The 461,373-nt window shown below is 42.4% G+C and carries 435 protein-coding genes, 1 tRNA gene, 5 pseudogenes, 2 riboswitches and 2 other annotated features (2 of these 445 running past the window's edge); of the genes and pseudogenes, 96 read left to right on the top strand and 345 right to left on the bottom strand.

Going from position 1 to position 461,373, the window contains the following annotated elements; genetic code table 11:
* The 4 genes in view from I592_RS02420 to I592_RS02405 are tightly spaced (at most 26 nt apart) and all read right to left on the bottom strand, a layout consistent with a single transcriptional unit that may run on beyond the window.
* Positions 1 to 169, bottom strand: the 5' end (the start) of a protein-coding gene (locus I592_RS02420; protein WP_010781817.1) for a PTS sugar transporter subunit IIA. 275 nt of this gene lie to the left of the window's left edge; only the first 169 of its 444 coding nucleotides appear in the window; the start codon lies at positions 167 to 169; its stop codon lies off the left edge, out of view.
* 17 nt (positions 170 to 186) lie between these two features.
* Positions 187 to 1,875 carry a PTS system mannose/fructose/sorbose family transporter subunit IID gene (locus I592_RS02415; protein ID WP_010781818.1) on the bottom strand — a complete coding sequence of 563 codons (1,689 nt, stop codon included), beginning with the start codon at positions 1,873 to 1,875 and terminating at the stop codon, positions 187 to 189.
* Between the two features lie 26 nt (positions 1,876 to 1,901).
* A complete protein-coding gene (locus I592_RS02410; RefSeq protein WP_010781819.1) occupies positions 1,902 to 2,906 on the bottom strand; it encodes a zinc-dependent alcohol dehydrogenase family protein in 1,005 nt (334 codons plus the stop codon).
* Between the two features lie 14 nt (positions 2,907 to 2,920).
* Positions 2,921 to 3,763, bottom strand: a complete 843-nt coding sequence (locus I592_RS02405; protein WP_010781820.1) for a class II fructose-bisphosphate aldolase — start codon at positions 3,761 to 3,763, stop codon at positions 2,921 to 2,923.
* A 230-nt stretch (positions 3,764 to 3,993) separates the two neighbouring features.
* Between I592_RS02405 and I592_RS02400 the strand changes: the two genes are divergently transcribed.
* The gene (locus tag I592_RS02400; RefSeq protein ID WP_010781821.1) at positions 3,994 to 4,746 is read left to right on the top strand and encodes a MurR/RpiR family transcriptional regulator; all 753 of its coding nucleotides are present in this window, start codon (positions 3,994 to 3,996) and stop codon (positions 4,744 to 4,746) included.
* A gap of 193 nt (positions 4,747 to 4,939) precedes the next feature.
* Here I592_RS02400 and I592_RS02395 read toward each other — a convergent pair whose 3' ends face one another.
* Positions 4,940 to 6,358, bottom strand: coding sequence for a glycoside hydrolase family 1 protein (locus I592_RS02395; protein ID WP_010781822.1), 1,419 nt, complete (start codon positions 6,356 to 6,358; stop codon positions 4,940 to 4,942).
* A 182-nt stretch (positions 6,359 to 6,540) separates the two neighbouring features.
* Between I592_RS02395 and I592_RS02390 the strand changes: the two genes are divergently transcribed.
* Together I592_RS02390 and I592_RS02385 are read left to right on the top strand one after the other, a co-directional pair.
* On the top strand, positions 6,541 to 7,254 hold the full coding sequence (locus tag I592_RS02390; RefSeq protein WP_010781823.1) for a GntR family transcriptional regulator: 714 nt from the start codon (positions 6,541 to 6,543) through the stop codon (positions 7,252 to 7,254).
* Positions 7,255 to 7,446: 192 nt separating this feature from the next.
* Complete coding sequence (locus I592_RS02385) at positions 7,447 to 8,793, top strand: PTS sugar transporter subunit IIC (protein WP_044926008.1); 1,347 nt, start codon at positions 7,447 to 7,449, stop codon at positions 8,791 to 8,793.
* Positions 8,794 to 8,837: 44 nt separating this feature from the next.
* Here the strand turns inward: I592_RS02385 and I592_RS02380 are convergent, their stop codons facing one another.
* The 11 genes from I592_RS02380 to srlA (I592_RS02335) form a co-directional block, all read right to left on the bottom strand.
* Positions 8,838 to 9,998, bottom strand: a complete 1,161-nt coding sequence (locus I592_RS02380) for a hypothetical protein (protein WP_010781825.1) — start codon at positions 9,996 to 9,998, stop codon at positions 8,838 to 8,840.
* Positions 9,999 to 10,244: 246 nt separating this feature from the next.
* On the bottom strand, positions 10,245 to 10,373 hold the full coding sequence (locus I592_RS22125; RefSeq protein WP_279625393.1) for a hypothetical protein: 129 nt from the start codon (positions 10,371 to 10,373) through the stop codon (positions 10,245 to 10,247).
* A gap of 11 nt (positions 10,374 to 10,384) precedes the next feature.
* Complete coding sequence (locus tag I592_RS02375) at positions 10,385 to 11,470, bottom strand: glycosyltransferase (protein ID WP_010781826.1); 1,086 nt, start codon at positions 11,468 to 11,470, stop codon at positions 10,385 to 10,387.
* Between the two features lie 9 nt (positions 11,471 to 11,479).
* Positions 11,480 to 12,172 (bottom strand): aspartate/glutamate racemase family protein, encoded by a 693-nt coding sequence (locus tag I592_RS02370; RefSeq protein ID WP_010781827.1) that lies wholly within the window; start codon positions 12,170 to 12,172, stop codon positions 11,480 to 11,482.
* 115 nt (positions 12,173 to 12,287) lie between these two features.
* Positions 12,288 to 13,400: a hypothetical protein gene (locus I592_RS02365; protein WP_010781828.1), complete on the bottom strand. Its 1,113-nt coding sequence runs from the start codon at positions 13,398 to 13,400 to the stop codon at positions 12,288 to 12,290.
* Between the two features lie 191 nt (positions 13,401 to 13,591).
* The gene (locus I592_RS02360) at positions 13,592 to 14,425 is read right to left on the bottom strand and encodes a class II aldolase (protein WP_010781829.1); all 834 of its coding nucleotides are present in this window, start codon (positions 14,423 to 14,425) and stop codon (positions 13,592 to 13,594) included.
* A gap of 25 nt (positions 14,426 to 14,450) precedes the next feature.
* Entirely contained in the window at positions 14,451 to 15,125 is a 675-nt protein-coding gene (locus I592_RS02355; RefSeq protein ID WP_010781830.1) for a triose-phosphate isomerase, read from the bottom strand.
* Positions 15,115 to 16,590, bottom strand: a complete 1,476-nt coding sequence (locus I592_RS02350; protein WP_010781831.1) for a xylulokinase — start codon at positions 16,588 to 16,590, stop codon at positions 15,115 to 15,117. The genes I592_RS02355 and I592_RS02350 overlap by 11 nt, the downstream gene beginning before the upstream one ends.
* Before the next feature lie 5 nt (positions 16,591 to 16,595).
* A complete protein-coding gene (locus I592_RS02345) occupies positions 16,596 to 16,964 on the bottom strand; it encodes a transcriptional regulator GutM (RefSeq protein WP_010781832.1) in 369 nt (122 codons plus the stop codon).
* Between the two features lie 18 nt (positions 16,965 to 16,982).
* Complete coding sequence (gene srlE, locus I592_RS02340; protein WP_010781833.1) at positions 16,983 to 17,993, bottom strand: PTS glucitol/sorbitol transporter subunit IIB; 1,011 nt, start codon at positions 17,991 to 17,993, stop codon at positions 16,983 to 16,985.
* Between the two features lie 46 nt (positions 17,994 to 18,039).
* On the bottom strand, positions 18,040 to 18,570 hold the full coding sequence (gene srlA, locus I592_RS02335) for a PTS glucitol/sorbitol transporter subunit IIC (RefSeq protein WP_010781834.1): 531 nt from the start codon (positions 18,568 to 18,570) through the stop codon (positions 18,040 to 18,042).
* Between the two features lie 176 nt (positions 18,571 to 18,746).
* Between srlA (I592_RS02335) and I592_RS02330 the strand changes: the two genes are divergently transcribed.
* Together I592_RS02330 and I592_RS02325 are read left to right on the top strand one after the other, a co-directional pair.
* Positions 18,747 to 19,106: a PTS glucitol/sorbitol transporter subunit IIA gene (locus I592_RS02330; protein WP_010781835.1), complete on the top strand. Its 360-nt coding sequence runs from the start codon at positions 18,747 to 18,749 to the stop codon at positions 19,104 to 19,106.
* Between the two features lie 147 nt (positions 19,107 to 19,253).
* On the top strand, positions 19,254 to 19,988 hold the full coding sequence (locus I592_RS02325; RefSeq protein WP_010781836.1) for a GntR family transcriptional regulator: 735 nt from the start codon (positions 19,254 to 19,256) through the stop codon (positions 19,986 to 19,988).
* Positions 19,989 to 20,013: 25 nt separating this feature from the next.
* Here the strand turns inward: I592_RS02325 and I592_RS02320 are convergent, their stop codons facing one another.
* The 15 genes from I592_RS02320 to I592_RS02250 all read right to left on the bottom strand — a co-directional run bounded on the left by I592_RS02320 (position 20,014) and on the right by I592_RS02250 (position 37,809).
* Positions 20,014 to 20,664, bottom strand: a complete 651-nt coding sequence (locus tag I592_RS02320) for a DUF998 domain-containing protein (RefSeq protein WP_010781837.1) — start codon at positions 20,662 to 20,664, stop codon at positions 20,014 to 20,016.
* An 81-nt stretch (positions 20,665 to 20,745) separates the two neighbouring features.
* Positions 20,746 to 21,468 (bottom strand): AAA family ATPase, encoded by a 723-nt coding sequence (locus I592_RS02315; RefSeq protein ID WP_010781838.1) that lies wholly within the window; start codon positions 21,466 to 21,468, stop codon positions 20,746 to 20,748.
* Positions 21,469 to 21,604: 136 nt separating this feature from the next.
* The gene (locus tag I592_RS02310; protein ID WP_010781839.1) at positions 21,605 to 21,790 is read right to left on the bottom strand and encodes a hypothetical protein; all 186 of its coding nucleotides are present in this window, start codon (positions 21,788 to 21,790) and stop codon (positions 21,605 to 21,607) included.
* An 86-nt stretch (positions 21,791 to 21,876) separates the two neighbouring features.
* Positions 21,877 to 22,713, bottom strand: coding sequence for a peptide-methionine (S)-S-oxide reductase MsrA (msrA, locus tag I592_RS02305; RefSeq protein ID WP_010781840.1), 837 nt, complete (start codon positions 22,711 to 22,713; stop codon positions 21,877 to 21,879).
* A 138-nt stretch (positions 22,714 to 22,851) separates the two neighbouring features.
* Positions 22,852 to 23,172 carry a hypothetical protein gene (locus tag I592_RS02300; protein WP_010781841.1) on the bottom strand — a complete coding sequence of 107 codons (321 nt, stop codon included), beginning with the start codon at positions 23,170 to 23,172 and terminating at the stop codon, positions 22,852 to 22,854.
* A 136-nt stretch (positions 23,173 to 23,308) separates the two neighbouring features.
* Positions 23,309 to 25,528, bottom strand: a complete 2,220-nt coding sequence (bglX, locus tag I592_RS02295) for a beta-glucosidase BglX (protein ID WP_010781842.1) — start codon at positions 25,526 to 25,528, stop codon at positions 23,309 to 23,311.
* The gene (locus I592_RS02290) at positions 25,528 to 26,805 is read right to left on the bottom strand and encodes a PTS sugar transporter subunit IIC (protein ID WP_010781843.1); all 1,278 of its coding nucleotides are present in this window, start codon (positions 26,803 to 26,805) and stop codon (positions 25,528 to 25,530) included. Before I592_RS02290 ends, bglX begins: the two co-directional genes overlap by 1 nt.
* A gap of 96 nt (positions 26,806 to 26,901) precedes the next feature.
* On the bottom strand, positions 26,902 to 27,735 hold the full coding sequence (locus tag I592_RS02285; protein ID WP_010781844.1) for an AraC family transcriptional regulator: 834 nt from the start codon (positions 27,733 to 27,735) through the stop codon (positions 26,902 to 26,904).
* 142 nt (positions 27,736 to 27,877) lie between these two features.
* Positions 27,878 to 28,849: a diaminopimelate dehydrogenase gene (locus tag I592_RS02280; RefSeq protein ID WP_010781845.1), complete on the bottom strand. Its 972-nt coding sequence runs from the start codon at positions 28,847 to 28,849 to the stop codon at positions 27,878 to 27,880.
* A gap of 205 nt (positions 28,850 to 29,054) precedes the next feature.
* The gene (locus I592_RS02275; protein WP_010781846.1) at positions 29,055 to 30,503 is read right to left on the bottom strand and encodes a peptidoglycan DD-metalloendopeptidase family protein; all 1,449 of its coding nucleotides are present in this window, start codon (positions 30,501 to 30,503) and stop codon (positions 29,055 to 29,057) included.
* Between the two features lie 255 nt (positions 30,504 to 30,758).
* A complete protein-coding gene (gad, locus tag I592_RS02270) occupies positions 30,759 to 32,126 on the bottom strand; it encodes a glutamate decarboxylase (RefSeq protein WP_010781847.1) in 1,368 nt (455 codons plus the stop codon).
* Positions 32,127 to 32,153: 27 nt separating this feature from the next.
* Entirely contained in the window at positions 32,154 to 33,134 is a 981-nt protein-coding gene (locus tag I592_RS02265) for a choloylglycine hydrolase family protein (RefSeq protein ID WP_010781848.1), read from the bottom strand.
* Between the two features lie 210 nt (positions 33,135 to 33,344).
* A complete protein-coding gene (locus I592_RS02260; protein WP_010781849.1) occupies positions 33,345 to 33,905 on the bottom strand; it encodes a DUF308 domain-containing protein in 561 nt (186 codons plus the stop codon).
* Positions 33,902 to 36,391, bottom strand: a complete 2,490-nt coding sequence (locus I592_RS02255; RefSeq protein WP_010781850.1) for a YhgE/Pip domain-containing protein — start codon at positions 36,389 to 36,391, stop codon at positions 33,902 to 33,904. The genes I592_RS02260 and I592_RS02255 overlap by 4 nt, the downstream gene beginning before the upstream one ends.
* Complete coding sequence (locus tag I592_RS02250) at positions 36,388 to 37,809, bottom strand: amino acid permease (RefSeq protein WP_010781851.1); 1,422 nt, start codon at positions 37,807 to 37,809, stop codon at positions 36,388 to 36,390. The genes I592_RS02255 and I592_RS02250 overlap by 4 nt, the downstream gene beginning before the upstream one ends.
* Positions 37,810 to 38,516: 707 nt before the next feature.
* Here I592_RS02250 and I592_RS02245 point away from each other — a divergent pair.
* On the top strand, positions 38,517 to 40,022 hold the full coding sequence (locus I592_RS02245) for an AcpB/EbpR/MafR family transcriptional regulator (RefSeq protein WP_010781852.1): 1,506 nt from the start codon (positions 38,517 to 38,519) through the stop codon (positions 40,020 to 40,022).
* Between the two features lie 218 nt (positions 40,023 to 40,240).
* Here I592_RS02245 and I592_RS02240 read toward each other — a convergent pair whose 3' ends face one another.
* From I592_RS02240 to I592_RS02190, 11 genes are all read right to left on the bottom strand, one after another.
* Positions 40,241 to 42,013: an oleate hydratase gene (locus tag I592_RS02240; protein WP_010781853.1), complete on the bottom strand. Its 1,773-nt coding sequence runs from the start codon at positions 42,011 to 42,013 to the stop codon at positions 40,241 to 40,243.
* 182 nt (positions 42,014 to 42,195) lie between these two features.
* Entirely contained in the window at positions 42,196 to 42,951 is a 756-nt protein-coding gene (gene map, locus I592_RS02235; protein ID WP_010781854.1) for a type I methionyl aminopeptidase, read from the bottom strand.
* A gap of 165 nt (positions 42,952 to 43,116) precedes the next feature.
* The gene (locus I592_RS02230) at positions 43,117 to 48,813 is read right to left on the bottom strand and encodes a Cna B-type domain-containing protein (protein WP_010781855.1); all 5,697 of its coding nucleotides are present in this window, start codon (positions 48,811 to 48,813) and stop codon (positions 43,117 to 43,119) included.
* A gap of 246 nt (positions 48,814 to 49,059) precedes the next feature.
* Entirely contained in the window at positions 49,060 to 49,701 is a 642-nt protein-coding gene (locus tag I592_RS02225) for an endonuclease III domain-containing protein (protein ID WP_010781856.1), read from the bottom strand.
* Positions 49,702 to 49,856: 155 nt separating this feature from the next.
* A complete protein-coding gene (locus I592_RS02220; RefSeq protein WP_010781857.1) occupies positions 49,857 to 50,729 on the bottom strand; it encodes a class II fructose-bisphosphate aldolase in 873 nt (290 codons plus the stop codon).
* Positions 50,723 to 51,781 (bottom strand): zinc-dependent alcohol dehydrogenase, encoded by a 1,059-nt coding sequence (locus I592_RS02215; protein WP_010781858.1) that lies wholly within the window; start codon positions 51,779 to 51,781, stop codon positions 50,723 to 50,725. The genes I592_RS02220 and I592_RS02215 overlap by 7 nt, the downstream gene beginning before the upstream one ends.
* Before the next feature lie 83 nt (positions 51,782 to 51,864).
* Entirely contained in the window at positions 51,865 to 52,722 is an 858-nt protein-coding gene (locus tag I592_RS02210) for a PTS system mannose/fructose/sorbose family transporter subunit IID (RefSeq protein WP_010781859.1), read from the bottom strand.
* A complete protein-coding gene (locus tag I592_RS02205) occupies positions 52,722 to 53,489 on the bottom strand; it encodes a PTS mannose/fructose/sorbose/N-acetylgalactosamine transporter subunit IIC (RefSeq protein WP_010781860.1) in 768 nt (255 codons plus the stop codon). Before I592_RS02205 ends, I592_RS02210 begins: the two co-directional genes overlap by 1 nt.
* A gap of 26 nt (positions 53,490 to 53,515) precedes the next feature.
* Entirely contained in the window at positions 53,516 to 53,989 is a 474-nt protein-coding gene (locus I592_RS02200; protein ID WP_010781861.1) for a PTS sugar transporter subunit IIB, read from the bottom strand.
* A gap of 38 nt (positions 53,990 to 54,027) precedes the next feature.
* Positions 54,028 to 54,459 (bottom strand): PTS sugar transporter subunit IIA, encoded by a 432-nt coding sequence (locus I592_RS02195; protein WP_010781862.1) that lies wholly within the window; start codon positions 54,457 to 54,459, stop codon positions 54,028 to 54,030.
* Positions 54,460 to 54,487: 28 nt separating this feature from the next.
* Positions 54,488 to 55,561, bottom strand: coding sequence for an alcohol dehydrogenase catalytic domain-containing protein (locus tag I592_RS02190; RefSeq protein ID WP_010781863.1), 1,074 nt, complete (start codon positions 55,559 to 55,561; stop codon positions 54,488 to 54,490).
* 372 nt (positions 55,562 to 55,933) lie between these two features.
* Between I592_RS02190 and I592_RS02185 the strand changes: the two genes are divergently transcribed.
* Entirely contained in the window at positions 55,934 to 56,707 is a 774-nt protein-coding gene (locus I592_RS02185; RefSeq protein ID WP_010781864.1) for a DeoR/GlpR family DNA-binding transcription regulator, read from the top strand.
* Positions 56,708 to 56,763: 56 nt separating this feature from the next.
* Here the strand turns inward: I592_RS02185 and I592_RS02180 are convergent, their stop codons facing one another.
* Both I592_RS02180 and I592_RS02175 read right to left on the bottom strand, forming a co-directional pair.
* Entirely contained in the window at positions 56,764 to 57,270 is a 507-nt protein-coding gene (locus I592_RS02180; protein WP_010781865.1) for a DNA-3-methyladenine glycosylase I, read from the bottom strand.
* 168 nt (positions 57,271 to 57,438) lie between these two features.
* Entirely contained in the window at positions 57,439 to 62,313 is a 4,875-nt protein-coding gene (locus I592_RS02175; RefSeq protein ID WP_044926002.1) for a SpaA isopeptide-forming pilin-related protein, read from the bottom strand.
* Positions 62,314 to 63,137: 824 nt separating this feature from the next.
* Between I592_RS02175 and I592_RS02170 the strand changes: the two genes are divergently transcribed.
* Both I592_RS02170 and I592_RS21905 read left to right on the top strand, forming a co-directional pair.
* Entirely contained in the window at positions 63,138 to 64,349 is a 1,212-nt protein-coding gene (locus I592_RS02170; RefSeq protein ID WP_010781867.1) for a helix-turn-helix domain-containing protein, read from the top strand.
* 19 nt (positions 64,350 to 64,368) lie between these two features.
* The gene (locus I592_RS21905; protein WP_081633629.1) at positions 64,369 to 64,614 is read left to right on the top strand and encodes a hypothetical protein; all 246 of its coding nucleotides are present in this window, start codon (positions 64,369 to 64,371) and stop codon (positions 64,612 to 64,614) included.
* A 45-nt stretch (positions 64,615 to 64,659) separates the two neighbouring features.
* On the opposite strand, the gene I592_RS02165 is transcribed toward I592_RS21905, so the two are convergent.
* Both I592_RS02165 and I592_RS02160 read right to left on the bottom strand, forming a co-directional pair.
* Positions 64,660 to 65,367, bottom strand: coding sequence for a DUF975 family protein (locus I592_RS02165; protein WP_010781869.1), 708 nt, complete (start codon positions 65,365 to 65,367; stop codon positions 64,660 to 64,662).
* Between the two features lie 59 nt (positions 65,368 to 65,426).
* Complete coding sequence (locus tag I592_RS02160) at positions 65,427 to 66,311, bottom strand: LysR family transcriptional regulator (RefSeq protein WP_010781870.1); 885 nt, start codon at positions 66,309 to 66,311, stop codon at positions 65,427 to 65,429.
* 111 nt (positions 66,312 to 66,422) lie between these two features.
* Here I592_RS02160 and I592_RS02155 point away from each other — a divergent pair, with 111 nt between their 5' ends.
* The 4 genes from I592_RS02155 (at position 66,423) to I592_RS02140 (ending at position 69,314) form a co-directional block, all read left to right on the top strand.
* Positions 66,423 to 66,986, top strand: a complete 564-nt coding sequence (locus tag I592_RS02155) for a chromate transporter (RefSeq protein ID WP_010781871.1) — start codon at positions 66,423 to 66,425, stop codon at positions 66,984 to 66,986.
* Positions 66,987 to 66,988: 2 nt separating this feature from the next.
* The gene (locus tag I592_RS02150) at positions 66,989 to 67,537 is read left to right on the top strand and encodes a chromate transporter (RefSeq protein ID WP_010781872.1); all 549 of its coding nucleotides are present in this window, start codon (positions 66,989 to 66,991) and stop codon (positions 67,535 to 67,537) included.
* 96 nt (positions 67,538 to 67,633) lie between these two features.
* Entirely contained in the window at positions 67,634 to 68,551 is a 918-nt protein-coding gene (locus I592_RS02145) for an ABC transporter ATP-binding protein (RefSeq protein WP_010781873.1), read from the top strand.
* Positions 68,544 to 69,314: an ABC transporter permease gene (locus I592_RS02140; protein WP_010781874.1), complete on the top strand. Its 771-nt coding sequence runs from the start codon at positions 68,544 to 68,546 to the stop codon at positions 69,312 to 69,314. Before I592_RS02145 ends, I592_RS02140 begins: the two co-directional genes overlap by 8 nt.
* 44 nt (positions 69,315 to 69,358) lie before the next feature.
* Here I592_RS02140 and I592_RS02135 read toward each other — a convergent pair whose 3' ends face one another.
* From I592_RS02135 to I592_RS20885, 5 genes are all read right to left on the bottom strand, one after another.
* Positions 69,359 to 70,210 (bottom strand): oxamate carbamoyltransferase subunit AllH family protein, encoded by an 852-nt coding sequence (locus I592_RS02135; RefSeq protein ID WP_010781875.1) that lies wholly within the window; start codon positions 70,208 to 70,210, stop codon positions 69,359 to 69,361.
* A gap of 67 nt (positions 70,211 to 70,277) precedes the next feature.
* Entirely contained in the window at positions 70,278 to 71,501 is a 1,224-nt protein-coding gene (locus I592_RS02130) for an amidohydrolase family protein (protein ID WP_010781876.1), read from the bottom strand.
* A 60-nt stretch (positions 71,502 to 71,561) separates the two neighbouring features.
* The gene (locus tag I592_RS02125) at positions 71,562 to 72,887 is read right to left on the bottom strand and encodes a citrate transporter (RefSeq protein WP_371191122.1); all 1,326 of its coding nucleotides are present in this window, start codon (positions 72,885 to 72,887) and stop codon (positions 71,562 to 71,564) included.
* A gap of 50 nt (positions 72,888 to 72,937) precedes the next feature.
* Positions 72,938 to 73,876, bottom strand: a complete 939-nt coding sequence (gene arcC, locus I592_RS02120) for a carbamate kinase (RefSeq protein ID WP_010781878.1) — start codon at positions 73,874 to 73,876, stop codon at positions 72,938 to 72,940.
* 13 nt (positions 73,877 to 73,889) lie between these two features.
* The gene (locus I592_RS20885; RefSeq protein ID WP_010781879.1) at positions 73,890 to 76,883 is read right to left on the bottom strand and encodes a bifunctional FdrA/YlbE family protein; all 2,994 of its coding nucleotides are present in this window, start codon (positions 76,881 to 76,883) and stop codon (positions 73,890 to 73,892) included.
* 120 nt (positions 76,884 to 77,003) lie between these two features.
* Here I592_RS20885 and I592_RS02105 point away from each other — a divergent pair, with 120 nt between their 5' ends.
* Together I592_RS02105 and I592_RS02100 are read left to right on the top strand one after the other, a co-directional pair.
* Entirely contained in the window at positions 77,004 to 78,596 is a 1,593-nt protein-coding gene (locus I592_RS02105) for a PucR family transcriptional regulator (protein ID WP_010781880.1), read from the top strand.
* The gene (locus I592_RS02100; protein WP_010781881.1) at positions 78,568 to 79,380 is read left to right on the top strand and encodes an alpha/beta hydrolase; all 813 of its coding nucleotides are present in this window, start codon (positions 78,568 to 78,570) and stop codon (positions 79,378 to 79,380) included. The genes I592_RS02105 and I592_RS02100 overlap by 29 nt, the downstream gene beginning before the upstream one ends.
* A 27-nt stretch (positions 79,381 to 79,407) precedes the next feature.
* Here I592_RS02100 and truA (I592_RS02095) read toward each other — a convergent pair whose 3' ends face one another.
* The gene (truA, locus tag I592_RS02095; protein ID WP_010781882.1) at positions 79,408 to 80,145 is read right to left on the bottom strand and encodes a tRNA pseudouridine(38-40) synthase TruA; all 738 of its coding nucleotides are present in this window, start codon (positions 80,143 to 80,145) and stop codon (positions 79,408 to 79,410) included.
* A 239-nt stretch (positions 80,146 to 80,384) separates the two neighbouring features.
* Between truA (I592_RS02095) and I592_RS02090 the strand changes: the two genes are divergently transcribed.
* On the top strand, positions 80,385 to 81,236 hold the full coding sequence (locus tag I592_RS02090; RefSeq protein WP_010781883.1) for a MurR/RpiR family transcriptional regulator: 852 nt from the start codon (positions 80,385 to 80,387) through the stop codon (positions 81,234 to 81,236).
* Positions 81,237 to 81,281: 45 nt separating this feature from the next.
* Here the strand turns inward: I592_RS02090 and I592_RS02085 are convergent, their stop codons facing one another.
* From I592_RS02085 to I592_RS02065, 5 genes are read right to left on the bottom strand one after another with little or no spacing between them, the layout of a single operon-like run.
* A complete protein-coding gene (locus I592_RS02085; RefSeq protein WP_010781884.1) occupies positions 81,282 to 82,166 on the bottom strand; it encodes an ROK family protein in 885 nt (294 codons plus the stop codon).
* A 41-nt stretch (positions 82,167 to 82,207) separates the two neighbouring features.
* Positions 82,208 to 82,843: a hypothetical protein gene (locus I592_RS02080; protein WP_010781885.1), complete on the bottom strand. Its 636-nt coding sequence runs from the start codon at positions 82,841 to 82,843 to the stop codon at positions 82,208 to 82,210.
* A gap of 12 nt (positions 82,844 to 82,855) precedes the next feature.
* Entirely contained in the window at positions 82,856 to 84,988 is a 2,133-nt protein-coding gene (locus I592_RS02075; RefSeq protein WP_010781886.1) for a hydantoinase/oxoprolinase family protein, read from the bottom strand.
* Between the two features lie 22 nt (positions 84,989 to 85,010).
* Positions 85,011 to 86,291 carry a hypothetical protein gene (locus tag I592_RS02070; RefSeq protein ID WP_010781887.1) on the bottom strand — a complete coding sequence of 427 codons (1,281 nt, stop codon included), beginning with the start codon at positions 86,289 to 86,291 and terminating at the stop codon, positions 85,011 to 85,013.
* 10 nt (positions 86,292 to 86,301) lie between these two features.
* Positions 86,302 to 87,711, bottom strand: a complete 1,410-nt coding sequence (locus tag I592_RS02065) for an FAD-dependent oxidoreductase (RefSeq protein WP_244265145.1) — start codon at positions 87,709 to 87,711, stop codon at positions 86,302 to 86,304.
* A gap of 121 nt (positions 87,712 to 87,832) precedes the next feature.
* On the opposite strand from I592_RS02065, the gene I592_RS02060 reads away from it, so the two are divergent.
* Positions 87,833 to 88,771, top strand: coding sequence for an aldose epimerase family protein (locus I592_RS02060; RefSeq protein ID WP_010781889.1), 939 nt, complete (start codon positions 87,833 to 87,835; stop codon positions 88,769 to 88,771).
* Positions 88,772 to 88,907: 136 nt separating this feature from the next.
* Here the strand turns inward: I592_RS02060 and eno are convergent, their stop codons facing one another.
* The 8 genes from eno to I592_RS02020 form a co-directional block, all read right to left on the bottom strand.
* Positions 88,908 to 90,179: a phosphopyruvate hydratase gene (gene eno, locus I592_RS02055; RefSeq protein WP_010781890.1), complete on the bottom strand. Its 1,272-nt coding sequence runs from the start codon at positions 90,177 to 90,179 to the stop codon at positions 88,908 to 88,910.
* 165 nt (positions 90,180 to 90,344) lie between these two features.
* A riboswitch (Fluoride riboswitch) is annotated at positions 90,345 to 90,411 on the bottom strand.
* A 101-nt stretch (positions 90,412 to 90,512) separates the two neighbouring features.
* Positions 90,513 to 91,022 carry a DinB family protein gene (locus I592_RS02050; protein WP_010781891.1) on the bottom strand — a complete coding sequence of 170 codons (510 nt, stop codon included), beginning with the start codon at positions 91,020 to 91,022 and terminating at the stop codon, positions 90,513 to 90,515.
* 64 nt (positions 91,023 to 91,086) lie between these two features.
* Complete coding sequence (locus I592_RS02045; RefSeq protein ID WP_010781892.1) at positions 91,087 to 91,437, bottom strand: hypothetical protein; 351 nt, start codon at positions 91,435 to 91,437, stop codon at positions 91,087 to 91,089.
* Between the two features lie 4 nt (positions 91,438 to 91,441).
* A complete protein-coding gene (locus I592_RS02040) occupies positions 91,442 to 93,055 on the bottom strand; it encodes an FAD-dependent oxidoreductase (RefSeq protein ID WP_044925998.1) in 1,614 nt (537 codons plus the stop codon).
* Positions 93,056 to 93,177: 122 nt separating this feature from the next.
* Positions 93,178 to 93,624, bottom strand: a complete 447-nt coding sequence (locus I592_RS02035) for a hypothetical protein (protein WP_010781894.1) — start codon at positions 93,622 to 93,624, stop codon at positions 93,178 to 93,180.
* A gap of 252 nt (positions 93,625 to 93,876) precedes the next feature.
* Positions 93,877 to 94,149, bottom strand: coding sequence for a C-GCAxxG-C-C family protein (locus I592_RS20665; protein WP_010781895.1), 273 nt, complete (start codon positions 94,147 to 94,149; stop codon positions 93,877 to 93,879).
* A 25-nt stretch (positions 94,150 to 94,174) separates the two neighbouring features.
* Positions 94,175 to 94,612 (bottom strand): GNAT family N-acetyltransferase, encoded by a 438-nt coding sequence (locus I592_RS02025; RefSeq protein WP_010781896.1) that lies wholly within the window; start codon positions 94,610 to 94,612, stop codon positions 94,175 to 94,177.
* Between the two features lie 15 nt (positions 94,613 to 94,627).
* On the bottom strand, positions 94,628 to 96,784 hold the full coding sequence (locus tag I592_RS02020; RefSeq protein WP_010781897.1) for an ATP-dependent helicase: 2,157 nt from the start codon (positions 96,782 to 96,784) through the stop codon (positions 94,628 to 94,630).
* A 203-nt stretch (positions 96,785 to 96,987) separates the two neighbouring features.
* Between I592_RS02020 and I592_RS22230 the strand changes: the two genes are divergently transcribed.
* Together I592_RS22230 and I592_RS02015 are read left to right on the top strand one after the other, a co-directional pair.
* Positions 96,988 to 97,488 (top strand): MFS transporter, encoded by a 501-nt coding sequence (locus I592_RS22230; RefSeq protein ID WP_010781898.1) that lies wholly within the window; start codon positions 96,988 to 96,990, stop codon positions 97,486 to 97,488.
* The gene (locus tag I592_RS02015) at positions 97,389 to 98,408 is read left to right on the top strand and encodes an MFS transporter (RefSeq protein ID WP_306453289.1); all 1,020 of its coding nucleotides are present in this window, start codon (positions 97,389 to 97,391) and stop codon (positions 98,406 to 98,408) included. The genes I592_RS22230 and I592_RS02015 overlap by 100 nt, the downstream gene beginning before the upstream one ends.
* A gap of 75 nt (positions 98,409 to 98,483) precedes the next feature.
* Here I592_RS02015 and I592_RS02010 read toward each other — a convergent pair whose 3' ends face one another.
* Positions 98,484 to 99,866: a CHAP domain-containing protein gene (locus tag I592_RS02010; RefSeq protein ID WP_010781900.1), complete on the bottom strand. Its 1,383-nt coding sequence runs from the start codon at positions 99,864 to 99,866 to the stop codon at positions 98,484 to 98,486.
* 458 nt (positions 99,867 to 100,324) lie between these two features.
* Between I592_RS02010 and ypfJ the strand changes: the two genes are divergently transcribed.
* Positions 100,325 to 101,218: a KPN_02809 family neutral zinc metallopeptidase gene (gene ypfJ / locus I592_RS02005; RefSeq protein WP_010781901.1), complete on the top strand. Its 894-nt coding sequence runs from the start codon at positions 100,325 to 100,327 to the stop codon at positions 101,216 to 101,218.
* Between the two features lie 30 nt (positions 101,219 to 101,248).
* Here ypfJ and I592_RS02000 read toward each other — a convergent pair whose 3' ends face one another.
* The 8 genes from I592_RS02000 to I592_RS01965 all read right to left on the bottom strand — a co-directional run bounded on the left by I592_RS02000 (position 101,249) and on the right by I592_RS01965 (position 110,112).
* Positions 101,249 to 102,274 (bottom strand): WxLIP family cell surface protein, encoded by a 1,026-nt coding sequence (locus tag I592_RS02000; protein ID WP_010781902.1) that lies wholly within the window; start codon positions 102,272 to 102,274, stop codon positions 101,249 to 101,251.
* A 27-nt stretch (positions 102,275 to 102,301) separates the two neighbouring features.
* Positions 102,302 to 102,844 (bottom strand): hypothetical protein, encoded by a 543-nt coding sequence (locus I592_RS01995; RefSeq protein ID WP_010781903.1) that lies wholly within the window; start codon positions 102,842 to 102,844, stop codon positions 102,302 to 102,304.
* 85 nt (positions 102,845 to 102,929) lie between these two features.
* Positions 102,930 to 103,493, bottom strand: coding sequence for a hypothetical protein (locus I592_RS01990; RefSeq protein ID WP_010781904.1), 564 nt, complete (start codon positions 103,491 to 103,493; stop codon positions 102,930 to 102,932).
* Positions 103,468 to 103,833, bottom strand: coding sequence for an LPXTG cell wall anchor domain-containing protein (locus I592_RS01985; protein ID WP_010781905.1), 366 nt, complete (start codon positions 103,831 to 103,833; stop codon positions 103,468 to 103,470). Before I592_RS01985 ends, I592_RS01990 begins: the two co-directional genes overlap by 26 nt.
* Positions 103,834 to 103,847: 14 nt before the next feature.
* Positions 103,848 to 106,106 (bottom strand): L-type lectin family protein, encoded by a 2,259-nt coding sequence (locus I592_RS01980; protein ID WP_010781906.1) that lies wholly within the window; start codon positions 106,104 to 106,106, stop codon positions 103,848 to 103,850.
* 415 nt (positions 106,107 to 106,521) lie between these two features.
* Positions 106,522 to 107,532, bottom strand: a complete 1,011-nt coding sequence (locus tag I592_RS01975) for a CdaR family transcriptional regulator (RefSeq protein WP_010781907.1) — start codon at positions 107,530 to 107,532, stop codon at positions 106,522 to 106,524.
* A gap of 78 nt (positions 107,533 to 107,610) precedes the next feature.
* Positions 107,611 to 108,747, bottom strand: coding sequence for a glycerate kinase family protein (locus I592_RS01970; RefSeq protein ID WP_010781908.1), 1,137 nt, complete (start codon positions 108,745 to 108,747; stop codon positions 107,611 to 107,613).
* A 72-nt stretch (positions 108,748 to 108,819) separates the two neighbouring features.
* Positions 108,820 to 110,112 carry a GntP family permease gene (locus I592_RS01965; protein WP_010781909.1) on the bottom strand — a complete coding sequence of 431 codons (1,293 nt, stop codon included), beginning with the start codon at positions 110,110 to 110,112 and terminating at the stop codon, positions 108,820 to 108,822.
* 183 nt (positions 110,113 to 110,295) lie between these two features.
* On the opposite strand from I592_RS01965, the gene I592_RS21545 reads away from it, so the two are divergent.
* Entirely contained in the window at positions 110,296 to 110,463 is a 168-nt protein-coding gene (locus I592_RS21545) for a hypothetical protein (protein WP_010781910.1), read from the top strand.
* 287 nt (positions 110,464 to 110,750) lie between these two features.
* On the opposite strand, the gene I592_RS01955 is transcribed toward I592_RS21545, so the two are convergent.
* A complete protein-coding gene (locus tag I592_RS01955; protein WP_010781911.1) occupies positions 110,751 to 113,096 on the bottom strand; it encodes a leucine-rich repeat domain-containing protein in 2,346 nt (781 codons plus the stop codon).
* A gap of 376 nt (positions 113,097 to 113,472) precedes the next feature.
* Complete coding sequence (locus I592_RS01950) at positions 113,473 to 114,582, bottom strand: tyrosine-type recombinase/integrase (RefSeq protein WP_010781912.1); 1,110 nt, start codon at positions 114,580 to 114,582, stop codon at positions 113,473 to 113,475.
* Between the two features lie 582 nt (positions 114,583 to 115,164).
* Here I592_RS01950 and I592_RS21355 point away from each other — a divergent pair.
* The 4 genes from I592_RS21355 (at position 115,165) to I592_RS01945 (ending at position 116,227) form a co-directional block, all read left to right on the top strand.
* Positions 115,165 to 115,302 carry a hypothetical protein gene (locus I592_RS21355; protein ID WP_010781913.1) on the top strand — a complete coding sequence of 46 codons (138 nt, stop codon included), beginning with the start codon at positions 115,165 to 115,167 and terminating at the stop codon, positions 115,300 to 115,302.
* Between the two features lie 17 nt (positions 115,303 to 115,319).
* The gene (locus I592_RS21540; RefSeq protein ID WP_010781914.1) at positions 115,320 to 115,466 is read left to right on the top strand and encodes a hypothetical protein; all 147 of its coding nucleotides are present in this window, start codon (positions 115,320 to 115,322) and stop codon (positions 115,464 to 115,466) included.
* A gap of 39 nt (positions 115,467 to 115,505) precedes the next feature.
* Positions 115,506 to 115,664 (top strand): hypothetical protein, encoded by a 159-nt coding sequence (locus tag I592_RS21350; protein WP_010781915.1) that lies wholly within the window; start codon positions 115,506 to 115,508, stop codon positions 115,662 to 115,664.
* 155 nt (positions 115,665 to 115,819) lie between these two features.
* Entirely contained in the window at positions 115,820 to 116,227 is a 408-nt protein-coding gene (locus I592_RS01945) for a hypothetical protein (protein WP_010781916.1), read from the top strand.
* 85 nt (positions 116,228 to 116,312) lie between these two features.
* On the opposite strand, the gene I592_RS01940 is transcribed toward I592_RS01945, so the two are convergent.
* The 10 genes from I592_RS01940 to rlmH form a co-directional block, all read right to left on the bottom strand.
* The gene (locus I592_RS01940; protein ID WP_010781917.1) at positions 116,313 to 117,650 is read right to left on the bottom strand and encodes a dihydrolipoyl dehydrogenase family protein; all 1,338 of its coding nucleotides are present in this window, start codon (positions 117,648 to 117,650) and stop codon (positions 116,313 to 116,315) included.
* 12 nt (positions 117,651 to 117,662) lie between these two features.
* The gene (locus I592_RS01935) at positions 117,663 to 118,364 is read right to left on the bottom strand and encodes a YoaK family protein (protein ID WP_010781918.1); all 702 of its coding nucleotides are present in this window, start codon (positions 118,362 to 118,364) and stop codon (positions 117,663 to 117,665) included.
* A gap of 68 nt (positions 118,365 to 118,432) precedes the next feature.
* Entirely contained in the window at positions 118,433 to 119,602 is a 1,170-nt protein-coding gene (locus I592_RS01930) for a cupin domain-containing protein (RefSeq protein ID WP_010781919.1), read from the bottom strand.
* 227 nt (positions 119,603 to 119,829) lie between these two features.
* Positions 119,830 to 121,197 (bottom strand): MDR family MFS transporter, encoded by a 1,368-nt coding sequence (locus I592_RS01925; protein WP_010781920.1) that lies wholly within the window; start codon positions 121,195 to 121,197, stop codon positions 119,830 to 119,832.
* A gap of 306 nt (positions 121,198 to 121,503) precedes the next feature.
* Positions 121,504 to 123,717, bottom strand: coding sequence for a BspA family leucine-rich repeat surface protein (locus tag I592_RS01920; RefSeq protein WP_010781921.1), 2,214 nt, complete (start codon positions 123,715 to 123,717; stop codon positions 121,504 to 121,506).
* A 1,172-nt stretch (positions 123,718 to 124,889) separates the two neighbouring features.
* Positions 124,890 to 125,993 carry a tyrosine-type recombinase/integrase gene (locus I592_RS01910; RefSeq protein ID WP_010781923.1) on the bottom strand — a complete coding sequence of 368 codons (1,104 nt, stop codon included), beginning with the start codon at positions 125,991 to 125,993 and terminating at the stop codon, positions 124,890 to 124,892.
* 689 nt (positions 125,994 to 126,682) lie between these two features.
* Positions 126,683 to 126,910, bottom strand: a complete 228-nt coding sequence (locus I592_RS21900; RefSeq protein ID WP_244265144.1) for a hypothetical protein — start codon at positions 126,908 to 126,910, stop codon at positions 126,683 to 126,685.
* Entirely contained in the window at positions 126,897 to 127,298 is a 402-nt protein-coding gene (locus I592_RS21345; RefSeq protein WP_010781925.1) for a DUF6287 domain-containing protein, read from the bottom strand. Before I592_RS21345 ends, I592_RS21900 begins: the two co-directional genes overlap by 14 nt.
* Positions 127,299 to 127,635: 337 nt before the next feature.
* Entirely contained in the window at positions 127,636 to 128,052 is a 417-nt protein-coding gene (locus I592_RS01900; RefSeq protein ID WP_010781926.1) for a hypothetical protein, read from the bottom strand.
* Positions 128,053 to 128,230: 178 nt separating this feature from the next.
* Positions 128,231 to 128,710: a 23S rRNA (pseudouridine(1915)-N(3))-methyltransferase RlmH gene (rlmH, locus tag I592_RS01895; RefSeq protein WP_010781927.1), complete on the bottom strand. Its 480-nt coding sequence runs from the start codon at positions 128,708 to 128,710 to the stop codon at positions 128,231 to 128,233.
* 416 nt (positions 128,711 to 129,126) lie between these two features.
* Here rlmH and I592_RS01890 point away from each other — a divergent pair, with 416 nt between their 5' ends.
* Positions 129,127 to 130,428, top strand: a complete 1,302-nt coding sequence (locus I592_RS01890; protein WP_010781928.1) for a S1C family serine protease — start codon at positions 129,127 to 129,129, stop codon at positions 130,426 to 130,428.
* Positions 130,429 to 131,025: 597 nt separating this feature from the next.
* On the opposite strand, the gene I592_RS22260 is transcribed toward I592_RS01890, so the two are convergent.
* From I592_RS22260 to I592_RS21890, 4 genes and pseudogenes are all read right to left on the bottom strand, one after another.
* Complete coding sequence (locus tag I592_RS22260; RefSeq protein WP_367378541.1) at positions 131,026 to 131,127, bottom strand: hypothetical protein; 102 nt, start codon at positions 131,125 to 131,127, stop codon at positions 131,026 to 131,028.
* A gap of 132 nt (positions 131,128 to 131,259) precedes the next feature.
* Positions 131,260 to 131,816, bottom strand: a pseudogene (locus tag I592_RS01885) (recombinase family protein).
* 335 nt (positions 131,817 to 132,151) lie between these two features.
* Entirely contained in the window at positions 132,152 to 132,652 is a 501-nt protein-coding gene (locus I592_RS21895) for a thiamine pyrophosphate-dependent enzyme (protein ID WP_010781930.1), read from the bottom strand.
* A 96-nt stretch (positions 132,653 to 132,748) separates the two neighbouring features.
* On the bottom strand, positions 132,749 to 133,825 hold the full coding sequence (locus I592_RS21890; RefSeq protein WP_010781931.1) for a thiamine pyrophosphate-binding protein: 1,077 nt from the start codon (positions 133,823 to 133,825) through the stop codon (positions 132,749 to 132,751).
* Between the two features lie 211 nt (positions 133,826 to 134,036).
* Between I592_RS21890 and I592_RS01875 the strand changes: the two genes are divergently transcribed.
* The 5 genes from I592_RS01875 to I592_RS01855 all read left to right on the top strand — a co-directional run bounded on the left by I592_RS01875 (position 134,037) and on the right by I592_RS01855 (position 138,847).
* Complete coding sequence (locus tag I592_RS01875) at positions 134,037 to 134,405, top strand: winged helix-turn-helix transcriptional regulator (protein WP_010781932.1); 369 nt, start codon at positions 134,037 to 134,039, stop codon at positions 134,403 to 134,405.
* Between the two features lie 164 nt (positions 134,406 to 134,569).
* The gene (locus tag I592_RS01870; RefSeq protein WP_010781933.1) at positions 134,570 to 135,100 is read left to right on the top strand and encodes a YbhB/YbcL family Raf kinase inhibitor-like protein; all 531 of its coding nucleotides are present in this window, start codon (positions 134,570 to 134,572) and stop codon (positions 135,098 to 135,100) included.
* A gap of 37 nt (positions 135,101 to 135,137) precedes the next feature.
* Positions 135,138 to 136,226 (top strand): L-dopachrome tautomerase-related protein, encoded by a 1,089-nt coding sequence (locus I592_RS01865; RefSeq protein WP_010781934.1) that lies wholly within the window; start codon positions 135,138 to 135,140, stop codon positions 136,224 to 136,226.
* Between the two features lie 89 nt (positions 136,227 to 136,315).
* Positions 136,316 to 137,401: a zinc-binding alcohol dehydrogenase family protein gene (locus I592_RS01860; RefSeq protein WP_010781935.1), complete on the top strand. Its 1,086-nt coding sequence runs from the start codon at positions 136,316 to 136,318 to the stop codon at positions 137,399 to 137,401.
* Positions 137,402 to 137,626: 225 nt separating this feature from the next.
* Positions 137,627 to 138,847, top strand: a complete 1,221-nt coding sequence (locus I592_RS01855; RefSeq protein ID WP_010781936.1) for an IS256 family transposase — start codon at positions 137,627 to 137,629, stop codon at positions 138,845 to 138,847.
* 25 nt (positions 138,848 to 138,872) lie between these two features.
* On the opposite strand, the pseudogene I592_RS20875 reads toward I592_RS01855, so the two are convergent.
* Positions 138,873 to 139,999: pseudogene (locus tag I592_RS20875) on the bottom strand (IS3 family transposase).
* Positions 140,000 to 140,898: 899 nt separating this feature from the next.
* Between I592_RS20875 and I592_RS01840 the strand changes: the two are divergent.
* Positions 140,899 to 142,389, top strand: coding sequence for a helix-turn-helix domain-containing protein (locus tag I592_RS01840; protein ID WP_010781939.1), 1,491 nt, complete (start codon positions 140,899 to 140,901; stop codon positions 142,387 to 142,389).
* A 51-nt stretch (positions 142,390 to 142,440) separates the two neighbouring features.
* On the opposite strand, the pseudogene I592_RS01835 reads toward I592_RS01840, so the two are convergent.
* From I592_RS01835 to I592_RS01825, 3 genes and pseudogenes are all read right to left on the bottom strand, one after another.
* Positions 142,441 to 143,119, bottom strand: a pseudogene (locus I592_RS01835) (IS6 family transposase).
* A 364-nt stretch (positions 143,120 to 143,483) separates the two neighbouring features.
* Positions 143,484 to 144,164 (bottom strand): IS6 family transposase, encoded by a 681-nt coding sequence (locus tag I592_RS01830; protein WP_010781941.1) that lies wholly within the window; start codon positions 144,162 to 144,164, stop codon positions 143,484 to 143,486.
* Positions 144,165 to 144,348: 184 nt separating this feature from the next.
* Entirely contained in the window at positions 144,349 to 144,627 is a 279-nt protein-coding gene (locus I592_RS01825) for a hypothetical protein (RefSeq protein ID WP_010781942.1), read from the bottom strand.
* Between I592_RS01825 and I592_RS01815 the strand changes: the two genes are divergently transcribed.
* Positions 144,626 to 145,728 (top strand): IS3 family transposase gene (locus I592_RS01815; protein ID WP_099046849.1). Its coding sequence is split into 2 segments (ribosomal slippage): positions 144,626 to 144,830 and positions 144,830 to 145,728, totalling 1,104 coding nucleotides; the frame shifts between segments, so codons are not numbered across the junction. The two genes, I592_RS01825 and I592_RS01815, sit on opposite strands and share 2 nt — an antisense overlap.
* Before the next feature lie 584 nt (positions 145,729 to 146,312).
* Here I592_RS01815 and I592_RS01810 read toward each other — a convergent pair.
* The 3 genes from I592_RS01810 to I592_RS01800 all read right to left on the bottom strand — a co-directional run bounded on the left by I592_RS01810 (position 146,313) and on the right by I592_RS01800 (position 149,166).
* A complete protein-coding gene (locus tag I592_RS01810) occupies positions 146,313 to 147,131 on the bottom strand; it encodes a hypothetical protein (RefSeq protein WP_010781944.1) in 819 nt (272 codons plus the stop codon).
* Between the two features lie 575 nt (positions 147,132 to 147,706).
* A complete protein-coding gene (locus I592_RS01805; protein ID WP_016250182.1) occupies positions 147,707 to 148,573 on the bottom strand; it encodes a LysM peptidoglycan-binding domain-containing protein in 867 nt (288 codons plus the stop codon).
* 14 nt (positions 148,574 to 148,587) lie between these two features.
* A complete protein-coding gene (locus I592_RS01800) occupies positions 148,588 to 149,166 on the bottom strand; it encodes a hypothetical protein (protein WP_010781946.1) in 579 nt (192 codons plus the stop codon).
* Positions 149,167 to 149,427: 261 nt separating this feature from the next.
* Between I592_RS01800 and I592_RS01795 the strand changes: the two genes are divergently transcribed.
* The gene (locus I592_RS01795) at positions 149,428 to 149,742 is read left to right on the top strand and encodes a helix-turn-helix domain-containing protein (RefSeq protein WP_010781947.1); all 315 of its coding nucleotides are present in this window, start codon (positions 149,428 to 149,430) and stop codon (positions 149,740 to 149,742) included.
* Positions 149,743 to 150,356: 614 nt separating this feature from the next.
* On the opposite strand, the gene I592_RS21885 is transcribed toward I592_RS01795, so the two are convergent.
* From I592_RS21885 to I592_RS01775, 4 genes are all read right to left on the bottom strand, one after another.
* Positions 150,357 to 150,527: an HAD hydrolase family protein gene (locus tag I592_RS21885; RefSeq protein WP_244265143.1), complete on the bottom strand. Its 171-nt coding sequence runs from the start codon at positions 150,525 to 150,527 to the stop codon at positions 150,357 to 150,359.
* Between the two features lie 337 nt (positions 150,528 to 150,864).
* On the bottom strand, positions 150,865 to 151,476 hold the full coding sequence (gene ytpR / locus I592_RS01785; protein ID WP_010781948.1) for a YtpR family tRNA-binding protein: 612 nt from the start codon (positions 151,474 to 151,476) through the stop codon (positions 150,865 to 150,867).
* A gap of 210 nt (positions 151,477 to 151,686) precedes the next feature.
* Positions 151,687 to 152,142: a universal stress protein gene (locus tag I592_RS01780; protein ID WP_010781949.1), complete on the bottom strand. Its 456-nt coding sequence runs from the start codon at positions 152,140 to 152,142 to the stop codon at positions 151,687 to 151,689.
* Positions 152,143 to 152,151: 9 nt separating this feature from the next.
* Positions 152,152 to 152,469 carry a thioredoxin family protein gene (locus I592_RS01775; protein WP_010781950.1) on the bottom strand — a complete coding sequence of 106 codons (318 nt, stop codon included), beginning with the start codon at positions 152,467 to 152,469 and terminating at the stop codon, positions 152,152 to 152,154.
* A gap of 289 nt (positions 152,470 to 152,758) precedes the next feature.
* Here I592_RS01775 and I592_RS01770 point away from each other — a divergent pair, with 289 nt between their 5' ends.
* Positions 152,759 to 153,094, top strand: coding sequence for a hypothetical protein (locus I592_RS01770; RefSeq protein WP_010781951.1), 336 nt, complete (start codon positions 152,759 to 152,761; stop codon positions 153,092 to 153,094).
* Positions 153,095 to 153,136: 42 nt separating this feature from the next.
* Here the strand turns inward: I592_RS01770 and I592_RS01765 are convergent, their stop codons facing one another.
* From I592_RS01765 to pepV, 3 genes are all read right to left on the bottom strand, one after another.
* Positions 153,137 to 154,030, bottom strand: coding sequence for an SDR family oxidoreductase (locus tag I592_RS01765; RefSeq protein ID WP_010781952.1), 894 nt, complete (start codon positions 154,028 to 154,030; stop codon positions 153,137 to 153,139).
* Positions 154,031 to 154,226: 196 nt separating this feature from the next.
* Positions 154,227 to 155,159, bottom strand: a complete 933-nt coding sequence (locus I592_RS01760) for a nucleoside hydrolase (protein WP_010781953.1) — start codon at positions 155,157 to 155,159, stop codon at positions 154,227 to 154,229.
* A gap of 133 nt (positions 155,160 to 155,292) precedes the next feature.
* Positions 155,293 to 156,705, bottom strand: coding sequence for a dipeptidase PepV (pepV, locus tag I592_RS01755; RefSeq protein WP_010781954.1), 1,413 nt, complete (start codon positions 156,703 to 156,705; stop codon positions 155,293 to 155,295).
* Positions 156,706 to 157,004: 299 nt separating this feature from the next.
* On the opposite strand from pepV, the gene I592_RS01750 reads away from it, so the two are divergent.
* On the top strand, positions 157,005 to 157,844 hold the full coding sequence (locus I592_RS01750; protein ID WP_010781955.1) for an NAD(P)H-hydrate dehydratase: 840 nt from the start codon (positions 157,005 to 157,007) through the stop codon (positions 157,842 to 157,844).
* Positions 157,845 to 157,848: 4 nt separating this feature from the next.
* Positions 157,849 to 158,283: an acyl-CoA thioesterase gene (locus I592_RS01745; protein WP_010781956.1), complete on the top strand. Its 435-nt coding sequence runs from the start codon at positions 157,849 to 157,851 to the stop codon at positions 158,281 to 158,283.
* Positions 158,284 to 158,324: 41 nt separating this feature from the next.
* On the opposite strand, the gene I592_RS01740 is transcribed toward I592_RS01745, so the two are convergent.
* From I592_RS01740 to I592_RS01720, 5 genes are all read right to left on the bottom strand, one after another.
* Positions 158,325 to 159,674, bottom strand: coding sequence for an APC family permease (locus I592_RS01740; RefSeq protein WP_010781957.1), 1,350 nt, complete (start codon positions 159,672 to 159,674; stop codon positions 158,325 to 158,327).
* Between the two features lie 246 nt (positions 159,675 to 159,920).
* Positions 159,921 to 160,922, bottom strand: a complete 1,002-nt coding sequence (locus I592_RS01735) for an NAD-dependent epimerase/dehydratase family protein (protein WP_010781958.1) — start codon at positions 160,920 to 160,922, stop codon at positions 159,921 to 159,923.
* Between the two features lie 38 nt (positions 160,923 to 160,960).
* A complete protein-coding gene (locus tag I592_RS01730; RefSeq protein ID WP_010781959.1) occupies positions 160,961 to 162,166 on the bottom strand; it encodes a glycine C-acetyltransferase in 1,206 nt (401 codons plus the stop codon).
* Between the two features lie 777 nt (positions 162,167 to 162,943).
* On the bottom strand, positions 162,944 to 163,870 hold the full coding sequence (locus I592_RS01725; RefSeq protein ID WP_010781960.1) for an aldo/keto reductase: 927 nt from the start codon (positions 163,868 to 163,870) through the stop codon (positions 162,944 to 162,946).
* Between the two features lie 125 nt (positions 163,871 to 163,995).
* On the bottom strand, positions 163,996 to 164,298 hold the full coding sequence (locus I592_RS01720) for a hypothetical protein (protein WP_010781961.1): 303 nt from the start codon (positions 164,296 to 164,298) through the stop codon (positions 163,996 to 163,998).
* Between the two features lie 159 nt (positions 164,299 to 164,457).
* Here I592_RS01720 and mafR point away from each other — a divergent pair, with 159 nt between their 5' ends.
* Positions 164,458 to 165,906, top strand: a complete 1,449-nt coding sequence (mafR, locus tag I592_RS01715) for a global transcriptional activator MafR (protein WP_010781962.1) — start codon at positions 164,458 to 164,460, stop codon at positions 165,904 to 165,906.
* A 9-nt stretch (positions 165,907 to 165,915) separates the two neighbouring features.
* On the opposite strand, the gene I592_RS01710 is transcribed toward mafR, so the two are convergent.
* From I592_RS01710 to infC, 5 genes are all read right to left on the bottom strand, one after another.
* A complete protein-coding gene (locus tag I592_RS01710; RefSeq protein ID WP_010781963.1) occupies positions 165,916 to 168,471 on the bottom strand; it encodes an HAD-IC family P-type ATPase in 2,556 nt (851 codons plus the stop codon).
* A gap of 165 nt (positions 168,472 to 168,636) precedes the next feature.
* Positions 168,637 to 168,765, bottom strand: a complete 129-nt coding sequence (locus tag I592_RS22120; RefSeq protein ID WP_010781964.1) for a hypothetical protein — start codon at positions 168,763 to 168,765, stop codon at positions 168,637 to 168,639.
* Between the two features lie 208 nt (positions 168,766 to 168,973).
* Positions 168,974 to 169,333 (bottom strand): 50S ribosomal protein L20, encoded by a 360-nt coding sequence (rplT, locus tag I592_RS01705; RefSeq protein ID WP_010781965.1) that lies wholly within the window; start codon positions 169,331 to 169,333, stop codon positions 168,974 to 168,976.
* Positions 169,334 to 169,394: 61 nt separating this feature from the next.
* Entirely contained in the window at positions 169,395 to 169,595 is a 201-nt protein-coding gene (gene rpmI / locus I592_RS01700; RefSeq protein ID WP_010742869.1) for a 50S ribosomal protein L35, read from the bottom strand.
* A gap of 73 nt (positions 169,596 to 169,668) precedes the next feature.
* Positions 169,669 to 170,193 carry a translation initiation factor IF-3 gene (gene infC / locus I592_RS01695; RefSeq protein ID WP_010747120.1) on the bottom strand — a complete coding sequence of 175 codons (525 nt, stop codon included), beginning with the start codon at positions 170,191 to 170,193 and terminating at the stop codon, positions 169,669 to 169,671.
* A 27-nt stretch (positions 170,194 to 170,220) separates the two neighbouring features.
* Positions 170,221 to 170,348 (bottom strand) — a sequence feature (ribosomal protein L20 leader region).
* A 133-nt stretch (positions 170,349 to 170,481) separates the two neighbouring features.
* Between infC and I592_RS01690 the strand changes: the two genes are divergently transcribed.
* The 3 genes from I592_RS01690 to I592_RS01680 all read left to right on the top strand — a co-directional run bounded on the left by I592_RS01690 (position 170,482) and on the right by I592_RS01680 (position 173,767).
* Positions 170,482 to 171,516: an FUSC family protein gene (locus tag I592_RS01690; RefSeq protein ID WP_010781966.1), complete on the top strand. Its 1,035-nt coding sequence runs from the start codon at positions 170,482 to 170,484 to the stop codon at positions 171,514 to 171,516.
* A gap of 203 nt (positions 171,517 to 171,719) precedes the next feature.
* Positions 171,720 to 172,820 (top strand): glycerol dehydrogenase, encoded by a 1,101-nt coding sequence (locus I592_RS01685; protein ID WP_010781967.1) that lies wholly within the window; start codon positions 171,720 to 171,722, stop codon positions 172,818 to 172,820.
* 137 nt (positions 172,821 to 172,957) lie between these two features.
* Positions 172,958 to 173,767: a Cof-type HAD-IIB family hydrolase gene (locus I592_RS01680; protein WP_010781968.1), complete on the top strand. Its 810-nt coding sequence runs from the start codon at positions 172,958 to 172,960 to the stop codon at positions 173,765 to 173,767.
* 64 nt (positions 173,768 to 173,831) lie between these two features.
* Here I592_RS01680 and I592_RS01675 read toward each other — a convergent pair whose 3' ends face one another.
* The 4 genes from I592_RS01675 to I592_RS01660 all read right to left on the bottom strand — a co-directional run bounded on the left by I592_RS01675 (position 173,832) and on the right by I592_RS01660 (position 177,306).
* Positions 173,832 to 174,737, bottom strand: a complete 906-nt coding sequence (locus I592_RS01675; protein WP_010781969.1) for a magnesium transporter CorA family protein — start codon at positions 174,735 to 174,737, stop codon at positions 173,832 to 173,834.
* 250 nt (positions 174,738 to 174,987) lie between these two features.
* Entirely contained in the window at positions 174,988 to 175,965 is a 978-nt protein-coding gene (locus I592_RS01670; RefSeq protein WP_244265182.1) for an IS3 family transposase, read from the bottom strand.
* Positions 175,857 to 176,555 carry a helix-turn-helix domain-containing protein gene (locus tag I592_RS01665; RefSeq protein ID WP_010781073.1) on the bottom strand — a complete coding sequence of 233 codons (699 nt, stop codon included), beginning with the start codon at positions 176,553 to 176,555 and terminating at the stop codon, positions 175,857 to 175,859. Before I592_RS01665 ends, I592_RS01670 begins: the two co-directional genes overlap by 109 nt.
* Positions 176,556 to 176,649: 94 nt before the next feature.
* Positions 176,650 to 177,306, bottom strand: a complete 657-nt coding sequence (locus I592_RS01660) for a deoxynucleoside kinase (RefSeq protein ID WP_279625398.1) — start codon at positions 177,304 to 177,306, stop codon at positions 176,650 to 176,652.
* Positions 177,307 to 177,684: 378 nt separating this feature from the next.
* Between I592_RS01660 and mvk the strand changes: the two genes are divergently transcribed.
* From mvk to fni, 4 genes are read left to right on the top strand one after another with little or no spacing between them, the layout of a single operon-like run.
* Positions 177,685 to 178,626 carry a mevalonate kinase gene (mvk, locus tag I592_RS01655; protein ID WP_010781971.1) on the top strand — a complete coding sequence of 314 codons (942 nt, stop codon included), beginning with the start codon at positions 177,685 to 177,687 and terminating at the stop codon, positions 178,624 to 178,626.
* On the top strand, positions 178,619 to 179,608 hold the full coding sequence (gene mvaD, locus I592_RS01650; RefSeq protein ID WP_010781972.1) for a diphosphomevalonate decarboxylase: 990 nt from the start codon (positions 178,619 to 178,621) through the stop codon (positions 179,606 to 179,608). Before mvk ends, mvaD begins: the two co-directional genes overlap by 8 nt.
* Positions 179,609 to 180,697, top strand: coding sequence for a phosphomevalonate kinase (locus I592_RS01645; RefSeq protein WP_010781973.1), 1,089 nt, complete (start codon positions 179,609 to 179,611; stop codon positions 180,695 to 180,697). It abuts the gene before it with no gap.
* On the top strand, positions 180,687 to 181,730 hold the full coding sequence (gene fni / locus I592_RS01640; RefSeq protein ID WP_010781974.1) for a type 2 isopentenyl-diphosphate Delta-isomerase: 1,044 nt from the start codon (positions 180,687 to 180,689) through the stop codon (positions 181,728 to 181,730). Before I592_RS01645 ends, fni begins: the two co-directional genes overlap by 11 nt.
* Before the next feature lie 86 nt (positions 181,731 to 181,816).
* Here the strand turns inward: fni and I592_RS01635 are convergent, their stop codons facing one another.
* The 4 genes from I592_RS01635 to tgt all read right to left on the bottom strand — a co-directional run bounded on the left by I592_RS01635 (position 181,817) and on the right by tgt (position 187,021).
* On the bottom strand, positions 181,817 to 182,290 hold the full coding sequence (locus I592_RS01635; protein WP_010781975.1) for a hypothetical protein: 474 nt from the start codon (positions 182,288 to 182,290) through the stop codon (positions 181,817 to 181,819).
* Positions 182,291 to 182,499: 209 nt separating this feature from the next.
* Positions 182,500 to 185,100, bottom strand: coding sequence for a bifunctional acetaldehyde-CoA/alcohol dehydrogenase (gene adhE, locus I592_RS01630; RefSeq protein WP_010781976.1), 2,601 nt, complete (start codon positions 185,098 to 185,100; stop codon positions 182,500 to 182,502).
* Between the two features lie 321 nt (positions 185,101 to 185,421).
* On the bottom strand, positions 185,422 to 185,790 hold the full coding sequence (gene yajC, locus I592_RS01625; protein ID WP_044925979.1) for a preprotein translocase subunit YajC: 369 nt from the start codon (positions 185,788 to 185,790) through the stop codon (positions 185,422 to 185,424).
* Between the two features lie 85 nt (positions 185,791 to 185,875).
* Entirely contained in the window at positions 185,876 to 187,021 is a 1,146-nt protein-coding gene (gene tgt / locus I592_RS01620) for a tRNA guanosine(34) transglycosylase Tgt (protein WP_010781978.1), read from the bottom strand.
* Between the two features lie 410 nt (positions 187,022 to 187,431).
* Between tgt and adhE (I592_RS01615) the strand changes: the two genes are divergently transcribed.
* Positions 187,432 to 190,032: a bifunctional acetaldehyde-CoA/alcohol dehydrogenase gene (gene adhE / locus I592_RS01615; RefSeq protein WP_010781979.1), complete on the top strand. Its 2,601-nt coding sequence runs from the start codon at positions 187,432 to 187,434 to the stop codon at positions 190,030 to 190,032.
* Between the two features lie 55 nt (positions 190,033 to 190,087).
* Here the strand turns inward: adhE (I592_RS01615) and I592_RS01610 are convergent, their stop codons facing one another.
* Both I592_RS01610 and queA read right to left on the bottom strand, forming a co-directional pair.
* A complete protein-coding gene (locus tag I592_RS01610) occupies positions 190,088 to 192,730 on the bottom strand; it encodes a cation-translocating P-type ATPase (RefSeq protein ID WP_010781980.1) in 2,643 nt (880 codons plus the stop codon).
* 598 nt (positions 192,731 to 193,328) lie between these two features.
* A complete protein-coding gene (queA, locus tag I592_RS01605) occupies positions 193,329 to 194,360 on the bottom strand; it encodes a tRNA preQ1(34) S-adenosylmethionine ribosyltransferase-isomerase QueA (RefSeq protein ID WP_010781981.1) in 1,032 nt (343 codons plus the stop codon).
* Positions 194,361 to 194,776: 416 nt separating this feature from the next.
* On the opposite strand from queA, the gene I592_RS01600 reads away from it, so the two are divergent.
* The 4 genes from I592_RS01600 to I592_RS01585 are packed head-to-tail and all read left to right on the top strand — an operon-like array spanning position 194,777 to position 198,176.
* Positions 194,777 to 195,949: a betaine/proline/choline family ABC transporter ATP-binding protein gene (locus tag I592_RS01600; RefSeq protein WP_010781982.1), complete on the top strand. Its 1,173-nt coding sequence runs from the start codon at positions 194,777 to 194,779 to the stop codon at positions 195,947 to 195,949.
* A gap of 2 nt (positions 195,950 to 195,951) precedes the next feature.
* Entirely contained in the window at positions 195,952 to 196,587 is a 636-nt protein-coding gene (locus I592_RS01595; protein WP_010781983.1) for an ABC transporter permease, read from the top strand.
* 3 nt (positions 196,588 to 196,590) lie between these two features.
* Positions 196,591 to 197,508, top strand: coding sequence for an osmoprotectant ABC transporter substrate-binding protein (locus I592_RS01590; protein ID WP_010781984.1), 918 nt, complete (start codon positions 196,591 to 196,593; stop codon positions 197,506 to 197,508).
* A 5-nt stretch (positions 197,509 to 197,513) separates the two neighbouring features.
* Positions 197,514 to 198,176 (top strand): ABC transporter permease, encoded by a 663-nt coding sequence (locus I592_RS01585; protein WP_010781985.1) that lies wholly within the window; start codon positions 197,514 to 197,516, stop codon positions 198,174 to 198,176.
* Positions 198,177 to 198,234: 58 nt separating this feature from the next.
* On the opposite strand, the gene I592_RS01580 is transcribed toward I592_RS01585, so the two are convergent.
* The 6 genes from I592_RS01580 to I592_RS01555 all read right to left on the bottom strand — a co-directional run bounded on the left by I592_RS01580 (position 198,235) and on the right by I592_RS01555 (position 203,386).
* Complete coding sequence (locus I592_RS01580) at positions 198,235 to 199,170, bottom strand: sugar-binding transcriptional regulator (protein ID WP_010781986.1); 936 nt, start codon at positions 199,168 to 199,170, stop codon at positions 198,235 to 198,237.
* A 40-nt stretch (positions 199,171 to 199,210) separates the two neighbouring features.
* Positions 199,211 to 200,017 (bottom strand): Cof-type HAD-IIB family hydrolase, encoded by an 807-nt coding sequence (locus I592_RS01575; RefSeq protein WP_010781987.1) that lies wholly within the window; start codon positions 200,015 to 200,017, stop codon positions 199,211 to 199,213.
* A 52-nt stretch (positions 200,018 to 200,069) separates the two neighbouring features.
* A complete protein-coding gene (locus tag I592_RS01570; RefSeq protein ID WP_010781988.1) occupies positions 200,070 to 200,375 on the bottom strand; it encodes a PTS sugar transporter subunit IIB in 306 nt (101 codons plus the stop codon).
* A 90-nt stretch (positions 200,376 to 200,465) separates the two neighbouring features.
* Entirely contained in the window at positions 200,466 to 200,936 is a 471-nt protein-coding gene (locus I592_RS01565) for a PTS sugar transporter subunit IIA (protein WP_010781989.1), read from the bottom strand.
* A 6-nt stretch (positions 200,937 to 200,942) separates the two neighbouring features.
* Positions 200,943 to 201,983: a zinc-dependent alcohol dehydrogenase gene (locus tag I592_RS01560; RefSeq protein ID WP_010781990.1), complete on the bottom strand. Its 1,041-nt coding sequence runs from the start codon at positions 201,981 to 201,983 to the stop codon at positions 200,943 to 200,945.
* Complete coding sequence (locus I592_RS01555) at positions 201,980 to 203,386, bottom strand: PTS galactitol transporter subunit IIC (protein ID WP_010781991.1); 1,407 nt, start codon at positions 203,384 to 203,386, stop codon at positions 201,980 to 201,982. The genes I592_RS01560 and I592_RS01555 overlap by 4 nt, the downstream gene beginning before the upstream one ends.
* A gap of 215 nt (positions 203,387 to 203,601) precedes the next feature.
* On the opposite strand from I592_RS01555, the gene I592_RS01550 reads away from it, so the two are divergent.
* Genes I592_RS01550 through I592_RS01540 form a run of 3 tightly spaced genes read left to right on the top strand, consistent with a single transcriptional unit; the run spans position 203,602 to position 206,204 of the window.
* The gene (locus I592_RS01550; RefSeq protein WP_010781992.1) at positions 203,602 to 204,255 is read left to right on the top strand and encodes an L-ribulose-5-phosphate 4-epimerase; all 654 of its coding nucleotides are present in this window, start codon (positions 203,602 to 203,604) and stop codon (positions 204,253 to 204,255) included.
* Between the two features lie 29 nt (positions 204,256 to 204,284).
* Positions 204,285 to 205,190, top strand: coding sequence for a transketolase (locus I592_RS01545; RefSeq protein WP_010781993.1), 906 nt, complete (start codon positions 204,285 to 204,287; stop codon positions 205,188 to 205,190).
* A gap of 24 nt (positions 205,191 to 205,214) precedes the next feature.
* A complete protein-coding gene (locus tag I592_RS01540; protein ID WP_010781994.1) occupies positions 205,215 to 206,204 on the top strand; it encodes a transketolase family protein in 990 nt (329 codons plus the stop codon).
* A 44-nt stretch (positions 206,205 to 206,248) separates the two neighbouring features.
* On the opposite strand, the gene I592_RS01535 is transcribed toward I592_RS01540, so the two are convergent.
* On the bottom strand, positions 206,249 to 207,289 hold the full coding sequence (locus I592_RS01535; RefSeq protein WP_010781995.1) for a 2-hydroxyacid dehydrogenase: 1,041 nt from the start codon (positions 207,287 to 207,289) through the stop codon (positions 206,249 to 206,251).
* A gap of 32 nt (positions 207,290 to 207,321) precedes the next feature.
* On the bottom strand, positions 207,322 to 207,960 hold the full coding sequence (locus tag I592_RS01530; protein WP_208856166.1) for an L-fuculose-phosphate aldolase: 639 nt from the start codon (positions 207,958 to 207,960) through the stop codon (positions 207,322 to 207,324).
* Between the two features lie 271 nt (positions 207,961 to 208,231).
* Between I592_RS01530 and I592_RS01525 the strand changes: the two genes are divergently transcribed.
* Complete coding sequence (locus I592_RS01525) at positions 208,232 to 209,239, top strand: DUF4947 domain-containing protein (RefSeq protein ID WP_010781997.1); 1,008 nt, start codon at positions 208,232 to 208,234, stop codon at positions 209,237 to 209,239.
* Entirely contained in the window at positions 209,229 to 209,813 is a 585-nt protein-coding gene (locus I592_RS01520) for a hypothetical protein (protein WP_044926353.1), read from the top strand. Before I592_RS01525 ends, I592_RS01520 begins: the two co-directional genes overlap by 11 nt.
* A gap of 65 nt (positions 209,814 to 209,878) precedes the next feature.
* Here I592_RS01520 and I592_RS01515 read toward each other — a convergent pair whose 3' ends face one another.
* From I592_RS01515 to I592_RS01465, 11 genes are all read right to left on the bottom strand, one after another.
* Positions 209,879 to 211,711: an ABC transporter ATP-binding protein gene (locus tag I592_RS01515; protein ID WP_010781999.1), complete on the bottom strand. Its 1,833-nt coding sequence runs from the start codon at positions 211,709 to 211,711 to the stop codon at positions 209,879 to 209,881.
* Positions 211,712 to 211,725: 14 nt separating this feature from the next.
* Positions 211,726 to 214,107, bottom strand: a complete 2,382-nt coding sequence (locus tag I592_RS01510; protein ID WP_010782000.1) for an ABC transporter ATP-binding protein — start codon at positions 214,105 to 214,107, stop codon at positions 211,726 to 211,728.
* The gene (locus tag I592_RS01505) at positions 214,107 to 214,553 is read right to left on the bottom strand and encodes a MarR family winged helix-turn-helix transcriptional regulator (RefSeq protein ID WP_010782001.1); all 447 of its coding nucleotides are present in this window, start codon (positions 214,551 to 214,553) and stop codon (positions 214,107 to 214,109) included. Before I592_RS01505 ends, I592_RS01510 begins: the two co-directional genes overlap by 1 nt.
* 228 nt (positions 214,554 to 214,781) lie before the next feature.
* The gene (locus I592_RS01500; protein ID WP_010782002.1) at positions 214,782 to 216,605 is read right to left on the bottom strand and encodes an APC family permease; all 1,824 of its coding nucleotides are present in this window, start codon (positions 216,603 to 216,605) and stop codon (positions 214,782 to 214,784) included.
* 261 nt (positions 216,606 to 216,866) lie between these two features.
* On the bottom strand, positions 216,867 to 219,593 hold the full coding sequence (locus I592_RS01495; RefSeq protein ID WP_174293658.1) for a YhgE/Pip domain-containing protein: 2,727 nt from the start codon (positions 219,591 to 219,593) through the stop codon (positions 216,867 to 216,869).
* Positions 219,594 to 219,756: 163 nt separating this feature from the next.
* The gene (locus I592_RS01490; RefSeq protein WP_010782004.1) at positions 219,757 to 220,080 is read right to left on the bottom strand and encodes a hypothetical protein; all 324 of its coding nucleotides are present in this window, start codon (positions 220,078 to 220,080) and stop codon (positions 219,757 to 219,759) included.
* Position 220,081: 1 nt separating this feature from the next.
* Positions 220,082 to 221,014: an NADP-dependent oxidoreductase gene (locus I592_RS01485; protein WP_010782005.1), complete on the bottom strand. Its 933-nt coding sequence runs from the start codon at positions 221,012 to 221,014 to the stop codon at positions 220,082 to 220,084.
* Between the two features lie 145 nt (positions 221,015 to 221,159).
* Complete coding sequence (locus I592_RS01480) at positions 221,160 to 223,040, bottom strand: ABC transporter ATP-binding protein (protein ID WP_010782006.1); 1,881 nt, start codon at positions 223,038 to 223,040, stop codon at positions 221,160 to 221,162.
* On the bottom strand, positions 223,030 to 224,769 hold the full coding sequence (locus I592_RS01475) for an ABC transporter ATP-binding protein (protein ID WP_010782007.1): 1,740 nt from the start codon (positions 224,767 to 224,769) through the stop codon (positions 223,030 to 223,032). The genes I592_RS01480 and I592_RS01475 overlap by 11 nt, the downstream gene beginning before the upstream one ends.
* 135 nt (positions 224,770 to 224,904) lie before the next feature.
* Complete coding sequence (locus tag I592_RS01470) at positions 224,905 to 226,566, bottom strand: MutS-related protein (RefSeq protein ID WP_010782008.1); 1,662 nt, start codon at positions 226,564 to 226,566, stop codon at positions 224,905 to 224,907.
* Between the two features lie 96 nt (positions 226,567 to 226,662).
* A complete protein-coding gene (locus tag I592_RS01465; protein WP_010782009.1) occupies positions 226,663 to 228,117 on the bottom strand; it encodes an AcpB/EbpR/MafR family transcriptional regulator in 1,455 nt (484 codons plus the stop codon).
* Between the two features lie 234 nt (positions 228,118 to 228,351).
* On the opposite strand from I592_RS01465, the gene I592_RS01460 reads away from it, so the two are divergent.
* A complete protein-coding gene (locus I592_RS01460) occupies positions 228,352 to 229,374 on the top strand; it encodes a class F sortase (protein ID WP_371191114.1) in 1,023 nt (340 codons plus the stop codon).
* A gap of 19 nt (positions 229,375 to 229,393) precedes the next feature.
* Here the strand turns inward: I592_RS01460 and I592_RS01455 are convergent, their stop codons facing one another.
* The 11 genes from I592_RS01455 to I592_RS01405 all read right to left on the bottom strand — a co-directional run bounded on the left by I592_RS01455 (position 229,394) and on the right by I592_RS01405 (position 239,504).
* Positions 229,394 to 229,618, bottom strand: a complete 225-nt coding sequence (locus tag I592_RS01455; protein ID WP_010782011.1) for a hypothetical protein — start codon at positions 229,616 to 229,618, stop codon at positions 229,394 to 229,396.
* Complete coding sequence (locus tag I592_RS01450; RefSeq protein ID WP_010782012.1) at positions 229,593 to 229,910, bottom strand: helix-turn-helix domain-containing protein; 318 nt, start codon at positions 229,908 to 229,910, stop codon at positions 229,593 to 229,595. Before I592_RS01450 ends, I592_RS01455 begins: the two co-directional genes overlap by 26 nt.
* Before the next feature lie 256 nt (positions 229,911 to 230,166).
* A complete protein-coding gene (locus I592_RS01445) occupies positions 230,167 to 230,538 on the bottom strand; it encodes a type II toxin-antitoxin system PemK/MazF family toxin (RefSeq protein WP_010782013.1) in 372 nt (123 codons plus the stop codon).
* Positions 230,539 to 230,577: 39 nt separating this feature from the next.
* The gene (gene alr / locus I592_RS01440; RefSeq protein ID WP_010782014.1) at positions 230,578 to 231,708 is read right to left on the bottom strand and encodes an alanine racemase; all 1,131 of its coding nucleotides are present in this window, start codon (positions 231,706 to 231,708) and stop codon (positions 230,578 to 230,580) included.
* A gap of 19 nt (positions 231,709 to 231,727) precedes the next feature.
* Complete coding sequence (gene acpS, locus I592_RS01435) at positions 231,728 to 232,078, bottom strand: holo-ACP synthase (protein WP_010782015.1); 351 nt, start codon at positions 232,076 to 232,078, stop codon at positions 231,728 to 231,730.
* Positions 232,079 to 232,227: 149 nt separating this feature from the next.
* The gene (cshA, locus tag I592_RS01430) at positions 232,228 to 233,784 is read right to left on the bottom strand and encodes a degradosome RNA helicase CshA (RefSeq protein WP_010782016.1); all 1,557 of its coding nucleotides are present in this window, start codon (positions 233,782 to 233,784) and stop codon (positions 232,228 to 232,230) included.
* 331 nt (positions 233,785 to 234,115) lie between these two features.
* Positions 234,116 to 235,471, bottom strand: coding sequence for a UDP-N-acetylmuramoyl-tripeptide--D-alanyl-D-alanine ligase (locus I592_RS01425; RefSeq protein WP_010782017.1), 1,356 nt, complete (start codon positions 235,469 to 235,471; stop codon positions 234,116 to 234,118).
* A 167-nt stretch (positions 235,472 to 235,638) separates the two neighbouring features.
* Positions 235,639 to 236,703 carry a D-alanine--D-alanine ligase gene (locus I592_RS01420; protein ID WP_010782018.1) on the bottom strand — a complete coding sequence of 355 codons (1,065 nt, stop codon included), beginning with the start codon at positions 236,701 to 236,703 and terminating at the stop codon, positions 235,639 to 235,641.
* A gap of 100 nt (positions 236,704 to 236,803) precedes the next feature.
* The gene (locus tag I592_RS01415) at positions 236,804 to 237,253 is read right to left on the bottom strand and encodes a YaiI/YqxD family protein (protein WP_044925974.1); all 450 of its coding nucleotides are present in this window, start codon (positions 237,251 to 237,253) and stop codon (positions 236,804 to 236,806) included.
* A complete protein-coding gene (locus I592_RS01410; protein ID WP_010782020.1) occupies positions 237,237 to 238,583 on the bottom strand; it encodes a hypothetical protein in 1,347 nt (448 codons plus the stop codon). The genes I592_RS01415 and I592_RS01410 overlap by 17 nt, the downstream gene beginning before the upstream one ends.
* Before the next feature lie 21 nt (positions 238,584 to 238,604).
* Positions 238,605 to 239,504: a metallophosphoesterase gene (locus I592_RS01405; RefSeq protein ID WP_010782021.1), complete on the bottom strand. Its 900-nt coding sequence runs from the start codon at positions 239,502 to 239,504 to the stop codon at positions 238,605 to 238,607.
* A 130-nt stretch (positions 239,505 to 239,634) separates the two neighbouring features.
* On the opposite strand from I592_RS01405, the gene I592_RS01400 reads away from it, so the two are divergent.
* Both I592_RS01400 and I592_RS01395 read left to right on the top strand, forming a co-directional pair.
* Positions 239,635 to 240,033, top strand: a complete 399-nt coding sequence (locus I592_RS01400) for a hypothetical protein (RefSeq protein WP_010782022.1) — start codon at positions 239,635 to 239,637, stop codon at positions 240,031 to 240,033.
* A gap of 62 nt (positions 240,034 to 240,095) precedes the next feature.
* Positions 240,096 to 240,635 (top strand): LOG family protein, encoded by a 540-nt coding sequence (locus I592_RS01395; RefSeq protein WP_010782023.1) that lies wholly within the window; start codon positions 240,096 to 240,098, stop codon positions 240,633 to 240,635.
* Between the two features lie 32 nt (positions 240,636 to 240,667).
* Here the strand turns inward: I592_RS01395 and gshAB are convergent, their stop codons facing one another.
* Entirely contained in the window at positions 240,668 to 242,929 is a 2,262-nt protein-coding gene (gene gshAB / locus I592_RS01390) for a bifunctional glutamate--cysteine ligase GshA/glutathione synthetase GshB (RefSeq protein ID WP_010782024.1), read from the bottom strand.
* A 178-nt stretch (positions 242,930 to 243,107) separates the two neighbouring features.
* On the opposite strand from gshAB, the gene I592_RS01385 reads away from it, so the two are divergent.
* On the top strand, positions 243,108 to 243,317 hold the full coding sequence (locus I592_RS01385; RefSeq protein WP_010782025.1) for a hypothetical protein: 210 nt from the start codon (positions 243,108 to 243,110) through the stop codon (positions 243,315 to 243,317).
* A 24-nt stretch (positions 243,318 to 243,341) separates the two neighbouring features.
* Here the strand turns inward: I592_RS01385 and ftsY are convergent, their stop codons facing one another.
* The 4 genes from ftsY to rnc all read right to left on the bottom strand — a co-directional run bounded on the left by ftsY (position 243,342) and on the right by rnc (position 249,996).
* Positions 243,342 to 244,730 (bottom strand): signal recognition particle-docking protein FtsY, encoded by a 1,389-nt coding sequence (ftsY, locus tag I592_RS01380; protein ID WP_010782026.1) that lies wholly within the window; start codon positions 244,728 to 244,730, stop codon positions 243,342 to 243,344.
* Between the two features lie 12 nt (positions 244,731 to 244,742).
* Positions 244,743 to 245,564 (bottom strand): Cof-type HAD-IIB family hydrolase, encoded by an 822-nt coding sequence (locus tag I592_RS01375; RefSeq protein WP_010782027.1) that lies wholly within the window; start codon positions 245,562 to 245,564, stop codon positions 244,743 to 244,745.
* Entirely contained in the window at positions 245,561 to 249,154 is a 3,594-nt protein-coding gene (gene smc / locus I592_RS01370) for a chromosome segregation protein SMC (protein ID WP_010782028.1), read from the bottom strand. Before smc ends, I592_RS01375 begins: the two co-directional genes overlap by 4 nt.
* A 146-nt stretch (positions 249,155 to 249,300) precedes the next feature.
* Positions 249,301 to 249,996, bottom strand: coding sequence for a ribonuclease III (gene rnc, locus I592_RS01365; protein WP_010782029.1), 696 nt, complete (start codon positions 249,994 to 249,996; stop codon positions 249,301 to 249,303).
* A 166-nt stretch (positions 249,997 to 250,162) separates the two neighbouring features.
* Between rnc and I592_RS01360 the strand changes: the two genes are divergently transcribed.
* On the top strand, positions 250,163 to 250,666 hold the full coding sequence (locus tag I592_RS01360; protein ID WP_010782030.1) for a cysteine hydrolase family protein: 504 nt from the start codon (positions 250,163 to 250,165) through the stop codon (positions 250,664 to 250,666).
* Between the two features lie 33 nt (positions 250,667 to 250,699).
* Here the strand turns inward: I592_RS01360 and I592_RS01355 are convergent, their stop codons facing one another.
* The 6 genes from I592_RS01355 to I592_RS01330 form a co-directional block, all read right to left on the bottom strand.
* Positions 250,700 to 252,136 (bottom strand): GH25 family lysozyme, encoded by a 1,437-nt coding sequence (locus I592_RS01355; RefSeq protein WP_010782031.1) that lies wholly within the window; start codon positions 252,134 to 252,136, stop codon positions 250,700 to 250,702.
* Positions 252,137 to 252,345: 209 nt separating this feature from the next.
* Positions 252,346 to 252,591: an acyl carrier protein gene (gene acpP, locus I592_RS01350; RefSeq protein ID WP_044926352.1), complete on the bottom strand. Its 246-nt coding sequence runs from the start codon at positions 252,589 to 252,591 to the stop codon at positions 252,346 to 252,348.
* A 118-nt stretch (positions 252,592 to 252,709) separates the two neighbouring features.
* The gene (gene plsX, locus I592_RS01345) at positions 252,710 to 253,711 is read right to left on the bottom strand and encodes a phosphate acyltransferase PlsX (RefSeq protein ID WP_010782033.1); all 1,002 of its coding nucleotides are present in this window, start codon (positions 253,709 to 253,711) and stop codon (positions 252,710 to 252,712) included.
* 117 nt (positions 253,712 to 253,828) lie between these two features.
* Entirely contained in the window at positions 253,829 to 255,862 is a 2,034-nt protein-coding gene (gene recG, locus I592_RS01340) for an ATP-dependent DNA helicase RecG (RefSeq protein ID WP_010782034.1), read from the bottom strand.
* Positions 255,863 to 256,145: 283 nt separating this feature from the next.
* A complete protein-coding gene (locus tag I592_RS01335) occupies positions 256,146 to 257,828 on the bottom strand; it encodes a DAK2 domain-containing protein (RefSeq protein ID WP_010782035.1) in 1,683 nt (560 codons plus the stop codon).
* A 29-nt stretch (positions 257,829 to 257,857) separates the two neighbouring features.
* Positions 257,858 to 258,220, bottom strand: a complete 363-nt coding sequence (locus tag I592_RS01330) for an Asp23/Gls24 family envelope stress response protein (RefSeq protein ID WP_010782036.1) — start codon at positions 258,218 to 258,220, stop codon at positions 257,858 to 257,860.
* 322 nt (positions 258,221 to 258,542) lie between these two features.
* On the opposite strand from I592_RS01330, the gene rpmB reads away from it, so the two are divergent.
* On the top strand, positions 258,543 to 258,731 hold the full coding sequence (gene rpmB / locus I592_RS01325; RefSeq protein WP_010747188.1) for a 50S ribosomal protein L28: 189 nt from the start codon (positions 258,543 to 258,545) through the stop codon (positions 258,729 to 258,731).
* A gap of 258 nt (positions 258,732 to 258,989) precedes the next feature.
* Entirely contained in the window at positions 258,990 to 261,584 is a 2,595-nt protein-coding gene (locus tag I592_RS01320) for a YfhO family protein (RefSeq protein ID WP_010782037.1), read from the top strand.
* 36 nt (positions 261,585 to 261,620) lie between these two features.
* Here the strand turns inward: I592_RS01320 and rihB are convergent, their stop codons facing one another.
* Entirely contained in the window at positions 261,621 to 262,550 is a 930-nt protein-coding gene (rihB, locus tag I592_RS01315; protein ID WP_010782038.1) for a ribosylpyrimidine nucleosidase, read from the bottom strand.
* A gap of 102 nt (positions 262,551 to 262,652) precedes the next feature.
* Here rihB and yeiL point away from each other — a divergent pair, with 102 nt between their 5' ends.
* A complete protein-coding gene (gene yeiL, locus I592_RS01310) occupies positions 262,653 to 263,324 on the top strand; it encodes a transcriptional regulator YeiL (protein WP_010782039.1) in 672 nt (223 codons plus the stop codon).
* A gap of 211 nt (positions 263,325 to 263,535) precedes the next feature.
* Here the strand turns inward: yeiL and truA (I592_RS01305) are convergent, their stop codons facing one another.
* The 38 genes from truA (I592_RS01305) to rpsL form a co-directional block, all read right to left on the bottom strand.
* Positions 263,536 to 264,282, bottom strand: coding sequence for a tRNA pseudouridine(38-40) synthase TruA (gene truA, locus I592_RS01305; RefSeq protein ID WP_010782040.1), 747 nt, complete (start codon positions 264,280 to 264,282; stop codon positions 263,536 to 263,538).
* Between the two features lie 212 nt (positions 264,283 to 264,494).
* On the bottom strand, positions 264,495 to 265,292 hold the full coding sequence (locus I592_RS01300) for an energy-coupling factor transporter transmembrane component T family protein (protein WP_010782041.1): 798 nt from the start codon (positions 265,290 to 265,292) through the stop codon (positions 264,495 to 264,497).
* Positions 265,282 to 266,151: an energy-coupling factor ABC transporter ATP-binding protein gene (locus tag I592_RS01295; protein ID WP_010782042.1), complete on the bottom strand. Its 870-nt coding sequence runs from the start codon at positions 266,149 to 266,151 to the stop codon at positions 265,282 to 265,284. The genes I592_RS01300 and I592_RS01295 overlap by 11 nt, the downstream gene beginning before the upstream one ends.
* Positions 266,127 to 266,963, bottom strand: a complete 837-nt coding sequence (locus tag I592_RS01290; protein ID WP_010782043.1) for an energy-coupling factor ABC transporter ATP-binding protein — start codon at positions 266,961 to 266,963, stop codon at positions 266,127 to 266,129. The genes I592_RS01295 and I592_RS01290 overlap by 25 nt, the downstream gene beginning before the upstream one ends.
* Before the next feature lie 253 nt (positions 266,964 to 267,216).
* Positions 267,217 to 267,597, bottom strand: coding sequence for a 50S ribosomal protein L17 (rplQ, locus tag I592_RS01285; protein ID WP_010782044.1), 381 nt, complete (start codon positions 267,595 to 267,597; stop codon positions 267,217 to 267,219).
* 27 nt (positions 267,598 to 267,624) lie between these two features.
* The gene (locus I592_RS01280) at positions 267,625 to 268,563 is read right to left on the bottom strand and encodes a DNA-directed RNA polymerase subunit alpha (protein WP_010747196.1); all 939 of its coding nucleotides are present in this window, start codon (positions 268,561 to 268,563) and stop codon (positions 267,625 to 267,627) included.
* Positions 268,564 to 268,642: 79 nt separating this feature from the next.
* Positions 268,643 to 269,032 carry a 30S ribosomal protein S11 gene (gene rpsK, locus I592_RS01275; protein WP_010742774.1) on the bottom strand — a complete coding sequence of 130 codons (390 nt, stop codon included), beginning with the start codon at positions 269,030 to 269,032 and terminating at the stop codon, positions 268,643 to 268,645.
* A 24-nt stretch (positions 269,033 to 269,056) separates the two neighbouring features.
* The gene (gene rpsM, locus I592_RS01270) at positions 269,057 to 269,422 is read right to left on the bottom strand and encodes a 30S ribosomal protein S13 (protein WP_010747198.1); all 366 of its coding nucleotides are present in this window, start codon (positions 269,420 to 269,422) and stop codon (positions 269,057 to 269,059) included.
* 18 nt (positions 269,423 to 269,440) lie between these two features.
* Complete coding sequence (gene rpmJ / locus I592_RS01265) at positions 269,441 to 269,557, bottom strand: 50S ribosomal protein L36 (RefSeq protein ID WP_010742772.1); 117 nt, start codon at positions 269,555 to 269,557, stop codon at positions 269,441 to 269,443.
* A 33-nt stretch (positions 269,558 to 269,590) separates the two neighbouring features.
* Positions 269,591 to 269,809: a translation initiation factor IF-1 gene (gene infA, locus I592_RS01260; protein WP_010742771.1), complete on the bottom strand. Its 219-nt coding sequence runs from the start codon at positions 269,807 to 269,809 to the stop codon at positions 269,591 to 269,593.
* Between the two features lie 175 nt (positions 269,810 to 269,984).
* Entirely contained in the window at positions 269,985 to 270,632 is a 648-nt protein-coding gene (locus I592_RS01255; RefSeq protein WP_010782045.1) for an adenylate kinase, read from the bottom strand.
* 62 nt (positions 270,633 to 270,694) lie between these two features.
* Positions 270,695 to 271,996, bottom strand: coding sequence for a preprotein translocase subunit SecY (secY, locus tag I592_RS01250; RefSeq protein ID WP_010782046.1), 1,302 nt, complete (start codon positions 271,994 to 271,996; stop codon positions 270,695 to 270,697).
* Positions 271,996 to 272,436: a 50S ribosomal protein L15 gene (gene rplO, locus I592_RS01245; RefSeq protein WP_010782047.1), complete on the bottom strand. Its 441-nt coding sequence runs from the start codon at positions 272,434 to 272,436 to the stop codon at positions 271,996 to 271,998. The genes secY and rplO overlap by 1 nt, the downstream gene beginning before the upstream one ends.
* Before the next feature lie 41 nt (positions 272,437 to 272,477).
* A complete protein-coding gene (gene rpmD / locus I592_RS01240; protein ID WP_010782048.1) occupies positions 272,478 to 272,657 on the bottom strand; it encodes a 50S ribosomal protein L30 in 180 nt (59 codons plus the stop codon).
* 14 nt (positions 272,658 to 272,671) lie between these two features.
* Positions 272,672 to 273,172, bottom strand: a complete 501-nt coding sequence (gene rpsE, locus I592_RS01235; protein WP_010782049.1) for a 30S ribosomal protein S5 — start codon at positions 273,170 to 273,172, stop codon at positions 272,672 to 272,674.
* 20 nt (positions 273,173 to 273,192) lie between these two features.
* Positions 273,193 to 273,549 carry a 50S ribosomal protein L18 gene (rplR, locus tag I592_RS01230; RefSeq protein WP_010782050.1) on the bottom strand — a complete coding sequence of 119 codons (357 nt, stop codon included), beginning with the start codon at positions 273,547 to 273,549 and terminating at the stop codon, positions 273,193 to 273,195.
* Between the two features lie 52 nt (positions 273,550 to 273,601).
* Positions 273,602 to 274,138 (bottom strand): 50S ribosomal protein L6, encoded by a 537-nt coding sequence (gene rplF / locus I592_RS01225; RefSeq protein WP_010782051.1) that lies wholly within the window; start codon positions 274,136 to 274,138, stop codon positions 273,602 to 273,604.
* A gap of 31 nt (positions 274,139 to 274,169) precedes the next feature.
* On the bottom strand, positions 274,170 to 274,568 hold the full coding sequence (gene rpsH, locus I592_RS01220; RefSeq protein ID WP_010747206.1) for a 30S ribosomal protein S8: 399 nt from the start codon (positions 274,566 to 274,568) through the stop codon (positions 274,170 to 274,172).
* Between the two features lie 32 nt (positions 274,569 to 274,600).
* Complete coding sequence (locus I592_RS20865) at positions 274,601 to 274,786, bottom strand: type Z 30S ribosomal protein S14 (RefSeq protein WP_028020384.1); 186 nt, start codon at positions 274,784 to 274,786, stop codon at positions 274,601 to 274,603.
* 17 nt (positions 274,787 to 274,803) lie between these two features.
* Positions 274,804 to 275,343, bottom strand: a complete 540-nt coding sequence (gene rplE / locus I592_RS01215; RefSeq protein ID WP_010782052.1) for a 50S ribosomal protein L5 — start codon at positions 275,341 to 275,343, stop codon at positions 274,804 to 274,806.
* 26 nt (positions 275,344 to 275,369) lie between these two features.
* A complete protein-coding gene (rplX, locus tag I592_RS01210) occupies positions 275,370 to 275,681 on the bottom strand; it encodes a 50S ribosomal protein L24 (RefSeq protein WP_010782053.1) in 312 nt (103 codons plus the stop codon).
* Between the two features lie 35 nt (positions 275,682 to 275,716).
* Positions 275,717 to 276,085, bottom strand: a complete 369-nt coding sequence (gene rplN, locus I592_RS01205; RefSeq protein WP_010782054.1) for a 50S ribosomal protein L14 — start codon at positions 276,083 to 276,085, stop codon at positions 275,717 to 275,719.
* Positions 276,086 to 276,140: 55 nt separating this feature from the next.
* Entirely contained in the window at positions 276,141 to 276,407 is a 267-nt protein-coding gene (gene rpsQ / locus I592_RS01200; RefSeq protein WP_010782055.1) for a 30S ribosomal protein S17, read from the bottom strand.
* Positions 276,408 to 276,427: 20 nt separating this feature from the next.
* Complete coding sequence (rpmC, locus tag I592_RS01195; protein ID WP_010782056.1) at positions 276,428 to 276,619, bottom strand: 50S ribosomal protein L29; 192 nt, start codon at positions 276,617 to 276,619, stop codon at positions 276,428 to 276,430.
* On the bottom strand, positions 276,609 to 277,043 hold the full coding sequence (gene rplP / locus I592_RS01190; RefSeq protein WP_010742757.1) for a 50S ribosomal protein L16: 435 nt from the start codon (positions 277,041 to 277,043) through the stop codon (positions 276,609 to 276,611). Before rplP ends, rpmC begins: the two co-directional genes overlap by 11 nt.
* A 2-nt stretch (positions 277,044 to 277,045) precedes the next feature.
* Positions 277,046 to 277,702, bottom strand: coding sequence for a 30S ribosomal protein S3 (gene rpsC, locus I592_RS01185; RefSeq protein WP_010782057.1), 657 nt, complete (start codon positions 277,700 to 277,702; stop codon positions 277,046 to 277,048).
* 13 nt (positions 277,703 to 277,715) lie between these two features.
* Complete coding sequence (rplV, locus tag I592_RS01180) at positions 277,716 to 278,063, bottom strand: 50S ribosomal protein L22 (protein ID WP_010742755.1); 348 nt, start codon at positions 278,061 to 278,063, stop codon at positions 277,716 to 277,718.
* 21 nt (positions 278,064 to 278,084) lie between these two features.
* A complete protein-coding gene (gene rpsS / locus I592_RS01175; RefSeq protein WP_010782058.1) occupies positions 278,085 to 278,363 on the bottom strand; it encodes a 30S ribosomal protein S19 in 279 nt (92 codons plus the stop codon).
* A 42-nt stretch (positions 278,364 to 278,405) separates the two neighbouring features.
* The gene (rplB, locus tag I592_RS01170; RefSeq protein WP_010782059.1) at positions 278,406 to 279,236 is read right to left on the bottom strand and encodes a 50S ribosomal protein L2; all 831 of its coding nucleotides are present in this window, start codon (positions 279,234 to 279,236) and stop codon (positions 278,406 to 278,408) included.
* Between the two features lie 39 nt (positions 279,237 to 279,275).
* Positions 279,276 to 279,566: a 50S ribosomal protein L23 gene (locus I592_RS01165; protein ID WP_010782060.1), complete on the bottom strand. Its 291-nt coding sequence runs from the start codon at positions 279,564 to 279,566 to the stop codon at positions 279,276 to 279,278.
* Positions 279,566 to 280,189 (bottom strand): 50S ribosomal protein L4, encoded by a 624-nt coding sequence (gene rplD, locus I592_RS01160; protein ID WP_010782061.1) that lies wholly within the window; start codon positions 280,187 to 280,189, stop codon positions 279,566 to 279,568. Before rplD ends, I592_RS01165 begins: the two co-directional genes overlap by 1 nt.
* A 28-nt stretch (positions 280,190 to 280,217) precedes the next feature.
* Positions 280,218 to 280,847: a 50S ribosomal protein L3 gene (gene rplC, locus I592_RS01155; protein ID WP_010782062.1), complete on the bottom strand. Its 630-nt coding sequence runs from the start codon at positions 280,845 to 280,847 to the stop codon at positions 280,218 to 280,220.
* A gap of 21 nt (positions 280,848 to 280,868) precedes the next feature.
* A complete protein-coding gene (gene rpsJ, locus I592_RS01150) occupies positions 280,869 to 281,177 on the bottom strand; it encodes a 30S ribosomal protein S10 (protein ID WP_010756438.1) in 309 nt (102 codons plus the stop codon).
* A 300-nt stretch (positions 281,178 to 281,477) separates the two neighbouring features.
* A complete protein-coding gene (locus I592_RS01145) occupies positions 281,478 to 282,239 on the bottom strand; it encodes a type 1 glutamine amidotransferase domain-containing protein (protein ID WP_010782063.1) in 762 nt (253 codons plus the stop codon).
* A 197-nt stretch (positions 282,240 to 282,436) separates the two neighbouring features.
* Positions 282,437 to 283,624, bottom strand: coding sequence for an elongation factor Tu (gene tuf / locus I592_RS01140; RefSeq protein ID WP_010782064.1), 1,188 nt, complete (start codon positions 283,622 to 283,624; stop codon positions 282,437 to 282,439).
* A gap of 163 nt (positions 283,625 to 283,787) precedes the next feature.
* Positions 283,788 to 285,872, bottom strand: a complete 2,085-nt coding sequence (gene fusA, locus I592_RS01135) for an elongation factor G (protein ID WP_010782065.1) — start codon at positions 285,870 to 285,872, stop codon at positions 283,788 to 283,790.
* 80 nt (positions 285,873 to 285,952) lie between these two features.
* Positions 285,953 to 286,423, bottom strand: coding sequence for a 30S ribosomal protein S7 (gene rpsG, locus I592_RS01130; protein WP_010782066.1), 471 nt, complete (start codon positions 286,421 to 286,423; stop codon positions 285,953 to 285,955).
* Between the two features lie 44 nt (positions 286,424 to 286,467).
* On the bottom strand, positions 286,468 to 286,881 hold the full coding sequence (gene rpsL, locus I592_RS01125) for a 30S ribosomal protein S12 (protein WP_010742744.1): 414 nt from the start codon (positions 286,879 to 286,881) through the stop codon (positions 286,468 to 286,470).
* A gap of 410 nt (positions 286,882 to 287,291) precedes the next feature.
* Here rpsL and rpiA point away from each other — a divergent pair, with 410 nt between their 5' ends.
* The 3 genes from rpiA (at position 287,292) to I592_RS01110 (ending at position 288,976) form a co-directional block, all read left to right on the top strand.
* Positions 287,292 to 287,972 carry a ribose-5-phosphate isomerase RpiA gene (rpiA, locus tag I592_RS01120; protein ID WP_010782067.1) on the top strand — a complete coding sequence of 227 codons (681 nt, stop codon included), beginning with the start codon at positions 287,292 to 287,294 and terminating at the stop codon, positions 287,970 to 287,972.
* 130 nt (positions 287,973 to 288,102) lie between these two features.
* Positions 288,103 to 288,789 (top strand): 2,3-diphosphoglycerate-dependent phosphoglycerate mutase, encoded by a 687-nt coding sequence (gpmA, locus tag I592_RS01115; RefSeq protein ID WP_010782068.1) that lies wholly within the window; start codon positions 288,103 to 288,105, stop codon positions 288,787 to 288,789.
* A 103-nt stretch (positions 288,790 to 288,892) separates the two neighbouring features.
* Positions 288,893 to 288,976, top strand: a tRNA-Leu gene (locus I592_RS01110).
* Positions 288,977 to 289,022: 46 nt separating this feature from the next.
* Here the strand turns inward: I592_RS01110 and udk are convergent.
* The 3 genes from udk to I592_RS01095 form a co-directional block, all read right to left on the bottom strand.
* Positions 289,023 to 289,649 carry a uridine kinase gene (gene udk / locus I592_RS01105; RefSeq protein ID WP_010782069.1) on the bottom strand — a complete coding sequence of 209 codons (627 nt, stop codon included), beginning with the start codon at positions 289,647 to 289,649 and terminating at the stop codon, positions 289,023 to 289,025.
* 70 nt (positions 289,650 to 289,719) lie between these two features.
* A complete protein-coding gene (locus I592_RS01100) occupies positions 289,720 to 290,406 on the bottom strand; it encodes a YjjG family noncanonical pyrimidine nucleotidase (protein ID WP_010782070.1) in 687 nt (228 codons plus the stop codon).
* Between the two features lie 11 nt (positions 290,407 to 290,417).
* Complete coding sequence (locus tag I592_RS01095; protein ID WP_010782071.1) at positions 290,418 to 291,134, bottom strand: pseudouridine synthase; 717 nt, start codon at positions 291,132 to 291,134, stop codon at positions 290,418 to 290,420.
* 410 nt (positions 291,135 to 291,544) lie between these two features.
* On the opposite strand from I592_RS01095, the gene I592_RS01090 reads away from it, so the two are divergent.
* The 3 genes from I592_RS01090 to I592_RS01080 all read left to right on the top strand — a co-directional run bounded on the left by I592_RS01090 (position 291,545) and on the right by I592_RS01080 (position 294,208).
* Positions 291,545 to 292,162, top strand: coding sequence for a 50S ribosomal protein L25/general stress protein Ctc (locus I592_RS01090; RefSeq protein WP_010782072.1), 618 nt, complete (start codon positions 291,545 to 291,547; stop codon positions 292,160 to 292,162).
* Positions 292,163 to 292,383: 221 nt separating this feature from the next.
* Positions 292,384 to 292,707, top strand: coding sequence for a DUF960 domain-containing protein (locus tag I592_RS01085; RefSeq protein WP_010782073.1), 324 nt, complete (start codon positions 292,384 to 292,386; stop codon positions 292,705 to 292,707).
* 121 nt (positions 292,708 to 292,828) lie between these two features.
* The gene (locus I592_RS01080; RefSeq protein WP_010782074.1) at positions 292,829 to 294,208 is read left to right on the top strand and encodes an MATE family efflux transporter; all 1,380 of its coding nucleotides are present in this window, start codon (positions 292,829 to 292,831) and stop codon (positions 294,206 to 294,208) included.
* A 3-nt stretch (positions 294,209 to 294,211) separates the two neighbouring features.
* On the opposite strand, the gene I592_RS01075 is transcribed toward I592_RS01080, so the two are convergent.
* From I592_RS01075 to rpsO, 4 genes are all read right to left on the bottom strand, one after another.
* Positions 294,212 to 294,745, bottom strand: coding sequence for a hypothetical protein (locus tag I592_RS01075; RefSeq protein WP_010782075.1), 534 nt, complete (start codon positions 294,743 to 294,745; stop codon positions 294,212 to 294,214).
* Between the two features lie 134 nt (positions 294,746 to 294,879).
* Positions 294,880 to 296,877: a KUP/HAK/KT family potassium transporter gene (locus tag I592_RS01070; RefSeq protein WP_010782076.1), complete on the bottom strand. Its 1,998-nt coding sequence runs from the start codon at positions 296,875 to 296,877 to the stop codon at positions 294,880 to 294,882.
* Between the two features lie 569 nt (positions 296,878 to 297,446).
* Positions 297,447 to 299,576: a polyribonucleotide nucleotidyltransferase gene (pnp, locus tag I592_RS01065; protein WP_010782077.1), complete on the bottom strand. Its 2,130-nt coding sequence runs from the start codon at positions 299,574 to 299,576 to the stop codon at positions 297,447 to 297,449.
* A 416-nt stretch (positions 299,577 to 299,992) separates the two neighbouring features.
* Positions 299,993 to 300,262: a 30S ribosomal protein S15 gene (gene rpsO, locus I592_RS01060; protein ID WP_010747233.1), complete on the bottom strand. Its 270-nt coding sequence runs from the start codon at positions 300,260 to 300,262 to the stop codon at positions 299,993 to 299,995.
* Between the two features lie 266 nt (positions 300,263 to 300,528).
* Between rpsO and def the strand changes: the two genes are divergently transcribed.
* Positions 300,529 to 301,092, top strand: a complete 564-nt coding sequence (gene def, locus I592_RS01055) for a peptide deformylase (RefSeq protein WP_010782078.1) — start codon at positions 300,529 to 300,531, stop codon at positions 301,090 to 301,092.
* Between the two features lie 16 nt (positions 301,093 to 301,108).
* On the opposite strand, the gene I592_RS01050 is transcribed toward def, so the two are convergent.
* From I592_RS01050 to I592_RS01040, 3 genes are read right to left on the bottom strand one after another with little or no spacing between them, the layout of a single operon-like run.
* Entirely contained in the window at positions 301,109 to 301,636 is a 528-nt protein-coding gene (locus I592_RS01050; RefSeq protein WP_010782079.1) for a transcription repressor NadR, read from the bottom strand.
* Position 301,637: 1 nt separating this feature from the next.
* On the bottom strand, positions 301,638 to 302,471 hold the full coding sequence (locus tag I592_RS01045) for a chorismate mutase (protein WP_010782080.1): 834 nt from the start codon (positions 302,469 to 302,471) through the stop codon (positions 301,638 to 301,640).
* Positions 302,472 to 302,518: 47 nt separating this feature from the next.
* On the bottom strand, positions 302,519 to 303,217 hold the full coding sequence (locus I592_RS01040; RefSeq protein WP_010782081.1) for an NAD-dependent protein deacylase: 699 nt from the start codon (positions 303,215 to 303,217) through the stop codon (positions 302,519 to 302,521).
* A 306-nt stretch (positions 303,218 to 303,523) separates the two neighbouring features.
* Positions 303,524 to 303,697, top strand: a riboswitch (Lysine riboswitch).
* A gap of 124 nt (positions 303,698 to 303,821) precedes the next feature.
* On the opposite strand from I592_RS01040, the gene I592_RS01035 reads away from it, so the two are divergent.
* Both I592_RS01035 and I592_RS01030 read left to right on the top strand, forming a co-directional pair.
* Positions 303,822 to 305,420: an ABC transporter permease subunit gene (locus tag I592_RS01035; RefSeq protein WP_010782082.1), complete on the top strand. Its 1,599-nt coding sequence runs from the start codon at positions 303,822 to 303,824 to the stop codon at positions 305,418 to 305,420.
* Positions 305,421 to 305,547: 127 nt separating this feature from the next.
* Positions 305,548 to 306,291, top strand: coding sequence for an amino acid ABC transporter ATP-binding protein (locus I592_RS01030; protein ID WP_010782083.1), 744 nt, complete (start codon positions 305,548 to 305,550; stop codon positions 306,289 to 306,291).
* Between the two features lie 56 nt (positions 306,292 to 306,347).
* Here the strand turns inward: I592_RS01030 and I592_RS01025 are convergent, their stop codons facing one another.
* Positions 306,348 to 306,956: a TMEM175 family protein gene (locus I592_RS01025; protein ID WP_010782084.1), complete on the bottom strand. Its 609-nt coding sequence runs from the start codon at positions 306,954 to 306,956 to the stop codon at positions 306,348 to 306,350.
* Between the two features lie 170 nt (positions 306,957 to 307,126).
* On the opposite strand from I592_RS01025, the gene I592_RS01020 reads away from it, so the two are divergent.
* A complete protein-coding gene (locus tag I592_RS01020) occupies positions 307,127 to 308,629 on the top strand; it encodes a helix-turn-helix domain-containing protein (protein WP_010782085.1) in 1,503 nt (500 codons plus the stop codon).
* Between the two features lie 868 nt (positions 308,630 to 309,497).
* Here I592_RS01020 and I592_RS01015 read toward each other — a convergent pair.
* From I592_RS01015 to ispE, 9 genes are all read right to left on the bottom strand, one after another.
* On the bottom strand, positions 309,498 to 310,217 hold the full coding sequence (locus tag I592_RS01015; protein WP_010782086.1) for an ABC transporter ATP-binding protein: 720 nt from the start codon (positions 310,215 to 310,217) through the stop codon (positions 309,498 to 309,500).
* A 4-nt stretch (positions 310,218 to 310,221) separates the two neighbouring features.
* Entirely contained in the window at positions 310,222 to 312,648 is a 2,427-nt protein-coding gene (locus I592_RS01010) for a hypothetical protein (RefSeq protein ID WP_010782087.1), read from the bottom strand.
* A gap of 169 nt (positions 312,649 to 312,817) precedes the next feature.
* The gene (locus I592_RS01005) at positions 312,818 to 313,789 is read right to left on the bottom strand and encodes a ribose-phosphate diphosphokinase (RefSeq protein ID WP_010782088.1); all 972 of its coding nucleotides are present in this window, start codon (positions 313,787 to 313,789) and stop codon (positions 312,818 to 312,820) included.
* Positions 313,790 to 313,886: 97 nt separating this feature from the next.
* Positions 313,887 to 315,254, bottom strand: coding sequence for a bifunctional UDP-N-acetylglucosamine diphosphorylase/glucosamine-1-phosphate N-acetyltransferase GlmU (gene glmU, locus I592_RS01000; RefSeq protein WP_010782089.1), 1,368 nt, complete (start codon positions 315,252 to 315,254; stop codon positions 313,887 to 313,889).
* 233 nt (positions 315,255 to 315,487) lie between these two features.
* The gene (purR, locus tag I592_RS00995) at positions 315,488 to 316,306 is read right to left on the bottom strand and encodes a pur operon repressor (protein WP_010782090.1); all 819 of its coding nucleotides are present in this window, start codon (positions 316,304 to 316,306) and stop codon (positions 315,488 to 315,490) included.
* Positions 316,307 to 316,545: 239 nt separating this feature from the next.
* Entirely contained in the window at positions 316,546 to 317,376 is an 831-nt protein-coding gene (locus I592_RS00990) for a metal ABC transporter permease (RefSeq protein ID WP_010782091.1), read from the bottom strand.
* A complete protein-coding gene (locus I592_RS00985; RefSeq protein WP_010782092.1) occupies positions 317,349 to 318,029 on the bottom strand; it encodes a metal ABC transporter ATP-binding protein in 681 nt (226 codons plus the stop codon). The genes I592_RS00990 and I592_RS00985 overlap by 28 nt, the downstream gene beginning before the upstream one ends.
* Positions 318,030 to 318,085: 56 nt before the next feature.
* Positions 318,086 to 319,051, bottom strand: a complete 966-nt coding sequence (locus I592_RS00980) for a metal ABC transporter substrate-binding protein (RefSeq protein ID WP_010782093.1) — start codon at positions 319,049 to 319,051, stop codon at positions 318,086 to 318,088.
* 238 nt (positions 319,052 to 319,289) lie between these two features.
* On the bottom strand, positions 319,290 to 320,141 hold the full coding sequence (gene ispE / locus I592_RS00975; RefSeq protein ID WP_044925958.1) for a 4-(cytidine 5'-diphospho)-2-C-methyl-D-erythritol kinase: 852 nt from the start codon (positions 320,139 to 320,141) through the stop codon (positions 319,290 to 319,292).
* Between the two features lie 242 nt (positions 320,142 to 320,383).
* Between ispE and I592_RS00970 the strand changes: the two genes are divergently transcribed.
* Positions 320,384 to 320,788, top strand: a complete 405-nt coding sequence (locus I592_RS00970) for an Hsp20/alpha crystallin family protein (RefSeq protein WP_010782095.1) — start codon at positions 320,384 to 320,386, stop codon at positions 320,786 to 320,788.
* Positions 320,789 to 320,833: 45 nt separating this feature from the next.
* Here the strand turns inward: I592_RS00970 and mprF are convergent, their stop codons facing one another.
* The 9 genes from mprF to yfmF form a co-directional block, all read right to left on the bottom strand.
* Positions 320,834 to 323,395, bottom strand: a complete 2,562-nt coding sequence (mprF, locus tag I592_RS00965) for a bifunctional lysylphosphatidylglycerol flippase/synthetase MprF (RefSeq protein WP_010782096.1) — start codon at positions 323,393 to 323,395, stop codon at positions 320,834 to 320,836.
* Positions 323,396 to 323,615: 220 nt separating this feature from the next.
* Positions 323,616 to 325,172 carry a ribonuclease Y gene (rny, locus tag I592_RS00960; RefSeq protein ID WP_010782097.1) on the bottom strand — a complete coding sequence of 519 codons (1,557 nt, stop codon included), beginning with the start codon at positions 325,170 to 325,172 and terminating at the stop codon, positions 323,616 to 323,618.
* A 256-nt stretch (positions 325,173 to 325,428) separates the two neighbouring features.
* The gene (gene recA, locus I592_RS00955) at positions 325,429 to 326,475 is read right to left on the bottom strand and encodes a recombinase RecA (RefSeq protein ID WP_010782098.1); all 1,047 of its coding nucleotides are present in this window, start codon (positions 326,473 to 326,475) and stop codon (positions 325,429 to 325,431) included.
* 262 nt (positions 326,476 to 326,737) lie between these two features.
* The gene (locus tag I592_RS00950; protein WP_010782099.1) at positions 326,738 to 327,985 is read right to left on the bottom strand and encodes a competence/damage-inducible protein A; all 1,248 of its coding nucleotides are present in this window, start codon (positions 327,983 to 327,985) and stop codon (positions 326,738 to 326,740) included.
* A 96-nt stretch (positions 327,986 to 328,081) separates the two neighbouring features.
* Complete coding sequence (gene pgsA / locus I592_RS00945) at positions 328,082 to 328,663, bottom strand: CDP-diacylglycerol--glycerol-3-phosphate 3-phosphatidyltransferase (RefSeq protein ID WP_010782100.1); 582 nt, start codon at positions 328,661 to 328,663, stop codon at positions 328,082 to 328,084.
* A 34-nt stretch (positions 328,664 to 328,697) separates the two neighbouring features.
* Positions 328,698 to 329,564, bottom strand: coding sequence for a RodZ domain-containing protein (locus I592_RS00940; RefSeq protein WP_010782101.1), 867 nt, complete (start codon positions 329,562 to 329,564; stop codon positions 328,698 to 328,700).
* Between the two features lie 151 nt (positions 329,565 to 329,715).
* Positions 329,716 to 330,441, bottom strand: a complete 726-nt coding sequence (ymfI, locus tag I592_RS00935; RefSeq protein ID WP_010782102.1) for an elongation factor P 5-aminopentanone reductase — start codon at positions 330,439 to 330,441, stop codon at positions 329,716 to 329,718.
* Between the two features lies 1 nt (position 330,442).
* Positions 330,443 to 331,735 carry an EF-P 5-aminopentanol modification-associated protein YfmH gene (gene yfmH / locus I592_RS00930; protein ID WP_010782103.1) on the bottom strand — a complete coding sequence of 431 codons (1,293 nt, stop codon included), beginning with the start codon at positions 331,733 to 331,735 and terminating at the stop codon, positions 330,443 to 330,445.
* Positions 331,728 to 332,990 carry an EF-P 5-aminopentanol modification-associated protein YfmF gene (yfmF, locus tag I592_RS00925; protein WP_010782104.1) on the bottom strand — a complete coding sequence of 421 codons (1,263 nt, stop codon included), beginning with the start codon at positions 332,988 to 332,990 and terminating at the stop codon, positions 331,728 to 331,730. Before yfmF ends, yfmH begins: the two co-directional genes overlap by 8 nt.
* Before the next feature lie 444 nt (positions 332,991 to 333,434).
* Between yfmF and mscL the strand changes: the two genes are divergently transcribed.
* Positions 333,435 to 333,887, top strand: coding sequence for a large conductance mechanosensitive channel protein MscL (gene mscL / locus I592_RS00920; RefSeq protein ID WP_010782105.1), 453 nt, complete (start codon positions 333,435 to 333,437; stop codon positions 333,885 to 333,887).
* Positions 333,888 to 333,915: 28 nt separating this feature from the next.
* Here the strand turns inward: mscL and I592_RS00915 are convergent, their stop codons facing one another.
* The 15 genes from I592_RS00915 to I592_RS00845 form a co-directional block, all read right to left on the bottom strand.
* Positions 333,916 to 334,161: a Veg family protein gene (locus tag I592_RS00915; protein ID WP_010782106.1), complete on the bottom strand. Its 246-nt coding sequence runs from the start codon at positions 334,159 to 334,161 to the stop codon at positions 333,916 to 333,918.
* Between the two features lie 110 nt (positions 334,162 to 334,271).
* Positions 334,272 to 334,802, bottom strand: a complete 531-nt coding sequence (locus tag I592_RS00910) for a sigma-70 family RNA polymerase sigma factor (RefSeq protein WP_010782107.1) — start codon at positions 334,800 to 334,802, stop codon at positions 334,272 to 334,274.
* Positions 334,803 to 334,873: 71 nt separating this feature from the next.
* A complete protein-coding gene (locus I592_RS00905) occupies positions 334,874 to 335,401 on the bottom strand; it encodes an NYN domain-containing protein (protein WP_010782108.1) in 528 nt (175 codons plus the stop codon).
* On the bottom strand, positions 335,398 to 336,234 hold the full coding sequence (gene rlmB / locus I592_RS00900; RefSeq protein WP_010782109.1) for a 23S rRNA (guanosine(2251)-2'-O)-methyltransferase RlmB: 837 nt from the start codon (positions 336,232 to 336,234) through the stop codon (positions 335,398 to 335,400). The genes I592_RS00905 and rlmB overlap by 4 nt, the downstream gene beginning before the upstream one ends.
* Positions 336,224 to 336,622: a Mini-ribonuclease 3 gene (locus I592_RS00895; RefSeq protein ID WP_010782110.1), complete on the bottom strand. Its 399-nt coding sequence runs from the start codon at positions 336,620 to 336,622 to the stop codon at positions 336,224 to 336,226. The genes rlmB and I592_RS00895 overlap by 11 nt, the downstream gene beginning before the upstream one ends.
* On the bottom strand, positions 336,622 to 338,031 hold the full coding sequence (gene cysS / locus I592_RS00890; protein WP_010782111.1) for a cysteine--tRNA ligase: 1,410 nt from the start codon (positions 338,029 to 338,031) through the stop codon (positions 336,622 to 336,624). The genes I592_RS00895 and cysS overlap by 1 nt, the downstream gene beginning before the upstream one ends.
* Entirely contained in the window at positions 338,024 to 338,557 is a 534-nt protein-coding gene (gene epsC, locus I592_RS00885; RefSeq protein WP_010782112.1) for a serine O-acetyltransferase EpsC, read from the bottom strand. The genes cysS and epsC overlap by 8 nt, the downstream gene beginning before the upstream one ends.
* A gap of 386 nt (positions 338,558 to 338,943) precedes the next feature.
* Positions 338,944 to 339,142: a binding site (T-box leader), on the bottom strand.
* Entirely contained in the window at positions 339,139 to 340,596 is a 1,458-nt protein-coding gene (gltX, locus tag I592_RS00880) for a glutamate--tRNA ligase (RefSeq protein WP_010782113.1), read from the bottom strand. It overlaps the preceding feature by 4 nt.
* A 97-nt stretch (positions 340,597 to 340,693) precedes the next feature.
* Entirely contained in the window at positions 340,694 to 341,848 is a 1,155-nt protein-coding gene (locus I592_RS00875) for a PIN/TRAM domain-containing protein (protein ID WP_010782114.1), read from the bottom strand.
* A gap of 85 nt (positions 341,849 to 341,933) precedes the next feature.
* Positions 341,934 to 343,307: a DNA repair protein RadA gene (gene radA, locus I592_RS00870; RefSeq protein ID WP_010782115.1), complete on the bottom strand. Its 1,374-nt coding sequence runs from the start codon at positions 343,305 to 343,307 to the stop codon at positions 341,934 to 341,936.
* A 27-nt stretch (positions 343,308 to 343,334) separates the two neighbouring features.
* Complete coding sequence (locus tag I592_RS00865) at positions 343,335 to 343,841, bottom strand: dCTP deaminase/dUTPase family protein (RefSeq protein WP_010782116.1); 507 nt, start codon at positions 343,839 to 343,841, stop codon at positions 343,335 to 343,337.
* A gap of 248 nt (positions 343,842 to 344,089) precedes the next feature.
* Positions 344,090 to 345,889 (bottom strand): glycerophosphoryl diester phosphodiesterase membrane domain-containing protein, encoded by a 1,800-nt coding sequence (locus I592_RS00860; RefSeq protein ID WP_010782117.1) that lies wholly within the window; start codon positions 345,887 to 345,889, stop codon positions 344,090 to 344,092.
* 303 nt (positions 345,890 to 346,192) lie between these two features.
* Positions 346,193 to 347,149: a cation diffusion facilitator family transporter gene (locus I592_RS00855; RefSeq protein WP_010782118.1), complete on the bottom strand. Its 957-nt coding sequence runs from the start codon at positions 347,147 to 347,149 to the stop codon at positions 346,193 to 346,195.
* Positions 347,150 to 347,324: 175 nt separating this feature from the next.
* Positions 347,325 to 348,071, bottom strand: coding sequence for a TIGR03915 family putative DNA repair protein (locus tag I592_RS00850; RefSeq protein ID WP_010782119.1), 747 nt, complete (start codon positions 348,069 to 348,071; stop codon positions 347,325 to 347,327).
* A 5-nt stretch (positions 348,072 to 348,076) separates the two neighbouring features.
* A complete protein-coding gene (locus I592_RS00845) occupies positions 348,077 to 349,372 on the bottom strand; it encodes a putative DNA modification/repair radical SAM protein (RefSeq protein ID WP_010782120.1) in 1,296 nt (431 codons plus the stop codon).
* 293 nt (positions 349,373 to 349,665) lie between these two features.
* Between I592_RS00845 and I592_RS00840 the strand changes: the two genes are divergently transcribed.
* Entirely contained in the window at positions 349,666 to 349,881 is a 216-nt protein-coding gene (locus I592_RS00840) for a zinc ribbon domain-containing protein (RefSeq protein ID WP_010782121.1), read from the top strand.
* A gap of 44 nt (positions 349,882 to 349,925) precedes the next feature.
* Here I592_RS00840 and I592_RS00835 read toward each other — a convergent pair whose 3' ends face one another.
* From I592_RS00835 to I592_RS00825, 3 genes are all read right to left on the bottom strand, one after another.
* Entirely contained in the window at positions 349,926 to 351,251 is a 1,326-nt protein-coding gene (locus I592_RS00835) for a C39 family peptidase (RefSeq protein ID WP_010782122.1), read from the bottom strand.
* A 169-nt stretch (positions 351,252 to 351,420) separates the two neighbouring features.
* On the bottom strand, positions 351,421 to 352,728 hold the full coding sequence (locus I592_RS00830) for a glycosyltransferase family 2 protein (protein WP_010782123.1): 1,308 nt from the start codon (positions 352,726 to 352,728) through the stop codon (positions 351,421 to 351,423).
* A gap of 1 nt (position 352,729) precedes the next feature.
* The gene (locus tag I592_RS00825) at positions 352,730 to 353,230 is read right to left on the bottom strand and encodes a hypothetical protein (RefSeq protein WP_010782124.1); all 501 of its coding nucleotides are present in this window, start codon (positions 353,228 to 353,230) and stop codon (positions 352,730 to 352,732) included.
* Between the two features lie 182 nt (positions 353,231 to 353,412).
* Between I592_RS00825 and I592_RS00820 the strand changes: the two genes are divergently transcribed.
* From I592_RS00820 to I592_RS00810, 3 genes are read left to right on the top strand one after another with little or no spacing between them, the layout of a single operon-like run.
* Entirely contained in the window at positions 353,413 to 353,880 is a 468-nt protein-coding gene (locus I592_RS00820; RefSeq protein WP_010782125.1) for a helix-turn-helix domain-containing protein, read from the top strand.
* Positions 353,877 to 354,626 (top strand): ABC transporter ATP-binding protein, encoded by a 750-nt coding sequence (locus tag I592_RS00815; protein WP_425268417.1) that lies wholly within the window; start codon positions 353,877 to 353,879, stop codon positions 354,624 to 354,626. Before I592_RS00820 ends, I592_RS00815 begins: the two co-directional genes overlap by 4 nt.
* Positions 354,616 to 355,260, top strand: a complete 645-nt coding sequence (locus I592_RS00810) for an ABC-2 transporter permease (RefSeq protein ID WP_010782127.1) — start codon at positions 354,616 to 354,618, stop codon at positions 355,258 to 355,260. The genes I592_RS00815 and I592_RS00810 overlap by 11 nt, the downstream gene beginning before the upstream one ends.
* 39 nt (positions 355,261 to 355,299) lie before the next feature.
* On the opposite strand, the gene I592_RS00805 is transcribed toward I592_RS00810, so the two are convergent.
* Entirely contained in the window at positions 355,300 to 355,611 is a 312-nt protein-coding gene (locus I592_RS00805; protein WP_010782128.1) for a hypothetical protein, read from the bottom strand.
* Between the two features lie 161 nt (positions 355,612 to 355,772).
* Positions 355,773 to 356,612, bottom strand: a complete 840-nt coding sequence (locus tag I592_RS00800) for an aldo/keto reductase (protein ID WP_010782129.1) — start codon at positions 356,610 to 356,612, stop codon at positions 355,773 to 355,775.
* Positions 356,613 to 356,806: 194 nt separating this feature from the next.
* Here I592_RS00800 and I592_RS00795 point away from each other — a divergent pair, with 194 nt between their 5' ends.
* From I592_RS00795 to I592_RS00785, 3 genes are all read left to right on the top strand, one after another.
* On the top strand, positions 356,807 to 357,100 hold the full coding sequence (locus I592_RS00795; RefSeq protein ID WP_010782130.1) for a hypothetical protein: 294 nt from the start codon (positions 356,807 to 356,809) through the stop codon (positions 357,098 to 357,100).
* A gap of 401 nt (positions 357,101 to 357,501) precedes the next feature.
* The gene (locus tag I592_RS00790; protein ID WP_010782131.1) at positions 357,502 to 357,897 is read left to right on the top strand and encodes a (deoxy)nucleoside triphosphate pyrophosphohydrolase; all 396 of its coding nucleotides are present in this window, start codon (positions 357,502 to 357,504) and stop codon (positions 357,895 to 357,897) included.
* Between the two features lie 12 nt (positions 357,898 to 357,909).
* Positions 357,910 to 360,759: a DEAD/DEAH box helicase gene (locus I592_RS00785; protein ID WP_010782132.1), complete on the top strand. Its 2,850-nt coding sequence runs from the start codon at positions 357,910 to 357,912 to the stop codon at positions 360,757 to 360,759.
* A gap of 377 nt (positions 360,760 to 361,136) precedes the next feature.
* Here I592_RS00785 and I592_RS00780 read toward each other — a convergent pair whose 3' ends face one another.
* The 5 genes from I592_RS00780 to I592_RS00760 all read right to left on the bottom strand — a co-directional run bounded on the left by I592_RS00780 (position 361,137) and on the right by I592_RS00760 (position 365,486).
* The gene (locus tag I592_RS00780) at positions 361,137 to 361,520 is read right to left on the bottom strand and encodes an MmcQ/YjbR family DNA-binding protein (RefSeq protein ID WP_010782133.1); all 384 of its coding nucleotides are present in this window, start codon (positions 361,518 to 361,520) and stop codon (positions 361,137 to 361,139) included.
* Positions 361,521 to 361,606: 86 nt separating this feature from the next.
* Entirely contained in the window at positions 361,607 to 361,903 is a 297-nt protein-coding gene (locus tag I592_RS00775; protein WP_139243596.1) for a hypothetical protein, read from the bottom strand.
* A 434-nt stretch (positions 361,904 to 362,337) separates the two neighbouring features.
* Entirely contained in the window at positions 362,338 to 363,384 is a 1,047-nt protein-coding gene (locus I592_RS00770) for a hypothetical protein (protein WP_010782135.1), read from the bottom strand.
* Positions 363,385 to 363,609: 225 nt separating this feature from the next.
* Complete coding sequence (locus tag I592_RS00765; RefSeq protein WP_010782136.1) at positions 363,610 to 364,986, bottom strand: MATE family efflux transporter; 1,377 nt, start codon at positions 364,984 to 364,986, stop codon at positions 363,610 to 363,612.
* 80 nt (positions 364,987 to 365,066) lie between these two features.
* Complete coding sequence (locus tag I592_RS00760) at positions 365,067 to 365,486, bottom strand: MarR family winged helix-turn-helix transcriptional regulator (protein ID WP_010782137.1); 420 nt, start codon at positions 365,484 to 365,486, stop codon at positions 365,067 to 365,069.
* A gap of 317 nt (positions 365,487 to 365,803) precedes the next feature.
* Here I592_RS00760 and I592_RS00755 point away from each other — a divergent pair, with 317 nt between their 5' ends.
* Complete coding sequence (locus I592_RS00755) at positions 365,804 to 366,883, top strand: thermonuclease family protein (RefSeq protein WP_010782138.1); 1,080 nt, start codon at positions 365,804 to 365,806, stop codon at positions 366,881 to 366,883.
* A 116-nt stretch (positions 366,884 to 366,999) separates the two neighbouring features.
* Here the strand turns inward: I592_RS00755 and I592_RS00750 are convergent, their stop codons facing one another.
* The 9 genes and pseudogenes from I592_RS00750 to I592_RS00710 all read right to left on the bottom strand — a co-directional run bounded on the left by I592_RS00750 (position 367,000) and on the right by I592_RS00710 (position 374,259).
* Entirely contained in the window at positions 367,000 to 368,331 is a 1,332-nt protein-coding gene (locus I592_RS00750) for a DUF438 domain-containing protein (protein ID WP_010782139.1), read from the bottom strand.
* Positions 368,331 to 368,561 (bottom strand): DUF1858 domain-containing protein, encoded by a 231-nt coding sequence (locus I592_RS00745; protein WP_010782140.1) that lies wholly within the window; start codon positions 368,559 to 368,561, stop codon positions 368,331 to 368,333. The genes I592_RS00750 and I592_RS00745 overlap by 1 nt, the downstream gene beginning before the upstream one ends.
* A gap of 81 nt (positions 368,562 to 368,642) precedes the next feature.
* The gene (locus I592_RS00740) at positions 368,643 to 369,305 is read right to left on the bottom strand and encodes an HI_0552 family protein (RefSeq protein ID WP_010782141.1); all 663 of its coding nucleotides are present in this window, start codon (positions 369,303 to 369,305) and stop codon (positions 368,643 to 368,645) included.
* A 180-nt stretch (positions 369,306 to 369,485) separates the two neighbouring features.
* Complete coding sequence (locus I592_RS00735) at positions 369,486 to 371,042, bottom strand: WD40/YVTN/BNR-like repeat-containing protein (protein WP_010782143.1); 1,557 nt, start codon at positions 371,040 to 371,042, stop codon at positions 369,486 to 369,488.
* A gap of 101 nt (positions 371,043 to 371,143) precedes the next feature.
* Positions 371,144 to 372,033: pseudogene (locus I592_RS00730) on the bottom strand (sulfite exporter TauE/SafE family protein).
* Between the two features lie 189 nt (positions 372,034 to 372,222).
* Positions 372,223 to 372,588 (bottom strand): VOC family protein, encoded by a 366-nt coding sequence (locus I592_RS00725; protein WP_010782146.1) that lies wholly within the window; start codon positions 372,586 to 372,588, stop codon positions 372,223 to 372,225.
* A complete protein-coding gene (locus I592_RS00720) occupies positions 372,581 to 372,931 on the bottom strand; it encodes an iron chaperone (protein ID WP_010782147.1) in 351 nt (116 codons plus the stop codon). The genes I592_RS00725 and I592_RS00720 overlap by 8 nt, the downstream gene beginning before the upstream one ends.
* Positions 372,932 to 372,997: 66 nt before the next feature.
* Positions 372,998 to 373,306, bottom strand: coding sequence for a hypothetical protein (locus I592_RS00715; RefSeq protein ID WP_010782148.1), 309 nt, complete (start codon positions 373,304 to 373,306; stop codon positions 372,998 to 373,000).
* Entirely contained in the window at positions 373,273 to 374,259 is a 987-nt protein-coding gene (locus tag I592_RS00710; protein ID WP_010782149.1) for a helix-turn-helix domain-containing protein, read from the bottom strand. Before I592_RS00710 ends, I592_RS00715 begins: the two co-directional genes overlap by 34 nt.
* Before the next feature lie 146 nt (positions 374,260 to 374,405).
* On the opposite strand from I592_RS00710, the gene proC reads away from it, so the two are divergent.
* Positions 374,406 to 375,218: a pyrroline-5-carboxylate reductase gene (proC, locus tag I592_RS00705; protein WP_081633635.1), complete on the top strand. Its 813-nt coding sequence runs from the start codon at positions 374,406 to 374,408 to the stop codon at positions 375,216 to 375,218.
* Between the two features lie 44 nt (positions 375,219 to 375,262).
* On the opposite strand, the gene lpdA (I592_RS00700) is transcribed toward proC, so the two are convergent.
* The 11 genes from lpdA (I592_RS00700) to I592_RS00650 form a co-directional block, all read right to left on the bottom strand.
* Positions 375,263 to 376,654 (bottom strand): dihydrolipoyl dehydrogenase, encoded by a 1,392-nt coding sequence (lpdA, locus tag I592_RS00700; RefSeq protein ID WP_010782151.1) that lies wholly within the window; start codon positions 376,652 to 376,654, stop codon positions 375,263 to 375,265.
* Positions 376,655 to 376,667: 13 nt separating this feature from the next.
* A complete protein-coding gene (locus tag I592_RS00695) occupies positions 376,668 to 377,885 on the bottom strand; it encodes a dihydrolipoamide acetyltransferase family protein (protein ID WP_010782152.1) in 1,218 nt (405 codons plus the stop codon).
* Between the two features lie 13 nt (positions 377,886 to 377,898).
* Positions 377,899 to 378,876, bottom strand: coding sequence for an alpha-ketoacid dehydrogenase subunit beta (locus tag I592_RS00690; RefSeq protein WP_010782153.1), 978 nt, complete (start codon positions 378,874 to 378,876; stop codon positions 377,899 to 377,901).
* Between the two features lie 126 nt (positions 378,877 to 379,002).
* Positions 379,003 to 380,007, bottom strand: coding sequence for a thiamine pyrophosphate-dependent dehydrogenase E1 component subunit alpha (locus tag I592_RS00685; protein ID WP_010782154.1), 1,005 nt, complete (start codon positions 380,005 to 380,007; stop codon positions 379,003 to 379,005).
* A gap of 15 nt (positions 380,008 to 380,022) precedes the next feature.
* Positions 380,023 to 380,979: a sugar-binding transcriptional regulator gene (locus tag I592_RS00680; protein ID WP_010782155.1), complete on the bottom strand. Its 957-nt coding sequence runs from the start codon at positions 380,977 to 380,979 to the stop codon at positions 380,023 to 380,025.
* Between the two features lie 287 nt (positions 380,980 to 381,266).
* Entirely contained in the window at positions 381,267 to 381,545 is a 279-nt protein-coding gene (locus I592_RS00675; protein ID WP_010782156.1) for a PTS sugar transporter subunit IIB, read from the bottom strand.
* Positions 381,546 to 381,554: 9 nt separating this feature from the next.
* Entirely contained in the window at positions 381,555 to 382,292 is a 738-nt protein-coding gene (locus tag I592_RS00670) for an SDR family NAD(P)-dependent oxidoreductase (RefSeq protein ID WP_010782157.1), read from the bottom strand.
* 12 nt (positions 382,293 to 382,304) lie between these two features.
* The gene (locus I592_RS00665) at positions 382,305 to 382,583 is read right to left on the bottom strand and encodes a PTS sugar transporter subunit IIB (protein ID WP_010782158.1); all 279 of its coding nucleotides are present in this window, start codon (positions 382,581 to 382,583) and stop codon (positions 382,305 to 382,307) included.
* Positions 382,576 to 383,988 carry a PTS galactitol transporter subunit IIC gene (locus I592_RS00660; RefSeq protein ID WP_010782159.1) on the bottom strand — a complete coding sequence of 471 codons (1,413 nt, stop codon included), beginning with the start codon at positions 383,986 to 383,988 and terminating at the stop codon, positions 382,576 to 382,578. Before I592_RS00660 ends, I592_RS00665 begins: the two co-directional genes overlap by 8 nt.
* Before the next feature lie 12 nt (positions 383,989 to 384,000).
* Positions 384,001 to 384,465, bottom strand: coding sequence for a PTS sugar transporter subunit IIA (locus I592_RS00655; protein ID WP_010782160.1), 465 nt, complete (start codon positions 384,463 to 384,465; stop codon positions 384,001 to 384,003).
* Positions 384,458 to 386,599: a BglG family transcription antiterminator gene (locus tag I592_RS00650; protein WP_010782161.1), complete on the bottom strand. Its 2,142-nt coding sequence runs from the start codon at positions 386,597 to 386,599 to the stop codon at positions 384,458 to 384,460. Before I592_RS00650 ends, I592_RS00655 begins: the two co-directional genes overlap by 8 nt.
* Before the next feature lie 185 nt (positions 386,600 to 386,784).
* On the opposite strand from I592_RS00650, the gene I592_RS00645 reads away from it, so the two are divergent.
* Positions 386,785 to 387,816, top strand: coding sequence for a zinc-binding dehydrogenase (locus I592_RS00645; RefSeq protein ID WP_010782162.1), 1,032 nt, complete (start codon positions 386,785 to 386,787; stop codon positions 387,814 to 387,816).
* A gap of 51 nt (positions 387,817 to 387,867) precedes the next feature.
* On the opposite strand, the gene I592_RS00640 is transcribed toward I592_RS00645, so the two are convergent.
* From I592_RS00640 to I592_RS00625, 4 genes are all read right to left on the bottom strand, one after another.
* A complete protein-coding gene (locus I592_RS00640) occupies positions 387,868 to 389,586 on the bottom strand; it encodes an ABC transporter permease/substrate binding protein (protein ID WP_010782163.1) in 1,719 nt (572 codons plus the stop codon).
* Positions 389,579 to 390,778, bottom strand: coding sequence for a quaternary amine ABC transporter ATP-binding protein (locus I592_RS00635; RefSeq protein WP_010782164.1), 1,200 nt, complete (start codon positions 390,776 to 390,778; stop codon positions 389,579 to 389,581). The genes I592_RS00640 and I592_RS00635 overlap by 8 nt, the downstream gene beginning before the upstream one ends.
* A 186-nt stretch (positions 390,779 to 390,964) precedes the next feature.
* Complete coding sequence (locus tag I592_RS00630) at positions 390,965 to 392,314, bottom strand: FAD-binding oxidoreductase (protein WP_010782165.1); 1,350 nt, start codon at positions 392,312 to 392,314, stop codon at positions 390,965 to 390,967.
* A gap of 168 nt (positions 392,315 to 392,482) precedes the next feature.
* Positions 392,483 to 393,115: a GntR family transcriptional regulator gene (locus tag I592_RS00625; protein ID WP_010782166.1), complete on the bottom strand. Its 633-nt coding sequence runs from the start codon at positions 393,113 to 393,115 to the stop codon at positions 392,483 to 392,485.
* A 367-nt stretch (positions 393,116 to 393,482) separates the two neighbouring features.
* Here I592_RS00625 and I592_RS00620 point away from each other — a divergent pair, with 367 nt between their 5' ends.
* Positions 393,483 to 394,658, top strand: coding sequence for a NupC/NupG family nucleoside CNT transporter (locus tag I592_RS00620; protein WP_010782167.1), 1,176 nt, complete (start codon positions 393,483 to 393,485; stop codon positions 394,656 to 394,658).
* Positions 394,659 to 394,758: 100 nt separating this feature from the next.
* On the opposite strand, the gene I592_RS00615 is transcribed toward I592_RS00620, so the two are convergent.
* The 8 genes from I592_RS00615 to rbsR all read right to left on the bottom strand — a co-directional run bounded on the left by I592_RS00615 (position 394,759) and on the right by rbsR (position 399,795).
* Entirely contained in the window at positions 394,759 to 395,076 is a 318-nt protein-coding gene (locus tag I592_RS00615; RefSeq protein ID WP_010782168.1) for a hypothetical protein, read from the bottom strand.
* 5 nt (positions 395,077 to 395,081) lie between these two features.
* Positions 395,082 to 395,411, bottom strand: a complete 330-nt coding sequence (locus tag I592_RS00610; protein ID WP_010782169.1) for a hypothetical protein — start codon at positions 395,409 to 395,411, stop codon at positions 395,082 to 395,084.
* 193 nt (positions 395,412 to 395,604) lie between these two features.
* Positions 395,605 to 395,907, bottom strand: coding sequence for a DUF5960 family protein (locus I592_RS00605; RefSeq protein ID WP_010782170.1), 303 nt, complete (start codon positions 395,905 to 395,907; stop codon positions 395,605 to 395,607).
* A 59-nt stretch (positions 395,908 to 395,966) separates the two neighbouring features.
* Entirely contained in the window at positions 395,967 to 396,368 is a 402-nt protein-coding gene (locus I592_RS00600) for a hypothetical protein (RefSeq protein WP_010782171.1), read from the bottom strand.
* A 107-nt stretch (positions 396,369 to 396,475) separates the two neighbouring features.
* The gene (gene rbsU, locus I592_RS00595; protein ID WP_010782172.1) at positions 396,476 to 397,363 is read right to left on the bottom strand and encodes a ribose/proton symporter RbsU; all 888 of its coding nucleotides are present in this window, start codon (positions 397,361 to 397,363) and stop codon (positions 396,476 to 396,478) included.
* A gap of 24 nt (positions 397,364 to 397,387) precedes the next feature.
* Entirely contained in the window at positions 397,388 to 397,783 is a 396-nt protein-coding gene (rbsD, locus tag I592_RS00590) for a D-ribose pyranase (protein ID WP_010782173.1), read from the bottom strand.
* A gap of 15 nt (positions 397,784 to 397,798) precedes the next feature.
* Positions 397,799 to 398,704, bottom strand: a complete 906-nt coding sequence (gene rbsK / locus I592_RS00585) for a ribokinase (RefSeq protein ID WP_010782174.1) — start codon at positions 398,702 to 398,704, stop codon at positions 397,799 to 397,801.
* A 98-nt stretch (positions 398,705 to 398,802) separates the two neighbouring features.
* Positions 398,803 to 399,795, bottom strand: coding sequence for a ribose utilization transcriptional repressor RbsR (gene rbsR, locus I592_RS00580; protein ID WP_010782175.1), 993 nt, complete (start codon positions 399,793 to 399,795; stop codon positions 398,803 to 398,805).
* Positions 399,796 to 399,963: 168 nt separating this feature from the next.
* Here rbsR and I592_RS00575 point away from each other — a divergent pair, with 168 nt between their 5' ends.
* On the top strand, positions 399,964 to 400,896 hold the full coding sequence (locus I592_RS00575) for an alpha/beta hydrolase (protein ID WP_010782176.1): 933 nt from the start codon (positions 399,964 to 399,966) through the stop codon (positions 400,894 to 400,896).
* Between the two features lie 57 nt (positions 400,897 to 400,953).
* Here I592_RS00575 and I592_RS00570 read toward each other — a convergent pair whose 3' ends face one another.
* The 46 genes and pseudogenes from I592_RS00570 to I592_RS00345 form a co-directional block, all read right to left on the bottom strand.
* A complete protein-coding gene (locus I592_RS00570) occupies positions 400,954 to 401,916 on the bottom strand; it encodes a sugar-binding transcriptional regulator (RefSeq protein WP_010782177.1) in 963 nt (320 codons plus the stop codon).
* A 195-nt stretch (positions 401,917 to 402,111) separates the two neighbouring features.
* Complete coding sequence (locus tag I592_RS00565; RefSeq protein WP_044925951.1) at positions 402,112 to 402,465, bottom strand: PTS glucitol/sorbitol transporter subunit IIA; 354 nt, start codon at positions 402,463 to 402,465, stop codon at positions 402,112 to 402,114.
* Positions 402,466 to 402,493: 28 nt separating this feature from the next.
* A pseudogene (srlE, locus tag I592_RS00560) lies at positions 402,494 to 403,564 on the bottom strand (PTS glucitol/sorbitol transporter subunit IIB).
* 13 nt (positions 403,565 to 403,577) lie between these two features.
* Entirely contained in the window at positions 403,578 to 404,111 is a 534-nt protein-coding gene (gene srlA / locus I592_RS00555; protein ID WP_010782180.1) for a PTS glucitol/sorbitol transporter subunit IIC, read from the bottom strand.
* A 63-nt stretch (positions 404,112 to 404,174) separates the two neighbouring features.
* On the bottom strand, positions 404,175 to 404,552 hold the full coding sequence (locus tag I592_RS00550) for a transcriptional regulator GutM (protein WP_010782181.1): 378 nt from the start codon (positions 404,550 to 404,552) through the stop codon (positions 404,175 to 404,177).
* A 64-nt stretch (positions 404,553 to 404,616) separates the two neighbouring features.
* Positions 404,617 to 405,867: an NAD(P)H-dependent oxidoreductase gene (locus I592_RS00545; protein ID WP_010782182.1), complete on the bottom strand. Its 1,251-nt coding sequence runs from the start codon at positions 405,865 to 405,867 to the stop codon at positions 404,617 to 404,619.
* Positions 405,868 to 406,387: 520 nt separating this feature from the next.
* Positions 406,388 to 407,029, bottom strand: coding sequence for an L-fuculose-phosphate aldolase (locus I592_RS00540; RefSeq protein ID WP_010782183.1), 642 nt, complete (start codon positions 407,027 to 407,029; stop codon positions 406,388 to 406,390).
* A gap of 12 nt (positions 407,030 to 407,041) precedes the next feature.
* On the bottom strand, positions 407,042 to 408,097 hold the full coding sequence (locus tag I592_RS00535) for a s-methyl-5-thioribose-1-phosphate isomerase (RefSeq protein ID WP_010782184.1): 1,056 nt from the start codon (positions 408,095 to 408,097) through the stop codon (positions 407,042 to 407,044).
* A gap of 35 nt (positions 408,098 to 408,132) precedes the next feature.
* A complete protein-coding gene (mtnK, locus tag I592_RS00530) occupies positions 408,133 to 409,359 on the bottom strand; it encodes an S-methyl-5-thioribose kinase (RefSeq protein WP_010782185.1) in 1,227 nt (408 codons plus the stop codon).
* 783 nt (positions 409,360 to 410,142) lie between these two features.
* Complete coding sequence (locus I592_RS00525) at positions 410,143 to 410,496, bottom strand: PTS glucitol/sorbitol transporter subunit IIA (RefSeq protein ID WP_010782186.1); 354 nt, start codon at positions 410,494 to 410,496, stop codon at positions 410,143 to 410,145.
* A gap of 21 nt (positions 410,497 to 410,517) precedes the next feature.
* The gene (gene srlE, locus I592_RS00520; protein ID WP_010782187.1) at positions 410,518 to 411,522 is read right to left on the bottom strand and encodes a PTS glucitol/sorbitol transporter subunit IIB; all 1,005 of its coding nucleotides are present in this window, start codon (positions 411,520 to 411,522) and stop codon (positions 410,518 to 410,520) included.
* Positions 411,523 to 411,564: 42 nt separating this feature from the next.
* Positions 411,565 to 412,125, bottom strand: a complete 561-nt coding sequence (gene srlA / locus I592_RS00515) for a PTS glucitol/sorbitol transporter subunit IIC (RefSeq protein WP_010782188.1) — start codon at positions 412,123 to 412,125, stop codon at positions 411,565 to 411,567.
* Between the two features lie 3 nt (positions 412,126 to 412,128).
* The gene (locus tag I592_RS00510; RefSeq protein WP_010782189.1) at positions 412,129 to 412,608 is read right to left on the bottom strand and encodes a transcriptional regulator GutM; all 480 of its coding nucleotides are present in this window, start codon (positions 412,606 to 412,608) and stop codon (positions 412,129 to 412,131) included.
* A gap of 39 nt (positions 412,609 to 412,647) precedes the next feature.
* Positions 412,648 to 414,489 carry a BglG family transcription antiterminator gene (locus I592_RS00505; RefSeq protein ID WP_010782190.1) on the bottom strand — a complete coding sequence of 614 codons (1,842 nt, stop codon included), beginning with the start codon at positions 414,487 to 414,489 and terminating at the stop codon, positions 412,648 to 412,650.
* Between the two features lie 19 nt (positions 414,490 to 414,508).
* A complete protein-coding gene (locus I592_RS00500) occupies positions 414,509 to 415,309 on the bottom strand; it encodes an SDR family oxidoreductase (RefSeq protein WP_010782191.1) in 801 nt (266 codons plus the stop codon).
* A gap of 137 nt (positions 415,310 to 415,446) precedes the next feature.
* Positions 415,447 to 416,475, bottom strand: a complete 1,029-nt coding sequence (locus I592_RS00495) for an NAD(P)-dependent oxidoreductase (protein WP_010782192.1) — start codon at positions 416,473 to 416,475, stop codon at positions 415,447 to 415,449.
* On the bottom strand, positions 416,468 to 417,313 hold the full coding sequence (rhaD, locus tag I592_RS00490) for a rhamnulose-1-phosphate aldolase (RefSeq protein WP_010782193.1): 846 nt from the start codon (positions 417,311 to 417,313) through the stop codon (positions 416,468 to 416,470). Before rhaD ends, I592_RS00495 begins: the two co-directional genes overlap by 8 nt.
* A 26-nt stretch (positions 417,314 to 417,339) precedes the next feature.
* On the bottom strand, positions 417,340 to 417,522 hold the full coding sequence (locus tag I592_RS00485; RefSeq protein ID WP_010782194.1) for a hypothetical protein: 183 nt from the start codon (positions 417,520 to 417,522) through the stop codon (positions 417,340 to 417,342).
* A 25-nt stretch (positions 417,523 to 417,547) separates the two neighbouring features.
* Positions 417,548 to 418,243, bottom strand: coding sequence for an L-ribulose-5-phosphate 4-epimerase (locus I592_RS00480; RefSeq protein WP_010782195.1), 696 nt, complete (start codon positions 418,241 to 418,243; stop codon positions 417,548 to 417,550).
* Between the two features lie 15 nt (positions 418,244 to 418,258).
* The gene (locus I592_RS00475) at positions 418,259 to 419,320 is read right to left on the bottom strand and encodes a galactitol-1-phosphate 5-dehydrogenase (RefSeq protein WP_010782196.1); all 1,062 of its coding nucleotides are present in this window, start codon (positions 419,318 to 419,320) and stop codon (positions 418,259 to 418,261) included.
* 19 nt (positions 419,321 to 419,339) lie between these two features.
* The gene (locus tag I592_RS00470) at positions 419,340 to 420,761 is read right to left on the bottom strand and encodes a PTS galactitol transporter subunit IIC (protein ID WP_010782197.1); all 1,422 of its coding nucleotides are present in this window, start codon (positions 420,759 to 420,761) and stop codon (positions 419,340 to 419,342) included.
* Between the two features lie 292 nt (positions 420,762 to 421,053).
* Positions 421,054 to 421,356, bottom strand: coding sequence for a PTS sugar transporter subunit IIB (locus I592_RS00465; RefSeq protein ID WP_010782198.1), 303 nt, complete (start codon positions 421,354 to 421,356; stop codon positions 421,054 to 421,056).
* A gap of 21 nt (positions 421,357 to 421,377) precedes the next feature.
* Positions 421,378 to 421,836 (bottom strand): PTS sugar transporter subunit IIA, encoded by a 459-nt coding sequence (locus I592_RS00460; RefSeq protein ID WP_010782199.1) that lies wholly within the window; start codon positions 421,834 to 421,836, stop codon positions 421,378 to 421,380.
* A gap of 226 nt (positions 421,837 to 422,062) precedes the next feature.
* Positions 422,063 to 424,153 (bottom strand): BglG family transcription antiterminator, encoded by a 2,091-nt coding sequence (locus I592_RS00455; RefSeq protein WP_010782200.1) that lies wholly within the window; start codon positions 424,151 to 424,153, stop codon positions 422,063 to 422,065.
* 148 nt (positions 424,154 to 424,301) lie between these two features.
* Positions 424,302 to 425,360 (bottom strand): zinc-binding dehydrogenase, encoded by a 1,059-nt coding sequence (locus tag I592_RS00450; RefSeq protein WP_010782201.1) that lies wholly within the window; start codon positions 425,358 to 425,360, stop codon positions 424,302 to 424,304.
* Between the two features lie 13 nt (positions 425,361 to 425,373).
* The gene (locus I592_RS00445; protein ID WP_010782202.1) at positions 425,374 to 426,642 is read right to left on the bottom strand and encodes a PTS galactitol transporter subunit IIC; all 1,269 of its coding nucleotides are present in this window, start codon (positions 426,640 to 426,642) and stop codon (positions 425,374 to 425,376) included.
* Between the two features lie 185 nt (positions 426,643 to 426,827).
* Positions 426,828 to 427,118 carry a PTS sugar transporter subunit IIB gene (locus I592_RS00440; RefSeq protein WP_010782203.1) on the bottom strand — a complete coding sequence of 97 codons (291 nt, stop codon included), beginning with the start codon at positions 427,116 to 427,118 and terminating at the stop codon, positions 426,828 to 426,830.
* Positions 427,119 to 427,379: 261 nt separating this feature from the next.
* Positions 427,380 to 427,853 (bottom strand): PTS sugar transporter subunit IIA, encoded by a 474-nt coding sequence (locus tag I592_RS00435; RefSeq protein ID WP_010782204.1) that lies wholly within the window; start codon positions 427,851 to 427,853, stop codon positions 427,380 to 427,382.
* On the bottom strand, positions 427,853 to 429,928 hold the full coding sequence (locus I592_RS00430) for a BglG family transcription antiterminator (RefSeq protein WP_010782205.1): 2,076 nt from the start codon (positions 429,926 to 429,928) through the stop codon (positions 427,853 to 427,855). The genes I592_RS00435 and I592_RS00430 overlap by 1 nt, the downstream gene beginning before the upstream one ends.
* Positions 429,929 to 430,301: 373 nt before the next feature.
* Complete coding sequence (locus tag I592_RS00425; protein ID WP_010782206.1) at positions 430,302 to 431,762, bottom strand: aldehyde dehydrogenase family protein; 1,461 nt, start codon at positions 431,760 to 431,762, stop codon at positions 430,302 to 430,304.
* Between the two features lie 184 nt (positions 431,763 to 431,946).
* Positions 431,947 to 432,375: a hypothetical protein gene (locus I592_RS00420; RefSeq protein WP_044925945.1), complete on the bottom strand. Its 429-nt coding sequence runs from the start codon at positions 432,373 to 432,375 to the stop codon at positions 431,947 to 431,949.
* A 39-nt stretch (positions 432,376 to 432,414) separates the two neighbouring features.
* Complete coding sequence (locus I592_RS00415; RefSeq protein ID WP_010782208.1) at positions 432,415 to 432,822, bottom strand: DUF4809 family protein; 408 nt, start codon at positions 432,820 to 432,822, stop codon at positions 432,415 to 432,417.
* The gene (locus tag I592_RS00410) at positions 432,815 to 433,492 is read right to left on the bottom strand and encodes an HAD family hydrolase (RefSeq protein WP_010782209.1); all 678 of its coding nucleotides are present in this window, start codon (positions 433,490 to 433,492) and stop codon (positions 432,815 to 432,817) included. Before I592_RS00410 ends, I592_RS00415 begins: the two co-directional genes overlap by 8 nt.
* Positions 433,493 to 433,634: 142 nt before the next feature.
* Positions 433,635 to 434,351 carry a DUF1266 domain-containing protein gene (locus I592_RS00405; RefSeq protein WP_010782210.1) on the bottom strand — a complete coding sequence of 239 codons (717 nt, stop codon included), beginning with the start codon at positions 434,349 to 434,351 and terminating at the stop codon, positions 433,635 to 433,637.
* A gap of 97 nt (positions 434,352 to 434,448) precedes the next feature.
* Positions 434,449 to 435,243 carry a helix-turn-helix domain-containing protein gene (locus I592_RS00400; RefSeq protein WP_010782211.1) on the bottom strand — a complete coding sequence of 265 codons (795 nt, stop codon included), beginning with the start codon at positions 435,241 to 435,243 and terminating at the stop codon, positions 434,449 to 434,451.
* A gap of 54 nt (positions 435,244 to 435,297) precedes the next feature.
* Positions 435,298 to 436,380 carry a hypothetical protein gene (locus tag I592_RS00395; RefSeq protein ID WP_010782212.1) on the bottom strand — a complete coding sequence of 361 codons (1,083 nt, stop codon included), beginning with the start codon at positions 436,378 to 436,380 and terminating at the stop codon, positions 435,298 to 435,300.
* 10 nt (positions 436,381 to 436,390) lie between these two features.
* A complete protein-coding gene (locus I592_RS00390; RefSeq protein WP_010782213.1) occupies positions 436,391 to 437,134 on the bottom strand; it encodes a hypothetical protein in 744 nt (247 codons plus the stop codon).
* A gap of 15 nt (positions 437,135 to 437,149) precedes the next feature.
* On the bottom strand, positions 437,150 to 437,725 hold the full coding sequence (gene lepB / locus I592_RS00385) for a signal peptidase I (RefSeq protein WP_010782214.1): 576 nt from the start codon (positions 437,723 to 437,725) through the stop codon (positions 437,150 to 437,152).
* 53 nt (positions 437,726 to 437,778) lie between these two features.
* Positions 437,779 to 440,007, bottom strand: a complete 2,229-nt coding sequence (locus tag I592_RS00380; protein WP_010782215.1) for a glucosaminidase domain-containing protein — start codon at positions 440,005 to 440,007, stop codon at positions 437,779 to 437,781.
* 200 nt (positions 440,008 to 440,207) lie between these two features.
* Positions 440,208 to 440,423 (bottom strand): hypothetical protein, encoded by a 216-nt coding sequence (locus I592_RS00375; RefSeq protein ID WP_010782216.1) that lies wholly within the window; start codon positions 440,421 to 440,423, stop codon positions 440,208 to 440,210.
* Between the two features lie 83 nt (positions 440,424 to 440,506).
* Complete coding sequence (locus tag I592_RS00370; protein ID WP_010782217.1) at positions 440,507 to 442,996, bottom strand: WxL domain-containing protein; 2,490 nt, start codon at positions 442,994 to 442,996, stop codon at positions 440,507 to 440,509.
* Complete coding sequence (locus I592_RS00365; RefSeq protein WP_010782218.1) at positions 442,993 to 443,322, bottom strand: LPXTG cell wall anchor domain-containing protein; 330 nt, start codon at positions 443,320 to 443,322, stop codon at positions 442,993 to 442,995. Before I592_RS00365 ends, I592_RS00370 begins: the two co-directional genes overlap by 4 nt.
* Positions 443,319 to 444,350, bottom strand: coding sequence for a DUF916 domain-containing protein (locus I592_RS00360; protein ID WP_010782219.1), 1,032 nt, complete (start codon positions 444,348 to 444,350; stop codon positions 443,319 to 443,321). The genes I592_RS00365 and I592_RS00360 overlap by 4 nt, the downstream gene beginning before the upstream one ends.
* Positions 444,351 to 444,355: 5 nt before the next feature.
* On the bottom strand, positions 444,356 to 445,390 hold the full coding sequence (locus tag I592_RS00355) for a WxLIP family cell surface protein (protein WP_044925942.1): 1,035 nt from the start codon (positions 445,388 to 445,390) through the stop codon (positions 444,356 to 444,358).
* 61 nt (positions 445,391 to 445,451) lie between these two features.
* Positions 445,452 to 446,174 carry a WxL domain-containing protein gene (locus I592_RS00350; RefSeq protein ID WP_010782221.1) on the bottom strand — a complete coding sequence of 241 codons (723 nt, stop codon included), beginning with the start codon at positions 446,172 to 446,174 and terminating at the stop codon, positions 445,452 to 445,454.
* A 367-nt stretch (positions 446,175 to 446,541) separates the two neighbouring features.
* On the bottom strand, positions 446,542 to 447,651 hold the full coding sequence (locus I592_RS00345) for a tyrosine-type recombinase/integrase (RefSeq protein WP_010782222.1): 1,110 nt from the start codon (positions 447,649 to 447,651) through the stop codon (positions 446,542 to 446,544).
* Between the two features lie 540 nt (positions 447,652 to 448,191).
* Here I592_RS00345 and I592_RS00340 point away from each other — a divergent pair.
* The 6 genes from I592_RS00340 to I592_RS22255 all read left to right on the top strand — a co-directional run bounded on the left by I592_RS00340 (position 448,192) and on the right by I592_RS22255 (position 450,946).
* On the top strand, positions 448,192 to 448,938 hold the full coding sequence (locus I592_RS00340) for a hypothetical protein (RefSeq protein WP_010782223.1): 747 nt from the start codon (positions 448,192 to 448,194) through the stop codon (positions 448,936 to 448,938).
* Between the two features lie 255 nt (positions 448,939 to 449,193).
* Entirely contained in the window at positions 449,194 to 449,397 is a 204-nt protein-coding gene (locus tag I592_RS00335) for a hypothetical protein (RefSeq protein WP_010782224.1), read from the top strand.
* A gap of 14 nt (positions 449,398 to 449,411) precedes the next feature.
* The gene (locus tag I592_RS00330) at positions 449,412 to 449,624 is read left to right on the top strand and encodes a DUF2922 family protein (RefSeq protein ID WP_010782225.1); all 213 of its coding nucleotides are present in this window, start codon (positions 449,412 to 449,414) and stop codon (positions 449,622 to 449,624) included.
* Positions 449,625 to 449,692: 68 nt separating this feature from the next.
* Positions 449,693 to 450,109 (top strand): hypothetical protein, encoded by a 417-nt coding sequence (locus tag I592_RS00325; protein ID WP_010782226.1) that lies wholly within the window; start codon positions 449,693 to 449,695, stop codon positions 450,107 to 450,109.
* A 61-nt stretch (positions 450,110 to 450,170) separates the two neighbouring features.
* The gene (locus tag I592_RS20655; RefSeq protein WP_010782227.1) at positions 450,171 to 450,761 is read left to right on the top strand and encodes a DUF2922 family protein; all 591 of its coding nucleotides are present in this window, start codon (positions 450,171 to 450,173) and stop codon (positions 450,759 to 450,761) included.
* Between the two features lie 83 nt (positions 450,762 to 450,844).
* The gene (locus I592_RS22255; RefSeq protein WP_425268416.1) at positions 450,845 to 450,946 is read left to right on the top strand and encodes a type I toxin-antitoxin system Fst family toxin; all 102 of its coding nucleotides are present in this window, start codon (positions 450,845 to 450,847) and stop codon (positions 450,944 to 450,946) included.
* A gap of 89 nt (positions 450,947 to 451,035) precedes the next feature.
* Here the strand turns inward: I592_RS22255 and I592_RS00315 are convergent, their stop codons facing one another.
* A complete protein-coding gene (locus tag I592_RS00315; protein WP_010782228.1) occupies positions 451,036 to 451,776 on the bottom strand; it encodes a CPBP family intramembrane glutamic endopeptidase in 741 nt (246 codons plus the stop codon).
* Positions 451,777 to 451,876: 100 nt separating this feature from the next.
* Here I592_RS00315 and I592_RS21830 point away from each other — a divergent pair, with 100 nt between their 5' ends.
* Positions 451,877 to 452,761, top strand: coding sequence for a helix-turn-helix domain-containing protein (locus tag I592_RS21830; RefSeq protein ID WP_010782229.1), 885 nt, complete (start codon positions 451,877 to 451,879; stop codon positions 452,759 to 452,761).
* A 67-nt stretch (positions 452,762 to 452,828) separates the two neighbouring features.
* On the opposite strand, the gene I592_RS00305 is transcribed toward I592_RS21830, so the two are convergent.
* The gene (locus tag I592_RS00305) at positions 452,829 to 453,692 is read right to left on the bottom strand and encodes an SDR family NAD(P)-dependent oxidoreductase (protein WP_010782230.1); all 864 of its coding nucleotides are present in this window, start codon (positions 453,690 to 453,692) and stop codon (positions 452,829 to 452,831) included.
* Positions 453,693 to 453,968: 276 nt separating this feature from the next.
* Between I592_RS00305 and I592_RS00300 the strand changes: the two genes are divergently transcribed.
* Entirely contained in the window at positions 453,969 to 454,868 is a 900-nt protein-coding gene (locus tag I592_RS00300; protein ID WP_010782231.1) for a LysR family transcriptional regulator, read from the top strand.
* Positions 454,869 to 454,977: 109 nt separating this feature from the next.
* On the opposite strand, the gene I592_RS00295 is transcribed toward I592_RS00300, so the two are convergent.
* Positions 454,978 to 455,922 (bottom strand): Rpn family recombination-promoting nuclease/putative transposase, encoded by a 945-nt coding sequence (locus I592_RS00295; protein WP_010782232.1) that lies wholly within the window; start codon positions 455,920 to 455,922, stop codon positions 454,978 to 454,980.
* A gap of 190 nt (positions 455,923 to 456,112) precedes the next feature.
* Positions 456,113 to 456,685: a TMEM175 family protein gene (locus I592_RS00290; RefSeq protein ID WP_010782233.1), complete on the bottom strand. Its 573-nt coding sequence runs from the start codon at positions 456,683 to 456,685 to the stop codon at positions 456,113 to 456,115.
* A gap of 297 nt (positions 456,686 to 456,982) precedes the next feature.
* Here I592_RS00290 and I592_RS00285 point away from each other — a divergent pair, with 297 nt between their 5' ends.
* Positions 456,983 to 457,180 (top strand): hypothetical protein, encoded by a 198-nt coding sequence (locus tag I592_RS00285; protein WP_010782234.1) that lies wholly within the window; start codon positions 456,983 to 456,985, stop codon positions 457,178 to 457,180.
* A gap of 53 nt (positions 457,181 to 457,233) precedes the next feature.
* Here the strand turns inward: I592_RS00285 and lpdA (I592_RS00280) are convergent, their stop codons facing one another.
* The 5 genes in view from lpdA (I592_RS00280) to I592_RS00260 are tightly spaced (at most 13 nt apart) and all read right to left on the bottom strand, a layout consistent with a single transcriptional unit that may run on beyond the window.
* Positions 457,234 to 458,610: a dihydrolipoyl dehydrogenase gene (lpdA, locus tag I592_RS00280; protein ID WP_010782235.1), complete on the bottom strand. Its 1,377-nt coding sequence runs from the start codon at positions 458,608 to 458,610 to the stop codon at positions 457,234 to 457,236.
* 13 nt (positions 458,611 to 458,623) lie between these two features.
* Entirely contained in the window at positions 458,624 to 459,301 is a 678-nt protein-coding gene (locus I592_RS00275; RefSeq protein WP_044925939.1) for a 2-oxo acid dehydrogenase subunit E2, read from the bottom strand.
* The gene (locus I592_RS00270; RefSeq protein ID WP_010782237.1) at positions 459,294 to 459,536 is read right to left on the bottom strand and encodes a biotin/lipoyl-containing protein; all 243 of its coding nucleotides are present in this window, start codon (positions 459,534 to 459,536) and stop codon (positions 459,294 to 459,296) included. Before I592_RS00270 ends, I592_RS00275 begins: the two co-directional genes overlap by 8 nt.
* Positions 459,533 to 460,519 (bottom strand): alpha-ketoacid dehydrogenase subunit beta, encoded by a 987-nt coding sequence (locus I592_RS00265; protein ID WP_010782238.1) that lies wholly within the window; start codon positions 460,517 to 460,519, stop codon positions 459,533 to 459,535. The genes I592_RS00270 and I592_RS00265 overlap by 4 nt, the downstream gene beginning before the upstream one ends.
* Positions 460,520 to 460,531: 12 nt before the next feature.
* A protein-coding gene (locus I592_RS00260; RefSeq protein ID WP_010782239.1) for a thiamine pyrophosphate-dependent dehydrogenase E1 component subunit alpha crosses the window boundary here: on the bottom strand, positions 460,532 to 461,373 show its 3' portion. Its footprint extends 160 nt past the window's final position; only the last 842 of its 1,002 coding nucleotides appear in the window; its start codon lies beyond the right edge, outside the window; its stop codon occupies positions 460,532 to 460,534.

Genomic DNA, 461,373 nt, shown 5'->3' with positions numbered 1-461,373 from the left:
CACATACTTCTGAAAGGACTTTTGATAATTTCTCTCTAAAAACTTCGGGTGTTTCGCCAGGTTTTAGAGATACTGCCTTTATTCCAAAATCACTTCCTGCTACCATTTTTAATGTTTCCATTAAACCATTGCAGAAATCCCCGTGACTTATCACTACAAGATTTACCATATATTAACTCTCCTTTTTTAACCAGCGTACCCTAAGATGCCCGTGAAGTATCCCAAGATTCCAATGACGAAGATAGCAATGATGATATAAATTGTATTCACTTTTTTTCTTAACATTGCTAAAACAAGTAATGTAATTCCCAATGGGATCAGCCCAGGAGCAAGCGAGTCTAACACTTCCTGTAATTTCGTCGTCCCTTCTCCAATACTGAAGGCTAAAGGGGTATTGATTGCAACACGAGAGGCTGCCATAGCTCCTACCACCATTAGGCCAACGATACTAAAAGAATTGATAATTTTATCGATTGTTCCATTTTTCAAAATTTTCAATAAGGACGTTTTACCATGTTTATATCCTGACATAAACATAAAGTAACCGCAACCAAAAATCAATAGTTCAAACAATACGAACGATAAAATCGGACCTAAGTAGCTTCCCTCTAACGCTAAGGAACAACCGATACCAAACAAAATCGGAAACAGAATTCCCTGCATGACGGTATCACCAATACCCGCTACAGGTCCCATTAGGCCTGTTCTCACTGCATTGATGTCTTCCGCACTAACATCCTCATCGTTTGCTCGCGCTTCTTCCATTGAACAAGCAATACCATTTACAATGGGACCGATCGTGAATACTTCAGAATTATAGAAGACCATGTATTTCTTTAGTTCCTCTACGCGTCGTTCGTTTGTATCATACAACTCACGAATTGGTGTGATCATTAGATTGGCAATCCCTAATGCTTGGAGTCTTTCGTAGTTATAGCAAGATTCTGAACTCGTTGTCCATAGCCAAGTCTTGATCAGCGTTTTCTTAGAAAGCTTCTTAGTATAGTTAATATCTGCGATTGGCGTCCCTGCTGTAGCAGTTCCTTTAGGTGCTGTAGAAACAACGTCTGTGGTCTCTACTCCCTTATCGACGGATAATCGTTTAACACGCTTTTTCTTACCGGATTCTTGTTGTGCTGCTTTTTCATTTGTTTGACTGTACATATAAATCAGCAGAGCAATAATTGCTGAAAAGATTGAAATAGCCATCAACCCGATTCCTGAATAAACTGTTAGGAAGAAACCTGCAAAAAACCAAGGAATAAGATTTTTCTTACCCAAGTAATTCAATAGCATTGCAATTCCAAGTGCAGGCATTATTCCACCCACGACCTCAAGCGAATTTATGACACCTTTTGGCACAGCATCAATTAACGTCTTCGCCCAAGAACTTCCAGAGACAACCAATAAGAATGCAGGGATTCCATAAAGCACAAATGCCACACAGAAAGAAGGAACAAAGTTCATTAGTCGAACGCCCCTTAAACTCCCCTTTTCTAAAAGTTTATCCGCTTGGTGAATCCATGCGGCGTTAACTGTCATGTAGATGTTATTTAATAACAATCCAAACATACTAAATGGAATAGCAAACGTCACAGCCATCGTAGCATCCGCACCTGATAAAATGGTCATTGCGGTCCCGAAAATACCTGCAACAATCGTATTGCTTGGCATTGTTCCCCCTGCAGAAATGTAACCTAAATAAATTAATTGAATATTTGCACCTGCCAACATTCCTGTCATGGGATCACCCAAAAATACACCTACCAATGTTCCGGTTGTCAATGGATAAACTAAACATTTTGTTACAGGACCAAAGAACCACCACTGTCCCATTGTCGCTAAAAGAGCAACTAATATTGCTGAAAACACCATTTCAATTCCTCCATTTTCGTTTTAGTTTAATGTTCGCCACTTAGCCTTATCATCACTTTTCCTTTTCTCGAATAGTCTAATTTCTTTAATTCATCACCAATTTCCTCTAGACTTAACTCTGCACTAATAATTTTTCTCGTATCTATGATTCCACTCTCTAATAATTTGACGGCTCTTTCTGATGTATGCGGATTCAAAAATGAAGTATAAATACTTACCTCTTTTGTATAAGCGTCAAATTGATTGAAACTGACTGGCTGATCTGGATCTCCTAATCCAAACAACATAACTTTCCCATTTTTACCTGCAATCCGGATCGCCTGTTCCATCGTACTTTGAAGACCTATACATTCGATCACATAATCAAAATTATACTCTTGACTATAATTTTCGATTTCAGCATCGGATACAGCGATATCCGCACCTAATTCCAGGGCTAGTTTTCGTTTTTCCTCCTCTCGTTCCACAACAAAGATTTTTCTTGCCCCAGTATATTTGATTAATTGAAGCATCAGAGATCCGATAGCTCCCATCCCATACATAACGATCGTTTTACCAGTCTCGATTTTAAGTAGATCTAACCCGTGAATTACACAAGACAACGGTTCAGTAAATGCTGCATCTTCCAAATCCAAAGAATCTGCTATATGGTAAACATTTTGCTCTGGTGGATAAACATACTCTGAAAACCCTTTCGCCACACCATGGCGTGTTAAACAGAAATTGGGAAAACCTTGCTGACACCACGTACATTTCCCGCATCCATAGCTAGGATCGCATGCTACACGATCTCCAGGTTTAAAGTAGTCACATTCTGGTCCTACAGACTCTACAATTCCCGAGCACTCATGCCCTAAAATGATTGGAGGGATGACAACACTTGCCCCGTTTTTCCCTTGAAATTTATGAATATCCGTTCCACAAAGACCACACCAGGCAACTCTAATTTTCACTTCATCTTTTTCTGGTTCTCTATCTAGAACTTCTCGTACCTCATATTCATAATTGCCAACATAGAATCCTGCTTTCATATTGATTCCTCCAACTAATTGTTTTTAAATAGCTTAATTTTTCTCTGAACAATCTCATCAATTGTTTTCAAACATGGGACAACATTATCCCGATTGGACGTGTTCTCTTTATTTTTGTCATAACACTCTTTTGAACTTTTATTCCATCCTACGAGCAATTCTGTCCCAACATTAAATTTCCGAATCCCTAAATCAATTACCTTTTTGACATCCTCATCTTTAACGCCAGTGCCGCCATGAATCACAAGTGGAATATCTACAGCATCATTGATTCTTTTTAGTTGATCGAAACTGATATCTGTTTTTGATTGATATTGTCCGTGATTCGTTCCGATCGCAACAGCAAGAGCATCAATACCCGTTTGTTTTACAAATTCAACGGCTTCTTTTGGATCTGTATATTTCACTTCATCTTGACTAACCGCTAGGCCATCCTCAGTTCCGCCAACAATTCCTAACTCCGCCTCCACGCTTACACTATTTTTTCGTGCATATTCAACTACGCGTTTTGTGCCTAAAATATTTTCTTTAAATGAAAGAGATGAGCCGTCATACATGACTGAACTATAACCCGCGTCAATAGCCTTTCTAATTTCATTAAAATCCTTCGCATGGTCTAAATGGAGCACCACGTCGATTCCGTATTCATCGGACATTGATTTACAAATAGCTACTAAATTTTTATGTCCAACATATCCGGCGGTTCCACAACTAGTCTGAATGATTATTGGTACATGTTGGCGTTCCGCTGCCCGTAGCATTTCAGGTAACATTTCTAAGTTATGAGTGTTGAATGCACCAATAGCCATATTTAAGTCATTTGCTTCTTTCAATACCTCTTTTAGCGTTACATACATTTCAATCGTTCCTCCTAAAGTGTTTTCCAAACATTTTAATTGTACAAACAACCGTATGTTTGAATTAACATCATGATAGCCTTTTCAAAAAAAGATTACTACACAGTTTCTTTGAAAAGTCTTTCAGAATATCCTGAATTCTTCATAATTCAGAAAATTTTTTCATGATACAATAGATAAACGAGCTTATTTCCTATACTTATATCATGAGTAAATCAAGGAGGTATCATATGATTATTCATTTAAACAGAAACATGTACACTAGTTTGTCACAATCAGAAAAGCAAGTAATTGACTTTATAAATCAAAATGAGAAACTTATTCCTTCATTATCAATTACTCAACTGGCTGAAAAGACCTTTACTTCTCCTCCAACAGTTTCAAGAACGATTCAAAAATGTGGGTTTTCTGGTATTTCAGAACTTCGGCATAAAATATCTCAACAGATGTCTGATGAAAAGAGAAATGATTCTCCGTTCATCGTCAATAGTATTTTAGAAAAATCATTTCGAGAGTGTAAGGAAACAATTGATTTGATACCAACCACTTCGATTCTAAAGACAATTGAATACTTAAAAGAGGCACAGAGAATTTTTATTTTTGCTAGAGGATTTTCTGCGATTATTGCGGAGGAATTCCAAATGTATCTTCAGCTACTTGGATATAACGCAATTATCGTGAAGGATGTGATGTGGATGAAAAAAACACATCGTATCGTAAAAAGCACGGATATGGCAATTATTTTTTCAGTCAGAAACTCCACTCCAGAATTACTAGAGTCAGCAAAAACCATTCACCGTATCGGAGCGAAACTTGTTACTTGCTGCTGCCTATCTCCAACTCAATTAGAAGATTATTCGGATATCTCAATTATCGGGCACTCAGAACAAATTATGGAAATCCATGATTTGAAGGTCTACTCTAAAATACCACTATTCATAATTGCTCGAACTATTATCGACTATATTAGTGCAGAATCTTAAAATAGCGATATTGCTGAAATGACCTCCAAGAATTAGCAAAGAACCTAACTCTTATCAACAGATCAAATGTGTCCTTTTTACGTTTGGGGAAATTGGAATAACAGATTGTAACTTCTCCATAACCACACATAAATAAGTTGTTTCTAAAAGATGCAAAAAAACCAATCGGCAGCGATTGGTTTTGTTTGTCTATTTATACTAAGCGATCCACATCATAGGAAAAGCCGTTTTCGTCGCTGAGTTTTTTATAAAACTCGCCGCTTTTCTTGATGGTGCGTTTTTGTGTTTTCAGATCAAGCGACACTAGGCCATAGCGATTCTTATAGGCGTTGATCCATGACCAGCAGTCAATGAAGGTCCACAAATGGTAGCCCTTGATGTTGCAGCCGTCTTCGATTGCTTTCCATAGATAGGCTAAGTGGTCTTGAATGTATTCGATCCGATAGTCATCGATGACTTGCCCTTGCTCATCCATGAAGCGTTCTTCGTTGGCAACGCCCATGCCGTTCTCAGAAATGAAGGCCTCGATATTGCCGTAATTGTCTTTGATATCCATACAGAGATCATGGATGCCTTTTTCATAGATTTCCCAACCGCGGTATTCATTCATTCGACGGCCCGGCATCACATGGTTTTCGAAGAACCAGTCTGGTAAAAACGGTCCTTCTGGGTTGATCGCGGTCAAGCGTGCCTTCACGCGTTTTGGCTCATAGTAATTCAATCCTAAGATTTGAGCCGTATTTTCTTTGATGCAGTCTAGATCTTCTTCTGTATAATCCGCAGGCAACTGGTCGTATTCCCGTAGAAGAGCGATCAGTTTTTCTGGGTAGATTCCTTTGACCATTGGATCTAAAAAGCTGCGTACATGGAACAGATCGGCAATCTCTGCGGCCTTCACGTCTGCTGGGTTTTGACTCCGAGGAAACGTAGGGCTTAAGTTCAAGATGACCCCGATCTTGCTATCTAGCTGATGCTTTTTATGAGCGGCGATCGCTTTGGCATGGGCTAAGATGGTGAAATGTGCAGCCTGCGCCCCGCGCTTGAAGTCGATGATATTCGGATAATGAAAGTCTTCTAAATACGAACCCAAAATGGGGCCCAACGGTTCGTTAAAGGTGAACCAATGATAAACCAGATCCCCGAACTCTTTAAAGCACGTGTCCGCAAAATGCACATAGGCGTCCACGACTTCTCGTGATTCCCAGCCACCCTTATCCTGCAGCGCTGCCGGCATATCAAAATGATACAAGTTCGCAAAAACCTTGATGCCGTTTGTCGTCATCTCTGTGAATAGATCGCGGTAAAAGGCGATCGCTTTGGGATTGACTTCCCCAACGCCATCCGCTGGAAACATACGCGCCCATGAGATCGAGACACGGAAGGAATTATGCCCCGTCTGTTTCATTAGCTGGACGTCTTCCTTGTATCGATGGATATGATCCGTCGTCGTTTCCGAACTGATTCTTTGATAAAAGCGGTAAGGCTGCTCTTTGTACCAGCGCTCCCACACAGTTTCTGCTTTTCCTGTTTCTCCACGACCTTCTGATTGTTCAGCCGACCAAGCGGAGCCCCACCAAAAATCCTTTGGAAATGTTAAGTGTTGTGTCTTCATAATATCCTCCTCTTGTTGAATGCCATTTCATCATAACATCGCTTACAATAAAATGGAATAGATTTTTTATTAAAAATATATACTTTTGCACAAAAAGGATTCTTTTCGCCGTAAAAGCATTGCGTAAACCCGATAAAAGTATATAATTATTTATATCTTTTAATGGGAACAAGGAGGTTGAAATGAAAAAGAACGCAAAATATATGGAAATCTACTTAGATGTAAAACGCAAGGTCGAGGACGGGACCTATGCGATCGGAGAAAAATTGCCTTCTGGTACTGAGTTGGCTGAACATTATGACACTAGCAAGCTGACGGTTAAAAAGGGCCTGGATATGCTCGTCTCTGAAGGCGTCCTCCATAGTCGCAGCGGATTTGGCACCGAAGTGCTCCGCAAACCAATCGACAATTCAAAGGTCTTTGGCCCTAGTGAAGGCCTGATGAGCGTCGTAGGAGAAGAACATGTTGATTCAGAGATCCATACATTTTCTATCGAGCTGCCTTCTAAAAAAGTCGCGGAAAGCTTGCAGTTGAGCGAAAAGGACTATGTCTACAACATCGTCCGCAGTCGTTTTGTGGATCAGAAGCCGTATTCCTTGGAGCAAACCTTCATGCCTCTTTCGATCATTCCGGGATTGGAACCGAAGCATCTCAAAAAATCGGTCTATTCCTATATCCGAGACGAGCTCCATCTAGAGATCAATGCTTCTCATGTATGGATGAAGGGGGTTTTAGCAAACGCCTTCGATGCGAAAATCTTAGGGATCAATGCTGGGGACTTCATGATCGAGATTGAAAAAAGTGTTTCCTTAGCCAATGGCACTCCTTTTGAATATTCAATCACTCGCCATTTGTATCAAGACTTTATTTTTGAAGCCGTATTTATGGAAAACTAATCGGAAGAGCTGAGTCTTTCAGCTCTTTTTTTCTGCCTATTTTGATAAAAGTATATATTTTTAAAAAAAGTTGTTTACTTTTACGTGAATCCGTTTTATTATTTAATCAAGGTAAGTGCTTACACTAATTTTTCTAAGGGTACTGGGTCAGAACCTGCTCTAGTATTAAAAACACAAAAAGGAGAATCTATCGTGGAGAACAAAAACAAAAAGGAACAAATTTTTGAACGCTTTGGCATCATCGCGACAAAATTGGGCAATCAGATCCACATGAGGACATTACGTGACGCCTTTGCGACATTTATGCCGTTCATGATGCTCGCCGGCTTCGTGACGCTGATCAACTACGTCATTTTAGAGCCGACAGGATTTATGGGGAAAATCGTCAACCCCGCTACCCTGACGAAAGTTCAGGAAATCGGGATGTCTATCGCCAACGGGACATTGAGTATCACAACGATATTGGTCGTCGCTGCAGTTTCTTATCATATGTGTGTCAGCAGAAATTATACCAATCATATTGCAGCCGTCTTAGTATCCATCTCAACATTTATGGTGTTGACACCGATGAAAATGATGTTCACGCCTGAAAACGCGACAAAAGCAATCGAAGTGACCGGTGTGATCCCAGGTTCATACACCGGAGCATCTGGAATGTTCGTAGGGATCTTTGTTGGGTTATTGGCAACAGAACTCTTTATCAAGTTGTCCACCAATGAAAAATTGCAGATCAAATTGTCTGGAAATATTCCGCCAGCCGTCTTGAAGTCCTTCAACGTACTGATCCCGATCATGATCACGGTCACAGGCTTTGCGATTTTGTCTTTTGCAGTCAATCAATTGTTCAACATGGACGTAAACGGTCTGATCACCAAAGCGATCACAGGGCCATTGAGTCATGTAACGACTGGTTTGCCGGGATTCGTCTTGATCACGTCGATCGCGAATCTGTTCTTCGGCTTCGGAATCCACCAAGCCGTGATCTCAGGTTCATTGCTTGATCCGTTCTTGCTGCAAAACATGCAGGAAAATATGGCGGCTTACGCAAACAAAGAGGAGATCCCTCACATCATCAACATGGCCTTTAAAGATACTTTTGCTGTAATGGGCGGTTCTGGAAATACGATCGCTTTATTGATCGCGATCTTTATTTTCAGTCGCCGGAAGGATTACAAAGACTTTGCGAAGCTGTCTGTGACACCAGCTATTTTCAATATAAGCGAGCCGATCATCTTCGGATTGCCGATCGTCTTTAATCTAAGTCTGATCATCCCATTTGTCCTGGCACCGATCTTCTCATTGGTCACTGCTTATTTTGCGACTGCCGCTGGGTTGATCAATCATGTCGTCGTTCAGATCCCTTGGACGACCCCGCCGATCATCTCTGGTTTCTTAGCAACTGGCGGCGATTGGCGTGCCTCTGTCCTGCAAGTACTGATCATCGCCGTCAGCGTCTTCATCTACTTGCCCTTCTTACGCATTGATGAACACGTCACCGCGAAAATGGCACAAACAGAAGCAGAAACAGCCAAACAATAAACAAAAAAAGCGATCCCCTTTTGTTGGGGATCGTCTTTTTTTGTTTAATAAGCGCCAGATATCGAGCCGTTTGAGAAGTCAAAGGACGTGCCTTTGAAGGATGGGAAGCCTTTGTTGGTTACATCGGCACCATTTCTCAAGACCTTCAAATTGCGAATCCTGACTGGCGTATTCGTCGTATCATGCAAAATGTACGCGCCGCCGCCAGGGCTCAAGGTGGTTTTATATTGACCGACTAGCTTGTTGTTCACAAATGTCTGCATATAGCCAGAAGCAAAATATTTCACGCGTAAATGGACCGATTGCCCATTGTTGATCCGCGGTGCGTTCGTATTGACTGAGTAATACTGTTGACCCATCACGCCTGAATTTGCTGGGAAATTGATATTGGTCGTATTGATCCTGCCTTGGGCAAAGTTCGCATCCGAGCCTGCTTGATAATGAAGGCTGATCCCGATCTGACCGCAAGCTTTCCCATTTCCGGCGATCACGAATTGTGTTTCATAGTCGCTCTTGTTCCCTGTCATCGCCACATCTGCTGAAAAGTCCACTGTCGCATTGCCGCCTAGATTAGCTTGATCGAAGGGTTTATTGGAATACAAATAGCGATACGATCCTGGCTGTCCTTGTTCAACGCCGCCGACACCCGTGATGTTCACATCGACTTTTCTAGGAGGAACGCCTTGGTTCGAGTTGCCGCCGCCCGGATTTCCAGTAGACGCCTTTGTCGAATAGAAGCCGACGCCTTCATACCGCCAGCCGACCTTTACTAGATGGTCTTTTTCATACGCATGCAGCGTATAATGGTGTGTGCCGGTCTTCGCATTCGGATTGTAGAGTCGGTACACAGGAATGTTCCCGCCAGACTGCCAAGAGATTCCTTCGTAGCGCCAGCCGACTTTGACTAAGTGATTTTTCTCGTTTGCGTTCACCGTGTAATGGTGATCACCGCCGTTGTTCGGGTTGTACAACCGATAAACAGCCGCCCCTTTTGCCGGTGTCTCCCACGCAGTGCCTTCATTGCGCCAACCCACTTTGACTAAATGATTCCGCTCGTTCGTATTTTCTGTGTAATGATGTTCCCCTGAATTCGGGTTATAGACCCTTAACAAGGTTCCTGCCTCTGCATTTTCAGCATGGACGAGCATCGAACCGCCAATCAAGACTGCTGATGCAACAAAAAATTTCGCTACCCATTTCTTCATGATCCTTTTCTCCTTCACGTTTGATTTTTCATTTGGTCCTGCCAATCAACTCACGAAACAATAAACACCTGCTTCCCATTTTTATTATGAAGAAAAACGTTCTCTGCTGCTTATATCCCCTTGTGCATACGATTATTCTGTTTAAATAATAATGTTTTTCATTATTATTGATTATACGCTTTCTCAGCCAAGGATGCCATATAAAAGATATTTCGTTATTTATATAAAAATAAAAAATTTGCTGTCTTATAAATAGGCCTGTTTGATCTGCTCTGCGGCGTTCTGGGCTCCTTTTGCGTGCACCATCAACTGCTGCATCTCTCGCGCTTTTTCTTGCACCTCGCAGGTACTCAAACGACGGATGCAATGATCCAATGTTTGAGGGGTCAAGCGATTAGGCGGAAGCGCGATGGCGTTACCAAAGGCTTCACAGTAGGCGACATTGACTTCTTGTTCATACAGCCGATGCCGATAAAGGGTTTTCCAGAAGCGCAGGCGGTCTGCACAGTTCCCTCTCCGCCGTGGATCACCGAAAAATCGACGTGCTTCGATAATTCAAACGCCGGCAGCCAATCAAACACGTGGATGTTGCGGGCGGTAGGCATCTCTTCAAGATAGCTTTTGATCGGCGCGATCACTTCAAATTCAGTCGTTTCAAAGTAGCGCAGCACCTTTTCAATCAGCGAACGCTCGCCTGAACTGCCCATCGCAAAATACACCACTTGCTTCTTCTTTCTGCGGGCTGTCTCGATCACTTGAAGGGCGCGCTCGGGGATTTCATAAGGCAAATGGGCGTATATCGGACCGACAGAACGATAATTGGCGGGAAAATCCAGCTCTGCTGTGAAGGCGGGCAAGGTCGTGATCAAATTCAGGTCGCCATCCAGCATCTCCAATGTATATTTAGGCAATTTAAGTTCGTAGTGTTGAGCCGCTTTTTTGAAGGCTCTAGGTTTCCACGTCAGCCGCTTCGTCACCTCAAGAAAACCATGCCAAAGAAGCTTCCCTGGAAGGTACGTCTTCTTCAGTTGGCTGGGGATCACACAAGCCGACCTATGATTCATATGCGGACGGGACAGCGCCACGGGTTTTACATAAACGAGAGGAATCTCCTTGATCCGAGCCGACAAGAAGATGGTGACATTGCTGCCGGTCACAATGACCGAAGGCGCAGTCTGCTGGATCAGCCTCCCTTCACTTGCCACACGTTCAGCGACGATCGTTTCTGTGAAAGGATTTTTCAAGCTCTTTCCCTGATCGAAGGCCATGATCGCTGCTTCTTGCTGAGCCGTCCATTTAGGGCTCAGCAAAGAAAATTCAAAGCCGAGCTCTTGGATCAGCGGTGAATACCTTTCGGAAAACCCGCAAAATATACAGTTATATTCCTGACGCAGCACCTTCGCAATCTCGATCATGCGGGTCGTCTCTGCTAAATTGAATGTGGCTGGCGCAAAAAGAATCGTCTTTACCATCGATTTCCCTTACTCAGCCAGCGCTTGCTCGACGGCCTTTTGAGAATGGATCTCCGTCGTATCAAACACAGGGATCGCTGCATCCGCTTGCTGGATCAACAAGCCGATCTCGGTACAGCCCAAAATCACCCCTTCTGCTCCCGCCGCGATCGCTTCCTCTATCACTGAAACGAACATGGCCTTCGATTCAGACACGATCTTTCCATGACACAGCTCCTCGAAGATAATCTGATTCATCGTGTCGATCTCCGCCTCATTCGGAATCCATACCTCCATTCCGCTATTGATAAGCCGCTTTTTGTAAAAATCCTGCGTCATTGTATATTTCGTCCCTAACAAAGCTACCTTTTTGATTCCCTTCACCTGTAATTCAGCGATCGTCGCATCTGCAATATGCAAAATTGGAATCGTTAAATAGTCGGCGATCTGCGGCACGACTTTATGCATCGTATTGGTGCAGATCACCAAAAAGTCAGCGCCTGCCTGCTCCAAACGTTGGGCCTCTTTGCCCAGGATCTCACCGCTTTTTTCCCATTCATTCGCCGCCTGGCACCGTTCGATCTCTTCAAAATCCACACTTGCCAATTTGATCTTTGCTGAATGCAGCCCTCCAAGGGTTTCATTCATCAATTCATTGATCCGCGTATAATAGGTCACTGTGCTCTCCCAGCTCATGCCACCTAATAATCCAATCGTTTTCATCCTGCCACCTCTTCTTTGATAATTATTTCTTCATTATAGCAAGAAACAGGCCGCCGATCCTATTTTTTCATTCGCAAAAAAAAGCCCGATCCTTCGAAGGATCGGACTTTCTGGATCAAGCAGACATCTGCATGGATTGATCCAAGGCTTCTTCTAACTGTTTGTATTGTTCTTCTGTTAAATAAGGTTTGTAGGTCCGTTTGAGCTGGTCGATCTGAGTTTGTGTTAATTGTGTTTGCCCGCTTCGAATGGCGTCAAGCAAATCATTGAAGTCTTCATCTGAAATGAGGGAACTCTCTTCTTTTGTCGTAGAAAAGATTTTTTCCACTTCTTCGGTCGAGACCGTGTCGGCTTTTTTCGGAAGCGCAACGCTCTTGTCCGAATTTTTTGCTTGATTCTCAATCTTCACATCCGCAGATACAGTGGTCCCATTGTTCTTAGCTGCTAGCTTCAAGGTTGTTTTTTGCGTATTTTTCTTCGTGTCGATGGTGACTGTTTGCTCGTACTTGGTTAGGTCATCAAGCTTTTTCTCCAAGTCTTTAGCCGTTTTCTTCTCATCGGCATTGCCGTTTTCTTTGGCATATTTGATGAACCCTTGGATATCCTTCTTGGTAAAGGTCCGTGTGATCGTGTCGTCCTTTTTCTCAAAAGAATCAGAGTCCAAGGTTTCCGCGTACTCTCTAAAGAGCTTCGAATTGAACCCTCCGCTGACCACATCCGTATTCGCCTTGTTGGCCCCTTTGTCCTCCAAATCCTTCTCTTCGATATGGATATATTTCCCCTTCAGCTTCTGAAGGTCACTTTCATTGATCGGCGCCTCAGAGCCAAATTCTTTCGCGATCTGACTGATCTCAGACAACATCTCGGTACTCATATACAATGATTTTTTCTTTTGATCCATGAAGAATTTCACTGGAACCTTTTGACCCAACAGCTCAACATTCATCGACATCTCAAGCAATTCTTTCTCGTCATCCTTGAGATACTCTCCAGAGATTTTCGTTCCATTGATCATTTTAGCTGCCATCTCCATCGATGCTCGCGCAGGGGCATCAGCTTCATCGCCACCCTTGATCTCGACATTGTCGATCACCAGAGAATAGTTGCCCGCATTCATTTTGCTTTGTTCCGCCAGTGCCTCAGAAAATTCATCCTGAGTCGGCTTTTTGCACCCGGCAAAAAGGACCAAAGCGAAGGCCAATCCTATTATCACTCTATACTTTTTCATCTTATTCTCTCCTTTACGAGGGGATATTCTTTCTCCAACAAAAAGCTTTTCTTAATCATATAGGTAGCGTTTCGTTAATACAAATATTTCTTGCTGAAATACTCAACTTTTTTTATAAATGAAGAATCCGCAGACTTTTTTAATAGCACATTAAAAGAGTCCACGGATTATTTTTGTTTTATTTAAGAGGTTTAATGATTTAATTCTTTTATTTTCTCAAATGTTTTTCGTTGTACAGAATTTTTTGCATTTGTTAGAACAGCAATCAAGTTGGCTTCTTCATGATTTTCATCATAAGCATGCCCGATACTTTGGATATAACTTTGCCTTAATTCACTTGCCACATTTACTTTGACGACATTATAATCTTTCATACGTTTCAATTCTTCCGGAGAGATACCTGAGCCTCCATGAATAACTAAAGGAACTGGTGATTCTGAAGCGATTTTCTCTAATAATTCAAAATCAATACAAGGCTCTTCATCCATTCCGTGAACATTCCCTACAGAAACTGCTAATAAATCACAACCGGTCCGCTCAACAAATTCTTTCACTTGTTTTGGATTAGTTTTACAATCTGCCTCACTAACATGGTCATCTTCTTTTCCTTTGATTGCTCCTAATTCCGCCTCAACAGTTACTCCGTAGGCTTTTGCAAACTCAACGGCAGCTTTGGTATATCGAATATTTTCTTCAAAATCAAATTCCGCGCCATCAATCATCACTGAATTGAATCCTGCTCTCACCGCTGCCTTAAAATCGTCCAGCTTTTTCCCGTGATCTAAATGTAAGGCAACTGGCGTGTCCATATTTCTTGCTTTTCGCTGAACCATTTCTACAATACCTTCATATCCAGCTAAACCAATATTGGACGGGGCAATTTGTATAAAACTAGGTACTTTTGTTTCTTCAATTGCTTCTAGTATCCCCACCGTTGTTTCCAGATTGGTCGTGTTAAAGGCTCCACCCATCACTTTTTTTTCTTGAATAAATCTAACTAACAGATTTCCATCTACTAATGGCATCTTTTCACTCCCTCTATATTCATCACTATTTTAACGCGTGCATCAAATCGGCTAATAATTCATTTTTATTTTCCGATAGAGCTAATGTACTGGATATTCCTGTTCCTTGTGCGCCTAATCGAAGCAATCGACGAACATCAGCCCCGCAAGTAATTCCAGCCCCCTCCATAATCAAAATATCAGGGTTTACTTCTCTAACTGCAGCGATGGTATCAGCAATATATGCCTCGTCGCTTAGTGTGCCGGTCCCTACTAAATGGTCTGGTTCACAAAGAATGATATCCGGGTCCATCAATGCTACTGCTCGTGATTCTTCAGGTGTATCTGCACACACGATCGTAATGATCCCTAGCTCTTTCGCGCGTGTGATAGCCAAACTTAGTTCTTTGATTGTTAACTGGTTCTCCATATGGTTCAAGAATGTCGCCTGTACCCCGTTTGCTTTTAGGGATTCAAGCGGCGTTCTCCCCATTCCTCTTCCTAATCCCTTTGCATCCGCCGTCTGTGCCGTTACAATCACATGCTCAGTATTTTGAACGACATTCACTAATTCTGCAGCTGGTGCAACGAAAAAAATCGATGAGTGATGTTCTTTGGCGTACTGATCAGTCAGCATTGCTAATTCCAACAACTCATTGCCGACTAAATAAGACTTAGGACTAACAGTAAAAAAGGGAGGAGTTATTTCTTCACGTTTCATTTTTTTGTCTCCTTTCCTTTTGGATGATCACATTTGAAAATTCTATAAATGATTGGTATTTTTTTTGGTACTTTGCAGTCAATTCTTTTTCTGGTACTATTTTTTTTAGCGGCGTAACAAGTTCTGGAAATTGATGGTGTCGGTGATAATAAGCAAGCATTGCCGCACCGCAACTAGCTTCGCGAGATTCTTGATTGACCTGAATCGTCATATCCAAGACGTTTGCAAATATTTTCGGCCAAAGCTGGCTTTTCGCTCCTCCACCAATCAATAAAACCTGTTTAAACGATCGATCGGAATGCATCTCTTGGATCAGTCTTTTAATAGCAAAGGCGACCCCCTCGTAAACCGCTAACGAAAAATCATTTTGTGTACTGGTCAAATCAATCCCATAAAATGCCCCGCTAAGATTGCTTTCATTGAATAAGGTTTTATCCCCACTTAAATAAGGGAAAAAAATTACTTTATTGTTTCCTAATTTTTTTTCCAACTCACATTCGAACTGAGTGACATTTTGTAAAATGATTTGGTTTGACCACCATTCAATAACCTTTGCTCCACTTTGCAAGGCACCTTGAGTGACTATTCGTTGGTCGTCTTTCGAAATTTCAGCAAGAATGTTTTTCCCTTTAGCGAGCCATTCGTCCTTACTATTGGTTAAAATCACAACGCCAGATGTCCCTAAAGAAATGATTGGATCTTCATGCTTACTCTGATTCGCGATAGCTGAAGCAACATTATCGCCAGTTCCTATAATTACCGGGATCTGACTTTCTCCCTTTATCCCCACTAATGCTAAATTTAAGTTTCCTGCACTGCTGGATGCATATTGGACTTTCGGCAATAAAGTTGACGGCAGATGAAACATCTCCAGTAGTTCTCGTGACCATTCTTTTTTATGAACATTGAATAAGCTACTTGTAGATGCGTCGCAAAAATCAGTCGCCCACTCGCCTGTAAGAACAAGTCGAATATAGTCTTTTGCAATTAAAAGTTTGTCTAGCCGTTCATAATAATCTGGTTCATGCTCTTTCACCCATATCAAATTTGCTAATGGACTTCCCGTGGATACTATTTTTAAAATATTTTTAGTCTGTTCATTTTCTGGTAATTGGGCTTTGATTCTTTCTACCACGTCACCCGTGCGCTTATCGTTCCACATGATGGCTGGTCGAACCGGCTGATTGTCGCTATCTAAAAAAACAGTCGTGTGCATCTGCCCCGTGATCCCAATCCCCTTGACTTTCTGATAGGAAATAATGGAGAAAATCTCTCGTAACTGTTCAAGAACGATCTTCGACCAAGTAGATGGATCAATTTCCGTCCATCCATTTTCATTGATGATATACGCATATTTCTTATTTTTTTGGTCAATGATTTGAAACGCGTCATCATAAACTACGCTTTTTATTGATGTCGTTCCAATATCAATTCCGATAAAGTATTCCACAGTCGCATCCTTCATCTTACTTACCCTCGTTGTTCTTGGATTTTACTTAGCGATACTTTTAAAGCATCATAAAATTTGTCTCCACTCATATCTTCTAATGCCGCATCGACGCCACACCCGACTAATTCCGTTTTTTGTTTGAATCTGGAAAAGTTGGTCCAGCCATATAAATATTGGCAGTCTGTAATTCTCCCGTGACTATCTGCCACGACGATGATCATTACTTTTCTAAAAAAATTCACTTTACTCACGCCACTTCCAAGATACCCTGTAACGTTTTGTTTTAGCTCACTCAATTTTCCATTGACTTTTTTCCAATGAAAATAAGAGGACACGGTTCCTAATAGCCAAACTAGAAGTATCACGAACAAAATTTTTATTTCCCCCATCGTTCTCGCTCCTATCTTTTACAGACCAAATGAAACAAAATAAGCAATCACGATCGCTAATGGTCCGGTTAACAATTTTCCGATCAAAAATGCAGGCACACCGTTTTCTATCGTTTCCGGTTTGGCTTCCATCAATGTCAATCCAACCGGCGCAAAATCAGACCCAACCTGACAATTTACCGCATAAAGGGCGGGTAGAGCATAATGGGCAGGAATCGTTCCAGAAGCGATCTGATTTCCAATCAAAAGACTGATCACAGAAGCAATGATCGCTCCCGGACAAATCAATGGGGATAGAAAAGGAATGCTACAAAATAGACCGATCGCGATCAATCCCCAAATACTTCCAGCTAACGGCGACAACAAATTTGCGATTACATCCGCGAAGCCTGTGTAATTGATGATCCCAATTAACACGGATACAAACAGCATGAAAGGGATGATATTTCGAATGATGGTATCTACCGTATCCCTTGCCGCCTGGTAAATCACGTTAATTACATTCCCGACAGTCACTCCAACTTTATTGATAGCATCCATCATCCCGTTGCTTGTTGTTTTATTTGATTCATACTTTTCTCGTGCTTCCTTCGTGATACTTTTCTTAGGCGCATTCTTATCTGCTTGTGGACTCGTTTGAACAGTTGCTGTTTCTTCTCCTTCTGCGGCTAAAGCGATGCTTGCTGGCGTTACACCAGATACGAAAATATCCTCAGTGATATATTTTGCTAAAGGTCCTGAAGGAGAACCTAGTTTCACATTTACTGTGGGAATACCTAGCTTAGGATATGTACCGCATCGTGCGATTCCAGCACAATCAATCACTGCACAAAACGCTTCTTTTGTGTCGATTGGATTCGTAAATTGATCAATGACTGTCGCACCAGATAATTCAGCAATTCGTTCAGCCACTGGGTTGACTCCACCTGTCGTAACACTGATCACATATTTCTTTTCCTCTGTCGGTGTCACGACTAAGGGACCACCCCAACCGCCATTGCCATGAGAAATTTTTATTGTGTTAAACATCATGATTCCTCCTTGATTTATGATAATTTCACTCGCGAAAATTCATTTATTGAGAAACTTCTAAGTTTCTTCTAGCAGCAAACCGTTTGGCTAATTGTTCTGTCACGATCCCTCTGATCAAACAGATCACAAATCCTGTTAATAAAAAACGAATCGCTAGATCACTCTGATTCCCAACTGTAGCAAAGCCTCCAGAAACGCCTAACCAAACAAATAGCTCTGAAGAGTTCGCATGTGGGAACAACCCCGTAATCGGATGCAGCATCGAAACTGTCGAATCATAAAATCCTGCTTTGTATTCTTCCTCTAAAAAGGTTCCGAATGTGTAACACATTGGATTTGTTAAGAAGAAGCACGCTAAGAAAGGAATGACAGTGTATCTTAAAAGTGTAAAACGCGTCATTTTTTTCATAAAACCAAAGACTCGTTCTTCTCCGATAAATTGAATAAGAGCGTTAACAAAAAGAATCAAACAAGCGATCAGCGGGATCATTCCTCCGACAAATGAAGTGAACTGATCTGCACCCGCTTGGAACAAACCAGTAAAGTGTTCTGCGATAGTAATTAAAAAATCCATAGTAAAACTCCCTTTCTTTAATTAATTCCTTCAACCGTTACCCTAACCTTTCCTCCTTTACTTGACGATACTAAAAGCGATTTGTTACTATACATACATAAACGTCTATAATGGTATAGTAATAGGAACGCTTTCATTTGTCAACAGGGTTTAAAAAAATACTAGGAGGAAGTAGAATGAATATTTTTGAAACAACGGTTATTGCGATTGGCGAAGACGCGGAGGATTTTAAACAGGAAAACATGCTGCTGCTCTTTGGTGAGGACGCACCGCCTGAATTAAGTGATTTTTGCTACAAGATCACTCTTGCACCTATCAAAGAAAAAATTGTTCCCGAAATGGCTTTATGTTTTAATGACACTATTTATCGAATCACTGCCGTGGGAGAAGTTGCGGAGGAAAACTTACGTCAGCTTGGTCATATTACGATAAATTTTGATGGCGCTACCACAAGTGAGATGCCTGGAACTATTTATGTCGAACAAAAAGAACTACCTGATTTAAAAATCGGTGACACCATTTCTATCTCTAAGTGAGTCTTCTTTTAGATTTTCTATCACTATCACTAAACAACAAATGTCATTTAGTTCCGTTTCCAATAAATTATTCCTATATATCACAGGTAAAATTGGCTATAATGAAAGCAAGAACTTTCCGACTGGGAGTTAGGAGAATTTAACTTTATGGAAATCGATAAACATTCATTAGTACCCATTTACGAACAGGTAATGGATTATATTAAGAAGAAAATTGAAAAAGGCGAATGGAAAAAAGGAGATAAAATTTCTACAGAAAAAGACCTCATGGAACTTTTTGACGTGAGTCGAGGAACGATCAAAAAAGCCATTTCGTTGTTAGTAGAAGAAAAAGTATTGACGCAAAAGCAAGGAAAAGGAACCTTCGTCATTGATGAGAATATCAGTTTCCCCTTTGCAGAAGGACTGATCTCTTTCTCTGAATCCATGAAAAGCCAAGGAATTGATTTTGAGACTGAATTGATCAATCTGGAAAAGAAAAAAGCGGATGAAAAGATTGCTGAACTTTTAAAGATAAATATTGGTGACGACTATCTTTTTATTGAACGAACTCGAACTGTTCATGATGAAGTCGTTATGTTTATACAAAATAATATCAATATCCAGTTGGCGCCGAATATTGATACTGCGGATTATGCCCACGAGAGTTTATTCAATATTGTAGAAAAATACAGCAAACACAAAGTTGCGTACAGCGAGACTTCTTTTGCGGCTGTTCCTTCCACAAAAGTAATATCCGACCTTCTCCATATAGAGGAAAATTCTCCGCTGCTCTATCAGGAACAACTGGTCCATCTAGATGATGACTCAATCATCGAACTCGGCAGAGTATGGCTCAAATCAAATAAATTTTATGTAGGAAGTATTTTACAGCGTTCTTAGTAAAAAAGCACCTAAACCAGTCCGACTAACGGCGAACAGGTTTGGGTGCTTTCTTTTTGATCTGACTTCCTGCAAACAAAACGATCGGTAAATAATTAAAGACAAAACTTAGTCGTTGCCAAAAGCCTAAGTGCTGGAAGACAACGAATTGATTGAGCTGCGGGATGCGTGCCAAGCCATAAATGGCGGCTACTAGCAGACTCAGCAGGAAAAGAAGTAAATAGCGCCGACTTGCGGAGCGATTCGCTTGCTTTCTGTAGATCAGATATAAGACGAAGGGGAAAATCAAAAAGCCCGCGTATCCGATCCCTGATCCGATATTGTGGACCCACGTGGAGAGGTTCCAATGAGCGTCTGCTGAATCAACACTGAACAAGCCCGTAAAGATACAGTCCCCGATCCCGTAAGAACCAATCGCTGCGGCGGCGAGGAGGGCGAGGGTCTTGGACGTTTTTTTCAGCGTCGTGTAAATGGCTGGCAAGGACAAGGTGTACAAGCAGCCGGCCACGACGGACCAGATCAGAAAGGCTTCACGAACTGGACTGTCTACATCTCCAAAAAGACTCATGACAGCCGTCATCTGATTCAGTGACGGATAAAAAAGACCGAGTACGTACGGTGTCAAAAAATCGGCGAGGACTCCCGCCAGTAAAAAATGAAACCCGTATTTTTTCAAAAAGTGTCCTTCTTTCTATCTCTTTGCTGCTTTTAGTGTAGCATTGAATGGCTTTTGGTGGAAAAGAAAGCCTCCTGACTGTTACTGATCCAGCAGGTAGTGGAGCATCCGTTTTGGGTCGTCGTAAAAGAGCTTGGTTTCGTTAAAGGCAATGGTTTTCTCTAAAGGGACTTCCTCCAAGCCAGCGTCTGAAAATTGATAGATCACTGCATCAGGATAAGCCATCAAGATCGGCGAATGCGTCGCGATGATCAAGTGACTGCCACCTTGAACCAGACGATCGATCTCCTGCAGCAGCGTGAATTGGCGACTCGTGGCAAGACCTGCCTCAGGCTCGTCCAGCAAATAGAACCCTTCATTGCCAAAGCGATGTTGAATGATCGACAGGAGTCCTTCGCCGTGAGAACGGGTATGAAGGGACTGTCCACCATAGGAGCGATAGCCTTCTCTGCCCAATGCCTCTATCTCTGAAGCTACATTGTAATAGGTCTCCGAACGCAAGAAATATTTCGTCTTTGGCACGCTTCCCTTTCTCACCAATCGAACATGCTCGCCTAGATCCGAATGGGTCGCCACGGTGCTGAAGGTGAAGTTTTCACTCCCGCCCTCTGGATTGATCCCGTACGCCACAGCGATCGCCTCTAAAAGAGTCGATTTCCCTGTCCCATTGTCTCCTGATAAAAACGTGACCGGGCGCTGAAAGGACAATCCTCCCTTACGAGAAATCTCCTGGATCGCAAAAACATCGAAGGGGTAGCCTGTAGACGCCTCCCTTTCGGACAGTTTCAATTCATGTACAAACATTCGCTGGCTCCTTTCTATCTGGATAATCACTTGCTTTGCTATGAAACAGTGTATCATTAATCCAGCACAAAAAAACTGTGATCTTTCCCAATGGAAAAGATCACAGCTTTCTTCAATAGGCATACGTGCCAACTGCTTATCTGGTCAATACAGCCCCCAAAAGTACTAGAACAAGCAACAGACCGAACATCCCGCCTAAGCACGCACCTTGAAGGACCGCTAACCAGCCATACAGTCTATTCGCCTTGTTCTTCACTAGTCCATTCATCCAAAACGATAGGACTAAACCTGCGATGGTTAGTACCAACAATACCATTAACATCTTACTCACCCTTTCTGGTTTTTGTTTCATATAAAAGTTACGCCAAAAAGGGTGAAACGTTTTTTATTGCAGCCGTAAATGCGCGATCATGTATCCTTGCTCCTTCGCAATCCGGTCCGAAGCGTTCCTTTTAGTTGTTGATACTTCAGGAATTGCCGCCGTTCCCGCTCGATCGCTTTGTACCGCTTTGGTTGTTTTTTGTAAAACTGCTGATGGTAATTTTCTGCTGGCCAAAAGGTCGCCGCGCCTCGGATCTCGGTCACGATCGGTTTGCTGTATCGGTCAGAGTCTTTCACTGCCTGCTTTGTCTCTTCCGCAATTCGTCGTTGAGACGCATTCGTTACAAAAATGATTGGACGGTATTGTGCCCCTCTATCTTGAAATTGCCCCCCATCATCGGTCGGGTCCGTGATCTGCCAATAAAGAGCGATCAGCTCTTGGTAACTGACGATCCGTGTGTCAAAAATGATCTCCACCGCTTCCACGTGTCCGGTCGCGCCGCTGCTCACTTGATCATAGCTCGGATGTTCCAGCATTCCGCCAGTATAACCAGATAAAACCGAAACGATCCCCGGGTGCGTCTCGAAGGGCTCGACCATGCACCAGAAGCAACCGCCAGCAAAAATCGCCCGTTCCTGATTGGAGGGATCGGTCACCAGATGCGCGGCGTCCTCCGCTAGACCACTGGCTCTTTCTTGACCCGTGATCTCTTGATAAAAATCCGTCACATCCGGCGTCAAATTATTTCGCGTTGCCAATGGACGCAGTTCCGCTTCCAGTTTGGCTATTTGCTCTTTGAAATTCCCACTATTCTCCAACGCATCCTTTGCCTTCGTCAATAAATAGCGTTCCCATTCGCGGGTGTGGGGATTTAGAATCAAGTTATAGATTTTTCCCAATACTTCTTCCTGTGATGCCACCATCCGCTTGTCCCCCTCGCTTATTCGTCTGGTAAAATCAACTGCAATTTATCACAATCGCGCCGAATAATCGAATCGTTTGATTGGTCTGACGTCTACAAGCTGTTTTCTTCTGGGGATGCTTCATTAGAACCCGCCTTTTTATGCTTCGATTATTTTTTTCTTGATTCCTTCAAGGTCGTGCGTTGCCACTTCATTTCCAGTGATCCATACTACGTTGGCGTTTTTTGCCCGTTCCGTATAGAAGCCCCTGCTAGTTCGAGGAATCACGACCACCTCGGCTTTGGGCAGCGGCTCCGAAAGATTATCACTGATAAATTCGATCGTCCATTCAGGAGCTAGCAGGTCCCTCATCTCTTTTTGAAATTTGTTCGGCCACAGCAAGGCGCTCATCCCATTGGGTAAACTCACTGTTTGCTGATGATTGTTGAATGACCATACCCATACCACACGTTTACTCATAGTCTTCAGTCCTTTTTCTATGATTATCCTCGGAAACGTTGGAAGACTCAAGGAGAAAACCTGCGATTTGTATTTCCTTTCTACCTTTCGCAATCGAAAAAAAGACGACCACATCTGCGTGATCGTCTTTCCACATTTAAAGCAATTCAAAGGCGGCTTGCACTGTGTCGGCAGAATTTCTACCAACGAATACGAGAAACTCTCCAGCCTCGGTGCCAAACTGCATGTCCTTCATATAGTAGTAAAGGTCGCTGCGTTGAAGTGTAAACGTGACGACTTTTTCTTCTTTTGGACGCAACGCTACTTTTTGATAATCCTTTAATTCTTTGACTGGTCGAACGACAGAGCCTGTGACGTCTTGAACATAGAGCTGCACTGTTTCCAACCGCTCATACTCGGAAGTGTTCTTCAGCTTGATAGAAATGCTCAGCTTTTCTGTCATTTGAGTGGTGCTCAAGGTTAATTCCTCATAGCTCACCGTTCCATAGCTCAACCCAAAACCAAACGGGAACAGCGGTGAATTGGGGCTGTCTAAATATTTCGTAACGAACCGCCCGCGATGGGTGCTGCTGTTTAAAGGGCGTCCTGTTTTGAATTCATTGTAATACATTGGCAATTGACCGACGTTTTCCGGAAAGCCCATGCTTAATCTGCCGGAGGGATTGGCCTTTCCGAAGAGAATGTCCACTAATGCATTCCCGCCTTCTGTTCCTGGGAACCAAGCCTGAATGATCGCATCCATTTGTTCAACTTCCTTCGTGAGGGTCAATGGCCGTCCGCTGATCGCAACCAAAATATTCTTTTTGCCCAACGCTGTCATTTTTTCGATAAATTCTTTTTGGATTGCTGGTAGAGAAATGTCCGTGCGGCTCCCAGCCTCTCCGCTTTGCATCGTGTGCTCGCCCATCGCATAAATAATGATATCCGCTTGTCTGCCCGCTTCGAGTGCTTTGTTCAAAGCAGCTTCCTTCTCGCTTTCGGTCATGCCTAATGAGTGGATCTGCTCTTTCGTTGCTCCAAACTCACCTAAAAATTGGTAATCCGCTAAAAGGTCACAGCCTTTCTCGAAGGCGAATGTCTCCTGTGTAAGTTCCTTTTCCAGCGCTGCCTTGATCGACACCACGTCTGTACTTTTCCCGTGGACTGCCCACAAACCGATCAGGTCCTGCTCATCACCATAAGGACCCACTAATAAAATGGTCTCTTTATTCGGTGTCAACGGAAGCAGCTCTTCTTTATTTTGCAATAAAACGATGGCTTCCTGCGCAACTTTCCGCGCTAATGCCCTATTTTCTTCAGTCAATAACGTGTCTTGTTCTTTCTGGACCGTACTGCCGCGGTAAGGATCTTCAAACAAGCCTAAATCATTTTTCAATTTTAGAACGCGCCACACTGCATCATTTACCAATCCAGGATCAAGAGTACCCTCTTTGACGAGAGGCGCTAACTCATTGGCGTAACAGCCAGTCTTCATGTCAATATCATTTGTAGCCTGCATCGCCAACAAGGTCGCTTCCCGTTCGTCTCTTGCTACACCGTGGGCGATCAATTCTTGAACTGCCGCGTAATCAGAGATGATCACACCGTCAAAGCCCCATTCTTCCCGCAAGAGTTCCTTCAATAAAAATTCATTTCCTGTTACAGGCACACCATCATAGGTATTGAAAGAGGTCATGACCATTTTTGCGCCAGCATCGACGGCTGATTTGTACCCGCTCAGATACTCCTGCCGCAACCGGCGCTCACTCATATCGACCGTATTGTATTCACGACCCGCTTCAGCTGCGCCATAAGCAGCAAAATGCTTCACACATGAGGCGATCCCTTCGAAGTCTCCACCGTATTCCTGCTGCAAGCCCCGCACCATCGCTGCTGAGAAATCAGCGTTCAACTGCGGATCTTCTCCCGTGGACTCTAGGCATCGCCCCCAACGAGCGTCTCGAACTAAATCAACCATTGGCGCATAGGTTACGTGGGCACCTGCCGAACGGGATTCCCGTGCGATGACCCCGTACGCCTCTTCGATGAGGGCCGGATTCCACGTCGCGCCTAGCCCCAATGGAATTGGAAAAATCGTTCGATACCCGTAGATGATGTCTGCCATGAAGAGCAACGGAATCTGATGGCGGCTATTTTTTAAATACTTTTCTTGAATGTCTCGTGTTGTTTCCGCGCCTGTCACGTTCAAGACGGAACCGACAACGTCAATCGTTTCTTGCGTGATCCCCAGCTTCTTCTTCGGTCCCACAGCCAATTCTTCACTGTGGAAAAAGTCCCCGGATAGCTGAACCAATTGACCAACTTTTTCAGTCCATGTCAATGAATCAAGCAATGTTCTCAATTTTGCTTCTTGCATTACTCCTTCACTCCTTCAGCCGCTTGCTCTTCTCTGTAGGTCCGCAGATCCAATCGTTTGAACCACGGATACCATAATACTGGCGACAGCACTAATTGAATAAACAGCTGCAATAAGATGATGGAGATACTTCCCTCCACCGCCGCGTGGAATCCGAGCGGCAGTCCAAAGATCGCTTGGACCCCTATGAATTTCGCCACGATCCCCAATTTGGTCAATACATAGGCGAGGATCAAGGCAATCGTATTGTTTGTTATGAAGGGAAAGGCCAGGTCAAAGTTCAAGACTAACGGTGTCCCGAAAATCACAGGCTCCGTGATTCCAAACAAGGCCGGAACGACAGAAATTTTCCCGACTTGCCGGTATTGCTTACTTTTAGCCCGCAGCATCAGCAAGACCAACCCTAATCCTAGTCCGCTCCACGTAATAATGTTGAAAAACGCAAGACCAACAATATTCGGCGGGGTCAAACCTGCCTGAACAGCGTTGAGGTTTTCCACGTCCATCGCCAGCCACAAAGGCGTCACTAACGGCATAATGACATTGGTTCCGTGGATACCGAAAAACCACAAGACTTGTTGCAAGAGACTCAATAAAATCATCGCCGCGATGGAGCCGCCGACACCCTTCAACGGTTCTTGGATGATGCTGTAAACAAATTGATGCATACTGCCAAACGAAGTCAAACTAAAGGATAAATCAACAAGTGCAAATAATAGGCCAATCAAAATCGTCGGGATCAATGCTTCAAATGTTTTAGTCACCATTGGCGGCACCCCTGCGGGCATTTTGATCGTCCAGCCACGATGCTTGATCGCTAAGTACAGACGGGCACTGACCAGTCCGACGATCAACGCTGAGAACACGCCCTGCGCTCCTAGCCAGTTTGTTGGAATCCCCATTGAGTCATCCGCCATTTTTCCTAAAGGAGTAATGATCAGAAAGCTCAGCAATGAGATCACAGAGGCCGAGATCGGGTCTTCGTCCTCATCCAATTTCTTCACCAAATGATAGGCGATCAGCACCGCGATATACACCGCTAATGCCCCAAGGGTCATCGTGTTTACTTTGGTAAGCAGCTCAGTCAGCTTATTCAGCTTGGCTAATGCAGGAACCATCCCCATCAAGACGACGATCAAGACCGACATCGAACCGATAAATAGCGGACCCAAGGTGGCCATCATGGCACCCGATACAGCTTGCAGATAGGGATTCGCTCCCAACTTATCAAACCATGGATTCATTTTATTAAATAGATTGGTTATTTTTTCTTTCACAGTTGTTCCTCCTCATCAAACGTTTGTTATAACGCTTTCATTATAGAATCCTTCCATCCGTTCAGTCGTTCCGCATTTTTACGACAAAGTGGAAATTTAATTACTTTTTTTAAGAAATTGCTTACGAAATTTTTGCGGCGACAGCCCAAACTTATTGCGGAAAACATTGTAAAAGGTTTTGTTGGTAGCGAAGCCATTGTTCAACCCGATTTCCAGAATCGTTTTATCTGTATCACGCATTTCTTTGTATGCCGCATCTAACCGGACAGAGTTGAGGTATTCGGTAAATGTGATCCCCATGAATTTTTTGTAGAAGCGCGAAAAATAGGAGGGATTGTAGTTAAAAATCGCCGCCACCTCCTCGATCATCAGATTCTGGGTATAATGCTCTTGGATATACTGATTCACCATTTTCATTTTTTCCAAATACTTAAAGGACTTGATCTCATAAATGCCCGTACTGGAAAATGTATTACTTTCGCAAAGAATCGCGAAGAGCTCGTACACCTTGGCCTTAACAGAGAGATGGGCCACCAACTCTTCAGAAGAAAAATGCTGATAAATGAACAACAAGCACGCCAATGCCTCTGAATAATGCTGATCTGGAATAGCTTTAAATAGAAACTTCTTCCAATACTGCTCCTCTGTCACTTGCTGTACGTAATCCAGTGGCAGTTGAATCACCAGACACTCGCCCAAAACAGGGCTTCTCGTCGAATGGACGTGATTGGAATTAATAATGATAAATTCCTGCGCCTTCAAGTGATAGGTCTCGCCAGCAAAAATGACCTCTAATTCACCAGAAAAACAAAAAAGCAGCTCTAAGCTATCGTGCCAATGCGGCGGGATCAGGCGATCCGATGATTTTGAATGGAAGGAAAAAATTTTATAGGAATAATTATCTGTAGGAGAGATTTTTTCATACTTCATACAGGGACCCTCGCTTTCTGTATTTTCTTACTTGTAACGTACCCAATCCGCTAAAATGATGCAAAAGAAAAACTCAAGGAAGAACCGCTTGGCTTTTCCTTGAGTCTCTTATTTTAATTGACTGTGTAAAGATTTCAACACCCTACAGCAATTCTTTTCGCAGTGTCGCGTCCTCTACAGAAGAAAGATACTTCGGCGGGATATCAAAGACCGTGAACGCGCCAAATTGCTCTTCCTTAGCGAATCGAGCGCACGCTCTGGCGTAGGCAACGAGGACGCTGGCGGTAAATTCAGGGTTGCTTTCTAATTGCAGATTGTATTCGATCACCTGCTTGGTCTGCTCATGAGTGATGCCTGTCCGCAGCACCGTTCCGCCATGAGGCATCGCCTGGTGGTCTCGGGCCAAGTCTTCTGCTGAAATAAAATGAACGATCGTGTCGTATTCATCGAAGTAATTCGGCATCGTCACGATCTCTTCTTTGATCGCCGCTTCCTCCGCACCGTCTGCTAAAACGACGAAGCACTCTCGTAAATGCTTGTCTCTTGTCGTCAGCTCCAGCGTTTCCCCCGCCTTCAAGCGTTCGATCACTTCATTTTTCGGAATCGTGTATTGGATCGCATCGGCGACACCGTTGATTCTTCTCAATGCATCCGAGTGGCCTTGGCTGACGCCCTTGCCCCAAAACGTATATGTCTCGCCTTTCGGTAAAATACTTTCAGCGTATAGTCGGTTCAAGCTGAATAAGCCGGGGTCCCAGCCGGTAGAAATGATCGAAACCGTTTGATTCTCCTTTGCCGCCTGATCGACGTTGGCAAAATGCTCTGGGATCTTAGCATGGGTATCGAAGCTGTCGATCGTATTGAAGTCTTTCGTCAACGACGGTGTTTGCACTGGCAGATCTGTCGCTGATCCTCCGCACAAGATACAGACATCGATCTTTCCCTTTTGCTGCTCCAGCTCCGCTAAGGCATAGGCAGGTGCGCCCTCTGTGTGTACGGTACTGGGGTCTCTTCTCGAATAGATCCCCACTAACTCCATGTCTGCGTTCTGCTGCAATGCCCGTTCCACACCACGGCCTAAATTTCCATATCCGACAATCGCCACTTTGATCATTTAGATTCCTCCTATTTTCCTTTGTATGAGAATTATACAATAAAAACAGCGAGAAAATTAAAATACCCTCATTTAATTTTAAGTCGTTGGTTCATACTAATCGATTCAAAGACTGATTTTTATTTATACAATAGAAAAAGTGGTCACTCTGTCACAAAATGAGTCCAGTGATCAACTTTAATCAGGAAAAGGATTGTTATTGACATTAAAATATGATGCTGGCTGGGTCAACCAACTGATCTTGCGACAGACTGTTGTCACGACAAATTTCCAAGTGCAAATGAGCTCCTGAACTGTTTCCTGTTGAACCTACGTATCCAATTAACTGCCCTTGCTTCACTTGATCGCCTGCATGTACGACGTATTCTTGTTGATGGGCATACAATGAGGTCATTCCATCTTCGTGCTGGATGACTACATGGTTTCCCCAAGAAGGATGAAATTCGGCTTTGACTACTGTTCCTGCTTTGCTTGCATGAATAGGTTCTCCTTGAGCAGCTGCCATGTCTAGGCCGCGATGGAACTCCCCACCACGTATACCAAAAGGACTAGAAATGCTGTAGTTTGCCACTGGTACTGCATACCCTGAAGCATTGACTGCACCTGTTGGCGGTCCTTGAATTTCTTTGTCGTATTCTGTCAATTTATATGTTTCAATCAAACCATTTAATTTTTGATCGTATTGTGTATCTGTTGCGTATCTACCAGTCAAGTATGCTGTTGCCTCTTGATAAGTCGGAGCCTTACTTTTCCATACACCTTCGTAATAATTGCTATTACCAGAAATTCCTTCACTCAATAGATCAGCATAATCATTAAGACTCTCTTCATAATTTTCGTATACGCGAAATCCAGCTTCAGTTGAATAAAGTGCACCATTTCCTGCATCTTCTTGCGTCGACAAGGCGACGGTCTTTCCTTTATGAGATCCTTTGATTCCAAAAAGATTGTAATTCGGTGCCTGAGCGAGACTGCTCTGACCACTCGCAGATTCTAACACCGCTTGGGCGATCATGACGGAAGCATACAGATCTCTTTCTTTTCCGATTTTTCTCGAGGATTCCCCAATTTTTCGAATGAAGCTTTCCACCGATTCATTTTTTTCAAAGTGAATACTGCCATTTTTTTGAATCGAACCAGATGGAACGACTCTTTCTAGATCCGCTGTAGCCTGACTATCGACGGGACTTTCTGTCAATGTCTCAGACTCCTCTTGAGGTGGGATTGCAGTAGGAGCTGAGGGTTCATTTTTTGGATTTTCACTGCTTGTCGTTGTCCCATTATTGGATTGAGAGGTACTAGTTGAATGATCATTACTAGTCGATGTTGTTGACTCCTGGCTGCTTTCTGAACTAGATACTTCTTTATCTGAAGTCACAGTACTCGTCTCAGAGGTTGTGCTGCTCCCTGAGTTTGTTGAACTTGTAGAACTACTTTCGGTAGTGGTCGTACTCTCAGAAGTCTCGCTGCTAGATGTTTCAGTGGGCTGTTTATCCTCCGAATCATCTTCATCCTCGCCTTTGTCTCTTGACGTTTTTTCTTGTTTGATTGTTTCTTTCGTTCCTTGCTCATTTGCAAGTATGGTAAGTGGTGTCGCCATCAGTGTCTGCAGTGAGACCAATGACACCAATAGCACTTTAGGGAATTTCTTCAATGAATAAATCTTCCTTTCCTATATGTATTCGATCGTCCTGAAGGTGTCCCTTCATCTCTGAACCTTGATGTTACTTTTATCAACGTTACGCATATTGATGGTTGAGATACACGGTCTTTTTATTCCTGTTTCCTTTAGAAAGCTTCTCCTGTCAGCGTCTAAAGATAAATTAACCGTATCCCACTATCAACCTAGATCCGTTGGAACATCAAGGCTCAAAAAGGGATGATCCTTGTCTTTGATTACTAGATGGTATTAGTGAGTGAATCCTTGGACTTGCTTTTTATTGGCATGCATCGTGACATTCGCACTTTCCAATTCCTCAATCGCGGTTTGGATGTCTCTGATCAACGATTCCGCCATATTCATTCCAAAATCTCCGCGGCAAACAAATCGTTGAATAACCACATTTTCTAAGTCTTCTAGTAAAGGATATGCAGGAACTTGCCACCCTTTCATTTGTAACCGGTCCGCTAGATCATATAGATTCCATGTAACATTCGCATCTTCTTTTAATCGGTAGCAAATGATCGGAATATTGTCGCCATTATTATAGATTTCGAATAGATTCGTTTTTTCAATTTCTTCTGCAACCTTCATAGCGACCATGCGTGTTCTTGAGTGGATGCCCTTATATCCATTGAACCCATAGCGATAAAAGTTATAGTACTGTCCGATAATTTGACTGGCACTGCGAGAAAAGTTGATCGCCATTGTTGGCATCGTCCCGCCCAAATAGCTGACATTAAAAATCATTTTTTCCGGCAAGTATTTGCGATCCTTCCAAACAATCCAGCCAATTCCAGGATATACCAATCCATACTTATGACCTGATGTATTGATTGAAACAACATTTTTCAAGCGGAAATCCCACTCTAACTCTGGGAAAACAAAAGGAGTAAATAATCCACCACTCGCCGCATCAACATGGATACCTAATTCACGTCCTGTTTCTTGATTAAATTGCTCCACCTTTTCATCCAACGCTTGAATATCATCGTATTTTCCAGTATAAGTAATTCCTAAAATACCGACGACACCAATCGTATAATCATCCACGTAATTCATTACTTCATTGACGTTGATGCTCATATGTTCTTCATCCATAGGAACAGTTCGCATATCAATATCCCAGTAAACACAGAACTTTTCCCAGCAGACTTGATAACCTGAAAAGATCACTAAGTTGGGGCGTTGTTTATTTAGATCGACACCACGTTCTAATGCTTCTTCCCGCCATTTGAAATTCATTGCCATACCGCCTAGCATACAGGCTTCACTGGAACCCACGGTTGAAGTCCCAATCATCTTATCCATATCAGGTGCGTTCCATAAGTCAGCAACTATATTTACACAAGCTTGCTCGATTTCTGCGGTACAAGAATACTCAGATTTATCGATAGCGTTCTTTTCAAAGGTTTCTGCCATTAACGCTGTGGCTTCTGGTTCCATGTATGTTTGACAGAATGTCGCCATATTTTGACGCGCGTTTCCTTCATCGATCAGTTGATCTTTAATCAGTTGGTAGGCAAATTTAGGATCAATAGGCTCCTGATTCATTTTTTCTATAATGACATTCTCACAGGCTGCTTTTGATCCGAATAATGGTAATGCATTGTTCATTTTTCTTTCCTCCTAAGGTCGAATCCTTTATTTATATACAGGTGTTTTATCAATTTCAAAGATTTTTACTTCTCGTTGTTCCAAAAGCTCCTCTGTGATGGTTACTCTTGTAATGCCGTTAGTTGCGTAATCATTAAAATAAACCGTTCGACTTTCATTGCACATCATGCTAATGAATTGAGAATAATCTTGCTCACCGGTGCTTTTAACAACCACCCCTTTTGGAATACTTACCGTCGCTAGTATATGCAGGGCATTCATGACGCCCTCATTTTCATCAGCTGCTTTCTCAATAAATTGTTTGAAGAAAGTTGCTCGGACAAAACGTTCTGGCGGTGTGTAGCCACCAGGCAATCCAGAAGTTCCTGTTCCTTGAGAAAAAGCTGTCGCTTCGTAGCCGTCATAATTGATTGGATCAAATTGTTCAGGACGAACATTTAAATAATTTCTCAGATTTTCTAAATGCCATTCCAATTGTGGTGTATTCGTCATGACTTCTACAGGATCTTCCTTGAATCTTAATTTTTTCTCTGTCGGTTCAATGACAACAGATTTTCCAGATTTATCTGTAATGATCCAATGAAGTGGCGTTACAAATCCTAGCATTGGTACAGGTCGTTCTACTAAATTAATTGAATCTAACGTCTCACCCAACTCTTCAATAGAAGAAATATTTCCTAATACCCACATAATAAATTCATGGGGACAAAAATTAAGACTACCTGATTCTGCCTCTTTTTGATAAAGTGGTTCCCCGGGTAAATATAGCTCTGCAATAGAAATACCTGCTTCATTCACTCCGTCGCAAACGAAGTAATCTTTCCCTAAGTTTGACCCCGTTCCTAAAAATCCCAGTTCATTGTTCCATTGTTTATTATCCGCACCAGAAACCCAGTTATGTTCTCGGGGAATATAGATTGGTTTTGCGTCCAATGGGTATGAAAAATCCATGGTTCTCGCTAAAATATGTTTATTGTCTTCTGTTCTCATAAAAATACTTGTACACATAATAAAATCTCCTTTTCGCTTTCCTTTACTACATTTCTTATTCTAGTGCATGATAATTGCTGCGAATGAGCATATATTGTCGTATTATGCGTCAGAAAATTTTCAGAAATAGAACACTTGTAGATTTCTATCTCTAAAAAACGATATTCTTTACTTATTTACAGATCTATAAAACAAAACAAGCCGCTACAAACGACTTGTTTTGTTTTTCTATTTCACTGAATGAAGATTATCCACATTGATTACTCCACCGATCAACTTGGTAAATCCGAAGAGTAAAAAGTAGTTTCCGATCAAAGAAGGAACATTGATCATTAAGGAACCTTCCCCTACCAATAGAAGCAAGCCCATCATACAGCCAATAAGGTCAACGACTAGTGACACATAGTAATAGGGTATCGCGATCGATTTTGCCAAATCCAATAAGAAAAAGGAAATCACCGAATCCCCTATGAACCAAAAACCGAATAAAATGGACAACATGGTTAGATCTAATGACGTATAAACCACTAGGATCAATCCGATCATTATATCCACGAAGCCTATTGCAAGTGCTGAATACTGACTTTTATGGGTCCTCATAGAGATCTTGGTTCGATTCATTATTTCAAAAAATCCCTTTATCAATGAAAATGCACCGAATAGTCGAACGGATTCAACGATGGTATCTTCTGTGTAATGCATTGCCAACAAGGCCATGATCAAATAGATACCACCCGTCAGAATTTGCAAAAAACGATAAGATTCAAAAAATTGTTTTATATTTTTCATTTCTTCTCTTCCTCATTTTTTTCTTTCTTGATATTCGCGTCAATCTGCGAGGATAGACGCTGATGATCATCCACTTCTAAAGCCATCAATTTTTGATTGTCATTCAACAAGGAGACATCTCTCAAATGATTTTTCTGTAAATAAAACATTGAGATACGTAACAAACTAACAAAGAGAACCATCAGCACAAGCAAGATCGTATAGCTTTTATTCACAAGACCATTGCTTATTCCACCTGCAATGGCTTCTCTAAAGGCATAAAGAGAATAAGACATTGGCAAGAAAGGATGGATCAATTGGAAAAACTTCCCTTGGGTTTGAATTGGGAATGTTCCAGCGGCACCTCCGAGTTGTAACACCAGCAGGATCATTGCAGCAAATCGTCCTGGATTATCGAAAGTCATTGCTAAAAACATCACGATCGACATATAACACCAAGCGGTGATTAGCGCGGTTAGATAAAGCAGCCCTAAATTATAAACTGGCAATCCTAACAAGATCATCGTCGTCACTTGGATAATGGCCATCAAACTCGACACGACAAAGCCCAAGCTGACTTTACTTAACCACCAATCCAAGCTAGATTGACCATCCATTGATGATTTACGAATCGGATAGACAAAGTTAAACAGCATACAGCCAACAAAAAGCGCTAGAGACATGATATACGGCGCTAAAGCCTCGCCATAATTTTTGACCTTGCTATATTGATCGTTTTTCAATCCCGTTGGATCAACAAATTGATCAATCGTCTTATGGGTTACTTTTACACTTTTTGCTTTATCTACGCCCGAATCCAAGCCATTGGCTAATTCCCCTGCCCCAGCTTGTAACTGCTTGATCCCCGATACTAGTTCAGGAGACTTGCTGTTCAGTTCGTCTAACCCATCTTCTAATTGGTCAGAACCTGCATTCAACTGGTCAACACCGCTGCTAAGTTCAGGTAATTTCCCTTGTAATTGATTCAATCCACCAGTCAATTGCTCACTGCCTGACGCTAATTTATGAACGCCCGCAACAGCTGTTGGAATGTCTTCTGCCGTATGATTCAACACGGCACTTAACTGATTCAACTGATTGACTATACTTTGAGCGCTTTCTGATGCTGGGACGACACCTAGGGCCATTTCAATTTGCTGATTCCCTTTTTTAAATTCTGAGAATGTCACTTGTACGTTTTGCGTATTCTTAGCCATGCTTCCTGAAATATTGCTTACTTCATTAGCTTGTTGCGCTAAAACCAAAGTGATATTCGACAGTTCTTCTAAATTCTTATTAATATCATTGATCTTATTTGTAATCCTCTGATTCAAATTAGCCATATCACTGTCAACAGCCGCGTTCAGATTTTTTATCAACTCCGATTTTAAACGCTCCGATAGTTCTTCATTTTTTTGAATAATGTCGCTGATTTTACTATTGATCGATTGATTAGCAGCATCAAACTCATCTGTCAACGCCAGTAATTTACGAGAAATCTCAGTATTTTTTTGATCCAATTGTGAAGAATCCATTGAGATAGACGCTAATTCGTTGGCATTGACAATCAATTCATTTAGTTGAGAATCTAATGCCTCAATTTGTTTCGATAACTGCACTCTGATCTCTGGATTCAAATTATTCTCAAAATTTTGCAACGACTCTGCCATTAATCTTGCCGCTACAGACAAGGATTCAACACCAGCATCCGCCTCTGTGATTTTGGCTTGGTTAGAGTTGATTGCTGCATCGATTCCGCCTAAAGCGTTGCTTAACTCTTTCGATCCAGCATCTAATTGAGAGACACCGGAAGACAATGGTCCGACAAATGCGGCTAATTGCGCAGTTCCTCCTGCTAATTTTTTAGAACCGTCATCTGCTTGTGAAACCCCATTTGTATAGGCGTTGATCCCATTGGCAAGTTGTCCACTGCCAGAATACAGTTCATTCGATCCATCTGCTGCTTGATTCAATGCTCCAACCATTTTACCTGCTGCAGTATCCACTGCACTGGCATATGCTTGTACTACCTGATTACGAACCTTCATCTCTAATTCTGTGGCCGCGACTTGAGAGATTTCCTTACCAATATAATTATAAGAATCATTTGTTGTATACGTAATCTCCATCTTCTTAGGATCAGCATCGATCACACTAGCAGCAGATTTTGAAAAGTCCTTCGGGATAGTGATAATCATATAATAATCTAATTCTTTAAGTCCCTTCATTGCTTGCTTTTCAGAGACAAATTTCCAATCTAACTCTTTGTCTTTTTTTAAGTTATCAATAACTTGATCACCGACGTTTACTTTTTGCCCCATCAGTTCAACACTTTCATCTTCATTGACGACAGCGACGGGAAAGTTTTTTATCCCACCATAGGGGTCCCACAACGACTTATCAAAGATCGAAGTATAGATAATCGGGATAAAAGTAATCGCAATAACAGAGATCAAGAGAATCTTATTTTTTAATAAATTTTTGAATTCATTTTTTACCATTTTCATTCGAGTGACACGCCTTTCTCTTCGTTTCTTTTCTTATTCGGCACTGAGTAAAAGCGGTAAAAAACAAATGGCATTGCTACTGTCACAACAAACCCAATGCTTAAACTCATTAAATACACATGACTATCCGACTCTGCGATCGTTGTAGGCACAATAAATGCTGTACAGACGGCTGCAACTGATATCACTAACCCTATCCCTCCAATCAATGCTTTACAAAACGTGTTCCCTGGTATACTAAACTCTCTTTTTAACTCCTTATGTTTCAATAAGACAACGAAATATGAAACAAAGAATAAAATATACGCACTCAAATAAATCAATACAGTCAACGAGATAGCGGTTTGAAATCCGACATTCCCACCAGAGCTGCTGGCACCAAAAGTCAGTAATGCTGCCCAGACACTCACCACGATAGCTTGAATGATAAGAATTCTTACAGGAACATCGTTGCTATTCTTTTGACCTAGTTTCTTCGGCAATAAATTTTTTGTTGCAGCAAATTGCAATCCTTCTGTCGGACTGACGATCCAAGAGCTTACTTGAGCCAATATCCCAAAAGAGATTAAGAAGCCGATAAGTTTAACACCCCATCCAACATGACCAGAGGAAACCAATCTCGTTGCAGTATCCATAACACCTTCATCAGAGGAAATTGTCCCACTCAAAACCATGGATACAATACTTCCGCCGATCGTACTCATTAGAATTCCGACGACTACAAGCAACATCAGTAATTTGGGATAACTATTTTTTGCATCTTCTAGATCTGAAAAATGAGAGGCCGACGCTTCCACCCCCATATATGCCAAAACAAAAGAAGTCAATGCACCAATATTTTTTCCTTTGGGTATGAAGGACGAGTCCGTGAAATTAGTTGAGATGGCATGCCCCGTCATAAAATACTTGATCGTCAATAGTAAAAGAACGATTACTGGTAAGACAATCCCTATGCTAAAACCATACTTCGCTAACTTCGCAGTTGTTTCTGTTCCCTTCAATTGCAACAAAGTCAGTAACCAAAAAATACCGATGACTGTTAAAAATTTAAACAAAGGATCTTCATTGATTGCTGGAATTTTCAAGATATACGCCAATGTACCAACAATGAAGTAGATCATGGTCACAAACCCGACCGTTACCTGAAACCATTGAAAAAACAATGCTGCAAAGCCATATTTTTCTCCTAATGGCTTCCCTACCCAACTATAGATCCCGCCTTCTTGATACCCTTCGGCCGTAGCCAATTCTGCAGAGCATAAAGCGACAGGTAAAAACCAGCCTAAGCCGCACAATAAGAGAAAAAAGATTAACGCTTTTCCTGTACTTGCAAAGGTAGGGTACTCATAAACTGTTATAAAAAGTGATGCTGTCATCGAAAAAAAAGCAAATTTCGACATTTTACGTGACTTATTCATTTTCTGTATCCTTTCAAAAATCTTTTTTATAAAATCATGGTGATTCGCATAGTATATGTAGAAATTTTTTATATTTCACTCTTAATCTTTTCGCATTCATTAAATCTATTCATAAACAATCGTACCTATCGCACGATCGCCAAGTCCTTTCTGTTAGTCCCATCACCATTAAACGTTCAAGCAATGATCCAGTTGATTCACTTGGGCTATTTCCTCCTTGATCCGATCGAAAAAAAATTCAATAAACTGTACAAAAAAATGAAAATTGCTTACTATTGTGTCTATACATAACTCGCAATTACCGCTATTTCTTTCTTTTTTCTCCCACTAATTTTTTAATAGTAGAGTCAAAATGTTTTGATCAGATACCTTTATGATCCTTCACTTTCGTTGTAAATACGCCTACTATTTCGTTGTTATTCCTTCTCACGGAGCAACAACTATAGAGTAAAGGATAAACAAGACTTAAAAAGACTATTTCTTGTCCGATAAAACGACATTTTATGTTAGGCACTTTCTTTTATTTATTGTATTGTCATAGAAAATGCTTAAATACATCAAAAGGATTAATGGTTTGGTGTTTATAGGTGTGTATCGAATAGCAGCAAATCTTACGTACCACTATTTTTTCTTTGATGGTTTATTCCACTTTTTTACTATTGAAGATAGAAAATCGAATTCGACAATAAAATTAAGAGGTGGTAAAAATGAAACGTGAATTGTTTGATTTATTAGAAAAAAGAAATAAGGTAAGCTACAGACTACTTGAACTTTTTCAGCTGGAGGAAGATTGGTTGGAAGTTAAGAAAATCAGTTCTGAACTGAGTATTAGCGAACGAAGTGTGCAACGCTATATTCATTTTCTTGAAGAGGTCATTGAGGAATACAATCAAGAACAAGAAAAGAACATCGAATTGGTTTATGAAAAGTTCAAAGGGGTAAAACTTTTCATGTCTGATTCTTCCATTGAACATTTAAAACTTCACATTATTTATAATGATGAGCATTCGAAATTACTAATTGATCTATGTATGCTGCGGACAGAAAACATAAAAAAATACGCGGAGAAGAATTTTATAAACATCTATTCTTTAAAACATTCGATAAAAAAAATAAACGAGACATTGAAGTCGTTCCATTTGGAAATCGACAGCAACAAACTGACATTTATTGGTGAGGAAAAATTAATCAGATTTTTCATTTATGTTTTTCTTTGGACGATCTATCGAAACAGTGACTGGCCTTTTGAATACGTAGATGAAGCCAAGATTTATAAATCAATTGATTATGTAGAGTCCCTTTTTAAGGTTGGCTATAGCGCTGTCTATAAAAAGCAAGCAGCCTACTTCATGGCCATCTGTCTTATGCGCAACAAGAAAAAACATTACATCACAGATACTGAAAATTGGCATGAATACGTAAATATTCGTTCTTTGCGTGCGGAACAAGTAATGGTTACAGGAATGAATCATTATCAAATCTTCGATGACAATGAGCTTACGTTCATTCTTTTAGTTTTTGAAATGAGGCACCGTGTTTACCGATCTTCTTATGTTGGAAAGCGGATCTTAAATTATCACAAGAAAAATAATTCAGATGTGTATCGTGCAACAAATTTGATGTTTGAAAAATTTCAAAAGGATTTTTTCAAGATCCCTTATGGTGAGCAAAACATGTTTTACACATACTTTTTTTGCACACACCTTCAAAATAAAATTTTTCCTGGTGTCTATTTTGATCTAGTCGGCTACGATTCGCTAGGAGACTCTAAACCTCCTAGAAATTTGATTGAGAAATTAATTACTTTTATTAACGAAATGAAAACGGAATCAAGCAACGCTGTGTTTGACAATAATGAATTGCTGATAAAACAATACTTGTTAGTATTTTCTTACTTTGGTAAGGGTGTGGTATATGAACCACAAATTAACATTGTCATAGATTCGGATATGTCGTTCCTAGTGAGAGCGCGATTGAAACAGATTATTCAGCATCATTTTGCTGAAAATTATAATTTAGTTATGACCGATGAACATTCATCTGCTAACAAAAATAGTTTGATCATCACGAATATGTCTTCTATAAATGGGCATGCTGAGGATATCTGTGTGGTTGAACATCCCTTACAGCACACCGATATACAAATTATTGAGAAAAAGTTAGAAGAAAAACTGGAACGTATTTATGCCGAACCCTCCTCTTTGAAAAAATAAAGAAGCCTATTTTATTTTTTCTCTTGTGTCGTTTCAAACGAGGACGCTCAAATAAACGGACAATTAATCCAAAAAGACGAACACCCTTGATATCTGCAATAGAATCAAGGGTGTTCGTCTTTCTTTTTTGACGTACTCGTTTGGTTAAAACGGACGCTTGACAGAAATAGTTTCATTGAAAAAGCCTGTCGTGCCTTTTGTTTCCTCTATCATTCCTATTACAATAGATGATTGTCCTTTAATATGTCCCCGATATACGTGTTTTCGATCTTCTTGACGAAATGCCCCAATACTTTTTTCTCTACATACGGCAGGTCCATCTCAGAGAGCTTCTTGCGGTCGCTTAGGTAATAGACGGAGTTCGCCAGCGTCCGAATGTCGTAAGCAGAGGCGAAGACTTCAGGCACTCCCCGTTCAATATCTAAGAAGCTGTAGACGGCTTCCATCGCTGTCCGCACAGAATATTCCGTAGTAAAGACCGTGTCCCGTTCCGTTTCGGCAAAGTTCCCGATGAAGGCCAGATTTTCTGAACCGTTCGGAATGACCAACGGACGATCCCCCGGTTCACGCAGCATGAAGTACGAGGTGATGAACGGCATATAGACAGGAACCACCACACAGGATTTTTCAGAGAAGGCTTGGATATCGTCTTCTGGAACGCCTAAGTGGTACATCAATTCCTGCACGATCTCTTGACCCGTGCATTGTTCGATCGGCTTCTTGATGTAGTTCCCCGGTGTGTTGGACAGGAGACCGTATACCCAAGTAACTGTCTGCTGATCCGTTTGTTCTTTAAAATGCGGTTGACGATGGGTCGCGAAGCTCATCAGCCAGTTGGAATCCTTGATGGTGATGATCCCGCCGGTCACGATGCTTCCCGTCCGTAGTTTCCGTTTCGTCAAACGAGAGATATAAGGTTCGATGTCAAAGTTTTCCCACGTCACAGTCGCAGAGACAAACCAGCTCTCATCCGGCAAGTTCTCGCAAAAGACCTCGGGGTGCCCGAATTCATCCGATTGCTTCGCTAAGTTCTTCCACAGGTTCCAACTGCCGCCCAGCTCATGGGTGATAGGTGCCGGAGTATGGTGGTCGCCTTCTGTGGAGCTTTCTGTGATGGACCCGTTCGTCACAAAGACGAGGTCATTTCCTGTTAACGTGATCTCTTCTGCTTTTCCTCCCCGTGTCAGCTGGATCTTCTTCGCCACTTTTTTGTCCGGCGCAGCATCGACTTGGATATTGGTGATCTTCGTTTCATATTGGAAGTCCACGCCATGCTCCTTCAAGAAGGACAACAACGGTTTTACTAACGATTCGTATTGGTTGTAGCGGGTAAATTTCAACGCCGTGAAATCTGGCAAGCCTTTAATATGGTGGATGAAGCGCATCACGTAGCGGCGCATCTCGATCGCAGAATGCCATTTTTCGAAGGCAAACATCGAACACCAATACAGCCAAAAGTTCGATTCAAAGAATTCCTCACCAAAGACGTCTTCGATCTTTTTGTCGACCAATTGATCCTCAGAAGTCATAAACAAATCGACCAATTCCTTTTGCGCCTTTTTCGACAAGGTGAAGTCGCCATCATCCGCCGCACGTTCGCCACGGTTATGGATGATCCGACAATTGGATGAATTTGGATCATCATGGTCCAACCAATAAAATTCATCTAAGACCGACGCATCTTCCACTTCCAACGATGGCACGGAACGGAACAAGTCCCATAAACATTCAAAATGATTTTCCATCTCGCGGCCGCCTCGCGTCACAAAGCCGTCGTGGGGAATGAAGGTGCCATCCAGCGAGCCGCCAGATAAGGACAGTTCCTCAAAAATGTGGATACGTTCGCCCTTCATTTGACCATCTCTGATCAGAAAAACAGCCGCCGCTAACCCAGCTAATCCTGCTCCGACGATATAGGCACTTTTTTCGTCTACGCCAGCCGGTTTTCTCGGTCTTGCAAATGCTTCATAATTTCCATTCGTATATCTCATGATGATTCCTCCTTCTTATATTCTAAATTCAGAATACCAGTCGGAAAATTTTATTGAAAACAAGACGCCTCTCTAACTAAGAAAAGTTAGACTAATCTATCTATTTGTCAAAAAAATTCTGAAGAAAAAGAAAGCAAACCAAAAAAAAAGACCCGACGTTTTTTCGGATCTTTCTTTTTCTTTTATTCAGTATCTTGGTTCGTCATGATCACAGGTCCCTCTTTAGTAATGGCAATAGAATGTTCATATTGGGCACAAAAACTGCCGTCCAGCGTGCGGGCTGTCCAGCCATTCCCATCAATGCCAGCCTCCCATGTTCCAGTCGTGATCATTGGTTCGATCGTGATCGTCATGCCTTCTTTTAGGCGCGGACCTTTACCAGCTGTTCCGAAATGCGGGAAGAAGGGCTCTTCGTGGATCGTTGGGCCAATGCCGTGGGCAAGAAAATCTTGCACGACGCCGTAGCCTTTTCCTTCTGCATACGTTTGGATCGCATGACCGATATCCCCTACACGATTGCCGACCTGTGCTTGCGCGATACCGAGCATCAAGGCTTCTTTCGTTGCATCCATCAAGGCCTGATGTTCGGGCGTGATCTCGCCGACTGCATAGGTCCAGCAGCTATCAGAGATCGCACCGTGGTAGTCGACACAGAAATCGACCTTCAGCACATCGCCTGATTTCAAGCGATAATTTGACGGAAACCCGTGACAGATCTCGTCATTCACACTTGTACATGTCGCGAATTCATAGCCTTCAAAGCCGATCTGAGCCGCCACTGCGCCTGATTCTTCGACTTTTTCTTGAACAAATTGATCGATCTCTTTGGTTGTGATCCCTGGAACGATCATGTCCCGTAGCTGTTTATGTATACCGGCTAAAATAGCCCCTGATTCTTTCATTTGCTCGATTTCTCGTGCGGATTTTAATGACACCATAGCTTTTCCTCCTGCTTAGCTTTTATAACATAGAAAACATTTCGTATGACTATCAGCTAAATGAGTTTAGCACACTCGCATATTTTTACAAGTAAATCGTTTATAGTAGAAATGGATTTCATTCCTTGCCATAGGAACGAAATCCAAATCTAGTTGATATTATTTTTATCGTTGTCTTCTTGTATAGCGATAAGAAACAAGCAATAGAAGAAGGAGCACGATACCCAGCCAACTTAGATAGCCCAAAGCCTTACTACCAGTTTTTGGCAGAAGACCTTTAGTGCTTTCAGAATTGGCGGTTGTTTTGCTGTGAGGGATCGGCTGTTGGTTCTCGCTTGTATTAGGTAACTTTTTAGTTGGCGTATCTTCTTTTGGCGGTGAAGGAATACGCTCTTTTGGTGTATACGTATTAGTAATCGTAAAGCCATCAATACGAGACGTATAATTTTTTACTTCATTTTCCGAAACGGTATAGAGAATTTCTTTGCCTTTCTCAAACTTCGGCAAGTCTGAAAATTCATAGTTCCAATGATCGGATTCCTTTACTTCTTTGGTTGCTACTTTTTTTCCATCCGCAAAAAGATTCACCGTGATGCTGTCAGGACGTTCCTTGTACTTATTGTTGTCATCTTCCCAGTGCTTGCTTCCTGTAATCTTAACCTTTTCTGGAACATGATGATTGGTAAGAACAATGTGCTCTTTATCTATCTCTTTTGTTTCTGCTACGTAATCTTTAGGCACGTCAATCTCTTTTACAGAATAGTTGATCTCTTTTCCGTAGGCACGTGCAACGAGATTTTCCCATTGATGTGTCCACTGATTCGTCTCATTTAATCCTACAGGTTCACCCACAGGAAGGCCATCTGCAAATAACTGGACAAGTACTTGATTAGGTCGAATCCCGTCTTGATTATTTTCATCTTCCCATTTCTTAGTCACTTGAATACTTGTCACTCCTGGAGTGTACTTATTGATGATATCAGTGCCATGGATTTCAGCTGTATAATCAACAATTCGATCTTCTGCAACAGTATAAACAATCTCTTTTCCTTTATTGTTCTTCGGCAAATGAGTAAAGTGATAGTTCCAATTATCTTCTGCTGTTACAGTCTTTTTAGCCACTTCTTGTCCATCTCCAAAAAGACGAACAACTATCTTCTCTGGTCTTTGCCCTTCTTTGTCGTCACTGTCATCCCACGATTTTGTGCCGTAGATCTCTGTTTCTTCTGGTTTGTGAGTGTTGACGACCTCAATATGCTCTTTATCTATTTGATTGATCGTGGACGCATATTCAGAATCTATCGTTACTTCTTCTACTTTATACTCAATGACTTTACCACCTTTTCGTTCATCTAAATCTGTCCAGCTATGCTTCCACTGATTGGCGTCACTCAATTCCACAGGTTCTCCACATCTCTCACCATCTGCTAGCAACTGAACCTGTATCGCGTGAGGACGAATGCCATCTTGATCATCTTTATCGTCCCAAGATTTTTTTACCTCTACTTGTGTTTTACGAACTTTATGAGTATTGGTAAGGTTGATAACTGTCGGGTCTTCTGTTTTTTCTGATGAAAATTCATACTCTGAGACTGCTTCTTCTTTGATGGAATAATCAATATCTTTTCCATTTTCTTTTTTTGGTAAGCCAGTAAACGTGTATGACCAGTGTCCATTCGCATCAGGCTTTACTATTTGAGTATCCACAGGATCAGGTCTGTTATTAGCAATTAAGTGAATCTGGATTTCGTTTGGCCGCATACCATCTTGATCGTCATTGTCTTGCCAGCGCTTGTTCCCATGAATATCGATTTCTTCAGGCGTGTAGTGATTTGTTAAGACAATTCGATATTCATTTTCTTTGACCGTCTCCACAGTGTACTTTCCAGGATCACTGACTTCTTCTACTGTGTAATCAATTTTTTTTCCATTTTCTCGTTTTTCTAAGTTCTCCCAAGTATGGCTCCAATCTCCCTTTTCATCCAAGGTCACAGGGTCACCTATTGATTTTCCATTTCCTTTCAATTGAACGTTGATGGATTGGGGCTGGATGCCATCTTGATTTCCTTTATCGTCCCATTCTTTCTTGACAGTAACCTTAGCCAACACTGGATGGTACGTATTGGTTATGTCAAAACCTGAGTAAGACGCTTCATAATCTTCAACATCTTGTTCCTTTACTTCATAATCAATTGCTTTTCCTTGATTGTTTTTTGGTAGATTCGTAAAACTATATGCCCAATTACTCGCGGCCGTCGTATCTTGCGTGGCAACGAGTGCCCCATTGCCATACAATTCTACCGTAATTTTAGCTGGGCGGTTTCCTTTTTCATCTTGGTTATCGTCCCACATCTTCTTCCCATGAATCGCTATTTCTTCTGGTCTATAGCTATTCGTTAGAAGGATCTGATAGTCATTTTCTTTGACCATATCCACCGTATATTTGCCAAGATCTCCGACTTCCTCTACCGTATAATTGATTTTTTTCCCATTTTCACGTTTTTCCAATTCTTCCCATGTATGGCTCCACCCACTCTTTTCATCTAAGTCAACAGGTGCTCCGATTGGCTGCCCGTTTCCTTTTAACTGTACTTGGATCGTGCTTGGGCGAATGCCGTCTTGATCGTCTTTATCATTCCATTCTTTTTTTACAGATACTGAAACCAATTCTGGATGATAGGTATTCGTAATATCAAAGCCAGAGTAAGAAGGCTGATAATCTTCCACATATTGTTCCTTAACTTCGTAGTGAATCGGAATGCCTTGATTATTTTTTGGTAAACCTGTGAAATGATACGTCCAATTATTAGCTGCAGTTGTTTTTTGCGTATCAATCAACTTTCCATCACCATATAACTCTACAGTAATTGCAGACGGTCGATTGCCCTGCTCATTTTGGTTGTCCTCCCATTTCTTCGTTCCTTTGACATCTACTTCTTCCGGTTTGTAATGATTGGTCAAAACGAGATGATAGTCGCCTTCCTTTGTCATTTCCACTTTGTATTTCCCAGAATCACTGACTTCTTCAACGGTATAGTCAATGTTTTCTCCATCTTTGCGCTTCTCCAAGTCTTCCCATGTATGACTCCAATCCCCCTTTTCGTTCAAGAGGACAGCATCACCGATTGGTTTTCCGTTTCCTTTTAGTTGAACTTGAATCGTATCAGGACGAATACCATCTTGGTCATTTTTATCGTCCCATTCTTTTTTTACAGATACCTTAGTCAGTTCTGGACGATAAGTATTCGTAATGTCATGGCCTGAGTAAGACGCTTCATAATCCAAAACGGATTGTTCTTTCACTTCATAATTGATAGGTGATCCTTGACTATTTTTAGGTAAATTTATAAAGCTATAGGACCAGTCGTCCTTTGCTGTAGTTTTTTTTGTATCAATTAATTCGCCATTACCATACAATTCTACAGTGATTTTTTTCGGTCGATTGCCCTGTTCATTTTGATTGTCTTGCCAGTTTTTCTTGCCTTTAATATCAATGACTTCTGGCGTGTAATGATTGGTCAAAGTAAACTGGTACTCCTTTTCTTCACTCACTTCGACCTTATATTTGCCAGAATCACTGACTTCTTCAACCGTGTAGGTGATAACCTTCCCATTCTCTGCTTTTTCTAAATCTTCCCATGTATGGTACCAGTCATTTTGCTGGTCTAACGTGACCGGGGCACCTATAGCTTTTCCGTCACCTTTTAATTGTACTTGGATCGCATTTGGTCGAATCCCATCCTGATTGTTTTTATCTTCCCATTTCTTTTTAACGGAAATATTTGTACGACCAGGTTGGTACGTATTCACTATATCGAATCCATTATATTCAGGGTGATAGTTTTCTACAGGCTGCTCTTTGACTGTATAGACAATCGTTTTCCCATTCTCATTCTTTGGTAAATTAATAAATTCATACTGCCAGTTATTTTGTTTATTCGTTTTTTTCGTGTCTCTTAACGTGCCGTTTCCATAGAGTTCGATAGTGACTTCATTCGGACGACTATTTTGATGATTGTCATCATCCACCCAAGTTTTTTCCCCTCTGACTTCAGTCACTTCTGGTGTATGTTTATTTGTAATCGTGATGGTATTTGTTCCATTCCCAGTCACGCTTGTTTCATATCTAGGAACTGTAGATGTTTCCTTTACTTCATATTGAATCACGGTGCCATTATCTTTTTCTTCCAATTCTTCCCATGTGTGGCGCCAATGATTATTCTCATCTAATGAGACGTTATCACCAATCGGACGATTGTCCCCATAGAGCTGTACCTTAATACTTTGAGGGCGAATCCCGTCTTGATTGTTCCCATCTTCCCATTTCTTTTCCACAGAAAGATCGATTTTCGTATTTTCTTGATAATTTTTCACTTCTCCAAGATCCTTGATATTTTGTGACCCGCCTAAATCCTTTGTTTCGACTGTAAAATCCAATACTCGTGGGTCTTCTGGATCTGGATACCCTGCTGGGCTCTGTGTCTCTATGAAATAATAGTCTCCTGTAGTCAGTTTGTTTGCATGGACAATCCCTTGTTCATCAGAAGTGATTCCCGATTTCTTTAGTGCGTATTTACCATCGATTCCTTTTTTATAGAGGTCAAATTTTGCCCCCGGCAATGGTGCCTGTGTGTTACCATCAATTTTTTTGAACGCAACGTCGGACACCTTCCCGTTGATCTCACCATCGGCTACATTCCACTCTACACTTTCACTTAATGTCCATTTCTCCCCTTCAGAACCATCCTTATAGTAGATCTTCACTGTGGCATCATTTGTCAATGTAGTTGTTTCCGTCAAAAATTCTAAAGGCTCTGCATAGTAATCTATAGCAACTTCGTTTAGTACAGTCTCTTCGTTGATTGCTTCCTTAAGTTGTTGCTGAATATAGGGCCAAACATTGTAACTAAAAGATTGAACATAACTATTTGTAGGGTCTTTTTTCAAGGCTACGTCTGATTCCTTGATTGTTCCGTAGTCAAAAGGAATGTCTTTAAAAAAGGCTTTTCGCCATCCCCAATCATCATCGGCCCATGATTCTTGATACAGGGACATGGAAACAATTTTTTGATCTTTAGGCGTATCCTCAATCACTATCCGATCGACCTGATCAAAATTATCTTTTCCAATCGAATCCGTTAATTTTCCCAATCCGAGGTTTATCTCCCACTCGATGTAACGTTGCGGTAGATCGTATTTTCCCGTTTCCGGATTGTATTTGATGCCGTTCTTAACGGTTCCTTGCTTCGTTAATTTCTGAGAATCACCTGCTCCAATACCGCCTCCACCTCCTGGCTCATCGTAATGCGGTACATCGATAGTGATGTTTCCGTCAGGTAGAGGAAGAGTTATCGTTTCATCTCCTTTGACGTATTTTTGATTTAACGTGTACTCCATCCTAAAAGATCCAGAAACGTCTGAATGCGTTTCTATATAGTCTGTCGTAAAAGTCATTTCAATGCGGTAACCTTCTGTATCATTTCCCATCACTTTGGCTAATGCAACTTCTTCTCCTTCAGGATCGACTAAAGGAAAAGTAAATTGATTGATAATTTTAAACTCTTTAGGGATAGAAAATAGTAAGGTGTCACCTTGATAAAAAGTATTATCGGGGACTTCCCACTCATACGTTAAATAATAGTTTTGCGCAATACTCATAGAGCCGCCATTGACAATCGGCTCTCCATCTTTTTTCTCTAACTTTGTTTCAGTGACATATTGATCACCGTTGTATACCCCTGTTGCCTTGACTGTCACTGCTGATAAGAGATTGACTAAACACCCTCCAAGCAATACAAGTGTCAATAATAAATTGCTCGTATACCTTATTTTCTTTTTAAGTAAAAAATTTGAGTTTTTCATTTATTGCCTCCTGATAACTATTTTTCCGAAAAATAAGTTTATCAAAAGACTTTCCACTAAAAATGTTAATATTTGTCCGATTACACGACAATATTACTTTTATATAGTATTTAAGGAGCAAACAATTGCTTCCATTCTTCTAAAAATCACTTCATTTATTCATTTGATTTGCCATTAAATTAAAAAACTCGAAATGTAACTATTCGAGTTTTTCAGCGAAGACTATTAATCGCTTGTTTCTTACTTTTAATTGACAGCAACCTTAAATGTTCTCAAGGGTCCGGCCTGCCAGCGTTCGTCATTTTTCAGATAGGCCTGCCCATACTCGATGATCCAGCCATGGAGGTTCTGTGCTTTAAGTGTGTCCATCGTCTCCGGCCACAGGATCGCGCATTTTAATTGCTTGTAGCCGGATGAAGCAAAGCCGAACTTCTCGAATAATCGCTGCGCGTACTTGTCCGCTATGAACGTCGAATGCTCGAAGACATATACCAGTAGAGCATCTGCCGTCTCTTCACCGATCCCCTTTATCGCCAACAGCTCTTTGCGTAGCTCCAAAAACTCCTTTTCAGCTACCGTTTCCAAATCAAAGTGATATTCCTTCAGCCAAGTTAACACACTCACGATTGTCGCAGACTTACCCTTGTAGAAGCCGCTCGGTCGGATCAAATCCTGTAATTCATTCAGCTCCAGCGCTAAAACTTTTTCTGGTAAAAACTGTGTTGCTTCCTCTAGATTGATTAAGGCGTAATCCACATTCCGCCAATTCGTATTCTGGACTAAGATCGCTCCAAATAGAATTTCCCACTTATTGTCGGTATTCCACCAACGCTTATTTTCCATCACTTGACGAAACGCTTCATACAGTTCTTCAATATTTGTGATCATATTATTCCTCTCTTTATGGACTATACATTCTTCCTTCTTCTATATATAGTAACAATTTTTATAGTAAAAAGTAGAAAAGAAATCCCCAGACTGCTGTTATGAGGCAATAACAAAAAAACTCCGACTGTCCTCTCCAACAGTCGGAGTTACATCGCTTATAAACGGTTGAATATTCGTAAGGTCTTGGCTACATTTTCTTTGATCGCGGCAGTGGCAGCCAAAGAAAATTCATCAAAAAAGAGTTCTTCTTTTGGCTGCTCTTCGATCGCCCGTTGCAGCGCTTGACCAGCGGCAAGATTCATATAGGTATAATAATTGATCTTGCGAATGCCGGCAGCGATCGCCTGTTTGTAGTCTTCCTCAGACACACCTGAACCGCCATGCATGACCAGAGGGCGATTCCCAGTTGTTGCACGGATCGCCGCGATGCGGTCAAAATCTAGATTCGGCTCTGCGAAATATTTTCCGTGGACGGTGCCGAAGGAGATCGCCAAGCTATCCACGCCTGTCGCTTCAACAAAGTCTTGGGCCTGCTGCGGGTTGGTGAACAGGTCTTGATTGCCGATCGCGCCTTCTTCTGACGCGCGCCCTTCTCCACTGCCCACGGTCGAATTCGTCATCTCCCCCAGCTCCGCTTCGACAGACACATTGACGCTGTGGGCGATACGGACAAGTTCAGACGATTCCTTTACATTTGTCTCGTAGTCCTTCAACGAGGCATCGTACATGATCGAGGTGAAGCCCAAACGGATCGCTTTGATGCATTCGGCAAGACTCGATCCGTGATCCAGATGCACAGCCACGGGAACTGACGCTTCTTTTGCGAAATGGACCATCACCGGGCCGATCTCTTCGATCGAAATGAGGGATTCATGCACCTCTGCATGCTGAAGGATCACCGGGACCTTCAGCATCTCCGCGGCTTGGATCACGCCCCGCACCGCTTCCAGATTGGGAACGTTGAAGGCGCCGACTGCCCGCTGCTGCTCCTCTGCTTCTGCCAACAATTCTTTGACTGTCACTAACATCCTTTGCCCTCTCTTTCTTCTTCAAAGTCGATCACGATCCGAAATGCTTCCGTATTTACCGCTTCCTCAAAAGCCGCTTCGATCTCACTCAGCGGATAGATCTTCGTAATAAAGGGCTTCACATCCACAACACCGTGACTGATCATACGAGCGGCACGAATAAAGTCCCGCTTGTTGGAATTCGCTGTTCCTTTGATCTGCTGACCGGTTTTATGGATATGGTCGAAGGCGATCCCCACAGGCTCATCTGGATAATAGGAAGAATAGAGCATCATCGTTCCCGTGTTCGACAGACTCTCCAACAACCCGGGGATCAAGCCTGAGATCGGCGTGGTGTTAAAAATGATCTGCGCCCCCAGATTCTCCGTATAAGCCAAGACTTTCTCCGTCAAGTTTTCTTTGATGGGATTGACCACGTGAGCCGCGCCCAAGGTTTTCGCTAATTCCAACCGCGCCTCATTTGGATCAGATACGATCGCGATCGCCCCTCTTTTTTGTGCCAATTGCAGATGGAGCATCCCCATGATTCCGGCACCCACGACGAGTACGTAGTCCCCGAAATCAACCTCTGCCGTCTCGACACTGTGGAGCACACAGGACAGGGGCTCTGTTAATGACGCCTCTTCGGCTGGGACGTGCTGGTAACTGAAAATATTCGCCGGATCAACGACTAAATATTCAGACAAGCCTCCCATTCCTTTGTGAGGCAAGCCCGGCTGTTGTTTGCTGTGGTCGAAATTCAGGCAATTTTGCTCTTCTCCGACACGGCAATAGTAGCAATGACCGCACGCCAGATTTGTGCCAAAGACTACTTTGTCGCCAGCCTTCCAATCCCCCTCGACGGCTTCTCCTACTTGAAAGATCTCGCCTGCGATTTCGTGGCCGCCGATAAAAGGATAGTCCACTTTTTTGACACCCGTATAGACCCGCTGCTCCCAAGTACAGATAGCACAGGTATCGATCTTCATTAATAGTTTATCCTTTGGAAGATCCGGTAGTGGTGTGTCCTCCACCACCAATTTCTTCACATCATAAAACACTGCTGTTTTCAAAATTATTCGCCCTTTCCTTCTTCCGCCATCAGAAAAAACGACGTCAGATACCTGTGTATCATGTTCCTAACGTCGTTTCCAGCTTATATTGAGTTTACGATCAAGCCGATCGCGGCTAAGATCGCGCCGCCAACGATTTGGATGACTAATACTTTGGTTGGTGTGTATTTTTTATGCTTCAATAAATAGTAGGTCAATAAGGTCACGCCCAGCGGCAAGATTCCCTTGACCAGCGCATCCAGTACATCCGTTTGGATCGAAAGGTTTTCCTTCCCACTCAAATGAATACTCAGTGGCGTCGCGATTTTTACGAAGTTCGCTGCTAATGAGCCGATCACGATCGCCCCTAAGGTTTGCGAGAAGGTCATGATGTAGGACAAGCGGCCGCCTGCCATCATCTTTTGAATCCCTTCCTTCCCTTGCTCATACCCTTGAATCCATAGGAAGTAGGCGATGACTGTCATAATGATCCAGTGAAGCGCGAAGAACATCACGGGTCCCATAAAAATGTTCCCGTCCGCGCCGAATGGCAACGTGAAGGACAGCAGGATCGGGATCAAGGTTCCTTGCCATAACGTATCGCCGATCCCGGCTAACGGTCCCATCAGCCCCGTTTTCAAGCCGTTGATGGTTTGGTCATTGATGTCCGCACCGAGCGCCCGTTCTTCTTCCATCGCGATCGTCATTGCTAAGATCGGACCGCCAAAGGAAGGCTCTGTGTTGAAGAACTGCATGTGGCGTTCCAATGCAGATTTCATCTCATCTTCGTCTTTACCGTACAATTTTTTTAAGATCGGACTGAAGGCATGGACGACACCTGTCGCTTGCAGACGCTCATAGTTATAATTGGCGTGAGAAAAGAAGGTCCAACGCCAGAAGGCTTTCACAACGTCTTTTTTCGTTAATAGCTTTTCTTTTTTTACTTCTGCAGTCTGATCCATTACACCAGCCCTCCATTTTTATCTTTCAAATACAACTCCGTGAAGACATACCCGATGATCCCTGCGAATACAGCGATCGGCACAGATGGCAAGCCAGAGTAGATGGCAAGCATAAAGCCAAAGGTAAAGAACAACAGCGTTCCCTTGCCATTCATGGCACGTAAGTTCATCGCGATCCCTAACGCTGGCAGAATCCCGCCGATCGCTGAAAGAACATCCAACGGACGACCGCTCAACGCGTCTACGATTCCTTCTACTGCATCCGCGCCTAGATAAGCCGCCAGTGCAACCGGTACAACAGTGATCAATAGTAAAAATAATTGCGGTGGAACGATGTGAAGCCAGTTGATCCGATCGATTTTCCCTTCTTCAGCTGCTTTATCCGCCATATGGACGAACGTAATATCTACCGTCATATGCGCTACCCAGATCAGTGTCCCTAATAATCCGATCGGTACAGCCAATGTCACAGCAACAGCCGGTTCAACTTTTGCCGCCATTGCCAACGCCGTGCCCAATGTCCCTGCAAGTGCTGGGTCCATCGCTACAGTCCCACCGGCTGAGATAAAGGCTAGATACGGTAAGTTGATCGCTGCCCCGATGATACATCCTTGAACGGGGTCACCCAAGATCAACCCTACCACCGTCCCATTGACTAATGGACGCATCCATCCATGGGTCCCCACCAATGAGAGCCAGGGGGTCCCATTGATTCCAAGATAATAAACGACACCGATTAAAATTGCTTGGATAAGACTAATTTTCATTTCTCCACTTCCTTTATGAAATTATTTTATAGCAATCCTTCAATTGCTTGTGACCCTTGGTCAGGAATAACATGAATCTTCATTTTTACGCCGTGCGAGATGATTCCTCGGAAGGTTTCCTTTTCTTCTTCAGAAGCCGAGATATTTTTGTGGAACGTCTTGCGGTCTTTCCGTGCGCCCATGCCGCCAATGATGATCTCATCGAAGGTCACGCCCTTTTCGATCAGCTGCAAGTACGTTTGCGGCTCTTTCGCCAAAACAATGATGCGGTGTCCGTCTGGAATCGCGGCTAATAATTCCGCGCCGTCTGCTACACCTAAAATCGACAACTTGATGCCGTTTGGTACAGCCATTGACATGATCGACTTCGTGAACTCATCCCCTGCTGTTGCGTCATCCACGATAACGATGTGGTTTCCTCCGGTAAATTGCAGCCAGGCTGTCATTACCTGCCCATGAATCAAACGATCATCGATTCTTGCTAATACGATTTCTCCCATTTCTACACATCCATTCTTCTTTTTATAGGATCTATTTTTTATAGATTCGCTTTATTCTCCAGCTTCGCCATTTCCTCTAAAAATTCTTTGATCCCATCCTTGCCTGCGGTCATCGCTGCTTGATACATCGTGTCCAGATCCGCACCGATCATCCGCTGATTGAAGGATTCGATGATCATTGGCAGATTCACGCCAGAGATCAAACGGTAGCGGTGGTCCTTCAACTTATTGAAGCAAAGGGCCGCTTGGTTGTAAGGACTTGCTGAAAACAAATCGACCAGCACCAATACCCCGTCTCCTTTATCCAGTGCACAGATCCCTGCTTGGATCTTTTCACTGAATTCTACAATGTCATCGCCGTGCTTCAGACCCAATGTCTGGTATTGCTCCTGCTCGCCCATGATCAGGCTCAAGCTATCCATGATCCCTGTCGCCATCTCGCCATGAGTAACGATCAATATTCCTGTCATCTACGACACCTCTCTTTTCTCGTCTCTGTTACCAATTAAAGTGCATCACTGTTTTGTTCCAGCCTGGGTTCTCAACAAACTTCGCCATCATTTTTCTAAAGTCTTCGCCTGCCGAGATCTCAACGATCTGCTCAGGCAAGATTTTACTCAACGCTGCTCGGTACTCAGGTTTTTTCATGCCTTCAACGACTGCTTCAAAATCACGCGTTGAGGACCGGCTGCTTCCGTGAGCCGTGATGCCCTTTTCCAAAATATCCCGTGTGTCGATCGGAACTAATTCTTCTGTAACACCCATGAAAATGATGTCTGCTAACGAATCCGCGATCTCGATCGCCTGGTTCAATGCACTTTCGCTGAATTTTCCGCCAGTACATTCGATCAAAACATCAAATTTCTCTGATGAATGTTCAAAATCGTAAGTCAAAACATTTTCTGTTCGCGCGAAATCAAAATTAGCGAGCTTATCATCTGCGGCACCAAAGACAACAAAGCGCTCCGCGTCTACTCCATATAAGTATTTCAACATCACTGCCGTAAAGTAGCCGACAGGGCCATCTCCAAAAAGTGCCACTCGTGTATCGGCTTTTTTCAATTTGTCTTCAACATGACTGATCGCATGATGAGAAACAGACGAAAGTTCCGCTAACACAGCGATCTCATTAGGAATCTCCTCTGGAATTCGTACCAGACATTCTTCTGGGTGGACTAGACGACTTTGCGCCATGCCATCGTAACCGCTCCCTAAAAAGGCGTTCCCTTTTGAATAATTCACCGGCACATCCGGCTTCTGATCGATCTCTGGATGCAGGATCTGACCAGGGATATTCGGTACAACAACGACCCGATCCCCCACGGAGAATTTTTCCGATTGGCTGTCTGTCACGACACCGATTCCTTCGTGCAGCAGCGCCATCGGTAATTTCTTCGCTAACGCCTCTGGACGACGCAGCCCTGCGAAATATCTTAGATCTGCATGGCAGATACTTGCATATGTTGGTTCTACCGCTACCCAACCATCTGGAAGGGCTCGCGTTTTAGTTACTTCTTTAATTACTCCTGGCTCAACCAGACTAAAAACTGTTGATTCAACCGACTGTCCCATTCATTTCCCTCCTCGTTTTCGAGCGCTCGTTAAAACTCTTTTTCGCTCGTTAACGAGTATAACATCGAATACAACTCTTTGTAAACGCTTTATTTTTAAAATATCATGGTGAAAGCCTTCGATTATTTGACTCGTCAATCTTTTTCTTGATATAAAAAAACACGCTTCTGGTTGATTGGACTACTTTAACGTCCGAAGTCCCCCGCTCGTCTCCTTAAATGATTGTCAGAATAGAAACACTCATAAAAGCTCGTTTTTGCACGTTTAGAGGCTTTATATATTGACACTTTCCATTATTTTCCATAGACTAGGGGATGAAAACGCCTTTCTCAAGTAACAATTGTTACTGTGAAAGCGAGAGGATGAAGAAAAATGCTAACAGGAGAGCGTCGAATAAAATTACTGGAAACCATTGAGAAGAAGCAATTTATCTCTGTATCCCAATTGTCTGAACTTTTTAAAGTGCATGAGACGACGATCCGCAGAGATCTTGATGAACTTGAAGCGCAAGGCTCAGTCGTCAGGATTCACGGCGGCGTCGTTCCCGCAAGCATCAAACAGGACGAACCCGCCTTTGAAGATCGTGCCACTGAAAATATGCTGGAGAAGACCCGTATCGGAAAGTACGCCACGAATTACATCAACAGCGGGGAAGCCATCATCTTAGATTCGGGGACGACGACTCTACAGATCGCACGAACTCTAAATGAGATGCCCCAGCTGCAGGACATTACGATCATCACCAACGATGTCAATATCGCCTCTGTCTTGCGCTCCAATCGAAACATCACCACCATCGTTACTGGCGGGACCCTTTTCCATGACAGCTTTATGTTGAACGGACAAATTGCCAATGACTCCCTTAAACAGCTAAGTGTCGATAAGGTCTTCATTGCCACGCCTGCCCTCAATGTCGAAAAGGGCTTGACGCATTTTAATGAGCTGCTGATCACCACGAAGAAAAACATGATCGATGCCTCCGCAAAGAAGATCGTCGTGACCGATCACACAAAGATCGGGCGCCGTGCCCTGTACACCTTCCTGCCGCTTGACCAGATCGACTTGCTGATCACCGACGATCAGACCGATAAGAAGCTGATGGATGAAATGTACAAAAATGGCATCAAACGCATCGAAAGCATTTAAAAAAAGTACCGTTTATGCTGTAGGGAGCCTACAACATAAACGGTACTTTCTATTTTTTACGCCATGACTTGGTCTTGGATGATCCCCGCCGCTTTTAGGAACATGCAGGTGACCACGGGGCCGACGAAGGTGAAGCCTCTTTTTTTCATGTCCTTGGCGATCACTGTCGCCTCCGGCAAGGTATTCGGAACCTCATCAGACATTTCATACGTATGAAGGATGGGCACACCGCCGACAAAATCCCACAGATACGCTGCGAAGCTGTCGTAATCGTCTAAGAGCCCTACGATCGCACGTGCGTTTTGCACCACTGCCTTGATCTTTCGATGATTGCGGATCATCTCAGGGTCCTTGGCGATCTGCTCGACATCTTCTGGGAAGAAAGCCGCAACTTTGCGAAAATCCATGCCGCAAAAATTCCGTTCAAACACCGTTCGTTTGCCTGCGGCAGCTTGCCAGCTTAACCCTGCTTGAAAAACCCCCACCGTCAGCAATAAAAACAGCAAGCGATCGTCATGTGTCGGCTTTCCCCACTGATCACTGTACCATTGCGATTTTTTCATTCCTCTGCACCTCCTGCTTCTTGCCCCTGCGAAACGACACGCCCTTAATAGAACCACATCGGATTCTTTCCTGACCGATCTCCGTTTCCATTTCCTTTAAAGATACCATGTGCTGCCCTGAGAGACAAAGATCCGACCAGTCTGTCGACTAGCCGGATCTTTGGTTACTTATTTTTTACGTTTGATGTAGACGATCCCTGCTAAAAGAAGCAACACGACAACACCCATGATCACTAGGATCATTGATTTTTGTTCGCCTGTTTTAGGCAGATACGTATGGTTACGACCACTGTAATTGCTTCCATATGTGGTGTGTGACTTGTTCGTATCCGACGTTTGTGTTCCGCCCTTCTCCTTCTCTTTGGCACTTGTCCGTTTCTTGACGTTTTCCTTTCTGACTGTCACTACTCGTTTCTTCGCAGTCGTCAATTGGAAGGTCACTGGTTTCGTGTTCAAGATATAGCCCTTAGGTGCCTCTGTCTCTGCTAGTTGATACTTGCCTGGTTCTAAGTCCGATACAACAAGCGTCCCTGTTTTATCGGTCTTCAAATTTTCTTTTAAGACGTTGCCTCGTTGGTCTTGCAAAGCAAACGTCGCATCGGCTAAGCCTTCACCCGTTTTGCTGTCTATTTTTCTCAATGCCACGGTACAAGTAAGACCGTCGATCGTCTTGCCCTTATTCGTTTTCGTTACGTATACAGGACTTGTTTGGTCTGCTTTGATGGTAAATGTCACAGGCTTAGCATCCAGTTGATACCCGGCTGGCGCTTTGGTTTCCACAAATTGGTACTTACCTGGGGCCAATTTTTCCACTGCTAAACGGCCATTGTCGTCCGTACTCATCGTATCCGTTTTGATCGTTTTGCCTTCTTGCGTTTGCAACTCAAATTCTGCGCCAGGTAGAGGCTGTTTCGTCGCTTCATCGATTTTTTCTAAAATCACTGCGCCAGTGACGATGGCCTTATTAGTCTTTTTCAGTTCGATCGTTTCTGCTTGATCCTTCACTGTAAAGGTCACGGGCGTCGTATCCTTCACGTAGCCTGTTGGTGCTTCTGTCTCAACCAATTGATAGGTGCCGGGCGCCTGTGTTTCAAGGACGATTTTCCCTGATTTGTCGGTCACAAGATCAGACTCTAACACAGTCCCTTTCTCATTTTTCAGCTCAAAGGTCGCACCAGACAATGCTTCTCCCGTTTTTTCGTCCGTCTTCGTTAAGGTGATCGAACCTGGTTTCACAGGTGTCTTCGCATTGGTTTTCTCTACTTCTGCTGCTTTAGACTGGGCTTTCGTGATCGTGAATTCTAGTGGTGACGCGTCTTTCTCGTAACCCGTTGGTGCTTGGGTCTCCACAAATTGGTAATCTCCAGGAGCCAAATCTGCAACTTCTAATTTCCCGTTGCCGTCCGTGATCAGATCCGCTTGCAGCGTCTTTCCATCCTTGTCCTGTAATTGGAAGGTCGCGCCTTTTAGTGTTTCCTTCGACTGCTCATCCACTTTGGTCAAAATAACTGAACCGGTCGACAAGGTGTTGGTTTTCGTCACATTGACAACTTGACCTTGACGTTCGGTGATCGAGAAGGTCACAGGTGTCTTATTCAGCGCGTAGCCTGTCGGTGCTTCAGTCTCCACAAGTTGGTAGTCTCCGATCGTCAGATCCTTCACGGTGAAGCGTCCGTCAGTTCCTGTTTCGTGGTTCTCGCTGATGACAGTGCCATCCGCTTTTTCTAGACGGAATTTTGCACCTGCTAAGACGTCCTTCGTTTGTTCATCCGTTTTAGTCAGCTCGACACTGTTTGCGACCGTTTCTTTATTAACGACTTTGATCGCCGCCATATTCTCTGTCAACGTGATCGCTTTTCCATCTTTATACTCTGGATTGATCTCGTAGCCGTTTGGTGCTTTGCTTTCCTTCAGCAAGTACTCGCCCAGCGGCAAGCCTGTAAAGGACAGTTTGCCCTCGGCATCCGTATCTGCTTTCAAGCCCGTCTCTGTTCCGTCTTCTTTAAGGATCTCAAAGGTCGCACCTGCTAATCCCTCATCCTTCTCATTCACTTTCAACACGTCTAGGTCCGCAGTTTTCACCACACCCGTTCCGCTGCCGTTTGTAAAGCTTAGATTGACAGCCGTATTGGCTTGGCGGTAATAGGCATTCAGCGCGCCATAGCTTGAAGAATTCACTTGAGAATTGTTTTTTACTCCGCCTGGAAATTCACTGACGGTATTGTATTTTACTTGAATGTTGCTCTCTGCTTTGTAATCAGAAAACGCAATTTTGAACGTATTTCCTGTAAAGGACAAGCGGTAATGGTCGGTGCTGATCTTTTCACCAGTCGCCGTCGTCACAACAAAAGAAGTGGGATCATAGGCCGCATTCGTCGTTCCAGGAGTCAATGTGTCCGTGATCTCAGGATCTTGGACAGGCATGCCTGCTGTAATGTTTCTCGTGGTCACGGTCCAGTTCGCTACATTTTCTTTTACTGGGTCTTTGGCAACGGACTTCAATAGCGCATACTCATAATTGTAGGCATACACGCTTGCTTTGTATTCCGCTGGTGTCTTGTCGTCATAGGTAACTTTTGCAACGTTGTCTAAGCGATTGTAGACATACCAGTCGCGTTTGACTCTGGTTCGGTATTTCACGTATACCCGTTTAGCGCCTAAATTGCCAAATTCCAGATTGACCTGATTGTTCACCGTATCGATCTTCGTTGGGTAGGCGTCGGAATTTTCTGGAACCAGATTGTAGTCCGTCCCAAGGTAACGCTGGATGTTGTCAATCATTGATTGACTGGTCACTTCTTCAAAGCGGAGTGAGCCTGGCACAAGTTCTGTTCCTGCTGGCAGACTATCTTGCATCTTCGTTAAGTTGAAGTTGGCTCCGGTCGAATTTACAAAGACTAGCCAATTTTGATAAAGGTAATCGCCAGAAGTACTTGCTGTCTGGGCCAATTTTGCCCCGCCTGTGTAATACGGATCAGTAAATGTCCCTTTCGCATCATACTCGATGACGCCTGGAGAATTGCCGTAGTTCAACGTCGCTTTGTTTTTGATCTCGGTTTTCTCAGCCGAGGTTTCGATCTTCGTTTTGATCGTGATGACTAAGGTATCCTTCAGCTCGTTGTAATCCCCTAGGAAATCAATGCGCACCCCGCCGTTGAAGCTATCTGGAGCGCCGTTGACATTTGGCTGTGCGCCAACCGGCGAGCCATTTTCATCAAATTTAGTGACTTTATAGTCCACATTCTCAACTAACGGCACCGATTCCGTGTCAGAGATTTTCTTGCTGATCGTTAATCCCGTATAGTCCTTGACCGCACCAATGAAGTAGTCATGCACCACTGGATTTGTCATCTTGTATTTTTCAGCATTGACCGTGATCTTCCATTCCATCGTACGATTGAAGATGTCGATGGTCCCTGCTTCTTTTGACAATAGATTCGGAATAAGACTCACTTGCGCTTCTTTTGTTACCGTCCCATTTGTTACTTTGTTCTTGATGACGCGTTCAGTAGGATCAGTAATTTTAGTCGAATATCGAACGATGTACGCTTGTGTCGTCGCCGACTTAGGCGTAAAGCTCAAGGAATCCTTTCCATCAGGTGTGATCGTAAAGTCAGAGGTGCCCTCGCCTTCAGAAACGACCTCGTAATTGTTTTCACTCGTATAATTAAATTTAACTTTTTCAATACTGATAGAACCGTCAACCAGTTCGACACCTTGGTCTTTCAAATTGGCGAGCAACTGAGAAGACGTCGTCAGCGGCTGCTCATTAAAGTTGTAGTTGATCTCCCAGTCAATGTTTCCTGTGTCTGGATTGATCTTCCCTTTTGCTTCTAACGGCTGCAGCGTCACAAACGCTTTGCTCGCATTGGTGTAATTCAACTGAGTGCCATTTTCATTGGTATAAGAATACGCATAAAAATAATTGTATTCATTTCCCGCGACAGATTCATCAACATAATTGTTGCCGTCAATACCGGATACGACCGATTCTGCGATGACCGCTTTTTTCCCGATGGACTTCAGCAGCTTGATTTCTGCGACAGGTCGATTGCTGTCCGCATTTTTATAGGTAATTGTATAATCAACGTCTTTTGTTAATAATGTTTTGCTGCCTACCAGCGTGCCATTGAAATCGACATCGCTGGAATAGACATTGACAGACTCAAAGCTCATTTTGCTGCCATAGTTATAGCCTTCCACTTGGTACATCCGATCGTTATTATCCGTCCGATCCAAATTGAACGCGGAAGTGATCATCGCCTTCTTCGGATTCAATGTATCCATAGTGAGGGCAGTGGTATTTTTCCCTGGATCAACACTAGATGTCACATCGATCGAGAAGGTCGTTGGTGTGGGTGCCGTGTCAAAAACGACTTTCTGGTTCTCTTCGTCAATGCCGTTGACCTTTTCCAAAGACGTAGTCAACGTCAAATCATAAACTTCTGAGGAAACATTGTCCTCTAAAAAAGTGATCGTTAATTTCTTCGTCGCCGCATCGATCGTCCATTTTGCCGAAGTCATTGGACTAAAATCGCCAGATAAATCTTTTGCGATGGCTACTTGAGCAGGCAATTGTGTCGTGAAGGTATCTCCAGTCTGATAATTCTTATTAGAGAACGAGAATTTCAATGCCAGCTTGATCCCGGTCATATCGGGCAGCGTGTCATTCGGCTTTACTTCATCCCCATTGATTTTGTACATTTTTACCGAACTGAAAATATTGTCCGCGATAGCTGCACGCGCTTGTTTCTTTGCTGCTTCTTTTGTTGTTGACGCCGTTGTGGCTTCTGCAGAAGACCCCGTGCTGTTGCCGTCAGCCGTTTGGTCTTTGCTGCTTGAAGTCGTTGTTGTTGCTGTCGTTGCCGACGTTGCTGCGGTCGACGTACTTGCCGCCGGTGGTTTCACCGCTGAAGAGAGGCTCTCCTTCTTCGTCGACTGCGTCGTTGATTCTGTGGTCCCTTGTGCATAAGCAAAGGTTGGACTAAGTATTTGAAGAACAAGTAACATAACCAACCCAACCACAACTAATTTCTTTTTCATTTTTATGAACACCTTCCCTAACTCGCTAATCAACGAAACCGATATCATTTTTTGAACCATTATCTTTCCGTTACATTAGACGTTTTTTGCTTTATTTTCATTATATAAATACCTAAAAATAAACTTTTAGTAATCAATAAATTATAAAACAATGTCAATTGTAAAACAACGTCATAAATTGGCACACACTGTGTTAAATTTTGAACATACCTACAACAAATCTAGATAGAAAAGAAGGAAAGTGATGACAGGTACAAAAACAGGTCCTTTAGACAAGCAAAAAGGTGCTCTCTATCCTATAGAATAAAGAGCACCTCATCCTTCAATGTGCTTCCCTAATGATCGCAGTTTAATTCAGTAGGCGTTAAAAACAGGCGCTCCCTTCGGCTATTATGTGACGCTTTGCACGTGGAATTCTGCTGAAAAGCGGCATAACGTTAAAAATAACTTATAGCAGCTTTTCTGTTTACTTAATAATAAAAAAAGTTGCTCCTCACGCTCCTGTTGACCGCCCAAATTTAAAGGGAAAAATAATGATTTTGGTGTTTGTTAAAAAGGAGCGAACATTTTAACAAGATTAGACTCTTTCGTCCGCGATTTTGTCGCTATAGCCATACCACTCACACTTCCGTAAAACGATTGCATGAATAACCGAACGTTCCAATAAACTCATCATTTCTAAGAAAAATGAACGGCCTTCAGCTATGCTAGAATTAACCTATAAATAAGTTTTAATTAAGTAACTAATCGCTGATTTTCTAGACACTTTTTCTTAGATGCCTAAAAAGAACAGCGAATAAATAGCATAGAAAGGTGTGGCTCTTATGTTTAGAGAACTCTTCTTGACCCGCCAGCAGCAGAAGAAGATTCATTTCTTCCAGCTGATGGAAGGGTATCCCGCTGGCGAGTATTCCGTTCAAAGCCTCAGTCAACAGCTAGATTGCAGCTACCAGTCCTTTTTAAACATGTTGCAGGAGATCAACGACACACTCCTTGCCATTCACGAAGAGCTCCTGTTCATTAATTCTTCTACTATTTATTGGGAAAGCACGCCCACTCGTTCCAATAACTTTCTGATCACACAAGTCAAGCACTCGCTGCCGTATCGCTTTTTACTTTCCTCCTTGTTTCACCCAGATAAAAGCCTCCACAGCTTTTGCGAAGAACATCGGGTGAAGGAAATGACCGTTTTAAAACAAATGCGCCCCTTAACAAACTATTTGGAAGAATGCAATATTCGTACGAATTTGGCGAAGATGGCATTGATCGGTCACGAAGCGGTCATTCGAATGTTTTACATCAAGACGCTGTGGTCGGCATCGTTTGGGGATGATCTCAATACATGCGCCATGGATTTCACACCAGAGGACAATCTGGTCCGGGATTTGATGGACGTTTTCCACCTGCCTCTCCATCCTAAACTGGTTCGTCTCATGCTTTGCGTTTCCCGTTTGCGGAATACGCAACAGAAGCACTTGACCGCACTGCCTTTTGATGACCTCTTGTTTTCCCAGATCACGCCGCTGCTAGAGAATTATTTGAGCAACCAACTGAAGACGGCTGAAGCGATCACGCATCAAGTGGAATTTTTTAATTATCTTTTCTATTACTACCCCTACGAAGCAAAGAATCAGCACCCTTCCTCCAATCCTTTGATGTTTTATTACACAAAGAACGTGGAAGAACGCGACCCCTTGTGTTTGGCGATCGACAGCTTTTATCGCTACTGTTCCTGCGAACTGCTCCAAGGAGTGCTGGGTGAGCAGGAGGAGCGGATGCTGCTGAACAACGTCGCCCGAACGTTTTTAAGCTATTCGATCCAGAAAAAGGAGATCCCGCTGCTGTTTGAAACCGGCAGCAAAGAAAAATTCGTAGACTCGGAATTATACGGCGAACTCTATCCGGCGATCAAAGCAGCGGTTAAAAAACTTAGTCGCCGCAGACAGCTTGCTTGGCTGGAGAACGTCCTCGACTCCTTAGCCAAAACGCTTTGCTTGAGTCTGTTGCCGCTATTTTTCGTCTTTCGTCACAGATGAAAAAATTCGTGTCGGCCTCGTGTCGATCCCCAATTATTTGTACCTGCAGCATGTCATCAAATACCTGCAAAGTCTCACGTTCATCGAGATCGTCTTTCAGCCGCAGCCCAATGATCAGATCGATCTCTTCATCACGACCTTTAAAGAGCTTCTCCCCAAACAAAACGCGGCCCATTATCTATTGAATATTTTAAATACCAATTACGAAACAGACCTGCTGCCGCTGTTACTGTCTATTCAAAAAAAAAAAAGATTTGCCTCATAAAAAAACGCCTGTACTCAACATTTCCATTGAGCACAGGCGTTTTTGTTAGATATTTTGTTGTAAGTCTTCATAAAAGGCAGCTTTAGTAGCTGAGATATACGGTGCCAACCATAAATAAGCGATCCCTAATGTCAACGCTGTGACAAGGTACCAACCGATAAATGTCACGTCCAGCCAGAAGAGGCGGCCCTTGTGACCGTCCATCAAGCGGCGGCTTGCAGTGATCGTATCCAATACTTTCGGTTTTTCTCCCGTTTGTTGGATCTGATCATAGTAGATAAAGTAGCTTTGAGAATACGCGTACGCTTTTACGATCCCCGGAATGATAAATAGCAATGTCCATAAAGAAGTAAAAATGCTCGTAAGCAAGGCTAACAAGATCACTCCGCCAAGGAATACGCCTTGGAATCCACGAAATGCATCCTTCAATGGTTCGATATGCGTGCGTTCTCCCCGTAATAAATCTAAATAAGTCCAAGAAATCCCACTCATGAACAATGCACTGATGATCGAGGAAATGATCCCAGTTCCTCCGCCACTCGCACTGCTTTGATTGTAATCCGAAGCATAGGAGAACATGCTGGTGCTATCTCCTCCGCCATGGATAATGTAGGCGATCACGCCAGATAACAGGAAGAAAAATACTATCGCTACCGTCAACAATGTTGGGATAAGATTCAAAATAACCGCTTGTCCCCATTTCCCTCTCAACGCTTCTTTCGCTTCCGCTTTTAATTCAGCAGTCGTCTTCATAAATAATAACCCCTTTCTATCCAATAGTTTAATCTATTGTGGATTTTTTAGAAAGTGATTTAAACATTTGGCGGCAATTCATCCACTGCATCCAGTGCCTGCCAAAATTCAGACAACACCTGAAAATGGTAGCGGCTCTTTCGCATCACGACAGAAATATCATTAACCGAGCGCCAGTCTTTGACCTTTACTTCCTTCACTTTCCCCTGCTGGATCGCTTCTTGAACCAAGGGATACGGCAGCACAGAGAGACCGAATCCCCCTTTGACCGCTGAAAGAAGCGCCTGCGAATCAATGCTCTCCCAAAGCGGAAAAAGCTTGTAGCCTTTTAATACCGCCGCAGACTCAAACGTCTCCCGAACAGCACTCCCGCGTTCACGAAGAAGTAACGGCTGCTGTAAAAGTTCCGCAAAGCTGACTTCGGTCACTTCCGCTGCGGGCGCGGCGACGACACAGAGGCGATACTCCGCGATCTTTTTCGCCTGAAAAGAGCTCTGCAAGACATGCCCTTCAATAAAGGCTAGATCTGCCTCTCCGCTTTCCAGCCGAGTGATCGATTCAGAAGCTGGAAAGACCTGCACCTTAAAGTGAACGTCTGGATGCGTCTTCGTGAAACAGTGCAGCAACTGGGGCAAGGCGATCTGCGCATAGGTGATGCACGAAGCGATCGTTACCGGCGGCTGCTTTTCCAGACTGGGCAAGCGCGCCTCTACTGATTCAAAGGCTTCTATGATCGGCTGGATCTCCCGCAAAAACAACGCGCCAGCAGGCGTCAGCTTGACACTGCGGTGCAGTCGTTCAAAAAGCTGTGTCCCCGCCTCCTCCTCCAAATCTTTGACTGCATGAGAAATGGCCGATTGTGTCATATATAGCTGATTGGCCGCCTTGGTAAAATTTTGCGTTTTCGCAATCTCGCGAAAAATGACACATTGCTTGTAATTCATACATGTCTCCTTCCCATGAATTTTATTCATGACAATAGCTTAATAGCATCATTTCACACATGTCAAACCAACCGTTATACTAGAGAGAAAGCAGTAAGAAAGGGGCTTTCCATGACAAAACTCAAATTTTATTTATGGCTAGCAGGAATCAATTTATTCATCAGTACCTTCACCTTTGGCGGCGGCTATGTGGTGGTCCCCATGATTCGGAAGTATTATGTCGAAGGAAAAGACCTGTTCTCCAATGATGAATTGATCGAAATGGCGGCAGTGGCGCAGTCCTCTCCCGGTGCGATCGCCATTAATCTAAGCGTATTAGCCGGAAAAAAAGTCGCGGGTATGCTGGGTGTTTTCATCAGCGCCATCTGTGCCATCATTCCGCCGCTCGTCATTTTAGGATTGATCTCAAATTGGTATGCGGCTTTTGCGGCCAATGTAACGGTGATGGCTGTCTTAAAAGGCATGCAAGCCTGTGTCACGGCTCTGATCATTGATTTGGTGATCGATATGTATCAATTGATCCGACAAGAAAACTCTAAATTATTGAGTTTACTGGTGCCTGTCGCCTTCATCGCAAATGCCTTTTTCAACTTGAATGTGGTCTATATTTTAGTATTCAGTGTCGGGATCTGTCTCCTTCACACCTATCGCCAACAGCAAACAAGGGAGGTCTGATCATGGAATTATTCTGGACATTTTTAAAAATCGGCTTATTCAGTATCGGCGGCGGGTATGCCATCATTCCGCTGATCCAGGAGCAAGTCGTCACGCAGCAAGGTTGGCTCAGTGAAAAAGTCTTCAGTGACATCATCACGATTTCGCAAATGACGCCCGGGCCATTAGCCGTCAATACGTCTACCTTCGTGGGGATGCAGCTAAACGGGATCACTGGCGCTATCGTAGCTACTGTCGGCTGTATTTTAGGCGGCTGCCTCATCTCTATCGGCCTGTATCAATTTTTCCAAAAGCACCAAGACTCCCTTTATGTTTCCACCGCCTTGAAAAGCTTGAAGGCCTCCTCCGTAGGCTTGATCATGTCCGCAGGGTTCACGATCCTGCTCCTGACCTTTTTTGAGACCTCTGACTTTTCCAGCAGCATGCTCGCCCACTTTGATTGGAAGGCCGCGATCCTGTTTCTTGTTTCCTTGATTCTGCTGCGCAAGTTCAAGCCCAACCCGATCCTCTTGATGTGCTTCGCCGGAGTTGTCGGCTTCTTTATCTATTAATAATGACCAGCACCCTCTTCTCGTTTTTAAAACTTGTGTTCCCCAAAATCAATGATAAAATAGGGGAATCACAGAAATTAAGGAGAAGCGGAATACATGACCAATGCATTAGAAATAAAAGACCTAAAAAAAAGATACGCGACAGGCGTTGAAGCGCTAAAAGGCATTGATCTCGTCGTTGAAGAAGGCGACTTTTATGCTTTATTGGGACCGAATGGGGCTGGAAAATCGACCACGATCGGCATCATCACCTCTTTAGTCAACAAAACCTCCGGCAACGTGAGCGTCTTCGGCTACGATCTAGACAAGCAGCTCGTTATGGCGAAGCAGCAGATTGGCTTAGTCCCGCAAGAATTCAACTTCAATCCCTTCGAGACCGTCCAACAGATCGTTGTCAACCAAGCGGGATACTATGGGGTTCCTCGGAAAGAAGCCATGATCCGTAGTGAAAAATACTTGAAGCAGTCCGACTTGTGGGAAAAACGCAACGTCCGAGCACGGATGCTTTCAGGCGGGATGAAGCGTCGTTTGATGATCGCACGTGCACTGATGCATGAACCGAAGCTGTTGATCTTGGATGAACCAACCGCTGGCGTGGATATCGAATTGCGTCGTGAAATGTGGACGTTCCTTAGAGAATTGAACGAAAATGGAACAACGATCATCTTGACGACCCACTATTTAGAAGAAGCAGAAATGCTTTGCCGCAACATCGGAATCATCCAATCAGGAGAATTGATCGAAAATACCAGTATGAAATCCTTATTGGCAAAATTACAATTCGAAACTTTTATCTTCGATTTAGAACCTTACGACACGCAACCAACGATCAATGGTTTCAAGCACACCTTTTCGGACAAGCAGACGCTTGAAGTCGAAGTCGTGCGGGATCAAGGGATCAACGAACTGTTTGAACAATTAACAAACCAAGGAATCAAGGTCCTTTCTATGCGGAATAAATCCAACCGCTTAGAAGAACTATTCCTGAAGATCACGGAGGAAAATCATGTCTAATCTTTATCTCACTGCCCTAAAAAGTTTGGCAGCTAAGGAAACCAATCGCTACTTGCGAATCTGGGTGCAGACACTGGTGCCGCCAGTGATCACCACGTCGCTATATTTCGTCATCTTTGGAAACTTGATCGGCGGACGGATCGGAGACATGGCGGGCTTTTCCTACATGGAATTTATCGTGCCCGGCCTGATCATGATGTCTGCGATCACCAGCTCTTATGCAAATGTCTCTTCTTCCTTCTTCTCTCAGAAATTCCAGAAGAACATCGAAGAGATCCTTGTCGCTCCGGTTCCGACCCACATCATCATCTGGGGGTTCGTCGCAGGCGGTGTCGGCCGCAGCGTCTTGGTGGGGACACTCGTGACCATCATCTCACTCTTCTTTGTGACGCTGCATGTCTATTCTTGGGTGATCGTCGTCGTTACGCTGCTGATGACAGCGATCCTGTTCTCATTAGCAGGTTTGCTGAATGGGATCTTCGCTCAATCGTTTGATGATGTCTCGATCGTACCAACCTTTGTATTACAGCCGTTAACGTACCTTGGCGGTGTTTTCTACGCGATTTCGATGCTGCCGCCTTTTTGGCAAGGCGTATCAAAGATCAATCCGATCGTTTACATGATCTCCGGCTTCCGCTATGGTTTCCTCGGTGTCATGGATGTATCGATCGTTGTCTCTCTGTCGATCTTAGTCCTGTTTATCGTTGTTCTATATAGCGTCTGCTGGTATCTGATCGATCGCGGACGTGGATTAAGAAGCTAAGTAAAATAGAAAAGCGAAACAAAAAAAGAACTGGATGTGCCGAATCAATGATTCGCATCCAGTTCTTTTTGGTAGTTTTGTACCGCCTCGATGCCTAGAAGCAGGCCATAACAGGTATCACTGCCGGAAGTATGTCCGATCGCCAGCAAGCCCTCCACGACAGAAGCCAACTCAGCCTCAGAGCTTTCCCGCTGCAAGGCCTGCTGCAACGCGATGAAGGGAGAGCTGGCATAGCCTGAGAGCATCGCTGCTAAATAATTCCCACTCACGTCTGTTGTCCGCTTTTGCGCCGCAGCAAGCGGTTCTGCCAACTTATCCAGGAAGGGAGGCTCGTACGACCGAAGCATAAATAAGTACCCCATCAGAAGATCGTCTCCGCTAGGTGTCAGCCCTTTTCCCCTTCCGACAAAATAGGTGACCAGCTCGTTCCAATCGCAGGACTCCTGATCGAGATTCCTGAGAAATTCACTATAGACGCGCTCTTTTTCTCCAAGAACCAGTCCTAACCGTGTTTCTAATTGTTCCTCTAATAAAATCCGTTTTAACCGTTCAAGGATGCTTCCTTCATAGACCATCGCTCTCACCTTCAGCGAGACAGGAAGGACTTCAGAGAAGACTACCTTTTCGATCCCTGAAGCATCATAGACCGTGATTGAATCTTCAGCGAGTTTGACCACATTGCCTTGCTGACAAAAGGGGCGGAGCTGGCGAAACGTTTCTTGAGAAAGCTGGATACCAAAACTAGATAAGAATTCTCCTGAGGCGGTCAGATTGATCAGCTGATCCTTGACGCTCAGATTCAACGACTGATCGAATACACTGTGTACTTTTCCCACCGTACCGAAACGATCTATCGGCAGCAAATATGTGCTGATGCGTGCTGCGTTAGGTTTCATAACCGACCCTCCCCTTCTCAGATAATCCATAAAAAGGCAGAAGAAGCTTCTGCCTTTTCTCTCTATTCTACTCTACGATGGACACGTGGTGGTCTACTTTTACTGTCACACGACCATTTTTGATCACATACAATCTTTCTGGCACATCAATGATCGCATTGGCTTTTACTTTTGTATCCAATAAAATCAAATCGGCCTTTTTCCCGACACCGATCCCGTAATCCTTCAAACCTAATGCTTTCGCTGGATTTTCAGTGATCATCGGCAACACCGTCGGTAAATCATCCGCCCCGCCTAAATGTCCTACAGGGATCGCCAACATCGCGATTTGAATCAAGTCGCCATTGCCATACGGAGTAAACGCATTACGGATATTATTTGTTGCTAAACAAACATTGACACCCGCGTCGCGCAATTTACGAATCGGTGTCACCCCTCGACGAACATTGTATTCATCATTGCGTGCACCGAGATGAAGGTCTGTTGCCGGTAATGGCATCACATTGATCTTGGCTTTTGCCATCTTATCGATCACCCGATCCAACTGTTCCTTCGGCATCGCGTGCAATGCGGTCAAATGTCCTACCGAAACGCGTCCTTCATAGCCTTCCTCAAGGATCCTATCACAGAGATACTCGATTGAGGTGTCGTCCGCTTCATCTGCAAAATCCTGATGCAGATCAATGTCCTTGTCGTATTTCTTCGCGATCTCAAACACCAGATCAATATGCTCATTGGCAGGTGCATCGTTATAAGGAATTCCCCCTACCACGTCTGCCCCCATGTCCATTGCTTCATACATCATTTTTTCCGTTCCAGGAGCTTTGAAGATGCCTTCTTGAGGAAAGGCTACGACTTGCATATCGATCCGATCTTTGTATTCTTCTTTAAGCTTCATGATCATGTTGAAGCCCGTGAATCCTTGTGCCGGATCAAACTCTGAATGTGTTCTCACCGCTGTTGCACCACGGCGAATGATCATTTCCAACGCTTCTTTGGCACGTGTGTACACATCTTCTTCCGTAAACGTCGGCTTCAGCTTCGCCGTTACCTCGATCGCTTCTTTTAATGTTCCAGATTTGTTCGGTTCACGATCCGCGATCAATGCTTTGTCTAAATGGATATGGCTTTCCACCAATCCGGGAATCAGCACACGCCCCGCAGCTTCAATGACTTCTTTCGCTGTTCCGTTGATTTGCGGCGCAATTTCTGTGATTTTCCCATTCTCGATAGCGATATCCTGCAATTCTTCGTCATCAGCGAGTCTTGCCTGTTTGATTAATAAATCCATTTTCCCACTCCTTGTCTAATTAAGAATCTATTTTTATCTTTTTAAGTATCACTCTTCCCATTAACCAAAGATCAAGCCAATGACCAACAGTAAGACAGACGCCATGCTCAACCACTTGATATTGCCCTTTACGACATCCAGAATAGGAATCTGGAAGCCGGATGATAAGGCCTGCATCGTTATATTTACGAAACTCATTTGACTGCCCAAGCCTACGCCGATCGTCACAAAGCCTAAAGCCAACGGCGGGAATCCTAAGGATACGGCTACTGGCAGTACTAAGGTCAAGACGGACCCTACATACGCTCCTGCCGGTACCCCGATCAACACACCTGTCAGGATCGCCACAGGGACCACGACAAATTCTGGTGCGTTCTGAGCCACTCCGGCAATTACCGCAAAGGTGCCTGTTTGAGCGATCACGTTGATGAAGGCTAAGAAGATTCCCACTTGGAACAAGCGCGTCAAGATATACGTCGAGCCATCTACCATTGCTTCGACCGATTGGTTCATGGAAAAATCTGTACAAATAAATACTAACGCCAACGTCAAGACCATATAGACCAACGGCGTGAAGAGTGTAAAACCGATCAGCTCATTCACGATGGGTCCAAAGATGACTGCAAACAGTAAAAAGATCGCAGGCAACGTCAATTTGAACAATTCGCCATTTGTTTTTTTATCAAAGACATCATCGGCAGATTCTTTAAAACCGATCTTCCGACGTTTCGTTCCCCAAAAAGCCAAAATAATTGCCAGAACTACAAACAGCAACCAATAAGGACGCATCGTTGATACATAATCACTCACACTGACATCGCCTAATTTAGAGACGATACTTGATTCTAATGAAGCTGGAGACGTTGTAAATGACACGGCTGCTGAAAGCGACATTGCCGCGATCAACTCAGGTACGACACCGACTGCAGCAAATGCCAAGGGAGCAATAACCATGGCGCTTCCGCCGCCGATCCCCGACATATACGTTGCAGCCGCTAACAAGATGACAATAAAGGCAGAGACATATTCCACTTTTCCTTTTGTTCCGCGTTTCGCCAACGTCAATGCGGCAGAATAGCTTCCTGCCTTAAACACAGCCATGGCGATCGCTGAGTTGATGATTGGGACAGTGATGCTCAACATGGAAGGGATCGTCTCCAATAATTGAGCATTGGCATCGGCCAAGCTGATCCCTCCGATCACCATGGCTAAGACACCCGCAACCAACCCGGCAATGATCATATCTACTTTCAAAAACAGCAATACCAATACTAAGATCAACGGGACAATGACCAATAGGGCTTGAAAACCTGTCGGTGCAGTTACTTTATCCAAAGCCTCAGCAGCGTATGCGTTGATTCCTGATGTCGCGCCAATCAGCAACATCAATAAAAAGAACGTTATTTTTCGCTTCATCGCTATACTCCTCACATTTTTTATGAACAACTTATCCTTGTTCCATAACCATCTACGATATTGCTTAAATTCTCGATCGAGGTGATCACAGCTTCACGTTTTTTGCTTTCCTGAACAAAATCAATCGCCGATTCTACTTTAGGCAGCATACTTCCCGCTGGAAATTGATTTTCTTGGATGTAGCGCTTGGCTTCAGCGATCGTCAGCTTTTCTAATTTCTTTTGATTCGGTTGATTGTAGTTGATGTAAATATTATCAACTCCCGTCAAAATAATTAAACGATCTGCCTTGATTTCTTTTGCTAAATGGTTGGCAGACAAATCTTTATCAATGACCGCTTCGACCCCTTCGTATTCTCCCTGCTCGTTTTTGATCACGGGAATCCCGCCGCCACCAACACAGATCGTAATGATCCCTGCATCCACCAAAGACAAGATCGCTTCTTTTTCAACGATCCGCTTTGGTTTTGGTGACGCAATGACTTTGCGATACCCGCGCCCTGAATCCTCTTGATACGTGCCATCTCCAGCCGCCATTTTCTCGTCTGCTTCCGCCTTTGTATAAAACGGGCCGATGGGTTTCGTTGGTTCTTCGAAGGAAGGGTCTTTCGTGTCCACTTCTACTTGTGTGATGACACTAACGACAGATTTCTGAATGTTTCTCTTTTGCAATTCGTTTTGGACCGCTTGCTGAATCCAATAGCCGATACTGCCTTCTGTCATCGCCACATTGGAATCCAGCTTCATCATAGGGGTCTTTTCTGAGTCTCCCGCTTTTTGCTGGATCAGCAGATTCCCGACCTGTGGACCATTCCCATGGCAGATAACGACTTGTTCTCCTAATGCAATGAATTCGATAATATCTGACGCGACTTTGCGTACGACCTCCTTTTGTCCCTCGTCAGTTGGAATGGTATCTAAAATGGCATTTCCGCCTAAAGCTATCACATTTAATCCCATATATTTTTCCTTTCTATTCTGTTTTTATGCCGAAAGAGTGCGCATATTCCTCTAGCGCATTTTCGAAACAGGCCAAAGGTGCTCGAACTGTTCCCGCACCTATCTGTCCGATTCCGGCTTCCTTGTGAGCGATCCCTGTATTGATCAGCGGTGTGATCCCCGTTTCTACGACTTTGCGAATGTCGATCCCGAGACACGTTCCTCGGAAATCCCATGTCGGGATCGTCCATGCTGGGTTTTGTCCCACACAAATTTCTGCCATCTCATTTGAGATCGATAAGGCATCCTGGAACCCGCCTGCACCAACGAAACGAGTGACACCTGGAGCGGCCACCATAGCCATTCCGCCAACGCCGACTGTTTCAGTGATAGCACTGTCTCCCATATCCGGGTTTCCATCCTCTTCAGAAAAACCAGTAAAATACAAGCCTTTTGGCAGATTCACAGGTGCCGTGAACCATTGATCCTGTGTCTCGGCGATACGAACACCAAAATCAACCCCGTTTCTCGTAAGCGTGGTGACGATCGTCCCTTTCGCCTCTTTTCGTGCGCAGTCAACGATCGCTTTTCCCGCAGCCATCATGATGTTCAAGAAAAATTGATCCGTATCCGCCAAGAATTTCATGACCTCCTGCTTGTCCTTCTCATCCATCTCCAAACAAACGATCAAAGGAGCGACCTCCCTCAAGAAGTTCAATGATGCCGCAAAATTCCGTTGATGGAATTCATCTCCCATCGTGATCGAACGCGCGATCAAGACACTTAAATTCAATCCATTTTCGCTTTGCTTCAGAGCGCCTGACAAAGTCGGCCCCAACACATCCTTCATCCAATTCAGTCGATTTACCACCTCTTGGGAGAAGGCGCCGAAGCGCAAGACTTTTCCGATTCCTTCATTCATCGTGCAGTAGCCCTTTGAGCCATCCAAACGGTTTTCAACAACGAATACCGGCATATTGGCAGACGTGATACCGCCCATCGGACCGACCGCATGAACATGGTGGCAAGGAATAAAGCGAATCTCTCCTGCTTCTACTAATGCGAGGACTTCTTTTTCACTCTCAGCCCAACCTTCAAAAATTGCCGCACCGACGACAGAGCCTTTCATTGGACCCGTCATCGCCTCCCACGTGATAGGCGGTCCAGCATGTAGTAAGGTTTTTTGCACTTCATTTAATTCCGGGATCACATTTTTTGCTGGAACAACATCCGTCAAGAAAGGCTGTGCATTCTTGATTTTATCCATGACCTGTTGATTCTCTTTCTCGATCTTATCCGCGTGTTCTTCTAATGCATTCAAAATATGGATCATCTTTTTATTTCCACCAGCCCGTGGTTTCCAATTGAACTGGATCGACTTGCCATCAAAGGCTTGGATCGATTCATTGAAGCTTTGAAGACCGACATTGATCACCCGCGGCTTCGTATTCAGTAATTCTGCTACGCTTGGACTGGCATAGGGAATTTCGATAGTTTCTCCTTGATAAGGAACGACCGGCTTATCCGCCTCTGTTAATTCAATGCCTTTTAGACGCAAGGCAAGTTGCACGGCCTTGGCATTGCTTTCGGCAACCAATACGTGCTGCTCCTGTAATCGCTGAACCGCCTCGTGATAATTTTGCGGATCTTTGTCTGTCCCAACGACGGTCGCGACCACTTGAAGCTCAGGATTTAGTTCTTGTGCGTCCTTGATAGCAGGCAGTAATGCACCGACCATATCTTCATGGGCGCCATACCCCAATACGATATCTACTAATAGAATTCCCGTAGAGGAGTCTTGCGCATACTCTTTAATTTTCTTTACGCGTACTTCAGGGTCGATCATCGGATGAGGTTTTCCTTGAGTATAAATATCGTCGCCTAAATCAATGATGTCATAGCCCTGTGATTTCAGGATATAACCTTCTTCTTTGACCAGTCCTTCTAATCCCAACGCCTCTGAGATAAGCATGCCTGCCTCTGCGGCCAATGTTCCGCCAGAATACAAGCCTTTAATCACTTTTCCCTCTGGAACTGTTCGTTCTGGTGGCGTCACCGCTTCAAAATAATTGGCTTTCACGGAGGCATTGTTCGCGAGATCAACGGCAATTTTCGCCGTTTCTTCAAGTGTATGAGCGAGATAGACTTTTCCTTCATGAGCTTCCGGTTTTTCACCAAGGAAGATCGCGACAACTGGCTTCGTGATACTTTGTAAAAGCTGTACGACTTCATCACGCACTTCTTTTGCGGGCGGCTTAGAAATCACACAAATCACGTCTGTCGGTTCATGGTTTTCCAGAGCGACGATCGCATCCTTGACGGTAACCGCTCCCACTTTGTCGCTCAGATCGCGCCCGCCCGTTCCAATCGCATGGACGACCCCATTTCCTAAACGGTCAATGATCGTCGTCACCTCTTGAATCCCCGTTCCAGATGCCCCGACAACCCCAATATTTCCTGGTGCCACGACATTCGTGAATGCGATCGGGATACTCGAAAGAATACCTGTCCCACAATCTGGCCCCATCATCAACAGACCTCTTTCATGGGCCAATTGTTTTAATCGTACTTCCTCTTCAACCGGAATATTGTCTGTAAAAGAAAAGACGTGCAGGCCTTTTTTTAAGGCCGTCTCCATTTCCGCTGCCCCGTATTCACCAGGAATACTGAAAAGAGCCATATTGGCATCGGGCATGGCATCCAGCGCTTCCTGCCACGTCGTTGCGACTTGTGCTTGTTCCTCGCTCCCTTTTGAAGACAGATCTGATAAAAATTGTTCGACCTCAGGCAAGACTTGATCCATGATCGCCGCTTGGTCGCTTTCCACAACGATCATCAGATCGTTGGGTGAAGCCGTATTTGCCTCTTCCGTTAAAAGGTTTGTATTATTTAAAATGTCTTTATTTGCATTTGTTCCCATCATGATTTGACTCATCGTAACCGTCTCTAAGTCATTGATTCGATTCGTCAACAACATCAAATTGATCGAATCTTGATAATTGTTTTTTAAAATAACCGTATGTAACATTTTATTCCCTGCCTTTCTTCCAACATCTTCATTTTAAATCCAAAAGATTGCGTTTTCATCAGACGATATTCTAAAATGAAACCATGCTTTTTATCCAAAAGAGGCAAAAAGGAGAATTCAATGAAATTAAAAGAATTACTGACTATAGGAGAGCTAAGAAATTGTAAGATTCTTACGAAGGAGATCGGTCTGGACAATGAAGTAGCGTCCGCGATGGTCTTGGAGGCACTCGACATCGAGCAATGGAGTAAAAGCAATCAATTGATCCTTACTTCCTTTTACGCCTTCAATGGTATTTCAGAAGCAGATTTGGAAGATTTCTTTTATAAAATGCAGAAAATCGGAGTAAGCGGCTTGGTCGTCAAAATGGATCGTTTGATCAAGATCATTCCTGAATGGGTCATTCAATTGTCCTTCAGCTATCAGATCCCACTGATCAAGATCGCACAAGACGTTAGCTATGAAAAAATCTTGCTGACCATTTACGAGCCATTATTAAACCATCAAACGCATGTATTGAGGACCTACTATGAAGTCCGCCAGCGATTCACACAATTGGAACGCCACCATCCTTCCCTACAGAAAATCATGGAAGAGTTTTACCTTCTTTTTCAGTCTCCCTGCAGCCTGAAAATGTTCGATCATCAATTGGAGATCACTTTTGGCGACGTTCCGAAAGCCCCCGTGGTCCTTGATCGGAAAAGCTTGTCGAGCGGTGAGTTCACTAAAAATGACTATACGCTGCTGACGCTTTTCTCTCAGGAACGCAGCCAAAATCAAACGGCGTTAGAGATTAGCTTATTCAATCCCTACTCCAGCCATTGTTTGTTGCTGGTCTACTTAGAGCAGCCTGAGGTCAAGGAGACAGACTTGGTGATCATTGAGAATACGATCGATGTTCTGCAAGAACGATTCAATACAGAATACTTACTAAAAAAGGAACGCTATGAACGGTTGAACAATCTCGCAGATGCCATCTTACAAAATACACCAAATAATCCAGATGAGCTGGAAAGTTTGCTGCAAGAAGCGTCTATGAACCACCATCGTTACTATCAAGCAGTCGCTTTTTCAACCAAAGAGTCCAGCATGAAATTATTGAAAGACAAGACACTCAATCTATTGAAGAGGCTAAAATCCGATTCGATCTTTTTTGACCACCACAATTATTCTCTGATTCTCTTTAACTTTGATCAAAAAAATGAAATTTCAAAAGCCAGCGTAAAACGATTGCTTGCAGAAATCCTTGAGCTTCAGCCGACGACGACGTTTGTTATCAGCAGTTTGAAAGAAAGAAATGACTTAAAAGAAATTTTGATGGAGTGTTTGGACATCTTACGATTCAGTGAGGAATTTTATCAAGACACGGTAGTCAGTCTAGCGGACATCGGCATTTTTCGACACTTTGTGCGTACGGAGCAGCTCCAAGCCATCGACGAAATCGTCCCTGAAAATCTGCTGCATTTATCCCAATCAAATTTCGAACTTTTCGAAACGTTTTATCAATTTTTACGCAACAATCGAAACTATAAGCAAACCGCAGAAGCGATGTTTCTTCATTCAAAAACGATCCGTTACCGTTTAAATAAAATCGAACACCTTTTGGCGATCGACCTAACCGATCCGCTCCAAGTAATGAACCATGAAGTAGGAACATATATTATAAAGATGAGGAAAAACGCCCATGAAAAAAAGCACACACTCGACACCTAATGGAACCATCGACCTGTATGAATCTCCAGAAAACAATCGCTTTGTTCTTTATCTCCACGGAGGCGGACTGGTCTATGGATCAAAAAGCGATCTCCCTACGGACCTAAAAACACGCTTTTTGACTAAAGGCTACTCCGTGATTGCCTTAGATTATCCATTGGCACCCAATCATTCATTGAAAGAAATCCTTGAGGCGCTAGAGAAAACAGTCAGCTACCTGCTGGATACGATCATAAAAGACCGACCCTTTGGTGTCTGCGGCCGCTCTGCCGGTAGTTTTCTGATGCTTCATCTAACGAAAAACTTACAAAAAGCCCATGTATCGCCACATTTCTTAGTCAATTTTTACGGCTACACGGACCTGCAATTTATCGATGACCCTCGCGAGTTGATTCCACAAAAAATCGAAGCCAAACAAATCGAAGGAATCGACTTAAAGAGTCCTATCCAAGATGACCCTTCGCTGTCTCGTTACCTGCTCTATCATTATGCGGTCCAGCAGCACTTGCTTCCAGAATACTATGGCATAGAGACATTGGCTGAGTTTGCATTAACAAAAGAAGCACTAGATCATTTCCCAAGGACATTCAGTACGGCCAGCACTTCGGACAAAGAAATTCCTTTTCGCTACAGCAAATCTCTCGCTCGCAGCATCCCGAACAGCCGATTTGTTCCCCTGTATTACTTGGACCACGATTTCCTGAAGAACATAGAAAAGCCCGAGGTACAGCGCCTGTTGGATACGTTGGAGGAGTGGTTGGAGGAACAAAAAAAGCAGGTGTGAACACTCACTGTTCACACCTGCTTCGTCTTAATAAAATACTTCATCTAAAAACAGTCCTTGCGCCGGTGCAGTCTCCCCCGCAGCTTCTCGAACTTTGTTTTCTAATACGTCATCGATCACGGTGACTGGCAATTTTCCTAAACCAATCTCTAAGATAGTTCCCATCAAGATACGGACCATCTTATGTAAAAAACCGTTACCGACAAACGTGAATCGCAGCATACTCCCTTCACGTTCGATTGAAATTTTTTCAATCGTTCGTGTCGTTGATTTTTTCGATTTCTTCAATGCAGAAAAACCGATAAAGTCATGCTTGCCGATCAGCTTCTCGCAGGCTTCATTCATCTTCTCCATGTCTAATTTATCAGGCACGTAAAAGCTGTGATAGCGTTCAAAGGCGGTTGGAATCGGATCATTCCAAACATAATAGCTGTACTGCTTGCCCTTCACATTATAACGAGCATGGAAGCGTTCCGGCATCTCTTCCACCTTCTTCACGACGATGTCACTTGGCAGATAACGATTAAAGAACGTCAGCATTTCATTCCGCGCCATTTCCGAGTTCGTTTTAAAATTCGCGACTTGCCCATGGGCATGAGCCCCCGCGTCGGTTCGGCCAGAGCCAATAATCTCGATTTTCTCGCCAGTCATTTGCGCGATCACACTTTCGATCTTCCCTTGGATCGTCTTTTCTGAATCCCCTAAACGCTGCCAGCCCAGGTAACGTTTGCCATCGTATTCGATGGTTAATTTAATATTTCGCATAGGATGATATCCTCCTCTATAGTTTCCACTGACTCACTGTACCACAGAAGTCTGAGATGCTCTAGTGGCAGAAATGTAGTATCACCTGATAGACTCAGTAAAATATAGTTATATTAATCCTGTCCATCTATATATTATATGCAATTCTTTTTTATTAAATTTAGAAAAAAAACTTAAGTTAACTAACTACTCAGTACTTAGTTTTATTGATATAATGGGGAAAGAAACGAGGAGATGACATGCAATCCGCTGTATTATTAAAAATAAAATCATTAGAATCAAGTTTTACTTCTAGTGAACACGAGATCAGTAAATTTGTAATTGAAAATCCTGAATATGTTATTTCAAATACCATCACAAATTTAGCCAAAAAAACCGATACTTCGGAAGCAAGCATTAATCGCTTCAGTAAAAAAATTGGTTTTAAAGGGTTCAATAAATTTAAGATCGCATTAGCTCAAAGTATGACTCACTTGGAAGATCAAGAAAAGTCTTTCGATGAATCGAACTTGATTGAGTACGTAACGCTTGATTATAAGAAAATGTTAACGAATACATGCGCGATGTTGGATGCTCAAAATATTGAAGATGCTGCGTCAATGATCACGCTCAATCGTAAAGTATTTATTTTATCAATCTATAATACTTCTTTTGTCAGCAAAGAATTTGCCTTCAAATTGCGGCAATTAGGTATGGAAGTTACTACCTTAAAAGAGAACCTAGAAACCCAATTGGCGATTGAAAATATGAGCAGCGATTCGGTCCTAATCGCCGTTGTCCCTTCAGTGATAACCAAAGATATTATTCCTTTCTTAACGAAAATTAAGCGAAAAGATGTAAAAACCATTTTGATTTCAAGTAATGACAATCCGAAAGTCAGTGATATGATTGATATCAAATTCATTATTCCAGACCATATGTCCGCGAATAATTCGCTCGTACTGACAAACTCTGTCATGATCTCTTTGGTTTTCGATATTATTTTCGCAACAATTTTACGAGACAATCGGGGACTACGTCAGCGAAAACTAAGCAGCGATACGATTATCAATTCCTATGAATCTGCTGATTCTGCTATTTACGAGTGGTAATAAAAATACTCAATCAACCGTTTAACGTTGATTGAGTATTTTTATTTAATTGGATTTAGTCAGTACTTTTTGTGCCAATGCGAAATTCCCGACTGTAGCACTAGTGTTATCTTGAAAAGCTGAAGTAACAATGAAATCATCTAATTCTGGGACAGAAACATAACCCGCATTAATCATTACAAATTGTTCGCGTGCCAATTCCATCAATCCTTCATTGATGACTCCCCCTCCAAAAATAATTTTTTCTGGTGCAAAATTTACTCGTAGATTATAAGCTAATTGCGCTAAATAATTAGCTTCAATCGACCAGACAGGATGATCTTGCGGAAGCATTTCACCACGGACCCCCGTTCGTTTTTCAATACTTGGGCCAGCCGCAACTCCTTCAAAACAACTTCCACCATGATAAGGACACACACCCGAAAAATCTACATCATTCTTATGTCGATGAACATACCCATGGCCTATTTCTAAGTGCGTCGTTCCACCAACAAATTGGTCATTTTGGATCACACCAGCTCCGATTCCGGTTCCAACCGTGATATATACGCAAGAGTTCACATTTTTAGCATCCCCCATTGTAAATTCTCCATAAGCGCTCGAGTTCACATCAGTTGTTAGAAATATTGGACCTGAAAACCATTCTTTTACTGCTTGGATAAAGTTAAACCCTTGCCAAGCCTTTTTTGGCGAAGCCAAAATTTTACCATAAGTTGATGACGTTGAGTCAATATCTACTGGACCAAATGTTCCGATGCCCAATGCATCTACTGGGTAATAGCTAAAAAAATCTTTTACTTGCTCCATAGTCTCTCTTGGTTCCATGGTTGAAAAAGTGTTTGTTTCAAGAATCTTAAGTTGTTCATTACCTACAGCACAAACAAATTTTGTTCCACCTGCTTCAATACTTCCAAATCTTTTTTGTGACATCTAATCTTCCTTTCGAAACAAATGGCTAGACACTTACGCATCTAGCCGATTACTTGCTTTCTAATTAATGCTTTAAATTGATCATGTTCTTCTTCAATATCCTGTAGAGTTATCTGGTTTGTCTTCAAGAGGTATTGATAGTCATAAAAACTTGGTAAATGGCTTAAATTTAACAAATATTTTGCAAAAGCATTCGCTGCTATTTCACTTGTTCGACGAATATGCGCTTTTCGAGAAATTCCTAAAATTTTTGCACTTTCGATCGGTGCAAATTGATCATAGACATGGGTTCTACCTTTTTCTTCTAAATAATGAAAATATTCATGGGATAAAATAATTCGCTTCATTTCTTTTAATCCCAAATGGTTTGCTTCAGCCAATTGAACAATGGATTTTTCATACAAGTAAACAAGATGGTTTCCTTTTCGATCCGATTCAAATTGCGCGCGCATCTGAACCTTATAGAAAACGCCGTCATGTTTTTCTTCTTTTATTTCGATTTCATTGTCCTCGTAAAGTGCAAAAATATCCTTTGACTTTGATTTTGAAGCAAAACTTTTGCCAATTGCCAAAGATTTCTCAAGATAATGCCAAAGATCCTCTGATGGTATCTTATGGAATAGCATATCCTGCTTCAATTCCAAATAAGCTAAAAATTCGTCCGAAAAATAATCCATTATTGCTCCTTTTTATTTGTATGCTACCGCTATGACTTCCTCATTATTATCCAAATTTTCTGTCTCAACATCCATGATTGATGTTAATTGTTCTAATGTTTGCATTCCAGTCAAGTCTAACATTTTTTCTCTAAAGAACAAGAATACTTTCGGAATCGTTGCATTGGCATCTGAATAAATTGTATATTCATCAATAAAAGAAAGAAACTCTTTGTCTGATTGATTTTTAGGAAATTTGAAATAGTGAGCATTACTATGTTTGAAACGAACAACGCCTTCACGGTCAACTACACAAACATTCGTCCGTTTACTTTTAAAGAAAAGTTTCTTCTTGATGATTGTCGCATCCATCAAGTTCCAACGGCCTACCTTTCCTGCACATTTGATGCTATTCGTGTCAAGTCCCAGTGCTTCCGAAGTAATTGTCTTTAATTGATCCTCATTAACATCTGAAGCGCCTAAACTTTTCTGGCGAAGCTCTGTTGCTCCGGTCGCTACTGCACGAACAATATTACGTTGAGTATCAATCTCGATATTGACTTCAACCGTTTCTTCGTTTGCACCCGATTGAATGATTTTTTCGATAACATCTGCCCGAATCTTCTTAATATCATTTTCGCTTGGATTCGTGATAGATCGCTCGATTTGCTCGCGAACCATCGCTAAAGCGACTCCGATTGTTGAAATATAAGGTGCGTTTTTAGCTAACTTCCATTTATAGTCATAATATTCTGCTAACGCTGGTACGACGATTGCACCAGATCCTCCGCCGCCGACTAGTGTAATGAAATTGCGATCCATCTCGTATTCGTCAATCAAATCATTAATGACTGGTTCTAGTTTTTCCATTGCAAAATTCATGACTTCTTTTGCCACTTCTTCAGCAGATTTTCCAAGATAAGCTCCTAATGCATCCCACGCTTTTTTATTTGCTTCAGCATTTCCTTGGGCGTAATCTCCCTCCGGTACGTAACTTAATAAATTCGCTGCGCCTGCTAATGTATAAGAATATGCATTTGTGCCGGTACCCTGAACGATGACATATTCATTCGGATCGCCGTCACGAGGAGATACAAACTCGATTGTTGGATTATCTAAATTTTCCACGTCAGTAAAGCATTCATATTCTAGACCAGCGATATGGGCACTACGCGGACCAACATCAACGATTTTTTTGTCTTTCACACGGATCATACTTCCACCCGCAACAGCTAATGTACGAACATCCAATGAACGAAGGTACGTTTTATGACCGCCGACCTGGGCGTATTTAATCATTACTTTCCCATTCTTGATGACAGAGATATCGACACTGGTTCCACCGACTTCAAAAAAGATTCCATCGCTGACTTTTTCATACATCAATGCACCCGCAACACCAGCAGCTAATCCTGATAACATCGTTAAAATAGGCCGTTGGCGCACTTCATTGATGCTCATAACTCCACCATCACAACGCATGATCATTAAACCAGACTGAATTTTAGTATCCAATACTGCCGATTCTGTCATATTTGCCGTTTGCATCATTTTCGGAATCAATGACGCATTCACCACCGCTGTTCGCGTCCGCATTTTCAATCCATAAAGCTGGGAAATTTCGTGCCCACCCGTAGCAAATAACTCTTCTTGCTGTGCCTTTTCGATTACCTTTGTTTCATTTTCGGGATCATCCACAGAATATGCTTCACTGGCAACAATCACCTGACAGTCTTTATTGATTAATTCATGAATATTTTTTTCAACTTCTTGTTCTGTTAATTTCGATGAATCAATGAAAACATGTTCAGAATGCAAATATTTATTGGGAGCTAACTCAATATGCTCGATTGATGTTTCTTTTTTTGCGGTACGAGCGTCCATTCCAGTTCCCATACCCACAATACCGACTTTTGCTACATCACCTTCAAGTAATGCATTTGTAGCTTGAGTTGTTCCGTGGGCAATGAAAATCACATCTTCCGGAGCGATATTGTTTTCAGTCAGAAGTTTTTGGATGATTTTAACGATCCCTCTGGCTACACCATCTTCGTGAGTAGTTGGGATTTTTAATTTTGCAATCACTTCATAAGTTTCATTATCGATTGCCACTGCATCAGTGAAAGTACCACCGACATCAATTCCAATCCTTACTTTTTTTCCCATTTTTGTTTACCTCAATCTCTAATTAATATAGGAAGAACGAAGCAACAACCAAACCGAGGAAGGTTGAAACTGCTACCCAGCCAATTGTTTTCTTCATTACTTCATTAACATCTGTTTTAATAAAATCGGACACCCAAACATTATGCGAGTTGGTTGGGTCGCAGACTGCTTGAACATTACTATCTAATCGTAAAGCTACCATCGCTGCGATTGGATTCATCCCACCTGCAACTAATAGGGAAATGATGCCGCTTCCTAATCCCCAAACATTTAACGGACCACGATAAATTGCTAAAGGTGAAAGTAGTCCAAAAATCAGAACAAACATCAATTGATTTTTAGGGATCATCATAGAGATTGCTGGTTGTAAAATTGTTGATACCTCTGCAGACATTACAGCATTTAGCAGCATTCCAATACCAATCATCAAACCAGCAGCACCAGCAACCTCTTGTATTCCTTCAACAAAGGCACTACTTACGACATGAATCGGATTTTTTGGTGTACTCAAGATCAAAGTGACGAAAATTCCAACAATAATTGCAGCTACCAATGGAACTTGGAAAGCAAAAACTAGAACAACTGGAATGATCGGCGAGATCAAAGCAATACTGCGAACTTGACCATTTCTTCCTTGCTTAGTAGGCATCGCCCAAGCTTTGCGACGCTTTCCGCTGAATTTTACATAATAGACAATCATAATTACTGAGACGAGGATCAACGGTAGTCCGACCATCCATGAATACGAAGTAACTTCACTTAAATTCAAACCTAGTACGTCGATATAAACAGCTAATGTTGATACAGAGAATGTTACACCAATGCCATTTGACAGTAGTAAGATAATTCCACTGACCATTGGCGAAAGACCTGCTGATATCATAATCGGGACAATAATTGTACCAACTAAAATCACCATACCTAATCCATTGCTTGCTGCAAAAATTACAGAACAAACCGCTAAGAAGGATAAGGCAATTGGTAGTGCTCGATCCCCAGCCATTTCTGCCGCTTTTTTTATAATTGTCTCAGTGACCCCAACTTTAGATAATACTTTTCCGAACAATGATCCAAAAATCAAACCTGAAATTGCAGTCGACATTCTCATCGACCCAGCTTCTAAAACATCTTTCACAATTGTGAATTGTTCTGGGTCTTTTGATATCACTGTGATTCCCGCAATTAAAGAAATCGCGATAGCCATTATTGGCAATGCTAGAATCGTCGGGACCTTTCTTGTCATCATCAAACCAACTAAAATAAAAAATACTAACAATATTCCCACTAACTGTACCGTTGCCATTTTTTTCCTCCTAGATTTCGATAAAGCTCTTTTGCTCAATCAATTTATTTTGTAAAACTTTAATATCAATATTTCCAGTTGCTTCATTTTTTGATGCAGCCAATGCTGCTGCTGTTCCGGCTGCTTGTCCCAATGCGGTCATCGTTGGTGTCGTACGTATTGCTGCTTGAGCTTCAAAAGAAGCTGAGACACAACGTCCTGTTACAATCAGGTTGCTGATTTCATTCGTAATCATTATTTCATAAGGAATGCGATAATAGCTGTCGAATACAGTTTTATCAAATTTTTCATGCGCGACTTCTTCGGTCTGATTAGCGTGTACGGAGACAGTACCTTCCCCTTTCGGATTATGAATATCAATTGGATACCCTGAGTGGGCGATCGTAGATTTAAATGGTTTATTTTCCAAAACATCCTGATTCGTCAGCGTATATTTTCCTTTGATCTGCCTTGTTCCGCGAACACCAACACTTGGTCCACTATAAGCAATTTTCGCGTTTTCAAAACCGGGGACTGATTCAACTAAGAAGTGGTATAATTCCTCGCATTGCTTGCGTCCAATCATCTCTGCTCGGGTCAACCCCTCTGCAGATACACCGCTTTCATTAATGATCCGTGATGTGTTCATAATAAACTCTCCCGGTACATTGGTTTCAAAGAAAAGAATATCCTCTCTCGGAATGCTGATTCGACCCTCTTCTTTAGCTTTTCTAAATTCATCATCAAAACCGACGAAAGATAGAATCTCTGTATTCTTCATAACATCTAAATCTCTATTTAGCCGTGGAAACTTGTCTGGATCATTTAACACAGCCTTACGAAGCTTTTGTTTATCAACACCGTAAACCTTAAGATTCATCGTCATCGGTTGCATCGCATTGTCTGTTTCTCGCCCTAATTGGAATGGAACTTCTGACATTACGGCTAGATCTCCGTCTCCTGTTGCATCAATAAATACTTTACTGGAAATTTGTCTGATCCCATCTTTATTCACGATCGAAATGTTCTTGATTGCTCCAGCTTCTTTGTCTAACCCGATTAAGTAGGTATGGAATAAAACATCTGCCCCTGCTTCACTGACCATTTCATCTAAAACAATTTTCAATCCCTCAGCTGAAAATGGCGTTACATAAGAAATATAATTTGTTGAATCCAAGACATGACCTGGAGAATAGCCACGTTCGACTAATCGTTCAACCATTTCTTGTCCCAATCCTAAAATAACTTGTTTATCTCCAGCAAAGTATGTCATCATCGGACCAACCCCGTTTGCTGTCAAGGTTCCTCCAAAGTAACCATTTTGATCAATAATCAATGTCTTTGCACCGTTTCTTGCAGCTGCGATAGCGGCAAATGCTCCAGACATTCCTCCACCAGCTACTACTACATCATAATTTTCCTTCAAAATATTTGAATCCAAAATAATTGCAACCCCTTTCTGTTTGCGTTTACAAAAACAATAATACATCATTTCCAAAAAGTGTCAATACTTATGGAAATTTTTTTCAGATGAAGTTATACTAACTTAAAGGAGGTATCTTATGTTTCAATTATCCTATGATTACATTGATAAAGAAGTAATTTTCACAAAAATTTCACTAAAAAAAGAGTTAGAAGTAACATTTTCAAATCTTGGTGCTTCTGTTTTCGAAATTATATTTTCAGATAATAGCAATAATATGGAAAATATTTTAGTAGCCCCACCAATAGATATTTGGTTAGCTGAAAGAACATTCGCCGGCAGTATTGTCGGACCTCTAGCTGGACGATACGAAGTAGGAAACACTACTCTCGAAAAGAATCGACCCCCTCTTCATTTTCACGGAGGTTCTGATGGATGGGACAAGATGATTTGGAAACAAACAGTTACAGAAAACAATGATTCCGTCAAAATTTCCTTTAGTCATTCGACATCTCTTTATGATTCTTCCGTTATTTACACTATTGATGATAATTGTCGTTTAATTATGGAAATTTTCGTTAACCCTAAAGATACAACTTACCTCAATCCAACAAATCACATGTATTTCAATTTGAATGGTTCCACTCTCTCACCTGTAACAGATCATTTTTTTCAAATTGAATCAGATTCAATTTTTTGCGAGGAGAATAGCTTGATTCAATCTCCTATTCCTGTAGGCGTTCCCAAACATTTAAACTTTCAGCAAATTAACCGCCTAGACTCATTACAGAATTTTGGCGGTATCAATCATACTTACGAGCTTACTGGTGAGCATTCCGGAGTTTTGAGTCACCCCACAAATGGTCGACAAATCTCTTTTACAACTTCTCTACCAAGTATCGTCGTTTATACATTCAATGTTACACAAAGAACTTTCTCAATTAATAATCAACCTTATCCTGTTTACAGTGGAATAACCCTTGAAGCACAATACCCTGCAAATAATTTGGATCTAGTAAAATTTGGCCCCGCACATCCTTATCATTCTAAGACAATATACAGTTTTTCAGTTATTTAAGTAAGATGAAAAATTATGAGAATGACTAACTATTCGCAAAAAAAAATAACAACGTATATTGGGAATTTTTTATTGATCCTAACAAAAAAATCCCGATCATCTGACTCGATGATCGGGCTTCTTCTCAGTTATTTTCTTAGTTTTTCGGGAAACGGGCTAGTTTTGCATAGCCTTCTAGTTCTTCTTCGATACGTAGGAATTGGTTGTATTTTTCAACCCGTTCGCTGCGGGCCATGGAGCCTGTTTTGATTTGTCCGGCATTCATCGCTACGGCGAAGTCCGCGATGAAGGTATCGCCTGTTTCGCCAGATCGGTGAGAGATCATGGTTGTGTAGGCGTTGGCGCGAGCCATCTTGATGGTTTCGATGGATTCTGAAACGGTACCGATTTGGTTTAGTTTGATCAAGATTGAGTTTGCAACATTCTTTTCGATTCCTTCTGCGAAGATCGCAGGGTTCGTAACGAAAATATCGTCACCGACTAATTGGATCGTATCCCCCATTGCTTCGGTCATCTGCTTGAAGCCGTCCCAGTCATGTTCTGAGAAGCCGTCTTCGATGGAGATGATTGCAGGGTATTTCTTCACGAGGTCTTGGTAATAGGTCAGCATCTCATCAGAAGACATCTCTTTGCCTTCGAAGGTGTATTTCTTTGTGTCGTCGCTGTAAAATTCGCTGGAGGCTGGGTCTAATGCGATGGCGATTTCTTCACCTGGAACATAGCCTGCTTCTTTGATGGCGCGGTATAACATGTCGATCGCCGCTTCCGTACTTGCCAATTTGGGTGCGAACCCGCCTTCGTCGCCGACGGCTGTTTCGTAGCCTTCTTTTGCAAGGACACCTTTCAAAGTGTGGTACGTATTAGCAATTTTTTCGACACCGTCACGGAAGCTTTCACGTTTTACTGGCGTGATCAAGAATTCTTGCACATCGATTCCTGAGTCAGCATGGACACCGCCGTTGATGACGTTGAAGAAGGGTTGCGGCAATTCTAGATCGACACCGCCCAGGTAACGATACAATGGAATTTTTTGGCTTTGAGCTGCTGCACGAGCAACGGCCATGGAAACACCAAGGATCGCATTTGCGCCTAAACGTCCTTTATTGGGTGTACCATCTAGATCGATCATTGCTTTGTCGATTTTTGCTTGGTCAAATGGAGACAAGCCTTTTAAGGCATCATTGATCTCAGTATTGACGTTTTTTACAGCTTTCATGACGCCTTTGCCCATTAGGTAGTCGCCGCCATCACGCAATTCAACGGCTTCGCGATCGCCTGTAGAAGCGCCGCTTGGTACTTCTGCGCGTCCTAAAGTACCGTCAGATAAAAGAACATCTGCCTCCACCGTTGGGTTTCCCCGTGAATCAAAAATTTCTCTTGCTTTTACTGTTTCAATTACGACTGTCATGTTTGTTTCCTCCTTGATTTTAACTACTCTATGTGTCCCGATAAAACCGTCTATTTCTGTGTTTTTACCCGTTCTATCCTGCTGGAGCCCGCAAAAAAAGCCTGTTACAAATGGAATACCTCTAAGAAATTCCAGCCATTTGGCTAAAGTCTTAGAACTATTTCACTTATAACAGGCGCCATCAGCTGATTGAGTCAGCGGTTAGGAGGGGAGCACCATCCCTCTTACCAAAAGAAGGATAGCACGCTTGATTTTATTTGGCAATCGAAAACCCTCGCTGTCATTTCCCAAATAAAAACAGCCCCTTCTTCACGAAAGAGCTGTTAGCCGTTCTTATTTACCAATTACTAATCGTCTTGTATACACAGCTTGACCCGAATGCATCACGGCATCATCGATCGCCGAGATGAGACGTACTTGCCGCGTGACTGGCGGGTCCCAATTGGTATCGATGACGTCATCCAGGCTGCGCTCATCCAGTGTCGTCAAATATTCCTGTGTGAAGGCGATACTGTCGGCTAGATAATCCAACACCAATTGCCGATCAGATACGACGACCTTTGCGGCTTCGTCAGGTGTATGGCGATAGTCTTCTGTGTCGTCCGGCAAATCCAAAGCAAATTTTTCAGACCAGCCTTTGCTTGTCCACAAGTATTCCGTCCCATTCATGTCGGAGATCTGCATATCTAGCTCTCGTGCCGTATGCCACATCAGCCAAACCACTGATTTGATCAATGGTGCAGGCATTGTGTTGGCTTCTTCTGTCGTCATCTGATCGAAAGTGTCTTCAAACCGTTCTTGCGCGCGATCCAGCATTTCCCTCGCAAATTGTGTATTGTCCATCACGTCTGCCTCCTCATTTGTAATACGCTACCTTCACTTTACTACGACGCATTTTTTAGAGCAACTATTCGGGGTTCGTATACAAATAAGCAAAATCTTTTTCCACTTGTTGGGCTTCTTTGCGGTCCTCAAAGCCAAAGCGGACTGCTTGTCCAGGCAGCTCAAGGATCAGCTCGCGGTCTTGCCGGCGAATCTCAAGCTGCTCTTTTGAAAAGAACGCATGAGTAAAGTCCCCTAGATCGAGGGCTGGTTGGATGACCATCACCCCGGCAGAATAAAAGACCACAGGAACATCTTTGGTTGATTCCAAGAGGGAGAAATTCATCAATTCTTCCTCTGTCAGCTTCGAGTCGACATACGCCTGCAACATTAAAAACTGCTGCGCTGGAGTGAAGAGCTCTTTGAATGCGTCCATCTTCTTACTCCTCGATCAAAATCGCTGGAATACCAAAGCCCGCCAAAATACGCGCGGAAGTATACGTATTCAAGCCTTTTCTAAACGTAATATATACCTTTTTGTCCCGAGGGATTTCATTGATCCGATCACGCAATTCGTTCATCGGAATATTTTTCGTGGCTTCGATACTGCCGGATTTAGCCTTGTCGGGTTCGCGAATGTCCAAGAAGAAGGCAGTTGCCAGATCTTCTGCTGGGATATCGGAGGCCTTGACCGTTTCAACAATATTCGTCATTTGATTGATCGCCACGTATCCCGCAATGTTCAATGGGTCGCGGGTGGTTGAATAAGGCGGTGAATAAGGCAATTCCAGATCTGGTAAATCAAAGACCGTCAGATTTCCAGTGATCGCCACTGACAATTCACCCATACGCTTGTCAACGCCCTTTTCACCCACTGCTTGCCCGCCTAAAATTTTCCCGCTTGTCGCGTCGAAAATGATCTTCAGATTCAGTCGCGTCGCACCTGGGTAGAAATAGGCATGATCAAAGGGCGTTACAAAAACTGATTTGTAGTTGGTCACGCCCGCAGCCTTCAACGCATGCTCCGTCATTCCAGCATAGCTTGCAGTAAAATCAAAAATTTTCGCGACACCCGCACCGACATAGCCTCGGTAACGCATCGGTGTGCCGTTGATCATGTCCGCCAGCATATGGCCTTGGCGGTTTGCGGCGCTGGACAGCATACTTGAGGTGGCCAATCCAGTCACTACACTGGTCGTTTTGATGATGTCGCCGATGGCATAAATATCGGAAAGATTGGTCTCCAGCTGATCATTGACGATGATCTGTCCATCGTCGGACAACTCGATCCCTGCTGTTTTTGCGACTTCATTGTTTGGTGCGACCCCGGTAGCGAAGAGGATCATGTCTGGATCGATCGTCGTGCCATCAGATAAAACGACGTCTTTTCCGGATTGACGAATCTCTTCTACACGTGTTTCCAAGTGAACGTGCAACCCATTTTCGATCAATTTATCGTAGATCAAGTCTGCAATTTCTTCATCATAAGGAAAGGCGACCTGCGGCAATTGATCCACTAATGTCACGTCCATTCCGCGATGTTTGAAGTTTTCAGCTACTTCCAGTCCCATCACTCCAGCACCTAAAACCAGGACCTTTTTCGGATCATGAGCATCGATAAAGGTTTTGATCTCCGCTGCATTCGTTACGTTGCGTAAAACAAACCCGTTTTCTGCTTTGTTTGCGCCAATGATCGGCGGAAGCGTTGGACGCGCGCCTGCGGAAATAACCAATTTATCATAATTCGTAGTCGTTTCTTCTCCTGTTGCCAGGTCTTTAACGACCAATTGTTTCTTATCTGGATCAATAGCGGTCACTTCGTGTTTCGTGAAGACATCGATATTGTTTTTGACTTTTAATATTTCGGGTGTTCGCTCGATCAATGAATCCAAGTCTTCGATCACACCGCCTAGATAATAAGGCAGCGCACAACTGGCATATGAGATATGTTCTCCACGTTCATAAATAACGATCTCATGTTCTTCATTCAAACGGCGCAACCGTGTGGCAAAGGAAGGTCCGCCTGCTACTCCGCCGATTACTACAACTTTCATGACAAAATCCCCTTTTTTATTCATCCTATTTTCCGATAGTACTATTTTTTTTAGAAGTCCCGCAAAGAATTGTTCTTCTCACGAAAAAAGATCGCACATCTTGAATCGATGAGCGATCTTGGCTATTTTTTACTTAATTCAATGAGTTGGTCAGACTGGCCATCCCTTACTATTTTCAATTCCAATTGTTTTCTGCCGGTTCGTGTCGCATGGTACTCGATATTGTTGCCATCATCCGTCATGACCACGCATTTTTTCGTGGAATTAACAGCGACTTTGGCCTGCTTCAACGCGACTTTATTTCTACACTTGATCGTCCAGCTCGTAAATGCTTCGTTTCCAGGCTTAAAGGAATAATTCACTGACTGGCTGAACCATTTTCCCTGCAGCCAAGCAGAATTATGGGGCATCAGTGTATTGATAAGCGTCAGCAATAGCAGAACACTGATCACTATCAGACCGCTGGCGATTTGCTTTTTCCATCTAAACAGACCGATCACTGCGTACTCTTTTACTAGCTTGATTATTGAACGGCTCGTTGCAGCTATCTTCTTCCACTGTTTCTCCATTACTTCTCCTTTTCCCTGTCTGGATAGTGAAAATCGTAACATAGCATGTGGCGTTTGACAAACTCTTTTTGTACAGCGCTTCTTTTCTGAATGAATAAAAAAGCCCCTTCCATAGTTTTACGGAGAGGGCCCCACTGCTTATTCGGCTAAATGTTCTTCCAGGATGTCCAGAGCCCTACGAACATACTCTAGACAAGGACGGTTATCGATCAGCTTCCCGCAATACAGCGAGCCGCAGGTTTGTTCAAAGGCTTACGTCATCGCAACGATACGATTACCTGCCTTGTCTGCCTGACACTTCGCAGGATCGGATTCGTCAAGGGTCCCCTTGAGGGCGTTCGCGACGATATAGGTTCCCGCCAACGCACCGCAAAGGCCTTGATAGTTTCCTCCGCCATAACTGGCCCCTAACAGATGAGCCTCCTCCTCAGAGATCCCCATCTCCTCGCAATAGGCCTCGACAACAGCCTGACAACAATTTTTTCCAGCTTGAAAAGACGTCAATGCTTGTTCTTGATGCACCATAACTCCTCCACCCTTTCGGTTTCACCTACAGTTTTTTTACCAGTGTTATACAAGGTACGCCATCTTCCTCGTAACGCTCGCCCATTCGAACATAACCCAATTGTTCATAAAAGGCGGCCGCCGTTAATTCTGCATGGATCAGGACTTGTTTCGTCTGTTTTTCTTTCGCAAATATCTCTAGCACAGTGACTGCTTGTCGGCCTAACTGCTTGCCTCGGTAGTCCTTTTGTGTCGCCACACGGCCAATTCGAGCAGTGCCCTCCTCATCCAACAAAAAGCGCGCGGTCGCTACAGGGAGATCTCCCGCAAAAAGAACGCTGTATACTGTATCCGGCGTATCGTTTTGATCGAATTCATCCGTCATCGCTAACGCTCGTTCACGTACAAATACCTCCATACGAATAAAACAGCTCGCAGCTCGCAAATACCCAGCATTTCCCACTTCTATTCTTACCTTCGTCATACACCCTCCTGTTTCCTATAGTATACTATTTTTTTGATATTCTTTGAGGGGCAATCCTGCTTCTTTTAAGAAAGGGGAAGCCGTGACCGTCTTGTTGTTGACTGTTTTAGGATAGGTGACATATAGGTTTTCTTTTGCGCGAGTGAGAGCCACATACATCAGACGGCGTTGCTCCTCCATCGTCGTAGGGGGAGCCGCTTCTTCTTTGGCTCGTTGCAGATCACACTCGGCCTTTTCCACCGTGTGGTGATTAGGCAGCGCATCTTGGTAGACACCTTTAATGAAAACCGTCTTCTTCCCCAAGCCTTTGCTGGCGTGGATTGAGAGTAAATAGACTGCGTTTAATTTTTCTTGGTCGTAATCCTGCAGTCGTTTCTTCATCGATTGGTTCTGTTCACTGGCTTGCTGATAGGCCTCCAGCAGACCGGGCCAATCCTTTGCCGCTATCAATTCTTTCCTTAGCCAATCGCACTCTTCGTCACTCAATTCTTTTTTGAATTTAGGTGTCGCGAGCAGCGCCTCCGCCAGTTCAGCTAATTCCAATTGCTGCTGTTGATAAAACAGATAGATCTGCTTGAAAAATTGCTTTGCCTGCTCCTGTGAAGCCTGAGAAAGGTTTCGTTCACTGACTAAAAACGCGACGAGATCCTTGACCTTGAATTTGTTTTTACTAAACAATTTCTCACTAAAGGCGGCACTGGCACCAAATTTAATAAAATGGAGAAACGCATACTGCTGAATGATCTTTTTCAGCGCCTCGTTTTTCTGCTGGATCGACGATGCCGAAGCCAGCAGCTCTAATTGTTGGAAAAGCGTCTTGAATGGAGGCAAACCAAAGATTCCCAGCAAGTCGTCATTCGAGGGTGTAACAAAGGGAACTTTTTGTTTTTTTAATTGCTTTAGCAAAGAACGCAGTTGCACCCTGGTTGGGTATAAGACCATCGTCTCACGATAATTTGGACGCCCATCTTTTCCCGCTGTCTGCCGTGTCAGTTCCTGGATTTTCATTCCGATCCAAGCGGCTTCTTCGTCGTCATCTTTGAATCCAATGCCATAGCACTCATGCTCAGACGTTTTTTTATTGGCGATCATCGTCTTTTCTAGACGATCGTGACCATTGTATTGAATGAGGCGATTTCCCGCTTCAACGATCGGCGCCTCTGACCGGTAATTCGTCATCAGTTGCAGCGACGTTTGCTGATACTCCTGCTCAAACTCTTTGATATAACGAGGTTCTGCTCCTCGGAAATAATAGATGCTTTGATCGTCATCGCCGACGATGATCAGTTTTCCTGCAGCCGTTTGCTTCAAGTGCTTATCCGGCGGACAGATCAAGGCGATGATTTGTTTCTGCAAGGGATTGATGTCTTGAAACTCATCAATAAAAATATAGCGGTACTTTTCCTGTAGAATCTGACGTGCGTCGGCGTCATTTTCCAACATCTGCTTAAGATTGAACAGCATGTCATCAAACGTAATAAAACGTTGGGACTTCTTCAGCATTGCCAGCTCCGCCAAAAATTGTTGGAAAACGGTACTTAACGAGTGGTTCAGGATCAGATCTTCATCATCGAAATATTTTTCCACAAACCCTACCATTTCGTCATCCGAATAGCCCATGTTGCGCCAATAGCTGATTCGAGAAGCAATCGTCCGTTCATCAAATTTATCAAAATTATACAACTTGTACTTTTTGATCAGCTGAGTCAGTGTTTGATAATATTGGTCCTCATCGATCGTTCCTTCGATCCCCCATTGATTCAAGCGAGGGTCGCGGCGGGTCAACGCGTTGTATTCCCCATTGAACCAGCCATGGAATGTTTGAACGTTGATCCGGGCATTGCCGCCCAAATAGTGGTTGACCCGCGCCTCCATTTCTAGTTTTGCCTTTCGAGAAAAGGTGCACATCATGATCGCCTTTGGGTCAATTCCTTGTTCCAGTACGAGGTAGGCAGCTTTGGCACAAATCGTTTGCGTTTTACCGCTTCCTGCTCCTGCGATGATTCGTAAATGTGTCTGCATAGGAAATCGAATAGCCGTTAACTGTTCATCGCTAAAGGCATTGCCGCCATTTGCTTCGGTTAATCGTCGAAGTGTCTCTTTATCTTGAAGCTCATCTGACTTTGTTTTGAACAAATCTGAGCGTATGTCCTTTGAAAACTTTGTAAACATGCTTTAGTGGTTCCCTTCTATGTAAAAAATCATACTTGTCCATTATAACGGAATCAGTAGATTTTGATAGTCCCGAGAACACGGGGAAAAAGAAGAACCTTTAATGAGAAGCGCCGGCGCAGCGATACAAGATCGTCGTATTTTTCGTGGATTGTTCCTATAATAGGACCGAGTACCATTTCTAAATCGTAGGAGCGATCATCATGGAAAAACAACGAACACTAAGTAAATCGATTATTATATTAGGCCTTTTCTCTTTTATCACCTCTCTTTCTGGTGAGAGTACGAATTTGGCTCTGCCGACGATCAGCCGTGCACTGACCATTACAAACAATGAAGCCACTTGGATCGTCCAGATCGGCTTGATCACTACAACGATCTTGCTCGTCGCCTTTGGTCACCTCGGAGATTTATTGTCAAAAGAATTCATCTTTCTGATCGGCGGCGTGTTATTCACGATCGGCTCACTCATCAACGGCCTTTCGCCAAATTTTACGATTCTTTTACTAGGACGGGTCGTCCAAGCAATCGGGTCGGCGATGATCATGCGAACTCCATTGGACTTACGACAGAGTATTCCACTCCGGAAACACGAGGGACTGCCTTGGCGATCATCTCGATGTTCATATCGGTGGGAGCGATCTCTGGTCCCGCTCTTGGCGGAGTGCTGCTTTCGGCACTATCCTGGCGTTGGATCTATTTGATCAATGTCCCTTTAGGTGTGATTTTTAGTCTTATCGGCTATCGCGTCTTTCACTTCCCAAAAATGACTAAACAAACGATCGAACAACCGTTAAAAAATGCGAATTGGTTGGGACAAGGAATTTTTTCTGTTGGGATCATTGTCTTATCCCTATCCAGTCTCTTTTTCCAAAGTGCCAGCGCGCGTTACTTGGTCGGCAGTTTGGCCTTCTTGATCGGTGCCGCTTTGACGGTCTACTCCTTCATCCAAGATGATCGCAGCGAAAGTCCCTGGATCTCCCCACATGTGTTAAGAAACAAACGCTTCATGCTTTCGATGTTCGCCTTGTTTTTGGCGATGCTGACAAATGTCGCTTCAAATATTCTGCTGCCTTTCTATTTGCAGAGCTTCCATCGAATCAATCCCATGATCAGCGGTCTCGTGATGGTCTTGCAATCAGTCGTGATGCTGATCATCGCACCCATCGCTGGACGTTTATCGGATAAGATCGGCTCGAGTAAATTAATCCTCTCTGGAATTTTGGTTTTGATTCTTTCACAGATCGGGTATACCTTTTACCCGTTGCAGCTAAACTGGCTGCTGGTGCTGCTCCCTATTTTATTGAACGGCGTCGGCATGGGCATCTTTTTGTCACCTAATAATTCATTGGCGATGTCCTTTGTTGAGAAACAATTCACCGGCGTTGCTGGATCTCTCACTTCCTTTTTCAGAACGATCGGAATGAGTCTCGGGATCAGCATTGCTTCGGCAGTCCTTTTTGCTCAATTACCTGGTGTGCGTTACATCACACCTCAACTGGGCGCTCACTTTCTCCGTGCCTTCCACAATGTGTTTTGGGTGATGACCTTTTTAGCGGTCGTCTGCCTGCTGCTGTCGATCTATGCCATTTCCACCGATCAAAAGAAGCCGCGCGAACGTTGATTTCCGAGGCTTCTTCCATTTCAGCGCATAAAAAAACGAGTGCCCGATTTCTCGGACACTCGTTTTTTTCGTTTTTTATGGGTGAATATATGTTAGACCTGCTGCACTTAATGTTGCAGTGTTTGGTCCAGTTGGTGATGGGAAGCCCATACCGCCTTGAGTGATCGTGATCGTGTTGTTTGAAGCGTTGTATGATTGAACATACGCCACGTGTCCATAAGTAGGATCGGCATTCCATGTTCCCACAGATTGACCTTGACCAAAGCTTACGATCGCGCCTGCTGCTGGTGTACCATCAACTTGGAAACCGTCAGCTGCTGCTGAAGCACCCCATTGACACCCATTGCCCCAATACGTTCCAGCCCATGGTGCAACTTGTTTCACATACCATGTACATTGACCAACTGCATACATATTGCCTGAACCGGTGTGGTCTACTTTGTTTCCGCCGCCTGTTGAAGGTGTTGGGGCAGGAGTAGGTGCCGGTGTTGGGTCTGGTGTTTTTGAATTTTCAGTAGAACTTGTTTGCTCTGTTTTTGTTTCAGTAGTTGAAGCGGCTGTAGAGCTTTCTTCACTTGCACTTGATGATGCTTCTGTTGAAGAAGCTGACGAGCTTTCAGAATATTCTTTTGCTTGTTCTGCTTTTGCAGCTTCTTCTTTCGCTGCTTTTGCTTGAGCGTCTTCGAAGGCTTTTTGTGCTTTCGCTGCTTCTTTTGCTTGACGTTCTTGCTCTGCTTTTTGTGCTTTTGCTGCTTCTTCTTGCTCTTTCAAGATGCGCGCTTGTTCTGCCTTCGCTTCTTCTTGTTGTTTCTTCAATTTCGATTTATCTTGTTCCGCAGTTGCTTGTTCTGCAGCGTAGTTCGCTTTCACAACATTCAATTCTGCTTGTTTGTTCGCGATTTCGTTCTTTTGTGCTTCTAGTTCTTTTTGATTTTCTTGAACTTCAGCAACTTTCGCTTCGTTGTCCTTAACCTTCGCTTCAACGGCTTTTTCATCCGCTTTTTGTTGTTCCATCAATGATTTGTTGGCTTTGACAATGGTTGACATCGCTTGAACACGGCCAATGACATCTGATAATGAATCAGCATCTAATACGGCTGATACATAGCTGGTCGCTTGACCCTTCACTTGTGTATCACGTGCTTGATTTTTGATAACTTCGTTACGTTTTGCGATACGTACTTTCAATGTTGCAATTTTATCTTGCAACTTCATCGTGTCTTTATTTAATTGATCTTGTTTCGCTTCTAAGTCTTTTACTTGTCCGCTAACTGTTGCGATTTCACTTGTTAATCCGTCGATCTGTGACTGAACACCCGACTGTTTGCCTTGTAATTCATTGATCTTTTGATCTTTTTCTTGGATTTGTTGGTCATAATTATCCGCTAGTGCGATACTAGGAACTGCTGATACAGCGATTGTACACACTAACAATGCTGATAATATACTTTTTTTCACGAGTTATTCCTCCGGCTATTATGTAGAATTAAAATTATCTTTCGCATAAGGTCAGAAGTAATTCTAACATAGTGATATATCACGCATATAAAAGAATTGTTACAAATATATTTCAATATTGTTTTTTATTAAATTCATTATTTAGTGAACCTCTATTAACCCTGCTAAAAACATTGATATATCAGTATTTATCTCTCCTGTCGAAGAATTTCCCCTTTTCTCCATTAGTGAATAATTACTTATTTAAACACCATTTTCTTTCAGCCAAAAATCGGCACTCGTCATTTTTCTTCAATTAAGTGAACCATTTGTCTATGTTTTAACGATTTTAATTTTTTTGTTCTTGGGAATCGCTTTTCTACTATTTAATAAAGCAACAGTAATTCAACGCGAGCGATATCGTTGGTGGCTGTAGCATTTTCCTCTAAAATAAAAGTGAAAATAAAGGGGGAACTGTTATGCGTTGGCGAGGAGATCGACAAAGTTCAAATGTAGAAGACCGTTCAAGGGGCGGACGACCGACTGGCAAGATCGCTGCTGGCGGCGGGGTCGGAGTATTTTTGATTGCTATCATTGTTTTCTTTCTCTCAGGCGGAGATCTAGGTACCGTCACTGATACATTAGGAGGAGGCGTCACACCGGCGACTTACGAGACGGAGAATGTCTCTTCCAAGGAATATACCGATGAAAAGGAATTTGCGGCAGTTGTTTTTGCTCATTTAGAGGATTATTGGAATGGTGAGTTCGAAGAGTTGAATGAGCCTTACCAACATCCGAAGCTTGTCTTATTTACCGATAGTGTCAATTCTGCCTGCGGACAAGCAACCTCGCAAGTCGGTCCGTTTTATTGTCCCGCGGACCAAAATGTTTATTTAGATCTAAGCTTTGCAGATGAGCTGTCAAACAACTATGGAGCAACTGGTGATTACGCGATGGCCTATGTGATCGCTCATGAAGTCGGACATCATGTCCAAAATGAGCTGGGTATTTCAAAGCAATTGGACAAAATTCGCCAACGTGTCTCTAAGACTGAATACAATCAATACAGCGTTCGCTTGGAGCTGCAAGCAGATTACTTAGCCGGCTGCTTCTCCAAATACCTCTCTGGTGAAACCTATCAGGGACAACCAATTTTGGAAGAAGGCGACATTGATGAAGCAATCACTGCCGCAAACGCGATCGGAGATGACACGCTCCAAAAAGAATATCAAGGCTATGTCGTTCCAGACAGCTTCACTCACGGCACCAGCCAACAGCGAATCAACTGGTTCAAGCGAGGCTACAAATACGGAGATTTAGAACACGGCGATACCTTCAATGAAAAAGATTTGAACCTATCGAAAGCCGCGTAAAAAGAGGATCGTGCACCCGCACGATCCTCTTTATTTTATCTCTTTATCGTCTTTCTTTTTGCGTTTGGCCAAGAGCAACCAAATGATTCCTAATAGGATGATCGCCAACAAAATCCCAATAACGACGAAGACCCAACTAGGCAAACGGTCATTGTCTGTTGCCTCGATCGTCGCTTCATTGACATCCTTCGCTTGTTCTTTGGAAATAGTAAAGGGACGGTCAAATGTCCATAAGTTCTTTTTCGCATCGGAGACTTTTAAGTGCAAATCGTATTTTCCAGCTTCCAACTTCTTATTCTGCCAGTCGATGGCAAAGTGGTACGTTGAATTCGGCGCGATTTGCATATCGTTGTCGTAGGAAACGGTGCGAACGACCGATCCTGACGAGGCCTTTTTTACTTCAGCTTCGTACTTCAAATGACCATAAGCATCCATCGTAGGATTTTTTAACGCTGCTACTACGCTTGTCTTGCCAAAGCTTTCAGCCGCTTTGACACTGGTAAGTGTGAGCTGACGTTTGGTCGCGGCATCGGATTCTGTCAATTTCAGCCCAAGAATATACCCATAGTTATTAGAGATGCCCGTCTCGGATTCTTTATCTGTTTTCACGACTTGGATCGCAGCTAAAATTTGTCCATCATATGATTTTTTGGGCATCGAAAGCGTGATAGGTACTTCTTTACTACTATTCTTAGGAACCCTGACCTGATCGTCGACCTTCGCAATCGAATGGATCGCATAGGGATACTCATTTTCTGCTGCTTTTTTGGGATCACTGTAATCAATGAATCCTTGGTCACTGGTATATGCTTGATTAATGGTGACTTTATATTCCGAATCTTGGTCCGAAGTGTTATTGATCCTTACTGAGATTGTTTGTTTTTGATCCGGCTGCATCCGTAGATCAAAGAAGCTTTTTGTTTTGTCTACCTGATTTTCAGGAATCACCGCCTGGACATCGTAGCCTACGTCCGCTGCGTGGGTGACTGTTGGAGTCAGCAACGGAAAGGTACATAGAATCACTCCCGCCAGTCGCATCAATGAGTGTTTGAACATCGTATTTTCTCCTCGCTTCTTAGCGCCTTATTGGGCATCCGCGGTGTTGAACAATTGATAATCGATCTTCCCTGCTAACTTATCATTTACTCTCAGTGCTTTATCCGTATCCGTAAATCCAATCGAAATCGCGGTCACAGATGTTTTGATCACACCTGTATTATTCGTGTCTGTTTTTGCGGCTTGCGCTTTGGCCACGATACCGTCGACGCCTGTACCGTTTGTCAGTTCTTGATCGTTGACTTTGAAAGAAGTCACTGCGAAGGTCTTGGAATCCCCATTTCGTGTGATCGTATTGCCATCAACAGAGGCTTTGACAGACCAGTCTCTAGCGATCGTATCATTAAAGACATCGATAGACCCGTCCGTGATCGTTCCACTGGCAATCGCGTACTGATTATTTTGCAATTTGGATTCAAAATTGTAATTGCTTGGTACTTTTTCTAGTGTCAATAATTTTTCATTAGGGGCAGTAGGATCAGCCTTCGTATCTGTATCGTCTTGGATCGTTACGATAGTCGGTGTATTTTTTTGCTGATCAGGTGCAGCGTCAGCATGGGCGCTAGTCACGCCAAATGCTACTGCTATTGTGCTAAATGCAACGAAGGACAATAAATAGTTTTTTTCATGGTGATTCTCTCCTTAAAGTTTTTTTCTAATTTGCTTCTGGGATATTCACTAATGTCACAGTTTGTTTCGCAACAAAGTCTCCTTCAGGGAGGTTTCCCGGAATCGTCAGTTTGATTGCTTGTTTGTTGATCCGATAGCGGTATTCTGATGCCTTCGTCGAATAGGCAGTCACGAGGGTCTTGGTTTCATTTGATCGCAGTGATACCTTTTTTGGCTCCGATGAAACCTCTTGTCCGTTATCTAAGGTGCGTAAGTGTCCTTTTCCTAAATCAAGAAATACGGCATATTCTTTCCCATTTGAAAAACTGCTTAGCTGGTAATACAGGCGCCACGGCGTTTTTTTATTTTCCCGCAGGTCTTTCACTTGGATCGTTAAGTCGCTTGTTGCTCGCAATTCCTGTGATCTGACTGATCGTTCATAGGTACCGAAGGTCGGTGCACTGACCTTCTCTAACCGAATCGGCGTTTCCACGATTCTGATCGAAACAGGTGTCTCCTTTTGTGCTTGGACACTCGTCTTAGCGGCGGTCAGACCAAAAAGACACAGTCCTATTAGAACAAACTTAGCGCTTCTTTGTTTCCTCTTCATCCTGCTTCCTCCTTCGTTTCCAAAAAATCAGCAGTACCAGTCCCACTAGCAATGTTCCGATAAAGGAAAGCAGCACTAGGTTTGTATCATTTGTTTTAGGCAGCATATGCCATCTTTTACCAAATATGACTATTGTAGGAGCGCCTTTTTTGATACTGCTGAGTCCTCTTCTCGGAGACAAGTGATCGTCATGCGCAACATTGGGATTTTTATCGATCAAACGGAAGATGACGGACTGTTCATCCGAAGTCACGTTTGATTGTTCAGACGCAAGCACCGATGTTCCGCCGCAGATCATGTTGCCGAGTAATAGAATCCATATGCTGAATGCTTTAAACATGCGTGTTTTCTCCCCTATTCTGGTGTTTCTGTGTCATAAAGGTTCCAATGAACAAGAATCTTCCCGCTGTAATCGCCGACGTGCAAATACTCCTTGCTTTGCAGCAATACTCCTTCAGATTCCTTCCACTCTTCGGAATAGACATAATTGTTTGCTGAAACACTGCTGGCATTCATCACCGGGATCGGCGTATCAGTGATTGGCTGATCCGATGCATTTGCTTGCCGCCAAACCAAATGAAAAGGCGTTTGAGGCTGCGTTTCTGCAGTGACTCCAACCGACCACTCATGATCCTTTTCTCGGCTGTCCAACACGTTAAGTGCCATTGTGTTCCCGGCATCCCGCGTCAAAGTTCCTTTTGAATCTCCAGCCAAACGACCAGTCCATTTTAATGCAGAAGGCGCAGATTGAAGGATCAACTTCCCGCTTACATTTAGTTTTAATGTGAGACTGTTTTTTTCCTTGATCTCTTTTGCATCCTTGTCTAAATGATAAGCCTCTACTTTCAAATCATTTTCCCCATACGTTATTTTGTCGTTCGGGATCGTGAAATTTGCCGTTTGCTGTGTCGGTGTTCCGTTTGTTGTTAATTGAGGCAGTTTCTGAATCGTTTCATTGCCTTTTTTTAAATAAAACTGCACTTTTTCACCGTTGTCTGAGTCGTTCCAAAGAAACGTTCCTTGGTATCCTTGAGTAAGCTCCGACTTATCTACATTGATTTCTTTGACAGGATTCGTCGTACTCTGATCCCAGTCTAGTTGCGTCGGTGCTTCCGCATGCGTCCAAAAAGACACAGGATTGCTTGGAAATGTTCTCGGTGTATTATTTCCTAACTCTGTCGTATGGATAGAGCTAGATAACATTGTTTTTTGTGTTTCTCCCGTCGCTTTCGTCTGTGCCGTGTATTGAAGATCAATCGCTTTTCCTGGCGGCAGCTTCAACCCAGGAAACGTTACTTTGACTTGGCCGCTGACCGCATCCTGTTCAATAACCGTTCCTTGCATCACCTTATTGTCAATGATTGCCTGAACATTAGTTACGGATTTTGTTAAATCAAAAACAGTTGGATTGATCACAGTATCCCAGTCATTGACAGCTAAAGAATCTTCTCCTTGCATCACAGAAAAGTGACTTCTCATCGTCACTGGGTCACCGTATTGCGCAGCAGGAAGCGATGCTTGATAGTTGTCGTTCCCACTAGGGTCAACAATGGAGGCTTGACCACTCGAGACATCATTTTTTAATCCAGCATCTAGATCGACGGGAACTTGCGTAAAGACAAATTTGACCTCGCCATTTGCCGCACCATTCGATCCTGTAAATCCCCAGTATGCCTTATTATTGTTCTCAGATAATTTCAGCGCAGAACTTAAATCTGACCAAGGGATCGACGTGACAGGGGTTTTAGCACCTGTCATCGGATTCATCAAATAATAGGTAAAAGAAGCGCTTGTCTTGTCAAAATCGTAACGGAATTCATACCACGTATTGTCCTGAATAGTATTTCCTACAATTCCGTTCAGAAGCTGCGGACTGTAGTGATGGACTTTAGCTTTTACTCCCCCACCATATTCTGTCCAATTGTTACCGTTAGATCCATTTGAAACATATCCTTTATTCAAATCACCTGGAAAGCTATAAGCCATATGTGGAACTTTAGGAAAATCAGCATCGTACATATTATCGCCGCTGATATTAGCATATAAATCGAACTCAATGGATACTGAGTTTTGAATTGCTTTTTTTTCAGGAGTCGATACTAGAACTCCAAAAAATGCACTTGATCCTGAATCTCCATAAACCCCAAGATTTTGACCATCATTTCCGGATAACGCCTTGGTCAAAGCAGCTGTTTTTCGACTATCATTTTGCATCACAAACGCAAAACCATCCGCTTGTACTGTTCCAAAGTTGACATACGCTCGTCCATGAAAGCTTTTCGAGAAGTCCATTCGATACGGGGCATCCGACCAGATGGATACGGCGTTTTGTTGACCAGATAACGTTACTTCCGAGAAGGGAACCCCATTATTTTCAGTGCTTGGTCCTACAGTGACACCGGTATTCCCGCTTGTCCCCCCTGATTTCGTTTGTATATTGGGTGGAGCAAAAATTCCGTCTACGGAGATTGCCCCTTTAGGAACGGCAGGATTTCCTGTGACCGCTTGGATAGTTGGTGATCCTATCAGAAAGACTGAAAAACCAGTAAAAAAACAGAAGAGACAAAAAACAAGGATGGTCCGAACTTTTTTACTAAAAAAAGCCTCTCGCATTTATCACACCTCTTTTCAGTTTTGCAACCAATTGCTCGTTGCATCAGATCTCATCTTCATTCATTTTTATGTTCTTTGGGTAAAAATAAGGATAAAAATAAGAATCCTAAAGATGATAATAACAGAACGATTGTTATTTTAGTAACAATTAAACTCTCATAAATCAATCGTCAACAATTAGAAAAAATCTGTCTGAAAAAGAACATATAAAAGGCTTTAAACAAGTAATTAGGAGGTTTTATTAATAAAATAAATGTAGCGACAGGAAGGGACTTCGGCTTCAAAAAAAGGATAGGTACACACTAATAAACACCATTCTTGTTAGCATTTATTCTTATTTTTGATAAGTAAAATAATTGAATTTTTATGATTATTTTTAAACGCAAAAAATGACGATTGAATTAGATACGTCTTTCTAATTCAATCGTCTTTTAAAGCAATAGGCAAAGTGATACATCAATAGCCAAAGATCCGACCATGTCCGCGGGTCTTTTCCAGTCAACTCTGAGATACGCTGGATTCGGTAATTTAAGGTATTTCGATGGATGTGCAGATGCTCTGCTCCGGCCTTGATATTTGTACTAGTCTCAGCCAGACAAATCAGTGTTTCATAGTACTCTTCATAGATTGTTTCCACTTTTTTTAACAGTATAGAGTCTACAGACAGCGGAAAATCAAACAACTGCGCATAATAATAGGACTCTGTGAAAAAGAGCTGAGTCATCGGAATCTTTAAAAAGAGCAGATACAAATAGGTATTCTCCACCTCTTTCAAGCATTCTCCCAAATTCAGACGTGGTGGGCTTACGATCAGAGAGCCTTTCAACTGATCAATCGTTGTCTCTGTATCTACAAAAACCAAATAACGACCATTCCATTCAAATATTTCATGTAAAGGAAACAGTAGACGCAAATCCTCTTGTTCAGATGCCCAAACACACCGATTCAGCATCAGTAAATTGATGCCATACGCCTCCAACGCTCTGTGGACCGTTGCTTCCTCATACCGTTCTTTCGTCGCAAGCAGTTCGTTTAAAAAATCACGCTTCTGCTGATTTTTCTTTTCCTTTTTACTGAATTCATTGAGCTCTTCAACTAAGAGAAGCACGATGGACTTTACAAGCTTGGTGAAGGGGCGCACTTCTTCCGGTTCACCAGAGATTCCTACTACTCCCAATAATTCCCCATTCAAGATGATTGGTTCATTAGTACCTCTTTTTTCTAAGGATGTATCCTTGTAGACTTCAACCATTTGACCTTGAGAAATGGCTCGCTCAGCGCCGCGGTGACGTTCGCCGATTCTTCCTTTCTTCCCACTTGCAATGATGAACCCTTGCTCGTTCATGATATTAATATTATAAGGAATATCAGACATCAACTTCTGCACGATCAAATTGGCTTGTTCCTTCGTCAATAAATTGCTCACTGTTCTCCCGCCCTACACATGCTTTGCTTTATTCTTAGTTTAGCGATCTTTTCATAGATGACAAAATATCCGCTTCGCTTAGACAGATAAAACACGCACGATATTTTCGACGGTTCGTTCCAAATTGCGCTCTCCTGACTGCAACGCAGCCTCTATGGACTCTACTTTAGCCAATATCCCAAAAATAGCTGTCATGCCTTCGTCATAGAGCACGTCAACTTGTTCACCAATAGATCCTGCGCATGCAAAGACAGGCTTATGATGCTTTTTGGCAACCTTTGCTACACCATAAGGTGCTTTTCCGAACTTGGTTTGAAAATCCATGCCGCCTTCACCAGTGAACACGTAATCCGCCTGCAAGATCGCCTCCTCCAAGTGCGTCAACTCGATCACTAGATCGACTCCTGAACGCATCTTCGCTCCCGCAAAGACTAAAAGTCCGGCGCCCAACCCTCCCGCGGCACCTGCACCGGGTTTGGCTTCAATATCTATGGCGAACTCTTTTTTGATAACGGCCGCGTAATGAGCGAGGTTGTCGTCTAATACTTTGACCATTTCAGGTGTCGCACCTTTTTGCGGCCCAAAGACCACCGAAGCGCCATCTGGTCCAGTCAAAGGATTGGTGACATCGCTGGCAATAATGATCTCTGTCTGCTTTAATCGCGGATCTAATGGCTTAAGATCAATCATTGCCAGTCTTCCCAAGGCGCCGCCGCCAACAGGCAATTCGTTGTTTTCTTCATCTAACAGACGGGCGCCTAAAGCTTGTGCCATCCCGGCTCCGCCGTCATTCGTCACACTGCCGCCGATGCCGATGATGATTTTCTTTACCCCTTTTTCTAACGCATCTTTGATCATTTCACCCGTTCCGTAGGTAGAGGTGATCAGGGGATTTCGCTTATTCTCAGCCAAAAGTTCGATGCCGTTGGCTTTGGCCATTTCCATGACTGCAGTCTCTTCGTCCGCCAGCAATCCGTAATATGTCGAAACTTTTTCTGTAGGGATCGGCCCAGAGACCTCAACTGAAATACGTGTCCCTTTGCTGCCATCGACTAAGGCATCTACCGTTCCCTCTCCTCCGTCAGCCATTGGAATATGAATGACCTCCGCGTTCGGCTGGACTTTGCGAATCCCTCGCTCCATTGCCTCACAGGCTTTTTTAGCGCTCATACTTTCTTTGAAAGAATCCGGCGCTAACACAAACGTTTTTTTCATGGTCATTCTCCTTATCTAAAAATAATCTTAACTCTTCGCATACTTACAAGCCAGTTGGTAAAATAAGTTCCTTTACTTCAAAATAAATCCGTATAAAACCGTTGCAACGATCGTCATGACCCCACCTACACAAATCTCATAAGGAATGACTTTCATCCGTTCCTTGATGGACATGTGCATACTATTGGCGGTGATGTGAAAATAGTTTCCTTGCGGCACACTGTCAATCACTGTAGCACCTGTATGGACCATAACTGCCGCTGCTAATGAAGAGGTTCCTGTTGCAAGGATCGCATTTCCGAATGAACCCGTCGCCAAAATAACGGCGGTAGAAGTCGAACCGACTGCCAGTCCCATCAAAATACCTGATATAGGTGCTAAGAATGTTCCTGATATGCCTGTGATGGAGATTAAATGAACGACTTGCTTCGATAGATCAGAGACCGAGATCAAACCCGCGATCGCCCCTGCACCGATTAAAATCAGAACGGTATCTGTCACACGATAGATACCAGCTTTTGAATAATCGCGGATTTGTCGTGCATGTCCCATTGCAATCGTACCAACAACGGATGCAAAAGGTAAGATGTACATGGCATCAATTTTCAAATTCGATAAAGCTTGAATATGGAGCATCGTTCCTATTGGGTTGATCAGCAGCAAGACGATGGACAAAACTGGCGCAATCAAGGCTTTACTTAAAGGCATCAATGGTTTTCCCTCTTCATCTGCGATGTCACTCTCTTGTACCATGATCCCTTTCTTTTTGATCAAACTGGCAATAATGACAGCCGCTGCCAGCCCACAAAGTGCAGGGACGAGCCCAGCGATCATGACACTGCTAAGATCTAATTTGAACCCATTCGCCGCTGCAATCGTATTCGGATTCGGAGAAATGATATTACCCGCTTTTCCTCCACCAGATAGCGCTGTCAATAATGCTAGCTTACTGATTCCCGTCTGTTTTCCTACTGACAATGCAATCGGCGCAACAATCAATACAGCTACTGGAATGAATACGCCCACTGCCGTGATGATCATCGTAGACAATGCTAAAGATAAGAGCGCTTTGTTCGTACCAAGCTTATTAACGATCGCGTGTGCAATCGACTCTGCCGCACCAGACTCCATCATTACACCCGCCAGCATCCCTGCTGCTAAGACTCGGATTGCAGTCCCCATGATACTTTGCGTGCCGCTAATCAAGATATTCACTGTATCATTTAATGAGGCGCCTCCGATTAGACAACCTATAATCGCCCCTAAAAACAATGAATAAACCGGATTCATTTTCTTTAAAATCAAAAGTATTGCACAAACCAAACCTATAATCGCCGCATACCACGGAATCGTAATACTCGCCATGTGAATTCTCTCCCTTATTTTTGATTACGTTTCCATTTTAATATTTTGACACTCAAATAGAATTGGCAGATTAACAGTATCATTTGTGCATCTGCACAAATGTTTTTTGGTATGAAGCAGAAACATTGCTTTCCTTTTTTTCATCCGTATACTATAAGCTAAACTTCAAAAGCAGGTGATCGTATGTATGTTGTCAAAGTTTTACATGGTTACATCGGTAAAGAAGGCCAACGCACCCGTGACAAAGACCCTGAGAAATTGTTAGTTTTCCCTAGTAAACGAGAATCCGATCACTTTGCCTCAAAAATCGGCGGACGCAGTAAGCATGTATCTAAGATCCGCAAAGATTGACCCCTAATAATAAAAGCTTCGCGGCTCCTTCTGCTGAACAATTTTCTATAGAAAAACGAACAGAATTGCGCAGTTCTTCTTGAGCCGTGCATTTTTTGTTTGCGATTGAATTTAATCGTCGTCCTTCTCGATTTATAAATATTTTTTCCTCACAGACGTCATCCAAATAAAAAACTCCCAATCATCTAAACGTGATGATTGGGAGTAAAGAGAAACAGAAGGGGAAATTTTTCTATAATCATGTCGCTGTTCCCTTTTAGTCAAAGCAGTTAATGACTTTTTTAGTGTTAAAATCCTGCTTTTAATACTGTCCATAAAGAGCTATCTTTTGATTCATCACGCCATCCATGAGCCACAACGTTTTTATGCTCTTTTAAATCTGTAGTAAAGTTGTGGCTGCCTGCAGTGTGTACATCGGGATTGAATTCTCGATATATTTTCACATCTCCTTCTGATACCCAAGTATAATTACTGTCGGTTTCATGGCGCCACCCTTTCTTCACAGCAGCATCTGCTTCAGATTTATTCGTCGTATAGAAATGTTCTCCACTGTTAGGATTGTAGATACGATAAACTTGTTTTTTACCGGCACTATCTTCTTGAACTGGCACATAAAAGGCAGCTCTTCCGTATTCATTTTTAGGATTTGTTTCGACTTTCCAACCTTTAGCTGCAATTTTATTTTTCTCATTTTTATTTTTCGTCAACAGATGGTCCCCATTATTTTTATTGTATAAACGATAGACCGCTGCGCCAAATTTTGCCGTAAAGGTTGTGTCTCCATTGATCGTTACATTTTTGGGATTAACCACTTTCCCGTTTTGGTACCAGTCTAAAAAGTAAATATCTTCTATATTATTTTTATTTGCTACTGTTTTAGGTAAGTCTGTCACTTTCGTTCCTTTAGGGACTTCTAGCGTTGTATTACCTGACAATGATCCACCTTTTCCTGCATTAAAAGTTACTTTTGCGGTATCCGCTTTTTTATCTTCTACAGTAATCGAGATCGATTTGTCCGTTTTAACTCCATAGGAATTTGTGACAGAATATTTTACTGGGTAGACACCTGGCTTTTTAGTGTTTACATTATTTTCTAGAACTTTGATATCTTTTGTTAGATCAACTTTATCTGATCCATCCTTCTGTTGATCATAGGCAGTTACTTTAGCCTTTGGATCGAAGGTATCACCTACTTGTATCGTTTGATCGGCAGCCTCAATAACTGGTGCTTGGGCATCTATCCAATTCACGTAAATATTTGCTTGCCCTTGAAATACACCAGCTGCCCCTGTCCACCCAAAACTATACATAGAATTGTTGTTGCCTTGAGGTGCTGTTACTGCCAAAGACTTAATTCCTGCAGTACTAGTTGCGGTGCCATCCCAAAAAGAACCAAAATCTCCATTAAAATAATTTACGTGGAATGGACTCCCCATTCCCATACCAGACATAAGGTTTAAACCCTCATTCTCTGCATCAGGTGTTACATTGATCGTTCCTTCTTCGTTGAAGGCAAAAGAAACGCTTTTGATAGGTAATGGGATCGTGTAATATTTTTTCTCTGGATCGATTGACCGCACCATCGTTATATCTTGGACATATGTTTGTCCAAAAGCTGCGTTAGCAGTAGTTAAGTTGTACCCTTCCATAAATGTGATATCCGAGATTTGATTTCCTGACGCGTTAAAAGATTGTAAATTAGGATATCTGCTTTGCAGGCCTTTCATAACAGAGATATCCTTTATTTTATTATTTGAAACATCCAACATTTTTAAATTAGTTAATGTGGAATCTTTAAATGCACTGGTATCTTCAATTAAATTATTTGCTACGATCAACTGCTCAACACTTACGATCTGAGAATGTTTAATAGGTGTGATATCACTAATTTTATTAAAGCTTGCATTCAATATTTTCAACTTCGGTACGTCTATGTTCTCTAATATAGTTATATCCGTTAGCTGGTTATTGGATATATTGAGCGTTTCCATTTTTGGAAAACTTGCACCTTTTAGACTATTCAAGTTGGTTAAGCTATTATAAGAGATATCTACATTCGTTAATGAAATCAATTGAGAACTTGCTAAAAATGAAAAATCTTTAAGGTTATCATTCGTGGCTACAATCGTTTCTAACTTGGATAAGGTTCCTATCTCTGCCATATTGGCGGTATTTGAAAGATCAGAATTTGTTACTGTTAAGCTAGTTAGATTTTTTGCATAAGATATACCTTTTACATCTTTGACTGTTACGTCGTCAACAGAAGCACTTGTAATAGACAACATGTCTTCTTTTGTAAAATCATTTTTTCCAAGAATACCCGCCACGATCGCTTGAAGATTTTTATCGGGCATCCAATCATCAATAGATTCATCGTTTGCGTCTTTAGCTGAATCTGCCGTCGGATTCGCAGGCGCAGTCTTTTCATTTTTTACTTCATCGTTGCTTTGTCTGTCTGAACTTTTTGTTGAACTGTCCAATGTACTGCTGATTGTCTCGCTAGTTTTCTGACTCTGCGATATACTTGAAACGCTCTCATCTGATTGCTGTGTAGCAGCTAAACTAGTGGCTGGCAATACTAATTGCGAAGTCAAAATGATCGTTGCTGCTAATAATCTAGTCTTATTTTTCACTAATGATCCCCCCATAATTCGTTTGGTTAAAAATACCCTGTACCATAGATAATTCGCTTAAAAGCAGTGTAAGAAAGAAAAATGGACTGACTTATCTACTTCCTTTGTTCAAAAAGCGGATTCTATTTTTCTTCAAAGCTAGAATTTGAACTATCTTCATCCCTCCAGTTTAAATTCACTAAAAAGCAAATAAAAAAAATTTATGAAACCCTTTAACTAATAATTAGTATGTTAAAATAACCCCCTGTCTTTACATGTATTAAGGATTTTCTATTACCTAGTATTGTGTATACTAGGTAATAGCCAATAAGCATTGATGATAAAGACTTTCTTTCACACAATTGACGACTAATGACGGGTTAAACTATTTTTTTAATTAGTTTTGTGCCTTTTCCTTTTTCAAAATCGTTTCCTTCAAACTAGTGGTATCAGCATCTGTATAGATATCCAACGTCATCTGTGTAGAAGCATGGCCTAGCAATGCACTAATAGCGGTAACGTTCCCTTGTGCCTCCATGCACCTCGTTGCAAATGTATGCCGCAGTTGGTGAAAATGGATATTTTTCAATCCACATTCTTTTAATAATTGATGGAAATGATAGGTGATCAGACGAGGTTCTCGTGGGCGTTGAGTTTCTGAACAAACATAAGGACCCTGAGCTATGTTTTGTCTTCTTTTTAACAACTGATAAAGATCCGCTCCAATCGGTATTATTCGAACTGAATTGAGAGTCTTAGCAGATGCTAAAAGGAGTTCCGATTTCGCGTTGCTGCTTTCCTTGGGAATTCGTTGATAGGTATTTTCAATCTTTATCACTCGGTTATTTAGATCAACATCTTCCCATGTTAGCGCGGCTATTTCTCCAATGCGTAACCCTGCTTTCAGCGCTAATAGAATTGGCAGGCCTTTTGATAAAGGACTCTTCTTCGCCTGATACTCAAGTTTTTTCTCATCCGCTCGTGAAATAGAATGGACTTTCTCTCTTTTTTTCTTTGGCAATAATATATTTTTACAAGGATATTTAGTGATTTTTTCTTCTAAATATGCTTCATGTAACGGCTTTTTCATTATTTGATACGTCACATGGATGGTCGATGGCTGCAACCCTTCATTGATCCACGTCTGGACAAGCGTTTGAATCGTGTCCGAAGTTACTTGGTTTAACGGAATCTTCCCGATGTAAGGAAAAACATATTTATTTAACTTATATAGATAGGTTGCATACGTTGATTTTTTCAGAATAATTTTTCTTTTAGTCAACCAAGCTATACAAAATTCTTGATAAGTTATTGTACTCTCACCATTCACTTCTATAAAAGTTTGGTATTTTGCTTTTTCCATCATTAGCCGCTCTTTGACTTCGGTATAATTTTTTCCGTAAATGTATCCATAATGTATTTTGCCGTTTTCTTTTCTTCCTTTTTTATATCGACCTTCCCAGCGGTGGTCTTTTCTTTTATAAATATTTTCTCCTCTTTTTGACATTAAATATTCCTCCAAATTTGACGATTATTCTGACGGCGCATGGTAAATACTTATAAAACAACTATATGAAGTCGTTCTTAATCTTTTTCAATTAAAAACATCTGTTATGTTGATAAAAAATAACCTTTATTGTATACTCAGCTTGTAAGATAAAGGGTATTTTCTTGGTATACACAATACCAAGTTAAAAAAGATGCTAGAAGGATTTTTCTTTAAAAACGAAAAATCTTTCTAGCTTTTTTCGTTTTTTTATATAGTTCAAACAATACTTACGCCCAATAAAATAACTATTTTATAAAGATATTTTTGAAAATAATTATATAACATCCCTATTGTCCATTATTTTTAATGTTGTCTTATAATTCGTCAAAATCCGATCATTTTATCAATTATTCACTACATTTTCCTTAACAACTAGCTTTCAACATTGATCCTACGAAAAATACCAATTATGTTTCTTGAATCAACGTCTCCCTAATTTATTCCCTGAGAATTGTCTGATAAAACGACAGCATTCGTCTGATGTCGGGTTTTTATAAGCGTAAACTATCCTTATAAGCCAAAGAAAGAAGGTGTGAGGACATGTCAGAAGAACCATTTGAAGAACTTTCTTCTTTTTTGGAGAGTGAAGAATCTATTCTTTTGTTCGATCAGCCTGATTCTTTCGAGCATGAAAATACTAGCTATTTTGATTGCTATTTGGACTATCTAGGAGATTAAAAGGAGGTGCAGGATAGATGAGCTTACTAAAATCAGCAGTAAAATACAGTGCAGCGAAATCAGTGACGGATAAAGCCTTTGGTAAAGGTGCGACATCAACATTAGTAGCAGCTTCACTCGTCAAAAAAAGCAATGATCGTGGAAGAAAAAAACGTCAGAAGTAATTTGATATGGACATAGAATGACAAAAGGAGGCTTGTATCATGCGTTCAGAAAGAGATGGCGCCAAAGAAAATCGCCGATCCTTTGATCAAGCGAAGAATAAAGTAGAATTTGAGGCTGCGATTGATAAAAACAGAGAACAGGTAGCCGCTAAAAAAGAAGAAAAGGAAGAGAAACGGTACTTGAGAGAGCATAAGTAATCTATCTCTTCCTCAACGAAAGAGCCTCTCTTTTTGGAGAGCTCTTTTTTGTATTAAAAAACTCGAATTATCAATCACTCAACGTAAAAAATCAATTCATTTCTGTTATTGTTAAAATGTAAAAAAAAGAATCCCATGAACAATGAGGTGTATCAATGAAAAAAATAGTCGTTATCGCTGCCCTATCATTAAGTGTTTTATTCATTACTGGCTGTGCAAAGGCTAAAAACGAGACCACAAAAAAATCGGAACCGACACAGCAGTCTGTTGAGAAGACAGCACCGGTATTCAAAGGAACGTTGTCTGAAGCACCTGTTTTAGACAAGGACACGATCGTCTTAACCTTCAAACAGGTGGAGGCTGTCAACGATCCTGATGGCATTGGTAAAGCGTTTAACACAGATGGCGTTATTCTAAATGCTGATAAAAAAACAGTGTCTATGGATTACTTATCGAAGGGAAGCGAGATTGAATTTACGCTGAAGCATCCTGCTATCCTGACAAATTCGCTCCCTCCCCAAGTCCCAGGAAATTCGATCCAACAGATCACTGTCATCAAATAATTTCCCGAGGTACTCACAGAGAACACGATAAAAAAGAATTCTCGTTTGAGAATTCTTTTTTATGTCCACTTATTCATGAATACAGTTATTTCCAGAATCTGGTCAACTCGCCGGCTGGAGACGGATAGGCAAGAATTTGTTTTTTCAACTCTGCTTTTGTCCATCCAGCATGTAAAACCATGGTTATCTCATTGATCAGAACATCTGCTTCCTGACTGAGTGCAGCGGCCCCAACTATGCGATCGTCGCTTCGTCTAATAACTAGTTTTAAGAAGGCGATCGATTCGGCTTTTCGTTTACTATCCAGCCAGCCGCTCCTGTCGATCTCTTCGATACGAAATTCTTCTGGAGCAGCCAACGCTTCTTTCGTAGTCACCCCTACTTGTGCGATTCGCGGTTCACTAAAAATCGACATCGCTGCCAATGGATACTTGATCGGCGCCAAGTTCTTGTTTACCAGGTGTGACACGAGATATTCCGCTTGATAAGAGGCGAATGTCGCTAATTTTGGAACGGCTGCATTTGAACAATCTCCACAAGCAAAGATATGCGGCTGATTGGTTTGCAGATAGTCATTGGTAAGGATACCGTGATCGCCGTAATTCACGCCGGCTTTATCCAGCGAAAGCTGTTGGATTCTAGGTATTCTGCCTGCCACGTTGTACACCTTTTGTGTGTTGAACATGTGTCCCGAGGTTGTATGGACAATCAATTCTCCAGAATCTGTCGGCAGGATTTTTTCTACCGTTTCGTTGAAATCAAATTGGACGCTGCGTTTTTTATTGATCTCAATCAATTCCTCTACAAATTCCTGATCAAAATCCTTCAGCGCTCGCTCATTATGCTGCAGGATTCTTACTTTGCAGCCAAAAGCGGTCGCAATAGTGGCAAAGGCAAAAGAAATAATACCTGCCCCGATTAACAGCACCTCTTCTGGTAAGTCCTTCTGAGTCAAAAAATCACCGCTATTCGATACATACTCCTGACCTTCGAACGTAAAGGGACGATCTTCTGCTCCCGTCGCAATCACAAATTGCTCGGCAGTATACGTGATGCCGTCTACCTTGATTTCATGGGGTGAACAAAAAACGGCCTCCCCATAAATCGTTGAAATCCCCGCTTCTTTTAAAGAAAGCTGGTGCCGCATGTCCTCCGTATTTTCCATACTATCTATCCAGTTCATCGCATTGTTCCAATCTAATTGAACCGGTGTCGTGATGCCCTGCTGTTCCAATCGCTGATTTTGCAGCGCATGCTGGGCAAGGGTGACCAGTTCCTTTTTCCGGGTACTTCCTGCGTTATAGACCACGCCGCCAAAGGCAGTCGACTCGACCACAGCTACTTGTTTCCCGGCTTTCGCCAAGCCAAAAGCCGCGGTCAAGCCAGCGATGCCGCTTCCGATAACAATAACGTCAACAGTCATTCTTCATTCCTCCTAAACTGGATCTACCGAGATCACTTTGTCTTCAACCTTTATTATTTTTGAATAGCACGCGATGCCAATTAAAACGAGCGCTGTAAACCATAAAGATTTTTCCCCGTAGTTGCTGGTCAAAACCGTTCCTATCAATCCACCACCAGCGAACCCTAAGAGAACCGATAAATACAGCCAACAGTTTTTCCAGCCATCTTTCACACCAGTGATCCCTTGGACTAAATAGTTAAACGCCAATTGGACATTTAGTGTGACCGCGATATTTCCATACAGCATGCCGTCAATTTTATGGAACGCATTGCCTTGCATCCCCGCAAGAAATGAAATCGTCATACATAATGCCCGGATACTTAAGCTCTTGTTTACAGGGGCACAGCCCAGAATGACGATGATAAAAGCTTCGATCAGTAATATTTCCACTGCCCAAATCTTTTTCTTTTTGTTTCCTGCTTTTTCGATTATCGCTGTCACCATAGCACCCAATCCAAAGCAGAGGATCGTAAAGATCACTGTCTTAAAATGGTCCTGATCCCCTTTCGCGATCGTCTGCCCAAGCAGAATGATATTTCCCGATTGAACCGTACTAAATGATTTTCCAATAAAATACGTATAGCCATCCATTGATCCCGCAGCGATCGCTAATAAACAGGCGATCCACGGTAATTCCAACACAGGATACGTTGGAACTCTTCGATTTTCCATTTCTTCATTCCTCCATTTAAAAAACCAGAAAAAGTAAAAAGAACACTTCTTTTTCTGGTCTTACGAATTTATTCTTTTGGTTGTTTGTACCAGACAACTGGCTCTGGCTTGTCAGGATTCGGCAACGATTCTGCAAATTGTTTCGTGACATTTAGATGATCCGCCACCATTTGAGAAGGCGATGTTCCTAACCATTTATTCAACGACACATCGGAATACTCAGGATTTTTAAATACTTCAACAAAGCGAAGTGGTTCATCTCCGGTATTTTGCACATAATGTCCAGCTACGATGGGAACTACGCCAACATCGCCTGCCTTAAAGTCAAATGTGCGGGCCAAACCAGCAGAATTGAAAACAGACATTTTCGCGCTTCCTTGAATATAGTATTGCCATTCCGCAGCTTTCGGATGCCAATGCAGTTCACGCATGCCGCCAGGTTCAACTTCTACGAAGGCGGCGGAGATTGTTTTAGCCGCTGGAAAAACAGTTTGATCTACGATTTTAACTTGTCCAGCTTCTGAAACGATAGGTTCCAACGTATCAATATGGAAAGTGAAAGGTGATGGTACTTCCCCTAGATTACTTGGGCGATTCACTCGATCTATCGATTCTGGTACGTTGGCTTTAAAAATATATTTTTCAGACTTAGGAAAACTTTCTAGGTCACTACGCTGTTTTTTGAAGTTTGCAGCAACGATATCCGCAGGTGTATGCGCCAGCCAATCCGACACAAGGAAAGTATTGTTTTCCGAGAAGTCCGGCTCACTGAATACCAATAAAAACTCGCAGCCTTGATCCAACGCTTGGATGGAATGTGGGATTCCTGCTTCAAAATTCCAAATATCGCCTGCTTCTACATCGTCAATAAAGCTGCGTCCGTGCTCATCGATCGCTGTCACTCGTGCATTTCCGTAGAGCATCAAGCCCCACTCCGCTTCTTTGTGCCAGTGCATTTCCCGATACGCGCCAGGCTCTAAACTCATATTTACCCCGGCAACATCTTGCGAGATGGGCAATTCACGATTGGTGATCTCACGTGTCCAGCCACCTTCTTCTAATCTTTGATGCGCATCCGAATAGCTGAAGCGCAAGTTGTTCATTGTTCCGTGGTCTGTTTCAGGCGGTACCAAAATATCTGGGTTTTCTTGATCCCTAGAATGATTCCGCGGTCCGTGATCGATCCAGCCCTTTCCATCTGTTTCTCTAAATGGTTCATTGTTTTTTTGCATGTTCATATTCCCCTTTCTGTACTTACAAGACTTATTTTAGCGATCTACAGAGGGAATACTTTGCGAGTTTTGTCGGATTTCAAGACAAAATTGACTCAAATGAATTTCAACGAGAGACAGCAGTTGAACATACGCAGGGGAGACGACGCCTAAAAACTAAAAAAGGTCAGGCATCTATGATTGGATGCCTGACCTTAAGTAGAACCAGCGGAAAATATGCACAAAGGACATTTTTACGCCGCGTGTTTCGGAAGCTTAAACGAAAGAACTAATGCAATGATACAAAAGAAGGAAGCCACATAAAAGGAACCATGATACCCAGCGAGTAGCGTTTTCGAAGAACTGGATGTATTCGTAATCAGGGTCATTACGCTGATCATAATCGCAGTCCCTAGCGAACTAGCCACTTGCTTCGTTGTTTTATTGATAACAGAGGCATCTCCCAACTCCGTATTCGGCAGAGCATTCATCCCAAATGTGGTGACGGGCATCAATACCATCGAAATCCCGAACAACCTAAAGGCATAAAAAGTGATTATCAGCGCCATGGGTGTGGTCGCTTGAATAAAAACAAAGAGGAAGGTAAATACCGTTAAGAAGGACATACCGACGATACTTAACCCTTTCGCGCCATATTTATCAAATAACTTTCCGCTTATTGGACTCATAATGCCTAACACTAAAGCCCCCGGCAATAAAGAAAGTCCCGATTCCAAAGGAGATAACGCACGGATATTTTGAATGTACATTGGAATAACCATCTCAAAACTAATCATAGCCATATTCGCAATAGCTAATAAAATACAAGAGATCACGTACTCATTTTGTTTGAAGGGCTCCAAACTCAAAAACGGATTTGCTAATTTCTTCTGTCTGCGTACAAATCGATAGATAAAGACGCTTCCTAACACGATACTCGCACCTAATAACACTTTATTCGCATGCTTGGCCGAGATCAATGACAAGCCATACAGCAGCAGACCCAAGCCCAAACTAGATTCAATCACCGATAAACAATCAAGTTTTGTCCTTCTGATCGGCAGCACCGGTTGCATAAAACAAACTGTCAAAATCAAAACAACAAGAATGATCGGAATCAACATTAAAAAAAGGACATGCCAATCATACTTTGTCAAAATGAAGCCAGACAAAGACGGACCGATCGCAGGGGCTAAGCCGATAACGATGCCCGCGATTCCCATGATAGTCCCACGCTTATTTTTTGGCGATAAATAAAGCAATACCGTTTGAAAAAGCGGCATCGCGATACCCACGCCAATCGCTTGAATCACCCGCCCAAATAATAGCTGAGAGAACGAACCCGCAATAGAACAAAGAATCGTGCCAGCCAAAAAAATAACTTGCGAAAGACTATACAAGTACTTGGCATTTATCTGATGCAATAACCATCCAGACAATGGAATCACCACCGCCGTAACCAGTAAAAAACCCGTCGTCAACCATTGCACATAATCAGTTGAGACCGATAAATCTTTCATTAACGATGGGTATGCCGTATTTAATAGCGTTTGATTCAGGAACATCGTAAACGACCCCAGCAGCAATGTTAAAAATAAACGCTTTGTTTGTTTAGTAGCCATTTCAGAACGTCTCCTTTGAACAATAAATCAGTAGCATTTATTGAAAATTAAGTCATCTTGTCGTTGTAAACGTAAGTATAAGCGATTCAAAAACCAATCAAATTTTGAAATTTGTCTAATTACACGACAATTTTTCTGGAATGTATTGTTTTAAGCAACAACTCAATTGATGTCCCATAAATAAAGCAAATCAAGTGAATACGTGATAATTAAAATAAAAAAGAATTCTCTATTGAAAGAGAATCCTCTTTTACTAATTGTGTTGATTACGATAGAACACACACTAAGTCATTGAAATAAAATATGTTAGAATCCAGCTTTTAAGGCTGTCCACAAAGAACTATCTTTTGATTCATCTCTCCAACCAGCTTTTACTACATTCTTGTGTTCTTGCAAATCAGTTGTAAAGTTATGACTTCCGGCAGTGTGCACGTCTGGATTAAATTCTCGATATATTTTTACATCGCCTTCCGAAACCCACGTGTAATTATTGTCTGTTTCATGACGCCACCCCTTTTTCACTGCAGCATCTGCCTCAGATTTATTTGTTGTATAAAAATGCTCACCACTATTTGGGTTATAGATACGGTACACTTGTTTTTTTCCTGCACTATCTGCTTGAACAGGTACATAAAAGGCTGCTCTACCATACTCGTTTTTTGGATTCGTTTCTACTTTCCACCCCTTCGCTGCAACTTTGTCTTTCTCATTTTTATTTTTAGTTAGTAGATGATCCCCGTTATTTTTATTATATAAGCGATAGACAGCTGCTCCAAATTTTGCTGTGAAGGTCGTATCGTTATTAATAACAATATTTTTCGGATTGACTATCTTTCCATTCTGGTACCAATCTAAGAAGTAGATATCCTCGATATTGCTTTTATCAGCTACAGCATTTGGTAAATCAGTTACCTTGCTCCCCTTAGGAATATCGATAGTCGTCTTCCCTTGTAAAGATCCACCTTTGCCAGCATTAAATGTCACTTTTACTGTGTCTACTTTCTTGTCTTCAATTGTCAATTTAACTACTTTAGACTGACCGTCAGATGTACTCAACGTAACATCATAAACACCAACATGATTGAAATCTACTTCAGAGAAATCGATAGCTACTTCTGTAGGATTCCCGTTCTTGTCTGTAGCAGAAGCTTTAAAGTCAGAGGCAGTAGGTTGAGGATCACCTATAGTCATTGTATAGTCTGCGCCTTCTAAAGTTACAGGTTGCCATACAAATGTTTCTACATTTTGAGAAGGAGAACCTTGACTTAAAGTTTTAGAATCAACGACAATGTCTCCTAGCGGTTTTTCTGCAGTCCCCATACCGATAGTTTGCCAATTCCCTGTGTAATTATCCCCTTTTTGTATTGCAGGAATATAAAAGCCATTACCAGTGTTATTTTTATCTACCATTTTAAAATTAGGAGAAAGGAATAGTTTTTTTAAATTCACAGTGCCCTTAAGTAGACTGTCAGTGTCCGCCGCTTTATCATTATTCCAATTAGATAAATCAAGTTCCTTTAACCCTGAGTCACCATCGAACATCCCACTCATGTCTCCCATATTGGAAACATTCCAATTGCTTACATCTAATTTCTCAATATTGGGAAGCCATTTGAGCATACTATTTGAAAGAATCACACTGGAAACATCCCAGTTGGAAACATCTAACTCTGTTAAACGTTCAGAAGCCATAAACGTGGCAAACATATTTGTGACCTTTGACGTATCCCAGTTGGAAACATCTAAGCTGGAAAGTCTTTGATTATAGAAAAAAGTTTTGTCTAAACTTGTAACTTTAGAGGTATTCCATTTGGAAACATCTAAATTGTCAATAGAGGTACATCCATTAAACATATTACTCATATCATTGACATTGCTGGTATCCCAGTTAGAAACATCCACCGTTTTTAATTGATAACATTGATAAAATACACCTACAGCTCTTTCTAATTGAGAAACATCCCAATTTGATGTGTCTACTTGTTGTAAATTATAGTCATTTTTGAATAAAAAACCCAGATCTTTTACGCCAGAAACATCTATGTTACTTCCATTTTCGATTGTGGTTAAGTTATTTAAATCTGAAAAAACTCCGTAACGATCAGAATTAACCCATGCAGAAAAAATTTTCACTGGTCCGGATACAATTATTTTCTCTATAGAATCTTTATTTAATTCAGTCATAGATGCTATAGGCTTACTTAACTGCCCCTCAGATAAAGTAAGCGTTCCATTTTCAAAAGTCCATGAAGAAGTACCGTTTACGCCAGTAAGAATCCCCGCATCTACTGATGGAATTGTGTTTTCATTTTCATTAATTTTTTCTTTATTCGTAGTAGGTTCATCATTTGAAGAATTCATAGTTGATTCTTCAGTTTTTTCAAGCGAGACACTTGTATTTCCAAGATCAGAATTAGTTGTCAATTTCTCACCATTTGTTGTAGCAACACCAGCAATGGGCGCCACTATTTGAGACGTTATTAGAAGTGCGAGTGTAAAAATTTTAGTACTTTGTTTCATATTAGTTCCTCCTACTTTTTATTAATTGAGCTGTTAGATAGAATATCGTCACAACAAAAAAGGTATGAAATGATAGAAAATTAGCAGTGCAATGTTAAAACAAAAGGTGCTGTTTCCGAAAAAACCGGTTCCATAAGCTAGAAGCTATTTACTCAAGTCATTTAATCATTGCTTTAAATTACCTTTTTTCGTGTGAAGTATTTTCTTTATTGAATATAGGCAAAATTATGTGTTGTAAAATACAATATATTTTGAAATCGCTGTATAATAGGACTACACGCATAACTGTCTTTTACTAGAAAATATAATCCTATCTTTTGGGTATTAAAAAATAATTTTTTTTAACTTTATACTCCTCAAATTACTTTCTATAAATCTTTACCTATTTTATGAGTAGTTCATTATTTTTTTCGTATATCAAAAAAAGATTTACGATGAATCGATCCCTTCGATCATTGATAGTATTAAATAAGAGCTATAAAACAAATTTTTGGAGAGCTTTTTACACACTCTATTCAAATATGATGTTTTTGATCTAAGTAAATTATTTTTTACGGTCAACGGTTTATGTGCAATCCTTGTATCCAATTTCAAAACAATTTTATTTCTATCACTTTCTGTACTTAACCTATTGATAGTCGAAATTATTTGGTAATTTTTATTATGTCTAACACTTTTATGTCTTACCTTTGTTAGGTAGTCTGTATATAAGATTATTACTAGTGTTTCAAGTTCTAATTGAACATCATAAAAAAACAGAGAATACTTCCTTTTATCTCTCAATTCTGTATGAAAAAAAATCGATACATCATTCATTAAAATCTTATTAATACCTGTATTTACATCAAACAAGATGTTTCTAAATGGGGCAAAAATAATAGTTCCTCTATTTATCCTTGCATAACGATAATAGATACTTAATCTTTGTGACGAAAAATTTCGTTTCCCATTCTCTACATTTTCTTCTAATACAAATATCAAATTCACTTTTCACTCCTGATAGATAAATTTGTAATATGAAATGAAAACTTCATAAATAGTTTCATGTATCGATTCAGATCATTTGTGATTACTTGGTATTACGTATACTTGGTAATTATTTGAAGAGCACTGATAATATAAGCTTTATTGTCACAAATGACGGCTAATGACGGTGCACAAATTTACTTTTTTTACGCTTCTTCTTTTTTCAAAATTGTTTCTATCAAACTAGTGCTGTCAGCATCCGTATAAATATCTAGCGTCATCTGAGTAGACGCATGACCGAGAAGTGCACTAATGGCAGTAACATTCCCACTTGCTTCCATACACCTTGTTGCAAAGGTATGGCGCAATTGATGGAAATGGACATTTTCTAATTCACATTCTTTTAGTAATTGATGAAAATGATACGTAATCAGGCGAGGCTCTCTTGGATACGTATTTTCAGAACAAACGTAAGGTCCTTGAGACTGCGCTTGCTTTCTTTTCAACCACGTGTGTAAATCTTTTCCAATTGGGATTTTTCGAACAGAATTAATTGTTTTTGCTGGCGCTAATAATAACTCTGATTTCACACTATTCGAATTCTTAGGGAGTCGCTGATAAGTATTTTCAATTTTTAGCATTCGATTAGTAAAATCGACATCCTCCCAAGTTAGTGCTGCAATTTCACCAATTCGTAATCCTGCCTTCAAAGCTAACAGTACGGGAAGACCTTTATCTAAAGAACTCTTCTTCGCTTGGCACTCAAGCGTTTGTTCATCAGCCCGTGAAAGAGCACGTACTTTTCTTTTCTTTTTCTTTGGTAATAAAATATTTCTACATGGGTATTTGACGATTTTTTCTTCCAAATAAGCTTCATGAAGCGGCTTTTTCATTATTTGATATATTACATGAATCGTCGATGGCTGCAGATTTTCTTCGGCCCAAGTCTGAATAAGGGTTTGAATAATATCCGGTGTAAGTTGATTTAAGGGAATTCCTCCGATATAGGGGAAGACATATTTATTTAGTTTGTATTGATAGGTGGCGTAGGTGGACTTTTTTAAGATGATTTTTCTCTTAGCCAACCATGCCAAACTAAATTCTTGATAAGTTGTTGTATTTTCACCATTTACTTCGATGAATGTTTGGTATTTTGCTTTCTCAAGAGCAAGACGTTCTTTAACTTCAGAATAATTTTTTCCATAAATATACCCATACTTTATTTTTCCATTTTCATTTCTTCCTTTTTTGTATCTCCCTTCCCAGCGGTGATCTTTTCTTTTATAAATGTTTTCTCCCTTTTTTGACATGAATTTATTCCTCCAAATTTGACGATTATATTGACGGCGCATAATAAAAGCTTATAAAACAGCTATATGACAAGACTTTTAATCTATTTTCAACAAAAACAACTGTTATGTTGATAAAAAATAACCTTTATTGTATACTTATTTTGTATAACAATAAGAACTTTCTTGGTATACGTAATACTAAGATTTTTTTTATTAGAATAAAAAAATAATTACATCGACTTTATCCATATATACTTATAAAAATAATCTTTCAAAAGATTTGAAATCAAAAAAACTATCCCCTTTCTACAATTATGTAAAGGATGGATAGTTTATTTTTTTTAAAACTGTCTTGTAATTCGTCAAAATTTTAGATTAACAAAGACTTCATAATGTTAACAACATCTTTTGATGTATCTGTTCGTTCACTCCCTCGTGATATAGCGATTTTTTCGTGTATCGAACATTGCTTGGTCCTCCTTTAAACACAAAAATAGCCTAATCACGACTTAGATGATTAGACTTCGGAATAATATATTACTTCTATTCTCATACTTTACCTCTACAATTTTAAAGAGAGACACTGAAAAGCTAAGTCTGACTTTTGCGACGAAATATTCTCATTCACTATTAAAATATTTAGCATCGAATAATTCGTCCAAAGTAACACACTCAGATTGTGTTATTTTCATAAAAAGATTGAACTTCTAATTCTCCTTGTAATAAGCAGTATCAGGAGTCCCACCTTTTTCTTTAGGAGCGAACAACATTGTTCCGCCGTTGTTTCCCATTATAATCCGATCTTTACTCGAATCCGTACCATCTTCATCTAACCCTTCGGAAGGACTAGTACCTTTTAATCCAAGCATCAAATTCATTCCATTTGGAGCCGGAGCTGGATCAAATGATAAATAAATTACGTTACTTTGCTTCACTGGCTCGTTTAATGTAAAGTGAGTTAATCCTCCCGACCCCATCTCCAGATAGCGTAACTTCACCATTGTTAAATATTAATTGATACCCATTTGAATTGGTCCAAGTCCCATTCATGGATCTATAATCACCACGCAATATAGCATTCTCTTCTAGACCAGTAGAATTAGTTTGTTTTTTCAAACTACTTGAAGTTACAGCAAATTCTTTTGAGGAAGTTGAACCCGTAATCACGTTCCTTTTCTCATTACTAGCAATTATTGGGCTAGAACTGACTTTATCACTGGTCTTCTTTGAAGAACTCGAAGAATTGGCTGAGTCATTTGTAGAACACCCCACCAATCCTATAGTAATAAATGCTGTCACTAGTAATAATTTTCTATTTTTCACAAGTATTCCTCCTGTCTAATTTGAAATAGTAATTCTAGTATTATATTCAAAAAAATTTTTAGTCAATTCATGTATCGTCAGATTATTCTAAGGAAATATTACTGTTGCTGATACTCCATGTATTGACCATCTTTTCCTACATGAATATCTGGAACTGCTAATGATAGTGTGCCATCTGTAGTATAAAATAAATAAAGCTTTGCTCCTTGCCAATCGGAAAATTCTTCTCCCGAATTTGATAACTGAGTATCTAAACTTATTTCAGTATTTATCCTTATATCCCTTTGAGGAGTTGATCCATACCCTCGAATAAAAATCTTTTTAGTCGTAGTATTCTTTATTTGGCTTTGTAGTCAGAAACATCGTTAAAATCAGTATCCGCATCGTGATAACTATGGGCTAACCTGACAGAATAAGCATCATCCATTGGAGTAATCAAAATAGAAATTCCACTATGAAGCGACCCTACGTCATTTCCTCTAGGCCTAAAGGTCATGTTTTGATTGTTAGTTACATCTACTCCATAAGGATATTCATCTTTGAGTTGATCGCTTGCTGGCTCTTCAGTACTAGGCTGTTGGCTAAAAACAGTTGTATCACTACTTTTTTGAGATTCCATAGTTTCATTCCTCGGTTCAGGATCATTATTAAAAAATACAATGAATAGCAATATCGCTAATATAATCCCTAGAAGAAAGACAATTGCATAGTTAAACCAATGAGATTTATGCTGTTGGCTTCTTGATTTATTCATGTGGTTCCCCCTAGTTTAAAGTACTCCTTCAAATATATTTTATACTAATCCCCTATACTGAGGAACAATTTAAATGTAGTTAAACGTGACATCGTAAAAGATAGAACAGAATCATCAAAGATAAATCAATCGTTTTTTGTTACATTCGTGATTAAAATAGCGGCTCAGAAAAATATCCCTATTTATGATACGGCTCCCCCGCATTGATCCGAAACGCGCGATAGATCTGTTCGACTAAAATCAAGCGCATCAGTTGGTGTGGATAGGTCATTTTACCGAAGGATATCAGGGTATTGCTACGTTTTAGGACTTGATCACTAAGACCAAGCGAGCCGCCGATAATGAAGACGAACTGACTTTTTCCACTGGTTTGAAGGCTGTCCAAGGTAGCCGCGAAGTCTTCGCTGCTAGGATTTTTTCCATTGATGGCAAGCGCAAAAACGTATTCTTGATCTTTGACCTTGGCTAAGATGCGCTCCCCTTCTTTTTCTTTGACTTGGGTCATTTCGGCATCACTGAGTTTCTCAGGGGCTTTTTCATCTGGAACCTCGACTAAGGTGATCTTGCAATATTTAGACAACCGCTTCGTATATTCATTGATTCCTTGAACAAGGTATTTTTCTTTCAATTTTCCTACTGAGATAATTTTGATATTCATCGTTACTCTCCTTATTTATAGTAGTTTCTTATTTTTCACGAGATCTTTTCCACGGAATTCGTTGCAATGGCTAGTGGAACTAAGTACTTTTCCACGAAGTTATGCACACTAATCACAGGTTTATCCCCAGATTTTCCACTATTTCAGCCTATTTTTAAGGTATTTAGGATGCAAACACACGTTTTCCACCGAGTTATCCACTTTATCCACATTTCTGTGGATAAGATTCTTCAAAGAATTAACAAACTTTTTCCTTAGTTTTCCACTATCTATGTGGAAAACAAGTTTTTTTATCATTTATCTACATTTTCCTACGAACCTTTTTCATAAAAAAGTCAAATCGGTGTAGTAGACTTAACTTACAAAAAAATACTATACTCAATATAACGTAAATCACAGAAGAGGTGGAGAAAAATATGGTAAGAAGAGATATTACCCCAACTCCCAAAAGGTCTCCTGGTTTTTTTAGACGTTTTGGGACGGGTTTAATAGGCGGGATTTTAGGAGCCGTTTTAACAATTGGAATTTTTTATGTGGCGAATGGTTCGCTGCTTTCTCCAACGAATCAAACGAACAGCGGTTCTCCAAGTGCTGGCAATACCAAAGTAAGCAACATGAAGGTGGATGTGAATTCCAATATCACAGAAGCCGCTGAAAAGGTCCAAGGTGCAGTCGTTTCCGTCATCAACCTGCAAAAACAGCAATCACAGGGCGGCTTAGGCGGCTTCTCTGATATTTTCGGCAATGGAAATGATCAGAAACAATCAGAAGGAAGTGACGGACAGCTTGAAGAGGCTTCTGAAGGTTCCGGTGTTATCTACAAAGTAGAAGGCAATACGGCTTATATCGTCACCAATAATCACGTTGTTGAAAAACAAGACGGCCTTGAAGTTCTGTTAAAAGATGGGGCAAAGGTTAAAGCAAGTTTGGTCGGAACCGATGCTTATACGGATTTAGCGGTCTTAAAAGTAGAGTCTGACAAAGTAGCAGATATCAAGCCTGCTGCCTTTGGGGATTCAAGTGCCTTAAAAGTTGGCGAACCCGCTATCGCGCTCGGCTCTCCTTTAGGGTCACAATATGCAAACTCTGTCACTTCAGGGATTATTTCTTCCTTGAATCGTCAAGTGGTCAATCAAAACGATGAGGGCCAAACCGTCAACATCAATGCGATCCAAACAGATGCTGCGATCAATCCTGGGAATTCCGGCGGTCCATTAGTCAATATGGCTGGACAAGTAGTTGGGATCAACTCCAGCAAGATCGTTCAAACGCAATCAAATGTCAGCGTGGAAGGGATCGGTTTTGCGATTCCAAGTAACGATGTCGTGAATGTCATCAACCAATTGGAACAAGGCGGCAAAGTCGTTCGTCCAGCATTAGGAATCACAATGGTCAGCCTTTCGGATCTTTCTACTGAACAGATTAGCGAAATCGTCAAAGTTCCTAGCTCAGTCACTCAAGGGGTCGTAGTCAATGAGGTTCAACCATCTACTCCAGCGGACCAAGCGGGCTTGAAGAAATATGATGTAATCACTAAAATCGATGACAAAGAAGTCTCTTCCGGTGTCGAGCTGCAATCTGAATTGTACAAACACAAAGTTGGCGACACGGTGAAGATCACTTTCTACCGCAAGGATAAGAAGGAGACTACCTCTGTCAAATTAAGTATTGATTCAAATTCATTAAAAACGGCGAAAAACCAGCAAGGCAACAACTAGAAAATCGATCTCAATTTGCAGCCAAACTTAGTATCCACTAGGTTTGGCTTTTTTGATGCTTCAAACATAAAAAAATACTGAGAACCCCCACGGAAGTGCAACTACTTTTTGATACAAAATAAAAAAGAAAACTTAACAAAATACGTTTCTATAAAATCACAAAGATTGCTACCTACAAATTCTTTAATGGCAATGTATCCGTAAGTATATGAATTTCATTTCACAATTTTGTGCTTGAAATCCTTAATTTGACAATCGCTGGAAATAATTTAGATTATGTGGTCTAAGAAGTTAAGTAACTAGCCATATTGAAGGAACTATAAAAAAAGATAGTACAAATATACAGAATTATTCCTGTTTGCTTTCCAATGTTTTGTGCTTTTTTCAATATCATAGCTTGTTTCCAATTAACTGCTAGTAACTTTCCCTATTATTCCTTTAAAAATTTATAACCAACGAAAAAAATAATACGGAAAAATCTATAAACAGAATGAATAGAAAAAATAGACAGGCATTCTCTAAATATTACTCTCTGGTAATTCTTCGGGAGAGGTAATCTGACCTACTTTACGTGCTTCTTACTAATTGCTCCAAAAATTATGTGATTTTCTCTTGTATGACTATACTTATTCCGTGATTGGACCCGTCACCATAAATAGGGGCTTCTCGCTTTATGACATCATCTTGCCACTGGCATATTGAACAAATTAATCACTGTCTTCCATGAGTGAATAATCCCCACAACGGTTACATTTATAAACCATTCAATTCCCTACCTTTTTTTATTTCTCAATTTGCTTTCTAAAGTACTCACTTTTAAATAATAGTTTACTAATTTTCTATATTTTCCAGTTTATTAAGATATCGGTAAATGGTCGTTCGAGAGACGTTCCGACGATCGTATTGATCGGTGTACCACTATCTACTAGCGTCTTCAACAACTCTAAATCTTGTTTAGTAAGTTTTCAGGACTCCCACCAAATCTTCCCCATGCTCTCGCTGCAGCACGGCCAGTAGCCGAACGTTCAAAATTTTAGGTTGCGCTCAAATTCTGCGAATGCTGCAAACAAGTGAAACATTAATTGTCCGGTAGAACTCGATTTGTCCATCGTGATATTTTCTTGCAGACTATGAAAACCAACACCTCGATCATTCAACCTGTTTACAATTGAAATTAAGTCTTTCATATTTCTTCCTAGACGGTCCAATCGCCAAACAACTACAATGTCTCCTTCCCGAACAAAATCAATTGCAGTTTCTAAACATGGACGATTACTTTTTGCTCCGCTCATATGATCGGTAAAAATTTTATCACAACTAATTTTTTTAAGACTATCTTCCTTTAAATCTAAATTTTGTAATCCGGTAGAGACCAGGGCGTATCCGATTTTCTAATAAATCACTCCATTCTCAAAAATATTGCAACATAACTTTCAAACGGGATGTTTAAATGAACATAGATTGTGCTACGGGTTTATGAACATTTTTAAGTTCCAATACTTCATAAAAACGAGAAAAAAGAAAGTGTACAGAAAAGGACCATTTTCTGTACACTTTATTTCACGAAATATAGGGGCAATTTCAAACAATCCCATTATCAAAAATCACCCAATTATATTCTTCAAGATGATTAGTTAACTTTACATCACTGGATCAGGTGACAGGAGGAGAATAGACTTTAATGATCTTTAAAAGTATTTGAAAGTTTCAATACCTATAATAGTTAGACCAAATCAATCTTATCACGCAAATGGATATTTTCATGGTTGTCTTCAATTACCTCAATAACCATTGGTTCGGTTGAGCCATAAGCATTGACCAAAGCACTATCCAAGGCTTTTTTTGAATGAACCCGAAGTGATTTTATACCGTAGCTTTCGGCCATTTCTTTATAGCCAATATAATCAATATCTACTCCTTCCTTTTGTCCGCCATAATCCAATTCTTGCTGGAATTCAACCATATTATATTCCTTGTCAACCCAGATAATTTGAAGGACATTAAGCTTATAATGAGCAACAGTAGCTAATTCTTGGGAGGAGAACATAAAACTTCCATCTCCACCTGACGACAATATTTTTTCATTTGGACGAAGTAAAGATGCAGAGATAGACCATGGAAGACCAACACCTAGAGTTTGCTCACCATCGGACATTAGAAAATGTTTGGGACGATAAATATTTAGGTATGAGCCCATCCATACTTCATGACTGCCACCATCCATTACGACAGTAGTATCAGGATGAGCATCGATAGTTTTTTGTAAAGAATCAATAATTTCTAATGGATGTAGTGCATTAATGGAAGTGACTGAAGGAACTTATTTTTTCATCATTAATTTTTCTTGCATTATACGAATAGTCGCTTTCCAATCATCAGAAATATCTATTTTGGCTATAATATTAGCAATGTTTTTTAAGTTTTTTGCAATGTTTCCTAAAACTAAAATGTCTGGAATATAGGATTCATCTAAGTGATCAACGACCGTATCAATGTCTACAATTGTTTTTTTGTCAACGTTCCATACAGAAGCCCAATATTCAACTAGATTCAAACCTAAAGTGATAACTAAATCACTATTGTAAACCAACTCATCACCAGGTAAGTTGTTGAATAGTCCTACCCTACCTACATAATTTTTATTGAACTCACGAGTCAACAATCCCGTTGCTTCAAAGGTTTCAACAACTGGAATACCGGTTTTTTTAACAAAAGATTGGATTGCTTCTGCATCATTTTCACCAGCAGCACGTGCTCCAACAATGATTACCGGACGCTTGGCATCTTTAATTTTATCGACGGCCGCTACGACTGTTGTATCATCGGCAATAGTATTGATCAATTGTTTAGTTAAGGTTGAGAATTCCAGCCCATTCTTTTTAGTTTCTCCCAGCAAAATATTACCAGGAACATCCATGAATACTGCGCCAGGGTTTCCATTTATACTCGAAAAATAAGCGTTTGCTAATTCATCCGCTAAAACATCTGTATTTTGGATTTCTTTGGCATATTTAGTGATAGTTGAATCATTCATGACACCAGAAATATTTGGATTTTGTGGATATGGGGTTAATAATTTATCTTGTGGGACTTGTCCGGCAATCGCCAAAACAGGATCCCCATCAGAAGTCGCTGTTGCTAAAGGGGTGACCAAGTTCAAAGCTCCCGGCCCTGAAGTGGTCATTACAACACCCGGTTTACCAGTAATACGGCCGATTCCCTGAGCCATAAATCCAGCATTTTGTTCATGTCTGACTGTAATAACAGTAATCTCTTTCTCACGCTTCTTCAAGGCCATCAATAAAGGCCCCAACTTACCACCAGGTAGTTGAAAAACATACTTTACTCCATTCTTTATCAGTGTGTCTACAATCAAATCTGCACCATTCATACTCATATAAATCACTCCTAAATTTTTTGGTAAGTTGTTTATTAAGATTACTTAAGAAGATTGTAAAGGTAACAAAATTCCTTACTCGTGGACTATAGTCTTAAAGAACTGTCATGTAAATTAGGGAATTTTTTTATACGTAGTAAGTTAAAACAGTTTACAAAAAGTAAGTAAATACTTATGATGACACTAAATAAGCGTTTGGAGTGAATGTATCTTGACAAGAAAAATATATAACTGTGAAAAAGGCTGCTCTGTAGAATCCACGTTGCAAATTATTTCAGGACGTTGGAAAAGCGTTATTTTGTATCATCTAATGTACGATGGTGAGAGCCGCTATAATCAACTGCAAAAATTTATTCCTGGAATTACTAGAAGAATGCTATCGCTACAATTAAAGGATTTAGAAAATGATGGCTTGATTTATCGGAAAGTGATCAACGAGAAACCTCTGATGGTCATTTATGGGATGACTAACTATGGAAATTCTTTGAATCCAATAATTGACATGCTCTATAATTGGGGAGAAGATTTTAACCATAAAAATGCTGGGAAATTAGAAGAAGAATGCCTTGCTTGCTACTAAAAAAGGAAACGTCACAACGGCGTTTCCTTTTTTAGTAGCATACAATCAATCGTATAGTGAACTAAAGGAGTATAAAAAATTTCCCTAATTTACTTTCTATTTTTAGAAGAGTAATCTAATCCGTGTTGATGAAAATAACTAAATATTAAATAGGAGGATGTACTATGAATAATCCGTTTTTAGGATTACAGAATGTTCCGTCATTTGACGTAAAAAGTAAAGATATTGTAGAAAAAAAGGATTTAGATATGAAATTTATGTCTGGAGATTTTGGCATAAAAGGTGGAGAGGATATCTCTCCTGAAGTAAGCTGGAAAGGTGCTCCTAGTGATACTAAAAGCTTTGTCGTAACTTTATACGATCCAGATGCCCCGACTGGTTCTGGCTTCTGGCATTGGGCTGTAGCAAATATACCTAGATCTGTTCATGAATTAATACAAGATGCAGGAAATAAAGACAACTCAAAATTACCTTCTGGAGCTATTCAATTACCAAATGACGCTCGTGCCAAGAAATATACAGGTGCTGCTCCCCCTAAAGGACATGGTGTACATCATTACTTTCTGACTGTCTGGGCTTTAGATATTGAAAGGGTGTTGATTCCTGAAGAATCTACGCCAGCTTTTCTAGGGTTCAATATGTTTGGACATGTAATAGCTCGTGGAGTATTAAAATTTGAAGTAGAAGTCAAATAAATTTAGTTTTATTTCAAAATTGAAAGGAAGAAATATTATGGATTTTCCAACAGAAAAAATTTTTGGTGAGTTAGAGCAAGTACAAGCTTTTTATGATGAGATGCCCACAGGAGTCAGCGTATCTGAGACTGGACGCATCTTCATTAATTTCCCCGAATGGGGGGACGATGTGAAATCAACCGTTGTCGAAATTGTCGATGGAAACTTGGTTCCTTATCCTAGTCAAGAGATTAACAACTTTGATCCTGTTCACCCAGAAAAAGGGTTTCTGAGTGTTCAAAGTATCGTTGCTGACGGTGAAGGGACTCTGTGGGTGTTAGATACTGCCGCACCTAACTTTGAAGCTCCCATAAAAGGCGGTGCAAAATTAGTAGCCATTGATTTGGATAGTAACGAAATTCGTAGTGTCTATACTTTCTCAAAGGATGTCGTTTTAGACTCTACTTATTTAAATGATGTAAGAATTGACTTGCGCAGAGGAACCGAAGGGGTGGCTTATATTACGGATTCTTCAATAACTGGACCCGGAGCATTGATTGTGTTAGACCTTGGTACAGGCGATTCCTTTCGCATTTTAGACGGAGCGCATTCGACTGCGGTTGACCCAGATTTTATTCCTAAAGTTGAGGGAGAACTCTTAATGAATCGAGAAAAAGATGGCACCACTTCTTTATGGCAAGTAGCTGCTGACGGTATCGCTATCTCTCCAAATGGGAAAATTTTATACTTCAGCCCACTATCAAGCCGTCATTTATATTCTATAGAAACAGATTTAATTTTTGATAAAAAAGTTGAGGATAATGATTTAGAAAGATTTGTTCAGGACTTGGGTGAAAAAGGGGCTTCAGATGGGATGATTACCGCTTCAGACGGGACTATCTATGCCGGTGATTATGAAAACAACAGCATTCGAATCATTAAACCAGATGGTTCTATGTCGACTTTAGCACATGACCCTCGAATTTTATGGCCCGATACTCTATCAATTGGACCGGACAAATATCTATACTTTAATAGTAATCAACTGCAACGTCAGGTTGGATTCCATATGGGAATCGATTTACGAGAAAAACCGTATAGTTTATTCCGCATATATATTGGGAAAGATCCTGCAAAAGTAAAATAAGTAACGATTTTTTCAAAATTCGATTATTTGTATCATAATAGTAGTAGTTGCTCATAAAAGTATTTATTGTAAAAATTGGAGGGATATTAATGTTAGAAAATAAATTTATGAATGCCGTTGGTTTTTTTGAAGGCTTACCGATTGATAATCATCAAAGTTTCATTGATGAAAAGAAAATAGTGCCCAAACCATCTCCAAATGATTTACTGGTAAAAGTAAGCGCGGTATCTGTTAATCCTGTAGATACTAAGATTCGTCAAAATTCTATCAAGAGAAATGCGCTTCAAGTTTTAGGATTTGATGCAGTCGGTGAAGTGGTCTCGATGGGGGAAAAAGTTAAAAAATTCAAAATTGGCGATCGTGTTTTTTACGCGGGCACTACTACCCGATCGGGTAGTAATCAAGAGTATCAACTAGTGAATGAACAAATTGTGGCGTTAGCTCCAAAGAGTTTATCGGATGAAGAAGCTGCTGCATTACCACTTACATCTTTAACTGCTTACGAGTTGCTTTTTGAAAAATTTGGTATAATTCCAGAAAAAAATGCTAATAAAGGAAAAAATATTTTAGTAATAAATGGTGCTGGTGGTGTGGGATCTGTATTGAATCAATTGGCACATTGGGCTGGCTTAGAAGTTTACGCAACTGCAAGTCCTAAAAATTTCGAGTGGTTAGAAAAGTATGGTGTAGATCACCCTATTGATTACCATGATGATTTAAAAGAAAGTTTAAGAAAGCTAAATGTTCAGGAATTCAATTATATAGCTGTATTATTCGATATCTCAAGTTATATAGAACAAATTAAACATATGGTTAAACCTTTTGGTCATGTGGGAACAATTGTAGGCGTTCATGAACCTCTAGATATAAGTGAATGGAAAAACTTGTCTGTTAGTTTTGATTGGGAATATATGTTTGCCAAAACGGATCATGAATATGAAATAGAGACACAAGGAAAAGCTTTGGAAAAAATTTCAAAATTAGCAGATGAAGGGAATATAAAAACTTCTTTGAGCAAAGTATATTCAACCGGAATTAATGCCTCAAATATTAAAAAAGCAACTCAGGATGTCGAAAACGGTCACATGCTAGGTAAGGTTGTTATCAGTGGAGAATTTAATGGTGGAGAATTTAATGGTGGAGAATTTAATGGTGTAGTATCTCTTGGAGAATGACTCTCCCTGTTAAATAAGAAAACACTCAGCAATTGAAGTGACCCCCAAAAGTTAGACTTTTTTAGGAGTAGAGAAATTGGAAATGTCAAGAAAAACTGGACATTAAGTTAAGGGTGTGTGTGTTTTCTTTATCGAACTCTTTAGGAGATCGATAGAGGGTGTACAATATTTTGTGTAAGTTCCAAAATAGTAGGATAGACAAAACAGACTTGGAGGAACGAAGCAATGAGTATGCTCTCAAAAAATCAAATTAGAGAAATGATCCAACAGTACGATATTAAAACGACAGATGACATTAAAAACGCCTTTAAAGATATGTTTAGCGAAGCGGTTCAGGAAATTATGGAAGCCGAATTAGACACACATTTGGGCTATGAAAAGAACTCTAAGGAACAAAAAGACACGGTAAACAGACGTAATGGGACCAGTTCTAAGACCTTACGGTCTTCAGAATATGGAGAAGTCCCACTCGCTGTCCCTCGTGATCGAAATGGTGAATTTGAACCAACCATCATAAAGAAAAATCAAACCTCTTTATCTGGACTGGAAGATCAAATTATTGCTATGTATACCAAAGGATTGAGTACGCGCGATATTCAGGATCATTTTGCTGACTTATACGGTGCTGAAGTGTCACCTACATTGATTTCAAATGTAACCAATAAGATTTTACCTTTGGTAAAAGAATGGCAAAATCGCCCTTTAGAAGCACTCTATCCAATTATTTTTATGGATGCGATTCTTTTTAAAGTACGTCATGAAGGCCGCATTCAATCAAAAGCAGCTTATGTCGTTTTAGGAGTAACGATTGAAGGGTACAAGGATGTTTTAGGTATATGGATTGGAGAATCTGAATCATCAAAATTTTGGCTAATGTTCTTAAATGAATTAAAGAATCGTGGTATCCAAGATATCTTAATCGCTTACACTGACAATTTTAAAGGGCTTAGTGAAGCAATTGAAGCGACATTTCCACAAACAGAAGTTCAAAAATGTATCGTTCATCAAATTCGCAACAGTATTCGCTTTGTTGGCTATAAAGATTTGAAAGCAGTAACCAGTGATTTAAAGCCAATATATAAAGTGCCTACAGAAGAATTGGCACTGGAAGCACTCAGCGAATTTGATGAAAAACGGGGAAAGAAATATCCAATCATTCCCAAAAGTTGGATGGATAATTGGACGGAACTAGCAACATTTTTCAAGTATCCAGCAGAATTACGACGCATTATTTACACAACGAATGTGATTGAGGGCTTTCACCGTCAGCTTCGAAAACCGACAAAATCAAAAAGTATTTTTCCATCGGATGAATCGTTACTAAAAATGTTCTATCTTGTAACGATGGATGTGACAAAAAAATGGACCATGAAGGTCCAAGATTGCGGCCAAATTCTGTCACAATTCGTTATCTTTTTTGAAGACAGAGTCACTGATCACATTTAAGGGAAAAGAACTTATACAAAATTATTTACAGCCCCGATCGATACCCCAATGCCGAATGCATCCGTTTTGTATTATAGTAAGTTTCAATATATTTAAATATTTCTTGTTGAGCTTGACCAATGTCTGTGAAATTTGCATCGTTGATCAGCTCTCTTTTTATTGTTTTGTAAAAAGATTCCATCAAAGCATTATCATAAGGATTTCCTTTTCGACTCATATTTGAAGTCATTTCACATTTACGAAGAACTTTTTGAAAAGCAGAACTTGTATACTGAGAACCCTGATCGGTATGAATAATTAATTTTTTTTCCAGAACGCTCTTTTCCAATAGCTTGTATAAATGCATTTAAGACAAGCTGAGTTGTCATTCTAGAGGACATGGCCCATCCCATAATTTTTCGGTTATAAACATCAATAAACACAGCTAAGTAGAGTGTTCTTTTTTTAAAGGAATGTAGGTGATATCACCTAACCAAATTTCATTCTTTTTCATAGATTTAAACGTCTGATTGACAAGGTTGGGATGAGTTAGGGAAGGGCGGCTTCGATTGTAATATTTGTACTTATAGGTGCTTCCTTTTGCGTACAAATTTAATTCGTGAAGTAATCTACCAACATGTTTCCTATTTACCTGAATTCCTTTTTTCTGAAGAACTTTAGTAATTCGAATTGACCCATACCTTCCATGATGTTCATGAAAGATTGATTGAATCTCCTCTTTGAGGAGTTCATTCTCTAACTTCCTTTTTGAAGGTTTTCTTTTGAGAAATTCGTAAAATCCTGATTTTGAAACATTTAGTGTTTTACAAGCCCATTGAATTTTTAATTCTTTTTGATGCTCTTTTATAAATTGGAATCGGATTTCTTGTTTGGTTTCAAGAATACCTGGAACTTTTTTAATAATTCTAGTTCCTCTCTTAAATAACGATTTTCTTGTTCAAGTTTTTTTATCTCATATTGAGCATCAAAAAATGCGCTTCCCTTACCAGGAAACACACCTTCTCCAAATTTTTCGTATTCTTGAACCCACCGATACAGACTACTAGCATGAACGTCCAATTGATTACTCACTTCTTTTACAGAAAAATCATCCTCAATAATTAGTTTTACAGCAGCTGTTTTGAATGCTTCATCAAATGAACGTCTCGGCATAATCTAGATCCTCGCTTTCTCTTTTCTTTTTTTCTAGCTAGTTTATTATACCAAGTCCAAATCAAGGAGTTAGATTTTTGGTCTAACTTTTGGGGGTCGGTTCAAATTATTCCTTCTTTTTTTCTACTCATTGAACGCATAAGAATAGTTTACTATTTCACTGATAGATTCTAACGTATTATCAAAAAGTGGTTTCACCATAAATACTTCATCTGGAACGTCAAAAGGGGGACAACGTGGTATTTACTCTCTGGTGCATAACCAAACTTTGGATAGGAATTCGGATGGCCGAGATACTTATAAATTTGTAGTTTAACAATGTTTCTCTCTCTTCTAATTCAACTAAAATTTTACTTTCGACACCTTTCCCCTGATGATTAACAGCTACGTCAAGAGTTGTTAAAACTAGACTAATATGTGTAATGCCCTCAGGGTTAATGATTTTCACTTAACAAACAATACTCTATTATGGAGCCATTATCTTCAAAAGCAACGACCTCTAAATCAGGGACATACGATCTAATTAATCGAATTTTATTAACTAACTCCGCTTCATACCATGTCAGTGTTCCGTGCGGTCAATAGTCTGACTTATTATCCTATCGACTACTATAAAAACTCTCTTCTCTATCATTCTGTATTTACAAACTAATATTCAGGTGCTTGGTAATTGTAACTATCCCTGTCTATAAATGAGAATCTCGAAACTATTTTATAGCAATTTAAATCTCATTTATATTTGTATAGCATGCAAAATAATTTGCATATTACGGCATTGTTAGTTCACTGTTAGAAAAATCGATGTTGAGATGTAATCCCCATTTGTAAACTGTATTTTGCTCATGTAAGCAAATTAATTAGGGACAAGCAGACTAAAAATATTAGTGAGGTGTATACTCTTGAACAAAAAAATTTATAGTTTATTAGGGAAGAACAATAGAAAACATATATCTATAATTGAGATACTTCAAAATGAAGAAAATTGGATTACAATCGAAAAGGTAAGCGAACAATTAAAAATAAGTAGTCGAAGCACTCAAAGATATATACACCATCTAAAAATAATTATAGACAATTGTAATCAGGACAGGGATCTAACTATTCAGCTACATTATGAAAAATTTAAGGGACTTAAATTAGATATAAACGATTTCACTACTGAAATATTAAAGACATATATTTTACAAGAAGATGAGAATATTAAACTACTACTCGATATATGCACAAGAAAGTCAAAAATTTTAAGTAAATATGCTGAGGACAATAGACTTAGTAGCTATGCTGTCAGAAGTTCTGTATTAAGAATAAATAGCTTACTTAAACAACATAAATTGAGAATTTCGACAAACGATTTATTAATTATTGGTGAAGAGAAAAGAATACGATTTTATATTTATTTTTTTTTGTGGGAAATCACAAAAAATGAAGAGTGGCCTTTTGATTATGTAGATGAAAACAAAATCTATCAATCAATTGAACAAATTGAGATAGATCATGCAATTGTATATTCTAATATTCAGAAGAAACGTATAGCCTATTTTATCGCTATCTGTTTGATTAGAAGTAGGAAAAACTTTAATATAAAAAACATTGATGATTGGGATTCTTACTTAAATTTTTCTGCCTTAAAAAATGATAAAGAGATTGCTAGGGAAAAGAAAAAATATCAACTATTTAATGAAAATGAGTTATTATTTCTTTTGGTTGTTATACAGATGAATTTTGGCATGTACCAATCATCTAAAATAAAATCTCGTATTTTAAATTATCATAGAAAATATGAAACAGATATTTATAGGGCAACAAATATTGTATTCAAAGAATTTCAAAAAGCATTTTTTTCAATCCCAAAAGAATATATTGAGAGTTTCTATAACTTCATTTTTTGTACACACCTCCAAATTGCAACTCTTTCTGACGTTCTTATAGATTTTGACAGTTACGATGTTTTAGAAACCAGACCTATTCCGAATGAACTAATCTGCAAAATACATTCTTTTATTGAAAAGATGAGAGGGCTTATAAGTAGTAATATTTTTTATATGAATGATCTATTGATAAGAAGATATCTTTTAATTTTTTTATTCTTTGAACGATGTGCAACTTATCAGCCACAAATAACGTTGGGGATAGATTGTGATATGCCTTTTTTCATAAAAGAACTTTTTAAGAAAAAAATTGCAAGACATTTTGAAGGGATTTATAATTTAAACATAGTAGAAACTAAAATTAAATCAAAAAAAAGTAGCTTAATCGTCACAGATCTTATGGAAAAAAATTCGTTTCAGGAAAACAATATTTGTATTGTAGATTATTCATTGAAGTCAAATGATTATTTGATGATTGGTAAAGAAATAGAGAAGGTTCTTAGAAAAAATAATCGTAAATAAGGTTCTGTTGCAAAAGAAAAAAATACATCAACATTTATCAAATTAGTTTTTTTATAAAGCGTGAATCCCTAATAATCCCTTAATCTCTGTACAGACTGAAAAGCCAAAAAGAGTTCCTTCTTTTCGGCTTTTCTTATATATTCTTAGAATCGTTTCCATGCCCTTAATCGTGGCTGAGGCGGTATGTAGACTGCGATAAAATTTATTCCGACGCTTAATTGGTCGATGATCTTGTTCAATCAAATTATTTAAATATTTTACGGTTCAATGTTTTGTATGTTGATAAATCCCATTATTCTGCAACTTTTTGAAGGCACAGGCAATCGACGGCGCTTTATCAGAGAACCTTTGGTTCTCCAAAATGGTTAAACAGTCTCTTTAAGAACGCATACGCAGCTTGTGTATTGCGTTTTTTTCGTAGCCATATATCTAAGGTTAAGCCATCTGCATCGATGGCCCGATACAGATAATGCCACTTGCCTTTAATTTTGATATAGGTTTCGTCCATCTTCCACGAATAAAAAGACTGCTTGTTTTTCTTTTTCCAGATCTGATAAAGTAATTTTCCGTATTCCTGAACCCAACGGTAAATGGTTGTATGACAGACCTCAATGCCACGATCATAGAGAATTTCTTGTACTTCACGATAACTGAGGTTATATCGAAGATAATAACCAACAGCTACAATAATCACGTCTTCTTGGAATTGTTTTCCTTTAAAATGGTTCATATCTTCGTTCCTCCCGGATCCTTTTAGCTAGATTTTACACTAAAAGGACTTGATTGAAAAACTTTGCAACAGAACCGATTATTTAAATTTTATCTAAATTGTGCTCTTATTAAATTTTGAACTCTAAGACTTTTTCAGTGAACTTGTCGTCAGTTTTCTGACAGGAATGCCATCAGCGATTATTCTATGGTTTCTTTATTTGTATGAAAAAGTACTTCTTTAACAGCGATATTTCTTTTACACAAAAACAGAAGATAAGATAAACTCGAAAATCCATATAAACACCAGGTAAACCAAGTTTGTGTGTCTGGTTCTGTTGCAAACTTTTAAAACGAACAATTTCACCAGAATTTCGTGTCTTCATTTAAACAGGGATACTCAGTAAAATCTTGATTTCTAAACAGACTGAAAAGCCGAAAAGAGTGCCTTCTTTTCGGCTTTTTTTGTAGACTCCTCGAATTGCTTCCATACCTTTTATCGTGGTTGAGGCCGTTCGCAAACTGCGATAAAATTTATTCCGACGTTTGATTGGTCGGTGATCTTGCTCAATCAAATTATTGAGATATTTGACGGTTCGATGTTCGGTTTTCATGTATAGACTGTTTTTCTGTAATTTTTTAAACGCGCTGCTAATAGAGGGCGCTTTGTCTGTTACTAGAACCTTTGGTTCGCCGAACTGTTTCCGTAATCGTTTTAGGAACGCATACGCTGCTTGTGTATCGCGTTTCTTACGCAGCCAAATATCTAAGGTTAAACCGTCTGCATCGATGGCACGATACAAATAATGCCATTTCCCTTTTATTTTGATATAAGTTTCATCCATTTTCCACGAATAGAAGGACTGTCTATTTTTCCTTTTCCAAATTTCATACAGGATTTTGCCATATTCTTGTACCCAACGATAAATCGTGGTGTGACAAACATGGATTCCACGATCATAAAGTATTTCTTGAACATCTCGATAGCTGAGATTATAGCGAAGATAGTAGCCGACGGCTACTTTAATTACGTCTTTTTGAAATTGTTTACCCTTAAAATGATTCATCTTCGTTTCCTCCAGCATTTTTTCAACCAGTGTACCCTAAATTCAGACTATCGGAAAACTTTGCAACAGAACCAGTGTTCTTTTTTTCATAAAAATCCTCCTATTTAAACTTTCAATAACTACTTATATTTTACACTTAAAATTTAGTCTATTCCCCCTATAACAAGTCTTCTCTTAAGTGTTATTATTGCTGATACTCCATATATTGTCCTTCTTTGCCTACATCTACATCCGGCACTACTAATGATAATGTACCTTCACTGTCATAAAATAAGTAAAGTTTGGCACCTTCCCAATCTGAAAAAGTTTTTCCCAAGTTTGATAACTGTCTACCTAAACTTATTTCAGTATTTACGTTTACATCTCTTTTAGGAGTTGATCCGTCGTAGCCTTGAACAAAAATTCTTTCTGTCGTAGAATTTTTTATTTCTGCTCTATAAGTAGAACTATCATTAAAATCCATCGTTAAGCTTTACGAAAATGACAAATCTCAAAATTCTCTTGCTAAAGAATATGGATTGGCTATTTCCACTATCGCCCGCTGGGTGAAACAGTATTCGGAAGTTAAATTTGATGATGGCTCGATCCTAACGGCTCGTCAGATCCAACAACTTCAAAAAAGAAATGTCCAACTTGAAGAGGAAAACCTTATCTTAAAAAAAGCGATTGCGATATTCTCGCCACACTCGACGAACGACTAAAAGCCATTGATTTTCTTCGACACGAACATAAAATTAGTACACTTTGTCGTGTTCTCAAGGTGAATCGATCCACTTACTACAAACGAGTTTCTGCAAGCCCAGCTCCTCGAACATTAGAAAATCAACAATTGAGAAAGCAGATTCTAGAGATTTATACCGCTACTCAAAAGAGAATTGGTGCTGCAAAAATCCAAAGGATTTTATTGCGTGATTATGGCGTTTCTATTAGTGTTGGGCGAGCTTATCGACTAATGAAGTCGATGACTCTTCCTAAAATGTCTACCAGTAAACCTGCTTTTAAGAAACAAGATCGCAAGGTTTCTTTAGAACGCCCCAATCATCTCAATCAAGCGTTTAGCCCTCCTGCTCCAAATCAAGTATGGACAAGCGATTTCTCGTATATTCCTGTAGGAAAGAAGGGCTTTGTTTATCTATGTGTGATTCTTGATTTATTTTCTAGAAAAGTGATTGCTTGGTCTGTAGGTCCCAAAATTGATAGTGAATTAGCACTATCAACGCTAAAAAAAGCTATTTCATCTAGAAAACTAGAAGCACCTGTTCTATTTCATACAGATCAAGGCTCCCAGTATACGTCATTCCAGTTTAGAAAATATCTGGAAGATCAACCAATTACACGGTCCTTATCCAAGCCAGGTTATCCTTGGGATAACGCTGTAACAGAATCATTTTTTAAATATATGAAGAAAGAAGAGCCCAAAAGAAGAACATTTTCTTCTATTCAAAAGGTACAACTTTCGTGTTTTGAATACATCGAAGGCTTTTATAATACACAACGGCCTCATGGCACATTAGATATGCTTACACCCAATGAAATGGAGGAAAATTATTTTGCTCATCTATAAGTATCTGCTATTTTTGTGTCTACTTTATTGACATCTATCCACTTTACTTACTTTTAATAACTGTTAAAATAAATAGTAGAGTAGCAGAATTTCCCCCAGAGAAACTTCCCCAAGTTCCCTGATTCTGCTACTATTTTTACAAGGAGTGATATAAATCACATAATTGTATTCTAACGAAAACTATATTTTTTTCAAAAAATACGAAAAAATATAGTGATAATGATTCATAGAGACACCTATACCAACATAAAAATTAGGGTTGTTCATCATAGCATTAACAACTCTAACTATTTTTTTGTCAAATACGCAAAAAAAATAATCCAATGTTCAGACTATCTAGTTGCTTATTAGAAAATACTTATTCTTCCTAAGCAAATACATGAAATACCTCATCCGTTTTTTTTACATTCTTCAATCAATTTCGGAAATCTAAGTTCATTAGACTTCGAGATACCTTGCTTAAAATCCTGAATGAAAATCTTTTGATTTTTTTATTATTAATTGATATGACGAAAAAAGCTGCGGAACTTCTCCGTAGCTTTTCTTAGTAATTCCCTTTGATTTATCCAACGCACCGACACAGATTATTTCCCTTTTTCAGGTAAAACTACACCGAGATCAAACGCAATCTTTCTAATTCTATCCCTGGTTTCTTCGTATTTGTAATTTAGATTGATCACTCTGTAATAGGTTCTGCGTGTAATTGCTAACTTGCTTATTGCTTCAGTTATCGGAACACGTTCCTTTTCTTTATAGATAAGCAATAACCGTTCAATTTGCTTATCGGTCAATTGACAGCCACCACGCCTCTTACTATCAAGGGTATTTTTTTTATCTTCTGGATTCAGCCCTTCCCCCGTTCTTTTCTTTTGGTGAAAAAATGGTTTTATAGTTTCTAACTCCCTAATCTTCTTCTTTTGAACGAGTATCTCACTTTTTAAATTACTAATCTTTTTATTATACACTTGAGCAGAGTTCGCAATTTTTTGATCACTATCATATTCTTTTAAATCGAGAATTTTCTTTTTTCTATTTAGCTGATCCTCTAAATCTAACGCTCTATTATAAAACGCTATTTCCTCTTCACTTCTTTTTTTCAATTTTCCTTTCACTCTTTCGAGTTCATTTTCTAGTCTATCTGCTCTCTCTTTTTCTTCATTACATTCCCTCTCGAGTTTTTCAATTCTTTCTTTATATGTTTTTTTATTTTGGAGGTGAATCTTTCTTAACTTCCTATTTTCTTTTTTCAAGCCTTCTGCCACGTCTATCCATGAAAATAAAAGACTATGAATCTCCTCATCACTTCCAGCATATATCATAAATCCTGGTCCATTTTTTTTAGTTAATTTCAGCAACAAGTCATAAGTACTTTCCTTCTTCTCGTCCGCGTTATCATTCCTCATACCATCCACCCTCTTTTGTATCTTTTATATTAATATAAAAGATACACATAAATGCAAAAACAATCAATGCTTCTATTGGTTTACAGCTTCCTTTCAGTACATAATATCCTCTTTTATGAAGGATGTTTCATCTACCCTTAGACACTATTTTTTTCACAAAATTCTGAGAACATGACAATTAATTTGCTGATCTATTTAAACTCAATTCTTGATAGGGTAGAACAAACCATCATTAATTACATCAAATTTATCCACTATCCTCGGTTTTTTATTGTTTTTTTATTCAATCAAATTGAAGAAAATGATCGTAAGAATAAGGCAGCAGAAATAAGCAATTTCAACTAATCCTATTCTCTTAGTAATACTTTGAAAGACCAATAAAAATAATTTTTCTCTATTTATTTAGGTAGTTCATTTAGTTCACATTAAGAAATAAATTCTTTTCTACTGATTAGATCTTTCATAAATCAACTAGAGAAAAACTGTGGGTACCATTCAAAAACTGAATGGCATCCACAGTCTAAACTATCTATTTTTTTAATATAGTACTTCTTATGAACAGTTAATGAGCGCGTCTACTCCCAGGACATTACGCCATAACTTCCTGTAATTCCTTGCATCAATAAATTGTCTGCGTACCCTTCAATAAAGGTAGTTGCTTCTGCTTCTGTTGAAAACAAACGCGCTCCCTTTTCAATATTTGTCGATTGGTCATCCCCCTCGGAGACGTAATACCACACGGTATATTGAACTTGCGGTTCTGGTTTTGGTGTTGGTGTTGGTATCGGAGCAGGCGTTGGGTCTGGTATTGGAGTGACATTTGTTCCCTCTCCATCATTAGGGGTTCCATTAGACGAATTTTCATTGTTTGTTGATCCATTCCCCTTACTATTTTCAGTACCAGATGGTTTAGATGCACCAGTATCAGCCGATTCAACAGTAGATGGATTCTGTGTACCTGAAGCAGCATCTGTAACCTGTGAAGGCTGACTGACAGATTCACCAATTGGTTGATTAGGTACTACCTTATCCGCTTCAGTAATAGATTGTTGATCCGTTATGAAACCATTTTGATTTTGAACAGTCACTACGTTACCTTCAAACACCAACTTGTTTCCTGCATAAATCAAATTGTAATTTCCAATGCCATTCAACGAAGCTAATTTGTCCATGGCAACGTTCGTTGCCAATGAAATACCGCTTAACGTGTCTCCCCAGACAATAGTATATTCTTTTTTCCCTTCAACATCTTTTTTGATTTGATCAATTGATCGTGCTTCCCATTTACCATCAGTTTCGGATGCTTGCATATCTTGTCCATTTAATATAAAAAAACCTCCAATTACAGTGGCACTTGAGATCAACATCTTTCCATATTTTTTTCCAAAGTCTTTTATATTTTCAATAATCTTTCGCTTCTTTATATCCCGTCTCTTTTCCATCATAATTCCCCTTATTAAATGTTTTTTTCTTTTGAAGTCACAACACGAATCCTTTTTTTATGATTTTCGCTAGGATCCCCTTCCAATTTCTTAGATAATTCTTCACTTCTCTTCTTGTAATGGGTGCAGCCCATTTTGAAATACTCAACTTGATGTTCTAATCTTTTAATTTCACGGTTCATTCGTCCAATAATCTGTTCAAGGTTATGACTATTATTTATTCGTAAACGTTTCTCAACACCTTCCAAACTTTCACATTTTTCTTCGCAACCTTCGCAGATTGTAAAAAGTTCTTTATCAATAGCTATTTGCGAAACCGAGTAATTACCACACCATTCACAAGTCATTTCACTAGCAAGTTCTGATTCGTATAAGATATTTTGAACCTGAGAAAGACATTCATTTGGCTTTAAGTCGGCGGTGAGAATAAGAATACCTTGCTTTTTCTCCACTCGTTCAATCGATACACCAAATTTGCTAAGTTCCTTTTCAGCATTTACTAATATTCGATACCAGCCGTGTCCTATCCGGTGGCCAAACCTAATAAGAGCCAAACAATTTAAGTTTTCGTAATTAATCGAATGTTCTTCCATCAGTTATCTCCCTCTCAAAAATTCATATTTTTTAGTAATCAATCACTATCAAATTTGTAAATTAACTACTCTATCCACATTTCCTTATATACAAAGAAACCTAGTAGAGACATATCTCAATTACTACAAAAATAATATACTATATGAATAGGTTTTTTAAAACCTATATTTAGTAAAAAAATAAAAAATTTAGGATATTAAAGACCTAATAAAACGACTGACAAACCTTTAATCTTTAACTAATGAAAGGTTGTGGGACCGATGCTTAGCGCAAAAGTAGCAGCAAGAATAAAAGAGTTGCGTTTACAAAATGGATTGACTCAGGAAACTTTGGCTGAGTTAGCTGGACTAGATCTATCCTACTTAGGAAAAATTGAACGGGGACAAATTGAGAATATAAAAATTGAGACACTTGATAAAATTATTAAAGCATTCAAGATTGACTATCCTTCTTTCTTTGCCTTCAAAAAGGAAGATAATGATATCAGTAGAATAATTCATGATTTGAATTCTATAGATAAACGAAATGATATAATTAGAGTATTTAAGCAGATAATAGCGATTAGTAAAAATTGAGGATTACTTGTTTATTAAATTTATAAATCAACGTACATACCTCTACATTTTCCTTGTTTTCGACATAATAAAGATGTGGCAGAATAGCATCCTCTTCTCATTCATTTATGAAGAATTAATCCTTAAATAGACGCACAAAGAAGCTGCAGAAATTATCCGCAGCTTCTATTTATTTCTAATCCAATTGATGTTACCCATTGCCATTATGAGGCTAAAAATATTCTGTTCGACATGCCCAATCACCTCTCATTGGGATGTTGCTAAATTCAAAATCATAGATTACTTCCCGTCTTCTATGATTGAGTTGATCTTGTCGTGCACGTAAACGATCACTCTACTGTCCATTTTGTAATGAAGCTAAACCAACTTTAAATTCAATCCTAATTTTAGCGCCATGTTCCTTCGATTTCGTATAATCGTTCAACACCTTCAGCTTCGTTTCAAGAGTTGCAGTATAGCGTAGATTCCACATATCGCATAGTATCCGTTTTTTTTCATAAACTCGAATTAGGCTTCTTTGAATTGCTTTTGAAACAACAAAAAAAGGGGAATGATTAATAAATGAAATCCCTCTTCAGTTTTCGGCGAAGTGTATTCAAAAATATGTATTAAGATCAAATCCAGCTTAATTTCTTGCACGCTTTATAGATTCCGTCATCGACAGTTAGATCCGTTACATAATCCGCCAGTCCCTTTAATTCGTCCACCGCACTACCTATTGCGATAATAGTCCAGCTCTTATCAAACACCACCAAATCAATCATGTCATCGTTAAAGACCACCACATTTTTTTATGGTCGGTTAAATAATCAAAACATCCAGGATGCCCTGCTTCTTATTGCCATGTTGATGCTCGCATATTCTTAAACAAAATGCAGCTTAGCGAACTTTTTCGGTTCAGGGAACAGATTATCCTGCTCGTTGGATAACGCCGAGTAAAACTTGAAGATGTCCTTCACCCCACCTATGCTAAAAAGTCGAATCAATGAAATGCTTTATCGGTTCTTGTTTTGATCTATATAAGTGATCGCGATTTTCGACTGTTAGATTCCACAAGAATTCTCTGAAGAATCATTCGCTGACAGCCTATTCAGAGGAGAAATTATCCGCCAAATTTGTTTTTTATTTCCCTATTTCGAACAGTTCCCCTGTTTTAGCATCGTCGTCTAAAACGAGAATGCCTTTTTTCTCAGGTGCGTTTGGCAGGTGTAATTCTTTGGCTGAACAAATCATCCCAAAGCTGTCTACGCCGCGTAGGTTCCCTGGCCAAATCATTTGCCCGTCTGGCATCATCGCGCCTGGTTTTGCGACAACGACTTTTTGTCCCGCTTCAATATTTGAAGCACCGCAAACGATCTGCAAGGTTTCACCGCCATCGACCTCTGTTTCCGTGATATGCAGATGGTCTGAATCTGGATGGTCCACGCAAGTCTTCACATAGCCCACCACAAATTTTGGAGAAAGGTCTGCTGCTAAGCGCTCTTCAAAGCCGGCACGTTTCAATTGTTCATTCAACACGTCAATGTCTTTTTCTGTTAGCGCCACCTGACCATTTCCATGGATCATTAAGTAGTCTGAAACATTGAAAAAATTCCAAGCAACGGTTGTTCCTTCTTTTGTTTGGATGCGTGCGACATTCTCTTTACGCTCCGCAATGTTTTCTTTATTTTCGTCATTTTTGACGATCACCATTAATGTGTCGCCAACATTTTCTTTATTATACGCAAAAATCACGTTTATACCTCCAGTCATAGTCCTCTCGTATCTTAACAAATCTAGTGGGACTTTTGCATGAGAGTTTTTTCATTTCTAAAGTTGTGAACTAGCTTTATGAACACTAAAGCAAAAATTAGAACGTATTTGTTGAGAAATTTGAGACTGTCACGTTCCTCTCATAGGCGTTCGATTCTTTTTCTCCAAATAAAAAGCTGGTTAGACCAGCTTTTATTCGGCACTTGGATGAACGATCAAGACATCGCAAGAGGCTTCTTTGATCACGTAGCTGGCTACACTGCCGGTCATGAAGCGTTCTACAGCATTCAACCCCGATTGCCCAACCATCACTAAATCAATGTTGTATTTTTCCGGCAATGTTTTAGCCATTGCTTCTTTGGCAGAACCATATGCAATGATCCCTTCGATCTTCGTATAGCCGAAGTCCTTGCCGATCGCTTTACATTGATTGATCAATTCTTTTGCATCCGCAGCCAATTGATCCATAATATTCTCATTTAAAGGCGAATAGCTCATAAATGTATAGATTTGATGATCGATCACATTCGCTACATAGACCGTTCCTTGGTTTCGTTTAGCAACGGCCAACGCTTTTTTGAAAGCCTCTGTGGCTTGATCGCTGCCATCGATCCCAACTAAAATATTTTGATATGATTGTGTGAACATGACAATCTCCTACCCTTCCACTCGTTGCAAGAAGCCAGCGATTTCATCCTTTGTTTTACGATTTTTATTGACCAATCGACCCAATTCTTCTCCGTCATTGACTACGACAAAACTAGGAATCCCAAAGATACTCCACTCGGCTGCCACATCAATGTACTCGTCCCGATCCACTTGAATAAATTGAAATTGTGGAAACATGGATTCGATCTCCGGCATTTGTGGTTTGATAAAATTACAATCGCCGCACCAATCCGCAGTAAAGAAGAAAACATTCTTCCCTTTTTCTGCATAACCAGCTAGTTCTTCGATACTTTTAGGGATAATCATTTCGTCACGACCTTTTCTTTTACTACCTCCAATTATACACGTTTCATTCTTTTTGAGAAAGAAGCTTACTTCAAGACAGCCTTTCGATGGTCGGATAGTTTTACAGCTCTCTCACTCAGCCTTCGATTATTTTGTCTGTAAGAATGGCATATATTTTTCAATTTGCTTTGCAACAATGGTAGAATAGAGCGTAGACAAAGAACAGACAGGGATTAAGGATGTCTGATCCTAACATAGACATAGAAATTTCATGATCTATCACGAGAAAGCAAGGAGGTTACACTGTACCATGGAAAAAGCAAAAAAATTCGCGCAAGGTCTCGCGGTAGGGTCATCCATTGGCTTAGCTGCTGGAATTGCCGCAAATCACTATTACAAAAAAAATCAAAAAATGTCTCCAGACAAAATCTTAGACCAAATCAAAGCAGACTTTTTAAAAGAAGGACCGATCGAAGGTTCTTGGATCTCTTTCGATACGGAGCATCTTCAAAAATTTGCGATTACGATGGATGTTCTCTCAGGTGGGATCACTCGATCCGAGGATGATCAGTTAGTCGCTTACGAATTCAAAGCAGATGCTAAAACAGGGGCTGTTTTAAGTATCGATCGTATCATCAATGACTAAAAAAGCGTATGCCGTAATCCTGGCATACGCTTTTGCTTTCTTCTAAAGATTGATTGGTTCCCCGCCGGTCACTCCGTAAATTTGAGAGGTAACGTAGCTGGCATCATTTGATGCTAGGAAAACATACACTGGCGCTAATTCTGCAGGCTGGCCCGCACGCTCTAATAATGAGTCTTGACCAAATTCAGGCAAGGCTTCTTTGGGTTGTCCGTGATCCAACTGCAACGGCGTCCAGATCGGGCCAGGAGCCACACCGTTTACCCGAATGCCTTTTTTCGCTAGCTGACTGGCTAAACTGACCGTGAAATTCGCGATCGCTGCTTTGGTTGACGCATAATCCATCAAATGATCACTTGGATTGAATGCTTGAACAGACGTTGTTGTAAGGATGCTGCTTCCTGCTGGCAAATGTGGCAAGGCTTCTTGCACGATCGCAAACATTGAGACAATGTTTACTTTGAACGTATCCTCCACTTGCTGAACAGGCAATTCCTCAATAGATTCTCGTGAAATTTGTTGCGCGGCATTTAATACAAGTGTATCTAGACCGCCGAATGCTTCCACCGTTTTTTCTACCATTTCTTTTGGTGCATGATCTTCACGCAGATCATATGGCAGTAAGAGGGATTTTCTCCCAGCTTTTTCAATATATTCAGCCACTTCTTTCGCGTCTTTATCTTCCCCAGGGAAATAATGGATCGCAACATCAGCGCCTTCTCGCGCATAGGCGATCGCAGCCGCACGGCCAATCCCAGAGTCCCCTCCGGTGATCAATACGCGTCGATTTTCTAATTTCTTGCTTCCGACGTAGCTGTCTTCGCCACAGTCTGGTTTAGGTGCCATATCGTCTTGCAGTGCAGGAGTATCTTGGTCTTGTTTCTTAAATGGACGCTCGTGAAACATTCTTCTTGGGTCGATCAAGTTCGGTTCGTTCATCGTCTCTCCTCTTTCACACGTTAGATTTAATTTTCTTAGGATAATTTCCTTCGATTTTTATGCCGTCAATCATTCCAATGATTTTCCACTTTCACAGCGTGAACTGGCAGTCAGAAAAAGTTAGAATATGGAACTGGCATCTTCACTTCCTAAATACAACCCTACGTGATATTTTCAGAAATTGACAATTATCTGCTTAACGCGACGAAGATTCCTTTATTTTTGCAAAAGTATCGACAAACCACTCCTCAAACTGCTTTGGCTCTACACTTAGGGCAACTTCTGCATTGGCTGGCAACTGGAGATACCCTTCCAGATCAATCAATGACGCGCCATACGTCAATGAGGGTACAGTCTCGATCTCAACCCTTGTAGAAGTAAGTTCAAACATGTCTGGTCTTACAATCAAAGCGATGGCAAGAGCATCATACATATTTAGCCCCTCTTGGTAACTGCCGCTGCGGTATTTCGTAAATAACTGGTAAACCATTTCCCCAATCTCCCCGAAGCTTCTCACCTTATTTGTGATCTCCGGTAAAATTTTTGCTTGATCGCCTACTTCCAGCGGCGCAACTTGAATGGGCACACCGCTATTGAAGACGATTTTGGCCGCTTCAGGGTCTGCTGCAAAGTTAAATTCTGACAAAACGCCGTAATTTCCACGGCCCAAACTGCCGCCCATGACGACGATGCGGTCGATCTTCGCTAAGTCTTCCGGATAAAGATGAAGGAACAACGCGATATCTGTCAATGGGCCAATACCCACTAACGTCGTTTTTTCCTCTTGTCGGACGACCTCATGCATCGCCGCCACTGCGGTAAGAGAATCCTCTGCAAAAACAGTAGCAGGCGGAAAGTTATAGCCGTCCATGCCAGATTCGCCATGGATCTCACTAGCATCGATCGCTTCTCTTAAAAGCGGCCGATCACTCCCTACTACAACTTTCGGTGCTTTCTTATATAAGGTCAGTAATTTCTCTGTATTGGCTTTTGTATGTGCCAGACTGACATTTCCGAAAATAGGACAAATCAATTTGATCTCCAACTCGTCGCTAAATAACGCCAGTGCAATCGCTACTGCATCATCGATCCCAGGATCAGTACTAATAATTAATGGTCTTCGTGTCATTTTTACACTCCTTCTCTTCATGAATGAATCCCTCTCAAAAATCATACAATACCTGCGGCTATTCTGCCAATCAAGAGGCGGCATACAAAAAAGCCACTTACAATTTTTCATTGCAAGTGGCTTTTCTAAAAATCTATTTTACCAAACGATAGATGGCATCTGCATAAATGACTGCAGAATTCAAAATGTCTTCAACTGACATGTACTCATTTGCTTGGTGCATTGTATCTTCGAAACCTGGGAATTGAGCGCCGTAAGCAACACCGCGTTCTAGTAAACGACCGAATGTTCCGCCGCCGATAACTTTTTCTTCCCCTTTGATACCTGTATGTTCTTCAAACGTATCTAGCAAAGTAGCTACCAATGGATCATCCGCTGGGACATAATGAGGCAGCATGTGGTGCGCGCCTTCTGTCACTTTCACGTCTGAACCGAATAATTCTTCTAATTTTGCTTTGATTTCGTCATTCGTCGTACCTTTAGGGTAACGGAAGTTCAATGTAACATGGTTGTCGTTGTCTTGACCATCTTTGAAGCTGAAGATCCCAGCATTCATGGTTAATTCGCCCATTTTTTCATTGTTGAAATCAACGCCTAGTTTTTTACCATATACATCTTCATGGATATAGTTTGCGCTGTTTTCGATGAAGGCTTTTGCCCCTTTTTCGAAATCATAGTTGTTCAAGAAGACTGCTAAGAAAGTACCAGCATTTGTTCCTAATTGAGGAGAAGCACCATGTGCTGCTTTTCCGTCTAAGTGTAAAGTAACAGTTGAACCAGCAACATCTGCTTTTCCGCTGACTGGGTTGTTTTCGACATAGTCTGCAAAGTCTTTCGCTAATTTTTCAGCAGCGTCTGCATCGGCAACTTTCACTTCTGCCATTGCATTTCCGGGAACCATGTTTTCACGAAGACCTGCTTCGAAATTCACTAACACATAGGATGTGCCGTTTGTACCATCAAAGTGAGGGATCATCGTTACATTCCCTTTTTCACCATTGATGATTGGGAAATACGCATCTGGTGAAAAGCCAAAGTCAGGTTTTTCTTCATGTTCGAAGTAGTAATCCATATCTCCCCAGCCGCTTTCTTCGTCCGTGCCGAAGACAAAACGGATTTTTTTAGAGATTGGCAAGCCTAATTCTTTGATGATTTTTACTGCATAGTAAGCCGCAACTGATGGGCCTTTGTCATCGCTTGAACCGCGGGCATACAATTTGCCATCGCGAATTTCTGGTTCGTAAGGATCTGAATCCCAACCGTCGCCAGCAGGTACCACGTCTAAGTGACCGAAGATTCCTAAAGTTTCATCGCCATCACCATAATCAAAGTGGCCGGCATAGTTGTCGACATTTTTTGTTGTGAAGCCATCGCGTTCTGCGATCTCCAGCATTTTTTCCAATGCTTCCACCGGTCCAGGTCCGAATGGTGCTTCTTTTGTTACTTTGTCGTCTTCACGTTCACTTTTGATACGCAATAAAGTGAATAGATCTGCTAATAGATCGTCTTTGCGTGCTTCGACCTCTTTCTTAAAATCGATTGTCATTGAAAGATTCCTCCTTATTCGTTTTAAAGAATTAATTTTTCAGGAAAAATTAGTGCCATTCGAATGCAGGTCATCTTTTTTTAAATACGCCAAAGCGTAAAGAAAAACGGGCAAAGTTGAATGGACATTCTTTAATTTAAACCACTCTAATGATAGCATTCTATTCAATAGAATAAAAATGAAAACTCTTTAAGAAATGCTAGGAAAATTTCTCCTTTTTCCCTTATAATGATACCCATAGCGAGTTTTGTTTTACTCTTCCTACTGAAACTAATCATTCAACGAAGGCAGGTGGCTCGATGGTTCAATTGAGCGAAAACATTTTACATAAAGTCATCACGAAACGACCGGAAATTTCTCATAAAGGAACGTTTGGACGGGCCGTGTTGATTGGCGGCGATCACCAATATGGCGGCGCGATCATTATGAGTGCCGAGGCTTGTATCAAGAGTGGTGCTGGTCTCACAACAGTCATCACTGCAGAAAAAAATCACGCACCGTTGCACACGCGTTTACCTGAAGCAATGGTCGTTGATCTTAGTGAATCACAGACGATCTATGATGTCCTAGATACCGCAGATGTCATCTTGATCGGACCAGGTCTTGGATTAGCCAAGGAAGCACTAATGCTTTTAAAATATGTCTTAAAAAATCAAAAAGAAGACCAGTGGCTAGTAATTGACGGGTCCGCTATTACTCTATTCAGCGAGCAAGAACTCGAACTAAAGGTTGCTGACCACACCATCTTCACTCCTCATCAAGCCGAATGGGAGCGGCTGAGCGGACTAACGTTTGTACAGCAGACAGACGAGAATAATCGTGCCCAGCAAGCCTTGTTAGGGGCGCGAATCGTTTTGAAAAGTCATCGAACGACCATCTATGACGAAGCGGTCGCTTATTATCAGAATCCGCTCGGGAACCCTGGCATGGCTACTGGCGGTATGGGAGACACCCTGGCTGGTATGATCACTGGATTTTTAGCACAATTTGAAAAAAATACCGATACGATCGGTGCAGCTGTTTATCTTCATAGCCTAATTGGCGATGCATTAGCTGAAAAAAACTATGTTGTTCTTCCCACTGCAATCAGTGAAGCCCTGCCTCACTACATGAAAAAATACGCCGTTGAAAGGAAATGACCTAATGGAAAAATATCCCGGCTATCTTCGTAAGCCCTTCTACTACGAAACAGATAAGATGGGCATCATTCATCACTCAAATTACATCCGCTGGTTTGAAGAAGCCCGTGTGGATGCTCTGACCTTTATGGAGTGTCCCTTTGAGAAAATCGAGGCTGATGGCATCATGATCCCTGTATTAGGTGTCAGCTGCGAGTATAAAGAAATGGTTCGCTTTGGAGATCAAATTTTGATCCAGCCAATCGTCACGAAATATACCGGCACGCGCCTAGACTTCGAATACCGCGTCTACAATGGTGAAAAATTGGTCACTACAGGCACAAGTCGGCATTGCTTTATGTCTTATGAAACCAATCGTCTAGTCCATCTGAAGAGAACGCACCCTGCGCTGCATGAATTATTTTTGACTTATTATGAAACAACCAAAGAAGACGTTTAAAAAACACGCTCCGATGATGGGAGCGTGTTTTTTATCGTTTACTATTTGTATTTTTTCTTCAAGTACATATAGAAAGGAATACCCAATGCTGTGATCAGAATACCGATCATCGCTAATTGGAATTGGTTGATCAACGTCATTACTAAGATAAAGAGTCCACCAATGATCGCAACAATTGGAATGATTGGGTAAAGCGGCACTTTGTAAGGACGAACCAAATCTGGTTCTGTTTTTCTCAATTTGATAACCGCGATAAATACGAGTGTGTAGAAGATCCAGATTACGAATACTAACATATCTGTCAGCATATCGAAGCCGCCGATCATCATCATACCGATAGCGATTACTAATTCCAAAATCCCTGCAATGTAAGGAACTTGGTTTTTATTCAGCTTCACTAATTTATCAGAGAATGGCAATTGTTTTTCAAGACCCATTGTATACGGCAAACGCATACCAGTCATGGTGTAGCCGTTGATCGTCCCGTAAACAGAGATCAAAATACCGATTGTTACTAACTTACCGCCCATGCCGCCAAAAATCGTGTTGGCTACTTGCATCGCTGCATTGTCATTTCCAGCTAAGTCAGAAATATTCATCGTACGTAGGAAAGCAAACTGAACCAATAGATAAACGACCATGATCCCTAAGATTCCGCCGGCGATGGCACGAGGAAGGTCACGTGCTGGTTTTTTCAATTCTCCAGCGATATTTCCAACGTGAATCCAGCCATCATAAGCGAACATTGTAGCTAATAGACCTGCACCTAAAGCTGGAGCAAACCCACCAACAGCAGGACCCGCAGTAACTGGGAACAAGCTTACCGTTACATCACCCCGACGCATCAATCCGAAGATAACGATCAATGCCAAAGGAACAAGCTTACAAACTAACGTGATTGATTGGAACATCCCGCCGGCTTTTGATCCCAAGAAGTTGATCAGCATGATCGAAGTCGCAGCAACGATCGCGATCGGCACTAATAATGAAGGACTCATACCGAACAAGTTGATAAACTGTGTTGAAAAAATGATCGCCAAAGCGGCTACATTTGCCGGGAAATAAATAATTACTTGCGCCCAGCCTAATAAGAAACTCCAGAATTCTCCATACGCGCGTTCGATATAACGCAACATCCCGCCTGTTTCTGGGATTGCTGCAGCTAATTCCGCACCCGTCAATCCGGCACAGACACTGATCAAACCACCTAAGAACCAAGACAACATGTGTAAACTGGTGGAGCCTGTCACTGCAGCAACACTGGCTGCTTTAAAGAATACCCCTGCACCGATTACAGTACCCATTACTGTCGAGAGTGCCGGGAAGAACGTCATCGTTCGTTTCAATTCACCTTTTGGCGAACCAACGACTTCTGTTTGGTCGACTGCCATAAATTTTCCTCCTTAAAATTCGAAGCGACTGTTTGTTCACTTCTTAACTTGACATCCAAAACAAATAGTAAAAGTTATTAGACAATAGAAATAAGACAAAAAATTGCGATATACCAAGGGTTCAATAACTTTCTTTATTTGTTCGGACATTATTTTAACATGGAGAAAGAAAAAGGGAAACGTTATTTTAAACATTTCCTTTTTTCTTATTTCCCCCTCATGTTCTATTAAGAAATCCTTGCCATTTTATGAATTGACTTTATCAAAAGAAATCTTTGTTTCTACACCTTCAGCCTTAAATTTTGCTGATAAGCGTTCTAACATTTCATCTGTCATTTTATCTAAGTCAAAATTAGGACTGAAATCCCATTCTTTACGAGCATCACTATCATCGATCGAATTTGGCCAAGAATTAGCGATTCCTTGACGAACTGGATCTACATCATACTTCATTTCAAAGTCAGGAATACGACGGCGAATTGACGCTGCAATTTGTTCAGGTTCAAATGCCATTGCCGTAATGTTGAATGAATTGCGGTGTTCCAAGCGATCTGCATCCGCGTTCATCAATTTCACGATTCCTTCGATCGCGTCATCCATGTACATCATATCCATATAAGTCCCTTTGTCGATGAAGGATGTGTATGATTTGTTTTTCAATGCTTCATAATAAATATCTACCGCGTAATCTGTTGTACCGCCGCCAGGTTCCACTTTGTATGAGATCAGGCCTGGGAAACGAACCGAACGGCTGTCCACATCATACTTATCATGGTAGTAATTTTCTAATAATTCACCTGCAACTTTTGTTACTCCATACATGGTTGTAGGGTGCATCACTGTATCTTGCGGTGTGTTGTCTGGTTCGCAGTCTGGACCATAGGCTGCAATGGAAGATGGTGCGAAGAATTTTGTTTTCGGTCCGATTTCACGTGCAACTTCTAATGCATTCATTAATCCTGTCATGTTCAAATTCCATGCAAATGCTGGACGTTTTTCAGCAGTTGCAGATAATAATGCTGCTAAATGGATGATCGTATCCACTTCATAACGTTTAGCGATATCTAAGAAGCTGTCATAGTTCGTTACATCTAATTCTTCAAATTGACCATTTTCAACAACTGGGCTGCCTTCAACAGTACGAATATCTGTTGAGATAACATTTTTGACACCTAGATCGTTGCGTAATCTTTCTGTTAATTCTGAACCGATTTGTCCTAATGCGCCTGTGATCAATACTTTTTTCATGAATGTCTCTTCCTCTCTGTCTCTCGTATAGTTGGTTTTTATTTGACTGTTTCTTTGATGATTCCTAATTCTTTACCGACTTTTTCATATACTTTGATAGCATCGTCTAGCATTTCTTTCGTATGTCCCGCATTCGGCATGTTCCGCACACGACCTGTTCCTAATGGCACCGTTGGGAATACGATAGGTTTTACATAAACACCGTTTTCTAATAGTTTCTTAGAGAACTCTTGCGCTAATTTTTCGTCACCGACGATTACTGGGGTAATTGGTGTTTCTGATTGACCGATATCGTAACCGATTCGTTTCAATTCGTCTTTAAAGTAATTGGCATTTTCCCACAATGTATCCACATATTCTGGATGTTCTTCGATTAAATCAATTGCTTTGATACAAGCACCAGCAGCGCCAGGCGTTAAAGAGGTAGAGAATAAGAATGGGCGTGCTTGCGATTTCAGCCAAGTGATCAATTGTTTTGTACCAGCCACATATCCGCCGACAACACCGATCCCTTTTGATAATGTCCCCATTTGGAAATCGATATGATCTTGCATATCAAAATGTTTTACTGTTCCGTGACCATGACCCATAACACCTGTACCATGCGCATCGTCCACATAAGTAATGACATTGTATTTTTCGCAAATTTCTACGATTTCAGGAATTTTTGCTACGTCGCCGTCCATTGAGAAGACACCGTCAGTAATATACATCACCTTGTTGTATTCGCCGCTTTCTGTCGCAGCCTTTGCTTTCGCTTCTAAATCTTCCATATCTTGATGATTTACACGAATGATCTTCGCACCAGATAAACGACACCCGTCAATAATAGAGGCATGATTCAATTCATCTGATAAAATCGCATCCCCTTTTTTCATTACTGCTGAAATGGCACCCATGTTACAGTTGAAACCAGATTGGAACGCGATCGCTGCTTCCGTTCCTTTAAATTCAGCGATTTTTTCTTCTAATTTTTGGTGAATGTCTAAAGTTCCATTGATTGTTCGAACAGCGCCTGCGCCTGCTCCGTAATGTTTTGTTGCTTCTACGTCTGCTTCGATCATTTCAGGTCGAGTAGCAAATCCTAGATAGTTGTTAGAAGCCAGGTTGATCATTTTTTGGTCATTGACAGTAATGATTGGACCATTGCTTCCCTCCAAAACATCAATAGTGTTGAACAATCCTTTTGCTTTTAGATCTTCCAAGTTCGTTTCTAGAAATTGGTCAAGAACTTTTGAACTCATAACGATTCTCCTCCATACTTGTTATTGCGCAAACCGATTTGTTATTTTTTCCACTCAAGCAAAACGAAAAGCTGAGTTGTTGTTTGCGCTTTCGTAACTTACACCCTTAGTTTATAAGCGATTGATAACGTTTACAACTTTAACACTTGACAATTCTTTGAATTATAATAAAAGTTAGAAAGTTTCTAATTGATTTTATTTAATAATTGAATATTTAGTTTTTGGGTTCTCTTCAAATAGACTATTTTAAAATGACAAATAGCAAGATTATAAAGTTCATATATTCACAATAAACCCCCAAAACGGCTTCGATAATTTTTAATATACCTTTAAAAGCTAGTATACCAATCGCTATAAAATCATTTTGTTAACGATTACAATCACAACTTCTACTTTGTTGTGTTTTTACTGGTTCAAAAACAGCCTCTTCCCCCTCCCTCCATCCTTCTAATCATTTTCAAATAAAAACCGTTATTATTTTCATACAAAAATGCAAATTCATCTTTTTTTATCAGATAACCCAAAAACAGTATGAAATTCTTATTAAAAAAGTGCTCTTTCGCTTTGTCGCGTAACTCCTTTTCTTTTAGTTGATAGACCCGAGTCTTCTTTTTTGAAGCAACCTTTCTTTGATTGGTCTCTCGTTATTTCGTAAAAAACTTTCTATTATATAGAAGAATAATCTGCTTGCTGCTTATCTATTTGTCTTCAACAAAAAACCTTCTCAGTGGTAGAAGAGTTCTACCACTGAGAAGGTTAGTAAACAGGTATCACTTATTACGGCAAATCATTTCCTGCCGCAAAGTACACATCGTACCATTCTTGTTTCGTCAAGGTCACATCGCCGCCCGCTGCGCTTTCCTTGATTCTCGTCGGATTCATCGTACCAAGGATCACTTGCATATTCGCTGGATGGCGTAAAATCCAAGCAGTTGCGATCGCGTTTTTGTTCGTGTTGTATTTTTTAGCTAGTGTCGCTAATAACTCATTCAATTCTGGGAATTTCTCGTTATCCACGAAGACGCCTTCGAAGAAACCATATTGGAATGGTGACCACGCTTGGATCGTCACACCTTTGCGACGAGAAAATTCTAGTACGCCACCATCATGATCGAAGGAACGTGTATCGGTCATGTTCGTATGCATGCCATAATCGATCATTCCTGTGTGCATAATTGAAAACTGCAGCTGATTGATCAATAATTTTTGATCAACATGAGATTGCAGCAACTGAAATTGTTCTGGATTAAAGTTAGACACGCCGAAATGACGTACTTTTCCGTTTGCTTGCAACATGTCAAAGGCCTCTGCGATTTCTTCCGGTTCCATCAATGGATCTGGCCGGTGCAATAAATAGCTGTCTAAGTAGTCAATACCCATCCGTTCTAAGATGCCATCTACAGAGTCTAGTAAATGTTGCTTTGAAAAATCATAGCGCTTGTCATCGCCTGTGACAATGCCGCCTTTTGATTGAATAAAGAAGTTGTCACGAGAAATTTTTGCTTCTTTTAAAGCTGCACCAAAAACTTTTTCTGATTTTCCATCGCCATACATATCTGCTGAATCGATGAAGTTGATTTTACTTTCTAATGCTGTCTCTAAAACCTCTGCCGCTTTTTGTGGCGTTAGCGCTGCCATTCGCATGATCCCTAAAGCAATCGCTGAAGTTTCCCAATAGCTGTTCCCGATTTTTCGTTGTAACATCGTGTCCATCCTCTCTGATAAAACATTTTTACTTACCTATAGAAGTATAGACTATTTTAATGATAAAAAAAATCCCAAACTCTTGTGAGTAAGGGAACCTTCTTCTAAACGAGTAAATCCTTCGACTACAATACATCAAATACGTCGACGCTGACTTCCGTATGTTTGATGTCTGGTACAAACCATAATGCGTTCCATTCGGGCAAACTTCTTTCAAAACGCGTTCTTTCCTCAAACTCTTCCCTCGAATTGTAATAGATATCTAACACGATATAGACATCTTCTCCATCCGTTCGTTGAAACATCTCAATTTTTTGATTGGTTACCTCTGAATGAAACTTGGGATTGCGGCCTGATTCAGCAAATTTTTCCATTAATTCAGGTAAATCTTTTTTAGTGGTTCGATACGTAAACACAACTTTGATCATAATGATTTCCCTTTCTTCTATAATACTTTAACTCAGAACTTCAGCCTACTTTACCATACAACCAAAAAAAACCCTACTTTATATACCCACTCGAATAAGGTGCAGCTTGACCTACCCCGCCCTTCTTTCGTATGCTTATTTTTGAAGGAGGGTTCCTCTATGTATTCCATGTTAAAAAAAATCATCACTGAAAAAGATATCTATCGTCAAATTTTACTTTTAGAGCAACTTCTCAACCATTCACAGTTAACAGCTAAAGAATTAGCAAAAAAAATCGGTACTACGGAACGAACGATTTTTTCTGATCTCCAGCTTATTCGAGGGTACTTGCCTGAAAATTGGCAATTAGATTCTGATAACAACGGCATTCGATTAACGGCCCAAGAACATTCCCTGACTAATGAACTTTGGGAAGCCTTCTTGCCGCATTCCGTGAGCCTGCAGTTGGTCAAAGACCTTTTTTTCACCAAAGAATTGAATGTTCCGCGATTTCTTGATGAGACGGGTGTGTCCTATGAAACACTCAAACGTCAGCGAACCAAAATCAACCGCCAATTGCAGCCATTTAATATCAAGATTCGCTTAACGTCAACAAGTGCCTATCTCACAGGTGAGGAAAGTGCGATCCGAATTTTTTATCATCGTTTGTTGGTACCTTTCACTCACAACAATTACTTTTTTGAAGATTATTCCATCCACGAGGAGCACTACCTGTACTTTTTGACCAAAGACCTCAAGGAAGAGCTCACGGTGGATACCGAACAGATTTTTGGAATTTGCTGGTTTTTTATCAATAGCATTCGCATCAAAGCCGGATGTCCCATTGATAATTTTTCTTTTAACGCCAACGATCCTTTGTTTAGTCTTTATGGTCCGCTTTTAAAGAGGCTTTACGAAAAAGAAGGTGTTTACTTGCGAGACGAAGAAATCTTTTTTGCTTTTTTCTGCTTTTTAGAAAGCTGGAACTACAATAATTTTCTAGGAAATCGGGTCTCAGAGGTTTTGAAGACTGAGTATTCCGAATTACGTGAGAAAGCGGAGCAAACCGTCCAAGAAATCGCCGACGAACTAACGTTGAAATCGCTGCTCCAAACTAATCTTTCCACAAACATCTTACTGCTGTTATTAAAATATGCAGAATCGCCTACTTTATCGAGACAATTTCAATTAGAATACCAGGAACTGTTGGTACAAAGAAATGAAGAATACACCATTTTAAGCGAGAAGAGCACGCTGCTGTTTAATAGCCTGCCGCAATTTTCTACTATCGGGGATCAAACGTACTTTATCAACCTTTTCTCTCTATTGAGCCAGCAGGCAATTTTTATGATTCAGCCCCATATGCGGACCGTCTTCTTTGTATTTCAAGGAGAACCTGCCTGGAAAGCCTTTCTACAACAGGAATTAGATGATCTTTTGGGAAAACGGATCAATTTGATTCCGCTCGAGCCTTCGCAACTGGATGGTCTGCGAGTCCATTCGGGAGATATGATTCTCTCAAATATTCCATTGGATTCTACGCCATTACCAGTACTCTATATTTCTACGATGCCAACAAAAAATGAGCTCAGTCAATTGACTGAACTCACCTCTCGTTCCTATTTATAAGCAACTCGGTTAGTCATTTTGGTAATGACTGACCGCTTTTTCTTTTCTTTGGAAAATCCCTTTGCTGATTCGCTTCTCGATTTCTACAACCAAGAATAATAGGAACGCATTTCCAGCAATAATCCCTTGTTGGACCATACTAAGTGCGGTCGTTCCAATTAATTGTTGTCCAATTGGTAAGAAGACGACGCCTAATTGAAGAACAAAGAGGATTCCTAATGAAAGGAACAAGAATTTATTTTCGAAGAAACGACGATTAATTGCCCGATCAAACATTTCACGACAATTGATCATATAGACTGCCTGTCCCAAAACGATGCTTTGTAAAAGAATCGTCTGTTGCAGTGCCGCTCCCTCGAACTGCATCGATAAGAAATACGCTGGGATCATGATCAACAAGGACACATACAGGATTCTGAAGAAACTATATCCTGACAGAATCCCCATCTTCGTGTCTCTTGGCGGACGTTTCATCGTGTCATCACTTGCTTTTTCAAAGCCTAATGCGTAAGACAGCGTGATGGTCGTCACCATGTTGACCCATAAAATCTGGATTGGCGTCAATGGCAATGGTTGATTCATCAGTAAGGCTAAAATTACGATTAACCCTTGTGCCAATGCAGTTGGTAAAAAGAAGTTAATTGTCTTTTGAAGATTATCAAAAATCCTGCGGCCTTCTTTGACCGCTTTTACGATCGTGTAAAAATTGTCATCCGCTAAGACCATATCGGCTGCCTGCTTACTGACCTCACTGCCTTTGATTCCCATAGCGATTCCAATATCTGCTTGCTTCAAAGCGGGTGCGTCATTGACCCCATCGCCAGTCATCCCCACAATTTCCTCTTTCTTCTGCAAGGCTGTTACGATACGCAATTTGTGATCCGGTGTTGTCCGAGCGAATACATCGACTTTTCCAACAACCTCCGTTAACTCTTCATCCGTCAGGCCATCAATATCTGAACCTTCAAGTACTTTGGATGTGTGCTTCAAGCCAATTTGCTCACTGATTGCTTGTGCGGTCGCCTTATGGTCGCCAGTGATCATTTTCACTGAGATGCCCGCCTCCTGAGCCTGGGCTACTGCACGAATCGCGCTTTCCTTCGGCGGATCAATGATCCCTGCCAACCCAGCAAACGACAATCCTTCTAGTGCGTCATGTGTCAATTCATCATTAGAGGATACTTTCTTGTAAGCAAATCCCAAGACTCTTTGACCTTTACTAGCTAAATCTAGACCGCTTTTCTCCCATTTGGCTTTTTCTTCCGTGGACAATGCAGATTTTTCCAATAGAACCTCTGGGGCACCTTTAACAAAAATCACCCGTTCCTCATTCTCATCATGCATCGTTGCCATGTACTTGTAGCTTGAGCTGAAAGGAATTTTACCTAAAACAGGCTTTAATAGCTGCTCGTCTTCTGCTACATAATTCAGCAATGCTAATTCCGTTGGATTTCCATGGATCTCTTCTATTTTCTGACTGTCTTTCGTCTTCAATTCTTGCGTGTTGTTCATAATTTCTTTGACTATAGGCAACTCGTCCGTTACAACTTCCTGTACAGTCATCTCATTTTTCGTAAGTGTTCCTGTTTTATCCGAACAAATGACAGTCATTGATCCTAACGTTTCTACTGCTGGCATTGCTTTGATGATGGCATTCTCATCCGCCATTTCCTTCACGCCCATTGACAAGATCATGGTCAAAACGGCTGGCAGTCCTTCCGGGATCATCGCAACGATCAAGGCAATACTTGCCGAAAACATCAAGCTCCAATCCATCCCGTACCTGAAACTTGTAAAGAATAACAGGAAAACGATCAATGCTAAAATGCCGCGAAAGATTTGCTTGTTTAATTGATGCATCTTTTTTACTAACGGTGTTGTCTGCGCTTGGATCGATTGCAGCGCATGATTGATTTTTCCTATTTCAGTAGCATCTCCAGTCTCGACCACTAAACCACGTGCTGAACCAGTCTGTACGAGTGTTCCAGAAAAAGCCATGTTCAACTGATCTCCCGCCTGTGCCTCTTGAGAGATTGCTTCCACTGATTTTTCAACAGCTTCAGATTCCCCCGTCAAGATAGACTCTTCTACAGCAAGATCATGAACCTCGATCAAACGTAAATCAGCAGGGATGATATCCCCGGCCTTTAAAACGACGACATCTCCTTGAACTAAGGCTTCAGAATCAACCGTTATCGGCTGACCATCATCCAAAACGGTCGCCTCTTGTCCCATCATTTGCTTTAATCCATCTAAAGACTCTTCTGCTTTGCGTTCTTGCCAGTAACCGACAAATCCGTTGACGATCACCACTAAGAAAATAATTCCGCCTTCAACCACTTCACCCGTCGCAAATTTCAGCAAAGCAGCGGCGATCAATACGATCATTAACAGATCGGTAAAATGCTTACCAATTTTTCGCCACAGTTTGACCTGCTCCTTTTCTGCCATCTTATTCGGTCCATGATTTTCTAAACGGGCTTTACGTTCTTGTTTATTTAATCCCGTGGGTTTCGCTTCTAGTTTATTCAAAACTTCTTCAGTTGATTGTTTATACCACTTCATATTCATTCCTCCATCTCATTCATCTGATACCTTAAGTATACGGATTTCTGGCATTTTTTAAGGTCGATAATTTCATGGAGCCCTGAAATAATTGTGTTTACGACAAAAAACAGTCACGCACCAAATGAAATGGCACGTGACTGTTCAATGATTAATAGAAAAAGATTAATGCAAAAAGTTTTGCAGATCGTCCCCGTATTCATCAATCTTCTTCGTTGTGAAAATAGTTCCTGCAACCAATACGCCGCCTACGACCAATGTGCTGGCTACCATAAATTTAAACAATGTTTTCATGCTATTTCCCTCCTAATACTTCGTTTATGACCAAAGAAAATGAAACAGTACAACGAAATAACCGTTCAAGTTATTCTATGTATTAACCATAGCACAAGTGTTTCAATGTATCTTCTAATATGCTTGCGCACACGTGCCTCTTGCTCTTCATTCAGACAATAAAAAAAGCCCGCTCACAAGAGCAGGCTAAAAGATTGTTTCGCAACAATTATTTGTTTAATGAATCTTTTGCTTGGTCAGCTAGTGCAGTGAAAGCAGCTGCATCGTTAACTGCTAAATCAGCTAACATTTTGCGGTTGATTTCGATACCGGCAACTTTAAGACCGTGCATTAATTTTGAGTAGCTCAAGCCGTTCATACGAGCTGCAGCGTTAATACGTGCAATCCACAATTTGCGGAAGTCGCGTTTCTTTTGACGACGATCGCGATATGCGTAGTTGTATGAATTCATTACTTGTTCTTTAGCTGTTTTAAATAGAGTGTGTTTAGAACCGTAGTAACCTTTAGCTAGTTTTAATGTCTTTTTACGACGTTTACGAGTTACAGTTCCACCTTTAACACGTGCCATGTTTAATTCCTCCTAATAAATAAATCATTGAATTTTTAAAGTTGTAAAGCGGGTTGCGCAATTATTTCATGCGTGCCAATTGTTGGCGGATACGTTTGTAATCGCCTTTTGATACCATAGACGCTTTACGTAATTGACGACGTTGTTTTTTTGTTTTACCGTGGAAACGGTGACTTGTAAATGCGCGGAAACGTTTTAAACCGCCGTTACCGGTGCGTTTTACACGTTTTGCTAAACCGCGATGTGTTTTTTGTTTTGGCATGACTAAAATTCCTCCTACTTTTCATTTCGCATACTCTTTAACCAGAGTCAAAGATGCATTCTCAAAATTATTGCTAGTCTTTCTTCTCTTTCGGTGCAAGCACTAAGAACATGCTACGTCCGTCCATCTTCGCTTTTTGTTCCACTGTCGCGATATCGGCAGTTTCTTCAGCTAAGCGATCAAGAACTTTTTGACCAATATCTTTGTGGGTAATGGCACGGCCCTTGAAACGGATCGAAGCTTTCACTTTGTCGCCTTTTTCCAAGAATTTACGTGCATTACGAAGTTTTGTATTAAAATCGTTCACGTCGATTGTTGGGCTCAAACGAACTTCTTTAACGTTGATCACTTTTTGCTTCTTGCGCGCTTCACGTTCTTTTTTCTGTTGTTCGAAGCGATACTTCCCATAATCCATAATACGCGCTACAGGCGGTTTCGCACCAGGAGCTACTAGGACTACATCAAGGTTTGCTTGTTCAGCAATTTTTAAGGCTTCAACTTTTGATTTAACACCTAATTGTTCGCCGTCTTGTCCGATCAAACGTACTTCACGTGCACGAATGCCGTCGTTAACCATCATATCCTTTGCTATGGTCATTCACCTCCAAAATTTTTGAGAGAAAAAAAGCAAATAAAAAAACGAGTTCTTTACGAACCCGCACGTAGTCGACTCATCGAAAAGATCAGTCATTAACTATCTAGCCCAGCGAGATATTCGCGTAAGGCGAGAAGCGGGTGCTTCTGCTTTCATTTCTCAACTTTACAAGTATACAATCTATTCTATGGAATGTCAACCTTTTTTTCTTAACAAACAATCGTTTTCAGAAAGTTTCTATTGAACTTTCTTTTATTTTTGTGCTAGCCTATAGAAGAAGGATGTGATGAAATGGAGCAATCTTTTTTTAAAGAATTGATTCATTATAATAAAACAAAGGATTCCCCGTTTCGCTTAATTGGCGCCGGCCTTTGTATGATCAGCGTTTTACTCACCGGGTATTTATCCCATCAACTTGCCATCTCCAGTTTTGGTTCTTTAGGTATTTTTACTTTTCTCTATTATCAACGACTTCCATTAAAACAATTAATGTCTCGCTTGATGATTGTTGGTCTTTTTTTGACTTCGAGCAACTTTCTAGGAATGCTCTCCACTCATGCAGCCTGGACAGCACCTATTGTGGTCGCTCTTGTCGGCTTTTTGGGTCGCTTTTTCTTTCGTCTTTATGGCATTTCTAAGCCAGGACCATTCTTTATCATTATGGTTACAGCTATGGGTACTAGCACAAAGATCCCTTTACATAAAATCCCCGTGATGAGTGGCTACTTTTTTCTCGGTGTATTGTTTGCATTGATCATTGCATTGCTTTTGCACTTTGTAGAAACATCCCCACTACCGGCCGAGACTGCCTCACGATCATTAAAAAGTCGGATAAATGATGATCCTGCAGTTATTATGGACAGTCTTTTGTATAGCGGGATACTCTTTTTTGCTGTGTATTTGAGTGTGGGCCTGCAACTAAGAAATCCTTATTGGCTAGTCGTTTCCTGTGCCTCTATTTTGCAGGCAGATAATCTGCGCGCGATGGCGCATCGAAATGTACAGAGAATTTTCGGAACTGCAGTCGGATTAGCAATTGCTGCTTTACTGTTAAATTTACACTTATCCATTTTTGCAACCTTACTCGTGATCACCACCTTGTTCGTCACAGTTGAATATTTTATTAGACGCAACTATGCGATCGCCCAATTCTTTTCTACGCCGATGGCATTGATGCTTTCGTTATTGGTTCGACAACAATATCTTTATAGTTTAATCCAATTTCGTTTCTTAGGAATCGTGATTGGTAGTTTGATCGGACTTTTAGCCGGTTGGCTCATGAGCACCAGTTTGACATTCTACAATCGGAAATTTCATTCTAAGTAACTCTCATGTCCCATATTGGACAGTAGAATATTTACATAACTTTACTTTTTAAATTAAGCGCGTGGGGAATAATTCCTGCGCGCTTTCTTTTGTACTTTTCTTATTCAAATAGGCTGAGTTAAATAAAATAACTAGGCGTATTTTTTGAAATCGATTTCTTTCTGTGCAACACTGAATATAATCAATTATTGGAGGTTATTACTATGGAAAGAATTTTTGCAAGTCCGTCTCGTTATGTTCAAGGCAAACGCATGTTGCAAGACGGCATAAAGTACATCAAAGCCTTAGGAGAGACCCCCTTACTTATTACCGACGAAGAAGTTTGGGAAATCGCCGGCAAAGAACTTTTTAAAACAATGGAAGAGAACGGGATGCATCCGGTCAAAGAAATTTTTGGCGGTGAAGCCTCAGAAAAAGAGATTGATCGGATCTCTGAAGATGCAAAGGGAAAAGATTTTGACGTGATCGTAGCCTTAGGAGGAGGAAAAGCGATCGACACAGGAAAAGCCGTCGCCGATGATGTTCAATTACCGTTAGCTGTTTTACCGACGGTTGCTTCCACTGATGCTCCTACCTCTGCGCTTTCCGTCATTTATTCGCCAGAGGGCGTTTTTGAAGGGTATCGTTTCTATGATAAAAACCCTGATCTAGTATTGGTTGATACCGAAGTCATCGTAAATGCGCCTTCGGAACTATTGGCAGATGGGATCGCTGATGCTTTGGCTACCTTTATTGAAGCACGCGCTGTCGCACAAAAGCGTGGGAAAACTATGGCCGGAGGTTCTCAAACTTCTGCCGGAATGGCGATTGCAGAAAAAGCAGAAGAAGTACTTTTTGAAAATGCGCTCAAAGCAATTGAGGCAAACAAAGCGCATGTGGTCACTGAGGCATTCGAACAAATCGTTGAAGCCAATACCTTGTTAAGCGGCCTTGGCTTCGAAAGTGCTGGATTGGCCGCTGCACACGCCATCCACAATGGCTTCACTGTCTTAGACGGCGATATCCATGAGCTTTCCCATGGCCAAAAAGTAGCCTATGGTACCCTCACTCAACTCATGCTTGAAAATGCGGAAGAAGCAGAATTGAATGAATATATCGACTTATATCAATTACTCGGATTGCCTACCACGTTGGAAGACCTGCATTTAAAAGACGCTTCTTATGACGATCTTTTAAAAGTAGGCAAACAAGCAACCATTGACGAAGAGACAATTCACGAAATGCCCATGAACGTTACCGCGGAAGATGTAGCAGCAGCTTTAAAAGCAGTTGATACATATGTTACGACTTATTTTCCAAAATAAGCACTATACTAACACGCCATGAAACCGGACAACGCGTTCCTTTCATGGCGTGTTTTTCTATAGAAAGTTTGTAAAACCAAATGCCTTCCCTTGGTTTTTGCTATAATGAGGACAAGAAAAATGAAGGAGGCTCTTCTATGTACCGATTAATTGCTTGTGACTTGGATGAAACATTATTAGATAAAGGCCGACATGTATCCGAAAAGACACGAGAAACGATAAAAAAAGCAGAGACAAACGGCCTTGTATTCGCACCTGCGACAGGTCGCGGATTTTATTCGATCAAACAAACTTTAGAAGAATTGGACGCTGCAAATAAAGCGGCGCATTACATGATTGGATTCAACGGCGGTGTTGTCGTGGAAAATCAAGGCCCGACGATTATCAAAGACTTTCCCATGAATTTTGAAACACTTGCTCGTTTGTTTGAATTTGGATCAAATTACGAAGTGGCAATTCATCTTTACACGTTTGATCAAACCTATGTTTATCACAGTAACCCGGATGAGGACGCCTACTTATTAACGATTCCCCATGAAAAAAGACTAGATGATGATTTTGGTTTTCTAAAAGATCAGACTTGCTACAAAGCTTTATTTCAAAATTTAGATCGCAGCTATTTAGAAAAAATAGAAAAAGAAATGCCTCTTGACCTGCGGGAATCATTAGAGATCAGTTATTCTTCCAACCGCTACATTGAGTTCAACCCCAAAGGTGTGAATAAAGGGATTGCGCTACAGACACTGGCGGAACACTTAGCTATTCCGATGAATGAAACCATTGCTATCGGTGATAATACCAATGATCTGGCAATGATTCGTGCAGCAGAATTAGGGATCGCTGTGGCAAATGCCGTACCCGCAGTCAAAGAAGCGGCACAGCATACTACTAACGCCAATCATGAACAAAGTGCGGTAGCTGAAGTCATCGAATCCTTTATACTTTAAGTTAAATCCTGCTTTCTTCGTTATTAACACAAAAAAAGCGAAGCGATCGATGATCGCTTCGCTTTTAACGTATTCTTCGCCATAAAATCAAAATTAACCAGATTGAGAGTGCCACACTAATCACTACAGTAACGATCCAACTCGCTTCTGAATGTGTAAAAGGAAGCGGCATATTCATCCCAAAGAACCCTGTGACAATGGTCGGGATGGTTAACAACAATGACCAAATCGTCAAAATTTTCATCGTATCATTCAAATTATTGTTTAATAGATTATTGTACGTGCCAGATAACTGATCTAAAATCTCACTAGATAATCTTGTCATTTCTACCGCTTGTCTTGCCTCGATCAAAGCATCATCTAACTCTTCTTTTTCCTTATCAGTGAAGCTAGAAAAAATCGCCTGCGCCTTCACTTGTTCTAGCAGCACCGCATTCTGCTTAGTCGCGGTCACCAGATAAACCAATCCTATCTCCAAATCAGAAAGTGCCAACAGATTTTTGTTGGTGGTCTTTTCTCGAAGCTTTTTATTCAACTGAATTCTCTGACTATCCACTTCTTCCACTAATGGAAAATAATAATCGGAAATCAAAAATAGCGTGTGGAAGAGTAAGCTCGCAGTGCTTTGATTGGGTTCATTCGACAATAAGTTCTCGATGATATTTTCAACATACGCAGTTCGTTCATTCACAAAAGAAAAAAAGTATTGATCCTTTAAAATAAATGCCATGGGACTAGTCTCATAATGATTGTCCTTTTTCAAGAGGTTCGGCACATTAAAAATTAACAAAAAGGCCTTTTCCAACGGGTCATACTCTACCCGCGCGCGTTCATTATCATCCAAGGCATACGTCAGCATTTCATCACTGATCGCATAATCAGCTCGTAATTTTTTTATTTCATGCGCTTGGGTACTATCTACGCGGACCCATGAATACATCCCCTGATTGAACGTCTTTTTTATATCCATTAGAAACCTCCTTACTCCTAAACAACCTTACTTTAGTATAACAAAAAATATCTTATTGTATTCATTTCAAGTCGTTCATTTATCGCAGTGTTCAGTATGTACTTATTATTTACGAAATCTCTCTTTTAGTTTTGATTAAATCAAAACTAAAAAAGCTTTACCAGAAAAAAATTGAAGTGCTCCCTGTCAAGTAGACAGCCAAAAAACAAAAATTATACTATTCAGGAATCGAGTGACTCGATTCCTGTTTTTATGCGGCTTGCCTTCTGAATTCGTTTGGTGAAAGCTCATTTAACGCTTCAGAGTAGCGATAATTATTGTAGTACCGCATATAACTACTGACAGATTTCTTTAGTTCATCAAAGCTTTGATAGCTTTCTTGATAGAATTTTTCTTCTTTAAATGTTCCCCAAAAATGTTCGATCGGTTGATTGTCCAGGCAGCGACCGACTCGAGACATACTTTTGGTGAATTTATAGTTTACTTGGAGTGCTTTGTAATCATAAGAGGTGTATTGAAACCCGCGATCACTATGAAGCAGCGGTCTGACGCCAGGATTCTTACGCATGGCTTTTTTTACAGTATCCATGACAAGTGGATTATTATTGGAATGACCGAGCTTCCAAGAAACGATCGAGTGATCATAAAGATCGATGATCGCACTCAAATAAGCCTTTCGGCCATTGCCGTATCTCAATTCAGTAATATCCGTACACCATTTTTGATTGGGCTTTTCAGCGATAAATTTGCGGTTTAACCTGTTTTCTGCAACGTTAGCTTCCGTTGCTTTTACATAGGTCGGACGCTTTTTCTTGATCACTGCTTTAATCCCAAGTACTTTCATTAGGCGGTAATAACGTTTCTTAGAATAGTTTTTCTTGAATGTTCGATTCAGTTGAATACGAATTTGCCGATACCCGATAGCGCCTTTTTTACTGTCATATTTCTTCTGGATCTCTTTTGCCAGTTTTCTGTTTTCAAGTTCTTTTTTTGAGGGTTTCCACTTCAACCATTTATAGTAAGAAGAGCGTGCGATCCCAGCCAATTGACAGAGATTCGTGATTGAATAGTGCTTCTCTTCATGCAGTTCTGAAATCGTTTGATAGAGTTCCACGTTTCTTACGAACGTGAGGACCGGTTTCGCCGTTGAATCTCTTGTAACTTTTTTGCGAAGTCGTTCTCCATTTCTAAATGCTTGTTTCGTGCTTCCAGTTCTTTTACTCTTAATTTCAACCGCTCTTCTTCGGTTAAGAACTCGCTTGATTTGTTTCGTCCACGATTGTCTTTTAGTGCTTCTTCTCCGTGTTGCTGGTATTTCTTTACCCAAGAGTACACTTGTTGGTAAGAGACATCATATTTTTCGATCGCCTGTGCGTAGTTCAGTTCATTAGCGATTGTATATTGAGCGATCTCGATACGCTCTTGATAGGTGGTTTTACGTCCTTTTTTCATGGTTTTGGGTACACTGCCTTTACTTGTTGATTTTAGTGTTTCCCCATTAGTATAGCGTGAAACCCATCTTCTTAACACAGAGGTCGAAGAAATTTGAAAAAACGTCGTTGCTCGATAGAGAGACATTTCTTCATTTATGACAGCCAAAACAGCCTCCTGCTTTTGTCCACTATCGTACTGATTCCACGTTGTTGCTTCTTTTAGTCCCTCGATTCCGTCATCATTATATTTACGAATCCAATTGTTTATCGTCGTCCAAGAAAGGGAATGCTTCTTAGCGACACTGTTCACACTACGACGTTTATCCATCACTTCTGAAATAATTTGAAATTTTTCTTCTGGAGAATAAATACTTCTCTTTGACATACAAAAACTCCCTATAAAGTAGACTTGGATTTTTGTTTTTTCCTTGTCTACTTTATAGGGAGCGTATCAAATCTGGCAAAGCTTTTTTAACTTATTAATCTACGGAAACTCCTTGAACCTCTAAAATTTTTTCATCAATCAAACGAATCACTTCGTCCCGAGCAACTGCATCGTCAACAAAATTCAAGCGATCTCCATCAATTTGGATTTTAGGGCTTTCGTTATATTCTTCATACCATTGGTCATAACGACTATTCAATTCTTTATAGTAATCATACAAAGTTGGATCAAATTCCAATTGTTCATATTCCCGTCCACGCTTTTGGATACGTTCCATCATCGTTTCAAAAGAAACACGAATGTGAACTAACAGATCGGGATGCTTCTTATGTGCAGCATATGGTAGTTCCTGCATCATGTTAGCCAACAATTCATCATAGACCTTTACTTCTGTCTCTGTTGCTCGACCAAGATCGGCATTCAGATGGAACAATAAGGAATCCTCATAAATGGAACGATCCAACACATTATTGTCATCTTGCATCGCCTTTTTGATGCTATCAAAACGCTTATTCAAAAAATAAATCTGCAATAAAAAGGCATATTGTTCTGGATCCGCGTAAAACAACGGCAATACCTCATTATCTTCAATTGATTCATAAAAAGCTTGACTGCCTAAATGTTCTGACAACATCGCCGTCAAACTTGATTTCCCTGCTCCAATAGTTCCTGCTAATACGATCACGCTCATAAACCCCCAGCTCATTTCATACAAAATATAGTGCGTATTTTTCAACTTATCTAATATACCCCCAATATCTTGTGTCGTCAAACAAAATAACCAAAAAAATCTGATCACTTTTTCTTCTAAAGAATGTTTAAAAAAGCGTTGATTTTCAAAAACTTTTCAACGCTTTCGTTTACTTGTCCGCTGACTCTGAGTAAAATGGAAAGAGACAAAAAACAGACACCTACTGATAAGTAAAGATTCTTACAGTATTTTCTTCCAAAAGATAAAAAGAAAACAAATTGTTTTTGCTATAAGAACGATTCAATTAAAATGAATATTGAAGAGAAATAAATTATTTTCTAATATCTACTTACTCTAAAACGAAACAGGGGTTTTTTTATGAAATCGATTGGCTCGGGTTATGCCAGCGGAAAAATCATATTAATGGGAGAACATTCGGTTGTCTATGGAGAGCCAGCCATCGCTTTTCCGTTTTCCGGGACAGGCATCCAAGCAACCATCCAAGCGAATGACTTGGAATCATGGATTGAATCTAGTTTCTTCCACGGGCCGCTTTCTAAAGCTCCCAATACAATGCGTAATGTAACGGTGTTACTTTGGTACTTGGTAAAACATTTCAAGATTCCAGAACCGTTCTATTTAAAAATCGACAGCTCTATTCCAGCAGAACGCGGAATGGGGTCTAGCGCAGCGGTTGCCGTTGCGATCACTCGCGCCGTTTTTGATTGGATGGAGGAAGCTGCAACTCAAGAAAAAGTGTTGCATTTCGTAAATCAGGCAGAAGCGGTTGCTCATGGGAACCCTAGCGGTATTGATGCGACAACCATCAGCGGTACTGAACCCATTCTTTATCAAAAAGGCATTGGATTTCGGCCTTTTCAACTAAATATGGATGCTTTTTTAGTCGTTGCGGATACTGGTGTAAAGGGTCAAACACGCAAAGCAGTCAAGGACATCGCAAAATTGATGGAAATGCGTCCTTACGAAACGAATAAACAAATGCGGTCATTAGGGAAACTGACTGCTCAGGCGCAACAGGCGATCTTAAAAAATCGACCACAGATTCTAGGGGATTGTATGAATCAAGCGCAAGGACTATTACGTTTGTTGGGAACTAGCAATTCCCACTTAGATCATTTGATTCAAACGGCTTTAGAAAACCAAGCATTAGGTGCTAAATTAACTGGCGGCGGACGCGGCGGCTGTATGATTGCTTTAGCCGAAAATGAAACTAGCGGACGTCGGCTGCAACGTATTCTGTTGGATGCAGGCGCCCGAAATACATGGATCGAAGGGTTAGGTGTGTACGCACATGTATAGTGGTAAAGCTCGAGCTTATACGAATATCGCCTTGATCAAATATTGGGGCAAAGAAAATCAGGAATTGATTATTCCGATGAATAATAGCTTGTCATTAACACTGGACGCTTTTTATACAGAAACGGAAGTTACGTTTTCTAAAGAACTAAAAGAAGACCAATTTTATTTAGACAACCAATGGCAAGATTCGAAAGCGACCTTAAAAGTGAGTCGCTTTCTTGATTTCGTGCGTTCAAAAACAGATTCCTCCCTACGTGCAGTCGTCAAAAGTAAGAATTTTGTGCCAACTGCGGCAGGATTAGCTTCTTCTGCGAGCGGCTTGGCCGCTTTGGCTGGCGCTGCGAGTGATGCCCTGAATCTAAATTTGACTCCCGAAGAGCTGTCTCGTTTGGCTCGCCGCGGTTCTGGATCTGCTTGCCGTAGTATTTATGGCGGGTTTGCAGAATGGCAAAAAGGGTATTCCGACGAAACTTCTTATGCCGTTCAAATTCCAAGTTCGGATTTTGAGAACGACTTAAGTATGATTTTCGTCGTGGTTAACGACGCTCAAAAGGACATTTCTAGTCGTGACGGGATGCAGCGTACTGTGGAGACCTCCGCTTTTTATGATGGCTGGTTGCAAACTGTACCACAAGATTTAGCCAAAGCAAAAAAAGCTATAAAAGAAAAAGATTTTATCGCACTCGGTGAAGTTTCTGAGTCCAGTGCCTTAAAAATGCACGGAACAACTTTGGCAGCAACCCCGCCATTTACTTATTGGTCGGCGGAAAGTATGAAAGTCATGAACCTTGTTCGCCAGATCAGAAACGGGGGCTTACCCTGCTATTTCACAATGGATGCCGGTCCAAATGTTAAACTATTAGTAGAACGAAAAAATGAAGCGGCCCTGCTATCCGCTATGAGTGCTCATCTTGATGCCAAGCAATTAGTGGTCGCTCACGCAGGACCCGCTATCGAAATCTTATCGAAGGAGGATGCCTAAATGATCGAAGTATCCGCACCAGGAAAATTATATATTGCCGGTGAGTACGCTGTCGTAGAACCCGGACATCCCGCGATTATCGTAGCGATCGATCAATTTATTTCCGTTTCTATCGGTCCGGCAAAAAAAAGCGGAAGTATTCAATCTGCGCAATATAGCGACCTTCCTGTACGATGGACACGACGCAAAAACGAATTGGTTCTGGACATCCGAGACAATCCATTTCATTACATTTTAGCGGCGATCCATTTTACTGAAAAATTCGCTCAAGAAAAAGGGAAAAAACTCGCCTTCTTCGATTTAAAGGTGACTAGCGAATTGGATAATTCCAATGGTCGAAAATATGGGTTGGGTTCAAGTGGTGCAGTCACTGTAGCTACTGTTAAAGCGTTGAATGCTTTTTACGATTTGCAGCTTTCACAACTTGAGCTATTCAAGCTGGCTACATTGGCTCACTTAAATGTCCAAGGCAACGGTTCTTGTGGCGATATTGCCGCAAGTTGTTATGGCGGCTGGTTGGCTTTTTCCACTTTTGATCATGAATGGGTGTTAAATAAACTGGAATCCGAAAAAATGACGACATTGATCGAAAGTGACTGGCCAAATTTAAAAATAGAACCTTTAAAAGTCCCAGAGGATTTACGCTTATTGATTGGCTGGACTGGAAGTCCGGCATCCACATCTGATTTAGTGGACCAGGTCCATCAATCTCGCGACGAAAAGAAAACCTCTTATGAGAATTTTTTACGCGACAGTACAGACTGTGTGGATCAAATGATCCAAGGGTTCAAGCAAAATGACATTGCTCTGATCCAAAAAATGATTCGGAAAAATCGCCAACTATTGAATCAATTGACCAGCTTGAGCAATGTATCTATTGAAACAGAAGAATTGAAACGATTGAATGATCTCGCTGAAAAGTACGGCGGTGCAGCGAAATCTTCGGGTGCTGGCGGCGGTGACTGCGGTATCGTTATTGTTGATAAGCGTGCTGGCATTCTTCCTCTGATGAGTTCTTGGGAAAAAGCCGGTATTACGCCCCTGCCTTTACACGTCTATCACTTCACGGAGGATCGCCATGAATCGTAAAGATGAACATGTTTCCTTAGCTCGTGCATTTCACCAAAAGCCAAAAGAAAATGACTTTGATGCTGTTCGCTTGGTACATTCTTCTTTAGTCTCTGTACGACCGGAAGAAATCGATTTAAGTACAGAAATTCTTGGGCTTAAGCTTACTGCACCGTTTTATATCAATGCGATGACGGGCGGTAGTGAGAAAACAAAAAAAATCAACCATGATTTAGCAATTATCGCACGTGAAACAAACTTGATGATGGCAACAGGCTCTGTTAGTGCCGCATTGAAAGATCCAACTGTCGCAGACTCTTACACTGTCGTTCGCGAAGTCAATCCGAACGGGCTTATTTTGGGCAACATGGGTGCCGGCCGAACAAGTGAGGATGCACAAAAAATCGTGGATCTGCTGCAAGCAGATGGTATGCAGATTCATTTGAATGTACCGCAAGAGCTCGTGATGCCTGAAGGAGACCGAGATTTCCATGAGTGGTCTCAGAACATACATGATACCGTTCAGAAATTGTCTGTCCCTGTAGTCGTTAAAGAAGTTGGATTCGGTATGAGCAAAGAGACGATCCGACAGTTACAAGCACTCAGTGTTCACGCCGTGGATGTTTCAGGTCGCGGAGGGACAAGCTTTTCACAAATTGAAAATGCTCGTCGAAAAAAGAGAGAATTGTCTTATCTAGACGATTGGGGCCAATCAACAGTGATCTCTCTCTTAGAAGCACAAGCCATTAGCGATATGACGATCCTTGCTTCTGGCGGCATTCGCGATGCCTATGACATATTTAAAGCGTTGTGTTTAGGCGCAAAAGCCGTTGGTCTTTCTGCGACAATATTGAATCATCTAATCAGCAATGGTATCGATGATACGATCGAAATGATCGAGGATTGGAAAGTTCAGCTTCATCGCTTGTATCTTATGACAGGCAAAGCCACGACAGCAGAATTGACGCGTAACCCTATTATCTTGAGCGGCGCGCCAAAAGAATGGTGCCAGGCAAGGGAAATTGATTATACAGCATTCGCTTTACGTAAGTAATATGCGGAGGCACAATAAGGAGGAGATCAAGCGATCTCCTCCTTTTTATTTCGACTGACCCGTCTTGCATGTCGGACCGGCCGTATCTATCGTTTAAATAGGCGTTGAAGCCAACTCTTTTTCTCACCAATTCGAATGTTGCCGCTGATTTTTTTGTCATCCAGCATAGATTGGAAAAAGATATTGTCTTGCAATAGCAATTGATTAATAATTTGCAACCGTCTAAAATGTTTCTTCTTCCGTTCGTCGAAAGTCAGATCTTCTGGTAGATTCCCTGAAACTTCAAGTCGTGCATAGTCTCTTCGAATAAGCTTCATTAATTCATACTGTTTAGTAAGCAAATGATTGATTTGTTTGATTTCTGGCAATGTCACCGATACTTTCGAATCTGAGGGAGCGAGTCGGCCTAATGCCGCCACATAGTCTTGCATATCCAACATAAAAATGTGGTTTGCTTTACTTGCCATTAACTTCTTTTCATTTGCTAAATAATCAATCAATGCACCTAATCGCGCATTCGATTCAGCTAACTCATTTATCTCTCGTTTCAGTTTCTCCATGACCTCGAACCTTTCTTCTTATCCTGATTTCTAGTCTATCGTTTTTCACAGGCTATAACAATCAAAGAGATTCATTTTATCTAAAAAAAATGAATGTTTTAAATAAAAACAATCAAATTTATTTTTTTCTAAAAAATAGGAAAATTACTCTGCCTATCATGCACTAAAAAAAGGCCCTCATCTCATGAGGACCTTCCTGAATTTCTAATTTACGCTTTGTAATCGTACGCTGTTACGATGATTTCTTTTAGTTCGCTGATCAACGGTTCTTTCGGATTCGCTGTTGTACATTGGTCTTCGTATGCCAATTCAGCCATACGATCAACCGTTGTATTCAACGTCTCTTGAGTCACGCCTTGTGCCTTCAAGTTCATGTCGATGCCTGTAGTTACACCTAAGTTGTAAACTGCTTCGATCAACGCTTCTACTAATTCTGCTGTTGTATTGCCTTTAAGTCCTAAGAACTTCGCAATATCTGCATAGTCAGTATCCGCACGGAAGTAGTCGTATTTAGGGAACATCGCATGTTTTTGAGGGTCCTTGGCATTGTAACGGATGATATGAGGCAATAGAATTGCGTTCGTACGTCCGTGAGGAATACCGTATTCTCCACCAATTTTATGTGCCACTGAGTGACAAATTCCTAGGAATGCATTGGCAAATGCCATACCCGCCATCGCTGATGCGTTATGCATTTTTTCACGCGCTTCTGGGTCAGCTGTTTTAACTGATTTTTCAAGATTTTCGAAAACAAGCTTGATTGCTTGTAAGCTCAATCCACGAGTATAATCAGAAGCCATTACAGATACATAAGACTCGATCGCATGTGTTAACACATCCATACCAGTGTCTGCTGTTACTGAAGCAGGTACCGTCATAACAAATTGAGGGTCAACAATCGCAACATCCGGTGTCAACGCATAGTCAGCCAATGGATACTTCACGTGTGTTTCGCTGTCTGTGATAACTGCGAATGGTGTTACTTCCGCTCCTGTACCAGAAGTGGTTGGGATACATACCAATTTTGCTTTTTCAGGCTTCGCAATTCCGTAAGTACGTTTGCGAATATCCAAGAATTTTTGTTTCGCGCCGAAGAATGACGTGTCTGGGTGTTCAAAGAACATCCACATTCCTTTTGCCGCATCCATTGCAGAACCACCACCAAGAGCAATAACTGTATCAGGTTGGAAGTCGTTAAACATTTCCAGTCCTTTATAAACAGTATTCGTTGAAGGGTTTGGTTCAACATCTGAGAATACTTCAACCTTCACATCGTTTTCACGACGGCCTAATACTTCACGAACGATGTCTGCATAACCGAATTGAACCATTCCTGGGTCACAAACTAACATGACGCGTTCAACGTTCTCCATTTTTGTTAGATACAATAGAGAGTTCTTTTCGAAAAAGATTTTTGGTGGAAGTTTAAACCATTGCATATTATTTCTCCGTTTCGCTATAGTTTTAACATTGATTAAGTTAATAGCAGATACGTTCTTAGATACAGAGTTTTTACCGTATGAACCACAACCAAGAGTCAATGATGGGATCATTTCATTGTAGATATCACCGATACCGCCTTCAGCAGATGGTGAGTTCACTAAGATACGGCAAGCTTTCATACGTAAGCCGAATTTTACTTGTAAGTCTTCGTCTTCGGTATGGATCACTGCTGTATGTCCTAATCCGCCTAATTCCAACATGCCTTGGCAAAGGTCGAAGCCATGTACATGGTCGTTTGCTTTAATCATAGCTAAAACTGGAGAAAGTTTTTCACGAGACAATGGATAATCTGCACCCACACCATCTAATTCTGCAATCAGAATCTTTGTGCCTGCAGGAACTTTGATGCCTGCGCGTTGCGCGATATCTTCAGCTGAATGACCAACGATCGCAGGGTTTACTGCGTATTTGCCTTCGTTCATTACAGCGTCTTCTAATCTCTTCAATTCAGCTTTCTTCACTACGTATACTTGATGCGCTTGGAATTCCGCTTTTACTTCTTCGTAGACTTCTTTGTCAACAATGACTGCTTGTTCAGAAGCACAGATCATCCCGTTATCAAAAGATTTTGAAACGATCAAATCATTTACTGCACGTTTGATTTTCGCCGTTTTTTCGATGTATGAAGGGACGTTACCCGCACCTACACCTAAAGCTGGTTTTCCAGTTGAGTAAGCTGATTTAACCATGCCTGGTCCGCCAGTCGCAAGAACGATGGCCACACCTGGGTGGTTCATTAACATTGATGTTGCGTCGATCGATGGCTTTTCGATCCATTGGATACAGTTTTCAGGAGCGCCGGCCGCGATAGCCGCATCACGAACGATACGCGCAGCTTCAGCTGAACATTTTTGAGCACTTGGGTGAAACGCAAAGACGATTGGATTTCCTGTTTTTAAAGCAATCATTGATTTGAAGATGGTTGTAGAAGTTGGGTTTGTTGTAGGTGTTACACCACAAACAACACCAACAGGTCCAGCAACTTCGATCAACCCTTTTTGCTTATCTTCACCGATGACACCCACTGTTTTGTCATGTTTGATGCTGTTCCAGATATATTCTGATGCATACATGTTTTTGATGGCTTTATCTTCAACAACACCACGTCCGGTTTCCTCAACCGCCATTTTTGCTAACAGCATGTGTTTGTCTAGGGCAGCCATCGCCATTTCGTGAACGATATGGTCTATTTTTTCTTGATCAAAATCTTCCATTTCTTTCAGTGCAACATTTGCTTTTGTTGCTAATTCGTCAATCACTTGCTCAACGCTGACTGCGTCTTTTTCTTTTTCAATCGCTTTAGCCATGTGTATCCTCCTAAAAATTTTTGTGTTACTTTTCACATACACATCATACAACACACACACGAGTTTGTAAATACTTTTTGTGATTTTTTTCACACCCATTTTTATTATTCACAAAATCCATGATATACAGGCATTTTTAACATTAGCCTTTAAAGTATTTTAAACCTATAGTAACACATCACTTTTAGAACTTTTTTCACAAAATTAGGCTAATTTTTTTCTAATGAATTGATTTCTCCTTCTTTCTAATTCTTTAGATGCAAAAAAGGCACGTATTTACATACGCACCTTTTTTAAAATTCTTTACGTAAGAGCTTCGTCTTACTTTTCTTCTGTTTTGTCTTCAGGTTTTTCTTCTACTAATGGTTCAGTTGGTTCTGTTGTCTCTGGTTCAACGACGTTTGTTTCAACAGGAGCAGCCACTGGACGAACACCAGATTGTACGGTTCTGATTGAAGAACGGTCGAATACTAAATAGATACCTTCACAGTCTAATGTAACTGTTTTGTCGTCACTGTTGATCTCTGAGATCACGCCATGCAGACCGCCGATAGTTACAACACTATCTCCAACCTTCATTGCATCTAATAAACCTTGACGTTCTTGCTGTTGTTTCTTTTGAGAACGGTTCATCATAAAGAACATCCCCAGCATCAACACTAGCAAAATAATCATTGAAAAGTTTCCCATTTTATATTTCCCCTCGCATTCATAGTAAATCCACTTTTAACTGTAACAAAATTTGTAAGCTTACACTAGCATTTTTAATCATACTTTAGAAACTTTTTGCGTTTTGCTTATTAAATCCGTACTCTTCAAAAAAGGCTTGGCGGAATTCTAATAGGTTGTCATCCATGATTGCTTGACGAACTTGTTTCATTAAATTAATCAAGAAGTATAGGTTGTGGTAAGAGGTCAATCGAATCCCAAAGGTTTCATCACAATGGATCAAGTGGCGAATATATGCCCGAGTATAATTCCGGCACGTATAGCAATCACATTTTTCATCCAACGGACGGAAATCATGGGCATACTTCGCATTCTTAACAACTAAACGTCCGCCAGAAGTCATGCATGTTCCGTTACGAGCGATACGTGTCGGCAATACGCAGTCAAACATATCCACCCCGCGGATTACACCGTCGATCAATGAATCTGCTGCACCAACGCCCATTAAGTAGCGAGGCTTGTTCTCTGGGATCAACGGTGTCGTAAATTCTAAGACACGGTTCATTTCTTCTTTTGGTTCACCCACTGAAAGTCCGCCAATCGAGTACCCTGGAAAATCCATACTTACAAGATCTTTCGCACTTTGACGGCGCAGGTCTTCAAAGCCGGCACCTTGAATGATTCCAAATAATCCTTGTGTCGCTGGATTTGCGTGCGCTTTTAAGCCGCGCTCCGCCCAGCGTGAGGTCCGTTCCACAGATTTCTTCACATAATCATAACTTTCATCAAATGGCGGGCATTCATCAAAGCTCATCATGATGTCAGAGCCTAGTTTATTTTGGATATCGATTGCTTTTTCTGGTGACAAGAACATCTTTGAGCCATTCAGATGGTTCTTAAAATGGACCCCTTCTTCTACGATATTTCGCATATCTGCTAATGAGAAGACTTGGAAACCACCAGAATCCGTTAAGATCGGTTGATCCCAATTCATGAACTTGTGCAATCCACCGGCTTCTGCAACTAAATCTTCTCCGGGACGCAGCCACAGATGATACGTGTTACTCAAAATAATGCTTGCCCCCATCTCCTTCAAATCTTCAGGAGACATTGTTTTTACGGTAGCCAAAGTTCCTACGGGCATAAACATTGGTGTCGGGAACGTTCCATGAGGGGTGATGATCTCCCCTAAACGCGCCCCTGTATGTTTTTCTTTCTTTATTAAACGATAAGAAATCGCAGGTTCAGTCATTCAATTTCCTACTTTCTTCTATTATATGTATAAGTGTGCAACTTGTATCATAATACTGGTTTTAGAGCGCTTTTGCAACTTTCTACGAACAGCTTAAAACTATTTATAAGATAAGGAAGAAGGATTGTTCAAAAAAACACAAAAAGAGTCTTTTTTATATTTTTCAAATAAAAATAAATTCATCCTTATACCTTTTACAAAAAAATGGTTACACACTCATTGATAAAAAAGCTTATTGTAAAAGATAAAATCTATACCATTACATATTGAATACTATATTTATGAGACAACGCCCATGAAAACTCCCTCATTAAATAAATTGTGAAATAAATATTTATTAAAAGATAGCGTTTACATTGCTAACTAGACCGATTAAGATGGAGGTGTTAAAAAATATTAGGAGGTAAGAAATGGTTAAAGCGGCAGAGAAGAAACAGGAACCAATCAATGTTGAGGCAATGATCAACGATCTAGCACAGAAAGGCAACGAGGCATTAAAGGTTTTATCTAGCTTTGATCAAGAAAAAGTGGACCGAATCGTTCACGAAATGGCGATGGCTGCATTAGACAAACACATGTTATTGGCAAAAATGGCGGTCGAGGAAACGGGTCGCGGTGTTGTTGAAGACAAGGCAATCAAAAATATGTACGCTTCTGAATACATTTGGAACAATATCAAAAACAACAAAACCGCTGGGGTAATCTATGAGGACAAACAAAAGCATCTTGTCCAAATAGCTGAACCTGTAGGGGTTGTTTGTGGTGTGACGCCGACGACGAATCCGACCTCTACAACGATCTTCAAGTCCTTGATTGCTATCAAAACACGGAATCCTATTGTCTTTGCTTTCCACCCGAGTGCCCAAAAATGCTCAGCAGAAGCGGCACGAATCGTTCGTGATGCAGCCGTTGCTGCGGGTGCACCTGAAAACTGTGTACAGTGGATCGAAACGCCATCTCTGGATGCGACACAAGGGTTGATGAACCATCCTGGTATCGCGATTGTATTAGCCACAGGCGGCGGTGCCATGGTAAAATCTGCCTACTCGACTGGCAAACCGGCTCTAGGAGTAGGTCCAGGGAATGTACCTGCTTATATCGAACGGACTGCCAATATCAAACGCGCAGTGAATGATCTGCTTGTTTCCAAAACCTTTGACAGTGGAATGATTTGTGCTTCTGAACAAGCGGTGATCGTTGACAAAGAAATCTATGACGAAGTGAAGAAGGAATTTCAAGCGCATCAAGTGTATTTTGTTAAGAAAAATGAATTGCGCCAATTAGAAGCCGTCGTAATGAATGAAGGAAAATATGCCGTTAATCCAAAAATTGTGGGTCTCTCTGCAATGACGATCGCTGAATTGGCTGGGATTGGTGTTCCAGAAGGCACAAAAATGCTGATTGCTGAAATTGACGGAGTTGGACCGGATTATCCACTATCTCGCGAAAAGCTTTCTCCTGTTTTAGCCATGATTAAATCAGAGAGTCGCTCTCATGGCCTTGACCTATCTGAAGCAATGTTGGATCTAGGTGGTTTAGGCCATACCGCAGTGATCCATACAGAAGATCCTGATATTGAATTGGATTTCAGTTTGCGAATGAAAGCTTGCCGTATCTTGGTGAATTCGCCATCCTCAGAAGGCGGGATCGGCGACATCTACAATGAATTGATTCCATCATTGACTTTAGGGTGTGGATCTTACGGGAAAAATTCAGTTTCTCATAACGTATCTGCCCTTGATTTGATCAATATCAAAACTGTAGCGAAACGGAGAAAGAACATGCAATGGTTTAAACTTCCACCTAAAATCTACTTTGAAAAGAACTCTTTACTGTATTTGACTCAAATGGAAAATGTGGAACGCGTCATGCTCGTTTGCGACCCTGGAATGGTCCAGTTTGGCTATGCGGACATTGTACGTGATGCGTTAGGCAGACGTTCAAATGATGTGAAGATCGAAGTCTTTTCAGATGTCGAACCTAACCCATCGACCAACACCGTTTATAGAGGCTTGGAGATGATCGTGAACTTCCAACCTGATACAATCATTGCATTAGGCGGCGGCTCTGCGATGGATGCGGCAAAAGGAATGTGGATGTTCTTTGAACACCCAGACACCTCCTTCTTCGGAGCGAAACAAAAATTCTTGGATATTCGTAAACGGACATACGGCATCGCACCACCTGAAAAAACACAATTAGTATGCATTCCAACGACCTCAGGGACTGGGGCCGAAGTAACACCCTTCGCGGTTATCACAGATAGCGAAACACACGTAAAATATCCATTAGCAGACTATGCGCTGACACCAAATGTAGCGATCATTGATCCGCAATTTGTACTAACTCTTCCATCTTCAATCGCCGCGGACACTGGGATGGACGTACTGACACACGCAATCGAATCCTATGTATCCGTGATGGCCTCAGATTACACACGTGGTTTAAGTCTGCAGGCAATCCAAATCGTCTTTAATTATCTGGAAAAATCAGTAAAAAATGGCGACGAAGAATCTCGCGAGAAGATGCATAACGCGTCTGCGATGGCTGGAATGGCATTCGCCAATGCATTCTTGGGAATTTGCCATTCCATCGCTCATAAGATCGGTGGAGAATATGGTATCCCTCATGGCCGTACCAATGCGATTCTTTTGCCGCATATCATCCGCTACAATGCCAAGGATCCGCAAAAGCATGCGATGTTCCCTAAATATGATTATTTCCGGGCAGATTCAGATTACGCAGACATTGCGAGATTCTTAGGCTTAAAAGGAAAGACGACTGCGGAATTAGTCGAAGCATTAGCCACTGCTGTATATGATCTAGGCGTATCGGTGGGCATCGACATGAGTCTGAAAGCGCAAGGTGTCACACAAGAAAAATTAGACACTACTGTAGACCATTTGGCCGAACTTGCCTACGAAGACCAGTGTACGACTGCCAATCCGAAAGAACCATTAATCAGTGAGCTAAAAGACATCATCGTGACTTGTTACGATTACAAAGTCTAGCAGACACACAAAAGCCCCCTTCGATGACGGTCATCGAAGGGGGCTTTGCTAGCTATTAAATATTCTCTGGATCAACTTCTGGTGCTTTATGGAACTTAATAAGTTCCGTCACAATAATCGGAACAATTGAAAGTAAGATCGCAATCATCCAGTGTGTCATACTGATTGGTACCAGATAGAACAATTCTTGTGTTTGTGGAATCAAGGCAATGGCTGTTGTGATCGCTAATGCTAACCAAGCCATTTGTGCTAGCGATTTATTAGTCGCCAAATCTATTTTGAAAATCGACTTACTGCTGCGTACGTTGAATACGTGTAAAATTGATGAATAAGCCAATACTAGAAAGGCAACCGTTTGACCTACTTCTAAACTAGGCGGTGTAAAGTAGCTTACGTGCTCAACAAAGGCGCCTACATAAAAACCAATAAGAGTCACTACGGTAAAAATAGCAGCATTTAAACCAATCTTTTGCCACAATCCCCGTGCAAAAATCCCTTCATCACGCGGAATCGGCTTCTCATCCATAATCCCAGCTTCTGCCGGTTCTCTTCCTAAAGCAAAACCAGGCAATCCATCAGCTACTACGTTAACAAACAATAATTGAACTGCTGTAAATGGCGCTCCCCATCCTAATAACATTGCGATAACTACGATAAAGATCTCGGAGATATTACAGCTTAATAGGAAATTGATTGCTTTACGAATCCCTTGATAAACCGAGCGTCCTCGCGCTACAGCATCCACGATCGTTGCAAAATTATCATCGGTTAAGATCATATCAGCTGCACTTTTCGCTACGTCTGTCCCGGTAATTCCCATGGCACAGCCAACATCACTAGCCTTCAGCGCAGGGGCATCATTCACCCCATCACCGGTCATTGCGACAACGGCTCCAGTACGCTGCCATGATTTAACAATACGAATTTTATCCTCTGGCGTTACTCGTGCGTAAACAGATAAATCCTTCACGCGTTCATCCAGTTCATCATCGGTTAATTTTTGTAATTCTGCGCCGGAAAGAGCTTCTTTCCGAGACTTCATGATCCCTAATTCTTTGGCAATCGCTCCAGCAGTCACCACGTGGTCTCCGGTGATCATGACTGTTTTGATTCCCGCCTTTTTAGCACGGGCAATGGCATCTTTTGATTCTGGGCGCGGTGGATCGATCATACCGATCAGTCCCATCAAACGCAAATCTTTTTCCAACGCCTCGGAAGTGATTTCTTTTGGTTCTTCATCGTGAATCGCAAAACCTACCGCAATCACGCGCAACGCCTTTTTCCCGAAACGGTCATTGACAATTGCCGCTTGGTCAACATCTCCATAATGGAATTTCGGCAAAAGAACGTCAAAAGCCCCTTTTGTAATAGAGATAAACTTTTTCCCGCGCTTATGTACAGTCGTCATCATTTTCCGATCAGAGTCAAAAGGAATTTCACCGATTCGCGGATATTTTTCTTCAAGTTCAGCTTTTGTATGGTAATTTTCTTCTACAGCGCGAACAATCGCCGCTTCCGTAGGATTTCCTTTTATTTCAAGTTCATTGTCGTCATTTTCTACGAGGACATCGGTACACAAAGCTGCGATACTAAGAACTTCCATCGCCTCATCGGTCATACCTTCTTCAGTATCTACCACCGAATCGCCATGCGTCCAAACTCGGCGGACACGCATTTTATTTTGCGTCAGCGTTCCTGTCTTGTCTGAACAAATCACATTCGCAGAACCTAATGTTTCAACAGCAGGCAATTTGCGGATAATGGCATTTTTCTTCGCCATTTTTTGTACCCCATATGCCAAGGTTAATGTAACGATAACTGTCAGCGTCTCTGGAACCGCGGCGACGGCTAATGAGATAGCTGTAATGAACATGTCCAGCATAGGTTCGCCTTGCATTTCACCAATAAAAAACACAAAAGCCGCAGCTGCTAAAGCGATTAAACTAATACGCTTCCCTAAGTGATTTAATCGTTTTTGCAGAGGTGTTTTTTGCGTCTCATCACTATTCAAAAGACCTGCAATTTTCCCCATCTCGGTTTGCATGCCTGTCGCAGTAACAACCGCTTTTCCGCGTCCGTTCACTACGGTTGAGCCTTTGTACAACATATTTACTCGATCGCCAAGGGCTGCTCCATCCTCACCTATGTATTCAGGATCTTTCATCACAGGTTCACTTTCACCTGTTAAAGCGGATTCTTCCACGCGCAACTGAGAGGCTTCAACAATACGAGCGTCAGCGGTAATCAATGACCCAGATTCAAGTAATAAAGTATCTCCCGGAACTAATTCTTCCGCATCCACTTGCTCTTGCTTTCCATCTCGCATGACACTTGCGGTTTGCTTGTTCATGTCTTGCAAAGCAGATAATGCCTTTTCCGCATTTCCTTCTTGTACAATGGCTAATACAGAATTAATTACTACGATAGCAATAATCAGAAAACTCTCAAAATAATCGCCGTGGTCAGTAGCAATCGCTGTATAGAGCGAAATCACTGCCGCCACTAATAAAATAATTGTCGTAAAATCAGTCAAACTAAGAAAGAATTTTTTTGCCAAAGATTCTTTCGGGGCTTCTTCAAACTTATTTTTTCCGTTATTTTTTAATTTTTCTTCAACTTCTGAACTACTTAAGCCATTCTCTAAATTGGCATCATATTCATTAGTTACAGTTTCTATTTTTTCTTTGTATGGATCCATCCTATTCCTCCTTATGTTATAAAAATACCGCCTATATTATTACTATAACATAGAAAAGTCAGTGAATTCAAAGTATACACCTTGAAATTTACTCAAAAAGTAACAAAATAAATTATTCAAAATAACTAAGTGAAATCGCTTCCAAATTTAAATAGGGTGTGCTATATTATAGATACAAGGAAGGAGGAACTTAGATCATTCGAAGGATTTCTCGATAAGAAAGTAGAAAAAAGTAAACAATAAAATTGTTAGTAATACAAGATTCACCGAAAAAGTTGTCAATAGTATGCGTGTGAAGTATTTCTTTATAAATAGTGAATGCGTATCACAGGTTGAGTAGTACATCAAACACACAAGTAAAAAAGATACGTAAGAAAAAAAGTTTCTTTAAAACTGAATAAAAGTGAAAACGTAGTAAAAACAAATATTTATGTTTATAGTCAAGAAATTCATGTAATACTTTGCATGTATCATTAAAAGTAATATAAAATTCGAATGAACTAATCCTTCCGATATTCTAAGAGCCAGGCAGTCGAGAGCCTGGCTTTTTTTTTACGCAAAAAAACCAGCGAACAGATCGCTGGCCTTCTCTTTTCCTCTATTTCACGAACATCGCATCTCCAAAACTGAAGAAGCGATAGCGTTCTTCGATGGCATGGTGATAAGCCGCCAACGTCTTTTCACGACCGGCAAACGCACTGACTAGCATGACCAATGTCGATTTTGGCAAGTGAAAGTTCGTTGAAAAGGCTTGGACGATTTTAAACTCATACCCCGGTGTGATGAATATGTCTGTCCACCCACTGTCCGCCTTGATCTCTCCATTGAATTTCGTACCAATTGTTTCTAGTGTACGAATCGATGTCGTCCCAACTGCGATGATTTTTCCGCCGCTGTCGCGCACATCATTTAATTGTACAGCAGCTTCTTCCGTCAGACGATAAAATTCACTGTGCATCTGGTGTTCCGCAATATTGTCTACACTGACTGGTCGGAAGGTCCCTAACCCTACGTGTAAGGTTAAATAAACCAGCTTCACTCCTTTTGCTGCAATTTTCTCTAACAATTCTGGTGTAAAATGCAATCCTGCTGTTGGTGCCGCTGCAGAACCGTTCTCTTTAGCGTAAACGGTTTGATAGCGTTCAGGATCTTCTAACCGTTCTTTGATATAAGGAGGTAACGGCATTTCCCCCAGTGATTCTAAGTTCTCTAAAAAGATGCCTTCATAAGAAAACTCCACGATCCGTCCTCCGTGTTCAAGCTCTTTTTTTACCTCCGCACGTAAACGGCCGTCTCCAAAAACGATCTCTGTTCCTACTTTTGCGCGACGGGCAGGCTTGATCAACGTCTCCCACTCATCCCCTTGCGTATTGTTTAAGAGCAAGACTTCTAAGTGTCCCCCCGTTTCAGGTTTCTCTCCATATAAACGAGCAGGCAGTACACGTGTGTCATTCATGACCAACGCATCTCCAGGGTTCAGCTCTTCAATAATTTCATCAAAATGTTTATCCTCAATATCGCCGGTTTCACGATCTAAGATCAATAATCGCGAACTATCCCGTTTTTCTAGAGGGGTTTGGGCAATTAATTCTTCAGGCAACTCAAAATCAAAATCTTCTGTGGTTAACATAGCTTCTCCTCTTTTCCTCCGCTATTCTATCATGGTAAATCGGCATTGAAAAGTACGAGGCTGTCTTCTGTGACTCAAAAAAACGGATAGCAATCAACAGAAAATGCAAAATTGTTTTCTCGACTTAAAAAAACGTTTTTTATCTCTACGATTTATCGTCTTTAACTAATAAATAATCCCGACATCTATCTTTATGAAAAGGTTATTTTATAATCAAAAACAACGTGTGACAGCGCTTAGTTCTGACTAAAAATGAGCTAGTTATTTGTTTTTAATCATGCTTTATTGCATACTAAAATTATAAACCTGTTCATTTTTGTACAGGTAAATTGTCAGTTTTATATACTGTTTGAGAAAAATATTTTATGAAAATAATTAAGGAATCCTTTTCCTTAACATGAAGAAGGAGCGAAAAAATGATTAAATTTGACCATGTTTCTAAGATATATAATGGAAACAAAGTAGCTGTCGAAGACGTTAACCTCTCTTTTGATAAAGGTGAATTCATTTGTTTGATTGGTACTAGTGGTAGCGGAAAAACAACGACGATGCGAATGATCAATCGAATGATCGATCCAACAAAAGGGACCATTACCATCAACGGTGAAGACATTCAAAAGAAAAACCCTGTTGAGTTGAGACGCCAAATTGGGTACGTGATCCAAAATATTGGGCTTATGCCCCACATGACGATCCGTGAGAATATCACACTTGTCCAACGGTTATTAAAGGTAGACAAAGAAGAGCAAAATAAAACCGCAGAAAAAATGATCGATTTAGTTGAATTGCCTCGGGATATGCTTGACCGTTATCCTCATGAGTTATCTGGCGGACAACAACAGCGGATCGGGGTTGTTCGTGCGCTCGCTGCCGATCAAGATGTCATTTTGATGGATGAACCCTTCGGTGCTTTGGACCCAATTACCCGTGACTCTCTGCAAGACCTTGTGAAAGACTTACAGGAGCGTCTAGGAAAAACTATCGTTTTCGTTACACATGACATGGATGAAGCATTAAAATTATCGAGTCGTATTGCCATCATGGATGACGGAAAAGTGATCCAATTTGATACACCCGAAAATATTTTGCAAAATCCTGCGAATGATTTCGTGGAAGAATTATTAGGAGAAGATCGCTTGCTTCAAGCAAAACCCGACACAACGACTGTTGGCGAGATCATGATGAACACTGCCGTTTCTATTACTCCTGAGAAGAGCCTGCAAAATGCGATTCGCTTGATGCGTGAGAAACGAGTGGATACATTGCTGATCGTGGATGAAGACAACATTTTGAAAGGCTTTGTTGATATTGAAACCATCGACCAGGAACGACGTCGTGGAAAAGCCTCTAGTATCGGAGATATTATCAATCCGAATGTCTTCTATGTAAAAGAATCTGCGCTGGTTCGAGACAGCCTGCAGCGTATTTTGAAACGCGGCGTAAAATATGTGCCCGTAGTAGACGACGCGAAACACCTTGTAGGTATCCTTACAAGAGTCTCATTGGTAGATATCATTTATGATGTGCTATGGGGCGAAGAAGAAACTTTCGGAGATGCGGCTGAAAGCATAACAAGCGAGGAGGCGTAATCATGCAAGCATTCTTCAATCAATACGGAAGTCAAATGCTGACAAAAAGCGCGGAACACTTGTACATCTCCGCTCTTGCGCTAGGACTCGGTATTTTAGTAGCCGTTCCTTTGGGCATTTTGTTGACACGTTTACCAAAAATCTCTAGTTTTGTGATCGGTGTTGCCAGCGTCCTGCAAACAGTCCCATCACTTGCTTTACTAGCACTGATGATTCCCATCTTTGGCGTTGGAAAATTTCCCGCAATCATCGCGCTATTCATTTATTCGTTATTGCCAATTTTGCGTAACACCTTTATTGGGATGAAAAACGTCGACAGCAACTATCGCGATGTCGCTAAGGGCATGGGGATGACAAACTTGCAGTCGATCTTTACTGTGGAACTCCCCATTGCGGTTCCAACGATCATGGCAGGAATTCGCTTGGCCGCTGTCTATGTTATTGCATGGGCGACGCTTGCTTCATATATCGGAGCTGGCGGGCTGGGAGACCTGATTTTCAGTGGTCTAAACAACTTCCAGCCTCCGCTAATCATTGCAGGTACGGTTCCTGTCATTTTGATGGCACTAATCGTCGACTTATTGTTGGGGCTCTTAGAAGACCGTATGACACCCGCAGCGCTAAAGGAGGAGGAGTAAAGAATGAAAAAATTAAAAATCTTGGCTTTACTCGGACTCTCGCTGCTCTTTCTGAGTAGTTGCTCTTTTCCTGGATTGGCATCGAATGATAACGAAGATACGATCGCGGTTACGGGCGGGATCACTTCTGAAATGCAAATATTAGGAAGTATCGTTGCAGGCATGGTGGAACATTACACAGACAAGGACACCACCGTGATTAATAATTTGGCAACAAACATGATCAATCATCAGGCCATGTTGAAAGACGACGCTTCGATTTCTGCCGCGCGTTATACAGGAACGGATTTGTCTTCGATTTTGCAATTACCGGCTGAAAAAGATCCGAAGAAAGCCTTCGATATCGTACACAACGAATTTGAAAAGCGTTTTGATCAAACCTGGTTCCCTTCTTATGGATTTGACAATACGTATGTCTTTTTAGTTCGAAAAGACACTGCGGAGAAATATAATCTAAAAAAAGTCAGTGATTTGAAACGTGTAGCGGGTGAGTTAAGTGCAGGTGTGGATACCTCGTGGATCACTCGTAAAGGCGATGGCTATGAAGGATTCAAGCAAGCATATGGATTTGAATTTTCTTCGATCTTGCCTATGCAAGTCAGCTTGGTCTATGATGCATTAGCAGCCAAAAGAATGGATATCGTACTAGGCTATTCTACGGATGGACGAATCGCAAGCTATGATCTTGTCATGTTGGAAGATGATTTACGTTTCTTCCCTCCTTATGATGCAGCACCGATCGTATCGAATAAATTATTGAAATCCGATCCAAAAATCAAAGATGCGATGGAGCGCTTAGGTGGAAAAATATCTACTGAAGAAATGCAAAAATTAAATTATAAAGCAGATAATGATTTGGTTGAACCGCAAATTGTGGCAGAAGAATTTCTAAAAGAACATAACTATTTCGAAGGGAAGTGAGCGTAATGGAAAATCTGAATACCTTTCAACAATTTATCCAATATTATCAAACAAACGGCAGCATCATTTTCGCTCAATTTGTCCGCCACTTCTTGATTTCGATCTATGGTGTGATCTTCGCTGCGATCGTGGGAATTCCACTAGGGATTTTCATCGCCCGCCACACGAAGCTGGCTAGCTGGGTCATTCGTTTGGCCAATGTGATCCAAACGATTCCCTCATTAGCCATGATCTCAGTCTTAATGATTGGAATGGGACTTGGTGTCAATGTTGTAATCTTAACGGTTTTCTTATACTCCTTGTTACCGATCATCAAGAACACCTACACTGGAATGCGGCAGGTGGATAGAAATGCCTTGGATGTCGGAACAGGAATGGGCATGACGAATTGGCAACGATTATATATGATCGAGCTGCCGCTATCTGTCTCAGTTATCATGGCAGGTATCCGTAACGCATTAGTTGTTGCGATAGGGATCACTGCAATCGGTGTATTCGTTGGTGCCGGTGGACTTGGGGACATCATCATTCGGGGAACAAATGCGACAGACGGAACAGCCATCATCCTAGCTGGTGCATTACCGACAGCTTTAATGGCCATCATGACTGACTGGCTCTTAGGTCTGGTAGAACGCAGATTGGACCCAGCCACAAAAACGAGTAGATAGTTACTAAATAAAAAAGCTGTGCCGCTTGAACTATTTTCAAGCGGCACAGCTTTTTTGTTTAATTATTTAATAACTCATACCCTACTTCTTCATCACAGATAAGCACATTAATCAACTTGCCATTGATTGCACCGAGCGTCGCTGTTGCCCGCTTCTTCGAGCAGACAGCTCCAATACTGATTGGGGCCAAGCGTAATGAATCTAGACCGCTTGAAATCGGAAACTGATTGCGGTATTGAATCTCTTTTCCTTCAATGTCGAAAGCCCGGCCAATCATCGTCCCAACCGCGCCTTCAGCTACCAGATCATTCAGATCGCGATTGTCTAAAATTCCAGAAGAAACCAATGTATTACGTGTTGTCTCGATATTTCCAATTCCGCTGAATGCTACATCAATCTTTCGTCCAAGTGAAATATTTAAATCAATTTGGGGTTGTGCCAATAGCTCTTCCTGGAGTTTTCGTGAGTTAACGAACGCAGGTGCATTAAAAAACTCATGCCTCCCGTTCAATTTTTGTGCTAGACGAAAAACAAGTTCGTTGCCATCCATCACCGTTCGATTCGGACCCAAGCTCCCCGTTAACTGCACCACGTGAACATTTTCCAATTCGTGATCCAGAAAATTCTTCACCATTTTTTCGACAGTCGCACCCCAAGAAATTCCCAAAAGTCGATCATTGGCTAAAACATTACTGATATAGTCTGCCGACGCTTTTCCAACATTGTCTAAATCAAATTCGTAATCGCCTAATCCTTTAACCACAATAACTTCTAATAAGTCATATTTTTCCTTCAACTGCATCATCAACGTATTGTTGCGTTCAAAAGGGGCTTCAATCGATATTTTAACAATTTGCTTTTCGCGTGCTTCTTCTAGCATTCGGGAAATAGATGGACGAGATACCCCAATTATTTTCGCAATGTCGTTTTGATTCATTTTATCTAAATAATATAGTTCTGCTACTTTTAATAATGTAGAAATATCGTTCGCCATTTTTTCCTCCTAGTTCGAATACTGAATTGTCATCTTCCAATTATGTAATAAAGTCATCAATCATTTCTAATGCCCTTACGACACCATCTTCATCATTTGTCGGACAATGCCATTTAGCTGCTTGTTTTAATTCATCTGTTGCGTTTCCCATCGCGATTGATTGAGAGAATCGCTTAAAAGATGAAAGATCATTTCCATTATCGCCAATCACAAAAACTTGATTGTCTGAAAGTCTGTAATATTGGGCTAATTTTGATAATGAGCTTCCCTTATCCACATTTTTTTTGGCGAATTCTATCATCGTTGGGTAGCCTTGGACACAGGAATAGCGTTTAGAAAAATGCTTCTCTATCATACTTTTATTCTGTTTTATTATATCGGGGTTATCACAAATAAGCAATTTTGAATATTTCTCATCTGCAGCCACTTCTTCTATCGGACGAACCTCTAAGCGCGTATTCGTTAAAAAACAAAATTCTAGTGTACCGAGATTGATCGATGAAAAGGAAGTCGTCGCTCCTTGATCATCGACGGCAATACATGTCAGCTTATTTTCACAGCAAAACGCTGTCAATTCTTGATACGCAGAAAAAGCAAGTAGCTCTTCTACGATTCTCGCTCCTCTTCCATTTTGAACCATCGCGCCATTTGCAACAACATGATACTCCGCAGATATCCCAGCAGCCATCGCATGAGAAAAAACACCAGACATTGGCCGACCTGAGCAAAAAGCAAATTTGTATTTCTTATTCTGGGCTCTTTGTTGAATCGCTTGCGCAACTGTTTTGGGTAATTTACCACTGGAATCCAATGCCGTTCCATCAAGATCTATAGCAATTAAATTCATCTGAAATTCCTTTCAAAAAAAGACTGGATACACGATCCAGCCCTTTTACCCTTTATTTTCCCATCTCTTTTAAGGCTTTCAATGCAGCTTCTAAAAATGTATCTTCGTCCAAACCTGTAAGCAATCCCACAGAATTTATTTGCGGAATCCCTTCAGCATCAGCAGGATCAATAGGGCTGGTAAAGGCAACTAAATCAATGTCCCCATTAGCGACGGCACCCTTAACCATCCCAGGATTTACCTCTTGGATCTCTGCTTCGTAACCATGCTCTTCCAACAACTCAACAATTCGTTCACCAACCATTGCTGAACTTACCGTACCTGAACCACATACAGATAATACTTTGATTTCTGTCATCATTGACCCTCCTATTTATAAATAACCCTTTACTTCTTTTAGTAAATCTTTTGTTCATTATAATATAGCGCTTTCTTCATATGGTGATTCTTACCATTTTATTTTACTCGTTACAGCTAAAACGTCATCTGGTGTTTTTGCTGCTCGGATCGTATCAAGGTCTTCTTTCGTTTTGAAAATACTCATTAATTGACGCAGTAAGTCCAATTGCTTCTTCGGATGTTCCATTGCCAACGGAAAGAAAATATTGCTTTGCAATTTAATATCCGGACTTCCCATCATGGATACTTCAATCGGCTCTTTCGTTACAACGACACCCATCCCAGGACGCAAGACATGTTCTGGGTCCGTATGAGGAATCGCAATGGTATGTCCATCAGCCGCCAAACCCGTAGGAAAAACTTTTTCCCTTTCAATTACCGCTTCTACGTAAGACGGTTTAACAATTTGCGCGCTTTCAAATTCCTTACCAATCAGTTGAATCACTTCTTCAAAGGAATGAATTTCTTGATCCAGCAAAATGCAATTTCTTTCCACGAGGTTTTTTTCTACCATATACATCCCTGCCTATCCTTTATTCGGTTGCAGAACAACCTTGATTTCATTTCCAGCCATCACTTGTTCAATCGCTTCTGCCCATTGCTCCAATGGATAAATTTTCGTGATCAACCGTTCTGCATTGATTTTCTCTTGTTTCATCAAATCCAGCGTCAAATGCCAAGTCGACGGTTTTTGTGATCTTGAGCCGATGACGTTGATTTCCCTTTGTACGATGGAATTCATGTCTAATTCATTTAAATTTTTGGCAAAGACACCCATCTGTACTAAAGTACCTTTTTGCTTCAAATAATCGAATATCCCCTTAATTGCTGGTGCCGCTCCTGAACACTCAAAGCAATAATCGGCACCTTTACCATGTGTAAATTCTTCAATAATTGCAGCTGCATCTTCTGTCAATGAATCAATCACCCGATCCGCACCTAATTCATTTGCAGTTTTTAATCGTTCGGCATCTTGAGTGATCCCTACAACAATCACTTTCACTTCGGCGCTTTTTAACACTTGGCTTAAACACAACCCTATTGGACCGGGTCCCACAATGACTGCTACATCATTTTTTTGCACTTGAACCTTCTCCATGCTTGCATGTACCCCACAGGCAATCGGCTCAGTAATGGCTGCAGCTAGTAAACTGATCTTTTCATCTAATATGTGTATACTCTCTTCTCGGGTCAGCACATATTCCGCAAAACTTCCATTAACTTGACTGCCTAACCCTTTACGATTTAAACAAAGATTGTATTCCTTATTTTGACAATATTCACACTCACCGCAAGTATCAAATGTTGTTTCACTGGTAACTTGATCCCCTATGCTTACACTGGTCACCTTTTCCCCCATTGCTTCAACAACACCGGAAAATTCATGACCTAAAACTAGCGGTGTTTTCAAACGATCATATTCCCCTTTAAAGCCATGAATATCCGTTCCGCAAATCCCTGTATAAGCTACTTTTATCAAGACCTCGTTGTCTTTCGGACAAGGAGTCTCGATTTCCAATAATGCCATTTTGTTGTAGCCAGGTTCTGTTTTGACTAACGCCTTCATGCTACCACCTTTTCTTTTGGAGTATTATCAGGTGTTTCTCCTTCCAAAAAGCTCCAAACGGCTTGTTTATTTTTCTTGAACAGGACATACATTGCTAAGTAAAGCACTACTACAATTCCCATCCATAAGAAGTTTCCAGACAAGAATGCCAAGAAAATCAATGCCATCACAGGATTATATAAAATCCCGAAGCTTGTAATCATCATAGCGCCTTCTGGAATATTTACCCCAACTTGAGAAGCAACTTCCGTGAAGTATGGAGCAGTTAACGTACATACATATAAACCAATCGTAAACCAAATGACGCCAGAAATCACCCCTTTAAAGATGTTTCCTTTCGAAACACAGATGATCATCTCTACCATATAAGGCAATGCGATTAAGTCAACTAACGGCAATGTCTCATTTCCTGGTAAAACCATCGCCAACAAAACCATAATAGGAATCAAAATCAGACCTGTCATCAATGTTGCGGGCTCACCATAGCCCACAGCATCATTAACCGACAGCATCCATTCACGGTTCTTACCACTGCCCTTCGCTGTCTTTTTACTCGCATTTGTCAAGCTGGTAAATGCAGAAGCAAAGATACTGGCTACTCTAGGGAATACCGCCATTACAGCTGATACCGCTAATCCCATAGTAAGTACACTGCCCCAGCCATCTAACGTATTTAACGTATTCAAATTCCCCATAATCCCGATTAACAGCCCTAAGAACAATCCTAAAGTGATCGGTTCACCTAAAAAGCCTAATTTCTTTTTCAATGTGGCAGGGTCCCAATTGATCTTACCTGCACCTAATTTGTCTAATATCCAGTTCATTATAATTGCATAAGGCACCGAAGTTACATGGTGCGGTGCCGTCAAAGTCGTACCTGGCAAATTGTAATAATTTGCCCAGCGCATAGCAATCACTTCACCCAATAACATGACATATAAGTTCTGAATAATCATGCAGGCCATCGCTAACGGCATATTGTCTGTAATCAGATAAATCATTGAGCCCCAAACCATGAAAGAATAGTTATTCCACATATCACTTGGCATAAATACATCGGTCCATTTAATTAAGAATAGAGCCACTTGTAAAACCAAGCCGACAACTAAGAAAATCACACCTACCTGAGTAGAATATGCGATAACGGAAGTCGCCTGCCAGCCAGTATCAAATACCGGCAACTTTACACCCGTTTGTTCAACCATGTTATTGATTACAGGTGTAACGATTGGAACGAACGAATTGACGATTAAATTGAATCCTGTCAGCCCAATACCGGCATTCAAAGCAGATTGAAACGCTTTTTTAGGTTTTACCTTCAAAAATAAGGCTACGATGAACAGCATTACGGGTACAACGACAGCAGCACCAAATGAACTTAAAATATTTTGTAACAACTCCATAATGATTCCTCCTTTATTTTTTGAACTTTTTTTCACTTGTTAGAACTTATGAAAAGTATCTCACGGCTTTTTATGGATGTCAACACTTTATTGTAAACGTTTACACGTGATTTTTTTGACTATATTAAACAAAATTCCACCCCGAAACTCTATCTCTATATTGACATTTGTTCTTTATAGTGAAATAATGTAAAAAACACATTGGAGGTATTGCTATGCTTGAGCAACTAAAAGAGACGGTATGCAAGGAAAATAAAGCGCTTCCTAAAAATGGATTGGTATTGTGGACGAGCGGAAATGTCAGTGCAAAAGATCCTGAGACGGAATACGTGGTCATCAAACCCAGCGGTATTCATTTTGATGATTTAACACCTGACGACATGATTGTTGTTGATTTAGCAGGAACTGTGATTGAGGGACGTTTATCTCCTTCCGTTGATACAGAATCACACTTATATGTATACAATCATTGTCCTGAAGTTTACGGAATCACACACACGCACTCTCCATACGCAACTGCTTTTTCGATCGCTGGAGAATCTCTTCCTATTTATACAACTACTTCTGCAGCCGTTTTTGGAAAAACGATCCCTCTCTCTAAAATCGCTGCCGTTGGTGAAAAGGCCATCGGTGCCGAGATCGTCCGGTGCTACCAAGAAACAAACTGTCCAGCAATACTATTAAAAAACCACGGTGTTTTCACCGTAGGAAAATCTGCTACCCACTCCCTGAAAAATGCGGTCATTTTAGAAGAAACCACTCAGAGTGTTTTTTATGCCCGTTCATTAAATCCTGAATTGCAGCCATTGGATGACGAGTATATCTCTGAGGTTTTTGATTTCTATCAAAATAACTATGGTCAAAAATAAATACAATACTATAACAAAGGAGTTTTATCATGGAAAACAATTACACAATCGCTGATGTCGAAATGGCGGCAACAAACATTCGCAAACACGTATTAAAATTGACACTCGAACGAAACGGCTGTTACCTTTCGCAAGCTTGCTCTTCTGCAGAACTTTTCGCTACTTTGTATTTACGTGTTTTACATCTCAGTAAAAGCGAGGCCCCACGCTTACCCGAAAAATTTCCAGGAACTCCGTCAAAAGAAAACATGGATTATATTCAGGGGGCAGCCTACCACGGATCATTAAAAGCACCGTATGATCGGTTCTTTATTTCACCTGCACATTATGCAGCTCCTGTTTATGCCGCTTTAATCGAAGCAGACCGTTTAGATGAAGCCGCATTGGAAATGTTCAATCGTGATGGTTATTCCATGGAAATGATTGGAGCAAATCATACACCTGGCTTTGAAAACGCGGCAGGAACACTTGATCAAGCAATCAGTGTCGCTGGCGGCACTGCACATGCTCGGAAATTACGTGGTGAAGAAGGACGCGTCTTTGTCATGATGTCCGATGGAGAAATGGAAGAAGGACAACTATGGGAAGCCATTCAAGCGGCAGCCTTTTATGAACTAGATAATCTTGTTTTATTGGTTGATATCAATGGGCAGCAAGTCGAAGGCGAGACAAAAAAAGTCATGGCCATCGAACCTTTAGAAGATCGGTTCACCGCATTTGGTGCAAAGGCGATCTCAGTGGATGGTCACGATATCCAAGCAATCGAAGAAGCCGCGAAACAGGGCGAAAAAAATAAACCGCTAGTCATCCTTTGTTATACGGACCCCACTCAAGGAATTCCATATTTAAACGAAAGAAGACCTATCCTACATTTTGTCCGTTTAAAACAAGGAGAAGAATTCGACAAATATGCTAAGTTTTACAACGAAATGTAATCGAAAACGGAAAGGAGTTTTATTATGAAAATTGAATCGAATGTACATTCAAACAATATGATAAAGTTTGCAGAAGAAAATGAAGACGTCTTAGTTTTATCGGCTGATTTAGGTACCTCATGCGAAATAAAGGAATTCCCAAAAGTATTCCCAGAAAAATATTTGTCTATGGGGATTGCTGAACAAAATATGTTGAGTTGGGCGGCTGGTCTGGCGCGCGAAGGATTCCGACCCTTCTTACACACATTTGCCGTTTTCCTCTATCGCAGACCGTTAGACCAATTAGAAATGTCGATTGCCTACCCCAATCTGCCTGTTTCTCTTTTAGGATTCGTGCCAGGGATTACCACACCCGGCGGTGTCACGCATCAGTCGATTGAAGATGTTGGAATTCTGCGTACGATTCCAAACATGACGATTTTTGATTGCGGTGATGCTACGGACGTGGAATCTGCCTTAAATATCTGCAAGGAAGTCAATGGACCCATCTATGTTCGAATGTTACGAGGACAAATCCCCCGTCTGTTCTCTCCAGATAAACCGACGGAATTTAATAAAGGACGCGTGATTTCATCTGGCGATGACGTTGCTTTATTCTCCAGCAGCATTTGTACAGAAGAAGCTATGAGGGCAACACAATGGCTGGAACAAAAAGGGATTTCCGTTCAGCACGTTCACATCACGACGCTCAAACCCTTTACCGATCCTCTGGTAGTAGAATCAATTAAAAAGGTAAAACACGGGGTAGTTACGATGGAGAATCACGTAACTATCGGAGGATTAGGAACAGCTGTAGGTGAAGTGATGCTGGAGCATCAGTTGCATAAACAATTAATCAAGGTAGGAATCAATGATGAATGGACACACGGTGCATCAAAACCTTATTTACTGAAAAAATATGGTTTAGATGCTGCCTCATTAATTCGAGCTGTTGAGAAAATTTTAGACAAAGATCTTAATTTCAACGAAGAAGAATTGGAAGATATTCGTCTAGAAGACTACGACCGCGTATAAAAAGAAAAGCGTTCCTGAGAACTCAACTCTCAGGAACGCTTTTTTTAAATAAGAAACTCGCTTTCCCCAGCTTTCAAATACTCTCGGACTGTCTGCGCTAGCAGAAACGGAGAATTGGGTATTGCGTCAACAGTATCTCCTGCAATGTGTGAAGTGATAATCAGGTTGTCTAACTCTAATAAAGGATCATTCAGCGCCAACGGTTCCTCCCAAATCACATCAATTGCTGCCCCAACAATTTTCTGCTTTTTTAGCACGTCGATAAATGCTGCTTTTACAAGCAATCCCGGACGTGCTGTATTAATTAAATATGCACTGGGTTTCATCATTGCCAATAAATTCTCATCTATTAGATTTTCTGTTTCTGACGTTACACGCATATGCAAAGAAACAATATCCGCTTCTCTAAACAACTCTTCTATTGAAGTAAAATATACATCAAGTTCTGATTTCTTCACTTTTTCTTGATCAATAAACGGATCATAAACGATGACCTTCACACCAAGAGCATTCAGACGCTTTGCTACCATTTTTCCGATATGACCCAATCCGACTAATCCAACGACTTGATTAGGCAGCGTGGTACGATAGGAGTCATTGGGGAATTTCTTAGCCCAGCGCCCCTTCATAACTTCAGCATGAGAAAGGGCGATATTTCTCGTTACTGTATAAATCAGCCCTATCGTGTAATCCGCTACTGGTTCAGCATTTCGAATCACATGGATGATGGGGATCATTTTCTCTTTTGCAGCAGTTATATCAAGGTGCTCTACACCTCCGCGACAAGTTCCAATTAGCTTTAAATTTTTAGCCGCCTCTACCACCTTACGCGGGATAGGCGCAAGATGAACAAACAGAAAATCTGCATCAGTTATTTCTTCCATAATCTCAGGGGATGTCGCCAACGCTTCCGGCCCTGTTTGTTCAATCAATTTTAAATTCCGTTGAAATTCTTCCAGAGAGTCATCACTGCGCCACTCCAAACAAACAATTTCAACAGGTTCAGGAAGCGCCATCAAAGTAGCCGCCTTTTTTAGGGTATCACTTGAAACAAATGTATCTCCGACAACCACAACCTTACTCATCTTTCCACTCCTTTGTTAGTACTAAAAACCCTTCACTGACCGTAGCTAGGAAAACGTTCCTGTACTTTTTTCATATCTGATTCATCTAGTATTACTGGTGAGCCAAATAGCGAAGCACCTATATGCAAACCGGCCAACCGCTCGATTTCTACCGCTACTGAAAATGCTTCTTTTAATGTGAAACCGCCGGTCAGCAGTCCATGATTTGCCAAAAAACAGGCATAACGATCTTCCATCGCTTCAAATGCATACTCTGCCAATTCCTCTGTACCGAACGTGGCATACTTTGAGCAACGAACATCATCGCCGCCTGCAATCGCTATCATATAGTTCGATGCTGGAAGACTTTTGCGGCAGGTCGCTAAAATCGAGCTAAATGTCGAATGTGCATGCACCACCGCGCGAATAGTATCACTACGTTTTTGGTAGTTAATCACGTGCATTTGCCATTCACTTGATGGCTTTCTCTTCCCTTCTACGACTTTCCCATCAAGATCCAGTAAAACAATATCCGTTACTGTCATTTCAAAATAATCGATTCCACTTGGCGTAATCGCCATTATTTGCTCGTCAGGATTATAGATACTGATATTGCCTCCTGTGCCAGTTGTTAAACCAGTTGAAATCAGAAGCTTGCCATACTCCACTAACAATTCTTTCTCTTTCTCCATCATTAAAAACACCTCTTTTTGAAATTTAATTCACTAAAACGAACTTATTCTCTATAATTAAAACTAAAGCCTTTCTAAATCAGAGTCAAACTTGAACTTATTTTTAAATTTATAAAAAAATGTTCAATTAGGGTTTTTGTTTTTTATAAAATTATCTTACCGTGCCTTTCCTCCGATAATTGCTCCGTGGTATCATCTAGTAACTACAGCTGTTCAGATTAAAAAATGAGAGAATTTGTTTTGTCGTTTTTCAAAACGAGTAGGGGGAACTATGAAAGGGTTAGTTTGTAAGTATTGCGGTGGCAATCACTTTAATAAAACAAAAAAAGGGTATGAATGTGATTACTGTCACACCGTATATGAACTAGATGAAGAGGAACACTCACAGGAAAAAAACAGGCGTCAAAAAAGACCGCCGATCATTCGGATCACGTTATTGGTCCTCGTTGCCCTGCTGGCACTCACCTCTAGCCTTATTTCTGAACCAAAAAAGGTTTCACGGACAACTAAGCCCCACTCACTCACCTCGTCCGAGTCGAAGCCTCTTGAGAAAAAAGAGTATTCCGCCAGTGAATTGAGCAACCCGGAGCGGAATGTCCGAATCGCTGAGCTTTCACTGAATCAAGAAGCCATTGAATTAGCCGAAGCTTCGATTGCTGAATATGGTGGAGAAAAGACCGCTGAGTTTGAACAACGCGTAGCAGCTGCTCAAAAGGATCATGACACATTTAAAAAGGAACGCGTGAAGCAACCACCAAAAGAGGACATGATCATCGAAAACCCTGATTCTGAATTTTCCGTTACAATGTATTACCGCGAAGGAGGCTTTTTTACTGCTTACGGACCGGACTTCGATCAATACTCTAGCCAAGATATTTTAAGGCTTTGGGGGAAGCCCGATGAAATCATCACCGACGCTGAAAAAATCAAACAAAATTTAACGATTTCATTTGACGAGAACAACAAAGCCTCTTCTTATGAGGTCAAAATGATCAGAAAGAGCTGGCAGCAAGGACTTTTAACTTGGCGGGAAGTCCGAGCACTTCTCATTATTGCTTATGATCGTTCGCATGGAAATTATTCCAAACAATTCGTGTATGAAAAGCAGGGAAAGCCGAACGTTTACTTTGAAGGGGATAAAGTAAGCTACGTGACACCTCTCGTGAGATACGTGGCGTTTAATCGCCTCCCGGAAAAATACCCTCGTGCTGGATTAGGAAAATATCCAGATGATTTCCCTGAAAATTATGGATCGGATGGCCGTTATCATGAAAAATAAAGAATGTATGAACTGCGGGAGCAAAACGTTTCATCAGGTGGAAAATGGTTGGAAATGCGATTATTGCGGAACGGTTTATCTGAATCCAAAAAAACCTTCAACTAAAACACCACCTGTCGACGTCTCCCCACATAAAAAAAATAAGTCGAGAATTATTCTAGGCATTGCTTTTCCCATCATGGCATTACTACTCGGGCTTATATTTTTCAAAGGAAATGAATCGCCGAAACAACCTTATTCGCCAACTTCCCCTGCTGCTAGCCAATCCAAACCAGAGGACGGTTTCCCTGGTGGTTGGACCCAAGAGCTTTACGAGGGTGTGGTTATTGCTACGAAAAATTATGATGCAGACAATGAAAAATATTCATTCGAAAATGGGTCAAACTTTGAAGAACTGGAAAAGCAAGTAGGAAAGCCCGATACTGTCACCAGTTGGGAAAAGGAAGACTATGGAATGCCGCCAAGAGCCAGTGCTACGTGGAACAAATCAAAAGCTGGGGAGTACTCAGGCCATTCCATCACGATCACTTATAATAAAAACACAGGAATGATCACCGATAAAAACCGCTACTAATTTCTTTTATCAAAAAAAACGATCAAGCGCGCCCTATCAGGCAGGCTTGATCGTTTTTATTCTGTTTATTCCTCAAACTGCGAATTATACAATGCCGCGTAAAGACCATTTTTAGCCAAGAGTTCTTCGTGGCTTCCTTGCTCCTTGATGTCTCCATTTTGCATATAGAGAATCTTGTCTGCATCTTTGATCGTTGATAAACGGTGAGCGATAACGAAGGAGGTTCTGCCCTTCATTAAATTGTTCATCGCTTCTTGGATCAGTCCTTCTGTTCGTGTATCGACAGACGAAGTAGCCTCATCCAGAATCAAGATCGGTTTATCTGCCAAGATCGCACGCGCAATTGTTAATAATTGCTTTTGACCTTGGGAAATATTGGAGGATTCTTCATTCAATTCCATATCATAGCCGCCAGGAAGCGTCTTGATGAAATGATCCACGTGAGCCGCTTTTGCTGCTGCGTAGACTTCTTCATCCGTTGCATCTAAACGACCGTAACGAAGATTGTCCATGATCGTCCCTTTGAACAACCATGTGTCTTGTAACACCATCCCAATATTTTTACGTAAATCTGCACGATTGAAATCTTTGATGTTATGCCCATCAATCTTGATCGCACCAGAATTGACATCATAGAAACGCATCAATAATTTGACCATGGTTGTTTTCCCGGCCCCTGTTGGACCAACGATCGCAACTGTCTGACCTGGATCAACATGAGACGTAAAGTCTTGGATGACGATCTTGTCAGGTGTATACCCGAATTGAACATGCTCAAAATCAACCATTCCTTTTGCCTTGTCAATTTGGACAGGATTTTCAGCCATTTGATCTTCTTCCTCTTCAGATAAGAATTCAAAGACTCGTTCAGCCGCTGCAGCCATTGATTGCAGCATATTTGATACTTGGGCCAATTGTGCAATTGGTTGCGTCAAATTACGAACGTATTGAATAAACGCTTGGATATCCCCAACGGTGATCGAACCATTATACGCCATGATCCCGCCGACGATCGCCACGCCAACATACCCTAAGTTACCGACAAAGTTCATGATCGGCTGCATCAACCCAGAAAGAAATTGTGATTTCCATGCTGACTTGAATAAGATATCGTTTTGTTCCTTAAATTCAGTCAACGAGTTTTCTTCGTCATTGAATAAACGAACGATGGTGTAGCCGCCAATGGTTTCTTCCACTTTTCCGTTGATCACACCAAGGTATTCTTGTTGTGTCTTGAAGTATTTTTGCGAATTTTTTACAACGATCATGATCAAAATTAGTGAGATCGGTACGATCAAGATCGCCACACCCGTCATCTTCACTGAAATCGAAAGCATCATGACGATAACCCCAATGATCGTGAAGGTTGAAGTGATCAGTTGTGTCAAACTTTGGTTCAAGGATTGTCCGAGCGTATCCACGTCGTTTGTGATGCGAGACAACACTTCACCCGTTGTACGGCTCTCGAAATAATTCATCGGCATCCGATTGATTTTTTCAGAGATTTCTTTTCGCATCCGGTACGTGATCTTTTGCGAGATCGTTGACATGATCCATCCTTGGATGATCCCAAATACAGAAGCTGCCACGTAGAGACCTAGCATGAATAATAGGATACCGCCGATTTTATCAAAATTGATATCGCCCGTTCCTTGATATTTTTTGATTAATCCATTGAATAATTCAGTAATCGCCTTTGATAAGATTTTCGGGCCCCAAATATTAAAAATCGTTGAGGCAATCGCGAAAATCATTACAAAGAACACACCGATTTTATAAGCACCCAGATAAGAGACTAATTTCTTAATGGTTCCTTTGAAATCTTTGGCTTTTTCTACTGGTGCGCCCACAGGTCCATGTCCGCCACCACGAGGGCGATTTTGTTTTTGTTCTGCCATTCTTTTCGCTCCTCCTAATCTGCTTCTTCTATGCCCAATTCAGCATTGCTTAATTGAGACTGTGCAATTTCTTGATACACTTTTGATGATTCCATCAATTCTTCGTGACGTCCTTGTGCAACGACACGTCCTTCATCTAAAACAATGATGTTGTCTGCATGAAGGATCGTTGATATTTTTTGCGCCACAATGATTTGAGTCACACCTTTAATGTTTTCAGCCAATGCTTTTCGCAAAGCAACGTCTGTCTTATTATCAAGTGCTGAGAATGAATCATCAAAAATCAAGATCTTAGGATTTTTAGCAATGGCACGTGCAATAGATAACCGTTGCTTCTGACCACCGGATACGTTTGTTCCGCCTTGAGAAATCTCACGGTCAAAGCCTTTGTCATTTGCATAGATAAATTCATCCGCCTGTGCAATCTCAGCTGCCTTTTTCATTTGTTCGTCTGAAATAGTAGCATCACCAAACTTGATATTTGATGCGATATCGCCTGAGAAAAGTACCCCTTTTTGCGGAACGAATCCCATGATCTCATGCAGCTTGTGCAAACTCATCTGGCGAACATCGACGCCATCAATAGTGATGCGCCCACCTGTTACATCAAATAGACGCGGGATCAAATTGACGATGGTCGATTTACCAGATCCCGTCGAACCAATCAAGGCCGTCGTTTGTCCAGGTTTAGCGATAAAGTTGATATGATGCAACACATCCGCATCTGCGTCACCATAGCGGAATTCAACCCCTTCAAATTTCACTTCTCCTTTGAAGTCATGGTCGTCTTCAGGATGTTCAGGGTCTTTGATGGTAGGTTCCGTGTTCAATACTTCGTCGACACGTCCTGCTGCTACATTAGAACGAGGCAAGATGATCGATACCATCGACAGCATCATAAAGGCCATAACGATCTGCATCGTATACGTGATAAAGGCCATCATATCTCCGACTTGCAGTTGACCATTGTCCATATTGTGTCCACCGACCCAAACGATCAGCACAGAAATACCATTCATCAATAGCATCATGATTGGCATCATCAAGGACATCGCCCGGTTTACGAACATTTGTGTGTTCATTAAATTCGTATTCGCTACATCAAAACGGTCTTCTTCGAATTTTTCACGAGAGAAGGCGCGAATAACAGGGAGACCTGTGATGATTTCACGAGAAACCAAGTTAACACGGTCAACTAAGTTTTGCAGAGCTTTAAATTTCGGCATCGTTGTTAACAGCAGTGTTAATACTAGGACTAAAACAGCCCCTACTGCTACACCAACGATCCAGCCCATACCCGTTCCCGTCTTGTAAACTCGATAGATCCCGCCGATTCCGAGAATTGGCGCATACAGAACCATCCGCATGATCATGACGATCCCCATTTGAATCTGTTGAATGTCATTCGTATTACGAGTAATCAATGATGCAGGAGAAAATTTATCCATTTCGTTGTTTGAAAAAGACAACGTCCGTTCATATTGTCCGACACGTAAATTTTTACCGACAGTCGCGGCTACCAATGACGCAATCAGTCCAACGATGATTGCTGCTACCGCAGAGACCAAGGTTAAACCGACCATCTTAGCTCCTGTCTTAATCATATAATCATTTTGGATCGTCTTCGTATTGACATCCAACGCTTTGTATTCTGCCAATGTCATCTGAATCCCGACAGTCTTCAACGAATCTGCGCCTAAATCGCCTAAACTTTCTTTTGTCGCTTTTCGAGCAGAGTCAACTTTTGCTGGTAATGCCTCATTTTTAGCTTTGATCGCATCTCCAAGTTTCTGTGCTTCCGCACCTTTGGCTTGTGCCTGTTCCGCTAGGCTTTGTGCTTCGGCGCCTTTTGCTGCAGCCGTTGCTCCGTCTGTGGCTGTGGCTGCTGCTTGACCAGCTGCTTGGGCTTGTTCACCTAATGTTTTGGCTTCTTTTCCAAGCGCTTGTGCTTGTGCGGCGTCTTTCGCAATTGCTTGGTAGTCTTCCATGACGCCCTTCGCTTCTTTCGCGTTATCGACATCTTTCGATTGAGTCGAAGCGATCATCATCATTGGCAGATTGAAGATATCTGCTAGTTTTTCTTTCGTCATACCTTTTTGAAGATCTAATTTGTAAATGTCGACTTTTTTACCGTCAACGGTTTGAGTTGCTTCTTTATAATTGTCTTGGATCGTCTGCTTCTCTTTTTCGGTCATGAAAATTTCAATTCCTTGAAGCGTAGACTTTCTAATTTTGTCAGGCGTTGATTGTTCTAGTCCTCCTTGTTGGATACCGACGTCGACGATATCTGACGTTAAACTCGGTAAGCTCAAATCACTGGACGCTTGTACGATTAAAAGTAATAATACTGCGATGATTGCATACCAGTATTTGATAAGGTATTTAAAAATTTTCACTATTGATCACTTTCCCCTTCCGCAGATAATTTTTTAGAGTAGTCAACGAACTTAGCCGTCAATTCAAGATACTTCTTGGTATCTTCTTCACCCATCAGCTCAAATACTTGAATGATTTTATTCCGCATCTCTTGCTTTTCCGCTTTTGCTACTTCTTTTCCGCTTTCCGTCAAGCTGACATTGATTCGGCGACGGTCATCAGGATCCATCGTCCGGCTGATCAAGCCACGCTTTTCAAGATTACCTAGTACGGCTGCAATGCGTGCGGTGGACAAATTCAATGTATCCGCCAAATGTTTGGGATTAGTGGGTTCGCCTAATCGATCAAGCACTTTAATAACGATATTCGCGCCTTTGCTGCTCTTTTCGATTTTGCTGAATGCACCATGACGATTCTTGACCATCAACTGCATCAGTTCACGCTCCGCTTCTTCCGCGAATGACATAAGACTCCTCCTTCTCTCAATTCATTTCTTACCCATTAATACCTAATAGTGTTAGTAATTAATGCTGTTTGATATTAACTCTATTTGGAATCAAAATCAACCATTTTTACTCAAAAAAATAAATGAATCCGTTTTATTTTTATATTCTTTGATTTTTTATTTATATGTGACGCAACGTCTTTTTCTGAACACAAAAAGTGCATCGATTTACCGATGCACTTTTTGTATTTATTTCTTCAAATGATAATTGTACGTACTGATGATAATGTCATCTCGATAAGATAAACGGAAGCGTAAACGCAACGCCGTTTGATTATGCAAGGAACGTTTCCATGTTCGATTCGGAACAAATTCTGGAATTAAGACAGTCGTTGTATAATTATGTTGTTTTGCATTTTTACATACGCGATCGACGTAACGGCTGACCGGATTAACGATCGAACGGTAAGGTGAACGAACAACTGAGAAACGAACATCCGGGAATTTTTCACGGAATTCTCGGCGAATCTCTTTTTCTTTCTCCTCATTTTCCTCTAAAGAAACATGCATCGCAATAACATAATCCCCAATAGAACGTGCGTAGTTGATGGCGCCGATATTTACCTGCGTGACATTCCCGACTAACACAATAACGGTATTGCCGTCGTATTCATGCAGTTCGACATCGTCTGCCAGACGCAACTGTTCAGCGACGTTTTTATAATGTCCATGGATTTTATAAAAACCAAATATCAGAATTGGCATAATGATAAAGAAGGGCCAAATATCAGGTAAACGGTACACAAACAAAATCACTACGATCGCAAAGGAGATACAAGCACCGATAATGTTGGCGATTGATTTTCTGATCCAATGGTGCCCTTCTTTGTGCCATTTCAAGACCATCCCTGTTTGAGAAAGCGTGAATGGAATAAACACACCTACTGAATACAATGGAATCAAGCGCTCTGTTGACCCTTGGAAAATCAACAATAGCACAATAGACCCTAAAGCCAAGGTAATGATCCCGTTAGAGTACCCTAACCGGTCGCCTCGGTCCTGGTAACGGTGCGGAAGGAACTTGTCCTTCGCTAAGTTGTACGCCAAGACAGGAAAGGCTGAGAAGCCCGTATTGGCTGCCACAGCTAAAATCAGGGCTGTCACAAATTGCAGCACATAATACATGATCCCTTTCCCAAAGACAGCTTCACCGACTTGTGATAAGACGGTTACTTCAGCCGTTGGTACGATCCCGAACCAATAGTTCAAAAACGTGATCCCAGTGAAGAAGAACCCCAAAATTAGTCCCATCATAGCTAACGTACCAGCCGCATTTTTCGCACGTGGTTTTTTAAAGAACGGCACCGCATTGCTGATCGCTTCAACACCAGTCAACGAAGAAGAACCCGAAGAAAAGGCTCTTAACAAGAGCGCCATTGAGATCCCCGGTACGACAGCTCCAACCTGAGCAGTCGAGTGAAGAGGTGCAGCCCCTGTAACAATTTTGAACACTCCTACAATAATCAAAATTGTAATAACCGCGATGAAGCTGTAAACCGGCGTCATCAGCAGGCCGGCACTTTCACGCAGGCCGCGTAAATTCATCAGCATCAATAATAAAACTATAATGACAGAAATCAAGACGCGATGATGATACAACGCTGGAATTGCCGAAGCAATCGCCTCAGCACCCGCTGATACGGATACAGCAACTGTCAGCATATAATCGACCAGAAGCGAGCCTCCAGCGATCAAGCCGGCATTCTTCCCTAAATTCTCACTACTAACGACATAGGCGCCGCCTCCATGAGGATAAGCATGAATAATTTGACGATAAGATAAAATCAATGATGCTAATAAAATCAGTACCACAAATGCGATTGGCAATGAATACCAAATCGCCGCTGCAGAAAGGGTGACCAAAACGACTACAATCTGTTCTGTCCCGTACGCAACAGAGGATAACGCATCTGATGAAAGCATCGCCAAAGCCGCAAAACGAGATAAATTTTGATCATCATTTTCAGAAGACTTCAGTGGCCGACCAACCAGCAAGCGCTTAAGATAATCCACTAGACTCACTCCTTGTTCCTATTAATGTATTTTTTCAAGATATTATTGTCTTTTGCATGCACCGATTTCCCAATCGAAAAAAATGGAAAAAGATCTTCTTTTATTCGCTATAAACGCCCTTAAAAAAAATGCAAACAAGCGAAATATTACTCGCACTCCAACCAAATGTCAATGACTTTTTTCAACGACTTTTCGTACCCTTAGTAAAACACGAAAACAGGCAAAACAACAGTAATACGCTGTTGTCTCACCTGTTCATTTTTAATGGAATATTTTACTTTCATGAGCGACTTTCGTCAGCTTCGTCAAATGCGGTTGCAGCACTGGATATGCCCATGTTCCTAAAATACCGAACACTACGAATAATCCGATCATAATAAGAATATCTCCTGTCGCATTTGGCCAATAAATTCCGCCCGCACTCTCGCGTAACAAGTTGACCGCGTGAGTGAACGGCAACCACGGATTGACTGCCTGGAAGAACTTCCCTGATACTTGAATCGGGTAATTCCCCCCGCCTCCGGAAATGGAGAGGACAAGGATAATAATCGCGATCCCCTTACCGACTGTGCCGAACAATCCGACGAGTGTATAGACGATCATCATGAAGGCTAAAGCCACTAGCACCGCAAAAAGCACACTATACACGGGGTTCTTGACATAAACACCTAATAAGAACATATTTCCTAGCGTTACAATCAACGCTTGCCCAATGCTTACGACTAAATAAGTCAGCATACGAGCACCAAATTGTTCACGTTTCGTGTATTTGCCGCGGTCCTTTTTGTCTAAGAAAAATTCTGTGGTCGTAACACTTGAGAATAATACTGCGCCCACCCATAAACACAAAGCGGTATAGAATGGGGTACTGGCAGAACCGTTATTCTCGATTGGATACATCGTATTGGTTTGCAGATCTACCGGTGTCGTAAAGAAATCACTCTCTTTTTGCGCGTCCAGCTTCAACAGTTTCAAGACTTGACCAAAGTCGATCGTTTGATCCCCTTGTTGGATTGCATTGGCAGCTTTTTGAATTCCTGCACGCAAGGATGGGTAATCATTTTTGATCAGATCTGTCGCAAGGTTCAGAGCACTTTCTACCTCGGGCATTTTATCATTCGCTACTTTTAATCCGCCTGTTAGATCGCTTTTCACACCCGGCCAATCATTCTGCATAAAGTCCGCAGCCAATCCTAATTTCTGTTCGACAACGGGCAATTCATTGTTGTAAAGATCTACGCCGGTATTGATACCATTAACGATATCGTTCATATGACCATTTAATAGTACGTTTGCATCGTGCACTTCTTGACCAATTGCTGGCAATTGTTTTTGATATTTCTCTAAGAAGGCAATGGCATTGCTGACAGTTCCCTCAGTAGAGTTCAGCAGAGAAGCAAAATCAATTTGCTGTGCTTGATTCAAAACGCCTTGCGCAGTAGTAATCGTCGCTATCAATTTATCAAGGATCGTGTTGACCGTTTGTCCAATTTGCTGTGGATTGATGCTGTTGACAAACTTCGCTATTTCACCTGCAGCATTGTTGATTTTACCTAAATATTGTTTAGCCTCTTGAGGTGTACTGTTTTGAACCAAATCATTCAAATGATCAAACCGATTACTTAAATCTCCTAAGGAATTCCTCAAATCTCCAAGTTGTCCAATAATAGTTCCCAAATTTTGACTTGCTTCTGCATTGCCATTATCATCCGCAGTTTTCTTCAAATCATTCAAAAATTGGGTGAGCTTATCAATAGCTGATTGTTGGTCAGCCAAATTGTTTCTAAAATCATTAATGATAGAACCAATGTGCGCTTTTTCATCCGGTGTCAATTCTTCTTTATCTAACAAAGCAGATAAATCACTCGTAATAGATTGTGTTGTTGTTGCCACCTGACCAATCGACTCCAGCGTCACTTGAACACTGCTTGAGATACTTGGAACAGCTGTCTTCAATTTTTCAGCACCGTCTTTTGTCGTAGAGGCTAAGTCGTTCGCTTGATTGCCTAATTTTTGAATGTCTGGCAGAATCGTTTGGACTTGCTGGATGATCGTTAACCCTTGCTTGGCTTCGTTGATGCCGTCATTCAGCGTTTTTTCGATTTGGGCAAAGTCACTATCCACTTGCGCCAATTGATTTCCCGCCTGTTGAATCTCTGGTATTTTTTGCTGCAAGGTTAAAATCACACTTGCCTGTTGTTTGATCTCCGGCATTTTTTGATTCAATGCGATCAATTTTTGGCCCATTTCATCAACTTGCGGCAAGTATGCCTGCAATTCATTGGCTTTTGCCAGCTTGTCCTTTAATTCCGGTAATTTTCCTTGAACTTCAACTACTTCTTGTGTGTATTTATCGATTTCGCCCAAATTATCATTGGTTGTCAAAATCAGATTTTTTACTTTATTAATGCTGACTAAATTTTCATCAATGTTGTAGCCAATCTCATTAAAAACCTTTAACAATGTTGAACTAGCCGTTTTGATAAATTCTTGACTGATTTCTTGCTGGATCGAGCCAGCTCCCTTGTCGGTAATTTTCGGTGCGATCGCATTGATTTTTTGGTTCAAATAATATTCGATCTTCGGCTTTTGTATATCTCCGGTAGTAAAACTCAGCAGATCTTTGGAAAATTCTTTTGGTAAATAGATCCCCGCGTAATACTTGCCGGACCGGACACCGTCCACCACTTCTTTTTTTGAATCGACAAAACGCCAACCTAGTTGCTTGTTCTCATGAAGATTTTTGATGACTTCATTCCCGATTTCTACATCCTTGTCTTGGAATTTTGCTCCAGCATCCGCACTGTATACGGCGATTGGAAGCTCCCCAGTATTGGAATACGGGTCCCAAAGTGCCTTGATATTAAACCAGGCATACAATGATGGAATGATGATTAATGCTGCCATTAACAAAACAGCGATCGGGTTTTTAAAAATTCGGCGCCAGTCTAATAAAAAAAGACGCCACGTATGTTTAAGAGATTGAATAACTTTCATTGATTTCACCTACTATTTTTTCTCGCTGAACTAATGTAGCATGGAATTTCGGCTAATTTCAATTCTAGTGAGTGCCTGAAATCACCTTTTTTGACATTCCTAACGATTTGTCACAATTGTATCCCTTTTCAACAGCGAAATACTAAAGAAATGCTTAAAGACTAAGGTTTTTAATCTTTATGAAACGGTCTAAAAGCTGATCTGTCAGCTCTTCGATCTTCTCGCCGTCGCCCGTTTCTTTGGATAAATTTAAGATTGGGTTTGTTTCTAAATCTCGTAGACGGACTGGTTGGACTTGATTTCCTTCTTGGCGCAAGGTCACCTGCGGATGAGGCAGCTTGTCACCACATGGTCCAGCCGTTAAATACGCTAGCTGATACTCCCCGCCCTCTACTGCGCGCAACCGATAATAACCATCGGCTAAGTCTTCCGTTCCCTCAAAATTTGCTGTTACTAACAGCCATTTTTGTTGATCCATATCATTCCATCCTTTTAATAATGATTTTTCCTGCTGCGGGATGCCCCTCAACGGTTTCATGCGCTGCGATCACATTGGCTAAATTGAATTGACGTACCTCCGCAATCGGCACATGAATTTCATCTGAAAGTTCTGTCAATGCAGTCAACGCTTCGGCATCTGAATAGTCTTTGGATGGACCGAAAGCAACATAGTTTCCAGCTTTCTTCTGCTCTTTTGGCAACTCGTTCAGCGCTACGAAGTTTCCTCCAGCCTTCATGATTTTCATTCCTGCCTCACTGGCACGTCCACCTTTAGTGGCATCAATTACTGTATCTGCCATGTCTGCAAATACCTCTCCTGCATCCACTTCGTCGTAAGCAGCGAATTGATCCGCACCTAGCTGACGTACAAGTGCTTCATTTTGTTTAGAGGCAGAAGTTAAGACCCTCTTTCCTTGATGTTTTAAGAATTGAACCAGCAATGAGCCTACTGCACCAGAGGCACCTTGAACCATTACTGTCTCGCCAATCCGATCCTTCAATAAATGAGTAGTCAGATTATACGTTGTCAGCCAAGGTGTCACTGCACCAGCCGCGGATTCCCAAGTCATTGATGCGGGCTTCTTCACTACTTTTTTACCAGGAACGACAATTTCCTCCCCGTAAGTACCACTGACTGCATGAACGATCACTTCGTCACCCACAGTTACATGCGTGACCGCGTCGCCCACTTCTGTCACGATGCCTGCACCATCATTTCCTAAAACGTAAGGAAATTTCACGGTTCGAAACGCACGCATCGCACCTTGCCGAAGCGCGATATCATAAGGGTTGATCGCAAATGCTTGTATTTCTACACGAACATGGGTCGCATCGACGGTTCGGGGCTCTGCTTCGATCGTGATCATTACATCCTTCGCTACCCCGTAGTCTTTTATCGCAAAACGCTTCATTATATACACCCTCTCTAAAAAATCTCTCTTTCCATTTTAGCGGTATACACCGATTTGTACCAATCATATCCATTTAAAAGAGATATTTTTTTCGATAAAAAAAAGCGCGACTTGCAAATGCAAGTCACACTTCCGAAAAAAGTCACTAATCTAGTTCCACTTTTCCTGTGTACAATTGGTAATACATGCCGCCTTCTGCCAGTAGACTGTTATGGTCTCCTCGTTCAATGATTCGTCCATGATCCATCACCATGATGACATCCGAATTTTGGATTGTCGACAAGCGATGGGCAATCACGAATACTGTGCGCCCTTCCATTAAACGATCCATTCCTGATTGCACGATGCTTTCTGTTCGAGTATCGATACTTGACGTCGCTTCGTCCATGATCATTACTGGCGGGTCAGCGATGGCTGCACGGGCAATGGCTAGCAACTGCCGTTGTCCCTGTGACAATCCTTCGCCATCACCAGTGATGACCGTCTCATATTTCTCTGGTAAATGCTGAATAAATGTATCGGCATTGGATAGTCTTGCTGCTTGATAAACTTCTTCATCCGTTGCTCTCAGATTTCCATAACGAATATTCTCTTTCACGGTCCCTGTGAATAGGTGCGTGTCTTGGAGTACGATCCCTAACGAAGCGCGTAAAGAATTCTTTTTGATTTTCTTCACATTCACACCATCGTAGCGGATTTTTCCTTCTTGAATATCATAAAAACGATTGATCAGATTTGTAATCGTCGTTTTACCTGCACCTGTCGCGCCTACAAAGGCCACCTTCTGCCCTGGCTCAGCGTAAAGATTAATGTCATGCAAAACTAAATGATTATCTGTATAGCCAAAGTTAACATCCTCAAAGCGGACATCTCCTGTCAAACGAACATAAGAAATCGTTCCATCCTCATGAGGATGTTTCCATGCCCAGATTCCTGTTCGTTCCGCAGTTTCGACGAATTCTCCATCCACTTCTTTGACATTTACCAATGTAACGTACCCGTCATCCACTTCTGGTTTTTCATCTAGCAATTGGAAGATTCGATCTGCACCCGCTAATGCCATAATAACGAAATTAATTTGTTGCGAGATTTGACTGATCGGGCCATTTAGCGAGCGGCTTAATTGTAAGAAAGAAGCAATCATTCCGACTGTCAATGCAGAAACACCATAAACCGCAAACAGCCCACCGATAATCGCAACTAACACATATTGAATGTTCAAAAGGTTCATCATGATCGGCATCAAGGTATTCGCCGTCGCGTTGGCCTTAGCTGCACTTTCCTGCAACTGGTCATTGATCACATCAAATTCTTCCATCGCTTTTTCTTCATGATTGAAGACTTTTACTACTTTTTGTCCGTGCATCATCTCTTCAATGTAGCCGTTGACTCGCCCAAGCGAACGCTGCTGTTCCCCGAAATAACGCCCGCTGCGGTTGGTAATGAAGCGCAACATCACAAACATCAAAGAAACAGAAACAATTACAAAACAAGTCAAAGGAATACTTAATGAGAACATAGCGATAAAGACCGAGATGAAGGTCACGAGCGCCATCATCAAATTCGGGATACTTTGCGAGATCATCTGTCGCAAGGTGTCCGTATCATTGGTAAAATGACTCATGATATCGCCATCAGCATTTGAATCAAAATATTTTAGGGGCAGCGTTTCTAAATGCTCAAACATCTGATCACGAATTTTTTTCTGAGTTCCTTCTGATACCTTTACCATAATCAGATTATACGAGAGTGTTCCTATGATCCCCACGACATAAATCAATGCCATCGTTGAAATTGCTTTTAACAACCCGCTGAAATCTGGATTGTTCTGACCAACTAGCGGCGTGATATAATCATCGATCACGACTTGCAGGAATAACGAGCCGCGAACATTGGCAAAGGCACTCAGCAAGATCATAAAAAAGACGATCACTAACTGTGTTTTATGTTCCTTTGCCATGATTTTCAGCAGACGTTTGATGGTTTTTACAGAACCGGATTTGGGTGCTGGTCGTTTATTCATCATGATCACCAAACCCTTTCTGTTGTGAATTGAAGACTTCTTGATAGATCACATTGCTTTCCATCAATTCTTCGTGTGTGCCGATACCGTTGATTTTCCCATCATCGAGAACAACGATGCGGTCGGCATCTTGGATCGAACTGATTCGCTGAGAAATGATGAAAGTTGTCGTCCCAGGAATTTCCTTGGCTAAGCCTTCACGAATCGCACGGTCTGTTTTTGTATCCACCGCACTCGTTGAATCATCCAAAATCAGAATTTTCGGTTTTTTCAGCAATGCTCGCGCGATCGTTAAGCGTTGCTTTTGCCCGCCGGAAACATTGTTCCCGCCTTCTGAGATCATCGTGTCATACTTATTTGGAAACTCCTGGATGAATGAATCTGCTTGAGCGATCGTCGCAGCACGAACGACTTCTTCTTCAGTGGCGCGCGCATCTCCCCAACGCAGATTATCGGTGATCGTCCCGCTGAACAGAACATTGTTTTGCAGAACCATTCCGACTTGATCTCGAAGTGTCTCCAAATCATAACTGCGTACATCATGCCCGCCGACTTTGATTTCCCCGTGGGTGACATCATACAGTCGAGGAATCAACTGAACCAAGCTGGATTTCGAACTGCCGGTTCCCCCGACGATCCCAATCACTTCACCAGAAGCAATGGTCAAATCAATGTTCTCCAACACTAATTTATTCATATCATCTTTGTAGCTAAAACAAACGTCGTTAAATTCCACCGAACCATCCGGCACTTCAGTTAACGGCTGGTCCCCATTTTTCAAATCACTTTCTTCACTCAAGACTTCTGTGATTCGCTCAGCAGAGGTACGAGCAATCATCAATTGCACAAATGTCATAGACATCATCATTAAACTCATTAAGATCTGCATCGTGTAGTTGAACATGCTGACCAATTCACCCGTCGTTAAATTCCCTTTGTCTACGATCAATTCAGCACCCAACCAAGACAACAGCAGCATACAGGTATACACTGCGATCTGTAAAAGCGGCATATTAAATGCCACGATCCGTTGCGCTTTCGTGAAATTATCATAGACCTTCTTTGATACTTGTCTGAACTTTTCTTCTTCATGCTCTTCCCTGACGTAGGACTTCACGACCCGAATCCCTTGAAGATTTTCTTGCACGACATTGTTCAAACGGTCGTATGTCCGAAAAACCTTTTCAAATAATGGATGGGCAAAACGAATGATCAAGCCCAGCCCCACGATCATGATCGGCACAATCACCAAATAAATCATGGACAATTCTCGGTTGATATGGAACGTCATCACCAACGAAAAAATTAAAATCAGGGGCGAACGAACCAAGATTCGGATCACCATTTGATACGCATTTTGTACATTGGTCACATCTGTCGTTAAACGAGTGATCAAACTCGAACTTGAGAAACGATCAATGTTTGAAAAAGAAAAACTCTGAATGCGTTCGAATAAATTATGGCGCAGATTTTTCGCAAAACCAGCTGAAGCAATCGCCGCTGTTCGCCCGCCCAAAGTTCCCATTGCTAAGGCAATTAGCGCGCACAAAAAAAGCAAACCGCCATAGCGCAGGATCGTATTCGAATCACTTTTTTCGATTCCATTATCGATCAATCCCGCCATGATCAAGGGCATGATCACGTCCATCAATACTTCCCCCATTGTAAATAGAGGCGTTTGCAAACTTTGCTTTTTATATTCACCGACATTTGCCAGTAATTTTTTTAACACGTACTCACGTCCTTTCATTAACAATTGCTTACTATAGTATAGAGAGTTTTGCTCAAAAATTCTAATAAATCATCTCTTTTCTCATAAAAAAGAACCCTCCTGCTTTTAGGAAGATTCTTTCTGCCTGCTGAATGGTCATTCCTCGTTACAATCACTCATTGGCCACGTTCGTTGTTCGTCAAAATAACGCGCCTCTGCCCGTGCCAGATCTACTATTTTTTTGGGATAATCCATTACTTCTAACAATGCTAACGCGTTACGCGTAACTGCTGGTCCTTGTTTTAGTATGTAATCAAACGTAATCCCTTTTCCTTCTTCTATAGTTTCTTCAAAATGCACATTCTCGCAGTACTGCTTCAGCATCTCGGTCAGCTCGATATCATGGGTCGCTACAAAACTTAGGCTTGAATACTCATTCAACCACTTGACCACACTGGAAGAAGCAGCTATCCGTTCAATCGTGTTCGTCCCTTTTAATATTTCATCAATAAAGCAATAGCATCGTTTTCCTTTTTCCACTTGGTCTAGCAGCCGTTTAATCGACTTTATTTCAGCTACAAAATAACTATCCCCAGCCAAAACGTCATCCTCAACAGCCATTGATGTTAACACATGCCCCGGCTGCATAGTAAACTGCCTTGCTATTGCCGTGTTAATTGTTTGCGCTAAAATTGCACTAATAGCGATACTTTTAACATAGGTTGATTTTCCAGAAGCATTCGAGCCTGTAACTAAGGTGTTTTTTTGCCAATCAACAGGATTCACCACAGGATAGTCCACCAATGGGTGATAGATATCTTCTGCTTGAATACCACCTTGAGCATACTCAGGCTGACAGGTCGAAGGGAAATATGTTCGAAAGTTCAGTATTGCAGCGGAGACTTCCAGTTCACCTAAAAGTTTCCATAAATTGATTGCTTCTTGACTATAGTTGCTCAACCGGGTAAGCACAAAATTGTATGAGATGAAAGGAATCATAAGGGCCAAATTAAGGTATTCAAATACGATATCCGCCTCGCTATTACTCTTTATTCGAAATGAAAATCCCCACTTGGCAATCCCTCTCAGTGGAGCAACATTTTTAACAATCTCATCTTGCAGTGGCGTAACGATCGTACTTAATTTATTGGCTAATGAAATGGATTGAACCAGATATCGCATACATTCCAGTTCGGTTTCAAGCCTATTCTTATTTATCATATAAAAAATGACGTTAAACATGATCGAACCCAATAGCAGAAAAATCCCGACTGGACTGATTGTAACAAGTACAATTATGCTAATGAGCGGCAACATACCCAGAAGGACGTATAGCCATAAGTTACCTAATTTTTCTTTTTTACCATTTGCAATATATTGCTTAGTAAAATTATTATCTTGCTTCCCCAAACTAGCGAAATGAAATTGAATCTTCTCTCTGGTTTCAGGATTATCTTGATAAAAGTGAATCAATTCTTCTAAATCACCTGACTGATAGAAATTATAATTTCGCAAGCGCTGATAAAGTGCTTCTGAACCAATACTGGAATATGTTCCATTGATTAATTCAAAAATCGCCTGCATGTCCAGATCGTACCAAGTTAAATCATCAATCTCGCTCTCCCATCCATGGAATTGCTTTTCAATCTGCCATGCCGCTTTTAAACTTTCCTCTTTATCAAATCGAGTTTGTTGAGGAATTTTTCCCCAACATTTCCGAATATGTATACGCAATTTATACTTAAAAAAGAGGTCCATTAACGTCAAAATGAACGCCATTATCACTATTATGCCAATTACTACCACCCATACTTCCATCTTCTGCTCCTCACTTAAAGAATGTTAGTACTAGTTTAACGAAGTTTCAGCAGTATTGAAACCTTCACCTTAAAAAGGAGACTCTCAGAGAGTCTCCTAGCGAATTTCTTTTACAAATGTTCCGATAGAGGATAGGTCACTTTCTGTTAAAAAGTCATCAACAATTTTTAGGTTTCTGTAGGAGTAATTTTTGATTGGATAGTTTGCAATGACAAGATCGTACGCTTTGAAACTCTCGTCGTGTTGGAAATCCAATGCCGAACCTTTATGCGTCTCAATGACGACTCGATAATAAAAGCGGCTTCGGATCAGTTCTGCGATCATATTCGCATGACTCTCTCCAGAATCACTTACTACGAAAATCTTGACCTTCGATGAATGAACATCCAGGGAATGCGCCAGTCCCTTCCACTCCTTAAAGAGAACCGTTAAGACTGAAAAATAAAATTGGCTGAACCATGGATCGCCTGTCGTTCGTTCCATTTTCAAAAGCAGCTGTTGAATACATTTAGTAAAATGCGGGTACTGTACCTTCGCATTCCGAGAAAAGTAAGCGGCTGAATCAAATAAGATTGAACGCGGATAGGGACACACTTGATACGCTGCTTGAATTTGCAGAAGCTTTTGCAGCATGCTTTTCCTTCGTTTGCCAGATAGCGTCAACCCATAAAACTTTGACAACTCATCTAAAAAAAGTTCTAAATATTTTAATGTCAACGCGCAACTAGGATCAAACCTGCTAATAAAACACGCACAAAATAAACTGTTCGCGACCTCATAATGCCAATCCTTTATCACGATGTATTCTGAACCTTCCACCGTTTCATCTGCTATAGGCCGCAGGGACAAGAGCGCAGTGATCATAGGCGGTTCCAGCTCCAATTTTTCGTGTTCTGTCAAAGCGAATCCCTGCGAAGCTCTCACGATGATCACTGCCAATAGGTAACTGCTCTCCAATACTTCGCGATCGTTATAATCCATATCGAATGAGTGCGTCGCAACTCTGATAAAATCAATGATCTTCTCGCGTTCTAAATTAAATGGCCACTCATTGACACCATACTTTTCTAAAAACAATTGCACATAAAATACACGTACCCATCCTTCATTTTTCGCAGTGATCCGAAATGGTCTACGTTCAAGAACAAGTCCTTTTTCTTTCAACACTTTATCAAGTTGTTTGATCATTCGATAAAAGGTCGCTTCACTGACAAATAATTCATTGATCCAGTAATCCATATCCTCATTTGGCTGGAAGAATATTCTTTCCAAAAAAGTAAATGCTTCCGATTCATCCATCAAATCTCGCGCTAACTGACGCGTCTTATTATTAAGAGCATCGTTTAATCTTAAGCCATTCGTACGGGAATACTCAACGCCAACATGTTCTCCCCAATGATCATTGATTGCATCAACATCTGATAAGATTGTTTTTACGGAACAATCTAATAGATCTGCAATCATTTCTGGATTCTGCCACCCTATTAAATCTCTTAAAACACCGATGATGGCTAGACGCCGCTGTGTTGTGTTTTTAAGTAATCTTCGCACAAAAGTCCCCTCCTAAGCCGATCGTCATTATTCTTCAAAAACGATAATATTTTTTCATTTTTTGGATTATAACATTACTTGGTCATTATATCATAAAATAACTCTACGAAAACGGAAAAATATCGGTATTTATTTAACTAAAATTCACAAATAACAACCAATATTAATAAATATGTTATTTTTATTTTTTCTTTTTTTGCCCTGCTTTATTATCTAGGCAAATAAGAAAAAGGAGTGTTTTTCTTGAAAATCCCCAGAAGAAAACAATTCATTACTTCCGTTGTTATTGTATGTCTCTTATTACTGGCTGGTCCCTTCCACTTTTATTCTGTCGCTGAAGCGAAAGCGACCCCTAAAGACAAAACAGCACAGGAAAATCAAGTAAAAATCCATGGTGATGATACCATTACGATCGTACCAACCGATTCCTTTCACCCTTACCAATACTACAAAGCGGTTAACGAAAACCTCCGTCCAATAAAAATGACCTTTAATACGATCGATGCAAGCAAGCCAGGACACTATGAGTTGACCCTGAGTGCTAAAAATAAGCAAGATTACGATGAGCGGAAAGTTTCGATCATTGTTGAAGAGGCAACTACCGAAAATAAAGCGGCGGCAAATCAAGTAAACGAATCGTCCATTGCAAAACCAAGTGCTCCAGAGCCTTCATATCAAGCGCCAGTAGAAACAACAACACCAACTGAAACGCAGCAAAAAGACAGTGAGGGAACACAAGAAGCACCTCCTCAACCAGAGCAATCCAATACACAGCCGTCGGTTCCACCTCAAGAAACGCCACATGAAGCAAAGACAACTGAACCCACGGTACCAGAGACACCCGCAATACCCGCAAATCAAATTTCATTTTTAGGCTATTCTCTGCCTTATCAAAATGCCGGTCAGGGGAGTGGGCAAGGAATCATTGATGGCGGCGGTACCGCAGCAACTTGGGGCGGCAGTCCAATACAATCCGGCAGTGACAATCAAAACACTCATTTCATCGGACATAACCCAGGCGTCTTTTCAGCGATCCTATCCCTCAGCGCAGGACAATCCATCACTGTTACTGATCAAGCGGGCAACGCGGCATCCTATGTCGTAACTGGCGTAGTCCAAGTAGACGACAGCGGACGAGATATTCATTCGGGTCAGGATCATTGGGGCCAGATTACTTCAGCCGGCGGCGGGGAACGCATTACCTTGCAGACCTGTTTAAGTGATACGGTTAATCAAATCGTCTTTGCACAAGGATAACTAAAAAACAGTCTGACACTTAATTCATGTCAGACTGCCTTTGTACTTTTTTCTCTAAAATAAAACGGATGATATGCGCCAAAATCATCGTAGAAAAGACGAGAATCGTTATGAGTTTCAACCATGCCGGGATATAGCCAGTAGGAGCACCAATTCCTCTCATGTGTCCAATAAGGATCAAACACAAGCCGCCCAAATTATACGTGACTAGCAATAACTTATTGAGTATCCTGATCTTTTCCACGCTCTTCTCCTCCTTCTAAAAGAGATAGGCCATCCAATCCAAAACCTCTTACGACACTCCGCGGATCTGTTAAATAATCCAAAAAACTAGGTTTGGCTTGTCCCAACAATGCATCTGTACTTTTACGGAAAATTTTACTCAGAGCAATCAATTGATCATAATCTGGCGCGCTTTTGTCCAACTCCCATTTTGATACTGTTTGTGGTGTGACATGCAAACGGTTCGCGAGTTGTTTCTGACTCATTCTCTCCTTTTGCCGAAAATATCTAAGCTGTGATCCGATCTCAACCATGATTTCCCCCACCCATCTCAATGTTCCTTCTATAGATAGTATACAACGAAATATTTCTATGCAGCTACAAAGGAGCGGTAGACAATTCATTGAGTGGACGAAAAAAGGACGCAACGAATCGTTGCATCCTTGATATTTAGCGAATGTAAAAAATAATACCACTATACACACGTCCCTAATTATACGAACTGATTGAAAACACAAGTTCCGTACAGGCAGAATAATTAGATCCGCAAATCACTAACATTTGGCTCTTTTATGTAAGGTTCGTAGTAACTGCTGACATCGTCTCGATGCCAACGCTGATACGCAAAGCCGCATCCACTTCTGCCATCAAACAGCGATCCAAGTGGCAAACCTTTTCCTTCAAGCGAGATTTATCGATGGTTCGAATCTGCTCTAATAAAATGACCGAGTCTCGTTCGATCCCCGTACCGTTTGATTTGATCCCAATATGTGTCGGTAATTTAGGCTTTGCCATTTTAGCCGTGATCGCCGCAATGATAATCGTTGGACTAAAATGATTGCCTAAATTATTCTGGATCACCAACACTGGTCGGATCCCCCCTTGTTCAGAACCAATCACTGGCGATAAATCTGCGAAATAGATATCACCACGCTTAACCATATTTTTCCTCCCAAAGTTTCGTAATAGTTTCATTCATACTTACTCTTGATAAATTCTCGGTACACGTTCTGAAAGAATACAACATACTTCGTAATGAATCGTTCCTAAATGATTCGCAACGTCTTGCATCGTGATTTCTTGCCCATTGTTCCTACCAATCAATGTCACTTTTGTACCAACCTTGAATTCATGAGGCAGACGAATCATTAATTGATCCATACAAACACGCCCAATAATTTCACAAAATTCGCCGTCAACTAATAATGAAAAACCTTGCATCTTCCGTACCCAACCATCCGCATAGCCGATTGGCACCGTTCCGATCCATTCCCTTTCAGGCGTATCGTATGTTTTCCCGTAACCAACACCTTCACCACTTGGCAGCTCTTTAACTTGGATCAGCTCAGAAACCAGTTCCATTGCCGGGATTAATGGATAGGTCTCAGGTAATTCATGTCCAGATGGATTCAATCCATACATCCCGATCCCATACCGAATCATGTTTCCAGGCATTTCTTTGTCATGCCATAAAGCCGTCGCACTATTGCTTGAATGAACATAACGAGGTAAATGAGCCAAAGCTTGAATAATTCCATTGAAACGATCTGCTTGTTTGTGCCAATAAGAAGTGTCCTGCTCATCAGCCGTAGCGAAATGCGTAAACAATCCCTCCCAAATCATATCAGGGGACGCTTCGATAAACGCAGCTGCTTCTTTGACTTCGTCTGCTGTCAAGAACCCAATTCGTCCCATCCCAGTATCTGCTTTGATATGAATTTTTATTGGAGCAGTCGTTGTTTCTTCTAGATCGTTCAACACTTTTTGTGCTTCGATCAACCAGTCCTTTGTTGCGACTGTGATAGATAGATCATAATCAATGACTAACGATAAATAACTTGGAAACACGACACTTAATACTAAAATCGGCTCAGTGATTCCTGCTTCCCGTAGTTCAATCGCCTCATCTAATGTCGCGACGCAAAAACCAGTCGCACCCGCAGATAAAGCAACATGCGCTGTCGCTACCGCACCATGGCCATATCCGTCTGCCTTAACAACAGCGAACAATTCAACACCTTCTGGTAACCGTTCGACTTCATTTTTGATGTTCTCTTTCATTGCTTTCCTATGTATGATAGCTCTCGTAGGTCGATGATACGTTACAACCATAAAGTACGTGTCCTTCTTTCTATTCCTCTAGCACTACTTGTGCAATTGCTAGCTCCTCTGTGTGCGTCAAACTGACAAACACGTTTCCCTTGTGAGGTGATTTTGTAAAGGCCGGCGCACCATGATCATCGCGCAAAATTTCTAACTCTTGAAAACTAACTTTCCCAATACCTGTTCCCCAAGCTTTAGAAAATGCTTCTTTGCATGCATACCGTCCTGCTAAAAATTCTACCTGACGATGGGGAGAATGGCTAGCAAAAAGGGTCTGTTCTGCCGGAGTTAATATCCGATCCACAAAATGCGGTCGACGTTCTATAATTTTGGCGACCCGATCAAGCTCTGTGGCATCAATTCCAATTCCTTTAATCATGCAATCCTCAACCCTTTCAAGTAACACTCTTATTTTACCAAAGACTTCTTTAAATGCTACGATTTTTTTCAAAGAATCTTTTCAAAGTCTGTCATAACAAGAAAAAACCATCAATCAAAAAGATTGATGGCTTTGATAGTCGCTGATAATTAGTCGTTCGAGTTCGTACGAATCACGAAACCACGTTTTTTATCATTGCTGCGGTTTGTATTTTTGTTGTTGTTGCTGCGTTGCTTGTTGCCACCGTAGTTTTTATTTTTATTACGGTCGCGATCACCGCCACGGTCTTTACGGTAATTATCTTTACCACGGCCGCCACCACGGTTATTTCCACCGCTGCGTTTTCCTCCGCCACGATTGAAGCCGCCTTTTTTATTTGAAGGCAATGGGCGTTCTGGAGTGATTTTTACTGGTACAGCATCTGAAGGATCTTTTGCTGTCGTTTTCAACAATAGAGCAACAAGCTCTTCTGGTGAATACGCCGCTAATAATTCTTTAGCAGACTCATTGTATTTTTCAAGGCTGTCGGAATTTTCTTCCATCTGACTTTGAACTTGTTCCATCGCTGCGCCCAATTGGCCTTTGAAGGCTTCTTTTTCGGTTGGCGGACGCATTGGGTTCATGCGTTTTTTCGTCAAGTTTTCAATCACATGCAAGTAGCCCATTTCGTTTGGTGTAACGAATGTGACAGACATTCCGCCTTTACCAGCACGGCCTGTACGACCAATACGGTGAACATAGCTTTCTGGATCTTGTGGAATATCGTAGTTGTATACGTGGGTAACGCCAGAAATATCCAAGCCGCGAGCTGCTACGTCTGTCGCTACTAAAATATCAAGATCGCCACGTTTGAACGAACGTAATACGCTCATCCGTTTTTGCTGTGACAAGTCGCCATGGATACCTTCAGCTTTATAGCCGCGTGCTTCTAAGCCACGAGCCAATTCGTCTACACGGCGTTTTGTACGACCGAAAACGATCGCTAGGTCTGGTGTTTGAACATCAAACAAGCGCGTCATGACATCGAATTTTTCATAATCTTTTGCCCGAACATAATATTGATCGATCAAATCAGCCGTCATTTCTTTGGCTTTGATTTTCACGTGTTCAGGGTCTTTCATGAATTTCACGCCGATTTTTTTGATTGCATCAGGCATTGTTGCTGAGAACAACAATGTTTGGCGTTCTGCAGGGACCTTACTGATGATTTTTTCGATATCTTCTAAGAAGCCCATGTTCAACATTTCGTCTGCTTCATCCAAGACCAATGTTTCAACAGTTTCTAATTTCAATGTGTGACGGTTGATGTGATCAAGCATCCGTCCTGGTGTTCCTACAACGATATGTGGACGATCTTTCAACCCACGAATTTGACGGCCAATATCTGCGCCACCGTAAACTGCTTGTACACGAATCTTTTTGTCGCGTCCTAGACGATACAGTTCTTCTTGCGTTTGAATGGCAAGCTCACGAGTTGGTGAGATAACCAGACCTTGTAACCCATTTTTCGTTGTATCGATTTTATCTAGCATTGGCAAGCCAAAAGCGGCTGTTTTACCTGTACCTGTTTGTGCTTGACCAATAACGTCTTTTCCGACTAATGCTAAAGGAATAGTTTGTTCTTGGATCGGTGTTGCTTCTTCAAATCCTGCGCGTTCAACCGCTAGTAATAGTTCTGGTGCTAATTTTAATTCTTTGAATTTCAAATGATATCCTCCTATTGTCTGTTGACCTTATCATTTAGAGCGTGTGGTTTGGTATCTGCGTTTGGTCTGCAACGGTCCCTTTAGTTGCCGACCTTGGCGATACTACCGAAAAACCGCTCCGCGAAGTCAGGCGGAAGGATCATCTCTCACAAAAAGGGGCTGCGACATCGTTCAACTGAAAAATGCCCCAACCGCTTCTCAAAAATAATTGGTAAGCCAGCGAAACATTCGCTAGCGAATCTTTAATTTATTGGATGACTCATTCAATCATTACTTCATTTCTCGGCAATGGCTCATTTTAGCACATCATTTCGTTTTCTGCAAGTTTTCACTACGACTGCAAAGTTTCAACAACTTCGATCAAGCCCATCCCGTTACTGCCTTTTAGAACCACACTGTCTTGTGCTTGCAAACTCTTTTTGACAGCGTCCATCATTTGCTGTTTTTCTTCTTTGTTGAAGTAATGAACAGCCAAAGCTGGATAACGATCTGCTAAAGCCACCTTTAATCCCTTTATGTCATTACCATATAAAAATACTTCATGAAAATCACGATCATTCAAATGCTCCACCATACTGGTGTGAAGAGAAAAGGAATCGGAACCCAATTCCAGCATATCCGCTAACACGGCCAAGCGGCGGCCTCCTGTCGGAAGTTTGGCAAATGTATCTAGTACTAGACCCATCGCCGTTGGATTCGCATTGTATACGTCACTTAAAATATCGGCGCCATTACTAGCCTTTAGCCACTGCGTCCGGTTTTGCGTGACCTGTACATAGGCTAATCCTTGAAATATATCATCATTGGACAAGCCAAACCAGCGGCCGATTGCCATAGCGATCAGCGCATTTTGTACATTGTAATTTCCTGGCAGAGGAATTTGATAGCCCTTGTCATCTACCGAAAATACGGTTGCCCCTTTGTCTTCATTTAGGATCGTAGCAGAAAGATCGCCTGCTTGGATGCCAAATGTTTCAATTGTTTGAGGCAAAGAGCGTATACGCTCCTCTAATAGAGGTTCCGCCGCCGGAATGATCAATAATCCATCTGAGGCTAATCCTGTCGTGATCTCCATTTTCGCATCAGCGATTTTTTCACGGGACCCTAGGTTTTCAATGTGTGCTTCCCCAATAATGGTGATCGCAGCAACATCCGGTTCAGCGAGTTCAGACAACACACTGATTTCACCCGCATGATCCATTCCCATTTCAAGAATCAGTTTCTCTGTTCCTTCTGGCATATGTAAAATTGTATAAGGCAACCCAATATCATTGTTGTAGTTCCCTTGTGTTTTATACGTCCGAAACGTTTGACTCAGGACCGATTCAGTCATATCTTTTGTCGTTGTTTTGCCATTCGAACCAGTAATCGCGATCACATCTGGATTTTCCTCCAGTAAATAGTAACTCGCTAACGCTTGGAAAGCAGACAGTGTGTCTTTGACCAAGATCACTGCAATCCCTTCAGGGGCAGTTGCGGGATCTTGACTCCATAGCGTAGCCGTTGCGCCATTTTCGATCGCCTTGTTTACAAACGTATGGCCATCATTCGTTCCCTGCAATGGGACGAACAAATCACCGGCTTCAATTTTTCGTGAATCGAATTCGACACCAGTAACGGTCACCTCATTTTCCGCCAATACTTCACCTTGAACGGCCTTGCTGATGATTGTCGTTGTAAAATTCATGGTGTTCCTCCCAAATGTTGTTTCTGACTATAGGCGTTGCCAACGTACTAAATTTTGAGCAATTCGTCAAAAGTTAGCCCGGCAAGCCAAACGATAAAATGAACTTGAGACCGCCTCTTTAAGAAGAAGATCTCAAGTTCTGCTAGTAGTGATAAACAGCGGCCGGACTATTCAAATGCGGCTTGCTGTTCGTAACGCTTCAGGCCTAATTGAATCAATTCTTCTATTAAATCACCGTATTTTAATCCCATATTTTCCCACAATAATGGGTACATACTAAATTCAGTAAAACCAGGCATCGTGTTCAATTCATTCAAGAACAATTCATTCTTGTTCGTCAAGAAGAAATCAATCCGAGAAAGTCCCGAACCACCAAACATGGTATAGGCAGATTTAGCATAATCTCTTGCTTTTTGCATAACCTCTTCCGGCGCTTCCGCAGGTATAGCCATTTGTATTGTGTTGTCAATGTATTTGGCATTGTAGTCATAGAAAGCTTCTTCTTTGACAATTTCTCCTGGTAACGTCGTCCGCACATCGGTATTTCCTAAAACTGCTACTTCAATTTCACGCGCGTCGATTCCCTGTTCCACTAAGGCACGAGAATCATAACGATACGCTTCTTGTAATGCATTTTGCAGTTCTTCACGATTTTCGGCACGAGAGATCCCTACGCTTGAACCCATATTTGCAGGTTTTACAAACATTGGATATAGCAACATGCCTTCGCATTTATCAAAAATTTGTTTTGGATTTTCTTTCCACTGGTTTTTCAAAACAGGCACATAAGGAACCTGTGGGATTCCTGCCGCTTGCAAGATGTATTTGGTCATAATTTTGTCCATAGCACAGGCACTTGTCATAACACCCGCACCGACATATGGCATATCCAATGTTTCAAGAAATCCTTGGATCGTTCCGTCTTCTCCATTGGGTCCGTGTAAGACTGGAAAGACGATCGCGTCCTCTTCTTTGATATCACCAGGCGCAATGACCTTGCCATTAAACCCTTCAACTTCATGCCCTGTTGGGTCCCAAGTTAAGCGCAACGTCTCATCTGTTTCTGGTGCTTCTGTCAACAACGGGCCTTTGACCCATTGACCGGTCTTATCAATATAAACAAGTTGTACTTGATAATAATCAAAATAAACCGCAGAAATTACTGAAAAGGCCGACAAAATTGATACATCATGTTCTGGACTTTTTCCACCATAAAGTAAAATAATTTTCAACTGAGTATCCTCCATTACTTTCTGATCCCTCATATTTTAGCACAAAAATCAAAATCCCCAAAAAGAAATTTTACAAGTGTTACAAACCTTATCATTTAGATTACATTAAAGTCTGTTGAATCAAGCTTTTCAGGACCTCTTTAAACTGTTCCCGATCCTCATTCGTAAAAGGCTTCGGTCCTTTCGTACGCTGCTTCGCTTGCCGCATTTTACTTCCGATAAAACGCTGTGTCAATAAGGCGTCTATATTCATTTGCGTATATTCCATCCCAGATTGATGCAGGACATGCGCCGCTTTAGCCAACGTCAAAGAAGCTAAACCGTAATCCTGTGTGACCAAGATATCTTCTGGCTGGATGACCGAAACAATCTTAAAATCTGCTGAATCTGCTCCACGGTCAACATAAATGAATTCCACAAAAGCTGGGTATTCTTTTTTTGAATAGTGATCGATACTTGTTACGATAACCACTGGCAAAGCATATTCTTCAGCCACTTCGATCGTGGTATCTTTTACTGGCGAACCATCGCCATCAACGATCAAACGCATGTTTCCCCATCCTTCCAACTAGCCAGACTCCAATAAATAGAATGATGATTGAGCTGAATTTAACGATGTCCATAGTCATAAGAATATCCGAACCATGCAAATGACTCAGTAGAAATATATCTTCTAAAGGCAGTTGTTTGATTCGTAATGTTACAAGCAGCAAGAGCATCAAGATAAACTGATGCGTGATACTTCCCTTATTGGATGTAGAGTATTTTGCTGTGAGCCGTTGCTGTTGCTCGATGCTTTCTGTGTCATAAAATAATCGATTCAGCCAACCGCTCGTTCCACTTTGGAAAAAAGTCAACACTAGAATTGCCAATGGAAACAGAACACGGACACTCAACAGCAACAATCCAGCTGCTAATCCAGCCAGTTGCACCTTTAACGGATTGTTGAACGAGCGGCGTATTTTGCCAGCAAAGAGGATCGAACTGATCATCCCTAAAAGATAAGGCAGAAACAAATACACGCCCTGTGAAGCCGTCCCTTTATAGACTGCGATATAAAAAGCACCAAATAAAAAGATGAAATTGCCCAACATCCCGTTAAGGAACGTTAGCGCATTTTGCCAAAGCGGAAGCTTCCACCGGTTTTTCACCTGATTAATAAGGACTACCGCCACAATGAAGACGCCCGCAAATAATAGAATCCCTTGATTCAATAAAGACTCATTAAATAATAATCGTCCGCTTCGCAACAGGAAGAGTGCGATAAAAAACAACAGAAACCATATTAATTCTGAAACAGAGAAAACATGCTTTGTTAATTCTTTAAAATCCATTTCGTAGTGTGGATAATGCTTCACCGTATGATAAGCACAAACAAAATAAAATGCAACCACACTTGGTACGATGACTGATTGGATCGGAAAAGACAATGTTGTAGTAACTAATAACGGTGTCAAAACAAGCAGGGCGATCAAATAACCTTGATTGCTCATTGTTAGATACCCTTTAGATTTTTCATAGAAAGTCACGCTGGTATTCGCAGGAGGCAGCCAAGAGGCACTCAACCCCCACAAGATGCTGCCCAACAAATAAAATGCAAAATTAATTGTACCCATCAACGTCAAAAATGACCCAATCCCCCCCAGTAAAAGAGAAACCATCAATAACGTATACTGATCGATGGATCGGTACAATCCGCGAATCAGAAAGACACCTGTCACTCGAAAAGTATAAAAAAGCACAAACGGCAACACTGTGACAGACTGCTTCGGGTCGAGCAAATGCATAAACAATAAATACGGAATGACGATCATCGTGTTCGCTAACACAAACGGGGTCGTCTGAGTAAACTTTAGAAAAAATTGTTTGATTGTTTCCATTAGATATGTATCCTCCTGCTACTAATAAGAAATCAACGTTAGTGATTTTTTAAATTCTTCGATCAGATGTTTTTCTTTATACGCATCGAATTCCGTCCGATGTTCGTTTAATAACCGACGCATCTTCATAGGAATAAACACCTCTGCCAAATGATTATCTAAAATAAAATCACGGGTGATTCCCCACTCGTAATAATACCCCAATGGCCGACAGCTATAAACCGTTCCTTGAATCGTTTGGTCAGAAAATCGTCTATGGGTATGTCCAAATACAACGTGTTGAACATTGGGATATTGATCCAATAATTCACCTAACGCTTTAGATCCTAAAAAAGCATTCAATTTATTCCAAATTTGATAGTCACCATCCAAATGAACGATGAACTCTTCTTTTGGGACGAAATGAGTTGCTAAAATAACTTGATAGTTCTTCTTCGCTAAATCATCTAATGTACGGCGTAACTGTCCCAGAATCTCGTGATCTACTGACTGATCATCAGAAAAGCGTTCAATGATACGGTCAAACCAATAAATATTTTTTATAGAACGAATTTGCTTTGGATCATTTAGCTCAGAGAAGCCATAATCATACCAGCCGTTAAAGCCTAGCAAGACCGTTTTCTCATTCAAGGCTAGATAGCGAAGATTTAAGAAATGACTATCTGGATAATGCTCGATCATCTGCTCTCCTTTGATATTTCCCATCTCGTGATTGCCCAAGTTAAACGTCGTCGGGAGTCCACGTTTCCGAAAAAAATCATTGATTGTCAGTGTCTGAGCGATCTTATTGGCAGTATCACCAGCAAAGTGAAGACGCGTGACGTCCTGTTCCTTCAATAAATTAAAAAGCTTTTCTAGTTCCTTTACGCCAAAATGATTGATATCCGCGTGCAAATCTGTGATAACAGCTAATTTCCCCATTTTGCCGCCTCCTTCCCGTTTACTTTACACAAATCAATCTAATAATGCGAGTCAAATGCTGATTTCTCCGTGAGTAATTTTACGTCTGTGCTATACTTATTTTGAAGAGATTATTAAAGGAGGGAACGCGATGGTCACCTATCAAAATTTACAAACCGATTTATTACAAGCGCTTGATTTGCACATTGATATCCTAAAGGAAGTCGATGATATTGAAAAAGAGGAATTGCCTGGTTTCTTATTCATGATGAGGAGTTTAGGCTTTATGCTCGACCGCGCAGCATTAGTTTTAGCAAGCAAAGATGACGAAGAAATGTATTACATGATGTTCCAATATTATAGTTTGCTAAAGGAATTGAAATTGAATTTGGCGATGCATTTTCCTCGAGCTACTATCCAAGGTGAGCCTCTGATTGATATGGTCCATCGTTTTCCAGATACTTACGGAAAAGAGATGCGGGCGTGGTGGGAAGCAAAGACTGGCTTGACTGTCGAAGAAACAAAGCAAACGATTGAATTGAACGACTGATGTGCTTCGAAAATCATTGTCAAAATCACGTTCTGCGAAAGCTATTTTAAGGAGGAATCGGCATGCGCATCGCTGTTTATTGCGGCGCACACATGGGAAGTGATCCCGCCTATCAAGCAGCTGCAAAAGACCTGGGGCACTGGATCGTTCAACATAACTATGAACTCGTATATGGCGGTAGTAAGCTTGGTTTGATGGGCGTTATAGCAGATAGTGTACTGTCCGCTGGTGGTTCAGTAATCGGGATCATCCCCGAATTCTTGCGTGTACAAGAGCGCGTGCACACAGGGCTGACGCGCTTGATCACCGTGAATGATTTAGATGAACGAAAAAAAGCAATGATGGCCTACGCAGATGTCTGCTTAGCTTTGCCTGGAGGAGTCGGTACGTTAGAAGAAATCACGGAAGCCTTCTCTTGGGCTCGAGTTGGTCAGAATAATAACCCGTGCATCTTTTTTGATGTAAATGAATATTATTTTCCCTTGCAACATTTTTTTGATCAAATGGTCGAGCAAGCTTTCTTATCGAAAGAAGACCGTGAGCGCGTACTATTCTCAAACTCTTTAGCCGAGATCGACAAATTTATCCATACAAAAAAATAAACCGGGCCGCTTACGCAGTCCAGTTTATTTTTTTAGATCGTCATTTCTGGATATAAGAAACGCAATACATCCGTAGTTAATCGGCGGCTTTTGCCAATGTAGGGATAAATATGCATGTGCATCATCGGATTGAAATTTGCTTCGATAATCCCATAATCTTCTGCTGTTTCGTAAGGTTTGTCCATGTTCGGAATGATCAAATCAATCCCGCTGATACGGGCGCCCAAAACAGCCACTGCTTTGACAGCAAGGTCCTTATAGCTGTCATGCATCTCATCAGTCACATCGATGGAGTCGCCGCCCGTCGAGACATTTGAGTTTTCTCTTAAAAATACTTGCTGATCTTTCTTAGGAACGCTGTTGATCTTCAAGCCTTGTTCCTTTAGCATCAATTGCTCCAATTCGCCCAATTGGAGTTTTTCCAATGGTGAACGGTGGTTATTTCCTCGCAAAGGGTCGGCGTTTTTCTCAGCCACTAATTCTTCAATCGTCTGTTCTCCGTCTCCAATCACATTGGCAGGAATGCGCAGCAGTACCGCCTTCACTTGATTGTCGATTACGAAGAAACGATACTCCGTTCCCGGTAAGAATTCTTCAATAATGATCTCATCGTCTTCCGCAAAAGCGATCGATAGACCACTATTAAAATCCGCGATCGAGGTCTCGCCTTTGAAAATCGTGATCCCCAGTCCATAATTCGTCGATTTTGGTTTGATGACAAACGCTTTTTGAGCAAACCTAGGATAGGCCTTTTTTGCTTCCGCCATCGTACCAAAGGTTTCACCATCTGGCACTCGGAAGCCCGCACGCGCCAGCATTATTTTAGTTACTGTCTTATTTTCCATCAGCAAGGGGGCAATGTACGTGTCCTTACTTGTCATATTTCCGTTTTTTACTAATTCTTGGTGTTCTCCATGCTGCAGCTTCACAAATTGATCCTGTCGGTCTAGCACTTCTGTCTCGATCCCTTTTTGAATGGCATCGAACAAAAGATTTTGCGTCGACAATTCCATTTCTTTGAAGCCCGCTAGCTGGTAAGGATGCGCCCAAGCCTGATCATAAAATTGGCGTCCCAGTTCTACTGCCACTGCCGCTTGTCCTTCTTTTTCATCTAAGGCAAGAATTCGTGCAGCCAACGTTTCTTCAGGATGATCTAACCAAGTCTCATATCTTTTAAGCAGGTCAACACCCTCTAATTCCAGTTCACTCATCATTTCTAGCATCTCAGAAAAAATCATCTTTCCTTCTGCCAGATATGCGGTCGGTTTAGCTGGATGTTCCATAGAAACGGCGTCGCTGATGTCATTTCCTTCGGCTACCCATTCATCCGCTGCTAACTTCTCATCGGTCCATAACAAGTACAGCATGAATAAATGAATGAACGCAATCTCATCTGCATCAATCCCCACACGGTCAAAAGGGTTCAAATCAATGTTACGCAATTCTACGTAGCGAATCCCTGTATGAAAAAGATCTGCAACCTTTTTTCCGCCCCGCATTCGAATAGGTGCGTAGAATTCTTTCTCTTCGGATAAACGTCCTTTTGCAACATTCTCAGCTAAATCTTCACTATATCGAGTCAATGTCGCGTAAGAAACTTGTACATCTGGTTTATTTACATATCCATAATGACTCGTCCGAATACTGCGAACTGGCTCTTTTGGACGATCCTCATCCTCAAAATACCGTGCCTCGCTCAAGGGGCTTGCTCCAAATAAGTAGGTCAGCAACCAGCGATACCGTAAAAAATTACGCGCGATTTTCATATATAAACGAGTCTTAAAGTTTTCCATTGATGCTTCTTCGGTTTGTGCCAAAAATAATTGCTTGATCAGGTCCAAGCCATATTCAAAGTTAAAATGAATTCCGCTTACCATTTGCTTACGTTTGCCGTATTCCCGCGCTAAGTAGCGACGGTACAACACATCTGCATGGCGCTCCAATTTTGCAATATGGATGGCTTCTTCTTTTTCAGGAAGCGCTGGCGGCATAGAAAACGGCCACATCATTTCCTCTTTTGACATACTTCGTTGAGCCACATCATGGATCGCTTCTAAATAAGCCAAAACTTCATCTACTGATTCCGTGACTGGCGTAATCAATTCTAATTGTGATTCAGAAAAATCTGTTTGGATATAGGGATGGAAGCTGCGATTTCCCACAGAAGCTGGATGATCCGTCTGTACCAAATCTCCCGCTAGTGTGACTCGTTGACTTTCCTTTTCAATCCCATACCGTGCTTGCATTAAAAAAGGTTTGACCTTTTCGTATGCCATCATTTCTTTTGTATTCATTTGTCCACAACCCTCCCATGCTACATTATATAGAAGAACATTCAGAAACAGAACGGAAATGCTTAAAAAAAGCATAGCATTTTAAATGAGAATATGATTAACTATTAGTAACAAATTAATAAATGTACAAATGAAATCAGCTAGTGATTTCTCACTTAGCAGAATGGAGGACTTCCTCATGTACGGAAATTTACAGACCACCACAAATGATCCAGCTCCCCTAAATCAGGAGACCCCTGATACAAAAGAGATCGTCTTATTACGGCCGCACCAACAACATCAATTTCATTGCGACGAGGTTCATCGGATAATGGATATCAACATGCGCTATACGGATATCAGCCTCCACTTGCCGCCTTATTTTCAGAATAAAAAAAAGGACTGCTGAGAAAAAAATCTCAACAGTTCTTTTTTACTCTTCTTTCAATAAGCCCTTAAATAATCCAACGGCAAAGTCATTGGAATCAAATGCTTCTAAATCATTGATCCCTTCTCCTAAACCAACCAGTTTTACTGGCAGATGCAGTTCATTTCGAATCGCCAAGACAATCCCGCCTTTTGCTGTCCCGTCCAATTTTGTTAAGACTAGGCCAGTAACATCGGTTGTTTCTTTGAACTGACGTGCTTGTACGAGTGCATTTTGCCCGGTTGTCGCATCGACCACTAATAATACTTCATGAGGGGCTGTTGGAAATTCCCGCTGGATCACTCGCTTGATTTTCTCCAGCTCATTCATCAAATTGACCTTATTTTGCAGTCGTCCTGCTGTATCGATCAATAAAATATCGTAATTTTCCTTTTTAGCTTTATCTACCGCATCAAAGACTACAGCTGCCGGATCGCCACCTGCATTGCCACGAACAACTTCTACACCAGAGCGCTCGCCCCAGACGACTAGCTGATCGATCGCACCTGCACGAAATGTATCGGCTGCAGCTAATAATACCTTCTTGCCTTCATTTTTGTACTGATTGGCTAGCTTTCCGATGCTCGTCGTTTTTCCTGTACCGTTCACACCGACAAACAAAATCACGCTCAAGCCGTCATTCTGCAAATTAATTTTATTATTTTCGTTGATGCCTTCCGCTTCATAAATCTCCACAAGCTTCTCAATAATAACATTTTGAATCTGTGCTGGCTTTTTGGCGTTTTTCAATTTAACTTCTTGCCGCAATGAATCTGTTAATTTGATCGCTGTATCAAAGCCTACGTCCGCTCCGATCAGAGTCTCTTCTAATTCTTCAAAGAAGTCTTCGTCTACGCGGCGGAATCGGGCAAACAGCTCATTCATGCGATCGCCAAAGGATTTTCGAGTCTTTTCTAATCCCTTATCGTATTTTTCTTGCACGGTTTCTTCTGACTGATCCACATCAGAGGACTGCTCGATCTCTGGTTCTGCTTCTGGAATCGTTTCTTCAACTTCTGGTGCTTTCTCATCTTCAACGGCTTCATTTTCTGTTACAGATGTATCGTCATCCTCATGAGTCGGTTGTGCCACTTCTTCCGTTTCTTCAGTTAAGTCGGGAATTTCCGGTTCAGCAGGCAACACTTCTTCTGCGGGTACATCTATTGTTTCCGCCGCTTGTTCTAGCGCTTCTTCCTCTTCTTCTGCACTTCTTTCAGCAACCTCATCAGTCTCTAGCGCGTCTTCACTGTCTGTATCTTTCGTTACTTCCGTCGTTTCGACGCCATCGCCATTCTCAGAGGAATCTTTCGTCTCCTCAACGACCTCTTCTTGCTTTTCAGGTTCGTCTGTTTGCTCACCGGTAAAGGCTTTTTTTATGCGGTCAAATAATCCCATTTAAAATCCCCCTTATATCAAATCTGATCCATCGAATACAAATTTTTGGATCGCATGTGCCACACCATCCGCTTGGTTCGTTTTCGTAACAAAGTTCGCAGCAGATTTTACACCATCCGTCGCATTTTCCATCGCCACGCCCATTCCTGCGTAAGTGATCATGGACAGATCGTTTGCTTCATCCCCTAAGGCCATCATTTCTTGAGGTGTGATTCCCAGACGTTCACCTAAAACAGAAAGGCCAAATGCTTTCGTTACACCCTTTGGCATAAATTCTAATAAATTCGGACGCGTTTTAAAAATCTCAAAACGCTCATATTCTTCTGAGGGAATCAAGGGGATCTGCTGATCTAGATACTCAACATTAACCGCTGCGACAACTTTATTGTACAGGGCTTCTTCCTTTAATCCTTCTATTGTTTTAGGAACATAGGTCAACGCTTTATTCAACGTTGGATAGATAGAAGGATGATCCTTCGCTGTCTCAAATTGTAAACATAGAGCGTCTGATAAAACATCCATTGGCAACTGAATCTTGGTCAACAACTGATGGAGATGGGTGACATCGGCTAACTCCATCGCCGTTTTGCCCAGAATCTCTCCTGTATTGGTTTGAATCAACCCGCCATTAAAGGTAATCGAGTAGTCATCTGCATCAAGTAAATTCAATTCTGCTAGATACTCCTTGATTGCAATCAACGGACGACCGGTACAAATGACGATCTTCACTCCTCGAGCTTTCGCTTCGACAAGGATTTTCTTGTTTGTATCAGAAATAGTTTTCGCATCCGTCAATAAAGTCCCATCTAGATCAATCGCAACTAATTTTATCATTTCAGTGTTTCCCCTTCCTTCATTTGGAATTTCCCGTCATCCTTCACTTCTTCAAGGCGCACCGAAATAATTTTTGAAACGCCTGACTCTTGCATGGTCACACCATAAAGCACATCTGCTGCTTCCATTGTTCCTTTACGGTGAGTGACTACAATAAATTGCGTATCGTTTTGGAACGCGCTCAAGTAACGGCCAAAACGGGCTACGTTGGCTTCATCCAAAGCTGCTTCGACTTCATCTAGCACACAGAAAGGTACTGGGCGCACCTGAATAATCGAAAACAGCAGCGCGATAGCCGTCAACGCTCGTTCCCCACCTGAAAGCAAGGACAAGCTTTGTAGTTTCTTACCTGGCGGCTGTGCCTCGATTTCGATACCTGTGTTCAACAGGTCGCTTGGATCTGTTAAGACCAATTCTGCTCGACCGCCGCCGAACATATTGGGAAAGACAACATTAAATTTCTCGCGAATCGCTTGGAACGTTGTATAAAAACGTGTTTTAACTTCATCATCCATCTCATCCATCGTTTCAAACAGCTGCTCTTTCGCAGACAACAGGTCATCCCGTTGTGTCGTTAGAAAATCATAGCGTTCTTCGACTTGCTGGTATTGTTCAATCGCATTTAAGTTGACTGGACCAAGTTTTTCAATCGCCTGTTTCAAGCGACTCACTTCGTTTTGAGCAATTTGCTGATCAATTTCATCATCAGCCTGCGTCGCGGCTCCTTCAAAGGTCAAGCTATATTCCTCCTGCAGGTAAGCCAACGCATTGTCCAATTTTAGTTCGTAACGATTCTTCTGGACATCTGCTTGTGATTGTCTGGCCAGCAATTGTTTTTGATCGCGGTTCGCCTCTGTTAGCGCACTATCCGCCTGATCCACTTGCTGCTGCAGACTCTGACGATTTTCTTTCCAAATCATCAACTGCTCTTGCAAGTGTTCGCGGGCAGTCGCCAGCTCTGTCAATCGTTGATTCAGACTTTCTTCTGTTTCTTCGTGATCTGAAGAATCATTTGATAACGCAGACAGATGATTCTCCAGGCTTTTGATTTGTCTATCCAGCTCATCGATCTGATTTTCAAAACTCAAGGACTGCCGTCCAAGATACAGCAGACGTTCATCCAGTACGGCGTAATCCGCTTGTAAACGGCTTAATTCAGCATTGATAGCTGCACGCTTTTCTTCTAGCTGATCACTTTCCTCATTTAATTGTTGGATTTCTTGATTGATTTGCTCTTGTTTCGTTTTTAATTCCACTTGTTTAAATGCTAATTCTTCTTTTTGTACCTGATAATCGGTTAAGAAACTTTCCAATTCCTTCGCTTCATAAGAAAATAACGTTTGCTCCTTATTTAAACGAGTCAAATCAGTGTGTACATGTTCTTCGATGCTTTGCGCTTCTTGATAAGATAAACGTGTCTGCTCCCCTTGCGTTCGCAGCATCTCTAAGTTTTCCGTTTGTTCCGCCACTTTTGACTGCAACTCTCGGACAAATATTTCCTTTTTCTGCAACGCTTGGTTGATTTCCTCATAACGCTTCGTCCACTCCGCAAGTTCATGCCCTTGATTAAACAAGTTTCCACGATTTCCTTGTTTCGTCGCACCGCCGGTCATAGAACCACCGGCGTTCATCACATCGCCGCCTAAAGAAACTACTCGAACTTGATAACGTAACTGACGAGCCAATTGGTTGGCACTGTCCAAATCACGAGCAATCACGATCGCACCTAGTAGATTCTGCATAACCGGCGCAACGTTTTCTGAGAATGAAACGAGTTCGCTAGCAACGCCTAAAAAGCCATCTTGCTCCTTAATCGCCTGATACTGATGCGTACCGAGACTGCGAGGCTTGATTGTAGTTAACGGTAGAAATGTTCCACGGCCACTGCGTTGTTTTTTTAGAAAAGTGATCCCTTGACGCGCATCTTTTTCAGTTTCTACAATGATATGCTGTGCCGAAGCACCAAGCGCCGTTTCGATTGCCAATGTATATTCTTGCGGTACCTGGATCAATTCCGCCACGGCCCCAACGATTCCGCTTAATTGGTCTTTATGCTGCAAGACGCTGCGGACACCTTGATAAAAGCCGCTATAATTTTCTTGAATCTCTTGTAAACTTTTTTGACGCGCACGGGCTTGCTGAACCTGACTCATCAGGTCATACATCATTTGCTGTTCTTTTTGCAATTGCAGTTGTGTGGCGTTCTTCTCTTCAGTCAAACGTCGATACTGTTCTTGCTCTTCGGTTAATCGACCTTCAAGCTCCTGTGTTTTCGCTTGTGCGTCGCTTTGCTTAGTCGTCAACTCTTCCAACTGCTCCCGCAAAGCTTCATAGCGTGTGACACTTTGCTGATTTTTAGCTGTTTCCTGAGTGTACTGACGATCTAAATATTTCAGCTCATTACTGACATTTGCCGACTCTTGCATTAGTTCTACATAAGTCCCGCGCAATTCCTCTAATAATTCTTTCGGTGATTTTTTGTATTTCTCTGCTTCTGCTGTCAGCTGTTGAATTTTTTCTTCTAATTCACGCTTTTCCGTTTGTTTTTCATCTTGCTGTACTTGCACTTCTTGCAAGTTCAATTGAGCTGCTGTTTGTTTTTTACGATGCTCAGCTAACGTTGTTTGATACTCTGAGCTAGTCTTCAATGTGTTCTTTGAGCGTTCGCTTAGTAAGTCCTTTTGACCTTCCGCTTGCTTCAAGGCTTCTGACAGGTGAAGCAATTGCTGCTGTCCGGTTTCTAATTGTTCATCTAAAGAACCACGTTTTTCTCGCAGCTTTCCTAATTGTACTTCTGTCTGCTGGATAAAACGGCTTTTTTCTTCGGTTGTTGCAGATAGTTCATCAAAATCCGTCTTTGCTGATTGCCAAGAATCTCGTGTTTTTTTGATTTTCGCGACGGTTAAACTGACATCCGTTGCCGTCAATTCTTTTTTTAACGCCAAAAACTCCTTCGCTGCTTCACTTTGAGCAGCTAAAGGAGTCAGCTGATCTTCTAATTCATAAACAATGTCTTGAACCCGACTCAAATTATCCTCTGTCTCAAAAAGTTTCTGCTCCGCTTTGCGCTTCCGCTGTTTATATTTCAAAACACCCGCAGCTTCTTCAAAAATCCCACGACGGTCTTCTGGCTTACTGGCAAAAATCGCCTCGACTTTCCCTTGGGAAATGATTGAAAACGATTCTTTCCCTAAACCAGAGTCCATAAATAAATCCTGAATATCCTTCAACCGGCAGGCTTTTTTATTGATAAAAAAGTCACTTTCACCCGTTCGACGATACCGTCTGGTCACACTGACCTCGCTAAAGCCCAGCGGCAGATAATTGTCAGTATTATCCAATACCACTGTGACTTCCGCAATATTTAATTGTTTTCTTGATTCCGAACCCGCAAAAATAATATCCGGCATCTTGCCTCCGCGCAAACTCTTCGCAGATTGTTCCCCAAGGACCCAACGAATCGCTTCGGTAATATTGCTTTTCCCGCTGCCATTTGGTCCAATGACCGCAGTCACGCCTTCTTCAAATTCGATCTTGGTCCGGTCGGCAAAAGATTTAAAGCCGGCGATCTCAATTCGTTTTAAATACAAAATGTTCCTCCTAAATTTCATAAAAAGCCACACGAACTCGCGCAGCAGTGTTCAAAATTATTTGTTAAGCCGGACGTAAGCAGTGACTGGCAACAGGATCTGTCGTGCGCAGTCAGTCTATTTTTCTCTATACTCGATCAAATAAACTATTTTTTCGCAAGCTTTGCTAATGCTTTCTCTGCTGCATCTTGTTCAGCTAATTTTTTGGATTTCCCTTGACCTGATCCGATCATTTGATTGTCGGCATAGACATCGATCGTAAAGATTCGTTCATGTGCGGGGCCTTCTTCATTGACCAATCGATAATCGATCGTCACATCGCCGCTTTTTTGTAGAACCTCTTGTAGGCGAGTTTTATGATCCATTTCACGTGTAAAAACGCCTGCTTCGATTTTCGGAAAAACAACCGTTTTAATGAAGCTTAAGGCCATGTCATATCCCTGATCTAGATACAAAGCGCCCAAGAATGCTTCAAACAAGTCACACAAAAGCGCCGCACGATCACGACCACCAGAGTTTTCTTCGCCTTTGCCTAACATAATATAGTGATCAAAATGACACTCTTTTGCAAATTTCGATAAACTTTCTTCGCGTACGATCGCCGAACGTAAACGTGTCAATCGACCTTCCGGCAAGTTGGGATAGTGGTGATACAAATAGTCCGATACTTGAATTTCTAAGACAGCGTCCCCTAAAAATTCTAACCGTTCATTATCTGAAATATTCATGTTACGGTGTTCATTCACATATGATGAGTGGGTAAACGCCTGTTCCAATAAGTTCACATCGTGAAAGACGATGCTATAATTTTCTTTCAATTCATTGATCAACTGTGTATCCATGGGCTCATTCCTTTTTTTGAGATTTCCATCACGCTTTATTATACTGTTTTTTCCACAAATTTTAAATCAGAAGTGATGATAGTAAGAAATTTTCAAAGATTCATCGAACTTTTTCCTTCTTATCCAAAAAAATGATAGAGTGGACAAAACGAGTGGAGGATGTTCAATGGAAAAGCTGTCCGACGCATTACTGATCATCGATTTGCAAAAAGGTGTTTGCTTAGAGAATGGAACGATTGATCATTTTGCTGAGTTGATCGCGCTCGTGAATGAAAGAATCAACCGGTATCGTAAACAGGAAAAACCGATTATCTTCATTCAACACTGTGACGAGGACCTTCTCGAAAATTCAGAGGCGTGGGAGATCGTAGCGGAACTAGATCGACGACCCGATGACCTGACGCTTCAAAAAACGCATGCCAATTCTTTCTACCACACAGAGCTGCAAGAGCTCTTGCAGCATCTTAAGATCCAAAGCCTGGAACTTTGTGGTGCCCAGACTCAATATTGCATGGACGCTACCATAAAATTTGCGCACGGATCAGGATACTCCTTATCGATGGCAAGACAGGCTTCAACTACCTATGACAATGAGTTTCTCTCAGCAAAGGATACTATCTCTTTCTATGAATCCATTTGGGACAAACGGTTTTTAACTTTTATACAATAAAAAAACTTCGTCCGCTGCGACGAAGTTTTTTCTTTATTTTCCGTACCAAGCAATGCCCTCATAACGCCAACCAACTTGTTTTAAATGATCGCGCTCGTTTGTGTTCAGCGTATAATGATGGGTTCCTGTCTTCGCATTTGGATTATACAATCGATACAACGGTTGCGTACCACCTGAGTACCAAGAAATCCCTTCATAACGCCACCCCGCTCTTTTCAAGTTGTCTCGTTCTGCGGCATCCAGTGTATAGTGATGGTCTCCTGCATTTGGATTATACATCCGATAAACCGGCGCACCACTTTGCGGAGCATTCCAAGCGACCCCTTCATAGCGCCAGCCGGCTTGAAGCAGCGTGTTTTTCTCGTTGCTATCTCGAGTATAAAAATGTTCGCCGCTATTTGGATTGTATACTCGATACATGGCCTCTGTTCCAATCGGTGTCGGATCGGATTGAAAAATCCCTGTATAATCCGCAGAAACATCAAAAGTCCCATTAACATTTGGAAAACTTACCAGTGACGACCACTGCCACGCACCGTACTCTGTGTAAAAGTTTTTGGCAGATAAAGAATAGGGATAGGCTGCAACCCAAATGTTTTTATTTCCTAGTGCATGTGCATCTAATAGTCCTTCATTAAACCAACCTAAACTAGCATAATGTCGGACATTTCCATACCCCATTCGGTTCAACTGATTCGCAAACGAGGCAGAGTCATTCGTGTGGTTCCCTTGATTTCGAATAGTCGGTGCCTCAATGTCATTGACCATCACTGTTGATGAGGATAAACCCAATTGGCTCGCATAAGATGCAAAATAATTTGCCTCGGCTCTTGCACTTGCATCTGAAGTGAACCATGCATAGTGATAGGCTGAGACTTTTAGTCCTGCTGCTTTAGCATTCACGATTTGCGTTGCTGCGTAAGGATTCTGATAGGAGGTTCCCTCTGTCAGCTTCACTACAACACCGCGCACCCCATAAGCTTTCATTTTTTGAAAATCAGCTACACTAACGTTCCCATTATAAGAAGCGACATCAACAAAACTTTTTGAAGGCAAATTTGCATCCGCTGCGGATACTGAGGGCAATGAGTACAATTCTAAAGCAAAAAAATTAGCTGCTTTCCCTTGATTCGCTTTTTGCAAATCTGAATGTTCTGTTCCAGCAGGTAAATAATAACTCCCTGCTTCGTCTTCACCGCTGATTAGATTCGGATCGGCTTCAGGATCTTTTTCTTCAGCGGTCTTTTTGGCTTGCTCGACGTTGCTTTGTACGCTCGCTTGCGCCTGTTCGTTTTGTTGCTTCACCGTTGCTTGATCTAGTCCGTCTTTCTGAGCTTGATCCGCAACTTGCTGCTGTTCCGAATACTTAGTATTTTCGTCTACAGGACTGTTTTCTTCAGCGGCGACATTCCCCACTGGAAAAAGCCCCAGCAGCAAAAGAATGCTTATCCATCGTTGCTTTTTTTTCATTGCTTGCTTACTCCAAACGTTTCAAATTATGTTCACTATACGCTCAAGTAGTTGACCTGGCAAATCCGCATCGTTTTTACTCTTTTTCACTAAAAAAAGGATAGCAATTCTGGAAAAAACAAGTACACATTCGCACGCCTTTTTCTTTTACGGGATCATTCAAAAATGTACAAAAAAATACACCGGCATTCGCCAGTGCATCCGTTTTGTTAAGCTTGGTTGTTTTCCATAATGTAATCAACTGCAGCTCCAACAGTTTCAATTTTTTCAGCATCTTCATCAGAAATTTCTGTTCCGAATTCATCTTCCAATTCTAGAACGAATTCCATGATACTGATTGAATCTGCATTTAAGTCGTCTTTGATACTCAATCCAAGAGTCACTTTATCTTTATCGATTTCAAAGTGATTTGAAATTATTTCAGCAACTTTGCTAAATACTTCTTCACGAGTCAACAACATTCACCTCCACTTGATCCACTATTATTCGTCTATGTTTTACCAGAAGGTCAATGTTCATTTTACTGGTGTTTGCCCTCTTTGTCTACCTTTTTTAGCAAAATTGCCGAGGGGGCTATTCGCCTTTTGGGGTTTCAAAAAATGCGACTAATTGTCCAACGACATCCGTATCAAGCATCGTATGAATTTGGTCGATCGTATTCGCTACCGCCTCTGGTCCAGTTGATCCATGCGTTTTGATTACAGGAGCTTTCAAACCAAATAAAACTGCCCCCCCATGGGAAGAGTAATCCAGTTTATCTTTTAGACCATACAGCGTATCTTTCAACATTGCCGCACCGAGTTTTCCTTTGACGCCCGCATCGTTGATACTGCTTTTTAAGAGGCTCATCAAGCCCATCGCTGTTCCTTCAATCGTTTTTAAGACGGCATTGCCCGTAAACCCGTCAGTTACGACAACATCCGCAGCACCATTTAATAGCTCACGCGCCTCCACATTGCCAATAAAATGAATACTTTCTTCCGCTTGTAAAAGTTTGAAGGCTTCTTTTGTCAATTCACTGCCTTTGTTTTCTTCCGTACCGTTGTTCAATAGTCCAACACTCGGATTCGCGATTCCCCGGACATGCTTGGCATAGAAGGAACCCAGAATAGCATACTGATGAATGTGCTCTGCTTTATTTTCCGCATTTGCACCTAAATCCAGCATATCAAATCCACTGTCGCCATTTAAAACAGGGAGTGTCGACATCAATCCCGGACGTTCGATTCCTTTGATTCTTCCTACTATAAACAATCCCGCTGCTAATAAAGCTCCGGTATTTCCGGCTGAGAAAATCGCATCGGCTCTGCCTTCTTTGACCGCTTGCGCAGCTAGAACCATTGAAGCATTCTTTTTACGGCGAATGGCTTTGACGGGTTCGTCGTCACTGTTGATTTTTTCATCTGTATGAATGATCGTGATATTGTTTTCGTTCGTTACATATTCACGAATCGCTTCTTCTTTTCCATATAATTGAAATTCAATTTCTGGGTGTTTTTTTTGTGCTAACATGACACCTTCCACGATAGCTTTTGGTGCAAAATCGCCACCCATTGCATCTACAGCAATTTTCATGAGAAAAATCTCTCCTTTTAGTTGTTCGTTATGTTCTTAAATTTGATTTTAACACTCTATTTAAACAGAGTAGCAATGAACATAACACGCTAATTTTTTTATACAGTATAGCACACACTAGTCAAAGTATGTTTCCCCAGTTTCAGTTGGTTTTAACGTCTTGGCTAATGGGGCAAAGGCTGGCTGTTCTCGCCAATCTTCCACTTGCCAAATTTGATTAGCCTCATCTCGCGCCACCTCTAATACATTGGCGTCGTTCACAAGATCGGCGATCAGAAATTGCGGCAAGCCCGATTGACGAAAACCAAATACTTCCCCAGGGCCGCGCAGCTCTAAATCTTTTTCACTCAAGACAAACCCATTGGTCGTCTCTGTCATGATCTTCATGCGTTCTTTACCCATTTCATTTTTAGGACTAGCCACCAAGATACAATAAGACGCATCTGAGCCGCGTCCGACCCGCCCGCGCAATTGATGCAGCTGGGCAAGACCAAAGCGGTCGGCATCCATGATAAACATGACTGTCGCGTTTGGAACATTGACGCCTACTTCAATAACAGTAGTTGAAACTAATATCTGACTTTGATTGTTCTTAAATTCCTCCATGATCGTCTCTTTTTCAGCATTCTTCATCTTTCCGTGCAGGAGACTGACTTGGTAATTCGGCGCATAGTATTCGTTTAAATGCTCATAGATCTCTGTCGCATTCTTTACATCTAACGCTTCGGATTCTTCAATCAAAGGACAGATCACATACAGCTGGTGTCCTGCCTGCAGCTCTAATTTTGCCCAATCCAGCGTATGCTCTAATTGTTTCGGCTTGATCCAACTTGTTTTAACAGGAATCCGCCCTGCCGGCATTTGATCGATGATCGAAACGTCCATCTCCCCATAGGCAGTAATTGCTAACGTTCTGGGAATGGGTGTTGCAGTCATGAAAAGAACATCTGGATGAAGTCCTTTTTCTCGTAACACTCTTCGTTGGTTGACCCCGAAACGGTGCTGCTCATCCGTGATAACCAATCCAAGATTCGCAAATTGTACGTCGTCTTGAATCAACGCGTGTGTCCCGATCACAACATCAATCTCACCATTTTGCAGACCAGCCAAAATGGCGCGGCGTTCTTTGGTCTTGGTAGAGCCAGTCAGTAAGGCTGTAGTCATTTCCAACGGATCAAACAAATGATTCAAGCTTTCCAGATGTTGTTGCGCCAAAATTTCTGTCGGTACCATCAAAGCGCCTTGAAAACCCGCAGTCATCGTAGCATACAATGCAATGGCCGCAACCACTGTTTTCCCGCTCCCAACATCTCCTTGTAATAACCGCTGCATATGTTTCTTGCTGCGTAAGTCATAACAAATTTCATTGGTTACACGTTTCTGGGCATCTGTAAGCTCGAAAGGCAGTTGCTGTGTAAATCGCTTGAGACGCTCAACGTCATAACGAATCGCAAGCCCATTTTTTTCGCTTCGTTCGCTTTTCTTTAATCCTTGCATCCGCATTTGGAATAAGAAAAACTCTTCAAAAACTACGCGGCGTTTTGCTTGCTGATTCTCTTTTGGATCTTTGGGAAAATGCATTGCCCGCATCGCTTGCTTGCGTGGCATCAAACGATATTTTTCTAATAAATAGTCCGGCAGATTTTCCGTCACTTGATCGCCGAATTTTTCGAATCCGACTTTGATCAAATCAACTAACGTACTTTGTCGAATCGACTTTGTCACATGATAGATCGGCGCATATTCTTCTGTTTGTTTGCCGCCTAAAATTTTCATTCCTGTGAGGGATTTACGCTTCGCATCCCATTTTCCATAAACAGCTAATTCTTCTCCGACTTCGACTTTGTCTTTCAAATAAGGCTGATTGAAGAAGGAGACCATGAAGACTGCATGATCTTGCATCATACGAAACTGCAGTCGACTCTTTTTGTAGCCGAAACGGCTAACCACCGGTGCCGAGACGATGACACCCTTTAAGGTAACTTTTTCTTGATCATTGATTTCCAAAAGATTTTTTTCTTGGATATCCTCATAGCGAAACGGATAATAGCTTAATAGATTTTCAATCGTAACAATCCCTAACTCAGCTAACGTTTGCGCTCTCTTAGGGCCGACTCCAGGCAAAACCGAAACAGTTTCTTCAATCGACATCGAAATCCTCCTTTCAATAAAAATAGGCTTCTCACCACGCATACGATTCCACTAATTGCGCTGAAGCGCAAAGTGGAACTCGCAGTAGTTTCATTAACCTGAATGAATTTTCTTGAGAAAATTCTCTTACGTTCGACCACATATCATTATGCTAAACTGCACATTTATCTATTTGCCATCAACACAAACAGTCATCTTCGATTGTTAAATACTGCAAAAAGCATAACTGACAAAAACAGGAGCGAGCCAGATATTCTTGGCTCGCTCCTCCGACTTTTTCTCATTATTCTGCTGAAAGCAAGTATGGGTAGACTGGTTGTTTTCCTTCGTGGATCTCTACTTCCAAATCAGGATAGCTTGCTTCAATTGCTTCGCTTATTTTTTCAGCTTCAGCTTGCGTACCTTCTTCACCGACGATGATCGTGATGATTTCAATATCTTCACTGATCATTTTAGTCAATGTGTCTAACGTTGCTTGGTACTTATCTTCTTCAGAAAGAACGATTTTACCATCGATCATTCCTAAGTAGTCCCCTTCGTGGATCTCTACTCCGTCGATAGAGGTATCACGGATGGCATTGGTGATTTGTCCACTGACTACAGAATCAAGCATTTCAGTCATCGCTGCTTTGTTCTCTTCTAAACTTTGATCCCCATTGAAGGCCAGCATCGCTGTCATTCCTTGAGAAACAGTTTTACTTGGTACAACTGCTACAGGAATATCCGCTACTTCTGCGGCTTGATCTGCTGCCATAAAGATATTTTTATTATTAGGTAAAACAATCACTTGGTCCGCATTGACTTCCTTGACTGCTTTCAAAATATCTTCCGTGCTTGGATTCATCGTTTGTCCGCCGCTGATGACATAGGCAGCACCTAAACTCTTGAACAATTCTTGAACACCTTCACCAGCAGCGATCGCAATCACTGCATACGGTTGATGCGCAACTGGCGCTGCTTCAAAAGCGGCTACTTCGTCATCGTGTTCTAAAATTGTTTCATGTTGTTGACGCATATTATCGACTTTGATTTTAATTAACGCACCAAATTTTTGACCATAATTCATCACTTCGCCTGGATGTTCTGTATGGACATGCACTTTAACGATTTCATCATCGTTAACGACTAATAATGAATCCCCGATACCGTCTAAATAATTACGGAAGGTATCATAATCAAAATTACTGTCCACAGTAGGACCTTCACCAAGACGAACCATGATTTCTGTACAATAACCGAATTTGATATCTTCGGTTGCTAGTTGTCCTTGGACGCTGCGGTGATGCTCTGCATTGACCATTTCATCCATTTCAGCCGGACTTGGTTCATAGGCATCATCCACTTGGAATTCCCCATTCAATGCACTCAAGAAGCCTTCATAGATAAACAAAAGACCTTGACCGCCACTATCGACAACGCCGACTTCTTTCAAAACAGGCAGCATATCAGGGGTTTTGTCTAATGCTTTTTTCCCGTATTTAACGACCGCTGTCATCACTTCGATCACATCGTCCGTTTGTTTAGCTTTGCGTTCACCCGCTTTTGCGGATTCACGAGCCACAGTTAAAATAGTTCCTTCTACAGGCTTCATTACTGCTTTATAGGCCGTTTCAACACCATGAACGAGCGCTTTCGACAGATCCTCTGCATTTAATGTATCTACCTCTAAAATCGCTTTTGAAAAGCCGCGGAATAACTGAGACAAGATGACGCCAGAATTTCCTCGCGCCCCCATCAACAATCCTTTTGCTAATACATTGGCTAATTCGCCGACTTTCTCTGAGGTAGAGTTAACAACCGCAGTCGCGCCGCTGGTCATAGATAGATTCATGTTGGTCCCAGTATCGCCATCAGGCACGGGGAATACATTTAATGAATTGACATATTCTGCATTGACTTGCAGACGTTTAGCGCCAGCCTCTACCATTTCTTGGAATTGACTCGCGCTGATCTCTGTTACCTTCACTTACTTAGTCCTCCTTAAGAACGCTGCCTTTAGTCAGGCAGAACACGTACACCTTGAACATAAACATTCACTGAGTTAGCTGTTACTCCAAGCATCGTCTCCAAATTGTATTTCACTTTTTCTTGGACATTGCGCGATACTTCTGAGATTTTCGTGCCGTAGCTGACGATCGTATAGACGTCGACTGCGATTCCGTTCTCTTCTTGACGTACAACGACGCCGCGTGAATAATTTTCTTTTCTTAAAATCTCTGTAATATTGTCTTTGATTTGTTTTTTACTAGCCATACCAACGATACCAAACACGTCAGTAACCGCACCGCCGACAACCGTCGCGATGACGTCGTTTGAAATTTCGATCATACCAGTCTGTGTATTGATTTTCACAGCCATAGTTGTTAGCCTCCTTAAATAGGCAAAAATGCCCATTTTTTCTACTATAATAGTTTATCATAGCCCCATGACAAATAAAAGAAAGTTCCATTGCGTTTCGCTGATAGGGCGATCCCTGCTTGCCACAAAATTATGCTGACTTTCTTACATCAAAACTTTTACTAAAAAATTTTATGCTAACAGACTATAATTTACCTTCAAATGCACTGAATGTCAATCTTTCTAAAAAAATTCACTTGCACATCTTGTTAAGATGTGCTATTTTATTTTAGTATGAGCCAAAGAAGCGCTCCAATATCAAGGCTAAAGGAGGAAACAACACATGGCAAAAGTTTGCTATTTTACTGGTCGTAAAACAAGAAGTGCAAATAACCGTTCTCACGCTATGAACGCTACGAAACGTACTGTAAAACCTAATTTACAAAAAGTTCGCGTTTTGGTGGACGGAAAACCTAAAAAAGTTTGGGTCTCAACTCGTGCTTTGAAATCTGGAAAAGTTGAGCGCGTTTAATATTATCCAATCAATCAAACCGTTCGATGACGAGCGGTTTTTTATTTTTTGTGAGAAGTATTAAGCACGCAGCGATTCCATTAAAAATCTACATATAAAAAAGCCGACAGTGTCGGCTTTTTTTGTTGCTTCCTTTTATAACAGCGGCAATAAAATAAGGGCAATTCTTTGTCTGAGTTTCACACCTCTTTCACAATATTTTTTTGTATCTATGGTAAAATTTGGATAGTCTGTTGAAAGAAGTTTGGTGATTTTTATATGAAAAACTATCTCAAAGAAAATCGTTGGTACTTGTTGTCCAGTTTTTTTCTACCGCTCGCCTTGATGGTGATCGTCTACTTAACGATCGGCATTTATCCTGGATCGAGTCGTAGTGTCTTAGCCAGCGATGCCTTTTCGCAATTTTCAAATTTCCACGCAAGTTTTCGCAATATGCTCTTAGGCAAACAAGGGCTTTTTTATAATTGGAACGCATCCATGGGATTGAATTATCTTTCTCTTGTTTCCTATTATCTTGGCGGCTTTTTTACACCGCTGGTTATTTTCTTTCCAAATCAACTGATGCCTGACGCGTTATATTTTTTAACACTGTTAAAAATTGGTGCCGCAGGACTGGCTTTCTGGTTCTACGCCAAGGGAAGCTTTAAGCTGCCCGACTGGTCAAGAGTAGCTCTCAGTGTTTCTTATGCGCTCATGTCCTTTACCATCGCGCATTCTGAGATCATCATGTGGTTGGATGCCTTTGTTTATCTGCCTCTGATCATTTGGGGAATCAATCGTGTGATGGACCTGCGAAAGCCGACGGTACTTTTTGTTTCCTATTTAATGTTGTTTTTAACAAGTTTTTATATGGGCTTTATGATTGGACTTTTTTCCGTTCTTTATTACGTCGCACGACTGCTCACGAATTGGAAGCTTTATAAAAAAAGTATTATCCCTTACGGCTTTACTTCCCTCTTGGCTGGCTTCGCCTCAATGATCATGATTTTACCGTCCATTCTGGATTTGCGGACGAACGGGGAGGAGTTAACACAACTAACGACCTTTAAAACAGAAGCCACTGGCTGGTGGGATTTTGTTGCTAAGAATATGATCGGGTCTTATGACACGACAAAATATGGCTCCATCCCATTTATTTATATTGGACTGTTACCATTAGCACTATGCCTGTTTTTCTTTATCTGCAAAAAAATTCCATGGAAGGATAAAATCGCCTATGGAGCGATCGCTGCAATTCTGATCGCAAGCTTCTATATCCAACCGATGAACTTATTCTGGCATGGAATGCATGCACCAAATATGTTTTTATTCCGCTACGCCTACCTACTCTCCTTCTTAGTGATTACTTTGGCTGCCTGGGGATGGGAAAAAGTAGACCGTGATAACATTTTGCAGTTAGCCGCTGCCTGCCTGCTATTGATTGCTGTTTTCGCAATCTTCTGGGGGATGAAAGGAAAAGACTACAACTACCTTAAAAATATCTCTCTTTATATCACGATCGGCTTTTTGGCCGTGTATGCGTTGGTACTCACAGGGCATTACTTCAATAAGATCCCTTTAAAAGTATTGAGCATCTTGCTCTTGCTGTTGATGTCTACGGAAGCCTTTGTCAACAGTGACTTTATGGTACGTGGTATCTTGAAGGATTGGAATTACGCTTCTCGAAGCTTGTATACCGAACCCTATCCTTCCATCAAGGCGTTAGTCGATAAAACAAAAGATGAAAACGACAGCTTCTATCGGATGGAAAATCTCGATCCAGTGTCTTCAAATGATGCCTTTAATTACGGCTATAGCGGCATCAGCATGTTTTCTTCGATTCGTAACCGGCATTCCTCTGGCTACATGGACCAGCTCGGATTCCGTTCAAGAGGAACAAGCTTGAACATTCGCTATCAGAATAATACGTTGCTCGCAGATGCCTTTACAGGGATCAAATACAACATCGCAAAAACAAAGCAATTGAATAAATATGGTTTTGACAAAACGGACACTGTTGGCGAGTACAACTTGTTTGAAAATAATTACGCATTGCCGTTAGCCTTCACAGCCCCAACCACGATCGATAAATTAAAAGCTTTGCCAAACGATAACCTTGGGACACAAACACAATTATTCAATGCTTTATCGCAAGAACAGTTTCAATACTTCCACTTCTTGCCGATCACACAAATAGATACAAAAAATGCGAACGTTACAAATGCAGGCAATATTATGACCATTGCAGAAAAACAAGGGAATGTTGCAAAAGACGTTACGTGGAAAGTGCAAGTTCCCGCGAATACTCAAGCTTATTTGAGTCTCTACCCGTATGACTTTGCTGAATTAGAAAGCTCAACCGCAACCGTGACTGCAAACGGTCAGACACGACAAGCCCAAATCGGTATCAGCGGACAGTATTATGATCTAGGCTATTATCAGGAAGCGACTACGGTCACATTCACAGCGAGTTTTTACGGAACCAAATCAATCAGTTTCCAAAATCCGCAAGTCCTTGCTTTAGACACCGTCGCTTACCAGTTAGCGGTTGACAAGATCAAAGAAAATGCCGTAGATATGAAGGTTGGCTCCCGTAGCGCTGAAGGAACAGTAGATGCAAAAGAAGCTCGAACGCTAGTTACAACGATTCCTTACGACGAAGGCTGGACAGCCAAAATCGATGGAAAGAAAGTTGATACGAAAGCCTTCCAAAATGCGTTCGTCAGCATCCATGTACCAAAAGGCAAGCATAAAGTCACCTTCAGCTATCTGCCTAAAGGCTTTATCGCTGGAGCGATTTCCTTTGTCGTTGCGATCGCTATGTTTATTCTTTACCTGCGAGCCTTAAAACCTAAAAAAAATCACCGCCATTAACGTACAAAAGGAAGAATCATTTCTGATTCTTCCTTTTTAATATTTCCGAATACACGCCTCGACTAAATCCCAAAATGTTTCTGTATCTATTTTCTTACCAACTTTTGCATTCGCTTTTTGCTCTAAAACATTGAGCTCATCGCAAACCGTCCGACCATAACAAGGTCCGCGATTGCTATCGACTTCAACATACATTTCCTGTGTTTCAAACGCTTCAGGAGAAATCAGATACCCCACGCAGGTGGCATCATGTAACGGCCCCGCTTCCAAACCAAAGCATTCAAACTGACTCTTTAAAGTAAAGCGCATGATGTCACCGAATAGTTTCCCCGCAACATTTCCCGCTGCTTCCATTCGTTCAATGATCTCCAGTGTACAAAGTGTCTGATTCGTCAGATCAAGCCCCATCATAACAATCGGTGCCCCTGAGGTAAAAACCACATGTGCCGCTTCTGGATCAGCAAAAATATTAAACTCGGCAGAAGGTGTGAAATTGCCGGTTCCATAAGCCCCACCCATCAAAACGATTTCATTGATTTTCGGAATGATCAATGGCTCCATTCGCATCGCAACAGCAATATTTGTTAATGGACCAACAGGCACAAGTGTAATATCCCCCTCACTTGCCATCAATGTATCGACGATATAGTTAACCGCATTTGTCTTTTCTGCCTGACGATGCAATGGACCAAAGACCGGACCATCTAAGCCGGACTCTCCGTGAACATTCCCCGCTACCACTTGCTCCCGTACTAGTGGCTTTGGCATCCCAGCATAGACATTTGCATCAATTCCTAATAACTGACAAACATTCAAGCCATTGACCACTGTCTTGTCCAACGTTTGATTCCCAGCTACAATGGTGATTCCTAACAAATTAATTTTCGGGTGTGCCGCCGCCATCAGTATCGTTATGGCATCATCATGCCCCGGATCACAGTCTAAAATAATTTTCCGTTTCTCCATTTGAAAGCCTCCTAAGAAAATATTGTTCCTTTATCTAGTTGCATTATAGTAAGTTCCTGCTTATGATAAGTATGAGAATTCTCATATAAGGAGGCAGAAAAAATGAAGAAGTTGCAAAATGAAAAATTGAAACAGCAGTTCATTCACTCCTCTGACTACCTTGATCAATTTTCCTTCGATATCAGTTTGGACACACACTTGTTTTTCTTCCCAGCCAATAGCTACATCGTAAAAGAAGACAATCCGCCTTCCCATTTATTTTACTTAGTAAAGGGCAAAGCGAAATTGTATGACACCTTAGCAAATGGAAAAGTCGCGCTGATCGATTTCTTTTCGCCCCCTTGCTTTATCGGTGAGATGGAACTCGTCGATGAAAATCAGACTGCCTTTAGTGTACAAGCGATCGAAGACTGTTGGTGCTTGGCTGTCGCAAGAAAAGATTGCCAGAAACGCTTACTACAGGACACACTTTTTCTTCAAAAGCTTTGCATCTACTTCGCCCATAAAAATTATCGCAATATCAAAGCTTCGACCCAAAATCAAGGCTTTCCGCTTTCGCAACGTCTAGCCTCTTTTATTTTATTGACGCAAAATGAAGGAACCTATCGCGAACAACACACACAGGTCGCCGAATATCTGGGCGTTTCCTATCGCCATCTACTCTTTGTGATCGCTCAATTTGTAGAGGAGGGATATCTGGAAAAAATAGAAAAGGGCTATCTCATTCTAGATATTGAAGCATTGACCCAACTGTCGAACGAAGTGAAAGCCTAACTGACAGCTAACTCAGAGTAAGGAATTTATTTTTCGAAGTCCGCGAAAAAATGAAGTGATTTTCGGCCGCATACGATTAGGCTAACTGCTTGTTCGCTATCTTCCTAAAAATCTATTATTGCTGCTCAAGTTCAACAAACTGCGAAAAGCCTAACTCGCAAAAAAAAGCATCCACCAACAATCAAAAGATTGTTGGTGGATGCTTTTTTGTCTAGTCATATTTTACTTCTGCCAGGTAGAGCCCCTCTGGATGGGCAGTTGGTCCTGCTGCATTTCGGTCCTTTGCTTCAAGTATTTCAGGAATACTGTCCGCTGGGATACGGCCGTTCCCAATTTTTAGCAATGTACCTACTAAGATTCGGATCATTTTATACAAAAAGCCGTTCCCGCGAAAAATGAAGGTCAATTCTGTCTTCGATTCATTCACCTCTAGATCCGCTTGATAAATCGTGCGGACTTTATCTTCAATGGCGCCGCCTGTCGCACAGAACGACGTGAAGTCATGCGTGCCTACTAAATCGGATAATGCCCGTCGAATCAATTCTAAATCCAATGGATACGGATAATACGCCGCATAGTAGCGTCGAAACGGACTGCGAGGCTTTGCGATCTGGACTTTAAAATGATACGTTTTCTCCACAACATGATAGCGTGCATGAAAATCATCCGCCACGATCGCTACAGAGGACACAGCAATATCCTCAGGAGTTTGGGTGTCCAATGCAAATCGCATCCGTTCCAACGGACGCTCTTGCGGATAATCAAAATGAATCACTTGCCCGATTGCATGAACACCCGCATCGGTCCGACCTGAACCAAAAATCGTTACCGGAGACCCATTATTCATTTTTTTCAACGTCTTCTCCACTTCCTCCTGCACGGTTCGTCCATTCGGTTGTCGTTGAAACCCGTTAAACTGTGTACCATCGTAAGCAATCACTGCTTTATATCTGACCATGTTAGTTCTCCTTTTTTCTATTGCAGGAGTCATTATAACAGCTTTTCTATTCGGATTCCAACGCAATCAGAACCATTTGAGACCTCGGAAAAGTTTCCTCGCGGTACTGAAGTATGAAGTAAACGCTCCTCTCTGCTGATGTAGCCCTCTCATTAATTTTACTTGCCGAAAACATAAAATAAAGCGCAAAAAAAGCTTGGATCACTCCAAGCTTAACTGCGTAAAAAGACTAAAACAACCGTTACCGCAGCAAAAACTACCAAGACAAGGGTATCACGAGACGCCCATTGCAGTTTTCGATACTTACTACGTCCTTCGCCGCCACGATAGCCCCGAGCTTCCATGGCAGTCGCAAGATCTTCCGCTCGGTTGAAACTGCTGACAAATAAAGGAATCAGCAATGGTACGATTGCCTTCACCTTTTGAATCAAGTTGCCATCATTGAAATCCACCCCGCGAGCGCGTTGCGCATTCATGATTTTTTCTGTTTCATCCATCAATGTTGGAACAAACCGTAAAGCGATGGATAGCATCAAAGCAATTTCATGTACCGGTAAATGAATTTTCTTCAGCGGGTTTAATAAAGATTCGATTGCATCAGACATTGATAACGGCGGTGTCGTTAATGTCAGTAAGGTCGACATAAAAATAATCAAGACGAACCGGCAAAAGATAAACAGTCCATTCTGTATCCCATAGGAAGACAAGCTGAAAACACCCCAGGACCAATACAATGTTCCGCCGCGAGTAAACAGCATTTGCAAGGCAACCGTAAAAATAATCAACCAAATCAACGGTCTCACGCCTCGTAAAAAGAAGCTTATACTTATTTTTGATAAAAATACCGCAAACATCGTGAAAATCCCCAAAAATAAATAGCTTTGCCAATTATTTGCTAAGAAAATAATCCCGATAAAATAGAAACTAGCAACCAATTTAGCACGAGGGTCCAGACGATGGATGACTGAATCTCCCGGTATATAGCGGCCAAAGATCAATTTATTCATCATGAGCAGGACCTCCTGCAGCTTTTACGATCCAGTCCGCTAATTCATTTTCAGTCAATGGCAGCTTTTCAAAAGAAGCACCCCTTGCTTGCATCTTCTCAGCAAAAGCACTCGCTTGCGGCACGCCTAATTGCTTTTCCTTCAGCCATGCAACATCTTGAAAGACCGACTGTGGATTTCCATGCTTCACCACACGACCTTTTTCCAAGACATAGACGTAATCTGCGAAATTTGCAACGTCATCCATCAAATGAGTCACTAAAACGATCGTTATATTCTTTTCATGATGCAAACGCCAAAACATCTCCATCATTTCTTTTCGTCCAAGCGGATCTAAGCCCGCTGTCGGCTCGTCTAAGACTAGCACTTCTGGCTCCATAGCCAAGACACCTGCAATAGCAACACGCCGCATCTGACCCCCTGAGAGCTCAAAAGGGGAGCGCTCAAGATATTCTTCCTCTAAGCCAACCATTCGAAGATTTTCCTTCGCCAAAGCATAAGCTTCTTCTTCACCGACTCCAAAGTTCTTTGGACCAAAAGCGATATCTTTAGCCACAGTTTCTTCAAACAGCTGCGCTTCAGGAAATTGAAAAACGATCCCAACTTTTTTGCGGACTGGCTTCAAATTCTTATTATCTGTCGTTGGAGTGATTGTTCGATCACCGATGACCACTTTTCCATCCGTTGGTTTCAATAACGCGTTCAAATGCTGCAATAATGTAGATTTCCCACTACCAGTATGGCCAACCAACGCTGTATAAGATCCTTCCTGGATATCTAGATCGATATCATAAAGTGCCCGTTGTTCAAAGGGCGTGTTGGGTTGATAAACGTAGCTTACTTTTTCAAAACGGATGCCCATAACCAGTCCATCATCCCTTCTTCATCTAAATAGCCCTTAGGAACCTGTATACCGCGTGCGTTTAATGCAGCTTTCAGCTTCTCAGGAAATGGCAGATCCAATCCCAGCGAAACCAATTCTGGTCCCGCAGAGAAAATTTCATCCGGTGTTCCTTCTTGATAAAGTTCCCCATCTCTCATGACCAAGATTCGATTCGCACTAGCCGCTTCATCAATATCATGAGTAATTGAGATCACAGTCAAATCGCTCTCTTCTTTTATCTTATGAATCGTTGAAATGACATCATCTCGTCCTTCAGGGTCTAACATGCTTGTCGCTTCATCCAAAATAATGATGTCTGGACGCAAAGCCACAACGCCAGCAATCGCCACTCGCTGTTTCTGTCCACCAGATAAACGTGCAGGCTCTCGCGTCGCAAATTCTTGCATTTTTACTTTTTCCAAAGCATCCTGAACTCTATGCTGCATTTCACTTCGTTCGATCCCTTGATTTTCCAAACCAAAGGCAACATCATCTTCAACTGTTGCACCTACAAATTGGTTGTCAGGATTCTGGAAGACCATCCCTACCATTCGGCGAATATCCCAGACCGATTCCTCAGAGAGTTGCATCCCGCCGACAGCAACGGTTCCCTTTTGCGGCAAATGAAGACCATTGATCGTTTTTGCTAACGTTGATTTTCCTGATCCGTTATGACCGACGATCGCTATCCATTCACCTTTATTAATTGAAAAGCTGACATCCTTCAAAGCAGGTGTCGCTTCTTCTTGGTAGCTAAATTCAATTTGATTGATTTCAATAATTGGCTTCATGTTTGCACCTTTCCACTTCTTTGCAAATCTGTTCTAAGCCTAGCAAAAAAGTACGGTTTTATCAATCCTTGATACTCAATAAAATGCTTTTGTATACCGACCTGTCTTGACAGTATTTTTGGGTATAAAAAAACACTTTATGATGAGTGCCGGCTTCCCAGACATTCTGGGAAGCGGCGCTGAGCTAGACTCGGAGAAAATCTCCAACATCATAACACTCTAAAAGAATCATCTATAAAGTGAAGAGTGATTATTATACAAGTTCTAAAACGACCATAGGGGCGTTGTCGCCGCGACGAGGTTCAGTTTTTAAGATACGAGTGTATCCACCTTGACGTTCAGCGTAACGAGGAGCGATGTCATTGAATAATTTTTGTAATGCAGATTCAACAACAACAGCTTCGTTTTCTTCGCGAACATCAGCGACTTCATTACGTACAAAGCTAGCAGCTTGGCGACGTGCATGAAGATCCCCGCGTTTTCCTAAAGTAATCATCTTTTCAGCAGTTGAACGAACTTCTTTCGCACGAGCTTCAGTCGTAACGATACGTTCGTTGATAATTAAGTCAGTTGTTAAGTCACGCAACATTGCCTTACGTTGGCTAGATGTGCGTCCTAATTTACGATAACTCACGTAGGTTTCCCTCCTTTGTCAACAATATTAATCGTCTTTACGTAGTCCTAAGCCAAGATCATGCAATTTAGCTTTCACTTCTTCAAGTGATTTACGTCCTAAATTACGTACTTTGATCATTTCAGGTTCGGACTTATTCGTTAATTCTTGAACCGTGTTAATACCAGCGCGTTTCAAACAATTATACGAACGTACAGACAAGTCTAGTTCTTCGATGGTCATTTCCAACATTTTTTCTTTTTGAGTTTCTTCTTTTTCAACCATGATTTCAGCATTTTTAGCTTCATCAGTAAGATTTACAAAAATATCTAAATGTTCTGTTAAGATTTTTGCTGCAAGACTTAATGCTTCTTGAGCAATAATAGATCCGTCAGTCCAAATTTCCATCGTTAATTTATCGAAGTCATCACGACGACCAACACGCGTATTTTCAACTTGATAGTTGACTTTACGTACAGGTGTGTAAATAGAATCGACTGGAAGCACACCGATTGGCATATCTTCCTTTTTATTTTCGTCTGCTTGAACATAGCCTCGACCAGGTTTTACCGTTAGGCGAGCATGGAATGTTGCGCCTTCAGCAACAGTACAAATGTACATATCTTTATTTAAGATTTCAACGTCGCTGTCAACGATAATATCGCCGGCAGTTACCGTAGCTGGTCCAGTAATATCGATCTCAAGGGTTTTTTCTTCTTCCGCAAATAATTTCAACGCTAAACCTTTGATATTCAAGATGATTTGTACAACGTCTTCTCTTACACCTTTGATGGTTGAAAATTCGTGTAACACCCCATCGATTTGAATATTGGTAATGGCCGCGCCCGGTAAAGAAGAAAGTAGAATACGACGTAGAGAATTACCTAAAGTAGTTCCATAACCTCTTTCCAAAGGTTCAACAACGAACTTGCCATAATCTCTGTCTTCATCAATTTTTGTGATTCTTGGTTTTTCGAATTCAATCATTCTTGTCTTTTACCCCTTTCAAAACGAAAAGTGTCTTGTTCAATGACATTCCTGTAAAACTCATAGAGTTGGGCACTCATTAAACACGACGGCGTTTTGGAGGGCGGCATCCATTATGAGGTACTGGAGTCACGTCACGAATTGCTGTTACTTCTAAACCAGTTGCTTGCAATGAACGAATCGCTGCTTCACGACCAGAACCAGGTCCTTTAACAGTTACTTCAACACTTTTCAATCCATGTTCCATTGCAGCTTTTGTTGCAGTTTCAGCAGCCATTTGAGCAGCGAAAGGAGTTGATTTTTTACTACCTTTGAAGCCTAATGAACCTGCAGATGACCATGCGACAGCGTTACCGCTAGCATCAGTAATCATGATGATTGTATTATTGAAAGTCGAATGAATATGAGCAATACCTGTTTCAATATTCTTCTTCACACGACGTTTACGATTGACTTTCTTTGCTACCATGAAGATTTATACCTCCTTCACTAATTATTTTTTCTTGCCTGCAATAGCGCGAGCTGGGCCTTTACGAGTACGAGCGTTGTTCTTAGTGTTTTGTCCACGTGTAGGCAAGCCACGACGATGACGGATTCCACGGTATGAACCGATTTCCATCAAACGTTTGATGTTTAAGTTAGTTTCACGACGAAGATCGCCTTCAACTTTTAATTTATCAACTTCAGCACGGATAGCGTCTGTTTGTTCATTCGTTAAGTCACGAACACGAACATCTTCAGAAACGCCTGCGTCGGCTAAAATTTGTTTCGCTGTAGTATTTCCGATACCGTAAATATAAGTAAGTGAAATTACCACGCGTTTATCACGAGGAATATCTACTCCTGCAATACGAGCCATACTTAATTACACCTCCAATTATCCTTGACGTTGTTTATGTTTTGGGTTTGCTGGGCAAATCACCATAACGCGTCCATTACGACGAATTACTTTACAATGTTCACACATTGGTTTTACTGATGGTCTTACTTTCATGATTATACCTCCTGAAGTTTTACGGAGTACAACTTACTTAAAGCGATAGGTAATGCGACCACGACTTAAATCATACGGAGAAAGTTCTACTGTAACTTTATCTCCAGGTAAGATTCGAATATAATACATCCGGATTTTACCAGATACGTGTGCAAGAACTTCGTGTCCGTTTTCCAATTCGACTTTAAACATTGCATTCGGCAAAGTTTCGACGACTGTTCCTTCGATTTCAATCATATCTTCTTTTGCCACGCAGAGTACCTCCTTGTAGTTGTTTCGCATTTTCACACGATAAAATGGCGGAAACTGCAGTTCCCACCCTAATTCTAAAGTTAACTCCTAAAAAAGCTAGAAGTCGGACTGACAAATTCTATCATAAAACATCGAACTTGGCAAGATAAACTGCATCTCAAGTCGGCAGGCAAAATTATTTTTTGATAATCTTTTCTACATCCGCAAATACGGCATCAATTTCACGATCTCCATCAACTGGATACAACAGACCTTCTTCATCATAGTAAGCTAAAATTGGTTCGCTGTTTCTAATGTTTACAGACAAACGGTTTTTAACAGTTTCTGGCTTATCGTCTTCACGTTGATAGAACTCATGACCGCCGCAACGATCGCAAGTGTCTTCTACTTTCGTAGGGTTGAAGATTTTATGATAAGTTGCACCGCAGTTGCGGCACATGAAGCGTCCTGCCAAACGTTCAACTAACACTTCTTCTGCTACTTGAATTTCAATAACAGCATCAATTTTTTTATTCAAGTCCGTCAACATTTCAGCTAATGCTTTGGCTTGATCTAAAGTACGAGGGAAGCCATCCAATAAGAATCCTTTATCCGTATCCTTTTGGGCTAAGCGTTCCTTCACGATACCGTTAGTAACTTCATCTGGAACCAAATCCCCTGCATCCATATATGATTTTGCTTTCAATCCGAGTGTTGTCTCGTTTTTGATTGCTTCTCGGAACATATCCCCCGTGCTGATGTGCGGAATATTGTACGTTGCAACAATTCTTTCTGCTTGTGTCCCTTTTCCTGCTCCTGGCAGTCCCATTAAGATCAGGTTCATTGCTTTCCCTCCTAAATATTCGAAGCGAGAACGGCGTTGAGGAAAACCCTCAACACACGAATCTACTCTTCATCCATGAATCCGACATAACGTCGTTTCAACATGAGTCCTTCTAGTTGTTTTGCAGTTTCTAATGCCACCCCAACAACGATCAAAAGACTTGTACCACCTAATCCAATTGATTGAGGCAGGTTCCAAACCATTTGCGCGATAATTGGAATCAAGGCAATCAATCCTAAGAAAATAGCACCGACTACACTTAAACGCATTAAAATTGCAGAAACATATTCTTCTGTTCCTTTACCTGGTCTTACACGAGGAATGTAACTTCCTTGTTTTTGTAAGTTCTCTGCTAATTTTTCAGGATTAACCTGGACAAATGCATAGAAGAAGGTGAAGGAAACAATTAGAACAGTATAAATCGCAGCACCTGGAACCGTGTTGTAACTAAATAGTTTAGTTAACACATCGTACCAGCCTTCCGCGCTATATTTGCTAGCTAATGCTTGCAACACCGCGTTGGGTGTAGCAATGAATGAACTGGCAAAGATAACTGGAATAACTCCGGCAGCATTTACTTTTAATGGTAGATAACTGCTTGTTGGTGCACCAACGACTTGTTTTGTATATTGAATTGGAATCTTTCTTTCCGCTTGTTGAAAGTACGTTACAAAAACGACGATCAACACAATAGCGACAAGTAAAATTACAACAAAAATGATTGATTTCCAAAGATCACTAGATTCGATATTGACGAAATAATCATCATAGATATCTTTGATACTTTGTGGCAACCGTGAAATGATCCCCGCAAAAATTATCATTGATACCCCATTACCGATTCCTTTTTCAGTAATCTGTTCTCCCAACCAAGTAACAAACATGGTACCTGCGGTAAGAATAAGCCCAATCGTAACGAACGTTTGAACATTACGGTTTGGCACAAATCCAAATTGTGCAAAATAATCAAAACCAGCTGTAATACTTACAGACTGAATGAAGGCTAGTACCAAAGTTAAATAGCGAGTGGCTTGATTTAACTTTTTACGACCAACTTCTCCTTGTTTAGACCATTCGACAAATTTAGGAATAATATCCATCTGCAAGAGTTGGATAACGATTGAAGCCGTGATATACGGGGAGACCCCCATCGAGAAGATCGAAAAGTTTTGCATTGCTGAGCCACTAACCATATTCAGCATTCTGAAAAATGGCATTTCACTCAACCCTTGCAGTCCTTGTGCATCGACTCCCGGTACGGTGATTTGCGCACCTAATCGGAAAACGAATAGCATTAAGACGGTAAACAAGATCCGTGATCGGATGTTCTGAACTTTGAATGAATCCTTTAAAAGTTTGAACATTAAATCACCTCGATTGAACCACCGGCAGCTTCAATTGTTTCTTGAGCATGTTTAGAGAATTTAGCTGCTTTAACGGTTAGTTTTTTGTCTAATGATCCGTTTCCTAAAACTTTGATTCCAGCTTTTTCATTTTTCACGATTCCAGCTTCGACTAAAGCAACAGGTGTTACTTCAGTACCATCTTCAAAACGATTTAGGACATCTAAATTGATCACAGCGTATTCTTTACGATTCACGTTAGTAAATCCACGTTTTGGCAAACGACGGAATAAAGGAGTTTGACCACCTTCAAATCCTAGACGTACACCACCGCCTGAACGAGCCTTTTGACCTTTTTGACCACGTCCGGCTGTTTTTCCGTTACCTGATGAAGTACCACGACCAACGCGGTTGCGAACTTTACGTGAACCTTCGGCAGGTTGTAATTCATGAAGTTTCATTATATTGGGCACCTCCTTAGATTTTAATCATCATTGTTTTATTAAACTTCTTCTACGTCCACTAAATGAGACACTGTGTTAACCATGCCTTTGATTGCATCATTGGCAGGTTTAACAACTGTGCTGTTCATTTTTTTAAGACCCAACGCTTTAACAGTATCACGTTGGTTTTGAGGACGTCCGATAACACTGCGTTTTAAAGTAATTTTTAATTCAGCCATTTCTTTCGTCCTCCTTAGTTAGCTAAGTTTTCAACAGAGATGCCACGTAATTGTGCCACTTCTTCTGCTTTTTTCAATTGAGTTAAACCTTCAACAGTTGCACGAACAACGTTGATTGGTGTGTTTGAACCTAAAGATTTAGAAGTTACATCGGCAACCCCAGCTAATTCCAAGACGGCACGAACTGGTCCACCAGCAGCAACCCCAGCACCTTCAACGGCAGGTTTCATTAAGATACGTCCGCCGCCGAATACACCAATAACTTCGTGAGGAAGCGTAGTTCCTACCATTGGTACTTCGACTAGGTTTTTCTTAGCGTCTTCGATTGCTTTACGAATTGCTTCAGGTACTTCTTGAGCTTTACCTGTACCAAAGCCTACGTGGCCGTTCTTGTCACCGACAACTACTAGTGCTGCGAAACGTAGACGACGTCCACCTTTAACAACTTTAGTAACACGGTTGATCGCTACAACGCGGTCTTCTAATTCCAAATGTTTTGGATCGATATAAACCATGAATGGTGTTCCTCCTTCTCCTAAAATTCTAGTCCATTTTCGCGAGCTGCTTCAGCTAAAGCTGCTACACGGCCATGGTAAAGGTATCCACCACGGTCAAAGACTACTTTCTTAATACCTTTTTCTGAAGCACGTTCTGCTACTAATTTCCCAACAGCTTGTGCTTGTTCAGTTTTGTTTCCACCTGAAATTTCTTTATCCAAGGCAGAGGCACTTGCTAGCGTCACACCCGCTACGTCATCAATAATTTGAGCGTAGATGTTTTTGTTAGAACGAAAAACGTTCAAGCGTGGGCACTCAGCAGTACCAGAAATTTTTCCGCGAACGCGCATGTGGCGTTTTTGGCGTGTTTTATTCTTGTCTGGTTTTGTAATCACAATTGTCACCTCTTTAATTAAGCTGGCCTAAGCCGCGTGTAGGTTCGACCTACTATTTACCAGTTTTACCTTCTTTACGACGTACATATTCGCCAACATAACGAATACCTTTGCCTTTATAAGGTTCTGGAGGACGAGTTCCGCGGATTTTCGCAGCTAATTCGCCTACTACTTCTTTGTTTGATCCTTTAACCACTACTTGAGTGTTCGCAGGAACTTCGATTGTAACGCCTTCTGGAGCTACGATCTCAACTGGATGTGAATAACCAACGTTCAATACAAGTTTTGAACCTTGTAATTGTGCACGGTACCCAACCCCGATTAATTCTAATGCTTTTTGGAACCCTTCTGAAACACCAACAACCATGTTATTGAAGTTTGCACGAGTTGTTCCGTGGATTGTTTTCATTTCTTTGCTGTCGTTTGGACGAGTAAATGTTACTTCGTTTCCTTCGATGCTCATTTTGATATCAGAAGAAAAAGTACGAGTTAATTCACCTTTAGGTCCTTTAACAGTCACATCGTTCCCGTTTTGAGTTACTTCAACTCCAGCAGGTAAAACGACTAATTTATTACCAATACGGCTCACTTAAAGACACCTCCTCGTGGATTGTTTGATCTTACCAAACGTAAGCTAGCACTTCGCCGCCGACGTTTTTACCTCTAGCTTCTTTGTCGGTTACTAAACCTTCAGAAGTAGAAATGATTGCGATACCTAAACCGTTTAATACTTTTGGTACTTCGTCAGCTTTGACATAAGCACGCAAGCCTGGTTTAGAGATACGTTTTAAGTTTGTGATAACACGTTCGTCATTTTTACCGTATTTAAGGAAAACACGGATCATGCCTTGTTTGTCATCTTCGATGTATTCAACATCACGTACGAAACCTTCACGTTTAAGGATTTCTGCGATGTCACGTTTGATTTTTGAAGCAGGTACTTCCACTGAATCGTGCTTTACCATGTTGGCATTACGAATACGAGTTAGAAAATCTGCAATTGGATCTGTCATGACCATTGAACTGTTTACCTCCTTTATGCGAGTTTATTTTACCAGCTAGCTTTCTTCACGCCGGGAATTTGACCTTTGTAGGCAAGTTCGCGGAAGCAAATACGGCAAAGATGAAATTTACGATAAACTGAATGTGGACGTCCGCAACGTTCGCAGCGAGTATACTCTTGCGTTGAATGTTTTGCTGGGCGTTTGTTTTTAGCAATCATTGATTTTTTAGCCAATTTTTTCGCCTCCTTGATTATTTTTGGAATGGCATTCCAAGTTGTGTTAATAATTCGCGAGATTCTTCGTCTGTTTTAGCAGTTGTAACAACAACGATATCCATACCACGGACTTTATCAACTAAATCATAATCTACTTCAGGGAAGATCAATTGTTCTTTCACACCTAAAGTAAAGTTACCACGGCCATCAAAGGATTTTTTGCTTACTCCGTGGAAGTCACGTACACGGGGAAGTGACACAGTCACTAATTTGTCTAAGAATTCGTACATTCTTTCTCCACGTAGTGTTACTTTCGCACCGATAGGCATTCCTTCACGTAAACGGAAACCAGCGATTGATTTTTTAGCTTTTGTGATAATTGGCTTTTGACCAGAAATCAAGGCTAATTCTTCAACAGCTTTGTCTAAGTTTTTTGCGTTTGATACCGCATCACCAACACCCATGTTGATGACGATTTTCTCAACTTTAGGAACTTCCATAATTGAATCATAGTTAAATTTTTCCATCAAAGATGGTGTAATTTCACTTACAAATTTTTCTTTTAGGCGGTTCATCTATAAGATCCTCCTTCCTTGTTTAATTATTTATCTAAAGCTTCGCCGGTTTTCTTAGAAACACGGACTTTCTTGCCGTCAACCATTTTATAGCCAACGCGTGTCGCTTCTCCATTTGAAGGGTCGATCACCATAACATTAGAAGCATGAATTGGTGCTTCTACCTCTACGATTCCGCCTTGAGGGGCTTCTTGAGAGGCTTTTTTATGTTTTTTCACGATATTGACGCCTTCAACAACGACTTTATCTTGTTTAGGAAGGGCTTCTAATACTACGCCTTCTTTATTTCTGTCTTTACCAGAGATAACTTTTACTTTATCGCCTTTTTTAACGAACATTACTGTTGCGCACCTCCTTTGGTTGAATCTTTCGATTATAATACTTCCGGTGCCAATGAAACGATCTTCATGAAATTGCCTTCGCGTAGTTCACGAGCGACAGGTCCGAAGATACGTGTTCCTCTTGGGCTCTTGTCATCACGAATGATAACAGCTGCATTTTCATCAAATTTGATATAAGAACCGTCAGTACGACGAGCGCCTGATTTAGTTCGAACGATAACGGCTTTAACAACCTCACCTTTTTTGACAACACCACCTGGCGTTGCTTGTTTAACCGTAGCAACAATCACATCACCGATATTTGCAGTTTTGCGACCAGATCCGCCGAGAACTTTAATAGTTAAAATTTCACGTGCGCCTGAGTTGTCCGCGATTTTTAAACGGCTTTCTGCTTGGATCACTTGTGTATCCTCCTTTCAGATTTAAAAAACATCTATATAGGAAAATCTCGTGTGATTAGATAATCACTGCTTTTTCAACGATTTCAACCAGACGGAAACGTTTGGTAGCTGATAATGGACGAGTTTCCATGATTTTCACGATATCGCCAATTTTTGCTTCATTGTTTTCATCGTGAGCTTTGTATTTTTTAGAATACTTCATACGTTTACCGTAGATTGGATGGTTCTTTTGGGTTTCAACGACAACAGTGATCGTTTTGTCCATTTTGTCAGATACCACGCGTCCTTGATAAACTTTACGTTGATTTCTTTCTTCAGTCATACTGGAATGGCCTCCTTCCACTATTTGTCAGCTTGTTCATGCAACACAGTTTTAATGCGTGCAATCGATTTACGTACTTCTTTAATACGTGCAGTGTTCTCTAATTGACCTGTTGCTAATTGGAATCTAAGATTAAACAATTCTTCTTTTAATTGTTTTTCTTGATCAATCATTTCGGCAGTGGTTAATTCTCTGATTTCTTTAACCTTCATTCGATTCACCACCCATTTCCTCACGTTTTACGATCTTAGTTTTCATAGGTAATTTGTGAGAAGCAAGACGTAATGCTTCACGAGCAACTTCTTCAGGTACGCCGGCGATTTCAAACATGATCTTGCCGCGTTTAACTGGTGAAACCCATCCTTCAGGAGCACCTTTACCTTTACCCATACGTACGCCGATGGCTTTAGATGTATATGATTTGTGAGGGAAAATTTTGATCCATACTTTCCCACCACGTTTCATGTAACGAGTCATGGCGATACGTGATGCTTCGATTTGGCGGTTAGTAATCCAATGTGATTCAACAGCTTGTAAGCCGAATTCACCAAATGCGATTTCTTTTCCACCTTTAGCTTCTCCACGCATTTTTCCGCGGAATTCACGACGGTGTTTTACACGTTTAGGTACTAACATGTCTATTTCCCTCCTTTCTTAGTGTTTTTCTTTGTAGGAAGAATTTCTCCACGATAAATCCACACTTTAACTCCTAGTTTTCCGTATGTTGTATTCGCTTCTTCCCAAGCGTAGTCGATGTCGGCACGCAATGTATGAAGAGGAACAGTTCCTTCAGAGTATCCTTCTGAACGAGCGATATCCGCACCATTCAAACGACCAGATACTTGAGTTTTGATTCCTTTAGCGCCAGAACGCATAGTGCGTTGGATCGCTTGTTTTTGTGCACGACGGAAAGCAACGCGGTTTTCTAATTGACGCGCGATTCCTTCGCCGACTAATTTAGCATCTAAATCTGGTTTTTTGATTTCAACGATGTTGATGTGAACTCGTTTACCAGTTAATTTATTCAATTCTTTTCTTAGGCTTTCGACTTCAGATCCGCCTTTACCGATAACCATACCAGGTTTGGCTGTGTGGATTGAAATATTCACACGGTTTGCAGCGCGTTCGATTTCAACAGTTGACACAGCGGCATCAGCAAGTTTCGTTGCGATGAACTTACGGATTCTCAAATCTTCGTGTAGAAATTCAGCATACTCTTTTTCGGCATACCATTTAGCATCCCACTCACGGATGATGCCTACACGCATTCCAATAGGATTTACTTTTTGACCCACTGATTATCCCTCCTTATTTTTCTGATACCACAACGGTGATGTGACTTGTACGTTTGTTGATTGGTGAAGCTGAACCTTTTGCACGTGGACGGAAACGTTTCATTGTTGGTCCTTCGTTAACAAATGCTTCAGAAACTACCAAGTTCTCAACATCTAAGTCAAAGTTGTTCTCTGCGTTAGCAACTGCGGACATCATCACTTTTTCGATGATTCCAGCAGATTTGTTTGGTGTGAATTTCAAGATTGAAATTGCTTCTGCTACGCTTTTTCCTCTAATAAGATCGATAACTAAACGTGCTTTACGAGGAGAAGTGCGAACTGTTTTTGCAGTTGCCTTAGCTGATGTAATTTGTTCTGCCATGTTAATATCCTCCCCTCAAAATTAACGTCTTGTTTTCTTATCGTCGGCGGCATGCCCACGATAAGTTCTTGATGGTGCAAATTCACCTAATTTATGTCCTACCATGTCTTCTTGGATGTAAACTGGCACATGTTTGCGTCCGTCATAAACAGCAATAGTAAATCCTACAAAATTAGGAAAAATTGTTGAGCGACGAGACCAAGTTTTGATAACTTTCTTCTTTTCAACACCTTGTTGCGCTTCGACCTTCTTCATCAAATGATCATCAGCGAAAGGTCCTTTTTTCAAACTACGACCCATGGTGTACCTCCTCTCAAAATATGCGACACATAGTCAATGATATTATTTAGTCTTACGACGTACGATAAGCTTGTCTGATGCAGCTTTCTTATTACGCGTTTTGTAACCCAATGCAGGTTGTCCCCATGGAGATACTGGCGCTTTACGTCCGACTGGAGCTTTACCTTCACCACCACCGTGTGGGTGATCGTTAGGGTTCATTACGCTACCACGTACAGTTGGGCGTTTGCGCATCCAACGAGAACGTCCAGCTTTACCAATGTTGATCAATTCGTGTTGTTCGTTACCAACAGAACCAATAGTTGCACGGCAAGTAGCTAAGATCATACGAACTTCGCCAGAATTCAAACGTACTAATACGTATTTTCCTTCTTTACCAAGTACTTGAGCACTTGTACCGGCTGAACGGATCAATTGTCCGCCTTTACCAGGTTTCATTTCGATGTTGTGAACAACAGTACCAACTGGAATGTTTTCCAATGGAAGAGTGTTCCCAATTTTGATATCTGCATCTGGTCCAGAAACAAGTTTCATGCCAACTTCTAAGCCTTTAGGTGCTAAGATGTAAGCTTTTACTCCGTCTGTATAGTGAACTAATGCAATGTTTGCTGAGCGGTTTGGATCGTATTCGATCGTTTGTACTGTAGCAACCACGTTATCTTTGTTACGTTTGAAATCGATAACACGGTATTGACGTTTATGTCCGCCACCTTGATGGCGTACAGTGATGCGACCGTTGTTGTTACGACCGGCGTTGTTTTTCAATGGTTGTAAAAGTGTCTTTTCAGGCACTGAAGTAGTGATTTCAGCGAAATCAGAACTTGTCATATTACGACGACCATTTGAGGTAGGTTTGTACTTTTTAATCGCCACGTCTAGTTTCCCTCCTATTTACTAGTGATTTTCTAACGCTTATTCAGCAGCGTCGAAAAGTTGAATTTCTTTTGAATCTTCAGTTAATGTCACAACAGCTTTGCGACGTTTTTTTGTGAAGCCTTGGTATTTACCCATACGTTTTGCTTTTGGTTTAGCATTCATAATGTTTACATTTTTTACTTTAACGTCGAAAGCAGCTTCAACCGCTTGTTTCACTAAAGTTTTATTCGCACGAGTGTCAACTTCGAAGGTATATTTCTTTTCGTCCATGTCTAACATAGATTTCTCAGTGATCACCGGGCGTTTAATTACGTCTAGTAAGTTCATTATGCAAGCACCTCCTCAATTTGAGTAAGAGCAGTTTGCGTTGCTAAGATTTTGTCATTAGCGACTACATCTAATACAGTAACGTTGTCTGAAGTAGTAACAGTTACATTTGATAAGTTACGAGCAGCTAAGCCTGCAACTTCGTTTTCTGTTTCTAAAACAACCAATACTTTAGAATCAATAGACAAGCTAGTTAAAACTTGCTTGAATTCTTTTGTTTTAGGTGCGTCAAAGCTTAAAGCATCAACAGCAACTAAGTTATTTTCAGCAACTTTTTCTGATAAAACAGATTTGATTGCTAAGCGACGAACTTTTTTAGGAAGTTTGTAGCTGTATGAACGTGGTGTAGGTCCGAAGACAACGCCACCTCCACGCCATTGTGGTGAACGGATAGAACCTTGACGAGCACGTCCAGTTCCTTTTTGACGCCATGGTTTGCGACCACCGCCACGAACTGCGCTACGATTTTTCACAGCGTGTGTTCCTTGTCTCAATGAAGCGCGTTGCATAACGATTGCATCGTAAACAACACTTTCATTTGGTTCAATTCCGAAGATTTCTTCATTTAAAGTGATGTCACCGTTTTGAGTTCCATCTTGTTTGAATAATGCTACAGTTGGCATTCCTTAGTTCCTCCTTTCCTCTAACTAATTATTTAGCTTTCACAGCTGATTTGATAGTGATTAATGATTTTTTAGCGCCAGGAACATTTCCCTTAACTAAGATAACGTTGCGGTCAGCGTCTACACGAACAACTTCAAGGTTTTGAATTGTTACGCGATCGCCGCCCATGCGACCAGCAAGTTTTTTATTTTTAAATACGCGGTTCGGTGCAACAGGACCCATAGATCCAGGACGACGGTGGTAACGAGAACCGTGGGCCATTGGGCCGCGGCTTTGTCCGTGACGTTTGATAACGCCTTGGAATCCTTTACCTTTAGTCGTTCCGGTAACATCAATGATGTCTCCAGCTTGGAAAGTATCAACTTTCACTTCTTTACCTACTTCATAGTCTCCTAGCTCAACATCTTTGAATTCTCGAATGAAGCGCTTAGGAGCCGTGTTTGCTTTTGCAACATGACCTTTCGCAGGTTTGTTAGACAAAACTTCACGCATATCTTGGTAACCTAATTGAACAGCTTCGTAGCCATCGTTTTCCATTGTTTTCACTTGTAAAACAACGTTTGGAGTAGCTTCGATAACAGTTACTGGAATAAGTTCACCAGATTCTGTGAAGATTTGAGTCATTCCCACTTTTTTCCCTAAGATTCCTTTGGTCATGATTACACCTCCATCTTCTTATTATAGTTTGATTTCAATATTCACACCTGATGGTAAGTCAAGCTTCATTAAAGCATCAACTGTCTTCGGTGTTGGGTTCACAATGTCAATTAGACGTTTGTGAGTACGCATTTCGAATTGTTCGCGTGAATCTTTGTATTTATGAGTCGCACGGATAACAGTGTAAAGACTGCGTTCAGTTGGTAATGGAATTGGACCAGACACGCTAGCTCCAGTTCTTTTTGCAGTTTCAACGATTTTATCCGCTGATTGATCTAAAATACCATGTTCATACGCTTTTAAACGGATACGAATTTTTTGTTTTGCCATCTTGTTCCCTCCTTCGCCTATTTTAAAAGTAGACATAGCTCCACGAAAATCTCCGTCACGCTCGTTCGTGGCAAAGCGTCCGGGCGTGTCGCAACCTCTCGTTTCAAAGCCGGCGGATTCATACTTGAACCCCCCAGTGTTATTCACACTCCTGTAAACAGCACCTTTATGATTATATTACATGGGGTCAATGATTGCAAGGATTTTCTAAGTGAATTTCGATTCTCTGTCAAATTTTCAGAAAACGCTCAATTATCGGTTGTATAGAATAAATGTGTTTCTTCTATAATAGTAGAAAACTCAATAATTTTGTTTCAAACGTTGATAAAACTTCTTTGCAAAAGTATGGGCGTCACCTGGCCATCGTGCGGACACATAATTGCGGTCTTCAACCACAAAGGCTGGTCCCTCATTCTCCAAGGAATCACGATTCATTGACAAACTTCCCGATTGAAATTGACGTACGTTTTTCAGGACTGATTTTACTTCACCCTCTACAGTGATCGAATAGGTTCGATAGTAATCCTTCAACCATAATGCTGTTAAATAATACGCACCCATTTCCTGAACTTTAAGCAACGACGTTGTTTCATAATCATAAAGGACGGATTTATTTGTTTTCGAATTGATCGATCTAGCAGCTAAAACAGTCCCATGACAGATAGCACCAACTGTTTTTTCGGTTAAAAAGAATTCAGAGACTTTCTCTTGCAACACTTGAGATTCCAAGTATGTCTTCATACCCTTATCATGCCCTCCTGGCAGCAGAACTCCTTCAAAGTCGCTTGGATCAATATCAGCGTAACGAAGCGGCCGCTTGAAGGATTCGCTTGCAATCATCCTACGATAATTAGTCAAAGCATTCGAATCTGCCATGAGGAATTTTTTTAATGGTCCAAATCCTCTTCCAGTAAGCAATCGTTCATCGGCAGACGCCATTTGACCATCTGGCGTCGCAAAAACGATTTCTACTCCCTGCTTGTCTAGATAGTCCCATGGAACAGCAGCTTCTGTCGGATCGAAGCCATAGTGGGGTACAGGAATAACAATCACATTCATCATCCTTCCGATTTTCCTTCTGCCATCGTACTGAAATTTCTTTCAGATATAAACTGATAACCATCGGAATTTCCAACTCTCTTAACACTATCAGAGAAGCTTGCTGCAGGAGTATCTTTCAGGATCACAAAAAAAGAGTCACCGGAAATCCGGCGACTCTTTACGTCCGAGCATAAATTATTAATTGATTGTAGAGTTGATTAAGCTTTGATTGTAGTTACAACGCCTGAACCAACAGTACGTCCGCCTTCACGAATAGAGAAACGAGTTCCGTCTTCGATCGCGATTGGGTGGATTAATTCAACTTCCATAGTTACGTTATCACCAGGCATTACCATTTCAGTACCTTCTGGTAGATCAACTACACCAGTTACGTCAGTTGTACGGAAGTAGAACTGAGGACGGTAGTTAGTGAAGAATGGAGTGTGACGTCCGCCTTCTTCTTTAGTTAAAACGTAAACTTCTGCAGAGAATTTTGTATGTGGAGTGATTGAAGCTGGTTTAGCCAATACTTGTCCACGTTGGATGTCTTCACGTGCAACACCACGTAATAATGCACCAATGTTATCGCCAGCTTCAGCGTAATCTAACAATTTACGGAACATTTCAACACCTGTAACAGTTGTTTTAGCAGTTGCTTCAGCGATACCTACGATTTCAACTTCGTCACCAACGCGAACTTGTCCACGTTCAACACGACCAGTTGCAACAGTACCACGACCAGTGATTGAGAATACGTCTTCGACTGGCATCATGAATGGTTTGTCAGTATCACGAACTGGTGTTGGGATGTATTCGTCAACAGCAGCCATTAATTCTAAGATTTTTTCTTCGTATGAAGCGTCGCCTTCTAAAGCTTTCAAAGCTGAACCTGCGATAACTGGAGTGTCGTCGCCTGGGAAGTCGTATTCTGTTAATAGGTCACGAACTTCCATTTCAACTAATTCAAGTAATTCTTCATCGTCAACCATATCCATTTTGTTTAAGAATACAACGATGTAAGGAACACCAACGTTACGAGATAACAAGATGTGTTCACGAGTTTGAGGCATAGGGCCATCAGCAGCAGAAACTACTAAGATAGCTCCGTCCATTTGTGCAGCACCAGTGATCATGTTTTTAACGTAGTCCGCGTGTCCTGGGCAGTCAACGTGAGCATAGTGACGGTTTTCAGTTTCGTACTCAACGTGAGCAGTGTTGATAGTAATACCACGTTCGCGTTCTTCAGGAGCTCCGTCGATTTGCGCGTAGTCCATAGCTTGTGCTCCGCCTTGTTTAGCAAGTACAGTTGTAATTGCAGCAGTTAAAGTAGTTTTACCATGGTCAACGTGTCCGATAGTACCAATGTTAACATGGGGTTTTGAACGGTCAAATTTTTCTTTAGCCATTTAAAATGTTCCTCCTAAGTAAATGAGTTTAGTTTTTTTATCTGATAGGTCCGTACCACAACAGCAGTACGAGCCCATATCATCAGTTAATTATTTTACATGAAACGTTGTTAAAAATACAGTTCTTTTAGAAAAGCTGTAAAAAACAGCTAATTCTTAAAAATTAGTCGGCTTTACCGCCATTTTTCTTAATAATTTCTTCTTGAACTGATTTAGGTACATCTTCATAGTGGTCAAAGACCATCATGAATGTTCCGCGTCCTTGAGTAGAAGAACGAAGCGTTGTAGCGTAACCAAACATTTCAGCTAACGGCACAATTGCGTTAACGATTTGCGCGTTACCATGTGCTTCCATTCCTTCAACACGTCCACGACGAGCAGTTACATGACCCATAACATCACCTAAGTAATCTTCTGGAACTGTGATTGTAACTTTCATCATTGGTTCAAGGATCGATGGGCTAGCTTTCTTCGCAGCCGCACGTAGAGCCATAGAGGCAGCTACACGGAAGGCTGTTTCATTTGAATCGACATCATGGTATGAACCATCATAAAGCTTCGCTTTGATATCAACCAATGGATAGCCAGCTAATACACCGTTTGCCATTGCGTCTTCTAATCCTTTTTCAACTGCTGGAATGTATTCACGAGGAACCACACCACCAACGATTGCGTTTTCGAATTCGAAGCCGGCACCTTCTTCGTTTGGCGTAAATTCGATCCATACGTGACCGTATTGACCTTTACCACCAGACTGACGTACGAATTTACCTTCTGCATTGGTAGCAGCACGGAATGTTTCACGATAAGATACTTGAGGCGCACCTACGTTAGCATCCACTTTAAATTCGCGACGCATACGGTCGACTAAAACGTCCAAGTGAAGTTCACCCATACCAGCGATAACAGTTTCGCCAGTTTCAACGTTTGTTTCAACGCGGAATGAAGGATCTTCTTCAGCAAGTTTTTGTAATGCGACACCCATTTTATCTTGGTCAGCTTTTGATTTAGGTTCAACAGCAACTTCGATAACTGGATCAGGGAATTCGATTGATTCTAAGATAACCGGTGCATCTTCAGCACAAAGAGTATCTCCAGTTGTTGTATCTTTCAATCCAACAGCGGCAGCGATATCTCCTGAGTAAACAGTATCGATTTCTTTACGTGTATTCGCGTGCATTTGCAGAATACGTCCGATACGTTCACGTTTGCCTTTAGATGCATTCAATACATATGAACCAGAGTTTAAAACGCCTGAATAAACACGGAAGAATGTTAAACGACCTACGAATGGGTCAGTCATAACTTTGAACGCTAGTGATGAGAATGGTGCAGAGTCATCAGCTGGACGTTCTGTTTCTTCGTCTGTTTTAGGGTTGAACCCTTGGATCGCTTTAACGTCAGTTGGCGCTGGAAGATAGTCGATGACTGCATCCAACATCAATTGAACACCTTTGTTTTTGAAGGCTGATCCACAAAGAACTGGGTAGAAGTCTACAGATAGAGTAGCGTTACGAATTCCTGCTTTTAATTCTTCGTCGGTGATTTCTTCACCTTCTAAGAATTTCATCATTAGGTCTTCGTCAGTATCAGCAACAGCTTCTACTAATTTTTCACGCCATTCTTCAGCTAATTCTTTATACTCTTCAGGAATTTCAGTCTCTTGGATTTCAGTTCCTAAGTCGTTTGTGTAGATTTCAGCTTTCATTTTAACTAAGTCGATGATACCAGTGAAGTCATCTTCAGCACCAATTGGTAATTGGATTGGATGAGCATTCGCTTGTAAACGATCGTGTAAAGTGCTTACTGAGTAAAGGAAGTCCGCACCAATTTTGTCCATTTTATTACAGAATACAATACGAGGTACTTGATATTCTGTCGCTTGACGCCAAACAGTTTCTGTTTGTGGTTCTACACCTGATTGTGAGTCCAATACAGTTACTGCGCCATCAAGAACACGTAATGAACGTTGTACTTCGATTGTGAAGTCCACGTGTCCTGGAGTATCGATAATGTTTACGCGGTGACCCTTCCATTGTGCTGTAGTAGCAGCAGAAGTGATCGTGATACCACGTTCTTGTTCTTGTTCCATCCAGTCCATTTGAGAAGCGCCTTCGTGCGTTTCGCCGATTTTATGGATTTTACCAGTGTAATACAAGATACGCTCTGTTGCTGTAGTTTTACCTGCATCAACGTGGGCCATGATACCGATATTACGAGTGTTTTCTAGAGAAAATTCTCTTGCCATTTCTTTGTTTGCTCCTCTCTTAAATTAAATTTAACATTGTCTGATCGTTTTTCCGCTGACGATCGCCAGCAGAAAAAATCTTACCAACGATAATGAGCAAATGCACGGTTGGCTTCCGCCATTTTGTGTGTATCTTCGCGTTTTTTCACAGAAGCGCCAGTGTTGTTAGCAGCATCCATGATTTCTTTCGCTAAGCGTTCTTCCATTGTGTGTTCCCCACGCAAACGAGCGTAGTTTACAACCCAACGAAGACCTAAAGTAGTACGACGTTCTGGACGTACTTCAACGGGTACTTGATAGTTAGAACCCCCAACACGGCGAGCTTTAACTTCTAATACAGGCATGATGTTTTCCATTGCTTGTTCGAAAACTTCCAATGGGTCATTTCCTGTTGATTCTTTAATAGTGCTAAAAGCGTTGTATACAATATTTGAAGCAGTTCCACGTTTTCCGTCAACCATTACACGGTTGATCAAACGAGTTACTAGCTTAGAGTTATACATAGGATCAGGCAAAACGTCACGTTTTGCGATAGTTCCTTTACGAGTCATACGTAACTCCTCCTTCCGAAAATATGTCTTATCTATTCGTTTGATTAAGCTTTAGGTTTTTTAGTACCGTATTTAGAACGGCTTTGTTTACGATCGTTAACACCGGCAGTATCTAGTGCGCCACGAACGATATGGTAACGTACCCCTGGTAAGTCTTTTACACGACCACCACGTAATAGAACAACACTGTGTTCTTGTAGGTTATGGCCGATACCTGGAATATAAGCTGTTACTTCGATCAAGTTTGACAAACGAACACGAGCATATTTACGCAATGCTGAGTTGGGTTTCTTAGGTGTCATAGTCCCCACACGTGTACAAACTCCACGTTTTTGTGGTGAGTTCACGTTTGTTTGAGCTTTTTTAAAGCTGTTATATCCTTTGTTCAATGCTGGTGAATTTGATTTTTCCACCTTTGATTTACGAGGTTTACGTACTAATTGATTAATTGTAGGCATTCCTTGTTTCCTCCTTCCTCGATTCGCTTTCTAGTACCACACATCCTGGTGGTTCTTTTTCAGCGATAAAAAATAATGCATCCCTGCATTCTCTATCAAGCGTACTTCGACACAGTCAGCACGTCTCAGTCGAGAGACCTGTTCACAAAGCACCTTTGATAGCATACCATGATTGATTTTTACTGTCAACAAACTATTTAGACTTTTTTCTTCTTTTAGAATAAAGACGTTCTTTCTGTGAAATTCGTCCAGATAAGAGAAATCTTATTTCCATCCAAAAAATTTTTATTCCTTGAAATGACAATAAATAAAACGCCTTCAATTTTTTGGTCTTTTTTACTTAAAAGGCTATCTTTTTTCTTTTTTTACTATTACAATGAACGTAACTTAACAAAAGGTGGGATTTCTCAATGAATCTAAAAGAGTTAGTTGGAGTCGAGGCAGCAAAATTTGTCAAAGACGGAATGGTCGTTGGATTAGGCACTGGATCGACTGCCTATTATTTAGTAAAAGAATTGGGTCGCAGAGTGAACGAAGAAGGCTTGAAGATCACGGGTGTTGTGACGTCTTCAAAAACAGAAGAGCAGGCGAAGGAATTAGGTATTCCCTTAAAAGCAATTGACGATGTAGAATCCGTTGATATTACTATTGATGGCGCGGATGAAATCAGTGATGACTTCCAAGGAATCAAAGGTGGCGGTGCCGCCCTGCTTTTCGAGAAAGTAGTCGCAACTTACTCAAAGGATTGTATCTGGATCGTTGATGAAAGTAAGATGGTTCCTAAGCTGGGGGCATTCCCTCTTCCTGTAGAAGTCGTCCCTTTTGGAAGTCGCAACGTTTTCCGTTTGTTTGAATCCAAGGGATACAATCCTACATGGCGTATGAATGCCGAAAACGAACGATTGATAACGGACGGCGGACACTACATCATCGACCTTCACTTAGAAGTGATCGAAGACCCGCACGCGCTCGCATCTGAGTTGGACACGTGTGTCGGTGTTGTTGAACACGGTTTGTTCATTGATATGATTTCACGAGTAATCGTCGGTACACCAGAAGGACCCAAAATTTTAGAGGTTCCTTCAAAGTAATTTGATTAAAAACCCTTTAAAGCTCACGATTTGGCAAAAAACACGCTCAATTTAATGGAAATCATGGCAGAAACATTGTACAATGATTCAGGAATTGAAAATTTCAGAAATTTCAAAAGGAGAGAATGTTATGCCAAAATTAGTTTTTTCTCGTCACGGCTTAAGTGAATGGAACAAATTGAACCAATTTACAGGCTGGGCAGACGTTGACTTGGCTCCAGAAGGTGTCGAAGAAGCAAAAGAAGGCGGACGTAAAATCAAAGAAGCGGGAATTGAATTCGATGTTGCCTATACATCTGTTTTAACTCGTGCGATCAAAACATGTGACTTGCTCTTAGAATACTCTGATCAACTTTGGGTACCAACTGTAAAATCTTGGCGCTTAAATGAACGTCACTATGGCAAATTGCAAGGTTTGAACAAAAAAGAAACCGCTGAAAAATACGGGGACGATCAAGTTCATATCTGGCGCCGTTCATACGACGTATTGCCTCCATTGATGGAAGCAACTGATGAAGGTTCAGCAGCTCAAGACCGTCGCTATGCAATGTTAGACCCTCGCGACATTCCTGGTGGCGAAAACTTAAAAGTTACTTTAGAACGTGCGTTACCTTTCTGGCAAGATGAAATCGCTCCTGCATTGAAAGATGGCAAAACTGTTTTAGTAGCAGCACACGGAAATTCATTGCGTGCGTTAGCTAAACACATCGAAGGCATTTCTGATGAAGATATCATGGACTTAGAAATCCCAACAGGTCAACCACTTGTTTATGACTTGAACGATGACTTAACAGTTGCTAAAAAATACTATCTATAATATTTGTTCCCGGTTCGTTTCTGAACCGGGATTTTTTTATTATTTGCACCATCTTTTCTGTCATAACTATTTTTTTATGCTAAAATAGAAAAGTACTTCTTTTGCGGTCGTGGCGGAATTGGCAGACGCGCTAGCTTCAGGCGCTAGTGGTAGCAATACCGTGGAAGTTCGAGTCTTCTCGGCCGCATCAAAAAAAGCACGACAGAAATTTAACCATTTCTGTCGTGCTTTTTTTAGTCGTGATTCAAGAAACTAGCTACTTTGGTCGCAATCAAATCGATCGCTACATGATTCTCTCCGCCTTCAGGCACGATGATATCTGCATAACGCTTGGTTGGCTCGATAAACTGATGGTACATTGGCTTCACCACTGTCAGATATTGTTCTATGACAGATTCCAGTGTCCGACCACGCTCGTTCATATCGCGTTTGATTCGACGAATGATCCGAATATCGTCATCTGTATCTACATAGATTTTAATATCCATCATGTCCCGCAGACGCTCGTCCTCTAAAATCAGAATCCCTTCCAAAATAATTACTTCTTTCGGCTCTTGCACATAAACTTCGTCACTGCGTGTATGAGCGACATAATCATAAATCGGCACTTCCACCGATTGATAGTTCGTCAATTCTTTTAGATGCTCGATCAATAAATCCGTATCAAACGCAAAAGGATGATCGTAATTTGTTTCTAATCGTTCTTCAAAGCTGATCCCGCTTTGATCTTTATAGTAAGAATCGTGCTCCAACATCATAATCGAATGATCAGGAAATCGATTGAAAATCGCACGGCTGACGCTCGTTTTTCCACTTCCTGAACCGCCCGTTACGCCAATAATGATCGGCTTGTTTTTCATGCAAATAAAACCTCTTTCGTTTTTCATTAGTCCTATTATAGCGAAACATTGTCAAATTGCTATCAAAATCCTAAAATTCTTCTAAAATCTGGTAGAGATCGGTTAATTTTTTGATCTGATACGTCGGTTGGACAGCATCTGCCTCTTTTTCTTGAGGGTTCATCCAAATGGTATCAATGCCCGCTGTCTTTCCTCCCAAAATATCTGAGGTCAAGGAGTCGCCGACAATCACTGTTTTCTCTTTATCCAAGCGTGGGATCTCAGAAAAAACAATATCAAAAAATTCTCTCATAGGTTTATGAACACCCATTTCTTCTGAGATAAAGAATTTTTTGAAGTAAGGTGCCAGTCCGGATTTCTCCAGCCGTTGATGCTGCGTCACGGAAACACCATTCGTTACGACGTAAAGATCCTTTTTCTGACTCAACGTATCGACAACTTCCAAGCTGTTCGTCATCAATTGATAGCCTTGATTCAAATAATGCCGGTACCGTGCCTCTGTTTTCGGACCATCCACATCACGCTCATACATTTCGAAAAACAGACGAAAACGATTGTCCAGTAATTCTTGTCGAGAGAGTATGCCCGCTTCGTGATCCCGCCAAAATCCTTGGTTCATTTTTTTGTACTTTTCTTTCACAGCCAACGTCGGTTCAATATCCATATCTTGAAACAACCATAGTAACGCTTGTTCTTCTGCTGCTTTAAAGTCTAACAGCGTATCATCAATATCAAATAAAATCGTTTCATAGCTCATCTTCAAACCTTCTATCTAAAGTATATTTTTAATTGCTTCAATTCATCCAATGTTAGCGAACGATAGCTTCCTACTGGCAGTTCTTCTGGCAATCGCAAGGGTCCCATAGAAAGACGCTCTAAACGCGTTACTTTTTTCCCACGGGCCAAAAACATTTTTTTAACCTGATGGAATTTCCCTTCTTTTATTGTTAATTCTACTTCCGAATTTCCTGGTTCAGATTGTAGAATCGTCAGTTTTGCAGGCTGGCAGCGAATGGCGCCATGAAAGACAATCCCGGCTTCAAATGCTTCGACATCTTCTGAGGTCACCCGTTCGTTCACTCTAGCACGATAGATTTTTTCAACCTTTGCTCCTGGCTGCAAAAGGTCGTAACCCAATTGACCATTGTTGGTCAAAAGCAACAATCCTGTCGTATCCCGATCTAAGCGTCCTACTGGATAAAGATTCTCTGGTCGTTCTTTTTCTGCTATTAATTCTGTAGCTGTTTGAAATTGGTCGTCTTTCTTTGCTGTCACAACACCCGCAGGCTTATTCAGCAAATAATAGACGTGAGTTGTTTGTACGCTTTGTCCGTCTACTTGAATATCATGGAGCTGACTATCCACATTACGCTGAGGATTGCGCTCAACGCTGCCATCAATAAACACTTTTTTCATTAGAAACAAACGCTTCATCTCTTTGCGTGTTGTTTTCAATTGCTGTTCGATCACTTTGTCCAATCGCATGTCTTTGCTCCCTCAAATCTATCGGATTTATTATACCGAAATTCCATTAAAAGACAAACTCTCCAAAGCTGTTCGAGCTCTTTGTTTTCATTTTATAAAAATCATTTGATGCTTTTTGCTTAAATACAAAAGCGTTTTTCCTTGCAATTTGTCTGAAGGAGTCCTACACTTTTAATATATGAGTTAGAAAATTCGTATATTAAGTGAATCGACACTCTTGTGTCAAAGGTTTCTCATACACAGCGTTATGACCTGGTAGAGAAAGTTGAACTCAGACTTTTTTTGGACAGTTGTGTATTCGACTGTCTTTTTGCGTTTTCGCAAAGCCATTGTGCTGAGAATAACCTATCACTTAAATAAAATCTGTCTGAACAACCACAGACAGTCACATTTTAAGGAGGAATTTGGTTATGGCAGTATCATTGAAAGTAGAAGAAAGAGCAACTCGTCCCCGTTCCCTACGCAACAAATTGCGTCACGAAGGAAAAATCCCAGCAGTCGTCAACGGATACAAAGTAGAAAGCACAACGATCTCAATCGACGAACGTGAATTTTCTAAATTATTGCGTGAAAATGGCGCAAACACTGTATTTGCAATTGAACTTGGCGGAAAAAAGGTTAATACCTTATTACGTGAAACGCAAGTAGACACCTTTACACATGATTTAACACACGTTGAATTATTATCCGTAAACTTAACAGAAGAAACAGAAGCTGAAACAGAAGTAACACTTGTTGGTGAAGCTGCTGGTGTGAAAGCAGGCGGCGTTTTAACACAAACACTTTATACAGCTACTGTATCTGCAACACCAGAAAAATTACCAGAAGGCATCGAAGTAGATATCTCTGGATTAGAAATCGGTCAATCCATTTCAGTAGGTGACCTACCTAAAAATGCGGACTACACCATCGTAACAGATGCAGAAGAACAAATCGCAGCGATCCAAGAAGCCCAAGAACTTCCTGAAGAAGAAGAAGTTGCTGAAGGCGCTGAACCAGAAGTTATTGGTGAATCAACAGAAGAATAATCCATTAACTGGGTGTGCCGATGGTTTATCGGCACGCCTTTTTTTAACGACTTCTCCCTTTTTAAATGAGGATGGTTTGTTTTTTAGATACGTGATACTTTTACTTTTTCTTATACATCAAGCACTATGAGTGGTTTTTTTCTCTAAAAAGAATTACAATAAGTCACTACAAAGCTTATTTGTACTTTAAGTAAGTGATTCCAACTAAAGGAGGAAAATCTATGTTTGAAACATTTGATTCTAAAAAAAGTCGTTACGCCTCTGTCGGTGTGGTGTCCAGCTTGCCAGGCGAGCTGATTGATAGTATCTGGTATATCATTGACTTAGATTTAAAGGGATTAATTCCATTAGACAATATCTTAAGTTTCGATCTTCTTAACAATGAGGGGCGTGTCACGATGTACTTCTCACAAGAGGGCAGTGAAGTTGAGATGGGGATCGACTTACCGTTTGGCTATTCATCGGACTTTCCACAAGAAGTCTATGCATATGATGACGGAAGCCGTCAAACGATTTTATTACCAAATGAAATTCGTCAACGTTAAATTAGTAGGCAGCCTTTCTTAAGGGTTGCCTTTTTTTCTTAACTTTTTACGCGAGACCCTTGCTTTCAGAAAATTTTGTGGTAATATCAATCAGAAAATTTTATTAGAAAGCGGGAAAAAGATGAAAGAGTTGACTCATGGAAATCCGGCAAAGCTGATTATTTTATTCGCCTTGCCTTTGTTTGTAGGAAATGTATTTCAGCAATTTTACAGTATGGTAGATATGGTCGTCGTTGGTCAAACGTTAGGAAAAGATGCTTTGGCTGCTGTGGGTGCCACTAGCAGCGTCAGTTTTTTAATCATCGGTTTTGCTCAAGGTCTAACTGCAGGATTGTCGATTATCACAGCGCAACGCTTTGGTGCCAAGGACGCACAAGGCGTGCGTAAAAGTTTTGCTATGTCGATCCTTATCAGCCTCGGTGTGAGTGTTGTATTAACCGTTTTGAGCTTAGTGTTTTTACGTCCTTTACTACTTTTAATGCAAACACCTCCTGAGCTTCTCGACCAAGCGCAAGAATTCATTTCCGTTATTTTAGGTGGGATCTTTGCTTCCATGGCCTTCAACCTTTTATCCAATATGGTGCGGGCATTGGGGGATAGTCGAACACCCCTTTTCTTTTTAGCGTTTGCGGTGGTCATCAATGTGGTATTGGACCTGGTTTTCATCATCTACTTCCACATGGGCGTTGCAGGAGCCGGATTTGCTACAGTCATCGCGCAAATCTCAGCTAGTTTGATGTGTATTTGGTTTATTCGCAGAAAGATTCCCATGCTGCAAGTAAATCGAAAAAGTTTTACTTTTGATAAAGAAGAATTGCGTGTTCATTTGAATGCTGCGCTGCCTATGGGCTTCCAATCATCGATTATCGCGATCGGAGCGGTCATCTTACAATCCGCATTGAATACATTGGGAACAGATGTCGTGGCTGCCCAAACAACGGCTGCCCGGATTGATCAATTTGCTATCTTGCCTATGATGTCTTTTGGAATCACCATGGCGACATTTACTGCTCAAAATCTCGGAGCGAAAGAATATGGTCGAATTTTAAAAGGTGTCAAACAATGTTTGATCATGAGTGGTGCCTTTAGCCTCTTTGCAGGCCTCTTGGTTATCACTTGCGGGAAATATTTTGTCGCATTATTTGTTAATCCTAGTGAAACCCGTGTCTTTGAACTGGCGCAAACCTATTTTAATATCAACGGCGCGCTGTATTGGGTATTAGCGATCTTATTTATTTTACGCTATACCTTGCAAGGATTAGGACAAGCAAAAATCCCGACATTCGCCGGGATCATGGAGCTCGTTATGCGTTCCTTTGCCGCGGTGATTTTGACCCATTCCTTTGGTTTCGCAGGTGCTGCATTTGCTTCACCGCTTGCCTGGATCGGTTCAACCGCCGTTCTATTGACTTCTTATTTTAAAGCAATGCGCAATCTAAAAAATTTGGATCAAGAATACCACCAAGAACCGTTGCAACCACAAATAAAGAGTGAGGCGTAAGCCTCACTCTTTTGCTAGTTGCTGGTACACAGCCGTCATATTCCGCACAAATTCTGGTGTGAATTCTTTGGTTGCTTGAATGATCTGACCGCACCTTGAAAAATACATATGGAAATAAATATGTGACTCATCTTCCAAGATCCGAGCCACTGCCGAAGCATAATTTACTAGCAAGAGATTTTTGTTCTCCCCATCGCCTGCTCCAAACATGTCCATAAAATCCAATCCGCATTCCACATAATATAATTCCACGTCAATCAATGCACGCTGGTTTTGACACCTTTTACGAAACAACCGCAGCAGTTCTTTTGCATTCGCCAGAGAAAGATCAATTTTTTCATGGGGAAAAAACGCTTGATCCAGCTTCTGCTTCATCTCCTGTGCGATACGCACCCCATAATCATCCCCTAAAAATCGGGAATCGATCATCTGTTGCGAAACCTCCGAATGCTTATACAACTGGCAAATCAATTCTCTAAGCTGCTCCTCATCGGTGTTCACCAGTTTTTCACGCAAACCTGAAATCGTCATTTCCATCTCGCAACCCTCGCCTTCATTCTTTTTTAACCTTAATTTAACTTAATTCAAATAAAAAGAAAAGAGCTTTTGGCAATTCTTTCCGCCAAAAGCTCGTGTTAAAAATTAATTTTTTGAAAAAACGAGTGCACTTTTTAACGTTTTCGTTCTTTCAACCACGTTTTTCTCGTTTCGCCGACAATCAGCGGCACCGTTTCATACGTGACCTCACTGTATTCAATTCCAAACCACCGTTCCGGTGTTACCGTATGGCGCTTGATGGCTAAACGTGCTTGCATGACTTGACGATCCCACTTATCGATTCTCGTCATATTCGATAATTCTTCATTGATGATCACAAATCGGAAGTCCCCTACCTGACGGCCCGGAGTCAACGAATAATGCTGAGGCTGCTTAGGCAATCGTCCTTGCTTCATCAAATCATGAATGATCTGGCGCAAGTATACATTGACGTCTTGTGCGATACGGAAGCCAAGGTAAAGTTTGACCTTCACAATAAAGTCAGTCCCCATCATATCCACACTATACTCTTCTGTATAAGGTTCATCGGTTACTTCAACATTTACAAACCAATAAACTTTCGCCCGTTTTAAGCGTTTATCCAAAATAGAATAGATAAATTGCTGCGGTATCGTGTCCCCTTCCAAACGCGGAACCAAAAATACTACGTTGGTTTGGTAATAAGGAATCTTATCATCGTCATGAAGTTCTTGTAATTGCGGCAAATAATCTTTAAATTGAACATCCTGACTGGCCTTTTCCTGCACGCGATTGCTGCAATACCAGATGTACATGACACTCAGGATCAATAAGGCCATCGCAACGGCGACAAACCCGCCATGGAAGAATTTCGTCACACTTGAGATGAAAAAGAAGCCTTCTAACGTTCCGAAAAATACGAGCATCAAACCTGCTAGAATTTTAGAGGTTCCATTTTGCAGCAGGTAATGATACAGCAAGAAGGTCGTCATCAGCATCGTTACCGTAATCGATAGTCCATATGCTGCCTCCATATGCGTCGATGTACGGAAGGTCAACACGATCACCGAGCAGGCCCCCCATAGAATCATATTAACGGCCGGAATATACATCTGACCAATGCTTTTACCAGGATAGATGATCCGCATTCTTGGCAACAGCTTCAATTTGATAGCTTCTGAAACAAGAGTAAAGGACCCCGAGATCAAGGCCTGTGAAGCAATGACCGCGGCAATCGTCGCGAAAACGACCCCAAAGATCATCCAGCCATCTGGTAAAATTTGAAAGAATGGATTCAAGTTATCAATGGCTTCAATTGAAGCATTCCCTTTTGCGTGCAAGATCCACGCGGCTTGCCCTGCATAATTCAGCATCAAGCAAAGCAGTACATACGGCCAACTGAAATGAATATTTTTCTTCCCTACATGCCCCATATCCGAATACAACGCTTCCGCACCCGTTGTCGCTAGAAAGATGCTCCCTAAAATAAAAATCCCCATCTTATTATCTGGATTAAACAATAAGTGAACGGCATAATACGGGTTCAATGCTTTGACGACACTAAAATCATAAGGAATATTCAACAGACCCATCAGCCCTAAAAATGTGAACCATAAAAACATGATCGGCCCAAAAGCTTTTCCGACAAAATCTGTACCAAAACGCTGGATCAAAAATAGAAAAAGTAAAATGATCAGTGTGATGATGACAATGACGTTTTGATTGTTGCCAAATTTTTGATAAAAATCAGGGATGCCTCGCAATCCTTCAATCGCCGTGGTGACAGTTACCGCAGGTGTCAGTACCCCATCGGCCAACAATGCTGCGCCACCGATCATGGCAGGAATGATCAAATATTTTCCACCCTTACGAACCAAGGTGTATAGAGAAAAAATTCCCCCTTCACCATGATTATCTGCTCGTAATGCGATCAGCACATATTTGACGGTCGTCAAGAGCATCACAGTCCAAAAAACCAATGAGACTGTTCCCAAAACAAAATCCTGTGTCACTGTGCTCAATCCGCCATTTTCTTCTAAGATCGCCTTCATGACATACAACGGACTCGTTCCGATGTCGCCGTACACGACACCTAGCGCAATCAGCAATCCTCCTGCCGAAAGCTTTTTCATATGATCTTTCTTTTTCTCCATTTTACACGCTCCTGTTATCGCCGTTCGCTGAATCGGTAGTGAGTTCTATTTAAAAAGTCTTAGGAAGTTTCACGATGCTGATGATAGCGCCCGTACTTTTTTATTCATGACACCTTGGATCGATTTTACTAATTGCAATGAATCCATTTTTCCAAAATCGGGAAAAATGCTTTTATTTTCGTACGCATACGATTCCACTAATTGCATCGATATTTTGATACACACTCGCAGCTAATTCGTTTTAATGAATGCACTTTTTCAAAAACCAAAAAGTGAATCAAATTCTCATTACGCATATCATTATGCTAAACAGCACAAACGATTATTTTCTATTTAAACCAAAATAAGCTTGATTGTTGCATACTGCAAAAAGCATAACTGACAAAAAAAGACCTAAACAACAGTTTCCACTATTGTTTAGGTCTTGCAAATTACCTTTTAGACCAGCGCGCTTTGCACTAGTTGTTGATCTAAAAGCATAGAGAGGTCTCTATGTTGCTACTCCCCTAAAACTTATCCATATTATCCAAGTTTCAGAAAGAAAAGTCAAAGACTAACCGAAGGATCGGTTATTTTTCTTCTTTTTTGCTTTCTTCTTCTTTCAACAAGGCTTTACGAGACGCATTCACGCGTCCTTGGCGATCAATTTCTGTTACTTTCACTAATACTTCGTCGCCTAATTTCACGACATCTTCTACTTTATTTACACGTTCATTCGCAAGTTGAGAAATGTGAACCAACGCATCCTTGCCTTTGATCAAGTTCACGAAGGCACCAAATTTTTCGATACGAACGACTTTACCTAAGTAAACTTCGCCGACCTTGACTTCTTTGGTCAATTCTTCAATGATCTTGATTGCTTTTTGGATCATCTCTGCATCAGAAGAAGCGATGCTGACATTTCCATCTTGATCGATATCGATCTTCACGCCAGTTTCTTCAATAATACCGTTGATCGTGTCGCCGCCTTTGCCGATGACTGTTTTGATCTTATCTGGGTCGATTTGGATCATTTCGATCTTCGGTGCATATGGGCTCAATTCTTTGCGCGGTTCAGCGATTGTATCTGTTAAGACTTCCAGAATTTCCATCCGTGCTTTTTTCGCTTGTGTCAACGCTTCAGAAAGGATTTGTTCTGTGATTCCTTGGATTTTGATGTCCATTTGCAAAGCAGTGATTCCGTCTTTTGTTCCAGCAACTTTAAAGTCCATGTCGCCAAGATGATCTTCTAATCCTTGAATATCTGTCAAGATCGTGTAGTTTTCACCATCAGAGACCAAGCCCATAGCGATCCCGGCAACAGGTGCTTTGATTGGCACACCTGCATCCATCAATGCCAATGTTCCAGCACAGATACTTGCTTGAGAAGACGAACCGTTTGATTCCAATACTTCCGCAACTAAACGGATAGTGTAAGGGAAATCTTCTTCACTAGGAATGATTTGCGCCAATGCACGTTCACCTAATGCACCATGTCCGATTTCACGACGACCTGGTGAGCCAGCACGCCCTGTTGAACCAACAGAGAATTGCGGGAAATTATAGTGATGGATGAATCGTTTGCTTTCAACGGTTCCTAATCCATCAATGATTTGATGTTCTCCTAAAGGAGCCAACGTACAAGCAGATAATGCTTGCGTTTGTCCCCGTGTAAATAGACCTGAACCATGTACGCGCGGCAAGATGCTTGTTTCTGCATCTAACGGACGGATTTCGTCTAATTTACGGCCATCCGGACGAATCTTATCGATCGTGATCAATTCACGGACAACATCTTTTTCAAGGTCTTCCGCGATTTGTTTCACTTCTTTTGTGATTTGAACCAAATCTTCTGTTTCAACATTCGCAAATCTTTCCGCATAGACTTCTTTGACTGTTTCTTTTACTTTTTCAATTTCGTCTTCACGTGCCAATTTGTCCATTGTCATTACAGCCGTCTTCATTGTTTCGTAATAGCTGTCAAAAATTTCTTTTTTCAATTCAGGGTTCACTTGTAATAAAGAAATTTCCATTTTTTCTTTGCCGACAGCAGCAACGATTTCAGATTGGAAAGCGACCATTTCTTTGATTGCATCAAAACCGAACAACAACGCACCTAACATATCTTCTTCGGAAACTTCTTTTGCTCCGGATTCTACCATGTTGATGGCTTGTTTTGTTCCAGCAACAGTCAAATCGATATCTGATGCGGCGTGTTGTTCCGTCGTAGGATTCAACACATACTCCCCGTTTACGCGGCCAACATCAACACCTGCGATTGGGCCTTCAAAGGGAATATCTGAAATAGCTAATGCCAATGAAGAACCAAACATTGCAGCCATCGCTGGTGAGCAATCTTGTTCCACACTCATTACAACGTTTGTTACTTGCACTTCATTACGGAAGCCATCAGCAAACATTGGGCGAATCGGACGGTCGATCAAACGAGCAGTCAACGTCGCATCTGTACTTGGACGTCCTTCACGCTTGATGAAGCCTCCAGGAATTTTACCCACGGCATACATTTTTTCTTCGTAATTGATCGTTAATGGGAAAAAGTCGAAATCTCTCGCTTCTTTTGATGCAACAGCTGCACTTAACACAACGGTATCGCCATAGCGAACTAACACTGCGCCATTGGCTTGTTTGGCAAGCTGACCGATTTCAACTTGCAGAGGGCGCCCGCCCCAAGTGGTTTTAAAAACTTGCTTTTCTGTCATAACTTCTCCTTTTTCCTTTGACCAGTGCGACGCTACTAAACAAATGGAAACAGCGAAAACCTTCGCTTCTTGCATTTGGTTAGTAGAGTGACAACACGCCAATCAAAGGGGTTTATTTTTACCGAGAGAACCTCGGTGTTCGATTAATTTAGTCCCCTTCGCAAATACATTAAATAAGAGACGAATGTTTCTACATGTATACTAGAATTTAACAGCTAGCTCATTTTAAGTGAAATCATTTTTTCTATAAACCAGAAAAATGACCTGATTTTCGTACGCATAACATTAGGCTAAACTGCCTGTTCAATACAGCGCATAAAATCTATTACTAGAACGCATACTTACACTATTGCGAAAAGCCTAACTGTAAAAAAAGTGAGATTCCTAGGAACCTCACTCTTAAATAGTAGTACGAATTAACGACGTAGTCCTAGACGTTGGATTAATTCACGGTAACGTTGTACTTCATTCTTACGTAAGTAAGCTAACAAGTTACGACGATGACCAACTTTTTTCATTAGACCGCGGTATGAATGGTGGTCTTTTTTGTGGACACGTGCATGCTCATTTAGTTGATTGATTTCTTCCGTTAATACAGCGATTTGTACTTCTGGAGAACCAGTATCTCCTTCATGGCGAGCATATTCATTGATGATTTCGTTTTTACGTTCTTTTGATAATGCCATGGTTTTCACCTCTTCCTATTTTCTTCCTACGACTGAGTAGAGCGTTGGTGAATCGCCCAACCAAGTGATAGGTGGTGCGCTTTGCACACTCTAACACTTTACTTGATTTGCTCTAAAAAATCAAGCTGTATAGCAATTTAAGCCTGTCTTTTGTAATCATTACAATTTTTTTAAAGAACCGTCGTTCCAAAAACAGTTTTTTTACCTTACTTACTTTTTGTGTTAAACTAACGTGATGAAAGACAGCTTTGAGAGGAGATTTTTTAATGATCACAATGGATGATATTATTCGGGAAGGCCATCCGACCTTAAGAGATGTTGCGAAAGAGGTCCCGATTCCTCCAACTGCTGAAGACGTGGCCCTTGGAAAAGAAATGCTTCAATTTCTTAAAAACAGTCAAGATCCCGTGAAAGCAGAAGAATTACACTTACGTGGCGGTGTCGGTTTAGCGGCTCCCCAATTAGATAGTTCAAAACGGATCATCGCGGTCCATGTACCAAGTGTTGACCCAGAAAAACCGGAGAACGGTATTAGTACGGTGATGTACAATCCAAAAGTTTTAAGCCACTCTGTACAGGAAGCTTGCTTAGGCGAAGGCGAGGGCTGCTTATCCGTTGATCGTGAAGTTCCCGGCTATGTCGTTCGGGCGGCACGCATCACCGTTTCTTATTATGATGCTGAGGGTGAAAAACACAAGATTCGCTTGAAAAATTACAATGCGATCGTCGTCCAGCATGAGATCGATCATATCAACGGCATCATGTTCTACGACCATATAGACGAAAAGAACCCGCTGCAATTGAAAGACGGCGTTTTAGTCATCGAATAAGCAAAAACACCATTCACTACGAATGGTGTTTTTCTTCATATAAGATTCCTTTTTCTGAGAGCGCCTGTTTGATCTCTACCAAATCATCCAGTGTCTCATAGGCGATCGTGTGGAGGTGAATGCCGCTTGTCAGCTCCGACAAAAGTGTCGCCCGCAGCCCACTGGTTTCCTTGATAAAGCTATCGACGTCTTGCTGCGTCATCAAATGCAGTCCGCCGACTAATTCGCCATACAATGGATGCTCCACTACAACATCAATGACTTCTCCGCCTTTTTCGATTATTGTGTGCAATTCTTCTTCTGTTTGCTCCGGTCCGTGTTGAACAGCAATTTTACTGATCAATTTTTCTGACTCGCGTTCCAATAGGTAGCCTCGTGCAGTGGCAATGATCGTTTCACCTGCGGCTCGTAACAACGCCACATCCCCCACTACGATTTGACGGCTCACGCCGAATTCCTTTGCAAAACGAGTCGCACTGATCGGTTTATCCGCTTGCTGCAACGCTTCTAAAATCTCGGCTTTGCGTTTATCGCCATCGACCATGTTACTCCAACCGCCCTTCTTGATAGTTACGCGACTGCTTCATGATATCCTTGAATGTCTCAACGATCGTTTCGCGATAATTTTCGTCCTTCACTAAAGCAGCAACGTTCTCTAACACGTTTTCTTCACGGCTCGTATCTAAAACGGCCTTTTTTGTTTGCGCCTTGTACGCGATTACTTCGCTGACAGCGGACAGTCGTTTTTCTAAGAGACCAACGATTTCCTGATCGATCGTATCTATTTTTTCTCGGGCTTGCACCAATTCGTTCTTTTCATTTTCTTCTTCGATCGTCTTTAGGATACGTGCAGGATTTCCACCAACCACGACATTATCTGGAAAAGATTTTGTCACCACTGCCCCCGCGGCCACTACGACATTGTCCCCCAACGTTACCCCAGGAACCACCACACACGAACCGCCGATCCAAACATTGTCGCCGATCGTGATCGGCTTGCCGAATTCTTGCCCGCTATTGCGCTTTCCTGGTTCTAACGGATGGCTAGCCGTATACAATTGAACATTGGGTCCGAACATACAATTGTCGCCAATCGTGATTGGACAAATGTCTAAAAAGACATTGTGGAAATTACAATAGAAGTTCTCCCCAACAAAAATATTGTAGCCATAATCGAAGGAAATGGTGGGTTCAATGTAGACGCGCTTTTTGGTCCCCCCAAAAGCAGATTTTACATACAATTCTCGTTTTTTCTTGTCTGTTTCTTGGTTGATCGCTCGTAATTTGACCCGTGCATCTTTTCGATCGGCTGCTAATTCAGGATCACCTGCAAAATATAATTTACCGGCGATCATCTTTTCTTTTTCTGTTAACTCCACACATCTTCCTCCTCGTAGATAAAAACTGGTTTCACCCAATGAATGTATTATAGCTTTTCAAATACCTCCACTCCATTCGCCTGTACAAACGTATATGCACCGGCTAACTGGATCGGTGTTTGATTGATGACCATGACTTGCGCATCTCTGCGTTTTTCATAAATTAAATCACAAAACGGATGAACTTGAAAGCTCGTCCCGACGATTACCACAAGTTCCGCATTTTTGACTGCTGAAACGGCTTGTTGAATGACGCCTTCTTCAAATCCCTCACCATACAACACGATGTCAGGACGAATTTGACCGCCGCACTCCTTGTGACGATCGCTTTGCAGATAGTCTGATACGGATACTGATTTTCCGCACTTCCGACAATAGCACTCGTACAGCGACCCGTGGAAATTAACGAGTTTTTCGCTGCCAGCCGCCGCATGCAACCCGTCGATATTTTGGGAAACGACCCAAATGTCTTTTGTCTTCTCCATCGCTGCCATGGCTTGATGAATGACATTGGGCCGCGCCTCTTCATGGTATAAGTGTTTGACAAATTGATAAAATTTTTCTGGTTCGCGTACCAGGCATTCGTTGCTTAATAAATACTCTGGTGCCTCCAGTCCGTGGTACACGCCTTGGAGTGAGCGGTAATCTGGGACTCCTGATGGCGTGGAAACACCTGCTCCAGTTAGAAAGGTCATTTTTTTATGCTGCTGGAGCATCTCTGCAGCCAGATCAACTGTGATTTCCATTTCTATCACCTCAAGAATCAGTATAGTATAAATAGCGCGTAAAATAAAAAGTCTCACTTCTTTTATAGAAGAAAGGAAGAATTCTTCGTATCATCGAAGAGTTTTTTGCTCCTTTGAAATAAAAAGACTGAAATTTCTTAAAGGATGTATTTTCGTATTCTTTTTTTGTCTTTTTAAACAATCAAAACGTTTTAGATTAAAAATTTCAAACAATTTTTTTGTTCGTTTCAAAGGATTCCCATTGACTTTTTCATTTATAGGCTTTAGACTGTGAAACATAATAACTGAATACGAGATGCCTCAGAACAATGAGGTAGAGGTCGCGAACCTTATTAACCCTATGGAGTGCAGAGACACGTGGAAATAGGTCTAGGAAGTTTCGCCGAAATGTACAAAATTCTCTTTGTTTTGTATGTTGGGACGCAAGCAAATAACTTGCGGACTGTCTTAGCAGTGATGCTAAGTTGCGCTATGTTTTTGTGAGAGGGAACACCATCTTCTTATTATCTGCAAGCGGCCTTATACACAAATCGGCGGCTTTTTTTGTTGTAGATTTTCAAAGACAGCCCTACCCAATCTCGTGAGTTCAAGAAAGGGAGAAACTATGAATAGAAGAAAATTTTCAGTTATCGCACTTATCGCATTATTCATTTCTTTTTTAGGAGCACCGTTGATTACACACGCGGATGACAAAACACCTGAAGGAGAGTTACGGGTCGGCATGGAAGCCGGCTATGCACCGTTCAACTGGACGCAAAAGGATGATCGGAATGGCGCCGTTCAGATCCAAGGAGATCGAGCCTACGCTGGCGGTTACGATGTCCAAATGGCGAAAAAAATTGCGGACAAAATGAACCGTAAGCTGGTCGTCGTCAAAACCGAATGGGACGGCTTATTGCCCGCCCTTCAATCTGGCAAGATCGACGCGATCATCGCCGGGATGTCTCCAACAGCGGAACGCCGGAAGGAAGTCGACTTTTCCGATCCTTATTACGAATCACAATTGGTTATCGTTACACGGAAAGATACAAAATATGCCAAAGCGACAAACATCAAAGATTTTGCGGGGGCAAAAATCACCGCACAGTTAAGTACATTCCATTATGACGTTATTCCTCAGATCCCTGACGTGAACAAACAGGAAGCCATGGACAATTTCCCAGCAATGCGTGTTGCTTTGGAATCGGGAACCATCGATGGCTACGTCAGTGAACGACCAGAAGGCGTGACGGCGGAAAGTGTCAATCCTGACCTTAAAATGGTGGAATTTGACAAAGCAAACGGGTTCCAAACCAACCCTGAAGATGTTCAGGTGTCGGTCGGCATGCGTAAAGGCGACGCTAATATGGCCCAGGTCAATCAGATCTTGTCCGGCATCTCTCAAGACGAACGGGTGAAGGTCATGGACCAAGCCATCAAAGATCAGCCAGCGACGGATGAAACGCAAAACGCTTCTGGGAAAAAAGAAAATGTCTTCGTTCGTATCTTGAAACAAAACGGTTCGATGTTCTTACGAGGAACAGGAATGACCTTACTGCTTGCTATTGTGGGAACAACGGTTGGGACTTTGATCGGTTTATTGATCGGTGTCTTTCGGACGATCCCTGAATCAGATAATTCTGCAAAACGCGGTCTGCAAAAAGTGTTTGGCTGGTTATTGAATGCCTACATTGAAATTTTCCGCGGCACACCGATGATCGTACAATCTGCCGTTATCTATTACGGGATCGCGATGGCTTTCGGGATCGACTTGAATCGAACGGCTGCTGCATTGTTTATTGTTTCTATTAATACGGGGGCCTATATGTCTGAGATCGTCCGCGGCGGGATCTTCGCAGTCGATAAAGGACAGTTCGAAGCGGCTCATGCGATCGGGATGACCCATGGTCAAACGATGCGTAAAGTGGTCTTGCCGCAAGTGTTACGAAACATTCTGCCAGCAACGGGGAATGAATTGGTTATCAATATTAAAGATACCTCTGTATTGAGTATCATCTCTGTTTCTGAATTGTTCTTCCAAGGGAAATCCGCGGCTGGAACGAACTATATGTTCTTCCAAACGTATTTCATCATCTGTGTGATCTACTTTGTCTTGACCTTCACTGCCACTCGTCTCTTACGTGTCGTTGAGAAGAAAATGGACGGCCCTTCAGCCTATGTTCGTATTGAAGAGGTTGATGTAGCTGTCGGAGAAGATAAATAATTCCAGATAGATTAAGGAGGCCCGATAGACCATTTTGCTTCTCGCTTTAGCAGAATGGTATACGGCATGAACATCGAACGAATTTTAAAAAAAATGCGTTCAGCAATAAGAATAAGGAGGAGCAGACATGAGCAGTATTATTGAAATCGAACATTTGAAGAAAAGCTTCGGCGATAACCTCGTCTTAAAAGATATCAGTATGAACGTCAACAAAGGAGAAGTGGTAACGATCATCGGTGCCTCTGGTTCCGGTAAATCTACCTTTCTACGTTGCATCAACTTACTAGAAACACCAACAGACGGCAAAATCTTATACCAAGGGGACAATGTTCTAGCCCCTGGTTACAATCTGCCGAAATATCGGACGCATTTGGGAATGGTTTTCCAATCCTTTAACCTTTTCAACAATATGAACGTGCTGCAAAATTGCATGAGCGGTCAGGTGACCGTCTTAGGACGAAAAGAAGAGGAAGCCAAAAAAGTGGCGTTGGAAAACTTGGAGAAAGTGGGGATGGCTCGTTTCGTTGATGCGAAGCCGGCACAGCTTTCTGGGGGTCAGAAACAGCGGGTCGCAATTGCCCGTGCCCTTTCAATGAACCCGGAAGTGATGTTGTTTGACGAACCGACCTCCGCGCTAGATCCTGAAATGGTCGGCGATGTCCTGCATATTATGAAGAAATTGGCAGAGAGCGGCTTGACGATGGTCATCGTAACCCATGAAATGGCCTTCGCAAAAGAAGTGTCGGATCGTGTTATCTTCATGGACCAAGGCGTTATTGCTGAACAAGGAACTCCTGAAGACATCTTTGTCCATCCGAAAGAAGCACGGACCAAAGAATTCTTACACCGTGTGTTGCATCCAGAACCGTAAAAAGCCTTTTGGGTTGGTGCAAAACCAACAAATACACGTAAAAATCGCGACAGAAGTTACGCACTTCTGCCGCGATTTTTTTTGCCGAAAACTTTGTGGTAATATTCGTCTGCTTTCCGATATGAAACGATCCAAATCCCTGAAACTAGAAAACGTCCAAAGATCCCGATCGGCGGATAAACAAACACGCCTGCCAAAACTGCTAAATTGATCAGCATAGATAATCTGCTGCGGCGATCCCGTGTCAAAACTTTCGCAACATGACTCTCTGGGTCATTGGCGGTAATGACTTTTTTTGATAACACCCCGTAAGAAAAACTCCACATCGTGTAGACCATGACATAAGAAACCTCTGGCCAAAATTCTCCAGGATTGCGTCCTACCCAGCTCGTGACGGCCGGACATAACGTTAGCCAAAATAACCAAAAAATATTTGCCCAGATAACCTTATAATTGATCTTTTCCGCCATCTGCATCATGCGATGATGGTTCACCCAGATGACTGCCACGAAAATAAAACTCACCGTATAGGCGAACAATGTGTTTGTTATGCTCAGCAGTGAAGCGAGTGTTGGCGCGTCTGGTATCTGAATATCCAACACGAGGACTGTCAAAACGATCGCAACCACGCCATCCGTAAATGCTTCTAAACGCGACTTTGTCATTTTTTCACCTTCTTTCTTAGAATAGCATGAAAAATGATTTTCCCTATATAATTTTACTCACTTTTTACCGGTTAATAACTGACAGGTTTATGTAAATAAAGTACAATATAAAAGAAATATGCTTAAAAAAATTCAGATTAATCGCCTAATTTAATAAAGGAGGAAAACAGATGTTATATGAGGAACTTATGTTTGATGCGTCGCTCCTCTTACGTTTTAATATTTTTAAATATTTAAATCAGTCCACCAAGCAAGTGTTAGCAATCAGTCAATTGTCAGAAGATTTAGATTTAAACTACCAGCAAAGTGTGATTGAATTAAATGAAATAGATCAAGAATTAGCGGAGATTCGGCCCAACCATGAAACGATCATGATGCGCGCCGGCAAAGTGAATTTAGAAAACTTAAATGCTACGATCGATGAGTATCGTTACCACTTGTTGCAACAGGCCGTCCCATTCCAGTTCATCTTATACTTCTTGAATGAAGAAAATCCAACAATTGAACAATTTTGTGAAAAATATTTTGTGAGCCGCTCCACCGTTTCCCGGAAGATCGACAAACTTAAAAAACACTTGAAACGCTTCAATATTCGCTTTACATACACAGAAGCCGGCATGTCCGGTGATGAACGCTTGATTCGTTTAGCGTTATTCGACCTTTTATGGCTTGGAACTCGCGGAATTGAATGCCCGTTAGATGTCGACCAGCATCAATTGGCGAAGATCATGGATACGTACAAGGACTATTTCCCTCTGTCACGCACTTATTTCGGCAATCAGGAGATCAAGCTATTCACCAGCATCAACATGATCCGTGTCAGCAATAAAAAGTTCGTCAAATACGATCCTCGCTATAATTTCTTGATGAAGGACAATCCTTACTATGATTTTACGTCCTTACGGGAATTAGTAGATGTTCCCATGACGACCCGTCAATTGAAAGGTGAATCCAGTTTTATTTATTTCTTGGCGCACTACTCACCCTTCTATACGATTCGAGACGATCAAAGCATGAAACAGACGATCCATGACTTCGATGCTCGTCCAAATCCGGTCAATGATTTTGTTATGGAGTTCTGTACCTTTGCCAAAAAGGCATTGTTCCCAGATCGTCCGGAAATTATGGATGACCCTTTGGTTGTGGCAAATATGCTGAACATCACGTTCGGCTACTTTATTTTCCGTCAGCCGTTTCCTAGCATTATTGAATTGGTGCTGGACCCAGAAGCGAAGCAAACACGAGGCGAATACATTTTATTCCAAAACATCCAAAATTTCATGCAATTAGCTAAAGAGAATCCTTCTTACAGCTTTATCAGTTCGATCCATCCAATGATCACACGTGCCTTCAAGCGCTTATTATTGCCTTACTTTAATCAGTTTCCTTATGCGCATAATTTAAAAGTAGGGATCGCGTTAGAGCACAATGCAATTTTCGTTCGCGACTTGTACCGTTTCTTGGAAGATCTGCGCTTCATTGATGCCGAGCCTTACGACGTGTCCTTGAAAGACGATTATGATCTGATCATCAGTTCTTCTTCCTTGTTGAAAAAGGAAAAACCAAATATTCAATTGTACCAACTGGATTTCCCTTATACTAAGAATGAACTTGTCCCGCTTTATTTAGAGCTGCGAAATATTTACGACAAAAAGAACCGAGTATACGAATAAGCTCGTGCCATTCTCAAGCCGAAAAGGAGCGCTTTCTAGGAAGCCCACCTCCTTTTCGGCTTTTTTTGTCTTTTGAAGTGAGTGCTCCCTGCTAAAAAGCCTTCTTGTTTCAAAAGAAAAAGTAAGTACACTCTTGTTTATACTAGTTAGAAAGATTTATTTTCGCTAAAATTAATTGTTTCTCTAGTCTTTTATCACATTTTATTCATAACTACTTGCTAATATATAAGCATACCAACAAACAACCCTAACACTTTTTCATTTTTTAACTCCTTTGCTCATCGGCCACCCACCGATGAGCTCTTTTTTTATAAAAATAAGATTAAAAATACTTGTCAAGTTAATTAATAACCATATTCTTTATAAAATTTTTAATTTTCAAACAATCCCCGTTCACACTTTTTTCACATCTCCTTGCTATTATATAAGTATACCAACAAACAACCCTAACACTTTTTCATTTTTTAACTCCTTTGCTCATCGGCCACCCACCGATGAGCTCCTTTTTTTATAATAAGAAAAAAACAAATATTTTTAGACCTACTTTTTTTGATTTTCTGCCAATCTTCATTCACAAATAATTCACAACTAGTTGCTATTATATAAGCATACCAACAAACAACCCTAACACTTTTTCATTTTTTAACTCCTTTGCTCATCGGCCACCCACCGATGAGCTCTTTTTTTGTCTCTAGAATATGGCGGTGATTTCATGCGTTTCATTCGCATTTTCTCTGCTGGTTGGGGCTCAAAAAGCGTAGGATTGTCGCCAATATTAGCCATAACGGACCCGGTCCAATCCTTATTTTTAGACGCAGCAAAAAAGAAGTCTCCGATTGAACGGACACTTCTTTTCTTTATATTCCTATTAAACTTCTAACATTTTCTCCGATATTTGTGTTTCAGACCCCACACCATTTACCAGACGGTCATAAATTTTTCCATCCTTCAAAAAAAGCACCTCTTTAGCCGCCTGCGCGACTTTACTGTCGTGGGTGATCATGACGATCGTGATGCCTAGTTCTTGATTGATTCGTTTAAAAATATTAATGACTTCTGCTCCGGCATTGCTGTCTAAATTTCCTGTTGGTTCATCGGCTAAAATAATTTGCGGTTCATTTATCAGTGCTCTGCAAATCGCCGCTAGCTGCTTTTCTCCAACAGATAATTCCTGCGGCAGCTTGTCCAAGAGCTGCTCGATCCGCAACAGTTGAAAAAATGGCGCCATTCGTTCTTCTGCTTTCGTGATGTCCTGTTTATCCAAAATCGCTGGCAAAAGAATATTTTCCTTTACACTGATACTCTCCATCAAGTTAAACTCCTGAAACACAAAACCGATTTTTCTCCTGCGAATATCCGAGAGCTCATCTGGAAAAAGCGACTGCGTCCATCTGGATTCGAAGGCAACTTCTCCTCTGGTCGGAGGATGCATTAGGCCTATTATTTTCAGTAAGGTCGTCTTCCCGCACCCGGAGCGCCCCATGATACACAGGAAATCCCCAGGAAGAATCGTCAGATCAATCCCTCTTAATACGTTCTGCTGCCCATAATTCTTCTTGATTGCTACCGCTTCAATGATCGGTTCCATCTAGTTACCTCCACTTTTCAATTCGACGATAAAGAAAGACCGCCGTCAACGCCCAACAAAACAAATACAGACTATAGTCTATTAGAAAAAGACGGGTAAATTGCTGCCATTCATCTATCGCAAAGAAACGCAGCGTGCCCATGATCCAAATAAAGCCCAAACTGATTACTAACCCGACAAGTATGGGGACGAGCAGGAAAAGTCCAACTTGCTCTTTTATTAGTTTCCGCTGTTCCTTCTGACGCATCCCTAATTGATCCAACAATCGCCTGCGCGCAAGCAGATCGTCGTGATCACTTTCAAATTTTGCTGCAAGTATCCCGACACTGATGAACAGGCAAACGAACAAGGTAAACAACAACAATAAAACATGCAACTGATTTTCAGTGACTACGTTTCGTTTTCGTTGAACCTTCTCATACACAGGTTCGATCGCTGCGTCCCAACGTTTATCCTCCGCGTACTGCTGATTCAAAAAATGCAGCGACGTGCCGACGGCTTGATCCCCAGTGATCAAAAATAACTGGCGAGGAGTCTCCATTTTAGCGAATTCCGCAAATTCCTCATCGGCGAACACAAGAATATTTTCTTGCAAGCCCCGTTGAAACATCCCGGTTAATAGCAGACGCTCCTGACTCTTGATTTGGCGCATTGGAAAAATCTGATCGACATTGGCAGTATTGTAGCTTTCTAAAGGCGTCCCGATTCGCAAACGCGGACGGGCGCTTTGAGGGTCCCAGTCAATCGGTTGTCCACGAATACTGATTGCCTGCTGATAAACGACATGCCACTGCCCCTTTTTTAATCCCAAAGGATGCTGCCCCAAGTGATTCATCTGACGAAGCTGTTGATAGGTTGCTTCTGAAATCCCGATATGCTGTCCTTGAATGAACATCACTGGTCGTGAAGTCCCGAAAAATTCCCACTCAGGATCGCCATCCACAGATGTGACCGGCACATAGGGATACGTTGTCCACTGCGCGTGTTCCTGTTTCAACGCTCGTTCTACCTTTTTTACTTCCGGCTGTTTGACTTTTGCGACGACGTCATAGGGAAATAAAGAAGCCACCGTGGTCAATTGAAGGGTGATCAAACGCGGCAAAAAGAAGCCCACTATCAACAACTGCAAAAGTGTGGTTAGCACAAAAACATGGAGGCTCCTGCGGAAACGATAGAAAAGATCGTTTCGAGAGAGCAGAAACACTCGTTTCTTACACTTACGTTTGACGTATGCGCCCCCTGCACTGTAAAACAGCAGAAATAGTGCGACCGTCAGAGGCCCGATCACTAGCAACGTCTCCGCTGATTTTCGACGATGAAACCACCAAAAAGTCACTGCTAAAAAAAGCAGACCAAGCGTCAGGAATACGGGTAACCAACGTCCGCTAGGTTGATCGGGGCCTCGCCGCTCTCGTGGTTGAAACTGGATCAGCCGTAAAATCTTTTCTTGATGCACAGCCATCGCAACTATCCACAGCCCTGTGGATAACAACACGGCCCAACCAAAGCCTTCCCCGCCCCGAGTTATCAACAAGCTGACGATACTCCCCAATCCGATTCCCAGTAATCCACAAAGACCAAACTCCTCCAGCAGCAGAAGAAGAAATGTCTTTTTCCGAATCCCCAGTTGGATCAGCAGCTCCATATGCTTCGCCTTAAAATCAATAAATAAACCGTCCATAAAACTCAAAAACAAGAACAGCAACAGGAGTAAGACCCCACCGGATTCAATCATGATCCGAAGAAGGCCCGTTCGATCAAAGAGAGTCTCCATGCTGTGTCCGCTGCTAAATTCGTGATACGTGAAAAAAAGCAGGCGCACTACGAAAAACACTAGCGCATTCGATAAAACCAACAGCAGATAGTCCTTATAGTAAAAGCGGATATTTTTACGAATAATCTGATGCACCACCGGTGGGTAGCTTCCCGGAAAAGCCAGCCGCCGCTTCCGTTCTTTCAAATAGGCTTTTTCAACTTTTTGCGCTTCTGCATACTTTCGGTCCCGTTCAACTTTGTCCTCAAGGTACCGATTCAGTAGAAATTCCAACGCACACAAAATCAAAAAAAGGACCAACCACATACTGCTGGCATAAAATTGAATAAAAATAAAATAGAAAAACATCGTAAAGTACAACCAAGCTGCTTTTGCTGATTGCACGAAGGAAACGTGGCGGTGACGAGTAATCAGCAGTGCGTCGAGTCCGTATAGAAGAACTAAGACCAAAAAGAAACCAGATCCTACTAAAAGACCGACTCCTGCGGGAAAAGCGGTTTGCCAAAAGTGCAGAAAATGACCACTCAACAAACTGCGAACCCAGACTTCGATCACGCTATACCGTTGACCTGTTCCGCCAATAAGTTTAAAAAATAAAGCAATGATGACTACACCGTAGCCAACGACCATAGAAATACGATCCATCCACTTTTGCATATGTGCCTCCGTCCTCTCTGCTACGTCCTTCTACTTACTATCATATCAGAAGAACACTCAGGTGAAAGCGCTTGTCCAAATTTCTTACAAGTGATAAAAAAAAGACACCCGGCAATTGAACGCACAAAAAAACTAGATACCCTTTTATAGAGTATCTAGTTCAACAACTTTATTTTTTATGTGTTTCAAACAATGGGCTAACTGGTTTGTTTTCGTGGATACGTTTGATTGCATCCCCCATCAATACACCCACACTGATTTCATCGATCTTGTCGATTTTACGTTCTTCAGATAAGTAGATCGAATCAGTTACGACTAAATGCTCGATCGCTGAATCTTGGATACGCTGCATTGCCGGACCAGATAAAACAGGGTGTGTACATGACGCATACACTTGTTTAGCTCCCGCTTCTTTCAGCGCATTCGCTGCAAGTGTGATCGTCCCTGCGGTATCGATCATATCATCGATGATGACACACGTTTTGCCATCGACTTTCCCGATAATATTCATGACTTCAGCGACGTTTGCTTTCGGACGACGTTTGTCGATGATCGCGATCGGCGCCTTCAAGAACTCTGCTAATTTACGTGCGCGTGTTACCCCGCCATGGTCAGGTGAAACAACCACGACATCATCGCCGTAGATTCCTTTTTCTAAAAAGTAATCCGCGATCAATGGTGCACCCATTAAGTGATCCACAGGAATATCAAAGAATCCTTGGATTTGAGACGCATGCAGATCTAGCGTCAACAGACGTGTTGCGCCAGCTTTTTCGATCATGTTGGCTACAAGTTTGGCAGTAATTGGTTCCCGTGCACGTGCTTTACGATCCTGACGGGCATAACCATAATAAGGCATTACGACGTTGATTGTTTTTGCACTCGCCCGTTTCAAGGCATCGATCATAATCAACAATTCCATCAAGTTATCATTTACCGGACTACTTGTTGACTGAACGACATAGACATGACAGCCACGAATACTTTCTTCAATGTTTACTTGAATCTCACCATCGCTAAATTGGGTAACGGAACTTTTTCCGAGTTCAACACCAACTTCTTCAGCGATTTTCTCAGCTAGGGGACGATTTGAATTCAAAGCAAAAATTTTCAATCTTGGATCAAAATAATGTTTCGACATGGGGACCTCCACTTTCTTTTTAAACGTACGCTACCGATTATATACCATTTCAAATAAAATACTAGTCATTTCCTTTTAAGAAATCAAGAGATTTTCCTTAAAATGGCAGATGATTTGCATACCCTTCTTTGTTCACTTGACGTGCACGGGCGATGGCCATGTCACCTTCAGCGATATCATTCGTGATCGTTGAACCGGCCGCGGTCGCACTGTTGTCAGCGATCGTGACAGGCGCGATGATATTGGTACCTGAACCGATGAAGACATGGTCGCCGACATGGGTATGGTGTTTATTTTTGCCGTCATAGTTGACAAAAACAACGCCGCAGCCCACATTGATATCTTTTCCGAGTGTCGCGTCGCCTACGTACGTCAAATGACCGACCTTCGTATTTTCACCGATCGTTGCTTTTTTGATCTCCACATAATTCCCGATATGGGCATTTTCCCCAATATCCGCTTGTGGCCGTAAGTGAGCATTTGGACCTACATCTGCATTTTTTCGCACGATGCATTCTTCTAAAACAGATGCTTTGATCTCAACATTGTCTTCAACCGTGCTATCAACGATTTTTGAATGTGCACCGATGACACAGTCTGAACCGATCACTGTGTTTCCTTGAATCTGCACGCCGGGTTCGATGATCGTATCAGAACCGATCTCGATTCCTGCATCAATGTACGTCGTTGCCGGATCAATAAACGTTACGCCATTGACCATATGTTGACGGTTGATGCGGCGGCGCATACTTTCATTAGCATTGGCTAATGCAATGCGGTCGTTTACCCCTAAAGACTCCTCGAAGTCTTCCGTTTGGTAAGCGGCCACTGTTTGATCTTCGTTTTTTAAGATCTCAACGATATCCGTCAGGTAATATTCTCCCTGTGCATTGTTCGTTCCGATTTTTTCCAGTGCCGCAAACAGTTGTTCATTGTCAAAACAGTAGGTTCCTGTATTGATTTCTTGCGTCCGCGCTTCTTCTGGAGTGGCATCTTTTTGTTCAACGATTTTCTCTACAATGCCGACATGGTCACGTAAAATACGGCCATAGCCGGTCGGATCGTCGGCATGAGCGGTCAGGATCGTCGCACTGGCCTTCTTGCCTTGGTGATAGTCAAACAAATTGTTTAAGGTTTGGGTCGTAAGCAGCGGCGTATCGCCACTGATGACCAAGGTTGTACCTTTTTTTCCTTTTAAGAATTCGGCTGCTTGCATCACAGCATGGCCGGTTCCTAATTGTTCCGCCTGCAGCGCGTATTCACTGCGGTCGCCTAATTGTTCCTTGACCATTTCCGCACCGTGTCCCACGATGGTCACGATCTCTGTTGGTTGGGTCTCTACCACCCGCTCGATAATATGTTCAACCATTGGTTTTCCTGCAACAGGATGCAGGACTTTGTATAATTTTGATTTCATGCGAGTTCCTTTACCCGCTGCTAAAATAATCGCGTAACGATTTTCCAAAAGAAGTCACTCCTTATTCGTTTAAACTGTTTTTTATATTTTGGGAAGTTTCTAACGAGACAGACCGTGCAACAACAAACAAAAACACGTTTTCCTTCCATTTGCGGTCTTTCGTCGATCCGTCATTTTCCGCGCTTCTACCATTTTACTAGCCAGACGCAAAAAAGGCTAGCCCGTTAGACTCCATCCATTAAAAAATAAAGGGAGTCCACTCAGCATAGCACTTCTATATTTTAGTTATCGAAGCAATTTCCCGGTACGACCGTAATGGTTTTCGTACTCGTATCGACATCTTGGACGAACAACAATGAATTGTAATCATCGATGGCGCGTTCACCTTTGAACTTCGATTCTGCAAAAACGGTAATACCCACAAGCTCCGCTTCAAATTCTTCGATCAGGCTCTTCATTCCGTTAACGGTCCCGCCGCCCTTCATGAAGTCATCCACGATCAAAACTTTTGATCCGCGTTTCAAGCTGCGTTTTGACAGTTCCATTTTCTCGATTCGCTCTGAAGAACCTGAAACATAATTCACACTGACGGTTGAACCTTCCGTAATCTTTGAGTCACGGCGAACGATGACAAATGGCGCGTTCAAGTAGTAGGAAACAGCCTGCGCGATCGGTACCCCTTTTGTGGCAACCGTCATGACGGCATCCACATTTTTGTCTAAATATTGCGCTGCGATGATCCGTCCTACTTTGCGAAGCAAGTCAGGCTGCCCCAGCATATCGGACAAATAAACATAGCCGCCAGGTAATAAACGGTCTTCTTCTGACAGACGTTCCGCCAAAGATTCGATATATTCTTGTGCTTCTTCGTCTGTGATACTTGGCGTGAAGACAACACCGCCCGCAGCACCAGGGATCGTTTCTAAAAAGCCGGTTCCTCGTTCTTTGAATGTTTTCTTTACGATGGCTAAATCTTCACTGATCGATGATTTGGCCGAACCATATCTAGCTGCAAAAAATGTTAGTGGAATCAAGTCATGGGGATGATCCAACAAATATTGTGTCATGTCGATTAATCGTTCACTTCGACGTACTTTCACGTAATTCACTCCTATTTCAATTTAATGTCCTATTTTTCAACCGGAAAATAATACTTGATTTTGAGCGTCTATCTGTTCATAGAAAACGAATAGCACGCATTTGATCGTCTTTTCTGATTTATCGTTTCTCATTATAAGGGTTTAGCGAATAAAATTCGAGCATTTTCTTGTTTTAAAGTCGAAAAGTTCGGAATTTATTAATTATTGCGCAAAAAAAGAGGAAAAGCTTTCGCTTTCCTCTACTTTTGAACCTGTCTACGTTGAATCATGATTCGGAATTGGCGAATCCCGTTAACGATTAGGAACAATAAGATGAAGCCCAGTGTAATCGTTGCGCCCGGCGGTGTGTCTAAATAGTACGAACCCGTCAATCCGCCGATCATTCCTATAAAGCCGACGAAGACACTGACGAAAATCACGATATTAAAGCTTTTGCCGACGCGCATCCCGATCGCGGCTGGCAGCACCATGATCGCCGAGATCAGCAGCGCCCCTGCGATAGGGATCATTATGGCAATGGCTACGCCTGTGACCACATTAAAGATCATGGACATCATGCGGACAGGCAACCCATCCACTGCGGCGATGTCTTCGTCGAAGGTCAACACGTACATCGGACGTTTGAATAATAGGAACAAAATACCTACCAACACAAATAAAATCCCTAAAAAGACGACTTGCTGCCAAGTGATCGTAACGATCGAACCAAACAGATACGACTGTATGCTGACTGCCGAACTCCCCGGAGCCAGACTCATCAATACTAAGGCTACTGCCAAACCAGCCGCCATTAAAATCGCAATCGATATTTCCGAATAGGAGCTGTACATATTTTGCAAATACTCCATGATGATCGCTGCGACGACTACGACTAACAAGGTCGTCCCGGTCGGGTTCAAATTCAAGAAGAACCCTAAGGCGACACCTGCCAACGAAACATGAGACAGGGTATCTGCCATCAGTGATTGGCGGCGAATGACTAGGAAGACACCCAGCATTGGGGCAATTCCTGCAATAAAGATCGCGGCTAGAAAAGCCCGTCTCATGAACTCATATGAAAGCAACGCCATTTTGAATTCTCCTTTCGCACCAATCGAATATGACGATCCATGTATTTTTTTGTATCTTCATGATCGTGGGTGATCATAAGAATGCTTTTGCCATGCGCGTGGGCGCTGTGGCGCAGCAATTCATAAAAAGCATTGCGCGATTTCTCATCCATTCCCGTAGTCGGTTCATCCAAAATCAGCAAATCGGGATTTTTAGCGAACAAACGCGCCAAGCTGATGCGCTGTTTTTGCCCACCAGACAATTCTCCGACTTTTTTGTGGCGCATATTCCACATATCGACGGATTCTAGTGCCTTTTGCACATGCTCGTGATCTCGAGGAGAGAGTTTTTTAAACCATTTTCCTTGCGGATAACGCCCGGATTCTACTAATTCCAAAACAGTGCTGGGAAATCCTGCGTTGAAGGAAGCGACCTGTTGCGGAATATAGCCGATACTCAATTTTTTCCCTTGGGAATTTTTTTTCGCAATGGTTACTTTTCCACTGCTGGGTTTTAACAACCCCAATGTCGCTTTGATCAATGTCGATTTTGCGGCACCATTTTCTCCAGTTAAAATGACAAACTCACCGGGGTCTACATGGTAAGAAACGTTTTCCAATACCGGTTCGTTGTCATAATAAAATGAAAGATCTTCTACCTGGATATACGACATTTTTTTCGCCCCTTTTTCCTATAAATGACTCGCTTTTCCAAAAAAACGGAAAGCTTCTATTTAATACTTTCTTTTAATGCCTCTAAGTTCTCTCTCATGACAGAAACGTAATTTTCCCCGTTTTTGAGTTGTTTGTCCGTCAAGCTTTCCAGCGGATTCAAGACTTCCAGCTTCACACCGGTCTCTTTGGATAAGGTTTCTGCCACTTTTGAAGAGGCATTTTCTTCAAAATAGATGACCTTGACGTCATGATCCTCTACATAATGTTTCAATTCACTCAAGCGGCTCGGAGACGGTTCTTGGTCTGGAGAAATTCCAGCGATGGCTTCTTGCGTCAGCCCATACTGATTGGCCAAGTAGCCAAAAGCCGCGTGTTGTGTCACGAATGTTTTGTTTTTCGCCTCTTTGAATGCGGACTGATAGTCTGCATCTAAGGCTTTCAATTCTTCGATATACTTAGAGGCATTTTTCTCAAAAGCTGCTTTGTCCTCTGGGTATTTTTTACTTAACTGATCGCGGATCGTTTCCACTTCTTTGATCGCTAACGCTGGGTCCAGCCAGACATGGGGATCTAGATCATGGGAATGCCCATGTTCGTCGTGCTCGTCGGAGTCATGATCGTGTGTATCTTCATGGTCATGCGCTGTCCCTTCCATCAGTTTGATGTCCTTCGACGCTTGGATAATTTCAGTCTTCTTCGTATCGACCGTATCTGTCAGGTTCTTCGTCCACGTTTCCAATTCTGGGCTGTTGTAAACAAATACATCTGAATCAGAGATCTTAGCCAAATCTTTCGCTGACGGCTCAAAGTCATGGGGTTCTGTACCGGCGGGGATCAACAATTCCACCTCGCCTTTATTTCCTACGACCTGCTTCGTAAATTCATACATTGGATAGAACGTCGTCATGACTTGCAGTTTTCCTTCTGATGACGCTTCTTTTTTCTCTTGACTGCCGCATGCAGTCAGCAAAATTGATAGTACCACAGTTCCTAATAAAAGTAGTCCTTTTTGCATCTTCATCTATTGAAACACCTTCTCTTTACTTTTTAAGACAAGAATCAATTTACCAAATGTTTTTCTATCCGTCAACACAAATCGTAAAATTTACGATTTACTACATAAAAACGCTGATAAACCGTAATACAAATGAGGTTTTGTTCATATGAAAAAGGACACCTGTATCCGGTTCATTTGTGATTTCCCGTTATTTAATCCTTGCTTATCGAGAAGAAGCCAAAAAAAATAGACCCCTGAGGATCTACTTCAGCGTGCGAACGAGATACACTTCGTCGCAAAACCCTTTTAATGCATTCAACACATGCTTGGCCCGCGAATATTTATGACATAGTGCATAGACCGTTGGGCCGCTGCCGCTCATCATCGCCGCGTCGGCACCATACTTCAGCATTCGATCTTTTAATTGTTGGATCACCGGATGCTTTTTGATGGTTACAACCTCCATCGAATTGCCTAGATTCTCAGTCATTTTCTGATAATCATTTTCTTCAATGGCAGATACCAGCGCCTCGATGTCTGGATGATACAGATCCTCCATGACGATCTTGGCAAAAATCGTACGCGTCGAAACGCTCATTCGCGGCTTGACCACCACTACCCAGCATTGAGGCATTGGTGCGATCGGGGTCACCTTTTCACCAAATCCTTCTACTAAAGAAGTCTGCCCATACACGCAATAAGGCACGTCGGACCCAACTTCTGCTCCAAGAGCCGCTAATTCCTCAATTGAGAGCCCCAAGTTCCAAAGGCGATTGACCGCTCGCAAAGCCGCCGCCGAATCCGTTGATCCGCCACCTAAACCAGCCGCTACTGGAATTTCCTTATGGATTTTGACCCGCAGTCCTTTATCTATGTTAAAACGCTCTTTGACCAGCTCCAGCGCTTCATAAACGTGGTTCTTTTTATCCGTGGGTAAAAAAGCCTTATTGGTCTCAATGATAATTTTATTTTCGGGAATCTCTTCCAAATACAAACGATCCGCTAGATCAATACTTGCCATGACCATCGCCAATTCATGCAAGCCATCCGGTCGTTTGCCTAAAATATCGAGGCCCAAATTGATCTTCGCTGGGGCCTTCTCCATAATCTCCATTTTCTCACCCGTTCAAATTTTTCACTAGACGATTCTATCATAGCCCATAGTAAATGTATAGATAATTCATTCTAGCATAGGCGCTTTAAATAAGTTGAATATTTTCACCTGAGGCTTTACCATGAAAGAAGGAGCTACTTTCAAAACTCAACAAGAGGATTATCCGCGACATGTTCCAGATTTTTAGCACACGTTCGATTGCCGTATGAAACAAGGCTATGACAAATGAGGAGGAATACTGTATGAATCTATTACCGAAAAATGACTGGTTGGATGGAGAAGATTTGGTTGGCAAACTGGTGAACACCTTTTGGGATGATCGCAAAATGAGTGTGGATATTCGCGACATGGATGACCACTATGAAGTAAAAGCGGATCTCCCTGGTTTTGAGAAATCAGAAATAGCGATTCATTACAACAATGACATTCTTTCAATCGACGCAGAACATTCTACCGAAAACGAAGTGAAGGATGATGGTCGTTTTGTTCGCAGAGAACGTGCCACTAGTGCGTACCATCGCCAATTCGCTGTCCCGGACATCGCCGACGAAGAGATCCGTGCGACCTTTGAAAATGGGGTCCTGACGTTGACCTTGCCGAAAGAAAACTACGAAGAGAAAAAAGGCAAAGCGATCACGATCGATTAATTTCTGCATACAAAAAATACGAGCGCGCTTTCGCGGCTCGTATTTTTATACTTCGATCATTTCTTCTGAGATCGTAGCACCCTTATTCTTTCCTCTACCGATCAAAAATAATAATTGCAAGGCGGAAAACAGGAAGCTGCTGTCTTTCATGTAGGCAAAATACCTTGGGCGCCATTGATCCACGTAGACATTTTTTTCCTCTGCTACCTGTTGGAAGGCGTAAATCGAGTGACCGTATTTATAAATCAAATTCATGATCCGCTCTCCTAAAAAGGCAAAGGACGTCTCGCCCACTTTTGCTAACGGAGCCATGCCTTGATAGACTTCTGTGTAGCCTTGTTTTTTCAGCTCATCCATCAAATGCAGCTTCAAGAACGTCGGCAGCTCATTCGGTACGTCATTTCGGAAACGCAAAAGATCAAAGGAAGCCTGTGCACCGTTGATCGGCTGTTCAGTAATGAAGCCGACGACCCGGTTTTGCGGATCACGTGCGATCCCTACATTGCTTGTTTTGATATAACTGCGGTCAAAACGTCCAACGGAGAAGCATTTCTCTTTTTCTCCATTTAACCATTCATCAGAAATTTCCTCTAACTCATCGAAAACTTCTTCCGGCAGCTTTTCAAAGTAAATGAACTGGTACCCCTCATTGGTCAACCGTTTGAATTCAAAGCGATCCGAGAAAACATCTAGCTTGTGCCGCGTAAAGTCCGTCACACCTGTTTCGCCGATCTTATCAAAATGGAAGCCAAGGTCATGCAAAAGCAGCACGTATTCTTCAGAGATCTTATAAAACGCCAACTGGTAGCCCAATCGATCCGCGTGCTCCATAAACGCAAACGTCGCGGCCTGCCATTTTTCAGGATTCCCCACAGGATCACCTAACACAAAACACTTATTCGCCCGGGTTTGAAAGCCGAAAATAATTTGATCATTGCCATTTTCCTGATAATAAAAATACTGATACCCTGAAACGCGCAAGTAGTGACTAGCAGGTGTGCCGCCATACCGGTTGATTAAATAATTGAATCGTTTTTCATCCCAGGCAACACCTAATTTTGTCTCACTTTGTGTTAAATAGTGGTACAAAATCGCCAAACACAAGATCGATAGAATCAAGCCGATCAGCCCCGAGAACCAAATATCCCCTGAAGGAAAGGCAAAATACTTCGTCGACAAGCGTTCGGTGCTCCAAAGCTGCCCACTGTGATAGCCTGCTACTGCGTAGAAAATAAACAACAGGCCGAACAAAATCCCGTCAAACAGCAAGGCGCCCCAAGAATAAACAAAACGTTCCTTGTAAAACTCTTTCCGAGACATCCAAACAATCAGCAAAATCACTACGTAAACAACGATCAGTCGAATCGAGGCTGTCCGTGCTACCGTATTGACGATGCCAAAAATCAATAGCAAGATCGTCGGCCAGAAAGCACGCTTGACCTTTTGCGAGATGCCTCGCGCAAAGCCTAAGAGTAAAAAGCCGACCAGCAGATTCAACGTTTGATCTAGAAAATCGAATGAAAAAGGCAGCAACACCTGAAACAAGCGATTGATGTTGGAGAGATTGGTCAGTGTCGACAATAGAATCATCATTATTCCGGCAAAATACACCGCCGTTACCATGACAACATGCGCGATTTTTTGCGAAAGAACACGTGGCAGATTATCAAAATAGCGATTCATTTTAACACTGGTATTGGTCAAAAAGAGAACGATCCCTGTGAGAAACGGAACCAAATAATAAAAGATCCGGTAAAACAAGATCCACACGACCGCCGTGCTTTGATCCAGTCCCAAATGCCCCAGACCTAAGATCATCATCACGTCAAAGGTTCCTGCACCTCCCGGAACCATCGTCAGCATCCCTAAGCCAGTAGCGATCACAAACATCGGGTAAACTTCCCCGATCGCGATGCGTACCCCCATCAGATAACCCACGAGTAAGAAGACTGCCAAAGCCCCCAGCCATTGCCCCAAAGACGCTAGATACAATTCAAAAATCTGTTTTACTCGAAATTCTTTAAAAATCGTTCGCCGACGTCCATAGACAAAGCCGAAAAGCAGCGGCGCAAACGCCCCGCCCGCAAGCAGCCAAAAGCGATAGCGAACAAAAGCATTCTCTGTTCTTAGGAAAATCAGATCCAGCGAGGTGATGAGGGCCATGATCGAAAGTCCCGCCAACATAAAGAGCGCGATCTTGGAGATCACCGCTAGGACCTTTTTCTTTTCCATCCCCTTGCCATAGAAGCTTGACCTTAGGCTCACTCCGACGACCCCGCCAAAGCCTGCCAAGTTATTGATCGTATTCGTGGTCCATGCAGACACGAACCACTCTTTGCGGTTCATTCGCGGCCGCCCCGTTGCTTCGAGAGTCGTGATAGCCACATGATCGTATAAGAGCATAGGCAGGACTCCGCACAGTCCAATACCTAACATGCTTAATAATGTTAGTTGATCTTGTTCTTTGATTGTTTGCCAAACCGTTTGCCAGCTCATTCCATGGGCAATATTTTTCACTTGATTTGCTACGAAAAATAAGACGATCCCAAAGAAGATGATTTTAAGTAACGTAGCATGTCGTTTGAACCAGCGACTGATAGTCGTCATCCTTCTACACCCATTCTTTCTTTTCTTGTACTCTATTTTAAATGAATTCTTGTTATGAAGCTATCCTTTTAGAAGAATGGGGACATTAAAAAAATAATTTGTTATTTATTTTTTGAAATAAACCGCCCACTTTTTATGTGAAGGCGGCGTAAATGCCCACAAATAAAACAGTCAAACGAATTTTGACCATAAGAAAAAGCCTCAAAAATGAGGCTTTTTGCTATTTTGCATAATCGGTTGCTCGTGTCTCACGAATAACCACAACTTTGATATGTCCTGGGTAATCCAATTCGTCTTCGATTCTGCGGCGAATGTCGCGAACCAAACGAACAGAATCCAAATCAGAGATCTCTTCTGGTTTGACCATGACACGAACTTCACGTCCTGCTTGGACTGCGAAGCTTGATTCTACACCATCAAAACTGTTTGAAATATTTTCTAAGTTTTCTAAACGACGAATATAGTTTTCCAATGATTCGCTTCGTGCACCTGGTCGAGCAGCAGATACTGCATCGGCAGCGGCGACTAAAACAGAAATGACAGATGTCGCTTCTGTGTCTCCGTGGTGAGAGGCGATCGCATTGATCACTACTGGATTTTCACGATATTTCGCGGCAAGTTCCGCACCGATTTCCACGTGAGACCCTTCGATCTCGTGATCCAGTGCCTTCCCAATATCATGAAGCAATCCTGCGCGTTGCGCCAATTGAACATTTTCGCCAAGTTCTGCGGCCAATACACCGGTTAATTTGGCTACTTCAATTGAGTGATTCAACACGTTTTGACCATAGCTGGTACGGAAATGCAAACGGCCTAAGATCTTGATCAAATCTGGATGCAAGGTGTGGGCGCCCACTTCAAAGGCTGCCTGTTCCCCGTATTCACGAATACGTTCATCCATTTCCTTACGTGATTTTTCAACCATTTCTTCAATCCGAGCTGGATGAATCCGACCATCTTGAATCAATTTCTCTAACGTCATCCGGGCAATTTCCCGTCTGATTGGATCAAAACCAGACAACACGACTGCTTCAGGCGTATCATCGATAATCAAATCGATCCCCGTCAATGTTTCCAATGTCCGGATATTACGGCCTTCGCGTCCAATGATGCGACCTTTCATCTCATCGTTCGGCAACGTAACGACCGAAACCGTCGTTTCAGAAACAGCGTCAGCGCCGCAACGTTGAATCGCCATCGCTAAAAGATTTTTCGCTTTGCGATCGGCTTCTTCTTTCGCTCGTTGCTCAGATTCCTTGACCATTACTGTTAACTCGTGGTTCAATTCCTCTTCTGTCGTCTTCATAATAATTTCTTTTGCTTCATCTTTCGTTAAAGAAGCAACTTGTTCCAGTTTTGTTTGTTGTTCATTAATCAGTTGTTCTACATCTTTTTCTCGCTCGTCAATTAATTGCTGTCTAGCACTGATCTTTGTTTCTTTTTCTTCCAGTGAGTGCTCACGCTTCTCTAAAGAATCGTCTTTACGATCTAAAGTCTGTTCTCTTTGAAGCAAGCGATTTTCTTGCGATTTTAGTTCTTGTCTGCTTTCTTTCAACTCACTTTCAACTTGTGCGCGATACTGCTGGTTTTCTTCCTTGGCTTCCAACAAAGCTTCTTTCTTTAAGGTCTCCGCTTCTTTATTCGCATGCGTAATGATCCCTCTAGCTGTGTTTTGTGCCCCATCAATTTCTTTTTCATGACGTGCTTTCGCTGCCATGAAACCCAAACCAAGACCGACAATTAAACCGATGATAGCGAGGAGAATAGGAACTAACATTAAATCCACCTCCGTACTATCTTATTTACCTATCTGTAGTTTTTTGATAAACGAATGTCTAATATTATCAATATGCCTACTTGCATATGTGTGAGTGTCACACAACTTTATTCTAATGTTTGTCTGATAGCGTGTCAACTTTATTTCTCTTTTGTCAGACTCGATAATAAAGCGCTTTGATTTATGTGGAATCAATCGTAAAAAAAACACTAATGACCGTACAAAAAATGTCTGGTCATTAGTGTCATTTCGTTTTTTATTCTTCCAATGGCAATTCTTCTTGTCCAGCCTCGTCTTCGACCGATTCGCCTTCCTCACCGATCCCGTATGCTGCACGCACACGTGTCGCAACTTCAGCCATCATTTCTGGATGATCAGCCAAATATTTCTTGGCGTTTTCACGCCCTTGTCCGATACGGTCCTCTTTATAGCCGTACCAAGCACCGCTCTTGTCGATGATGTCCTGTTCAACAGCCATGTCTAGCAACTCACCTTCTTGTGAGATCCCTAAACCGTACATGATGTCGACTTCGGCAACTTTAAATGGCGGAGCCACTTTGTTTTTTACAACTTTGATTTTTGTGCGGTTCCCGACGATGTCCGTCCCGTTTTTCAATTGTTCCGCACGACGCACTTCTAAACGAACCGTCGCGTAGAATTTCAATGCCCGTCCACCAGGAGTCACTTCTGGATTCCCGAACATCACGCCCACTTTTTCACGGATTTGGTTGATGAATACGGCGATCGTTTTGGTTTTGTTGATTGAACCCGATAATTTACGCAACGCTTGCGACATCAAACGAGCTTGCAGCCCAACGTGTGCGTCACCCATTTCACCATCGATCTCAGCCCGAGGCACTAATGCTGCCACGGAGTCAATTACAATGATGTCGACAGCGCCACTTGAGACCAGCGCATCCGCAATTTCTAATCCTTGTTCCCCTGTATCTGGTTGTGAAAGCAGCAATTCATCGATATTCACACCCAAACGCTGTGCGTATTGAGGATCTAATGCGTGTTCGGCATCAATGAAGGCAGCCGTTCCGCCGTGTTTTTGAACTTCTGCGATTGCGTGCAATGCAACCGTTGTTTTACCAGAACTTTCTGGTCCGTATACTTCGACGATCCGGCCGCGAGGGTAACCACCCACACCTAACGCCACGTCCAATGCCAAAGAGCCGCTTGGAATCGTTGAGATTTTTTGGTCGACCTTCTCACCTAATTTCATGATCGAACCTTTTCCGTAATTCTTTTCAATCTTCTTCATTGCAGCATCTAAAGCTGCCTTGCGATCATTAGCCAATAGCTGATCCTCCTAATTCCTATTTTAATAGTTATTTTCAGAAAAATAATTTTGATGGTCCTGATGTACATCCATTCACTGCGCTGCTGGGGATTCGATTGGAGCAGTTCCCCCTCCTTCTTAACACCCGTTTTTGTGCTTCTTACTCGGGAAGACAGCGCTCAACTAATCATACGTTCGACACATTTTGCTTTTTCAATATCCCTAGTTTATCGGTTTGAAATCAAAAAAGCAAGCAAAAAACGAACAAACATTCGCATTTTTAATTTTTGTTTAGAATTGCTCGTCGCAACATGTCTAAGCCCTTCATCACGGAACTGTGGCGGACATAGTCTCGATCTCGAGCAAAGTGATTTTCACTGACAAGCGTGTCGCCATTTCTTTGTGCCAATGCGATATAGACGGTACCTTTAGGTTGTCCTTCTAATTCATCTGGACCCGCAACACCTGTAAAGGATAAGGCAAAATCTGTGTCTGCTAAGCGCCGTGCGGCTTCCGCCATCTCTCTGGCGCACGCTTCGCTAACGACCCCTACACGTTCTAATAACGCTGGATCAATGCCTAAGAAGCTGGCTTTTGTTTTTTCAGAATAGGTCACAAAGCCTCCCGGAAATACCTCAGAAACGCCTGGAATCGTCCCCAGAGTCGCTTGGAATTCTCCCGCAGTTAGACTTTCCGCCGCCGTAATACTTAACTGCTGTGCCTTAAGCAGGTCCACAACGACTTCGACCAAACTATTCTCTTCCCCGTATCCGTAGAAGAAGGCGCCGACCTTAGCCATGACTTCTGCTTCTGCTTGGTCCAATAACGCATTGGCTGAGCGCTCATCCTCGGTCTTTGCAGTGATTCGCAAGGTGACCTCATTGGGTTTCGCATAAGGAGCGATCGTTGGATTCGACTGGTGTTCGATCATTTCTGCTAATTCCGTCACCAATTTTGATTCCCCGATCCCAAAGAACCGCAATACTCGAGAGGTCAGCTTTTCCGTCGTTGGAAATTCCTTTTCCAGTAATGGGCGCGCTTGCTCCAAGAACATCGGCTTCAATTCACTCGGTGGTCCAGGCAATAAAATGTAATTGTTCTTTTCACCTTTGTACAGACAGCCAATCGCCAACCCTGTACGATTCGGCAACGGAATCCCATCCTGCAATGTCTCGATCTGACGCAGGTTGTTAGGCGTCATTGTCCCTTGACGTTGCGCAAAGAAAGCATTCAAAGCATCTAATCCTGCTTGATTTTGAACCAACGGTACCCCAACATGATCGGCTAAGACATTCTTGGTCAAGTCATCATCGGTCGGTCCTAAGCCGCCGCACAAAAGAATCAGCTCGCTGCGAGTGTCTGCTAATTGAAGCAATTCTTCTAAACGTGTTGGATTGTCTCCAACGACTGTATGAAAATAGACTTCCACCCCCATATCCGCTAATTTTTCTGACAAGAACGTCGCATTCGTATTTACGACTTGTCCTAACAAAAGTTCTGTTCCTACCGCAATGATCTCTGCTCTCATTTCTTCCTCTTCTTTCTAAGATACGCCATTTTTTCTCAACTATAACAGAAAAAACGATCAGAACGATAGATTTTCATACCGTCCTGACCGTTTTTATTACATTGAGCCTTTAAATAGCGCCGTATTTTTTGCAAAGTAGTCGTATCCTGAATAAACGGTGAAGAATAAGCAGACATACAACATGATTTGATCCATCGGAATCCCGATGAAATTAAAAGGTACATTGTTTAAGTAAAGCAGTACGATCCCGACCATTTGAGTAGCGGTCTTGATTTTTCCGGGCATCGCTGCTGCCATGACACCGCCGCCTTGCTCTACAATCAAAAGGCGCAGCCCTGTGACTGCCAATTCCCGACAAACGATGATGGCGATCACCCATGCTGGGGCTTTTCCTTGTTCAACCAAGATGATAAAAGCGGTCATAACCAGCATCTTGTCTGCCAACGGGTCAGCAAATTTTCCAAAGTTCGTCACCAGTCCTCGCGCTCGGGCGATCTTACCATCCAGATGATCCGTGTAGCTGGCTACTGCAAAGATGATGGCACCTACTAGCTGCGTGACTGCAAGACTTGTATTCCCTACTTGCAACGTTCCCCAATCCCATGGAGCCAAGACGATAATCATAAATATCGGGATCATAAAGATCCTGAGAACGGTCAATTTATTGGGTAAATTCATTGTTGATTCCTCCTAATTCTGATTAACGACCACACTAAGACGCATAGGCAATATTCAGTGTCACATTTTTTTGCAACAATGAATCTCCTGGTTGGAAATCAAGCGCCTGATCATTGACTTTGACTTCCGCATATTTTGCCATACCAACAGTGATGACAGCCTGCGCAGCATCCGCAGGCAATTCTGTCGTTTGCGATTCTCCCTTTTGCAACGTGTATTGATACGTCAAAGCACCATTGATCTGGACTCCGACCCACACACGCTCTGTACCAGTAAAGGTGATTTTTAGTGGTTTTTCAGCGTGATCTACTTTCATCGTCGCGGCATTAGCCGTGTTGTTTTCCATCGCAAACGCCATTTTTGGTTTTTCTGGCTTCTTCGATGATTCCGTCGTTGGTTTTGGCTGTGACGACGACACTTTTTCTGCGGACGAGGAGGAAACATCTGAGCGTTCGACTTGAACGGAACTATTTTCTGGAATGATTGCCGTTTCTTGATGATCCAGCCAAGTCATATAACCGACCACAGAAATGATCGCCACCGCCACCAATCCCAAAATAAGCATTGGCAATGTTGCTCTGAAGCGGGCGCGCGTAGGACTTTCCGCATGTTTATTTTTTCTCAGCCCATCCACCGTCTCCAGTTCAGGATACGTCGGCAACGGTCGATCCTTGCCATCCAGCACATCGATCAAATGATTGCCGTCAAGTTTCACCTCATCAGCATATTGTCGAATAAACGTCCGCAAATAATAGTCACTAGGCAATTCTTGAAAGTCATTCTCTTCAATTGCCAGCAAATAACGCTTTTGGATCTTTGTGCGCTGCTGCAATTCATCTAAACTGATTTTTTTATCGATACGTGCTTTGCGTAGCGTTTCTCCAATATTAATACTAGCCACTTGATTCTCTACTCCTATTTCGTAATTATGGAATAATTTTAGAAAAACTATTTCCGATTCTTAACACGTTTATCCTTCTACTAAACCCGGCTGAAGCCAAGAGTAGATTGGACATCCTATTGCCATTACAGAACGAGCATCGTTCCGCTTCTTATTCCATCCAGCCGCCAGCAATAGGTAATACAATGCCGGTGGTATAGCTGGCTTCTTTAGAAAACAAGTAGGTACAGGCGGCTGCGATTTCACTTGGGTCGGCGAGTCGTCCTAAAGGGATCTCAGACGTTAATTCTGCGATTTCCTGCAGGTCCCAATTTTCGTTCATCCTCGTTTGGACAGCCCCGGGAGCAACAACATTCACTGTGATGCCCAGCGTCGCAACTTCCTTCGCATAAGCTTTCGCGAAGGCCTCCTGCGCGCCTTTCACAGCACTATAAACGGTCTCCATACTACTGCCGCGATGGCCGTAAACCGACCCGATAAACACGACACGACCTCTTTTGCTCTTCGCTAATTTCTCCTGTAACCCTTGTAGTAAAAGCAGCGGTGTCTTCAAATGGACCTGCCATAAGGCCTCCATTTGATCTGCTTTTGTCTCTGGCAGCAACTCGTAAAAAGTAAAACCAGAAGCAAAAACAATCCCGTCTACTTGGAATAATTGGTCTAGAAAGTTGGGGATTTCCGCTTCCCTCAACATGTCTAAGGATACCATAAAAAAATCTTGCTGAGGATAACGTTTCTGTAAGTCTGAAACGAAATTTAAGACTTTTTCTTTTTGCTGATTAAAGTGGCAATACAGGGACCAGCCTTGCCCCGCTAATTTTTCGCAGACGGCTTGGCCAATATCCCCGCTGGCCCCCATCACTAAAGCGTAAGGCATTTTATGCCTCCTTCTCCATATAAAAGCGTGTGAAGGCCTCTTCCTTGATAAAGAATCTTCCGGCCTCAAGCACATCGGTCAATTCAATCTCTTGAATAATTTCCGGCATGTCGAATAACGTCCATTCGCCAAACAACGACTGTGTGAATTGGTTGGCTACATACTCCAATGAGTTTAACGATTGGAAATATTTACCCAGCATTTTTTTCTTCAACAGCATCAGGTTCTCTTCACTCACTTCCGGATCACTGTCGAAATGCAGCAAGATCTCTGTCAATCGATCAGCCAATGTTTCTGGCTCTTCACTATCGCCGCCGAAATCAGCAAAATAGAAACTGCGATCCAATGAAAATTCATAGCCGAAGCTATCATCCAATAGCCCTTCATTGTACAGCCGCAAATAATTTTGCGAGGTCGCCCCGACCAGCATTTGAAACAGCAGCTCTGCTGAAACCTTGAAAATCAACCGCTCTTTGTCGTCCTCCGGCAATTCGGAAAGACCTTTGACCCCGACGATCGCCTTTGGTATCATAATAGGCATTTTTTCTTCGCTGTGTTTGATGATCTCCTCTGGTTTTTCTTGTGGGAAACGACGTTGGATCGGTTCCGGTGTGTCAAACGTCTTCGCCGCTTGATTCTCCCGAATGACGGTCATCAACGCTTCCGGCTCCAAATTTCCGACAACGAACAATGTCATGTTGCTTGGATGATAAAAGGTATTGTAGCAAGTATACAAATCTTCCGCTGTGATCTCTGCGATCGAATCGATCGTACCTGCGATATCAATGTGCAGCGGGTGCTTTGGATACATATTCTTCAAAATAGCGAAAAACTGCTGCCAGCTAGGGTCATCTTGATACATTTGGATTTCCTGTCCAATGATGCCTTGTTCTTTTTGCACAGACTCCTCCGTGAAATACGGTGCTTGAACAAAATCCAGCAACGTCCGTAAATTCAATTCCAATTGATCCGTTGTTGAAAACAGGTAGCTGGTACGCGTGAAGCTGGTAAACGCATTTGCGGATGCACCCTGTTCGCCAAATTTTTGGAAAACGTCGCCGTCTTCTTTTTCAAACATTTTGTGCTCTAAAAAGTGCGCGATCCCGTCAGGAACCTTGACATAGTCTGTCCCGCCGCGGGGAATAAATTCATTGTCGATCGACCCATAATTGGTGCTGAATAAGCCGTACGTTTTGTGATAGCCCGTTTTCGGCAACAAATAAACGGTCAACCCATTCGGCAACACTTCTTTATACAGTGTTTCATTGATTTTTTGATAGGTTAATTTATCCATTCTGCTGTCCTCCATCTAAAAAGAAGATGGCTTGCAGACGAATATTCTTCGCGACTTTTTGGACATCTTCCGGTGTCACCGCGGTCAAACGCCCTAACCATTCTTCGTCTGTTAGTTTACTTTTCGGCAGCCATTGCGCCAAGTAAGTTGTCTCGATCGTATGCTGCATACTGTCTAATCCTAATAAATAGTGATTTTTCAGCATGGCTTTTGTTTGTTGGAAGGCCAAATCTGTAAAGTTCCCCGCTTGCAATTCAAGCAGCTGCTCATTGATCAAACGCAACACCTTGTCACGGTCGTTGCTGTTGATTCCCGTTTGCACCTGTAAATAGCCGCGGAAGGTATCAAAGGAGCTTGAGGCATAGTACGCCAAGCTGGGCTTCTCCCGTACATTCATAAACAGCTTCGAATGAGGGAATCCGCCAAAAAGACCATTGAAGACCAGCAGCGCAAACCGATCCGTATCTTCGTAATAGACATCTGTTCCATACGCCAGATTTAATTTGCCTTGTGTGACCGTTTCTTGCATTTGCTGCTCGCGAATCACATTGTCGTTGTTCTGGTAGTAATAAATAGCCGGTGACGTTTCGTCCCGATCCGTAAATGGCAGTTGTTGGAACAATGCGGCCATCTCCGCCTCGTCCACATCGCCGATCACAAATAGATCTACCTGATCTTGGGTGATCATCTCATGGTAATAGGCGGCCAAACTGGCACTCGTCTCTTTTTGAAGGTCTGCTACCGTGCCAAAGCTTGGCAATTTTTGAGCCTCGTCAGTAAAATAGGTTTCTTTGATCTTCAAAGAGGCCATCGTTTGTTTGTCTTCATGCAGACTCTCGATGTAGCTTTGCAGATTTTCTTTTTCTAATTGAAAGGTTTGCTCGTCAAATTTGCCTTCACGAATATTGGGATAAAATAGGACCTCACGCAGAAAGTCCATGGCTTCTGGCAAGAGACTCGGATCGTCTACATAGTTGCCATTGACCGTACCTAAACCAACATCTAGCCAGTGCAGGTTGCCTTTGCGTCCGACACTCAAGCCGAAACTCGCCCCATAAAGTGCCGCCAACTGCCCGCTTAATTTCGTTTGGTCAGCATAACGTAAAGAATTGGTTTCCAACAAGTTTGCCAAAAGTGCACGCTTCGTCATGATTTCTTTCGTTAACCGAGTAGTAAATCGTCCATACAGTTGGACCGTCTTATATTTTTTTGTTGAGAGAACATGCAAACGCACGCCTTTTTTAAGTTCAATCATTCTAAAGCTCCTTTTCCATCGTAATCAACGGGCGCTTCCAAGAACGCCGCGTTTTATTTTCAAGCTAAATAGACCTCGCCTGCCCACTGAAATCAGCAGATCAAGCGTCAGAATAGATAGACTGATTTTGTCTTATCACTAAGGCTAATTATAGCACAGGCGTGGTCTAAGAACTGAAATCAGCATTGACGGATAGTTTCTTTTATTTCAAATTTTTTTCTTCTTTCGTTATACTAAATGGAGCATGAGAATACCCGCCAGCGTTTCATCAGTTTTGGTGCTGCTCGTTGCTTTCACGTCTAGCCATAGGGTCAGACAAGCAGCCATTTTTTTAACTTTGCGCTAACGCATTCATTTTTTTGACGAGTGAAAGGATGAGTTGTTGTTGGCGGTATTCCCGTGAAAGGGATTCTTTTGGATCACTAAGAGGAGAGGAGTGACATCATGATTAAAGAATTTAAAGAGTTCTTGATGCGAGGAAATGTTTTAGATCTTGCGGTTGGTGTAGTTATTGGTACGGCGTTTACTGCTATCGTGACGAATGTCGTGAATGGGTTGATTACTCCGCTAGTCGGATTGATCGTTTCCTTATTTACTAACGGAAAAGATTTAAATGAGGCAATGTCTGTTTTAGACTGGAAACCTGTCAAAGGAGTGACCTTTGCATTTGGCGATGTTGTCAGTGCATTGATTACCTTTGTGATCACTGGTTTCGTTTTGTTCTTAATTGTTAAAGCTGCCAATAAAGCAAAAGATACCGCAAGCAAAGAAGATGCGGAAGCGGTGGTACCGGAAGTACAGATTCCAACAGCGGAAGATTACTTAGCGGATATCCGTGATCTTTTAGTTGAACAAAACAAAGCCGCACAAAACACCGAAACCCCTAAAGATAAATAAAAACCATGGAGCCTTTGCTCCATGGTTTTTAAATTGCTTCTGTTAGAAATTCGATTTCTACTGTGCGAGTCAATACATCGGAATAGCTGTATGAAACACGTTCGAAAGAATTCTCTTCTGGGTCCAAATCAACGACGAATACGGAAGGGTATGTCTCAGTTAAGATCCCTTTACGCTGTGTTTGACGCTTGCGTCCTGTTTGAGCGACGAGCATGATTGGAGCACCAATACGATCTTCCAAGTTTTTCTTGATAGACGCTAAAGTTGTTGGCATACAGTTCACCTCAACATACATTATAGCACAAATTCAAAACTTTTCAATGTTATCATAAGATAAAAAAATTTGCAACTTTTCCTTCGAGGGGTCTCTAGGATGTCCCTTGCTCATTCCTCTTCTTCATACAGCTTCTCTTTTATTTTCTTTTTCGCACGACAGAGCGCATTGTTGATTTTCTTCACCGATCGATTCAGACGCTGCGCAATTACTTCCGGCTCTTCGCCTCTTAAATAGTAAAGCAAGACATGGTTTTCTAAAGGAGAGAACCAGATTTCCCCGGACAATAATACGTCACTGATGCAGACATTTTCCTCCATGCAATCATGGTACTTGAAATACGTGTTGTAACGCTCACCACTCACTTTTTCGATCGATACCGCCTGCTGATAGATCAAGCGTTTTTTTGCTTGCTGACGGCGTATAAGGGAACGAACACGGTTCTCAAAAATCATCTTATAGTAGAGTCCAAATGTCGTTCCATAGCCCTTTTGGTAACTGCGCAGCGCATCATTTAACGCGATCCGCCCTTCTTGCAGCCAATCATCAGAATCGAATCCCTTGATCAAATAACGTGACTGCATTTTATACACAATCGGCAAATATTGAATAAATGTTTTCTCAAAAGCCTGTACTTCCATTTTTCCCTCTCCTTTCTGATATGTAAGAGCATACACATTAAAAAGGGGAGATTGGAGAGTAAATGGGCAATTTATTTTTTATTGCTCAATTCGTCCAATTTGTGGGACAATTTTTGCAATTGTTCATTATTCCACGGAGAATTTCGGCGAAAATTTTTAAAATGCGTATCTTTTGTGTCCCCAGTAATCAGGTCCTCTGTCTGTTGGACCGTCTTGTACAGTTCACGCGCAGAGGTGCGCAGCGCCCCTTGAGAAAAAATGGTCCATTGCTCCGCAAGGTCACTCGTCGCTACCGTCACTTGGGTCAGTCGATCGTTTAATTCCCCCGCGATACGTTCAATGTAGCTGTCGGCTGTCTCGTCCTCTTTTGTAAAAACGACCGTCAGTTGGTATTTCTTATAGCTTTGCGTAACCCCAGGAACAAATTGCGCATCAAACACCACGATTGTTTCCAATCCTTGGTATTTCGCGAAATTTGATAATCGAAAAAGCAAGGCTTCCCGTGCTTCTTCTAAACGGTCTTGATTTTTCAATGCGGTCAGCTCTGGCCAGGCACCGATCATGTTGTAGCCGTCAACGATCAACAATTGTTTTTTCATTGCGTACCACTTCGCTTCCGAAAGACTTCGTACATCAAAAGACCTGCCGCCACACCCGCATTCAAGCTTTGAACGTGGCCCGTCATGGGAATCGTCAGCATCTCATCGACGTCTTTTTTCAATCCCGCGCTCATGCCTTTGCCTTCATTTCCGATGATCAGAGCGATAGGCCCCGTCACTTTCCATTGACGATAATCCGTGCCGTCCATATCCGTTCCGAAGACCCAATAGCCCGCTTCTTTTAACTGCTTGATACTCTGAGCTAAATTGGTCACCCGCGCGATCGGTACGTATTCTACGGCCCCGGTGGACGCCTTCGTTACAACAGGCGTGATCCCTACTGAACGGTGCTTCGGAATGATCACTCCAGAAACCCCGCTGGCATCTGCTGTACGTAAAATCGATCCGAAATTATGCGGGTCTTCTAAACTGTCTAAAATCAGTAAGAAGGGCGCTTCTTCCGTCGCCGTCTTCGCCATCAAATCCTCCAGCGTCAAGTATTCATAGGGCGTGATCCCTAAAACGATCCCTTGATGCACACCGCCGTCGCTTAACGTATCTAATTTTTGTTTTGGTACCCATTTGACGGGCACTGCTTGCTCTTTTGCGAGACTCTTTAATTGGTCGATCTTGTCTCCATGAGCATCTTCTTGCATGAATAACTTGTTTCCTCGACCCGCTTGTAACGCTTCGACACTGGCATGATGCCCAAAAACAAAATTATTTTCTTCTACTTCGGCGAGTTCTGCCGGTTCTCTGCGCCGATCGTTTTGCCGGTCATTTTTTCGCTGATTGCGACGGTCATTTCCTCGTCGTTGTTTTTTATCCTTCATTTGCTTCGCCCGCTTTCTCTAAACACCACGCGATCAGTTCTTCCAATCGCTCGTTTCGTTCCAATAAATGCAGATAACCCATCAATGCTTCAAATCCAGTAGACATGCGGTACGTCATAATATCCGTATTCTTAGCGGAGGTATAACTTTTCGCATTGCGTCCACGGCGATAGATTCCCTGTTCTTCTTCTGTCAGCATACCATCATCCATCATTTTTTGGATCAGTGTTGCTTGAGCCTTAGCGGAAACATAGTGTGTAGCCATATGGTGCAGCTTATTCGGACGGGTCTGGCCGTTTCGTACCAGAAAGTCCCGTACATACGTTTCATAGATCGCATCGCCAACATAGGCAAGTGCTAGTGCGTTTAACTGTTTATAATCTGTCATTATGCTCGTCTCCAACGGACGCCTTGAGGGGTGTCTTCTAAAATAATTCCTTGTTCCTTCAACTGATCGCGGATCTCATCACTGCGGGCAAAGTTTTTGTCTTTGCGCGCTTGATTGCGTTCTTCGATCAATTGATCCACTTCTTCGTCCAGTAATCCGGCTGTTTGGAATTCGATCCCGAAGACCGCCAGCATTTTCGTGAATTCTTCCAGCGCATTCGTTAATACGGCTAGCGAGACCGTTTCCTGTTCGCTATAATTATTCAACCATTTTGCGGCTTCATAGACGACGGTGATCCCATTTGCGGCGTTGAAGTCATCATCCATCTCTTCAATAAAACGCGCTTTTAATGCAGCCAATTCAGCCAATTTTTCTGGATCATCCGCTAATGCTGCTTCCGCAGTTCCTTGGCGGAAGGTCGCATTCTCAAAGGCTGTGCGTAATTTTTGTAGATTCGCCTGTGCATCCTTCATCGTTGCTTCGCTGTAGCGGATCGGACGACGGTACTGCGTCGTTGCCATGAAGAAACGCAAAACCTGCGGGTCGATCTCTTTGACTAAATCATGGACTGTTACGAAATTGCCGAGGGACTTGCTCATTTTCGCGTCGTCTTCTCCGATCGTCACATAGCCATTGTGCATCCAGTAGTTGGCAAATCGCTGGCCTGTCTTCGCTTCGCTCTGTGCGATCTCGTTTTCATGATGCGGAAATTCCAAGTCTTGACCGCCGCCATGAATATCGATCGTGTTCCCTAAATGCTTCGTGGCCATGACCGAGCATTCAATGTGCCAGCCCGGACGTCCTTCGCCCCATGGCGATTCCCATGAAATCTCCTCCGGCTTCGCACTTTTCCATAGCGCAAAATCCAATGGGTCTTCCTTGATTGCTTGTTCTGCTCCTGTTCGCTGACTCGCTCCGACTTCTAGCTCATCAATCGATTGGTCGCTTAATTCACCATAATGTTCAAATTTGCGTGTACGGTAATAGACATCGCCTTTCGCCTCATAAGCGTATCCTTTTTCCACCAACGCCTCGATGAACGTGATGATATCAGGAATATGATTGATCACTCGCGGATGCAAAGTCGCAGGCTTCACATTCAATGCTGCCGTATCCTCTTCAAACGCCGCGATGAATCGATCCGCAACTTCTGGCGCAGTGATCGCTAATTCTTTCGCTGCTTTGATGATTTTGTCATCGACATCCGTAAAATTCGATACATAATTCACTTCATAGCCGCGGTACTCAAAATAACGTCGGATCACGTCAAATGCAATCGTACTGCGGGCATTGCCGATATGGATATAGTTATATACGGTAGGTCCGCAGACATACATACGGACTTTATTTTCTTCGATCGGTTTAAAAAGCTCTTTTTCTCGTGTCATTGTGTTGTGTATTTTAATCATGTTTTACCTTCTCCCCTTTTATTCTAACTACTTTTGCCGGTACCCCTACCGCAGTCGCATCTGCCGGTATGTTATTCAAAACGACAGCACCAGCGCCAATTTTTACCCGTTCACCAATTTCGATCGGTCCCAATATTTGTGCATTCGCCGAGATAAAAGCCCCTCGACGTACCGTCGGATGGCGTTTTCCCGTGTCTTTTCCTGTTCCGCCTAAGGTCACCCCATGAAATAAAACAACGTCCCGCTCAATTTCCGCTGTTTCACCGATCACGACACCCATTCCGTGATCAATAAAAACCCCGGGCGCGATCTTAGCACCTGGATGAATCTCAATCCCTGTCAAAAACCGCCAAAATTGAGAATGCATTCGTGCCAACAAAAACCACTGGTGCCGATAAAGAAAATGTGAGAGCTTATGAAAAAATAACGCATGCACACCCGGATATGTAAGTACCACTTCTGCACCTGTTCGAACTGCCGGGTCATTTCTTTTTGCTGCCTCGATCGCTTCTTGCCACCATCCCATGTACTTCAACCCCTTTTTTTATTTTTAGTTTCCCAACTCCTAAAACCTTCAACAAAGTTACAATTTTCTACTCACGCTAAAGCGTGAAGAAAAACTGGCAGCTAATTCAATTTAATGATCTAACTTTTTCAAAAAACGAAAAAGTTTGTTTGATTTTCATCACGCCTATCATTAGGCTAAACAGCTTGTTCCTCATTTTGATAAGTATCTATAAATTCCCATCAAACCTTATATACTGCAAAAAGCATAACTGACAGCTAATTCTGTTTAAGGCAATCATTTTTCACAGAGCGAAAAATGACCTTCATCTTCATTACGCATACCATTTTTCTACTCACGCTAAAGCGTGAAGAAAAACTGGCAAAAAAAGCGTCTTTTGAGTTTCCTCAAAAGACGCTTTTACGTGGTCCCACTTTTGTTTGCAATTTCTGCCTTGAAACAGGTAACGTCTGTGAACCGTCCTTGACTACGTGTCGCCAAGGCCACTCGGAGATGCATTTCGTAAGCGTTGATATGATTGCTTCCACCACCCGCAATCTCTCTGGAACATCTCCGCTTGCTACTTCTTCTCTTCTATGTGTTTACATAACTTGATCTAAATGTGATAAGGCTTTTTCTTTGCCTAATAATTCAACCGTTTCTGGCAATTCTGGTCCATGTGTCACACCGCTGACTGCTACACGGATCGGCATCCAAAGGTTCTTTCCTTTGATGCCTGTTTCTTTTTGTACTGCTTTGATCGCTGCTAAGACGCTGGCAGCATCGACTGTATCCATCGCTTCTAATTGCGCCTTGAATGCCGCTAATACTGTCGGAACACCTTCTCCGGCTAGGACTTCTTTTGCGGCTTCATCCAATTCTAGATGGTCTTGGAAGAAAAGACTGGATACTTCCGTAATTTCTGCAGCGTAGCTCATTTGTGGTTGGTATAGGCTAACAACGCGTTTTACCCATTCTTTGTGTTCAGGTGTTGGATTTTTTTCGACTTTACCAGCCTTGATCAAATAAGGCAAGCATAGTTCAGCGAAGGTATCCAAATCCATCGCTTTAATATAATGGTTATTGACCCATTCAAGTTTCTTCGGATCAAATGCTGCTGGTGATTTGCTCAAACGATCGGTATCAAAAATCTTGATCAGTTCTTCTTGCGAGAAGATTTCGTCTTCGCCTACCGGTGACCAGCCCAATAATGTAATAAAGTTGAACATCGCTTCTGGCAAGTAGCCCAATTCGCGGTATTGTTCGATAAACTGCAAAATGCTTTCATCGCGTTTGCTTAATTTTTTACCTGTTTCACTATTGATGATCAGAGTCATATGACCAAACGTTGGACGCGGCCATCCGAAAGCATCATAGATCATCAATTGTTTTGGTGTATTGGCGATATGGTCATCCCCACGTAAAACATGAGTGATCTTCATCAAATGATCGTCCACTGCTACCGCAAAATTATACGTTGGCATGCCGTCACGTTTTTGAATGATGAAGTCGCCGCCGACGTTATCCGATTCAAAACTGATCTCGCCTTTGACCATGTCATCAAATGCAAAGCTCGTGTTGCGAGGAACACGGAAACGAATCACAGGTTCTAACCCTTGTGCTTCCTTCTCCGCTTGTTCTTCAGGAGTCAGATTGGCACATTTGCCTGAGTAATGAGGCATCTCGCCACGGGCACGCTGCGCTTCACGCTCTTCTTCCAGCTCTTCTGATGTACAGTAGCATTTATACGCTAAATTGCTGGCAAGTAATTGGTCGATCAAGGGTTGATAAATTTCACGACGCTCAGATTGACGGTAAGGACCATATTCTCCAGGATTCGCTGGTGATTCGTCCCAGTTGATCCCTAACCAAGCCAAATTCTCTAACTGACTTTTCTCGCCATCCTCGATGTTTCTTTTTAAATCAGTATCCTCGATCCGAATGATGAACTCCCCATCGTTATGACGGGCAAACAGATAGTTGAACAATGCTGTTCGCGCATTTCCAATGTGTAGGTGTCCTGTTGGACTTGGTGCATAGCGCACACGAATTTTTGACATATATTAGTTCCTCTTTCCGCTTATTTAGCAAATTGAAAAGCATTTGCTACTCACTCCAAATTGTACAATCAATCCACTGTTTAGTAAAGCTGGACTGTTATTTCCCTGCCTTGTCATTGGTATAATCCAACTTTTCCTTCGGTGAATCGTCTTTGATGTTGCGGCTGGAATGCGCCGGTTTTGCAAAAATCATTCGACCAGCGGCTGTCTGTAACGCACTCGTTACGACCACTTCGATGTGTTCGTTCATATAATGCTGACCGTCTTCGACAACGACCATCGTTCCATCATCCAAATACGCCACCCCTTGTTGGCGCTCCGTTCCAGCTTTTACCACTAAAACATTCATGTTCTCGCCTGGGATCACGACTGGCTTGACGGCATTTGCTAAGGCATTGATATTCAAGACCGCCACGTTTTGGAACTCAGAAACTTTGTTTAGATTGTAGTCATTTGTAACGATCACGCCATCTAACAGCTTCGCCAATTTAATCAGCTTGCTGTCCACTTCGCTGATATCTTCAAAGTCGCCATCGTACATCTCAACTGAGATGCCTTCTTCTTTTTGCAGCGAATTCAAAATATCCAGTCCGCGGCGCCCACGCACTCGTTTCAAACTATCTCCAGAATCAGCAATGTATTGCAATTCATACAGCACGAAATTCGGAATCATCAAAACGCCTTCCAAAAATCCTGTCTTCGCGATGTCATAGATCCGCCCGTCAATGATCACGCTCGTATCTAAGATCTTATACTTATGGAAATGATCGTCGGCCTTGCGCTCAAGCACTTCGCCTTCATTCGACTCTGCTTTTTTGCTTCTGCCGCCGAAAAATTTCTTCAACTCATCGATCCGTGTCGTTCCCATTCGGAAACCTAGGTATCCTAATAGAAGCATGATCAAGATCGGTAAGGCGCTGTTGATAAACGGAATCGGGATTTGATACAGGGGTGTTGTCCCGATCAATCCCAGCGTCAGTCCTAAGATCGCACCGACCACTCCGAATAAGATATACGTCAAACTCAATTCATTTAATTGTTTCTCGATTTTTTTTACACCAACTGTGATTGGTTCTACGATCGCCAAAGAAATAATATAAAAAATAATTGCACCGATTAGGCCATTCGTAAATGAATTATTCAACCACATGTTGTCTTGATAACCGATCGCCAGCCATGCCACAGGTAAAAATGTGATCCCTAAGCTGATCCCGATCAACGCGATGATTATTGTTAACACACGTTTTTGCATGCCATCCCTCCTAAATTCTATTCCTTGTATTTGTAAAACTTTTAGTTAAAGGGCGTGCCGGAATGGTTGCCGGCACTGCCGCTTATTAACGGAATACTTTTCTTAATGTTTCTCCTAGCGTCGCCACTGGAATCAATTCGATCCCTTTCGGCGGCTTCCAATCGCCCATATTATTTTTAGGCAGATAGATTTTTTTGAATCCTAATTTGCCGGCTTCTTTTACTCGCTGCTCGATGCTGTTGACCCGACGAATCTCACCAGTCAGACCAATTTCGCCGATAAAGCACTCTGTCGCTTCCGTTCCATTTTCTTTGTAGCTGGAAGCAATGGCGATTGCTACCGCTAAATCGATCGCGGGCTCATTTAATTTTACGCCGCCGGCTGCCTTCAAATAGGCATCCTGATTTTGCAGCAGCAGTCCGGCACGTTTTTCTAAAACAGCCATGATCAACGACACGCGGTTGAAATCCAGCCCCGTCGTCGTTCGCTTGGCATTGCCGAAAACCGTGGGTGTGACTAAGGCCTGCACTTCGACCAAAATGGGCCGGCTGCCTTCCATCGCAACAACGATCGCTGATCCAGTCGCCCCCTCCAAGCGCTCCTCTAAGAACACTTGAGAGGGATTCGCGACTTCTACCAGGCCGCGCTCCCGCATTTCAAAGATCCCGATCTCGTTGGTAGAGCCAAAACGGTTCTTGACTGCTCGCAGGATACGGAAGCTGTGGTGCTTCTCCCCTTCGAAATACAGCACTGTATCTACCATATGCTCCAACATACGCGGACCGGCGATATTTCCTTCTTTTGTAACGTGACCAACGATAAAAATGGCGATCCCGTTCGTTTTCGCCAGCTTCAATAATTCAGCTGTCGTTTCACGAACCTGACTGACCGAGCCTGCCACACTCGTAATGTCCGGTTGGGTCATGGTTTGGATCGAGTCGATGATTACATAGTCAGGCTTCAAATTCTCGATCGTTCGACTGATCTCTCCCATGTCTGTCTCTGCATACAGGTAGAAATCCGTGTCGCTTGACCCTAGGCGTTCTGCCCGCAGCTTGATCTGCTGCGCGCTTTCTTCCCCCGAGACGTATAGCACATTGCCCCCCGTCGCCGCTAATTGATGCGAAACTTGCAGCAGCAAAGTCGACTTTCCGATCCCAGGATCTCCGCCGATCAAAACCAAGGACCCTGGAACGACGCCGCCGCCTAAAACCCGATTCAATTCTGCTAATTCTGTTTGAATCCGCGTTTCTTTTTTAAAGACGACATCTTTTAACTTGGTCGGAGTCGCACGTTCTCCCGTTAGACTGACACGATTTCTTCGGTCTTCAGGGTGATTGGGTTCCACTTCCTCCACCATCGTATTCCAATTGCCGCAACTCGGGCACCGACCTAAATATTTAGGCGAAACATACCCACATTCCTGACAGATAAACTGTGTCTTGGATTTTTTTGCCAAAACATTCGCCTCACTCGTTTAATTTATTTATTGTTTTCCTGACGAACCAAATCCGCCTTTACGTTCTGTATCTGCATCATCATTGTCTGCTTTAAGAAACGGCAAGAAAATTCCTTGCCCGATTCGTTCACCTTTTTTGATCGTGATATCCGTCAAGCCGAAGTTTGAAAATTGGAACATGATATGGCCTTCGTTGTCTGGATTATTGTAGTAATCGCTGTCGATCACGCCGATCCCGTTACTTAATGTAATGAATCGTTTCAACGGATTGCTTGAACGATTGGCAAGCTGCAAGTATTCATCTTCTCCCATATATGCCTTGATTCCTGTTGGGACAAGGACGGGTTTCACGATTTTTTCGGATGCTTCTGCACCTTTGGTAAAGTGTGCGATCACTTGCTTCCAAATCGCTGGGATCACGACATCTTCTCCCGCTTCAAAATCATAGCCTGCGGCATTCTTTGTTGCTCGTTTTGGCAAATGGATCGCCTTATCTTGATACGCTTTAATTACTTCAAAACCACGTTTGCTCATCGTAAACCCCTTTTTTTACTTCCTATTTAAAGAATTTTTCAACCTGGAGATCCGCCGACTCCTGCGTGTCCTCTTGCATCTGCCACTGTCGAAACCGTTCTGAGACAGACAAATTCTTCGATAACACCCGCATGACAGGTCGAATTTCCTTTGTGAAATATATTGCTATTCTACCATAGAGCAGGCGGCTGTTAGAAAATCTTTTGCGAAAACTCTATGGAAATTTAATGATTTTTTCTTGTACTAGATTAATTTTCACTGATCCGCTGATCCAGCGCCGGCAATCGATTGATGTACATCTCGATTCGTTTGGCATACGAGGGATTTTCCTCATAGGTCTTAATTTGCTCCTGCAGCGTCTTGAGGTCATCGGTCACGATCCCGTTGACGTTCAGCGAGACCATTCGATCCATGGCATCAGCGTTATTGACTGTCCACGCATACACTTCCTTATCCTCTTGATGGGCTCGTTGAACAAAATCGCTGGTCAACGTCGTTTCCTCCATCGTATAGGCATTTGCTGGTGTCTGCGGGAAGACTAAATTATAAGGCAAGATATAACTGACATACAACTTTGGTGCCTTGTCTTTCAACGCTTTTACCACATTGTAATCCAAAGAATGGATACGGTGATGATTAGCTAAAATAGTCTGCTGATACTTCTCGATGAAATGATCCACCATGTCTTCGGAATCATCGGCGTTCGTTTTGATCTCGATCAGCAGCTTTTGATGGTGCTCATTCGCAAAAGCCAAATAATCATCAAAACTTGCCACAGGCGCCACATGACCGTTCTCCACCGCTTGCAGATCTTGCAGCTCGATCAAGGTCATTTCATGAGTCGTCCGGTCTCTTCCCGTGAGATTTTTCAGATTTTTATCATGGAACACGACAAATTGACGGTCCTTGGTTTCTTGAATATCCATCTCAATGTAGTCCGGCTTTTCTTTGATCGTAGCCGCCATCGCGGGGATCGTGTTCTGCACGCCATTGCCATTATCGACCCCTCGATGGGAAATGGTAAACGGCTTGGAATCCTCCAGCCCCGTCAAATACATGACATTGCTAAACAGGATCGACCCGCCAAAAAATACACATAGTGCTGCCGCAGCGATTCGCGTCCATAAGCTGGGACGGATCATACGCAATGGCCGTTCCCCGCTGATCACCAACGGAAAGAATTTTTGGACTAGAACACTTAAATACAGTACCGTCGCCCAAGCCAGCATCAATTGACTGAAAAATTGGATGCTCGTTAATGTGACCATTGCCCCGATCGCAGGAATCGGACGCGGAAATAGATCCAGCAGCACTTGCAACACGTAACTTGCCCCGTACCCTACAAAAGAAATAATGGATAAAAAGGTGGTCAAAAGAAAGATACGCCATGCATAGTGCCAAAACCGATGATGCGTCAACTCTAAACTTTTGCGCACGGCTTCTTTAGGAGCGGCGTCCGAGAAGATCATCAGCGGAAGGACAAACAATAACCGAATCCCAATATAGGACACGAGCAACGAAAGAACCATTAATAATAGAAGAAAGGTTAGATGCTCATTCAAATACTCTATTATAAAAACCGGGATCGTTACTTTGCTCAACAACGGAGTACGGAAAATGGCATTGGCAAAGGGAAGGATCAATACAAAATAAAATAGGAAGAAAAAGAATGTTGCCGGACGCAAATGCCGCATATGGTAAAGTGATTGCTTAAAAATCTCCCATAACGAGCGGTCCTCTTTTGTCTGGATGCTTTTGATCCCAAACAACTGGAACGTAAACTGCAAGAAAATCACCGTCAATATAACTGCCAGCAACAATAGCAGAGCGATCAAAACAGCGGGATGCTGGGTGATTATCGTGACGATATTCGTGTTAGAAACATACGGGATCTCTCCCTGTTTCAAAATGAATGCCGTTAGAAACTGAAAAAGCGGGATCGCCAACATCTCTAAAACAATATTCGTTCCAACAATCAAAAGGATATAACTCCCCCAATGACGCAGAAACTCTCGTGAATAGGTGAAAAAAAAACGCAATGAAGACATCTTATTGACCCTCCCTTAAATAAAGTTATTGTTGTATGCCTATTAACCTGCTAAAGCAGGAAGTAGAACTGGCCGCTATTTCCTGCTCAAAGTAGTCATTTTTTCCTGAGAAAAAATGAGCCCTATTCTCATCACGCATACCATTCTACTATCCTGCTAAAGCAGGAAGTAGAACTGGCCGCTATATCGAGCTCGAGGTAATTTTTTTTTCCTGAGAAAAAATGAGCTCTATTCTCATCACGCATACCATTCTACTAACCTGCTGAAGCAGGAAGTAGAACTGGCAAAAAATCGGGCACAGGGTTATGTGTCCGATTGGTTTTGACGTTTGCGATCGTAATCTGGATCGAATTCGTCGGTTTCGATGTAAATATACGCCTTCTTATCCGGCAAGGCTCGGCGAATCACTCGTTCGATTTGATTGACGATATCATAGCTCACGCCTTCGTAGGAATCGGCGATGTCGATCTTGGCGGCGATCATGACTTCTGTTGGACCTAAATGGACCGTTTTGATGTCGATCACTTTTTTTACTTCGTCGCGTTTAAAGGCATCTTGGATTTTCAGCAAGTCATTTTTAGAGACACTTTCTCCTATGATCAAGCTGTAAAACTCCCGAGCCAAAAAGATCGAAGCAAATAGCAGCATCATCCCGATCAGCAGACCGCTCAATGCATCAAACATCGGATTCCCAGTGACCATCGTCAACAGCGTCCCGATTATCGCGATCACCAACCCGATCACGGCACAAAAATCCTCCGTAAAAATAATCAAGATCTCGCTGTGACGGCTTTCATGTAAAAACTTAAATAATGGCAATTTTTCTGTATTTAATTCGTGGATTTCTTTCACCGCCACACGCAGCGAACTGCCTTCGACGAGAATACCGAAAACCAAAATACCTAACACGATCAATGGATTGGCGACTTCGTGACTGGGATGAAACAGCTTCTCCACTGCTTCCCAGATCCCTAGTGCACCCCCACCAAAAAATAGCATCGTGGCAACGATCGTACTGAAAAAGTATTTGGCACGCCCCTCACCAAACTGGTGCAGCTCACTTTGCCCGCGAGCGGCCCGTCGATCACCAAACAACAGTAAGATTTGATTGCTGCAATCTACCACACTATGAATGCTTTCATTCATCATTGCTGCACTGCCGCTGAGCATGTAGCCGATAAACTTGCTGACCGCCACCAGCACGTTGGCAAATAGCGCCGCCAGGACCGCCATTGATCCTTGCGTTTTTTTCTCTTCCATGTGATTCACTCGCTTCCTAATAGTTCCCATTATAAAGCAGAATCAAAAAATCATGAACGCAAAGCTCTTAGGAACCTTACTTATTGTTTCTGAGACTGTCGAAAGCTGATCCAAGGAGAAAAACTGGCCCGTTTGACCTCTGAAACTGTTCAAAAAATCTATCCGTATACAGCAGCTATGTTTTAAATTCTGTCATATTCCCGCGGAACCGCAACGGCAAATGATTTCGTTGGGCTCTGTAATTTGCCCGCTCCTCAATCGTGACCGCCTGTAAGAATGTCTTCCATTGGTGTTGAATGGCCTGTTCGTCGCCTGCTTCAGAAAGTTCTGGACAGGTGGTATTTTCCATGAGGTGGATACTGCCATGATCGATGATCCCTAAAACTTCATGGGTCTCGTCGTAGATCATGATCTTTTCCTGCGGATAACGTTCCGCAAAGTGGGGGCAAAGGTACGGCATCACATAGTGCTTCGGGGCGATTTTACTAAATAGCACCTCACCGACGTATTCAAAGCGAACAAAGCCGGTCAAGGCATGGTTTTCTCCTAGCAGTGTTCGAATGCTTTTCCGCAATGCCAAGATGGATGGATGCCCCAAATGATTTTCCAATAGGTCTTTGGTTTGCAACGAAATTTCGATGGCATCCAATAAATAACGTTCTTTGCCTTCAAGCGTGGCATAAAACCCATTTTGAATGAACAAAAAATTTTCCGGTCTCACTCGCTGCCGCAAACGACGGTAAATTTTCTCGCCACGAATCGGATCTGTTTCCACCCATTCCGTTAAAAATAAACTTTCCACCGCGGTCTCCGGCGATAAAATCACTGCCGGAAACTGCTTCTCACGAAAACTACGATCCACGATCGTCATAAATCCAAGAAAGCTGCCATCATATTCCCAATGTTCTGCCGACTCGCGCATGGACGTCACCTACTTTTCGCATGTTCAAACCGCTCCACATCAAAGAGCGACAGTTGTTCACTCGTGGATTGTGTGTTTTGTTTTTTCAGTACATTGTATTGCTTTGAAGAAATCAACGAAGCGATGATCCACTCAGGGTCCTTGATCAAACCGGCAGGTGTCTCATGGTTGCAGGCGATAAAATACTGTGCCCGTTTGATCACGATGCCTAGTTTTTTTAAATCCGTCAGATGCAGCCGATAATACTTTCGTGCTTTGACGATATTTTGCGCGCTTTTCGGACCGATCCCGGGGACCCTCAGTAAATCATCATAGGTGGCGGTCTGGACATCTACGGGGAAGCGCTGATAGTTTTGGACCGCCCAATTGGCTTTCGGATCAAGGTAAAGATTAAAGTTCGGCTTGTCTTCTGACAGAATCTCATCCGCTGTGAATTTGTAGTAGCGAAGCAGCCAGTCTGCCTGATACAAGCGATGCTCCCGCAGCAATGGCGGCTCTGTCGTCACAGCAGGCAATAAATTGTCCTGATTGACTGGGATATACGCCGAATAATAGACCCGTTTCAATTGATACTTCTGATACAAATTCTCTGAGATTTTCACGATCGAACGGTCACTCTCAGGGCTAGCCCCGATGATCATCTGCGTAGACTGACCGGCGGGGACAAAGCTTGGGCCGCGTCGAACCGCTGGCAAAAATTCCTGTTCTTTTTTTACTGTCGTGATTTGCTTCATTGGTTTATATAAGTCAAACGGGTCTTTGTCCGGCGCCAGTAACTTCAAGCTCTCGCGGGAAGGCAGTTCAACATTGACGCTCATCCGATCCGCCAGAAAGCCCAGTTGCTCGATCAATTTTTCATCCGCGCCAGGTATCGCCTTGACATGGATGTAGCCGCGAAAGCCTTTTTCTTCACGCAAAATTTTCAAGGTCTTGATCAAAAGCTCGCACGTATAGTCCGCATTCTTAATGATCGCTGAACTTAAAAACAAGCCCTCGATATAATTGCGCATATAAAAATCCATCGTTAGATCCGCCACTTCCTGCGGGGTGAACGTCGCCCGCGGAATCGCATTGGATTTACGATTGATGCAGTAGTGACAGTCAAAAATACACGCGTTCGTAAATAATAATTTTAATAACGAGACGCATCGGCCGTCGGGGGTAAAGGAATGGCAGATCCCGGATACCGCCGTACTGCCGACTGTTCCTGATCGGGTATTGTTCTCCACGCCGCTGCTGGAACAAGAAACATCATATTTCGCAGACTCCGCTAAAATTTCTATTTTTCTTTCCAGTTCCATCGAAAATCACTCCTTATTCGTAGTCGCGGAATCGCTCCACACGATACGAACGTATGTTCTTATTTAACCAGATAACTGCTGTTTTGTCAAAAAAGAATTTGATAGATACTGCTAAAGACGGATGAAGCGGGCCCAAGACTTCCCTATAATTTAAAGCAATAGAAGGAATGCGCATCGAACCTTTCACAGGCGATAAAAAATACGGACTACGAAAAATGGCCTGATTCATACACGGTGTTCGGTCGTATACTGCTTGAACATACAGGCGCCAACCTAAAAGGAGTGTGATAAAAATGGAAAGAAAACAATATGTTTGTGAGAAGTGTGGGGGGCAGCATTATTTGTCCGATCAGTTCCAAGCAACGGGTGGGAATTTTGCGAAGATTTTTGATGTCCAAAATAAAAAGTTTATTACGATCAGTTGTAAAACATGTGGATTTACAGAGCTTTATCGTGGGGAAACGTCAGATGGCTGGAACATCCTCGATTTCTTGATGGGTGGAGGCTAAACAACAAAAAAAGCGGCGCGCGCCGCTTTTTTGTTTGTCCAGGATTATCGAACCACTACTGCGTATTTTCTTGCATTGTAGATGTTTTCGAAGGTCGTGCGGTTCACCCAGTAAGAGCCGCTGATCGGATCGGACACATGGACTTGGTTGCCCGCCTTGTTGTAGCCGTCTAGCGTAACTGCATGGTTGTTGTTGGCAGCGACACCGAAGTTCCAATTCCCCCAACGGATCGGTTGGAAGTTGATCGTCACCCACGCCACTACGGGATTGCCATTTTTGACTTCGTTGATCAATGTATTCATTGAACTGCCTGAAATGTTTTGGACGTTTCCATATTTTTGTCCCCAGCTCGTTAACGGTGCTGGATAGATCGCTGAATACGTATAGGAATTTTCAACAAACGGAGATCCTACAAAACCGTTGTTCGGATTCCCATTCGGTGATTTCGGGATCGTGTTCAAAAACGAACGCAGGCTCCAGCCGCCTAGCTTGCCTTTGTATTGCAAAGCTTGAAGCAAGGACGCGCCTTCACAGCCGCTGGGTGCTCCCAGGGCATATTGATTGTAATTCTTCACACCCAATAAACGATAGTCTTCATGACTTTGTTCACCGCCGCTGACCGCGTACCAAGCAATTCCTTCGTCACGCCAACCCGCTCGTTTTAGATTGTCCCGCTCTGAAGTGATGGGGGTATAATGATGCGCTCCTGATCGCGCATTTGGATTGTACAACCGATACAATGGAATCCCTGAACTTGGTGAATACCAAGAGATCCCCTCGTCACGCCAACCTACTTTTTTCAAATGATCTCGTTCGCTGGCGAGCAAGGTGTAGTGATGGTCTCCAGCGTTTGGATTGTAGAGTCGATACACGGGATTTCCGCCAGTCGGCGCTTGCCAGCCGATCCCTTCATACCGCCAGCCCACAGAACGCAAATGGTCCCGTTCACTGGTTGTCTTCGTGTAAAAATGCTCCCCGCTATTTGGATTGTACAGACGGTACATGGGAACCGATGCCGCAGCGGCGCGGAAAGACCGGGCATTGCCTTCTCGCAGCTCCTCCTTCGGCGCTTGCGTCGCATTCGCTTCATCTTGTCCGTCTTTATGCGGCGGCTCCACTTCCACGACTTCCCCGTTGACCACGGCGGTCTGAGTTTCCGCAGCTGTCTCTGGCTCTTGAGACGCTGGTGCGCTCTGCACAGTGCTTTCCCCTTCAGCCGGTTGGATAGCGCTTTCGGAAGTGTCACTCTTACTTGGTGCAGAAGGTATTTCCGATACGCTCGTTTGCGCAGCATCTTCAGCTTGGATGACCGCTGGTGCGGCAAAGGCTGATAAGGTAACCAAACAAACCAGTAATACACGCTTTTTCATTTGAACATCCCTTTCCTCATTCTATACTTCAATTGACAACTTTCATTTAGAAATCAACATATTGATTATATCAATTATTTCATTATACTTTGTATCTTTTTTTTCGTCGTTTAATACGCTTTCCAATAAAAAAACTCCGCGAGTTTACGCGAAGTTTAAACGAACATTGTTATTCCTTACTGATCGAAACACGGGTCGGGCTGACCCACGTCCCTGTGCCGAATCCTAAAATTGTTTTGATAGCCGGGATAAATGTCGTCGCGATCGTCAGCACATTCATCATCCAATAGATCAACATATAGAATGGCGCAAAAATCAGGTATTTCAATTTTCGCCCACTGTCATCAATGATCAGTGCTGCGGCCACTTGCATGAACCCTGCCAGCATCTCAAAATTCACAAAGATAAAGGACAGCGCCAGCATATGGAAGATTCGATCGTAGTCTCCCAGGACAAACGCATGGAGCATCGTTCCTAGAAAGGCGGCTAAAAATACCCAGTAATACAAACTCCAAAAAATACTGAAGGTTTGGTCGATGAACAGTAAAAACTGTTCAAAATATTTGATGGGATGCAGCGGCACTTTCTTCATGTTTGTCAACCACACTTCTGTACCGCCTTTTGCCCAACGTTTCCGTTGTCGATAGAGCATCTTCAAGGTGTTGGGCACCCCCATGAAAAACATGATATCTGGTGCAAAGGTCGGAATCCAACCGTTTAATTGTTGATCCCACGCAATACTGATATCCTCTGTTGCCCGGTCTTGGCGAAACAGGCCGACATCGATCAACGCATCTTTCCGGTACATCGTGTTCGCACCGCTATAGGCATACATCGTTCCCAATGTACCGAGCTGCCCGCGTTTGATCACTCCGACGATGCTGGAAAATTCAACTGTCTGCGCCTTTTCAATGATCTTCGAGCGATTTTGAACATCCATATTACCTGTTACAGCCGCCACGTTTTGATCTGCCTCGGTCATGAAATAATTCATGTATTTCCAAAGTGCATCCGCCTCTGGGATCGTGTCAGCATCGTTGCTTAATATGTATTCGCCCTTCGCAAAACCTACTCCGATGTTGAAGGCATAGGCTTTGCCTTTGTTTTTCTCGATTCTCAGAACCCGCAACCGAGAATAGTTTTTTTGCAGACGCGCCAATATCTCAGGTGTCTGATCGGTCGATCCGTCGTCTGTCACGAGCACTTCATAATTGTGGTAGTTCAGTTCATTCAATAAATACGTTAGCGTCTCCTCGATCACCACTTCTTCATTGTGCGCAGGCACCATGATCGTAACAAAGGGTTCCTCTGAAACGGGAATCTCTTCGAACGTCGTCTTTTTATGACGAAAAAGCACTCGATAAAAAATGACTTCGATCAGCCAAACAAAAGCGCCGAGAACAGGGTAACTGACTAAAATAAACAACAGGACATTCAACACTGCACTTAAAACGGGGTACCCTGTATCAATCGCCATCTTACTCTGCCTCCTTATAATGTTCACGTATCGTGTCATCTGCTAGATTTTTATCCTCTGGGACAGAATAATAGCGCACCTCGTGACGAAGCGCCTCCGAGCCAAAGCGTTCTGTATAGAAGGCATTCAACGCCGCCTTTCGAGCCTGCAAGCCTTCCTCATCATACAATTTTTCTACTTTTTCATGGTGCGTGATTCGATGATTGTTTCGCACTGTCAGAAAAAATACGCCCAGAATGATAATGCCTAATGAAACAAGAAATTGAAACCCGGTATGATAATAGATGGCTTCTCCAGTACGATCATTCCACACATGGTAAAATGCCGAATCATTTTTTAAAAGTGTGGATGAGACGGTCCAATAGATAGGGATCGATACAGCAATCCAACCAACGATCGTCAGTAGACCAATATAGAATTTGTTCCACCAATGTCCTTTTTCAAAAAAGTGATCACTTACAAAACGCTTCTCTGCCTCATGGCGATTCTCTTGATTTTTCATGCCTGTCCCTTCTTTCTCCACCATTATGACTTCGTTTTCTGAAAACACAACATTTTTGCTTTCATAATTTAAGGCGGCTTAATTTTTATTCACTGCAACGAAACCGAACCAATTTTGTTACAAATGGTTTATTTCTTTTTCCTGACCTCTACGCTAAAGTGGAAACAAGGAGGAGGAAAAAAATGAAAAATCAGAAAAATCCGATCGCGAACAACTTGCGATCCTTACGAAATCGAAACAAGTGGTCATTGGAATATGTGGCCGAACGCTTGGAGGTCTCGCGTCAAGCCGTTGCGAAATGGGAGAATGGGGATTCTTTACCAGATATTTTGAAATGCGATGCGCTTGCCAGTCTCTACGACGTTACTTTGACCGATCTGATCCGGCATAACCAGGAGGAGGACGGTCTGCCCATCGGTCCGGCAGGCAAGCACATCTTCGGGATCGTTCCCGTCGGTGCCCGCGGTCAGCTCGTTTTGCCTAAAAAAGCCCGAGACCTGTTCAATATCCAGACTGGCGACACGCTGGTCGTTCTTGGGGACACGAACCCTGCTTCCAAGGGCATCGCTTTGATCGACAGCACGACCTTCATGCAAATGACTGGGAATATGATGGAAACGATCTTTGAACCAAAGGAGGAGGACGCTTGATGAATCTGTTGGAAGTTTCGGAGCTCTCAAAAAAGTATCCTACGTTTTCATTGAACAATGTCAGCTTCCATATCCCAAAAGGGGAGATCGTTGGGTTGATCGGTGTCAACGGTGCGGGGAAAACCACGATTTTAAAGGCCTTGCTGAATTTGATCCCTGTAGATCACGGGAAAGTAACGATGTTCGAGCAGCTTTTTTTGGAAAATGAACGTGCCTGCAAACAGAAAATCGGGGTCGTTCTAGGCGGCATTGATTTTTATAAAGAAAAGAAAATCAGCGATATCACAGCTGTTACAAAAAGATTCTATACTGATTGGGACGAAGCCGCTTATCAAAAATTCTTGACGCTCTTTTCTTTGGAGCCAACGAAAAAAATCAAGGAGCTTTCCGCCGGGATGCGGGTAAAGTACTTAATTGCCCTGGCGCTCTCCCATCAAGCGACGCTCTTTATTTTTGACGAACCTACCAGCGGACTCGATCCTGTATCCCGCGAAGAGCTGCTAGCGATTTTTCAGCAGATCGTCAAAGACGGGGAAAAAAGCATTTTATTCTCTACCCACATTACCTCAGATTTAGAAAAATGCGCCGATACGATCATTTATATTAAAGAAGGGACATTAATCAAAGCCGCGCCGAAAAAAGAGTTTATTGCCTCTTTTCAAACGCTAAAACGCCCAGAGGATGTCGGAGACCTTACGTTAGAGGCGATTATGGTTCGGATGGAGGAAAAACACTATGATTTCTAACTTACTATATAAAGAGATTCGGTTAGCTGCACATCCCAATTTGTTTATCTTTTCACTGATGGGGCCGCTAGTATTGGTTCCCGCATACCCGTATACGATGGTCTTTCTCTTTAGTCTGATCGGAAACTTCGTAAATTTGATGTATACCCGAGAGACCAGCGACATCTACTACTCTGCACTGCTTCCGTTAAAGCGCTCAGAAGTCGTTTTGGGAAAATGGCTGGTCCTGCTGGTCTCCCAACTGTTGACGATCGTGCTCTCTATCCCCTTTGCCTTTTTGCGATTGCAGCTCCTGTCCAAACCCAATCCAGTAGGCATCGAAGCAAATACGGCTTTTTATGGATTCGGACTGATCCTTTTTGCCTGCTTCAATTTTCTCTTTTTAACAAGCTATTTCAAGACTGCTTATAAAGTAGGGATCTCTTTCCTAAAGGGCCTGATCCCAGCAACGATCCTCGCCATGATCGTAGAGGCGCTGGTCCATTTTCCAACGCTTGCGTGGCTAGAGGACGTTACCCTTAAAGGACAACTCAGACAGTTGCCTATTTTAGCTGCTGGAATACTGATTTACGTCGTCATGATGTGGGGGACCTATCGCGTCTCTGTCCGCCGCTTCCGTCAGGTAAATCTTTAACAGAAAAAAACCGTTTCGATCCATCCGATCAAAACGGTTTTACTTTTCGAAATATCCTGACCAAGAGCGGCCATCTTCGTTTAAGCTTGCGCCTACAAAGACCTTTTGCGTTGATTTCCTCACACGTTCCCCCTCGCCCGTCAAGTCCTCCATCAACTCTTTGTGATGCGAATAGGTCACTTGATCCAACTCGTTCAAGTCACGATTCGTACAGGTTGCCTCACTACGCTCGGTTTGCTGCGAAGTCGCTGCCTTTGGAACAGCCGTTTCTTCTACTTCGCCCTTTTGCGTGACCTGAAAAATCAAAAACGCCGCCACCACTACTCCAACTAGTAACACGATTTTCTTCATTGCGTCCCCCTTGCAGCATACTCTTCCTTTTTAGTATGCCACAATTGAAAACGTTTTTGAATAAAAATATGAATGACTGGTATAATCAGATTTTTTTTCCGAATAAAAATTTTATAACTGATGACTTTTTAGTTAACTATGGATTTTCCACTGCCTCTATACTACTCAAACTCTTCGTATTCATTTGGGTCTTGGTCATCGATTCGTCCATCTGCTTTTTCCAGTAAATTGATCCGACCCACTTCTTCTTGCGTCAATTCAAAATCGAAAATAGCCAGATTTTCCCGTTGATGGATCAGGTTGCGGGATTTTGGAATAGGAAGGATGCCCCGTTCTGCGTGCCAGCGCAAAATAATTTGGGCCGGTGTCTTTCCATGTTTTTCAGCAAGCTCCGCAATGACGGTTTCCTTCAGCGCGTCATTGCCACGGCCAAGCGGACTCCAAGCCTCCGTTAAGATGCCCCGCTCCTTGTTTGCCTTCAGCATGCGCTCCTGCACCCAATAAGGATGGATCTCGATTTGGTTGACTGCAGGCGTAACACCGGTTTCTTCGATGATTTTGTCTAAATGCTCCGGTTCAAAGTTCGAAACGCCGATAGAACGGATCAAACCCAGCTTTTGAGCACGCACTAATGCTTGCCAAGCCTCCACATACAGCCCGCGTTTTGGCAAAGGCCAGTGAATCAAGTACAGATCAAAATAGTCTAGCCCCATCCGAAAAAGCGATTCTTGAATCATCATTAACGCATCTTCGTAAGCATGGTACTTTCCTGGAAGCTTGGTCGTCACAAAAAATTCCGAGCGAGGAAGCCCCGAACGACGAATCGCTTCTCCCACGACGCCTTCACTATCATAGTTTGTAGAGGTGTCCAACAAGCGATACCCATCCTGGATAGCCGTCAATACTTGATCGACCCCTACGCCACCGCGAATCTGAAATGTTCCTAAGCCAACTGCTGGTATCTGATGGCCGTCATTCATAGTAATCAATGGTGCTTTCATCGATAAATTCCTCCTTGTGTTACAAACATTCTCATTCATTCCGTTCACTGATTGTACGTATCTACCTTAACACCTCCCTCTCCTTGCTGTTAAATCCTCTGCTCATTCCAAAAGAATTTCTTTCAAAATCACGAGAAAAAAAAGCCGGAAAGAGGTATACTACAGATTGAACACGTAAAAAGGAGAAGATTCCGATGGATTCAATTATATGTATCATCTTGGGTATGCTGTTTGCGAACGGAGTCCCTCATTTTGTTAAAGGGATTACCGGTGAAAAATGGGATGTCCCATGGAAAAAATCCGCCTCTGCCTCCACAAATGTGTTATGGAGTATCCTGAACTGGCTGATCGTCGTGGTCCTCTATGCGCTCTTCAAACCCGCTTTGAACAGTTTCGATGCCGCCTGTTTCTTGATTGGTATGGGTATCACAGGCTATTACCTTGCCTTGCATTGGTCCGAAAAAAAGAATGAAAATGACGCTGCTTAATTAAGCAGCGTCATTTTTTACGCGTCAATCTCCGCTTTTTCCTTCTTCGTCAGCTTCTGATACACCAAACGGTACGACGTCTCGATAAGCTGCTTGATCGTGTCATCGTTTAGTTCATCAGTGAGACGATTAGCCATCATTTAAATACTTTACTCTGAAAATTAACTAATTACCGCTTCAGCTTAAAGAGCGAATATCACAGAAATTTTATCAGATCTATCAAGATCTAAAAATAAGAGGCGCATTACATACGCGGCTAAACTTCCCCTAACTAAAAAATAAAAATGGATTCAAAACCATTAAAACAACTTATGCTCGGAGTCGCTCTATGCAAAATAGGACTTTTGATTACATTCAGTTATAATAATATTATTCGATCAATTTTAAAAAGGAAGTACATTATGAAAAAAACTATTGAAGTCGTCGGTGCTATCATTATCGACAATCAAAAAATATTGTGTGCGCAACGTGGGTCAGGAAAATCATTGGCACATTATTGGGAATTCCCTGGTGGGAAAATCGAGGAACACGAAACTCCTATTGAAGCTCTAAAACGGGAATTAACTGAAGAACTTTTAATTTCGGTAAACGTTGAAGAGGAGCTATTTGAATCTACTACCTATGAGTATGATTTTGGCTTTGTTCATTTAACAACTTTTATTTGTCATCTAATTGAAGGCGTACCTACACTTACTGAACACGTAAACATTAAGTGGTTACCCTCCAGCAAATTAGGCACTCTTGAATGGGCACCTGCAGACATTCCTACAGTTGAAAAATTAAAAACGACACTATAAAGGAGCTATTTCATGGATGTTTTAGAACAATCATTAAGAAAAGCATTTATCAATAGAAAAGTCGAAGGTTCTCAATACGATCCCAAACTCATTATCAATCAGCCTACGCAAAAAGAATTTCTGTTGAATGTTTTGCAAGAGGAAACTGATACCTGCGAAGATTTTTTCTTTTCAGTTGCTTTTGTGACTCAGGATGGATTAAATGCTCTTAAATCTCAGCTTTCCGATCTTGCTTCACGGGGAATATCTGGTCGCTTATTGACATCCACTTACTTAGGATTTAACCATCCTGATATGTTTGAATCACTTTTAGCTATCCCAAACCTCGAGGTTCGTATCTCGACAAAAAATGGATTCCATTCCAAAGGGTATCTCTTTTCTCAAAAAGAATACCATTCATTTATCATTGGCAGCTCTAACTTAACGATGAACGCCTTGAAATTAAACTATGAATGGAATATTCGCTTAACTTCCTACGAGCATGGTGCAGTGATTCATCAAATTCAGAACCATTTAGCTACTGAGTGGGAACAAGCTGAAATCCTATCGAATAAATGGATTACGCACTATAGGTCCACTTACAAACCAATAGTAAACAATCACGATTTGGAAGAAAAAGAAGCCATTGCTGAATTCTCGCCTCAATATATCATTCCCAACAAAATGCAGAAAGTTGCTTTAGAGAACCTACAGGAGTTAAGAGCTTCGGGGGCAGAGAAAGGATTAATAATATCTGCTACTGGAACGGGGAAAACTTACCTCGCTGCCTTTGATGTTTCACAAGCTAAACCTAAAAAAATGCTATTTATTGTTCATCGAGAACAAATTCTTAATAAGGCGAAAGAGTCTTTTCAAAAAATACTGGGTGAACCAGAAGAAAGTTTTGGCATTTTATCAGGCAGCCAAAAGGATTTGAAAGCAAAATACTTATTTGCAACAATCCAAACGATTTCAAAACCTACTTATCATACATTATTTGAAAAAGATTACTTTGACTATATTCTAATTGATGAAGTCCACAAAGCGGGTGCTCAATCCTATATCAATACCATCGATTATTTTACCCCCAAATTTTTATTAGGTATGACAGCTACCCCGGAAAGGACAGATAAATTCAACATTTTTGAGCTATTTGATTACAACATTGCTTATGAAATACGTCTACAAGAAGCATTAGAAGAAGAATTACTCTGTCCATTTCATTATTTTGGAGTTTCTGATTATGAAAAAGATGATGTGATTATTTCTGAGACAACAGATTTAAAATACTTAACAACCAAAGATCGTGTTGCTTTTCTTTTAGAGAAAATCAACTATTATGGTTGTTCAAGAAATTCTCCAAAAGGGCTTGTTTTCTGTAGTAGTAAAGCAGAAGCAGAAGAATTATCCGTGCAATTCAACGCACAAAATGTTCCGAGCACTTACTTAACCGCAGAACATTCCATTGAAGAAAGAGAAGTTCAAATCGAGCGTCTGGAATCTGGGGAAATTAACTACATTTTTACCGTAGATATTTTTAATGAAGGAATTGATATCCCAAAAATCAACCAAGTAGTTATGTTACGCAATACTCAATCTAGCATTGTTTTTGTGCAACAATTAGGACGCGGGTTAAGGAAAGATCCTTCAAAAGATTTTGTCACAATCATTGACTTTATTGGTAATTATAAAAATAATTATATGATCCCCATGGCTTTATCTGGTGATATTACGCGTAATAAAGATGCTTTAAGAAAAGATACTTTTGATACAAATTATATCACGGGGCTTTCATCAATCAATTTCGAAAGAATCGCTAAGGACCGTATCTTCAAATCAATCGATGATGCGTCCCTTGACTCAATGAAAGAACTAAGAGACGTGTATTTTTCAGTTAAAAATCGATTGAATCGAGTTCCCTATTTAAATGATTTTATTCAACAAAAAATGATTGATCCCATCCTAATCGCGAATAAATTCCAGTCTTATTACACTTTCTTAGAAAAAATTGGGGATAATGAAGGTATTTTGGATGACGTCGAAAATAAATATTTAATGGTTCTTTCGAGAGAAATTTTACCGGGAATTAGACAACATGAAATTATCTTATTGTCTAAACTAATTAATGAACAATCCCCACTTTCGTTTGAAGAGACTCAAAATTTATTTAAAGATTGTCATCTTCAAAGTGATAAAAAAACCGTTCACTCAGTATTAAGAACCTTATCTCTACAATTTTTTACTGGCGGAATTAAAAAAACATATATTGGCGCAGAAATTATTGAAACAAATAATGACGTTATCAGACTAACGAAATCTTTCCAACTTGCTTTAGAAAATGCGTATTTTAAAAAACTAATAATTGATTTATTAACTGCAAGTTTCTATAAATCAGAAGAGTTTACTCCCGAAAATCCACTAACTTATTATGCTAAATATCGTCGGCGTGATGTTTTACGGATGCTGAATTGGAAGGAACAAATGGTGGATCAAAACATCGGTGGTTATACTTATAAAGAGGGTAATTTTGTAATTTTTGTTACTTTACAAAAAGGAGAAGAGTTTAAAGGGGCTCAGATGGCTTATGAAGATGAGTTAGTTGATGAATCTACTATGCGTTGGTTTACTAAGTCTCCTCGGACCTTGAATTCCCCAGAAGTAAAAGTGCTTCAAGACACTGATCGTTGGACTATCCATATCTTTGTCAAAAAGTCGGATGATGAAGGCAAAGAATTCTATTATCTTGGTGAAGCCAAACCCATTCTAAATTCAATCAAACAATTATCAAAGAATACCCAGGATGGCAAATCTCAAAATGTAGTAGAGATGGATTTGCGGTTAAATCAGGCAATTGACTCTAAACTTTTTAAATACTTAACTTAAATCCAACAATGCGTTTGGTTCAACATTCTCTTCGCTGAGACAAAAATAGGTGCTCAAATCTTTTTGAGATTTGAGCACCTATTTAATTGAATATAAAAGTTGAAGTCTTGTCATTCTTATCCCGCTAAAAATGCTAGGATTGCCTAGTTACCGAACAGTTTACTCACAAGCAATCCTCAGTAGGCTATTTAGTCCTTTTCACAAGAATGAAAACAGATTCACTATCATTTTTTGGCTATTTATAGATAAAAAACTCCTTATAATCGGTCTGCTACTCTACTTGATCAATTAATAAGTATCTCAAATTCAGATTATAAGAGGTCCTTCGTTTCTTTATCCATGATAAAAGAAGCAAGCAACTTTTTGGAATTTTTTACTTATCCTTCAATCTCCGCTTTTTCCTTCTTCGTCAGCTTCTGATACACCAAACGGTACGACGTCTCGATAAGCTGCTTGATCGTGTCATCGTTTAGTTCTTCGTTGGCTAACTTGATCGAGTTCCAATGATTTTTGTTGGTATAATAACCCGGAATCACAACACCCGGATACATCTCCCGTAGCTCTTCGTTTTTTTCAGGTAGATTTTTCAAGGTAATAATCGTCTCCTCCGTCGCTTGATCGGTCATCAATCCAAACATCTTGCCTCTCAAATCAAAATAAAGTACGCCCCAATCCTCTCGAAAATATACTGTCGCACCTTTCAATGCAGCACCAAAAGCTTTAAACGTTTCCATTCGTTGTTGAATAGCTGACTTTTCCATGATGGCCTCCTAAGTGATTTTTTTGACCCAATCTTTGTGTAGTCTTGTGGTTATTCCTTGTATCGTTCCAGGTTTCTCATTTCTTTTCAATTGAAAATGCGTTCATACCGATCAGATTCATCAGGTTCATTCTCCCATAACCGATTTAATACAAGATGCCACCGGTAAAAATCTGACCACAAAATAGCCTTTTTATAATAATGGGCGGGTATTTCAAACGTAAAAAACGCGTAACGACCGAAATCAAGCGCCTCTTTCTCATACAGATAGTGATAACTATCTGGCCAAAGCCAAATCAACTCACGATCCAACGGAAAATCTATCCGCCGACAAAATTGCTCTTCCATCCATTTTAATGTCCATAAAGTATTGTAGACCTTCATGCGTATACTTCGTTTTGGGCTGTCTTAAGCAGTAGCGATTTTATGGCATTACCTAAGTTGGGATCTTTTTGAATAAAACCACTTCTAGTTAAGTAAGAAAAAACTGGTGTTCCTTTGTTTTTAGATTTAGGCTCGTCGGCTGGTTAACCGTAGGGCGCGATTTAAAATTATTTACTTTCCCCTAGTTTAAAATTCCTGCCTATCTTAAATTATACCCTCTACCGCATTGTCTTAATAGCTCTTTCTACTGATCTCAGATTTAGAATGGCGTCTTCGGTGGACATAGCTGCTTCAACTCGAAGGGATCTTTTTTATTTCAATAGTTTTGGTTCATTGTCGTAACGACACAGTTTTTAGTTTTTACGGCTGACAAATAGGGACAAAAATACGACTTTCCACCCTTTTACAAGATTCAATCTATCTCATCCTTCACCTCACCGTTTTTTCTTTTTCCTTGAATGGCTCTTTCCCTTTTTCGTCTGTTTATAGAGTTCGTCTTTCCGTTCACGATTTTTTTGCTTTTCACTTTTTGGTTTTCGGAAGTCGATATAGGGTTTCTTTTCCGCAGAAAGTGCCAATGACTGCTCCGGTGCAGGCGTGTTCGTTGTTTTTTCTTTTCGTTCTTCGCGGGCTTTAGAGCGATCCCCGTCATTGGCTGGCGGACATTCTTCCGCTGCGGCAGGCGCCGGAATCTCTGGCTGCGGATTTTCGCGGTCGTCTCCACGCATATCTGTTAAAACGATCCCTTCTGGCAACAGCTGTTTTACGAGTTCTAGTTTTTCATCCCCACTCAGGTTCATCAGATCAGCCATCGAGACAGTCGGTCCAACAGGAATCTGCACCTCTGATTCCTCCACGATCTCCCCTTTTTTGATCTTGAGATAGCGTGTGCAATTGTCGATCTCCGAATTTTCCAGTTTAACAAAACGGCGAATACCGTCTTTTTCAAAAATCGTCAATGTAGACAACAGCTCTAAAACGGCATCGATCTTCAAGGCGGAAGAATGCGGATCTGCATCCCGCAGACTCCAAGAATGGCTCTTTCCCACAGCATCCTCAAATGTGGAGACTAGTTTGTATTGCTGCCCTCCCATTTCTTCAGGAGACGTGGTCTTTCCGAACAAATATTTTTTGCTGTCGCTTAATCGATTGTTGTAGCGGTGGTATTCTTTGGTGTTTTTATACAATCGGCGAGTGGCCTGCTCCCACTCTTTTCCACTTTTAAAGGCCTCACGAAACAACGGGAAAAATTTTCGCAGAACATCCGTCGGTTCCTCAGATAAAAAGATATCCCTTACCAATTCGCTGCAGATTCCCGAAAAGTCGCTTATACACAAACAATGACGAATCAGCACAGCAACAATATACTGAATCGCAGCATCTGAGTCAGATAGATCCGCATACGTTTTCAAAATTCGTTTTTCCAGATTGTCTCTTCCCATCGTAAATAGTGTGATTTGCGTCAATGGTTTGGTTGGCATAAGTATTCTCTCCTTTTTAAGTGGAACATCCCGTTTATTTTTTACTTCTTGAATTTTCTCTTATTCATCATACCTCAAAATATGGTCAATTTCCGTAAAAAAATAACTCTTTATTTTTCGTTTTATGAATAAAAATGAGTATTTATTATTTTAAATCGCTTGTAATCTATATAAAAAAAGTAATCTTGATTTTCAAGACCACTTTAAATAACACTTATTCAGATATTATTGTTCGTGCATCGCTGGCAATTCATTTCTATTTAATTTGTTTACATAGGGAATCACCATGATCACGCCAGCGACGAACGCGATCCCTTCTGTAATCGTCATAGACCAGATGAGGCCGTCTAATCCGTAGAAATGATGCAGCAGTAGGACGACTGGAATAAAGAAGGTCCCTTGGATCGTTGACATGATCCCTGTCTGAGCCCCCAATCCAGAGGCTTGAAAAATCCCTGTAAACAGACCAGAAAAGCCATTAAAAACAGAGGAGACCAGTTGGGCTGCCAAGACGACCAATCCAACGTGGATCACTCGAGGATCATTGGTGAACAGATGCAAGACGGGAACGCGAAATAAGTAAACTGCCAATGCAAAAACAATTGAAATGCCGCCGATCCATAAGGAAACTTCCTTCAACGCTTCCTTCAGCCGCTTCGTATTATGAGCCGCGAAGCTGTAGGCGAACAAGGGCATCGCCCCTAAAAATAGCCCCATCGTCAGAAACTCAGGCAATTGTGTGATCCGTACAGCAATTCCAAAGCTGGCAACAACATTGTCGCCATATGCAACAGAAAAGTTATTTAATAACAAGGTCGTTACGATCATAAACGCGGATTTGAACAATTCCGAAACACCAATCTTATAGATTTCTATTTGATCCTGAACAGAAATTTTCACATGCTTCAAGAATCCTTTTAACGATTCACTTTTGTTTTCCAGAAACCAAACATAATAACTCGTTGCTGCGAGGTTCGCCACTACCGTGGAGATTCCCGCTCCGATCACGTGTAGGTCAAAGACTAAAATCAATAGCGCGTCTAAGGCAATACTGACCGCGACACTGATAAACATGCCATACATGGATTCTTTAGAAGCCCCCTCCGAACGAACTAGCTGTTCCAAAGCGAAATTCAGAATAAAGGCAAAACCGCCGGCAAAAAGGATCGTTGAATATTGTTTCGTATAAAGCAACGTTTGCCCGTCTGCCCCCAGTAGATGGACTAAGGGATTCATAAAGAGAATCGCGGCGATTCCCAGAACCACACCTAGAGCAATGCTCATGTAAAAGGAATATCCCGCTACTTTTTTGCCTTTTTGAGTCTCCCCGCTTCCGAGTAATCGTGTAATAAAGCTGCCTCCGCCAACACCAAACATATTTCCAACAGCCATCAACACGATCGTGATCGGCATCGCCAAAGTAATCGCAGACATCATATTGGTATCGTGGATCAACCCGATAAAGTACGCATTGATCAGGTTGTAGATCGTCGTCGCTGAGATACCCACCATCATCGGGATCGATAAATGAGCGATCGCCTTACGAATTGGGCTTTCTTTTAAATAGTAAATCGTTGATTCGTTTTCTTCAAATTCTTCCATGGGAATACCTTCTTCTATTAGAGGTGTAATTGTTAGATTTCTAACTATAAAGCCGCAAGCAGGCCATTCCTGCTTGTGTATTAAAGGCTGCGGTCTATCTTTGTGAGCAGCGCAGTTAATTGTTGGATTTCTGCTTCACTCAAGGCATGAAGCAATTCTTTTTCTGCCGCATAAAAAGCTTCATTGGTCTCCGTCACCAAAGCCTTGCCTTTTGGTAAGGCGTAGATATTTTTCTGACGTTCATTATCTGCCGGGATTCGCCGTTCGATATAGCCTTTTTTCTCCAAGCCTTGCAGCATACTAGTGATACTTGCTCCGCGACGTTGAAAGACTTCTGCTAAATCTTTTTGGATCAATCCCTTGTCTTCATTTTGCGCAATATAGACGATCATTCGCCCCTGTTGTGGACTGACCCCCATATCCTTCACGCGATGATCCATAGATTCTCGAGATTTGTTCATGATGGAACGCAACAAATTAGAAACTACTAGTTTATCCAAACAAATACCCTCCTCGCTAAAAATTAGATATCTAACTGTTCGAACAGAATATACACGCACTTAAACCGAATGTCAATCAAAATATTTCGTTTCCTAATAATTAGGTATCTATCTATTAATAGATAAATAAATCTATTCCTGATCAGAACTTGGTTATTATTAAAAAAATGACATCGAGCTGCCTTCTAGACTTTATTAAACTTACTATTAAAAAATCACTTTCTCTAATTTTTTTATTTATTTACATAAAAATATAGTATTATTTAAGTATACACATTGGTTTTAGTAATTATTTTTAGGTATGAGGAGGGTATTACATGAAAAAGGGAATTGGGATCAAGGTTGGGGTCACATTGGCACTTTTGGCTAGCTTTCTATTTGCGACCCCCACACAACAGTACCAAGTAACTGCGGCTAAAGAAAAGACAGAAAAAACCACGGCTACCAAACGAAAAGCGAATAAAAAGGTTACTGTAAAAGTTAAAAAGTATGTTGATGGGAACACTACGCGTTTTAAATTGAAAAACGGCAAGAGCGTCACTGCCAAGTATTTGTTGACGCAAGCACCCAAGCTAAAAAAGGACAATCCTTACGCGCAGGAAGCGAAAGACAGAACAAAAGAAATTCTGAAAAACGCTAAAAAAATCCAGATCGAATATGACAAAGGTACCAAACGTGACAGCAAAAAAAGAGAATTAGTCTATGTTTGGGCTGATGGTAAGCTTCTTCAAGAAACACTTGCTGACGAAGGCTTGGTCATGGTTCGCGACACTAAAGGAAAAAACACAAAGTACCTTGATAGAATCAAAAAGGCAGAAAAAAAAGCAAAAGAACAACAGCGAAACATATGGAGTATTGAAAATTACGTTCAAGCGGGAAAAGGTTATGACCAAGCAGCCGCTGATGATTATAAAAAAGCACGTGCAGAAGCAGAAGCTGCAAAAGCAGCCCAAGCAGAACAGCTACGCAAAGAGCAAGAAGCGAAAGAAGCAGAAGCGAAACGAGCAGCCGAACAGGCGGAAGCCGCTCGAAAGGCCGAAGAAAAACGGCTTGCAGACGAGGCAGAGGCCGCCCGAAAAGCAGAAGAACAACGAGTCGCAGACGAGGCAGAGGCCGCCCGAAAAGCAGAAGAACAACGAGTCGCTCAAGAAGCAGAGGCAAAAAGACAGGCAGAAGCACAACAGGCTGCAGCGGCTCAAGCGCAGGCAGAGGCCCAAGCACAGCAACAGGCGCAGCAACAAGCACAAGCAGCCGAACCTGCACAGGGACAAACGGTTTACGTTACGCCGACCGGCAGCAAATACCACACCCACAAATGTGGAAACGGTACGTATTCACCGGCTACGTTAGAGGAGGCATTGGGGCGCGGATTGTCCCCTTGTTCAAAATGTTATTAAGAAAAAGGGTGCCTCTTGGCATCCTTTTTTCTCTATCTTCTTTTACTGATGTCGGAGGTGCTTTAAACGTAGAAAAAAGAGTTGCCGCATACACGAAAACTCTTTTTCTACGTTAATTAGTTTGTTTTACCTTCTAACAATCGATTTTGTCCTTCGATCGCCTGAATGTCTGTAATGTCTTGTGTGACTTCTAAGCAGCCTAGATAGTCATTCGATTCATTTTTTAAAGCAAAGTAACGGATATAGATTTTTTTCCCACGCATGTCGATCCAAAAATCAGCTTCTGTACGGACACCCGAACGAAAATCATCTAATATCTGCTGCACGATATGCATACTCTTTGGCGGATGGCAGTTGACGACTTCTCGTCCAATAACTGATTTTGTACGGGGGAAGACTCGGCTCTTTCCTTCTGAGAAAAAGCGCACCCGATCTTCTTTGTCTACAAAAGTCAGATCCACAGGCAAGACTTGGAACAAGGCGATCATTTCTTCCAGCTTCATTGTTCCTGTTGGCAAAACGATTGTTTCAGTCGATGTTTCATTTTCCCAATCATAATGCTCTTCGTCAGAAACATCTGCGGTTTCTGCCGCAAGACCAGCTACAATACCTTCCGTTGTTTCCTTGGCTTGCTGGATGGCGAGCTGCCGAGCCGGTTCTCGTTCCTGCTCTTGTTCTAGTGAGGCTTGGCTCGCTTTCCACGGCAAAGGTTCTGGAATAAAAGAAAAGCCGATATCAAAACTATCTTCTGCGATTTTTTCCCAATCCTTTAGGCTGAAAACATCCAAGGTCATAGGTGCCATGATTTCTTCCTCTTTAAAAATCATTTCTTCCAGCTCGCTTTTTGCTGCTTCCCATTTTTCAGCGATAGGGTTATAGGCTGTCTTGTCTGCTTTTGCCAATTGGATCAGTGCCTTGATCTGCTCACGAATCTCATCATCGACACCCCACATAACTTTTGGCGGCGCGGTGATGCCGTACTTTTCCATATAAGAAAAAATCAAGGTTTCCTTCCGAGCGTAGTGCTTATCAATCTGCAGCAGATCTTCCAGCGCATGAATCAGGCGCGGCTTTTGAGACCAATCCCCCGCTTTTATTTTAACCAGAAGACCATCGATTTCATCCGTCAGCAACGACTGCAGCACTTGATTTTCCAATTTCATCGTTTGGATCGGATGGCCTGGCTGTTCGTGTTCGAGGTTCGAACGGTGGATCTCGTTGATTGCCCCTTTAAATACAGAGGCATGGATGTTGCACAATTTCTGGATTTCCTGCGGATTCAACCCACTTTGTATCAGTGCCTTTTCTGCAGCCGTGATCTCTGTCACGTCGACCCCTTCAAATTCTTGATTAAACAATGTTTTGGCTTCTTCAAAAGAGCCCCCTTGATGCAGCAGCGACAAGATTTCGACAATCCTTTCCTGACGCTGCTTCCTTGTTCGTTCCATTAAAATTCTCCTTCCACTTCAAAGCCGTTTGCTTCAAATGTTTGAATGATTTGATCCATTGGAATATGTTTCATTTTTGCGCCTTTAGGAATCGTGACGTACCGTCCAGCCGTCTGCAGCATTCCCGGTTTTGCGATGGCATCAAAACCTAATTTATACATTAAATCCTTGATTTCAGGATAAAGGGTGACTAATTCATACAAAGATTTGGACAAATCGAGTTTCTTCATTGTCAAACGCTGCTCCTTTCTTATTTGATAGGTCTCATTATACGTGCATCCTCCGCTTTTTACACGGGTTCTTTTAACCGATTACCTGTCTGTACGATCCAATGCAGCATATAGCGGTGCCAGCTCCTCCATCGCGTGGATGGTTTCCTCAACAACATTAGAAAGAGCGTCTGTTTGAAAGAATAACTTTCCTAATTGAAAGCTTCGTCCCTTCATCGAATCTGTCCATTTATCCGACTGTGACTTTCCCTCCAAGAACGCTGTCAGCGGAAGATGATCGTCCAATTCATGTTCTGTTTGCGGCCAGATAAAATAGTTTTTACTCTCCACCTGTAAATACCATTCAGCCAATGTCGGCAGCAGGTCATTGTACGCTGCCAAGCTTCCTGAACGTTCCTCACTTTTATAATGCTGAAACATTAGATACACTTGAAATTGCTTTTTATTCAGCAGAACTGCTAAACAGGCATTTTGATTGTGATGTGCAGGATCACGATACGCACACCAAAAATGATTGCGCAAATTCCAACCATTCGTCCAGCTTTCAATTTTCGGCTTTTCCATGTGAAATTCTTTCGGCAAGCCATCCGCGACAGCCATCTGTATAGCTTTCCACTTTTGCCAATGTTTTTTATACTCTTGTTTGATTTCCTCAAGCTCTTTCTCTGAATGCTGCGCCTTCAGTTGTTTGAAAGTAAAATACTCCCGATCAAATAATTGAAAATCCGCGCGCACGATCTCCATAGTCCTCACCTCTCCATTCAGTCGTCCCTATTGTAAACAGCTCATAGGATTTATTCAAACGAAATCCTATGCAAAAAGGCACTTCCTCGTATTGAAAAAGTGCCTTGAATTCGTTCTGATTTAGTGATTTCTTCGATAGCTGCTGGTTCATTTATTCTTATGCTCCAATAGAAGTTCCCGTTATTCATTTGGCATGACTTGCGACAATTGCTCGGCGAATTGCCAGGTCTCGCCATTATCCGAAGAACGGTACAAGCAAGCGAACATTTTCCCTTGATCGATCCCTTTCATTTTCAACAAATAGAATTTCGCTTCTAACTGATTCGTGCTGACTTGAGTCACCTCATTTGGTGATTGAAAAAGATCCAATCCCCCTGTTTGGTATTCTTCTGGGATCGTCACCACCGCCTCTTTGAAGGAACTGCCGCTGTTGTTGGTGTAATACAACTTCTCCCTCGTCGAAACAAATCCTAACGTTGGGTTCACGAAGCTGACATTTTGGACAGGTTGACCGATCGTGGTACTGTTCATTTGTGACCAACTTTGCCCATGATCGTTGGTTTGAAAAAGGATTAAGCCTTCCGAAGAAACTTCCGGTGAGGCGCTGGAGTAGGCTAATATGCCGCTTCCATCAGCAAAGAATTGTGCTTTGCGGTAACGCATGCGCTGTGCGTTCTCAGATACGAGAGCTTTTTGCCACGTTTTTCCGTTGTCTTTTGAAGCTAGAAAAAACAAGTCCTTCTCGTTTTCAGAGTAAATAAACCAAGAGAAATCCTTTGAGACAGTGTAGGTTTTATCCATCCAATAGCCCATTGGAATCTCACCAGTCGTCAATAAGTAACTGCCTGCACGCAGCCACTCCGGCTTCAACGGGACAAATGTCCAAGCCGCTCCGCTATCTGTCGTCATGTACAGTTCATGAGTCTCATTATTCAACTCCAATTGATTGGCTTGATTTACCTGGTTGTTCGGTGCCTTTCCTTGCTGCGTCAGTAAGCCAGCGCTTGACCGCGGCGCCTCGCTAGACGCTGTTGAATACGTACTAGGTCCCTCGCTCTCGCCATAAAGCATGCGATGCCGCGTCAGGCCCTCATAACCAAATACTCCCGCCGCCCCTAGAAAGACCAAACTAATCAGCAAGAGCGGCCATTTTGAATTCATCCTGTGCGCTTGAGGAAACGCGACTGGGAGCAGCGGCGGTTCGCTTGTTAATACAAATAATTGCATCGAGGAAAACCCAAAAAATTCTTGGCGATCCCCTAAACAAACCGAAGCACCGTCAAAGGTCGTGGTCAATTCGAGACAGTCGTCCTTCAATAAACGAATCATCGGCTTTTTGGGCTCTTCCGCTAAATAATACGCTTCACGGTCTTGATAAATAATCGGATATTTGGCTGCCCGTCTTACCAGCCGTTCCAAAAATTGCTGGAAAGATCGGCGTACCCATACCCCTTGAATCTCATTTACGATGAAAAATACCGCGACCGCAGCAACACTGAGAATACCTAATACTAGTGAAAAGTGGTAAAATCCCCGCAGCCAATAGCGAGTATCCATCGCGTGCGCGAACCCATCCATCCGTTGATAGACAATACTCCCGATCCCAAAAAACAGACCACTCGATACTACTAAAAACAGAAACGCCGTGATCCTATTTTTTTCTCGCTGCCTCTTTGCACGTTTATAGATCGGCTCCCCAGAAGAGAGCAGCTCGATAATCAATAATTCCTGATCCATACGTCCTCCCGTTCAACTTTTATTCTCCTCTATTATCCGCCTAACAAGATTGGATATCTAGCAAATAAACGAGGTTTAAAAAAAGCCCTAGAGATCACTCTCTAGAACTTCTTCAACCGTCCCACTTGTTCCGGCAGACCTTTGCGAATATAGGTGAAGCCTGAGTAAAGAACGACTGCGATCACGATCCAAGTCAGTACAGTCATATCTAATCCTGTCACGAAACGAGTCGCAACGATCACACCAAAGATACCGCCGATCGTAATCGCTAAGCTGACTTTTCGTGAGTAATCTCCCGATTTAATAAAGTTTGTTCCTGCAACTGGCATCAAGCCCGCACACGAAGCCATCATGATAGGAAACGCCACTAAAGGACTTAGCCCAAGCATATAGACAAGCGCCATACAAGGCGCGTACAAACCAACACCGATCGTCATCAGCGCCCCTAAGATAAAATTCCCAACGATCCCGATGATCAATTTAATCCCCGTCAACCCTGTCAGGTGATTGCCCGTGCCTAATAAATCCAATAAGCCCAACTGCTTCATCGCCATCAAGGCAGCCGTGACGATCAAGGCGATACCCATATAAAACTGCACTTTCCTCTCCGGCAGCTTGCTGACTGTTTTTGAACCAATGTAAGATCCGGCGATCGCTGCGATCACCAAAGAGAACAACGTCAACGGTGCCACCTTCACCACAGTGATAAAGATGAAGGCCTCGATAATTACCGGAACGGTATGAGAGACGTTCAGGGTGCCTGGTAATTGACGGTCATTGTCTAATTGTTTCGTCATTTCTACCAACATCGTCGTCGGTGCAAAGCTTCCGATTCCCAACGTATCCATCGCGTCTGTAACAAACCCGATCACACCAGACACCAGAAAGTTTCCGCCGCCCAATTTTCACGTTCTGCGATAAGATCGCGAATAAAATAAAACAAATAGTAAACCAATAAGACTGCCAGCAGTCCCAACAAAATTTGTACCATCATTTTCTCCTCTGAATAAAATAATCAATGAAAGCTCTTTTTCCTTCTAAGATAATACAACAATTCACAAGGATTTTGACTGAAATCCACTAATAGTTTGATGATAGCTGTCCAAGAAACCTTGAAGGATTCTATGAGCGAGTACTCGACGAATCTTTCCAAAAAAAAGAACCTTCAATCGCTTGAAGGTCACTCACTCAACACAAAATAATTGTTTTCAAGATCCGCGAAATTAAACAGCCGCCGATCCCCTTGTTCCATGATCGGATTCACATTCGGGCTTACAGTTTTTAGCCGTTCATGATAGACCGCTAAATCGGACACCCTCATTACTAACGAAGGGAAATTGTCCACCACTTCAGGTGAGACTTCCTCAATGAACTTTCGGTCGAACAAAACAAGCTGGACGCCCTCTAATAGTTGGACTGTTGCCTGCAAGCTTTCCTTCGTCACTGGCTGCTGCGAGACGAGCGTCCCATCGAATCCTTGCTGCCAAAAGGCGACGGCGCTTGCGACATCATTGACATACAGCATGATCTCGATTCCTTTAAGCATGTTTCTCCGCCACCTCCTTCAAACGAAAACGCACCATGTCCGTGATGAGAGCCGTTGGCAATTCTTGATCATACGGGAATTGCACCGCGCCTTTGGAGGTTTTATAGTCCGTTAGCTCCTCGCTGAAGGCCTCTATCGCACTAGGCGCCGGGTAAAACCCTAAATGCTTTTTCATCCCGCCAAAGTGAACGAGATTTTCCTTTAAATAAAAGGTCGGCATCCCATAAGAGATTTTTTCAGTCGTTTCTACTGGCACTATTTCTTTGATAAGCTGATAGATTTCATTGAGCTTCGGCTGCTGCTCTTGGTTCGCCTCTTGGATGTATTTTTCGATTGAGGACATTTGATCACTCCTTTTTATCTTTTACCCAGTCTAGCTGAAAGAATTGAAAAGGGATACAAAGTTGCTCTATTCGTCCTTCAATAGGTCTCCTAATGAAAAGCCGTCGAAGGTCTCGCCATCATAATATTTCAACAATTGATCTGCCGTTAATAATGAAGACGTCATTTCTTCCTCTTTATCCTCCACTTGATTCAATGCGGCATACTCTTGATATTGTGCTGCTAATTGCTGGTACATCGCTTTTTTCGAGGGGCCTTTCCCTGTGATGAAGGGCAATTCCTTGAGATGTCCGCGATAAAGCGGCAGGTCCTCTACCCATTCGATTGGTTGTTCTACTACGGTCAATTGCACTTCGGCAAAAAGGTCTTCGTACATTCGTTTTCTTCCTCTCGCTTTTTCCGATACTGACGTGGTGTGAGTCCTTCGATTTGCTTGAAGCGTTTATAAAAGAAGGCTTTATCTTTATACCCCAATCGCTCCACGATCGTCTGCACCGTCAGGTCTGTCTGTTCTAAATATTTTTTACAGCGTTCGATTCTTCTCAATAAGACGATCTCCGTAAAGGAATGACCTGTCTTCTCCTTCAATAAGCTCGACAAATAATTCGGATGGAAATGAAATTTTTCCGCCACCTCTTCCAATGTCACCTGCTCCAATCGCGCATCGATATACGCCAGCAGCTCTTCAGTCAACTGACCATTCGACACGACACTGTCCTTTGCGATCAACCCCTCGGGAGGGGCTTGGCTGATCTCAACAATCAGCAGCACAAAGGCGGCCTTCGTCACTTTGTTATTGAAATAGGCCATTTTGACGACCTGCTTCAATAAAAGTAAGGCATAAAAATGAACGTCGGTCTCTCCTGCAAAATCATAAACCAGAAAGCGTGAAATGCCAACAAATTCCTCACTTAAAGCTTCGATAAAAAAACGGTACAATAGAGGTTCCTCGAAAATTTGCCCTAGCAAGGATTCGGTGAAGTAGCTCGCTTTAAAATAAAACGTCAGCACTTGCGTCTCTAAGCTCCCTGTATAAGAGAGCTGCGCAGCGCCATTCACCAGCAGCAGCCCACCTGCTGTCAGGCATCTCTCCGTATTATCTAACTGAATCGTCGCCGTCCCCTTCATCACATAGAGGATGCGAAGGAAGCCGTCTGGCACTTCGATTCGATCTGTCGAATCCTTCGTCACAAAAGCCGCGATATCTCGCTGCGGATTCTCGGCAAACCGCTGAACCTCCCCTAGCATCTGTCCGTCATCTCCCAAGTAGCAATCCAGCGTCTTCAAAAATTGATAAAAACGCGTATCCTGCGTCGGTGTTGCATCCATCCTATCACCACCTTATAATTGAACACTTTCTTCTTTTCCTACACTATTTAAAACAACCATGAAACAGCATATACTTTCTTTATTGATTGTACCACTATTGAAGTGTTCGTACATTTGATTCAAACACTCTTGAGGAGGAATTTATGATGAAAATTGGTTTTATTGGAGCCGGCAATATGGCCTCCGCGATCGTGGAAGGCATCGTTCAAAACGGCTTTAGCCAACCAGAAGATATTTATTTATACGACATTTCCAAAGAAAAGGTCCAAGCATTTGCGGAAAAAGTCGGGGCCCATGCGTTAAACGATCCGCAGGAAGTCATTCAAACGGTCGATACACTGATCTTGGCTGTGAAGCCGAATGTCATTAAAGGCGTGCTATTGGAAGCCAAAGAAGCAATTCTGCAAAAGGACCCGCTAATTGTCTCGATCGCAGCAGGAACCAGTACAGAAGCGATCTATGACGTGTTTGAAACCGACCAACCGATTCGAATCGTACGGGTAATGCCCAATATGAACGCGATGGTCGGTGAAGGCGCAGCAGCTGTTTGCGGAAACCCAAGTGCCACAAAAGAAGATGTCGCAACGATCATTGATCTATTCAATGCCGTCGGTAAAGCATGGCCCTTAGAGGAGAAATATTTCTCCATCTTCACCGCGATCGCTGGAAGTTCGCCAGCGTACACCTTCCTATTCATCGATTCGATTGCTCGCGCAGCGGTGAAGAATGGGTTGCCGAAAGACATCGCCTTGGAAATGGCGACGCAAGCCATTTTAGGCAGTGCGCAGACCTTGGCTCACAGCGATGAAAATCCATGGACGTTGATTGATCGCGTAAGCTCCCCTGGTGGAACGACTGTCGCAGGGATCGTGGAATTAGAAGACAATGCCTTCATTTCAACAGTGATCAAAGGCATCGATGCCACGATCCGTAAAGACGAGGAGTTAGGGAAGAAATAGCAAAAAAAAAGTTATGCCGAATCAACGGCATAACTTTTTCCTTTTTACATATGAATCGGCAGTCCCAAACCAATCTCACTGGCATCCATCACCATCTCAGACAATGTCGGGTGTCCGTGGATCGTCAGAGAGATGTCTTCCAATGTTAAATAGGCTTCGATGGCCAGCGTGAGCTCCGCCACTAGATCACTGGCATTGACCCCGACGATCTGCGCTCCTAAAATCAATTCGGTCTCTGCTTCAAAAACCAATCGGACAAAGCCTTCTGTTGCATTCAATGACAACGCTCGACCATTGGCCTGCATCGGAAAATTCGCTGTCTTAGCCTTGATTCCGGCGGCTTTTGCTTCTGCTTGCGTATAGCCGACCGTCGCCACTTCTGGATCAGTGAAGCAGATGGCCGGAATCGCCCGATAATCCTTCGCGACATTTTTCCCGCTGATGACTTCTGCGGCGACTTTTGCTTCGTAGCTGGCCTTATGCGCCAGTGCCAACCCTTCGACAATGTCTCCGATGGCAAAAATCGTTTTCTGGGACGTTCGGTATTGTTCATCCACTTTGATCAGGTTTCTATCCGTCAGCGTAACTCCGACTTTTTCCAAGCCCAAGTTTTCCGTATTCGGTCGACGCCCAACCGTGACCATCACATAATCCGCTTCGATCGTTTGCGTCTTGCCTTTGATTTCAACTTCTACCGCCACACCGTTTTTCGTTTCGACGGCTTTTTTCGCCTTCGCATTCGTAAAAATTTTTACGCCATTTTGTTTAAAGCGTTTCGCAACGATTTCGCAAATATCCTTTTCAAAATTCGGTACGATAGTCGGACTGCCTTCGATGATCGTGACTTCTGAGCCGAGATTGCGATACGCGCCGCCTAGCTCTGAGCCGACGATCCCACCGCCAATAATGATCAGCTTCTTCGGGATTTCCTTCAAATTCAAGCCGCCAGTGGAATCCAATACACGCCCTTCAAACTTGAAGCCTGGAATCTCGATCGGGCGGCTGCCGGTTGCAACGATCGCCTGTTTGAATTCCAGTTTCTCTTCGCCGTTTTTGGTGGTGATCGTCATACTTTGCGGACCGGTAAATTGCCCCCGACCCATGATCACGTCTACACCATTCTTCTTTAAGAGCATCCCTACGCCAGAGGTCAACGTCTTCACGACTTGCTGGTCTTTCCATTGCTGCGTCTTGGTAAAGTCCAGTTGCGCATCCTTCACACTTAAGCCTAGAAAATCAGAATGCTGCGCTTCTTGATAACGATGCCCCGCGGTAATCAGTGCCTTGGACGGAATGCAGCCCACATTCAAGCAAACGCCGCCAATATGCTCTGCTTCTATTACCGTCACTTTTTGTCCCAATTGTGCCGCACGAATGGCCGCCACATACCCGCCAGGTCCAGCGCCGATCACGACTGTTTCTGTTTTTTTCGTCATATTCGCAATCCCCCTACAGTAACAAACTCATTGGATTTTCCAACAGCTCAACGATCATACTCAAGAATGCCGCGGCTGGAGCCCCGTCAGCGACCCGATGATCGAAGGATAGGCAAAGATTCAAGGCTGTGATCGTTGCGGCCTGAGGTCCTTCCGGCGTGTTCTCCACTACCAATTTTTCGTAGCTTCCGCCAACGCCTAAGATTGCCACTTCTGGTAAATTGATGATGGGATTAAAGGTTTGCACTTTGCTGCGGCCCAATGAACTGATGGTAAAGGTCCCGCCGCTCATTTCTGCCGGCAGCAGTTGCCCATTGCGCGCCTTTTTCGTAGCCGCTTTTACGGCTGCAGTCAACGCACTTAATCCCTTTTGATCCGCTTTTTCTACGACCGGCACAACTAAACCTGCCTCCACAGCAACTGCGACACCAAGATTGACGTGGTCAAAACGCTGAATCCCGTCTTCGTAAGCATTCGCATTAAACTCTGGATAGGCTTTTAGCGCGACCATCGCTGCTTTTGCGATGATTTCTAAGAAGGACAAGCGTTCGTCGGTCCGTTCTTCCACCATCGGCACTAATTGTTTTCGTAATTCGATGACGTTTGTCAGATCGACTTCGGCATTCATAGTGACATGTGGAATCGTCTGCTTGCTTTCAGACATCTTGTCTGCGATTGCTTTACGCATGCCGCTCCACGGAATTCGTTCACCTTCCGCGGCTTTCGGCATTGCCGCCGCAGCTGCAGGTGCTTGGTATTCCTTCACATCTAACGCTTGAATCCGGCCTTTTGGACCCGAGCCTTGGATCGTCTGTAGATCAATGCCCTTTTCACGGGCGATTCGGCGGGCGGCGGGTGTTGCACGAACATTTGTTGTCGCCACTGTCGTTTCTTCGACTGGTGCACCTGTTTCCGCTGCTTCCTCAGCTTTGGCTTCTTCCGCGGCTTCTGGTTCAGCTTCCGCGCCTGGCATCTCCGCCGGAACATCTTCCCCGGCTTCACCGATGTAGGCGATCACGGAGTTCACTGGCGCACTATCCCCATCGCCGATATATTTTTTGAGTAAGATTCCTTCATCATAAGCTTCCACTTCGATCGCGATTTTGTCGGTCATCACTTCGAAAATTGCCTCGCCGACTTCCACGGAATCGCCTTCATTTTTCAGCCATGTCGTGATCGTTCCAACATCCATCGTGGAACTCAACTTTGGCATCAATACTTCATTCGCCATTTTTTCCGCCCCCCTATGCCATCAATCCGCGACAAGCGTCGACAATGTCTTCAACCTGAGGAACTGCTTTTTTCTCAAGCTCTGGATGGTACGGCATCGGAATTTCTTGACCGGCTAAACGAATGATCGGCGCATCTAAGAAATCAAAGCATTCTTCCTCTGCGATCACACTAGCTAATTCGGCACTGAATCCGCTGCGCTTGACTGCTTCCGTCACAACGACCGCTCTCCCTGTCTTAACAACCGAATCAATAATCGTTTGCTTGTCCAACGGGACCAACGTGCGTGGATCGACCACTTCGATTTGGATGCCTTCTTCTGCCAAAAAATCGGCTGCTTCCAGTGCTTTATGCACCATGATCCCTGTGGCTACGACAGAAATATCCGTTCCTTCTCGTTTGATATCTGCCACACCGATCGGGATCGTGTATTTTCCTTCAGGCACGTCCGAAGTCGTCCGATAGCAGAGCTTGTGCTCATAAAACATGACTGGGTTGTTGTCTTCGATGGCTGCGTGCAGCAGACCCTTCGCATCATAAGCCGTTGCTGGTTGAATGACTTTTAAACCAGGAACATGAGCTGTCCAGTTTTCCAAACTTTGCGAGTGCTGCGCTGCCGCGCCTGTCCCTGAGCCGCCAGGAGTCCGCATCACCAATGGAATCTTGGCTTTTCCGCCATACATGTAGCGAATCTTCGCTGCTTGGTTGACGATTTGATCCAGAGCGATCGTAATGAAATCCGAAAACTGAATCTCAAAAATCGGCCGCATCCCCGTCATCGCCGAACCCACGGCAGCGCCCGCGATCACCGATTCAGAGATCGGCGTGGAACGAACCCGCTCTTCCCCGAATTCCTCTACCATCCCGCGACTCACACCAAACGCGCCGCCATAAACGCCGATGTCTTCGCCTAACATGAAAATATCTTCATCTTCTCGCATCGCTTCAGACATCGCTTCTCTGACTGCTTCCGCGTAAGTGATTTCTCTCATTATTTTGCTCCTCCTATTTCGTACTAAAGTATTTATTTTTCTAAAGGAAAAATAAGTTTGATCGTCATCGCGCATCCCATTTTACTAGCTTGCTAAAGCAAGAAGTAAAGCTGGCAAACCGGTATCCTAATCTGAATAAACGTCTTCAAACATCGTCTCGATCGCCGGCATCGGGCTTTCTTCTGCAAAGGTCACCGCGTCTTCGATCGCTTGTTTGGCTGCTAAACGAATCTCTTCTGCTTCATCTTCCGTGAAGATCCCTGCGGCCACAAACTTCTCACGAGCCAATTTGATTGGGTCATGATTCTTGCGCCAGTCTTCTTCCTCTTCCTTCGTACGGTATTTCTTCGCATCGGATTTTGAGTGGCCTTTCCAACGATAGGTCATGGCCTCGATCAAGGTTGGCCCTTCCCCGCGACGGGCTTTTTCGACCGCATCATAGGTGGTGTTGATGACCTCGATCACGTCATTTCCTTCGATCGTGACCCCTTCGATCCCGTAGGCTTTCGCCCGCTCTGACAACCGCTCCACATTCATCATGGTTTTGAAGGGACCGCTCATTCCGTATTGATTGTTTTCAATAAAGAAGACCACAGGCAATGCCCAGATCGACGCCAAGTTCAAGGATTCATGGAAGCTCCCCTCATTGGTCGAACCGTCGCCTGCGTAGGCCAGCGCCACCTTGTCATCCCCTTTGATCTTTGAAGTCAACGCAGCCCCCGTTGCGATCGGGAATCCGCCGCCGACGATGCCGTTTGCGCCAAGATTTCCTGTATCTAGATCGGCGATATGCATGGAGCCGCCTTTCCCATTGTTGGTTCCAGTCGTCCGACCGAAGAGCTCCGCCATCATTTCATTGATATTCGTCCCTTTGGCGATGGTTTGCCCATGCCCGCGGTGCGTGGCGGTGATCCAGTCCGTTTTTCTCAAAACAGCGCCACTGCCCGCCGCGGTGGATTCTTGTCCGACTGCCAAGTGAGTCGTTCCGTGGATCAAGCCTTTCGCAAATAATTGATCGACCTTCTCATCAAAGAATCGGATTTCCCACATTCTGCGGTAAAGCGTTATGAACGCTTCATCCGTCAATCCTGCTCGATTCGGAATCGAGATGTTTTCCGTTGCTGTCATCATTTATGCGCCTCCATTTTATTTATCTTCTTCTACTAACGTTTTCGCTGTCTCTTCATCGGTGATCAGCACATTGACCAAATTCCCTCTCAGTGCCGCCCGTATCCCGCTGACTTTTTCCTTGCCGCCAGATATGCCGATCCGCTTTGGTATCTTCTTCAATTCTGTCAAACTGATCGCTAATACGCGGTCGTTCCACGTACACTCTGCAAGTTCGCCCTCCTCATCAATAAAGTTGTAGCAAATATCTCCCGACACATTGCCAGCAGATAATTCCTTTCTCAGGGGTACTTCTTCATTTGGCAAATATGCTTTGGTCATCGTGGAATAGGCAGGCAGGCCGCCGATCCCGACTAACGCGATATCCGCTTTTTTCCCTTTATCAAACACGTTCTTGATAAACGATTGTGCCATAAATACTTGTTTGGCTTCCGCTGAATCCACTGTGATCGGCGCATGCAGCTCCAACACCGAGCCGCCGCTCTTTCTGGCAAAAATCTCGCAGACCACGTTGGCTTGTAAAGCGGTGTGCTCTTGCCCTAATCCGCCAACCAGCGGAATAAAACGAACATTCTCCATTTGATTCTTCGGCAAAAAATTTTGCGCCGCTTCATGGACCACCATTCCGGCTGAGACCCCGACCGTTTCATTTCCTGTCAGGATGCGAGACAGGTATTTACCCGCTGCGATGCCTATACGTTTGTTCAGCATTTCTGCCGCTGCCGGTGCGATGCAGATCACTTCTTCCAACTCAAACTTCTCTGCCAGTTTTTCTTCCAATAGACGATACGGATGAACCAGATCGTCATGAATAATAATTTCTACCAATCCTAAAGAACGCGCCTTCGCCAAATATTTAGAAACCAGTGAGCGGCTGATGTTGAATTTTTTCGCCACTTCCGATTGCTTGGCCCCTTCTTCGTAATACATTGAAGCAATCTCCGTCAGTAATCGGGCATCGTCGGAATAACTCATCTTTATTCCCTCCTATAACGATTCTCTTCTATTTGCGACCAGATATTATCATATGTTCCTATATTTAACATATGTCACACTGTCATCATAAGAGTCGACGCCGAAAGTGTCAACGCTTTCACCAAATGATTTCGTTCACAAGCGCATCTTTATCCGATGTTCCAACGGCGCGGTTTTCGGAACAAATGTCACGGCATTTCACAATGATAGAAGACCAATGATTTTCCTTTGCTGCAGGTCGCCCGACAGAAAAAATAAATCACTGGCCTTCATTCATTCGTATTTTGCTAGGAAATTTTCTCAAGCAGCTGCTGGCAGCAAGTATCCATATTGAATTTCGTAATGAACGGGGTGCCGTCAATGATTGGCCGCTCGGTCGTAAATTGAGGCTGACCGATCGCCACGATCGCTGAAATGTCTTCTCCCACTTCTGTCACATCATAGATGCTTTCTCCGACAACTGAAACATCGGAGATTCCTTGTTCCTTCATATAGGTGTCAATGTAGGTTACTGCAAAGTTTCGTTTGTTTTCTGACGTCCCCGTGACCACTAAAATAGTTTTCATATGCTCTCCTTAATAGGTTCTTCCCCCATCTGCTAGAATGATCTGTCCATGGATATACGAACTCTCTGGACGTGCCAAGAACAAGGCCAAGTTCGCGATATCCTCTGGCTGACCGATCCGTTGAATCGGGATCTTCTTTACTAACGCTTCTCGACTAGCATCATCTGGATAGAGGGTATCCAATATATCCGTCTGGATCACCCGCGGCGCGATCGCATTCACGTTCACTCCTCTTGGTCCAAATTCCTTCGAAGCAGCCCGCATCAAACCATGCTGTCCCGCTTTGGAAGAAGCATAATGCATGCCGCCGCCGGTCCCTGTGATCGCTGAACCAGAAGTAATAAAGATGATTTTCCCTTCCTGTTCCAGGATCGGTCCAGAGAATGCCTTCAAGGTGTAAAACGAGCCGTCCAAATTAATACGCAAGACACGCTGCCATTCTTCAATCGAAATATCCTCCATCGTATGCAAATAGCTGATGCCGGCATTGATGACTAAAATATCGATCCGCTTGAAATGCGCCATCGCTTGCTGACTCGCCTTTTTGACCGCTTCAGGATCTGAAACATCGGTTTTGATGAATAGCGATTCAGAAAAACGTGCGGAAAATTCGGCCGCCGTCTGTTCACCGCTGTCTTGATCAAAATCTACGATCACTGTCTTCGCGCCTGCTGCGGCGAATCTTTCGGCGATCGCTTTGCCGATGCCCTTAGCGGCACCAGTGACTACTGCTACTTTCCCTTTCATGCGCCTGCTCCTTTAGCTCAAAATATCCACGATCTTTTGTACGTCTGCTTCGATCCCGATCCCCGTCAAGAAAGACAGCGCGCGAATCACTGGGATATCCTCACTCTCGTAGGCCGTCGTTGTCACGACAAGATCCGCACCATGGATTTTCGACGGCAGCTCGGATACTTTACACTGCTCCACTGTTGCCGGGATATTGTTCTTTTCTAACTCTTCTTTGACGCGCATACACACCACGGTCGATGTAGCGACACCTGTGCCGCAAGCAATTAAAATATGTTTTTTATTCATTCAACTCGGCTCCTTTGATCGTATTGTCTGGGTCATCTTTTCCTGTAGGCAACCCATACTGCTTTTTAATATCGTTGCGTGTCCAGAACCATAAGGCACCGTACATCACTAAGGCGATCGCCCCTGCCATAAAGGCCGGCAGATTGGACGGATCGATCAGCTTCAGCATGATCCATAATGTGATATGACTGCTCATGTCGATCCCAGAGATCATCGTTGCCCCTTCAGGAAAAGCAAAGCCTACCGCGTGAGCCATCGTCGTCGTCAAAGCCCCTAAATTGGTCGCGATGAACAAGACGATACAAACAGAAGCGATCGAATTCAACAGCCCTCTGAAAATATTTCCCTTTGACGCTGCCACCGACCAAATCACCGTAAACGGCAGCACGGCCAAATCAGCGAAAGGCAAGAGACGATTAAACGGTAAGACAGCCGCGAGTAAAATCGTGATCGGTACCATCAGCAGCGCCACTGTAATGATCGCCGGATGTGCCGTCACTACCGCTGCATCTAGCCCAATGTATACTTCTTTTCCTGGGAAACGTTTTTGAATAAAGGTTTTCGCTCCTTCCGCAATCGGAGAAAGCCCTTCCATTAGTAATGCCACCATTCGCGGCATCAAGATCATGACTGCCGACGTTTGGACACCCAATTGGATGATCGCTTGCGAATCATAGCCCGCCAGCAAGCCCATCCCAACTCCTAATACCAGGCCGATCATCATCGGCTCGCCGAAGATACCCAGGCGGTCCTTCAAGTTTTTCGCGTTGATATCGATTTTATTGATGCCCGGCACCTTGTCCCACACACGATTCAGCGCATAGGTCAAAGGCGCAAAATTCACCGTCTCCCCGTGGGGCAATGATATGCCCGGAAGACCAAAGAAATGCTCCACCGCTGGCGCCGTCCAATCGGCCAATTTAAAGATCACAAACGTATTGATCAGTGAGCAGACGATCGCGATCCAAATCGAGTTTGTCGCATAATAGATCATCGCACCTGGGAAAATCAAATGCCAATAATTCCACAAATCCACGTCCATCGTTTTTGTCAGGTTAAATCGCAATAGAATAATATTAAAAATAAAAATTACTGGGATCAAAACCACTGCGATCGGTGTTGCAAACGTGATGGCTGCTCCGATCGGCCACCCGACATCCAAAATATCTAATTGCAGTCCCAAGCGTTCGATCATGGCTTGAGAGGACTTGCCGATAGAATCTGAAAGCAAGCCGATGACTAGATTCAAGCCCGTAAACCCGATTCCTACCGTCAACCCCGCACGAAACGATTTACTCAGTTTTTGACCGAGCACCAACCCAAAAACAGTCAAAATAATTGGCAGCATCGCGGCTGCACCAAGATCCAGGATATAGTTAACTCCCGCTTTTAACATATCTACCATTGTTATTCTCCTTTACTGAATAGTTTTCAATAATTGTTCCACCTCAACAACCTTCTCTTTTGACTTGAGCAACTGTAAATTTTTTTCATCCTGACATAGCAGCATCAGCTTTTGCAACATCGCCAATTGATCTTCTGGCTCTTTGATCGCCAGCATAAAAACAAGCTCCACTTCTAAAAAAACATCCTTGCTGGCCATCATCTCAAAGCGCACGGGCTTCTCCAGTACCCCTACCAGAAACCCCTCCTTTTTTACATGGTCCGAATCTGTATGAGGGATCGCAACACTGAGTCCTTGCGTGGGAAGGCCCGTCGGAAAGACTCGTTCACGCTCGATGACCGCTGGTTGATAGCTCTCATAAACAAAGCCGGCATCAATCAAAACCGCACTCATTTCAGCAAGCAGCGCTTCTTTTTCCTCTTCATCGAAGGAATAATATAAAAATTTCTCATTCTCTTTTCTCAGTAATTTATTCATAAGGAAATCCCATCACTTTATCTTCTAATTTTTTTAACTGACTCATGACCGCTTCTTCCGATCGACACTGGTCCATCAATGTTAAAAAATCCTCTGTTGCTAAAATCTCTGTGAAATAGTACAAACACGTCCCGATCGACACACCTTCCGGCAGTGAAAAAGCAATCACGTACTTTACCGGATCATTCTTTTGGTGATTGAAGGCGACGGGCTCTTTTAAACGGACAAAGCTTGCGCCGATTTTCTTCGCTCCATGAGAAAATTCGGCATGGGGGATCGCTACCCCGGGAGAGATCACGATATAGGAATCGTAATCAACCACCATTTGGATCATGGCTTGGATATAATCAGGGGTGATCAGATTATCTCGCAGCAGAAATTTCCCTGCGGCTTCCACGGCAAATTGCCAGTTGCTGCTGTGTTGCTCTAACAGGACACGGTCCGGCGTCAATATGGAGGTCAACCGACAGATCTCTTCGCTTTCCTCCGTTAGACGTTCGTTCAATTGATTAAATGTTTCGATGTCACTTAGAAAATTTTGGTATTCACCATCATCAATGTATTTTTGGATAATCGGCAAAAATTCTTCGATCATCGCCTCTTCTTTCGTGATCAAGTAGCCTTTATCAATAAAATGACGCGGCTTGATCTTATACAACACCTTTTGGATACGCACAATATCCTGTTCTGTCAAAATCGGGTTCACCAGAACCACCGGAGAATGCGCGACAGTCAATGGGACTGTACTGACGATCAGATCTTGGTCTTCTGGTTGACTCTTTTGAAGTGCGTGTGAGGAATCCACCGACACAATGTCGATTTGCGGAAAGGCCGAGAGCAGCTTTACTTTGATCAATTGCGCGGTCCCGCTGCCAGAATTACAGACGATCCGTAAACGAATGGGGCCTTTGGAATGGGTGTTGTGGCTGTTTTCTACGATCGCCATGACATACATGACGATAAAGGACAATTCATTCGGCTGCACATCGATCGCTAAAAACTGTTCGATTTTTTCCAAGTTTCGTTTTACGACCTCAAACATTTCTGGGTACGACTGATAAATCTCATCAAAGAGGACATTCACGACGCTGTCATTCAACGACAGGCGATAAATCAATAATTTCAAATGATTTTCCAGCAGATCAAACAAATCGCTGTTCAAATAGTATTTGATCTCCATTTCCCTCGCCAAATTAAAAATAAACTCATTGATAAGAATTTGAATCTCGATCGAATCGATCTTCCGTCCATTATTTTTTATATAGCTTTTTCTCCGTAAAATAGAGATCAAATGGCCGAGCTCTCCCTCTCCAGCCGAAATGGCGTAACACGTTTCGATCTTTCTTGCGATCGTCTTGGCAAAATTGGATTTCGAGCTTTCCATCATGTCATTCAAGCGTTCGGAAGCCTCGATCGGATGATTGAATTTGATTCGTTCGATCATGATGATCAAGTAGCAGATCATCTCTTGGTAGGAAAAATCAGACAATTGCAGCTGTTCTTCTTTTTCGGCCTCCATCAACAGCAGGCTTACCGTTTGGTACCGATTGTCTGGATCAATGATGTCCAGCAATAAATTTTGGAAGATGTTGTTCTCCCACCCCAACGCGTAATCGTACCCATAATCAAACAGACCGTTGAAGATGATCAGTTTTGTCATCGCGTTTCGGATCTTCAGCTCATTTCCTGCCACCTTGTACCCTTTACCGATATGAGAAAGCAAGACGAGGTCATTCTTCGCAAACCATTTTTTTAGCGCTTCGATATCGCTGACCAAGGTATTTCGACTAACTAAGAGGTATTCGGAGAGATAATACGTCGTTACATAATCATGACTGGTGATCAGAAGCAGTGCCAATATGGTTCGGCGTTCGTCGAGGGTTAAGTGATACTGTTGAAAAGAAGCATAGGTTTTGAAGAGTTCTTTTACATTGACCTCCTTTGGTATTTTCAAATAGCCGTCTTCTAAGTAGATCCCCTTGCCTACATGGCTATTCTCTAATTGATAATTGATCTCTTTCAGATCGTTCCGAATCGTTTGTTCAGAAACCTTAAACACCTTGGCATAATTGACCAAGGAGTCTTCCTTTTTATGCAAAGCATCCAATAAAATTTTATTGATCCTTCTGTTCATCCCTCTCACCTCTACACATTTAATTGTATCTGCCTCCTATTATTTCACAAGACCAATCCTTTTTGTTCGATTCTCAAAAGAATTGTGATAGCTCAAAAAAGGCGGGCTGTGCTACTCTTGGGATACTAGTTGTCTGGAATATTTTTTATAACAATTATAAGAAGAAAGAAAAGGAGGATCTACCATTGAAAGCCTTGAGAAAGCTAGCCAGCGGTTTTGGAAACATGGCTCTTTGTTCGGTTAAAAAGCCAACAGCAGAGGAGAATGAAGTTATTATCGATGTTCTTTATAGTGGGATTTGCGGATCAGATATTCATGCATTGAAGGGAGAATATAACAAAAAAATACCTTTGACACTCGGCCACGAGTTCATTGGTATAGTTTGCGAAACAGGAGATAAAGTAACAGATCTACAAATTGGAGACCGCGTTGTAAGTGAGACAACCTATGAAGTTTGTGAAATTTGTCCTTACTGTCTTAGGGAAGAATACAATCTATGCAGCGAGCGTAAAGGCTTGGGCACACAAGTAGATGGCAGCTTCGCCAACTTTGTTTCCGCAAAAGCGGCGCGCTGCCACAAACTTCCCCCGGAAGTATCTGATGAAGCTGCTGCCTTGATGGAACCCCTTGCTTGCTGTATCCATGCAGCGATGGAAAAAACAAGTATTCGATCCGATGAGAAAATTGCCGTTTTCGGACCCGGACCGATCGGTGTGTTGCTGGCCTTAGTCGTACAGTCACTAGGTGCAGAGGTCACGCTCATCGGGATTTCAAAGGACCAAAAAAGATTGGCTAAAGCCAACGATCTAGGCCTCCCCCAAGTCATCGACAGCCAAGTGACCAAGCTGTCGACACTTGTCAGCGATCAAACGGACGGACATGGTTTTGATCAGGTCTTTGAATGCTCCGGCAGTCCAAAAGCCTTGCAGCAGGCGCTAGAAATCGTAAAGAAAAAAGGAACGGTCGTTCAAGAAGGCTTGTTTGCACAAAACCCGGTACCGTTGGATATGAGTCTTCTTCTGAACAAAGAAATCCAGCTCATCGGTTCCCGCACACAAAAACCAAGCTCTTGGAAAAAGACCCTCGAATGGTTAACGACAGCAAACGTTGATCCTTCCTTGATCGTTACGAACATCCTGCCCCTTTCTGAATGGGAAAAAGGCTTTGAATTGGCAATGAATGGCGACGAATTGAAAATCTTGTTGAAGCCCGAATAAAAACGCTGGTTTATCGAGGAACCTCGATAAACCAGCGTTTTTTTATTTATGCTATTTCTTCCATTCGTCGACTTCTTTTTGGTGTTCTTTGATCCAGTCTTGTGCTGCTTGAGAAGGGTCTTTGCCTTCATTGATCGCTAACATGACACTTTCCATGTCCTTTTGTGTCCAATTGAAGTTGTCCAATACCTTGTACGCTTCTGGCTGATCTTTCTCCAGCCCTTTGCGTGCCATTGTATGGATCGCTTCTTCAGTTCCCATAGCGCCTTTTGGATCTTCTAAATATTTCAACCCATATTTTGCGAACATCCAATGTGGCGACCAGCCTGTGATCACGATTGGTTGTTTTTTCTTGATCGCTTGACCAAGAGCAACGGTCATCGCACCAGATGAAGACGTAGAAACGTTCCAATCCGCTAGATTTGGATAAGCCTTCACGGTATTTTCAGCCGCATTCACAACACCTGCGCCAGGCTCGATCCCAGTGATGGTCTTGTTGGCTTGATCTGTCAGGTCCGCGATGGAATTCACATCCATGTAGTCAGGAACAACGATCCCGACTTTCGCCCCTTTCAGATTCACGCCAAGATCATCGACTTGATCTTTGTATTGTGCAAATTGAGATTTGTGCGTGTTTGGCAGCCAAGCGGATACCATCGCGTCCGATTCCCCTTTTGCGACAGATTCCCACATGATCGCATTGTCTAACGGTGTCATGTTGACGTTGTAGCCCATTTCCTTCAATACTTCTCCGACGACGTGTGTGGAAGCAACTTCCGTGTCCCATTCCACGTAAGTCAAATTGATCGTTCCTTTGTTTTCTTTTGAGGCTCCGCCTAATCCAAAGGAAGCCAGTAAGACGATCGCTGCAACGACACCTGCTGCAATACCGATCTTTTTCTTCTTCGGCATTTTTTGAGCAGATTGTTGTTTTGGTTTGTTGATGTTTTGTGTGAAACGGTCAATGATGATCGCTAAGATAACCAAAGCCAAACCGTTTACGAAACCATTCCCGACTTGTGCACGCTGCAAGGCGGACAAGACGCCGCGACCTAGACCAGGTGCACCGATCATAGAGGCGATCACGACCATAGATAAAGCCAACATCGTTGTTTGGTTGATACCGGCTAAAATCGTGCTTTTCGCTAATGGCAATTCTAACTTGAATAATTTTTGTTTCGCTGTTCCACCGAATGAATCAGAGGCTTCCACCAATTCTTTCGGAATTTGACGAATCCCTAAGTTGGTAAAACGAACCGTTGGCGGCAACGCGAAGATCACTGAGGCGAATACCCCTGGGACCATCCCGATACCAAAGAACGCGACCGCAGGAATCAAATAAACGAAACCTGGCATCGTCTGCATAAAGTCCAAGATCGGCGTGATGATTTTCTTTGCTGTCTCATTTTTCGCCATCAAGATCCCCAATGGTACCCCGATGATGATCGATAACACACTCGATAAAAGAACCAATGTGACCGTGCTCATCAAGTCTGTCCATAACCCTTGATTATAAATGAAGAGCAATCCGATCAACGTGAAGCTCGTCAATCCCCATTTCTTATTTGAAATGAAAAAGGCGGCAACTGTTAATGCTAAAATAAACAATAATGGCGGGATCATCGTTAATAGACTGGTCATCCCATCCATTAAAAATTGACCAATGTGCTGTAAGGCTGAGAACAATCCGGAGAATGTTCCTGTCAACCAATCTGTAAAGCTCTCTACCCAATTTGCGACGGGCAAGGCTTGTTGTAAAATATTAAACATCCATCTTCACCTCTTCTGTCTCTGTATCTGCCAATGCTTCTAACACACTTCCCCGAATAACAACGCCGACTAAGCGATCGCCTTCTACTACGGCCAAGGGTGCTGGCGAATCAAAAATCAGATTAAAAATATCAGTGACCAACATATCTTTTGGTATCCGACGGACATTTTTATCGATGACATCTTTAATTTCTAAATTATTCTTCCGTGCTTCACGGGCTTTGTCTGCTGTCAGACTGCCCTTCAGCTTACGCTTGCGGTCTACCGCTAAAAGCATGCTGACTTCTTCTTTCCGCATCCGATTCAAGGCAACGTTTGGACCGTCGACTTCGATATTGGTCGTCAATGCCGGTACCATGATGTTTTGTGCCGTCAGAACCTTCGAACGATCGACATCCTCTACGAAATCACGAACATATTGGTTCGCTGGATGTGTCAGAATTTCTTCCCCTGTTCCGATCTGCATGATTTGTCCGTCCTTCATCAAAGCGATGCGATCGCCGATGCGTAACGCCTCGTTCAAATCATGGGTGATGAAAATAATTGTTTTTTGCACGTTGGCCTGCAAATCCAACAATTCATCCTGCATCTCGCGGCGGATCAATGGGTCCAACGCTGAGAACGCTTCGTCCATCAACAGGATCTCTGGATCGTTGGCTAACGCCCGCGCCAATCCAACCCGCTGCTGCATCCCACCGGATAGTTGATTTGGGTATTGATCTTTAAAGGTCAATAACCCTGAGTTGTCTAATGCTTGTTCTGCCTTGGCTTGGCGCTCTTCTTTCGGCACGCCTCGCACTTCAAGACCATATTCTGTATTTTCTAAAATCGTACGATGAGGAAACAGTCCGAAATTTTGGAAAACCATATTGATTTTATGGCGGCGTACTTCTCGCAACGCTTCTTTATCCATTTTGGCAATGTCTTCACCATCGATATAGATCTCTCCAGAGGTTGGATCGATCAACCGATTTAATAAACGAATCATTGTGGATTTTCCGCTGCCGGAAAGTCCCATGATAACAAAAATTTCTCCTTCATTGACTTCAAAACTTGCATCATATACACCAACAGTCGCACCTGTTTTTTCTACAATTTCGTTTTTACTGCGATTCTCTTGAATCATCGCGAGGGCTTGTTGCTGTTTTTTCCCAAATATTTTAGTCAGATGTTCTACCTTAACTTTACTCAAATTTATATCCTCCTTTAACAAAAGTGACCATACAACACTAACATCATGTGGTCACTTTGTCAAAGAAGATGCTGAAAATTTTCAGAAATAGTGGAAATGCGCCCTATAATGCCGCCTCCTTCAAAAATTGCCGCAAAAAAGAACCTAACGTCAGACACTAGGTTCTTCACATATATAAAAACAGCCTCATGCTTCACGATTTTCCGTAAATACATTCATCGGATCGTACTGTTGCTTCAGCCCTCGCAATTTATTCGCCGTCGGTACAGACCAGACACGCATCGTTTCCTCATGACTGGTATCACTGGAATAGGCACCATAGACCCCTTGACCAAATTCCAAAATAGGCTGGAACAATTGGATCGCCTCCGCCGCGGAGTCCTTGTTGAACCAATAAGCGATCATGATCTCCGCATCCCTAAATGACCACGCATTGAAATCGGAAGTCTTCTCATTCACAGCGCCGCCAAGTGCACGCAGTTCAATGCCATAAACAAAATCTGGCTCAAGAAGCTTTTCCATTTCAGCAACGATCTCATAAGGAATATCCGCCACCAAAGTATTTTTCCCAAAAGCCGTATTTTTCCCTTCGATCCGTGCATGCTCGTCTGGGAAAAAGTCTGCATAGTTCATCGCAACTTCCGTATTAGCGGTGCTATCACTTAATTGAAGTGCCTGTGCCAACACTTCTTTTGCTTGCGGTGTCTCTTCCCCGTACCAAAAGTTTCTCGCTTGGACTGTGACCGTTTGGTCCGCGCCTCGATTCAACAGCATGATACTCGTCAGTTGGTTGGAGGCCTGCTTGAACCACCCATGCCACGCTTGGATGAATTCAAAAAGGTCCGTTACCGTGTAGCTGATCGTTTGAACGATGATCGGTGTAGTGAACACGGGATTTGTCGATACGACCGTATCCGCCTGGAAAAGAAATTCCGTCACCACGCCAAATTGCCCGCCGCCGCCTCGGATTCCCCAAAAAAGCTCCGGCTCGTGTGCGGCATCCACGACATGTTTTTCACCATCCGCGGTAATGATCGTCGCACCGACCACGCAATCGATCGTAAGTCCCATGGCCCGTACGACTGTTCCCATCCCGCCAGAGACGGCCAGACCGCCAACGCCTGTATCTCCATGGTCGCCACTGGAAAGAACCAAGTGATCGGCGTGCAGCTTCGTCGCAACGTCTCCCCAAAGAGCACCTGATTGGATACGGACGAGGCCTTTTTCTTTATCGACAACGGTTATTTGGTTCATGTTCGAGAGGTCAAGAATCAGTCCGCCATCATTGACTGACGTCGCAGACAACCCATGGCCTCCGCTTCGCACGGAAAATGGAAACGGCGCTTCCTGCCCGTGCTTCACACTTGCGGCATAGGTGATCGCTTCACTGACCTGTTCTTCTGTTTCTGCTAAAAGGACGATTTTTGGCTGGCCGACTTTATAATCATTTGAACGAACGGTATCGTAACGAGGGTCTTCTGGAAATATCGCGATTTCTTTGAGCGAATGCGGCAATTCGTATAGATTTTTTCCCATGATACATCCTCCATTTCACAAAAGTGGCGGTTATTAGGAAAGTGTCTCATGCTCGCTAAGAATAGTAAAAGAAGAAGGCTTCAAATTAGAAAGCGTTATCATTTTCTTACGATTCAATTCTGACCAATCAAAAAAGGACCCCCACGGTCCTTTTTTGATCCGGCAGCACTACGGATAAAACAACCGCTGCATCCGTTGCAAGACCAATTCGTTCCCTACAAAAAACAACGTGTCGCCGGCACAGATCTTCGCATACGGACCCGGTGACAACAGCAGCTCATCCTTTTGCTGGATCGCAATGATCGTCGCCCCGGTCTCGTGCCAAATGTTCAGCTCATTGACCGTACTTTCGAGGTGGGCCGCCTCGGATGTCAGGGTCAATTCATACGGAGCGAAGGGCGCACCGTTGTGGACGCGTTTTGTCTGAGACAACAATTGATTGAGCAAGTGGCTGACATTGTCCAATTCTTGCTTTTGCTTATCGACACTGGCCTGAATGTCGTTTTTGATCTCTTGAATCGTTTGTACATCTTGGTACTTTTCAAAATAGGCCTGCGCTTTTTCCCGCGACAGAACGTAAGCGCCACTGCCATGACGCACTTCCATGATCCCAAGATCGACTAATACATTGATGGCTTTTCGAGCCGTTTCCGGCGACACGTTGAAGTTGCTGGCAAGTGTCGAACGCGCGTGGATTTTTGAGCCTACTTGGTACCGTTTGTCCGCAATTCGTTCAGCGATCTCTACTGCTACTTGCTGATACCGCGGAAGTAAGACCCGTTTTTTATTTTCCCCTTCCATTTCGATCCCTCCTAGTTCGTCTATCATTCCGTTAAAGTGACTTAGCCTTAAATAAAGGAGGAAGTATATAGCTTACTTTGTACTCTATACACTGCGAAAAACGGAACTGACAGCTTTTTCTGCAGAATTCTTTTCAAGCATAGCATATTTTTTTTAGAAAATCTGTACTCAGATTAAAGGAGCAAAAAATGAAGTTGTTAGTGCTTTCGTCTTTAGAATTTATTCATAGAAGCTGATTTTTTGAGTTAATCTTCGCAATTTATTCTTAAAACAGCTAAGATAATCCAGATTATTTTTTTGCTATTCTGTTTTTCTTCGCTGAAACGTGTAGGAAATTCAGTTGAATTCATATATTAGGAGTGATTTTTTGCATTTTGTGATAGGTATTATTGGGCTGATCCTTGTTTTGGCTCTAGGTTTTTTGATTAGCAGCGACCGTAAGAACATTCGTTATTCGCCTATTCTGGTCATGTTAGTTTTGCAATTTTTATTAGGCTTTGTTTTATTGCGTACAACGGTAGGAACGACGATCGTTGGCAGTCTGGCTGGCGTGTTTGATGCTTTGCTGCGCTTTGCAGGAGCAGGAGTCGAATTTGTTTTTGGCGGCATCGCCAACAAGGGCAGCTTCCCTTTCTTTCTAAATGTCTTGATGCCGATCGTCTTTATCTCTGCCATTATCGGGATCTTGCGCTACATCAAAATCTTGCCCCTCTTCATGAAGGGTGTCGGCCTCGGGCTTAGTAAAATCAACGGCATGGGAAAATTGGAATCCTATAACGGGATCGCCTCTGCTATCTTAGGTCAATCGGAAGTCTTTATTTCCATTAAAAAGGAATTGCCTACCTTAACGGAACAGCGTCTGACCTCTATGAGTATTTCAGCGATGTCCACTGTTTCTATGTCGATCGTCGGTTCGTACATGGCACTGATCCAGCCACGTTATGTGATCACAGCACTTGTGTTGAATTTATTCGGCGGGTTCATCATCGCTTCCGTCGTGAATCCTTACCAATTGGAGAATGACGACTTGGTGATCGAGGAGGACAAGGAACAAACCTTTTTCCAAATGCTGGGGGAATACATCCTTGACGGCTTCCATGTCGCGGTCACTGTAGCGGCTATGCTGATTGGCTTCGTCGCATTGATCGCCATGATCAATTTTATTTTCTCCAAGCTCACAGGCCTGACCTTCCAAGAAATTTTAGGGTATGTCTTTGCGCCACTGGCGTTTCTTACAGGAATCCCTTGGAAAGAAGCCGTGGATGCCGGAAGTTTGATGGCCACAAAGCTTGTGACCAATGAATTTGTCGCTATGACAGAATTGGCTAAAGGAAGCTGGGATTTTACCCCGCGTACAACAGCCATCCTTTCGGTTTTCCTAGTTTCCTTCGCGAATTTCTCTTCTATCGGGATCATCTCTGGTGCGATGAAGGGACTGAATGAAGAAAAGGGCAATCTAGTAGCAAAGCATGGCTTGAAAATTTTGCTAAGTGCCAGTTTGGTCAGCTTTTTAAGCGCGATCATCACAGGTTTGATCTTTTAACCCACGCAACCCTTCAGCTTTCTTTAGTGCTGAACGGTTGTTTTTTTGTTGAAAAACTCGCTCTTTCCAAAAAAAGAGCCGCACACCTGTGCGACTGCTTTTAAATGGTTTTTATTAGTTTTAACTTGATGTAATACCCTTCTGCTGATTCGACGATCTGCTCGACTTTATGATGAGGGACAAACACAGGCTCATCTACTTCTAACAGCGTCACTTCTTTCCCATAGCCAGGAATACCGACGACTAAATTCTCTGTTTTTAAATGCAATTGCATCACACGCTGCAGGTGCTCGGATAGTTCCAGCAGCGCCTTTCTATCCTTGCCTCGGTACCATGCAGGTTGATGCAGCAGTCGCAAGCCGCTTCGCAAGTTCGTGTTTTGAACCGTCTCTTCTCGAATGACCTCTTTCCACATCATTGGATTTAAGCAGCCGCTTCTGCCACTGTGACGGTGACCCGCACGCCTGAAGCACGTCCAGCGTCGATCAACTGCTCCGCTGCTTCTGTTGAGCACGCGACATAAAAGACAAACGCAGAATAATCCTTCGCAAAGTTGTCTAAAAATTTCTTTCCTTCTTCTAACAAAGAATTCTCCGTCAGACTTTCATAAAAAATAACTTGCTTGTTTCGCAGGAAGGTTTGCGGCAATTGCTTGTTTACGCCAACAACTGCTACTTTTTCTCCCTGATAGTGCCGTTTGATATGGGTCCATATCTGTTGCTTGGATTCCGCTTTCTTTTCAAGAATAAACAATGGATTAGCTCCTTTTCAGTTTTAATTCATTGCGTACAGGAAATAGCCCTGCTGCTCGTTGGTCATGCAAGACCATCACCTCCCATTCTTGCTAAAAAATAACAAACCATATTATATCTATCATACCAGCTTCTTTTTTTAAAGCAAGTCAAAAAAAGCCGTTCAAGCATTTCTGCCTGAACGACTGGGTGTATTAACGTTGTTCTTCATCTAAAACTTCGTATTCCACGGGAGAGCCTTCGTAAAAGAATTGCGTCGAAACCGTGGCTTCCTGATCCATCGCGATCAGTTCTTTACGAAATGGGAAACGTACGGAACGCCCGCTTACGGTCTCTGAACCAGGCAGAATGTACGACAATTTGTCGTCCGGTGTTGGCTTGTTCAATTGATCCATCACCGCATCGATCACCTTTTGGGAATCGATCGTTTCTGCTTTTGCGGCTTTTTTATAATCTTCTAAAAATACGTCTTGTCCTTCAAAATAGGTCATATCCATTTTCTTCACCCTTTCTCTTTCACTTTACCATCTGACGGCCGTTTACTGAACTAACACGCTTACGCTTCTAAATCTAACTGCCCTGCCTCCGTTTGGAAAACAGGCCAACTGCCCGTAAGCTCCACTCGAATGACGTTCAACTCCGGCGCACTTTGAAAGGCTGTGATCGTTGCGTCCATCAAGTGACCTTGCTTCGTCAAATGCTCTTGCGGCGTCAGCACCGTATCTTTATCTAACGCTTCACGGTATTCCTGATTTTTCTGTAGAATCTCATGAAATGCCGTTTTGACTATCCGTTCCGTCTTACGAGCAAACTTCGCTTCATTTTCCGCCGTATAAGCCACCTGAGATTTTTCTGCTAAAAAAGTGACGTAGATCAGCGGCACCGTCGAAACTGGCTTGGCCGGTGAAACATAATAAAAGGCCTCTTCTAAAATATCCATTGAAACCGTCAGCTTCATAACTTCTCCCCTTTTCTTCTAATTGATTATAACATTCAGCGGAAAATTCTTAGTCCATTTGCTCTCCAAATAAAAAAAGCCGCCAAGACACGGCAGCTTTCCTTCTTTTAGATCATTACCGTCATCGCAGCGGCAGCCAAAATCAAGACCAGCCCGATGATCGTAACAGTCATTTCTTTTTTTGTTTTCTTTTGTCCCAAGAACCAGATCCCTGTCAGTGTTGCCAGAACGACGGAGGTTTGAGATAAGATGAAGCCCGTCGCCAACCCATTCATATCTGGTTGCGCGGAGATCAAGTAAGTCAATGCGGCGAAGGCGAAAAAGAATCCTGAGAAGATATGCTTATACGACACCGGCTCTGCTAGTGCAGATTTTTCTTTGTCCTTCACACTTAAGATCACTGAATACACAAGGGCCACTAGCAGCATCCCGATCGCTTGCGGCAAGAATGCGTGCATGCCATCGATACTTGTTGCCTGCGGTGCCGCTGAATAGGCCCAATAGCCAATCTCACCGACGGCCAACAACAAAACAGCTTTTTTCAAAATGCTGGCCTTTTCTTGTGTTTTTTCTTCCGTCCAAACCGTCATCCAAGCACCCAAAATGATCAATACCAACGCCAATCCGCCTAACAGCTTCGCGCTCACACCCGGCCAGTCGCCTAAAGCGATCACGCCCCATAAAGAAGCGCCTAACAATTGAAAAGCTGTCGTGATCGGCATCGCACGAGAGGAGCCGATCAACGTAAAGGATTGGAAGGTAATGATTTGAGCAATCGCCCAGCCCACACCTGACAAGATCGAGAAGACCAGATCCATGCCCGATGGGAGTCCCATGCCGTTGACCATGGCAAAGATCAAGGCAAAAATCAAGGTACCTAACGTCGACCCTAAAATTTGATTGACCGGACGCCCGCCGATTTTTGAGGCGATCGTAGGATAAAGCCCCCAACCAAGTAACGGCCCTAAACCGATTAAAATCGCTGTTGTATTCATAGTTGTTCCTCCTTCTATCGACGTTTAAAAGACGACGCCGCTTTCTAATAGGATGTTGGCATAGGGGGTCATTTCGCCCGTTCGGATGAATGCTTTGCTGTCATTCAACGCCGCCTTCATCTCGCTATGAGGAATAAAGGATACCGGTGTTTCAGGCAATCGTTCTTGGATTCTTTTCAACATATCAGGGTTTTCTGTTTTGATCTCTTCTGCCAAATAAATGCGTTGTACTTCAAGTTCTTCCAATACATTGTTTAGAACATCCATAAAACTAGGAATCCCATTATCGACAGCGAGGTCGATTTTTTCCGTTGTCATAGGGACGGGCATGCCAGCATCGCCAATACTTAATTGATCAAAGTGACCCATTTGAGCGATGACACGAGAGATATTTGAGTTGATGACTTTACTTTTTTTCATGAGAAGGTTCCTTTCTTAGTTCAATTCATTTTTATAAGGGATAGAAGGTTGTGCACCGAATCGTTGAACGGTAATTGAAGACGCCTGATTTCCATAGTGGATCGCCTCTTCTAAATTGCTGAAATCTTTTTTCAAGATGCTGCTCATGGCACCGATGAAAGTATCTCCTGCCGCAGTAGTATCTACGGCGTTCACTTTGAACGCTGGAACCACTCCGCTGCGACCCTGCACATCGTAAAAAGCGCCTTTGCTGCCGATCGTAATGATCACCGCTTCGATGCCCAATTGATGCAACTGTTCTGCTGCCGCCTTCATGCTGGCTTCATCCGTCACAGTGATGCCGGTGAGGATCTCTGTTTCGGTCTCATTTGGGACGATCATGTCGGTCACCTTCAAGAGTTCCTCTGGCACATGCTCTAACGCCGGCGCTGGATTTAAAATCGTTTTTACTCCCGCCTTTTGAGCGATCTCGAAGGCTTCGATCGTACTTTCTAAAGTGCTTTCAAATTGCGCAATGACAAAATCACTCGCTTCGATCAGATCTGCATGGTCTTGAACGTCTTTTGGCATAAATGCATTATTGGCACCTGAATGGATCATGATGCTGTTTTCTCCTTGATCGTCCACGATGATGTAGGCCTGTCCCGTCGCTTGATTCTCCAACGTTTGTACACCGGCTAAGTCGATGCCTTCTTCTGATAATAGCTGATGCATCATCTCGCCTGCCGCGTCATTGCCGATCGCGCCAATAAAATTCGTCGCTGCTTCCGAACGTTTCGCCGCAACGGCTTGATTGGCTCCTTTTCCACCACCAGCAGAAAAAATTTCTTTTGTGTGCATCGTTTCGCCAGGTTTGGGCATTTTTTTCACACGAATCGTGCGATCCAAGTTGATACTTCCAATAATCGTAACCGTATTCATTTTAGTCACTCCATTTCAGATTCGTTCATTTGATTTAAATTAAAACGTTTTATTAAAACGTTTTAATTCGGCACCAAAAATATAGCACAGCTTGAAAGCTATTTCAAGTGTGCTGTTGAAAAACGTTTGATCAATTTTACCGGCAGGGTCTTTTCTTCCCAATCTTTCGCGGGCTGCTCCACTCGTTCCAATAATAATGCGGCAGTGGTTTGACCCAATTCATAGATCGGCTGGGCGATCGTAGTCAGTTGCGGCGTGACATACTCGCACATATCGATATTGTCGTACCCGATCACACTGTAATCCTCTGGAATTTTTTTCCCCAGCTCAGCCAATCCTAAATACAACCCAAAGGCCAATTCATCATTGACTGCAAAAATAGCCGTCGCTTCTGTCTGTAAAATGTTCGCCGCCGCATGACGCCCACCGATTTTCGTTAATTCACCAAAGATCAGGTCCGCCTTTGGATAGATTTGTTGAAAGCCCATCAGACGTTTTTGGATGTTTGCCGGCGCGTCCTTTGGCAGCACGATGGCGGCCTTCTCATGCCCCAGCGTCTTCAGGTGTTCCCCCGCGATCCGCCCGCCAGAAAGATCATCGGTCAGGACGGCATCGCTGAATCCTTCCGCCTTCTTTTGATCCAACACGATATAGGGCAGATTTTTTTTCCGCAAGGTGTCATTGATGGCTTGGTTAGAGATCACCGAACTGGCGATGATGTAGCCGTCAACGCCGCGGCGGCTCAATTCTTCCAAATAATCGGTTTCCTTCTTTGTGTCTAGATCCGCGTTGCAGAGCATCGTCACAAAGTTTTCACGGTACAATACGCCTTCGATCCCCCGAACCAATGTACCAAAAAAGGGATTGGTAATGTCTGGCACCAATACACCGATGGTCTTGCTTTTCTTCATGATCATTCGCCGGGCAAAATAATCAGGCTCGTAATTCAATTCCGCCTTTGCGGCCAGAACCTTCGCGACTGTTTTGGGGCTGAATTTATTTTCATTGCCGTTTAAAATCTGGGAGACGGTGGCGATGGAGACTCCCGATTGTTTGGCGACATCTTTGATGGTAATTTTTTTATTTTTCATGCGATTTCTCCTGCTTCAAACTTCGCTACATTTTCTCATGAATACGCGGAGCTGTAAATATGCCTGTCCATGAACTTGCTATGGGGACGAATTTTTTTTATACTGCTAATGATATCCCTCGTGATCGTCTACTTAAAAAGAATTATCCCAGAAGAAAGAAGGAAACAAATGAATAGAGCCACAAAAATTATTCTAGCCATCGTTCTAGTCTTAGTGATCGGGCTGATCGCCGCCGGAAATTATTTCTACTCATACGCGGTGGTTCCTGCAAAAAAAGATTTCTTGGCAGGCAGCTCCTCCAATAAATCGACGGAATTAGTAACGGCTGAGACTTGGTTCAATGATAAAAATAACCGCACCGATTGGCAGCTTGACTCAAAAGACGGCTTGAACCTGTCTGCTTACTATCTGCCGGCAGAAAAAGAATCGCATAAAACAGTGATCATCGCTCACGGCTACATGGGGCAAGCCTCCGATATGCCTCAATACGCCAAAATCTACCATGACCTTGGCTACAATGTTTTAATGCCGGATGCGCGTGGTCACGGACGGAGCGAAGGCGATTATATCGGATTTGGCTGGGATGAACGAAAGGATTACCTTCAATGGATCGATCGCGTCATCAAGAACGATCCAGCCTCCGAGATCGTTCTCCACGGTGTCAGCATGGGCGGCGCGACTGTCATGATGACCAGCGGTGAAAAATTGCCGGAGAATGTCAAAGCATTCATCGAAGATTGCGGGTACAGCTCCGTCAATGGAGAGCTCAGCTATCAATTGAAAGAAATGTTCAATTTGCCCGCTTTCCCCTTGATCCCAGTCACCAGTCTCGTCACAAAGGTTCGCGCGGGCTATTTCTTTGGGGAAGCAGACGCTATCAAGCAACTGCATAAGAACACGCGTCCAATGCTCTTTATCCACGGTGACAAAGACGACTTTGTGCCTTATGCCATGTTGGATGAGGTCTACAACGCTACAAAAGGACCGAAAGAAAAATATGTCGTACAAGGCGCCAAGCACGCGGAAGCCTTGAGCAAAGATCCTGCGATGTATCAGAAAAAAGTCACCGATTTCCTACAAAAATACGTTCCTAACAACTAAAAAAAACTATAGACAGCATCCATAAAAGGGACGTTGTCTACAGCAAAAAACGAGACCCTAACAGGTCTCGTTTTTTGCTTGCTCCAATAGGTATTCTGCTAAACTATCTGTCACGGTGATATGGGTGAAAATGTTTGTCTTAGTCCCTACATAAAGAACATCCTTTTTGCTTTCTTCATAGCAGGCCACTGCGACATTGGGGATTTTACGAACATCCTCGACCCCTAGCCCAATCACATTTTCATTGATCTCACACGGGACCTCTTTCCCCGCCCGATCAATGAATTTCGAATTGACATCGCCGATCACATTCAATGTCTCCAGCCCGTCGATATCCTGCTGATCCACATAGCCGATCTCTGTCATCGTATTGTTTTTAGAAAACGGGCTGGCGATACCGACGAGGGCAAAATCCACATTTTTCCCCGCTTCTAGCACATCACGGATGCCTTCATTTTCAACCAAGCTCTTTTTGATAAAGGCATTGTCTACCAATGCGGGGGCATACAAATATTTACATTTCGCCCGCAGCTTTTTCGATAGATCATACGCCAACTGATTCGAATGGACGTCCACCATCTCAGAGCCTAACCCGCCGATCAATGGAATGATCGTCGCCTCTGCATGATTCTCATACGGGTATTCATCGACGATCCCCCGCAGCATTTTCCCCCAGGATAGACCGATCGTTTTTGCTTTAGCGATTTCTTTTTGGAAGGCTGTGATCGCCGTCTGGACAAGCAAGCGTTCGACTTCGTCTTTTCGCAAACTGCTGGTGTCTAGGACCGTCGCCTTCTTTAATCCAAAAGCCTCTTCCAAAGCCAGCTCCAGTTCAATAGAGTAGGCACTCTCGCTCTTGATGAAGATATCCACGATGCCTTCATTTTTCGCATCATTTAAATACTTTGAAACCAGTGAACGAGAGATGCCCAGATATTTGGCGATCTCCGACTGCTTCAAGTTTTTCTTGTAATACATCGTCGCAACTTTTACGATGTCTCGATTGTGATTTATAGCCATTTTGATCCCATCCTCTGAACAACTTTTTCATCTTATCCACTATACGGGTGATTTTCTAGGCGTGCAAGTGGGACTAGTGGAGGACAACGCTCAGTTTCCGCAGCTTTCTTAGAGTCTCACTCTTTTTTGCTGAAACAAGACCTGTTTAGACACATAAGAGGATGTACCTTTTTTGGCACACCCTCATACATTGGGCTAACGGATCTCGATGACATCACCCAGTTCAAATTTTGGAAATTCACCCGGGCTGACAATGATCGCTCCCGGTAAAATTTCTCCGACCGCATTCCGAAAATAGATCGAAATATGACCCAATTCTTCAAAATTCGCATTTGCCAGCGAACCAACTTCTTCAATCGTGAATTCCTGATCGCCAAAGATCACTTTACCGCCGATCTTCAATGCGTCTTTCGGACGATCCTCAAACTCATGGATCACACAAATGTCTCTTAATTCTGCGGTGGCAGAAGGACCAAACAAAATGACCAATCGTTCTTCTTCAAATGCTGGAACCATGCTGCCGACCTCAATAATTTTAGATTTTACCATCAATAAATCCGCTCCATTCAAACAATTTTTAATACATTCCGAAACTAGCTAACCACGCCAAGATCACGGCGGTGAAGCCTGTCAGCATCCGACTATATAAAATCGCCGGCACACCGATTGAAACCGTTTCCGGTTTTGCCTCTCCTAATGATAACCCAACTGGAATAAAGTCGCATCCCGCATGTGCACTAATCGCGAACAATGCCGGCAGTGCATACTGTACTGGGATGGAGCCATTCGCGATCTGCGTACCAATCAATACTCAGATAACCTGAGAGATAACGGCACCCGGCCCTAAGATCGGGGACAGGATCGGGATACTACAAACGAGGGACAAGACGATCATTCCAGGTAACGAACCCGCCAGTGGAGACAGGACTTTTGCCAACCAATCACCGATCCCGGTATAGTTGATGATCCCTACGATCATACTGATGAAGGCCATAAATGGAATGATGTTCTTCAAAAGCATGTCTACCGCGTCACGCCCTGATTGATAGAACGTACTCATCACTCCGCCGATTCCCCGAGAGAAACGAACCAAGAAACTGTCTTTTTTCGCCTGCTGTTCTGCGTGGTTTTCCTTAAGCTTGGAATATCTTTCTTTAAATTCTTCGTCCGACTCTCGTCCTTCTTGCTTCGTTACGATTTTTTCCGTCGCTGCTGCGGATGCTGCATCACTCTTGTGGGCATGATCGATCGCAGCCATTTGACGTTCCTCTAAATCTGAATGTTCAACAAGTGCCACGTCTTCTGGACGAACACCAGATACGAAAATATCTTCTGTGATATGTTTAGACAATGGCCCCGATGGCGAAGAGGGCAGAATATCCACTGTTGGAATTCGTTTCATTGGATACACACCGATCCGTGCTGTCCCGCCGCAATCAATAACGGCGCAAAGCGTTTCATCCTCTGGAATTTGATTTTTAAACCCATCGCATGCGATCCCGCCAGTCAAATCCGCGATCTGCTGCGCAACCGGATGGATACCGCCGCCGGTAACAGACACAACTTTATTCATTTTTTCTGTCGGCGTTAACGTCAAGCCGACACCCCAACCTTTATTCCCAGGTTTTACAAATACTGTTTTGTACATTCCGATTCCTCCTTTACGCCGTCGCTTTTTTTGCTTCTCTGGCCATCATAAATTTCGTCAAGCGTTCCGTAACGATTCCTCGCATCAAGATCACGACGATCCCCACTAAGAAATACCGCACCGCCAAACTTGATTGGCTAAATCCGGCTTTGGTCACGCCATTTGCGATCCCCAGATACACAAACAACTCTCCTGCATTCGCGTAAGGGAACAAGCCCGTCACTGGATGGACGAAAGATACCGCAGCATCATAAAATGCAGGCTTTTCTTCTTCTCTTACGAATTTCCCAAAGGTATACGCCATCGGATTTGTTAACATCAAAACAGCCAAGACAGGCATCAATGAATACCTTAAAACCATATATTTTGAACAATACCGAATCGCTCTGTCTACACGCTCTTCACCGATAAAGGAGATGACGGAATAAGTAAAAGTCAAAAGGACGATCAACAGCGGCACGATCCCTGTCATGTATCCCATAAATTGCTCCCCGCCGGCCTCAAACATCCCAATAAAGTTTTTCCCTGCCCACTCGATGTATTTCATAAATAAAACCTCCTCATTCACTTTTTAAAATTTAACCGTTTGACTTTATAAAAACTACCGCTCTTAGGTAACCGCTTCCAATTTCCGCGAATAAATTTGCCCTAACCCTTTTTCAACATGAGGCGTCCCTTTCTCTTTGACCCCGCGATGATACGCAGCTAAGTGAGCACCTCTATAAGAGGGTTCTTCCTTGAAGCGTGCAAAAATCGTCAAACCTCTGCAAATATAGCAATGGATGACTTTTCCTTCCGTATCCACCACCACAGCAACGACCGTCCGCAACACTTTTCCCTTAACGACTTCCGTGTAAAATTCATACTCCGTTCCAGCCTGTTCCGTCGTGATTTTCTTGATAAAACCCTGATAATACTTTACCTGCACGATACTCAGCAAACTTTGACTAAGCATCAACACGATCAGCACGATCACTAAGCCGCTCATACGCTACATCCTTTCCAAAAGCAGCTGAGGAAACGAGCTTCCCCACCTGCTCCAACGTTCTTTTCTAGTCACCAAATGTTGAATCTTGCAGCTTCCGTAAACGATAAACCGTGGTTGATTCATCAATCTCAATATCCTCATAAGTCAAGAATGTTCCGTCTTTGATGTCGCGCTTCGCAACAGAAGAGCCGCCCACTAAACCAATCGGTACATTATTATTTTTGACTAGATCTTCATGCGTTTCCAGTACGCCGCGAACACAATACCCGCCGATACCGTCGATTTTCTCACCGGCTTTGATATCCTTTTTCGCCACAGCCACTGTTTCTGAGATCGGTGCGCCTAATGGCACGATCGCATGGTCATGGTTCAATACTGCTTTGGCGATCGTGATCGGTGTTTCTAAACTTGCTAAGTGGTACGGGCGATACAAGATGTGGTGATCGCGATCCCCCTTCTTCATCAAATAGCTCAATTCATGACGAGCCCCTTCATTTTGCCCTTTGACGATGACAAATACCCCTGGAGCCAAACCGTCTACATATTCAACGACGCCATACTTGCTTAAAACACCACCATTTTCTTTCAAATCAAGATCCTTCACGACAGAATCAACATCTCCGCTGATCCCGTGCATGCCCACCTTATCAGGAACAAAACCAATCGCATTAGACAATAGATTCATCTCCGCCATGGTTTTCGTGCCGTCTTGGAAAGCAGCCAGCATATGGCTAGACATTTGTTTGGCGTCCGCTTCTGCTTGAGCAGTGTCAGGATTCGCGCCTACCTTCAATTTATTGTTCTTTCCCTTACCAGCAACAAGGACTTCCATCCCCATACTCTTGGCAAATTCGAACAATTTAGTCGTTGCTGCAGGCTCATCGCCATCAGAACCTGTATAGACTAAGTTCGCAGAATCATACATTTTTTTCATCAATGGCCCGATCGTGATGTCTACTTCCACATTCAATAGAACGATGTGCTTCTTCGCCAGCAGCGTTTCTAATGAAATCTGTGCACCTACCTCTGGAACACCTGTCGCATCCACAATAACTTCTACTTTGTCTGAATGAATAATTTCTTTAAAATCTGAACTGACCAGGATGTCCACTTTCTTCTCTGCACTAGCATTGTAAGCATCTGCCGCACGCTGCGCGGCCTCCTTGTGAATGTCACTGATCCCTGTCACTGCCATGCCCGGAATCGTTGAGATCTGAGCGATCATTCCAAAACCCATTTGACCTGCACCAATTACCCCAACTCTGATCGGTGCGCCATTTTTTTCTCTTTCCAAAAGCTTCCCATAAAGTGTCATTATTACCCCTCCATACTTTTTTGACATATGACAAAGCTTTTGACATATGCCTTAAAACACTTTTAGTATAACATCGCAAAACACTATGTCAACGCTTTCTTTTCACAAAGTATCTTTTTCTATCAATTGGAACATATGTGAATGAAGAACTGATTTCCGTAAAAAACGTGATATATAAGCAACCAAATGATAATAGTTATTAAAAGGCAAATCTGCGAAAGAAACTATCGTATCCTATGCACATTCTTAAAATAACTAATGATTAAATAAATTAACAAATCGATAACCAACTATTTTTAAGGTAAACCGCTTAAATTGAATGTTTATTCACAATCGCATGAGAAGTTTTTCACTAACAATTGGAAGCCGTTTCAACAGATAGCACTTAGACCAATTAAAAAGCAGATGTTTCTTTTTCACATTGTGAATTTTTGAACTGCCAAAACTTCTTCCTTCTCCCTCTTACCTTAGAGGAAAAATAAAACCGCACCATCGGCTCACGCCAACGTTGCGGTTCCTATTATTGTTGCCCGTATGTCTCGAATTTCTCCAAGACTTCCTTCATTTGCTCTTGATTCAACAGTTTTGGCGTGCCGATACAGCGGGCACGATAGTCCAGTTTTGCCAAAAACTCTATGTCCTTGGCGACACCAAAGGCACTGGAAAGATCTGGACCGATCGTCAACACCCCATGATTTCCTAATAAGATGCCGTTGTCCTTGTGGATAAAATTGAAGGCTTCTTCAGCCAGCTCACGCGTGCCAAAAGTTTTGTAGTCGCAACAGCGAACTTTTTCCCCAACAGAACCGATAATATAGTGCAGCGGTTCAATCTCTTGCTGGAGGCAGGCAAAGGTCGTTGCATATTCCGAATGTGTATGCACAACGGATCGAACCTCCGGGCGATTGCTATAAAAGATACTGTGCAGTTCATATTCGCTGGAGGGTTTGCGTGTGCCTTCCAGTATGTTGCCCTGAAGATCCATCAATACGATATCTTCAGGCTTTGTATCAAAATAAGGAATGCCGCTTGGACTGATCAACAGGGCTTCTTCTTCAGGCAAGTAGATACTAATGTTGCCCCCCGTTCCCGTTGTTAACTTTTCTGTAATGAGTTTTTTACCGTAATCGACGATCTGTTCACGTTCTTTTTGATGTTTCATCGTATACTCCTATCAATAAAAATTATTTTCAGGCTGTTCCTTGATGTACCGTTTCAGATCGTAGGGCGAAAAGATCCCACGATCCGTCACGACAGCGCCGATCAGTTCTGGCGGCGTGATATCAAAAGAAGGATAGATTGCTTTGACACCTTCTAATGTATGTTTGATGCCGTTCAGTTCCATGACCTGCGCCGGATCACGCATCTCGATCTTGATACTTTCATGACTTGCTTTGTCTGTATCAGGGATGCCGGTAACAAAATACGGAACACCAAAATGCTGAGCCAAGAGTGCGATTTGATACGTCCCGACTTTATTCGCGATGTAGCCGTCTTGAGCAATCGTATCCGCCGCCGAGGTAAAGAGGTCGATCTTCTCGTGTGTCATCAGGTACGCGATCATATTGTCAGAGACAACGGTGGTATCGAATCCCATTTCCTCACAACAGCTAGCTGTCAGCCGAGCCCCTTGAAGGTACGGACGGGTCTCTGCACAAAAGAACCGCAGCGTTTTTTTCTGTTCGATCGCTTCACGCAGCAGCATTCCGATAATGGTTTCACCAAAGCATTGCGTCAGTACCGTCCCATTATCAGGGATTTTTTCAATCAAGTATTTGGCTACTTGAGCCATCGTGTAATAGCGGCGATTTAAGGAATCGATCGTGTTCTGTTTGATTGCTTCTGTCGGATCTTCCTTGTTTTCCAGTGCTTTTTCTGCCACAGCGACGCATTTTTCTGTGATCAATGTCATCCGGTTCGCCGTTGTCGGACGGGCATTCGCAATGGTCGATGCGGCTTTTTTTAAATACGCGAGCTGTTCTTTATGTCCTAATCCCTTGCTCTCTTCTGCTGCAAGGGCCATCCCCATGCCTGCCGCAGTGTAGGGACCCGCACTCTGTGTCACCATATCCGTGATAGCTTGCGCCACCGCTTGATGCGTCTCGCACTCGACATACTCTAGCCGAGTTGGGTAGATACGACGGTCTAAAATTCGAACCTTTCCGTCTTCGTACCAGGCAACGTGTTCATATTGCAAAAGCGTTGGCATTGTATAATCTTGTCTTTCCAACTTCTTCACCTTCTATTTTATTCTCTTGATCTTTTTTAGCGGAGGGTTCCTTCGTCGATACCTGCTACTAGCTGACTTCCATTAGTAACCTGCTGCCGATTGATGATGAGCTGGATGCCCAGCTTGATCAATACCCGTTCCGCTTCGATTTTTTTCTCTGGCGCAATCATAGCGAGTTCTTTTACCTTTGAATCTCCGACAACTCTGCGGATGATCTCTGTTCCAGCATAACCCACAGCATCCGTCACTATCTCCTGGATCATTGTGTCTTTGAACACCTGATTTTTGTACAACGAAAAGGTTACAGCTTCGTCGTAAAGAGCGGACAGCTTCAGTTTTACCTTATCGTAGACATCGCTGATCGTCTGCTTGCTCCATTGATGGAAAGCTTGATCCACTGTCGGATCAAATAGATTTTTGACCATCGGAAAATACAGATGGGCTAGAACATTGCCGATATCATAGCCCGCTGGCCCATAAAAAGCAAACTCCGGATCAATGACCTTCAATCCTTTTTGATTAATAAAAATTGAGCCCGTATGAAGGTCCCCATGCAGCAATGATTGTGCATGATTCATGAAATTGTCCCGCAGCATTGCGACTTCGACCTGCAGCGGTTCATTCATATAAAGAGTATCTGCCACAAATTCTTCATTGCCTTCAGTCAAAATATTTCGCTGCTTGTAGTCATCATAGGGTTCAGTAAATACTAGGTCTTCACTGATATCGCACATTTCTGGATTGATGAATTCCTTGACCTGCTGCTTTTTCAGCCTACGGTCCATCACAAGATCACTTGTCAGCAGCAACGTCCGCGACAAATAATCTGCGATCTCTTCACTAAAATTAGGAAAGGTCTTCTTTTCGATCAATTCATAACGCATATTCTGATAATCCGAGACATCCTCCATAGCCAAGGCGTGCATCTTGGGATCGTAAGAATACACGTCTGGCACGAACTGCGGCGCCAATGTGTTTTGCAGCTTAAGAATCTCCGCTTCGATCCGATTTCGATCAATGTCTAGTGGACGGCCCGAAGAACGCAGCACACGATCCGCCTGTTTGATGATCAGGCTTTCCTGTGTCGCCTCGTTCACCACACGAAAAACATAATTGATGTTGCCATCCCCGATCTCCGTCACTGTTAACGGCGCATCAGACGGAAACGCACCAATTTTTTCAACCACATAGCGCTTGACCATGTGCGGGTCCATTAGAAAATGCTGCTGATAATCCTCCGATTTTTTGGGTGTATGTTTCATAGTATCGCCTCATTCATTTAAATTTTGCTCGTTCGCTCGCAGCTAGTTCAGTTAACGGTATTTATTTTTCGAAAAGCGTGAAAAATAATCGTATTTTCCTACGCATACGATTCCGCTAAACATGCACCTTCATTTTTATGTTTAAGCATTTAGAAAAGGCTTCTCCTCTAATAAACTGTGAAAAGCGGCACTCGCAGCTACCTCCGAAGTAAGGAAATCATTTTTCAAGAACCGAAAAATGATGTCATTCTCGTCACGCCTATCATTTCTCTAATCACGCATACGCGTGAAGAGAAACTGACAGCTAGTTCAGTTAGGGTATTTATTTTTCAAAAAGCGTGAAAAATAATCGTATTTTCCTACGCATACGATTCCGCTAAACATGTACCTTCATTTTCATGTTTAAGCATTTAGAAAAGGCTTCTCCTCTAATAAACTGTGAAAAGCGGCACTCGCAGCTACCTCCGAAGTAAGGAAATCATTTTTCAAAAACCGAAAAATGATGTCATTCTCGTCACGCCTATCATTTCTCTAGTCACGCATACGCGTGAAGAGAAACTGACAGCTAGTTCAGTTAGCGGTATTTATTTTTCGAAAAGCGTGAAAAATAATCGTATTTTCCTACGCATACGATTCCGCTAAACATGCACCTTCATTTTTATGTTTAAGCATTTAGAAAAGGCTTCTCCTCTAACGAACTGTGAAAAGCGGCACTCGCAAAAAAAACACTCACCTAAAAGTGTACATTTAAACGAGTTAAATGCAACTTTTTGGTGAATGTTCTTAATGAATCGCAATCTTTGTCCCGACGGTGATTGTGGGCATTTCTTTTTCTTCTACATATAGTGTTCCTGGCAGCTCTGCGGTTTGGGAGCCGTCAAAGCGTAAGGTTATGTGGCCTAAATCATCGAGGTTCTTCTTAACGACGTCTCCGACTGCTGTGATTTTGTAAGGCTGATCATCGAAGGAGAAGGTCATTCCTGCTGTGATTTCATCCGTGGAGGGCGTCAATTGGATGTTGTAACAATAATCTGCTAACGTCTCCGGGGCGTCGTCTCCGAAAAAGATCAGCATTTTCTCTTGCTGGAACATCTCAGCTTCTGGTCCAATGTTCGTCACTTGCGTCTCAAAAATCATCTTTCATCTCTCCAAACATTTTTAACTGTATAATCCGAAACTTGCTAACCATGCAACAACTACCCGCGGTACACCATTTAAGAAACGTGAATATAAAACAGAAGGTACACCGACTTCAACGGTTTCTGCTTCCGCTTCTTCTAGTCCTAAACCTACTGGAATAAAGTCACAAGCATTTTGTGTATTGATGGCAAACAACGCTGGCAGTGCCAATTGCGGCGGGATATTTCCTTTACCGATCTCAACACCGATCAAAGTTCCCAAGATTTGGCTGATAACTGCCCCAGGGCCTAATAATGGTGATAAAAATGGCAGCGAGCAGATAAAGCCGATAATGATCAAACCGAAAACATTTCCCGCCAACGGTTTCATCAAGTTCGCAAACACCGTTCCGATGCCTGATCCTTGAATGATCCCGATCAGCAGTGATACGAAGGCCATGAAGGGAATCACGGTATTGATCATCGTCTGCACGCCTTCACGTGCGGATTGGTTGAAGGTTGCTACGACTTTTCCGGCACCCATCCCGATTTTCGCGATAAAGCTTTTTTGTTCCGCCCGTTGTTCTGTAATCTTTTTATCTGTTGAATATTTGAATTCACGCTCAGGCTTTTCTTCCGTAACGAATGCGGGCTTGCTCGCCGCTTCCGATTCATCGGCTAACATGATTTGGTTTTCACCGACAGCCGAAACATAAATATCTTCATGGATGTACTGCGCCAATGGGCCGCTTTTTCCAGTAGGTACAATGTTTACTGTGGGGATATTCTTTTTAGGATAGATCCCGCAGCGTAAGGTGCCGCCGCAATCAATGATAGCTAAAGCGATTTCATTGTCTGGGATCGATGTTTTGAAGCCATTGACCGACTCCATCCCAGTTAATTCTTCGATCTTATTAACAATACTCGGCTTGTCCCCGCCGCCTGTCACATAAACAAATTTATGCTTTTCTTCTGTTGGTGTGATCACTAAAGGCCCGCCGTAGCCGCCTGAACCTTTTACAATTTTGATACTATTATAAGCCATTTTTGCTCCTCCTAGTTCTTTTTAATGTACTTATTTTTTCAGCTATTCTGTAACTGCGACGTCATCGGCTGTTTTACTTAATTGAATGCCTTGCTGTTTACAAACTAGTGCAGTCGTAAAGTCAGTCGTCCATCCGCCGATAAAGTTCATGACCAGCCCAACGAACATATAGCGAATCGCTAGTTCCATCGAATTAAGGCCTAATTGTGTGATCCCTTGTGCGATCCCCATCCAAACGAACAGCTCTCCTGGGTTGATATGAGGAAAAACACCGTTACTAGTATGACAAAATTGTGCATTCGCTGCGTAATAGCTTGGCTTATAGAATTCTGGCAAAAAGCGCGCCATTGTAAAGGACATCGGATTCCCTAACATAAAGGCTGAAACAAATGGCAGTACGAGATAACGAGTTACTGGGTTTCTTGAGGAGACTTTTGCGACTTTCGTGACCCGCTCTTCTCCTAGAAAGGCGATCAAGGTGTTCATTGCGACCATCAGCATCAACACAACAGGAACGATCCCTGTCATCCAACTGATAAATGTTTCGGCCCCTGTTTGAAAAAGACTCATGAAGCCTTCCGCGAAACTTGTAATATAATCCATTTTTTAAACGCTCCTTTTTGCAAATTTAGTTTGAATTGACAATTTCATTAGTGACAATTGATTCCCTATATTGAAAATAGGGGATACTGGCGCTTTGTCTTGATGATCTCCTTTTTCTACGTCTAAATAAATTTTCTGTGCATTCGCCGCCGCTTGGCGAGTAAGCTTATTTTCCTTTACCAAAAAATCCGCTTCAGATAGCCGATGGATATCCACTCCTACAAATTGCGGCCGTGCTTTGAAACGTGCCAAGATCGAGATTCCCTGCATCATTTCCGCTTCTTGCACGATCCCCTCAGCGTCGACACCTAGTAATAAGATCGTTCCTGAAGCGATTTTCCCTGGGCGTCGCCCGATCGCTACTTTTCCTTTGCGTTTCATTCGAATATAAACGGTATTAAAATTCTTGATCTGCTTTATTCCTAAAAAAATTTGAAGCCCGTAAGCCATAATTGCAATTGCTCCTAAAACAAAGATGTTCATCTCTTGTCCGCTCCCTTCTGAGCCATTCCTTGTACGCGACTATCCATTTACCAATAATTGGCGGTATTCCTCTTTGCTGGTGATTCCTTTGACCTGCTCCCGCAATTCTTCATTAGAAGAAATCACAAAAATCGTATCGTAAAAGCTTAACAGTTCATCTTCCATTGCCAACGTCAGATTCTCTGGAATTGCGACTAGAAAAACAAGCTCGATCTCTTCAACGGATTTTCCTGCCGGATAGCTGCCGATCGTCACTAGAATTTCCTCGCTTTGACGATTGATCCCATGGGGAAAGGCAATGCCGTTATCGATCACCGCCGATTCTTCCTGCGCCTTTGTCAAAATGTAGTCCTTGAAAGCATCCTCGATCTGTCCGTTGGCAACGAGCTTTTCTAACAAATCAACGAGGTTCTCTTCATACGATTTTCTGCTGTCTAAGTCTTCAAATGAAAACTGGATGTGTTCAAACGCGGCGGCCTTTGAGGCAACGATCCGTTTCCATTCACTCAAAAGCCAGTTTTCATTGAATAAATCTGTCAGCTTGATCACCGCTGTCGTTGCTTTCGTGTGCTTCAAGGGAATCGTCGTAAATACAGCGAAATAACGATCCAAATCCTTTGTCTCATATTCTTCTTCGGAATAATGGGCGATTCGGATGTTGGGCCCTAAAACAGTTTCTAACTGTCGCTTGATCATCAACGCTGTTCCCTTCCCGGTATTGCAGACAACGGCGATTTCCTTCATTTTCGGTTGCGCGTCTGATTTTAACGCCAATTCAAAATAGATCGCCAAGTAGGAAAGCTCCGACTGTTGCGTTGGCTTTTGCAAAAACGTCGTCAATGCCGAAATCCCTAATTCCGCCAGCTCATGTGAAAAGGCGTGCTTCTGCTTGAATTCTTCCCGAAAAATATCATAGGTCTCGATTTGAAAAATAAGACGGTTGATCAAAAACATAAAATGGGCACGGATGTTGTTGAATAATTGCTCTTGATCCAAATGAATAATGACTGCCGCATTGATTTGGTTCATCATGTATTGAAACAAGACCTTGACTTCTGGATTGTCTGCCTTGCTTTCGGACACCAGATTATTATTGAAAATATTCAACGGGAAACAGAGAAAGTCAAAATCAAATTGACTGATCGTCAGACTGTAATCGGTCGCCAAACTGACAAACAATTCATCCAGCAAATCATCTTCCGAAAAATAATTGACGTAATACGGAACTGCCTGAATCAACGGATGCCCCTTTTTGATCCGCTGAATCGTCAGAACGATCGTTTTTTGCAGCAGACCCAACGTCCGAAAATCCAGCTTCTTATCTAACGCGATTTCATCGATACGCTGCAACAGCTCGTCACTTAACGCCGGCTGCTCCAAATAATCATAGGCATGCTGCAAATAGAGTAAACGCAACTGTGCTTCTGCACCAGATATCCGCAATCCTTTGTTAGGTGTACCAATTAAAGAAATTTGATAATTTAAAAGAATGGCTTTCAAATTCCGCAGATCCTTATTGACCGTTGATCGACTGACACCCAGCATTTCTGACAAATCATCAATGACCACATAGCCTTCCTGCTGCATAAAGCAATCAATCAATACCGCGATACGCTTCGTACTCGAATTAAAATCCGTTTGTTGTTTTAAACTGCCATTCATGATTTCTGAGAACTGTTTAGAATCCATGATTTTCAATGAATAAATATGGTCGATTTCTTCGATCATGGCAATATGTTCCATCTGATCATTCAACAATTGAATAGCCTTTTTGGTGGTTTGCGGGCTCGTATCCGTTATTTTTTGCAATTCATTCAAACTCAAACGATCATGAGTCATAAACTGCTGCAATAATTGATACCAGCGATTGATCAATGCCATCTCATCCCCCCACCTTCTTTTATCCTCGTGTTTTCCCTCCGGCAACATTGGTTGTAACACCTGTAATATAGCTAGACCGGTCAGATAAATAATAGCATACTAGATCCGCGACTTCACTGAGCTTTCCACTTCTTCCCAAGGGGATCGTCGTTGTTTTGTCGTAATTTTTACGAAGATCCTCCACCGTGATTCCACGCGTGTAGGCCAACGCCGTTTCATAGGCTTCTGTTCTTAACCCTGTTTCTTCCATGATTCCAGGGGCGATCCCTACTACTCTGATACCCTGTTTGCCTAGCTCTTTTGACCACGAACGTGTGAAGCTGTTTACCGCGGCCTTCGTAGCTGCGTAGGGGCTTTGTCCTTCTGACCCTTCAAGACCGCATTCTGAGGACATGTTGATGATCACCCCTGCTTGATTTTTCACCATTGTTCGTGCGACTGCTTGTGTCATTAGAAACAACCCTTTTTGGTTGATCACCAACATTTTGTCAAACACGGCATCTGACAGCTCAAACGGGCCATGAGGATCTTCCTCATCCACTAACAAGCGAGGAACATTGATTCCGGCGTTGTTCACCAATCCATCAATTTGACCGAGCGCCTCCTCGACTTTCGCGACATTTTCTTCTACTTGTTTTCGATCTGAAATATCTGTCTGGAAGTAATGAAGATTCTCATGCGCGACTTTCCCAGGCTGAAGATCAAAATTCGCAACAACGACCCCCTGACCCAGCAATTCATCAATAATACTGGCACCAATTCCTGAAGAACCGCCTGTAACGATCACTTTTTTTCCTGCAACGTCTAACCAATCTGACATTCTGTGTTCCCTCCTCTTAATTACACGCCAAGTATAAAGCGCTTTCTGCAAATGATTAATACGCTCTTTTTTTATTCGTCTGAAAAAAAGGTGTACTAATTTGTGAAAAGTGAACAAAAAAAGCATGAGTAGACATTCTACTCACGCTTTTTCAATACACGATTGATTTCTGTTTGTAATAGCTGCGGCGACCGTTCGATGGCGTCGATCGTATCCCCTGCAATGTGGGAGGTGACGAGGACATTGTCTAATCTCAGCAGCGGATCATCCGCTGCCGCCGGCTCTTCCCATAAAACATCAAGACCTGCCCCAGCAATTTGTTTCGTTGCCAAACACGCGATCAAGTCCGATCGATTGATAATATCTGGTCGAGCCGTATTGATCAGATAGGCACTTGGTTTCATCAGTTTTAGCAACGATTGATCAATTAAATTCTGCGTTTCTGGTACGACCCTCAAATGCAGCGATACCACATCTGATTCACTGAATATTTCCTCTAAAGGCTTCCATTTGATACAAAAGCCTTCCTTGTCCAATGCAGCTTGATCCAGCAGTGCATCATAAACACTGACATCCATCCCTAAAGCAACTAAACGCTTCGCAACGATTTTCCCGATATGCCCTAAGCCGACCAATCCGACTTTTAAATTCGAAAAAGAGGTTTTATACGCATCGTTGGAAAAATTTTGCGGCCATTCGCCCTTCTTAACCTGAATCGCAGAAGCAGCAATGTTTCTTACCGTTGCGTACATCAAGCCAATCGTGAAATCAGCCACAGGCTCGGCATTACGGATCACATTGATTACTGAAAGTCCCTCTACTTCCTTTACGGCCTCTAAATCAATGTGCTCCAATCCGCCCCGACACGTGCCGATCATCGTTAACTTTGTCGTATGGGCCAGTAATTTCTGTGAAACAGGTGCCAAATGTACCAACAAGCAGTCTGCCTCCGATACCGCTGCCAGTACCTCTGGAGACCATTCAAAACCATTCGGCCCTTCCTGTTCCAACTGTTTGATCACCTCGCGAAATGCGGAACGAGATTTTCCTGCCTGCCACTCAAACGTCTGGATAGTTATGGGTTGGGGAAGCGACAAGCCTTTCGCTGCTTCGGCTAATGAATCTGCGGAGACAAAAGGGTCTCCGATCACAACGATATTAGTCATTTTGTTCGCCTTCTTCCAACAATACCCCTGCTTTCGGTTTCACGTGAAACTTTTTAGCCAAGTCTAAAAGCTGTTGGTCTGAGATACGTTGTTTGATTTCTTGTCTGGTCGAGGAGATTTCTAAATAGATCTTTGCGGCCTTTTCTGCCGTTTCGACCAAGCCAAACGCATCGTCCATCGTTTGTCCTGCACCCATGATCCCATGATGCGGCCAAACGACGATTCTAGCGTGCTGCATTTTTTCTGCTGAAGCGGTGCCTAATTGGCGGGTTCCCGCCACCATCCATGGTACCACGGAGACACCATCTGGAAAGACGACTAAACATTCGGTGATCATCTGCCATAACGTTTTCGTAAATTTCAGTTCATCCAAATCATGAATGAAGGTCATCGCCGATATCGCTGTGGCATGGGTATGCAAGATCACCCGATGCGCAGGATCTTGCGCGAGGCGAACGGCGTGGCATTGGAGATGCGATGCCAATTCACTTGTTGGCAAATCACCACCCTCCAATCCCCACAGCAGCTCATACTTATCCCCTTTCGCATTTATGCGAATGATCGCTAAACTATCGGCAGGATTCTTATAGATATTTTTAAAATACTTGCCTGATCCTGAAACGAGAAACAACTCTCCGGCCAAACTTTTGACAGTAAAATCTAACGCTACTGTTTTTTTAATTTGGTCAGTATTGAGATAATAGCGAACTTCCTCCTGTGGCAATCGGTAGCTGATATTCCCGCCGTTCCGCTCTGCCCATCCGTAAACCCATAACTGGCTAGTGGCTTCGCACATTTCGCGGATAAAGGGCGCTTGGCTGATCTCATGAAGTTTCATTTTCTCATCCTCCGTTATTTAAATGATTAAAGGAGGATCGTAATTAGCCGGGCGACGATCAGAAAAGCCAATCCTAACCCACCATGAATCCAATATGTTTTGCTCTTAACAACATCTCCATTCGTGCCAATAACCAGTTTTTTAGCACCATCAAAAAAGAGTTTGATAAAAAAGGCCAATCCGATCAATACAAGCAACTCGCTAATCATTGAAATCCTCCTTTCCATTCACTATTTATTTTTGCCCATAATACGCATTCGCACCATGCTTACGCAAATAATGTTTGTCTAATACACGTTGCGGCAGTTCCTCCGCAAACGAATTTAATTGACGCGTCAACAGGTTCATTTTGCAGACTTCTTCCAATACCACCGCGTTCATCACGGCACTATAGGCGTCCTTGCCCCAAGTAAATGGCCCATGCCCGTGAAGCAAGACTCCTGGAACTTCTAGCGGCTTGATCTCACGCTGTTTGAAGGTCTCGATAATGACACAGCCCGTTTCATGCTCATAGCCTTCATCGATTTCATATTGACTTAAAAACCGCGCGCAGGGGACAGAGCCATAAAAGGTATCCGCATGGGTCGTTCCCATTGCGGGTACATCCAGACCAGATTGCGCCCAAGCCGCCGCCCAAGTCGAGTGCGTGTGTACGATCCCTCCAATTTCTGGGAACTCTTTATATAAAACTGCGTGAGTCGGCGTGTCAGAAGAGGGATTCAATTCTCCTTCGATCACATTATTATCAAGATCGACCACGACCATATCTGAAGCCTTCATTCCTTCATAACTGACTCCGCTAGGTTTGATCACAAAATACTTTGTCTCGGGATCATAAGCGCTGACATTGCCCCAAGTATATTTAATTAAGCCATGCTTCGGTAAAGCTAGATTGGCTTGAAACACTTCTTCTTTTAATTGTTCTAACATGGATTCGGTCCCCTTTTACTCTGGATTGACTGCAACAACGATTTTGTTATAAGCAAGCTCACGTTTAAACATTTTAGGCAATACCTGCGGCAAATCCGCCATCGTGATCTCATGACTGACCATCTCTTTGAATTTGATCCGATGTTTCGACATTTCTTCTAATGTCGCTTCCCATGCACGCCCTGGATAAGGCGCTGTATAAGAATTCCACGAACCAGTGATCGTCAATTCCGCGCGCATGATCCGCTCGGCTTCCTGTTCGGATAACGGCAAATCTTGATGGGAGATTCCCACTAATACGACGGTTCCATGCTTGCGGGTAATCAACAATGCCTGCTTTTGCGTAAATTTACTGCCGGCCGTCTCGATCACTACGTGCACACCTAACCCTGTTTCTGCTTTGATTGCTTCTTCCAAATCTTGCTCTTTGCTATTGATGATCACATCTGCCCCCAGCTGTTTTGCCAAAGCCAATTTTTCATCAAAAATATCAACAGCGATCACCTTTTTCGCGCCAAATATTTTCGCGATTTGAATCGCAAATTGTCCGATCGGGCCGCAGCCAAGAACCGCAACGGTATCCCCGACCTTCATATTTGCGCGCTGCATCGCGTGCCAACTGATCGTCGCCGGCTCTACCCCTGCTGCGGACAACAGGTCCAACTCCTCCGGCATGATGACACAATGGGCTTCCGGGACTTTCACGTATTCTGCAAAGGCACCATTACTGCCAGTACCGATTATGTTATAATTATCACTGAGACCATAGTATCCTTCTTTTGTATATTCAGAATTAGGATCTGGGATCAGTGGTGCAACAGCGATCTTGTCTCCGACGTGAACTTTAGTGACGCGTGATCCTACCCGATCTACCGTGCCGCTGAATTCATGTCCTAAAATGAGCGGGTACATTCTTGCACCATCTTCTAAGTTTGCGCGGGGTACATCTGAGCCGCAGATTCCCGCGTAAGCGACTTTGACTAACACTTCTTCCTCACCGATTTCTGGCACCTCTACCTCTTGCACTTCCAACACACCAGGCTTTACTAAAACGCTGGCTTTCATCTTTTCTGTCATACTCTCTCACCCTTTTCTATTAAGCGACCTTTGTTTTGGCCTCTGGAACCTCACCGTTATTTTTCGCCGCAGCCCGTTCAACATACCCGTAAAAGGCTTCTTTGTTTTTGCGGAACAAGAAGTAAACGACAAAATAAGCGACGATCGTCAAGCCAATCAACAATGGATTCTGACTTAAAAAGGCTAAGAAAATCAGGCCAAAAATCGGTTTTCCCAAAATATTGAAGCTTGTAACCATCAAGGCCCCTGCTGGCAACGTAACGCCAACGGTCTGCGCAATTTCTGTAAACATCGGTGCTGTGTAAGAACACATGTATAAGCCTAAGCTGAACCAAATCACACCATTGATCAGTGTTTTGGCAATATTTCCGTTAGATAAACATACCAATGCCTGCACCATATACGGAATCGCCAACAAGTCAACGACTGGTAAGGTTTGGTTACCTGGCAGGATCATTGCGATAAAGACCATGATCGGGATCAACAGGATTCCAGAGATCAATGTCGCAGGCTCCCCATACCCTGTTGCATCATTGACGCCAAGGTACCATTCGCGTCCTTCGTTATTGCCGCGAACATTTTTACTAGCCGCTTGCGAGATCGGGTTGAACGCTTGAGAGAAAATACCTGCTACTTTCGGGAAGATCGCCATTACCGCACTCGTTGCGATCGCGACTTCTGTGATTTGACCCCATGCAGACAATTCTGCCAAATTACTGATATTTCCCAAGATTCCTAAAAACAGTCCCAAGAACAATCCCAATGAGATTGGTTCACCTAAAAATCCTAATTTCTTTTGTAGTCCTTGAGGATTCAAACGAACTTTGTGCAGACCAATCATATTCCAAATCGGGTCCATCAACAGCGCGAAGATCCCCGGCTCAATGTTGTGCATCGCGATGATCGTACAATTCGGATAATGATAATAGCTGGACCATCTTCTAGCCAACATTTCTGATAACAATAAGCTGTACATATTCAGCAAGCACATTAAAACAACTGCTAAGATCATATTTTTTGTTGCTAGATAGACCATCGAACCCCAAACCATATAAGAATAATTGTTCCACAGATCTGAAGGCTGGAAGACGTTGGTCCATTTGACTAGGAACAGCACCGTCTGCAAAACTAATGCGATCACTAGATAGATCATGCCCGCTTCTGTCGAGTAGGCCACTAGTGCCGTTGCTTGCCAACCCACGTCGAAAGCAGGAAGATTGATTCCCGTTTGATCCACCATCTGTTGAACGACTTTAGAGATAATGGGGGTGTATGAGTTCAAAATCAATGTAAAACCCATCAATCCTACACCTGCATACAATCCAGATAAAAATGCTTTTTGAGTCTTTACCTTCAATACTTTGGCAACCGCAAAAATCATCACAGGAACAAAAACAGCCGATCCAAACGTATCAAAAACGCTCTTTAACGTATCTAACATCTCATTACTCCTTTTTCATATTTATGTTTTTATTTTTCATACTGAAAAATAATTTTGATTTTCAAGCCGTATACCATTCCGCTAGCACATTTTGACAAGGCTAATTCCTATTTAGGAACTCATTTTTTCAAAATCACGGAAAAATGACTTTGATTGTCATTGCGCATACCATTTTACTAACTTGCTAAAGCAAGAAGTAAAACTGGCAAACTGGCATCCTTTTTCATATTTATGTTTTTATTTTATCCATTGCTTTTTGTTCGCAAGAAACCAAAATAACCTTTTCGACTGATTATTTGTCTAATGTTAGTAACACACCGTCTACTTCTTCTAAAAATTCTTCTTCGCCGAAGCCTGTTAAAAAGCCGATCGCATTGACTACTGGAATTCCATAGTCGCCATCCGGCAAAGGGCTAGTATACGTAATAAAATCAAACTTTCCTGTTTTTGCTAAAGACAGCGCCTCGTTCGGATTCGCTTCTGTCGTATCGACGATATAGCCCTTTTCTTCTAGTGTTTCTCTTAATTTTTCTGCCACCATTGACGATGTCACTGTTCCTGATCCGCAAACAGATAATACATTGTATCTTTTCATTGTTGTTCCTCCTTAGTTTTTTTAGACGTTTTCTAACGCCATTTTTGAAACGATAGTATACATTTCTTCGACAGATGATGCTTGCTCTAACCGCTTCAATGTCTCGACGTCTTGAAAGAGCCCCATCAATTTACTCAACATCTTAACTTGACCATCTGGGTCTTCTACCGCCATCAAGATCACCAATGATACTTGGACCTTGTCTTCTGGATTGATCATTGAACGGACTTCGATCGGTGAGGCCAAAGTCGCGATCGCTAACGCTGACTGATACACATGCTCGCGGTCCGTATGTGGAATCGCAATGCCATAATCCCCCATTTGCAGCCCTGTTGGAAATCCTTTTTCCCTTTCCAAGACGGCTGAGGTGTAGCTGGGTTTGACATACCCCTGCTCCTCCATTTTTTTTCCCAAAAATGCAATCATCTCTTCATAATCCTGCGGCTTCATTTTGCTAAAAAGCAACTCTCGTTTGATCACTCGATCCCTCCTACTCTGTTTTTTTGCTTCTTGCTTAAAGAAAAGATACCACGGAAACGCTTTCTTTAAAATTTCTTTTGAACTCATTTTTTACTGAACCTGTTCCTGAATATTTGTATGACTTGCTGAAAACATTGATTTCACAAGCCTTTGTTCTTCCTTGATTGTCCTTCTATATCCTAAGTGCACAAAAAATCCCGCTCATAGACGAGTGGGAAAGTGACGCTCATTTTTTATATTCTCGAATGATTGCTAGGAGAGCTTGTTTGTCTGTCGCCTGGTCTAAACGTTGGATTACCTTAGGATCACTGGCAATTTTCAGTAATTGCATCATAGGCTGGATATGCATCTTCTTATCAATTGCAGAAATAACGACTACGTAACGGTACACCTGCCCTTGGCTAGTAAATCCCTGAGATACCTTCGCCAAACACATTCCCAATTCTCGAGCGCCGTTTTCAGGAACCGTATGAGGAATCACTATTTGATTTCCCAACACGATGTTCGGTGTGACTTCTGGAAACTGTTCTTCAAGATGCGTTAAGTAACGGGGCTCAACGATCCCGCGATCAATCAAATTTTGCGTTGCCTTCTGTAAAATCGTCGGCCAATGACACGTGTTCGGTAAAAAGATAATGCTCTCTTCCGTAATCAAATCGCTTAAATTCAGCTTTGCTTCGTTAGTCAAAATGTCCTGATCTTGAATTTGAAAAATCGAATTGTACGAGATCATCAATTCTTTGCGAATTTTCCCTTCCGTTTCTTGATTCATCGCGATATGTTTTTTGACGATCGATAAAATGTGATCGGGCTGCAGCTTGTAACTATCGATTTTATAGATCAATCGAATGACCTCGTTGACGATCAATGTCTTATTCATTGCTGATAGATCATTGCCTACAACGATCACTGGCAGTGCCGTTGCCAATGGGTTCGTCGAAAAAATCAATTGGACATCGAGGTGGGCTTCTTTTTCATAAAATTCACGGATTGAAAAGGAACTGACAAAGTGGATCATAGGGAACCAGTTATCCAGTGTCCGCTCTAATAGCTTTGAGCTGATAATGCCGTTGGGACATACGACCGCGGCTTTGACGATCGTATGCTCTAGGTTGATGGGCTTTTCTTTTTGCATATAAGCACCAATGAACATCGTGATCAGATAGATTTCCTCATTGGGTATCCGCTCTTCAAAAAAATCTTCTAAAGGGGCGATCGAGGACTTTACGATAAAAAACAAAGGGTCCAACTGATTTTTAACAATGTCTGTAAGGGTGTAATCCGACGTGAGCCCGTAGCGAATGCGGTAATATGCCGGTGTCAAATGCAACGCTAGGTTCTCAATCAGTTGCGCCTTGTCATTTAGCTGAATGATCGTATTTTTTTCAAGCCGATCAATGAACTGCTCGATGTGTGTCCGCAAGTCGTCTTTGTTAAGAGAAAAAATACTGCTGAGGTCCGTGATTTTTAAAGAAAGAATATACAAACATAAGTAAAGATGCTCCGTATACGATTTCGGAAGCGAACCTTGTACTGTCAATACCTTGACGATGGCCGCATACTCATTGGTATCCATGATCTCTTTAGCCAACAACCCAAAACGCTGCTCGATAATGTGCTGATTTTCAACGCGCCGTTCTAATAAAACTAAGAAATAAGGCGCTGTTTGGATTCGATTGTCTGTGTATTGAACTTGCAGTTCTTCTTCAACGAAACGCAACATTTTTCTCTTTTCGTTGATCTCCGCTGCTTGGATATGCAAATAGGTATCAAAAATAAGACGGTTGTAGATAGATTCCATCACCTGATCCGTCACAACAAGGATCAGCCCACGGATAGCCTCTTCATCCCCTCGAAAGTAATACCCGCCTTTTCTGGAATAATCAATGAACACATGGTGTCGTTTCAACTGCTTCTTAAGCTTCTTGATATCTGAAACGATCGTGTTTTTACTTACCTCCAGACTTTCTGAGAAGTGATACAAAGAAAGGTAATCGGCAGAAAAAATCAACAATAAAATAACCAGCATCCGGTGATGTTCATCCAAGAAGCTGTGTTCATCTGCCTGTAATTGGCTTTCGCTGTTCATAATTCCAGAGAAAGCATCGATCACTTTCGTGTCAATCACAAAACTCCCATTCCGAGAGCGAATGATTTTACGATAGTTATTTTCCTGCAAATAGTCATTTATTTTTTTTAAGGCATAATCTAATTGGTTGCGGGTAAGATCGTATTTCTCCATGATTTCCTTTGAAGAAATGTTCACTCTAGAGGCGACTGATTGCAGAATTTGAACGCTTCGATTATCAAGATCCATCTATTTTCCTCCTCCATCAATGTATCCTCTAGTCTAGCCTGAACAGAAAAAATAGTAAACGGTTTCTTTTTGTCTCGCTTTTAAAATAACGATATCTGAAGCAAAAAAAAGCTGCACCCACTCACGTGATGCAGCTTGATAATGCGTATTAAAATTCTCCCGGATTGGACTCGATCATCACTTTGATCTCGTTGCCCTCCATGACCTTGTCAAAGGCTTCGCGCCATTCGGTCAGTGGGAATTTCTTCGTGATCATCTCGTCGATGTTGATGGCGCCTTTGGCAAGCAGATGAATCGCGATCGGCCAATCGTACGGATTTTGCGAACGGCTGCCGATGTATTCGATCTCTCGCTGAATGATCGATTCGGTGTCCAGCTCCACCATTTTATTGGCGAACAAGCCCACTTGGATGAATTGTCCTTGCTTGCGAATCAACGGCAAGCTGGCATTGACTGCCGGCACCGCTCCAGAAGCGTCATAAACTTTGTCGACACCATAGCCATCCGTTAGGTCCATGACGATAGTAGCCAGGTCTTCTTTCATCGTATCCACGATCACATCCGCGCCCAATTTTTTCGCCAATTCTAAGCGGTGGGCATCTTTGGTGATCCCCGTCATGATGACGAATGCGCCAATCTCTTTGGCGATTTGCAATAGGAACAGGCCGATGGGTCCAGGCCCCATAATAATGATCGTGTCCTTCAATTCTAGCTGGCTCTTTTGGTACATCGCATGTACACAGCACGCCAACGGTTCACTCATCGCCGCACCTTCGTAGCTCAAATGATCCGGTAAAACATGGATGCTTTCTTCCCGAGCTAAAACATAATTCGCCATCGAGCCGTTTTGCTGGGTACCGATGCCTTTGCGGTGAGGACAAAGATTGTATTGTTTTTCTTTACAATAGTCGCATTCGTTGCAGACATAAAACGTCGTTTCGCTAGTGACACGATCGCCCACTTTGACCTTGGTCACCTGCTCGCCGACTGCAACAACTTCTCCAGAAAATTCATGCCCTAATACAACGGGCGTGGTGGGATTTTTGTATTCCCCTTTAAATGTATGGATATCCGACCCGCAGATCCCTGTGTACGCGACTTTAATGAGTACCTTGTCCGCTGTGGCTTCAGGTACTGGCAAGTCAATAAATGCCATTTGGTCATAACCGGGTGCTTGTTTTGAGACACCCTTCATCATTTTCGTCATTTCTATCTGCCTCCTACATTACTTGTGCAACAAATTCGGAAAGTTTTAAGAAGATCCATTTCAGGAAGTTCCCACCTGTATCCAAGTTGGTGATTTCTGCCGCGCCTTCTGGGAATTTCACGATCCCTTGAGCCATTTCCGTAATGACTGGGGCAAAGTTTGTCGCCATCAATAACGCTGCGGCCATGACTACCGTCAATGAAATCACAGAGTGTAAAATGTTCCCCTTACGACTTGGAACAACCAGTGCTGCGAAAAATGGGATCGTTGCTAAATCCCCAAATGGCAACACGCGGTTTCCTGGTAAAATAACCGCTAAGAACAAAGTGATCGGTACCATCAAAAGACCGGTCGATAGGGCTGCAGGTGAACCTGTCGCTAACGCCGCATCCATCCCTAGATAGATCTCGCGATCGCCATAACGGCTTTGCAATAATTTTTGCGCGCCTTCTTGAATCGGGATCAACCCTTCCATCAAGATTTTTACCATTCGCGGCATTAAGAACATCACACCACCCATGTTCATTCCGATTTGCAGAATGCCGATGAAGTCATAGCCCCCTAACAACCCAAGGAACATCCCGATGATGATCCCCATGATCATTGGTTCCCCAAAAATACCAAAACGTTTTTGGATCGTTTCCGGTTTTACATCTAATTTATTGATTCCTGGGATCTTATCCACGAGCCAACCAACTGGCAACGCTAAGATCGCGTACCCTTGAGCGGAACCAGTAGTGATACTGATCCCTTCTAAGCCATAATATTCTTGAACTTTTGGTGCTGTTTTGTCTGCGATGATTTGGATAATAATCGTAAACAAAATCCCACACAGGATGCCAAAGAAAAAACTTTTTGTTACAATATAACCAGTTGCTGCCACAGAACTAACATGCCAGTAGTTCCAGATGTCAATATTCAGTGTCTTGGTCCGATTTAATGCCAGCATAATTAAATTTACGATCAAAATTACTGGAATCATCACAGCCGCGATTGGTTGCGCCCATGTCCCGGCTGAGACTGCTGGCCAGCCTGCGTCGATGATCGTCAAGTTCAAACCGAACCGCTCTACCATCGCTTGTGCTGCTGGACCAACGTTTGTTGTCAATACTGTGATGACCAAGTTGATCCCGATCATCCCGATACCAACTGTAATTCCTGAAATAATTGCTTTCTTCACTGGAACTCTAAAAATAATTCCGACAATGAAAATGATGATAGGGAGCATGACACTCGGGCCAGCACCTAAAATACTCTGTACCACATCCATTAAGCCATCCATTCACTTATTCCTCCTAATTCGTTTTAAATGTATTTAATTTTTTCACCGAAAAAACACGCCTGATCCTCATCACATCTATCATCCCGTTACTTTTTCAATGAAAACTTAAACCTAGATCGTCGGTCTGTCTCATGTAGACGAATCCACTAGCGCGACTACCCTAGTGGAACTCGCCAAGTAGCTGCTTATTGAATATTTTGTGCGGCTTCAATGATTTGATTTTCTACCTTATCTGCTCCGATACCTGTCAAAAAGGCCATTGCTTTGATCGCTGGAATCTTGTATTCCGTTGGAAGCATCGTCGTTGAGATCAGCATATCCGCTTCGTCCTGTTTTGATGCCGCTTCAGAGATTTTGATTTGCATGATCTCTACAGGCATATTATTTCTAGCGAATAAATCCTCTACTTTTTTCATAACTACCGTTGATGTTGCGATTCCTGCACCGCAAGCGACTAATACGCGAATTTTTTTCATGATTGATTTCTCCTTTTTCATCCTATTGAATTCATTTTTCTTGAGAAAAATGAGTTCTATTTTCAAGCCGTATACCATTCCACTATCTTTCTTTATTCTTATCGCGGACTCTTTTGTTGCATTGTTTTTTCACTATTCGTTCTGGGAAAAGTGGAACTGGCATCCTTTTTCATCCTATTGAATTCATTTTTCTTGAGAAAAATGAGTCCTATTTTCAAGCCGTATACCATTTAAAAACTCATTTTCTGTCTGACGACATTCTTATAAATGATTCTTCTTGATTGTTTGGATCAATTCCTCTTCTGAGGTTGCTAACAATAGTTCTGATAAGACGGTTTCGTTTTGTAAGAGTCCCATCAGTGATTGCAGCATTTCCAGCTGTGCATGGGGTTGATTGAGTCCTAGAACAAAGACGACTTGCGCTTTGATCTGAAAGTTGTTGTCCTCCATGCTGTAAAAAACTACGGGGTCTTGCAGCGTGATCACTGCTACGAATTCTTCCAAGACACACTCGGCGTCTGTGTGAGGGATCGCCGCTCCGAAATTCATCAATTGGATACCTGTCGGGAACGTCTCTTCTCTCTTTTTGATTCGCTCTAAGAAGTCCTCCCGTACCCAGCCAAGATCTAACGCTTTTTGCGCCACCTGATCAAATAATTCTGCTTGGGACGAAAAATTTTCTTGTGCGAAAACCAAAGGTTCTTTTACATAGGAACTTAGTGTCGTTTCTGCCATTAATTTGCCCTCCAATACTCATCGTTGAAACGAATCAACGCCTCCCGAATCTCTTCCTTCGTGGTTGCTTTTTCTAACTGTGCTAATTCCTCTGCACCTGCCAAACTCATCATTTCAAAAATCAAATCCAAATGTTCTTCTTTATCATTGGAACCCAGTAAGATCACTGTATGGATTTTCCGACCATCTTCTGTTAAAACGCCTTTTTTTACTAATCCTAAGCTGATTCCTACACCGATCGCTCCTGCTTCTGTGACCGTATGCGGCAACGCGATCTTATGACGCAGCACCGTATAAGCTGGCAAGATCGGCATTTCTTTTTTCAGCGCCTTGACGTATGCCTTCGTAATGACCTGCTGCTGTTCCAGCGGCCGTGCCAAGGTCTCCAAAACTTCAGACCAGCTAATTGCTTCTTCAAAAATCTGGATCGTTTCTCCCTTTAACAGGTCGATCAGATGCGGCCGTTTCTTTTCTAAAATCTTGGATTCTTTTGGCGCAAACAGACTGAGCAATTCTTCATAAAGGCTCGCTTCGTCTGTTACATTCGCGTGCTTTTTGACGACCGTCAATATTTTTTCTGGTGTGACGATCTCCGTTTGGATGATCGCGGTGGACCGCAAGACCCGCTCTCTTAATTGCCGCTTTTCCTGGTCAGACAAGAAGTTGTTTACGACAAATACTTTCTTTTCTGTTTTTAATGGAACGGCTGAGAAAATGAAGTCCACATCATACTCTGTGCGGTAAAATTCCCGCGCCGACATGGATGTGACGAAATCAATTTCTGGCAATAAATTTTTCAACGTGTTCTCCAGCAGCACGGCGATAGAGATGCCATTCGGACAAACGATGATCGCACGCTTTCGATTTTCCGGATGGACGATCTCCGAGCTTTCCACGATGTGACTGCCAATAAATAACGAAATGAAAAACAATTCTGCGTCTGGGACCGGTTGTCCAAAGTATGTTTCCAAAGGACCGCTAGCTTCTTTGACTAGATAGAACAGCGAGAAAAGATTGGCATCCTTGTTTTCCTGATAAAAACGCGTCTGTAGGTTCAAATGGTACTTGATTCGATAATACGCTGGCCGCATGTGGACGAGGAGTCGTTCCAATAGCTTTTCCTTCTCTTCCAAGCTGACACTAGCGATCCGTTCAAAATTCGCGATGACTTTTTCCAGCGCATCCTTCATCTTGTTGATCTCTTTCACCGACAGAATGTCGCCGCGGGAAAGATTCGTGGTCAGCAGCAGCATCGTGACATATACCCGCTCGTTCTCACTTAGACCATCGACATCCCAGATGACCCGGTCAGCGGCTAGATACTCTTTCGTGTCTGCCAGCTCCCGGTAGTTCACCTTGAAGCTGTAGGAAATCAATTTGCCCTTCTGCGCCCGTCGAATCATTAAAATGATCAATAGCGGCAATGTTTTTAACCGCTCATCTGTAAATTGGACTTCCAGTTCTTCCTCTACTAGTTCTACCCGTTTCCGAAAAATGTCGATTTGCTGGGGGTCGATATTCGCGAACTGGATGATAAAGTTGACACCGTTGTACATCACCGCCAAGTTATTCAACAGGTTTGAAAGGATGTTTCGCTTGTTCCATTCATCGCCTTGGATAAAGTAGCCTTTCTGCCGTGTATACTTCAGAGCCAATTCATTCTTCTGAAGCTCCTGATCCACTTCCTTCAGATCCCGCAAAACGGTGTTGCGGCTGACCTTCAATTCATCAATAAAATGATTCAGTGATAAGTAATCTTCCTTACTCAATAACATCAATTCAATAATAGATGCTCGTTCTTTGCTGGAAAACACGTAACTCTCTGCGGGTTCTCCCAGCTGCTCATCGCCTCCTTTATAGGTTGAAAGAATATCATTTGTGATCAGAAAGTGACCGTTCTTTGTTCGTTTGATCTCACTCAGCTTTTCATCTACTAAAGAATCATTGATTTTCTTTAACGCGTAATTCAATTGCCCTCGCGTCAAATCAAATTTTTCACATAATGCTTTACTAGTGATCTGCGGGTTGTTGACTAACTCAACAAAAATTTGATTGGTTCGTTCTTCTAAATTCATCGTCATCCCTCTTTACATCTTCAATTTAATTGAAAAACGCTTACATTTCCATCATCTTTGTTCCCAAATAGTTCAGTGTTTTTTATGCAACTTGGTACTTACAAAAAATTTTTTTCACAAAAAAAAATGCACAAAAACCAGAAACTCCGAATTGATAGCTCTAACGAATCGTTGCGTTCCTGTTTTTTGCTGCATATTCTGCAACTTGGTGCTCTTGTTCTTTCCCTATTTTAGCAAGAGTCTCATTATTTGTCTGTTCTTTATGTAAGTTAGACTTGGCGGTTTTTTTCTGCTTTCTCCCTTAAATACAAAAAACTAGCAGTGATCTGCGCGCAAAGCGCACGTCTCACTGCTAGTTTTTGACGTTCCTTTTTTAGAATGGGTATTGCCCTTTTCCAGATTTGGTCGTTACCCATTGTGTCCGAGTAAATTCTTCTAGCACCCACTCGCCGTTAAAGCGGCCGATCCCAGAATTCTTCTCGCCGCCAAACGGTGCGTTCGGCTGATCGTCCACGGTCAGGCCATTGATATGGCACATACCGGACTCGATCTCGTTCGCCAACGCCCGTCCTTTGTCTAGGTCCTTCGTAAACAGCGCACTCGACAGCCCGTATTCAGTATCATTGGCTGCCTGGATCGCAGCTTCCGTATCCTTCACCTTTAAGATCGGAAGAACCGGGCCAAAAATCTCTTCATGGAAAATATCTAATGATGGATCATCTGAGACCAATACCACTGGGTCCACCACTTGACCATGGACTGCTCCTTCTACTAAGAACGTCGCGTCTGCGTCTTTTGCTCGTTGAATGATTTCTTGGATCTGATCTGTCTGCTTTTGATTGATGATCGGACCAATGACCGTTCCCTCTTTCGCAGGATCACCTACAGCCAATCCCTTCACGCGTTCGACGACCTTAGCAACAAATTCATCAAAGACAGCTTCAACAACAATGGCACGATTGGCAGCCATACAGATCTGTCCTGAGTGCATAAATTTGCTGACAACAAGTGCTTGTGCCGCTTCTTCGATGTCCGCGTCCTCTAAGACGATAAATGGGGAATTTCCACCAAGTTCTAAAGCAACTTGCTTGATCTTCTCCCCACTCATGGCATGACTGGCAATGTTTTTTCCGACAGCCGTAGAGCCTGTAAAGGAAATGAAGCTTGGGATCGGGTGTCCGACAAAGTAATCGCCGATCTCGCTGCCGCTTCCGACAGTCACATTGACTAAGCCTTCAGGAACACCGGCCGCTTCAAAGATGGCCGCTGGCAAAAGTCCGCCGGTCACTGGACTATCACTCGCGGGTTTGATCACGACGCCATTTCCCGCTGCAAGCGCCGGCGCCAAAGAACGCATCGTCAAATGGAACGGAAAATTCCATGGACTGATGATCCCGATCACCCCAACTGGGCGATGGGTCACGAAGCTTTCTTCCCCGGGGGTATTCGTAGGCAAAAGCTTGCCCTCTAGACGCATCGGAAAGCTGGCCGCTTCTTCTGTGATCCCTTTTGCGAGACTGGCTTCCAGACCGGCTTTGATTTGTGTCGCACCGCCTTCTTTGATCAGCCACTCGACGATCTCCGCCTGCTTTTCTTCCATTAATGCGGCTGCCTTTTCGATGATCGCACTGCGTTCCTGCGGTGTTTGCTTCATCCATTCCTTCTGTGCCTGTTGAGCGGCTTGATAGGCCTCATCGACATCCTCTGTATTCGCACCTTGGATCTTCAGGATCGTTTCTTGCGTATAAGGATTCTTATCCTCATTTACATGCGTTGAATCTTTACCTTGTTTCCATTTTCCGCCAATAAATTGTTTGTCGAATTGTTTTTCCATAGTCTCCACCTCTCCTATTATCCTTCCATCATAGAATACGGTTTCATTAAAAAGCAAAAATCCGGCTCAGCTAAAAAGACAGACCGAATCGATCTGCCCTTCATTGAAGTCACTGAGTATTCATCTATCACCGAGTCAACCGCTCGAAAAGTTTCGCATCAATGAAGAAAAAATCCCAACCTTCCTACTCAGTCTTCCAAGGATCTCTACTCGATGAACGTTCCTGCGCCAATAAGTCGGTCCCTTCTTTTTCAATCGTATTTGGGGAGATCAATTGGATATAATTCTTCCTGCCCTTCTTCTCTAGGCGAAGAAAGCGGAGGTCTATACGTTCATTTACCTGTAGCCCCTCAGGTTTTGACTGTTCCGTAAAGTAGACGGTGATCTCTGAATGTTCGGAGACCACGCCGTCTATCTCTTCTAAAGAAGTGACCAAGAGCCGATCCTTATGAAGCGTCTCGATTTTGCACGGCAAAGAAAGCAAGTATGTCCCCTCGCCGCCACTTTGAAGGCTCTGAGAAACACTCTTGCTTTTTACGAAACATCCGACACCGATCAGTAGTAATAAAAGAAACAGTCGTCTTTTACTCAATGTGCCCTTACCTCTTTTCAACGAACCACATCCTGCCTGTTTTAAAACACACGTAGCGAACTAGTCGACCGCTAGTCTAATCTCATAAGGTTCGATTCCAAAAAGCTGTGTCAAAATCTGATTGACCTGCTCAAATAAAGCTTCCGTCTGTTCGAAGCGCTGCTTGGTTTGGAGGCGCTGCCCCTGCGCCTGATAAAGAATCTGATCCCCAAGGATTTTAGGCTTTACTACCTGCGCATCCTTTTTCAAAACAACCTCTTCTTCACTGATTCCTACAGGAATGATCGACTCGCGCCAGCCATTTTTTTGCGCGATCGCTTGGACTAATGAGGGAACATCTAACTGGTCCACTATTGCGGAACGCTGGTCTTCAAAATGGATCGTGAAGGTCTCCGTGCTTTGCAGCCCGCAGGCATTGCAGCCGCCCTCTATCAAAAAAGCTTTGCTGGAGATCGCTGCTCTAGGCATCCTGTGCCCTCACTTCTTCGTAGATTTTCGCCAATGACGCGGCATCTTCGGTCTCAAATGAAGAGACAACGACATCCGCATGAGCCAAATCCTGCTTTGGAAACGCTGGATTCGCGAATCCCACACAGACCATCCCTGCATTGCGAACTGCACCCGTTCCATTCTTTGTGTCTTCGATCCCTAAACAATGTTCAGGGCGAATCCCGATACGTTCCGCTGCTGCTAAATACACATCGGGTGCTGGCTTCGAATGGGTAACTTCCTCTGTGCTGACGACCTCTGAAAAATACTCCGACAAGCCGATCTCCACTAAGTTCTTTTTGATTTCCGCCAATGAAGAGGACGACGCCACCGCCAATTTCAAGCCGCCCTCATACAAACGCTTCACGAACGCTTGAGCGTGAGGAATCACCTGTACGCCATCTCGCTGGATCATCTCTTGACGCAGCGCGGTCATCTCTTCCACATATTCCGGTACCGACAACGGCAATGAAAATTCTTGTTTCATTTGCTCCCACATATAGTCACTCGTCGTTCCCATGAACTGAAAATGGTAACTCTCCTCCACCTCATGGCCCGCTTCTTTTAAAATCTGTGATTTACTTTGGAAATACGTATATTCAGAATCAACCAATACACCATCCATATCGAAAATAATCGCTTCTAACATTGGTACCCTCCTTGAACCTCTTGTATAAGATACATTCTTGGAATAGTTTACCATAGGAAACGCTTTAATGAAGAATTTGTTTGGAGGATCATTCCCTGTATGCTTTTCCAACACGTCATAAAACAGACAGTCTGCTCTTCCTTTAAACCGTTTTTTCGGTTTCTTTAAACGGATACTTTTTTAAATTTGGTAAACACATCTTCATCATTTTCGGAAGATTTCGCGGCTTGAAGCCATGCATTGTTCTGCCGAGTAGGTAGGAATAAGCAAATTCATCCCAATCACGGCCCCGCTCATTGCACAATTGGATACATACCGCAAAATACCCATTTAATTCTTGTTCAGAAATGTACCCTAACCAGAAACACCATTTAGCCAATGCGGATAAACGAACCACATCCCAGCCGTAAACGGTAAATTCTTCAGGCCGCTCGTATGGACAGCTGGTTAAATCAAGCTGCCCCACGGTTTTCTTGATTGTTTTTTCATAAGCCGAAAAATTTAGTTGAAGCATCTGATCAAAATACCTCGAATGAGTCATACACGCCAAATTATCCAATGCCTCAATAGCAGAATCATGATTCGTTACTGCCCATTGCCGTTTTAAGACTTTGCGATAGCCTGCATAATCGATCCGTGAATCTAAAGAGGCAAACGCATCGCGATTGAGTGCCGAAATAAAGGTCCCATATAAGACCCCTTGCAGCTGCAGCTCACTCATCGCCTCTGCACGTACCTTCGGAGCCTTTCGGTGGTGCAAGCGATCCAGTAGCGGCGCTGCGATTCCTCGATAAAGCATAAAAAGGATCGCTAGCACAAACAGCCCCATCAATAGTTTTTCCATTTGAAATAAATTCATCGCCGTGTCTCTTCCCTTCTATTCTCAATGGTCCTATCTCATAAAAAAATCAGAGTTTCCTAAAAGGCCCCTGATTTCATGATAGCTATTCTTTTCATTACCCGTTCTTCAAAAATCGATTGATGTTCTCGTCCTTCTGGATTTTCTTCAATAGTTCTTGATTGATCCGATACCCTCTGCCCCACATCGTATGGATCGCCTCATTTCCTATATCGACATGCTCAAATTTCGTTCTGATCCTAGAGATCGTATTCGACAACGAGGCCAGATGGGAATTGCTTGGCTCTTCATTCCAGACCTTTTGACAAATCGTCTCTCTCGTCACGACATGATTGCCGGCATTCAGCAGGATAGACAGGATCTTCATCTCTGTTTGTGACAATCGATGCATCGCATCATTCAGCTTCAATGCTTCCTCCGTCGTCAGTTCAAGTGCTTTCGACGGCTGGGCATGCAGCAAGGAAACCTTGCCTGAGAGCTGGACCACCTTGTCATTAGCTGCCTGCTCCCCACTTTCTTCCATGCGTTTTTTCAATTTATACATACATTCGCGAAGCTCATCGCTGGAATCACTCGTTGAAATAATCGCATGGAGCTGCTCGCCCTCTAAATAGGTTTGCTCGAGTTCCGTCAATTTGGTTTCTACCTTGCGGATCACATTTAGCGGATACTCCTTTAGCAGGGGAAGGATCTTCGTGATCTCAGATTCACAAATACTTTCACTCAAAATAACATTGGGAAAGTATTTGAACAAATCCAGTTGCTTCAATTGATGACTGCAATACTCAAAAACTGCGGCTGAACAATAAACCTCATAATTCAATACTTGCAATTTTTGTTGAATCTCTTGCTCGGCTAAAATATTTTTAGTTAGAATCAAAATTCGGTTCATTGTATTCTCCCTTCACGTTTCAAAACTTTTCCCAGCGACTATTCCCGATCGGCCCTACGCATCCTTGTGAGCCATGATCGTCGTTTTTGAAAAGTCGTAGCGCTCCTTGACCTCTTCTGTGTTTGGCAGCTTACGCAACATTAATTGATCCGTGCGACTCTTTAACTCTTCGTAGATTCCTAAAATAGCTTGACGCGATTCCTCCACCTCAAAGGAGATCTCTTTTGCACGATCGTGGATCGTCTGCATTTCAGATTCCGAGTTTTGAATGATCCGCTGTGCGTCCAGTTTGGCTTTTTCTACCATACGATTTGCTTGTTTCCGAGCTGAGATCAGCACTTCACCTATCTCCTGCTGGGAAAGAATGGCATCTTGTTTCAATTGATCATTTTCCTTTTGGATGACCATCAGCTGATGCTGCAATTCAGAGACGACTTCGCCTTCAATCGCGATATTTTGTTGTTCCTGTTCTTGCAGAAGCTGCTCGATCAATTGATTCTTCTCGTTGACGAGCTGATCAAGCTGAAGGACTTGCTCCTCGCTCTTCGTCATTTCTGCCGTGAGCGCTTCTAGTTGTTTTTCCAGACCTGAAATCTTCTCTTGACGCTGACCTGATTCCGCATTCCGTTCCATCAGTAATTCATTGTATTTTTGTTTCGACTCCTGCACTTCCGCCTCCACGCTGCGGAGATGGTCCAATGAAGAACGTAAAGAATCGATTTCCTTTTTCGCTTGCGTCAAGTTCTCTTCCAGCGTGCGCATCTCTTTGTTTTCTTCTAAACGATGGATCTCCCGTTGCAGACGACGAACTTCCGTCTCCAAATCTTGGATCTGGCGGCCGTTTTGGACCTTCTCTTCGCCCATTCGCAAAACAGACTGGCGATAGTTCTCGTTTTCCTTTGTCAGCTGTTGATTTTTTGTCGCCATTTCCTTTTTATAATTCTGGAAAACCTGCTCCTTTTCAAAAATCAGCCGTTTCAATTCTTTGATCTCCCCAGATTGCTTTGTCGTTAATTTCTCAGGCAATGATGTCACGTTTTGCTCATTGTCCTTGACCATGTCCTCTGGTACAGAATTAATTTCATCAATGATGTTCTTATTAAAGAACCATCCACTCTTTTTTTGCAGTGCGCTCATTTTTCTCCTCCTACTCTTCCTCTTTGATCAACGAAAATTCTTCTTCTCCATTCTCACGAGAGAACGTACAACTATAGACTTTTTTCTTGTCTCTATCATTCATCAGATTCATTTGAAAATTGACCTGTGTAATGTTTTCAACGTCCTCTGCCTCTTTCACAAAAGCACGGATGTTCTGTTTGATTTGTTTTCGATTCTCTTCATTTCCAGAATCGCCAGCCAGCGCGATATTCATCGTCTTTGAGGGAACATCTAAAACGATCAGTGTCGTCGATAGTCCAAAATACGAACTCACTTTATCCGACAGGTCGATCTCGATCTCATATTGCTTCTCTCGGCTTTCTTCAGAAAACAGCTCTTCCCAAGCATAATTTTTCAAGCCAATGCCTTTAGACGGGTACGGTTTGATCGGCAATTTTGTGATGATTTGCGTCTGCGCCTTTTTCAGCGTATAGAGTTCATCCCTCAGTAAGCTGTTCCGAGCCTTCATGCTTTGAAGCTCCTGGTCGATTTGAAACAGACTGTAGGTCATCAAAAGCATGCCTACCGATAGAATGAAGATCAGATACAAAAGCGCAGACACGTGTTTTGTTTGCTCCGATTGTTTGACATAGTCCAGCTTCCTCTGAAAAGAGAAAGAGGTGTTCTGTTGAAAAGGGATGCGCTCGAGCTGTACTTTGATAAACATCCGTCTAGCCCAGACAAACAAGCCGATAAGCAGCAATCCCACACTGATCCAGTTAATGATCCACACTTTTTTTCTCCTTTTCTACTCAGTTTCCGCCTTCGTGGCGATCAAGGTCGGAAGGTGAAACTGGACAGTGCCTTCGATCTTCCTTTCTTGTACAAAACCAAATGTTCGACTGTCTTTTGATACATCGACATGATCACCGATCGTAAAATACACCCCTTCCGGAATCTTGGTCAATGATTGGAATTCTTCGGAGACCGCGGGGGACAATTGAAAAGTGTACGTGGTTTCAAAATCCCCATATTCCCCAATATTTATGATCATCCGGTCATTGCGAATGAACATCGTGTCTCCCGGCATCCCGATCACTCGTTTGACGAAATTTCCTTTTTCACTCTCCACAGAAAAAGCAATGACATCATAGCGCAGGATCTTCTCCTTCTTTTTTACCAGCACCATGTCCTTTTCTGTCAAAGCAGGACTCATCGACGTGCCCGAGATCGGATGAAAGCTGTACACCCTGCGTATCAGTTGGACCGAGCCGATACTCACCACCACTAGACAGATGGTCAAGACGGTCAGGATCAGGCTCTTCGCGATCGAACGCTGTGGCGGTCCTTCACTGTTGGGTTGACGGGTTCGAACATTCGACATACGTTACGTTTCTCCTTTTCCATGTTGATACCGTCCTCCTTCTAGAAGGACATTTATTTTGCTTTGATATACGAAATATTGGCAGAGGTTGCCAGCGCATGATCGATCACGCGATACGAGATGATCGTTCCCCCGTAGACATTGCCCTCAGAGATCAGTATTCCTTCTGGACGTACCGCTTCAACGAAGGCCACATGACCATACCGCGGATCTGAGCCCGCCGTTCCGGGACTGAAGGAGATCAACCAGCCGGCTTTCGGCGTCTGACTCACTTCGTAGCCTAATGCCTTTCCTTTAGCTGCCCATTCGCCGCCGTTGCCCATGTAATCATCGACGCTTTTTCCAAGCTGATTCACCCGATTGAAGGCGTACCATGTACATTGCCCCACAGGGTAAGAACCAGAGGCGTTGTAGTCGATGCCGTTGTAATCTGGATAGCGCATCAGATTCCTATACTCTGCTGGAATCTCCTCTTTTCCTTTAATGAAGACTCCCGAGCCTTTTTCAACCTTCACTTGATCGTAGCGGGTCAAATGGTACAGCGCGATGATCGAATTCAATTTCTGCCCATAAGAGGTATCCGTTGCGTACGTACCCGTCAATGCGCTGGTCGTCCGCAAATAATTCTTCGCATTGGAACGCCACGTTTTCTGATAGTACCCGGCATTCCCGGAGATCCCGCTCCGCAGCAACGTCACATAATCACCAAGTGAGGCTGTATAATTCGGGTATTTTCGGAAGGCGGAATCGATCGAATACAGCTCCCCATTGCCGCGGTCCTCTTGCGTAGCCATCGAGACGGACTGCCCTTTGTAGGTTCCTTTGACACCAAATAGATTATGATTCGGCGGCAAGGACAAGGTACTCGTTCCAGAGCCGCTTTCTAATAAGGCTTGGGCGATCATCACAGAGGCAAAGACATCGTAATCCTGCCCCAATTTCTGTGCATCGTCTCCGATCGTTTCGATAAACGCTTTTGCTCTAGCCGTTTCAGTAATCGCCATCGCCGCCGGATACGCCGCCAATACTTCTTGCCCGTAAGCCGTCAATGTGACCTCTGGCAACGCCTGTACAAGAAGCGCCTCTTCTAAGTCCAAAGGCGCCACGACCACTTGTCGCTGCGTGGCTTCTTGCCCTTCTGTCGCTTCTTCTTCTGTCGCCGTTGACGTTGTTTTTGCTTGCCGTTTTGTCGTCGTTTCTTCTGTAGTCGTTTCCAACTTTTCTTCTTTGTCACGCTTCACATCTGCTGCGGCTAAGTAATAATTGTCGCCAATGTAGATTCCCAATATGACAGGCTGTCCCTTCTTCTCTTGATAGATCAGACTGCCGATGGTCAGCTCCTCTGATAATTTTTCAGGCGTTCCTGCCGTATCGATCGCAAAGAGGGACTGATACAGCTCCTGCGCCAACTGCTCTGTATCAAACGTCGCTGCTTGGTCGACCCCCAGTTGCTTGATCCCTTCATAGATCAATGCCCCGTGAGCTTTATGTTCAAGCCTTTGAAGCAACGGCAGTTCAAAGCCCTTCAAGTCTGATTGCGCAACGTCACTTGTTTTTAATTCATTCGGCAAGTTCAAGGTGCTCGTTTCAGAAAAAGCCTCCGGCGCACGCGGCGCAAAGACCGACTGTGGCTGCACACTTGGAGCTGCCGTTTCTGGTGTGCGTTCTGCGACGCCCGTGGCTCCTTGCGCAGGGGCAGCAGGTGCCGGATTCGCAGGCGGCGGTGTCTGCTCCTGACTCTGACTCGTCGAAGGAACCGTGGCTGCCGAGCTGCTTGTTGACTCCTGTATTTGCCCCGTACTAGACATCGTCGTACTCGGAATCGTCGAACTGCTCGACTGCGTAGAGCTCGTTGAAGTGGTGTCTTTGCTGCTTGATCCCGTACTGCTTGCGGACGGTTTTGTCGAGCTGCTGCTAGAGGTGCTCGAACTGGATATACTTGAAGACTCCGTTGTAGAACTCGCCTCCGCAGATTCATCCGTAGTCGTCGATGTCTCTGGAGGTGTCGTTTCAGACGTACTCGTTTCCGTGCTCGCTTCTGGTGCGTCTGGCTCTAAAAGAGGTGCCTCGCTCACATCAGCCTCTCCCTCTTCGATCAGCGGTGCCTGTACACTTTCTTCTACTGAAGGGACGACGCTTTCTTGAGAAGCTTCCGTGACACTCACGTCTATTGTGGACGATTCCTCGGTAAGCTCCCCAGCTTTTAAGGCACCGCTTCTTAGGCTGATAAGGATACTAAGCAGGATCAGCCCGCCGCAAATACCCACAATTACTTTTTTCATACAAAGAGTTCCTTTCTTAAAATCCATCGTTCTCCACCCAACAAAAATGACCCAACCTCAGCGGAGGCCACTCATATAAACGCTTATCAAAAGCGTGCATGACGACTATCCGTCATGTTTTAGTCAAATTTATGTAAGCTAGAGACCCGTTCTTTTACAAACCAGTCTCTAGCTAAAGATATCTATTTATAGGCGTTGCTCTATCCAACTAACTGTTTTTGAATCATTAGATACAGCGCGACAGCCATAGCGATCCAGCCTATTGCCAAGATGAATAAGCCAAAATTCGGCATCAGATAAAACCCTTTTAGTTTCCCGTTTTGATCACAGTAAGACATGTCTCTCATTAAGAAAAAAACAGATAAGATAAACACGACGCCCCCGATTGCTGCAGATATCCAAACATACGTATACATACTTCTTCTCCTCGTACAATAAGATTGTCAGAGAGACTCTGACTGGCTGTTTCTTCATTCAGACCGGCTTGTTTAAAGGTCTTCTAAGGTGTCGTTGACAACGTCCAATTCATGTTCGCCGTATACGAACTGCCCGCGTTCCCTACATTTCCAGGGATCTTCAATTCAACATCTGAAAAACCATAGTCGATGTGATAAACCCCTTGATTCGTAAAGCTGGCAAGCTGAGTATCCGTACTGTCTGAATTGATCGCGACCGTTGATAACGATGCGACGGCACTCAATGCTTCACTGCCCTTGTTATAATTCATCACTTCTTTCAAGCTGCCGTTTTTCAATTCGATCTGCGTGTTCACCGGCAAGGTATTCGTCCCGCTCGTAAACTGTCCCAATCGAACCTTCAGATCCCAGCCAGCCATACTCTCCTGATCGATCAGTCGAATATAAGGCTTGTAGCCTGATTGATATTCTGACGCGTCCAGTCCTTTTACCTGTGCGGAAGGATTCACTGATACAGTCCCAAAATAGAAATTCGGAATGTTGATCAATCCGCTGTCCGTCGGCTCCAGATTCGGTTCGTCAGGATCATCGATTCGCACAAAATTGTCTGCTTTGACAGAAGAGACCATGTTTCCTGATACTTCGATCTCCGCTGGCAAGACCTGATTGATCGCGCCTGTTCCAGTAGTCGTGAAGGTGATATCCGCGTAATTGCTTCCTGCGGTATTCGGGATCTCCACACCTGTCAACGCAACGCCTGACGTCCAGTCCCCTGCGCCTACGGTAAAGGTCTGCACAGGTTTTCCAGCAGGCTTGATCTGTACGGTCACCGGATGTGTCAATCCCGTGGCCCAATTGCTCGTCGCCTTCAAAATCATGTCCTTTAATTTTGTGGAGCCTGTATTTTCCAACCGTGACGTCCAAGAGATCGTATCGCCATTCGCGATGATCGCCGCATCAGGAGTCAGGTTCAAGGTGGCTTCAGTATTCTTTCTGCGATAGTGGTAGTTGATCTCCGTATCGGTCTTGATATTCGCCAGATTGACAGGCGTCGTATGAACGGTGCCCGAATCATTGGTCACGTCCTCCCAGCCAACATAATCCCAATCATCCCCGCTCTTATCGGTAAGGATCGCTGCGGGCGTCGACGTGAACGACTCATTGTCTCCGACTTTTTCCGAGGTGTCTGGATTCGTCGTCAAATTGACCAAGCTGCTTGGTGTATCGGCATCGACCCACGATTGCTTGATCTTACGAGAAACTTTTTTGAAGATGTATTGCACCGTTTTGTCCGCGGTGATCTGATCCGTCTTCAATGTCGTTTTTACAGTATTCGCCGGATCAGTCGAATATTTCCAGCCGACATATTCCCACGTTGTATTCCCGCTATCTGTTTTGTTCTCTCCGACAGTATAAGGAATCGTCAGGTTTTCATTGATCACGATCGGTTTCGGCGAAGCAGGGTCCCAAAGACCCGAATCAATCGAAGAACCCGATTGTTCGATATGCTTCTCTGTGACATTCTTCGCTTCCGCGTAGACGACGGTGATCTGTCCCGCGTCGTCAAAGTTCGTGATCGATGAATCCGTGTAATCTACCGAGATCGTCGGCGGATTCGTCTGATCCAATGTCCCAGGCTTCGTCTTTCCATTATATGAGCCTTGCAGCACATAGGTCTTCCCGCCTGTCGTATACACATCCGGCAAAGTCCCCGTCATCGTATGGGTAAATTGCTCCGCATCCGCATCCGTCAACTTCCCTTGCGTGTAGCCAGTCGGCGGTGTAATGTTCGCCCCTGCTTTATTGACAAAGTTTTCTTTGATTTGGAAGGGATTTACTCGGAAAGTGATAACTTGGTTGTTTGCGGAATTCATCCCATTTTCTTTCCCTACATAATCATATAAATATGTGTTTGACCAAGGGGATCTGGAAGCCCAGCCTCGATGTGCGCTAAATGGAACGGCATCCGTTGGCGGCCAATAAATAGGACTTACAGAACGGTAGTATATTTTCCCACCTGACCGAACATAATGCATATTAAATGTATCAATGTTACGTATACTTCTTCCAAGTGAGGATGCACTCCCTATAGCAGATGGGTAATACCATCCGAGCAGCTCATCTGAATATGTTTTTTGAATCGGCGTAATCGTTTTGATATAAGCCATATCGCTGATCGTTAGATTCTTGTAGTAAAAGTAGATTCCTTTACAGTCAGATGCGTTATTAGACCAAGCGCCCCAACCCGTTACATTATTTTGAACAAAAGCTCCAGAAATATGGTATCGTTGCAACCCAGCATCATAAGGGATTTTATCAGGTAATGTTGCTAACTTAGTAGTCGATGCCAAGGTCATATTGTTATAATCTGCACGCCATCGTTCAGCCGTAATATTCAAGTTTTTAGCATCTGTACCATCAGGAAATAAAAACTTTGCATTGAACTCTACATCAAAATCATGCGGCCGATTCATTGCCGGATTCGCAAACACATCCATAGGCATCCCTACCAATACAACCATCAAGGATGCTACGGTGATTCCCCAAGAGAGAATTTTTTTCAGCTTCTTCACGTCTTCTCCCTCCTATTCTTTACAAAGTAAAGAATCAGGGCGGAAAATACGACAATGATACCGAGGATACTGATTCCCTGTTGAACGATCGATCCGGTTTGCGGATACGCCTTCTTCGACGAGTGTGTTTCTTCTTCATGGAACGTTTGATTCTTCGTCTTCGTGATCTTTGTTTCTTCTTTTGGTTCTTCAGGTGCTTTTCGTTTATCGACAAAGCTGACGTTTGTCTTGCTTCCGCCAAGATAGCTGTCTGCTCGAGCCGTCAGCCCAAATGCCGTAGAACTAAAAACAAGCCCTATAAAAGCGATTAATAGTTTCTTTTTCATCGAACCCCCTCCTTTATTCGTTGATAGTATCTCCATACAACAAGAATAAGAATGCTTAAGGTACCTATCGCTAAAATCCCAACAAAGACAAACCAACGATTAGAAATCGCAATTCTTGTTTGATAATCTTCCCGAATTTTCTTTGCCTGTGCGTCACTGACAGAAAAGTTCTTTTTATATTTCCACGTTTGATTTCCAATTTTAACGGTTCCTTGATAGCGATACTTCCCTGCTTCTAATTGTGCATACTCCCAATCCATCTCAGGAGAAAAGAGCGTATGAGGGGCAAGTTTGACGTCCTCTATCGTTTTCTTAGAAACCAATTTGTTCTTTTTTTGATCGTAGATACTGCTTTGGAAAACGACATTTTCCATAATAAAGGGATACGGGTGTTCAAATACCACCTTTACAAAATTGTGTTTTCCTCGGCTCTTGGCGGAGACCTCCACCAGTTTTGGTTTTTCAATACTGTATAGCGGACTCTTCTCATCCCCCGCCAGTACGAACCCGATCATATAATCCAAATTATTTTTGACACGCATGCCCTTTTTTTCTTTTGACCTGCTAGGGGCTTGAGACACCTTGACGCCTCCTAGAAGGATTCCAGAAAAGCTCTTTTTTGGAGAATCAACAACGAGTGTGACTCTTTTTTTCTTCCCTGCTGGGATGGTTACTTTGTCCTGTTTTGGTTTCACAAGTGTTGAAATATTCGGTTGCTTGGCTTGAAATCCGACAGTCGTAAAGCTCAATACACCGTTCTTATTCGTCGCACCCGGCAACACGTCTACTTGATACACTTGCTTTTTCTTTGATCGATTTTCTATTGAAATGGCAACTTCTTGCCTGTTGTTCGGCGTACTGGGCAAGTAGAAATACCCGACAGAAGAATCCAGTTGATTCTCTGGTAAGACCGGCTGAACATAAAACGGCAAGGGCTGCTCCTTCTTTGTCTCATCCGCAAAAACAACGGCCAATGGAGAAAAAAGGCTAAGTAAAAGAACAGAGAGAAACAGCGCACGTCTCTTCATTATTCTCACGACCTTTTGCGTCGGATCGCCCGTAAACACATGAATACTAGAGAAAGTCCTGTGACTGCTGATACTCCGTAAAATGCTTTCCACCAAATCTGCGGCACTCGAACTTGAACATCTGCTTCTTTGTTAAGTTTCTTCGCTTCTTCTTGTGTGATGGTGAAACTGTCTTCGAATGTCCATTCTTCGTCATTCGACTGGGCATGGATCTTGTACTTATAATCCCCTGCCGCCAAAACACCTGCGCCCCAATCCAATTCAAGAGGCAACACAGAATGCGGCGCGATCCGTCCATTTTCGATCTCTTTTGTCGCGATAGCTTCCCCACCATTTTTTCCCGTGATGGTCGCGGTGATCGCTAACGGTTCGAAGATCGCGGATTGAGGATTCAAAAGATTCGCATGAAACACTTTTTTCCCAATGTCGATCTTGTTCTCCACAGATTTTAATTCCAGCTTTTCTCCTTTTGAGAGGGGCTGATTCTCACTCTCGGTCACGACGATCCCGATAATGTAGCCATAGGTATTCTTGACCGACATGGCACTTCCATCCGTGCTCTTGACTTCTTCTTTTAATCTCGTATGGATCGCCCCGACAAGTACCCCTTGAAAAGGATCGGCAGGCAGCTTCACCTTTACAGCGATTTCTTTGTCGCTAACAGCCGGTATCGTCACTTCTTTCGGTACTTCCGTGATCTCTGATAAAGAAACGGGCAGTGATTTTTCTTTGTTGTTGACCTTATAGTTGATCAAGCCGTTCTTATTCGTCGATGCACTGTTGACAGAGATCAGATATGTCTGCTTCACGCCTGAGTTGTTCGCGATCTTGTACCGCAGGGTGATTTCTTCGTTCGGCTTTCCCATCACATCAAAGTAACTTTTCGACTTATCGATTTGGTGATCTGATGGGATGGCTTTCACTGTAAAATTAGTCGGATCTTCTTTCTTTTTATCATCCCCGAATACGATCGATGGTCGTCCGAGGGAAAAGCCCATCATCAACACTAATGCAAAAAGCAGCGCTCGTTTTGTCCGCATCATTCTTTCCTCCAACAAATAAAGGACTAGGGAACTATCCCCAGCCCCTGTTTATTTCTATTTATGGCGCATCTGTCAATGTCCAGTCCACGGTGCTGGTGTAAGTTTCACCTGCGATCGGGTTCGCTGTAGCTGGCACTTCCAATGTGATATCTTCCATTCCTGTATCCCAATACCCTTGACCCTTGGTATTCGATGCAGACATTACGACAGCCGCAGTTCCCGGTGCTAACGTAATCGATGTAGGCGTAATATCTGGTGCTTGTGCTGTAGAGACGATCGTGCCGATCCCTGTTGGTGCGTCTAAACTTGGATCAATGATTTCTTGTAACTCGGTTGTATCGATCTGAATCTCAGAGCCTGTGATATTTCCTACTGCGCCAGTCGACCAAGCATTTAATTCTGCTTCTAATTTCCAACCAGCTTGTGTTCCTCGAACATCCCCCATACCTACGTGTTTCTTCAACGGGTTCGCTCCTGGTTCCGCGATTTCCCAAGTCGGATCGATTTCGATACTGTACGTACCTGGTGTCGAACGAACTTGCGTTTCTTTGAAGTTGAACTCCGTCGGTGTATACAAGAGACCGAAGTCTGATGCTGGTGGTGTTACTGGTGGAACAACGGGTGGTGTTACCGGCGGTGTAATGATTTCTCCGGCCTTGAATTTTGCGTTTGCGTCTGAAGTCCCTCCGTAAGTCGCTGCTTGAGCGGCTGCGCCACTAACCAATATGCCCCCTACGAGTGTGGTGCTCAGAATACCAACTAAGATTTTCTTTGCTTTCATTTTGTTCTCTCTCCTTTTTCGTTTTAATTTATATATCAAAATTCCCGAAAGAATCTGACACCAAGGATACAAATTATGAGAAACTGTGATACTATTTTTCTTGTATATTTCTTGAAAAACTTTCTTAGTCTTATGAAAACTAAGAATGATTGTTAGAATCCTAGCTTAAAAGGTTTCTAGCCTGCCCTTGACGGTGTCTGACGGTCTTTGAGTTTGTGAAATAACAAAAAATCCGACAAAAAAATTTTTTTAAATCAATAAAAAAATAAGAAAATCTTAATTTTTAGATTTTGGGAAAGGGAAGCGCTTACCTCAAAAAAGCAAAAAAAGCCTCTCTTAAAAATGCGCTCATTTTTTGAAAACGCTTTTAAGAAATAGCTTTTTCCATTTGGTGAACTACTTGTACCCGCTGCTCCATCATGGCATCTGCATAGGTATCCAACGTCATTTTCGACGAACTGTGTCCCATCAAAGCACTAATACTGACAATATCGCCATTGCTTTCCACGCAACGAGTCGCAAACGTATGTCGGAGCTGATGAAAATGAATCGTCGCCAGCCCTGCTTTTTCGCGCAATCGATGAAAGTGATACGTTAGCAATCTCGGTTCGGAGGGTTCATCCTTCCTTGAACAAATAAAGGCGCCAGTCGCTCTTTTTTTGTATTGAAGCAATGTTTTTCGCAACGTCTGACTAATCGGGATCGTCCGAACAGAGGACTCTGTTTTGGAACGTGTATAGATCAATGTCGTTTTTTCTTCCCTATTTGTAGAGTCAATGACCCGTTGATAAGTAGAATCCACGTGAATCTGGTTGGTTTCAAAATCAATATCTTCCCATTTAAGCGCAGAAATTTCACCGATGCGCAATCCCGCGTGCAGTGCTAAGAGAATGGGTATCCCACGTCCCTTCTTTTCTGCCAGCGCTGTTTTTTCCAATCGTTTTTGCTCAATTTTCGTTAATGCTTGCTTCTTTTTCTTCGGCATTTTCGGAAATCGAATGGCTAAAAAAGGATTATCCGTGATTCTTTTCTGACGAATGGCTTGATTCATCGTTTGATTGATGATTCGAAAAATCGCCTGAATCGTGGAGCTTTTTAGTTTTCTTCTATTTAAACGCTGCACCAACAGTTGTGCCACCGATTCATCAAGTTCATTCAAACTATATTCTCCGATCTCATAGAAAACATAGTGTTCAAGCTTGTACTCATAGTTTGCATAGGTCGATTGTTTGATTTCAGTTTTGACCTCGTTCAGCCAGCGAATGCCCCATTCGTGAAAGCTCATAGAGGTTTCCCCTTGTGTTTCTCGAATCTCTTGATACTTCGCCTTTAATGGATACAACTTCCTACGCACCTCTTGAAATGTCTTTCCATACACAGAGCCGTATTTTGTCTTTCCATCTGCTTTTTTCCCTTTGATATAGCGGCCTTCCCAACGGCCATCCTTTCGATAATAGATATTTTCGCCTTTTCGCATAATATGTGATCCTTTCTAATAATTTGACGGTTATTTTGACGGCAAAAGATTTTTTTGCCATAAACGCCTTTTTAATTTGATTCGTGCATCCTTTTTGGTCAATAAAATAAAAATGCGATGAGAAATTATTTTTATTTTGATTATTTCGAAAAACAATATTGCATACCAATAGTATTTAATTTATAATTTAATTAATAAAGATTGAGAAAATTTAAATAAATAGTATTACTTGCAATTTAATCTTAGTTTTCATAAGACTAAGAAATATTTATGTAATAATTTTCTTATTATGCCCACAAATACGCTAACGAAACCCAAATAGTATCTTCTTTATCTAATAAAGAAGATACTATTTTTATTATATTCAATTAAATTTGTTTTGCACGCATTTTTATTAATTTATTTATTTTTAATATTTATTTACTGTTTAAAAAAGATATTGTTATTTAATTTTCCAAACATCGAAAATAAAACAATTATTTTCTTTCAACTTATCGTATTATCTTCTTGTAACTATTATAAGTTTTAGGAGGAATTTTTATGACAACGTTTTTTGCACATTGGGGAACAGATGACACACGAGGATATTTTGATGATCAGGGGGATTCGGTCCTATGGAAAGCGGCTATGGCCTGCGCACTGCCTTTCGACCCTTTGGCTATCAAGGAGATCGATATTATTTTACCCAATCCTTTGAAGGAGGGTTCGTTGCTGCTTGCCTCAGATACTTTTTATTACAGTCCGAAAAATCCTTTGGAGACACTACAGGAATACGCCGCGGCTTACTCTTTTGCGGAGTATAGGGTCATGAGTACGTGCCTAAGATCCTTTCATACCTTTGGTCAATACAAAGCCCCTTGTCTCACGCCCTTTTTCGCCCTTTGTCCATTAGAAGGCGGCGAACGTTCCATCTGGATCAACCCTTGTCGGATCACTAACGTCGAGGAGCATGACGGCCTCACCTTAGCCCACCTATCTGCCGGAGGCGCATTTGTACTGCCCCTCCAGCGCCGAAGCCTCATGAAGCGCCTCGTGCTTACCTGCCTAGCTTACGCGACCCTTCGCAGAGAATTTCTATACTTTAAAACGCGAGGAAAAAGACCCTCTGACTATCTTGCCTTTGAGAACCACCCTTTTTCACGACTTCTTAGTAAGCGCTTGCTTCTAGAGTCCTTCAGTATGCCTTTAGGCGAATTCTCCAAACGCTACGACACCGCTCTGCTCCTACATGCTTATGAACAGCTAGAGACCGAAGCCCCCACGGGTGAATCTGCCAATTTGGTTTAGACGAGCACGCCTTGTCTTACTTTTTTACAAGGGAAAATCCTCTATTTTCGCAACGTTTGCTTCGTCTTGTCAACTGGCAAATTTACCAAACACCCCCCAAATTTACCAGTTTAAACGCTAGAACCCGCATTGGACCGTTTCAAACCTGCAAATTTGGGGGGTAAAAGGCAAATTTGCCGTTTGCCTTATTTTTTTGAATCCGCTATCTTTTAGTCACCGGCCGGAACCAAAAAAAAAGAAAACGGAGGAACAAACATGATTCAACCATTAGGAAAAAAAGTACAAGTACAGATCGACCAAGGATTAGAAAAAATGAAACGAGTGAACTTTCAAAATGTGATCGACGACCCAACCGAAGAAGCCATTTTAGAATTAGGCGAGATCATGACCGCCTTTGTCCCAGAGAACAGTGAATTTGACTGCGTGATCTTGACTAGTCAAACACGGTATGTGAAATAGGAGGAGGAGAAAATATGACCAAATTAGTCGCGATTTTTAAAACCAGTGAAGGCAAGAGCCATTCGTGGAGCTACGCCAATCCCGATACGACAAAGCAACCCAGTGAAGTCAAAGGACTGTTGGAACGCTTCGCTGGATTGAAGCTATTTAAGAAAGACAACGTCGTTTTATTCGACACGGTGGAAAGTGCCGAGTACGTCGAAACCATCGAAACACCGATTTTTTAACCAATAACCATTGAGGAGTCGCGGAATTTTTCCCGCCCTCCTCTCAACAATAAAGGAGGACGATATCCATGAGAGAACAGAAAATCACTTTGAACCAGAGCCAATTGTTTCATTTACAAGCACCAACGTTAGAAACCCGCATCACTCGCTTTTACCAATTGACCCAAAACAGCAGCACCGCGATCCAATACATTTTAGCCACAAAGGTTCGCCAACAATTAGGCGCACAGGAATTCAAAGGGTTCCTCAAGGATCTCGTCCGTCATTTGTTTTTACACACGAAAGCCACCCGTACCATGAAGCGTTTCTTCCATTACTTTGCGGACTATTTCATGGCACCCGAATTTCGGGCGCTGCGACTGAAGCTGTTTCCAGTCCGCAACTTTATGGAAAAGGCTTCGTCCCTTGTCCGTTCCCTTTTGTCCCCTGTCCGTCTCGATGAAGAAACCGAAGCAAACGAAAAAATAGAAACCACCGAAACGTGAAACTAACTATTAATTAACCTACCTACGCAAACTTAGATTATAAATGAAAGGATAACTACCCATGACCAACGAACGAACTGATTTAGTCACGACCTTTGCTGATGGCAACGGCAAGCCCTTCAACTGGCGCTATACAGACGTAGATACGAACTTATCTCCGCAAGAAATGAAAGCGGCCTGCGAACTATTAACGGCATTAGATATTTTTGAAATCGACGGTGTAAAGCAATTCGATACCGTCCTTACAGGCAAGCTTGTGACGAAAAAACGCGTGAAGATCTTCGGAGGCGAAAACTTAAACGAAGACCTCAACCAAAAACCAACATTGGAGGAAAAAACAGGCTGCTTCTCCTTGCCCCTTGTGGAACGCGCCATTGAAACGGCCTTGGTTCCGATAAAGACAAATCCTCAAGAAGAATTTCCGAAGGTCTCGCTGGCAGCCACTACAGCCGTCGACCAACCGTCATTAATAAAAAAAACAGTACCAACCGAAACCCAAAGCACAAGCTCTAGTGAAGAAGCTGTCAGCCTTCATTCCGAATCCGTTCCCTCGTCCAACCAAGCGCAGGAGCCCAGGAGGAAGCCGCGGGAAAAACTATGGAAACGACTGATCCATCGGAAACAAGAAAACGTGCCGGATCAAGGTCAGTGACCCCTCGTTCGTTCTTTGAAAACCAAATATTTTGCGTAGGAAAATAACCAACTGTCGTCACCCCTTCTCACTAGCGGAAGGAGGTGAGGCCTTTGAAGGAGCTGACCCGCTACATCTTAGCACCGCTCTTCGTGGGATTGGTCATTGCCCTTGTCAACCACTGGTTGCAAGAGCACGATCCGTGACGACGGGACTCACCGCGAGCTGCTTCTATTTACATCTTGCTAAATGAAGCCTAGCAGAAAAAATCTGCTAGGCTTCTCAATAGTATCGTTTAATGGCTGCTTTTTAAGTTCGCTATTGGTGCAATCCCTCTGCTGAAATAGAGTAAAAATACGCCATAACAAAGGCTCAAAAGTAGTACGGCTGTGATATTTTTCTCGATCGATCCTGCGTTAGAAAGCGTCGCTAACACATTGAAAGCACCGTGAAAAAGAATCACTGTGTAGATTGAGCGCTGCGTATAGTAGATTAGAGAAAAGACAAGGCCCAACAGCAGAGCATTGATGATTTGTAACCCGACTAAGATGCCCGCAGTTTCAGGATTCAAACTACTTGCCATGTGCAGTACTCCGAAAACGAGACTAGAAAAAAGAAGAAAAACTTTTGGCGATTGGTTTCTTAAGACATATAGAAAGATTCCGCGAAAGACCGTTTCTTCCACAAATCCAACCAGCAGCATTTGCACCATGATCAAAGCCATCGTTGACAGCGGCAATTGATGATTCACACCGAAGAGGCCCGGTTGGATCAACACGATCAATGTCATAAAAAGAAGCATTCTTTTGTTTAGCGGCGGTTTTTGAAACCCAAAGGCGCGCAAGGTTGGCTCTTTTTTCTTCATATAAAGGACACTTGCGACTCCGCAGATCGAAAAGGCCATTATCTGGCAGACAATGATGCCGTTATCGTTCAAGTTGAACACGATCCCTGCGGCTGAAAATAGGCTGATGACCCCGGTCAGTGCCACGGCTGCACCGATTAATTTAAGGTATTTTTTGTATGATTTATCCATTTGAATTGCCTCCTGTTTGCTTTTTTTATACTATAGCATGCAAAAAAAGACGAAAAACCAGTATAATTCCTGTATACAGGAATCGGGGAAGGAAGACATTATGAGAGAAGAAATCATAAAAGACATTCGGAAACAAAAAGGCCTTACTCAAAAGGAAGTCTATACCGGCATTGCTTCTAAAACCTTTTACAGTGATTTTGAGGCTGGGAAACATTCTGTGGAAGTCTCGAAATTCCAAGGCTTTTTGAATAATCTTGGAATCAGTCAAACTGAATTTGATTATTTTAGAGACAGCCGTGAGAAAAATGAAGAGAAGCTTTTAGACCTTGAGATTGACCGTTTGTATAAACACGGGGAATTCGAAGCCCTTTATGACCTCTTCGAAGACTATAAGCAGCATCCTCATACAGAAATGCGGTATTTGGCGCTCAAGGCTTACTTGCTGGTACTGATCACGAACACAAATTTTTATAAGTTTTCGCGAGCACCGTTTTCGGAGATTCGTGTATATCTAGACAACACGAAGATGTGGACGTTAAAGGAGATCAAATTAGGGAAGTTGATTCTTCTTTCGTTTTCTGAGAAGGAGAAGGCGGAGGAGGCGCAGCTTTATAACCGGCTGGTTGATGCATTAGCTAAATACGAAGCATTCGATTCTAACGTCTATTATAAAGAAATCGGCGATCTCTATTTTAACCGGATTCAATGGCTATTAATGATCCATGACATTTCTGAGGCCGTAGCTGCGTTGCTGCTGTATGGCGATGCCATCGCCAAGGCAGACGACTTATACTTGTCTTTACAATTTCGTTTTATCACCTGTCTAGTGAATACCTATTTGGATTATCCCACCTATTCACGCGAGTTGAATAGTCTAATGGAACAATTAGATCCGATCCCCACCTCTGAAACCCATTTTTACAAAATAATTTCTCAGCTGCATCTGGAAAAAGCAAAAAATTATTATCAACGGTATCAAGAATAATCTTTAAAAAAAGAACGATGCTTGGAGGGTTCCCCCTCTCTCGCAGTCGTTCTTCTTATTTTTTAAACTATAGGCGGTATTCTGGAACAGAAATGGCGATTTTTTTCCATTTCTCCGCCACTTCTTCTGCTGTTTGACAGTTCTGTCCTTTGATGTCCAGAGGATAATCGACCTCTGCGCCTTCTTGCCAACGAATCCCATGAAATTGACCATTGCTTGCACGTAGAATCCAGGCCGATTCATGACACTCCGACGATGCTAAGTAAACGACGCCTGGAACGACGCTCTCGGGCTTTAGATCCAACGGCTCTCGATCGGCGCCCCACATTCGAGTCCGCGCAACTGGTGAAACAGCGTTTATTTCGATCCCTGTTTGGCGACTCTCATTTGCCAGCACGTTCATTAGACCGATTTGACTGAGTTTTGTCACAGCGTAGGCTGTCAGGCCTGGTTTGGCGTATTCGGGATATATTGCGCGACAGGAGGTGGTGAGTACGATTCGTCCATAATTTTGCTGTTGCATCTGAGGCCAGACTGCTTGGGTCAGCCAGATCGGTGCTTCCATTTGGACGGCGACGGCGCGTTGGAGAAATTCCGGTGTCAGCTCTGTGATGCTTTGATAACCAACCCAGCCGGCATTGTGGATCAGAATATCTACGCGACCAAATGTGTCTATCGCTTCTTGCACAAGTGCGTGACAGCCTTCCCGTGTATTGATCGTCGTTTCAACGGCACGTACAGAGCCGCCTTGTGCACGAAGCTTTTCTGCCGCTTTTTGTACGATCGTTGGATCATCGCCACATCCATCTACGTTCGTTCCGCTGTCTTGGATAAGCACGTGGGCACCTCTTTTGGCTAGTTCTTGTGCATACGCAAATCCCAGTCCTCGAGCACCGCCAGTGATGATGGCTGTTTGATCGTTGAAAATCATGGTTTGTCACCTACTCTCTCTGTTTTCCTTATCAAAAAGATACGACCTGGATGATGTTAAGCGACAGTAGCTATTTTTACAGAGCTGCCCGTAAACGCTCTTATAGCAAAATCAGAAAAGAATAGCACGTTCCAAACTTTTGTGAACAGCACACCTTTTTTTTGAGTATTGTTTGTTTCTCACTCTCATTGTAAACTGGATTTGATGATAAGAAAAATAGCAAAAACCGATGACAGTTATCTGAAAAAAACATTGCTATAAGAGGAGGCGGAGGCGTTGGAATTACGTCAAATTCGTTATTTTGTTGTCTTAGCTGAAGAACTGCATTTTGGACGAGCAGCGAGTAAAATCCCTATCGCGCAGTCCGCACTCAGCCAGCAAATCAAGAAGCTCGAAGAGGAATTAAACGGTCAATTGTTTTATCGGGACACACATCAAGTCCTGCTGACAGAGGTTGGCGAAATCTTTTTGAAACAGGCAACAAGCATACTGACAGCTGTTCATGAAGCAGAAGCAGCCGTGGAACAAGCGATCAGCGGCGAGCACGGCACGTTGAGGATCGGCTTTGTCGAGGCCGCTCTATGGGATATTTTGCCGACGTTGATCCACTCCTATAAGCAAAAATATCCGCACGTAGACATTATTCCGCACCAAATGACTACCGCTATGCAGCTAGATGCGTTAATACAAGATCAGATTCAACTTGGGATCGTTGGTTCGCAACGCCCTGACCCGGCTATTCAATACCATCTGGTTCGCGAAGAACGCTGCTTACTAGCACTTCCCCCTACACACCCGCTGATCAAAAAAGGGACGATAGCTATTCACGATCTCGTCAATGAACCCTTTGTCGCAATACGTCGAGAAGCTGGTGCCTTTTATTTTGATCAATTTATCCAGACCTGTATGGCGAATGGCTTCAGTCCAACTATCGCTCTGACTGCTGACAATATGCAGTCACTGTTGGCATTTGTCGCAGCCGGGATGGGCATTGCTTTGATTCATGAATCTTCCAAAAATAGTCACTCCGATCTTTGCTATCGCGAAGTTGAAGGAAATATTCCAACTCTCTACAACCTTTTTTTCGCTTGGAAACATCAGAATCCAGCCAATGCACTGACTCACTTTTTAAACGAAGCGTTGCCCCTCTTCCCTAACAAACCGAATGCGACCTAACCTAACAACGATTCCCCTATCGATTGGAAGCGAAAAATCCCCCGACATCTAAAAATGCCGGGGGACACGACTCTCGTCTGCTATTCATTTATCACAATTGCGCATATCGTTATGTTTTTTCTGACTTTAACTGCTGTAGGATTTCTACTTCTAACCCTGTTGCTTCTGAGATTTTTTCTATTGGAAGCCCCATCTCCAGTAAATTCAAAGCAATTTTACGCTCTCCTTCAGCCTTACCTTCTCTATGTCCTTCTTTGCGTCCTTCAGTTTGGCCCTCTTTCCTACCCTTTCTAAGGCCTTCTTCATGTCCGTAGTCAAAACCTTCTACTTTTGCAGATGAGATCACGGCATCATTGATGTCTTTTGCTTTATTGATCCTTGTAATCATCGTTTTCTCCTCCTCGTTTAATTTGAAGTAATTGATTTTTTTCTGGGCTTCTTTGATATAGGCAGGCGCTTCTTGCAATGCCTCCCCGGTTTTTAAAAAGTATTGCCAGTGGTACGCTTTACTATCCTTTTCTATATTCTTGTTTTTGAGGCTTAAAAAGCAGAGTGTCAGCAGTTCTTTGCCTTTGCCTCCAACAAAAGGGCGCTGTGTCGTCTTGTTGAGTAGGCGGTATGTTTGCAAGGCGTCTTGATCCTTATCAAACAAGTGGAAATCAATAATGTTGATGCCATAGGCGGGACGCAAGGCAGAAAAATTATTTTTCACGACAAAATCCTCCGACTCCCTGTTTCCAAAGGGGGCACGAAAGGCTTCCGTCAGGTAGAACACGGTCCGCTCTTGGAAGAACTGATGAGGCTGTATCTGACACTCGATCGTCGCCTGGCTGCCATCCTCGGCAACGGCTAATATATCCACTTCTGTCAGCCCAATTTCTAAGTGCTCATATGATTTTTTGTAACTATCGATATGGTATGTTTCTTTTGGCGTGAGGGTCTTGAATTCAATGTCCAACAGGTCTTTGACAAAATTTCGAAGGATGTTCGCGGAATCTTCGGAGGTCAGCATTTTCTTAAAGATCAAATCGTTTGTGGGTAAGTACTCTAGCATATCATCACGGCCTTTCAGAATAGTAGTCTCGCGGCTATCATGAAAAGCGTTTTCTCGCCCTCATTATAGCACGCTCAAATAAATAACATCTATCCTAAAATACGCCAAAAGAAAGAAATTTTTTTCGGTTTCTATTCCCTTTTGAATACAAAAAAACAGCAACCCTGAAAAGCGGCTGCTGTCATCTCTTTTATAACGTCTCTTCGATCGATTTTTCTGGAATAAACCACATTAATAAAATCAGCACATTGACGATCAGCACAGCGATCGGTGCAATCAATTTTCCTAAGACCAAGGCGACGATCGCTAATGTGATGGAGAGATATAATTTCGGGTAATGCTTGAACAATTTTCCGATTTTAGACTCTTTTCCATTCACCCGCACAAGCGCTCGGACCAATAAATAATAAGCAAAATCTGTCCCTAAAGTGACCAAACCATACAATGCCTGCGGCGCCCATTCAAAGGGGTAGTCCCCGACCCACGCGGTGACATACGGGAACAAGGTCATCATCAAAATCAAAAAGTTGTTGGCCCACAGAACCCATCCGTCTACTTTTCGAACCAATTGAAAGAGGTGGTGGTGGTTGTTCCAATAGATCGCCAGGCTTATAAAGCTGATCAGATAGATGATAAATTTATGCTCCATATGTAAAAATGCAGACCAATCTGACCCATTCGGCTCATGCAATTCTAAAACCAACAACGTCATAATGATCGCGATGACCGCATCCGTAAAAGCTTCAATTCGTGACTTCGGCATATCTTTCTACTCCTAACCAATTAATTACTAATAAAAAATAAGTTCATTTTCCTGTGTTCATTAAACAAAAGAATCTCTAGAATATCAAGGAATCCGTCACTCTCTATCATAATCCTCAAATCTCATTAGATTCTTTTCATGAAATGCCTTCTTTTCTATAGATTCTTACATTGTTGCCTACAAGGTAGCATATCCGCCGAAAGATTCCGATAAATACGTCTTAAGTTGGACGAAACAGGAAAAAAATTTTGCTAAACTATGGTTAAGATATAAACAAATGGAAAGAAGGAATGAAAAATGATGAAAGATTATCCTATGGTTGTACGAATTTTAGCTGTTGTCGGCTTTTTCCTAGTTGCTAGTTTGGTTTTAAGTATTATTGGTCCAATTCTTTCTGGCCTATTGCACCTCTTCTTTAAGATCGGTATTCCGCTAGCGATTGCCTACTTCCTAGTTACTTGGTTAACCAAACGTCGTGGCCGTCGAACCTATTAAACACTAAAAATGCCAAAAACGTCGAAAGCAGCGCTTTCGACGTTTTTATTTGTCTAATTCGGTATATGGATTGCTCGTTTATCAGCCGCGATTACAGCTTCGCGAAAAATTTCACTAACTGTTGGGTGCGGATGGATTGTTTCGATCACATCTTCTGCCGTCGCTTTTCTCTGAAGCAATGCCGTCGCTTCCGCGATCATATCCGTTGCTCGATCGCAGAGCAGATGGACACCAAGTAGTGCTTGCGTCTCTGCATGGATCACTACTTTAGCAACACCATACATTTGCCCCATCACCAATGCTTTTCCACTGGCTTTTACTGGAAATTTTCCAACCACGTACGGGATCTTTTTTTCTCTCGCTTGTTCTTCTGTCATCCCTACTCCCGCAAACTCTGGATCGGAATACACACAGCCAGGAACGTCTTTCCCTTCAAATACGTTGTCCGCACCTAGCGCATTTTCCGCCGCGACTTCTCCTTGTGCTGAGGCATAGTGAGCCAATAATACTTCACCGACGCAATCACCGATCGCGTACACATTTGCCTGCGTTGTTTGCAGGTTAGCATCGATCACGATGCTTCCTCGCTGAGTCGCAATCTTTGTATGCTCTAACCCAAGCCCCTCAACGTAACTGCGACGGCCAACTGCGACTAGGAGTTTTTCTCCCGTTAGCGTTTCTTCGCCTAAAGAAACAGTCACCCGCTGCTCTTTCTGACGAACAGCCTCTACTCGCTTACCCAATAGGAAACGTACCCCTTCTTTAGTTAGCTTTCTCCGCAGCAGCGCCGCCAATTCCTGATCCATCGCCGGTAGAATCTCCGGCTGTTCCTCCACGATCGTGACTTGACTGCCGAAGCGTTGATAAATCGAAGCAAATTCGATCCCGATCACACCACCGCCAATAATGATCAACTCTGCGGGAAGCTGTTCCAACTGTAACGCAGCGCTGGAATCGAGCCAAGAAATGTCATCCAGCCCTTTGATTGGCGGAAGGACGGGTATTGATCCTGTCGCCAGAATGATCTTATTCGGTTTCAATCGTATATCTCCTGTCGGCGTCGTAACACCCAACGTCTCCTCATCCAGAAAACGCGCTGTTCCTTTGATGACTTCGATTTGATTGCTTTTCATCAGCCCTTCAACGCCTTTGACTAATTGCTTCACGACCTGTTCTTTCCTTCTTAAAACCGCAGTCCAATCGACGGATTCTACGGCGCATTCAATTCCAAATTTTTTGCTGTTTTTAACTTGCACTAACATATCTGCAGAATGCAATAACGACTTCGTTGGAATACACCCTACATTGAGGCAAGTTCCGCCAATTTGATCTTTTTCTATGAGTGTAACGGCTGCTCCGAGCTGTGCTGCGCGAATGGCTGCGACATATCCTCCCGGTCCACCACCAACAATGACGATCTCCTTTTTCACGTCCAGCCCTCCTTTATTCCTTTGGTATTTTTTCCATTGGATGCTCCAATAGGTCGCATAGATACGTTAAAAAACGCGCACCAAGAGCCCCATCGGCTACTCGGTGATCCAACGTTATTACTGGATGCATCACGGAGGCCGCAACGACTTGACCCTCCTCGTTGATCACGGCAGCTTTGGTGATCTTCCCGACAGCTAAAATACCAATCTGTGGTGCATTGACGATAGAGGAAAACTGCTCGACGTTAAACATGCCTAGATTACTGATCGTAAAAGTTCCGCCAGTCAGTTCTTCCACGGCAAATTTTCCAACGTTGCTTTGTTCTTTGATCGTTTCCAGATTCGCTTGGATCATTGCCAAGGATTTATTCGGAACATCGGATATTACAGGCACCAGCAGTCCGCGCTTTGTATCACTGGCGATGCCAATGGCTACCTCGTCTGCTTTTGTGACACATTCCCCATCAAAATGCTGATTGATTTCGGGGTATTCTTGGAGCGCTTTTGCGACTGCCTTTGCAATGATGGCTGTATAGGAAACCTTTGTCGGCAGTTCTTTCCGATAACGTATCAATTCGTCGCAGCGAATCGTCGTACTTAATTGAAACTGAGGAACGTCGGTCCAGCTTCGGATCATTTGTTTCGCCATTGCTTTTTTGATCCCGCTGAGTTTTTTCCCTTCGCTACTCATCCACTTCGACCCAAGCAATCACTTCACCGATATCTACTGTGGCATCCTCTTCCTCCACGATCTCTGTCAACGTACCATCCAGTGCTGATTCTACGTCGGTCGTCGCTTTGTCTGTTTCGATCTCTACTAAAACGTCACCCTTTTTGACATGATCACCTACTTTTTTATACCAAGTAAGGATCGTCCCTTCGTCCATATCCAATCCGATTTTTGGCATGATCACTTCTTTTTTCATTCGCCTTCTCCTCCTTTTAACGTTACTTTTACTGCTTCGATCACCTGTGTCTCATCTGGGACATAGGCCATCTCGAGATTTCTGGCAAAAGGTACGGGAACATCAGGAGCCGTCACTCGTAAAATAGGCTTTTTCAAGCTTTCAAATGCGAACTCCTGGATCTGCGCCACGATTTCTCCTCCGAAGCCTGATTTTTTGACCGCTTCATGAACGATCACCGCGTGACCAGTCTTCTTGATCGACTGTAAGATCGGCGCCATATCTAAAGGCTCGATACTCTTAACATCGATGACTTCCGCACGAATCCCTTCTTCTTGAAGCTTCTTCGCGGCTTTTAATGCGACATTGACCATCGCAGAATAGGAAATGATCGTGATATCTTCCCCCGCTTGCTTCACTTCACTCTCATACCCTACTTCATAGGCTTCTTCTGGAACCTCCGTCTTTAATTTATACAACGCTTTATGCTCCACGAAAACGACAGGATTATTGTCTCGGATTGCACGTAATAACAATCCTTTTGCATCATAGGCATTTGACGGCATGACGACTCGGATACCTGGAACGTGCGCCAAAATGTTTTCCAGGGATTGAGAATGCTGCGCCCCATTTCCTAAGCCTGCACCGCATTGGGTCCGAATCACTAGTGGAATACTGACACCACCGCCATACATATAGCGCATCTTCGCGGCCTGATTTAATAGCTGATCAAAACAGACGCCGATAAAATCCATATAAGACAGCTCTACTACCGGTCTCCTGCCGATCATCGCCGCACCGATCCCAGCGCCCACGATGGCTACTTCAGATATTGGGGTATCTCTGACACGCTCCGGTCCAAAATTATCTAACAAATCATAACTGCAGCGTAGTTGTCCGCCATAAACGGCAATGTCCTCACCGATCGTAAAAATATTCTCATCACTATTAAAGGCAATGTGCAACGCTTCGTTTACTGCTTGCCGCATGGAAAGTTTTCGCATGTTTCTCCTCCTTTACGCTTTGGAAAATAGTGTCCAGTCAATCGTTTCAAAGGTGGGATCATAAAGATCGTCCAACATCTCCTCGATCAACGGCTCTGGGTCTTGCTTCGCCTGTTCAGAGGCTGCCAATACACGCTGCGTTTCTTCTTTTTTGATGGCAGCCAATACGTCTTGATCGACTCCATACTCTTCCTTCAAAAGCTTTTCGCAATGCAGGATTGGATCTTTTGCTTTCCACTTTTCGACCTCTTCCCGTGTACGGTAATTTTCATTATCACCAAAATAATGCCCCGCCATACGGAAGGTATCCATTTCCAGCAAAACAGGCCCATTCCCTGCTAAAGCATATTCTTTTGCTTCCGCAAAGAGATGATACACTTCTACGATATCGTTTCCGTTGACGGTCATGCCCTTCATGCCGTAGCCAATCGCACGGTCCGCGATATGCTCGACGTTCATCGACTTCTCCGTCGAGGTCGAGATGCCATATTTGTTATTCTCACAAATAAAAATAACCGGCAGATTCCAAATCGACGCCATATTCAGTGCTTCATGAAAGGAGCCTTCATTCGATGCCCCATCACCAAAAAACGAAACGGCTACGTGCGGCTCCTTTGCTACTTGCAGGCCTAACCCCGCACCCATCGCCATCGGAATGCCGCCTCCGACGATCCCGTTTGCGCCAAGGTTCCCTGTCGTCAGATCCGCGATATGCATCGATCCGCCTTTTCCTTTACAATAGCCCGTCTCACGTCCCATCAATTCAGCGAACATTCGACGTAGATCTGCCCCCTTTGCGATACAGTGCCCATGTCCTCGATGGGTAGAGGTGATGTAATCGTCGTTGCTCAAAT

Origin of the sequence: Enterococcus gilvus ATCC BAA-350 (assembly GCF_000407545.1) — a bacterium.
GTDB classification, from domain to species: Bacteria; Bacillota; Bacilli; order Lactobacillales; family Enterococcaceae; genus Enterococcus_A; species Enterococcus_A gilvus.
Note: the sequence above shows the minus strand (reverse complement) of the source record. Positions and strands in the feature narration are given on the sequence as shown.

Coding starts and splice junctions, on each gene's coding strand:
- I592_RS01985 (WP_010781905.1), bottom strand. CDS start 103,833: ATGTTTAAAGCATTCAGCATATGGATTCTATTACTCGGCAACATGATC.
- I592_RS01480 (WP_010782006.1), bottom strand. CDS start 223,040: ATGATGAATAAACGACCAGCACCCAAATCCGGTTCTGTAAAAACCATC.
- I592_RS02160 (WP_010781870.1), bottom strand. CDS start 66,311: ATGAATTACAAGCAATGTGTCATTTTTCGCGAGATTGCGAAAACGCAA.
- I592_RS01690 (WP_010781966.1), top strand. CDS start 170,482: ATGGAGCAATCTTTTTTTAAAGAATTGATTCATTATAATAAAACAAAG.
- mvk (WP_010781971.1), top strand. CDS start 177,685: ATGAAATCGATTGGCTCGGGTTATGCCAGCGGAAAAATCATATTAATG.
- pnp (WP_010782077.1), bottom strand. CDS start 299,576: ATGACAGAAAAGCAAGTTTTTAAAACCACTTGGGGCGGGCGCCCTCTG.
- I592_RS00365 (WP_010782218.1), bottom strand. CDS start 443,322: ATGAAAAAGAAACTATTAATCGCTTTTATAGGGCTTGTTTTTAGTTCT.
- I592_RS00495 (WP_010782192.1), bottom strand. CDS start 416,475: ATGACTAATATCGTTGTGATCGGAGACCCTTTTGTCTCCGCAGATTCA.
- rhaD (WP_010782193.1), bottom strand. CDS start 417,313: ATGAAACTTCATGAGATCAGCCAAGCGCCCTTTATCCGCGAAATGTGC.
- I592_RS01940 (WP_010781917.1), bottom strand. CDS start 117,650: ATGACTGTTGACGTTATTGTTATCGGAAGCGGCATCGCTGGCTTGACC.
- I592_RS01530 (WP_208856166.1), bottom strand. CDS start 207,960: ATGGAGAAAGAGAAAGAATTGTTAGTGGAGTATGGCAAGCTTCTGATT.
- I592_RS01680 (WP_010781968.1), top strand. CDS start 172,958: ATGTACCGATTAATTGCTTGTGACTTGGATGAAACATTATTAGATAAA.
- bglX (WP_010781842.1), bottom strand. CDS start 25,528: ATGCAAGAAGCAAAATTGAGAACATTGCTTGATTCATTGACATGGACT.
- I592_RS01575 (WP_010781987.1), bottom strand. CDS start 200,017: ATGAATTTAATTGCTATAGATCTTGATGGAACGGCATTGGATTCCAGT.
- udk (WP_010782069.1), bottom strand. CDS start 289,649: ATGAAAAACAAGCCGATCATTATTGGCGTAACGGGCGGTTCAGGAAGT.
- I592_RS00690 (WP_010782153.1), bottom strand. CDS start 378,876: ATGAGAGAAATCACTTACGCGGAAGCAGTCAGAGAAGCGATGTCTGAA.
- srlE (WP_010782187.1), bottom strand. CDS start 411,522: ATGGCTTATAATAGTATCAAAATTGTAAAAGGTTCAGGCGGCTACGGC.
- I592_RS01255 (WP_010782045.1), bottom strand. CDS start 270,632: ATGAACCTGATCTTAATGGGACTGCCAGGAGCAGGAAAAGGGACACAA.
- I592_RS02185 (WP_010781864.1), top strand. CDS start 55,934: ATGCTAACAGGAGAGCGTCGAATAAAATTACTGGAAACCATTGAGAAG.
- fni (WP_010781974.1), top strand. CDS start 180,687: ATGAATCGTAAAGATGAACATGTTTCCTTAGCTCGTGCATTTCACCAA.
- I592_RS00735 (WP_010782143.1), bottom strand. CDS start 371,042: ATGGATCAGGAATTATTGATTATCGAGCTGCTCTCTTCTGGGGAGCCG.
- srlA (WP_010781834.1), bottom strand. CDS start 18,570: ATGGATTTTTTAATTACTATCGCAGAACACTTTACTGGTTTGTTCCAA.
- I592_RS00410 (WP_010782209.1), bottom strand. CDS start 433,492: ATGTTAGAAGCGATTATTTTCGATATGGATGGTGTATTGGTTGATTCT.
- rpiA (WP_010782067.1), top strand. CDS start 287,292: ATGAATCTAAAAGAGTTAGTTGGAGTCGAGGCAGCAAAATTTGTCAAA.
- I592_RS01830 (WP_010781941.1), bottom strand. CDS start 144,164: ATGAATCATTTTAAGGGTAAACAATTTCAAAAAGACGTAATTAAAGTA.
- I592_RS02325 (WP_010781836.1), top strand. CDS start 19,254: ATGGAAATCGATAAACATTCATTAGTACCCATTTACGAACAGGTAATG.
- rplC (WP_010782062.1), bottom strand. CDS start 280,847: ATGACCAAAGGAATCTTAGGGAAAAAAGTGGGAATGACTCAAATCTTC.
- I592_RS02180 (WP_010781865.1), bottom strand. CDS start 57,270: ATGAAAAAATCGCAATGGTACAGTGATCAGTGGGGAAAGCCGACACAT.
- I592_RS00790 (WP_010782131.1), top strand. CDS start 357,502: ATGAAAAAAACTATTGAAGTCGTCGGTGCTATCATTATCGACAATCAA.
- I592_RS00695 (WP_010782152.1), bottom strand. CDS start 377,885: ATGGCGAATGAAGTATTGATGCCAAAGTTGAGTTCCACGATGGATGTT.
- I592_RS00825 (WP_010782124.1), bottom strand. CDS start 353,230: ATGAAAAATCAAGAGAATCGCCATGAGGCAGAGAAGCGTTTTGTAAGT.
- I592_RS00830 (WP_010782123.1), bottom strand. CDS start 352,728: ATGGCGATTGATACAGGGTACCCCGTTTTAAGTGCAGTGTTGAATGTC.
- rpsQ (WP_010782055.1), bottom strand. CDS start 276,407: ATGACTGAAGAAAGAAATCAACGTAAAGTTTATCAAGGACGCGTGGTA.
- I592_RS00640 (WP_010782163.1), bottom strand. CDS start 389,586: ATGTTTAATATTTTACAACAAGCCTTGCCCGTCGCAAATTGGGTAGAG.
- I592_RS00570 (WP_010782177.1), bottom strand. CDS start 401,916: ATGGCTATAAATCACAATCGAGACATCGTAAAAGTTGCGACGATGTAT.
- I592_RS02020 (WP_010781897.1), bottom strand. CDS start 96,784: ATGTTTACAAAGTTTTCAAAGGACATACGCTCAGATTTGTTCAAAACA.
- I592_RS00485 (WP_010782194.1), bottom strand. CDS start 417,522: ATGATTAGCGAGTTGCTTGTATTGATCGGATTGGCCTTTTTTATCAAA.
- I592_RS01860 (WP_010781935.1), top strand. CDS start 136,316: ATGTTAGAAAATAAATTTATGAATGCCGTTGGTTTTTTTGAAGGCTTA.
- I592_RS00990 (WP_010782091.1), bottom strand. CDS start 317,376: ATGGCGTTGCTTTCATATGAGTTCATGAGACGGGCTTTTCTAGCCGCG.
- I592_RS02080 (WP_010781885.1), bottom strand. CDS start 82,843: ATGGATTATTTTTCGGACGAATTTTTAGCTTATTTGGAATTGAAGCAG.
- I592_RS00290 (WP_010782233.1), bottom strand. CDS start 456,685: ATGCCGAAGTCACGAATTGAAGCTTTTACGGATGCGGTCATCGCGATC.
- I592_RS00875 (WP_010782114.1), bottom strand. CDS start 341,848: ATGCAAAAACGTGTGTTAACAATAATCATCGCGTTGATCGGGATCAGC.
- I592_RS00615 (WP_010782168.1), bottom strand. CDS start 395,076: ATGATGTGGAAAGAGGTCATTCGAGAAGAGACGGTTCAAAACACGAAC.
- I592_RS01410 (WP_010782020.1), bottom strand. CDS start 238,583: ATGGAAACAATCAAACAATTTTTTCTAAAGTTTACTCAGACGACCCCG.
- rplT (WP_010781965.1), bottom strand. CDS start 169,333: ATGGCACGTGTTAAAGGTGGAACTGTAACTCGTAAACGTCGTAAAAAG.
- I592_RS02255 (WP_010781850.1), bottom strand. CDS start 36,391: ATGAAAATGGTAAAAAATGAATTCAAAAATTTATTAAAAAATAAGATT.
- I592_RS02240 (WP_010781853.1), bottom strand. CDS start 42,013: ATGAGATATACGAATGGAAATTATGAAGCATTTGCAAGACCGAGAAAA.
- I592_RS02380 (WP_010781825.1), bottom strand. CDS start 9,998: ATGAAGAAATGGGTAGCGAAATTTTTTGTTGCATCAGCAGTCTTGATT.
- I592_RS00660 (WP_010782159.1), bottom strand. CDS start 383,988: ATGGTAGATATGTTAAAAGCGGGAGTTAACTATATCCTGGATCTTGGT.
- rpsM (WP_010747198.1), bottom strand. CDS start 269,422: ATGGCTCGTATTGCAGGAGTAGATATTCCTCGTGATAAACGCGTGGTA.
- I592_RS00795 (WP_010782130.1), top strand. CDS start 356,807: ATGGATTCAATTATATGTATCATCTTGGGTATGCTGTTTGCGAACGGA.
- I592_RS01870 (WP_010781933.1), top strand. CDS start 134,570: ATGAATAATCCGTTTTTAGGATTACAGAATGTTCCGTCATTTGACGTA.
- rlmH (WP_010781927.1), bottom strand. CDS start 128,710: ATGAATATCAAAATTATCTCAGTAGGAAAATTGAAAGAAAAATACCTT.
- infC (WP_010747120.1), bottom strand. CDS start 170,193: ATGACCATAGCAAAGGATATGATGGTTAACGACGGCATTCGTGCACGT.
- I592_RS00860 (WP_010782117.1), bottom strand. CDS start 345,889: ATGTCTTCATTGCGTTTTTTTTTCACCTATTCACGAGAGTTTCTGCGT.
- pepV (WP_010781954.1), bottom strand. CDS start 156,705: ATGACAATCGATTTTAAGAAAGAGGTCGAAGCACGCAAAGACGATCTA.
- I592_RS02365 (WP_010781828.1), bottom strand. CDS start 13,400: ATGAAAAAGTATAGAGTGATAATAGGATTGGCCTTCGCTTTGGTCCTT.
- I592_RS00275 (WP_044925939.1), bottom strand. CDS start 459,301: ATGAGTAGCGAAGGGAAAAAACTCAGCGGGATCAAAAAAGCAATGGCG.
- I592_RS01675 (WP_010781969.1), bottom strand. CDS start 174,737: ATGGATATAAAAAAGACGTTCAATCAGGGGATGTATTCATGGGTCCGC.
- I592_RS00745 (WP_010782140.1), bottom strand. CDS start 368,561: ATGAAGAAACTCGATTTGTCCAAATCTTTGTATGAATTAGTCACCCTT.
- I592_RS20655 (WP_010782227.1), top strand. CDS start 450,171: ATGACCAACGAACGAACTGATTTAGTCACGACCTTTGCTGATGGCAAC.
- I592_RS01280 (WP_010747196.1), bottom strand. CDS start 268,563: ATGATTGAATTCGAAAAACCAAGAATCACAAAAATTGATGAAGACAGA.
- gad (WP_010781847.1), bottom strand. CDS start 32,126: ATGAACAATGCATTACCATTATTCGGATCAAAAGCAGCCTGTGAGAAT.
- I592_RS02410 (WP_010781819.1), bottom strand. CDS start 2,906: ATGAAAGCAGGATTCTATGTTGGCAATTATGAATATGAGGTACGAGAA.
- I592_RS00855 (WP_010782118.1), bottom strand. CDS start 347,149: ATGGAAGAGAAAAAAACGCAAGGATCAATGGCGGTCCTGGCGGCGCTA.
- I592_RS01550 (WP_010781992.1), top strand. CDS start 203,602: ATGCTTGAGCAACTAAAAGAGACGGTATGCAAGGAAAATAAAGCGCTT.
- I592_RS01295 (WP_010782042.1), bottom strand. CDS start 266,151: ATGGGCATCCGTTTTGAAAAAGTAAGCTACGTTTATCAACCCAACACG.
- I592_RS02175 (WP_044926002.1), bottom strand. CDS start 62,313: ATGAAAAAGAAATTAGTTGTGGTTGGGTTGGTTATGTTACTTGTTCTT.
- I592_RS00470 (WP_010782197.1), bottom strand. CDS start 420,761: ATGTTAGATACGTTAAAGAGCGTTTTTGATACGTTTGGATCGGCTGTT.
- rnc (WP_010782029.1), bottom strand. CDS start 249,996: ATGGATACACAGTTGATCAATGAATTGAAAGAAAATTATAGCATCGTC.
- I592_RS01010 (WP_010782087.1), bottom strand. CDS start 312,648: ATGCAAAAGTGGATGGATCGTATTTCTATGGTCGTTGGCTACGGTGTA.
- srlE (WP_010781833.1), bottom strand. CDS start 17,993: ATGTTTAACACAATAAAAATTTCTCATGGCAATGGCGGTTGGGGTGGT.
- rbsD (WP_010782173.1), bottom strand. CDS start 397,783: ATGAAAAAAAGTAAAGTCATCAACTCAAATATCTCTCGTGTCATCGCT.
- yfmF (WP_010782104.1), bottom strand. CDS start 332,990: ATGATTGAACTTAAAAAAGGCGTGCGTTTGCATGTTCTCTCAACAAAA.
- I592_RS00805 (WP_010782128.1), bottom strand. CDS start 355,611: ATGAAGAAAATCGTGTTACTAGTTGGAGTAGTGGTGGCGGCGTTTTTG.
- I592_RS00915 (WP_010782106.1), bottom strand. CDS start 334,161: ATGCCAACAACTTTAGCGTCTATCAAGAAAAACTTGGAAGATCGTATT.
- I592_RS02260 (WP_010781849.1), bottom strand. CDS start 33,905: ATGAAAAATATAAAACAATTTTTTGAATCTTATCGTTTTTTGCAAATT.
- msrA (WP_010781840.1), bottom strand. CDS start 22,713: ATGGTGGCATCACAGGAAGAAGTATTGGGAAAAATCTATAACTTGATT.
- I592_RS01540 (WP_010781994.1), top strand. CDS start 205,215: ATGAAAATTGAATCGAATGTACATTCAAACAATATGATAAAGTTTGCA.
- I592_RS02245 (WP_010781852.1), top strand. CDS start 38,517: ATGAAACGTGAATTGTTTGATTTATTAGAAAAAAGAAATAAGGTAAGC.
- I592_RS02135 (WP_010781875.1), bottom strand. CDS start 70,210: ATGAAACCTAACGCAGCACGCATCAGCACATATTTGCTGCCGATAGAT.
- I592_RS01090 (WP_010782072.1), top strand. CDS start 291,545: ATGGCAGTATCATTGAAAGTAGAAGAAAGAGCAACTCGTCCCCGTTCC.
- mscL (WP_010782105.1), top strand. CDS start 333,435: ATGATTAAAGAATTTAAAGAGTTCTTGATGCGAGGAAATGTTTTAGAT.
- I592_RS00840 (WP_010782121.1), top strand. CDS start 349,666: ATGGAAAGAAAACAATATGTTTGTGAGAAGTGTGGGGGGCAGCATTAT.
- rpmI (WP_010742869.1), bottom strand. CDS start 169,595: ATGCCAAAACAAAAAACACATCGCGGTTTAGCAAAACGTGTAAAACGC.
- I592_RS01600 (WP_010781982.1), top strand. CDS start 194,777: ATGATTAAATTTGACCATGTTTCTAAGATATATAATGGAAACAAAGTA.
- I592_RS00810 (WP_010782127.1), top strand. CDS start 354,616: ATGATTTCTAACTTACTATATAAAGAGATTCGGTTAGCTGCACATCCC.
- I592_RS00775 (WP_139243596.1), bottom strand. CDS start 361,903: ATGAAGGTCTACAATACTTTATGGACATTAAAATGGATGGAAGAGCAA.
- rplE (WP_010782052.1), bottom strand. CDS start 275,343: ATGAACCGCCTAAAAGAAAAATTTGTAAGTGAAATTACACCATCTTTG.
- I592_RS02075 (WP_010781886.1), bottom strand. CDS start 84,988: ATGGGAAAAAAAGTAAGGATTGGAATTGATGTCGGTGGTACTTTCACT.
- map (WP_010781854.1), bottom strand. CDS start 42,951: ATGGTGTCATTAAAATCCGCACGAGAAATCGAGCAAATGAAAGAATCA.
- fusA (WP_010782065.1), bottom strand. CDS start 285,872: ATGGCAAGAGAATTTTCTCTAGAAAACACTCGTAATATCGGTATCATG.
- I592_RS01100 (WP_010782070.1), bottom strand. CDS start 290,406: ATGAGCTATGAAACGATTTTATTTGATATTGATGATACGCTGTTAGAC.
- I592_RS01970 (WP_010781908.1), bottom strand. CDS start 108,747: ATGAAAAAAACGTTTGTGTTAGCGCCGGATTCTTTCAAAGAAAGTATG.
- I592_RS00405 (WP_010782210.1), bottom strand. CDS start 434,351: ATGAATTTATTTCAAATGGAAAAACTATTGATGGGGCTGTTTGTGCTA.
- cysS (WP_010782111.1), bottom strand. CDS start 338,031: ATGATTAAAATACACAACACAATGACACGAGAAAAAGAGCTTTTTAAA.
- rbsU (WP_010782172.1), bottom strand. CDS start 397,363: ATGAATACAACAGCGATTTTAATCGGTTTAGGGCCGTTACTTGGTTGG.
- I592_RS01765 (WP_010781952.1), bottom strand. CDS start 154,030: ATGAACGAACCGAACTTGATCGACCCAAGAAGAATGTTTCACGAGCGT.
- I592_RS01965 (WP_010781909.1), bottom strand. CDS start 110,112: ATGGCGAGTATTACGATTCCGTGGTATGCGGCGATTATAGGTTTGGTT.
- I592_RS00270 (WP_010782237.1), bottom strand. CDS start 459,536: ATGAAAAAAGAAGTGATCATGCCAAAAATCGGATTGGATATGGACGAA.
- I592_RS01980 (WP_010781906.1), bottom strand. CDS start 106,106: ATGCGAGAGGCTTTTTTTAGTAAAAAAGTTCGGACCATCCTTGTTTTT.
- yajC (WP_044925979.1), bottom strand. CDS start 185,790: ATGGGAAACTTTTCAATGATTATTTTGCTAGTGTTGATGCTGGGGATG.
- I592_RS22120 (WP_010781964.1), bottom strand. CDS start 168,765: ATGAAAACATTGTTTAAATTTATGGTAGCCAGCACATTGGTCGTAGGC.
- I592_RS21540 (WP_010781914.1), top strand. CDS start 115,320: ATGAGCTTACTAAAATCAGCAGTAAAATACAGTGCAGCGAAATCAGTG.
- I592_RS01565 (WP_010781989.1), bottom strand. CDS start 200,936: ATGTATATGGTAGAAAAAAACCTCGTGGAAAGAAATTGCATTTTGCTG.
- srlA (WP_010782188.1), bottom strand. CDS start 412,125: ATGGATTATATTACAAGTTTCGCGGAAGGCTTCATGAGTCTTTTTCAA.
- adhE (WP_010781976.1), bottom strand. CDS start 185,100: ATGGCTAAAGCGATTGAAAAAGAAAAAGACGCAGTCAGCGTTGAGCAA.
- I592_RS01800 (WP_010781946.1), bottom strand. CDS start 149,166: ATGGAAGAACATTCGATTAATTACGAAAACTTAAATTGTTTGGCTCTT.
- I592_RS01535 (WP_010781995.1), bottom strand. CDS start 207,289: ATGAGTAAGGTTGTGGTTGTCGGAGATACATTTGTTTCAAGTGATACC.
- I592_RS02045 (WP_010781892.1), bottom strand. CDS start 91,437: ATGGACGCATTCAAAGAGCTCTTCACTCCAGCGCAGCAGTTTTTAATG.
- I592_RS01610 (WP_010781980.1), bottom strand. CDS start 192,730: ATGGATCCATACAAAGAAAAAATAGAAACTGTAACTAATGAATATGAT.
- I592_RS00670 (WP_010782157.1), bottom strand. CDS start 382,292: ATGAAAGGGAAAGTAGCAGTAGTCACTGGTGCCGCTAAGGGCATCGGC.
- I592_RS00625 (WP_010782166.1), bottom strand. CDS start 393,115: ATGGAAGGGGAAAATAAAAAACGGGTCTTACTTCCGCGGTATCAGCAA.
- I592_RS01935 (WP_010781918.1), bottom strand. CDS start 118,364: ATGGAAAATCGAAGAGTTCCAACGTATCCTGTGTTGGAATTACCGTGG.
- I592_RS02415 (WP_010781818.1), bottom strand. CDS start 1,875: ATGGTGTTTTCAGCAATATTAGTTGCTCTTTTAGCGACAATGGGACAG.
- I592_RS00340 (WP_010782223.1), top strand. CDS start 448,192: ATGACAACGTTTTTTGCACATTGGGGAACAGATGACACACGAGGATAT.
- I592_RS00335 (WP_010782224.1), top strand. CDS start 449,194: ATGATTCAACCATTAGGAAAAAAAGTACAAGTACAGATCGACCAAGGA.
- I592_RS00685 (WP_010782154.1), bottom strand. CDS start 380,007: ATGATGACAGCAACGGAAAACATCTCGATTCCGAATCGAGCAGGATTG.
- I592_RS01805 (WP_016250182.1), bottom strand. CDS start 148,573: ATGGAAAAGAGACGGGATATAAAGAAGCGAAAGATTATTGAAAATATA.
- I592_RS01425 (WP_010782017.1), bottom strand. CDS start 235,471: ATGAATTTTACAACGACAATCATCAGCAAGGCCGTTCAAGGTGAAGTA.
- I592_RS00465 (WP_010782198.1), bottom strand. CDS start 421,356: ATGAAAAGATACAATGTATTATCTGTTTGCGGATCAGGAACAGTGACA.
- I592_RS00845 (WP_010782120.1), bottom strand. CDS start 349,372: ATGGAACTGGAAAGAAAAATAGAAATTTTAGCGGAGTCTGCGAAATAT.
- I592_RS02165 (WP_010781869.1), bottom strand. CDS start 65,367: ATGAAGACGACTGCTGAATTAAAAGCGGAAGCGAAAGAAGCGTTGAGA.
- I592_RS01635 (WP_010781975.1), bottom strand. CDS start 182,290: ATGGAGAAACTGAAACGAGAGATAAATGAGTTAGCTGAATCGAATGCG.
- rplD (WP_010782061.1), bottom strand. CDS start 280,189: ATGCCAACTGTAGCATTATTCAAACAAGATGGAACTCAAAACGGTGAC.
- lpdA (WP_010782151.1), bottom strand. CDS start 376,654: ATGACGAAAAAAACAGAAACAGTCGTGATCGGCGCTGGACCTGGCGGG.
- I592_RS02205 (WP_010781860.1), bottom strand. CDS start 53,489: ATGAAAATTAGTCTTATCCAAGCAATTTTAATCGGTGTCGTTTATTAT.
- I592_RS01320 (WP_010782037.1), top strand. CDS start 258,990: ATGAAAAACTATCTCAAAGAAAATCGTTGGTACTTGTTGTCCAGTTTT.
- I592_RS01520 (WP_044926353.1), top strand. CDS start 209,229: ATGAAAAATAAAGAATGTATGAACTGCGGGAGCAAAACGTTTCATCAG.
- I592_RS02100 (WP_010781881.1), top strand. CDS start 78,568: ATGAAAAAAAGCACACACTCGACACCTAATGGAACCATCGACCTGTAT.
- I592_RS02190 (WP_010781863.1), bottom strand. CDS start 55,561: ATGGGACAGTCGGTTGAATCAACAGTTTTTAGTCTGGTTGAGCCAGGA.
- I592_RS00380 (WP_010782215.1), bottom strand. CDS start 440,007: ATGAAAAAAGTAATTGTGGGTATTTGCGGCGGGCTGATCCTGCTTAGT.
- I592_RS00630 (WP_010782165.1), bottom strand. CDS start 392,314: ATGGGAAAAAATCTATACGAATTGCCGCATTCGCTCAAAGAAATCGCG.
- I592_RS00655 (WP_010782160.1), bottom strand. CDS start 384,465: ATGAATAAATTACTGAGAAAAGAGAATGAGAAATTTTTATATTATTCC.
- plsX (WP_010782033.1), bottom strand. CDS start 253,711: ATGAAAATTGCTGTAGATGCAATGGGTGGCGATTTTGCACCAAAAGCT.
- I592_RS01725 (WP_010781960.1), bottom strand. CDS start 163,870: ATGTTACAACGAAAAATCGGGAACAGCTATTGGGAAACTTCAGCGATT.
- I592_RS01570 (WP_010781988.1), bottom strand. CDS start 200,375: ATGACAGAAATCAAAGTATTATCTGTATGTGGTTCAGGTACGGTAAGT.
- I592_RS22230 (WP_010781898.1), top strand. CDS start 96,988: ATGGAAAAACAACGAACACTAAGTAAATCGATTATTATATTAGGCCTT.
- I592_RS21545 (WP_010781910.1), top strand. CDS start 110,296: ATGTATGTTGTCAAAGTTTTACATGGTTACATCGGTAAAGAAGGCCAA.
- I592_RS00550 (WP_010782181.1), bottom strand. CDS start 404,552: ATGAGCGGCTTAGTGATCGTGCTGATCGTGTTGATGCTTAGTCAAAGT.
- I592_RS02355 (WP_010781830.1), bottom strand. CDS start 15,125: ATGAAACGTGAAGAAATAACTCCTCCCTTTTTTACTGTTAGTCCTAAG.
- I592_RS20885 (WP_010781879.1), bottom strand. CDS start 76,883: ATGTTACATACGGTTATTTTAAAAAACAATTATCAAGATTCGATCAAT.
- I592_RS01735 (WP_010781958.1), bottom strand. CDS start 160,922: ATGAAAAAAGTATTGATCACAGGCGCATTAGGACAAATCGGTTCAGAA.
- I592_RS00985 (WP_010782092.1), bottom strand. CDS start 318,029: ATGTCGTATATCCAGGTAGAAGATCTTTCATTTTATTATGACAACGAA.
- I592_RS01095 (WP_010782071.1), bottom strand. CDS start 291,134: ATGCGATTGGACAAAGTGATCGAACAGCAATTGAAAACAACACGCAAA.
- alr (WP_010782014.1), bottom strand. CDS start 231,708: ATGGTTGTAACGTATCATCGACCTACGAGAGCTATCATACATAGGAAA.
- I592_RS21830 (WP_010782229.1), top strand. CDS start 451,877: ATGAGAGAAGAAATCATAAAAGACATTCGGAAACAAAAAGGCCTTACT.
- I592_RS01810 (WP_010781944.1), bottom strand. CDS start 147,131: ATGAGGAATGATAACGCGGACGAGAAGAAGGAAAGTACTTATGACTTG.
- I592_RS00780 (WP_010782133.1), bottom strand. CDS start 361,520: ATGGAAAAGTCAGCTATTCAACAACGAATGGAAACGTTTAAAGCTTTT.
- ypfJ (WP_010781901.1), top strand. CDS start 100,325: ATGCGTTGGCGAGGAGATCGACAAAGTTCAAATGTAGAAGACCGTTCA.
- I592_RS01070 (WP_010782076.1), bottom strand. CDS start 296,877: ATGGAGAAAAAGAAAGATCATATGAAAAAGCTTTCGGCAGGAGGATTG.
- I592_RS00665 (WP_010782158.1), bottom strand. CDS start 382,583: ATGAATAAAAAACATATTTTAATTGCTTGCGGCACAGGTGTCGCTACA.
- secY (WP_010782046.1), bottom strand. CDS start 271,996: ATGTTCAAACTTTTAAAGGATTCATTCAAAGTTCAGAACATCCGATCA.
- I592_RS01470 (WP_010782008.1), bottom strand. CDS start 226,566: ATGGAAGTATGGGTGGTAGTAATTGGCATAATAGTGATAATGGCGTTC.
- I592_RS01015 (WP_010782086.1), bottom strand. CDS start 310,217: ATGGAACCGATCATTGAAGCGGTAGCAATCAAGAAGAATTATGGGCAG.
- I592_RS02250 (WP_010781851.1), bottom strand. CDS start 37,809: ATGAATAAGTCACGTAAAATGTCGAAATTTGCTTTTTTTTCGATGACA.
- I592_RS01990 (WP_010781904.1), bottom strand. CDS start 103,493: ATGAAGAGGAAACAAAGAAGCGCTAAGTTTGTTCTAATAGGACTGTGT.
- I592_RS01355 (WP_010782031.1), bottom strand. CDS start 252,136: ATGAAAAAAAAGCAACGATGGATAAGCATTCTTTTGCTGCTGGGGCTT.
- I592_RS02375 (WP_010781826.1), bottom strand. CDS start 11,470: ATGGTAAAGACGATTCTTTTTGCGCCAGCCACATTCAATTTAGCAGAG.
- I592_RS02405 (WP_010781820.1), bottom strand. CDS start 3,763: ATGTATGTAACGCTAAAAGAGGTATTGAAAGAAGCAAATGACTTAAAT.
- I592_RS20665 (WP_010781895.1), bottom strand. CDS start 94,149: ATGGTGCATCAAGAACAAGCATTGACGTCTTTTCAAGCTGGAAAAAAT.
- rplP (WP_010742757.1), bottom strand. CDS start 277,043: ATGTTAGTACCTAAACGTGTAAAACACCGTCGTGAATTCCGCGGAAAA.
- I592_RS00265 (WP_010782238.1), bottom strand. CDS start 460,519: ATGCGAAAACTTTCCATGCGGCAAGCAGTAAACGAAGCGTTGCACATT.
- tgt (WP_010781978.1), bottom strand. CDS start 187,021: ATGACTGAACCTGCGATTTCTTATCGTTTAATAAAGAAAGAAAAACAT.
- I592_RS01385 (WP_010782025.1), top strand. CDS start 243,108: ATGTACGGAAATTTACAGACCACCACAAATGATCCAGCTCCCCTAAAT.
- I592_RS00905 (WP_010782108.1), bottom strand. CDS start 335,401: ATGAAAAAACAATTGTTGATCGTTGACGGCTACAACATGATCGGTGCC.
- I592_RS00455 (WP_010782200.1), bottom strand. CDS start 424,153: ATGGATCTTGATAATCGAAGCGTTCAAATTCTGCAATCAGTCGCCTCT.
- I592_RS02125 (WP_371191122.1), bottom strand. CDS start 72,887: ATGTTGCTGATTGGCGCGACATCAGGAATCAACGCATACGCTGCTGAG.
- I592_RS01400 (WP_010782022.1), top strand. CDS start 239,635: ATGGTCACCTATCAAAATTTACAAACCGATTTATTACAAGCGCTTGAT.
- I592_RS01930 (WP_010781919.1), bottom strand. CDS start 119,602: ATGAACATGCAAAAAAACAATGAACCATTTAGAGAAACAGATGGAAAG.
- I592_RS00395 (WP_010782212.1), bottom strand. CDS start 436,380: ATGAGCGCACTGCAAAAAAAGAGTGGATGGTTCTTTAATAAGAACATC.
- rlmB (WP_010782109.1), bottom strand. CDS start 336,234: ATGAAGGATAAAAAACAACGACGAGGAAATGACCGTCGCAATCAGCGA.
- I592_RS00500 (WP_010782191.1), bottom strand. CDS start 415,309: ATGTCAGATTGGTTAGACGTTGCAGGAAAAAAAGTGATCGTTACAGGC.
- arcC (WP_010781878.1), bottom strand. CDS start 73,876: ATGGGATTAAATGTGATAGCTTTAGGCGGAAATGCCATTTTAGATACC.
- I592_RS01740 (WP_010781957.1), bottom strand. CDS start 159,674: ATGGCAGTCGACCAAACAGAAGTCGTTGGTTCGCCAAAAGGTGAATTG.
- I592_RS00305 (WP_010782230.1), bottom strand. CDS start 453,692: ATGATTTTCAACGATCAAACAGCCATCATCACTGGCGGTGCTCGAGGA.
- I592_RS01020 (WP_010782085.1), top strand. CDS start 307,127: ATGTTATATGAGGAACTTATGTTTGATGCGTCGCTCCTCTTACGTTTT.
- I592_RS00950 (WP_010782099.1), bottom strand. CDS start 327,985: ATGAGAGCAGAGATCATTGCGGTAGGAACAGAACTTTTGTTAGGACAA.
- rplV (WP_010742755.1), bottom strand. CDS start 278,063: ATGGCAGAACAAATTACATCAGCTAAGGCAACTGCAAAAACAGTTCGC.
- I592_RS01590 (WP_010781984.1), top strand. CDS start 196,591: ATGAAAAAATTAAAAATCTTGGCTTTACTCGGACTCTCGCTGCTCTTT.
- I592_RS21350 (WP_010781915.1), top strand. CDS start 115,506: ATGCGTTCAGAAAGAGATGGCGCCAAAGAAAATCGCCGATCCTTTGAT.
- I592_RS00400 (WP_010782211.1), bottom strand. CDS start 435,243: ATGAACCGAATTTTGATTCTAACTAAAAATATTTTAGCCGAGCAAGAG.
- rpsO (WP_010747233.1), bottom strand. CDS start 300,262: ATGGCATTATCAAAAGAACGTAAAAACGAAATCATCAATGAATATGCT.
- I592_RS01360 (WP_010782030.1), top strand. CDS start 250,163: ATGGAAAAGCTGTCCGACGCATTACTGATCATCGATTTGCAAAAAGGT.
- I592_RS02040 (WP_044925998.1), bottom strand. CDS start 93,055: ATGAAAGTTGTAGTAATCGGCGGAGTAGCAGGCGGACCTTCCTTTGCC.
- mtnK (WP_010782185.1), bottom strand. CDS start 409,359: ATGAAACATACACCCAAAAAATCGGAGGATTATCAGCAGCATTTTCTA.
- ispE (WP_044925958.1), bottom strand. CDS start 320,141: ATGGAGATTATGGAGAAGGCCCCAGCGAAGATCAATTTGGGCCTCGAT.
- I592_RS00770 (WP_010782135.1), bottom strand. CDS start 363,384: ATGCCAACCAAACCATTGACGCAAATCACACTATTTACGATGGGAAGA.
- rny (WP_010782097.1), bottom strand. CDS start 325,172: ATGTTAGTTCCTATTCTCCTCGCTATCATCGGTTTAATTGTCGGTCTT.
- I592_RS01415 (WP_044925974.1), bottom strand. CDS start 237,253: ATGCGTTTGATCGTTGATGGCGATGGTTCGCCAGTAAAAGATACCACG.
- I592_RS00505 (WP_010782190.1), bottom strand. CDS start 414,489: ATGGCATTGATCAATCGCTGGTATCAATTATTGCAGCAGTTTATGACT.
- I592_RS01920 (WP_010781921.1), bottom strand. CDS start 123,717: ATGAAACAAAGTACTAAAATTTTTACACTCGCACTTCTAATAACGTCT.
- ftsY (WP_010782026.1), bottom strand. CDS start 244,730: ATGGGATTATTTGACCGCATAAAAAAAGCCTTTACCGGTGAGCAAACA.
- I592_RS02090 (WP_010781883.1), top strand. CDS start 80,385: ATGCAATCCGCTGTATTATTAAAAATAAAATCATTAGAATCAAGTTTT.
- I592_RS01375 (WP_010782027.1), bottom strand. CDS start 245,564: ATGATAAAATTAGTTGCGATTGATCTAGATGGGACTTTATTGACGGAT.
- rpsL (WP_010742744.1), bottom strand. CDS start 286,881: ATGCCTACAATTAATCAATTAGTACGTAAACCTCGTAAATCAAAGGTG.
- I592_RS01075 (WP_010782075.1), bottom strand. CDS start 294,745: ATGGAAATGACGATTTCAGGTTTGCGTGAAAAACTGGTGAACACCGAT.
- I592_RS00425 (WP_010782206.1), bottom strand. CDS start 431,762: ATGGAAAAACAATTCGACAAACAATTTATTGGCGGAAAATGGAAACAA.
- I592_RS02230 (WP_010781855.1), bottom strand. CDS start 48,813: ATGAAAAACTCAAATTTTTTACTTAAAAAGAAAATAAGGTATACGAGC.
- I592_RS00710 (WP_010782149.1), bottom strand. CDS start 374,259: ATGGATGCAACACCGACGCAGGATACGCGTTTTTATCAATTTTTGAAG.
- I592_RS00600 (WP_010782171.1), bottom strand. CDS start 396,368: ATGAAGCTGACGGTTTCAATGGATATTTTAGAAGAGGCCTTTTATTAT.
- I592_RS01445 (WP_010782013.1), bottom strand. CDS start 230,538: ATGGTTAAGCGTGGTGATATCTATTTCGCAGATTTATCGCCAGTGATT.
- I592_RS00445 (WP_010782202.1), bottom strand. CDS start 426,642: ATGGATGGCTTAATGGATGTGGTACAGAGTATTTTAGGTGCTGGCCCG.
- adhE (WP_010781979.1), top strand. CDS start 187,432: ATGGTTAAAGCGGCAGAGAAGAAACAGGAACCAATCAATGTTGAGGCA.
- truA (WP_010782040.1), bottom strand. CDS start 264,282: ATGGTCAGATATAAAGCAGTGATTGCTTACGATGGTACACAGTTTAAC.
- I592_RS01745 (WP_010781956.1), top strand. CDS start 157,849: ATGGAAAAATATCCCGGCTATCTTCGTAAGCCCTTCTACTACGAAACA.
- I592_RS01025 (WP_010782084.1), bottom strand. CDS start 306,956: ATGACAAAGTCGCGTTTAGAAGCATTTACGGATGGCGTGGTTGCGATC.
- rpsG (WP_010782066.1), bottom strand. CDS start 286,423: ATGACTCGTAAAGGAACTATCGCAAAACGTGACGTTTTGCCTGATCCT.
- I592_RS00295 (WP_010782232.1), bottom strand. CDS start 455,922: ATGCTAGAGTACTTACCCACAAACGATTTGATCTTTAAGAAAATGCTG.
- I592_RS01035 (WP_010782082.1), top strand. CDS start 303,822: ATGAATAGAAGAAAATTTTCAGTTATCGCACTTATCGCATTATTCATT.
- I592_RS00540 (WP_010782183.1), bottom strand. CDS start 407,029: ATGAAACATCAAAAAGAACGTGAACAGATCGTCGATTACGGTAAAAAA.
- I592_RS00285 (WP_010782234.1), top strand. CDS start 456,983: ATGATGAAAGATTATCCTATGGTTGTACGAATTTTAGCTGTTGTCGGC.
- I592_RS01795 (WP_010781947.1), top strand. CDS start 149,428: ATGCTTAGCGCAAAAGTAGCAGCAAGAATAAAAGAGTTGCGTTTACAA.
- rpmJ (WP_010742772.1), bottom strand. CDS start 269,557: ATGAAAGTAAGACCATCAGTAAAACCAATGTGTGAACATTGTAAAGTA.
- rbsR (WP_010782175.1), bottom strand. CDS start 399,795: ATGAAAAATAAAAAAATTACCATCAAAGATGTCGCCAAACAATCGGGA.
- I592_RS21890 (WP_010781931.1), bottom strand. CDS start 133,825: ATGAGTATGAATGGTGCAGATTTGATTGTAGACACACTGATAAAGAAT.
- I592_RS00510 (WP_010782189.1), bottom strand. CDS start 412,608: ATGAACATCTTTGTTTTAGGAGCAATTGCAATTATGGCTTACGGGCTT.
- mafR (WP_010781962.1), top strand. CDS start 164,458: ATGTATTCCATGTTAAAAAAAATCATCACTGAAAAAGATATCTATCGT.
- I592_RS02140 (WP_010781874.1), top strand. CDS start 68,544: ATGTCTAATCTTTATCTCACTGCCCTAAAAAGTTTGGCAGCTAAGGAA.
- I592_RS01685 (WP_010781967.1), top strand. CDS start 171,720: ATGGAAAGAATTTTTGCAAGTCCGTCTCGTTATGTTCAAGGCAAACGC.
- I592_RS02400 (WP_010781821.1), top strand. CDS start 3,994: ATGATTATTCATTTAAACAGAAACATGTACACTAGTTTGTCACAATCA.
- I592_RS00525 (WP_010782186.1), bottom strand. CDS start 410,496: ATGATTTTTGAGACGCAAGTGACGAACATTGGACCAGAAGCTGAGATG.
- I592_RS01290 (WP_010782043.1), bottom strand. CDS start 266,963: ATGAAGCCAATTATTGAAATCAATCAAATTGAATTTAGCTACCAAGAA.
- I592_RS00680 (WP_010782155.1), bottom strand. CDS start 380,979: ATGAGTTATTCCGACGATGCCCGATTACTGACGGAGATTGCTTCAATG.
- I592_RS02310 (WP_010781839.1), bottom strand. CDS start 21,790: ATGTTAATGGTATTGTTGGTACTAACCATCGCAGGTTTAGTCCTATCG.
- I592_RS01665 (WP_010781073.1), bottom strand. CDS start 176,555: ATGTCAAAGAGAAGTATTTATTCTCCAGAAGAAAAATTTCAAATTATT.
- I592_RS01950 (WP_010781912.1), bottom strand. CDS start 114,582: ATGTCAAAAAGAGGAGAAAATATTTATAAAAGAAAAGACCACCGCTGG.
- I592_RS00715 (WP_010782148.1), bottom strand. CDS start 373,306: ATGTACGAAGACCTTTTTGCCGAAGTGCAATTGACCGTAGTAGAACAA.
- I592_RS01580 (WP_010781986.1), bottom strand. CDS start 199,170: ATGGCGAACGATATTTCTACATTATTAAAAGTAGCAGAACTATATTAT.
- I592_RS00650 (WP_010782161.1), bottom strand. CDS start 386,599: ATGAACAGAAGGATCAATAAAATTTTATTGGATGCTTTGCATAAAAAG.
- I592_RS02200 (WP_010781861.1), bottom strand. CDS start 53,989: ATGGGAGAAATCGTATTAGCAAGAATCGATGATCGTTTGATTCATGGG.
- I592_RS01855 (WP_010781936.1), top strand. CDS start 137,627: ATGAGTATGCTCTCAAAAAATCAAATTAGAGAAATGATCCAACAGTAC.
- I592_RS01085 (WP_010782073.1), top strand. CDS start 292,384: ATGTTTGAAACATTTGATTCTAAAAAAAGTCGTTACGCCTCTGTCGGT.
- I592_RS01720 (WP_010781961.1), bottom strand. CDS start 164,298: ATGATCAAAGTTGTGTTTACGTATCGAACCACTAAAAAAGATTTACCT.
- I592_RS02350 (WP_010781831.1), bottom strand. CDS start 16,590: ATGAAGGATGCGACTGTGGAATACTTTATCGGAATTGATATTGGAACG.
- I592_RS02050 (WP_010781891.1), bottom strand. CDS start 91,022: ATGGACAATACACAATTTGCGAGGGAAATGCTGGATCGCGCGCAAGAA.
- I592_RS01645 (WP_010781973.1), top strand. CDS start 179,609: ATGATCGAAGTATCCGCACCAGGAAAATTATATATTGCCGGTGAGTAC.
- I592_RS00360 (WP_010782219.1), bottom strand. CDS start 444,350: ATGAAGAGACGTGCGCTGTTTCTCTCTGTTCTTTTACTTAGCCTTTTT.
- truA (WP_010781882.1), bottom strand. CDS start 80,145: ATGCGAAATATTAAATTAACCATCGAATACGATGGCAAACGTTACCTG.
- I592_RS00375 (WP_010782216.1), bottom strand. CDS start 440,423: ATGTATACGTATGTTTGGATATCTGCAGCAATCGGGGGCGTCGTGTTT.
- I592_RS00785 (WP_010782132.1), top strand. CDS start 357,910: ATGGATGTTTTAGAACAATCATTAAGAAAAGCATTTATCAATAGAAAA.
- proC (WP_081633635.1), top strand. CDS start 374,406: ATGAAAATTGGTTTTATTGGAGCCGGCAATATGGCCTCCGCGATCGTG.
- rpsK (WP_010742774.1), bottom strand. CDS start 269,032: ATGGTAGCAAAGAAAGTCAATCGTAAACGTCGTGTGAAGAAGAATATT.
- I592_RS21895 (WP_010781930.1), bottom strand. CDS start 132,652: ATGGATGGTGGCAGTCATGAAGTATGGATGGGCTCATACCTAAATATT.
- I592_RS00315 (WP_010782228.1), bottom strand. CDS start 451,776: ATGGATAAATCATACAAAAAATACCTTAAATTAATCGGTGCAGCCGTG.
- rpmD (WP_010782048.1), bottom strand. CDS start 272,657: ATGGCTGAATTAAAAATTACTTTAAAACGCAGTGTTATCGGACGTCCT.
- I592_RS01165 (WP_010782060.1), bottom strand. CDS start 279,566: ATGAACTTACTAGACGTAATTAAACGCCCGGTGATCACTGAGAAATCT.
- I592_RS01585 (WP_010781985.1), top strand. CDS start 197,514: ATGGAAAATCTGAATACCTTTCAACAATTTATCCAATATTATCAAACA.
- I592_RS01910 (WP_010781923.1), bottom strand. CDS start 125,993: ATGTCAAAAAAGGGAGAAAACATTTATAAAAGAAAAGATCACCGCTGG.
- eno (WP_010781890.1), bottom strand. CDS start 90,179: ATGACAGTCGTAATTGAAACAGTAAAAGCAAGAGAAATTTTTGATTCA.
- I592_RS01775 (WP_010781950.1), bottom strand. CDS start 152,469: ATGATTATCCCTAAAAGTATCGAAGAACTAGCTGGTTATGCAGAAAAA.
- I592_RS02070 (WP_010781887.1), bottom strand. CDS start 86,291: ATGGCAACGGTACAGTTAGTGGGAATATTGTTAGTATTTTTTATTTTA.
- I592_RS00765 (WP_010782136.1), bottom strand. CDS start 364,986: ATGGAAGAATTTGAAGAAAACGAATCAACGATTTACTATTTAAAAGAA.
- I592_RS00740 (WP_010782141.1), bottom strand. CDS start 369,305: ATGGAGATCGTGCGCGCGGATTTTCAATTATTTGATCGGGAGTATTTT.
- I592_RS02280 (WP_010781845.1), bottom strand. CDS start 28,849: ATGATCAAAGTGGCGATTGTCGGATATGGAAATTTAGGCCGTGGTGTG.
- rpsE (WP_010782049.1), bottom strand. CDS start 273,172: ATGGTTTATATCGATCCAAAACATTTGGAATTAGAAGACCGCGTTGTA.
- gshAB (WP_010782024.1), bottom strand. CDS start 242,929: ATGAATACAAAAGAAATGATGGCATACGAAAAGGTCAAACCTTTTTTA.
- mvaD (WP_010781972.1), top strand. CDS start 178,619: ATGTATAGTGGTAAAGCTCGAGCTTATACGAATATCGCCTTGATCAAA.
- I592_RS00440 (WP_010782203.1), bottom strand. CDS start 427,118: ATGAAAAAAATTCGCGTATTAGTCGCTTGCGGTGCAGGAATCGCAACA.
- I592_RS01595 (WP_010781983.1), top strand. CDS start 195,952: ATGCAAGCATTCTTCAATCAATACGGAAGTCAAATGCTGACAAAAAGC.
- I592_RS02285 (WP_010781844.1), bottom strand. CDS start 27,735: ATGAAGTATGAAAAAATCTCTCCTACAGATAATTATTCCTATAAAATT.
- I592_RS02195 (WP_010781862.1), bottom strand. CDS start 54,459: ATGACAGGAATATTGATCGTTACTCATGGCGAGATGGCGACAGGGATC.
- I592_RS00330 (WP_010782225.1), top strand. CDS start 449,412: ATGACCAAATTAGTCGCGATTTTTAAAACCAGTGAAGGCAAGAGCCAT.
- epsC (WP_010782112.1), bottom strand. CDS start 338,557: ATGGGATGGTGGCAAGAAGCGATCGAGGCAGCAAAAAGAAATGACCCG.
- I592_RS02210 (WP_010781859.1), bottom strand. CDS start 52,722: ATGGATCAGACTGCAGAAGTAAAAAAAGAAAAGCTATTAACGAAAAAA.
- I592_RS02300 (WP_010781841.1), bottom strand. CDS start 23,172: ATGAGTAAACGTGTGGTATGGGTATGGTCATTCAACAATCATCAGCAA.
- recG (WP_010782034.1), bottom strand. CDS start 255,862: ATGTCGATTGAAGAAACTGTTTCGGTTTTGCCTGGAGTCGGCCCTAAG.
- yeiL (WP_010782039.1), top strand. CDS start 262,653: ATGAAGAAGTTGCAAAATGAAAAATTGAAACAGCAGTTCATTCACTCC.
- I592_RS00565 (WP_044925951.1), bottom strand. CDS start 402,465: ATGGTAAAATCTAAAATTATTGAGGTCGGCAGCATGGTTCCAGCATTT.
- I592_RS00835 (WP_010782122.1), bottom strand. CDS start 351,251: ATGAAAAAGCGTGTATTACTGGTTTGTTTGGTTACCTTATCAGCCTTT.
- I592_RS02000 (WP_010781902.1), bottom strand. CDS start 102,274: ATGTTCAAACACTCATTGATGCGACTGGCGGGAGTGATTCTATGTACC.
- I592_RS01825 (WP_010781942.1), bottom strand. CDS start 144,627: ATGGATTTTAATGATAGTTCTACTTATAGAGCAGAAATAAAAAATTCT.
- rplO (WP_010782047.1), bottom strand. CDS start 272,436: ATGAAACTTCATGAATTACAACCTGCCGAAGGTTCACGTAAAGTTCGC.
- I592_RS00980 (WP_010782093.1), bottom strand. CDS start 319,051: ATGAAGATGCAAAAAGGACTACTTTTATTAGGAACTGTGGTACTATCA.
- gltX (WP_010782113.1), bottom strand. CDS start 340,596: ATGTCAAAAATTCGTGTGCGCTATGCACCAAGTCCAACAGGACACCTA.
- I592_RS01450 (WP_010782012.1), bottom strand. CDS start 229,910: ATGGTTGAGATCGGATCACAGCTTAGATATTTTCGGCAAAAGGAGAGA.
- I592_RS00750 (WP_010782139.1), bottom strand. CDS start 368,331: ATGGAACGAACAAGGAAGCAGCGTCAGGAAAGGATTGTCGAAATCTTG.
- I592_RS01525 (WP_010781997.1), top strand. CDS start 208,232: ATGAAAGGGTTAGTTTGTAAGTATTGCGGTGGCAATCACTTTAATAAA.
- acpS (WP_010782015.1), bottom strand. CDS start 232,078: ATGATTAAAGGAATTGGAATTGATGCCACAGAGCTTGATCGGGTCGCC.
- I592_RS00910 (WP_010782107.1), bottom strand. CDS start 334,802: ATGGAAGTACAGGCTTTTGAGAAAACATTTATTCAATATTTGCCGATT.
- pgsA (WP_010782100.1), bottom strand. CDS start 328,663: ATGAATTTACCCAATAAATTGACCGTTCTCAGGATCTTTATGATCCCG.
- I592_RS00345 (WP_010782222.1), bottom strand. CDS start 447,651: ATGCGAAAAGGCGAAAATATCTATTATCGAAAGGATGGCCGTTGGGAA.
- lepB (WP_010782214.1), bottom strand. CDS start 437,725: ATGTCGAATGTTCGAACCCGTCAACCCAACAGTGAAGGACCGCCACAG.
- I592_RS01040 (WP_010782081.1), bottom strand. CDS start 303,217: ATGGAAATCACAGTTGATCTGGCTGCAGAGATGCTCCAGCAGCATAAA.
- I592_RS02170 (WP_010781867.1), top strand. CDS start 63,138: ATGTTTAGAGAACTCTTCTTGACCCGCCAGCAGCAGAAGAAGATTCAT.
- I592_RS02145 (WP_010781873.1), top strand. CDS start 67,634: ATGACCAATGCATTAGAAATAAAAGACCTAAAAAAAAGATACGCGACA.
- rplX (WP_010782053.1), bottom strand. CDS start 275,681: ATGTTCGTTAAAAAAGGCGATAAAGTAAAAGTTATCTCTGGTAAAGAC.
- I592_RS02315 (WP_010781838.1), bottom strand. CDS start 21,468: ATGTTTGTACATGAATTGAAACTGTCCGAAAGGGAGGCGTCTACAGGC.
- I592_RS02390 (WP_010781823.1), top strand. CDS start 6,541: ATGAAAAAGAACGCAAAATATATGGAAATCTACTTAGATGTAAAACGC.
- mprF (WP_010782096.1), bottom strand. CDS start 323,395: ATGACGACTATCAGTCGCTGGTTCAAACGACATGCTACGTTACTTAAA.
- I592_RS01145 (WP_010782063.1), bottom strand. CDS start 282,239: ATGATGAATGTGATTGTTATTCCTGTACCCCACTATGGCTTCGATCCG.
- I592_RS00435 (WP_010782204.1), bottom strand. CDS start 427,853: ATGGCAGAAACGACACTAAGTTCCTATGTAAAAGAACCTTTGGTTTTC.
- I592_RS02360 (WP_010781829.1), bottom strand. CDS start 14,425: ATGCCATTAGTAGATGGAAATCTGTTAGTTAGATTTATTCAAGAAAAA.
- I592_RS02220 (WP_010781857.1), bottom strand. CDS start 50,729: ATGTTAGTGACAGTCAAAGAATTGTTGGCAGAAGCAGAGGAGCAGCAG.
- I592_RS02370 (WP_010781827.1), bottom strand. CDS start 12,172: ATGAAAACGATTGGATTATTAGGTGGCATGAGCTGGGAGAGCACAGTG.
- I592_RS01890 (WP_010781928.1), top strand. CDS start 129,127: ATGGTAAGAAGAGATATTACCCCAACTCCCAAAAGGTCTCCTGGTTTT.
- I592_RS00675 (WP_010782156.1), bottom strand. CDS start 381,545: ATGAAAACTATTTTAGTGGTCACGGGGACGTCAGAAAACAAACGAAAC.
- I592_RS00720 (WP_010782147.1), bottom strand. CDS start 372,931: ATGTCCTCAATCGAAAAATACATCCAAGAGGCGAACCAAGAGCAGCAG.
- I592_RS00480 (WP_010782195.1), bottom strand. CDS start 418,243: ATGTTAGAACAATTAAAAGAAGAAGTGTTTCAAGCCAATCTAGCTTTA.
- I592_RS01560 (WP_010781990.1), bottom strand. CDS start 201,983: ATGAAGGCGTTAGTCAAAACAGAACCTGGCTACAACAAAATGGCATTA.
- I592_RS00415 (WP_010782208.1), bottom strand. CDS start 432,822: ATGCCTAGAGCAGCGATCTCCAGCAAAGCTTTTTTGATAGAGGGCGGC.
- I592_RS00605 (WP_010782170.1), bottom strand. CDS start 395,907: ATGGATATGACCTATTTTGAAGGACAAGACGTATTTTTAGAAGATTAT.
- I592_RS01770 (WP_010781951.1), top strand. CDS start 152,759: ATGGAAAAAGCAAAAAAATTCGCGCAAGGTCTCGCGGTAGGGTCATCC.
- srlA (WP_010782180.1), bottom strand. CDS start 404,111: ATGAAATACATCGAGTGGGCAGGGAAAAACTTTATTGGGATGTTTGAG.
- rbsK (WP_010782174.1), bottom strand. CDS start 398,704: ATGAATACGGTTACGATTATTGGAAGTATCAACTTGGATCGCACGATT.
- I592_RS00575 (WP_010782176.1), top strand. CDS start 399,964: ATGAATAGAGCCACAAAAATTATTCTAGCCATCGTTCTAGTCTTAGTG.
- I592_RS00430 (WP_010782205.1), bottom strand. CDS start 429,928: ATGAATTTAGAAGAACGAACCAATCAAATTTTTGTTGAGTTAGTCAAC.
- I592_RS01405 (WP_010782021.1), bottom strand. CDS start 239,504: ATGGGGAAATTAGCTGTTATCACAGATTTGCACGCGGATATCAATCAT.
- I592_RS01945 (WP_010781916.1), top strand. CDS start 115,820: ATGAAAAAAATAGTCGTTATCGCTGCCCTATCATTAAGTGTTTTATTC.
- I592_RS02035 (WP_010781894.1), bottom strand. CDS start 93,624: ATGGAGAAACAGTGGAAGAAGATAGCTGCAACGAGCCGTTCAATAATC.
- I592_RS01030 (WP_010782083.1), top strand. CDS start 305,548: ATGAGCAGTATTATTGAAATCGAACATTTGAAGAAAAGCTTCGGCGAT.
- rihB (WP_010782038.1), bottom strand. CDS start 262,550: ATGGAGAAACGGAAAATTATTTTAGACTGTGATCCGGGGCATGATGAT.
- I592_RS01900 (WP_010781926.1), bottom strand. CDS start 128,052: ATGAATAAATCAAGAAGCCAACAGCATAAATCTCATTGGTTTAACTAT.
- yfmH (WP_010782103.1), bottom strand. CDS start 331,735: ATGGATAAATTAACCTATCAAAAAATCAATGAAACACTGTATAAAGAA.
- I592_RS01780 (WP_010781949.1), bottom strand. CDS start 152,142: ATGTTCACACAATCATATCAAAATATTTTAGTTGGGATCGATGGCAGC.
- rpsS (WP_010782058.1), bottom strand. CDS start 278,363: ATGGGTCGTAGTTTGAAAAAAGGACCTTTCGCTGATGATCATTTGATG.
- I592_RS01555 (WP_010781991.1), bottom strand. CDS start 203,386: ATGGAGTTGTTACAAAATATTTTAAGTTCATTTGGTGCTGCTGTCGTT.
- I592_RS02085 (WP_010781884.1), bottom strand. CDS start 82,166: ATGTCACAAAAAAGATTTGGAAGTATTGAAGCAGGTGGAACAAAATTT.
- I592_RS01490 (WP_010782004.1), bottom strand. CDS start 220,080: ATGGATCAACAAAAATGGCTGTTAGTAACAGCAAATTTTGAGGGAACG.
- I592_RS21355 (WP_010781913.1), top strand. CDS start 115,165: ATGTCAGAAGAACCATTTGAAGAACTTTCTTCTTTTTTGGAGAGTGAA.
- I592_RS01485 (WP_010782005.1), bottom strand. CDS start 221,014: ATGAAGCGTTTTGCGATAAAAGACTACGGGGTAGCGAAGGATGTAATG.
- I592_RS02130 (WP_010781876.1), bottom strand. CDS start 71,501: ATGGATTTATTAATCAAACAGGCAAGACTCGCTGATGACGAAGAATTG.
- I592_RS02395 (WP_010781822.1), bottom strand. CDS start 6,358: ATGAAGACACAACACTTAACATTTCCAAAGGATTTTTGGTGGGGCTCC.
- I592_RS00325 (WP_010782226.1), top strand. CDS start 449,693: ATGAGAGAACAGAAAATCACTTTGAACCAGAGCCAATTGTTTCATTTA.
- I592_RS02265 (WP_010781848.1), bottom strand. CDS start 33,134: ATGTGTACAAGTATTTTTATGAGAACAGAAGACAATAAACATATTTTA.
- I592_RS01050 (WP_010782079.1), bottom strand. CDS start 301,636: ATGGTCGATGGCGATAAACGCAAAGCCGAGATTTTAGAAGCGTTGCAG.
- I592_RS01730 (WP_010781959.1), bottom strand. CDS start 162,166: ATGAGTTCAAAAGTTCTTGACCAATTTCTAGAAACGAACTTGGAAGAT.
- I592_RS02105 (WP_010781880.1), top strand. CDS start 77,004: ATGAAATTAAAAGAATTACTGACTATAGGAGAGCTAAGAAATTGTAAG.
- rpsJ (WP_010756438.1), bottom strand. CDS start 281,177: ATGGCAAAACAAAAAATTCGTATCCGTTTAAAAGCGTATGAACATGGT.
- I592_RS01505 (WP_010782001.1), bottom strand. CDS start 214,553: ATGTCATTCGCGGAAGAAGCGGAGCGTGAACTGATGCAGTTGATGGTC.
- I592_RS00895 (WP_010782110.1), bottom strand. CDS start 336,622: ATGACAGATTATAAACAGTTAAACGCACTAGCACTTGCCTATGTTGGC.
- I592_RS00865 (WP_010782116.1), bottom strand. CDS start 343,841: ATGAGCAAACGTGGTTTTGAAGTAATTAAAGCGTATCAAGATAAGGCG.
- I592_RS02330 (WP_010781835.1), top strand. CDS start 18,747: ATGAATATTTTTGAAACAACGGTTATTGCGATTGGCGAAGACGCGGAG.
- I592_RS00755 (WP_010782138.1), top strand. CDS start 365,804: ATGAAAAAGGGAATTGGGATCAAGGTTGGGGTCACATTGGCACTTTTG.
- def (WP_010782078.1), top strand. CDS start 300,529: ATGATCACAATGGATGATATTATTCGGGAAGGCCATCCGACCTTAAGA.
- I592_RS01865 (WP_010781934.1), top strand. CDS start 135,138: ATGGATTTTCCAACAGAAAAAATTTTTGGTGAGTTAGAGCAAGTACAA.
- I592_RS00800 (WP_010782129.1), bottom strand. CDS start 356,612: ATGAAAGCACCATTGATTACTATGAATGACGGCCATCAGATACCAGCA.
- I592_RS02225 (WP_010781856.1), bottom strand. CDS start 49,701: ATGATCACAAATATTGAAGAACTGTATGAAGCGTTTCGTCAAGTGATG.
- I592_RS00350 (WP_010782221.1), bottom strand. CDS start 446,174: ATGAAAGCAAAGAAAATCTTAGTTGGTATTCTGAGCACCACACTCGTA.
- I592_RS00820 (WP_010782125.1), top strand. CDS start 353,413: ATGAAAAATCAGAAAAATCCGATCGCGAACAACTTGCGATCCTTACGA.
- tuf (WP_010782064.1), bottom strand. CDS start 283,624: ATGGCTAAAGAAAAATTTGACCGTTCAAAACCCCATGTTAACATTGGT.
- I592_RS01750 (WP_010781955.1), top strand. CDS start 157,005: ATGGTTCAATTGAGCGAAAACATTTTACATAAAGTCATCACGAAACGA.
- I592_RS01300 (WP_010782041.1), bottom strand. CDS start 265,292: ATGATGAATAAATTGATCTTTGGCCGCTATATACCGGGAGATTCAGTC.
- I592_RS00545 (WP_010782182.1), bottom strand. CDS start 405,867: ATGACACTTTATGGGAAGCTTTTGGAAAGAGAAAAAAATGGCGCACCG.
- rpmB (WP_010747188.1), top strand. CDS start 258,543: ATGGCAAAAGTTTGCTATTTTACTGGTCGTAAAACAAGAAGTGCAAAT.
- ymfI (WP_010782102.1), bottom strand. CDS start 330,441: ATGCCTTACGCTTTAGTGATGGGGGCCAGCGGGGATATTGGCCAAGCC.
- I592_RS02025 (WP_010781896.1), bottom strand. CDS start 94,612: ATGACGAAGGTAAGAATAGAAGTGGGAAATGCTGGGTATTTGCGAGCT.
- I592_RS00970 (WP_010782095.1), top strand. CDS start 320,384: ATGAATCTATTACCGAAAAATGACTGGTTGGATGGAGAAGATTTGGTT.
- I592_RS01925 (WP_010781920.1), bottom strand. CDS start 121,197: ATGGCTACTAAACAAACAAAGCGTTTATTTTTAACATTGCTGCTGGGG.
- rpmC (WP_010782056.1), bottom strand. CDS start 276,619: ATGAAGGTTAAAGAAATCAGAGAATTAACCACTGCCGAAATGATTGAT.
- I592_RS01330 (WP_010782036.1), bottom strand. CDS start 258,220: ATGGCTGTGAAAATCAATACACAGACTGGTATGATCGAAATTTCAAAC.
- queA (WP_010781981.1), bottom strand. CDS start 194,360: ATGTTAACCACAGAAGATTTTGATTTTGAGTTGCCTGAAGAATTAATT.
- I592_RS00450 (WP_010782201.1), bottom strand. CDS start 425,360: ATGACGAAAATGATGAAGGGTGTCTCAAAACAAGCACCCGGTTATGAC.
- I592_RS02060 (WP_010781889.1), top strand. CDS start 87,833: ATGTTTCAATTATCCTATGATTACATTGATAAAGAAGTAATTTTCACA.
- I592_RS01005 (WP_010782088.1), bottom strand. CDS start 313,789: ATGTCGAAACATTATTTTGATCCAAGATTGAAAATTTTTGCTTTGAAT.
- rpsH (WP_010747206.1), bottom strand. CDS start 274,568: ATGGTCATGACAGATCCAATTGCAGATTTTCTAACTCGTATTCGTAAT.
- I592_RS02345 (WP_010781832.1), bottom strand. CDS start 16,964: ATGGGGGAAATAAAAATTTTGTTCGTGATACTTCTAGTTTGGCTATTA.
- I592_RS01710 (WP_010781963.1), bottom strand. CDS start 168,471: ATGAAGTGGTATAAACAATCAACTGAAGAAGTTTTGAATAAACTAGAA.
- I592_RS01760 (WP_010781953.1), bottom strand. CDS start 155,159: ATGACACGAAGACCATTAATTATTAGTACTGATCCTGGGATCGATGAT.
- I592_RS01545 (WP_010781993.1), top strand. CDS start 204,285: ATGGAAAACAATTACACAATCGCTGATGTCGAAATGGCGGCAACAAAC.
- I592_RS00475 (WP_010782196.1), bottom strand. CDS start 419,320: ATGACAGAAAAGATGAAAGCCAGCGTTTTAGTAAAGCCTGGTGTGTTG.
- I592_RS01515 (WP_010781999.1), bottom strand. CDS start 211,711: ATGGCAGAACAAAAACAAAATCGCCCTCGTGGTGGCGGACATGGACCT.
- I592_RS02150 (WP_010781872.1), top strand. CDS start 66,989: ATGGAATTATTCTGGACATTTTTAAAAATCGGCTTATTCAGTATCGGC.
- I592_RS01080 (WP_010782074.1), top strand. CDS start 292,829: ATGAAAGAGTTGACTCATGGAAATCCGGCAAAGCTGATTATTTTATTC.
- I592_RS00355 (WP_044925942.1), bottom strand. CDS start 445,390: ATGCGGACAAAACGAGCGCTGCTTTTTGCATTAGTGTTGATGATGGGC.
- I592_RS02155 (WP_010781871.1), top strand. CDS start 66,423: ATGACAAAACTCAAATTTTATTTATGGCTAGCAGGAATCAATTTATTC.
- I592_RS01395 (WP_010782023.1), top strand. CDS start 240,096: ATGCGCATCGCTGTTTATTGCGGCGCACACATGGGAAGTGATCCCGCC.
- gpmA (WP_010782068.1), top strand. CDS start 288,103: ATGCCAAAATTAGTTTTTTCTCGTCACGGCTTAAGTGAATGGAACAAA.
- I592_RS00850 (WP_010782119.1), bottom strand. CDS start 348,071: ATGCGCGAGTCGGCAGAACATTGGGAATATGATGGCAGCTTTCTTGGA.
- I592_RS01660 (WP_279625398.1), bottom strand. CDS start 177,306: ATGAGCGTGATCGTATTAGCAGGAACTATTGGAGCAGGGAAATCAAGT.
- I592_RS00725 (WP_010782146.1), bottom strand. CDS start 372,588: ATGCTTAAAGGAATCGAGATCATGCTGTATGTCAATGATGTCGCAAGC.